The 457,055-nt window shown below is 61.7% G+C and carries 428 protein-coding genes, 12 tRNA genes, 3 rRNA genes and 3 pseudogenes (2 of these 446 running past the window's edge); 233 read left to right on the top strand and 213 right to left on the bottom strand.

Annotation, left to right across the window (positions count from 1 at the left end):
- A protein-coding gene (gene alaS / locus K420_RS0117660) for an alanine--tRNA ligase (protein WP_027459220.1) crosses the window boundary here: on the top strand, nt 1-434 show its 3' portion. It extends 2,182 nt beyond the left edge of the window; the window shows 434 of its 2,616 coding nt (coding positions 2,183-2,616); the start codon falls outside the window, past its left edge; the stop codon is at nt 432-434.
- 43 nt (nt 435-477) lie between these two features.
- Here the strand turns inward: alaS and K420_RS0117655 are convergent, their stop codons facing one another.
- The 8 genes from K420_RS0117655 to K420_RS0117620 all read right to left on the bottom strand — a co-directional run bounded on the left by K420_RS0117655 (nt 478) and on the right by K420_RS0117620 (nt 7,182).
- A complete protein-coding gene (locus K420_RS0117655; protein ID WP_027459219.1) occupies nt 478-813 on the bottom strand; it encodes a hypothetical protein in 336 nt (111 codons plus the stop codon).
- A gap of 85 nt (nt 814-898) precedes the next feature.
- A complete protein-coding gene (locus K420_RS0117650; protein ID WP_027459218.1) occupies nt 899-2,152 on the bottom strand; it encodes an EAL and HDOD domain-containing protein in 1,254 nt (417 codons plus the stop codon).
- A 9-nt stretch (nt 2,153-2,161) separates the two neighbouring features.
- Nucleotides 2,162-3,538 (bottom strand): phosphomannomutase/phosphoglucomutase, encoded by a 1,377-nt coding sequence (locus K420_RS0117645; protein ID WP_027459217.1) that lies wholly within the window; start codon nt 3,536-3,538, stop codon nt 2,162-2,164.
- Nucleotides 3,535-4,515 carry a YheT family hydrolase gene (locus tag K420_RS0117640; RefSeq protein WP_027459216.1) on the bottom strand — a complete coding sequence of 327 codons (981 nt, stop codon included), beginning with the start codon at nt 4,513-4,515 and terminating at the stop codon, nt 3,535-3,537. Before K420_RS0117640 ends, K420_RS0117645 begins: the two co-directional genes overlap by 4 nt.
- 22 nt (nt 4,516-4,537) lie before the next feature.
- Nucleotides 4,538-4,969, bottom strand: a complete 432-nt coding sequence (locus K420_RS0117635; RefSeq protein ID WP_027459215.1) for a YybH family protein — start codon at nt 4,967-4,969, stop codon at nt 4,538-4,540.
- The gene (gene waaF / locus K420_RS0117630; RefSeq protein WP_027459214.1) at nt 4,966-5,976 is read right to left on the bottom strand and encodes a lipopolysaccharide heptosyltransferase II; all 1,011 of its coding nucleotides are present in this window, start codon (nt 5,974-5,976) and stop codon (nt 4,966-4,968) included. Before waaF ends, K420_RS0117635 begins: the two co-directional genes overlap by 4 nt.
- Before the next feature lie 78 nt (nt 5,977-6,054).
- Nucleotides 6,055-6,243 (bottom strand): zinc-finger domain-containing protein, encoded by a 189-nt coding sequence (locus K420_RS0117625; RefSeq protein WP_027459213.1) that lies wholly within the window; start codon nt 6,241-6,243, stop codon nt 6,055-6,057.
- A gap of 18 nt (nt 6,244-6,261) precedes the next feature.
- The gene (locus K420_RS0117620) at nt 6,262-7,182 is read right to left on the bottom strand and encodes a branched-chain amino acid transaminase (RefSeq protein ID WP_027459212.1); all 921 of its coding nucleotides are present in this window, start codon (nt 7,180-7,182) and stop codon (nt 6,262-6,264) included.
- Nucleotides 7,183-7,271: 89 nt separating this feature from the next.
- Here K420_RS0117620 and K420_RS0117615 point away from each other — a divergent pair, with 89 nt between their 5' ends.
- The 3 genes from K420_RS0117615 to mnmA are packed head-to-tail and all read left to right on the top strand — an operon-like array spanning nt 7,272 to nt 9,386.
- Complete coding sequence (locus K420_RS0117615; protein ID WP_027459211.1) at nt 7,272-7,721, top strand: NUDIX hydrolase; 450 nt, start codon at nt 7,272-7,274, stop codon at nt 7,719-7,721.
- Nucleotides 7,721-8,296 (top strand): hypothetical protein, encoded by a 576-nt coding sequence (locus K420_RS0117610; protein ID WP_027459210.1) that lies wholly within the window; start codon nt 7,721-7,723, stop codon nt 8,294-8,296. Before K420_RS0117615 ends, K420_RS0117610 begins: the two co-directional genes overlap by 1 nt.
- The gene (gene mnmA / locus K420_RS0117605; protein WP_027459209.1) at nt 8,289-9,386 is read left to right on the top strand and encodes a tRNA 2-thiouridine(34) synthase MnmA; all 1,098 of its coding nucleotides are present in this window, start codon (nt 8,289-8,291) and stop codon (nt 9,384-9,386) included. The genes K420_RS0117610 and mnmA overlap by 8 nt, the downstream gene beginning before the upstream one ends.
- A gap of 3 nt (nt 9,387-9,389) precedes the next feature.
- Here mnmA and K420_RS0117600 read toward each other — a convergent pair whose 3' ends face one another.
- Nucleotides 9,390-9,998, bottom strand: coding sequence for an HD-GYP domain-containing protein (locus tag K420_RS0117600; RefSeq protein WP_027459208.1), 609 nt, complete (start codon nt 9,996-9,998; stop codon nt 9,390-9,392).
- A 120-nt stretch (nt 9,999-10,118) separates the two neighbouring features.
- Entirely contained in the window at nt 10,119-10,727 is a 609-nt protein-coding gene (locus K420_RS0117595; protein ID WP_027459207.1) for a glutathione S-transferase, read from the bottom strand.
- Nucleotides 10,728-10,821: 94 nt separating this feature from the next.
- Between K420_RS0117595 and purB the strand changes: the two genes are divergently transcribed.
- The 3 genes from purB to K420_RS0117580 all read left to right on the top strand — a co-directional run bounded on the left by purB (nt 10,822) and on the right by K420_RS0117580 (nt 12,909).
- A complete protein-coding gene (gene purB / locus K420_RS0117590) occupies nt 10,822-12,189 on the top strand; it encodes an adenylosuccinate lyase (protein ID WP_027459206.1) in 1,368 nt (455 codons plus the stop codon).
- Nucleotides 12,190-12,199: 10 nt separating this feature from the next.
- Nucleotides 12,200-12,475, top strand: a complete 276-nt coding sequence (locus K420_RS0117585) for a zinc ribbon domain-containing protein (RefSeq protein WP_027459205.1) — start codon at nt 12,200-12,202, stop codon at nt 12,473-12,475.
- 116 nt (nt 12,476-12,591) lie between these two features.
- On the top strand, nt 12,592-12,909 hold the full coding sequence (locus K420_RS0117580) for a DUF2322 family protein (RefSeq protein WP_027459204.1): 318 nt from the start codon (nt 12,592-12,594) through the stop codon (nt 12,907-12,909).
- 39 nt (nt 12,910-12,948) lie between these two features.
- On the opposite strand, the gene K420_RS19475 is transcribed toward K420_RS0117580, so the two are convergent.
- Together K420_RS19475 and K420_RS19915 are read right to left on the bottom strand one after the other, a co-directional pair.
- Nucleotides 12,949-14,046: an HD domain-containing phosphohydrolase gene (locus K420_RS19475; RefSeq protein ID WP_051453238.1), complete on the bottom strand. Its 1,098-nt coding sequence runs from the start codon at nt 14,044-14,046 to the stop codon at nt 12,949-12,951.
- Nucleotides 14,036-16,588, bottom strand: a complete 2,553-nt coding sequence (locus K420_RS19915) for an ATP-binding protein (RefSeq protein WP_051453237.1) — start codon at nt 16,586-16,588, stop codon at nt 14,036-14,038. Before K420_RS19915 ends, K420_RS19475 begins: the two co-directional genes overlap by 11 nt.
- A 367-nt stretch (nt 16,589-16,955) precedes the next feature.
- On the opposite strand from K420_RS19915, the gene K420_RS0117565 reads away from it, so the two are divergent.
- The 3 genes from K420_RS0117565 (at nt 16,956) to K420_RS0117555 (ending at nt 18,505) form a co-directional block, all read left to right on the top strand.
- Nucleotides 16,956-17,414: a c-type cytochrome gene (locus K420_RS0117565; protein WP_027459203.1), complete on the top strand. Its 459-nt coding sequence runs from the start codon at nt 16,956-16,958 to the stop codon at nt 17,412-17,414.
- A gap of 76 nt (nt 17,415-17,490) precedes the next feature.
- On the top strand, nt 17,491-18,183 hold the full coding sequence (locus tag K420_RS0117560; RefSeq protein WP_027459202.1) for a cytochrome b/b6 domain-containing protein: 693 nt from the start codon (nt 17,491-17,493) through the stop codon (nt 18,181-18,183).
- 19 nt (nt 18,184-18,202) lie between these two features.
- Complete coding sequence (locus K420_RS0117555; protein WP_027459201.1) at nt 18,203-18,505, top strand: monooxygenase; 303 nt, start codon at nt 18,203-18,205, stop codon at nt 18,503-18,505.
- A 74-nt stretch (nt 18,506-18,579) separates the two neighbouring features.
- Here the strand turns inward: K420_RS0117555 and secF are convergent, their stop codons facing one another.
- Genes secF through tgt form a run of 4 tightly spaced genes read right to left on the bottom strand, consistent with a single transcriptional unit; the run spans nt 18,580 to nt 22,940 of the window.
- Nucleotides 18,580-19,524 (bottom strand): protein translocase subunit SecF, encoded by a 945-nt coding sequence (gene secF / locus K420_RS0117550; RefSeq protein ID WP_027459200.1) that lies wholly within the window; start codon nt 19,522-19,524, stop codon nt 18,580-18,582.
- A 13-nt stretch (nt 19,525-19,537) separates the two neighbouring features.
- Nucleotides 19,538-21,412: a protein translocase subunit SecD gene (secD, locus tag K420_RS0117545; RefSeq protein ID WP_027459199.1), complete on the bottom strand. Its 1,875-nt coding sequence runs from the start codon at nt 21,410-21,412 to the stop codon at nt 19,538-19,540.
- Nucleotides 21,413-21,460: 48 nt separating this feature from the next.
- A complete protein-coding gene (gene yajC / locus K420_RS0117540; protein WP_027459198.1) occupies nt 21,461-21,787 on the bottom strand; it encodes a preprotein translocase subunit YajC in 327 nt (108 codons plus the stop codon).
- A gap of 43 nt (nt 21,788-21,830) precedes the next feature.
- On the bottom strand, nt 21,831-22,940 hold the full coding sequence (tgt, locus tag K420_RS0117535; RefSeq protein ID WP_027459197.1) for a tRNA guanosine(34) transglycosylase Tgt: 1,110 nt from the start codon (nt 22,938-22,940) through the stop codon (nt 21,831-21,833).
- Nucleotides 22,941-23,034: 94 nt separating this feature from the next.
- Between tgt and K420_RS0117530 the strand changes: the two genes are divergently transcribed.
- Together K420_RS0117530 and K420_RS19465 are read left to right on the top strand one after the other, a co-directional pair.
- Nucleotides 23,035-23,397 carry a hypothetical protein gene (locus K420_RS0117530; RefSeq protein ID WP_027459196.1) on the top strand — a complete coding sequence of 121 codons (363 nt, stop codon included), beginning with the start codon at nt 23,035-23,037 and terminating at the stop codon, nt 23,395-23,397.
- A gap of 97 nt (nt 23,398-23,494) precedes the next feature.
- Nucleotides 23,495-24,328, top strand: a complete 834-nt coding sequence (locus K420_RS19465) for a TolC family protein (RefSeq protein ID WP_051453236.1) — start codon at nt 23,495-23,497, stop codon at nt 24,326-24,328.
- A gap of 124 nt (nt 24,329-24,452) precedes the next feature.
- Here the strand turns inward: K420_RS19465 and K420_RS0117520 are convergent, their stop codons facing one another.
- Nucleotides 24,453-25,547 carry an IS5 family transposase gene (locus K420_RS0117520; RefSeq protein ID WP_027458967.1) on the bottom strand — a complete coding sequence of 365 codons (1,095 nt, stop codon included), beginning with the start codon at nt 25,545-25,547 and terminating at the stop codon, nt 24,453-24,455.
- Nucleotides 25,548-25,648: 101 nt separating this feature from the next.
- On the opposite strand from K420_RS0117520, the gene K420_RS0117515 reads away from it, so the two are divergent.
- From K420_RS0117515 to K420_RS0117490, 6 genes are read left to right on the top strand one after another with little or no spacing between them, the layout of a single operon-like run.
- Nucleotides 25,649-26,023 (top strand): TolC family protein, encoded by a 375-nt coding sequence (locus tag K420_RS0117515; protein WP_027459195.1) that lies wholly within the window; start codon nt 25,649-25,651, stop codon nt 26,021-26,023.
- An 11-nt stretch (nt 26,024-26,034) separates the two neighbouring features.
- Entirely contained in the window at nt 26,035-26,532 is a 498-nt protein-coding gene (locus K420_RS19910) for a hypothetical protein (protein WP_051453235.1), read from the top strand.
- Complete coding sequence (locus K420_RS0117505) at nt 26,529-27,641, top strand: efflux RND transporter periplasmic adaptor subunit (protein WP_027459194.1); 1,113 nt, start codon at nt 26,529-26,531, stop codon at nt 27,639-27,641. The genes K420_RS19910 and K420_RS0117505 overlap by 4 nt, the downstream gene beginning before the upstream one ends.
- A 9-nt stretch (nt 27,642-27,650) precedes the next feature.
- Nucleotides 27,651-30,779, top strand: coding sequence for an efflux RND transporter permease subunit (locus K420_RS0117500; RefSeq protein WP_027459193.1), 3,129 nt, complete (start codon nt 27,651-27,653; stop codon nt 30,777-30,779).
- A 23-nt stretch (nt 30,780-30,802) separates the two neighbouring features.
- A complete protein-coding gene (locus tag K420_RS0117495) occupies nt 30,803-31,180 on the top strand; it encodes a hypothetical protein (protein ID WP_027459192.1) in 378 nt (125 codons plus the stop codon).
- 17 nt (nt 31,181-31,197) lie between these two features.
- A complete protein-coding gene (locus K420_RS0117490) occupies nt 31,198-31,662 on the top strand; it encodes a DUF411 domain-containing protein (RefSeq protein ID WP_027459191.1) in 465 nt (154 codons plus the stop codon).
- Here the strand turns inward: K420_RS0117490 and queA are convergent.
- The 4 genes from queA to cobA all read right to left on the bottom strand — a co-directional run bounded on the left by queA (nt 31,653) and on the right by cobA (nt 34,033).
- Nucleotides 31,653-32,696 (bottom strand): tRNA preQ1(34) S-adenosylmethionine ribosyltransferase-isomerase QueA, encoded by a 1,044-nt coding sequence (gene queA, locus K420_RS0117485; protein WP_027459190.1) that lies wholly within the window; start codon nt 32,694-32,696, stop codon nt 31,653-31,655. The two genes, K420_RS0117490 and queA, sit on opposite strands and share 10 nt — an antisense overlap.
- 67 nt (nt 32,697-32,763) lie before the next feature.
- Nucleotides 32,764-32,848, bottom strand: a tRNA-Leu gene (locus tag K420_RS0117480).
- 25 nt (nt 32,849-32,873) lie between these two features.
- Entirely contained in the window at nt 32,874-33,272 is a 399-nt protein-coding gene (locus tag K420_RS0117475; protein ID WP_027459189.1) for a Rap1a/Tai family immunity protein, read from the bottom strand.
- Nucleotides 33,269-34,033: a uroporphyrinogen-III C-methyltransferase gene (cobA, locus tag K420_RS0117470; protein ID WP_027459188.1), complete on the bottom strand. Its 765-nt coding sequence runs from the start codon at nt 34,031-34,033 to the stop codon at nt 33,269-33,271. The genes K420_RS0117475 and cobA overlap by 4 nt, the downstream gene beginning before the upstream one ends.
- A gap of 257 nt (nt 34,034-34,290) precedes the next feature.
- Between cobA and K420_RS0117465 the strand changes: the two genes are divergently transcribed.
- The 8 genes from K420_RS0117465 (at nt 34,291) to ahbB (K420_RS0117430) (ending at nt 40,658) form a co-directional block, all read left to right on the top strand.
- Complete coding sequence (locus K420_RS0117465; RefSeq protein ID WP_027459187.1) at nt 34,291-35,973, top strand: cytochrome D1 domain-containing protein; 1,683 nt, start codon at nt 34,291-34,293, stop codon at nt 35,971-35,973.
- Nucleotides 35,974-36,096: 123 nt separating this feature from the next.
- A complete protein-coding gene (locus tag K420_RS0117460; RefSeq protein ID WP_027459186.1) occupies nt 36,097-36,930 on the top strand; it encodes an ethylbenzene dehydrogenase-related protein in 834 nt (277 codons plus the stop codon).
- Between the two features lie 102 nt (nt 36,931-37,032).
- Nucleotides 37,033-37,287, top strand: a complete 255-nt coding sequence (locus K420_RS0117455; RefSeq protein WP_232422808.1) for a plastocyanin/azurin family copper-binding protein — start codon at nt 37,033-37,035, stop codon at nt 37,285-37,287.
- A gap of 7 nt (nt 37,288-37,294) precedes the next feature.
- Nucleotides 37,295-37,591, top strand: coding sequence for a c-type cytochrome (locus K420_RS0117450; RefSeq protein WP_027459184.1), 297 nt, complete (start codon nt 37,295-37,297; stop codon nt 37,589-37,591).
- 7 nt (nt 37,592-37,598) lie between these two features.
- Nucleotides 37,599-38,762: a cytochrome D1 domain-containing protein gene (locus tag K420_RS0117445; RefSeq protein WP_051453233.1), complete on the top strand. Its 1,164-nt coding sequence runs from the start codon at nt 37,599-37,601 to the stop codon at nt 38,760-38,762.
- Between the two features lie 3 nt (nt 38,763-38,765).
- Nucleotides 38,766-39,734: a siroheme decarboxylase subunit beta gene (gene ahbB, locus K420_RS0117440; protein ID WP_027459182.1), complete on the top strand. Its 969-nt coding sequence runs from the start codon at nt 38,766-38,768 to the stop codon at nt 39,732-39,734.
- A complete protein-coding gene (locus K420_RS0117435) occupies nt 39,727-40,185 on the top strand; it encodes an Lrp/AsnC family transcriptional regulator (protein ID WP_027459181.1) in 459 nt (152 codons plus the stop codon). Before ahbB (K420_RS0117440) ends, K420_RS0117435 begins: the two co-directional genes overlap by 8 nt.
- The gene (gene ahbB, locus K420_RS0117430; RefSeq protein WP_027459180.1) at nt 40,182-40,658 is read left to right on the top strand and encodes a siroheme decarboxylase subunit beta; all 477 of its coding nucleotides are present in this window, start codon (nt 40,182-40,184) and stop codon (nt 40,656-40,658) included. Before K420_RS0117435 ends, ahbB (K420_RS0117430) begins: the two co-directional genes overlap by 4 nt.
- A gap of 11 nt (nt 40,659-40,669) precedes the next feature.
- Here ahbB (K420_RS0117430) and K420_RS19455 read toward each other — a convergent pair whose 3' ends face one another.
- The 6 genes and pseudogenes from K420_RS19455 to K420_RS0117400 all read right to left on the bottom strand — a co-directional run bounded on the left by K420_RS19455 (nt 40,670) and on the right by K420_RS0117400 (nt 52,546).
- Nucleotides 40,670-43,690 carry an EAL domain-containing protein gene (locus K420_RS19455; protein ID WP_051453232.1) on the bottom strand — a complete coding sequence of 1,007 codons (3,021 nt, stop codon included), beginning with the start codon at nt 43,688-43,690 and terminating at the stop codon, nt 40,670-40,672.
- Nucleotides 43,687-44,706: pseudogene (locus K420_RS21140) on the bottom strand (cytochrome-c peroxidase). Before K420_RS21140 ends, K420_RS19455 begins: the two are co-directional and overlap by 4 nt.
- Before the next feature lie 109 nt (nt 44,707-44,815).
- Nucleotides 44,816-47,389: a cyanophycin synthetase gene (cphA, locus tag K420_RS0117415; protein ID WP_027459179.1), complete on the bottom strand. Its 2,574-nt coding sequence runs from the start codon at nt 47,387-47,389 to the stop codon at nt 44,816-44,818.
- Between the two features lie 16 nt (nt 47,390-47,405).
- A complete protein-coding gene (locus K420_RS19445) occupies nt 47,406-49,646 on the bottom strand; it encodes a cyanophycin synthetase (RefSeq protein ID WP_035855049.1) in 2,241 nt (746 codons plus the stop codon).
- A 131-nt stretch (nt 49,647-49,777) separates the two neighbouring features.
- Nucleotides 49,778-50,248 (bottom strand): cyanophycin metabolism-associated DUF1854 family protein, encoded by a 471-nt coding sequence (locus K420_RS0117405; protein ID WP_027459178.1) that lies wholly within the window; start codon nt 50,246-50,248, stop codon nt 49,778-49,780.
- A 3-nt stretch (nt 50,249-50,251) separates the two neighbouring features.
- The gene (locus K420_RS0117400) at nt 50,252-52,546 is read right to left on the bottom strand and encodes a cyanophycin metabolism-associated ABC transporter (RefSeq protein ID WP_027459177.1); all 2,295 of its coding nucleotides are present in this window, start codon (nt 52,544-52,546) and stop codon (nt 50,252-50,254) included.
- 222 nt (nt 52,547-52,768) lie between these two features.
- Here K420_RS0117400 and nirJ point away from each other — a divergent pair, with 222 nt between their 5' ends.
- From nirJ to K420_RS0117370, 6 genes are all read left to right on the top strand, one after another.
- Entirely contained in the window at nt 52,769-53,905 is a 1,137-nt protein-coding gene (gene nirJ, locus K420_RS0117395) for a heme d1 biosynthesis radical SAM protein NirJ (RefSeq protein WP_027459176.1), read from the top strand.
- The gene (locus K420_RS0117390; RefSeq protein WP_035855048.1) at nt 53,902-55,476 is read left to right on the top strand and encodes a cytochrome D1 domain-containing protein; all 1,575 of its coding nucleotides are present in this window, start codon (nt 53,902-53,904) and stop codon (nt 55,474-55,476) included. Before nirJ ends, K420_RS0117390 begins: the two co-directional genes overlap by 4 nt.
- Nucleotides 55,477-55,498: 22 nt before the next feature.
- On the top strand, nt 55,499-55,987 hold the full coding sequence (locus K420_RS0117385; RefSeq protein WP_027459174.1) for an LEA type 2 family protein: 489 nt from the start codon (nt 55,499-55,501) through the stop codon (nt 55,985-55,987).
- Nucleotides 55,988-56,090: 103 nt separating this feature from the next.
- The gene (locus K420_RS0117380) at nt 56,091-56,663 is read left to right on the top strand and encodes a pseudouridine synthase (protein ID WP_027459173.1); all 573 of its coding nucleotides are present in this window, start codon (nt 56,091-56,093) and stop codon (nt 56,661-56,663) included.
- Nucleotides 56,660-57,103: a DUF192 domain-containing protein gene (locus K420_RS0117375; protein ID WP_027459172.1), complete on the top strand. Its 444-nt coding sequence runs from the start codon at nt 56,660-56,662 to the stop codon at nt 57,101-57,103. The genes K420_RS0117380 and K420_RS0117375 overlap by 4 nt, the downstream gene beginning before the upstream one ends.
- 75 nt (nt 57,104-57,178) lie before the next feature.
- Nucleotides 57,179-57,709 (top strand): chorismate--pyruvate lyase family protein, encoded by a 531-nt coding sequence (locus tag K420_RS0117370; RefSeq protein WP_027459171.1) that lies wholly within the window; start codon nt 57,179-57,181, stop codon nt 57,707-57,709.
- Nucleotides 57,710-57,756: 47 nt separating this feature from the next.
- Here K420_RS0117370 and K420_RS0117365 read toward each other — a convergent pair whose 3' ends face one another.
- The 5 genes from K420_RS0117365 to xseA all read right to left on the bottom strand — a co-directional run bounded on the left by K420_RS0117365 (nt 57,757) and on the right by xseA (nt 62,664).
- Complete coding sequence (locus tag K420_RS0117365) at nt 57,757-58,248, bottom strand: BLUF domain-containing protein (RefSeq protein WP_051453230.1); 492 nt, start codon at nt 58,246-58,248, stop codon at nt 57,757-57,759.
- Nucleotides 58,249-58,359: 111 nt separating this feature from the next.
- Complete coding sequence (locus tag K420_RS0117360) at nt 58,360-60,024, bottom strand: ABC-F family ATP-binding cassette domain-containing protein (RefSeq protein WP_027459169.1); 1,665 nt, start codon at nt 60,022-60,024, stop codon at nt 58,360-58,362.
- Nucleotides 60,021-60,506, bottom strand: a complete 486-nt coding sequence (locus K420_RS0117355; RefSeq protein WP_027459168.1) for a hypothetical protein — start codon at nt 60,504-60,506, stop codon at nt 60,021-60,023. Before K420_RS0117355 ends, K420_RS0117360 begins: the two co-directional genes overlap by 4 nt.
- Nucleotides 60,507-60,694: 188 nt before the next feature.
- On the bottom strand, nt 60,695-61,279 hold the full coding sequence (locus K420_RS0117350) for a superoxide dismutase (protein ID WP_027459167.1): 585 nt from the start codon (nt 61,277-61,279) through the stop codon (nt 60,695-60,697).
- A 38-nt stretch (nt 61,280-61,317) separates the two neighbouring features.
- Nucleotides 61,318-62,664 (bottom strand): exodeoxyribonuclease VII large subunit, encoded by a 1,347-nt coding sequence (gene xseA / locus K420_RS0117345; RefSeq protein ID WP_027459166.1) that lies wholly within the window; start codon nt 62,662-62,664, stop codon nt 61,318-61,320.
- A 284-nt stretch (nt 62,665-62,948) separates the two neighbouring features.
- Here xseA and K420_RS0117340 point away from each other — a divergent pair, with 284 nt between their 5' ends.
- The 8 genes from K420_RS0117340 to K420_RS0117305 all read left to right on the top strand — a co-directional run bounded on the left by K420_RS0117340 (nt 62,949) and on the right by K420_RS0117305 (nt 70,011).
- Nucleotides 62,949-63,554 carry a MotA/TolQ/ExbB proton channel family protein gene (locus tag K420_RS0117340; protein ID WP_027459165.1) on the top strand — a complete coding sequence of 202 codons (606 nt, stop codon included), beginning with the start codon at nt 62,949-62,951 and terminating at the stop codon, nt 63,552-63,554.
- A 3-nt stretch (nt 63,555-63,557) separates the two neighbouring features.
- On the top strand, nt 63,558-63,971 hold the full coding sequence (locus K420_RS0117335) for an ExbD/TolR family protein (protein WP_027459164.1): 414 nt from the start codon (nt 63,558-63,560) through the stop codon (nt 63,969-63,971).
- A complete protein-coding gene (gene lpxK / locus K420_RS0117330; protein WP_027459163.1) occupies nt 63,971-64,972 on the top strand; it encodes a tetraacyldisaccharide 4'-kinase in 1,002 nt (333 codons plus the stop codon). Before K420_RS0117335 ends, lpxK begins: the two co-directional genes overlap by 1 nt.
- Entirely contained in the window at nt 64,953-65,129 is a 177-nt protein-coding gene (locus K420_RS0117325; RefSeq protein ID WP_027459162.1) for a Trm112 family protein, read from the top strand. Before lpxK ends, K420_RS0117325 begins: the two co-directional genes overlap by 20 nt.
- A gap of 3 nt (nt 65,130-65,132) precedes the next feature.
- Nucleotides 65,133-65,918: a 3-deoxy-manno-octulosonate cytidylyltransferase gene (kdsB, locus tag K420_RS0117320; protein ID WP_027459161.1), complete on the top strand. Its 786-nt coding sequence runs from the start codon at nt 65,133-65,135 to the stop codon at nt 65,916-65,918.
- A gap of 86 nt (nt 65,919-66,004) precedes the next feature.
- Nucleotides 66,005-66,658, top strand: a complete 654-nt coding sequence (gene adk, locus K420_RS0117315) for an adenylate kinase (protein WP_027459160.1) — start codon at nt 66,005-66,007, stop codon at nt 66,656-66,658.
- A gap of 11 nt (nt 66,659-66,669) precedes the next feature.
- Complete coding sequence (locus K420_RS0117310) at nt 66,670-67,929, top strand: 6-phosphofructokinase (RefSeq protein WP_027459159.1); 1,260 nt, start codon at nt 66,670-66,672, stop codon at nt 67,927-67,929.
- 27 nt (nt 67,930-67,956) lie between these two features.
- Nucleotides 67,957-70,011: a sodium-translocating pyrophosphatase gene (locus K420_RS0117305; RefSeq protein ID WP_027459158.1), complete on the top strand. Its 2,055-nt coding sequence runs from the start codon at nt 67,957-67,959 to the stop codon at nt 70,009-70,011.
- 126 nt (nt 70,012-70,137) lie between these two features.
- Here the strand turns inward: K420_RS0117305 and K420_RS0117300 are convergent, their stop codons facing one another.
- The 11 genes from K420_RS0117300 to nifJ form a co-directional block, all read right to left on the bottom strand.
- Nucleotides 70,138-70,833, bottom strand: a complete 696-nt coding sequence (locus K420_RS0117300) for a Crp/Fnr family transcriptional regulator (protein WP_027459157.1) — start codon at nt 70,831-70,833, stop codon at nt 70,138-70,140.
- A 75-nt stretch (nt 70,834-70,908) separates the two neighbouring features.
- Nucleotides 70,909-72,747, bottom strand: coding sequence for a nitric oxide reductase activation protein NorD (locus K420_RS0117295; RefSeq protein ID WP_027459156.1), 1,839 nt, complete (start codon nt 72,745-72,747; stop codon nt 70,909-70,911).
- A 3-nt stretch (nt 72,748-72,750) separates the two neighbouring features.
- Nucleotides 72,751-73,794 carry a 4Fe-4S binding protein gene (locus K420_RS19440; protein WP_035855021.1) on the bottom strand — a complete coding sequence of 348 codons (1,044 nt, stop codon included), beginning with the start codon at nt 73,792-73,794 and terminating at the stop codon, nt 72,751-72,753.
- On the bottom strand, nt 73,791-74,210 hold the full coding sequence (locus K420_RS0117285; protein WP_027459155.1) for a cytochrome c oxidase subunit III: 420 nt from the start codon (nt 74,208-74,210) through the stop codon (nt 73,791-73,793). The genes K420_RS19440 and K420_RS0117285 overlap by 4 nt, the downstream gene beginning before the upstream one ends.
- The gene (locus tag K420_RS0117280; protein WP_027459154.1) at nt 74,191-74,973 is read right to left on the bottom strand and encodes a CbbQ/NirQ/NorQ/GpvN family protein; all 783 of its coding nucleotides are present in this window, start codon (nt 74,971-74,973) and stop codon (nt 74,191-74,193) included. The genes K420_RS0117285 and K420_RS0117280 overlap by 20 nt, the downstream gene beginning before the upstream one ends.
- Nucleotides 74,970-75,230 carry a cytochrome C oxidase subunit IV family protein gene (locus K420_RS0117275; RefSeq protein WP_332308178.1) on the bottom strand — a complete coding sequence of 87 codons (261 nt, stop codon included), beginning with the start codon at nt 75,228-75,230 and terminating at the stop codon, nt 74,970-74,972. Before K420_RS0117275 ends, K420_RS0117280 begins: the two co-directional genes overlap by 4 nt.
- 8 nt (nt 75,231-75,238) lie before the next feature.
- Nucleotides 75,239-75,835, bottom strand: coding sequence for a cytochrome c oxidase subunit 3 family protein (locus K420_RS0117270; protein WP_027459152.1), 597 nt, complete (start codon nt 75,833-75,835; stop codon nt 75,239-75,241).
- A 108-nt stretch (nt 75,836-75,943) separates the two neighbouring features.
- On the bottom strand, nt 75,944-77,317 hold the full coding sequence (locus K420_RS0117265; protein ID WP_027459151.1) for a cbb3-type cytochrome c oxidase subunit I: 1,374 nt from the start codon (nt 77,315-77,317) through the stop codon (nt 75,944-75,946).
- A gap of 19 nt (nt 77,318-77,336) precedes the next feature.
- Nucleotides 77,337-77,765, bottom strand: a complete 429-nt coding sequence (locus K420_RS0117260) for a c-type cytochrome (protein ID WP_027459150.1) — start codon at nt 77,763-77,765, stop codon at nt 77,337-77,339.
- 159 nt (nt 77,766-77,924) lie between these two features.
- Nucleotides 77,925-78,935, bottom strand: a complete 1,011-nt coding sequence (locus tag K420_RS0117255) for a dihydroorotate dehydrogenase-like protein (protein WP_027459149.1) — start codon at nt 78,933-78,935, stop codon at nt 77,925-77,927.
- Complete coding sequence (gene nifJ, locus K420_RS19435; RefSeq protein WP_035855008.1) at nt 78,928-82,521, bottom strand: pyruvate:ferredoxin (flavodoxin) oxidoreductase; 3,594 nt, start codon at nt 82,519-82,521, stop codon at nt 78,928-78,930. The genes K420_RS0117255 and nifJ overlap by 8 nt, the downstream gene beginning before the upstream one ends.
- A 195-nt stretch (nt 82,522-82,716) precedes the next feature.
- On the opposite strand from nifJ, the gene K420_RS0117245 reads away from it, so the two are divergent.
- Nucleotides 82,717-84,015 (top strand): NYN domain-containing protein, encoded by a 1,299-nt coding sequence (locus tag K420_RS0117245; RefSeq protein ID WP_027459148.1) that lies wholly within the window; start codon nt 82,717-82,719, stop codon nt 84,013-84,015.
- 80 nt (nt 84,016-84,095) lie between these two features.
- Here K420_RS0117245 and K420_RS0117240 read toward each other — a convergent pair whose 3' ends face one another.
- The 11 genes from K420_RS0117240 to tyrS form a co-directional block, all read right to left on the bottom strand.
- Nucleotides 84,096-84,605, bottom strand: a complete 510-nt coding sequence (locus K420_RS0117240) for a hypothetical protein (protein WP_027459147.1) — start codon at nt 84,603-84,605, stop codon at nt 84,096-84,098.
- Nucleotides 84,606-84,705: 100 nt separating this feature from the next.
- A complete protein-coding gene (gene panD / locus K420_RS0117235; protein ID WP_255584486.1) occupies nt 84,706-85,077 on the bottom strand; it encodes an aspartate 1-decarboxylase in 372 nt (123 codons plus the stop codon).
- 102 nt (nt 85,078-85,179) lie between these two features.
- Nucleotides 85,180-86,004, bottom strand: coding sequence for a pantoate--beta-alanine ligase (gene panC / locus K420_RS0117230; protein WP_027459145.1), 825 nt, complete (start codon nt 86,002-86,004; stop codon nt 85,180-85,182).
- A 52-nt stretch (nt 86,005-86,056) separates the two neighbouring features.
- Complete coding sequence (panB, locus tag K420_RS0117225) at nt 86,057-86,875, bottom strand: 3-methyl-2-oxobutanoate hydroxymethyltransferase (RefSeq protein WP_027459144.1); 819 nt, start codon at nt 86,873-86,875, stop codon at nt 86,057-86,059.
- On the bottom strand, nt 86,876-87,238 hold the full coding sequence (locus K420_RS0117220; protein ID WP_198293879.1) for a DMT family protein: 363 nt from the start codon (nt 87,236-87,238) through the stop codon (nt 86,876-86,878). It lies immediately after the preceding gene.
- Nucleotides 87,235-87,711, bottom strand: coding sequence for a 2-amino-4-hydroxy-6-hydroxymethyldihydropteridine diphosphokinase (gene folK, locus K420_RS0117215; protein ID WP_027459142.1), 477 nt, complete (start codon nt 87,709-87,711; stop codon nt 87,235-87,237). The genes K420_RS0117220 and folK overlap by 4 nt, the downstream gene beginning before the upstream one ends.
- Nucleotides 87,708-89,054: a polynucleotide adenylyltransferase PcnB gene (pcnB, locus tag K420_RS0117210; RefSeq protein ID WP_027459141.1), complete on the bottom strand. Its 1,347-nt coding sequence runs from the start codon at nt 89,052-89,054 to the stop codon at nt 87,708-87,710. Before pcnB ends, folK begins: the two co-directional genes overlap by 4 nt.
- 92 nt (nt 89,055-89,146) lie before the next feature.
- On the bottom strand, nt 89,147-90,670 hold the full coding sequence (locus K420_RS19430) for a mechanosensitive ion channel family protein (protein WP_051453229.1): 1,524 nt from the start codon (nt 90,668-90,670) through the stop codon (nt 89,147-89,149).
- 6 nt (nt 90,671-90,676) lie between these two features.
- Nucleotides 90,677-91,345 (bottom strand): histidinol-phosphatase, encoded by a 669-nt coding sequence (locus tag K420_RS0117200; RefSeq protein WP_027459140.1) that lies wholly within the window; start codon nt 91,343-91,345, stop codon nt 90,677-90,679.
- The gene (gene hda, locus K420_RS0117195; protein ID WP_027459139.1) at nt 91,342-91,995 is read right to left on the bottom strand and encodes a DnaA regulatory inactivator Hda; all 654 of its coding nucleotides are present in this window, start codon (nt 91,993-91,995) and stop codon (nt 91,342-91,344) included. Before hda ends, K420_RS0117200 begins: the two co-directional genes overlap by 4 nt.
- A gap of 7 nt (nt 91,996-92,002) precedes the next feature.
- Nucleotides 92,003-93,277, bottom strand: coding sequence for a tyrosine--tRNA ligase (gene tyrS, locus K420_RS0117190; RefSeq protein WP_027459138.1), 1,275 nt, complete (start codon nt 93,275-93,277; stop codon nt 92,003-92,005).
- Between the two features lie 164 nt (nt 93,278-93,441).
- Between tyrS and purM the strand changes: the two genes are divergently transcribed.
- The 3 genes from purM to K420_RS0117175 all read left to right on the top strand — a co-directional run bounded on the left by purM (nt 93,442) and on the right by K420_RS0117175 (nt 96,322).
- On the top strand, nt 93,442-94,482 hold the full coding sequence (purM, locus tag K420_RS0117185; protein ID WP_027459137.1) for a phosphoribosylformylglycinamidine cyclo-ligase: 1,041 nt from the start codon (nt 93,442-93,444) through the stop codon (nt 94,480-94,482).
- On the top strand, nt 94,454-95,074 hold the full coding sequence (locus K420_RS19905) for a septal ring lytic transglycosylase RlpA family protein (RefSeq protein WP_051453228.1): 621 nt from the start codon (nt 94,454-94,456) through the stop codon (nt 95,072-95,074). The genes purM and K420_RS19905 overlap by 29 nt, the downstream gene beginning before the upstream one ends.
- Nucleotides 95,075-95,194: 120 nt before the next feature.
- A complete protein-coding gene (locus K420_RS0117175; RefSeq protein ID WP_027459136.1) occupies nt 95,195-96,322 on the top strand; it encodes a response regulator in 1,128 nt (375 codons plus the stop codon).
- Here K420_RS0117175 and miaA read toward each other — a convergent pair.
- The 4 genes from miaA to K420_RS21105 are packed head-to-tail and all read right to left on the bottom strand — an operon-like array spanning nt 96,312 to nt 100,858.
- Nucleotides 96,312-97,259 (bottom strand): tRNA (adenosine(37)-N6)-dimethylallyltransferase MiaA, encoded by a 948-nt coding sequence (gene miaA, locus K420_RS0117170; protein WP_027459135.1) that lies wholly within the window; start codon nt 97,257-97,259, stop codon nt 96,312-96,314. The genes K420_RS0117175 and miaA overlap by 11 nt on opposite strands.
- A 28-nt stretch (nt 97,260-97,287) precedes the next feature.
- Complete coding sequence (locus K420_RS0117165; RefSeq protein WP_035856181.1) at nt 97,288-97,665, bottom strand: YkvA family protein; 378 nt, start codon at nt 97,663-97,665, stop codon at nt 97,288-97,290.
- A 16-nt stretch (nt 97,666-97,681) separates the two neighbouring features.
- Nucleotides 97,682-99,496 carry a DNA mismatch repair endonuclease MutL gene (mutL, locus tag K420_RS0117160; RefSeq protein WP_027459133.1) on the bottom strand — a complete coding sequence of 605 codons (1,815 nt, stop codon included), beginning with the start codon at nt 99,494-99,496 and terminating at the stop codon, nt 97,682-97,684.
- 45 nt (nt 99,497-99,541) lie between these two features.
- On the bottom strand, nt 99,542-100,858 hold the full coding sequence (locus tag K420_RS21105) for a methyl-accepting chemotaxis protein (RefSeq protein ID WP_027459132.1): 1,317 nt from the start codon (nt 100,856-100,858) through the stop codon (nt 99,542-99,544).
- 149 nt (nt 100,859-101,007) lie between these two features.
- Between K420_RS21105 and K420_RS0117150 the strand changes: the two genes are divergently transcribed.
- The 8 genes from K420_RS0117150 (at nt 101,008) to K420_RS0117115 (ending at nt 108,805) form a co-directional block, all read left to right on the top strand.
- On the top strand, nt 101,008-101,652 hold the full coding sequence (locus K420_RS0117150) for a DedA family protein (protein WP_027459131.1): 645 nt from the start codon (nt 101,008-101,010) through the stop codon (nt 101,650-101,652).
- Nucleotides 101,652-102,359 carry a hypothetical protein gene (locus tag K420_RS0117145; RefSeq protein ID WP_027459130.1) on the top strand — a complete coding sequence of 236 codons (708 nt, stop codon included), beginning with the start codon at nt 101,652-101,654 and terminating at the stop codon, nt 102,357-102,359. The genes K420_RS0117150 and K420_RS0117145 overlap by 1 nt, the downstream gene beginning before the upstream one ends.
- The gene (gene purN / locus K420_RS0117140) at nt 102,356-103,003 is read left to right on the top strand and encodes a phosphoribosylglycinamide formyltransferase (protein WP_027459129.1); all 648 of its coding nucleotides are present in this window, start codon (nt 102,356-102,358) and stop codon (nt 103,001-103,003) included. Before K420_RS0117145 ends, purN begins: the two co-directional genes overlap by 4 nt.
- Nucleotides 103,004-103,009: 6 nt before the next feature.
- Nucleotides 103,010-104,011: a DUF3108 domain-containing protein gene (locus K420_RS0117135; RefSeq protein WP_027459128.1), complete on the top strand. Its 1,002-nt coding sequence runs from the start codon at nt 103,010-103,012 to the stop codon at nt 104,009-104,011.
- Nucleotides 104,008-105,270: an RsmB/NOP family class I SAM-dependent RNA methyltransferase gene (locus K420_RS0117130; protein ID WP_027459127.1), complete on the top strand. Its 1,263-nt coding sequence runs from the start codon at nt 104,008-104,010 to the stop codon at nt 105,268-105,270. The genes K420_RS0117135 and K420_RS0117130 overlap by 4 nt, the downstream gene beginning before the upstream one ends.
- Nucleotides 105,267-106,526, top strand: coding sequence for a mechanosensitive ion channel family protein (locus K420_RS0117125; protein ID WP_027459126.1), 1,260 nt, complete (start codon nt 105,267-105,269; stop codon nt 106,524-106,526). The genes K420_RS0117130 and K420_RS0117125 overlap by 4 nt, the downstream gene beginning before the upstream one ends.
- A gap of 182 nt (nt 106,527-106,708) precedes the next feature.
- A complete protein-coding gene (locus K420_RS0117120; RefSeq protein WP_027459125.1) occupies nt 106,709-107,572 on the top strand; it encodes a TonB-dependent receptor plug domain-containing protein in 864 nt (287 codons plus the stop codon).
- Nucleotides 107,573-107,590: 18 nt separating this feature from the next.
- Nucleotides 107,591-108,805: a TonB-dependent receptor plug domain-containing protein gene (locus K420_RS0117115; RefSeq protein WP_157275144.1), complete on the top strand. Its 1,215-nt coding sequence runs from the start codon at nt 107,591-107,593 to the stop codon at nt 108,803-108,805.
- A 93-nt stretch (nt 108,806-108,898) separates the two neighbouring features.
- Here the strand turns inward: K420_RS0117115 and K420_RS0117110 are convergent, their stop codons facing one another.
- The 4 genes from K420_RS0117110 to K420_RS0117095 all read right to left on the bottom strand — a co-directional run bounded on the left by K420_RS0117110 (nt 108,899) and on the right by K420_RS0117095 (nt 111,460).
- Nucleotides 108,899-109,078, bottom strand: a complete 180-nt coding sequence (locus K420_RS0117110; RefSeq protein ID WP_027459123.1) for a hypothetical protein — start codon at nt 109,076-109,078, stop codon at nt 108,899-108,901.
- Nucleotides 109,078-109,227 (bottom strand): hypothetical protein, encoded by a 150-nt coding sequence (locus tag K420_RS20660; protein ID WP_157275143.1) that lies wholly within the window; start codon nt 109,225-109,227, stop codon nt 109,078-109,080. The genes K420_RS0117110 and K420_RS20660 overlap by 1 nt, the downstream gene beginning before the upstream one ends.
- A 105-nt stretch (nt 109,228-109,332) precedes the next feature.
- Nucleotides 109,333-110,769: an ATP-binding protein gene (locus K420_RS0117100; protein ID WP_027459122.1), complete on the bottom strand. Its 1,437-nt coding sequence runs from the start codon at nt 110,767-110,769 to the stop codon at nt 109,333-109,335.
- Nucleotides 110,756-111,460, bottom strand: coding sequence for a winged helix-turn-helix domain-containing protein (locus K420_RS0117095; RefSeq protein WP_027459121.1), 705 nt, complete (start codon nt 111,458-111,460; stop codon nt 110,756-110,758). Before K420_RS0117095 ends, K420_RS0117100 begins: the two co-directional genes overlap by 14 nt.
- 85 nt (nt 111,461-111,545) lie before the next feature.
- On the opposite strand from K420_RS0117095, the gene K420_RS0117090 reads away from it, so the two are divergent.
- A complete protein-coding gene (locus K420_RS0117090) occupies nt 111,546-112,043 on the top strand; it encodes a disulfide bond formation protein B (RefSeq protein ID WP_027459120.1) in 498 nt (165 codons plus the stop codon).
- 64 nt (nt 112,044-112,107) lie between these two features.
- Here K420_RS0117090 and rpmG read toward each other — a convergent pair whose 3' ends face one another.
- The 3 genes from rpmG to radC form a co-directional block, all read right to left on the bottom strand.
- Nucleotides 112,108-112,275, bottom strand: coding sequence for a 50S ribosomal protein L33 (gene rpmG, locus K420_RS0117085; protein WP_011288870.1), 168 nt, complete (start codon nt 112,273-112,275; stop codon nt 112,108-112,110).
- An 18-nt stretch (nt 112,276-112,293) separates the two neighbouring features.
- Nucleotides 112,294-112,527: a 50S ribosomal protein L28 gene (gene rpmB, locus K420_RS0117080; RefSeq protein WP_027459119.1), complete on the bottom strand. Its 234-nt coding sequence runs from the start codon at nt 112,525-112,527 to the stop codon at nt 112,294-112,296.
- Nucleotides 112,528-112,608: 81 nt separating this feature from the next.
- Nucleotides 112,609-113,289: a RadC family protein gene (gene radC, locus K420_RS0117075; RefSeq protein ID WP_027459118.1), complete on the bottom strand. Its 681-nt coding sequence runs from the start codon at nt 113,287-113,289 to the stop codon at nt 112,609-112,611.
- 53 nt (nt 113,290-113,342) lie between these two features.
- Here radC and coaBC point away from each other — a divergent pair, with 53 nt between their 5' ends.
- Genes coaBC through K420_RS0117060 form a run of 3 tightly spaced genes read left to right on the top strand, consistent with a single transcriptional unit; the run spans nt 113,343 to nt 115,587 of the window.
- Entirely contained in the window at nt 113,343-114,536 is a 1,194-nt protein-coding gene (gene coaBC, locus K420_RS0117070) for a bifunctional phosphopantothenoylcysteine decarboxylase/phosphopantothenate--cysteine ligase CoaBC (RefSeq protein WP_027459117.1), read from the top strand.
- A complete protein-coding gene (gene dut, locus K420_RS0117065; RefSeq protein ID WP_027459116.1) occupies nt 114,536-114,985 on the top strand; it encodes a dUTP diphosphatase in 450 nt (149 codons plus the stop codon). Before coaBC ends, dut begins: the two co-directional genes overlap by 1 nt.
- A complete protein-coding gene (locus tag K420_RS0117060) occupies nt 114,982-115,587 on the top strand; it encodes a c-type cytochrome (RefSeq protein ID WP_035854973.1) in 606 nt (201 codons plus the stop codon). The genes dut and K420_RS0117060 overlap by 4 nt, the downstream gene beginning before the upstream one ends.
- Here the strand turns inward: K420_RS0117060 and K420_RS0117055 are convergent, their stop codons facing one another.
- The 6 genes from K420_RS0117055 to aceK all read right to left on the bottom strand — a co-directional run bounded on the left by K420_RS0117055 (nt 115,588) and on the right by aceK (nt 122,727).
- On the bottom strand, nt 115,588-116,691 hold the full coding sequence (locus K420_RS0117055) for a YeeE/YedE family protein (RefSeq protein WP_027459114.1): 1,104 nt from the start codon (nt 116,689-116,691) through the stop codon (nt 115,588-115,590).
- Nucleotides 116,692-116,713: 22 nt separating this feature from the next.
- Complete coding sequence (locus K420_RS0117050) at nt 116,714-117,937, bottom strand: methyl-accepting chemotaxis protein (protein ID WP_027459113.1); 1,224 nt, start codon at nt 117,935-117,937, stop codon at nt 116,714-116,716.
- Nucleotides 117,938-118,011: 74 nt separating this feature from the next.
- Nucleotides 118,012-119,382 (bottom strand): NAD(P)(+) transhydrogenase (Re/Si-specific) subunit beta, encoded by a 1,371-nt coding sequence (locus tag K420_RS0117045; protein WP_027459112.1) that lies wholly within the window; start codon nt 119,380-119,382, stop codon nt 118,012-118,014.
- A 2-nt stretch (nt 119,383-119,384) separates the two neighbouring features.
- On the bottom strand, nt 119,385-119,666 hold the full coding sequence (locus tag K420_RS0117040; RefSeq protein WP_198293878.1) for an NAD(P) transhydrogenase subunit alpha: 282 nt from the start codon (nt 119,664-119,666) through the stop codon (nt 119,385-119,387).
- Entirely contained in the window at nt 119,666-120,793 is a 1,128-nt protein-coding gene (locus K420_RS0117035) for an NAD(P) transhydrogenase subunit alpha (RefSeq protein ID WP_027459110.1), read from the bottom strand. The genes K420_RS0117040 and K420_RS0117035 overlap by 1 nt, the downstream gene beginning before the upstream one ends.
- Nucleotides 120,794-120,954: 161 nt before the next feature.
- A complete protein-coding gene (aceK, locus tag K420_RS0117030) occupies nt 120,955-122,727 on the bottom strand; it encodes a bifunctional isocitrate dehydrogenase kinase/phosphatase (protein ID WP_027459109.1) in 1,773 nt (590 codons plus the stop codon).
- A 216-nt stretch (nt 122,728-122,943) separates the two neighbouring features.
- On the opposite strand from aceK, the gene K420_RS0117025 reads away from it, so the two are divergent.
- The 6 genes from K420_RS0117025 (at nt 122,944) to K420_RS0117000 (ending at nt 130,585) form a co-directional block, all read left to right on the top strand.
- Nucleotides 122,944-125,181: an NADP-dependent isocitrate dehydrogenase gene (locus K420_RS0117025; protein WP_027459108.1), complete on the top strand. Its 2,238-nt coding sequence runs from the start codon at nt 122,944-122,946 to the stop codon at nt 125,179-125,181.
- Between the two features lie 178 nt (nt 125,182-125,359).
- Nucleotides 125,360-126,463, top strand: coding sequence for an acyltransferase family protein (locus tag K420_RS19420; protein WP_051453227.1), 1,104 nt, complete (start codon nt 125,360-125,362; stop codon nt 126,461-126,463).
- Between the two features lie 108 nt (nt 126,464-126,571).
- A complete protein-coding gene (gene icd / locus K420_RS0117015) occupies nt 126,572-127,813 on the top strand; it encodes an NADP-dependent isocitrate dehydrogenase (RefSeq protein ID WP_027459107.1) in 1,242 nt (413 codons plus the stop codon).
- A 56-nt stretch (nt 127,814-127,869) separates the two neighbouring features.
- Entirely contained in the window at nt 127,870-128,595 is a 726-nt protein-coding gene (locus tag K420_RS0117010) for a Tim44 domain-containing protein (RefSeq protein WP_027459106.1), read from the top strand.
- Entirely contained in the window at nt 128,596-129,384 is a 789-nt protein-coding gene (gene murI, locus K420_RS0117005) for a glutamate racemase (RefSeq protein WP_027459105.1), read from the top strand.
- Nucleotide 129,385: 1 nt separating this feature from the next.
- A complete protein-coding gene (locus K420_RS0117000) occupies nt 129,386-130,585 on the top strand; it encodes a CaiB/BaiF CoA transferase family protein (protein WP_027459104.1) in 1,200 nt (399 codons plus the stop codon).
- A 27-nt stretch (nt 130,586-130,612) separates the two neighbouring features.
- On the opposite strand, the gene K420_RS0116995 is transcribed toward K420_RS0117000, so the two are convergent.
- Nucleotides 130,613-132,241, bottom strand: a complete 1,629-nt coding sequence (locus K420_RS0116995) for a methyl-accepting chemotaxis protein (RefSeq protein ID WP_027459103.1) — start codon at nt 132,239-132,241, stop codon at nt 130,613-130,615.
- 89 nt (nt 132,242-132,330) lie between these two features.
- Complete coding sequence (locus K420_RS0116990) at nt 132,331-132,876, bottom strand: energy transducer TonB (RefSeq protein WP_027459102.1); 546 nt, start codon at nt 132,874-132,876, stop codon at nt 132,331-132,333.
- Nucleotides 132,877-132,943: 67 nt separating this feature from the next.
- Between K420_RS0116990 and K420_RS19415 the strand changes: the two genes are divergently transcribed.
- The gene (locus K420_RS19415) at nt 132,944-133,942 is read left to right on the top strand and encodes an ankyrin repeat domain-containing protein (protein ID WP_157275142.1); all 999 of its coding nucleotides are present in this window, start codon (nt 132,944-132,946) and stop codon (nt 133,940-133,942) included.
- Between the two features lie 175 nt (nt 133,943-134,117).
- Here the strand turns inward: K420_RS19415 and K420_RS0116980 are convergent, their stop codons facing one another.
- From K420_RS0116980 to K420_RS0116945, 8 genes are all read right to left on the bottom strand, one after another.
- Nucleotides 134,118-134,726 (bottom strand): response regulator transcription factor, encoded by a 609-nt coding sequence (locus K420_RS0116980; protein ID WP_027459101.1) that lies wholly within the window; start codon nt 134,724-134,726, stop codon nt 134,118-134,120.
- Nucleotides 134,719-137,082 carry a PAS domain S-box protein gene (locus K420_RS0116975; RefSeq protein ID WP_051453225.1) on the bottom strand — a complete coding sequence of 788 codons (2,364 nt, stop codon included), beginning with the start codon at nt 137,080-137,082 and terminating at the stop codon, nt 134,719-134,721. Before K420_RS0116975 ends, K420_RS0116980 begins: the two co-directional genes overlap by 8 nt.
- Before the next feature lie 82 nt (nt 137,083-137,164).
- Nucleotides 137,165-139,453 carry a sensor histidine kinase gene (locus tag K420_RS19900; RefSeq protein WP_051453224.1) on the bottom strand — a complete coding sequence of 763 codons (2,289 nt, stop codon included), beginning with the start codon at nt 139,451-139,453 and terminating at the stop codon, nt 137,165-137,167.
- Complete coding sequence (locus tag K420_RS0116965) at nt 139,450-140,607, bottom strand: ABC transporter substrate-binding protein (RefSeq protein ID WP_051453223.1); 1,158 nt, start codon at nt 140,605-140,607, stop codon at nt 139,450-139,452. The genes K420_RS19900 and K420_RS0116965 overlap by 4 nt, the downstream gene beginning before the upstream one ends.
- A 33-nt stretch (nt 140,608-140,640) precedes the next feature.
- Nucleotides 140,641-142,857: a GGDEF/EAL domain-containing response regulator gene (locus K420_RS0116960; RefSeq protein ID WP_027459098.1), complete on the bottom strand. Its 2,217-nt coding sequence runs from the start codon at nt 142,855-142,857 to the stop codon at nt 140,641-140,643.
- 107 nt (nt 142,858-142,964) lie between these two features.
- Nucleotides 142,965-143,699: an LrgB family protein gene (locus K420_RS0116955; protein ID WP_027459097.1), complete on the bottom strand. Its 735-nt coding sequence runs from the start codon at nt 143,697-143,699 to the stop codon at nt 142,965-142,967.
- The gene (locus tag K420_RS0116950; protein WP_027459096.1) at nt 143,696-144,052 is read right to left on the bottom strand and encodes a CidA/LrgA family protein; all 357 of its coding nucleotides are present in this window, start codon (nt 144,050-144,052) and stop codon (nt 143,696-143,698) included. Before K420_RS0116950 ends, K420_RS0116955 begins: the two co-directional genes overlap by 4 nt.
- Nucleotides 144,053-144,152: 100 nt before the next feature.
- On the bottom strand, nt 144,153-145,091 hold the full coding sequence (locus tag K420_RS0116945) for a nucleoside recognition family protein (RefSeq protein ID WP_027459095.1): 939 nt from the start codon (nt 145,089-145,091) through the stop codon (nt 144,153-144,155).
- 77 nt (nt 145,092-145,168) lie between these two features.
- Between K420_RS0116945 and K420_RS21225 the strand changes: the two genes are divergently transcribed.
- Nucleotides 145,169-145,309, top strand: a complete 141-nt coding sequence (locus K420_RS21225; RefSeq protein ID WP_084019719.1) for a DUF2789 family protein — start codon at nt 145,169-145,171, stop codon at nt 145,307-145,309.
- A 68-nt stretch (nt 145,310-145,377) separates the two neighbouring features.
- Here K420_RS21225 and aceB read toward each other — a convergent pair whose 3' ends face one another.
- Nucleotides 145,378-146,976, bottom strand: coding sequence for a malate synthase A (aceB, locus tag K420_RS0116935; protein ID WP_027459094.1), 1,599 nt, complete (start codon nt 146,974-146,976; stop codon nt 145,378-145,380).
- Between the two features lie 114 nt (nt 146,977-147,090).
- On the opposite strand from aceB, the gene K420_RS0116930 reads away from it, so the two are divergent.
- Nucleotides 147,091-147,993 (top strand): LysR family transcriptional regulator, encoded by a 903-nt coding sequence (locus K420_RS0116930; RefSeq protein ID WP_027459093.1) that lies wholly within the window; start codon nt 147,091-147,093, stop codon nt 147,991-147,993.
- Nucleotides 147,993-148,346 (top strand): YbaN family protein, encoded by a 354-nt coding sequence (locus K420_RS0116925; RefSeq protein WP_035854970.1) that lies wholly within the window; start codon nt 147,993-147,995, stop codon nt 148,344-148,346. The genes K420_RS0116930 and K420_RS0116925 overlap by 1 nt, the downstream gene beginning before the upstream one ends.
- A gap of 268 nt (nt 148,347-148,614) precedes the next feature.
- Here K420_RS0116925 and aceA read toward each other — a convergent pair whose 3' ends face one another.
- The gene (gene aceA, locus K420_RS0116920) at nt 148,615-149,925 is read right to left on the bottom strand and encodes an isocitrate lyase (protein ID WP_027459091.1); all 1,311 of its coding nucleotides are present in this window, start codon (nt 149,923-149,925) and stop codon (nt 148,615-148,617) included.
- Between the two features lie 323 nt (nt 149,926-150,248).
- Here aceA and K420_RS0116915 point away from each other — a divergent pair, with 323 nt between their 5' ends.
- Entirely contained in the window at nt 150,249-152,045 is a 1,797-nt protein-coding gene (locus tag K420_RS0116915; RefSeq protein ID WP_027459090.1) for a methyl-accepting chemotaxis protein, read from the top strand.
- A 68-nt stretch (nt 152,046-152,113) separates the two neighbouring features.
- Here K420_RS0116915 and rraA read toward each other — a convergent pair whose 3' ends face one another.
- The 3 genes from rraA to clpS all read right to left on the bottom strand — a co-directional run bounded on the left by rraA (nt 152,114) and on the right by clpS (nt 155,237).
- A complete protein-coding gene (rraA, locus tag K420_RS0116910) occupies nt 152,114-152,605 on the bottom strand; it encodes a ribonuclease E activity regulator RraA (protein ID WP_027459089.1) in 492 nt (163 codons plus the stop codon).
- Between the two features lie 65 nt (nt 152,606-152,670).
- Nucleotides 152,671-154,929: an ATP-dependent Clp protease ATP-binding subunit ClpA gene (gene clpA / locus K420_RS0116905; RefSeq protein WP_027459088.1), complete on the bottom strand. Its 2,259-nt coding sequence runs from the start codon at nt 154,927-154,929 to the stop codon at nt 152,671-152,673.
- Nucleotides 154,929-155,237, bottom strand: coding sequence for an ATP-dependent Clp protease adapter ClpS (clpS, locus tag K420_RS0116900; protein ID WP_027459087.1), 309 nt, complete (start codon nt 155,235-155,237; stop codon nt 154,929-154,931). The genes clpA and clpS overlap by 1 nt, the downstream gene beginning before the upstream one ends.
- A gap of 274 nt (nt 155,238-155,511) precedes the next feature.
- Between clpS and K420_RS0116895 the strand changes: the two genes are divergently transcribed.
- On the top strand, nt 155,512-155,715 hold the full coding sequence (locus tag K420_RS0116895) for a cold-shock protein (protein ID WP_027459086.1): 204 nt from the start codon (nt 155,512-155,514) through the stop codon (nt 155,713-155,715).
- Between the two features lie 70 nt (nt 155,716-155,785).
- Here the strand turns inward: K420_RS0116895 and soxZ are convergent, their stop codons facing one another.
- The 3 genes from soxZ to moaC are packed head-to-tail and all read right to left on the bottom strand — an operon-like array spanning nt 155,786 to nt 157,073.
- Nucleotides 155,786-156,097: a thiosulfate oxidation carrier complex protein SoxZ gene (gene soxZ, locus K420_RS0116890; protein ID WP_027459085.1), complete on the bottom strand. Its 312-nt coding sequence runs from the start codon at nt 156,095-156,097 to the stop codon at nt 155,786-155,788.
- 2 nt (nt 156,098-156,099) lie between these two features.
- The gene (soxY, locus tag K420_RS0116885) at nt 156,100-156,573 is read right to left on the bottom strand and encodes a thiosulfate oxidation carrier protein SoxY (protein WP_027459084.1); all 474 of its coding nucleotides are present in this window, start codon (nt 156,571-156,573) and stop codon (nt 156,100-156,102) included.
- A 17-nt stretch (nt 156,574-156,590) separates the two neighbouring features.
- The gene (moaC, locus tag K420_RS0116880) at nt 156,591-157,073 is read right to left on the bottom strand and encodes a cyclic pyranopterin monophosphate synthase MoaC (protein ID WP_027459083.1); all 483 of its coding nucleotides are present in this window, start codon (nt 157,071-157,073) and stop codon (nt 156,591-156,593) included.
- Between the two features lie 64 nt (nt 157,074-157,137).
- Between moaC and K420_RS0116875 the strand changes: the two genes are divergently transcribed.
- The 3 genes from K420_RS0116875 to pabB all read left to right on the top strand — a co-directional run bounded on the left by K420_RS0116875 (nt 157,138) and on the right by pabB (nt 160,594).
- The gene (locus tag K420_RS0116875) at nt 157,138-158,586 is read left to right on the top strand and encodes a M48 family metalloprotease (protein WP_051453221.1); all 1,449 of its coding nucleotides are present in this window, start codon (nt 157,138-157,140) and stop codon (nt 158,584-158,586) included.
- Between the two features lie 38 nt (nt 158,587-158,624).
- Nucleotides 158,625-158,852, top strand: coding sequence for a sulfurtransferase TusA family protein (locus K420_RS0116870; protein ID WP_027459081.1), 228 nt, complete (start codon nt 158,625-158,627; stop codon nt 158,850-158,852).
- A 74-nt stretch (nt 158,853-158,926) separates the two neighbouring features.
- A complete protein-coding gene (pabB, locus tag K420_RS0116865) occupies nt 158,927-160,594 on the top strand; it encodes an aminodeoxychorismate synthase component I (RefSeq protein ID WP_051453220.1) in 1,668 nt (555 codons plus the stop codon).
- A gap of 36 nt (nt 160,595-160,630) precedes the next feature.
- On the opposite strand, the gene K420_RS0116860 is transcribed toward pabB, so the two are convergent.
- The 5 genes from K420_RS0116860 to K420_RS0116840 form a co-directional block, all read right to left on the bottom strand.
- The gene (locus K420_RS0116860) at nt 160,631-161,113 is read right to left on the bottom strand and encodes a hypothetical protein (RefSeq protein ID WP_027459079.1); all 483 of its coding nucleotides are present in this window, start codon (nt 161,111-161,113) and stop codon (nt 160,631-160,633) included.
- A 14-nt stretch (nt 161,114-161,127) separates the two neighbouring features.
- Nucleotides 161,128-163,965, bottom strand: a complete 2,838-nt coding sequence (locus tag K420_RS0116855) for a valine--tRNA ligase (RefSeq protein WP_027459078.1) — start codon at nt 163,963-163,965, stop codon at nt 161,128-161,130.
- 64 nt (nt 163,966-164,029) lie between these two features.
- On the bottom strand, nt 164,030-164,515 hold the full coding sequence (locus K420_RS0116850; protein ID WP_027459077.1) for a hypothetical protein: 486 nt from the start codon (nt 164,513-164,515) through the stop codon (nt 164,030-164,032).
- 9 nt (nt 164,516-164,524) lie between these two features.
- Entirely contained in the window at nt 164,525-164,938 is a 414-nt protein-coding gene (locus tag K420_RS0116845) for a DNA polymerase III subunit chi (protein ID WP_232422848.1), read from the bottom strand.
- 5 nt (nt 164,939-164,943) lie between these two features.
- Nucleotides 164,944-166,440: a leucyl aminopeptidase gene (locus K420_RS0116840; protein ID WP_027459075.1), complete on the bottom strand. Its 1,497-nt coding sequence runs from the start codon at nt 166,438-166,440 to the stop codon at nt 164,944-164,946.
- A 71-nt stretch (nt 166,441-166,511) separates the two neighbouring features.
- On the opposite strand from K420_RS0116840, the gene lptF reads away from it, so the two are divergent.
- Together lptF and lptG are read left to right on the top strand one after the other, a co-directional pair.
- Entirely contained in the window at nt 166,512-167,594 is a 1,083-nt protein-coding gene (gene lptF / locus K420_RS0116835) for an LPS export ABC transporter permease LptF (protein WP_027459074.1), read from the top strand.
- On the top strand, nt 167,591-168,679 hold the full coding sequence (gene lptG / locus K420_RS0116830) for an LPS export ABC transporter permease LptG (protein WP_027459073.1): 1,089 nt from the start codon (nt 167,591-167,593) through the stop codon (nt 168,677-168,679). The genes lptF and lptG overlap by 4 nt, the downstream gene beginning before the upstream one ends.
- On the opposite strand, the gene K420_RS0116825 is transcribed toward lptG, so the two are convergent.
- The 4 genes from K420_RS0116825 to K420_RS0116810 are packed head-to-tail and all read right to left on the bottom strand — an operon-like array spanning nt 168,680 to nt 170,520.
- Complete coding sequence (locus K420_RS0116825) at nt 168,680-169,093, bottom strand: RDD family protein (RefSeq protein ID WP_035854963.1); 414 nt, start codon at nt 169,091-169,093, stop codon at nt 168,680-168,682.
- Nucleotides 169,086-169,607, bottom strand: a complete 522-nt coding sequence (locus K420_RS19405; RefSeq protein WP_084019718.1) for a DUF3106 domain-containing protein — start codon at nt 169,605-169,607, stop codon at nt 169,086-169,088. The genes K420_RS0116825 and K420_RS19405 overlap by 8 nt, the downstream gene beginning before the upstream one ends.
- Entirely contained in the window at nt 169,577-169,960 is a 384-nt protein-coding gene (locus K420_RS0116815; protein WP_027459071.1) for a DUF3619 family protein, read from the bottom strand. Before K420_RS0116815 ends, K420_RS19405 begins: the two co-directional genes overlap by 31 nt.
- Nucleotides 169,957-170,520 (bottom strand): RNA polymerase sigma factor, encoded by a 564-nt coding sequence (locus tag K420_RS0116810; protein WP_027459070.1) that lies wholly within the window; start codon nt 170,518-170,520, stop codon nt 169,957-169,959. Before K420_RS0116810 ends, K420_RS0116815 begins: the two co-directional genes overlap by 4 nt.
- Before the next feature lie 117 nt (nt 170,521-170,637).
- On the opposite strand from K420_RS0116810, the gene ilvB reads away from it, so the two are divergent.
- The 5 genes from ilvB to K420_RS0116785 all read left to right on the top strand — a co-directional run bounded on the left by ilvB (nt 170,638) and on the right by K420_RS0116785 (nt 176,338).
- Nucleotides 170,638-172,338: a biosynthetic-type acetolactate synthase large subunit gene (gene ilvB / locus K420_RS0116805; RefSeq protein ID WP_027459069.1), complete on the top strand. Its 1,701-nt coding sequence runs from the start codon at nt 170,638-170,640 to the stop codon at nt 172,336-172,338.
- A 19-nt stretch (nt 172,339-172,357) separates the two neighbouring features.
- Nucleotides 172,358-172,849, top strand: a complete 492-nt coding sequence (gene ilvN, locus K420_RS0116800) for an acetolactate synthase small subunit (RefSeq protein WP_027459068.1) — start codon at nt 172,358-172,360, stop codon at nt 172,847-172,849.
- A 25-nt stretch (nt 172,850-172,874) separates the two neighbouring features.
- Nucleotides 172,875-173,891, top strand: a complete 1,017-nt coding sequence (gene ilvC, locus K420_RS0116795) for a ketol-acid reductoisomerase (RefSeq protein ID WP_027459067.1) — start codon at nt 172,875-172,877, stop codon at nt 173,889-173,891.
- A gap of 138 nt (nt 173,892-174,029) precedes the next feature.
- Complete coding sequence (pssA, locus tag K420_RS0116790) at nt 174,030-174,782, top strand: CDP-diacylglycerol--serine O-phosphatidyltransferase (RefSeq protein ID WP_027459066.1); 753 nt, start codon at nt 174,030-174,032, stop codon at nt 174,780-174,782.
- A 14-nt stretch (nt 174,783-174,796) separates the two neighbouring features.
- Nucleotides 174,797-176,338, top strand: a complete 1,542-nt coding sequence (locus K420_RS0116785; RefSeq protein WP_027459065.1) for a 2-isopropylmalate synthase — start codon at nt 174,797-174,799, stop codon at nt 176,336-176,338.
- Nucleotides 176,339-176,365: 27 nt separating this feature from the next.
- Here K420_RS0116785 and K420_RS0116780 read toward each other — a convergent pair whose 3' ends face one another.
- Both K420_RS0116780 and wrbA read right to left on the bottom strand, forming a co-directional pair.
- The gene (locus K420_RS0116780) at nt 176,366-176,737 is read right to left on the bottom strand and encodes a DUF2069 domain-containing protein (protein WP_027459064.1); all 372 of its coding nucleotides are present in this window, start codon (nt 176,735-176,737) and stop codon (nt 176,366-176,368) included.
- Nucleotides 176,734-177,330, bottom strand: a complete 597-nt coding sequence (wrbA, locus tag K420_RS0116775; RefSeq protein WP_027459063.1) for an NAD(P)H:quinone oxidoreductase — start codon at nt 177,328-177,330, stop codon at nt 176,734-176,736. The genes K420_RS0116780 and wrbA overlap by 4 nt, the downstream gene beginning before the upstream one ends.
- Before the next feature lie 21 nt (nt 177,331-177,351).
- Here wrbA and K420_RS19400 point away from each other — a divergent pair, with 21 nt between their 5' ends.
- On the top strand, nt 177,352-178,185 hold the full coding sequence (locus tag K420_RS19400; RefSeq protein WP_051453218.1) for a YihY family inner membrane protein: 834 nt from the start codon (nt 177,352-177,354) through the stop codon (nt 178,183-178,185).
- Here the strand turns inward: K420_RS19400 and K420_RS0116765 are convergent.
- On the bottom strand, nt 178,157-179,671 hold the full coding sequence (locus K420_RS0116765; RefSeq protein ID WP_027459062.1) for a hypothetical protein: 1,515 nt from the start codon (nt 179,669-179,671) through the stop codon (nt 178,157-178,159). The two genes, K420_RS19400 and K420_RS0116765, sit on opposite strands and share 29 nt — an antisense overlap.
- Before the next feature lie 164 nt (nt 179,672-179,835).
- Between K420_RS0116765 and rpsP the strand changes: the two genes are divergently transcribed.
- The 4 genes from rpsP to rplS are packed head-to-tail and all read left to right on the top strand — an operon-like array spanning nt 179,836 to nt 181,790.
- Complete coding sequence (gene rpsP / locus K420_RS0116760) at nt 179,836-180,087, top strand: 30S ribosomal protein S16 (protein WP_027459061.1); 252 nt, start codon at nt 179,836-179,838, stop codon at nt 180,085-180,087.
- Nucleotides 180,088-180,114: 27 nt separating this feature from the next.
- The gene (gene rimM, locus K420_RS0116755; protein ID WP_027459060.1) at nt 180,115-180,612 is read left to right on the top strand and encodes a ribosome maturation factor RimM; all 498 of its coding nucleotides are present in this window, start codon (nt 180,115-180,117) and stop codon (nt 180,610-180,612) included.
- 20 nt (nt 180,613-180,632) lie between these two features.
- Nucleotides 180,633-181,394 (top strand): tRNA (guanosine(37)-N1)-methyltransferase TrmD, encoded by a 762-nt coding sequence (gene trmD / locus K420_RS0116750; RefSeq protein WP_027459059.1) that lies wholly within the window; start codon nt 180,633-180,635, stop codon nt 181,392-181,394.
- Nucleotides 181,395-181,418: 24 nt separating this feature from the next.
- The gene (gene rplS, locus K420_RS0116745; RefSeq protein WP_027459058.1) at nt 181,419-181,790 is read left to right on the top strand and encodes a 50S ribosomal protein L19; all 372 of its coding nucleotides are present in this window, start codon (nt 181,419-181,421) and stop codon (nt 181,788-181,790) included.
- 70 nt (nt 181,791-181,860) lie between these two features.
- Here rplS and folE2 read toward each other — a convergent pair whose 3' ends face one another.
- From folE2 to xseB, 4 genes are read right to left on the bottom strand one after another with little or no spacing between them, the layout of a single operon-like run.
- Entirely contained in the window at nt 181,861-182,673 is an 813-nt protein-coding gene (gene folE2 / locus K420_RS0116740) for a GTP cyclohydrolase FolE2 (RefSeq protein ID WP_027459057.1), read from the bottom strand.
- Nucleotides 182,673-184,553, bottom strand: a complete 1,881-nt coding sequence (dxs, locus tag K420_RS0116735) for a 1-deoxy-D-xylulose-5-phosphate synthase (RefSeq protein ID WP_027459056.1) — start codon at nt 184,551-184,553, stop codon at nt 182,673-182,675. Before dxs ends, folE2 begins: the two co-directional genes overlap by 1 nt.
- A 9-nt stretch (nt 184,554-184,562) precedes the next feature.
- Nucleotides 184,563-185,429, bottom strand: a complete 867-nt coding sequence (locus K420_RS0116730; protein ID WP_051453217.1) for a polyprenyl synthetase family protein — start codon at nt 185,427-185,429, stop codon at nt 184,563-184,565.
- Between the two features lie 23 nt (nt 185,430-185,452).
- Nucleotides 185,453-185,692, bottom strand: a complete 240-nt coding sequence (gene xseB, locus K420_RS0116725) for an exodeoxyribonuclease VII small subunit (protein WP_027459054.1) — start codon at nt 185,690-185,692, stop codon at nt 185,453-185,455.
- Between the two features lie 107 nt (nt 185,693-185,799).
- Here xseB and K420_RS0116720 point away from each other — a divergent pair, with 107 nt between their 5' ends.
- Together K420_RS0116720 and K420_RS0116715 are read left to right on the top strand one after the other, a co-directional pair.
- A complete protein-coding gene (locus tag K420_RS0116720; protein WP_027459053.1) occupies nt 185,800-186,933 on the top strand; it encodes an aromatic ring-hydroxylating oxygenase subunit alpha in 1,134 nt (377 codons plus the stop codon).
- A 104-nt stretch (nt 186,934-187,037) separates the two neighbouring features.
- Nucleotides 187,038-187,889: a DMT family transporter gene (locus K420_RS0116715; protein WP_027459052.1), complete on the top strand. Its 852-nt coding sequence runs from the start codon at nt 187,038-187,040 to the stop codon at nt 187,887-187,889.
- A gap of 4 nt (nt 187,890-187,893) precedes the next feature.
- Here the strand turns inward: K420_RS0116715 and K420_RS0116710 are convergent, their stop codons facing one another.
- Both K420_RS0116710 and K420_RS20655 read right to left on the bottom strand, forming a co-directional pair.
- Nucleotides 187,894-188,172 carry a hypothetical protein gene (locus K420_RS0116710; RefSeq protein WP_027459051.1) on the bottom strand — a complete coding sequence of 93 codons (279 nt, stop codon included), beginning with the start codon at nt 188,170-188,172 and terminating at the stop codon, nt 187,894-187,896.
- An 11-nt stretch (nt 188,173-188,183) separates the two neighbouring features.
- Nucleotides 188,184-188,342 (bottom strand): hypothetical protein, encoded by a 159-nt coding sequence (locus tag K420_RS20655; protein WP_157275140.1) that lies wholly within the window; start codon nt 188,340-188,342, stop codon nt 188,184-188,186.
- A gap of 231 nt (nt 188,343-188,573) precedes the next feature.
- On the opposite strand from K420_RS20655, the gene K420_RS0116700 reads away from it, so the two are divergent.
- From K420_RS0116700 to K420_RS0116670, 7 genes are all read left to right on the top strand, one after another.
- On the top strand, nt 188,574-188,918 hold the full coding sequence (locus K420_RS0116700; RefSeq protein WP_027459049.1) for a SpoIIAA family protein: 345 nt from the start codon (nt 188,574-188,576) through the stop codon (nt 188,916-188,918).
- On the top strand, nt 188,919-189,758 hold the full coding sequence (locus K420_RS0116695) for a sulfurtransferase (protein WP_027459048.1): 840 nt from the start codon (nt 188,919-188,921) through the stop codon (nt 189,756-189,758). It begins immediately after the preceding gene.
- 81 nt (nt 189,759-189,839) lie between these two features.
- Nucleotides 189,840-190,157, top strand: a complete 318-nt coding sequence (locus tag K420_RS0116690) for a hypothetical protein (RefSeq protein WP_027459047.1) — start codon at nt 189,840-189,842, stop codon at nt 190,155-190,157.
- 2 nt (nt 190,158-190,159) lie between these two features.
- Nucleotides 190,160-190,984 (top strand): cytochrome c3 family protein, encoded by an 825-nt coding sequence (locus tag K420_RS19395; protein ID WP_051453215.1) that lies wholly within the window; start codon nt 190,160-190,162, stop codon nt 190,982-190,984.
- A gap of 12 nt (nt 190,985-190,996) precedes the next feature.
- Entirely contained in the window at nt 190,997-193,570 is a 2,574-nt protein-coding gene (locus tag K420_RS0116680; protein ID WP_027459046.1) for a molybdopterin-dependent oxidoreductase, read from the top strand.
- A complete protein-coding gene (locus K420_RS19390) occupies nt 193,570-194,241 on the top strand; it encodes a 4Fe-4S dicluster domain-containing protein (RefSeq protein ID WP_051453214.1) in 672 nt (223 codons plus the stop codon). Before K420_RS0116680 ends, K420_RS19390 begins: the two co-directional genes overlap by 1 nt.
- On the top strand, nt 194,231-194,950 hold the full coding sequence (locus tag K420_RS0116670) for a TorD/DmsD family molecular chaperone (protein WP_027459045.1): 720 nt from the start codon (nt 194,231-194,233) through the stop codon (nt 194,948-194,950). Before K420_RS19390 ends, K420_RS0116670 begins: the two co-directional genes overlap by 11 nt.
- Before the next feature lie 15 nt (nt 194,951-194,965).
- Here K420_RS0116670 and K420_RS0116665 read toward each other — a convergent pair whose 3' ends face one another.
- Nucleotides 194,966-196,528 carry a sensor domain-containing diguanylate cyclase gene (locus K420_RS0116665; protein ID WP_027459044.1) on the bottom strand — a complete coding sequence of 521 codons (1,563 nt, stop codon included), beginning with the start codon at nt 196,526-196,528 and terminating at the stop codon, nt 194,966-194,968.
- 66 nt (nt 196,529-196,594) lie between these two features.
- Nucleotides 196,595-197,662: a tRNA epoxyqueuosine(34) reductase QueG gene (queG, locus tag K420_RS19385; protein WP_035856154.1), complete on the bottom strand. Its 1,068-nt coding sequence runs from the start codon at nt 197,660-197,662 to the stop codon at nt 196,595-196,597.
- Here queG and tsaE point away from each other — a divergent pair.
- From tsaE to chrA, 3 genes are read left to right on the top strand one after another with little or no spacing between them, the layout of a single operon-like run.
- Nucleotides 197,657-198,172, top strand: coding sequence for a tRNA (adenosine(37)-N6)-threonylcarbamoyltransferase complex ATPase subunit type 1 TsaE (gene tsaE / locus K420_RS20310; protein ID WP_232422807.1), 516 nt, complete (start codon nt 197,657-197,659; stop codon nt 198,170-198,172). The two genes, queG and tsaE, sit on opposite strands and share 6 nt — an antisense overlap.
- Complete coding sequence (locus K420_RS0116650) at nt 198,106-199,452, top strand: N-acetylmuramoyl-L-alanine amidase (protein WP_027459043.1); 1,347 nt, start codon at nt 198,106-198,108, stop codon at nt 199,450-199,452. Before tsaE ends, K420_RS0116650 begins: the two co-directional genes overlap by 67 nt.
- Complete coding sequence (gene chrA, locus K420_RS0116645) at nt 199,452-200,669, top strand: chromate efflux transporter (protein WP_027459042.1); 1,218 nt, start codon at nt 199,452-199,454, stop codon at nt 200,667-200,669. The genes K420_RS0116650 and chrA overlap by 1 nt, the downstream gene beginning before the upstream one ends.
- 45 nt (nt 200,670-200,714) lie before the next feature.
- On the opposite strand, the gene K420_RS0116640 is transcribed toward chrA, so the two are convergent.
- The 5 genes from K420_RS0116640 to K420_RS0116620 all read right to left on the bottom strand — a co-directional run bounded on the left by K420_RS0116640 (nt 200,715) and on the right by K420_RS0116620 (nt 206,070).
- The gene (locus tag K420_RS0116640; RefSeq protein ID WP_198293877.1) at nt 200,715-201,599 is read right to left on the bottom strand and encodes a hypothetical protein; all 885 of its coding nucleotides are present in this window, start codon (nt 201,597-201,599) and stop codon (nt 200,715-200,717) included.
- A 234-nt stretch (nt 201,600-201,833) separates the two neighbouring features.
- Nucleotides 201,834-203,684: a DEAD/DEAH box helicase gene (locus K420_RS19380; protein ID WP_051453213.1), complete on the bottom strand. Its 1,851-nt coding sequence runs from the start codon at nt 203,682-203,684 to the stop codon at nt 201,834-201,836.
- A gap of 200 nt (nt 203,685-203,884) precedes the next feature.
- A complete protein-coding gene (locus K420_RS0116630; RefSeq protein ID WP_035854960.1) occupies nt 203,885-204,676 on the bottom strand; it encodes a ferritin-like domain-containing protein in 792 nt (263 codons plus the stop codon).
- Entirely contained in the window at nt 204,676-205,722 is a 1,047-nt protein-coding gene (locus K420_RS0116625) for an aldo/keto reductase (protein ID WP_027459039.1), read from the bottom strand. Before K420_RS0116625 ends, K420_RS0116630 begins: the two co-directional genes overlap by 1 nt.
- A gap of 15 nt (nt 205,723-205,737) precedes the next feature.
- Nucleotides 205,738-206,070, bottom strand: coding sequence for a hypothetical protein (locus K420_RS0116620; protein WP_027459038.1), 333 nt, complete (start codon nt 206,068-206,070; stop codon nt 205,738-205,740).
- Nucleotides 206,071-206,173: 103 nt separating this feature from the next.
- On the opposite strand from K420_RS0116620, the gene K420_RS0116615 reads away from it, so the two are divergent.
- Nucleotides 206,174-206,812 (top strand): DUF47 domain-containing protein, encoded by a 639-nt coding sequence (locus K420_RS0116615; protein ID WP_027459037.1) that lies wholly within the window; start codon nt 206,174-206,176, stop codon nt 206,810-206,812.
- A gap of 14 nt (nt 206,813-206,826) precedes the next feature.
- On the top strand, nt 206,827-207,834 hold the full coding sequence (locus K420_RS0116610; protein WP_027459036.1) for an inorganic phosphate transporter: 1,008 nt from the start codon (nt 206,827-206,829) through the stop codon (nt 207,832-207,834).
- 120 nt (nt 207,835-207,954) lie between these two features.
- On the opposite strand, the gene K420_RS0116605 is transcribed toward K420_RS0116610, so the two are convergent.
- The gene (locus K420_RS0116605) at nt 207,955-208,176 is read right to left on the bottom strand and encodes a DUF465 domain-containing protein (RefSeq protein ID WP_027459035.1); all 222 of its coding nucleotides are present in this window, start codon (nt 208,174-208,176) and stop codon (nt 207,955-207,957) included.
- 67 nt (nt 208,177-208,243) lie between these two features.
- Here K420_RS0116605 and K420_RS0116600 point away from each other — a divergent pair, with 67 nt between their 5' ends.
- From K420_RS0116600 to K420_RS0116555, 10 genes are all read left to right on the top strand, one after another.
- On the top strand, nt 208,244-208,552 hold the full coding sequence (locus K420_RS0116600; RefSeq protein ID WP_027459034.1) for a hypothetical protein: 309 nt from the start codon (nt 208,244-208,246) through the stop codon (nt 208,550-208,552).
- Entirely contained in the window at nt 208,552-209,109 is a 558-nt protein-coding gene (gene greB / locus K420_RS0116595; protein WP_027459033.1) for a transcription elongation factor GreB, read from the top strand. The genes K420_RS0116600 and greB overlap by 1 nt, the downstream gene beginning before the upstream one ends.
- 389 nt (nt 209,110-209,498) lie before the next feature.
- A 16S ribosomal RNA gene (locus K420_RS0116590) occupies nt 209,499-211,036 on the top strand.
- A gap of 59 nt (nt 211,037-211,095) precedes the next feature.
- Nucleotides 211,096-211,172 (top strand) — tRNA-Ile (locus tag K420_RS0116585).
- A gap of 12 nt (nt 211,173-211,184) precedes the next feature.
- A tRNA-Ala gene (locus K420_RS0116580) sits at nt 211,185-211,260 on the top strand.
- 213 nt (nt 211,261-211,473) lie between these two features.
- Nucleotides 211,474-214,352, top strand: a 23S ribosomal RNA gene (locus tag K420_RS0116575).
- Between the two features lie 102 nt (nt 214,353-214,454).
- Nucleotides 214,455-214,567: ribosomal RNA gene (rrf, locus tag K420_RS0116570) — 5S ribosomal RNA — on the top strand.
- Together the 16S, 23S and 5S rRNA genes with 2 tRNA genes alongside form the textbook arrangement of a ribosomal RNA operon.
- 161 nt (nt 214,568-214,728) lie before the next feature.
- Nucleotides 214,729-216,651, top strand: coding sequence for a molecular chaperone HtpG (gene htpG, locus K420_RS0116565; RefSeq protein WP_027459032.1), 1,923 nt, complete (start codon nt 214,729-214,731; stop codon nt 216,649-216,651).
- A gap of 75 nt (nt 216,652-216,726) precedes the next feature.
- Nucleotides 216,727-216,939, top strand: coding sequence for a DUF3820 family protein (locus K420_RS0116560; protein ID WP_027459031.1), 213 nt, complete (start codon nt 216,727-216,729; stop codon nt 216,937-216,939).
- 82 nt (nt 216,940-217,021) lie between these two features.
- On the top strand, nt 217,022-218,806 hold the full coding sequence (locus tag K420_RS0116555; RefSeq protein WP_027459030.1) for a GspE/PulE family protein: 1,785 nt from the start codon (nt 217,022-217,024) through the stop codon (nt 218,804-218,806).
- Nucleotides 218,807-218,824: 18 nt separating this feature from the next.
- Here the strand turns inward: K420_RS0116555 and K420_RS0116550 are convergent, their stop codons facing one another.
- Genes K420_RS0116550 through nth form a run of 3 tightly spaced genes read right to left on the bottom strand, consistent with a single transcriptional unit; the run spans nt 218,825 to nt 220,888 of the window.
- Nucleotides 218,825-219,256 carry a DUF1841 family protein gene (locus K420_RS0116550; protein WP_027459029.1) on the bottom strand — a complete coding sequence of 144 codons (432 nt, stop codon included), beginning with the start codon at nt 219,254-219,256 and terminating at the stop codon, nt 218,825-218,827.
- The gene (locus tag K420_RS0116545; RefSeq protein ID WP_027459028.1) at nt 219,249-220,259 is read right to left on the bottom strand and encodes an FIST C-terminal domain-containing protein; all 1,011 of its coding nucleotides are present in this window, start codon (nt 220,257-220,259) and stop codon (nt 219,249-219,251) included. The genes K420_RS0116550 and K420_RS0116545 overlap by 8 nt, the downstream gene beginning before the upstream one ends.
- On the bottom strand, nt 220,256-220,888 hold the full coding sequence (gene nth / locus K420_RS0116540) for an endonuclease III (RefSeq protein ID WP_027459027.1): 633 nt from the start codon (nt 220,886-220,888) through the stop codon (nt 220,256-220,258). Before nth ends, K420_RS0116545 begins: the two co-directional genes overlap by 4 nt.
- 91 nt (nt 220,889-220,979) lie before the next feature.
- Here nth and K420_RS0116535 point away from each other — a divergent pair, with 91 nt between their 5' ends.
- Nucleotides 220,980-222,389: a sensor domain-containing diguanylate cyclase gene (locus tag K420_RS0116535; RefSeq protein ID WP_051453212.1), complete on the top strand. Its 1,410-nt coding sequence runs from the start codon at nt 220,980-220,982 to the stop codon at nt 222,387-222,389.
- Here the strand turns inward: K420_RS0116535 and K420_RS0116530 are convergent.
- From K420_RS0116530 to K420_RS0116495, 8 genes are all read right to left on the bottom strand, one after another.
- Nucleotides 222,378-223,442 (bottom strand): RNA methyltransferase, encoded by a 1,065-nt coding sequence (locus K420_RS0116530; RefSeq protein ID WP_027459025.1) that lies wholly within the window; start codon nt 223,440-223,442, stop codon nt 222,378-222,380. The two genes, K420_RS0116535 and K420_RS0116530, sit on opposite strands and share 12 nt — an antisense overlap.
- 31 nt (nt 223,443-223,473) lie before the next feature.
- Entirely contained in the window at nt 223,474-224,163 is a 690-nt protein-coding gene (locus tag K420_RS0116525; RefSeq protein WP_198293876.1) for an electron transport complex subunit E, read from the bottom strand.
- Nucleotides 224,160-224,822 (bottom strand): electron transport complex subunit RsxG, encoded by a 663-nt coding sequence (gene rsxG, locus K420_RS0116520; protein WP_027459023.1) that lies wholly within the window; start codon nt 224,820-224,822, stop codon nt 224,160-224,162. Before rsxG ends, K420_RS0116525 begins: the two co-directional genes overlap by 4 nt.
- Complete coding sequence (locus K420_RS0116515; RefSeq protein WP_035854955.1) at nt 224,819-225,850, bottom strand: RnfABCDGE type electron transport complex subunit D; 1,032 nt, start codon at nt 225,848-225,850, stop codon at nt 224,819-224,821. The genes rsxG and K420_RS0116515 overlap by 4 nt, the downstream gene beginning before the upstream one ends.
- Nucleotides 225,850-227,568 carry an electron transport complex subunit RsxC gene (rsxC, locus tag K420_RS0116510; protein ID WP_027459021.1) on the bottom strand — a complete coding sequence of 573 codons (1,719 nt, stop codon included), beginning with the start codon at nt 227,566-227,568 and terminating at the stop codon, nt 225,850-225,852. The genes K420_RS0116515 and rsxC overlap by 1 nt, the downstream gene beginning before the upstream one ends.
- Nucleotides 227,568-228,131: an electron transport complex subunit RsxB gene (gene rsxB, locus K420_RS0116505; RefSeq protein ID WP_408605875.1), complete on the bottom strand. Its 564-nt coding sequence runs from the start codon at nt 228,129-228,131 to the stop codon at nt 227,568-227,570. Before rsxB ends, rsxC begins: the two co-directional genes overlap by 1 nt.
- Nucleotides 228,131-228,715 carry an electron transport complex subunit RsxA gene (rsxA, locus tag K420_RS0116500; protein WP_027459019.1) on the bottom strand — a complete coding sequence of 195 codons (585 nt, stop codon included), beginning with the start codon at nt 228,713-228,715 and terminating at the stop codon, nt 228,131-228,133. The genes rsxB and rsxA overlap by 1 nt, the downstream gene beginning before the upstream one ends.
- A 72-nt stretch (nt 228,716-228,787) precedes the next feature.
- Entirely contained in the window at nt 228,788-229,816 is a 1,029-nt protein-coding gene (locus K420_RS0116495; RefSeq protein ID WP_027459018.1) for a quinone-dependent dihydroorotate dehydrogenase, read from the bottom strand.
- 138 nt (nt 229,817-229,954) lie between these two features.
- On the opposite strand from K420_RS0116495, the gene K420_RS0116490 reads away from it, so the two are divergent.
- From K420_RS0116490 to K420_RS0116470, 5 genes are read left to right on the top strand one after another with little or no spacing between them, the layout of a single operon-like run.
- A complete protein-coding gene (locus K420_RS0116490; RefSeq protein ID WP_027459017.1) occupies nt 229,955-231,343 on the top strand; it encodes a TolC family protein in 1,389 nt (462 codons plus the stop codon).
- Nucleotides 231,340-232,584 (top strand): efflux RND transporter periplasmic adaptor subunit, encoded by a 1,245-nt coding sequence (locus K420_RS0116485; protein ID WP_027459016.1) that lies wholly within the window; start codon nt 231,340-231,342, stop codon nt 232,582-232,584. Before K420_RS0116490 ends, K420_RS0116485 begins: the two co-directional genes overlap by 4 nt.
- Nucleotides 232,584-233,297, top strand: a complete 714-nt coding sequence (locus tag K420_RS0116480; protein ID WP_027459015.1) for an ABC transporter ATP-binding protein — start codon at nt 232,584-232,586, stop codon at nt 233,295-233,297. Before K420_RS0116485 ends, K420_RS0116480 begins: the two co-directional genes overlap by 1 nt.
- Nucleotides 233,294-234,514, top strand: a complete 1,221-nt coding sequence (locus K420_RS0116475; protein ID WP_027459014.1) for an ABC transporter permease — start codon at nt 233,294-233,296, stop codon at nt 234,512-234,514. The genes K420_RS0116480 and K420_RS0116475 overlap by 4 nt, the downstream gene beginning before the upstream one ends.
- A complete protein-coding gene (locus K420_RS0116470) occupies nt 234,511-235,767 on the top strand; it encodes an FAD-dependent oxidoreductase (RefSeq protein WP_027459013.1) in 1,257 nt (418 codons plus the stop codon). The genes K420_RS0116475 and K420_RS0116470 overlap by 4 nt, the downstream gene beginning before the upstream one ends.
- Nucleotides 235,768-235,779: 12 nt before the next feature.
- Here K420_RS0116470 and K420_RS0116465 read toward each other — a convergent pair whose 3' ends face one another.
- The gene (locus K420_RS0116465) at nt 235,780-236,274 is read right to left on the bottom strand and encodes a DUF411 domain-containing protein (protein ID WP_027459012.1); all 495 of its coding nucleotides are present in this window, start codon (nt 236,272-236,274) and stop codon (nt 235,780-235,782) included.
- Nucleotides 236,268-236,741: an ankyrin repeat domain-containing protein gene (locus K420_RS0116460; protein WP_027459011.1), complete on the bottom strand. Its 474-nt coding sequence runs from the start codon at nt 236,739-236,741 to the stop codon at nt 236,268-236,270. The genes K420_RS0116465 and K420_RS0116460 overlap by 7 nt, the downstream gene beginning before the upstream one ends.
- A gap of 160 nt (nt 236,742-236,901) precedes the next feature.
- On the opposite strand from K420_RS0116460, the gene K420_RS0116455 reads away from it, so the two are divergent.
- Nucleotides 236,902-237,180 (top strand): acylphosphatase, encoded by a 279-nt coding sequence (locus K420_RS0116455; RefSeq protein ID WP_027459010.1) that lies wholly within the window; start codon nt 236,902-236,904, stop codon nt 237,178-237,180.
- 8 nt (nt 237,181-237,188) lie between these two features.
- On the opposite strand, the gene K420_RS0116450 is transcribed toward K420_RS0116455, so the two are convergent.
- The 5 genes from K420_RS0116450 to K420_RS0116430 all read right to left on the bottom strand — a co-directional run bounded on the left by K420_RS0116450 (nt 237,189) and on the right by K420_RS0116430 (nt 240,928).
- Complete coding sequence (locus K420_RS0116450; RefSeq protein WP_027459009.1) at nt 237,189-237,638, bottom strand: MaoC family dehydratase; 450 nt, start codon at nt 237,636-237,638, stop codon at nt 237,189-237,191.
- Between the two features lie 83 nt (nt 237,639-237,721).
- Nucleotides 237,722-238,399, bottom strand: a complete 678-nt coding sequence (locus tag K420_RS19895) for a YbaY family lipoprotein (protein ID WP_051453211.1) — start codon at nt 238,397-238,399, stop codon at nt 237,722-237,724.
- Complete coding sequence (locus K420_RS0116440; protein WP_027459007.1) at nt 238,396-239,139, bottom strand: arginyltransferase; 744 nt, start codon at nt 239,137-239,139, stop codon at nt 238,396-238,398. Before K420_RS0116440 ends, K420_RS19895 begins: the two co-directional genes overlap by 4 nt.
- Before the next feature lie 5 nt (nt 239,140-239,144).
- Nucleotides 239,145-239,849 (bottom strand): leucyl/phenylalanyl-tRNA--protein transferase, encoded by a 705-nt coding sequence (gene aat / locus K420_RS0116435; RefSeq protein WP_027459006.1) that lies wholly within the window; start codon nt 239,847-239,849, stop codon nt 239,145-239,147.
- Entirely contained in the window at nt 239,846-240,928 is a 1,083-nt protein-coding gene (locus K420_RS0116430; RefSeq protein WP_027459005.1) for an ABC transporter ATP-binding protein, read from the bottom strand. Before K420_RS0116430 ends, aat begins: the two co-directional genes overlap by 4 nt.
- Before the next feature lie 453 nt (nt 240,929-241,381).
- Between K420_RS0116430 and K420_RS19375 the strand changes: the two genes are divergently transcribed.
- From K420_RS19375 to K420_RS0116410, 4 genes are all read left to right on the top strand, one after another.
- Nucleotides 241,382-242,527 (top strand): GGDEF domain-containing protein, encoded by a 1,146-nt coding sequence (locus tag K420_RS19375; protein ID WP_232422806.1) that lies wholly within the window; start codon nt 241,382-241,384, stop codon nt 242,525-242,527.
- Nucleotides 242,524-245,157: a bifunctional diguanylate cyclase/phosphodiesterase gene (locus K420_RS19370; RefSeq protein WP_051453209.1), complete on the top strand. Its 2,634-nt coding sequence runs from the start codon at nt 242,524-242,526 to the stop codon at nt 245,155-245,157. The genes K420_RS19375 and K420_RS19370 overlap by 4 nt, the downstream gene beginning before the upstream one ends.
- A 68-nt stretch (nt 245,158-245,225) precedes the next feature.
- Nucleotides 245,226-247,205 carry a methyl-accepting chemotaxis protein gene (locus tag K420_RS0116415; RefSeq protein WP_198293875.1) on the top strand — a complete coding sequence of 660 codons (1,980 nt, stop codon included), beginning with the start codon at nt 245,226-245,228 and terminating at the stop codon, nt 247,203-247,205.
- A gap of 155 nt (nt 247,206-247,360) precedes the next feature.
- Nucleotides 247,361-248,998: an ABC transporter permease gene (locus K420_RS0116410; protein WP_027459003.1), complete on the top strand. Its 1,638-nt coding sequence runs from the start codon at nt 247,361-247,363 to the stop codon at nt 248,996-248,998.
- An 18-nt stretch (nt 248,999-249,016) separates the two neighbouring features.
- On the opposite strand, the gene K420_RS19890 is transcribed toward K420_RS0116410, so the two are convergent.
- The 3 genes from K420_RS19890 to K420_RS0116395 all read right to left on the bottom strand — a co-directional run bounded on the left by K420_RS19890 (nt 249,017) and on the right by K420_RS0116395 (nt 251,289).
- The gene (locus K420_RS19890; RefSeq protein ID WP_051453208.1) at nt 249,017-249,598 is read right to left on the bottom strand and encodes an ankyrin repeat domain-containing protein; all 582 of its coding nucleotides are present in this window, start codon (nt 249,596-249,598) and stop codon (nt 249,017-249,019) included.
- Between the two features lie 61 nt (nt 249,599-249,659).
- A complete protein-coding gene (locus K420_RS0116400; RefSeq protein WP_027459002.1) occupies nt 249,660-250,676 on the bottom strand; it encodes a Fe(3+) ABC transporter substrate-binding protein in 1,017 nt (338 codons plus the stop codon).
- Nucleotides 250,677-250,794: 118 nt separating this feature from the next.
- Nucleotides 250,795-251,289: a C40 family peptidase gene (locus tag K420_RS0116395; RefSeq protein ID WP_232422805.1), complete on the bottom strand. Its 495-nt coding sequence runs from the start codon at nt 251,287-251,289 to the stop codon at nt 250,795-250,797.
- Between the two features lie 143 nt (nt 251,290-251,432).
- On the opposite strand from K420_RS0116395, the gene K420_RS0116390 reads away from it, so the two are divergent.
- The 8 genes from K420_RS0116390 to K420_RS19360 all read left to right on the top strand — a co-directional run bounded on the left by K420_RS0116390 (nt 251,433) and on the right by K420_RS19360 (nt 260,513).
- Nucleotides 251,433-252,428 (top strand): oxidoreductase, encoded by a 996-nt coding sequence (locus K420_RS0116390; RefSeq protein ID WP_027459000.1) that lies wholly within the window; start codon nt 251,433-251,435, stop codon nt 252,426-252,428.
- Between the two features lies 1 nt (nt 252,429).
- The gene (locus K420_RS0116385) at nt 252,430-253,545 is read left to right on the top strand and encodes a GGDEF domain-containing protein (RefSeq protein WP_051453207.1); all 1,116 of its coding nucleotides are present in this window, start codon (nt 252,430-252,432) and stop codon (nt 253,543-253,545) included.
- A 47-nt stretch (nt 253,546-253,592) separates the two neighbouring features.
- The gene (locus tag K420_RS0116380; protein ID WP_027458998.1) at nt 253,593-255,485 is read left to right on the top strand and encodes a propionate--CoA ligase; all 1,893 of its coding nucleotides are present in this window, start codon (nt 253,593-253,595) and stop codon (nt 255,483-255,485) included.
- Between the two features lie 127 nt (nt 255,486-255,612).
- Complete coding sequence (gene ppx / locus K420_RS0116375; RefSeq protein WP_027458997.1) at nt 255,613-257,115, top strand: exopolyphosphatase; 1,503 nt, start codon at nt 255,613-255,615, stop codon at nt 257,113-257,115.
- On the top strand, nt 257,112-258,218 hold the full coding sequence (locus tag K420_RS0116370; RefSeq protein ID WP_232422804.1) for an ABC transporter permease: 1,107 nt from the start codon (nt 257,112-257,114) through the stop codon (nt 258,216-258,218). The genes ppx and K420_RS0116370 overlap by 4 nt, the downstream gene beginning before the upstream one ends.
- A complete protein-coding gene (locus K420_RS0116365) occupies nt 258,215-258,970 on the top strand; it encodes an ABC transporter ATP-binding protein (RefSeq protein ID WP_027458995.1) in 756 nt (251 codons plus the stop codon). The genes K420_RS0116370 and K420_RS0116365 overlap by 4 nt, the downstream gene beginning before the upstream one ends.
- A gap of 9 nt (nt 258,971-258,979) precedes the next feature.
- Nucleotides 258,980-259,906 carry an MlaD family protein gene (locus K420_RS0116360; protein WP_027458994.1) on the top strand — a complete coding sequence of 309 codons (927 nt, stop codon included), beginning with the start codon at nt 258,980-258,982 and terminating at the stop codon, nt 259,904-259,906.
- A gap of 1 nt (nt 259,907) precedes the next feature.
- Nucleotides 259,908-260,513 carry an ABC-type transport auxiliary lipoprotein family protein gene (locus K420_RS19360; RefSeq protein WP_051453206.1) on the top strand — a complete coding sequence of 202 codons (606 nt, stop codon included), beginning with the start codon at nt 259,908-259,910 and terminating at the stop codon, nt 260,511-260,513.
- Here the strand turns inward: K420_RS19360 and K420_RS0116350 are convergent.
- Nucleotides 260,510-261,133 carry a TetR/AcrR family transcriptional regulator gene (locus K420_RS0116350; protein WP_084019713.1) on the bottom strand — a complete coding sequence of 208 codons (624 nt, stop codon included), beginning with the start codon at nt 261,131-261,133 and terminating at the stop codon, nt 260,510-260,512. The two genes, K420_RS19360 and K420_RS0116350, sit on opposite strands and share 4 nt — an antisense overlap.
- Before the next feature lie 116 nt (nt 261,134-261,249).
- Here K420_RS0116350 and K420_RS0116345 point away from each other — a divergent pair, with 116 nt between their 5' ends.
- From K420_RS0116345 to dnaB, 10 genes are all read left to right on the top strand, one after another.
- Nucleotides 261,250-261,999, top strand: a complete 750-nt coding sequence (locus tag K420_RS0116345; RefSeq protein ID WP_027458992.1) for an electron transfer flavoprotein subunit beta/FixA family protein — start codon at nt 261,250-261,252, stop codon at nt 261,997-261,999.
- Complete coding sequence (locus tag K420_RS0116340) at nt 262,000-262,932, top strand: electron transfer flavoprotein subunit alpha/FixB family protein (RefSeq protein WP_027458991.1); 933 nt, start codon at nt 262,000-262,002, stop codon at nt 262,930-262,932.
- A 36-nt stretch (nt 262,933-262,968) separates the two neighbouring features.
- The gene (locus K420_RS0116335) at nt 262,969-263,634 is read left to right on the top strand and encodes an energy-coupling factor ABC transporter permease (RefSeq protein ID WP_027458990.1); all 666 of its coding nucleotides are present in this window, start codon (nt 262,969-262,971) and stop codon (nt 263,632-263,634) included.
- A 41-nt stretch (nt 263,635-263,675) separates the two neighbouring features.
- On the top strand, nt 263,676-265,415 hold the full coding sequence (locus K420_RS0116330; RefSeq protein WP_027458989.1) for a type IV pilus assembly protein FimV: 1,740 nt from the start codon (nt 263,676-263,678) through the stop codon (nt 265,413-265,415).
- Nucleotides 265,416-265,420: 5 nt separating this feature from the next.
- Entirely contained in the window at nt 265,421-267,202 is a 1,782-nt protein-coding gene (locus tag K420_RS0116325; RefSeq protein ID WP_027458988.1) for an acyl-CoA dehydrogenase, read from the top strand.
- 115 nt (nt 267,203-267,317) lie between these two features.
- Complete coding sequence (gene rpsF, locus K420_RS0116320; protein ID WP_027458987.1) at nt 267,318-267,692, top strand: 30S ribosomal protein S6; 375 nt, start codon at nt 267,318-267,320, stop codon at nt 267,690-267,692.
- The gene (gene priB, locus K420_RS20305) at nt 267,661-268,050 is read left to right on the top strand and encodes a primosomal replication protein N (protein ID WP_332308176.1); all 390 of its coding nucleotides are present in this window, start codon (nt 267,661-267,663) and stop codon (nt 268,048-268,050) included. Before rpsF ends, priB begins: the two co-directional genes overlap by 32 nt.
- On the top strand, nt 268,022-268,297 hold the full coding sequence (rpsR, locus tag K420_RS0116315; RefSeq protein ID WP_027458986.1) for a 30S ribosomal protein S18: 276 nt from the start codon (nt 268,022-268,024) through the stop codon (nt 268,295-268,297). The genes priB and rpsR overlap by 29 nt, the downstream gene beginning before the upstream one ends.
- Nucleotides 268,298-268,315: 18 nt before the next feature.
- Nucleotides 268,316-268,762, top strand: a complete 447-nt coding sequence (rplI, locus tag K420_RS0116310; protein ID WP_027458985.1) for a 50S ribosomal protein L9 — start codon at nt 268,316-268,318, stop codon at nt 268,760-268,762.
- Between the two features lie 67 nt (nt 268,763-268,829).
- Entirely contained in the window at nt 268,830-270,239 is a 1,410-nt protein-coding gene (gene dnaB, locus K420_RS0116305) for a replicative DNA helicase (RefSeq protein WP_027458984.1), read from the top strand.
- A 38-nt stretch (nt 270,240-270,277) separates the two neighbouring features.
- Here the strand turns inward: dnaB and K420_RS0116300 are convergent, their stop codons facing one another.
- The 3 genes from K420_RS0116300 to K420_RS0116290 all read right to left on the bottom strand — a co-directional run bounded on the left by K420_RS0116300 (nt 270,278) and on the right by K420_RS0116290 (nt 273,548).
- Nucleotides 270,278-271,555 carry a transglutaminase-like domain-containing protein gene (locus K420_RS0116300; protein WP_051453205.1) on the bottom strand — a complete coding sequence of 426 codons (1,278 nt, stop codon included), beginning with the start codon at nt 271,553-271,555 and terminating at the stop codon, nt 270,278-270,280.
- Between the two features lie 83 nt (nt 271,556-271,638).
- On the bottom strand, nt 271,639-273,063 hold the full coding sequence (locus tag K420_RS0116295) for a PhoH family protein (protein WP_027458982.1): 1,425 nt from the start codon (nt 273,061-273,063) through the stop codon (nt 271,639-271,641).
- A 29-nt stretch (nt 273,064-273,092) separates the two neighbouring features.
- Entirely contained in the window at nt 273,093-273,548 is a 456-nt protein-coding gene (locus tag K420_RS0116290) for a peroxiredoxin (RefSeq protein WP_027458981.1), read from the bottom strand.
- Between the two features lie 77 nt (nt 273,549-273,625).
- Between K420_RS0116290 and K420_RS0116285 the strand changes: the two genes are divergently transcribed.
- Together K420_RS0116285 and K420_RS0116280 are read left to right on the top strand one after the other, a co-directional pair.
- Nucleotides 273,626-275,770, top strand: a complete 2,145-nt coding sequence (locus tag K420_RS0116285) for an ABC transporter substrate-binding protein (RefSeq protein ID WP_027458980.1) — start codon at nt 273,626-273,628, stop codon at nt 275,768-275,770.
- Between the two features lie 5 nt (nt 275,771-275,775).
- Nucleotides 275,776-276,945, top strand: a complete 1,170-nt coding sequence (locus K420_RS0116280; protein ID WP_051453299.1) for a methyltransferase — start codon at nt 275,776-275,778, stop codon at nt 276,943-276,945.
- Here K420_RS0116280 and K420_RS0116275 read toward each other — a convergent pair.
- From K420_RS0116275 to K420_RS0116260, 4 genes are all read right to left on the bottom strand, one after another.
- A complete protein-coding gene (locus K420_RS0116275; RefSeq protein WP_035854949.1) occupies nt 276,923-277,591 on the bottom strand; it encodes an HAD family hydrolase in 669 nt (222 codons plus the stop codon). The genes K420_RS0116280 and K420_RS0116275 overlap by 23 nt on opposite strands.
- Nucleotides 277,584-278,282, bottom strand: a complete 699-nt coding sequence (gene ubiG / locus K420_RS0116270; RefSeq protein WP_027458977.1) for a bifunctional 2-polyprenyl-6-hydroxyphenol methylase/3-demethylubiquinol 3-O-methyltransferase UbiG — start codon at nt 278,280-278,282, stop codon at nt 277,584-277,586. The genes K420_RS0116275 and ubiG overlap by 8 nt, the downstream gene beginning before the upstream one ends.
- Before the next feature lie 70 nt (nt 278,283-278,352).
- Nucleotides 278,353-279,012, bottom strand: a complete 660-nt coding sequence (locus tag K420_RS0116265; protein ID WP_027458976.1) for an OmpA family protein — start codon at nt 279,010-279,012, stop codon at nt 278,353-278,355.
- Between the two features lie 56 nt (nt 279,013-279,068).
- Entirely contained in the window at nt 279,069-280,403 is a 1,335-nt protein-coding gene (locus K420_RS0116260) for a TRZ/ATZ family hydrolase (protein WP_027458975.1), read from the bottom strand.
- A 98-nt stretch (nt 280,404-280,501) separates the two neighbouring features.
- Here K420_RS0116260 and gyrA point away from each other — a divergent pair, with 98 nt between their 5' ends.
- From gyrA to K420_RS20650, 20 genes are all read left to right on the top strand, one after another.
- Nucleotides 280,502-283,123, top strand: coding sequence for a DNA gyrase subunit A (gene gyrA / locus K420_RS0116255; RefSeq protein WP_027458974.1), 2,622 nt, complete (start codon nt 280,502-280,504; stop codon nt 283,121-283,123).
- The gene (gene serC, locus K420_RS0116250) at nt 283,124-284,209 is read left to right on the top strand and encodes a 3-phosphoserine/phosphohydroxythreonine transaminase (protein ID WP_027458973.1); all 1,086 of its coding nucleotides are present in this window, start codon (nt 283,124-283,126) and stop codon (nt 284,207-284,209) included.
- 4 nt (nt 284,210-284,213) lie between these two features.
- Nucleotides 284,214-285,305 carry a prephenate dehydratase gene (pheA, locus tag K420_RS0116245; RefSeq protein ID WP_027458972.1) on the top strand — a complete coding sequence of 364 codons (1,092 nt, stop codon included), beginning with the start codon at nt 284,214-284,216 and terminating at the stop codon, nt 285,303-285,305.
- 9 nt (nt 285,306-285,314) lie between these two features.
- The gene (hisC, locus tag K420_RS0116240) at nt 285,315-286,403 is read left to right on the top strand and encodes a histidinol-phosphate transaminase (RefSeq protein WP_027458971.1); all 1,089 of its coding nucleotides are present in this window, start codon (nt 285,315-285,317) and stop codon (nt 286,401-286,403) included.
- Complete coding sequence (locus K420_RS0116235) at nt 286,404-287,285, top strand: prephenate dehydrogenase (RefSeq protein ID WP_035854946.1); 882 nt, start codon at nt 286,404-286,406, stop codon at nt 287,283-287,285. It abuts the gene before it with no gap.
- A complete protein-coding gene (locus K420_RS0116230; protein ID WP_027458969.1) occupies nt 287,285-288,124 on the top strand; it encodes a DNA ligase in 840 nt (279 codons plus the stop codon). The genes K420_RS0116235 and K420_RS0116230 overlap by 1 nt, the downstream gene beginning before the upstream one ends.
- A 9-nt stretch (nt 288,125-288,133) precedes the next feature.
- Complete coding sequence (locus K420_RS21100) at nt 288,134-288,379, top strand: NAD-dependent epimerase/dehydratase family protein (protein WP_027458968.1); 246 nt, start codon at nt 288,134-288,136, stop codon at nt 288,377-288,379.
- Entirely contained in the window at nt 288,352-288,678 is a 327-nt protein-coding gene (locus K420_RS21095; RefSeq protein WP_332308175.1) for an NAD-dependent epimerase/dehydratase family protein, read from the top strand. The genes K420_RS21100 and K420_RS21095 overlap by 28 nt, the downstream gene beginning before the upstream one ends.
- Nucleotides 288,608-288,847 carry a hypothetical protein gene (locus K420_RS20975; RefSeq protein WP_232422854.1) on the top strand — a complete coding sequence of 80 codons (240 nt, stop codon included), beginning with the start codon at nt 288,608-288,610 and terminating at the stop codon, nt 288,845-288,847. Before K420_RS21095 ends, K420_RS20975 begins: the two co-directional genes overlap by 71 nt.
- 513 nt (nt 288,848-289,360) lie before the next feature.
- Complete coding sequence (locus tag K420_RS0116215) at nt 289,361-290,455, top strand: IS5 family transposase (protein ID WP_027458967.1); 1,095 nt, start codon at nt 289,361-289,363, stop codon at nt 290,453-290,455.
- 184 nt (nt 290,456-290,639) lie between these two features.
- On the top strand, nt 290,640-291,701 hold the full coding sequence (gene rfbB / locus K420_RS0116210; RefSeq protein WP_027458966.1) for a dTDP-glucose 4,6-dehydratase: 1,062 nt from the start codon (nt 290,640-290,642) through the stop codon (nt 291,699-291,701).
- A gap of 1 nt (nt 291,702) precedes the next feature.
- On the top strand, nt 291,703-292,608 hold the full coding sequence (gene rfbD / locus K420_RS20300) for a dTDP-4-dehydrorhamnose reductase (protein ID WP_198293874.1): 906 nt from the start codon (nt 291,703-291,705) through the stop codon (nt 292,606-292,608).
- Nucleotides 292,605-293,489: a glucose-1-phosphate thymidylyltransferase RfbA gene (gene rfbA / locus K420_RS0116205; RefSeq protein WP_198293873.1), complete on the top strand. Its 885-nt coding sequence runs from the start codon at nt 292,605-292,607 to the stop codon at nt 293,487-293,489. Before rfbD ends, rfbA begins: the two co-directional genes overlap by 4 nt.
- Entirely contained in the window at nt 293,486-294,049 is a 564-nt protein-coding gene (gene rfbC, locus K420_RS20295) for a dTDP-4-dehydrorhamnose 3,5-epimerase (RefSeq protein ID WP_084019710.1), read from the top strand. The genes rfbA and rfbC overlap by 4 nt, the downstream gene beginning before the upstream one ends.
- Before the next feature lie 19 nt (nt 294,050-294,068).
- Entirely contained in the window at nt 294,069-295,196 is a 1,128-nt protein-coding gene (locus K420_RS0116200; RefSeq protein WP_027458964.1) for a DegT/DnrJ/EryC1/StrS family aminotransferase, read from the top strand.
- On the top strand, nt 295,193-295,702 hold the full coding sequence (locus K420_RS0116195) for a GNAT family N-acetyltransferase (protein ID WP_027458963.1): 510 nt from the start codon (nt 295,193-295,195) through the stop codon (nt 295,700-295,702). The genes K420_RS0116200 and K420_RS0116195 overlap by 4 nt, the downstream gene beginning before the upstream one ends.
- On the top strand, nt 295,699-296,487 hold the full coding sequence (locus K420_RS19350; RefSeq protein WP_051453204.1) for an ABC transporter permease: 789 nt from the start codon (nt 295,699-295,701) through the stop codon (nt 296,485-296,487). The genes K420_RS0116195 and K420_RS19350 overlap by 4 nt, the downstream gene beginning before the upstream one ends.
- A complete protein-coding gene (locus K420_RS0116185) occupies nt 296,484-297,227 on the top strand; it encodes an ABC transporter ATP-binding protein (protein WP_035854943.1) in 744 nt (247 codons plus the stop codon). Before K420_RS19350 ends, K420_RS0116185 begins: the two co-directional genes overlap by 4 nt.
- A gap of 26 nt (nt 297,228-297,253) precedes the next feature.
- Nucleotides 297,254-298,141 (top strand): class I SAM-dependent methyltransferase, encoded by an 888-nt coding sequence (locus K420_RS19885; RefSeq protein WP_157275139.1) that lies wholly within the window; start codon nt 297,254-297,256, stop codon nt 298,139-298,141.
- Nucleotides 298,138-299,817 (top strand): glycosyltransferase, encoded by a 1,680-nt coding sequence (locus K420_RS20650; RefSeq protein WP_157275138.1) that lies wholly within the window; start codon nt 298,138-298,140, stop codon nt 299,815-299,817. The genes K420_RS19885 and K420_RS20650 overlap by 4 nt, the downstream gene beginning before the upstream one ends.
- A 71-nt stretch (nt 299,818-299,888) precedes the next feature.
- Here K420_RS20650 and K420_RS21220 read toward each other — a convergent pair.
- Nucleotides 299,889-300,023, bottom strand: a pseudogene (locus K420_RS21220) (IS3 family transposase); the annotation flags it as partial.
- 226 nt (nt 300,024-300,249) lie between these two features.
- Here K420_RS21220 and K420_RS19340 point away from each other — a divergent pair.
- From K420_RS19340 to K420_RS0116080, 20 genes are all read left to right on the top strand, one after another.
- Nucleotides 300,250-301,770, top strand: a complete 1,521-nt coding sequence (locus K420_RS19340) for a flippase (RefSeq protein ID WP_084019708.1) — start codon at nt 300,250-300,252, stop codon at nt 301,768-301,770.
- A 95-nt stretch (nt 301,771-301,865) separates the two neighbouring features.
- Nucleotides 301,866-302,822 (top strand): class I SAM-dependent methyltransferase, encoded by a 957-nt coding sequence (locus tag K420_RS20290; protein ID WP_198293872.1) that lies wholly within the window; start codon nt 301,866-301,868, stop codon nt 302,820-302,822.
- Nucleotides 302,809-303,720, top strand: a complete 912-nt coding sequence (locus tag K420_RS0116165) for a glycosyltransferase family 2 protein (RefSeq protein WP_027458960.1) — start codon at nt 302,809-302,811, stop codon at nt 303,718-303,720. Before K420_RS20290 ends, K420_RS0116165 begins: the two co-directional genes overlap by 14 nt.
- Nucleotides 303,717-304,448, top strand: coding sequence for a glycosyltransferase family 2 protein (locus K420_RS0116160; protein WP_027458959.1), 732 nt, complete (start codon nt 303,717-303,719; stop codon nt 304,446-304,448). Before K420_RS0116165 ends, K420_RS0116160 begins: the two co-directional genes overlap by 4 nt.
- A 6-nt stretch (nt 304,449-304,454) precedes the next feature.
- The gene (locus K420_RS0116155) at nt 304,455-305,417 is read left to right on the top strand and encodes an NAD-dependent epimerase/dehydratase family protein (RefSeq protein ID WP_198293870.1); all 963 of its coding nucleotides are present in this window, start codon (nt 304,455-304,457) and stop codon (nt 305,415-305,417) included.
- Nucleotides 305,414-305,974 carry a sugar transferase gene (locus tag K420_RS0116150; RefSeq protein WP_027458957.1) on the top strand — a complete coding sequence of 187 codons (561 nt, stop codon included), beginning with the start codon at nt 305,414-305,416 and terminating at the stop codon, nt 305,972-305,974. Before K420_RS0116155 ends, K420_RS0116150 begins: the two co-directional genes overlap by 4 nt.
- A gap of 84 nt (nt 305,975-306,058) precedes the next feature.
- Nucleotides 306,059-307,873 (top strand): nucleoside-diphosphate sugar epimerase/dehydratase, encoded by a 1,815-nt coding sequence (locus tag K420_RS0116145; RefSeq protein WP_027458956.1) that lies wholly within the window; start codon nt 306,059-306,061, stop codon nt 307,871-307,873.
- Between the two features lie 15 nt (nt 307,874-307,888).
- Entirely contained in the window at nt 307,889-309,841 is a 1,953-nt protein-coding gene (locus K420_RS0116140) for a bifunctional 3-phosphoshikimate 1-carboxyvinyltransferase/cytidylate kinase (protein WP_035854939.1), read from the top strand.
- Between the two features lie 92 nt (nt 309,842-309,933).
- A complete protein-coding gene (rpsA, locus tag K420_RS0116135) occupies nt 309,934-311,610 on the top strand; it encodes a 30S ribosomal protein S1 (RefSeq protein ID WP_027458954.1) in 1,677 nt (558 codons plus the stop codon).
- 12 nt (nt 311,611-311,622) lie between these two features.
- Nucleotides 311,623-311,907 (top strand): integration host factor subunit beta, encoded by a 285-nt coding sequence (locus K420_RS0116130; protein ID WP_027458953.1) that lies wholly within the window; start codon nt 311,623-311,625, stop codon nt 311,905-311,907.
- 68 nt (nt 311,908-311,975) lie between these two features.
- Nucleotides 311,976-312,257, top strand: coding sequence for a LapA family protein (locus tag K420_RS0116125; RefSeq protein ID WP_027458952.1), 282 nt, complete (start codon nt 311,976-311,978; stop codon nt 312,255-312,257).
- The gene (gene lapB, locus K420_RS0116120; RefSeq protein WP_027458951.1) at nt 312,254-313,426 is read left to right on the top strand and encodes a lipopolysaccharide assembly protein LapB; all 1,173 of its coding nucleotides are present in this window, start codon (nt 312,254-312,256) and stop codon (nt 313,424-313,426) included. Before K420_RS0116125 ends, lapB begins: the two co-directional genes overlap by 4 nt.
- An 8-nt stretch (nt 313,427-313,434) precedes the next feature.
- Nucleotides 313,435-314,754 carry a UDP-glucose dehydrogenase family protein gene (locus K420_RS0116115; RefSeq protein ID WP_027458950.1) on the top strand — a complete coding sequence of 440 codons (1,320 nt, stop codon included), beginning with the start codon at nt 313,435-313,437 and terminating at the stop codon, nt 314,752-314,754.
- A 12-nt stretch (nt 314,755-314,766) separates the two neighbouring features.
- Nucleotides 314,767-315,690: a D-glycero-beta-D-manno-heptose-7-phosphate kinase gene (gene rfaE1 / locus K420_RS19335; RefSeq protein WP_035856123.1), complete on the top strand. Its 924-nt coding sequence runs from the start codon at nt 314,767-314,769 to the stop codon at nt 315,688-315,690.
- 10 nt (nt 315,691-315,700) lie between these two features.
- Entirely contained in the window at nt 315,701-316,699 is a 999-nt protein-coding gene (rfaD, locus tag K420_RS0116105) for an ADP-glyceromanno-heptose 6-epimerase (protein WP_027458949.1), read from the top strand.
- The gene (gene cysM, locus K420_RS0116100) at nt 316,692-317,591 is read left to right on the top strand and encodes a cysteine synthase CysM (RefSeq protein WP_027458948.1); all 900 of its coding nucleotides are present in this window, start codon (nt 316,692-316,694) and stop codon (nt 317,589-317,591) included. The genes rfaD and cysM overlap by 8 nt, the downstream gene beginning before the upstream one ends.
- Nucleotides 317,588-318,373, top strand: coding sequence for a 3'-5' exonuclease (locus K420_RS0116095; protein ID WP_027458947.1), 786 nt, complete (start codon nt 317,588-317,590; stop codon nt 318,371-318,373). Before cysM ends, K420_RS0116095 begins: the two co-directional genes overlap by 4 nt.
- Nucleotides 318,374-318,436: 63 nt before the next feature.
- The gene (ppa, locus tag K420_RS0116090; protein WP_027458946.1) at nt 318,437-318,985 is read left to right on the top strand and encodes an inorganic diphosphatase; all 549 of its coding nucleotides are present in this window, start codon (nt 318,437-318,439) and stop codon (nt 318,983-318,985) included.
- A 6-nt stretch (nt 318,986-318,991) separates the two neighbouring features.
- On the top strand, nt 318,992-320,608 hold the full coding sequence (locus K420_RS0116085) for an NAD+ synthase (protein ID WP_027458945.1): 1,617 nt from the start codon (nt 318,992-318,994) through the stop codon (nt 320,606-320,608).
- Between the two features lie 23 nt (nt 320,609-320,631).
- The gene (locus K420_RS0116080; RefSeq protein WP_027458944.1) at nt 320,632-320,970 is read left to right on the top strand and encodes a P-II family nitrogen regulator; all 339 of its coding nucleotides are present in this window, start codon (nt 320,632-320,634) and stop codon (nt 320,968-320,970) included.
- Between the two features lie 73 nt (nt 320,971-321,043).
- On the opposite strand, the gene K420_RS20285 is transcribed toward K420_RS0116080, so the two are convergent.
- Both K420_RS20285 and trxB read right to left on the bottom strand, forming a co-directional pair.
- Nucleotides 321,044-321,949, bottom strand: coding sequence for a Smr/MutS family protein (locus K420_RS20285; RefSeq protein ID WP_084019705.1), 906 nt, complete (start codon nt 321,947-321,949; stop codon nt 321,044-321,046).
- Nucleotides 321,915-322,874, bottom strand: coding sequence for a thioredoxin-disulfide reductase (trxB, locus tag K420_RS0116070; protein WP_027458943.1), 960 nt, complete (start codon nt 322,872-322,874; stop codon nt 321,915-321,917). The genes K420_RS20285 and trxB overlap by 35 nt, the downstream gene beginning before the upstream one ends.
- Before the next feature lie 186 nt (nt 322,875-323,060).
- Here trxB and K420_RS0116065 point away from each other — a divergent pair, with 186 nt between their 5' ends.
- From K420_RS0116065 to lolA, 3 genes are read left to right on the top strand one after another with little or no spacing between them, the layout of a single operon-like run.
- Nucleotides 323,061-323,723 (top strand): Crp/Fnr family transcriptional regulator, encoded by a 663-nt coding sequence (locus K420_RS0116065; protein WP_027458942.1) that lies wholly within the window; start codon nt 323,061-323,063, stop codon nt 323,721-323,723.
- 11 nt (nt 323,724-323,734) lie between these two features.
- Complete coding sequence (locus K420_RS0116060; protein WP_027458941.1) at nt 323,735-326,029, top strand: DNA translocase FtsK; 2,295 nt, start codon at nt 323,735-323,737, stop codon at nt 326,027-326,029.
- A gap of 60 nt (nt 326,030-326,089) precedes the next feature.
- Nucleotides 326,090-326,713 (top strand): outer membrane lipoprotein chaperone LolA, encoded by a 624-nt coding sequence (gene lolA / locus K420_RS0116055; RefSeq protein WP_027458940.1) that lies wholly within the window; start codon nt 326,090-326,092, stop codon nt 326,711-326,713.
- A gap of 11 nt (nt 326,714-326,724) precedes the next feature.
- Here lolA and K420_RS0116050 read toward each other — a convergent pair whose 3' ends face one another.
- On the bottom strand, nt 326,725-327,153 hold the full coding sequence (locus tag K420_RS0116050; protein WP_027458939.1) for a nuclear transport factor 2 family protein: 429 nt from the start codon (nt 327,151-327,153) through the stop codon (nt 326,725-326,727).
- A gap of 50 nt (nt 327,154-327,203) precedes the next feature.
- Here K420_RS0116050 and K420_RS19325 point away from each other — a divergent pair, with 50 nt between their 5' ends.
- The 3 genes from K420_RS19325 to K420_RS0116035 all read left to right on the top strand — a co-directional run bounded on the left by K420_RS19325 (nt 327,204) and on the right by K420_RS0116035 (nt 330,066).
- The gene (locus K420_RS19325) at nt 327,204-327,890 is read left to right on the top strand and encodes a 2'-5' RNA ligase family protein (RefSeq protein ID WP_157275137.1); all 687 of its coding nucleotides are present in this window, start codon (nt 327,204-327,206) and stop codon (nt 327,888-327,890) included.
- Nucleotides 327,891-327,900: 10 nt separating this feature from the next.
- Nucleotides 327,901-328,671, top strand: a complete 771-nt coding sequence (locus K420_RS0116040) for a hypothetical protein (RefSeq protein WP_157275136.1) — start codon at nt 327,901-327,903, stop codon at nt 328,669-328,671.
- Between the two features lie 105 nt (nt 328,672-328,776).
- A complete protein-coding gene (locus K420_RS0116035; RefSeq protein WP_232422841.1) occupies nt 328,777-330,066 on the top strand; it encodes a malonyl-CoA decarboxylase in 1,290 nt (429 codons plus the stop codon).
- 3 nt (nt 330,067-330,069) lie between these two features.
- Here K420_RS0116035 and K420_RS0116030 read toward each other — a convergent pair whose 3' ends face one another.
- Genes K420_RS0116030 through K420_RS0116020 form a run of 3 tightly spaced genes read right to left on the bottom strand, consistent with a single transcriptional unit; the run spans nt 330,070 to nt 333,642 of the window.
- The gene (locus K420_RS0116030) at nt 330,070-330,828 is read right to left on the bottom strand and encodes a fumarate reductase iron-sulfur subunit (RefSeq protein ID WP_051453198.1); all 759 of its coding nucleotides are present in this window, start codon (nt 330,826-330,828) and stop codon (nt 330,070-330,072) included.
- Nucleotides 330,825-332,804, bottom strand: coding sequence for a fumarate reductase flavoprotein subunit (locus tag K420_RS0116025; protein WP_027458935.1), 1,980 nt, complete (start codon nt 332,802-332,804; stop codon nt 330,825-330,827). The genes K420_RS0116030 and K420_RS0116025 overlap by 4 nt, the downstream gene beginning before the upstream one ends.
- A gap of 1 nt (nt 332,805) precedes the next feature.
- Complete coding sequence (locus K420_RS0116020) at nt 332,806-333,642, bottom strand: fumarate reductase cytochrome b subunit (RefSeq protein ID WP_084019703.1); 837 nt, start codon at nt 333,640-333,642, stop codon at nt 332,806-332,808.
- Between the two features lie 208 nt (nt 333,643-333,850).
- Here K420_RS0116020 and K420_RS19320 point away from each other — a divergent pair, with 208 nt between their 5' ends.
- From K420_RS19320 to K420_RS0115985, 7 genes are all read left to right on the top strand, one after another.
- Entirely contained in the window at nt 333,851-335,776 is a 1,926-nt protein-coding gene (locus K420_RS19320; RefSeq protein ID WP_035854936.1) for an ATP-dependent DNA helicase, read from the top strand.
- Between the two features lie 4 nt (nt 335,777-335,780).
- Complete coding sequence (locus K420_RS0116010; protein ID WP_027458933.1) at nt 335,781-336,905, top strand: ATP-grasp domain-containing protein; 1,125 nt, start codon at nt 335,781-335,783, stop codon at nt 336,903-336,905.
- 9 nt (nt 336,906-336,914) lie between these two features.
- Nucleotides 336,915-337,421, top strand: a complete 507-nt coding sequence (gene mobB / locus K420_RS0116005; protein WP_027458932.1) for a molybdopterin-guanine dinucleotide biosynthesis protein B — start codon at nt 336,915-336,917, stop codon at nt 337,419-337,421.
- Entirely contained in the window at nt 337,415-338,623 is a 1,209-nt protein-coding gene (locus tag K420_RS0116000) for a molybdopterin molybdotransferase MoeA (RefSeq protein WP_027458931.1), read from the top strand. Before mobB ends, K420_RS0116000 begins: the two co-directional genes overlap by 7 nt.
- Entirely contained in the window at nt 338,620-338,868 is a 249-nt protein-coding gene (gene moaD, locus K420_RS0115995; RefSeq protein WP_027458930.1) for a molybdopterin converting factor subunit 1, read from the top strand. The genes K420_RS0116000 and moaD overlap by 4 nt, the downstream gene beginning before the upstream one ends.
- Nucleotides 338,869-338,881: 13 nt before the next feature.
- Nucleotides 338,882-339,781 (top strand): ribosome biogenesis GTPase YlqF, encoded by a 900-nt coding sequence (gene ylqF / locus K420_RS0115990; protein ID WP_027458929.1) that lies wholly within the window; start codon nt 338,882-338,884, stop codon nt 339,779-339,781.
- 99 nt (nt 339,782-339,880) lie between these two features.
- Nucleotides 339,881-339,956, top strand: a tRNA-Asn gene (locus K420_RS0115985).
- Here K420_RS0115985 and K420_RS21215 read toward each other — a convergent pair.
- From K420_RS21215 to K420_RS0115955, 4 genes are all read right to left on the bottom strand, one after another.
- Nucleotides 339,915-341,531 (bottom strand): recombinase family protein, encoded by a 1,617-nt coding sequence (locus K420_RS21215; protein WP_408605889.1) that lies wholly within the window; start codon nt 341,529-341,531, stop codon nt 339,915-339,917. The two genes, K420_RS0115985 and K420_RS21215, sit on opposite strands and share 42 nt — an antisense overlap.
- 302 nt (nt 341,532-341,833) lie before the next feature.
- Nucleotides 341,834-342,043 (bottom strand): hypothetical protein, encoded by a 210-nt coding sequence (locus K420_RS19315; RefSeq protein ID WP_157275134.1) that lies wholly within the window; start codon nt 342,041-342,043, stop codon nt 341,834-341,836.
- Nucleotides 342,044-342,063: 20 nt separating this feature from the next.
- On the bottom strand, nt 342,064-343,137 hold the full coding sequence (locus tag K420_RS0115960) for a hypothetical protein (protein WP_035854929.1): 1,074 nt from the start codon (nt 343,135-343,137) through the stop codon (nt 342,064-342,066).
- Between the two features lie 9 nt (nt 343,138-343,146).
- Nucleotides 343,147-343,554 carry a hypothetical protein gene (locus K420_RS0115955; RefSeq protein WP_084019702.1) on the bottom strand — a complete coding sequence of 136 codons (408 nt, stop codon included), beginning with the start codon at nt 343,552-343,554 and terminating at the stop codon, nt 343,147-343,149.
- Nucleotides 343,555-343,579: 25 nt separating this feature from the next.
- Between K420_RS0115955 and K420_RS20270 the strand changes: the two genes are divergently transcribed.
- Both K420_RS20270 and K420_RS20265 read left to right on the top strand, forming a co-directional pair.
- Complete coding sequence (locus K420_RS20270) at nt 343,580-344,248, top strand: DUF2726 domain-containing protein (RefSeq protein WP_084019701.1); 669 nt, start codon at nt 343,580-343,582, stop codon at nt 344,246-344,248.
- A 229-nt stretch (nt 344,249-344,477) separates the two neighbouring features.
- Nucleotides 344,478-345,731, top strand: coding sequence for an STAS-like domain-containing protein (locus tag K420_RS20265; RefSeq protein ID WP_084019700.1), 1,254 nt, complete (start codon nt 344,478-344,480; stop codon nt 345,729-345,731).
- A gap of 508 nt (nt 345,732-346,239) precedes the next feature.
- Here K420_RS20265 and K420_RS0115945 read toward each other — a convergent pair.
- Nucleotides 346,240-348,411 carry a GGDEF/EAL domain-containing response regulator gene (locus tag K420_RS0115945; protein ID WP_027458923.1) on the bottom strand — a complete coding sequence of 724 codons (2,172 nt, stop codon included), beginning with the start codon at nt 348,409-348,411 and terminating at the stop codon, nt 346,240-346,242.
- A complete protein-coding gene (locus tag K420_RS0115940) occupies nt 348,408-350,549 on the bottom strand; it encodes an HDOD domain-containing protein (protein ID WP_027458922.1) in 2,142 nt (713 codons plus the stop codon). Before K420_RS0115940 ends, K420_RS0115945 begins: the two co-directional genes overlap by 4 nt.
- A 412-nt stretch (nt 350,550-350,961) precedes the next feature.
- Here K420_RS0115940 and K420_RS20640 point away from each other — a divergent pair, with 412 nt between their 5' ends.
- Genes K420_RS20640 through K420_RS0115925 form a run of 4 tightly spaced genes read left to right on the top strand, consistent with a single transcriptional unit; the run spans nt 350,962 to nt 353,983 of the window.
- Entirely contained in the window at nt 350,962-351,636 is a 675-nt protein-coding gene (locus K420_RS20640; RefSeq protein ID WP_157275132.1) for a hypothetical protein, read from the top strand.
- A gap of 25 nt (nt 351,637-351,661) precedes the next feature.
- A complete protein-coding gene (locus tag K420_RS0115935) occupies nt 351,662-351,970 on the top strand; it encodes a PqqD family peptide modification chaperone (RefSeq protein ID WP_198293868.1) in 309 nt (102 codons plus the stop codon).
- Complete coding sequence (locus tag K420_RS0115930; RefSeq protein WP_027458920.1) at nt 351,967-352,878, top strand: HprK-related kinase A; 912 nt, start codon at nt 351,967-351,969, stop codon at nt 352,876-352,878. Before K420_RS0115935 ends, K420_RS0115930 begins: the two co-directional genes overlap by 4 nt.
- A gap of 4 nt (nt 352,879-352,882) precedes the next feature.
- Nucleotides 352,883-353,983 (top strand): nucleotidyltransferase domain-containing protein, encoded by a 1,101-nt coding sequence (locus tag K420_RS0115925; protein WP_035854923.1) that lies wholly within the window; start codon nt 352,883-352,885, stop codon nt 353,981-353,983.
- 9 nt (nt 353,984-353,992) lie between these two features.
- Here the strand turns inward: K420_RS0115925 and K420_RS19310 are convergent, their stop codons facing one another.
- The 9 genes from K420_RS19310 to K420_RS0115880 form a co-directional block, all read right to left on the bottom strand.
- Nucleotides 353,993-354,757, bottom strand: coding sequence for a S1 family peptidase (locus K420_RS19310; RefSeq protein WP_035854921.1), 765 nt, complete (start codon nt 354,755-354,757; stop codon nt 353,993-353,995).
- Entirely contained in the window at nt 354,754-355,662 is a 909-nt protein-coding gene (locus K420_RS0115915) for a lytic transglycosylase domain-containing protein (protein ID WP_051453197.1), read from the bottom strand. The genes K420_RS19310 and K420_RS0115915 overlap by 4 nt, the downstream gene beginning before the upstream one ends.
- 22 nt (nt 355,663-355,684) lie before the next feature.
- A complete protein-coding gene (locus K420_RS0115910) occupies nt 355,685-356,965 on the bottom strand; it encodes a nucleotide sugar dehydrogenase (protein WP_027458917.1) in 1,281 nt (426 codons plus the stop codon).
- Between the two features lie 46 nt (nt 356,966-357,011).
- Nucleotides 357,012-359,789: an XrtA/PEP-CTERM system TPR-repeat protein PrsT gene (gene prsT, locus K420_RS0115905; RefSeq protein ID WP_027458916.1), complete on the bottom strand. Its 2,778-nt coding sequence runs from the start codon at nt 359,787-359,789 to the stop codon at nt 357,012-357,014.
- Between the two features lie 23 nt (nt 359,790-359,812).
- A complete protein-coding gene (gene prsR, locus K420_RS0115900) occupies nt 359,813-361,171 on the bottom strand; it encodes a PEP-CTERM-box response regulator transcription factor (RefSeq protein ID WP_027458915.1) in 1,359 nt (452 codons plus the stop codon).
- Nucleotides 361,168-363,282, bottom strand: a complete 2,115-nt coding sequence (gene prsK / locus K420_RS0115895; RefSeq protein WP_027458914.1) for an XrtA/PEP-CTERM system histidine kinase PrsK — start codon at nt 363,280-363,282, stop codon at nt 361,168-361,170. Before prsK ends, prsR begins: the two co-directional genes overlap by 4 nt.
- A gap of 33 nt (nt 363,283-363,315) precedes the next feature.
- Entirely contained in the window at nt 363,316-364,698 is a 1,383-nt protein-coding gene (locus K420_RS0115890) for a TIGR03013 family XrtA/PEP-CTERM system glycosyltransferase (RefSeq protein ID WP_027458913.1), read from the bottom strand.
- A 472-nt stretch (nt 364,699-365,170) separates the two neighbouring features.
- Complete coding sequence (locus K420_RS0115885; RefSeq protein WP_027458912.1) at nt 365,171-366,415, bottom strand: pyridoxal-dependent decarboxylase, exosortase A system-associated; 1,245 nt, start codon at nt 366,413-366,415, stop codon at nt 365,171-365,173.
- 26 nt (nt 366,416-366,441) lie between these two features.
- On the bottom strand, nt 366,442-368,043 hold the full coding sequence (locus K420_RS0115880) for an acyl-CoA ligase (AMP-forming), exosortase A system-associated (protein ID WP_027458911.1): 1,602 nt from the start codon (nt 368,041-368,043) through the stop codon (nt 366,442-366,444).
- A 111-nt stretch (nt 368,044-368,154) separates the two neighbouring features.
- Between K420_RS0115880 and K420_RS0115875 the strand changes: the two genes are divergently transcribed.
- The 14 genes from K420_RS0115875 (at nt 368,155) to K420_RS20625 (ending at nt 383,989) form a co-directional block, all read left to right on the top strand.
- On the top strand, nt 368,155-368,406 hold the full coding sequence (locus K420_RS0115875) for an acyl carrier protein (protein ID WP_027458910.1): 252 nt from the start codon (nt 368,155-368,157) through the stop codon (nt 368,404-368,406).
- Between the two features lie 8 nt (nt 368,407-368,414).
- Nucleotides 368,415-369,221: a hydrolase 2, exosortase A system-associated gene (locus K420_RS0115870; protein ID WP_027458909.1), complete on the top strand. Its 807-nt coding sequence runs from the start codon at nt 368,415-368,417 to the stop codon at nt 369,219-369,221.
- Nucleotides 369,218-370,072 carry a hydrolase 1, exosortase A system-associated gene (locus K420_RS0115865; RefSeq protein ID WP_027458908.1) on the top strand — a complete coding sequence of 285 codons (855 nt, stop codon included), beginning with the start codon at nt 369,218-369,220 and terminating at the stop codon, nt 370,070-370,072. Before K420_RS0115870 ends, K420_RS0115865 begins: the two co-directional genes overlap by 4 nt.
- Nucleotides 370,073-370,218: 146 nt before the next feature.
- Nucleotides 370,219-371,301, top strand: coding sequence for a DegT/DnrJ/EryC1/StrS family aminotransferase (locus tag K420_RS0115860; RefSeq protein WP_027458907.1), 1,083 nt, complete (start codon nt 370,219-370,221; stop codon nt 371,299-371,301).
- Entirely contained in the window at nt 371,298-373,469 is a 2,172-nt protein-coding gene (locus tag K420_RS19880) for a GNAT family N-acetyltransferase (protein WP_051453196.1), read from the top strand. The genes K420_RS0115860 and K420_RS19880 overlap by 4 nt, the downstream gene beginning before the upstream one ends.
- 8 nt (nt 373,470-373,477) lie before the next feature.
- Nucleotides 373,478-374,524, top strand: coding sequence for a GNAT family N-acetyltransferase (locus tag K420_RS19300; protein ID WP_051453297.1), 1,047 nt, complete (start codon nt 373,478-373,480; stop codon nt 374,522-374,524).
- Between the two features lie 48 nt (nt 374,525-374,572).
- The gene (locus K420_RS0115845; RefSeq protein WP_027458906.1) at nt 374,573-375,817 is read left to right on the top strand and encodes a glycosyltransferase; all 1,245 of its coding nucleotides are present in this window, start codon (nt 374,573-374,575) and stop codon (nt 375,815-375,817) included.
- 59 nt (nt 375,818-375,876) lie between these two features.
- The gene (locus K420_RS19295) at nt 375,877-377,085 is read left to right on the top strand and encodes a hypothetical protein (protein WP_051453195.1); all 1,209 of its coding nucleotides are present in this window, start codon (nt 375,877-375,879) and stop codon (nt 377,083-377,085) included.
- A gap of 172 nt (nt 377,086-377,257) precedes the next feature.
- Nucleotides 377,258-378,037, top strand: a complete 780-nt coding sequence (locus tag K420_RS20260; protein ID WP_084019698.1) for a class I SAM-dependent methyltransferase — start codon at nt 377,258-377,260, stop codon at nt 378,035-378,037.
- A 2-nt stretch (nt 378,038-378,039) separates the two neighbouring features.
- The gene (locus tag K420_RS19290) at nt 378,040-379,752 is read left to right on the top strand and encodes an asparagine synthetase B family protein (RefSeq protein ID WP_051453194.1); all 1,713 of its coding nucleotides are present in this window, start codon (nt 378,040-378,042) and stop codon (nt 379,750-379,752) included.
- An 87-nt stretch (nt 379,753-379,839) separates the two neighbouring features.
- Entirely contained in the window at nt 379,840-381,312 is a 1,473-nt protein-coding gene (locus tag K420_RS0115825; protein WP_035854915.1) for a lipopolysaccharide biosynthesis protein, read from the top strand.
- 22 nt (nt 381,313-381,334) lie between these two features.
- Entirely contained in the window at nt 381,335-381,988 is a 654-nt protein-coding gene (locus K420_RS20635; RefSeq protein ID WP_157275131.1) for a tetratricopeptide repeat protein, read from the top strand.
- Between the two features lie 124 nt (nt 381,989-382,112).
- Nucleotides 382,113-383,036 (top strand): hypothetical protein, encoded by a 924-nt coding sequence (locus K420_RS20630; RefSeq protein ID WP_157275130.1) that lies wholly within the window; start codon nt 382,113-382,115, stop codon nt 383,034-383,036.
- Nucleotides 383,033-383,989: a hypothetical protein gene (locus K420_RS20625; protein ID WP_157275129.1), complete on the top strand. Its 957-nt coding sequence runs from the start codon at nt 383,033-383,035 to the stop codon at nt 383,987-383,989. Before K420_RS20630 ends, K420_RS20625 begins: the two co-directional genes overlap by 4 nt.
- 63 nt (nt 383,990-384,052) lie before the next feature.
- Here K420_RS20625 and K420_RS0115820 read toward each other — a convergent pair whose 3' ends face one another.
- The 19 genes from K420_RS0115820 to K420_RS0115730 all read right to left on the bottom strand — a co-directional run bounded on the left by K420_RS0115820 (nt 384,053) and on the right by K420_RS0115730 (nt 407,043).
- Nucleotides 384,053-385,003: a polysaccharide deacetylase family protein gene (locus K420_RS0115820; RefSeq protein WP_027458904.1), complete on the bottom strand. Its 951-nt coding sequence runs from the start codon at nt 385,001-385,003 to the stop codon at nt 384,053-384,055.
- Nucleotides 385,000-386,295 carry a putative O-glycosylation ligase, exosortase A system-associated gene (locus K420_RS19285; RefSeq protein ID WP_051453193.1) on the bottom strand — a complete coding sequence of 432 codons (1,296 nt, stop codon included), beginning with the start codon at nt 386,293-386,295 and terminating at the stop codon, nt 385,000-385,002. Before K420_RS19285 ends, K420_RS0115820 begins: the two co-directional genes overlap by 4 nt.
- Entirely contained in the window at nt 386,288-387,481 is a 1,194-nt protein-coding gene (locus K420_RS0115810; protein WP_084019696.1) for a glycosyltransferase family 4 protein, read from the bottom strand. Before K420_RS0115810 ends, K420_RS19285 begins: the two co-directional genes overlap by 8 nt.
- Before the next feature lie 9 nt (nt 387,482-387,490).
- The gene (locus K420_RS0115805) at nt 387,491-388,705 is read right to left on the bottom strand and encodes a TIGR04063 family PEP-CTERM/XrtA system glycosyltransferase (protein WP_027458902.1); all 1,215 of its coding nucleotides are present in this window, start codon (nt 388,703-388,705) and stop codon (nt 387,491-387,493) included.
- On the bottom strand, nt 388,705-390,612 hold the full coding sequence (locus K420_RS0115800) for an XrtA/PEP-CTERM system amidotransferase (RefSeq protein WP_027458901.1): 1,908 nt from the start codon (nt 390,610-390,612) through the stop codon (nt 388,705-388,707). Before K420_RS0115800 ends, K420_RS0115805 begins: the two co-directional genes overlap by 1 nt.
- Before the next feature lie 20 nt (nt 390,613-390,632).
- Nucleotides 390,633-391,799 (bottom strand): TIGR03088 family PEP-CTERM/XrtA system glycosyltransferase, encoded by a 1,167-nt coding sequence (locus K420_RS0115795; protein WP_027458900.1) that lies wholly within the window; start codon nt 391,797-391,799, stop codon nt 390,633-390,635.
- Complete coding sequence (gene xrtA / locus K420_RS19280; protein ID WP_035854913.1) at nt 391,796-393,328, bottom strand: exosortase A; 1,533 nt, start codon at nt 393,326-393,328, stop codon at nt 391,796-391,798. The genes K420_RS0115795 and xrtA overlap by 4 nt, the downstream gene beginning before the upstream one ends.
- Complete coding sequence (locus tag K420_RS0115785) at nt 393,325-394,539, bottom strand: TIGR03087 family PEP-CTERM/XrtA system glycosyltransferase (protein ID WP_027458899.1); 1,215 nt, start codon at nt 394,537-394,539, stop codon at nt 393,325-393,327. Before K420_RS0115785 ends, xrtA begins: the two co-directional genes overlap by 4 nt.
- A 3-nt stretch (nt 394,540-394,542) precedes the next feature.
- Nucleotides 394,543-395,583: a FemAB family XrtA/PEP-CTERM system-associated protein gene (locus K420_RS0115780; protein ID WP_027458898.1), complete on the bottom strand. Its 1,041-nt coding sequence runs from the start codon at nt 395,581-395,583 to the stop codon at nt 394,543-394,545.
- Complete coding sequence (locus K420_RS0115775) at nt 395,584-396,423, bottom strand: XrtA system polysaccharide deacetylase (protein WP_027458897.1); 840 nt, start codon at nt 396,421-396,423, stop codon at nt 395,584-395,586.
- A gap of 16 nt (nt 396,424-396,439) precedes the next feature.
- Entirely contained in the window at nt 396,440-397,594 is a 1,155-nt protein-coding gene (wecB, locus tag K420_RS0115770; protein ID WP_027458896.1) for a non-hydrolyzing UDP-N-acetylglucosamine 2-epimerase, read from the bottom strand.
- Nucleotides 397,595-397,614: 20 nt separating this feature from the next.
- Nucleotides 397,615-398,679, bottom strand: coding sequence for an XrtA/PEP-CTERM system-associated ATPase (locus tag K420_RS0115765; protein ID WP_027458895.1), 1,065 nt, complete (start codon nt 398,677-398,679; stop codon nt 397,615-397,617).
- Between the two features lie 4 nt (nt 398,680-398,683).
- Nucleotides 398,684-400,333 carry a TIGR03016 family PEP-CTERM system-associated outer membrane protein gene (locus K420_RS0115760; RefSeq protein ID WP_157275128.1) on the bottom strand — a complete coding sequence of 550 codons (1,650 nt, stop codon included), beginning with the start codon at nt 400,331-400,333 and terminating at the stop codon, nt 398,684-398,686.
- Complete coding sequence (locus tag K420_RS0115755) at nt 400,323-401,270, bottom strand: XrtA-associated tyrosine autokinase (RefSeq protein ID WP_027458893.1); 948 nt, start codon at nt 401,268-401,270, stop codon at nt 400,323-400,325. Before K420_RS0115755 ends, K420_RS0115760 begins: the two co-directional genes overlap by 11 nt.
- A gap of 9 nt (nt 401,271-401,279) precedes the next feature.
- Entirely contained in the window at nt 401,280-402,839 is a 1,560-nt protein-coding gene (locus K420_RS0115750; RefSeq protein ID WP_027458892.1) for an XrtA system polysaccharide chain length determinant, read from the bottom strand.
- 63 nt (nt 402,840-402,902) lie between these two features.
- A complete protein-coding gene (locus K420_RS0115745) occupies nt 402,903-403,493 on the bottom strand; it encodes an XrtA/PEP-CTERM system exopolysaccharide export protein (protein ID WP_027458891.1) in 591 nt (196 codons plus the stop codon).
- Nucleotides 403,494-403,634: 141 nt separating this feature from the next.
- The gene (locus tag K420_RS0115740) at nt 403,635-404,543 is read right to left on the bottom strand and encodes a ThiF family adenylyltransferase (protein WP_027458890.1); all 909 of its coding nucleotides are present in this window, start codon (nt 404,541-404,543) and stop codon (nt 403,635-403,637) included.
- A 58-nt stretch (nt 404,544-404,601) separates the two neighbouring features.
- Entirely contained in the window at nt 404,602-405,816 is a 1,215-nt protein-coding gene (locus tag K420_RS0115735) for an ABC transporter permease (protein WP_027458889.1), read from the bottom strand.
- 6 nt (nt 405,817-405,822) lie between these two features.
- A complete protein-coding gene (locus K420_RS0115730; RefSeq protein WP_027458888.1) occupies nt 405,823-407,043 on the bottom strand; it encodes an ABC transporter permease in 1,221 nt (406 codons plus the stop codon).
- Nucleotides 407,044-407,333: 290 nt separating this feature from the next.
- Between K420_RS0115730 and K420_RS0115725 the strand changes: the two genes are divergently transcribed.
- The 3 genes from K420_RS0115725 (at nt 407,334) to K420_RS0115715 (ending at nt 410,343) form a co-directional block, all read left to right on the top strand.
- Nucleotides 407,334-408,248, top strand: a complete 915-nt coding sequence (locus K420_RS0115725) for a PEP-CTERM sorting domain-containing protein (RefSeq protein ID WP_157275127.1) — start codon at nt 407,334-407,336, stop codon at nt 408,246-408,248.
- Nucleotides 408,249-408,433: 185 nt separating this feature from the next.
- The gene (locus tag K420_RS0115720; protein WP_269746438.1) at nt 408,434-409,762 is read left to right on the top strand and encodes a replication-associated recombination protein A; all 1,329 of its coding nucleotides are present in this window, start codon (nt 408,434-408,436) and stop codon (nt 409,760-409,762) included.
- On the top strand, nt 409,762-410,343 hold the full coding sequence (locus K420_RS0115715) for a DUF4126 domain-containing protein (protein ID WP_051453190.1): 582 nt from the start codon (nt 409,762-409,764) through the stop codon (nt 410,341-410,343). The genes K420_RS0115720 and K420_RS0115715 overlap by 1 nt, the downstream gene beginning before the upstream one ends.
- On the opposite strand, the gene K420_RS0115710 is transcribed toward K420_RS0115715, so the two are convergent.
- The gene (locus K420_RS0115710) at nt 410,340-412,034 is read right to left on the bottom strand and encodes a SulP family inorganic anion transporter (protein ID WP_027458884.1); all 1,695 of its coding nucleotides are present in this window, start codon (nt 412,032-412,034) and stop codon (nt 410,340-410,342) included. The genes K420_RS0115715 and K420_RS0115710 overlap by 4 nt on opposite strands.
- A gap of 202 nt (nt 412,035-412,236) precedes the next feature.
- Between K420_RS0115710 and serS the strand changes: the two genes are divergently transcribed.
- The gene (gene serS, locus K420_RS0115705) at nt 412,237-413,520 is read left to right on the top strand and encodes a serine--tRNA ligase (RefSeq protein ID WP_027458883.1); all 1,284 of its coding nucleotides are present in this window, start codon (nt 412,237-412,239) and stop codon (nt 413,518-413,520) included.
- 71 nt (nt 413,521-413,591) lie between these two features.
- Here serS and mltF read toward each other — a convergent pair whose 3' ends face one another.
- On the bottom strand, nt 413,592-415,112 hold the full coding sequence (gene mltF / locus K420_RS19275) for a membrane-bound lytic murein transglycosylase MltF (protein WP_051453189.1): 1,521 nt from the start codon (nt 415,110-415,112) through the stop codon (nt 413,592-413,594).
- Nucleotides 415,113-415,138: 26 nt separating this feature from the next.
- Between mltF and K420_RS0115695 the strand changes: the two genes are divergently transcribed.
- From K420_RS0115695 to K420_RS0115680, 4 genes are all read left to right on the top strand, one after another.
- Nucleotides 415,139-415,226 (top strand) — tRNA-Ser (locus K420_RS0115695).
- A 219-nt stretch (nt 415,227-415,445) separates the two neighbouring features.
- The gene (locus tag K420_RS0115690) at nt 415,446-416,423 is read left to right on the top strand and encodes an ABC transporter permease (RefSeq protein ID WP_027458882.1); all 978 of its coding nucleotides are present in this window, start codon (nt 415,446-415,448) and stop codon (nt 416,421-416,423) included.
- A complete protein-coding gene (locus K420_RS0115685) occupies nt 416,423-417,814 on the top strand; it encodes an ABC transporter permease (RefSeq protein ID WP_027458881.1) in 1,392 nt (463 codons plus the stop codon). The genes K420_RS0115690 and K420_RS0115685 overlap by 1 nt, the downstream gene beginning before the upstream one ends.
- A complete protein-coding gene (locus K420_RS0115680; RefSeq protein WP_035854909.1) occupies nt 417,814-419,787 on the top strand; it encodes an ABC transporter ATP-binding protein in 1,974 nt (657 codons plus the stop codon). Before K420_RS0115685 ends, K420_RS0115680 begins: the two co-directional genes overlap by 1 nt.
- Before the next feature lies 1 nt (nt 419,788).
- On the opposite strand, the gene K420_RS19270 is transcribed toward K420_RS0115680, so the two are convergent.
- The 8 genes from K420_RS19270 to gltX all read right to left on the bottom strand — a co-directional run bounded on the left by K420_RS19270 (nt 419,789) and on the right by gltX (nt 423,495).
- Nucleotides 419,789-421,192, bottom strand: a complete 1,404-nt coding sequence (locus tag K420_RS19270; protein ID WP_232422801.1) for a transglycosylase SLT domain-containing protein — start codon at nt 421,190-421,192, stop codon at nt 419,789-419,791.
- A gap of 208 nt (nt 421,193-421,400) precedes the next feature.
- Nucleotides 421,401-421,477: transfer RNA gene (locus K420_RS0115670), tRNA-Asp, on the bottom strand.
- Between the two features lie 27 nt (nt 421,478-421,504).
- Nucleotides 421,505-421,580: transfer RNA gene (locus K420_RS0115665), tRNA-Glu, on the bottom strand.
- Between the two features lie 32 nt (nt 421,581-421,612).
- Nucleotides 421,613-421,688 (bottom strand) — tRNA-Ala (locus tag K420_RS0115660).
- 70 nt (nt 421,689-421,758) lie between these two features.
- Nucleotides 421,759-421,835, bottom strand: a tRNA-Asp gene (locus K420_RS0115655).
- A gap of 27 nt (nt 421,836-421,862) precedes the next feature.
- Nucleotides 421,863-421,938, bottom strand: a tRNA-Glu gene (locus K420_RS0115650).
- Nucleotides 421,939-421,960: 22 nt separating this feature from the next.
- Nucleotides 421,961-422,036, bottom strand: a tRNA-Ala gene (locus K420_RS0115645).
- Between the two features lie 64 nt (nt 422,037-422,100).
- Complete coding sequence (gene gltX / locus K420_RS0115640; RefSeq protein ID WP_027458879.1) at nt 422,101-423,495, bottom strand: glutamate--tRNA ligase; 1,395 nt, start codon at nt 423,493-423,495, stop codon at nt 422,101-422,103.
- A gap of 97 nt (nt 423,496-423,592) precedes the next feature.
- Here gltX and K420_RS0115635 point away from each other — a divergent pair.
- Nucleotides 423,593-423,667 (top strand) — tRNA-Val (locus K420_RS0115635).
- Between the two features lie 191 nt (nt 423,668-423,858).
- Here K420_RS0115635 and K420_RS20255 read toward each other — a convergent pair.
- A complete protein-coding gene (locus tag K420_RS20255) occupies nt 423,859-424,089 on the bottom strand; it encodes a helix-turn-helix domain-containing protein (protein ID WP_084019694.1) in 231 nt (76 codons plus the stop codon).
- A gap of 373 nt (nt 424,090-424,462) precedes the next feature.
- On the opposite strand from K420_RS20255, the gene K420_RS0115625 reads away from it, so the two are divergent.
- Genes K420_RS0115625 through K420_RS0115615 form a run of 3 tightly spaced genes read left to right on the top strand, consistent with a single transcriptional unit; the run spans nt 424,463 to nt 426,870 of the window.
- Nucleotides 424,463-425,704, top strand: a complete 1,242-nt coding sequence (locus K420_RS0115625; protein ID WP_027458877.1) for an Arm DNA-binding domain-containing protein — start codon at nt 424,463-424,465, stop codon at nt 425,702-425,704.
- A 2-nt stretch (nt 425,705-425,706) separates the two neighbouring features.
- Nucleotides 425,707-426,540 carry an HD domain-containing protein gene (locus K420_RS19265; protein WP_051453188.1) on the top strand — a complete coding sequence of 278 codons (834 nt, stop codon included), beginning with the start codon at nt 425,707-425,709 and terminating at the stop codon, nt 426,538-426,540.
- Between the two features lie 12 nt (nt 426,541-426,552).
- Nucleotides 426,553-426,870, top strand: a complete 318-nt coding sequence (locus K420_RS0115615; RefSeq protein ID WP_157275126.1) for a hypothetical protein — start codon at nt 426,553-426,555, stop codon at nt 426,868-426,870.
- Between the two features lie 128 nt (nt 426,871-426,998).
- On the opposite strand, the gene istB is transcribed toward K420_RS0115615, so the two are convergent.
- From istB to K420_RS19870, 10 genes are all read right to left on the bottom strand, one after another.
- A complete protein-coding gene (istB, locus tag K420_RS0115610; protein ID WP_456297580.1) occupies nt 426,999-427,799 on the bottom strand; it encodes an IS21-like element helper ATPase IstB in 801 nt (266 codons plus the stop codon).
- Nucleotides 427,789-429,285: an IS21 family transposase gene (istA, locus tag K420_RS0115605; protein WP_157275152.1), complete on the bottom strand. Its 1,497-nt coding sequence runs from the start codon at nt 429,283-429,285 to the stop codon at nt 427,789-427,791. The genes istB and istA overlap by 11 nt, the downstream gene beginning before the upstream one ends.
- A 709-nt stretch (nt 429,286-429,994) precedes the next feature.
- A protein-coding gene (locus K420_RS0115600; RefSeq protein WP_157275124.1) for an IS3 family transposase occupies nt 429,995-431,115 on the bottom strand; the annotation gives its coding sequence in 2 pieces (ribosomal slippage) (nt 429,995-430,863 and nt 430,863-431,115; 1,122 coding nt in all).
- A gap of 716 nt (nt 431,116-431,831) precedes the next feature.
- Nucleotides 431,832-432,506, bottom strand: a complete 675-nt coding sequence (locus K420_RS0115585) for a Bax inhibitor-1 family protein (RefSeq protein WP_035854905.1) — start codon at nt 432,504-432,506, stop codon at nt 431,832-431,834.
- A 258-nt stretch (nt 432,507-432,764) separates the two neighbouring features.
- On the bottom strand, nt 432,765-433,991 hold the full coding sequence (locus K420_RS0115580) for an IS256 family transposase (protein WP_027457826.1): 1,227 nt from the start codon (nt 433,989-433,991) through the stop codon (nt 432,765-432,767).
- Between the two features lie 446 nt (nt 433,992-434,437).
- Nucleotides 434,438-435,010, bottom strand: coding sequence for a 3'-5' exonuclease family protein (locus K420_RS0115575; protein WP_084019693.1), 573 nt, complete (start codon nt 435,008-435,010; stop codon nt 434,438-434,440).
- Between the two features lie 148 nt (nt 435,011-435,158).
- Entirely contained in the window at nt 435,159-435,494 is a 336-nt protein-coding gene (locus K420_RS0115570; RefSeq protein WP_027458869.1) for a YggL 50S ribosome-binding family protein, read from the bottom strand.
- Between the two features lie 316 nt (nt 435,495-435,810).
- Nucleotides 435,811-436,491, bottom strand: a complete 681-nt coding sequence (locus tag K420_RS19260) for a response regulator transcription factor (protein ID WP_084019692.1) — start codon at nt 436,489-436,491, stop codon at nt 435,811-435,813.
- Nucleotides 436,484-439,636: a PAS domain S-box protein gene (locus K420_RS19875; RefSeq protein WP_198293867.1), complete on the bottom strand. Its 3,153-nt coding sequence runs from the start codon at nt 439,634-439,636 to the stop codon at nt 436,484-436,486. Before K420_RS19875 ends, K420_RS19260 begins: the two co-directional genes overlap by 8 nt.
- Before the next feature lie 117 nt (nt 439,637-439,753).
- Entirely contained in the window at nt 439,754-441,142 is a 1,389-nt protein-coding gene (locus K420_RS19870) for a sensor domain-containing diguanylate cyclase (RefSeq protein ID WP_051453186.1), read from the bottom strand.
- A gap of 807 nt (nt 441,143-441,949) precedes the next feature.
- On the opposite strand from K420_RS19870, the gene K420_RS0115545 reads away from it, so the two are divergent.
- The 3 genes from K420_RS0115545 to K420_RS0115535 all read left to right on the top strand — a co-directional run bounded on the left by K420_RS0115545 (nt 441,950) and on the right by K420_RS0115535 (nt 443,955).
- Entirely contained in the window at nt 441,950-442,369 is a 420-nt protein-coding gene (locus K420_RS0115545; protein ID WP_051453185.1) for a c-type cytochrome, read from the top strand.
- Between the two features lie 46 nt (nt 442,370-442,415).
- Nucleotides 442,416-443,369: a DHH family phosphoesterase gene (locus K420_RS0115540; protein ID WP_027458866.1), complete on the top strand. Its 954-nt coding sequence runs from the start codon at nt 442,416-442,418 to the stop codon at nt 443,367-443,369.
- Between the two features lie 76 nt (nt 443,370-443,445).
- Nucleotides 443,446-443,955, top strand: a complete 510-nt coding sequence (locus K420_RS0115535; RefSeq protein WP_027458865.1) for a BCAM0308 family protein — start codon at nt 443,446-443,448, stop codon at nt 443,953-443,955.
- 20 nt (nt 443,956-443,975) lie between these two features.
- Here K420_RS0115535 and K420_RS20955 read toward each other — a convergent pair whose 3' ends face one another.
- The 3 genes and pseudogenes from K420_RS20955 to K420_RS0115525 form a co-directional block, all read right to left on the bottom strand.
- Nucleotides 443,976-444,125: a hypothetical protein gene (locus K420_RS20955; protein WP_232422853.1), complete on the bottom strand. Its 150-nt coding sequence runs from the start codon at nt 444,123-444,125 to the stop codon at nt 443,976-443,978.
- A gap of 65 nt (nt 444,126-444,190) precedes the next feature.
- Nucleotides 444,191-444,391, bottom strand: a pseudogene (locus K420_RS20950) (YbhB/YbcL family Raf kinase inhibitor-like protein); the annotation flags it as partial.
- A gap of 245 nt (nt 444,392-444,636) precedes the next feature.
- The gene (locus K420_RS0115525) at nt 444,637-445,515 is read right to left on the bottom strand and encodes a THxN family PEP-CTERM protein (protein ID WP_157275122.1); all 879 of its coding nucleotides are present in this window, start codon (nt 445,513-445,515) and stop codon (nt 444,637-444,639) included.
- A gap of 517 nt (nt 445,516-446,032) precedes the next feature.
- Here K420_RS0115525 and K420_RS20615 point away from each other — a divergent pair.
- Together K420_RS20615 and K420_RS0115515 are read left to right on the top strand one after the other, a co-directional pair.
- Nucleotides 446,033-446,341 (top strand): hypothetical protein, encoded by a 309-nt coding sequence (locus K420_RS20615; RefSeq protein ID WP_027458863.1) that lies wholly within the window; start codon nt 446,033-446,035, stop codon nt 446,339-446,341.
- Nucleotides 446,342-446,366: 25 nt separating this feature from the next.
- Nucleotides 446,367-446,888, top strand: a complete 522-nt coding sequence (locus tag K420_RS0115515) for an Hsp20/alpha crystallin family protein (protein WP_035854902.1) — start codon at nt 446,367-446,369, stop codon at nt 446,886-446,888.
- 52 nt (nt 446,889-446,940) lie between these two features.
- Here K420_RS0115515 and K420_RS0115510 read toward each other — a convergent pair whose 3' ends face one another.
- Nucleotides 446,941-448,491, bottom strand: a complete 1,551-nt coding sequence (locus K420_RS0115510; RefSeq protein ID WP_027456290.1) for a transposase — start codon at nt 448,489-448,491, stop codon at nt 446,941-446,943.
- Between the two features lie 83 nt (nt 448,492-448,574).
- Here K420_RS0115510 and rtcA point away from each other — a divergent pair, with 83 nt between their 5' ends.
- Nucleotides 448,575-449,714, top strand: coding sequence for an RNA 3'-terminal phosphate cyclase (gene rtcA, locus K420_RS19240; protein WP_051453184.1), 1,140 nt, complete (start codon nt 448,575-448,577; stop codon nt 449,712-449,714).
- Here the strand turns inward: rtcA and K420_RS0115500 are convergent.
- On the bottom strand, nt 449,706-450,350 hold the full coding sequence (locus K420_RS0115500; protein WP_027458861.1) for a response regulator: 645 nt from the start codon (nt 450,348-450,350) through the stop codon (nt 449,706-449,708). The two genes, rtcA and K420_RS0115500, sit on opposite strands and share 9 nt — an antisense overlap.
- Nucleotides 450,322-451,374, bottom strand: a complete 1,053-nt coding sequence (locus K420_RS0115495; protein ID WP_198293866.1) for a sensor histidine kinase — start codon at nt 451,372-451,374, stop codon at nt 450,322-450,324. Before K420_RS0115495 ends, K420_RS0115500 begins: the two co-directional genes overlap by 29 nt.
- A 481-nt stretch (nt 451,375-451,855) precedes the next feature.
- On the opposite strand from K420_RS0115495, the gene K420_RS0115490 reads away from it, so the two are divergent.
- The 4 genes from K420_RS0115490 to K420_RS19865 are packed head-to-tail and all read left to right on the top strand — an operon-like array spanning nt 451,856 to nt 455,747.
- Complete coding sequence (locus K420_RS0115490) at nt 451,856-453,718, top strand: hypothetical protein (protein ID WP_027458859.1); 1,863 nt, start codon at nt 451,856-451,858, stop codon at nt 453,716-453,718.
- A 59-nt stretch (nt 453,719-453,777) separates the two neighbouring features.
- Nucleotides 453,778-454,137 (top strand): hypothetical protein, encoded by a 360-nt coding sequence (locus K420_RS0115485; protein ID WP_051453183.1) that lies wholly within the window; start codon nt 453,778-453,780, stop codon nt 454,135-454,137.
- Nucleotides 454,138-454,150: 13 nt separating this feature from the next.
- On the top strand, nt 454,151-454,849 hold the full coding sequence (locus tag K420_RS0115480; protein WP_027458857.1) for a C39 family peptidase: 699 nt from the start codon (nt 454,151-454,153) through the stop codon (nt 454,847-454,849).
- A gap of 10 nt (nt 454,850-454,859) precedes the next feature.
- The gene (locus tag K420_RS19865) at nt 454,860-455,747 is read left to right on the top strand and encodes a hypothetical protein (protein ID WP_051453182.1); all 888 of its coding nucleotides are present in this window, start codon (nt 454,860-454,862) and stop codon (nt 455,745-455,747) included.
- Between the two features lie 28 nt (nt 455,748-455,775).
- Here the strand turns inward: K420_RS19865 and K420_RS0115470 are convergent, their stop codons facing one another.
- Nucleotides 455,776-457,055, bottom strand: the 3' portion of a protein-coding gene (locus K420_RS0115470) for an acetate kinase (RefSeq protein WP_232422799.1). 22 nt of this gene lie beyond the right edge of the window; only the last 1,280 of its 1,302 coding nucleotides appear in the window; its start codon lies beyond the right edge, outside the window; its stop codon occupies nt 455,776-455,778.

Genomic DNA, 457,055 nt, shown 5'->3' with positions numbered 1-457,055 from the left:
TCGCCCAGGTGCTGGAAAACGTCCGGGCGCTGGAAAAGGAACTGGCCCGCCTGAAATCCAAGCTGGCTGCCTCGCAGGGCGACGACCTGGTCGCTCAGGCCGCTGACGTCAAGGGCGCCAAGGTGCTGGCTGCGACGCTGGAAGGCGCCGATGTCACTGCCCTGCGCGAGACCATGGACAAGCTCAAGGACAAGCTGAAATCCGCCGCCATCGTGCTGTCGTCAGTGGCCGACGGCAAGGTGACGTTGATTGCCGGAGTGACCGCCGACCTGACCGGCAAGGTCAAGGCAGGCGAGCTGGTCAACATGGTTGCCCAGCAGATTGGCGGCAAGGGGGGCGGTCGTCCGGACATGGCCCAGGCTGGCGGTACGCAGCCGGAAAATCTGCCGGCAGCGCTGGCTTCAGTGCAGGGCTGGGTCAGCGGCAAGCTCTGAGTGCCGCTCGGGCGGCGGGGCTGGGCCTCGCCGCTTGTGCCGGTCAGCGCAGCAGGCGCTCGCTGGCCGACGTCTCGCGAACGAATTCACCTTCGATGATCGTGTTGCTGCCCGTGGCAGTCGTCGTGGTATTGCCGGAGCGCAGGCTGGCTTCGGCCGCTCGCATCTGCTTGCGCAGGGCGCGGGTCTTCCACCACAGCCAGCCGCCCAGCCCGATACCCAGGACGGCGATGACCGCCAGGGCGACCAGCGAGAACATGAAAGCGAGCGTCAGGAAGGCCGCGCTGAGCAGAAAGGCGATGATTTTGGCAAGCGGCCCCGGTGGCGTCTGGCCGGGGAGACTGCTGCCGAAAGGCGGGTCTTGCCGTTGGCTGTCCATGTCGGTTTGAGCGTGAAGTGACTGGGCAAGTATAAGCGCGACATCCGTTCGGGCGTGTCGTCCGGCTGTGGCAGTTTTGTAACGCTTATGACTCCGGTTGTTCCTGGCCGATTTCGTTGGCCCATTGCAGCGCCTGCGTCTGGGCCCGGTTGATGGCTTTCGGGCCAAGTCCCGGTAATTCGGCAAGGGCGGCGCTCAGGTCAGCCAGGTTGCCGCTCTCGCTACTTTCGCTGAGGCGGAGCAGGGCGCCGAGCGGACCACTGCCGGAGCACAGCGCATCGCGCACATCGGCCGCCAGGCCAAGCGGGGCGACGATGTCGGCGATCGGCTGGCCGACCAGGACAGGCATCAGCGACATGATGCCGACCATGAAAGCGCGATCGGCCAGCGCACCGTCACCCGGGCGCAACTCGCCAGCCAGCAACTCCATCAGGCGGCCGCGGGTGGCGGCCATCTGCAACAGCGGATTTTCGATCGGGTTCTGGCCGCTGGAGGCGAAAACCAGCAGCTGCAGCCAGCGCTGCAACTGGCGGCGGCCCAGAACGGTGATGGCATGGCCGAGCGAGGTGATGCGCTCGGTGCAGCCGGCACCGACCGAATTGGTCATGCGCAGCAGGTTGATGGTCAGGCCCGGTTCCGGCTTGAGCGCGGCTTCCAGTTCGCTGGTGTCGGCGTCGCCGAGCAGCAGGCCCATCAGCTTCATCAGCGACAGTTGTGAATGATCGAGTTTCTTGCCGGCGATGATGGTTGGTTTGGCGAAGTAATAGCCCTGGAACAGGCTGAAGCCGAGTTTCAGGCATTGCTCCATCTGTTCCCGGGAGTCGACTTTCTCGGCCAGCAATTGCTTGCCCATCGGTTTCAGCTTCATGGCCAGCTGCATCAACTGCACGCGCGATAGCGGCTGGATGTCGACCTTGACGATCTCGACCAGGGCGAGGAGTTCGGCAAACTGCGGTTCGAGCTGGATGACGTCGTCGAGGGCCAGCGTGAAGCCGGCGGCCTTCAATGCCTGGCAGCGCTCGATGACGGCCGGAGAGGGCGGCACCGTTTCGAGAATTTCCAGCACCACCGCGTGGCGCGGCAGCAGTTCGAGCAGGTCGCTGAACAGGAATTGCTCATCGACGTTGATGAAGCCGCGATGGCTGCCCAGCGCTGCTTCGACGCCGAGCTCGGTGAAGGCGTTGGCGATGACCGTGGCCGTGGCCTGGACGCCGTCCGTCACCTGAGCGAAATTGGCGCTGCCGCTACGGAACAGCAGTTCGTAGGCATGCAAGCGCTGTTCGCGATCGAGGATCGGTTGGCGTCCGAGAAAAAGCTGGTCGGCGGCGGCTTCGCTCACGAAAACTCCTCAGAACGGCAGCTGGATGCCCGGCCAGACGGCGCTCAGGGCTTGCCGGAAGCCGGCCTGGATGCGTTCGAGTGCAGCGGCGTTGTCGGCTTCGAAGCGCAGCACGACGACCGGCGTCGTGTTCGACGGGCGGGCCAGGCCGAAGCCGTCGGCGTATTCGACGCGTACGCCGTCGATGGTGATGATCTGCTCGGCACCCGGGAACTGACCTGCCGCCTTCAGCTTGTCGATCAACGCGAAGGGCTCACCTTCGGCCATCTTGATATTCAGTTCCGGCGTAGACGGGGCGTTCGGCAGGTTCTTCAGCACCGGGTTGGCATCGGTTGCCCGGGCGAGGATTTCGAGCAGGCGGGCGCCGGTGTACAGGCCGTCGTCGAAGCCGTACCAGCGCTCCTTGAAGAACGTGTGACCGGACATCTCGCCGGCCAGCGGGGCGCCAGTTTCCTTCAGCTTGGCCTTGACCAGGGCGTGACCGGTGTTCCACATCAGCGGCTCGCCGCCGTGCTGGCGAATCCAGCCGGCGAGCAGGCGGGTGCATTTGACATCGTAGATGATCTGGCCACCCGGCACGCGCGACAGTACGTCAGCGGCGAACAGCATCAGCTGGCGATCGGGGAAGATGATCTCGCCGTCCTTGGTGACGACCCCGAGGCGGTCGCCGTCACCGTCGAAGGCGATGCCGATCTCGGCGTCGGTTTCCTTGAGTGCCTTGATCACGTCGGCCAGGTTTTCCGGCTTGGAGGGGTCCGGGTGGTGGTTCGGGAAGTTGCCATCGACCTCGCAATAGAGCGGGATGATCTCGCAGCCGAGGCGCTTGAACAGTTCCGGCGCGACGGCGCCGGCCACGCCGTTGCCACAATCCATGACGATTTTCATCGGCCGGGCGAGCTTGACGTCGGAGACGATACGCTCGACGTAGGCTGCCTTGACGTCGGCGCTGCGGCGGGTACCCTGGCCGTGCTTCAGGTTGCCGGCTTCGATGCGCTTCTTGAGGTCCTGGATGGCGTCGAGGGCCAGCGTCGTGCCGCCGATCACCATCTTCAGGCCGTTGTAGTCGGGGGGGTTGTGGCTGCCGGTGACCGAGACGCAGGAGTTGCAGCCCAGTTCGTAGGCCGCGAAGTAGGTGACCGGGGTCGGCACGCAACCGACGTCGATCGCATCGCACCCGGCGGCACAGATGCCGTCCATCAGTGCGCCGGCCAGTTCCGGCCCGGACAGGCGGCCGTCACGACCGACGGCGATGGCCTTCTGGCCCTGCTCGACAGCCAGCGAACCGAGGGCATGGCCGACCTGGCGGACAACCTCGGCGGTCAGCGATTTATTGACGATGCCCCGGATGTCGTAGGCCTTGAAGATTTCGGCAGGGAGTTGGTTCATGGCGAAGGGAGTGGCGTTTCGTAAATGAAGAAGTGTAAGAGCCTTTGCGGCAACCAGTCCAGATTGCCGGGGAAGGCGCCGCTGACGAAGCCGACGTGGCCGCCGCCCGTCGGTTGCTCAAGGCGGACGCTGGGGCTGATTTCGGCCGGGCCGGGCAGCACGGCGGCCGGCAGGAAGGGGTCATTGCGTGGATTGATGACCAGCGTGGGTACGGCGATGGTTTTCAGCCAGGGTTTGGCCGAGGCGCGTGTCCAGTAATCGTCGGCGCCGGCAAAGCCGTGCACCGGCCCGGTCACGGCGTCGTCGAAATCCCACAGATTGCGCGAGCGGCGCATGCGGGTTTCGTCGAATAGCCCGGGAAAACGTTGCAGGCGGGCGGCCGACCGGGCTTTCAGGGTATCGAGGAAGTGCCGGGTGTAGAGCCGGTTGAAACCGCGCGCCAGGTGGTGGCCACAGGCGGCGAGGTCGAGCGGGGCGCAAATGCCGGCCACGCCGCTGACCACGGTTCGAGCTGCCGGGCCTTGCTCGCCGGCCCACTTGAGCAGGGCGTTGCCGCCGAGTGAAATGCCGGTTGCGTGCAGGGGGCGGCCCACATTGGCCTGGTGCAGGCGGCGCAAAATCCAGTCGATTTCGGCCGAATCGCCTGAGTGATAGGCGCGTGGGCGGCGATTTAGTTCGCCCGAGCAGCCCCGGAAATGCGGCAGGGCGAGGCGCCAGCCGATCCGTCGGCAGGCTTGGGCGGTGGCGATCGCGTAATGGCTGCGTGAACTGCCTTCGAGGCCATGGAAGAGAACCAGCAGCGGCGCATCAGCCGGGCCGTCGAGCAGGTCGATATCGATGAAATCGTCGTCCGGGGTCGCCCAGCGCTCGCGGCGCAGCGGCACGGGGCGCGGCTTGATGAGCAGCGGCCAGATCGTCTGGGCGTGGCCGCCCGGCAGCCAGGCAGGGGCGCGATAAGGGGGAGAGACAGGTTTCAAGGAGAGGCAGCGGAACGGCCGGTCAGTGCAGGGTGTGGGAAACGCTGTCGACCATCGCCTGCTGGCCGTCGTCAGCCGCCGAGGCGTGCCGGGTAACCAGCCGCCAGCCGTGGGCGCCGCGCAGGTAAACGTGGGTGACGTGCAGCGGACCGTGCGGGTTGGGATCGTCACCGACGAACAGCGTCTCGGTCAGGTGATGGATGGCCATCACCGCGCCGTTCCAGCTGGCGACGGATTCGGCCTGGACGCGGATGCGGGCTGACGAAAAGATGCTGCGCCAGCTTTCGCGGATGGTCACCTCGCCGAGCAGGCGGACGCCGGTCGGATGGACGCAGACGGTTTCCTCGTCCTCGGCCCAGACCAGCATCAGCAGGTCGGCATCGCCATGGGCGATGGCGTCGTAGAAGGCATGTTCGACGTCGTCGGGCGAAGCGAAATTGCCGGGTTTGCTCATGGTGCGATCCATGGGCGGCAGCGCGCGGCTACCAGCCCGGGTGACAGCTTGTTCAGGCAGTCGAGATGGCCAAGCGGGCATTCGCGCTTGAAGCAGGGGCTGCAATCGAGATTCAGGCTGAGGATGTCGGCCCGCCCGGAGAGTGGTGGCGTGAAGCCGGGCGAGGACGAGCCGTAGAGCGCGACGATCGGGCGATCGAGGGCGGCGGCGACATGCATCAGGCCGGAATCGTTGCACACCACCAGGTCGGCCAGGGCGAGCAGGTCAACCGCCTGGCCCAGCGACGTGGTGCCGCACAGGTTGCGGCAGAGGCCGGGGGCAAGCTGGGCGATTTCCTCGGCTACCGCATGATCCTTGGGTGAGCCGAACAGCCAGATGGCGCAGCCCTGCTCGGCCAACTCACCGGCTAGCGCGGCAAAATGCGCCGCCGGCCAGCGTTTGGCTGGCCCGTATTCGGCGCCGGGGCAAAAGGCGACGACCCTGGCCGGCTTGCTCAGCCCGAGTTCGGTCAGGGTCTTCTGCTGCTCCTGCTGGCTGGACCGGATGCGTGGTGGGGCGATCGGCCGGGGGGGCGGTGTGCCGGGGGCTTCCGCCAGTTGCACGAAACGCTCGACCATCAGCGGCAGGGCTTGCTTGTCGAGGGTGTGGCGGACGTTGATCAGGCCGTAGCGGGATTCGCCAGTGAAACCGACGCGCTGCGGAATGCCGGCCAGCCACGGGACCAGCGCCGACTTCAGCGAATTGGGCAGGACATAGACGGCATCGTAGCCGCGGCCCGCCAGCTGGCGGGCCAGGCGCCAGCGCGCCTTGATCGATAGTTGGCCGTGGCCGAAAGGGCTGTCGATGACCTCATGGATTTCCGCCATTCGCTGCAGCACCGGCGCCACCCAGCGGGGCGCGAGGGCGTCGAGCTGCAATCCGGGGTGGCGGGCACACAGTCGCGCAAACAGCGGCTGCGCCATGATGGTGTCGCCGATCCAGGAAGGGGCGACGATCAGGGCTTTCATAGGAGCAGTTGTTGGTTGCTGGTTGCGAGTCGCTAGCGATGCATCCGCCAACGACGGGCAACTAACAACCAACGACGATCAGTGATGTCCCTTGGGGGCTTCGCCCTTGAAGACGTATTTGGCGCTGCAATACGGGCAGGTCACCTCGCCGGTCTTCAGAACGTCGAGGAAAACGCGCGGATGTTGGTTCCACAGCGTCGAATTCGGCGTCGGGCAATGCAGCGGCAAGTCGTGGGCGGTGACTTCGATGACTTTCTTGTCGGACATTGTTCTTCTCTCCCGGTTTTAGACGACGGCCAGCCAGTCGGCGTGGGCAGCGGAGCGGCCATAGACCACGTCGAAATACTTTTCCTGTAGCGCCTTGGTGATCGGGCCGCGGTGGCCGGGGCCGATCTGGCGGTTGTCGAGTTCGCGGATCGGGGTCACTTCGGCGGCGGTACCGGTGAAGAAGGCCTCGTCGGCGCAATAGACTTCGTCGCGGGTGATACGCTTCTCGATGACCTCGATGCCCAGTTCGCCGGCCAGTTGCATGACGGTGGCGCGGGTGATGCCTTCGAGGCAGGCCGTCAGGTCGGGCGTGTAGAGCTTGCCATTCTTGACGATGAAGATGTTCTCGCCGGCGCCTTCGCAGACGTAGCCTTCCGGGTCGAGCAGCAGGGCTTCGTCGTAGCCGTCACCGGTCGCCTCGTTGTTGGCGAGGATCGAGTTCATGTAGTTGCCCGACGCCTTGGCGCGCACCATGGTGATATTCACGTGGTGGCGGGTATAGGACGAGGTCTTGATGCGGATGCCGCGCTGCATGCCTTCCTCGCCGAGGTAGGCACCCCACGGCCAGGCGGCGATGATCACGTGCACCTTGGCGCCCTTCGGCGACACGCCCATCTTTTCCGAGCCATAGAAGGCGAGCGGACGCAGGTAGCCGGATTCGAGATTGTTGGCGCGGATCACTTCCTTCTGGGCTTCATTCAGCTCTTCGGCCGAATATGGCATGGCCATCTGAAAAATGTGCGCCGAACGGAACAGGCGCTCGGTGTGCTCCTTCAAACGGAAGATCGCCGTGCCGCGTTCGGTCTTGTAGGCCCGGACGCCCTCGAATACGCCCATGCCATAGTGCAGGGAGTGGGTGAGGACGTGGGTGGTCGCATCGCGCCAGGGCACGAGCTTGCCATCCTGCCAAATGAAACCGTCGCGATCCGACATGGACATGGTGATTCTCCGTGTTGCCGTGTGTGAAAGCCCATAATTCTAGCCGAATTCAGACGGTAAAATATGGGTTTTGCCGTTCGAGTTCCGTCATGGTCTGGAAGCCTCATGTCACTGTCGCCGCCGTCGTTCATCGCGATGGCAAGTTCCTGCTGGTCGAGGAGGAAACCGATGCCGGGCTGGCCTTCAATCAGCCGGCCGGCCATCTGGAAGAGGACGAGCCGCTGGTCGATGCCGTGGTGCGCGAGGCGCTGGAAGAGACTGCCTACCACTTCCGGCCGACGCATTTGGTCGGTATTTACCACTGGAAGCACCCGACCAAGGAAGATACGACCTACCTGCGCTTCGCTTTCGGCGGCGAGTTGGTTGGCTTCGAGGCCGGGCGCGCTCTGGACGACGGGATCGTCGCCGCCCGTTGGCTGACCCTGGACGAAGTGCGGGCGACGCAGGCGCGCCATCGTAGCCCGCTGATCCTGCGTTGTTGCGAGGATCTGCTCGCCGGCAAGCGCTATCCGCTCGACCTGCTGGTGCATTACGGCTGATGCGTGCCTGGCTGGCCGTCTTCCTGCTCGCCTGGGCCGGTTGGGCGGCGGCCGAGGAGCGGGTCTTGGTGTGCTATGGCTACGGTTGCCTGGCCGAGGACAGTATCCGCTACACCGACGGGCAACTGGGTACGGTGCGGCGAATGCTGTTCGCCGCGACCGACGCCGAAAGCGAGCGGCGCATCCTGGCCGATGTGATCGGGTTGTTGTACGGCTGGGCGGGCGAGCAATCCGATATCGCCAATGACCGGGCCGGCAACTTCAACGATGACAACCGGCCGGGCAAGATGGATTGCATCGACCACTCGACCTCGACGACGCGCCTGCTCCGCCTGCTGGCCGACCGTGGCTACCTGCGCTGGCACCGGGTGCTCGAGCCGCAGGTGCGCAGCCTGGCGAGCGTGCTGTTCGTGCATTGGTCGGCCGTCATCGAGGAATGGCCGGGGGCGGAGGAAACGGCCGGTGAGGCAGGGCCGGCGCGCTTCGCAGTCGATAGCTGGTTCGTGGATAATGGTTATCCGGCGGTGATCCTGCCGCTGGAGGAATGGAAGAAAGGGGCGGGGCCCGATGTCTAGTAAAACTGTGGTCGTCGGCTTGTCCGGCGGGGTTGATTCGTCGGTCGCGGCGCTGCTGCTCAAGCGGCAGGGCTGGAATGTGGTCGGCCTGTTCATGAAGAACTGGGAGGACGACGATACCGAGGAGTATTGCTCCTCGCGCCAGGACCTGATCGACGTGATGAGCGTTGCCGACCGGATCGGCATCGACGTCGAGGTGGTCAATTTCGCCGCCGAATACCGCGAGCGCGTCTTCGCCGAGTTCCTGCGCGAATATCAGGCCGGGCGGACGCCGAATCCGGACATCCTGTGCAACTCGGAGATCAAGTTCAAGGCCTTCCTCGATCATGCCCTGAAACTCGGCGCCGACAAGATCGCTACCGGCCATTACGCCGGCGTGCGCGAATTTGATGGCAAGTTCCAGTTGCTGAAGGCCGAGGACGGCACCAAGGACCAGAGCTATTTCCTCTACCGCCTGAACCAGGCCCAGTTGTCGAAGACGCTGTTTCCGCTCGCTGATCTTTACAAGCGCGAGGTGCGCAAGATCGCCGAGGCGGAAGGCCTGCATGTCGCCGCCAAGAAGGATTCGACCGGCATCTGCTTCATCGGTGAACGGCCGTTCAAGGATTTCCTGTCGCGTTACCTGCCGCCCAAGAAGGGCGAGATCCGTCGCCTCGACGACGGCAAGGTGCTCGGCGAACACGACGGCCTGATGTACCACACGCTCGGTCAGCGCAAGGGCCTGCATATCGGTGGCATCAAGGAGAAGGGCTCCCAGGGCGGCGGTGATCACGATGCCTGGTTCGTCGCCGGCAAGGACATGGAGAAGAACGTACTCTACGTCGTGCAGGGCCACGACCATCCGGCCCTGCTCAAGGGCGAACTGGTCGCCGAGCAGCTCAGCTGGGTGTCCGGCCAGGCGCCGCACACCCACTGGGTCTACACCGCCAAGCCGCGCTACCGGACGGCAGACCAGCCGTGCGAGGTCGAGCGGGTCGATGCCGAATCCTGCGAGATCCGCTTTGCCGAGCCGCAGTGGGCGCTGACCCCGGGTCAGTCGGTCGTTGTCTATGAAAGCCGGGTCTGCCTGGGGGGCGGCGTCATCCGCTGATACTTACGCCGTGCCGGCGCGTAGCGGGGAGGTTTCGATCATCGCACTGAATGCCTTGACCAGATCCGGGTCGTGTTTGCGGCCCGCCTCACTGTGCAGGATGTCCATCACGGCGGTGTGCTGGCGCGGCTTTTGATACGGACGGCGGGCGGTCATCGCATCGTAGCTGTCTACGATCGAGACGATGCGGGCGTCGAGCGGAATGGTGCTGCCGCGCAGCTTGTCCGGATAGCCGGAGCCGTCGTAATTCTCATGGTGGTGCCGCACAGTACGTGAAATGCTGCTGGGACGACCGCCGTTGATGGCGAGTACAATCTGCTCGCCGATCAGTACGTGTTGCTGCATGCAGGCCCATTCCGCGCTGTCGAAACTGTCCGGTTTGCGCAGGACTGTATCCGGGATGCCGATCTTGCCCATGTCGTGGAAGCGGGCACCCAGCGCGAGACGGGCCAGTTCGGCGCTGTTCAGGCCGATTTTCTGACCCAGTTCGCGCGACAGTTCGACGACCCGGTCGCAATGAATACGGGTGTAGTGGTCGCGGGCGCCCAAGGCGATCGTCAGTGCATGAGCGATCAGGTCAGTCGGGGTGGCGTCGTCGGGCGGGGTGAGCATGCAGTTGTCTCGCTTTGGCCGTGTGCAGAAGAAGACCGGCTAACCGGATTTCGGTTCGGAAAATTTCTCGCAAAAAAAGGGCGCCGGTCCGGGCGCCCTGATTGCGTGGTACTTGGCGACTCAGTCGTGCGGCACGGTGTCCGCGAAAGCCGGGCGCTGCATCAGCTTGTCGTACAGCTTGGCCAGGTTGGCGTGCGCTGCCTGCCAGGCGATGTCCGGGAAACGGAAGCTCAGGTAACCGAGGGCGGTGCCGACGGCGATGTCCGCCATCGAGATGTGCGTCCCCATGCAGAAGCTCTTGTCGCCCAGTTCTTCCGCCATGAATTCGAGGCTGCGCGAAATCTTGTCGTGCTGGCGGCTGATCCAGTCATTGCCTTCCGGTGTCACCGGCCGCTTGCCTTCGAGCAGGGCAGCGACAGCGGCGTCGCACAGGCCGTCGGCCAGAGCCTCCCAGCGCTTGACTTCGATGCGCTCACGGTTGGGGGCCGGGAACAGCTTGTTGTTCGGCGTGACATTGTCGATGTATTCGACGATGACGCGCGAATCGAAGAGCGCGGTGTCGTCGTCCAGCATCAGCACCGGAATCTTGCCCAGCGGATTGTAGTCCGGCACCTTGCTGTCGTTCGCCCACGGCGAATCGACCACGAAGTCGTATTCAATCTTCTTTTCGGCCAGCACGATGCGCACCTTGCGCGCGTAGGGGCTGGTATGGGAGCCGATCAGCTTCATCGTGTGCTCTCTGATTTGGGGAGCCTGATTATAGCGTATGGGCATGGCTTCGTCGGACAGGTAAAATTGCAAGATTACCGAAAAGGATGTTTTTATGACTTTCAATCCCCTGACTGCCCTGTCCCCGCTCGATGGCCGTTACGCTGGCAAGGTTGACGCCCTGCGCGAGCATTTTTCCGAATTCGGCCTGATCCGCGCCCGCCTCAAGGTCGAAATCGAATGGCTGAAGGCCCTGTCGGCCGAGCCCCATTTCGCCGAAATCGCGGCCTTCTCGCCGGCCACCGTGGCTGAGTTGGATGCGCTGGTCGCCAACTTCGGTCCGGAGCAGGCAGCCGAGGTGAAGGCCATCGAAGCCACCACCAACCACGACGTCAAAGCACTGGAATACTGGATCAAGGACAAGACCAAGGGCAACGCCGAAGTCGTCAAGGTCAGCGAGTTCATCCACTTCGCCTGCACCTCAGAAGACATCAACAACCTGTCGCATGCGCTGATGTGCAAGGGCGCTCGCGAACAGGCCATGCTGCCGACGCTGGACAAGGTCATCGCCAAGCTGACCGAAATGGCCCACGCCTACGCCGACGTGCCGATGATGAGCCGCACGCATGGCCAGCCGGCCACCCCGTCGACCATGGGCAAGGAAATGGCCAACGTCGCCTATCGCCTGCAGCGCGCCCGCGCCCGCATCGCCGCCGTTGAACTGCTCGGCAAGATCAACGGCGCGGTCGGCAACTACAACGCCCACCTCGCCGCCTACCCGGGCTACGACTGGGAAGGATTCGCCAAGCGCTTCGTCGAATCGCTCGGCCTGACCTTCAACCCCTACACCATCCAGATCGAGCCGCACGATGCGCTGGCCGAGTTGTTCGATGCCTTCGCCCGCGCCAACAGCATCCTGGTCGACCTCGACCGCGACGTCTGGGGCTACATCTCGCTCGGCTTCTTCAAACAGAAGGTCAAGGCCGGCGAAATCGGCTCGTCCACGATGCCGCACAAGGTCAACCCGATCGATTTCGAGAACTCGGAAGGCAACCTCGGCCTGGCCAACGCGATGCTCAAGTTCCTCGCCGAGAAGCTGCCGATTTCGCGTTGGCAGCGCGATTTGACCGACTCGACCGTGCTCCGCAACATGGGCGTCGGCCTCGGCTACACGCTGCTCGGTTACGACTCGTTGTTGAAGGGCCTGGGCAAGCTGGAAATCAACGCCGACCTGATGAAGGCCGATCTCGACGCCAACTGGGAGCTGCTCGCTGAGCCGATCCAGACCGTGATGCGCCGCTACGCCGTGCCGAACGCCTACGAAAAGCTCAAGGAGCTGACCCGCGGTACCCACGTTTCGCGCGAAGGCATGCAGGCTTTCGTGTCCACGCTGGACATTCCGGAAGCCGCCAAGGCCGAGCTGCTCAAGCTGACGCCGTGGGATTACACCGGCAAGGCGGCCGAACTGGCCAGGCGCATCTGAGGAATCGGCCGTGAAATGCAGCAAGTGCGGGCAGGAGGTGCCGGAGGATGCCATCTACTGCCCCCATTGCACCGGCGACCGGCAGACGACGCAGCGTGAAATCATTCGCGGCGGCATCGTCGGCGGGCTGAAGGGCTTGTTCCTCGGCCTGCTGCCGGCCATCGTGCTCCTCATGCACTATGGTGCCGAGCGTGGCATCAAGGCCATTGCCTTCATCGTGCCTGTCACCACCTTTACCACCGGGCTGATCATCGGCCTGGTGAGAGCCAAGCGGGACTGGAAGTAGGGGCGGCCAGTCGTCAGTTGCCGGTTGCTGGCAAAGTTCAATGCGAACGACCTGACGGCAAGCCAGCCCCAAGCCACCGCGAATCACGAGCAACTAATAACTAACTGGCAACCCATATGTCTTTTGCTGAGAATCTGAAGAAACTGCCGGGCATTTCGCACCTGGCCGCCATCAACCTGCTCGATGCGGACGGCAATGTCGTCGCTGCCATCGAGAACAAGGCGGGCAGCCAGGGCTCGCTGGCCGTTTACAACCATCTGGCCCAGACCTACGGTTCGATCAACGCCGAGGCGGCCAGGAAGGGTCTGGAAATCTTCGCTGAACACACCGAGGACGAACGGGTTAATCCGGGCAAGCATCCCAACATCGCCCGCCTGCTGCAGATCGAGGCCGGCGCGCCGGCCTTGCGCGTCAAGCACGTTTTCGCGGTCTGACGGTTTGCGTTGAAGCGCAGCGGCGCCGGTGCTGATCGCTCAGCTGCCGCTGCCCGCTTCGCCGGCCAGGGCGTCGAGCTGCCGGCGGAGTGCGTCGTGAATGCGCAGGAAGTGCGACACCAGCTTCGGGTCGAACTTGCTGCCGGCCCCCTCGCGGATCATGGCCAGTGCATCTGTCGGTGAAAAGGCCGCTTTGTAGGGGCGGCTGGAAGTCAGCGCATCGTAGACATCGATGACTGCCGTGATGCGGCCGGCAATTGGAATCGCCTCGCCGCGCAGCCCGCGCGGATAGCCGCTGCCATCCCAGCATTCGTGGTGGGTGTAGGCGATGTCGCGCGCCATCTGGGTCACGTCGGCCGGATGATCGCCGATGATATCGACGCCGTACTGGCAATGCGTCTTGATTTCCTCGAATTCCTCCGGTGTCAGCTTCATCGGCTTGAGCAGGATGCGGTCGGCGACGCCGATCTTGCCGATGTCGTGCATCATCGAGGCGTAGCGGATCAGTTCGACCTGGTGCGGGGAGAGGCCGGCCGCCTCGGCCAGCATGCGGCAGCCGATCGAGACGCGCAGGATGTGCGAGCCGGTATCGCTGTCGCGAAATTCACCGGCGCGGGCGAGGCAGCGCACCAGTTCGAACTGGGTTTCGGCCAGTTGCGCCGTGCGTTCGCGCACCATGGCTTCGAGCCGTTCAGCCTCCTTGGCCCGGTCGAGGTGCAGGAATCGGGTTTCCAGCGCATTGTGAATGCGGCACAGCAGTTCCTCGTTGTCGAAGGGCTTGGTGATGAAGTCGCGCGCTCCCTGGGCCAGCGCCTGCAGGCGGGATTCCCGCTCGGTCTCGGCGGTCAGTACGATGACCTGCAGGCCGTTGCGATGGATCTCGTCCTGCAACAGGGCGAGGACGGACAGGCCGTCGAGCACCGGCATGCGCATGTCGAGCAGGAGCAGGTCGACGGCCTGGGTATCCAGGGTCTCGAGCACCTGGGTCGGATCGGTCAGGCCGGTCAGGTGGCGATAGCCGGCCTCACCCAGCAGGGCTTCGAGCAGGCGGATATTGCCCGGTTGGTCGTCGACGGCGACGATGCGGGCAGCCAGGAATTGTTCGGGATCGAGGCAGCTGAAATGCTCAGTGGCCATGCGTCAACTCTCTGAGGAGGCGCGCCAGTTGGCGCGGATTGATCGGGAGCGGGTGATGGAAATCGGCTGTTGTGTCGTCGGCCGTTGCGCCGGGTTCGGTCAGTGCGACCAGGGCCGGACGGGTTTGTTGCGTTGCTGTGCCTTCACGTAGCGCAGGCAGCTGCGACGGTGTGGCGAGGATGGCCAGGCAATCGACCTTGGCCAGGCTGTTCAGGGCGCTGGCAGGGTCGGTGACGGGGAGCACGCGGGTGTTGTCGAGGGTGCGGCAGATCAATTCGAGCATGCCCGCGGTTTGGGCGTCGAGGCCGACGGCAATCAGTGTTTTGCCGAGTGGAAGCGCCACAACGGGCAAAGTGTCCGGCGAAGGCGCGGCGTCGTCTGAAGCGGGGGGGGGCAGGGCGCCTGGGGTTGTGTCGGAGGAGGGCAGCTCAATCCAGAAACAGCTGCCTTCGCCGGGCTGGCTGGTGAAGCCGATGCGGCCATTCATCAGCTCGACGAGGCGCCGGGTGATCGCTAGGCCGATGCCGGTGCCTTCGATTTTTTCGTCAGCCATGCGCTCGAAGGGCCGGAAGACGCGGTCGACCTGCTCGGGCGCGATGCCTGCCCCGGTGTCATGGACGCCTAGGCGCAGCCTGTCCTCGGCCCGGTTGCAGGTGATGCGCACTTCGCCATCCGGACGGTTGTATTTGATCGCATTGGAGAGCAGGTTGATGACCACCTGCTTGAGTCGCTTGCGGTCGGCGCGTACCGTCAGTTCCGGCGCCACCTCCTGCTGCATCCGGATGCCTCGGCCGGCGGCGAGCGGTGAGACGAGGCTCAGGCATTCGTCGATCAGCCTGGCCAGCTTGACGTCGTCGATGTCGATCACCAGTTTGCCGGCCTCGATGGCCGACAGATCGAGCACTTCGTTGATCAGCGAGAGCAGGTGGCGGCCACCCTGCTCGATGTGATCGACGTATTCCCGCTGCTTCGCTTCCAGGTGGCCGGGCTCGCTGCGCAGCAAGACCTGGGTGAAGCCGAGGATGGCATTGAGCGGCGTGCGCAGTTCGTGGCTCATGCGCGAGAGGAACTCGGATTTGGCGCGGCTGGCCTGGTCGGCGGTAATCAGGGCGCGCTTGAGGTGGGTGACATCGGACCAGATGACGACGGTGCCGCCCTCCCGCGTCCGGCGCTCAGTGGCGCGCAGCCAGCGGCCGTCGGCGCAGGCGATCTCGGTCGAGCCGCAGGCCTGCTGGTGAGCGCTCAGGCGCTCGTCGAGCCAGGCTTCCAGATTCTCCGGCGGCTTGGCATACAGACCCTGCTGCGCCACGCCGCGGATGAAATCGGTGAAACGCATGCCGAGCGCGCCATGTTCGCCGGAAAACGTGAAGAACTCGGTGAAGCGCAGGTTGTAGAGGCTGATTCGATCGTCGGCATCGAACAACGCGAAGGCATCGTCCATCGCTTCGATCGCGTCAACCAGGCGCAGACGCAGGCGCTGCACACGTTCCTCGATGGCCTGCCGTGCGCTGATGTCGCGAAACGAGATGAAGGCGCCCAGGCCATCCGGGCGTGGGACGACCGAGTACTCGACGGCAAATTCCTGGTGTTCGTCACCCTGCCGGCGACAGAATCGTCCGACCTCGACTTTCTGCCTTTGCCCCTGCTCGAGGCAGGCACAGATCGGGCATCCCTCGCGGCTGGCGAGAATGCCCGGATGGTGTGCCTGGCCGGCAATCTGGTCGGTCGTCACGCCGAGTAACTGGGCGGCGGCGGGATTGATGAAGCGGATTCGCCCGGCCTGGTCGACGCCGAACATGCCGTCATCGGTCGTATCGAGAATCAGGCGATTCTCGGCCATGGCATGGCGCAGTGCCGCCTCGGAGGATTCGAGCTCGGCTAGCGCACCGCGTACCTGCATGATCAACGGCCGCAGCACACGCAGCGCGGAATAGGCGAGCAGCGCCAGGCCGGCGATGAAGACCAGCCACAGCTGCCAGTGCAGCGCATCGCTCTTGGCTTCGCTCAGCCGCTGATAAGCGTCGACCTGGCTGTCGGTTGCCGTCAGCACCTCACCCCGGCTGAGGCGGACGATTTGTTCGAGCGTCGTGCCGTAGGTCTCGCTGCCAGGTGCCTGCGCATTCAGCGAGTTGGCCAGTTTGAGAAAACGCTCGATTTGGGCATGGGGCCCATCCGGGGCCAGGGAGACGGCGCGCAGGTTATCCGGCAGGGGGCGGATGCGCCGGTCTGGCGTCCCTTCAAGCAGCGTGCGGTGAATGTCGGCCATTTCCCACGTGCTGTCCGCGAGATCGGCCATGTCGGCGGGGCTCGGCTTCAGCTGCAGTTGGCTGGCGAGCAGACCGATGCGCTGCGACAGCATGCGCCGCCGGCCGGCCAGGTTGATTTCTGCGGCGCTGGCCCGCTCGTCGTTTGTCTGGCTGGCCAGCAGGTAATAGGCACAGCCGGCGAGCAGGGCGAGGAGGATGAATATCCAACCTGATCGCTTCAGCAGACGATCGACGATGAACAAACCGGGGCCGGGTTGGTTCTTGCTTGGGTGCATTCGGCAACAGAAAGGGCCCGACCGAAGCGGGGCATGGATTTAACACTCTGCAATAGTGTGCGTAATGTATCGCAACTTGGTAGCTCTGTTTCTTCAAAATTATCAAAAACTTGAATCGTATGACGTTGGTATCGAAAGTGATGATTCAGTTTAATTTGTAACAAACGTTGCATTTGTATCATTTTGGATGCGACCGGGGGCATGGAAGGGCCTGGCAGGGTTAGGCCAGGCCAGGAAAACAGTCTTGCATGAACCAGGCAATGGCCTGCAAAATGAAACGCGGTTTTGCCCGGCGAGTAGCCGGGATCGCTATAATCAATTTCTAATATTTGGTTTCTTGTGCTGCCCTAACCACGGAGAAATATCGATGAAATCCAAACTGCTGCTGCCCCTCCTTGCCCTTACCCTGGCCGGCTCCGCGATGGCCCAGGTCAAGCCCGAGGAGGCCATCAAATTCCGTCAGTCCGGCTATGGTTTCATGGCCTGGAACATGGCTCGCATCAAGATGAACGTCGAAGGCGGCAACTTCAACAAGGAAGAAGTGATCAAGGCGGCCAACGCCATCCAGGCCATCGCCAATTCCGGCATGGGTGCCCTGTACTTGCCAGGTACCGACAAGGGCAAGGGCTGGGAAGAAACCCGTGCCAAATCCAATATCTGGACCGAGCAGGAAAAGCTGGGCAAGGCAGCCATGGCCTTCAACAAGGAAGCCAATGAAATGGCCAAGGTTGCCCAGACGGGCGACGCCGCCGCAGTCGGTGCGCAGCTTGGCAAGCTGGGCGGCACCTGCAAGGGCTGCCACGACGATTTCAAGGCCAAGCGCTAAGCTCGCTTCGGCCAGATTGACGGGCGCCCCGGCGGGCGCCTGTTTCATTTGCAGATTGGTATTTTCAGGAGCTGGCATGAAAGGCAAGCGCATACTTCTCTGGGACCTGCCGACCCGGCTGTTTCACTGGCTGCTGGTCGTGGCCGTCGTTGCCGCCGTGGTGACCGGCCAACTGGGCGGCAATCTGATCGACTGGCACGGCCGCATCGGCCTCGCCATTGCCGGCCTGCTCGCCTTCCGCATCGTCTGGGGCATGCTCGGCTCGACCTATGCACGCTTCCCCCAGTTCTTTCCCACCCCGGACAAGATCAAGGCCTACCTGGCCGGCCGCTGGCAGGGGGAGGGGCACAATCCGCTCGGCGCCTTGTCAGTCTTCGGCCTGCTCGCGCTGCTCATCATTCAGGTGGCCACCGGCCTGGTTGGCAACGACGACATCGCCTTTTCCGGCCCTCTCGCCGATCTGGTCAGCCGCGAGATCAGCAACCGGCTGACCGGCCTGCACCATCTGCTGGCCAACGTCCTGATCGCCCTGGTTGTCCTGCACGTCGCCGCCATCGCCTTCTACGGCCACATCAGGAAGCAAAAGCTGCTCAAGCCGATGATCACCGGCTGGAAGGACGATGCCGAAGGGGAATCGGCCGCGGGCGGTGGCCTGCTTGCCCTGATCGTCGCGCTGCTGGTCGCCGCTGCGGTCGTCTATGGCGCGAGCGGCGCCTGGCTGCCGGCCCCGCCGCCACCGCCTCCGCCGGCGGCAACGCCAAACTGGTAACCCACAAGGAGCGATGAACATGAGCATCCTGCTGCAAGTCGATTTTCCGTACGCCGGGCCGTGGGGCGAGGCCATGAGCGAGGCCATGCGCGGCCTGGCCGAATCCATCGCCGGTGAGCCGGGACTGATCTGGAAGATCTGGACCGAGAACCCGGCCAGCGGCGAGGCCGGCGGGATTTATCTCTTCGCCGACCGGGCGAGCGCCGAAGCGTATCTCGCCATGCATACGGCCCGCCTGAATGGCTTCGGCATCTCGCCCGTCAACGGCAAGCTGTTTGAGGTCAACGGCACCTTGTCGGCGATCGACCGGGCTCCCCTGTAATTTTCCGTTCCGTAGAAACGACAAAGCCACCGGTCGGGTGGCTTTGTCGCAGAGCGTACGGAAAGCGTGCCGGATCAGACCACGGCACCTTCCTCGTTGGCGCCTTCGACGACCTTCTTCGGCTTGACGAACTGTTCGCGCGATACGCCGAGCCACATGACCAGCGGGCTGGCGACAAGGACCGAGGAGTAGATGCCGAAGCAGATGCCGATGGTCAGGGCGAGCGAGAAGTAGTACAGGGTTTCGCCGCCGAAGATCAGCATGGAGAGGACCATCAACTGGGTGCTGCCATGGGTGATGATGGTCCGGCTGATCGTGCTGGTGATGGCGTGGTCGAGCACTTCCGGCGTGCTCAGGCCGCGCACTTTCTTGAAGGTTTCGCGCACCCGGTCGAAGACGACGACGGATTCGTTGACCGAGTAACCGAGCACGGCGAGCACGGCGGCCAGCACCGACAGCGAGAACTCCCACTGGAAGAAGGCGAAGAAGCCGAGGATGATCACCACGTCGTGCAGGTTGGCGATGATCGCCGACACCGAGAAGCGCCACTCGAAGCGGAAGGCGAGGTAGATCACGATGCCGACGATGACCAGCAGCAGTGCCATGGCACCGTTCTCGGCGAGTTCCTTGCCGACCTGCGGGCCGACGAATTCGACGCGCGACAGGGCAGCACCCGGGGCCTCGGCTTCCAGGGCCTTCATGATCGTTTCACCCAGTTGCGAGGTGTTCTGCTCGCCCTTCAGGGGCAGGCGGATCATGACGTCCTGCGAGGAGCCGAAGTTCTGCACCGCGTAGTCGGAAAAGCCGGATTTGCCCAGTGCGCCGCGAATTTTCTCGAGATCGGCCGCCTGTTCGTACTTGACCTCGACCAGCGTGCCGCCGGTGAATTCGACCGACAGGTGCAGTCCCTTGGTAAACAGGAAGACGACGGCGAGGATGAAGGTGACGAACGAGATGACATTGAACGTTAGCGCATGGCGCATGAACGGAATGTCTTTTTTGATGCGGAAAAATTCCATTGCCGTGTGCTCCTTAATTCTTGGCGCCGGCAGCGACGCCCGGCTTCCAGACCTGACCGATGGCGACCTTGGCCAGCTTTTTCTGGCGGCCGTAGATCAGGTTGATCAGGGCGCGCGAGACGACGACCGACGAGAAGATCGAGGTCAGGATGCCCAGGCAATGCACCACGGCAAAGCCGCGCACCGGGCCGGAGCCGAAGATGAGCAGGGCGAGGCCGGCGATCAGGGTCGTGATGTTGGAGTCCAGAATGGTGCCGAAGGCGCGTTCGTAGCCTTCCGAAATGGCCGCTTGCGGCGGCATGCCGGCGCGCAGTTCCTCGCGCACCCGTTCGTTGATCAGCACGTTGGCGTCGATCGCCATGCCCAGGGTCAGCGCGATGGCAGCGATGCCGGGCAAGGTCAGGGTGGCCTGCAACAGCGACAGCAGGGCGACCAGGAACAGCAGGTTGGAGGCCAGGGCGAGCACGGAAACCACACCGAACATCTGGTAGTAGAGGATCATGAACACGGCGATGGCGGCGAAGCCCCACATCGTCGAATGGAAGCCCTTCTTGATGTTCTCGGCGCCGAGCGACGGGCCGATGGTCCGTTCCTCGACGATGTCCATCGGTGCGGCCAGCGAACCGGCACGCAACAGCAGGGCCGTGTCGTTGGCTTCGGCGGTGGTCATACGGCCCGAAATCTGGACGCGGCCGCCACCGATCTCGGTACGGATCACCGGGGCGGTGATGACCTCGCCCTTGCCCTTCTCGATGAGCAGGATGGCCATGCGCTTGCCGACGTTCTCGCGGGTCACGTCCTTGAAGATGCGGGCGCCGGCCGAGTCGAGGTTGAGGTGGACCGCCGGTTCCTGCGTCTGGTTGTCGAAGCCCGGTTGGGCGTCGTTCAGGCGGTCGCCGGTCAGCACGACCTGCTTCTTGACCAGCAGCGGCTGGCCGCCGCGCTCGTTGTACAGCTCGGTGCCGAACGGCGGGTTGCCGGCCAGTGCGGCATCCAGCGCGCCCGGGGTGTCGTCGACCATGCGGATTTCCAGGGTCGCGGTGCGGCCGAGGATGTCCTTGGCCTTGGCCGTGTCCTGCACGCCCGGCAACTGGACGACGATGCGGTCCTGGCCTTGTTGCTGAATCACCGGCTCGGCGACACCGAGCTCGTTGATCCGGTTGTGCAGGGTGGTGATGTTCTGCTTCAGGGCGAATTCGCCGATCTTCTGCTGGGCCTGCGGCTTCAGCGTGGCGACCAGGCGCGGCTCGCTGGCGTCGCCGGCGTCCACGACCTGCAGGTCGGGCTGGCTGTCGGCAATGGCGTAACGGGCCTTGTCGCGGGTTTCGACGTCGCGGAAGCGGATGACAATGCGGTCACCCTCACGGTTGACGCCACCATGGCGCAGGCTCTTGTCGCGCAGCACGGTACGGATGTCGGCCGACGTCGAGTCGAGGCGCTTGGTCAGCGCGCCCTTCATGTCGACCTGGAGCAGGAAATGCACGCCACCGCGCAGGTCGAGGCCGAGGTACATCGGCAGCGCATGCAGCGAAGTCAGCCAGCCCGGCGAAGCGGACAGCAGGTTGAGCGCGACGACGTATTGCGGGTCGCTGGCATCCGGGTTGAAGGTTTTTTCCAGGATGTCCTTGGCCTTCAGCTGGGTATCGGTGTCCTTGAAGCGGGTCTTGACGCCGTTGAAGTCGAGCAGGATGCCATCATGGGCGACGCCGGCGGCCTTCAGGGTTTCCGCGACGCGGGCCTCGGTCTTCTGGTCGACCTTGAGCGTGGCCTTGGCACTCGAAACCTGCACGGCCGGCGATTCACCGAAGAAATTGGGCAGGGTGTAGATGAAGCCGAGCACCAGCGCAATGGCGACGGTGACGTACTTCCAGAGAGGGTAACGATTCATGGTGGCTTTGAAGCGAAAAAGGCGGCTTGCGGCCGCCTTCTGGGGTGATTACAGCGACTTCAGCGTGCCCTTGGGCAATACCAGGCCGATGGCCGGTTTTTGTACGACGACCTCGGTGCCTTCGGCGATTTCGACGGAAACATAGTTTTCGCCAACCTTGGTGACCTTGCCGACGATACCGCCCTGAGTGACGACTTCATCGCCCTTGGCCAGCCCGGCGAGCAGGGCCTTGTGTTCCTTGGCCTTCTTCATCTGCGGGCGAATCATCAGGAACCACAGCACGACGAACATCAGGATCATCGGCAGCAGCTGCATGAAGCCGCCGGTCGGGTCGGCAGCGGCGCCGGCGGTTTGGGCGTGGGCAAGACTGATCATTGGTGTAACTCCGGATAGCTTGAAAACGAAACGGGGGATTCTATCACCGGCCTGCCGAACGGTCGCGGGCAAAGGCAGCCGACCATTCGGTCAGCGTGCCGGCCTCGATGGCGGCGCGCATCTCGGCCATGATGACCTGATAGAAATGCAGGTTGTGGATGGTGTTCAACATGCCACCGAGGATTTCGCCGCAGCGGAAGAGGTGGTGCAGGTAGGCGCGGCTGAACTGGGTGCAGGTGTAGCAGGAGCAGGACGGATCGAGCGGCCCGGTATCGGTCTTGAAACGGGCATTCTTGATCTTGATGTCGCCGAAGCGGGTGAACAGGTGGCCGTTGCGAGCATTCCGCGTCGGCATCACGCAGTCGAACATGTCGATGCCGCGCTTGACAGCGAAGACCAGGTCCTCCGGCGTGCCGACGCCCATCAGATAGCGCGGCTTGTGGGTGGGCATCTTGGGCGCGATGTGCTCCAGGATGCGCGCCATGTCTTCCTTCGGCTCGCCGACAGACAGGCCGCCGATCGCCATGCCGTCGAAACCGATGGCGTCCAGCCCGGCCAGCGACTCGTCGCGCAGGTCTTCGTACATGCCGCCCTGGACGATGCCGAACAGGGCGTTGCTGTTTTCCAGCCGATTGTGCTCGTCGCGGCTCCGCTGCGCCCAGCGCATGGAGAGGCGCATTGACTTGGCCGCCTCGTCATGCGTGGCGGGGTAGGGCGTACATTCGTCGAAAATCATCACGATGTCGGAATTCAGCACGTGCTGGATTTGCATCGAGATTTCCGGCGACAGGAAGAGCTTGGCGCCGTCGTGTGGTGATGAGAATTTGACGCCTTCCTCGGTGATCTTGCGCAGGGCGCCGAGCGAGAAGACCTGGAAACCGCCAGAGTCGGTCAGGATGGGCTTGTCCCAGTTCATGAACTTGTGCAGGCCCTGGTGAGCGTGCACGACATCCAGCCCCGGGCGCAGCCACAGGTGGAAGGTGTTGCCCAGGCAGATCTGGGCACCGATGTCGTTCAGCGATTGCGGCGTCATCGCCTTGACCGTGCCGTAGGTGCCGACCGGCATGAAGACAGGGGTCTGGACAACGCCGTGGTTCAGCGTCAGCGTACCGCGGCGGGCAGCGCCGTCGGTCTGGAGGAGTTCGAATTGCATGCGGATGATTTGTGTGGTGTTTTTGTAAGCGCTGTTCTCTTACGCGGTCCGAGATTGTATAGTTTCGCCGTTGATCCCGTTGACTTTCCTGTCCATGCGCGTCGTGCTCCGTTTCCTGGTGGTCGTCATGCTGCTCACCGTTCTCTCGCCGAAATTCGGCTGGGAATCGGTCAGCGCGGCGGAAACGCACGTTCACGCCGCCGAGGCGATGGCGCATGCCGGCCATGAACCGGCGGCCGACTGCCCGAGCCATGCCCTTGGACACGAAGGGATGAGCGATGCCGGCGACCATCACTGCTGCCCGGGGCATGTCCTCGGTCATCTGCTGGGTGGCGTCGGAGACGGTTTCAGCCTGCCAGCCATGGCGACAAGCAGCGCCTTGCTGCCAGGTGGCGAGGATCGTTTCTCCTCGCGCACGCCCGAAGGGCTCGAACGCCCGCCCCGGTCCGCCGCCTGAGCGCGGCGGCCTGCCTCCCTTCTTGATTTTCTGACGGCCCTGCCGGGTCGTTGCGGCATGCCGCCGGTTGTTTCAGTCAGCAACCGGAGGAATATCCATGCGAACCGTTTTCGGGATCGCCCCACTTGTTTTCATCGGCTTTGCCGGCATCCTGCCGGCCCGGGCCGAAACCGGCCTGGCCAGCGCTTTCGAGCAGGCCTGGCAACGCCAGCCGGTAGCGGCCGCGCAGGCCGAGCGGCAACGTGCCGTCGCCGCCCAGTTGACAGCGGCCGGTGCCTGGACGGCGGCGCCGCCGGCGCTGGAACTCGGTGCCCGCAGCGACCGTTTCAATCGCAACCAGGGCGCTCGCGAATTTGATGCCGGTCTTGCCTTGCCGCTCTGGCTGCCCGGTGAGCGGAGCGGAGCACAGGCCGTGGCCAGTGCCGAGGGCGAGGCCTTGGCCGGTCGCCTGGCCGCCTTGCGCCTCGCTTTGGCGCAGGCCGTGCGCGAGGCCTGGTGGGGGTGGCAGGCGGCCCGCCACGACGTGGAACTCGCCGTCTCCCGCGTGGCTTCGGCGCAGCGCCTGCGTGACGACGTGGCCCGCCGCTTCCAGGCTGGCGACCTGTCGCGGGCCGATTTCAACCAGGCCGAGGGGGCGCATGCGCTGGCCCGGGCGCAGCGCGCCGAAGCCGAGGTGGCCGAGGCGCAGGCTCGCTACCGCCTCGAGAGCCTGACCGGCCAGCCGGCGCCGGCCGAGCCGCCACAAGCCGAGCCGGAACCGGCCGGAATGAAGGATACGGCCCATCCGGCGCTGCGCGATTGGCAGGGGCGAGCTGAACTGGCCCGGCGACAGCTCGAACTGGCCCGCACGCAATCGCGTGCCAACCCGGAACTGGCCATTGCGACACGCAGCGATCGGGCGGCTGATGGCGAGCCGCTCGACCGCACCTAGCAGGCTGCTGAAATACCGCCCTGCAAATGCAGACGGTGGCATGGAACGGAGTCGTTTTTCGTAAGGCGAAGCGGATTTTCGGTCGTTCGCACGTGTTTTACAGGGATTCCGAGGTGTTTTCCTATCATATTGCCCCCAGCGGACGGATTGCTCCCAAGGAGCGCATGCGCGTCAGGTTGTAGGCGGCCATGGTCAGCACGAACAACTGATCGACCTTCTCCAGTCCGCGCACCATCACCTGGCGTATCGGCCCAATGAACTTGGCCCAGCCGAATCCCTGTTCGATGAGTTTGCGCTTTTGCTGGGAGATCGCGTAACCGTCACTGCCGGCAATGTCGTCCGGCACGGCAGAACGGCGATGGCTGGTGTTCTGCGCCACATGGGGAATGACATTCAGTTCGATGAGTGCCGCAATGAATTCCTGGGCATCGTAGCCCTTGTCCGCGCCAAGGGTGATTTCAGCCGTTTCGCCGGCGACTTGGCGGGCATCGGCGATCAGGGCCTTGGCAACTTCCCGCTCGGCATAGCCATCGGCCGTGGTCACGACCGCACTGGCAATGAGTCCGTGGCGGTTGTCGCTCAAGGTGTGTCCCATGTAGCGCAACTCACTGGCGGTATTGCCCTTGCGGTACAGTCGGGCATCCGGGTCGGTACGCGAGGCGTGGGTGTCATTGCTGCGTGACTGGCCCTTGAAATTGCCGCCGCCTTCATCATCTCCGCCGTCTTTGCGCAGGAAACTCTTGTGTCCCGCCCAAGCCTGGATGAGCGTGCCGTCGATACTGAAATGTTCGCCTGATAGCCAGTTCTGCTTCTCGGCAATGGCCAGTACCGCATTGAAGAGTTCGATCACGGCATCGTGGGCAATCAGGCGTTCGCGATTCTTGGTGAAGACGGTGGGCACCCAGACTGCATCGTCCATCGATAGGCCGATGAACCAGCGAAAGAGCAGGTTGTACTGGGTCTGCTCCATCAATTGCCGTTCCGAGCGAATGCTGTAGAAGATTTGCAGCAGCATGGCACGCAGGAGTTTCTCCGGGGCAATGCTGGGGCGACCGCCTTTGACGTCGGCGGCATACATGCCGCTGAGCAGGGGCTCGATATCCTTGAGCGCCAGGTTCACCATCGCCCGGATCGGCCGCAACGGGTGCTGCGCCGGCACAAAGTCGTCCAGGCGACGCATCGTAAACAAACTCTCGGTGAAGGTGTCGGCTCCGCGCATGATCCGCTTTGTGCTCTCGGTAATCTCGGTGAATCTCTATAACAATCAAACCCGCTGTTTCGTCGACAGGATGCGGAAGTATTTCAGCAGCCTGCTAGGCGTTGTCGCTGCGCCTGCCCTTCGGGGGCGGGGCACGCCATGACGCGCGCGTCGCCACGGCCAATGCCGAAGCCATCGAAGCGGAAATCGGCCGGGAACGCGAGCGGGAGCGCATTGAACGCGCTGCCGCCGCCTTCCGCCTGCAGGTGGCAGCAGCCCGCCTGCAACTGGCAGCTGCCGAGGAGCGGGCACAACTGGCCCGCGACAACCGCGGCTTTTACGAAAAATCCTTTCGCCTCGGCGAAAGCGACCTGCCGACCCGCCTGCGCATCGAGGCCGAGGCCGTCGAGGCGGACAAGGCCCTGGGCCGGGCGCGTCTGGCGCTGGCCTTCGGCATCTCGCAACTGCGCCAGGCGCTCGGCCTGTTGCCGGAATGAGGAAAACCGACATGAAGCATCACTCCCCCCATCCTTTCGCCCTCGCCGGGCTGCTCGTCGCCAGCCTGGCCGGCGCCGCGCCGCAGCCGATGCCGGTTGCCGTCGCCGAAAGCGAGAGTTTCGAGGCAGTCGGCCGTCTGGAGGCCGAGGGTCTCTCCTGGTACATCGACCGGGCCGACAGCAATGCACCGGTACTGGCCGCCCGGCTGGAAGTGGAGGCCAACGGCCAGGCCGTTCCCGCCGTCTTCCGGCCGGAGCGCGGTGATTACCTGATCAATGATGCTGCCTGGCTGGCCCCTCTGCGCCAGCCGGGCGAACACATGCTGGCCCTGACCCTGATGGCCGGCGAGGAGAGCGACCTGCTCAGCGCCGAACTGCATGTCGATACCGCAACTGACCAACCGGCCGGCTCGGTCGCTGTGCTGCCCGTCGGCGTCGCCGGGGCGCTTGCCGGCTTGGGTGGCCTGTTCTGGCTATGGCGGCGCAAGGTGAAAGGAGGCCGGGCATGAAGCGCACCCTGTTGATGATGGGCCTGTGCGGCGTCGCGCTCGGCCCGGTCTTCGCCCACGAAGGACACGACCATGGCGATGAAAAGCCATCCTTCGTCGTGCCGGGCAACCAGGCGCAACGCCTGCCGGACGGCACGGTATTCGTGCCCAAGTCGGCGCAGCGCGGCATGGCTGTCCTGACCCGACGCGTCGCGGTGGAGAGCCTGCCGAAATCCCTCGAATTGCCGGGCCGGGTGATCATGGACCCGCATCTCGGCGGCCGGGTGCAGGCGATGATTCCCGGGCGCATCGAGCCGGCCGGGGTGCATGGCCTGCCGGCGGCGGGCAGCAAGGTGAAGAAGGGCGACGTCCTGGCCTGGGTGGTGCCGGCCTCCGGTGCCATCGAACGGGCCAACCAGGCCGCGCTGCTGGCCGAGCTGAAGGCCAGCCTCGGCCTGGCCGAGAAACGCCTGAACCGTCTGCGCGAACTGGCCGATACGGTGCCAAAGAAGGATATCGATGCCGCCGAGAGCGAAGTGGCCAGCCTGAAGGGCCGGCTGGGTGCAGTTGGCGGTGGTCTGTCGGGGCGTGAGGCGCTGGTTGCGCCGGTCGGCGGCGTGCTGGCGGCGAGCAATGCCATGGTCGGCCAGGTGGTCGAACCGAAGGAATTGATCTTCGAGGTCATCGACCCGGACAGCCTGCATATTGAAGCTACCGCCTTCGACCCCATTCCGCTCGACCAGATCGCGTCGGCGACGGTGGCGGTCGGCGACCAGGCGGTGCCGCTGAGTTACGTCGGGGCGCCGCGCCGCCTGCGGGAACAGGCCTTGCCGCTGATTTTCGAAAACCATGCGGCCGGTGCCGGCCTCACCTTACCGCTCGGCCAGCCGGTCAAGGTGCAGGTGCGCCTTAAGTCGACTGTCCAGGGCTTGCCCGTGCCGGCCTCGGCGTTGACACGCAATACGGCAAACCAGGTCGTTGTCTGGGTCAAGACGGCGCCCGAGCGTTTCACGGCGCGCGTGGTGCGCAGCGAGCCGCTGGATGGCGTGCGCGTGCTGGTGACCGGCGGTCTGCAAGCCGGTGAGCGGGTGGTGGTGCAGGGCGCCAGCCTGCTCGCCCAGATTCGATAGGAGCCCGCCATGTTCCAGTGGCTTGTCGAAAAAAGCCTGGGCAGTCGCCTGTTCGTGCTGGTCGCTGCCGGCGTGCTGATGCTCTGGGGGGGCTTGCAGGCGACGCGCCTGCCGGTCGATGTCTTCCCCGATCTCAACAAGCCGACGGTGACGGTGATGACCGAAGCCGGCGGCATGGCGCCCGAGGAAGTCGAGCAGTTGCTGAGCTTCCCGCTCGAAACGGCGATGAGCGGCCTGCCCGGCATCGCCAACGTGCGCTCGATCTCCAGCGCCGGCCTGTCCATCGTTTACCTGACCTTCGACTGGCAGGTGGACGTCTACCGCGCACGGCAGATGGTCAGCGAGCGCCTGACCGCCCTGGAGGCTGGCTTGCCGCCCGGTGCCGTGCCGCGCATGGGGCCGGTGTCGTCGATCATGGGCGAGATCATGCTGGTCGCCATCCCCATCCGCGGTGAGGCGGCCGACCCCAAGGCGGCGCGCGAGTACGCCGACTGGGTGCTGCGGCCGCGCCTGATGGCCATTGCCGGCGTGTCGCAGGTCATTCCGATTGGGGGCGAGGTGCGGCAGTTCCAGGTGCAGCCGGATACCCGGCGCATGGCTGATCTCGGCATCACGCTCGACCAGATCGAGAATGCGCTGCGCGGTTTCGCGGCCAATACCTCGGGCGGCTTCCTCGAACTCAACGGGCGGGAATACCTGATCCGCCACCTGGGCCGCAGCGCCCGCCTCGATGATCTGAAAAACCTGGCGCTGACCGCCCGCGAGACGTTCAGTGGCAGCCAGCCCATCCTGCTGCGCCAGGTGGCCGAGGTCGGTTTCGGGGCGGCGATCAAGCGGGGTGACGGTGGCTACGACGATGGCCGGCAGGCCAGCCCGGCGGTCATCCTGAGCATCCAGAAGCAGCCGACGGCCGACACGGTGGATCTCACCCGCCGCCTGGAAGCGGCGCTGGCCGATCTGAAGGGCAGCGTGCCGGCCGGCATGAGCGCGCCGCAGGTCATCTTCCGCCAGGCCGACTTCATCGAGGCCTCGCTGGGCAATCTGCAGGCCAAGCTGCTGCTCGCCGCCTGCCTGGTGGCCGGCGTGCTCTTCTTCTTCCTTGGCAACCTGCGGACGATGCTGATCTCGCTGACCGCCATTCCGCTCTCCATCCTGACCGCCATCCTGGTCTTCAAGTGGCTGGGCCTGTCGATCAACACCATGACGCTGGGCGGCCTGGCCATCGCCATCGGCGAGCTGGTCGACGACGCGGTGGTCGATGTCGAGAACATCCTGCGCCGCATGAAGGAAAAGGCCGCCCGCGGCGAAGCCTGGTCAGTGCGCCAGACGGTCATCGCCGCCTCGCTGGAGGTGCGTACCGCCATCGTCTACGCGACGCTGATCATCGCCCTCGTCTTCGTGCCGCTGTTCGCGTTGCCCGGCATCGAGGGGCGGCTGTTCGTGCCGCTCGGCGTCGCCTACATCGTCGCTATCCTGGCCTCGCTGGCGGTATCGGTGCTGGTGACCCCGGTGCTGGCTTCCTACCTGCTGCCGGCGCTGGTCGCTCGCGAGCAGGACGAAACCCGGCTGGTCGTCTGGTTGAAGCGGCATTATCGTCGGGCGCTGGCGGGTGTTCTGGCCGCACCGCGCGGCCCGGTCGCGCTGGCGGCCGGTGCCGTCCTGCTTGCGGCTGCGGCCGTGCCGTTTTTCCCGACCACCTTCCTGCCACCGTTCAACGAGGGCTCGATCACCCTGGGGCTGCGCCTCAATCCCGGGGCGACCTTGTCCGAGTCGATCCGCATCGCCGGGGCTGCCGAGCAGGCCCTGCGCGGCCTGCCCGAAATCGCCCACATGGGCCGCCGTACCGGCCGGGCCGAGCTGGACGAGCATGCCGAAGGCGTCCATGTCACCGAGTTCGAGATCACGCTCCATCCCGGTGGCCGGCCGAAGGAGGCGGTTTATGCCGACATCCGGCAACGCCTGAAGGATCTGCCGGCCAGCCTCAGCCTCGGGCAGCCGATTGCCCACCGCATTGACCACATGCTGTCCGGCGTGCGGGCGCAGATCGCCATCCGCGTCTTCGGCGAGGATCTCGACACCCTGCGCGCCCAGGCCGGCCTGCTGCGCGAACGGCTGGCGCAGGTGCCCGGCCTGGCCGACCTGGAGATCGAGAAGCAGGTGCTGGCACCGCAGATCAAGGTTCGCATCGACTTCGATGCCGCCGCCCGCCATGGCGTGTCGACCGCCCAACTCACCCGCAGCCTGCAAACCCTGGTCGATGGCGAGAAGGTGACGCAGATCGTCGAGGGCAACCGCCGTTTCGACCTCGTCGTCCGTCTGCCGGAACCCGCCCGTTCGCTGGAAGGGCTGGCCGGCCTGCTGATCGAAACGCCGGGCGGGCGCATCCCGCTGTCCAAGCTGGCCAGCATCGAGGATGCCGATGGGCCGAACCAGATCACGCGTGACGAAGGGCGGCGACGTATCGTCATTTCGGCCAACGTGCAGGGGCGGGCGCTGTCCGACGTGGTCGCCGATCTGCGCCAGGCAACCGCCGCCTTCCCGCTGCCCGAGGGCTACTTCATCACCCTGGGCGGGCAGTTCCAGGCGCAGGAGGAAGCGGCGCGGCTGATCGGACTGCTCGCCATCGGCTCGGCGCTGCTCATCTTCATGGTGCTCTACAGCCGTTACCGTTCGGCGCTGCTGGCCGGTTTGATCATGGCCAACGTGCCGCTGGCCCTGGTCGGCAGCGTGCTCGGCCTGTGGCTGTCCGGCCAGCCACTGTCGGTCGCGGCGCTGATCGGCTTCATCACGCTGGCCGGCATCGCGACGCGCAACGGCATCCTGAAGATCAGCCACTACCTCAACCTGATGCGCCAGGAGGGCGAGGTCTTCGGCGTGCCGATGATCGTCCGCGGTTCGCTGGAGCGCCTGACGCCGGTGCTGATGACCGCGCTGGTCGCCGCCTTTGCGCTGGCGCCGCTGTTGTTCGAGGCCGAGCAGCCGGGTACGGAAATCCTGCATCCGGTGGCCGTGGTGATTTTTTCCGGTCTGATCAGCGCCACCTTGCTCGATACCTTCGTCACCCCGGCGCTGTTCTGGCTTTTTGGCCGGCAAGCGGCCGAACGCATCGCTGCCCGTAGCGGCGATGAAACCTTCTGATTCAACCTGTCTGGAGAAACCTCATGAAAAAATCGCTCATTCTGACCCTTTTCGCGGCTGCTCTCGCCGCCCCGGCGTTGCCCGCCTGGAGCCATGCTGATCACGGCAAGCCGCAGTTCGGCGGCATCGTCGCCGAGGCCGGCGAGGCGCAGTTTGAAATCGTCGGCCAGGGCGGCAAGGTGGTCGTTCATGCCACCAACCATGGCCAGCCCCTCGACACGGCGGCGGCCCGCGGCAAGCTGACCGTGTTGGCCGGAACGGCCAAGCAGGAGATCCGCCTGCAACCCGCCGGGGGTAATCGGCTGGAGGGCCAGGGTAGCCTGACGGCGGGGGCCAAGCTGCTGCTCCAGGTCGACGGCCTGGTGCAGAAGACCTTGCAGGCTCGCGCCGTTGCGCCGTGATGGCCGGGGAGAAGATCATGCGTGATATCGCGATACACCGCCGCCGGCTGATCGGCGCTACGCTGCTGGCCGCCGCCTGGCCGGCGCTGGCCAAGCCGGCAGGAACCCTGATCGAGGTGTGGAAGGATCCGCAGTGCGGTTGCTGCCACGACTGGATCGCCCATCTCGAAGCGGCTGGTTTTACGGTTCGTACCTTCGAGGAGGGCAACGACGTGGCCCGTCGCCGCCTCGGTATGCCGGAGGCCTATGCTTCCTGCCACACGGCACGGGTCGGCGGCTATGTCATCGAAGGGCATGTGCCGGCCGCCGATATTCGCCGCCTGCTGGCCGAAAGGCCGCAGGCTCTTGGCCTGGCGGTGCCCGGGATGCCGGTTGGCTCGCCGGGGATGGATGGCCCGGCCTACGGTGGCCGGCGTGATCCCTATAACGTCCTGCTGATTGCCCGCAACGGTGGGGCGGCCATCTTCAAGCGTTATTCCTGAGCCGGCTCGAGCAGCATCGCGTCGCCGTAGCTGAAGAAGCGATAGCGCTCGGCGACGGCATGGGCGTAGGCGGCGCGGATGGCGTCGTAGCCGGCGAAGGCCGAGACCAGCATGAGCAGCGTCGATTTCGGCAGGTGGAAATTGGTGATCAGCCGGTCGACGACCTGGAAGCGGTAGCCGGGCGTGATGAAGATATCCGTCTCGGCGCCGCCGACCCGCACCATGCCGTTTGCCGCCGCTGCCGATTCGAGGGCGCGCAGGCTGGTCGTGCCGACGGCGATCACCCGGCCGCCAGCGGCACGCGTTGCGGCGATCGCCTCGGCGGTCGCTTGCGGAATCTCGAAACGTTCGCTGTGCATGCGGTGGTCGACGATTTTTTCGACACGCATCGGGCGGTAGGTGCCGGCGCCGACATGCAGGGTCAGGAAGGCGGTCGCGATGCCCTGTCGGCGCAGCGTGTCGAGCATCGCGTCGTCGAAATGCAGGCCCGCCGTCGGTGCCGCCACGGCACCCGGCTGGCGGGCATAGACCGTCTGGTAGCGGGTTTCGTCGGCGTCCTCGGCGGGGTGCGCGATGTAGGGGGGCAGCGGCAGCTTGCCGTAGCGTTCGGCCAGTTCCCAGAAGTCCCCGCCCTCGGCCAGTTCGAGCACGAAGAAGTCGCCGTCGGCGCCGGCCCGGCCGCTCATCGTGACCGTGAAAGCGTCGGCCAGGATCAACCGGCTGCCCGGCTTGGGCGCCTTGCTGGCGCGGATCTGGCAAATGGCCTGCGTCGCGTCGACGATGCGTTCGAGCATGATCTCGACCTGGCCGCCGGTTTCCTTGCGGCCGAAAAAGCGCGCCTTGATCACCTTGGTGTCGTTGAAGACGAGCAGGTCGCCCGCTTTCAGCAAGCCGGGCAGGTCGGCAAAGCGCAGGTCGTCGTGCCGCATGCCGTGGACATGCAGCAGGCGGCTGCCACCGCGCTCGGGCGCAGGGTGCTGGGCGATCAATTCAGGGGGGAGGTCGAAATCGAAGTCGTCGACGGTCAGCGACATGGGGCAGGCTCCTGGCCAATCGGCAAACAAAAACGGCTTTCCCGCAGGAAAGCCGATTTGTCGTAACTGGTGCCCCGGGCCAGACTCGAACTGGCACACCTTTCGGCGGCGGATTTTGAATCCGCTGCGTCTACCGATTCCGCCACCGGGGCGAGTGGAGGCCGGATTATCCCTGAATCACTTCTTCGGTTCAAGCGATTCCGTGCAGGGGAAGGCCTTGGCCAGCGCACCGGCAACCAGTGTCGCGGTACTCATCGTCGTATTCGGCGGTACGCGTTCGACGTGGATGGTCACGGCGCGCACCAGGCGCCGGGACAGATCCGGGTCGTTCGGCAAGCAGAAGGCATTGAGCTTCATGCCGACCTGGCCGGCAAGGTAGTCGCTCACCGCGTAGCCATCGGCGAAGCCGGCGACGTAGGCGATACAGCGCGCGCTGCGAATCGACTGGAAGGGGTCGCTGTTTTTCTGGTTGGCGTACAGCTCTTCCGCTGCCTGGCAGTCGCCGCGCAGTTCGCCCGGCGTATAGGCGTGGGCCGGCAGCGCGAAGAGTGCGGCGAGCAGGCAGAAATACCTCATTGCTTCTCGAACCAGCTCAGTTTCTCGTGCAGGCTGACGACGCTGCCGACGATGATCAGGGCCGGCGGCTTGATGCCCGATTCCTCGATCCGCTGGGGCAGTGTGCCGAGCGTGGCGAGCAGGGTGCGCTGGTCGGCTTGCGTGCCGTTGCGCACGACGGCGGCGGGCGTCGTCGATGGCAGGCCATGATCGATCATCTGGCGGCAGATTTCGCGCGCCGCACCGATGCCCATGTAGAAGACGACGGTGTGGCAGGGGCGCGCCAGGGCGGGCCAGTCCAGGTTCACGGTGTCGTCCTTGAGGTGGCCGGTGACGAAGGTGACGGCCTGGGCGTGTTCGCGGTGGGTGAGCGGAAAGCCGGAATAGGCGCCGCAACCGGCGGCTGCCGTGACACCCGGCACGACTTCGAAAGGAATGCCGGAGGCCGCCAGTGTTTCGAGTTCCTCGCCGCCGCGCCCGAAGATGAAGGGGTCGCCGCCCTTCAGGCGGACGACGGACAGGCCCTCGCGAGCGAGTTCGACCAGTAGCTGGTTGATGTCCTCCTGCGGCATGGTGTGTTTCGAGGATTCCTTGCCTGCGTAGACGATCCGCGCGTCGCCGCGGGCCAGGTCCATGATGCCGTTGCCGACCAGATGGTCATACACGATGGCGTCGGCCTGAGAAATCAGGCGTGCTGCCTTCAGCGTCAGAAGTTCGGGGTCGCCGGGGCCGGCGCCAACCAGCCAGACCTTGCCACCTTGAAGTTTCGATGGAGTGTTCATTGTTTCCCTTTGCCTTTGGGCGGCCATCCTAATGCCCCTCGCCGCGGCTGCCAATAGTGCGTGTCAAGGAATTTTAAGGTGGATAGTACAAAAGCGGTGTTGAACTAGTCATTTGGTTGAAATTGTTGAATATCAACATTTTCTGATGCCTTGGAAATCTTGATGGGCATCAAAGATGGTGTGTTGTTTGAAGCGCAACCTATCGTCTATCGCGTTGGGGGCTTAGGCGCGACCAATTTTTTTCTAGGAGAGGAAAGATGAAGAAATCTTTTGTGGGGATGCTTGCATTGACTGCCATGGCGGCCGCCATGGGTTCGGCTTTCGCTGACGAAGCCAAGCCGGCACCGGCGATGACCGCTGCCGAAAAGGAACAGGCCAAAAAAATCTACTTCGAGCGTTGCGCCGGTTGCCACGGCGTGCTGCGCAAGGGCGCCACGGGCAAGAACCTGGAGCCGCACTGGAGCAAGAAGGACAAGGACGGCAACGTCACCGAAGGCGGTACGCTGAAGCTCGGTCAGCAGCGTCTGGAAAAGATCATCGGCTACGGCACCGACGGTGGCATGGTGAACTTCGACGACATCCTGACCAAGGAAGAAATCAACCTGATGGCCCGCTACATCCAGAACACCCCGGATGTGCCGCCTGAGTACAGCTTCAAGGAAACCCTGGATTCCTGGAAGGTCATCGTTCCGGTTGACCAGCGTCCGAAGAAGCAGATGAACAACTTCAACTTGAACAACATCTTCTCGGTCACCCTGCGTGATACCGGTGAAGTGGCCCTGATCGACGGCGATACCAAGGAAATCCGTTCCATCGTCAAGACCGGCTATGCTGTTCACATTTCCCGCCTGTCCGCTTCCGGCCGCTATGTCTACGTTATCGGTCGCGACGGTCGCCTGAGCCTGATCGACCTGTGGATGGAAAAACCGGCTGTCGTGGCTGAAGTCAAGATTGGCTTCGACGCCCGCTCGGTCGATACCTCCAAGTTCAAGGGCTTCGAAGACAAGTACGCCATCGCTGGCTCCTACTGGCCGCCCCAGTACGTGATCATGGACGGCGACACCCTGAAGCCGCGCAAGGTCGTTTCCACCCGTGGCATGACCGTCGATGGCGAATACCATCCGGAACCGCGCGTTGCCTCCATCGTCGCTTCGTTCATCAAGCCGGAATGGGTGGTCAACATCAAGGAAACCGGCCAGATCCTGCTGGTCGATTACTCCGACATCGAAAACCTGAAGACCACCACCATCGCTTCCGCCAAGTTCCTGCATGACGGTGGCTGGGATGCTTCCAAGCGTTACTTCCTGGTGGCGGCCAACGCCTCCAACAAGATCGCTGCGGTCGACACCAAGACCGGCAAGCTGGCCGCGCTGGTCGATGTCGCCAAGATCCCGCACCCGGGTCGTGGTGCCAACTTCGTGCATCCGAAGTTTGGTCCGGTCTGGGCGACCGGTCACCTTGGTGCCGATGTCGTGACCCTGATTTCCACGCCGTCCGACGACAAGAAGTTCGCCAAGTACAAGGAGTACAACTGGAAGGTCGTCCAGGAAATCAAGCACGTGCCGGGCAACCTGTTCGTCAAGACCCATCCGAAGTCCAAGCATTTCTGGGCTGACGCACCGCAGAACCCGGACAAGGATCTGGCTGAGTCCGTCGCCGTGTGGGATATGGCTGACCTGTCCAAGCCGAAGGCCGTCCTGAACGTCGCCAAGGACTCCGGCCTGCCGCCGACCAAGGCCGTCAAGCGCGCCGTCCATCCGGAATACTCGGCTGACGGCAAGGAAGTCTGGATCTCTCTGTGGGGTGGCAAGACCGACCAGTCTGCTGTCGTGGTCTATGACGACGCGACGCTGAAGGTCAAGAAGGTGATCACCGATCCGAAGATGATTACGCCGACCGGCAAGTTCAACGTCTATAACACTCAGCACGATATCTACTAATATTCAATTGCTGATTGTTTGATTTTTGGCAAGGCTAAGGGGGCGAAAGCCCCCTTAGCATGTGAAACGGTAACTTATTCGAGGCTTCTGGCCGTTTCGTATCATTTTCGCGGAGTGAATAGGATGACAAATAAAATCGTTTCCCTCGCCGTTGTCGGCGCTTTCATGGCCCTCGGTTCGCAGGCTGCCCTTGCTGCGCCTGACTGGGCCAAGGTGGGGAAGAGCACGATCCATGTTTTCCACCCGGGTGCTGCCCCGTTCGAGTGGGTGCAGGGCAAGGGTGAGCACAGTGGTGCCAGCGGCCTGAAGAAGGGCGAGTCGTGTGCCGGTTGCCACGTCGAGGACGGCAAGCTGTCGCTCGACCTGAAGCGCCTGGCCAGCAAGGAGCTGGAGCCGAAAGGCGCGCCGAAGACGATGACCTATCCGGTCACCGTGCAGGCGGCCTACGACGCCAACAACCTTTACGTTCGCCTGACCTTCAAGGCACCGGCCGGTGGTGCCGACCATTCCGACAAGGACAATGAAGTCAAGGCCACCATGATGTTCCCGAACGACAAGGTGCCGATGGGTGACCAGGTCGGTTGCTGGGCTTCCTGCCACGAAGACTCCAAGGGCATGCCGAAGGGCAAGGACAAGACCAAGTATGTCACGGCCGGCGCCATGGACCTGATGCAGTGGGCGAGTGGTGGCAAGTCGGCGGACGGTTTCGTTGCCGACAAGCGCAACATGACCGGTGGCAAGGCCGGCGCCACGGCAGAAGGCGCCAAGAATGGCGACACCTACACGGTGACCTTCACCCGCAAGCTGGCCGGCAATGCCGTGCTGGCCGCCGGCAAGGCCGTGCCGTTCGGCATCGCCATCCACGCCGATAACGCGGCGGGTCGCTTCCACCACGTTTCCTTCGGTCACACCATCGGCCTCGGTGCCGATGGCGACGTGAAGGCCGCCAAGCAGTAAAAAACCATGCCATCCGGAATCACACCGCAGTCCGGATGGCTGCCATTGAAAAGGGCGCCGCTCCTGCTGGCGCTCTTTTCTTTTTCGGTTTGGGCCGAGCCGGTGGCTGAAGTCCGTATCGAGGGTTACCGCTACCTGCCGGCCGAAATCACGATCAAGGCGGGCGAAAGCGTACGCTGGATCAATCACGAGAAAAGAACCAGCCATTCGATCGTCTTCCCGGCCGAGGGCGGTCTCGAGTCGGAGCGCCTGTTTCCGCTGGAAAGCTGGCAACGACGCTTCGAAAAGCCCGGCCGTTACGACTATCATTGCGGCCCGCATCCGGAAATGAAAGGGGTTGTCGTTGTCGGCGAATAAATGGCTAATCGGGTTGTCCCTCTTGTCGGGTGTGGTTTGTGCTGCCGAGCCCGACGCGCAGCGGCAGAAGGAACTGGTTCATCTGGTGCGCCAGGACTGCGGCTCCTGTCATGGCATGACGCTGAAGGGTGGCCTCGGGCCGGCCCTGTTGCCCGAGAACCTGCGCGACAAGCCGGCCGAGGGGCTCGCGGCGACGGTCTATCATGGCCGGCCGGGTACGGCCATGCCGCCCTGGAAACAATTCATGTCCGAAGCCGAAGCGGCCTGGATTGTCGATAAACTGATGACGAAATTCCCGGAGTGAGATCGCGATGCGCCTGCTGCTGAGTTGTTTGTTCGCCCTGTTCCTCAATGCCTGTGCCACGCCGCAACTGCGGGGTACCGGCGACCTTGGCCTGATCATCGAGCGGGCGACCGGCCATGTCACGCTGGTCAATACCAGCACCCGTCAGCCGTATGCCCGCATCGCCGGCCTCGGTGACTTGTCGCACGCCTCTGCTGTCTATACCCGCGATGGCCGTTACGCCTTCATCTTTGGTCGTGATGGCGGGCTGACCAAGATCGACCTGCTGGAAGCCAGGATCGTCAAACGTGTGATCCAGTCGGGTAACGCCATCGGTGGCTCGATCTCGCAGGATGGCCGCATCGTTGTCGCCCAGAACTACACGCCGGGCGGCATCAAGGCCTTTGATGCCGAAACGCTGGAACTGCTTTCCGAAGTGCCAGCCGAATATGCGCCGGGCCAGTTCTCCAAGGTCGTCGGCCTGGCCGATACGGCCGGCAACAAGTTCGCCTACGCCCTGTTCGAAGGCGGCGAGATTCGCATCACCGATTTCAGCGATCCCAAGGCGCCGAAGACGCAGCGTTTCCCGGCAGGCCTGCAGCCTTACGACGGTCTGGTAACGCCGGACGGCCGTTATTTCATGGCCGGCCTGTTCGGCGAGGACGGTATAGCCCTGCTCGATTTGTGGCAGCCGGAGAAGGGCGCCCGCAAGATTCTCGAAAAATATGGCCGTGGCGAGGAAAAGCTGCCGGTCTTCAAGATGCCGCACCTGCGCGGCTGGTCGGTGGCACAGGGCAAGGCCTATTTGCCGGCGATCGGCCGCCATGAGGTGCTGGTGGTCGATGTCGCGACCTGGAAGGAAGTCGGCCGCATCCCGGTACGTGGTCAGCCGGTCTTCGTCATGGCGCGGCCGGACGGGCGGCAGATCTGGGTCAATTTTGCTTTTCCCGACAACGGCAAGGTCGACGTGATCGACACCCTGGCCGGCCAGGTCGTCCATCGGATGGAGCCGGGCAAGGGCATCCTGCACATGGAATTCGCGCCGCGCGGCGAGAATGTCTGGCTGTCGGCGCGTGACGACAACAAGGTGGTGATCTACAACACCGAGACCTTCGCCAAACTGGGCGAGATCGCGGCTGACAATCCGTCCGGCATCTTCTTCACGTCGCGGGCCGCCCGTATCGGTTTCTGAGGCATGGACGACACGCTCGACTTCCACCTGCTGAACGACTTTCAGCGCGATTTCCCGCTCTGCCCGGCGCCGTTTGCCGAACTGGCCTCGCGCCTCGGTGTCGCCGAGAAGGTCGTCCTCGGCCGGCTGGAGAACCTGCGGCGCGACGGCAAGATCTCCCGGGTAGGGGCGGTTTTCGCGCCCAAGCGCATTGGCGCCTCGACGCTGGCGGCGATGGCCGTGCCGCCGGAAAAGCTGGCGACCGTGGCGGCAGCCGTTAATCGCTTTCCTGAGGTGAACCACAATTACGAGCGCGAGCATCGCTACAACCTGTGGTTCGTCGTCACGGCAGGCAGCGAAGGTCGGTTGCAGGCGACGCTCGGTGCCATCGAGCAGGCTGCCGGCTACCCGCTGATGCCCTTGCCGCTGCTTGAGGAATTCCACATCGACCTCGGTTTTTCGCTGAATGGCGAGGCCCGCCCGAAGCCAGCGACGGCCCGTCCGGTGGCGCCCGTCCAGCCGATCGGGGAAATCGAGCGCCGCCTGATTGCCGTGCTGCAGGAAGGCCTGCCGATGTTCATCCGCCCCTTCCAGTTGATCGCCGGGCGGGTCGGCACCTCGGAAGGCGAGGTGCTCACCCGCATCCGCCGCTGGCTGGAGGAGGGCGCGATCAAGCGTTTCGGCGTCGTCGTCCGTCATCACGAACTGGGCTATCGGGCCAATGCCATGCTGGTTCATGACATTCCCGACGACCGGGTGAGCGAGATCGGCCGCGCCCTGGCCGAGGAGCCCGCCGTCACCCTGTGCTACCGCCGGCCGCGCTGCCTGCCGGATTGGCCCTACAACCTGTTCTGCATGATCCACGGCCGCGAACGCGGCGAGGTCGAAGCGACGATTGCCGCGTTGCGGCAGCGGCACGGCCTGGATGCTTGCGCCCACGACATCCTGTTTTCGCTGACCCGCTTTAAGCAGAACGGTGCCCGCTATGCCTGAATTGAGCCCGCTTGACCGCCAGATCCTGGCCACCCTGCAAGGCGATTTTCCGATCTGCGAGCGGCCCTATGCCGAAGCAGCCGGCCGTCTGGGGATCAGCGAAGATGAACTGCTCACCCGCCTGCAACAACTGTTGGCCGACAAGGTGCTGACCCGTTTCGGGCCGATGTTCCAGATCGAGGAAATGGGCGGTGCCTTCGTACTGGCCGCGCTCGCCGTGCCGGAAGTACGCTATGACGAGGTGACAGCCATGGTCAATGCCCTGCCTCAGGTGGCGCACAACTATCGTCGCGAGCATGCGTTGAACATGTGGTTTGTGCTCGCGACCGAAACGAAGGCCGGCATGGCCGAAGCCATCGCCCGCATCGAACAGGAGACCGGCCTGCCGGTCTATGCCTTCCCGAAGGAACGGGAGTTTTTCGTCGAAATGAAGCTGGAGGCCCGGGCATGATCGACGCCACCGACCGCGCCCTGATCGTCGCCACCCAGGGCGGCCTGCCGCTGGTCGCGCGGCCTTACCATGCCATTGCCGAACAGCTTGGCATCCCGGCCGAGGAGGTCATGTGCCGCCTGCAGGCCATGCTGGCCAGTGGCGTGATCCGCCGCATCGGTGCGGTGCCCAACCATTACGCCATCGGCTGGACGGCGAACGGCATGACCGTGTGGGACGTCGACGATGCCGTGGTCGATGAACTGGGGGCGCGCATCGGTGGCCTCGATTTCGTCACCCACTGCTACCGCCGGCCGCGGGCTCGGCCGACCTGGCCCTACAACCTGTTTGCCATGGTGCACGGCGCCTCGCGCGACGAATGTGCAGCCAAGGCCGCGGAAATCCGTGGCCTGCTCGGCGCAGCCTGCCGCGGCAGCGATATCCTCTATTCGACCCGCATTCTGAAGAAGAGCGGTCTGCGCATCGGCAGCTGAAGCCGTTCGCGCTATTCGCCCGCCGGACGGTTGGTGCTGATCGCAATCTGCAGGTCGCGCAAGGCCTTCAATACCGCATCGCGTGCTGCCCACAGTTCGGGGAGCAAGGCTTTCGCCGCCGCCAGGTCGCCCGCTCGCCAGTGCTGATCGATCCGCTCGGCCAGGGCATGCACCTGCCGATGCGGGGCGTCGATCGCCAGGAAGGCCGGTAGCCGGGTATGGGGCAGGCTCTTGGCCCCCTCGCTGGCCAACCAACGCCCGAACTGGCAGAAGCGGGCATCGTGCAGTTGCTGGTGCGGAATCGGCTGGTCGGTGGCAATGGCCTGTGACAGCAACTCGACCCAGCTGCGGTGCGTCGTTTCGGCGATCAACATGGGGTAGACGGCGTCGTGCCAGTCGATTCCGCTCAGGGACTGCCATTCTTCCGGCGGGCCCCAGGCGCGCGCCCAGTCCACGAAGTCATCACCCAGCATCGGGCGGGCGATGCCGTAGCCCTGCGCCTTGTCGCAGCCAAGCTGGAGCAGCAGGCGACCGTGTTCGACGGTTTCCAGGCCTTCGGCGACCACCTCGCGCTGGAAGGAACGGGCCAGGCCGATAACGCTCTGCACGATCACCAGGCTGTGGGTGTCATTGACGATTTCACGCACGAAGCTCTGGTCGATCTTGATCGTCTCGGCGGGCAGGCGCTTCAGGTAAGTCAGCGACGAGTAGCCGGTGCCGAAATCGTCAAGGGCGAAGCGGATACCGAGCATCCGGCATTCGTCGATCACCCGCGAGCTCTTGGCGATATCCTCAAGGGCGGCGGTTTCGAGGATTTCCAGTTCGAGGTGGCAGGCCACATCCGGGTGAACGTAGAGTGCCGCCTTGAGTTTCTCGACGAACTCCGGCGATTGCAACTGGCGGGCGGCGACATTGACGCTGACTGGCAGGATGAAGCCTTCGCGCCGCCAGGCTTCCATCTGCGTCAGCGTCGATTCGATGACCCAGTCGCCGACCGCCTTGATCAGGTCGTCATCCTCGATCAGGGGCAGGAAATCGGCCGGCGGCAACAGGCCGCGTTCCGGATGCTGCCAGCGGATCAGCGCCTCGGCGCCGACCACCTCGCCGGCCCGTAGATCGACCTTGGGCTGGAAGTGGAGGATGAATTCGCCATTTTCCAGCGCCTGCTCGATGCGCTGGAAACGGTCCTGGCGGCTACGCTTGAACTTGTCCTGCTCGGTGTCGAAGATGTGGAAATTGTTCTTGCCTGCCTCCTTGGCCAGATACATGGCCTGGTCGGCGTGGCGGAGCAGGGTATCCGGATCGGATTCGTCGTTCGGGAACAGCGTGATGCCCATGCTGGCCGAAATGCATATCCCGCCAGGTGCCTGGGTGAGCGGTAGGGCGATCAGGCTGAGCAGGCGACGGGCAGCCTCGGTCAGGTGCTGCTGGCCGTCGATGCCCTGCAGGAGGAGGACGAACTCGTCGCCGCCCAGGCGGGCGACCGTGTCGCCGCCGCGTAGCGCGGACTGCAGGCGGCCGGCGATCTCGATCAGTACCTTGTCGCCGACCTGATGGCCCCAGGTATCGTTGATCGGCTTGAAACCATCGAGGTCGAGGTAGCAGATCGCCATCGCCGAATTGGCGCGCCGTGACTGGGCGATCCCCTGGTTCAGGCGGTCGGAGAGCAGCACACGGTTGGGCAGTTCGGTCAGTGCATCGTAGTAGGCGAGCTGGGTGAGCTGGCGTTCCTGCGCCTTGATGCGGCGAATGTCGGCGAAGACGGCGACGTAGTTGGTGATTTCGCCTTCGGGATTGCGCACGGCGGAAATCGACAGCAGTTCGGGATAGATTTCGCCGTGCTTGTTGCGATTCCAGATCTCGCCACGCCAGCTGCCGGTTTCGCGGATGGTCTGCCACATGGCCTGATAGAAGGCTTCGTCGTGCTTGCCGGATTTGAACATGCGCGGGTTGCGGCCGACCACTTCGTCGTGTTCCCAGCCGGTGATCCGGGTGAAGGCCGGGTTGACGTCGAGGATGACGCCCTTGGCGTCGGTCAGCGTGATGCCGTCGTGGGCGCTGTGGAAAACCGTGGCATGCAGGGAGAGCTGCTTCTCGGCGGCCAGTTGCGCCGCATAGCGGGCGCTGACTTCGGCATGGGCGGTGGCCAGCGAGCGGCGGATGCGCTCCAGGCGGGCGAAAAGCCAGATCAGGAAGCCGGCGAGCAGGAGAGCGAGGGCGTAGAGCAGCCGGCGGAAGCGGGAGGCTTCGAGAGTCGCCTCGGCATGGCCCTGGCTGTAGCTGTGGAAGAGCGCGTCCATCTGCTGCCGGCTGTCGAGGCTGACGATTTCCTGCATCAGCCGGTCAATATCGAGCAGGCGGGCGGTGATCTGCGCACCGTGGCGCAGCAGGTTGTCGATCTCCGGTGCGGCGGCGCTGCCGTGCGACAGGGTGCTCAGGTGACTGACGATGCCGGCGATGCGCAGTGCGCCTTCTTCGCTCGGCGTGCGGGCGAAGCTCAGCATCTCGCGGACATAGCGGCCGACCGTTTGATGCAGCACGGGAGACATCGGCGGCGAGTGGCGATCGAGTAATTCGGCCGCAGCGACCGGAAAATAGGCCTGCGAATTGCGCAATACGGCATTGTCGCGCTTGAAGCGGTCGATCAGGTCGGCCTTGCGGGCGAGGGTATCGCCCAGTCGCCCAAGCCGGTCGCCGATTGCCTGGCGGGCGCCCGGCGGGAGATAGTCGGGAACCTGGCGGGCTGCCGTGATCAGTTCCGCCGAGCGGGTGACATGGTTGGTCAGGGCATCGTAGTTGCGGACCAGCTCCAGGCGATTGGCCAGTAGTTCACCATCGATCAGCGCATTGACTTCGCGCAGGTCGCGCAGTTGCCGGGTGTAGTCGCTGTGCTGGGCCGGCGACAGTTCGGCCGAGCGCAGGAAAGCCCAGGTCAGGGCGGCGATGCACAGGATGGCGGCGAGCAGCGTCAGGCGGATCTGGCCATGCGTCTGGTCGAGATGGCGATGGTTGGGAGAAATGGAGAATTTCATTCGAGCGGCCTGCCTTCCCATTCACCGGTCAGGCTGCGCAGAAAGGCCGTGATCGCCTGCAGATCCTCGGCCGGCAGTTCGCGGCCAAGCTGGAAGCGCGCCATGATGGTGACGGCTTCCTCCAGCGTCGCGGCCGACGCGTCGTGGAAATAGGGGGCGGTGAGGGCGACGTTGCGTAGGCTCGGGACCTTGAAGACATGGCGATCTTCCTCGCGGCCGGTGACGCTGAAGCGGCCGAGATCGGCCTTGCCCGGCGGGCGGCCGGCGAAGTAGTCGGCCATCACGCCGAAGCGCTGGAACATGTTCCCGCCGATCCCGACGCCCTGGTGGCAGCTGGCGCAGCCGAGTTCGAGGAAGCGCCAGTAGCCGGAGCGCTCCAGGGCGGAGAGTGCCTCCTTGTCACCGAGCAGGAAGCGGTCGAAGCGGCTGTTCGGCGTGAGCAGGGTGCGCTCGTAATGGGCAATGGCGTCGGCGATGTTCGCTCCGCTGATCCCGTCCGGGTAGAGCCGCGCGAAGGTGTCACGGTAGAAAGCGTCGCCCTTCAGCTTGGCAACCACGGCCCCCCAGTCGGAATCCATTTCCGCCGGGTTATGCACCGGCCCGGCGGCTTGTTCCTGCAGGGTGTTCGCCCGGCCATCCCAGAATCAGGCGACATGCAGGCTGGTGTTGAAGACCGAGGGGGCGTTGATGGTCCCGCTTCGACCGTCCATGCCAAGCGAAACAGGCTGCCGGTCGGCGCCGCCCAGGCCGAAATTGTGGCAACTGGCACAGGAGACGGTGTCGTTGCGCGACAGGCGGCGGTCGAAGAAGAGGCGCTGACCGAGTCCTGCTTTTTCACTCGGCGGTTTTGCCTCGACAACCAGCGGCCGTAGTGCCTGATGCCCCCAGTCCACCGCCTCGGATGACACGGCGGTAGCTTCCGGTTGGCTTTCCGGGGTCAGGCCCTGCCACAGGACGAGGCCGATGGCGATGGCCAGTACGACGTAAAGGAAGCGTTCGAGCGGGAAGACGGGCATGAAACAATTATAGAGAGCGGTTGGCAGGGTGGCCGAAGACGCGGCGACAGCGAGCAAAAAGCCCGGCCGAGGCCGGGCTTAACACCCACAGGACTGGGCGGCAGGGGGCTTACGATGCTTCGCGGATCCGTTGCGCAATGTGGGCCAGCGCCTCTTCCACCTGGTCGATCAGGATCAGGCACAGGTCACCGGGTTGCAGGCGTTCCAGGGCCAGGTCGATGGCCTTGAACTCGCCGGTGATCTCGTCGATGCGCCGGGTCCGCTTCGCATGCTTCAGGCCGTCCCGCAGCAGGCCGATCACTTCGCCGTCCTGGCGGCCGCGCTGGCAGGCATCCTGGTAGAGGATCGCATCGTCAAAGGCATTGCCGAGGATTTCGGTCTGCTGGCGGATGTCCTCGTCACGCCGGTCGCCGGCACCGCTGATGACCACCGAGCGGCGGACCGCCGGCATGCCCTCGACGGCCTGGACCAGGGCCTGCATGGCGTCCGGGTTGTGGCCGTAGTCGGCGATCAGCGTCGCGCCCTTGTAGTCGAAGACGTTGAAGCGGCCGGGAGCGGTATTGGCGTCGCTGACGAAGCCGGACAGCGCCTTTTCGATGACTGCCCAGTCGAGACCGAGCGCCCAGCCGGTGGCGGTGGCGGCCATGGCATTCTCGACCTGGAAGCCGATGCTGCCGTTGCGGGTCAGCGGGATGCTGGAGAACGGAATGCGCTGGCTCTTGCGGCCTTCCTGGCAGACGATGCCTTCCTCGTTGGCATAGACGACGCGCTTGCCCTGGGCCTTGTGCGTGGCGAGTACCGGGTTGGCCTTGTCGCGGGCAAAGAAGATGATGCCGCCTGGGCAGTGCGCCGCCATGCGGGCAACCTGCGGATCGGCGGCGTTGAGCACCGCCGTGCCATGCGGTGCGACATTCTCGACGATGACGCGCTTGACGACGGCCAGTTCATCGACCGTCGTGATGTAGTTGAGGCCGAGGTGGTCGCCGATGCCGATGTTGGTCACCACGGCGACATCGCACATGTCGAAACCGAGCCCCTCGCGCAGCACGCCGCCACGGGCGGTTTCGAACACGGCGGCATCGACGTCCGGGTGCATCAGCACGTTGCGGGCGCTGCGCGGGCCGGAGCAGTCGCCATCGTCGATCTGCTTGCCCTGGATGTAGACGCCATCGGTGCTGGTCATGCCGACGCGCTGGCCATTGGCTTCGAAGATGCGGCCGATGAGGCGGCTGGTGGTGGTCTTGCCGTTGGTGCCGGCAATGGCGACGACCGGGATGCGGCCATTGCTGCCGTCCTTGTACATCATGTCGATGATCGCCTTGCCGACATCGCGCCCCTTGCCGAAGGACGGGTCGAGGTGCATGCGCAGGCCGGGGGCGGCATTGACTTCGACGATGCCGCCGCCTTGGTCTTCCAGCGGCTTCAAGATGGTGTCGCACACGACGTCGATGCCGGCGATGTCAAGGCCGACGGTTTGTGCTGCAGCCACCGCAGCGGCGGCGAGGTCGGGATGCACGTCGTCGGTGACGTCGGTGGCGGTACCGCCGGTGGACAGGTTGGCGTTGTTGCGCAGGATGACGCGGACGCCACGCGGCGGCACGCTGTCGGCCGTGTAGCCCTGTTCGGCCAGGCGGGCGAGGGCGATTTCGTCGAAGCGGATCTTGGTCAGGGAGGTGGCGTGGCCATCGGAGCGACGCGGGTCGCTATTGACGATGTCGACCAGTTCGCGGACGGTATGCGTGCCGTCGCCGATGACCAGGGGCGGGTCGCGCCGGGCGGCGGCGATCAGCTTGTCGCCGATGACCAGCAGGCGCCAGTCATGGCCGGGCAGGTATTTCTCGACCATGATGTCGTCGCGGAATTCGATGGCGACGCGGTAGGCCTTGCGTACCTGCTCCTCGCTGGTCAGGTTGACCGAGATGCCCTTGCCCTGGTTGCCGTCCTGCGGCTTGACGACGACCGGCAGACCGACCTCCTGGGCGGCGGCCCAGGCATCGTCCTCGTCCTCGACCGGACGGCCGTAAGGCACGGCGACGCCGGACGCGTGCAGCAGGTTCTTGGTCAGTTCCTTGTCCTGCGCGATGGCTTCGGCGATGGCGCTGGTGAAGCTGGTTTCGGCCGCCTGGATGCGCTTCTGCTTGCTGCCCCAGCCGAACTGGACGAGGCTGCCCTGCGTCAGGCGGCGGAAGGGAATGCCGCGCGCCACGGCGGCCGAGACGATGGCGCCGGTGGATGGGCCGAGACGGATATCCTCGTCCAGATCGCGCAGTTCCTTCAGCGTCGCCTCAAGGTCGAAGGGCGTATCGTCGAGGGCTGCCTGGCAGAGTTGCTCGGCGCGTTCGAAGGCGAGACGGGCGACGTCTTCCTCGGAGTATTCGACGACAACCTGGAAAACGCCGGTGTCGACCGTCTGCGTCGTCCGGCTGAAGGTCACCGGGCAGCCGGCCTGGGCTTGCAGGCCGAGGGCGCAGAACTCCAGGGCGTGGGCGACCGAGACGGTGTCGAGATGGTCGGAGGGAATCAGGTCGCCGAGCTCCGGGAAGCGCTCGCGCAGGCGGGCTTCGAAGCCGGGCAGGTCGGCGATGGCGACTTCGGCCCCGTCGCAGCGGACGATGGCCTGGATGGCGGTGTGGCGGCTCCACAGGTTGGGGCCGCGCAGGGCACGAATGCGGGAAACGTCCATGACGCGATGTTCCTTGTTATTTCACGGCCGCGCGCAGCGGCTTCTTGGCCTGAATCGGCAGCAGGGCTTCCGGTTCGGGCAGATCGAGGCCAAAGGTCTTGACGCCGGTGGTGATGACCTCCTGGGTCAGACCGAGCGCCCAGCCGGCGGCGACGGCGGCCAGCACATTGGCGATGTCTTCCGGCTTCTTGGCCTTGCCGATGGCGGGTACGTCGCCGAGGCGGCAGAGGCGGACCTCGTCGTTGCCGGTACGCAGGATAATCCGCCCGTCAGCCACCGTCACGCCGCGCTTGCCGGCCGCGAAGTGCTCGGCCAGCTTCAGGCAGGACGGGTCGGCGGCGAAGAAGATCACCTCGCCGTCGCACAGTTCGGCGAAATCGGCGACCAGCGGGTCGGCCGCGTTGAGGACGGCGTGGCCGGAGGGCAGCACGACGTCGACCTGGGTGCGATAGATCGAGCGCGGCGTCGTGTAATACTCGCCGCCGGTCGGCTGGACATCCCAGCGCGACAGGTCTTCGTCGTCCGAGGCGATGTTGGTGACGATGCCGACCGAGCAGCGGTCGTAGGCCAGGCCCTGGCCGAGGATGACTTCCGGCCCGTTCTCGATGACGGCGGCCTCGATGGCGCGGTTGAGCAGCAGGCGGCGGCCGGCCGACCAGTTGGCGGCATCGGTTTTCTGGACCTGGCGGCGGTTCTGGAACAGGCCTTCGCTGCACGCCAGGCCGGTGAAGGCGCCCGACAGGTAGAGCAGGTGGGCGACCAGTCGGGCGACAGTCGTCTTGCCGTGCGTACCGGTGACGCCGACCAGGGGGATGCGGCCGGTCTGCGCGGCGGAGAACAGGTTGTCGACGATGGCCTGGCCGACCGGGCGCGGTTTGCCGACACCGGGCTTGATGTGCATGAGCAGGCTGGGACCGGCATTGACTTCGACGATGGCGCCGCCCTGTGCGGCCAGCGGCTTGGCGATGTCCTGGCAGACGAGGTCGATGCCGGCGATGTCCAGGCCGACGACGCGGGCGGCGAGCGAAGCGATGGCGGCGGTATCGGGATGCACTTCGTCGGTGCAGTCGAAAGCATGGTTGGCGTTGCGCTGGATCAGCACCTCGCGGCCGGCAGCCGGTACCGCATCGGCGCTCAGGCCCTGGCGTTCAAGTTCGATCAGGGCGGCGGTGTCGATCTTGATGATGGACAGCGGGTGCAGTTCGGTATTGCCGCGGCGCGGGTCCGTGTTTACCTGGGTATCGATCAGTTCCTGCACCGTGTGCTGGCCATCGCCGGTCACCGTGATGAAGTCGCTGCGGTTGGCGGCGACCAGCTTGCCGCCGATGACCAGCAGGCGGTGCTCGATGCCCGGGATGGAGCGTTCGACGAGCACGCTGGAACCTTCCTCGACGGCAATGGCGTAGGCCTTGCGGACATCGTCGGCGGTGGTCAGGTCGATGAACACGCCGCGTCCGTGGTTGCCGTCGGTCGGCTTGACGACCACCGGGTAGCCGATGTCTTCGGCCGCTTCGACGGCATCGTCGGCGTTCTCGACCTCACGGCCTTCCGGCACCGGTACGCCGACCGAGGAAATCAGCTCCTTGGTCAGGTCCTTGTCGCGCGAGATGGTCTCGGCAATGGCGCTGGTGCTGTCGGTCTCGGCCGTCCAGATGCGGCGCATGGCGGCGCCGTAGCCGAGCTGGACGAGGTTGCCGTCGTCGAGCAGGCGGATGTGCGGGATCTTGCGCGCTTCGGCCGCGTTGACGATGGCGGCGGTGGACGGGCCGAGATACTTGCGGTCCACCTTGCGGCGCAGCGGTTTGATCGCTTCGGCAATGTCGAACGGGTCGTCATGGATGGCGGCGAGCACCAGCTCGCGGCCGAGTTCGAGGGCCAGGCGGGTGCATTCCTCGTGGAAATTGCTGACCACCAGCTTGTAGACGCCGCGCGTCGTCGTTTCGCGGGTGCGGCCGAAACCGTCCGGCAGGCCGGCCAGCGTCATCAGTTCGAGGACGACATGCTCCAGGATGTGGCCGGTCCACGTGCCTTCCTTCAGTCGGCGCAGGAAGCCGCCGCGTTCGTCGTAGTTGCAGCGGTGCTCGATCAGGCCGGGCAGCCAGGCGGCCAGCCGGTCGTAGAGGCCGGGAATCTTGTCGGAGGGGTAGTCTTCCAGTTCGCCGATGTCGATCCAGGTCTCGATGCACGGCGGGTAGGTCCAGATGCTCGGCCCCTTGAGGGAGATCGAGTCCTTGAAAACGATGTCTTGTCTTTTCATGCGCTCTGCTTTGACCGGGCGAACCGGCGTTGTTCACAAGGGTATTTCGACATTATTAACGCTTTCGCGCCGGTTTCGGCTGACGCCCGTGCAAAATTGTCACAGTTCCGCACGGGCCGTTACACGGTGGCTTAAAGGAAGCGGTCGAGCAGCTTGCGGCTGTGCTTGTCGAGGCTCGTCAGGTCGCGGACCAGGAACTGGATGCCATGGGCGTCGGCAATCAGCAGGCGGGTTTGCGACAGGCGGCGGATGTCTTCTTCGCCCTTCAGGACCAGTTCGGCCGGGCCGCGGTTGGTCTGCACCTGCCAGGTACTCGGGCAGGCGAAGCTGGAGACCTCGACGATGCGTTCGACTTCCGGCACGAACTCGCGGCTACGCAGGTCGGCTTCGACGATGTCGCGGATGGCCGGCGGCAGGTCGGCGACATGATCCACCCAGCCGACCTCGTGGCCTTCGAAGTTGATCAGCGACAGCCCTTCGTCCGGGGCGGCGATGGGGAAGGCGCGCACCGGCGTGACACCTTCGTGGCGGATACCTTCGGCATCGATCAGGACGAGGCGGCCGAAATTGTCGCAATGAATCTGAAAATTGACGTTGGCCATGATTTACTCGACGTGGGCTTTCGGCAGTTCTGGGGTACGCGGCAAGGTATCCTCGGTATCGACGTTGCGGGCCTGTGCCATATACAACTTGTGGTAGTGGCCTTCGGTTTCCATCAGCTGATCGTGGTTGCCGATCTCGACGATACGGCCGCGATCCATGACGACCAGCCGGTCGGCCTTGCGCAGGGTGCTCAGGCGGTGGGCGATGGCGATGGTGGTGCGGCCCTTGACGAGGTTGTCGAGCGCCTTCTGGATTTCCTTCTCGGTCTCGGTGTCGACCGCCGAGGTCGCTTCGTCGAGGATCAGGATGCGCGGGTCGATGAGCAGGGCGCGGGCGATCGAGATGCGCTGGCGCTCGCCGCCCGAGAGACCCTGGCCGCGCTCGCCGACCAGCGAGTCGTAGCCGTGCGGTAGGCGCAGGATGAATTCGTGGGCATGGGCGGCACGGGCGGCCGCGATGATTTCCTGGCGCGTCGCGTTCGGCTTGCCGTAGGCGATGTTGTCGGCGATGGTGCCGAAGAACAGGAAGGGTTCCTGCAACACCAGGCCGATGTGCTGGCGGAATTCGGCAACCGGCACCGAGCGCACGTCGGTGCCGTCGATCAGCACCTGGCCTTCGGAGACGTCGTAGAAGCGGCAGATCAGGTTGACCAGCGTCGACTTGCCGGAGCCGGAATGGCCGACCAGGCCGATCATCTCGCCGGGCTGGATGACCAGGTCGACATCCTTGGTGACGGCGCGGGTGCCGTAGCGGAAGCCGGCCTTCTTCAACTCGATGCGGCCGGTGACGCCGGACAGATGCACCGGGTTGGCCGGTTCGGGCACGCTGGAAACGTGGTCGAGGATGTCGAAGATCCGCTTGGTGCTCGAGGCGGCGCGCTGGGTGGCCGAGACGATGCGGCTCATCGAATCGAGGCGGGTGTAGAAGCGGCCGATGTAGGCGAGGAAGGCGGTGAGCACGCCGACGGTCGAGTCGCCCTTGGAAATTTGCCAGATGCCGAAGATCCAGACGACCAGCAGGCCGATCTCGGTGAGCAGCGTCACCGTCGGCGTGAACAGCGACCAGGTCTTGTTCAGCTTGTCGTTCATCTGCAGGTTGTGTTCGTTGGCGGCGCGGAAGCGGTCGGCTTCGCGCTTTTCCTGGGCAAAGGCCTTGACGACGCGGATGCCGGGGATGGTGTCGGCCAGCACGTTGGTCACTTCGGCCCAGACGCGGTCGATTTTCTCGAAGCCGGTGCGCAGTTTTTCGCGCACGAAGTGGATCAGCCAGCCGATGATGGGCAGCGGCAGCAGGGTGACCAGCGCCAGCCACGGGTTGATGCTGAACAGGATGACGGCGGTCATCGTGATCATCAGTACGTCGGTGGCGAAGTTGAGCAGGTCGAGCGACAGGAAGATGTTGATGCGGTCGGTTTCGTTGCCGATCCGCGCCATCAGGTCGCCGGTGCGTTTGCCGCCGAAGTATTCGAGCGACAGGCCCATCAGGTGCTCGTAGGTCTGCGTGCGCAGGTCGCGGCCGATGCGCTCGGACACCAGCGACAGGATGTAGGTGCGGATCCAGCCCAGCACCCAGGCCAGCACGGCGGCGCCGAGCAGGCCGCCGAGGTACATCGAGACCAGGCCCCAGTCGATCGGCTTGCCGTTCTGGAACGGGATCAGCACATTGTCCATCAGTGGCATGGTCAGGTAAGGGGGCACCAGCGTCGCGGCGGTCGAGGCGAGGGTCAGCGCAAAACCGAGGAACAGTTGCCAGCGGTAGGGGCGGGCGAAGCGCCACAGGCGGAACAGCGTCCAGGTCGACGGGGCGACGGTCGATTCGCGGTTGCAGATCGGGCACTCATCCTCGCCCGGCGGCAGCGGCGTCTTGCATTTCGGGCAAACCTCGTCGCCCGGCCGGGCGACCGGCTGGCCGGACAGCGCGCTGTCGCGGTGCAGGTCGAATTCGGCGATGACGCGCAGGGCAGCCAGGTTGCGGGCCAGCGTGTAACGCCAGGTGGCCAGGCGTCCGTTGGCATCGAGCAATGCCAGCGTACCGACGCCGGCCTGGTCGTGGTGAGTCAGCTGCAGGCCGGCGCGCAGCGGCCATTCCTGCCATGCCGTCTGGCCGGCGCTACGCGCCAGCAGGCGGCGATCGGTGACCAGCAGCAGGCCATCGGCAAATTTCAGGTCGTGGTCGAGGTCGGTTTCCAGGCAGGCCTGGACCTCCTCGCCAGCCGCCAGCCGGGATTCGACATCGGCCGCCCAGCGGGCGGGAACTGCCGGATCAATGCCGGCATTGTTGTGTACGTTCGAAGTCATCGTGAAAGTATACTCCTCCCCCTATAACGGGCGGCTCGCCGGAACGATGACGTTGGGGCGAAAAAGCCGGTAATGGATTGTGCGGATGCTGAGCCATCGCACGCTGTTTCGAATTTGCCACCGGCGTACCATGCCGCTCACCTGCTTCGCTCCATTGACTCACGTCAAGGCTGGCGAGCGGCGCTTCGGTTGCAATAGCCGAACTTATCAAGAGGATGCCGCATGTTCCGAATTTCGCAGTACATGGCCGAGATCGCTGCCCCCACGCCGCTCGGGCCGAAACGCAATCCGCCCGGTCCGGTCGTCATCTGGAACCTGATCCGGCGCTGCAACCTGACCTGCAAGCATTGCTACTCGATCTCCGCCGATACCAACTTCCCTGGCGAGCTGAGTACCGAACAGGTCTACACGGTGATGGACGACCTCAAGGGCTTCAGGGTGCCGGTCCTCATCCTGTCTGGCGGCGAGCCGCTGCTGCGGCCGGACATCTACGACATCGCCAAGCGCGCCAAGGCCAAGGGTTTCTACGTCGGGCTGTCATCGAACGGGACGCTGATCGACGAGAACAATATCGGCAAGATCGCCGAATGCGATTTCAACTACGTCGGCGTCTCGCTCGACGGCATCCGTGAAACGCACGACAAGTTCCGCCGGCTGGACGGTGCCTTCGAAGCCTCGCTGAAGGGCATCCGCCTGTGCCGCGACCTCGGCCTGAAGATCGGCGTGCGCTTCACGATGACGCAGGACAACGCCCACGACCTGCCGGGCCTGCTCCGGCTGGTCGAGGCCGAGGGCATCGACCGTTTTTATTTCTCCCACCTCAACTATGCCGGGCGCGGCAACAAGAACCGCAAGGACGATGCGCACCACAAGCTGACCCGCTGGGCGATGGACCTGCTGTTCGACACCTGCTGGGACTACCAGCAGCGCGGCCTGGAAAAGGAATTCACCACTGGCAACAACGATGCCGATGGCGTCTATTTCCTGCACTGGGTGCGCCAGCGCTTCCCGGACAAGGCGGCCCATGTCGAGGCCAAGTTGCGCCAGTGGGGCGGCAATTCGTCAGGCGTCAATGTCGCCAACATCGACAACCTGGGCAACGTGCATCCCGACACCATGTGGTGGCATCACACCCTTGGCAACGTCAAGGATCGGCCGTTCTCGCAGATCTGGCCGGATACCTCGGATGCCCTGATGGCCGGCCTGAAACGCCATCCGCGGGCCGTCGAGGGGCGCTGCGCCACCTGTGCCTACCTGGAAATCTGCAACGGCAACACGCGTGTCCGTGCCCAGCAACTGACCGGCAATCCGTGGGCGGAAGACCCCGGTTGCTACTTGAGCGACGAGGAAATCGCATGAGTCACTGGAAAATCCTGATCCCGGCGGGCTTTGCCGCCTACTTCCTGGTCGGCATGGCGCAACTGGCCGAAGCGGCCGATACCTCGGCCAACTACCAGCAGCACTGCGCTTCCTGCCACGGCGCCGACCGCCTGGGCGGCATCGGCCCCGCGCTGCTGCCGGAAAACCTGGCGCGTCTGCGCAAGCCGGAAGCCGAGAAGGTCATTCGCGAGGGCCGTCCGGCCAGTCAGATGCTGGGTTTTGGCGACAAGCTGTCGGCCGAGGAGATCAAGGCGCTGGTCGATTACGCCTATACGCCGATCAAGCCGATGCCGGCCTGGGGTGAGAAGGAGATCACCGCCTCGCGCATTCTGCACGAGAAGCAGCCCCTGCCCGACAAGCCGGTGTTCAAGGCCGATCCGCTCAACCTCTTCGTGGTTGTCGAAAGCGGCGATCATCATGTGTCGATCCTCGATGGCGACAAGCTGGAACCGATTCATCGCTTTCAGTCGCGCTATGCGCTGCACGGCGGGCCGAAGTTCACGCCGGATGGCCGCTACGTCTTCTTTGCCTCGCGCGATGGCTGGATCACCAAGTTCGATCTGTGGAACCTCAAGGTGGTGGCCGAAGTGCGGGCCGGTATCAACACCCGCAACGCCGCCGTCTCGGGCGACGGCCAATGGGTGGCGGTGGCCAACTACCTGCCGCACAGCCTGGTCATCCTCGATGCCGATCTCAATTTCAAGAAGCTGCTGCCGGTGGCCGACAAGGAAGGCAAGGTCTCGTCCCGCGTTTCGGCCGTCTATGACGCCAGTCCGCGCCAGAGCTTCGTCGCCGCGCTGAAGGACGTCAAGGAAGTCTGGGAGATTTCCTACAACCCGAAGGCGGACGACATCCCGGCTGGCATGATCCATGACTTCAAGTACAAGGAAGGCGCCTTCCTGCCCGGTTTCCTCAACCCGGTGCGCACGCAACTCGACGACTACCTCGACGACTTCTACTTCACGCAGGGCTACGACGAGGTGATGGGCGCCTCGCGCAACGATGCCAAGGCCGCGGTGAGCGGCCAGGTGGTCAATCTGGATGCCCGCAAGAAGATCGCCGACCTCGAACTGCCGGGCATGCCGCACCTCGGCTCCGGCATCAGCTGGAAGATGGGTGAGCGCACCGTCATGGCGACGCCCAACCTCAACGAAGGCCTGGTCAGCATCATCGACATGCAGACCTGGAAGACCATCAAGCAGATCAGGACGCGCGGCCCCGGCTTCTTCATGCGCAGCCACGAGAACAGCCGCTATGCCTGGACCGACTCGATGATGAGCAAGGAGTTCAAGGACACCATGCAGATCATCGACAAGGAAAAGCTGGAGATCGTTGCCGAGCTGAAGCCGGTACCGGGCAAGACCTTCGCCCACGTCGAATTCACCCGCGACGGCAAGTACGTACTGGCCAGCCTGTGGGACATGGACGGCGCGTTGATCATCTACGATGCCGAGACCCTGAAGGAAGTCAAACGCCTGCCGATGAAGAAGCCGGTCGGGAAATATAATGTCTGGAACAAGGTGACCAAATCGGAGGGCACCAGCCACTGAGTGGTCTGCCGGGAGAAACGGGATGGGCAAGTTGATCCAGCGTGTAGTCCTCGTCCTCCTGGCCGGTGCCACCGTGCTGCTTGGTGCCTGCGCCAGCCTGCAACGCAGCGAGCCGGTGCAGGTCAATCTCGTCGGCCTCGAACCCTTGGCCGGCGAGGGGCTGGAAATGCGCATGCTGGTCAAGTTGCGGGTACAGAATCCGAACGATGCGCCAATCGAATACAACGGGGTGTTCGTTGAAATGGACGTCGAAGGCAAGCGCTTTGCCAGCGGGGTCAGCGATGCGGCCGGTATCGTGCCGCGGTTTGGCGAAGCGGTGGTCAGCGTACCAGTCAGCATTTCGATCTATGGCATTGCACGCCAGGCCCTGTCGATGGTCGGTGGCGAGTTGCGCGGCCAGCTGGCCTACGAGATGGGCGGCAAGCTGGCCGGGCCGGCGTTTGGCAGCGTCCGTTTCCACACCCGGGGCGAGCTGACCTTGCCGCGCGAACTCAACGGCATGGCGCGCTGAAGGCATTCCGGGTGCCCGAATCCCGGGCAAATCCCGGGACGTTGCCGGGAAACCGTTAAAATGGGCGGGCATCCAAGCCTCGCTGCTGTCGTCGTCAATTTCCGTGTCCAAAATCGTCCTCTTCAACAAGCCCTATGGCGTCCTCAGCCAGTTCACGCCGGAAGGCAAGTGGCGGGCGCTGAGCGATTTCATCCCGCTCAAGGGCGTCTACGTTGCCGGCCGGCTCGATGCCGACAGCGAGGGCCTGCTGATCCTGACCGACGATGGCAAGCTGCAGGCGAGGATTGCCGATCCCCGGCACAAACTGGAAAAAACCTACTGGGCGCAAGTCGAGGGCATGCCCGACGAGGCAGCATTGGACAAGCTGCGGGCCGGCATCCGCCTGGCCGATTTCACCGCCCTGCCAGCCCGGGTGCGCCGCATCGACGAGCCGCCCGGGCTCTGGCAGCGCGATCCGCCGATCCGCTACCGGGCAGCGATCCCTACCACGTGGCTGGAAATCCGCATCCGCGAAGGCAAGAACCGCCAGGTGCGGCGAATGACCGCCGCGATCGGGTATCCTACGCTGCGCCTGGTTCGGGCTGCCATCGGGGCGGCGACGCTGGATGGCCTGGCGCTCGGCGAATGGCGTCAGATCGAAGGCAGCTATCGGGATTTGCAAGGAAAGATCGCATGAAGAAAAGCACGATTGCCGCGCTCGCCGCCCTGGCCCTGAGCGGCGGCGCCCAGGCGCAAGGCGTCATGCCGATGCTCGAATTGAGTGCCGGCTTCCACCGCATCGAGGCGGAGGTGGCCGCCAACGACCAGCACCGCCAGCTTGGCCTGATGAACCGCAAGGCCATGCCGCAGCAGCATGGCATGCTCTTCGTCTTCAACCACGAGAACACCCACTGCATGTGGATGCGCAATACGCTGCTGCCGCTGTCGGTCGCCTTCATGGATGCCGAGGGAGCCATCATCAATATCGAAGACATGCAGCCGCAGACCGAGGACAACCATTGTGCTCGCCGCCCGGCCCGCTATGCGCTGGAGATGAATATTGGCTGGTTCGCCCAGCGCGGTATCAGGCCAGGCACGAAGATCCGCGGCATCGACCGGGCGCCGCGTCCGCAATGAGGGTGTCTTCCACAGCTTTCGGGCGGCCATGAGCGGCAGCCTCTGCCCACCGATTCAACCGACCTTGCCGGGCGCATGAAACGCAGCAAGTGGCGATCCCGCCTGCCCGCGTGGGCCGATGATCCGTATCTGCGCACCTGGCTGACCGAGCCGGATTCGCTGACCGCCCGTTGCCAGCGGAACTGCCAGGTTTTCCGCGTACGCCTGTTGCGCTTCGGCAAGGGGATGGCGCTGGCCGACGAGGCGGTCGAGGGCGGCGTGGCGCATGGTCTGGCCTGGGTACGCGAAGTTGCCCTCGAATGCGATGGCCGGCCGGTGATCTTTGCCCATACCACGCTGGCAGCCTCCGGCAAGGGTCGCCTGACCCGCTGGATGGCGCGTCTCGGCAGCCGCTCGCTGGGCTCGCTGCTCTTCGCCTACCCCGGCTTCCGGCGCGGCACCATCGAGTTCCTGCGCCTGGATGCCCGTCATCCGCTCTACCGCCGCGCAGCCCGCCTGACGCCGGTCGGACCCAGCCTGTGGGCACGGCGCTCGCAGCATCGTCTCGGTGGCCAGCAAGTGCTGGTTACCGAGGTTTTTCTGCCGGATATCCTGCGCCTGAAATGAAAAAACCTCGCCGGGGCGAGGTTTCAGCTGGCTGGGCTACCTTGCCATCAGTTGTTGTCGCGGAACAGTGTTAGCAATTCCATGGCCTGCCCGGCCTTGGCACCCAGCTGTTCGGCGTTGAAACCATTGGCGAAGAGCGGGGCAAAAGCCGGGTGCGCATCGGCGTCCAGGCGGGTAACCCGATGAAATCCCATATGCCATTTTTCGAAATGTCGTTCACTGATCTCCTCCCGTGAGAGCAGGAAAATGTGATGGTGGCGTGGATCGGCGCAAATCCGGTTGTAGGCCGCATCGACTGCCTCGGCCGGACCTTCGAGCACCTGCATGAAGTTGCCAAAGGAATACAGCAGCATCCCCGTCACCTGCTGCCCCGCGTTGTGGTGGGAGGATGATTCGAGAATCTTGTCCAGTTCGGCATCGGACAATTCCTGTTTTGCCGAACTGACGTAAATCAGTTGAATGAGCATGACTGAATGATCTACCTGCCGTTGGCCTTGGTTTTCGAGGTCAGCTGGATATTCTGACGGGTCGCCAATCATATCAAATATGGTGACCGGTCTGCCCTGAATCGCCAAAATCTCGGAATTCGCGCGAATCTGCCGCTCCGGAAACTGAACGGTCGTGCCCCGGCGTGACGTATCGGCGGTCGTTCAAGCTCCCGCTGTTGCGGTTTCGCGCGAGCGCTTCGCTTCTTCCAGCAAGTAGCGCTGGTAGTCGTCGAGATCGCCGTCGAAGGGGCCGACGCCGCCGCGCGACACCAGCCAGAACTCGTCGCACACCGAGCGGAGCAGGGCGCGGTCGTGGCTGACCAGCATCACCGTGCCTTCGAACTCGTTGAGGGCGACGCTGAGTGCTTCGCGGGTGGCGAGGTCGAGGTGGTTGGTCGGTTCGTCGAGCAGCAGCAGGTTGGGGCGCTGCCAGACCAGCATGCACAGCACCAGCCGGGCTTTTTCGCCGCCGCTCATGGTGCCGACCGCCTGCTTGACCATGTCGCCGCTGAAATTGAAGGTGCCGAGGAAGTTGCGGAGTTCCTGCTCGCGCCCCGGCAGGTTGCGGATGCCGGCGGCCAGCGCTTCCTTGGCGAGGCGGGTCATGTGTTCGAGCGGCGTGTCCTGCGGGCGCAGCACGTCGAGTTCCTGCTGCGCGAAATATCCGATGTTCAGGCCCTTGCCCACAGTGACTTCACCACCCAGCGGTTGCAGCGCCTGGGCGATGGTCTTGACCAGCGTCGACTTGCCCTGGCCGTTGGCGCCGAGGATGCCGATACGCTGGCCGGCCATCACCGAGCGGTTGATACCGCGCACGATGACGGTCGGCGGCGTGCCGGCCGGTGCATCGTCCGGCGGTGGATAGCCGATGGCGGTATCGACCATCGACAGCATCGGGTTGGGCAGGTTTTGCGGCTCCTGGAACTCGAAGCTGAATTCGGCATCGGCCAGCACCGGCGCGATCTTTTCCATGCGCTCCAGTGCCTTGACCCGGCTCTGCGCCTGCTTGGCCTTGCTGGCCTTGGCCTTGAAGCGGTTGATGAAGGACTGCAGGTGGGCGATCTTCTCGGCCTGGCGGGCGGCGGTGGCTTGCTGCAGCACGATCTGCTCGGCGCGCATGTCCTCGAACTTGCTGTAATTGCCGCCATAGCGCACCAGCTTGGCGTTGTCGATGTGCAGCGTGACGCCGGTTATGGCATCGAGGAACTCGCGGTCGTGGCTGATCATGACCAAGGTGCCTTGGTAGCGCTTTAGCCAGGCTTCGAGCCAGACGAGGGCGTCCATGTCAAGGTGGTTGGTCGGCTCGTCGAGCAGCAGGATGTCGGACGGGCACATCAGGGCGCGCGCCAGTTGCAGGCGCATGCGCCAGCCACCGGAGAAGCTGTTGACCGGGTTGTGCAGTTCCGACACCTTGAAGCCGAGGCCGAGGATCAGGGCCTGGGCGCGGGCTTCGGCGTCGTGCTCGCCGGCATCGTTGAGCGCCATGTAGGCTTCGGCCATGCGCATGCCGTCGTCGCTTTCCTCGGCGGCCTTCACCTCGTTGCGGGCAGCGAGCAGCGGCGTGTCGCCGTCGATGACGAAATCGGTCGCGCTTTGCTCGGTCTCCGGCATGTCCTGCGCCACCTGGCCCATGCGCCACTGCTTCGGGATCGAATAGTCGCCGCCGTCTTCGTGCAGGGTGCCGTTGAGCAACGCGAAGAGTGTCGATTTGCCAGCGCCGTTGCGCCCGACCAGGCCGACCTTCTCGCCCGGGTTGATGGTGACGGACGCCTTGTCGAGCAGGATTTTCGAACTGCGGCGCAGCGTGACGTTCTTCAGGATGATCATCGCTGGCGTGCTTTCGGCATCGGTTTGCGCTGACGCTGGCCGGGGCGGGCCTGGGTGCTTTCCGGCTTGGGCTTGGGAACCAGCAGATTCTTGGCGCGTCCGGCGGCTGCGGCGCGATGGGCGAGGATGGCTGCGCGCAGTTGTTCCGGAGCCAGGTTGATGAGCGGGCCATCGGCGGATGTCGCATGCGTTCCGAGCAACCCCTTCAGTTCAAACAAGCGCTCGGCGTGTTCACCCTTGCGGGGCAGGATTTCGATCAGCTTTTCGGCGGCCGGGGTCAGTGCTATCCCGCCGCCCGCTTCCTGCAGCAGGCCACGCGTGCCGAGCCGGGCAAAGGCTTCGCTGAGTTTTTCCTCGCCGGGAATGTTCCCGTTGACCAAATCGAGCGCTGCAACGATTTCAACTAATTCGGCCGGCCGCCGTTTGGCGGCGAGGGCGGTGGAAAACAGGAGAAGGACGTCGACATCGAGGACGGGGGGCATGGTTGGCCTTTGCAAAATGGGGGGTGGGGAGGGCGTGAGGCCGGTGATCCAGCGGCCGGCAGTTTAGTCCAAAAGACGGGGCATAGCCGGCCGGACGATGGAAAAAAGAGGGCAAAAAAACACTGGGGAGCGCGAGGCTCCCCAGTGTTGTCAGGAACCGGTTCGTTCCCGGTGGGCTTGACTGACGATCAGGCGAAGTTGGCTTCGACGAAGGACCAGTTGACCAGGTTGTTCAGGAAGGTCTCGACGAACTTCGGACGCAGGTTGCGGTAGTCGATGTAGTAGGCGTGTTCCCAGACGTCGACGCAGAGCAGGGCCTTGTCGCCGGTGGTTAGCGGGGTGCCGGCGGCGCCCATGTTGACGATGTCGACCGTGCCGTCGGCCTTCTTGACCAGCCAGGTCCAGCCGGAACCGAAGTTGCCGACGGCGGAGGTCTGGAAGGCGGTCTTGAAGGCGTCGAAGGAACCCCACTTGGCGTCGATGGCGGCCGCCAGGGCGCCAGTCGGCGCACCGCCACCGTTCGGCTTCATGCAGTTCCAGAAGAAGGTGTGGTTCCAGACCTGGGCTGCGTTGTTATAAACGCCGCCGGCCGGGGCCTTCTTGACGATGGCTTCGAGGTCGAGGTTCTCGTACTCGGTGCCCTTGATCAGGTTGTTCAGGTTGGTGACGTAGGCCTGGTGATGCTTGCTGTAGTGATAGTCGAAGGTCTCGGCCGACATGTGCGGGGCAAGCGCGTCCTTGGCGTACGGCAGTTGGGGCAGTTGATGTTCCATTGTTTTCTCCGTTGTATTTGAGGGGTGAAACGAAAATTCTAGTCAGCTTCCGGCGGGGCGACAACTTGCCTGACGGTGGCCGTCGCCGAACCCCGGTGGAAACTCACGGCCAGATCGTCGCCCGGGTGCAGTGCCGCAGCATCACGCACGGCACGTCCATCAGGGCCGATGACCAGTGCGTAGCCGCGTTGTAGCACGGCATGTGGGTCAAGTTGCTTGAGACCGCCGACCAGGGCATTTAGTTTCCCGTTGCAGGCAGAAATTTGCCCGGCGGTTTCCTTGCCCAGCCGGTAAGCCGCGTGTTCCAGCCGGCTGGCCAGCCGGTCGAGCCGGGGGCGAGCCGCCATTTGCCGCTGCTGGAGGGCGTTGGCGAGCAGTTGTGCGCGGTCGCGCTTGGCCCGCAGGGCGCGTTGCAGTTGCAGGCCGAGAGCAGTCACCTCCTGCTGACGCTGGCGCAGTCTTTCGGCCGGATGGATCAGGCGGGTGCCCAGCCAGTCAAGGCGCTGCAGGCGGTCGGCCAGGGCGCGCTCGCTGCGCCGTTGCAACTGTTCGTGCAGGCGATCGAGTCGGTCGACCAGGCTGTCGCGGTCGGGGCTGACCAGTTCGGCCGCGGCGGTCGGCGTCGGGGCGCGCAGGTCGGCGGCAAAATCGGCGATGGTGAAATCGGTTTCGTGGCCGACGCCGGCAATGACCGGAATGGCCGAGGCGCGAATGGCGCGGGCGACGCACTCCTCGTTGAACGACCACAGATCCTCGATGCTGCCACCGCCCCGGCACAGGATGATGGCGTCACACCCGCTCACACTTGCCTGGCCAAGCGCCTCGGCGATCCGGTTGGCTGCACCGTCGCCTTGGACCGCGGTCGGGAAGATGCTGAGGCGCAGGTGCGGAGCCCGCCGGTGCAGCGTGGTCAGCACGTCGCGCAGGGCGGCGGCCTGCAGGCTGCTGACAATGGCAACATGGCGCGGAAATTCAGGTAGCGGTCGCTTGACTTCGGCGGCAAACAGGCCTTCGGCTTCGAGCTGCGCCTTGAGCCTGAGAAAGCGTTCGAACAGGTCGCCCTGGCCGGCCCGGCGAATCGCCTCGACATTGAGCTGGAACTCGCCGCGCGGCTCATAAAAGGAAACCAGTGCCCGGGCTTCGATCTTCTGGCCGTTTTCCAGCCGCCAGCCGAGCAATTGGGCCCGGCTGCGCCACATCACGCAGCGCACCTGGGCACTGCTGTCCTTGAGCGAGAAATAGACGTGGCCGGAGGTGGCGTAGGTCAGGTTGGATATCTCGCCGCCGATCCAGGTCAGCGGGAAAGCGGATTCCAGGCAGTCACGCACCAGGCGGTTCAGGCTGGATACGCTGAGGACGGCATTCGGTGGGGGCGGTGGAGACATTGCCGGATTGTAACCCGGTGCGCTTTTCGGTGCGCCACGGTTGACAGTTTGGTAATTATATAAGTGGTTGATTTTTAATGATCTAAACGAGGTGCCTCGTTTTTTGGCAGGGTAGGGAAATTCCTTTGCTGCTTGGGAGTTAGCGCATCTGATGACAAGCGATTCACAGACTTATCCACAGCTTTTGGGGATAAGCCGCCGGAAGCCCGGAATTTGGTGGCTTGCCCTGTGGCGGGGCGCGGTGCAGAATTGCGGGCTAAATTTCCACCAAGGATGCGCACAAAGTGATTGAAATCGTAAAGGCGGCCGGTTGGCCGATCTGGCCGTTGTTGCTGGCTTCCGTCATCTCCGTTGCCCTAATCATCGAGCGTCTGGTTGCCCTGCGCCGCAGCAAGGTGGTGCCGGCCGGCCTGTTGCAGCGCGCCGTCGGCGAATTCAAGCGTGGCGCTGACAACGGGAAGCTGCTCGAGGAGCTCGAACGTCATTCACCGCTCGGTCGCGTCCTGTCCTCCGGTCTGCGCAACGTCAATGCATCGCGTGAAATCATGAAGGAGTCGATCGAGGAGTGCGGCAACGCTGTTTCCCATGAACTGAACCGCTACCTGACAACGCTCGGCACCATCGCATCGATCAGCCCGCTGATGGGCCTGTTCGGGACCGTCGTCGGGATGATCGAGATCTTCGGTTCGCAGGCGCCCGGTACCGGTAATCCGCAGCAACTGGCACACGGTATTTCCATCGCCCTGTACAACACCGGCTTTGGCATTTTCATCGCTATCCCGAGCTTGATTTTCTGGCGGCACTTCCGTGCGCTGGTGGATGGATTCATCGTCGAGATGGAGCAGCAGGCCATCCGCCTCGTCGAATACATGCACGGCGAGCGGAATTAAGCAATGAACTTCCAGCGCGGACGCAGCCGGGAAGAGCCGGAAATCAACCTGATTCCCATGATCGACGTGTTGCTCGTCATCATCATTTTCCTGATGCTGACGACCACCTATTCCAAGTTTTCCGGTCTGGAAATCAACCTGCCGACGGCTGATGCCAGCAAGCCGGCCGAGCAGCCGAACGAGGTCGATGTGGCTGTGACGGCCAGCGGCCAGATCCTGGTCAACAAGTCGCCGCTTGCGGCCAGCGACGTCAAGAGCATCGCCGACGGCCTGCGCCGGGCGGCGGGTAGCCGAGAGGATCCGCTGATCGTGATCAACGCCGACGCCAAGGCGACCCACCAGAGCGTGGTTGATGTGATGCAGGCGGCGCAGACGGCGGGTTATCCGCACATTTCCTTCGCCACCCAGAACCGTTGATGTTTGCACGCTGGCTACAGCGGCAATGGTTTGAACGACGCCGGCTGACGCCGGCGTTGTGGCTTCTTGCTCCCCTCGCCGGGCTTTATGCCAGCTTGAGCGGCCTCAATCGCTGGCTGGCCAGGCCCCGGCATTTGGCGGTGCCGGTCGTTGTGGTCGGCAACATTACCGTCGGTGGCGCCGGAAAAACCCCTCTGACACTCTGGCTGGCCGAGCAGTTGCGGACGCACGGCTGGCACCCCGGCATTGTCAGCCGTGGCTACGGCCGGAGCGACGATACAGTACGCCCCGTGCTGGCGGACTCGCCGCCCGAAACAGTAGGCGACGAACCGCTGCTGCTCGCCCGGCGCAGTGGCGTGCCCGTGTGGGTCGGCCGGCGGCGGGGCGAGGCTGGTGTTGCCTTGCTTGCGGCGCACCCTGAGGTCGATGTCATCCTTTGCGATGATGGCCTGCAGCACTACGCGCTGGCTCGCGATGTCGAGATTGCCGTATTTGACGCACGCGGCATCGGCAATGGCTGGCGCCTGCCGGTCGGGCCGTTGCGCGAATCACCGGCACGATTGGCGACGGTCGATGCCGTCGTGGCGAACGGCCTGACCCCGGGGGGGCTGCCCTGTGCCCGGCCGGTCTTTCCGATGCGTTTGCAACCCGGTTCCTTCTATCGCCTGGATGATCCCGGCCAGACTTGCACGGCCGACAGCTTGCGTCAGCGCGGCCGCTTGCACGCCCTGGCCGGTATCGGCAACCCGCAACGTTTTTTTGCCACGCTGGCCGGGCTGGGCCTCGTTTGCGAAACCCATCCGTTTCCCGATCATTACCGCTATACCACCGCCGATCTGGCTTTCGCGCGGGATGGCGTGCTGCTGATGACGGAGAAGGATGCAGTAAAATGCGCGCATCTGTCCTTGGGCGAGGCTTGGGTTTTGCCCGTCGAGGCCGAGTTGTCCTCGGCCCTTATTGATCTCATTGTGGAGAAACTGCGTGGACGCACGGCTGCTTGATATTCTGGTCTGCCCGATTTGCAAGGGCAATCTCGAACACCGCAAGGCGGAAAAGGAGCTGGTCTGCAAGCCCTGCAAGCTGGCCTTCCCGATCCGCGACGATATCCCGATCATGCTCGAGGACGAAGCGCGCCAACTGTCGCCGGACGAGCAGTAAGCGATGTCCGGGCTGTCGTTCAAGGTCGTCATTCCGGCCCGCTACGCGTCGACCCGCCTGCCGGCCAAACCGCTGCTCGACCTCGGCGGCAAGCCGATGGTCGTCCGGGTAGCCGAACGGGCCCGCTTGTCCGGTGCCGATGAAATCTGGGTGGCGACCGATCACCCGGCAGTCCGGGCGGCGGCTGAAGCCCACGAAGTGGCGGCATTGATGACCCGTGGCGATCATCCGACCGGTACCGACCGCCTGGCCGAGGTCGTCGAGCAGCGCGGCTGGAGCAGCGACACCATTATCGTCAATGTGCAGGGTGACGAGCCGCTGATTGAACCGGCCGTCATCCTGCAGACGGCGCGCCAGCTGGCCGCCAGTGGTGCCGATATCGCCACGGTGGCGCATCCGATTACCGATGCCGCCGAGTTCTTCAATCCGAACGTGGTCAAGGTCGTTTGCCGGGCCGATGGTGATGCCGCCTATTTTTCGCGGGCACCGATTCCCTATGCCCGCGATCATTTTGCCCGTGAAGGCGGTGGTGAGACCTTGCCAGCCAACTTTCCGGCCTATCGTCATGTCGGGCTGTATGCCTACCGCGCCAGTTTCCTGAAGGCCTACGCCGGCTTGTCCGTGGCGCCTACCGAGCACTTCGAGTCGCTCGAACAGTTGCGTGCCCTGTGGCATGGTTACCGGATCAGCGTAGCCCTGATCGAGGCCGCGCCGGCGCCCGGCGTCGACACGCCGGAGGATGCCGAGCGGATGCGCAAACTGTTTGACCGTGCCGGAAATAGCGAGTAATTTTCAAGCTCCACCCAACGCCCGCCACGACGGGCGAAAACAAGAATTACGAACCAGAACCGAATCAAAAACCAGAGGGACTATTCATGAAGTTGATTTTGTTGGGCGCACCCGGCGCCGGTAAGGGAACGCAGGCTACTTTCATTTGCAAGCAGTTCGGCATCCCGCAGATTTCCACCGGCGACATGCTGCGCGCCCAGGTCAAGGCCGGCACCCCGCTGGGTCTGGAAGCCAAGAAGCACATGGATGCAGGCGGCCTGGTGCCGGATGCGGTCATCATCGGCATGGTCAAGGAACGCCTGACCCAGGACGATTGCAAAAATGGCTATCTGTTCGACGGCTTCCCGCGCACCATCCCGCAGGCCCAGGCCATGAAGGATGCCGGCGTGCCGATCGAGTTCGTCCTCGAAATCGACGTGCCGGACAGCGACATCATCGAGCGCATGGCTGGCCGTCGTGCGCACCTGCCGTCCGGTCGCACCTATCACGTCAAGTTCAATCCGCCGAAGGTCGAGGGCAAGGACGATGTGACCGGTGAAGATCTGGTCCAGCGCGACGACGACAAGGAAGAAACTGTCAAGAAGCGCCTCGAGATCTACCATTCGCAAACCAAGCCGCTGGTCGATTTCTACAGCAAATGGGCGGCGGAAGGCGATGCCAAGGCACCGAAGGTGCGCAAGATTGCCGGTGTCGGCAATGTCGATGCCATCACCAAGAGTGTGTTCGACGCACTGAAATAAAGGAGTAGAAAATGGCGGTGAAGAATGCCTTCTACGCACAGTCAGGGGGCGTTACCGCCGTCATCAACTCGACGGCGTGCGGCCTGATCCAGGAAGCACGCCGGCATCCCGACAAGATCGGGAAAGTCTATGCCGGGCGCGATGGCATCATCGGCGCCCTGACTGAAGATCTGATCGATACCAGCCTCGAATCCGATGCGGATATCGCCCGCCTGCGCCACACACCGGGCGGCGCCTTCGGGTCCTGTCGTTACAAGCTGAAAAGTCTGGAGCAGCACCGGGCGCAATACGAGCGCCTGATCGAAGTGTTCAAGGCCCACGACATCGGCTACTTCTTCTACAACGGCGGCAACGATTCGATGGATACCGCCTGGAAGGTCTCGCAGATCGCCGAGAAGATGGGCTATCCGGTGGTCTGCGTCGGCGTGCCGAAGACCGTCGATAACGATCTGCCGCATACCGACTGCTGCCCGGGTTTCGGTTCGGTCGCCAAATATGTCGCCACGTCGATCCGCGAGGCCGGCTACGACGTCGCCTCGATGGCCCGCACCTCGACCAAGATTTTCGTGCTGGAAGTGATGGGTCGTCACGCCGGTTGGATCACTGCGGCTTGCGGCCTGGCTTCCGAACATGCCGGCGAGCCGCCGCACATCCTGCTGTTCCCGGAAGTGCCCTTCGATCCGGAACGTTTTCTGGCCCGTGTCGACGACTGCGTCAAACAGTACGGCTACTGCACGGTAGCCGTGTCGGAAGGCTTGTCGGACGCTGATGGCAAGCTGATCGCCGAATCCGGCACCAAGGATGCCTTCGGACATTCTCAGCTGGGCGGTGTCGGCCAGGTCGTTGCGCAATTGATCAAGGACAAGCTGGGCTACAAGTATCACTGGGCGCTGGCCGACTACCTGCAGCGCGCTGCCCGCCATCTGGCTTCGAAGACCGACATTGAGCAGGCGCATGCGCTGGGTGTCGCCGCTGTCGATCTGGCGCTGCAGGGCAAGAATGCCGTGATGGCGACCATCGAGCGTCTGGCCGACAAACCGTATCGCTGGCAGATCGGCCATGCACCGCTGGCCGAAATTGCCAACGTCGAACGCAAGATGCCGCCGGAGTTCATCTCGCCGGATGGCTTCCACATCACCGAGGCCTGCCGAACCTACCTGCAGCCCTTGATTGCCGGGGAGGAGCCGCCGCCCTATCGCGACGGCCTGCCGGATTACATCCGCTTGAAGAATATCGCGGTGCCGAAGAAGCTGGAGGCATTCGCCGTCTGATTTTTTGTAAGCCACAGAGGGGGAGTCATGAGTACAGCGTTGTTACTGGCGCTCGGTTGCGCCGTGTTGGCAGTCCTGTATGGCTGGATTTCCAGCCAGCAGATCCTCGCGTTGCCGGCCGGCAACGAGCGCATGCAGCAGATCGCCAAAGCGGTGCAGGAGGGGGCGGCGGCCTACCTGAGCCGACAGTACAAGACCATCGCGATCGTCGGCGTCATCCTCTTCCTCGTTATCGGCCTAGTGCCCAAGCTGGGCTGGCTGACGGCCTTTGGCTTCCTGATCGGGGCTGTCCTTTCCGGGGCGGCCGGTTTCATCGGCATGAACGTTTCGGTACGCGCCAATGTGCGTACCGCCGAAGCGGCCCGCGGCGGTATCGCCCCGGCACTTGCCGTGGCGTTCAAGGGCGGTGCGATCACCGGCATGTTGGTTGTCGGTCTCGGCCTGCTGGGGGTGGCTGGTTACTACGCCTTCCTCAAGGCGACGGTGGGTGGCGCTGACCTGCATCACGTCATCGAGCCGCTGGTCGGCCTGGCTTTCGGCTCCTCGCTGATCTCCATCTTCGCTCGTCTCGGTGGCGGCATTTTCACCAAGGGTGCCGACGTTGGTGCCGATCTGGTCGGTAAGGTCGAGGCCGGCATCCCCGAGGATGATCCGCGCAACCCGGCGGTCATTGCCGATAACGTCGGCGACAACGTCGGCGACTGCGCTGGCATGGCGGCCGACTTGTTCGAGACCTATGCCGTGACGGTGGTCGCCACCATGGTGCTGGCGGCGCTGACCATCAAGCAGTTTGCCGGCCTGGGTGAAAACCTCGTGCTCTACCCGCTGGCCCTGGGCGCGGTGTCGATCATCGCGTCGATCGTCGGCTGCATGTTCGTCAAGACCTCGGAAGGCGGCAAGATCATGGGGGCGCTCTATCGCGGCCTGATCGTGGCCGGCGTGCTCGCCCTCGCTGCCTACTACCCGGTGACCTCGTGGCTGATTGGTGCCGGCGATCCGGCGGCCAAGATCACGACCGCCTCGATGTTCGGCTGCTCCGTCGTCGGCCTGGTACTGACCGCTGCCCTGGTCTGGATCACCGAGTACTACACCGGCACCGACTACGCGCCGGTCAAGCATGTGGCTTCCTCCTGCCAGACCGGTCACGCGACCAACATCATTGCCGGTATCGGCGTGTCGATGAAGGCCTGCGCCCTGCCGGTGATTTCCGTCTGTATCGCGATCTACGCAGCCTTCGCCATGGGCGGCCTGTTCGGCATCGCGATCGCGGCGACGTCCATGCTGTCGATGGCCGGTATTGTGGTCGCGCTCGATGCCTACGGTCCGATCACCGACAATGCCGGGGGGATTGCCGAGATGGCCGAACTGCCGAAGGAGGTGCGCAATGTCACCGATCCGCTCGATGCCGTCGGCAACACGACCAAGGCCGTGACCAAGGGCTATGCCATCGGTTCAGCCGGCCTGGCCGCGCTGGTCCTTTTCGCCGACTACACGCACGGCCTGGAAGCGGCCGGTCTGACCGGCATTACTTTCGATTTGTCGAACCACATGGTGATCATCGGCCTCTTCATTGGCGGCCTGATTCCCTACCTGTTCGGGGCGATGGCCATGGAAGCGGTCGGTCGTTCGGCCGGCGCCGTGGTCATGGAGGTGCGCCGCCAGTTCAAGGAAATTCCGGGCATCATGGAAGGGACGGCCAAGCCGGATTATTCCCGCGCTGTCGATATGCTGACCGTCGCGGCGATCAAGGAAATGATGATTCCCTCGATCCTGCCGGTCGCGGTGCCCATCGTCGTCGGCTTGGCGCTTGGCCCGCAGGCCCTCGGCGGTCTGCTGGTCGGTACCATCGTCACCGGCCTGTTTGTCGCCATTTCGATGACCACCGGCGGCGGTGCCTGGGACAACGCCAAGAAGTACATCGAGGATGGCCACTTCGGCGGCAAGGGTTCCGATGCGCACAAGGCGGCCGTAACCGGCGACACCGTCGGCGATCCTTACAAGGATACGGCGGGCCCGGCAGTCAACCCGTTGATCAAGATCATCAACCTGGTCGCCTTGTTGATCGTTCCGCTGATGGCCTGAGGGGGTTCGTGCAACGGGAAAAGGCGGCCTTGGCCGCCTTTTTTCTAGTGCTGGCAACGAGATTCTCGTTTTCCGCCGCGCCCTACGGAGAGCCGGCAGGGGGAGAGACCAGACGACGGGCTGTCTTCAGCCCTCGTGCTTGCGCAGCTTGGCGACGCTGGGAATGTGAATCTTCCGCCCCTCGACCTTGATCAGGCCAAGTTCGGTCAACTCGTGCAGGATCCGCGAGAAATGTTCCTGTGTCAGGTTCAGGCGGGAGGCGATGACGCCCTTGTTCGTCGGCAGCGTGACAGAAACGTTGATCCCATCGTGATCAGATTCCGGTAGCTCACGCAGCAGGTAGCCGATGATGCGCTGCTTGCCGGAATGCAGGGAGTAGGACTCGACGTCGGTCATCAGCTGATGCAGACGCATGGCCATGCCCGCCAGCATCTTGCGGCACAGGCTGTGGTCGCGTTCCAGTTCCTCGTACACGGCAGCCTTCGAAACGTGGAGCAGCAGAGAATCGGTCAGGGCCTGGGCAAAAACAATGTACGGTTTGTCCATGAACATGATGGCTTCGCCGAAGCTCTGGCCCTGAGTCAGGATTTCGACCACCTTTTCACTGCCTTGCTGGGAGGTGAACGCCAGCTTCATCTGGCCATAGACCAGCAGGTGGAAACCGGTACAGGCATCCCCCTTGTGGAACACAATATCCCCCTTGCTGACGTGAATCTCGCGCGTTCCACGGGCGATGCGGGAGATTTCCTGCGGGGCCAGGCTGTTGAAAAGCGGAACGTGCGTCAACAGGGCTTCAATGTTGATCGGATGATTTCCGTGCATGGTCAAGTGCAGCTGGTTGAGGACGGCCGATGTTGGCATCCGATTAGTTCGAATGCAATACTTCTTTATGACTATTCACTGGCGCGTTAGTTGCACGTAAAGCAGAGGCAGACGTCGAGGCAGCTCTTCCGGCTTGCGGATGACACAAAAACCGGCCGGTCCAAACAGGTAGGGCAGGTAGGAGCCGGCCTCGCGGTCGATGGTGACGCAGAAGGGGGTCAGTCCCATGCGCCGCGCCTCATGGACGGCCATCCGGGTGTCCTCGATACCGTAACGGGAATCGTAGAGATCGAGATCGTTCGGCTTGCCGTCGGTGATGATCAGCAGCAGGCGGCGGCTGGCCGCTTGCTCCGACAGGATGTTGGCAGCCTGACGGATGGCGGCTCCCATCCGGGTGTAGTAACCGGGTTTGACGGCCAGGATGCGACCACGTGAGGCGGCGTCGTAGCGCTTGCCGAAATCCTTGAGCAGGTGAAAACGGATGTTCTGCCGGCGCAGGGAGGAAAAACCGTAGATGCCGAAGCGGTCGCCGGTCGCGGTCAGAGCTTCCGAGAACAGCAGCAGCGAATCGCGGATCACGTCAATGATGCGGTGGCTGTCCGAAATCGGCGCGTCGGTGGACATCGACAGGTCGGCCAGCAGCAGGCAGGCGAGGTCGCGCTCGCAGCGGGCCTGGGCGAGAAAGCCGCCGCTATCCGGGGTGTGGCCTGAGGCGCGGTCGGCATGGTTGCGTACGCAGGCATCGACATCCAGTTCCGGGCCATCCGGTTGCGCCTTCAGCCAGCGCCTTTGCGGGGCGAGGGCGGCGAACTGGCCGCGCAGTTTCTTGGCGGTGGCCGCCAGTTCGGCCGGCAGATCCGCCGGTTCGGCGTCGCGGGCGATCATCGGCTGGATCAGGCAATGCTTCTCCTGCATCACCGCCTTGCGGTAATCCCATTCCGGCAGCGCGATGCCGGGGCCGATCGGGGTGTCGTCCTCGGCGGCCGAGGGCAGGTCGAGATCGAACTTGACGCGCGACTTGGCGGTCTGGCCGTCGCGGGTCAGCGACAGCTGGTCGAGATCCTTGGCGGCATCCTTGGCATTCGGGTCTTCATCGTCGTCGTAGGCCCGGTTGACCCGCACGTATTCTGCCCAGGTCGGCAGGCTTTCGGCCCGGAACATGTAGAGCATCGGGTTCTTGTTCTCGGGTGTCTCGACCTGCTCGGCCTTGTGCGCCTCCTTGGCGATCTCCGGATTGCCGCTGCCTTCCGGGGGCAACTCTTCGTCCGGGTCGGCAAGGCGGCCGGCAGTTGCCTGATCGGCCGCGATCAGCCACAGCAGCACCGGCTGCGGCGGGCGGGATTTTTTGGAACTGAGCGGCGGCAGGCCATCGATGCTGCCGGGTTGGCGCATGGCCTGGCGCAGGGCGGTTTCCTGCGCGGCCTCGTCCGCCTGCATTTCCTCGGGCGGGATCCGGTTGGCGAGGTGCGCGTCGACCAGGCGTTCATAACGGGGGCGCAGGCCGGGATAGCGCTGCAGGGCGGTGAGGGCGGCCTGCTGGTTGCGGATGAACCAGGGCCGGTGGCGGGCAATGTCACAGGCAGCAATGGCCGAAAGCCACAGGTAGAGGTCGCGGTTGAGCGACTTCTCCGGGAAGGCGGCGATTTCCGGCGGCAGGCGCAGGGTTTCGGCGTCGCGCCGGGCCTGCGAGACCTTTTCGTTGCTGCCGGCGAGGCGCTGCAGCCAGTGCCGGCGGGCGCCATGCTGTTCAGCCGTGGCGGCCGCCACCTTCAGGCCGGGGTCACCGCCGAAGGCACGGAACAGGATGCCGGCCGTCTTTTCAACGTCGGCCAGTTTGACAGCGGCTTGCGGGTAATGGCCGCCCGCAGCCTTGGTGACCCAGTTGTGCCAGATTTTGCCGATGAATTCTTCCATGGGTCAGATTTTGCCTCCGGCATCCTCGTCCGTGTTTGATAGAGCTGAAAAACCGGCTTCGTTGCGCCGGGCTGCGTCATTGCTGACCCAGCGCAGGAGCTGGCCGTTCGGGTTGTCGCGATTGGTCGTCGCGCAGGCCGAGATGCATTGGCCGCATTGCGTGCAGGCGAACATCCAGCGTTTGACGTTGCGCGGTTTTAGGCGCATCGGGCAGACCGCGTCGCAGGCGCTGCCGGCGGGAATAGCCGGTAGATCACCGGCGGCATGCCGGGCCGTACGGGCCAGCGTCGTGTTGGCTGCCGTGCCGCAGCCCTTCATGCAGTTGGCGCAATCGCTCAAGCGCTGGCGGTCGAAACCGACGACCATGGCCTTCTTGTTCACGATCCAGGCAAAGCTCTGGAAGATGCCGATGGCGCAACCGTAGCGGCAGAACAGATGGCGGGCGAAGAGGAATTCGAGGGTCAGCACCGTCGTGGCGGCGCAGAGGAAGATGACCTCGCCGCGCAACAGGGTGAAGTTGAACAGGCCGTGATAGACCTGAAACGGCGGCATCAGGTAGGTCAGGCCGACGACGGACCAGGCGAAGGCGAAACCGATGGCTGCCGGCACGACGGCAAACCAGTAGCGCCAGTCGCGCGGCATTGGGGATCCGTCCGGTTCCCACGGCGGGGTCTGCTTCTTGTCCCAGACCGAATGCTTGCCGGTGGCGAAGAGCATCAGCCGGTTGATCGTCTCGACCACCGAAAAATGCGGGCAGAGCCAGCCGCAGTAGAGGCGGCCCCATTTCCAGGCAACGCCGATGATCAATCCAAGCGTACCGAGCACGGGCAGGAAGAGGTAGAGAATGATGTTGATCGCCGCCGCCTTCGGATCGCCCGTGCCGGCGATCAGTTCATCGATGCCCAGGTGCCAGGGCATGGTCAGGAAATAGGCGTGCCGCTCTGTCAGGTCGTAACGGAACAGGTCGAAGATCGGCGTGACCGTGAACAGGGCGAAGAAACCCATTTGCGCCATCATGCGGGCGCGCTGCAGGGGCGGCTTCTTCATGCCGGGTCGCGCTCGATGGCCGGGCCGATCAGCGGGTAGCGCCAAGTCTGGCCAGCCAAGGCCTTGGCCAGCGCGAAGGCGCCGAACATGACCAGGGTGGAGTGGATGCAGGTGAAATACATGATGACGACCACCCAGGTCCATTCCCAGTGCAGTCCGCCGAGGGCGATGAAAACGGCGCTGAAGACGACGATCAGGATGCCGCCCCACAGGCTGACGTAAGTCGTCTGCTTGAGGTGCTGGCGGGCCAGGGGCGGCGCGTCGTCCTTGTTGCGCAGCCAGAGCCAGATAAGGACGGCGAAGCAGACGCCGGGCACGATGAGCAGATTGCCGAGAAACAACGACTCGGCGATCACGGCCAGGTTCTGGCCGGGAATCTTCTCGTCGTAACCGGTTTCAGCGTCCGAACGTGGCATTGACGATTTCCATCAGGGCGTCGATGGTTTCCGGATCGTCGGTCAGCGTCTCGACCAGGGCGGCGCGGCAGGCAGCGGACACATCGAAGCCGGATTTGATCAGCGTCGCGGCGTATACCAGCAGGCGGGTCGAGGCGACTTCTTCCAGATCGCGGTCCTTCAGGGCGCGGAAGGCCTTGGCGATGCCGACCAGGCGCTTGGCAAGATCGGCGTCGCAGCCGGTTTCACCGATCAGGATGGACACCTCGCGCTCGGCGCTCGGGAAGTCGAAGCTCATCGACACGAAGCGCTGGCGGGTGGATGGCTTCAGGCCCTTCAGGAGGTTCTGGTAACCCGGGTTGTAGGAAACGACCAGCATGAAATTGGCCGGCGCTTCCAGCGTTTCGCCGGTACGGTCAATCGGCAGGATGCGGCGATCGTCGGCCAGCGGGTGCAGCACGACGGTCGTGTCCTTGCGTGCCTCGACCACTTCATCGAGGTAGCAGATGCCGCCCTCGCGCACGGCACGGGTCAGCGGACCGTCGCACCAGTAGGTCCCCTTGTCGGAAATCAGGTGGCGGCCGACCAGGTCGGCAGCCGTCAGGTCGTCATGGCAGGCGACGGTGTACAGCGGCAGCTTCAGGCGGGCAGCCATGTGGGCGACGAAGCGGGTCTTGCCGCAGCCGGTCGGCCCCTTGATCAACAGCGGCAGACGTTGATTGAAGGCGTGTTCGAACAGGGAAATTTCGTTGCCGGACGGTTCGTAGAAGGGCAGATCGTTCATTTAAGGGAAATCCAGTAAGCAAGCAGAATCAGGCTGGAAACGAGTATAAGCCAGCCTTCGAGCAGAATGCGCCACATCCGGGGCGCCTCACGCAGTTCCATGAAATCGAGGATGACCAGGCGGCCCTTGACGAAGGCGATGAGCAACATGGCAACGATGGCAGTAGTGCCGGCGGCGCCGACCTCGCCGAGATACCAGGTGATGACGGTGGCTATCATCAACACCAGCCAGGCCCGATGGGCGGGATTCTTCAGCATGTCCATGATCAGCGCATCACATAAACAAGAGGGAAAAGGATGATCCACAATAGATCGACCATGTGCCAGTACGCCGCACCACTCTCCAGGCCGTGCGCATCCCGGCTGGTGTAGGCCCCCTTGCGGGCCTGTACCCAGATCACCGCGAGGATCACCATGCCGAGGATGACGTGCATGAAGTGGAAGAAGGTCAGGGAGATGTAGAACATGTAGAAGGTGTTGGTCGACAGCGTGATGCCGGCGCCGAACTTGGCGGCGTACTCGATGATCTTGACGACAACGAAACCGCCGCCGCACAGGAAGCCGAGCAGGATATTGCGCGGTACCGCCGGCAGATCATCGCGGTGCGCCGCCTGCACGGCACGCACCACGAACCACGAGCCGGTGATGAGCAGGAAGGTGTTGAGCGCGCCGAGGTCGCGATTCACCGTCTGCTGGTATTCATTGAACAGCTCGACGTTCTTCGCCCGGGCGAAGGCATAGGCGGCGAAGAAGACCGCAAAGACGAGCATTTCAGAGAGGATGAAGACCCAGATGGCGAGGTCGCCGGGCAGGCGACGGGCCGCTGGGGCTTCGGAAGTCGGGAGGGAAGTGGTGTTCGACATGGGCATGATCGTAAGGGTAAGGGGGGGCGGCAAACCTTGATCTGGCCCAAATAAAAAGGGCGCGGTCCGAAGAACCGCGCCCTGTGCGCTATTTGGCAGAAACGAAGCTTACGCTTGCTTCTCCTCGCCACCTACGAAGAAGCTGGCGATATAGACGATCAGGCCGACCAGGAAGGCGACACCGGCCCATTCACGCATCCAGTAGAACAGAGCGATCTTGTCCTGGGCCACCATGAACGGCAGCGGAGCGTCGGAAACGCGCTGCAGCCAGACCTGGAGGATACCGGCGGCGGTCAGGAACAGGGTGATGAACACGATGGCGACGGTCATCAGCCAGAACGACCACATTTCCAGCACTTGCGACTTGTTGCTGTTGGCAGCACGGCCGCGCAGGATCGGCATGGCGTAGGAGATCATCATCAGGTTGACCATGGCGTAGGCGCCATAGAAAGCCATGTGGCCGTGAGCGGCGGTGATCTGGGTGCCGTGGGTGTAGTAGTTGACCGGAGCCAGGGTGTGCAGGAAGCCCCACACGCCAGCGCCCAGGAAGGACATCACGCCAGTACCCAGGGCCCACAGGACGGCGGCCTTGTTCGGGTGCTCACGACGACGACGGTTCACCATGTTGAAGGCGAACACGGTCATGGCGAAGAACGGGATCGGTTCCAGAGCGGAGAAGATGGAACCCCACCACTGCCAGTATTCCGGCGTACCGATCCAGAAGTAGTGGTGACCCGTACCGATGATGCCGGTGATCAGCGTCAGGGTGACGATGACGTACAGCCACTTTTCGATCACTTCACGGTCAACACCGGTCGTCTTGATCAGCACGAAGGCCAGGAACGAACCGAGGATCAGTTCCCATACGCCTTCCACCCAGAGGTGCACCGTCCACCACCAGAAGAACTTGTCGAGAACGACGTTCACCGGGTTGTAGAAGGAGAACAGGAAGAAGACGGCGAGGCCCCACAGGCCGAGCAGCAGCACGATCGAGATCGAGGTCTTCTTGCCCTTCAGCACCGTCAGGGTGATGTTGAACAGGAAGGCCAGGGCGACCACGACGATACCGAGCTTGGTCGGCAGCGGCTGTTCCAGGAACTCGCGACCCATGGTTTCGAGCAGGCTGTTACCAGTCAGCTCGGCCAGGGTGGCGTACGGAACGGCCAGGTAGCCGACGATGGTCAGCGCACCAGCGACCAGGAAGATCCAGAACATGGCCAGCGCGAGCTTCGGGCTGAACAGTTCAGTCTCGGATTCTTCCGGGATCATGTAGTACGCGCCGCCCATGAAGCCAAACAGCAGCCACACGATCAGCAGGTTGGTGTGGACCATGCGGGCCACGTTGAACGGGATGGCGGGGAACAGGAAGTCGCCGAGTACATACTGCAGGCCGAGGATCAGGCCGAACAGGATTTGACCGACAAACAGACCGATTGCCGCGATGAAGTAGGGTTTTGCAACCGCTTGAGATTTGTATTGCATGTTTCAGTTCTCCTCTCGATCAGCCCTGGCTGTTAGGCGGCCAGTTGGCGTCGTTGATCGAATTGACGTGCTTCAGGAAGGCCACGATGGCGTCCAGTTGCTCGTCGGTGAAGTTGAACTGCGGCATGCTGCGGCGGCCCGGGATGCCCTCTTTCGGACGAGCCTGGATGAAAGCCTTGGTGCCTTCCTCGCCGTAACGGACAACGACGTTGCCCAGTTCCGGAGCGAAGTAGGCGCCTTCACCCATCAGGGTGTGGCAACCGATACAGTTATTAACTTCCCACAGCTTCTTGCCTTCGGCGACTTGCGGCGTGATGTTCTGCCGCATGTCGCGTTTCGGAAGTTGCGAATGGGTGTCGAATGACAGCGCAAGGAACAACAGGAAGAAGAAAACCGTCCCCCCGTAGAAAATGTTCCGCGCCATCGACTTGGTGAAAGCGCCACTCATTGTTTTTCCCCCTTTCGGAAATTGTTTGGCTGGCCGATGGTATTTGTCGAAGGGGGATGCAGCTTTGATACCTGTTAAAAATGCGCTGAAAAGATCGGGCTGCCGATATCGCGTGGGAGACTGAAAAGCCCCGTGGAAACAGGGGTTTTCAGCCTTTTGTCAGTATCTGACGCCGGCCGGGGGGGTGAAGCTGTCGATGGCATTTAGATAGGCACTGCGGGCATAGGCGGCCGGGTCGGGATGGTTGCGCTGGCTCATCGACCCCTTGAGCTGTTCGATCGATGCGTACTCACGCTCGGCCAGCCAGGTTTGGAGCGCCTCCAGCATCCGGGCAATGTGGTCGGGGCCGTTGAGCAGGATGGCGCTGGCGACATGGGTCACGTCGGCGCCGGCGAGCAGCATCTTCAGCACGTCATCGGCGGAATGCACGCCACCCGAGGCAGCCAGCGTCAGCGTGGTCTGGCCGCGCAGGATGGCTATCCAGCGCATGGCGAGCAGGCCGTCGGCCGAGGTGGAAAGCTGGGCCCGGTCGATGACGCTCAGGGTGTCCAGATCGATGTCCGGCTGGAAAAAGCGGTTGAACAACGAGACACCCGCTGCCCCGGCTGCTTCCGCCTGGCGTACGAAATGCGGCAGGGAGGAGAAGAAGGGCGACAGCTTGAGGGCGATGGGCAGGCTGACCGAGGCGCGCAGCTCACTGAGCAGCGTCAGGTAACGGTCTTCGACGCTGCTTCCCGATTCCTCCGCATCGCCCGGCAGGTGCCAGGCGTTCAGTTCCAGCGCATCGGCGCCGGCCGCTTCGAGCTCGCGGCCAAGCTCGACCCAGCCGGACAGGGAGTCGCCGTTCAGGCTGGCGATGAGGGGAATGCCGAGGCGGGATTTCAGGTAGTCGATGCGCCTCAGGTAGCGGTCGAGCCGGCTGGCGTAATCGTGGCGGGCCGGCAGGTGGCCGCTCGCTTCGCCGAAGCGCTCGGGGTGGATCAGGAAGCGGTCGATCATCCGCTCGTCGTTGCGGATGTCCTCCTCGAACAGCGAATGCAGGACGATGGCGGCGGCACCGGCATCTTCCAGGTGCAGCGCGGCATCGCCGTCGCGGGTGAGCGGCGTCGAGGAAGGAACGATCGGGTTCTTCAGCGTCAGGCCGAGATAGCGGGTACTCAGGTCAGGCATCGGGCTTCTCCTCGCTTGTCGGGGTGGCCGCCGGCGCCAGCGCGGCCAGTTCGGTGTACTCGTGATGGCGCGCGCGCGCCGTATTCTCCGCCTGTTCCATCAAGGCCTTGGCTGCATCGGGATTCTGGTGTTCGAGCACGGTGAAACGCGCCTCGTGCTGGGCGAATTCGCGATAGGGAATGGAAGGGGGCGCACTATCCACCGACAGCGGATTCCGGCCCTGCTCGCGCAGGCGCGGGTCGTAGCGCAGCAGTGGCCAGTGGCCGGACTTCACGGCCAGGTCCTGCTGGCGCAGGTTGTTCGAGAGATCGACGCCGTGCGCGATGCACGGGCTGTAGGCGATGATGATCGAGACGCCGGGGTAACTCTCGGCATCGAGGAAGGCCTTCAGCGTATGGACATCCTTGGCGCCGTAGGCGACCTGCGCGACGAAGACGTTTTCGTAATCCATCGCGATGCGCGCCAGGTCCTTCTTGCGATTCGGCTTGCCGCCGGCCGCGAACTTGGCGACGGCACCGAGCGGTGTCGCCTTGGAATTCTGGCCGCCGGTGTTGGAATAGACCTCGGTGTCGAGCACCAGGATATTCACGTCCTGCCCCGAGGCCAGCACGTGGTCGAGACCGCCGAAGCCGATATCGTAGGCCCAGCCGTCGCCGCCGATGATCCAGACGCTGCGCCGGATCAGGGTGTCGGCCAGGGCGGCGAGCTGCTCGGCGGCCGGCGTGCCGAGAGCGGCGAGCGCCGCCTTCAGCGCTGCAACACGCTCGCGCTGTTCGTGAATGCACGCCTCGCTGCGTTGATCGGCCTCAAGCAAACCGGTGACCAGGGCCGGATCGAGTTGCGGGGCCAGTGCCTGCAACTGCGTACGGGCCGCCTCGGCCAGTTTGTCGGTGGCCAGGCGCAGGCCGAGGCCGAACTCGGCATTGTCCTCGAACAGCGAGTTGCTCCAGGCCGGGCCGCGGCCATGGGTGTCCTTGCAGTAGGGCGTGGTCGGCAGGTTGGCACCGTAGATCGACGAGCAGCCGGTGGCGTTGGCGATCAGCATGCGGTCGCCGAACAGTTGCGTGGCGAGTCGGATGTAGGGGGTTTCGCCGCAGCCGACGCAGGCACCGGAAAACTCGAAATAGGGCGGGAGCAGCATGGCGCCGGGCAGGGCGGTGCGCTTGGCGGCCTGCCGGTCCAGATCGGGGAGGGTCAGGAAATAGGCCCAGTTCGCCGCTTCGGGCCGGCGCAAGGGGGCCTGCGGCGCCATGTTCAGGGCCTTGTGCGAAATGTTGGACTTGTCGCGGATCGGGCAGGCTTCGACGCACAGCGTGCAGCCGGTGCAATCCTCGGGGGCGACCTGGTAGCTCATCCGGCTGCCGGCCGGGTAATCCTTGCTGCGCGCCGGCACGTGCTTGAAGGTGGCCGGTGCGCCGGCCACCGCGTCGGCCGGGAAGACCTTGGCGCGGATGGCCGAATGCGGGCAGACGAAGACACACTTGCCGCATTGCGTGCATAGCGCCTCGTCCCACACGGGAATCTGCAGCGCCAGGTTGCGTTTTTCGTAGCGCGCGGTGCCGGTCGGCCAGGTGCCGTCGGGTGGGAAGAAGGAGACGGGCAGCGCATCGCCGTGCCCGGCGATCAGCGGCAGCGTGACGCGGCGGACAAAATCGTCCACGGCAGCGGCCGGCGCGGTGGCTTCGTCGGGCGAGCTGTCGTCGGCGGGAACGGAGACAGCGTGCAGGCAGGCCAGGGTCCGGTCGATGGCGCGGTAATTGAATTCGGCGATGCGGCGCCCCTTGTGGCCATAGGTCTTCTCGACGGCGCCCTTGATCGCGGCGATGGCCTGCTCCTGCGGCAGGATGCCGGAAATGGCAAAAAAGCAGGTCTGCATCACGGTATTGATGCGTCGGCCCATGTCGGCCTCCTGCGCCACGCGGTAGGCGTCGATGACATAGAAGCGGATGCGCTTGGCTGCCATCTGCCGGCGCAGACGGGCCGGCAGGTTGTGCCAGACCTGCTCGGGGGGCAACTCGGTGTTGAGCAGGAAGACGGCTTCCGGCGCGGCGTGGACAAGCAGGTCGTGGGTGTCGAGGAAATGCGGCTGGTGGCAGGCGACGAAGCGGGCGTCGCCATCGCCGGTCAGGTAGGCCGAGCGGATCGGCTGCGGGCCGAAACGCAGGTGCGACACGGTCATCGCGCCGGACTTCTTGGAGTCGTAGACAAAGTAGCCCTGGGCGAACAGCGCGGTTTCGTCGCCGATGATCTTGATCGAATTCTTGTTGGCCGATACGGTGCCGTCCGAGCCGAGGCCGTAGAACACGGCGGCGAAGTGGGCACGGGCCGCGGCGGAGCGGAAGGCGGGGTCGAAAGGCAGCGACAGATGGGTGACATCGTCGTCGATGCCGACCGTGAAACGGCGCCGCGGCTGCGCCTCGTTCAGCGCGGCGAAGACGGCGACGACCATGGCCGGCGTGAATTCCTTGGAGGCCAGTCCGTAGCGCCCCCCGGTGACGCGTGGCGGGGTGGCGAAGCGCGGGGCGGGGCCGGCGGCGTCCTCGGCCAGGGCGACCAGCACATCCTTGAAGAGCGGTTCGCCATCGGCACCGGCTTCCTTGGTCCGGTCGAGCACGGCGATGCGACGTACGCTGGCGGGCAGCGCGGCGAGCAGAGCGGCCGGCGCCCACGGCCGGTACAGGCGCACCTTGAGCAGGCCGACCTTCTCGCCGCTGGCGACGAGGTCGTCCACCGTTTCCTGCACCGTCTCGGCCCCCGAACCCATCAGCACGATGACACGCTCGGCATCCGGCGCGCCGACATAGTCGAATAGGCGATACTGCCGGCCGGTCAGCGCGGCGAAATGGTCCATGGTTTGCTGCACGATGCCGGGGAAGGCCTCGTACCAGGGGTTCTGGGCCTCCCGGCACTGGAAGAAAGCATCTGGGTTCTGCGCTGTGCCGCGCAGCACCGGAGCTTCCGGCGACAGGGCGCGGCGGCGTTGGGCGTCGATCAGGGCCGGGTCGAACAGGGCGCGCAGGGCGTCGTCCGGCAAGGGAGTGATCTTGGCGACTTCGTGCGAAGTGCGGAAGCCGTCGAAGAAATGCAGCACCGGGATACGCCCGGCCAGCGTGGCGGCTGAGGCAATGGCCGCCATGTCCTGCGCTTCCTGCACCGAATTGGCGGCGAGCAGCGCAAAGCCGGTGGCGCGGGTGGCCATCACGTCGGAATGATCGCCGAAGATGGACAGGGCATGCGTCGCGACGGCGCGGGCGGCGACATGGAAGACGGCCGGTGTCAGTTCGCCGGCGATCTTGTACATGTTGGGGATCATCAGCAACAGGCCCTGCGAGGCCGTGAAGGTCGTAGCCAGGGCACCGGCCTGCAGCGCGCCATGCACCGTGCCGGCGGCGCCGCCCTCCGATTGCAGTTCGACGACGCTGGGGACGGTGCCCCACAGGTTGCGGCGGCCCTGAGCCGCCCATTCGTCGGATAGTTCCCCCATGCCGGAGGACGGTGTGATCGGGTAAATGGCGATCACTTCGGAAACGCGGTAGGCCACGTTGGCGACGGCTTCGTTGCCGTCGATGGTGAGCATGCAGTTCATGCGAAACCCCTGAGACGAGTGCCGGTTCTCTGCCGGCTTGCCGCTGCGCAGCGGGTGCTGCGTTGCAGCAACTCCATGATACGCCGGAAAGCGTGGCCGGAAAGTGGCAGCTGTCCCGCATCGTGGCAGGGTATTCCACGGTGGTAGCCAGGGTGGAGGCGGTATACTGCGAACTCCTCAAGCTGAAAGCATTTCATGGCCGCACCCAACGATACCGCCAGCATGGCGCTCTTCTGTGATTTCGAGAACATCGCCCTCGGCGTGCGCGATGCCCAGTACGAGAAATTCGACATCCGTCCGGTGCTGGAGCGCCTGCTCGCCAAGGGCAGTATCGTCGTCAAGAAGGCCTATTGCGACTGGGAACGCTACAAGGGGTTCAAGGCAGCGATGCACGAAGCCAACTTCGAACTGATCGAAATCCCGCATGTTCGCCAGTCCGGCAAGAACTCGGCCGACATCCGCATGGTCGTCGACGCGCTCGACCTGTGCTACACCAAGGCTCACGTCGACACCTTCGTCATCATTTCCGGCGATTCGGATTTCTCGCCGCTCGTTTCCAAGCTGCGCGAAAACGCCAAGAAGGTGATCGGCGTGGGCGTCAAGCAGAGCTGCTCCGACCTGCTGATCACCAACTGCGACGAATTCATTTATTACGACGATCTGGTGCGCGACCGCGAGGCCAGTCGCGGCCAGCGCCGCGAACGCGAGAAACGTTCGCCGGAGGAGGAGGCCAAGCGCCGCGAGAAGCAGGAGGAGCGCAAGGCCAAGGCGATCGACATCGTCTCCTCGACCTTCGTCGACCTGATGGCTGACCGGGGCGAGAGCGAACGCATCTGGGCCTCGGTACTCAAGGAAGTGGTCAAGCGCCGCAATCCCGGCTTCAACGAGAGTTACTACGGTTTCCGCACGTTCGGCAACCTGCTCGAAGAAGCGGCGGGGCGTGGCCTGCTCGGCTTCGGGCGCGACGACAAGGGAGCCTTCGTCTTCCGCGCGCCGGCCCGGCCGGCTGCCGGCGAAGGCGAGATGCCGGTCGAGATGGTTGTCGTCGAGCCGGTGATTGGCGAAGAGGTGCCGGAACCCGTCGCCCAGCTCGAAGCGCCGGTCGTGGAAGCCGAGGCAACCGGCAATGGCCGTCGACGCGGCGGGCGGCGTGGACGTGGCAGCCGTGACAAGGAACGCAGGCCGGCCGGCGAGGAAGCCGTCGAGGCCACGCCGGTGGTCGAGCCGGCCCCCGTGGTCGAGGCCGCTCCGGCACCGAGCGAGGCGGCACCGGCTGAACCCGCCGCCGAGAGCAAGCCGCGTCGAGGCGGTCGTCGCCCCCGCAAGACCGAGGCCGTGGAAGCGGCGCCGGCGAGCAGCGCAGCCGTCGTCAGCGAACAGCCGTCGGCGGTCGAGTCGTCTGCAGCCGAAGAGAAGCCCGCCAAGGCCAAGCGGCCGGCACGTCCCCGCAAGCCCAAGGTGGCCGACAAGGCGGACGGGCAAGACAAAGCGTAACGCCTGAAAAAGCGGCGACGCAAACCAGGACGGGGCAGCCAGGGCTGCCCCGTTTCATTTGGCGCGGCTGAAAACTCGGCTCAGATGACGTTGAGCAGCTTGGCGCGCAGCATTTCCGCCTCGCGCCGGCCATCGCGCGACATCACGATGGCGTGGTACCAATCATCGAATAGCTCGCGCAAATCATGGTGGCTGCCGGTCCGTTCGATGCGCTCAAGCAGTGAACTGGTGCCCAGCGAGCCGACGAAGGTGTTCAGCGTATTGGTCATGAAATTGCGCGCCATCTGCAGGCGAATGGGATCGACCTGCGGCGGGATTTCGCCGAAAGCGGTGATCGACGGCAGGCGTTCCGGCGGGGATGAGTCGGCCGGCCCGACGCCGGTCAGGTCGTGAAATTCGATATAGCCCTCTTCCTCCAGCATGCCCAGCGTGTGTTGCAGGTCGTCGGCGAGCAGCATCGTGCGCAACTCCTCGACCGATCGTTTACCGTCCACAAAAATCAGGACACGCCGCTCGCGCGGCGTCAGTCCTCCCGATTTCGTGGCGATTTCAGCGTGCCCTTTCTGGGTCTTCGCGAAAACAACGCCCATGGTTTGTCTCCAGTTTGGTGTGAAATTTTGTGCAATGGATTGTACAAAAAGAAAAACCCGCCGAAAGGCGGGTTTTCCATGAGCGTGAATAAATTCTCGGTCAGGCGGCGGCCTGTACCGGAATCTTGTGGCCACGGCGCACGATGCGGTTCTGCGAATCGACGTAGATCAGGTCGGGCTCATGCTTGGCCAGTTCAACTTCGTTATAGACGGCGAAGGTGGCAATGATCAGGATGTCGCCCGGGGCGGCGCGACGGGCGGCCGAGCCGTTGACCGAGATGACGCCCGAGCCGCGCTCGGCGCGAATGGCGTAGGTGGTGAAACGCTCGCCGTTGTTTACGTTCCAGATGTCGATCTGTTCGTATTCCTTGATGTTTGCTGCTTCGAGCAGGTCTTCATCGATGGCGCAGGAACCCTCGTAGTGCAGGTCGGCGTGGGTTGCAGTCACGCGATGCAGCTTGGATTTCAGCATTGTTCTCTGCATGGTTTCACTCATCCAGAAGGTTGGGGGAAGCGCATTGTAGCGACAATGGCCCCCCTGTCAACGGGCGTAATTATGGATTTCCCGACGGCATCAGACCTCGATGTTGTCGATCAGCCGCGTCGTTCCCAGGCGGCTGGCGGCAAGCACCACCAGCGGGACATCTACGCCTTTCGGCATGGCCAGGTCGGATTGTTGTCGCACTGCAACATAGTCGGTTTTCCAGCCGGCGGCGTCGAGTTGAGCGATGGCTGCGTTTTCCAGTTGGACCGTATCGGCTTGACCGTTGCGAATCGCATCGCGAATATCGTTGAGCAGGCGATACAGGCGGGGCGCCTCGGCGCGTTCGGCTTCGCTGAGGTAACCGTTGCGCGAGGAGAGGGCGAGGCCGTCGGCGGCCCGCACGGTTTCGCCGCCGATGATGTCGATCGGCAGGGCCAGTTGGCGGGTCATGTTGCGGATGACCATCAACTGCTGGTAATCCTTCTTGCCGAAGACGGCGGCAGCCGGCTGCACGCAGTTGAACAGCTTGGTGACGACGGTGGCGACGCCACGGAAGTGGCCCGGACGGAATTCGCCGTCGAGCACGTTCTGGATGCCCGGCGGTTCGATGAAGTATTCCTGCGGCTCCGGGTAGAGGTCGCTTTCGGTCGGTGCGAACAGCACGTCGACACCGGCGGCAGCCAGCTTGTCGCAGTCGGCCTGGAAGGTGCGTGGGTACTTGTCGAAATCCTCATTCGGGCCGAATTGCAGGCGATTGACGAAGATCGAGGCAACGACCGTGTCGCCATGGGCGCGGGCCTGTTCCATCAGGCTGATGTGGCCGGCGTGCAGGTTGCCCATGGTCGGCACGAAAACGATGCGGCCACGGTTCTTCAGGGCCGTGCGCAGGTCGGCGATGGCGGAATGGATTTGCATGGGGGGGTACTCTTGCGTCGGATGCGCCGGGGCGGTCGCCCGGCTTGCGGAATCAGGCGGCGTAGGTGTGTTCCGGGCCGGGATAGCTGCCGTCCTTGACCGCGGCAACGGCACGGCAGGCGGCGTCATGGACGGATGAGGCGCCTTCCATGAAGTTGCGGACGAACTTGGCTTTCTTGCCGGGTGGGATGTCGAAAGCGTCGTGTACGACCAGCACCTGGCCCGAGCAATCCTTGCCCGCGCCGATGCCGATGGTGATGGTGTGCAGCCTGGCCGTCACTTCGGCGGCCAGCACGGCGGGAATGGCTTCGAGGACGAGCATCGTTGCGCCGGCTTCTTGGAGCGCCAGGGCGTCGTCACGCAGCCGCTGGGCAGCGGCTTCGCCCTTACCTTGCACCTTGTAGCCGCCCATGACGTGCACGGATTGCGGCGTCAGGCCGAGGTGGCCGCAGACGGGGATGCCACGGTCGACCAGGAACTTGACGGTCTTCGCCATCTCGCCGCCGCCTTCCAGCTTGACCATCTGGGCACCGGCGGCCATCAGTGTGACGGCGTTGCGGAAAGCCTGTTCCGGCGATTCCTGGTAGCTGCCGAAGGGCATGTCGGCGATGATGAAGGCGCGATCCGAACCGCGTTTGACGGCAGCCGTGTGATAGGCGATGTCGGCGACGGTCACTGGCAAAGTCGTGTCGTGGCCCTGGATCACATTGCCCAGCGAGTCGCCGATCAACAGGCATTCAACGCCAGCGCCGTCGAGTAGGCGCGCGAAGCTGGCATCGTAGGCGGTGAACATGACGACCTTCTCGCCGGCAGCGTAGAGCTTGGCGAGGTCGCCCTGGGTCAGGCGGCGGGTGATGGTTTGTGCGGACATTTACGACCTGAAAACGAAATAGACGGCGCCTAGGATACACAGGGCCGCCCACAAGTAGTCAAGCTTCAGCGGCTGATCCATGTAGAAGACGACGAAGGGCACGAAGACGGTCAGGGTAATGACTTCCTGCAGGATCTTGAGCTGACCGAGATTCATCTCGGTATTGCCGATACGGTTGGCCGGCACCTGGATCAGGTATTCGAACAGCGCGATACCCCAGGAGATCAGGGCGGCGATCCACCACGGCTTTTCGTTGAGATGCTTGAGGTGCGAATACCAGGCGAAAGTCATGAAGACATTCGACAGGGCGAGCAGGATCACCGTCTGCCACAACACCGGAATGGGCGTGCCGAGCAGGGTCACAGCCTGACGATACCCTGATTGGCGACGGCCGGCAGCCAGGCGGCGACGGTGCCGCGGCCTGGGATTTTCAGATTGGGTGCAATTTCAGCCAGCGGATACAGCACGAAGGCGCGCAGATGCAGGCGCGGATGCGGCAGGGTCAGGCGCGGCAAGTCGACGAACTGGTCGTTGTAGAGCAGCAGGTCGAGGTCGAGCGTGCGCGGGCCGTTGCGTTCGGCGCGAATGCGGCCGAAGCGTTTCTCGATGTCGAGCAGTGCTTCGAGTACAGCTTCCGGCGCCAGCGTCGTTTCTAGCTCGGCGACGGCATTGACGAATTCCGGCTGCTCGGTCATGCCGACCGGTGCTGTGCGGTACAGCGAGGAGCAATGCACGACGCGGCTCTCTGGCAGATTGGCCAGCGCGGCGAAGGCCGCCTTGACGGTGGCGGCCGGGTCACCGAGGTTGGCCCCGAGCGCGACGTAGGCGGTGTTCATTCGCTGGCCGGGGCGGCGGAGCTGGCGGAATTGGCCGGCTTCTTGCGGCGCCGGCGTTTTTTCTTGTCGCCGGCTTGTTCCGGCAGCAGCATTGCGGCCCGCTTCTCGCCATCGACATTCTGGAAGCGTGTCCACCAGTCGGCGATTTCCATGTCGATTTCGCCGGCCTGGGCGCGCAGCACCAGGAAGTCGTAGCCGGCGCGGAAGCGCGGCTGTTCGAGCAGGGCGTAGGGGCGCTTGCCGGCGCGCTGTTCGAAACGCGGCTGCAGGGCCCAGATGTCCTTGATGTCGCCGGCGATGCGGCGGGTGATGGCCAGTTTTTCGCCCTGCACGTCGAGGACGGTATCCATCGCCGTGTACAGCGCCGGAATCTTCGGCTCACCCTTGGCCTTGAGCTTTTCCCAATGGGCCAGCACTTCGTGCCAGAGCAGGGTGGCGAACAGGAAGCCGGGCGAGGTGCCCTTGCCACGGCGGACGCGGTCGTCGGTGTTGGCCAGCGACAGCATCACGAACTTCTCGCCCATCGGTTGTTCGAGGATGACGTCGAGCAGCGGCAGCAGGCCGTGGTGCAGGCCTTCGTCGCGCAACTGGGTCAGGCACTTGACCGAGTGGCCCGAAGTCAGCAGCTTGAGCATTTCGTCGAACAGGCGGGCTGGCGGCACGTTCTCGAGCAGTTCGGCCATTTCGCGGATCGGCTTGCGTGCTTCCGGGTCGATGACCAGGCCGAGCTTGGCGGCAAGGCGGACGGCACGCAGCATGCGCACCGGGTCCTCGCGATAGCGGGCGCGTGGCTCGCCGATCATGCGCAAGGTCTTCTGCTTGAGGTCGCCGACGCCGTGGTGGTAGTCGAGTACCGCCTCGGTGGCCGGGTCGTAGTACAGCGCGTTGGCGGTGAAGTCGCGGCGCGCGGCATCCTCGGCCTGCGAGCCGAAGACGTTGTCGTGCAGCACGCGGCCGTGCTCGTCCTTCTTGGTGTCTTCGGCGAGGGCGCCACGGAAGGTCGTTACTTCCAGGGTTTCCTGGCCCATCATGACGTGCACGATCTGGAAGCGGCGGCCGATGATGCGCGAGCGGCGGAAGTAGCGGCGCACCTCTTCCGGTGTGGCATCGGTGGCGACGTCGAAATCCTTGGGCTCGGCGCCGATCAACAGGTCGCGCACCGCGCCGCCGACGACATAGGCCTTGTGGCCGTGGCTCTGCAGCGTTTCGCAGACGCGCCGGCTACCGCTGCTGATGCGGTCGCGGGTGATGCCGTGGTTGGAGACAGGGATGACGGCCGGTTCGTGACGATTGGCCTGGGGTTTTTTGCCGCTGAAAACGCGGGAAATGAGTTTGCGGATCACGGATTACCGTTCAGTCAGTGCTGGCTAGGCTACGGAAAGTGCGGATTTTACCGGATGTCGGTCGCTATTGATGGATTCCAGATCAGCGGGCATCAATCCAGGCCGAAGAATTCGCGAATCTTGCGCCCGATGGCGGCACTGCCCGGGATGCGCTGGTCCAGCCCATTCTGGCCGGCGGAATAGCCTTGTTCCAGTTCGGCAAAGCGCTGTAGCCGGCGTTCCAGGATGCCGGACAGACTGTCGGCCAGTTCCGGTCGTTGCTCGATGATGGCCTGGAAACCTTCCTTGTCCAGTCGGTAGGTTTCGACATCGGTACTGGCGATGACCGTGGCCCGGCGCGGGGCGCCGGTCATCAGGCCGATTTCGCCAAAGACGCTGCCTGGGCCGCGTTTTTCGAGCAGGCGGCGGGGGCCTTCCGGCGGCTGCCACCAGGCTTCGGCTTCACCACTGACCATGATGTAGAGCCAGTGGGCGATGGCACCCTGGCGGGTGATGATGTCGCCACGGGCGAAAGGCGCCTTGGTCAGGCGCTGGGCGAGGTACTGCTTTTCGCTGTCGGCCAGGCGGGCGAACAGTTCGACGGCATTGATGGCGCGCAGGCGGCGCTGCATTTCGCGGACTTCCACCTCGGCGCGATGCTTGGCGCCCTCCTCGATCAGATGGATGGTGTGGTCGTCGGTGGCCAGGCGGATGCCGTTGCGCTGCAAGGTGGCCAGGATGTGCACGCGGACATCCGAGTCGGTGACATCATCGGGCAGCGGATTGATCAGCCAGTAGCGCAGGACATAGTGGGCGTAGCCCGGGCCAAAATCCATCAGTACGCAATTAGGCGCCGGCTGCTGGGCCAGATTGGCAATGCTCGCTTCGGCGATGTCGCGCTCGACCAGGTGGATGACCTGGCCCGGGGGAACCGCGAGATCGACATTGAAACCGATGCTGCGCCGCCAGCCGGGGTGAGGCTGGTGCTTGTCGCACAGCACGTAATAGCGGCCCTTCATCAGCTGGCTATTGGGCACGACCACCTTTTCGCCATTGCGGGTGAGCAGGGCAGTGAAGCGCCACTGGATGTCGGTGACCTGGCCGGACAGGTCGTCGATCTTGATCCAGTCGCCGATTTCCAGCGAGTTATCCATTTGCAGGGCCAGGCCGCCGAGCAGGTTGCCCAGGGTGTCCTGCATCGAGATGGCGAGCACGGCGGTCAGGATGGCCGAGGTGGCGAACAGGTGGCTGAGTTCGACCCCGGCCAGATTGAGGCGGAAGAAGCCCCAGCCGATGTAGCCGATGATGACCAGGATGTCGGCCAGGATGCCGGAAATGCGCAGGTTGATCCTGGGCAGGGCGACGTTGAAGAAGGCCAGCCCGGCAAAGCGGATGACCGCCAGCCCCTCGCCAAAGACCGCCAGTTGGCGCAGCCAGCCAGCCGCTGCCTTGCTGGTGACGCCGCCGGACAGCAAGCCGGCGAGCAGGTCGCCGAGCAGGCAGGCAAAGAAAAAGACGCTGGTGTTGATCAGTGAGCGGCGCATCGGCTTGAGCGGCCCGAAGATGACGATCAGCAGCAGGGTGACTGCGATGATCGCCAGCGGGGCTTCCGGGCTCAGGAAGGGGATGCGCAGCACGGCCGGTCAGCGCAGGCTGAGGATGGTCCAGCCCTGGCGGTCAGCATGGGCGCGCAGCTTGTCGTCAGGGTCGACGGCGACCGGTTTCGTGACCTTCTGCAAAAGCGGCAGGTCGTTGTGCGAGTCGCTGTAGAAATAGCTGTGGTCGAAACTGCCCCACCACAGGCCGAGCGATTCCAGCCAGTGCTCGACGCGGGTGATCTTGCCGCCCTGGAAGGACGGTGTGCCGGTCGGCTGGCCGGTGAAGGCGCCAGTCGCCACATCGACCGCCGGGATGGTGCCGATCAGGTGGCCGATGCCGAATTCGCGGGCGATCGGCCCGGTGACGAAGCTGTTGGTGGCGGTGACGATGGCGCACAGGTCGCCGGCGGCGAGGTGTTCGAGGACCAGGGTGCGCGCCTTGACGGTCATGATCGGGCGGATGTGGTGTTCGACATATTCCTGGTGCCAGGCGTCCAGTTCGGCGCGGCTGTGGCGGGCCAGCGGGGCGAGCTGGAAGGCGAGGAATTCGTAGATGTCCAGCGTGCCGGCCTTGTAATGCTCGTAGAACTCGATGTTCTTGGCTTCCTGTACTTCGCGGTCGACGACGCCCTTGGAAATGAGGAATTGCGCCCACTCGAAATCGGAGTCGCCGGCGAGAAGGGTGTTATCAAGATCAAAGAGGGCGAGGTTCATGCGGTGTGTTCCAGTGAGAGCAGTTCGCGCAGCAAGGGGAGCGTAACCGGGCGTTTTTGTTCGAGGGTGTATTGGTCGAGGGCGACGACCAGCATGGACAGGGTGCGCATGTCGCGCGAGGCGTGGCGCAGCAGGTAGCTGATCATCTCCGGCGACAGCTTGAGAGCGCGTTCCTTCGCCTGGGTGGCGATGGCGGCCGCCTTTTCGGCGTCGGATAGCGGCTGCAGACGGTAGATCAGCCCGGAGCCGAGGCGGGTGCGCAGGTCTTCGCGCAGCGGCAGGTGGGCGGGCGGTTGCGGGGCGGCGGTCAGCAACTGGCCGCCACTGGCTTTCAACTGATTGAACAGGGCGAACAGGGCGATCTGGCCATCGGCATCGAGTGCATCGATGTTGTCGACGGCCAGTTGTTGTTTGGCGGTGACATTCGCCAGCGCGGGATTATCGGCGGCATCGGCATAGGCAAAACCGCTGGCCAGCAGCAGGTGCGACCGGCCGCAGCCGGATTCGCCATGCAGGCAGAAGGCAGTGTCAGTCAGTTGGCCAGCCAGCCAGCCGGTTAACGCGGCCAGCGTTTCCTCGTTGCCGCCAGGAACAAAATTGTCCAGCGTTGGTGGGCTGTCGGGCAGCAGGTCGAGGATGAGCTGGCGCATGGTTGGCCTATTGCCAGCAGACCAGGCCGTAGTTCTTCTTGCCGCGGCGCAGGATGGTGAAACGGCCGAACAGGCGTTCCTCGCCGGCGATCTGGTGGTCGAGGGCATCGGCCTTGGCGCCGTTGATCGCCACGCTGCCGCCCTGGATGAAGGTGCGGGCTTCGGACTTGGACTTGGCCAGGCCGGCGGCGACCAGGGCATCGATCAGGCTGCCGTTGGCGGCGTCGAGTTGCACGCCGGGCATGCCGTCCTGGGCCAGTTGTTCGAGGTCGGTTTCGGTCAGGTCGGCCAGTTGGCCGGAGAACAGGCTTTCGGTAATGCGGCGGGCAGCCATCAGGGCGACTTCGCCGTGCACCAGGCGGGTGGCTTCCTCGGCCAGGATGCGCTGGGCTTCCGGCTTGCCGCCGCTGGCCTTGTCGGCGGCTTCGATCTCGGCGATGCGAGCGACCGGCAGGAAGGTGAAGAATTTGAGGAACTTGTAGACGTCGGCGTCCGCCGTGTTCAACCAGAACTGGTAGAAAGCATAGGGCGAGGTTTTCTTCGGATCGAGCCAGACGGCGCCCGATTCGGTCTTGCCGAACTTGGTGCCGTCGGCCTTGGTGATCAGCGGCACGGTCATGCCGTACACCTGGTGGTGGTGCAGGCGACGGGTGAGGTCGGTGCCGGCGACGATGTTGCCCCACTGGTCGGAGCCGCCGACCTGCAGGATGCAGCGATGGCGCTTGTAGAGCTCGGCGAAGTCGTAGCCCTGCAGCAGGCTGTAGGAGAACTCGGTGTAGGAAATGCCCTGGTCTTCGCGGACCAGGCGCTGCTGCACCGATTCCTTCTTGATCATGGCGTTGACCGAGAAGTGCTTGCCGATGTCGCGCATGAATTCGAGGCAGTTCATGCTGCCGAACCAGTCGTAGTTGTTGGCCATCAGTGCGGCGTTGTCACCCTCGAAGTTGAGGAAGGGTTCGACCTGGCCGCGAATCTTGCCGACCCACGAGGCGATGATGTCCGGCGTGTTGAGCTTGCGTTCGGTGGCCTTGAAGCTCGGGTCGCCGATCATGCCGGTGGCGCCGCCGACCAGGGCGATGGGCTTGTGGCCGGCTTCCTGGAAGCGCTTGAGGATGAGCACCGGCACCAGGTGGCCGAGGTGCAGGCTGTCTGCCGTCGGGTCGAAGCCGCAATAGAGGGTGACCGTCTCCTTGGTCAGCAGTTGGTCGAGCGTTTCCGCATCGGTCAGCTGGGCGATCAGGCCGCGATCGTGCAGATCCTGAAGCAGGGGGGACTGGTACATTGCGTTCTCTCCACGGGCAAGGCGCATCCGTCATGGGCGCCAAAAATTCGAACCCGCGATTTTAGCAGAGGCAGGGGCTGAACGCCGTTCTGGCAAAGGCGTTTAGGGATGGCTCGCCGTTTCGGGTAAAATCCACTTTTTTCAGTTGCTTGGCGTTGCCCACCATGACCCAGAATACCTCCCTCTCCTACCGTGATGCCGGCGTCGATATCGATGCGGGCGATGCCCTCGTCGATCGCATAAAGCCGCTCGCCAAGAAGACCCTGCGCGACGGCGTGCTGGGCGGCATCGGCGGCTTCGGCGCGTTGTTCGAAGTGCCCAAGCGCTACAAGGAGCCGGTTCTGGTCTCCGGGACCGACGGCGTCGGCACCAAGCTCAAGCTGGCCTTCGAACTGAACCGCCATGATACGGTCGGCCAGGATCTGGTCGCCATGAGCGTCAACGACATCCTGGTGCTCGGCGCCGAGTCGCTCTTCTTCCTCGACTACTTCGCCTGCGGCAAGCTCGATGTCGATACCGCCGCGGCGGTCGTCGGCGGCATCGCCAAGGGTTGCGAACTGGCCGGCTGCGCGCTGATCGGCGGCGAAACCGCCGAAATGCCGGGCATGTACCCGGCCGGTGAATACGACCTGGCCGGCTTTGCCGTTGGCGTCGTCGAAAAGTCCAAGGCCATCGACGGCAAGAGCATCCAGCCGGGCGACGTGGTCCTCGGCCTGGCTTCGTCTGGTGCTCACTCCAACGGCTACTCGCTGGTCCGCAAGATCATCGAGCGTTCCAAGCCGGACATGAACGCCCCGTTCGACGGCGATCGTTCGCTGGCCGACGTGGTCATGGCGCCGACCCGCATCTACGTCAAGCAGGTGCTGGCGACCATGGAAAAGGTCACGATCAAGGGCATGGCCCACATTACCGGTGGCGGCCTGCTCGAGAACGTGCCGCGCGTGCTGCCGGAAAACACCGTGGCCGAAATTCAAAAATCTGCCTGGCCGCGTCCGAAGCTGTTCGACTGGATGCAGCAGGAAGGCAATGTCGCCGAGAAGGAAATGCACCGCACCTTCAACTGCGGGATCGGTCTGGTCGTCATCGTGGCGGCAGCCGATGCGGACGCCGCCATGGCCGAACTGAAGGCGCAGGGCGAAGCGGTGTACAACATCGGTGTCATTCGGGCCCGCCAGGGTGACGAAGCGCAGACCGTGGTGGTCTGACATTGCACGGTGGGCCGCTGCGTTCTGCTGCGGCCTGCTGCTGTGCCAAGCCCCGTCGACCGTCTGGGCGGCGGGCAAGCAGACAACGGCCAAGCCGGCCTCGGCCCGGCAGACCAAAAAGGCGGTGCGCAAACCGGCACCGGTTGCCTTGCCGGTCAGCGACTTCGGGCCGGCCGATATTCTCGATGACGATGCACCGGGCCGGCACGGCCAAGCCAGCTTCTACGGCAAGGGCTTCCAGGGGCGCAAGACGTCGACCGGCGAGCGCTTCGACGTCAGGCAATTCACTGCCGCCAGCAATCATTTTCCGCTCGGCACCCGGGTCGCCGTTCGCCGCATCGATAACGACCGTTGTGCCATCGTCAAGATCAACGATCGCATGCATGACCGCCATCGGCGGCGGGTGATCGATGTGTCGCTGGCCACGGCCGAGTATCTCGGCATGTTGCGGGCCGGTGTGGTGTTCGTTCGCGTCGCGCCATTGAAGGCCGATGGCGCATGCCAGGCTGCGTTCGAGCCGGAAGCGCCTTGTGTTTCCTGCGGCGAAACGCCAAGCCGCCTGCCCGGGATCATCTCCGGAAACAACGACTGATCAACTCCTCCCGCAAGCTTTCCCAAAAGTGTAGGCTATGCCTTTGGGTTGTGCCGGGCCGGCAGGTGGTTTGTGCAGGGGGCGGATACGTCAAAACATGAACGATTCTCAGGAATAACTATGGAAAACAATCTGCGCGTTTTTGCCGTTGATGATGAGCCGATCATCCTCGATATTCTGCATGCCACGCTGGCGGCGGACTGCGAACTGCAGACTTTCGCCTCCGCCGAGGCCTGCCTGAGTGCCGTGGCCGACAACAAACCGGATCTTCTCCTGGTTGACGTCTCGATGCCAGGGATGGACGGCTACGCGCTCTGCCGCCATCTCAAGGATGATTGGGATACGCAGGACATTCCGGTCGTCTTCATTTCCGCCAATGACAACAACGAAACCCGCTTGCTGTGTTACGAGGCGGGCGGGGATGATTTCATCCAGAAACCTTTCGAGCCGGCCGAACTGCTCAGCAAGCTGAGCGTGGCTGCACGCATCCTGGCCGAGAAGAAGGCGCTGCGCGAGCAGGCTGGCTACGCCCAGAAAACGGCGATGGCGGCGATGGTCAGCATGGGGGAACTGGGTGTCGTCCTGCAGTTCCTGAGCAAATCCTTCGCTTGCAATACGATTGACGAACTGGCTGCGGCCTTGCTCGATGCGATGCAGCAATACGACCTGCAGGCCGCGGTGCAGATGCGCATGGGCAGCGAGGTGCTGACGCTCAGCCACAACGGGCGCAACGTGCCGCTTGAGGTGTCGGTCCTCAACCATGTCCGGGAAAGCGGCCGCATCTTCCAATTCAAGTCGCGCTGCGTCTTCAACTACGGCCAGGTCACCCTGCTGGTGAACAACATGCCGCTCGACGATGTCGAGCGCTGCGGTCGTATTCGTGACAACGGCGCCCTGCTGGCCGAAGGGGCGGATGCCCGGTTGCGCGCCATCGAGACGGAAATCCTGGCGGCCCGGCGGCGGGCCGGCATCGAGAGCGCGCTACCGCGCCTGTATGCGACGCTGGACGGGGTGCAGGCCAATTACCGGCGCAACTGTTTCGAGCTGACGCAGGTGATGATCGATTACCAGGAGCAGCTGACCAAGGCTTTCATCACCCTGGGCCTGATGGAGCGCCAGGAAGAGCAGTTGAGCGGCATGGCCAATGACTTCGTGACGCGCCTGGTGGGCACGCAGGACGCTTCGCTCGAACTCGTCGGCCAACTGGAAGCGCTGGCCGAGGATCTCAAGGTGCTGCTCAAATCCTGAGGAAGGCGCCGGTTCGGGCGGCCACCTTGTCGACCAGGGAGGCGTCGAGGCAGTCGTAGGTGTGATCGGCCGGAAAGCCGTTGCCCAGCCAGGTGATCTGCCGCTTGGCCAGTTGCCGGGTGGCGAAGACGCCCCGGTCGCGCATTTCGGTGCGCGGAATCAGGCCGTCCTGCGCCTCCCAGACCTGGCGGTAACCCACGCAGCGCATTGACGGCAGGCCGAGGTGGAGGTCGTATTGGCCGCGCAGCCTGCGTACCTCGTCGTCCAGACCGGCCAGCAGCATTTCGTCAAAGCGGCGGGCGATGCGCGTGTGCAGCACGCTGCGGTCGGAGGGCAAGAGGCCGATGGACAGGAAATCGTAGGGCGGCTTGGTGCTTTCGCTTTCGGCCAGAAGTTCGGACATCTTGCGGCCGCTCAACAGGCAGATCTCCAGGGCGCGTTGCAGGCGCTGGCTGTCGGTCGGGTGCAGGCGGGCCGCCGTGGCCGGGTCGAGACTGGCCAGCCGGGCGTGGATCGCCGGCCAGCCATGGGCGGCAGCCTCGGCGTCGATTTCGGCGCGCAGGGCCGGATCGGCTTGCGGCAACTCGGCCAGGCCCTGCAGCAGGGCGCGGAAATACAGGATGGTTCCCCCGACCAGCAGCGGCACCTTGCCGGCTGCGGTGATCTCGGCCATTGCGCTCAGCGCGTCGGCGCAGAAGCGGGCAGCGGAGTAGCTCTGCTCCGGGGTGATGAGGTCGATCAGCCGGTGCGGGTAGCGGGCCAGGGTTTGCCGGTCGGGCTTGGCGGTGCCGACGTCCATGTCGGTGAACACCTGCGCCGAGTCGACGCTGATCAATTCGACCGGGAAGCGGTCGGCCAGGGCCATGGCCACCGCCGTCTTGCCCGAGGCGGTGGGGCCCATGAGCAGGATGGCGGGAGGGTGGCGGGGTTGCGTCATGGCGGCGAATGTTACACGCAGTTGGCGGCTAACGGCCGGCGAACAGCCAGTTGGCCGTGGCTGCGGCAATGATCAACCAGAAGACGACAACGAAGACGGCAGCGCTGCGGCTGACCGGCCTTTCGGTTGCCTGCGCCGCCTTGTCGCGGGCGGCGGCCATCACGTCCGGGGGCGTCAGGCGAACGACCAGCGCGATACCCAGCGGCAGGAGCAGCAGGTCGTCGAGGTAGCCGATCACCGGGATGAAGTCCGGAATCAGGTCGATCGGGCTCAGGGCATAGGCCGCCACCAGCAGGGCGAGCAGCCGCACCAGCCAGGGCGTGCGCGGGTCGCGGGCGGCGAAATAGACCGTCAGCGTGTGTTGCTTGAGTTGCTTGGCCCAGCGCTGGATGGAGGAGGCTGCCATGGTGATGCGGCAGTCCTCACTGGCCACGCAGGAAGAGCTTGTCGAGCTGGTCCAGCGTCAGCGCCGTCCAGGTCGGGCGGCCGTGGTTGCATTGGCCGGCGCGCTCGGTTTCTTCCATCTGGCGGAGCAGGGCGTTCATTTCCGGTACGGTGAGCTGGCGGCGGGCGCGCACTGCGCCGTGGCAGGCCATGGTGGCGAGCAGTTCGTTTCGCCGGGCGGTGGCCAGTTGCGTGATGCCGTGCTCGCGCAACTCGCCAATCAAGGAGCGGGCCAGCGCCGCCGGGTCGCCGGATTGGAGCAGGGCCGGCACGCTGCGCACGCCGACCTGGTTGGGGCCGAGCGGCGCGATGTCGAAACCGAGCCCGCGCAGGGCTTCGGCATGTTCCTCGATGGCGGCGATGTCGAGCGGGTCGGCCGAGAAAACGGCCGGAATGAGCAGGTTCTGCGTGGCGATCTGGCGGTTGTCGAAAGCCGTCTTCAGCTTCTCGTACAGGATGCGCTCATGCGCGGCGTGCATGTCGACCAGCACCAGGCCGCTGGCGTTCTGGGCCAGGACGTAGATGCCATGCAACTGGGCCAGGGCATAGCCAAGCGGCGGCGCTTCGTTCTGTGCGGATTCGACTGGCTGGAACTGTGGCATTGCCTCCGGGCGCGGGGCGGGTGTCTGGCCGACACCTTGTGCGGCACGGGCGAAGGTGAGGTAGGCGGCAGCGGCCGGTTCGGCAACGCCGAGGCTGGCCTGGCGCGGTTGCTCCGGCTGATGGTAGGCGGTGGCTGGTGCCGGGGGGGGGCAGGTCGCCGCGGGCACAGTGCCTTCGGTCGGTGCCAGCGATGGGGCTGCTGCAGCCTGCACCGGTGCCGCCAACGTCCGCTGCACGGCATGGAAAACGAACTGATGCACTGCCCGCGAATCGCGGAAGCGCACCTCGGTCTTGGCCGGATGGACATTGACGTCGACCAGCGCCGGGTCGATGTTGAGAAACAGGCAGACAGCCGGCTGGCGGCTGCCGTGCAGTACGTCGCGATAGGCTTCGCGCAGGGCATGGCCGATCACCTTGTCGCGCACGAAACGGCCGTTGACGAAGACGTACTGGCCGTCCTTGGCATCAGTGGCGCGCGTCGGATCGATGGCGAAACCGGCAAGCGTCAGCGGGCCGGATGCGGCCTCGATCAGGCGGGCAGCGCCGACGAATTCCTCGCCGAGGATGTCGGCAATGCGCCGGCCGGCATCGGCCGGGGCGAGCTGGAACAGGCTGCGCCCGTTGTGGGTCAGGCTGATTGCCACGTCCGGCCGGGTCAGCGCCAGGCGGCGCACGGCGTCGGCGCAGTGGGCGAATTCGGTGCTTTCCGACTTGAGGAATTTGCGGCGGGCTGGCGTGTTGAAATAGAGATCGCGCATCTCGACCACCGTGCCGGCCATCAGTGCGGCCGGTTCCGGTTCGGCGCCGGGCTCGCCGCGCAGCTTCCAGGCATGGCTGGCACCGCGTTCGCGGCTGGTCAGCGTCAGGCGAGCGACGGAAGCCACCGAGGCCAGTGCCTCGCCGCGGAAACCGAGCGTGCCGACGCGCTCCAGATCGTCGAGCGTGGTGATCTTGGACGTGGCATGGCGGGTCAGCGCGAGCGCCAGTTCGTCCTTGGCAATGCCGCAACCGTCGTCGGTGATGCGGATCAGCTTGACGCCACCTTCCTCCAGATGCACCTGGATTGCCCGGCTGCCGGCGTCGAGGCTGTTTTCGAGCAGCTCCTTGAGGACGGAGGCGGGGCGTTCGACCACCTCGCCGGCGGCGATCTGGCTGATCAGGAGGTCGGGGAGGCGGGCGATGGTCGGCATGGCGGCGGATTATCCCAGATTGCCGGCCACCCTGCCGAATCGACCTCAGCGGGTGGTGCCGGCGGCGAGTTCCTGGATGACCTCGACAACGCGCAGCGCGCCGCCATGCATTTTCTGGATCGCTTCGCCGGCGTCGCTGGCCAGCGCGACGCCTTCATTGACCGCCCGCAATCCGCTGTCCATGCTGGCCGTGACCGAGGCGGTCTCGGCCTGGATGTCCGCAATCATCCGGCTGATCTCGCCCGTCGATTTGCCGGTGCGCTCGGCCAGTTTGCCGACTTCGTCGGCAACGACCGCAAAACCCCGGCCGCTTTCACCGGCCCGGGCGGCCTCGATGGCGGCATTCAGGGCGAGCAGGTTGGTCTGGTCGGCGATTTCCTTGATCGTATTGACAATGGAGGTGATCCCCGAAGTCTGCTTGCCCAGCGTGTCCACCAGCCCGGCCGATTGTTCGACGATGGCGGCGATGGACTGCATCTTGTCCACGGTCTGCAGGATGATCGCCTTGCTGTCGTGGGCGATGTCGCGTGTTGTCTGGGCGACTTCGTAGGCGGTGGCAGTCCCCTGCTGCTCGGCCTGCAGGCGCTGGACCTGTTGCGTGACGTCGGTAGCGAACTTGACCACCTTGAGAACACGGCCCTCCGGGTCGAACACCGGGTTGTAGCTGGCCTCCAGCCAGATTTCCCTGCCTTGCCGGTCGCGCCGGGAAAACTGGCCGGTGATGAATTCGCCGCGCCCGAGGCGTTCCCAGAAACTGGCGTATTCCGCGCTGTTCACGATTTCCGGCGCACAGAACAGGCGGTGATGGCGGCCGACGATCTCGTTGGCGGCGTAGCCGACCGTGCGCAGGAAATTGTCGTTGGCGCGCAGCACGGTGCCGTCGACATTGAATTCGATGACGGCCGTCGACCGTTCGATGGCCTCGATCATCGCCTTCTGGCCAGCCGCTTCGTTGACCTGAGTCGTGGCGTCGCTGGCAAATTTGACCACCTTGGCGACCTGGCCGCGGCTATCGAGGATGGGGTTGTAGGTTGCCTGCAGCCAGATGTCGCGGCCGCTCTGCTGCCGGCGCTTGATCAGGCCCTGGTAGAAGTCGCCGCGCCGCAGCTGGTTCCAGAAGGCAGCATAGTCGGGGCTGGCGGCAAATGTAGGGTCGCAGAGCAGACGGTGTTCGCGGCCAACCAGTTCGTCGGCAGCATAGCCTACCGTCCGGCAGAAGTTATCGTTGACCGCGAGAATCCGGCCATCCGGGCTCAGCTCGATGACGGCCAGCGAACGGTCAAGCGCGGCCAGTACCGATTGGCTGGCGGCGAGCCGGTTTTCGAGCTGGACGATCCGTTCCTGATATTTCTTGCAGAACATGGCGAGAATCCCTTGTGGTTTAAACGAATTTGATGATTGTATAGTTTTTGTGTGCCGCCCGCCGGGCTCTCTCGCGGCGCGGGCCGCTTTCCCGGAGGCAGGCCGCCGACTGGGGTAAAATGCCCGGGTTTTCAGCCCCTTAGGCGCACATGGAACTGCTTGCCCAATTCATCGACATCGTCCTCCACCTCGACAAGCATCTGGCGATCCTCGTCCAGCAGTACGGCTTGTGGATCTACGGCATCCTCTTCTTCATCATTTTTGCCGAGACGGGTTTTGTGATCTTTCCCTTCCTGCCTGGCGATTCGCTGCTCTTCGTGGCCGGTGCGCTGGCCGCACTGGGCGAGGGCGGCATGAATATCTGGACATTGATCGGCGTCCTGCTTGCCGCCGCCGTGCTCGGCAACATGGTCAACTACCAGATCGGTCGCCTGCTCGGGCCGAAGGTCTTCCATTGGGAAAACTCCCGCTTCTTCAACAAGGCGGCGCTGCAAAAGACGCATGCCTTCTATGAAAAGCACGGCGGCAAGACGCTGGTCATCTCGCGCTTCCTGCCGTTGTTCCGCACCTTTGCCCCCTTCGTTGCCGGCATCGGCGCCATGTCCTACGCCAAGTTCCTGCTTTTCAATCTGGTCGGCGCTGCCGCCTGGGTCGTTTCGCTGTGCCTGGCCGGTTTCTGGCTGGGCAACATGCCGTGGGTCAAGCAGAACCTGTCAGTGCTCATCGTCGGCATCATCGTCGTTTCGCTGATCCCGGTCGCCGTGGGTTACGTCAAGCACAGGGCGGCCGCCTGATGCGTGGCCTGGCCGTCCTCCTCGCCCTGGTCCTGGCGGCGGCCTGCTCCACCAAGCTGGGCAAGGATGGACGAACCGACACCACGGTCGACGTGAAATACCTGGCTAAGACCGAGGTCGACCGCATCGCCGATACCAATCGGGCCGAGGTGGTCGATGGCTTGCTGCTCATTGCCGACAAGCTCTACAGGCGCAACCCGAAGGAATGGAAGAAGGCCGGCCTGGCCAGCCGCGAAGCCGCCGTCGAGCGGCTGCGCAATCGCCAGTATCAGCGCTGGCCGGAGATGAATGGCCTGCGCGAGGGGCCGGCAGCGGCGCTGGCGTTCAACGAGGCCTACGCCGGCGACCGCGTGGCGGCGCTGGTTTTTGGCTTGCTGACCATGGTCGATGCGGCGTTCGAGCACAAACAGGAGTTCTACGTGCTCGACAGCCTGAACGAGGTCAAACTGTTCAATTCGGCGCGCAACATGGATGTCGCGATCTGGAAGCTCGGCCACGACCGCAATGCCGCTGGCGAGTTGTTCCTGCTTTCCAACGAGCTCGACCCTGGCAACCGCAACCTCTCCTTCGAGCGCGAGTTCGGCCGCGTCATGGGCCTGCTCGACTTCATGGCCAAGATCGTCGCCGATCGCAATGGCCGTGGCCTTTCCCGGCTGACCCATACGGTCGCCAGCACCCTCTTCTTACCGGTGAGTTTTTTGAAATGAAGAATATCGTCATCCTGATTTCCGGCCGTGGCAGCAACATGGAGGCACTGATCGCCGCCCGCGATGCCGGCAATCTGCCCGTCAACATCGCCGCCGTGATCAGTAACCGGCCCGATGCGGCAGGGCTGGAGACAGCCGCCAAGGCCGGCATCGTCACGCATTACATCGACCACAAGGCCTTTGCCGGGCGCGAGGCCTTCGATGCCGCCCTGGCCGAGTGCATCGACGGCTTTGCGCCGGATCTGGTCGTGCTGGCCGGTTTCATGCGCATCCTCAGCGAAGGTTTCGTCCGCCATTACGCAGGGCGCCTGATGAACATCCACCCCTCGCTGCTGCCTTCCTTCCCCGGCCTGCACACGCACCAGCGGGCGCTCGACGAGGGGGTGCGCATCCACGGCTGCACCGTGCATTTCGTCACGCCGAGCCTCGATCATGGGCCGGTCATCATCCAGGCCGCCGTGCCGGTGCTCGACAGCGACGACGAAGCCAGCCTGGCTGCCCGTGTCCTGCGCCAGGAGCACCGGGTCTATCCGCAGGCCGTCCGCTGGTTCGCCGAGGGCAAGCTGACGCTGGACAACGGCCGGGTCAGGCTGGCTGCCGATCTGGTGTCCGACAGCGCCTTCATCTCCCCGGTCCTGCGCTGAGCGCCGATGCCCATCGCCATCGTCCTGGCGCTGGCGGCTTCGCTGGGCATCCATGCGGCGGCATTGTTCGGGCCGGATGTCGAACTGTTCGGCGGCGGTACGGAGGAGCCGGTTATGCTGCGTGCCGATTTGCAGCCGCCGCCCACCACACCGCCGGTTGAGTCCCCCCGGCAAGTCGTACGCGATGCGGCCAAAGCAAAGCCTGCCGCCAAGGCCGGGAGCAGGGCGCCCGTGGCGCACCGCCCGCTCCACTCGGCCGTCGCAACGGATCAGCCGTCGTCGGTTGTGCCGGCCGCCGCCGAAGCAGACCAATCGGCTGCTGCGGAAGGCCCGGTCGCTACGGCCCCGCCTGCTCCTCCGCCGGAGCCGGCCAAGCCCCACTTGCCGGCCCGCGGCGTCATCCGCTTTGCCATCTTGATGGGCACCCAGGGCTTCCAGATCGGACGTGCCGAGCATCGCTGGGAATTCAGCGAGGATGGCCGCTACCACCTCTACGGCATGACCGAAACGAGTGGCCTGGTCGCCCTCTTCAAGTCCGTCCGTTTCGAGAACGAGAGCACGGGGCGCCTGATCGCCGGTGGCCTGCAGCCCGAGCAGTATCGGACGCGCAAGAATGGCCGGGATGCCAACGAAAATGCCGATTTCGACTGGCCGGCCACCCAGGTCACGCTGTCGCGCGACGGTCAGGTACGACCGATAGCGCCGGGCACGCAGGATGTCCTGTCGCTCAACTACCATCTCGCCTATCTGCCCAAGCCAGAAGAGGGCGCCTCGATCGGCGTCGTCACCGGCAAGAAGTACGAGCGCTACGCCCTCGATTCGCTCGGCGAGGAGGCGCTGGAGACGCCGGCCGGCCATTTCCGCACCCTGCACTTGCGGGCGATGACCGACAGCGTGACCGAAATCTGGCTTGCCCTCGATCATCATCGCCTGCCGGTTAAAATACGGTTCACCGACAAGAAAGGCGACATTTACGAGCAGATCGCCACCGAATTAGGAACTCCATGAAAGCCCGTTTCACCCCCGCCCTGTTTGCCCATGCCGAGGCCGTTCTTGGCCAGTTGCTGCGCTTCGATCACCCGGCTGACGCCGTTGTTTCCCGCTATTTCCGCGAGCATCGCCAGTTGGGCCATGCCGACCGGGCGTTCGTCGCCGAAACGGTGTTCGCCGTGCTGCGGCGCGGGCGCAGCATCGAAGCCCGTTGTGCCGGGCAGTTGTCCGACCGTCGCCGCCTGCTCGCCACGCTGGCCGTTGTCCGGGGCTGGAGCCAGCGCGAACTGGCACCGGTGCTCAAAGCGAATGAGGAAGGCTGGCTGGCCGAGGTCAAGGCCATGTCGGATGCCGACTGGCCGGCTGCCGTGCGCTGCGACCTGCCGGATTGGTTGTATGAACGGTTGGCAGTGCAATTCGGCGCCGACGAGGTGCCGGCGCTGGCCCGGGCGATGAACCAGTCGGCTCCTCTCGACCTGCGCGTCAATACCCTGAAAACCGACCGCGATACCTTGCTCGCCAAGCTCGCCGCCGACGATATCGCGGCACAACCGGGCGCCTTGTCGCCGCTCGCCGTTCGCCTGCGCGACAAGCCGGCGCTGGCCAAGCACCCGCTTTTCCTCGACGGCGCTTTCGAAGTGCAGGACGAGGGCAGCCAGTTGCTCGGCTTCCTGCTCGAACCGAAGCGCGGCGAGATGGTCGTCGACTTCTGCGCCGGGGCCGGCGGCAAGACCCTGCTGCTCGGCGCCCTGATGCGCAATACCGGCCGCCTCTATGCCTTCGACGTGTCCGACAAGCGCCTGGCCAACCTGAAGCCGCGCCTGGCCCGCTCCGGCCTGTCCAACGTCCATCCGGCCCGCATCGAGCACGAGCGCGACCAGAAGATCAAGCGCCTGGCCGGCAAGGCCGACCGCGTGCTGGTCGACGCGCCGTGCTCCGGCCTCGGCACGCTGCGCCGCAATCCGGACCTCAAATGGCGGCAGGATGAAAAATCGATCGCCGAGTTGACCGTCAAGCAGGCATCCATCCTTGATGCGGCGTCGACGCTGGTGCGCCCCGGCGGTCGCCTGGTCTACGCCACCTGCAGCCTGCTGGCCGAAGAGAACGACGCCATCGTTGCCGCCTTCCTCGAAAAACACCCTGATTTCAGTCTGTTGCCGGCCAACGGCATCCTCGGCAAGCAGAGTATCGCCTGCGATGGTGATGTGCTGCGCCTGCTGCCACACAAGCACAACACCGACGGCTTCTTTGCCGCTGCAATGGAGCGCAAGGCATGAGCGAGAAAAGCCAGGCCCTGCGCCTGATCAACAATCTGCTGGCCGACATTCGCGAGCCGGATTTCATCTGGCAGGTGGCCGCCTTGATCGTCTGCATCGGCACGGCGCTGCTCATCGCCCGCTGGTGGCGCAGCCGCCATGCCGAAGGTTCGGGGCGCCTGAACGATGCCAGTGCCCGCCTGGCCTTTCCGCTGACCGGCATGGTGCTGACGGGGATCGCGATTACCGTGCTCGACAACTTCCAGCACACCCATCTGCTCAAGCTGGCCATGCCGCTGCTTGGCTCGATGGCGCTGGTCCGCGGCGTCATCTTCGTGCTGCGCCAGGCTTTCCCGAAAGCAACCTGGCTGACCGCCTGGGAGCGCATCATCGCCACCCTGGTCTGGGGCTGGCTGGCGCTCTACATCACCGATCTGGCGCCTTATGTTATCGACGCCATGGAAAGGGTGCAGTTCCACATCGGCAAGCAGCACATCGACTTGTGGACGGTGTTGCGCGGCATCGTCACCGTCTTCCTGACCGTCGTCTTCGCGCTGTGGATCGCCGGCGTCGTCGAGGCCAGGCTGATGCGCATCCAGACCCTCGACGCCAATCTGCGCATCGTTGGCGTGCGTGTCGCCAAGGCCGTGTTGACCGTCGTCGCCATCCTGGCCAGCCTGGCGCTGGTCGGTATCGACATGACCGCGCTGTCGGTGTTCACCGGCGCCCTTGGCGTCGGCCTCGGCTTCGGTCTGCAGAAGATCGCCAGCAACTACGTTTCCGGCTTCATCATCCTGCTCGACCGCTCGATCCGTATCGGCAACATCGTCCAGGTCGGCAGCGACGTCGGCGAGGTAACGCAGATCACGACGCGCTACACCGTGCTCCGACATCCCGGCGGCACCGAGTTCATCGTGCCCAACGAAACCCTGATTGGCACCACGGTGCAGAACCAGACCTATTCCAATTCGCAGATCCGCCTGGCGACCAGCGTTGGTGTCGCCTACGACAGCGACCTCGAACTGGCCGGCCGATTGATGGTCGAGGCTGCCAAGGCCCATCCGCGGGTGCTTGCTGAACCCGCTCCCAAGTTTTTCCTGACCCAGTTCGCCGACAGTGCGATCAATCTCGAGCTCGGTTTCTGGATCAACGACCCGGAAGAGGGCAAGGGCAACATCGTCTCCGACATCAATTTCGCCATCTGGCGCGCCTTCAAGGAAAACGGCATTTCGATTCCCTTCCCGCAGCGCGAAGTGCGCGTGCTGAGCGGCATATAGCCTTGTCATTTTCGGCGTTGGCCTCGTTTTTACCCTAGTTTTTCAGGGATCAAATCTTGTTAAGATCGGGGCCGGCCACTGACCAAAATTCAAGTGATTCCAGGGGGGCTGGAGTCTGCGCAGTGCCGGCCCGACGGATGGATGCCGTGAATATCAAGACTGGTCCTGTTTCCCGATTTTGCTTGCGCTTGTCCCTCGTTGCTCTGGGCACGCTGACGGCTTTCGCGACCCGGGCCGAAGAGAACATCTTCTTCTCCAGCCTGCCGCTCGTCGCCTCAGTCAGTCGGTTACCGCAGCAACTATCCGAAACGCCAGCCTCGGTCACCATCATCGATCAGGAAATGATCCGCGCTTCCGGCATGCGGACAGTCGAGGATCTGCTGCGCCTGGTGCCTGGTTTCCAGGTCACTTCGCACAATCAGGATCCGGCCAACGTGGTTTATCACGGCCTGAATACCGGCCTCTCCGGCGATGAGTACGGTTCCCGAGTACAGGTGCTGGTCGATGGGCGCTCGCAGTACTCGCCGCTGTTCAAATCCGGGGTGAACTGGAATCTCCTGCCGGTCGCTCTGGAAAACATCGAGCGCATTGAAGTCATTCGTGGCTCGAATACCGTTTCATACGGTTCCAACGCTTTCATGGGCGTAGTCAACATCATCACGATGGACCCCGCCTTGACCAAGGGTTGGCAGGTTTCCGCCAACCACGGCAATAACGGTATCCGCGATGAAATGGTGCGCTGGGGTGAGAGCATCGGCGACGCCAACGTCCGGCTGACCTACCGCTCCCTTCAGGATGACGGTTTCCAGAGGGCCTCCTACGACGATTGGAAAACAGCGACCTATTCCCCAGACAATCGCCAATCCCAGTTGTTTGATCTGCGTGTCGACCTGCCCCTCTCCGAGCGGGACGACTTGCAACTGACCGGAACATTCGCGCGGGATTTGTCGCAATTCGGTCGGCCGGTACCCACGACGTCGGACCCACTCCGTAATCTGGAGCAGTCATCGACGGCACTGGGCGTACAGTGGCGTCGCGTGTTGTAGACCACCGATGAACTCCGCTTGCGCTATAACTACACGGAAGACTGGGCGTATGGCCGTTACTGGCGGCAGCAGAACATCACCACGGTTTCCGGCGCTTCGGCGCCCGTGCGATTCTCCTACGACCCGGGGGGGCGTTCGATGCTGCACGAGGCCGAACTGGAACATCGTTTGTCTCTTTCCGCGTCGACCCGAGCCGTCTGGGGTTTGGGGGCCAAGTTCACCGAAGTGACTTCTTATGGGCAATTCTCGACGTCGGGATGGCGCGAGCGCTTTGCCTATCGTGGTTTTGGCAACCTGGAATATCGCCCTTTCCAGTCGTTGTTGCTCAATGCCGGTGCGAGCCTGGAGCATGACAGCGTGGTTGGCTGGATGTTCGACCCGCGCCTGAGCGTGAGCTATCACGTCCTGCCCGGTCATACCGTGCGTTTCGGCATGTCGCGCGCCCACCGGAACCCCAGCTTGTATGAAACTTCGGGGCGTTTCGAGCGGCGCGACAGCGTTACCGGCTTGCTGGATATCGCCTATCTGGCGCAAGGTGTGGAACCGGAACGCATCGACATGGTTGAAGTCGGCTATTTGGCCGAACTCAAGCATTACCGGGCCAGTCTCGATGTGCGGCTGTTCAGCGAGAGGGTTCCCAATTACATCCAGATACTGCCGCTACCTCTGCCAGCCTCGACGCCGGATCAACAGGACAGCATGACAACGCGGCAAAATGCCAGCTTGAACTACGCAACCTATATCTATGGTCGTGCCGATGGGGCGGCAAATCTGGAGAAGGTTCGGATCAAGGGGTATGAATACCAGTTGCAGTGGCGACCATTCGAAACGACCCGGCTGATCTACGGGAATGCACTGATTACGATCGAGGCCGATTTCACCGATAGCTCGCGGGTTGCGGACGATTTCAGCAACGTGCCGAAGATTGCTAACCAGACTCGCGACTCCGCCCCGGCCCATTCCCAATCCGCAATGCTGATTCAGAAATTGCCTTTTGACGTGACCGCGTCGGTCATGTATTTCCGCGCCTCGCCGATGCGTTGGCGGCGAAATGGCGAACCGATTCAGGCCAGCGAACGTTTCGACTGGCGGCTTGGCAAAAGTTTCCACATCGGAGGCGCCCGGGGCGAATTGGCCTACACCGTGCAAATGGCCAATGAATCGCAAGAGGGACGCCAGTGGTTGCGTATCGCCGACAAGGTGCACTGGTTGACCTTGCGCCTGAGTTATTGAGTTTTCCCTCATGCGCCAAAAAAAACCCCGCCACGCGGGCGGGGTAACAGGGAGGTCTCGAATCGGGGGAAATTCGAGAGGAGGGTAAGCGGTTCAGCCCTTGTTGCGGTGTTTCAACAAGGCGCGGGCGATGGCGATGATGCCGCCGGCGGCGACTGCGGCAATGGCTGCCTTGAGCGGTTCGGCCTGGCCTTCGGCGAGCCAGTCGTAACCGGTGATTCCGACAAAGACGCCGATCGATTCGCTGATCGGCAGGTTGTCCGCAAAGGCCATCAGCGATCCTGACGGACGGGAATGGTGGCCAGGGCGGGTTGGGCGGGGGCCAGTCCGAACAGGTACTGGCGGGCGGCTTCGATAAATTGCTTGATGTTCATTTTGATCATTTCCTCGTCGTCCTCTTGATGGGCTTTGTTATCTGACATGCCTTGCATTCTACGGAGGCAACCCCGGGTCGTCTGTTGCGGCCGCGTTGCGCAGCAGTAACGGGTTTTGATCTTGTGTGACGCTGTGTAACCGGCGAAGAAGCCCTATTGGTGGGCCTTCCAGCTTAGCGTGAGGCGGGCACCGCCGAGCGGCGAGGCGTCGGCTGTCGCCGTGCCGCCGTGCAGTTCGAGGACGCGCCGGGCAATCGCCAGACCGAGCCCGTAGCCGCCGGTCGAGCGGTCACGCGAGCGGTCGAGGCGGGTGAAGGCCGAGAAGATGTGCTCGCGTTCCTCGGGCGGAATGCCGATACCGTCATCGTCGACATGGATATGGATGTCGTTGCCGACCAGCTCGGCGTTGACCGAGATGCGCTGGCTGGCGTACTTGAAGGCGTTGCGCAGCAGGTTGCGCAGGGCGTAGGGCATGGCCTTGCGGTCGAGGTCGACGCAGATATTCTCGGGCAGCCGGCTGGTGTCGACCGTGACTTCCAGTCGGCGGCCAAGCAGGCGGACGGAATCGACTTCGTCGGCCAGCCATTCGGCGAATTTGACGCTGGAGAAATGTGCCTCCGGTGCTTCGCGCTCGAAGCGGGCATAGGTCAGGCTGGTGTCGATCAACTGGTCGAGTTCGTCGAGGTCGGCTTCCATCATCGCCCATAGCCGTTCGCGTTCCGCATGCTCGTCGGTTTCGCTCAGCATTTCGAGGGCGAAACGCATGCGGGCGATCGGGGTTCGCAGCTCGTGCGAAATGCCGCAGGAGAGTTCGCGATGGGTGGCCAGCAATTGCCGGATGCGTTCGGCCATGCTGTTCATCGTGTCCGACAGCGGGGCGAACAGCTGGGTTCGGGCGCTCGGCGTGTGGGTGTCGAAATGGCCGTCGCCCAGGTCGCGGGCTGTTTGACGCAGGGCTTCCAGGTCGCGCCAGATCGGGCGGATCCAGAACCACAGCGCGATGGCGAAGATGACGCCGATCAGGCTCCAGGTGAGCAGCCGCAGGCGCAGTTCGAGCGGCATGCGGTCGGTCAGTTCCGGGTTGCGGTTGGAGGCCAGCGGGCCGACGACGAGAACCTGGCTGGAGGTGCCGAGGCGGTGGTACATGATGTCGCCGTCGTGGTCGATGGCGATGTCACCGGCGTCCAGCTTGGTGACCTGGGATGGGGTCAGGGTGCGGTCGAGCGTGATGCGTTCGACGATACCCAGCTTGTAGGAGAACTTCTCGTCGATGTCCTTGATCCGCTTCTGCCATTCCCGGCGGGGATGGCGGAACAATTCGTCTTCGATCAGGGTGATCGTGCCGCGCATGAAGCGGCGTGCGTAGTCGTCCGTGATACCGCGCTGGGCAGTCGAGATGACAAAGTCGGCAGTGAAGGCAATGGCCACGAAGGAGCCCATGGCCAGCAGATAGAAGTTGAAGAACAGCCGTGACAGGCTGTAGCGGCTGCCCCGCCAGCGCGGTAGCGAAACCCGGAACAGTGAGCGCGCCAGGCCCTGGTTCTGTTCCTTCTGCGGGCTGCGGTCGGCCGGTGTTTCAGTTCCAGTCATGCTTGCTGAACAAATAACCCTTGCCGCGCACGGTCTTGATCCGGGTCGGGTTCTCCGGGTCATCGTTCAGCTTCTTGCGCAAGCGGGAAATCCGGGCGTCGATCGAGCGGTCAAGGCCGTCGAAGCCGATGCCGCGCAATTCCTGCAGCAGGTCGTCGCGCGACAGTACGTTGCCGGCGTGCGAGGCGAGCAGCCAGAGCAAGTCGAATTCGGCGGTCGTCAGGTCGATGCTCTGGCTGGCAAGGGAGGCCGTACGTGTTGCCTGGCTGATCCGGAACTGGCCGAAGACCATGGTGTCGGCTTCGCCGGCCGGGGTCTCGCCGGGGCTGGGCAGGCGGCGCAGCAGGGCCTTGATGCGGGCGAGCAGGACGCGCGGCTGCACCGGTTTGGCGATGTAGTCGTCGGCACCCATCTCGAGGCCGAGAATCTGGTCGAAGTCCTCGTCGCGGGCGGTCAGCATCAGGATCACGCCGCGATACTGGGGACGTATGGCGCGGCAGACCTCGAAACCATCCTTGCCGGGCAACATCACGTCAAGGATCACCAGATCGGGCTGTTCGGCCAGGATACGGGTCTCGGCAACGTCGCCGCGCGGTTCGACGGAAACCTGCAGGTCGTTCTTGGAGAGGTACTCGGCCGTCAGTTCGGCCAGCCGTTCGTCGTCTTCGACAAGGAGGATGCGTGTGTTCATCCGGCAATCTTAACGGTCGGCCGAACGACGGTCCAGCCTGGCGATGCCGTAAAATGCAGGCTGCTCACTATTCAGGATGTTGCCGATGATTTGGTCGAATGTTCCCGTCCGGGCCTGGTTTGTCACACTGGGTGCAGGTTGCTTCGGGCTGGTCGTCTTTGGTGTGGAATTGCAGAACATGTTGCGCCTGGCGCCTTGTCCGTTGTGCATTTTCCAGCGCTTGCTCTATATCCTGATCGGCTGCATCGGACTGCTCGGCTTTGCCTTGCCGGCCGGCCGCCTGCTGTGGTGTGCCCTGTCCGTCGTGCTGGGTGGGGTGGGTTTCGGCGTTGCGGCCTACCAGACCTGGATGCAGGCCTACCCTCATCTGGCGCCCGAGTGCAGCTTTACCGACCCGAATATATTCGAGCGCATCGTCGACTGGCTGGGCATGCAGATGCCTTCCCTGTTCCTCGCCACCGGCTTCTGCACCAGCCGGGAATGGGAGTTTCTCGGCCTGTCGATGGCCAACTGGTCGCTGGTGATCTACGCCGGTATTGTCGTTTACGCCGTTCTGCTCTTCCGGCGCAGGGAAATGGCCTGAGAAGAGGCCAGAAAAAACAAAACCCGCCGAAAGGCGGGTTTGTCGAATGCCGGAGTGAGCTGAATTACTTCAGCTTGACTTCCTTGTAAGCGACGTGCTTACGGGCCTTCGGATCGTACTTCATGAACTCCAGCTTCTCAGGCGTCGTGCGCTTGTTCTTGGAAGTGGTGTAGAAGTGTCCGGTGCCAGCCGTGGATTCCAGCTTGATCTTTTCGCGACCGCCTTTAGCCATTTTTCGTATCCTTCCTTATTAGACTTCGCCGCGGGCACGCAGATCGGCTAGAACGGCTTCGATGCCCTTCTTGTCGATGATGCGCAGACCGGCGTTGGAAACGCGCAGACGCACGAAGCGGTTTTCAGTTTCAACCCAGAAACGACGATACTGCAGGTTCGGCAGGAAGCGGCGCTTCGTTTTGTTATTGGCGTGGGAAACGTTGTTCCCAACCATCGGGGCTTTACCCGTGACTTGGCAGACTCGCGCCATGATGGTGCTCCAGAATTCGCTAGAAGAAAGCCCGTGATTATAACCAAAAGTCCTGAATGGGATCAAGGGGTTTCTGCATTTTCACAGCAGGCCGCGCTCGGCGAAGGAGAGCGGCGTGGCGGTGCCGGCGACGATGAAATGGTCCAGCACCTTGACGTCGACCAGGGCCAGCGCTTCCTTCAATGAGTGGGTCAGCATTTCGTCGGCGCGCGACGGTTCGGCCAGGCCGCTCGGGTGGTTGTGCGCCAGGATGACGGCGGCCGCATTATGAGAGAGTGCCGACTTGACCACTTCGCGCGGGTAGACGGAAGTCTGGGTCAGGCTGCCGGTGAACAGTTCCTCGGCCTTCAATAAATGATTCTGCGCATCCAGCCAGAGCGCCATGAATACTTCCTGCGGCCGATGGGCCAGTTTCAGGCGCAGCCAGTCGCGTACCTTGCCGGGCGAGGTGAAGTTGTCGCGGGTGGCCATTTCCTGGCTCAGGGCACGGCGGGCCAGTTCGAAGCTGGCCTTCAGTTGGGCCGCCTTGGCCAGGCCGATGCCGGACACGCTGGCCATCTCGTCGAGCGAGGCTTCAACCAGTTGGCCGAGACGACCGTCGAAGCGGTGCAGCAGGTCGCGGGCGAGATCGACGGCACTCTTGCCCCTGACACCCACTCTCAAATAGATGGCCAGCAATTCGGCGTCGGAGAGGGCGGCCGGGCCGTGGGCCAGCAGCCGTTCGCGGGGTCGTTCGCCTTCCGGCCAGTCAGTGATCGCCATTTTCGTACCAAGCGTAGATAGAATGTGCGGAGTCCAATTTTACATTTAAGACAATGGAATTAAAGGGAAAGCGTATCGTCCTCGGTGTAACCGGCGGCATCGCGGCTTACAAGGCGGCCGAGCTGGTTCGCCTGCTTGGCAAGCAGGGCGCCGACGTACAGGTGGCGATGACCGAAGGGGCGACGCATTTCGTTACGGCGACGACCTTCCAGGCGCTGTCCGGCAAGCCGGTCTATCTCGACCAGTGGGATGCGCGGATGCCGAACGCCATGGCGCATATCGACCTCAGCCGGCAGGCCGATCTGATCATCGTTGCCCCGGCCTCGGCCGATTTCCTGGCCCGCATCGCGCACGGCATGGCCGATGATCTGCTGGCGACCATGGTGCTGGCCCGCGATTGCCCCCTGCTGGTGGCGCCGGCGATGAATCGCCAGATGTGGGAAAACCCGGCGACCCGGCGTAACGTCGCGCAATTGGCCGTCGACGGGGTGGGCATCCTCGGCCCGGCGAGCGGCGAGCAGGCCTGCGGCGAAGTGGGCGCTGGCCGCATGCTGGAGCCGGAGGAGATCGTCGAGGCGGTGATCGCCTTTTTCGCCCCCAAAGTGCTGGCTGGCCGCAAGCTGCTGATGACGGCCGGCCCGACCTTCGAGGCCATCGATCCGGTGCGCGGCATTACCAACCTGTCGTCCGGTCGCATGGGCTACGCCGTGGCGCGGGCAGCGCAGCAGGCCGGTGCCGAGGTGACGCTGGTCTCCGGGCCGGTCGGTTTGGCTGCGCCGCAGGGAGTCGAGCGGGTCAAGGTACAGAGCGCCCTGGACATGCACGCTGCCGTGATGGCGCGGGCCGCCGAGGCCGACATCTTCATCGGTGTGGCGGCGGTGGCGGATTACCGCGTCGCCAACGCCGCCGAGCACAAGCTGAAGAAGGATAGCGGCGGCATCCCGCCCATCGAACTGGTCGAGAACCCCGATATCCTGGCTGAGGTCGCGGCCTTGAAGGATGGCCCGTTCTGCGTTGGCTTCGCCGCCGAGAGCCAGAATCTCGAAGCCTACGCCCAGACCAAGCGGCGCAAGAAGAATATTCCGCTGATCGCCGGCAACCTGATCCAGGACGGTTTTGGCGGCGACGACAACCGCCTGGTGCTGTTCGACGATGCGGGAACGCATCCCTTGGCACCGGCGCCCAAATCCGTGCTCGCCCGGCAACTGGTCGAGCACATTGCTCAATTGCTGACAGGAAAAGACTGATGCACCAGATCGACGTCAAGATTCTCGACAACCGCCTGCGCGAAAGCCCGCCGCACTATGCCACGCCCGGTTCAGCCGGCCTCGACTTGCGGGCCTGTGTCACCGCGCCACTCCATGTCGAGCCGGGCCAGACCACCCTGGTGCCGACCGGCATGGCCATCCACCTGGCCGATCCCGGCCTGGCGGCGATGATCCTGCCGCGTTCCGGCCTGGGTCACAAGCATGGCATCGTGCTCGGCAACCTGGTCGGCCTGATCGACAGCGATTACCAGGGCGAGTTGATGGTGTCGGTGTGGAATCGCAGCCAGACAGCATTCACGATCAATCCGCTCGATCGTATCGCGCAGTTGGTCATCGTGCCGGTGCTGCAGGTGGGCTTCAACATTGTCGACGATTTTGACGCCAGCCATCGGGGTGACGGCGGTTTCGGCAGTACGGGCAAGGCATGATGCGCCGCCTTCTTGCCGGATTCGCCTTGGCCGCCAGTTGGTTTGCCACCCCAGCAGTGGCTGACGAGGCCCTGTTGCAGCGCGGCGAGGAAATGGTGATGGGCAAATGCTTTCTTTGCCATGGGGCGACCGGCGACAGCTCCAGCCCCTTGTACCCCAAACTGGCCGGCCAGAACGAGGCTTACCTGCTCAAGCAGTTGCGCAACTTCAAGACTGGCGAGCGGGAAAGCAGCGATATGCGCAAGATCGTCGCCGACATGGACGAGAATGACATGCGCGCCGTGGCGCACTATTTCAGCCGGCAGCAACCATCGCAGGGCAAATCGGCCTATGGCGACATGCGGGCAGTCGGCGAGCGGCTCTATACGCAGGGCAACCCGGAGACCGGCTTGCAGCCCTGTCGCGACTGCCATGGCGACAAGGGGGCCGGTTCGGATACCCTGCCGCGTATCGCCGGGCAGCACACGCTGTATATCGAGACCCAGTTGAACCTTTTCGAAGAGCGCAAGCGCACCAACGACAACGCCCAGATGCAGGATATCGCCAAGCGGCTGTCGATCGACGAGGCGCGCGCCGTCGCCGAGTACCTGCGCGGCTTGTGATCAGGGCTGGGTATCTGGCGTTTTGAGCGGATCGCTCAGCGTCGGCTGACTACGCTCAGGATGGTCGATCAGCCGGTCGGTCAGTCCGGCGCCGAGCCACATGCCGATCAGTGACAGCCAGGCGGTCAGTGCGAAGATGGCGGCACCCGAAACGCCGGCACCGACCGCGCAGCCTCCGGCCAGCATGCCGCCGAAACCCATGCAGATGGCGCCGGCAATGTAGCGGCGCATGCTGTGGCCGTCCCGGAATCCCTCCAGCTTCAGTTCCCGGCCCCACAGGGCGGCGATGAAGGAGCCCAGCACGACCCCGGGAACCAGGCCGATATCGAAATCCCAGGGGCGGTCCGGGGCGGAGAGCACCAGCATCAGCACGTCGGCGGAAGGGCCGGTAAAACTCAAGCTTTGCACCGGCACGATAGTGTCGAAGGCTTCGCGACCGACGCGGTAGGTGGCCAGCCAGGCGAAGGCAATCATCAGGCCGGTGCCGATGCCGCCCAGCCATTCGCGATGCGGTAGACGGCTGCGCCGCGTGAAATGAAGGGCGGCGGCCAGCCAAAGCAGGCCGAACAGCAGGCCACCGAAATGGCCGACATGGGCGGTGGCCAGCAGGTCGCGGCCGGCTCCTCCCGCGATGGTCCATAGCCCGGACAGCCATTGCCGCAGCGGGGCCAGCGAACCACTCAGCGAGGCCTGGGCGGTGACGGCGAAGATCAACCCGGTGAGCAGGGCACGCAGATTGCCGTTGGCGGCCAGTACGAGCATGCGCGAGGAGCAGCCACGAGCCAGGATCATGCCGATGCCGAAAAGCACACCGCCGAGCAGGGCGCCCGACAGGCTGCCGGTGGCCGCCAGTTGCCGGGCCTGCGAGACATCGAGCCAACCGAGGGCAATGAAGGTCTGGGTCGCGATGATGGCGGCGGAAAAGGCGCAAAGCCAGATGGCTTGGCGAGCGCTGCCCTGACGGTTCCAGAATTCGACGACGGCCGAGCGCAGGCAGAAGCGGGAACGTTGGGCGAAGAAGCCGAACAGGGTGCCGATCAGCAGCCCGGCAAGGGTGATCGTGGCGTTTTCACCGAGGAGGTCGAGCAGTTGGCCGAGGTCCATGTTCGGTCACGGGCGATAGCTGTCAGAACAGCTCGATTTCCCCGTCGCTGGCCGCCTTGGCGTTGCTGGCCGCATTGCTGGACTGGATGGCGTCGCTCTTGACGTGCGAGCTGACCAGCAGGTCGACGAGCTTCTGGCTGCGTTTCTTGAAGCGTTGCAGGCCGTCGGCTTCATCGTCATGGTGCAGGGCCAGGAAGGCATTCATATATTCGCCGACGTTGTTGGCGCGCTGGGTGATGCGATCCATCATCTGCGTCACGATGTCCTCGAACTGCATCGCCATCACGCCTTCCTGAGTCAGGCTGTGCATCTGCTCGGTGACGGCGGTGATGTGGCGGGAATGCTCGCGGGCCTTGCCGGTCAGTTCGATCAGCTCACTACCGAGTTCATGCAGCGTGGCACGCGATTTCTCGGCGATGCTCATGTCGATGCTGGTCGCTTCCGTAATGCGCGCCCCGACGTTTTCCAGCGAGTTCAGGATGTCGCTCAGGCCGTTGCGGATGTCTATGTTGAATTCGCCGGTACGGGCCGCCAGGTTGCGTACCTCGTCGGCAACGACGGCGAACCCGCGGCCGGCTTCGCCCGCCCGGGCGGCTTCGATGGCGGCGTTGAGGGCGAGCAGGTCGGTCTGCTTGGTGATGCCGGCGATATCGTTGAGGGATCCGGTGATGCGTGTCACCTGGCCCTGCATCTGCTCGAAGCTGCTGGCGATACCCTGGCTGGTCGATTGCAGTTGCGTCATCTTGGCGACGAACTCGCCGATCAGCGCGTTGGTCTCGTCGAAGAAGCGTTGCAGGCTGATTTGCTCCTGATCAGCGCTGCCGCCGGATTCGGTCATTTGCAACATCTGGTCGATCAGCGAGGCGAGTACCTGACGTTGGTTGGATGATTGCGATTCGAGGCCAGTCAGACTGCCGGAGATGCGATTGACCGAGGCACGGATGACCTCCTGGGCTTCATGCATTTCCTGCTCCAGCGAGGCAAACTGGAGCTGTGCGTGGGCCATCGCATCGTCGGAAAGCACGTGGTACTCGGACATCACGGCATTCAGGTTGTTGACGTAGTCTGCCTGACGAGCTTTCCAGCGGCGGCGTTCGCGTACCGAAAGCAGCGTTGCGGCGAGCAGCAGGGCGGTCGTGCCGAGGAAGGCGTGGGTCGTCACCGGCCCAACGGCCATTGACCACAGCCACAAGCCTAGGCTGGCGGCGGCGGTCAACCGGATCAGCAGATCATCGATGCGTTTCATGCCGGGGGTCCGTTTAGGGTAAACCCCGGCATTGTACCGGCTTTGGTATTTCTGTCGAATATGACAGGGGTGTATCAGCCCATCGTTTTGAGATGCTGGATGATCTCGCCGGTCATCGGCTGCGCATCGCCATACAGCATGCGGCAGTTGTCAGTGTAGAACAGCGCGTTCTCGACGCCGGAGTAGCCGGTGCCCTTGCCGCGCTTGATCACGATGACGTTCTGCGCCTGGTCGGCGTTGAGGATGGGCATGCCGTAGATCGGGCTGGCCTTGTCGGTACGTGCCGATGGATTGACCACGTCGTTGGCACCGATGATCAGCGCCACGTCGGCCTGGCCGAACTCACCATTGATTTCCTCCAGATCGAAAATCTTGTCGTACGGCACGCCGGCCTCGGCCAGCAACACGTTCATGTGGCCCGGCATGCGGCCAGCCACCGGGTGGATGGCGAACTTTACCTCGACGCCGGCTTCCTCCAGGATCTCAGTCATTTCCCACACCTTGTGCTGGGCATGGGCCACCGCCATGCCGTAGCCCGGCACGATAATGACCTTGCTGGCGTAGCGCATCATCGCCGCCGCATCGATGGCGCCGACTTCCTTCATCGAGCCGCTGATCGCCTCGCCCCCACCGCTGGCCACCAGCGGGGTGAACAGGATGTTGGAGAGCGGCCGGTTCATCGCCTTGGCCATCAACTGGGTGAGCAGCGTACCGGCCGCGCCAACGACGATGCCGGCAATGATCAGCGCCGGGTTGCCGAGCACGTAGCCCTCGAAGCCGACGGCCAGGCCGGTGAAGGCGTTGAACAGCGAGATGACCACCGGCATGTCGGCACCGCCGATGGGCAGCGTGACGATCAGGCCGAGAATCAGCGAGACGGCAAAAAAGAATAGGATCAGTTCCGGTTGGGCCGGGGCCATGACCACCATCGCCGCACCGAGGCCGACCGCATTGAGTGCCAACAGGACGTTGACCGCATTCTGCGCCGGCAGCCGGATGGCTTTTTTCAGCACCCCCTGCAACTTGGCCCAGGCAACGCAGGAGCCGGTGAAGGACACCGCGCCGATCAACGCCCCCAGGACCGCCAGTATCGTGGTCACGGTACTGTGCGCATCGCCCCGGGCGAACTCGATGGCGGCAATCGCCGCCGCCGCGCCGCCGCCCATGCCGTTGTAGATGGCGACCATCTGCGGCATGTCGGTCATCTTGACCTTCTGGCCGGAGATCCAGGCGGCCGCGCCGCCGACGGCGAGGGCCACGGCCATCAGGGCCAGGTTCTTCAGGCCGGGAATCAGGAAGGTGGCGGCGATGGCGATCAGCATGCCGTAGCCGGCGATGACGATGCCTTTGCGGGCGCTGGCCGGCGAACTCATGCCTTTCAGGCCGAAGATGAACAGCGCGGCCCCGGCAAACCAGGCGCCTTGAACGTAAATGGGGAGCGTCATGTTCAGGCCTCCTTCTTCTTGAACATGCCGAGCATGCGCTCGGTCACCACGTAGCCGCCGGCCGCGTTGGCGGCGCCCAGCGCCACGGCGAAGAAGCCGATGGCCTGTTCGATGACGGTGTCGGCGTTACCCAGTGCGATCATGGAACCGACCACGACGACGCCGTGGATGAAGTTGGAACCCGACATCAGCGGGGTGTGCAGGATGACCGGCACCTTGGCGATGATCTCGTAGCCGGTGAAGGCGGCGAGCATGAAGATGTACAACGCGAGCAGGCCGTCCATCAGGCTTCTCCCAGAACGTGTTTGACCGTGGCGTGGACCGTCGCGCCGTCCTTGCACAGCACGGTGCCGGCGAGCACTTCGTCGGTCCAGTCGAAATTCAGCTGGCCGTCCTTGATCCACGGCGACAGGAAGTTGTAGACGTTCTTGGCGTACAACTCCGAGGCGTGGGTCGGCATGCGCGACGGCAGGTTGAGCGGGCCGTGGATGTTCACATCGTTGGCGATGACGTGCTCGCCCGGCTGCGTCAGTTCGCAGTTGCCGCCGGATTCGGCAGCCATGTCGACGATGATGGCGCCGTACTTCATGCGGCCGACCATGTCGCGGGTGATGATCACCGGCGCCTTCTTGCCCGGGATCGCCGCGGTGGTGATCACCACGTCGGCGGCAGCGACGGCCTTGGCCAGCTTCTCGGCCTGGGCGGCCTTTTCCTCGGCGGTCAGTTCGCGGGCGTAGCCGCCGGTGCCATCGGCCGAAACACCGGTATCGACGAACTTGGCGCCGAGCGATTCGATTTGTTCACGAGCAGCGGCGCGGACGTCGTAGGCCTCGACCATGGCGCCGAGACGCTTGCAGGTGGCGATGGCTTGCAGGCCGGCGACGCCGGCACCAATGACCAGCACGCGGGCCGGGCGGATGGTGCCGGCGGCGGTGGTGAGCATCGGGAAGAACTTGGTGCACCGGGCGGCAGCGATCAGGCCGCACTGGTAGCCGGCGCAGGCGCCCTGGCTGGACAGGGCGTCCATGCTCTGGGCGCGCGAGATGCGCGGCAGCAGTTCGAGGGCGAAGGCGGTGATCCGGCGGGCATTGAGGGCAGCCAGGCGTTCGCGGCTTTCGTAGGGCTTGAGCAGGCCGATCAGCACCGATCCTTCGGGAAGGGCGGCAATTTCGGCCAGCGTCGGCGGGGTGACGCGCAGGACCAGGTCGGCGCCGGCATAGGCAGTCGTCAAGCCGGGGACGAATTCGACCCCGGTGTAATCCGGGTCGAGGAAGTGACTGCTGGTACCGGCACTCTGCTCCATGCGGAGCCGGGTACCGAGCGCGGCAAATTTCTTGGCTGTCTCGGGTGAGAGGGCGGTTCGGTTTTCACCGTCCGCACTCTCCCGGGCAACCGCCAGGGTAAGCGACATGGGGTTCTCCTTGAGGTTTTGAAAAGCGGATCCTTGGCGCATTGATGACGCAGTTGCTGCGGGCATGGGTCATCGTTGAATTCATGTTGTTGCGTCAAGGACACGTGGGTTGGCGTGACGGGCGGAGCAGGCTCCCCTGTTGTCAGGGTCTCGGTCATTCCTCATTGATCAGGCAGGGGAATGTTCGCGAAGCGCAGTTCCTGCGGGTAGGGGAAGAAATCCTCGACGTGGCCGCTGCGGATCTTTGCCTGGGCCTCCTGCCAGAATGTCGGGGACAGCAGATCCTTGTGGTGCTTGAGGAAGAGCTTGCGCACCATGGGCGAGCCCAGCAGGAAGGTGGCGAACTCCTCGGGAAAGACGTCGCCGCGATGGACCGGGTACCAGACCTCGCCCGACATCTCCGTTTCGAAATCCGGCGCCGGCGGAATCTTGCGGAAGTGGATGTCGGTCATGTATTCGATTTCGTCGTAATCGTAGAAGACGACGCGGCCGAAGCGGGTGATGCCGAAGTTCTTCCACAGCATGTCGCCCGGGAAGATGTTGGCCTGTGCCAGCTCCCGGATGGCGCTGCCGTACTCCTTGATGGCGTGCTCCAGCCCCTCGACGTTGTTGCTCTTGTCCATGCGATCGAGGTGGATGTTGAGCGGCTCCATGCGCCGTTCGATATACAGGTGCTTGATGATCAGCTGGTCGCCGTCGATCTCGAATTTGGAGGGAGCGAGCCGGCGCAGTTCGTCGAGTACCTCGTCGTCGAAGCGCTTGAGGGGGAACATCACGTTGGAGAATTCCAGCGTGTCGGCCATGCGTCCGACGCGGTCGACCTGCTTGACCATCATGAACTTGCGCTTGACCGTCGCCTGATCCATCTCCTTCGAACTGCCGAAGACGTCCTTGATGATCTTGAAGACGTACGGATAGGAGGGCAGCGTGAAGACCAGCATGACCAGGCCGCGAATGCCGGGGGCCATGATGAACTGGTCTTCCGAGTGGTGCAGGTGGTAGATGAAATCGCGGAAGAACATCGTTTTGCCCTGCTTGCCGAGGCCGAGCATGATGTAGATCTCGGAGCGCGGCTTGGCCGGCATGATCGAGCGCAGGAACTGCACGTAGCCGGACGGTACTTCCATGTCCACCATGAAATAGGCGCGCGACAGCGAGAAGAGCAGGCCGATGCGCCAGGCGTCGAGCAGGATGGTGTCGACATACAGCTGACCGGCATCGTCGTGCAGCACGGGGATGGCGAAAGGGTATTCGCTCGCCCCGTTGATCGCTTTGCCGATGATGTAGGCCGCCTTGTTCCGGTAGAACGCCGAGGCCAGCACCTGGATCTGGAAATTGACCTCGCGGCGCGGCATGCCGTTCAGGAAACGGTGCACCGCGTGGTAGATGTGCTCGATGTCGCGTTCCAGATCGGCAAAGGGACGCTGCCAGGTGAAATCGGCAATGATTTCATGGATTGCGCCGCGCAGGCCTTCCTCCTTGGCGTAGTAGCTGCGGTAAGTCTGGGTATCGTCACCTTCGAGGTTTTCAGTCGAAATGGTCGGGCGGACGAAGATGAAATCGTTGTGGAAATAATTGCGGTGCAGGATCTTGGTCGTTACCGAATTGAAGAAGGTCTCGGCCAGTTCCGGTTGCTTGTGGTTGAGCAGCAGCCCGATGTAGAGCAGCTTGATCTGCTGCCAGGTGGCATCGTCGATCGATGCGGCATCGAACTCGTGGCGCAGGCGCTCGACACATTCGTCGACCCGGTCATCGTAGAAGCGGATGCGCTCCTTGACAGCCTTGTGCACACCCAGCCAGTCGGCCGCTTCGAAGCGGGTTTTGGCCTCACGGCTGGTCTGCCGGAACAGCGTGTAGTGCTTGTTGAACCCCTGGATCATGGCCAGGGCGATCTGGTGGGCATTGGTGCCGTAGAGGCCGACGGATATTTTCATGATGGATGGGGGGAGAGCGCTGCGCCGGATATTAGCACCCGGTCGACGGTCGGATGTGTATGAATTTGCAGCGAAATCGCAATGTGAAAAGGCATTTCGTTGACTGAGATGCGGCAGCGGCCGATACTTCCAATGTTTTGCTGCTGCAAACCGGTTCACAAAGGGTCGAAAGTAGCCCTCGGCCCCAAAAACTCAATCCAACGCAAGGGGATATTCATGGCTGGTGGAAAGTCAAAAATCATTTACACGCTGACCGACGAAGCGCCGCTGTTGGCGACGTGTTCGTTCTTGCCGATCATCCGCACCTTTACCGACCCGGCTGGCGTCGAGATCGAGAAGGCCGACATTTCCGTGTCCGCCCGCGTGATTGCCGAATTCTCGGACATGCTGCCGGAAGCGCAGCGCATGCCGAACACCCTGGCTGAGCTGGGCAAGAAGTGTCTGCTGCCGGAAACCAACATCATCAAGCTGCCGAACATTTCGGCCTCCGTCGCCCAGCTGAAGGCCTGCGTCAAGGAACTGCAGGAAAAGGGCTACGCCATCCCCGATTACCCGGAAAACCCCACCACCGACGAAGAAAAGGCCCTCAAGGCCCGTTTCGGCAAGTGCCTCGGTTCCGCCGTCAACCCGGTGCTGCGCGAAGGCAACTCCGACCGCCGTGCGCCGGGCGCCGTCAAGAACTACGCGCGCAAGCACCCGCACTCGATGGGCGAGTGGAAGCAGTGGTCGCAGACCCACGTTTCCCACATGCATCACGGCGACTTCTATCATGGTGAAAAATCCCTGACCCTGGACAAGGCCCGCCGCGTCCGCATGGAGCTGGTTGCCAAGGGCGGCAAGACCATCGTGCTGAAGCCGGAAGTGAAGCTGCAGGACGGCGAGATCATCGACTCCATGTTCATGAGCAAGAAGGCGCTGTGCGACTTCTACGAGAAGGAACTGGAAGACTGCCGCGAGGCCGGCATCCTGTTCTCGCTGCACGTCAAGGCGACGATGATGAAGGTCTCGCACCCGATCGTCTTCGGCCATTGCGTCAAGATCTACTACAAGGAAGCCTTCGAGAAGCACGCCAAGACCTTCGCCGAGCTGGGCATCAACGTCAATAACGGCATGGTCGACCTCTACGAGAAGATCAAGACCCTGCCGGAATCGAAGCGCGACGAGATCATCCGCGACCTGCACGCCTGCCAGGAGCACCGTCCGCGTCTGGCCATGGTCGACTCGGCCAAGGGCATCACCAACTTCCACTCACCGAACGACATCATCGTCGATGCGTCCATGCCGGCCATGATCCGCGCTGGCGGCAAGATGTGGGGCGCCGACGGCAAGCAGTACGACGCCAAGGCCGTCATGCCGGAATCGACCTTCGCCCGCATCTATCAGGAGATGATCAACTTCTGCAAGTGGCATGGCAATTTTGATCCGAAGACCATGGGCACCGTGCCGAACGTCGGCCTGATGGCCCAGCAGGCCGAGGAATACGGTTCGCACGACAAGACCTTCGAAATCGCCGAGGACGGCATCGCCAACATCGTCGATATCGACACCGGCGAAGTGCTGCTGACGCAGAATGTCGAAGCCGGCGACATCTGGCGCATGTGCCAGGTGAAGGATGCGCCGATCCGCGACTGGGTCAAGCTGGCCGTCACCCGTGCCCGCAACTCCGGCATGCCGGCCGTCTTCTGGCTGGATCCGTACCGTCCGCACGAGAACGAACTGATCAAGAAGGTCCAGAAGTACCTGAAGGATCACGACACCACTGGCCTCGAAATCCACATCATGAGCCAGGTGCGCGCCATGCGCTTCACGCTGGAGCGCGTTGCTCGCGGCCTCGACACCATCTCGGTGACCGGTAACATCCTGCGCGACTACCTGACCGACCTGTTCCCGATCATGGAACTGGGCACCTCGGCCAAGATGCTGTCCATTGTCCCGCTGATGAACGGCGGCGGCATGTACGAAACCGGTGCCGGCGGTTCGGCTCCGAAGCACGTCCAGCAGCTGACGCAGGAAAACCACCTGCGCTGGGATTCGCTCGGTGAGTTCCTGGCCCTGGCCGTGTCGCTGGAAGAGCTGGGCATCAAGGAAAACAACGCCCGCGCCAAGCTGCTCGCCAAGACCCTGGATGCCGCGACCGGCAAGCTGCTCGACAACAACAAGTCGCCGTCGCCGAAGACCGGCGAACTCGATAACCGTGGTTCGCAGTTCTACCTGGCGATGTACTGGGCCCAGGAACTGGCGGCACAGAAGGAAGACGCCGAACTGGCCGCCCACTTTGCCAAGCTGGCCAAGACGCTGACCGACAACGAGGCGCAGATCGTCGCCGAGCTGAAGACGGTGCAGGGCAAGCCGGTCGATATCGGCGGCTACTACAAGGCCGATCCCGAGAAGTGCAAGGCCATCATGCGTCCGAGCCCGACGCTGAATGCCGCGCTGAAGGCCATGCAGGCCTGATCTGGCAGAAATCGCCGGCTTTCGGGCCGGCTGCATGGAAAAGCGAAGGTCGTCCGGCCTTCGCTTTTTTATTGCCGTCTTGCGCGAAACAAGCCGCGTATCTTCTACCTGGCCGGAAGGGGGCGCTGGCGAGCGTGTGATGTGAGAAAATGGCGGGTTTTCGTTGTTGCGTACCGGCATGACATCGCCTCTTCAACCCTCGTTCATCCAGGCCCTGCGCGCCTTTGCCGCGCTGACCATCCTCTGGCACCATTTCGCGCTCTATGCCCCCTTGAGCGAGTGGGCAGCCCCGTTGCTGGGTGATTTGTTGTCCTGGCTGGCCAAATACGCCCGAGCCACTCAGGTCTTTTTCGTGGTCAGCGGCTTTGTCGCGGCACAAACCATCGGCAACCGGGTCTGGCGCTTCAACCAGCTCGGCCGTTTCGTCATCCAGCGTTATTGCCGGCTCGGCCTGCCCTATCTGGCTATTGTCCTCGCCATCCTGCCGATCTACGAACTGGCGCGCGGCTGGGTGCCCGACGAGGTGCTCGGCCAGCCGGTGACGCTGGCCCAGTTCCTCGCCCACCTGTTCTTCCTGCAGGATATTCTTGGCTATGAGGCCCTGTCGGCCGGTTTGTGGTTCGTCTGCATCAATTTCCAGCTCGGCTTCGGCTATGCCTTCGGGATGGTTCTGCAGCAGCGCTTCGGCAAGGGGGGCGACGGGCTGTTTACGCTGCTCGGCTGGGGGAGTTCGATATATTCCCTGTTCCATTTCAACCTCGATCCGAGCGGCGAAAGCTGGGCCCTGTATTTCTTTCCCTATTTCTTCCTGGGCATTCTGGTGCACAAGGCGGTCATGCGCCGGGCCGGCCGCGAATTGCTGGCCTTCCAGGGGCTGATGCTGCTCGCCGTACTCTACGAATGGCGCTGGCGCGTGGTGATCGCCATGGTGTTCGGAATGGTCCTGTTCGTCGCCGAACGCTCCGGCCTCGGCCAGCGCTGGCCGCGCAGCCGATGGATCGCCGCTCTGGGCAAGATTTCGTTCAGCCTGTTCCTGGTCCATTTCCCGGTCCTGGTTCTGGTGGGGGCCTTGTGGGCGCGCCTTGGGTGGACTGCCCCGGAAATGGCGGTTGCCGGATTGCTGGTCGCTTTCCTGACCAGCCTGGCGTGTGCCGCTGCCTTCTATCGTTGGGTGGAAACGCCGGCAGCGACGCTGTCCCGTCGTTTCCGCGCGCCGCGTCTGGAGGGTGGGTCTGGCGGTGGTGGCAGCAGCGGTGAGCGTCGCATGGCTTTCGAGCACTGACAGCCCCGGCTGTTTTGCTCCATAATCCCCCTCACTGCCCGTCGGAGGAGACCCTGCCGGAGACGGCAGACCGCTCGGGTCGTCCACATAACAACGCAAGGAGTGACTATGGCTTCTCACATCAAGGTTCCGCAAGGTGGCGCGAAAATCGTTCCGGGACAGGCGATTCCGGACAACCCGATCATTCCCTTCATCGAGGGGGACGGCATCGGCATCGACATCACGCCGGTGATGATCAAGGTGATCGATGCGGCCGTTGAGAAAGCTTACGGCGGCCAGCGGAAGATCCACTGGATGGAGGTCTACGCCGGTGAGAAATCGACCCGCCTGTATGGTCCGGACGAGTGGCTGCCCAAGGAAACCTTCGATGCGTTGAAGGAATATTCGGTCTCCATCAAGGGGCCGATGACGACGCCGGTCGGCGGCGGCATCCGCTCGCTGAACGTCGCCCTGCGCCAGGAACTCGATCTCTACCAGTGCGTTCGCCCGGTGCAGTACTTCAAGGGGGTTCCGTCGCCGCTGAAGCATCCCGAACTGACCAACATGGTCATCTTCCGCGAGAACACCGAGGACATCTACGCCGGCATCGAGTGGGCAGTCGGTTCGGAAGGCGCCAGGAAGATGGTCAAGTTCCTGCAGGAGGAAATGGGCGTCAAGAAGATCCGTTTCCCCGAAAGCTCGGGGATCGGCATCAAGCCGATTTCGGTCGAAGGCACCTCGCGCCTGGTGCGTGCCGCGATCAAGTACGCCATCGACAACGACCGCAAGTCGGTGACCATCGTACACAAGGGCAACATCATGAAATTCACGGAAGGCCTGTTCCGTGACACCTGCTACAAGCTGGCTCAGGATGAATTCGGTGCCGAGCTGATCGACGGCGGGCCATGGTGCAAGATCCGCAACCCGAAGTCGGGTCGCGAGATCATCATCAAGGATTCGATTGCCGATGCCTTCCTGCAGCAAATCCTGCTCCGGCCGGCCGAGTACGACGTGATCGCTACCACCAACCTGAACGGCGACTACATTTCCGATGCGCTGGCCGCCCAGGTCGGCGGCATCGGTATCGCACCGGGGGCCAACATTTCCGACCAATACGCCTGCTTCGAGGCGACCCATGGCACGGCGCCCAAGTACGCCGGGCTGGACAAGGTGAACCCCGGTTCGCTGATCCTCTCTGCCGAAATGATGCTACGTCACCTTGGCTGGGTTGAGGCGGCCAACCTGGTCATTAAGGGCATGGAAGCGGCCATCGGTGACAAGGTCGTGACCTACGATTTCGCCCGTCTGATGGAAGGTGCGACCGAAGTGTCGTGCTCCGAATTCGGCGATGCGATGATCGCGCGGATGTAAACGTTCGCTTCCCCCATCTGCAAGCCCCCGGTCCGGGGGCTTCTCTTTTTCTGCACATGAAGCGTACCCGTCCGATCCACCGCACCCGGGGCGACCCCGGGCCGGCTATCGACCACTGGCTGAAGTGGCCGCTCCTGATCCTGCTTGCTGTCTTCGTTCTCGCCTTGTTCTGGGCGCGTGAGCAGGCGGAGATCGTGCTCTTCGGCCTGCGCCTGCTCGAACTGGCTGCTGCGCTGGCCGTTCTGCTGGCTGCGGCCTATGGTGCGCTGGTCTATCAGGATCAGCGGCGGATCGCGGCGCGGGAAATCGAGCAGGCCGCCGCCGCCGACGCCTTCTGGAATCCGGAGCGCCTGAACGAACGGGTGAAGGCCCTCGCCGAACCCTACTGGCGGGCGCTGGCGGCGAACGACATCGGCCCGGTGGCGGCCAGCCTGACCGAGGACTGGCGCGACTATCTAACCGAGCGCCTGGCCGGCTGGCGCCAGAACCGGACACGCCCGGTGCTGCTCGATTTCGCCTGGCGCGAGGCCAGTGTCGTCGGTCTGGAGGACTGGCAGGCCAATCATCGCGACCGGGTGACCGTCCGTGTCGATGTGCAGACCTCCTTTCATGTCACCCATCTGCCGAGCGGCGAGCTGATTGAAGGTTTTGCCGGGTCGCGGCCAGAGCAACAGCTATGGACGCTGGCCCGTGGCAAAACGGACTGGCTGATCGCTGGTATCGAACTGGTGGGCGGCGGGGCGGCCTATCGTCACTGCACGGTGTTCCGGGAGGCAGTCTGAGTGTCATCCAGACAGCCCATCGCCGTCTTTGATTCCGGCCTCGGCGGCCTGACGGTTCTACATGCCCTGCGTGAATGCTTGCCGCGCGAGGACTATTTCTATTTCGCCGATACCCGCTTCCTGCCCTACGGCGACAAGCCGGAGGTGTTTCTCCGCGAGCGCGGCGTGGCCATTGCCGAGGCACTGGCCCGACAGGGGGCCAAGGCCATGGTCATTGCCTGCAATACGGCGACGGCCGCAGCGGCGGAGGCCATTCGGGCGGCGACCCCCTTGCCGGTGGTGGCGCTCGAACCCGGGGTCAAGCCGGCGGCACAACAGACCCGCTCCGGTGTCGTCGGCGTGCTGGCCACGACGCGCACCTTGCAGAGCGCCCGCTTCCAGCGCCTGGTCGGCAACCACGCCAGCCATGTCCGGGTGATCACCCAGGCTTGCCCCGGGCTGGCCGACACCATTGAAGCGCAGGGGCCGGGCAGCAACGCGGTCGAGACCCTGCTCGACGACTATGTCGCGCCGCTGGCGCACGGCGGTGCCGATGTTGTCGTCCTGGGATGCACGCATTATCCGTGGGTGGCCGAGGGCATTGCCCGGCGCATGCCGGCGGGTACGGTGCTGCTCGATACCGGTGCGGCGGTCGCCCGCCAGACCGAACGCCTGCTCGCCGCGGCCGGCCTGCTCGGCGGCGGGGAAGGACGGCTCAGCGTGGCGACCAGCGGCGCACCGCAGCAGGTGACGGCGACGGTCGCCCGCCTGCTGGGCCGGAAAATGCATGTCGAACATTGGGAGCCCTGAGATGGCGCACAGCAACAAACCCCTGGCCGGCCTGAAGGTCGTCGAACTTGGCACCTTGATCGCCGGGCCGTTCTGCACGCGCATCCTGGCCGAATTCGGGGCCGAGGTGATCAAGGTTGAATCGCCGGATGGCGGTGATCCGCTCCGCAAATGGCGCAAGCTGTACGAGGGCACTTCGCTGTGGTGGGCCGTCCAGGCGCGCAACAAGCAATCGGTGACGGCCAACCTGAAACATCCCGAGGGGCGTGCGTTTGTCCGCCGGCTGATCGCCGAAGCCGACATCCTGGTCGAGAATTTCCGCCCCGGTGTGCTGGAAAAGCTCGGTCTGGGCTGGGAGCAACTGCACGCCGACAATCCCGGGCTGGTCATGGTGCGCCTCTCCGGCTTCGGGCAGAGCGGGCCCTACAAGGATCAACCCGGTTTCGGCGCGGTGGGCGAATCGATGGGCGGCCTGCGCTACATCACCGGCTTCCCCGATCGGCCGCCGGTGCGTACCGGCATCTCGATCGGCGACTCGATCGCCGCGTTGTGGGGAGCGATCGGGGCACTGATGGCGCTTCGTCACAAGGAGGTCAACGGCGGGGCCGGTCAGGTGGTCGATGTGGCCCTCTACGAGGCCGTCTTTGCGATGATGGAATCGATGGTGCCGGAATTCGATGTCTTCGGTTTCGTGCGCGAGCGTTCCGGCAACATCATGCCGGGCATCACGCCATCGAATACGCACACGACGAAGGATGGCAAGCACGTCACCATCGGCGCCAACGGCGATGCCATTTTCAAGCGCTTCATGCTGGCCATCGGCCGGCCAGACCTGGCCGACGATCCCGGCCTGGCCGACAATGCCGGACGCGATGCCCGGCGCGACGAGATCTACGCCCTGATCGATACCTGGTGTGCCGGACTTGACGAGGCTGAGGTGCTGGCCGTATTGGCCGAGGCTGAAGTCCCGTCGTCACGGGTCTATTCGGTGGCCGACATGTTCGCCGACCCGCAATTCATCGCCCGCCAGATGTTCGAAACGGCGACGCTGCCGGATGGTCGGGGATTCCGGATGCCGGGCATCGTACCGAAGTTGTCGGAGACGCCAGGCAGTACCGAATGGCCGGGCCCCGAGCTGGGAGCCCATACCGAGGCGGTACTGGCCAGTCTCGGCTATGCGCCGGAGCGCATCGCGGCCATGCGGGAAGTCGGCGCGATCTGAGTCGCGCCGGCTCCCGGCCGGCTGGTTTTAGACCCGGAAGCGGCCGATCAGGCCCTTCAGGTTGTTGGCGATCTCTTCCAGCTGGTGGGCGGTTTCCGTCGTGCCGCGGATGGTTGCCGTGGTTTCCTCGACCATGTTGGCGATCTGCTCGACACGCTGGGCGATCGAGGTGCTGGCCGCGCTCTGTTCCTGCGTTGCATCGGCCACCTCGCCGACACGTTCCAGCGTGCGATGGGCACCTTCTTCGATGGCGCGCAGCGAATCGGTCGCCGACTCGGCCAGTTGCACCCCTTGTTCGACTTCCGGCAGCGCGGCGTTCATCGCTTCCACCGCACCACCGGTATCGGCCTGGATGGCGACGATCATCTGCTCGATTTCGGTCGTCGCGCTCGATGTGCGTTCGGCCAGCTTGCGCACTTCGTCGGCCACCACGGCGAAGCCGCGTCCCTGTTCGCCGGCCCGGGCTGCTTCGATGGCGGCATTCAAAGCGAGCAGGTTGGTCTGCCCGGCGATGTCCTTGATCACGTTGGCGATGCTGGAAATCTGTTCAGCCCGGCCTTCCAGGGTACGGATGCGGTCGGCAACACTGCTGACCGTGGTCGAGACCTGCTGGATGGCCTGGGTGGCCTGGCTGACGCGCTCGGCCCCCTGGGTCGATAGCTGCATCGCTTCGCGGGAGTCGGCCGATGTTTCGCGGGCGCTGTCCGAAATGTGGTTCGAGCTGACCGTCAGTTCCTCGATGGCAGCGGCCATGGCCGATGTGGCATCGGACTGGTGCTCGGCAGCCTTGGCCACCTCGTCGGAGGCGGTGGCGATATGCTGGGCGTTATCGACCAGGATGTTGGCATCGCGGTTGATCTCGCTGACGATACGGCGCAGGGCGGCCGTCATGCCGTCCAGTGCATGGAGCAGGCTGCCTTCCTTGACCTGGCCGGCGTTGACCGTCAGGTCGCCGTCGGCGACGCGCTGCATGATGCCGACCACGTCGGTCGGTTCGCCGCCCAGTTGTTGCGTCACGCTGCGGCCGATCAAGGTGCCGATGATGCCGAGACCGACGAGCAGGGCCAGCGAAATACCGCCCAGCAGCATGGCCACTTTCTTGTACTCGCGTTCGATATCGTCAATGTAGATGCCCGTGCCGAGCACCCAGTTCCACGGCGTGAACAAGGTGGCATACGACAGCTTCTGTTCGGCAACCTGTTGCCCGGCCCGCGGGAACCAGTATTCAACGAATCCGCCCCCGGCCTGGGCGGCCGCGATCAGGTCGCGGATCAGCGGCTTGCCATGGGTGTCCTTGAGATCGAGCTTGTTCTGGCCTTCCATGGCCGTATTGCCGCCATGGACGAAATAGACGCCGTTGGTGTCGACACCGAAATAGTAGTCACCGCTCGCATAGCGCAAGCCGCGCAGGGCATCGCGCGCGGCTTGCTTGGCATCGGCTTCGCTCAGCTTGCCGTCGGTCGCCAGCTTGTGGTGGTGGGCGATGATCCCCATGCCGACCTCGACCACGTTGCGGACCTTTTCCTTGCGGTCCTCGAGCATGGTGTCGCGCAGCTGATACAGGGCAGTGACGCAGAGCACCAGCAGACCGACCAAGGTGAGGCCGACGAGAAGCTGCATGCGGGTGGACAGTTTGAATCTGGCTAAGGAACCCATCGCTCGACTCCCTTCACTTTAGTGAAATTTGTAAATTGATACTTTTTGCCATCTTATACCTTAAAACTCACCAGCGGCATATTGACCTATTACTTTAGGCGGAAGCGGATGGGCAACACGGTCTGGCGGGGCGCGTCGGACGGCAGGGACTTGAGTCGGCGGCCGGCACTCAGGGCTGCCTCATCGAGGATGGCGTGCCCGCTGCTCTGCTCAAGGCGCGTCGCAACGACGTTGCCGGCTTCGTCAATGACGAGCAGGACATGGGCCTCGCCCTGCAGGCCCCGGGCGATGGCTTCGGCCGGGTAGAACAGGCCGGCACTGTCGAGTTTGCCCAGTTGCTCGCGCACCGACTGGGTCCAGGATTTCGGCGCCTGGGCCGGGCGTGGCGGGCGGGCGGCGGAGGGGCGCGGGACAGCTGCCGGCTGGCTGGCCGGGGTGGGGTCTTCGGGCAGGTGCAGGGGCGGTGTCGGTGCGGCCGGTGGCGCTGGAGCGGGGAGTGGCGGCGGGCGCAACTCGGCCTGTAACGGCGGCGCGGCCGGGCGCGGTGGCGGGATCAGTTCGGGTCCGAGGAGCAGCAGGTGGAGGAGCAGGGACAGCACCAGCGCCGCCGCCAACCGGAAATCGGTTCGGATCATGAGAAAATGGGGGCTGGCCTGAAGCAATGGAAATGCAATGAGACGAACTGCGCAAGGACTGGTCGCCATGATAATCGGGATGGGCGGCTTGCTGTTGGCGGCTGCCCCGGTATTTTCGGCGGAGCCCGTGCTGCCCGATCCGGTCGCCTTCACCAACAGCATGGAACTGGGTGACGTGCGCCAGGCAGAAAAATGGCTGGACGCCGGCATGCCGCCCGATTTCTTGGGTAGCCGCATCGGCAGCGGCCTGATGATCGGGGCCTGGGAGGGCAAACTCGACCTGATGCGTCTGTTCATCTCGCGCGGCGCCGATATCGACCTGCTCAACGCCAATGGCGAATCCGCCCTTGCGCTGGCCGCTTGGCGCGGCCAATTGGCGGCCGTGAAATGGCTGCTCGAACGTGGGGCGCGCATCAATGCGCCGGCCCGCCGGTGGTCGGCCCTGCATTACGCCGTGTTTTCCGGCCATGCCGAGGTGGCCGATTACCTGATCGAGCAGGGGGCCGACATCAATGCCCAGAGTACCAACGGTTCCAGCGTGCTGATGATGGCGGTGTACGAAGGCCACCAGGAACTGGCGCGCAAGCTGATCGAAAAAGGCGCCGACCGCAGCCCGAAGAACGACTGGGGCGATGGGGCGCTGGAATGGGCGATGCGCCAGAATCGCCTGGAGATCGCCCGCATGGTCAGCAACCCGGAGGAGTTCAACATCGCTGTGGCCAAGCCCAAGGAAAGCTGGGGGGCGCCGGTACGCTCGCTGCGCTCCTCGAAGGAACTGGAGAACCTGCTCAATATCCGCGAAACGCTGGTCAAGCGCGGTTATTCGACGGATACGGTGGACAAGCGGATTGCCGTCGAGCGCATGCGCATCGTCCGCGCCGATGTCGACCGGGCGGCCCCGGCCCGCGCCGCGACGCTGGAAATCACTGCCCGGCGGGGCAAGCCGCAGGAACAGTCGGCGAAGATGATCCAGGACGAGCCGGCGAAGGCAGGCTATGCTGCGCCGCCGGCAACTTACTTCGGCAAGCCGAAAATGCCGCCCAAGGCGCCTGTCCGCAATTACTGAGCGGCCGGAAAATCGGGGAAGCTCGATTGAAAATCTGAACACCCACCGCCAAGGCGCCAAGGCAACGCGAAGGAAATCAAAGCCGGACCCATCACAAGGATGAGTCCGGCTTTGTTCACTGCGGCAGCAGCCAGGGGGATTGCCGGGAAGTTCAGCCCGGCTGCCGCTGGCTGAGTCAGTTGACTGTCAGCACCACCTTGACCAGCTCGGCCAGGGTGCGCACGCCCATTTTTTCCATGACCCGGGCGCGGTGGGCTTCGACGGTTTTCATGCTGATGTTCAGGTCGTCGGCGATCTGCTTGTTCAACTTGCCGGCGACGACCAGGTCCATGACTTCGCGTTCGCGCTGGGTGAGTTGCTCCAGGCGGTGCGAGATGGCGCCGTCGCGCTGGCGGCGGGCGTGGATCTGGTTGTCGAGTTCCAGGGCACGGACAATGCGCGACAGCAGATCCTCGTTGTGGAAGGGTTTTTCGATGAAATCGCAGGCGCCGCGCTGCAGGGCACCCACCGCCATGGGCACGTCGCCGTGGCCGGTGACGAAGATGACGGGTAGTTGCGAGCCGAGGCTGTCCAGCTTTTCGTGCAGTTCGAGGCCGCTCATTTCCGGCATGCGGACATCGAGCACCAGGCAGCCGCGCATGTCGTTGCGGAAGGCCTGCAGAAAGGCCTCGGCCGAGTCGAAGCAGGCCACCGGGTAGCCTTCGCCCTCCAGCAGCCAGGACATCGAATCGCGCATGGCTTCGTCGTCATCGACGACATGGATGGTTTGCTTCGTTTCAGTCATGGTATTCCCCGCTCTCTTCCTCGATCGGCACGGTGAAATGGAAGACCGTGCCGCCCTCGCGGCGCGGCGTGGCCCACAGCCGCCCCTGATGAAACTCGATGATAGAACGACAGATGGCCAGGCCGATACCCATGCCCTCCGGCTTGGTCGTGTAGAAGGGAGCGAAGATCTTTTCCATGTCCTCGCCGGCCAGGCCGTGGCCGTGGTCGGTGACGCTGACCTCGACCATGCGCTCGTCGAGCAGGCGGGCCTGCAGCACCAGTTGCCGGCGGTCGACCGGCACATCGGTCATCGCCTCGATGCCGTTCTTGATCAGGTTGTGCAGCACCTGCTCGATCATGATGCGGTCCACATCGATGCGCGGTAGTTGCGGCGGCAGGTCGACGATGAGCTGGGTACCGGTGCGCTGCGCCTCGATGTCGGCGAAGGCGCGTGCTTCGTCGATCAGTTCGGGCAGGGCGATGGGCTCGCGCTTGGGGTCGTCCTTTTTGACCATGTCGCGCATGCGGCGGATGATCTTGCCGGCCCGCTCGGCCTGGCTGGAGGCCTTCTGCATGGCGACCAGCAGGTCGTCCAGTTTGTAGTTGCCCGCCTGCATGCGCTTGACGCAGCCGGCGCAGTAGTTGGCGATGGCCGACAGCGGCTGGTTCAGCTCGTGGGCCAGCGAGGAAGCCATTTCGCCCATGGTGATCAGGCGCGAGGTTTGTTCCAGGCGCTTCTGCTGCTGCAGGTTGACCTCGTCGATGTGCTTGCGGTCGGTGATGTCGGCGGCGACCTGGACGCGCACGGTGCGGCCGTCCACCCAGCGGATGGCGCGTTCGTGCAGGTGGTACCAGTGGCCGGACAGGGCGTGCTGGATTTCGCCATCATAGATTTCGCAGGGTAGTTCGTCGCTGCCGATCTGCCGTGGATCGCGCAGGTAGGCGTCGGGCGGCGGACGGCAGGCGGCAGTGACCAGTTCGCTGTCGCGGCCGACGGTGTCGAAGCCATAGATGTTCTGGAAGGCGCGGTTGGCAAAGAGGATTTCGCCGGTTTTCGCATCGGCGACATGCACGCTGGAGTCCAGGCCGTCGATGACGGTCGTGAAGCGCTCGTGCGCCCGTTCCAGCTCGACGCGTATCCGCTTGGGCTCGGTAATGTCGTTCATCGACGCCATCCAGCCGAGTTGCCGGCCATCGGTGCCGATCAGCGGCGAGAAGTAGAGGCGGACATCGAAGCGTTCGCCGTTCTTGCGCATGATGCGCATCTCGAAACCGCTCGGGGGGGCCTTGCCGGCCAGCGCGGTATCGATGTTGCGCTGCAGCTGCTCGAATTCCTCAGGCGGCCAGTAGGGATAGGGGGGCTTGATGCCGACCAGCTCACTCTCCTCGAAGCCGGTCATCCGGCAGAAGGAGGCATTGACGAATGTGATGCGGCCTTCGAGGTCGATGGCGCGCAGGCCGGTGATCAGGGAATTCGACATCGCCTGGCGGAAAGCGTAGGCGGTACGTAGTTCCTCCTCGGTAGCAGCGCGGTGGCGGGCATGGCGGCGGAGCTGGATCAGCGTTACCGAGGCGATCAGGGTCAGCGCGATGATCAGCGCGGCCGGCAGGAAGGTCAGCCAGGCCCCACCGGCGCGATAGGCGACAATGTTCAGGCCGAGGCGGTTGTTCGGCAATTCCAGGTTGATCAGGCCGGAAAGCTGGCGGTCCGTCGGCTTGACTGAACTGTTGCTGAATACCTCGCGGTTCTCGGCATTGACCACCGTCAGGCTGTAGCGGGCGGTGAATACGGCGGGCAAGGTGGTGCGCAGCAGGCTTTCCAGCGACTGCACGGCGATGAAGGCGCCAAGATCGGCGCTGCTGCGCTGCACGGGCAGGATGATGTCGTGCATCGGCCCCAGCGTGCCGTCGCGGTAATCCGGCGAAACCAGCTCGCGGCGGATGCGCAGCGCCTCCTGCAGCGCGCTCCATCGGTTGCCGACCAGCTGGTCGCCGACGAAGGTGAGGGTGCCTTCGTTGGGGGCCACCCACTCCACCTTGCCGTCGGTATCCACCCAGATGATGGCCTGAATTTCCGGCGCCTCGCGGACATAGCGTGCAGCGCGCACCTGGAAGGATTCGTAGGTCAGCTGTTTGAATTCCTGCTCGCGCCCCAGTTCGGCGAGAAAGTCGCGGTGGGCCTGCAAGCGGGTCTCGATGGTCCGTTCCGCCCAGTGCATGTCGCCTTCCAGCGCCGAGCGGGCCGTGTCCAGTTCGCGCCATTGCAGGAGCCCGGTCAGGATCAGCATGGCCAGCGCAAAGACGCCGATTGCAATGTAGGGGGCGAGCCACAGCCAGGTCTGTTGCGGGGGAGGGGTGGAGATCCGTTGCTGCATGGTGCAATTCTTGGCTGGCCGGCGCCGGGCGGCCATAGGTACTTACCCTAAGCGAACGGCATCGGGGGGCGCGGCGGGGGTTTCAGGCTTCCACCGGCTGGGGCGCGACGAGGGGGATTTCCAGCTCGAAGACGGTGCCGGAGCCTTCCACACTGGTCGCCGAGATGCGGCCGCCCAGCACGTTCTGGGCAATGTTGTGGGCGATGTGCAGGCCGAGACCGGTCCCGCCCCGCCCCATGCGTGACGTGACGAAAGGATCGAAGATGCGCGGCAGCAGGTTGGCCGGAATGCCGACGCCGTCATCGCCGACCCAGATCTGCACCTGCTGGTCGCTGGCCAGCGCAACGATGCGGATCTGGCCTTGCTGGCGGTCGGTGAAGGCATGGATGGTGGCGTTGGTGATCAGGTTGGCGATGATCTGGCCGAGCGGCCCCGGGTAGCTTTCCATCCGGATCCCTTCGGGGATGTCGACGTTCAGCTGGGCGACACTGTGGCGCAGCGAAGGGCCAAGGGTCAGGGCGATTTCGTGTACCACCTCGTCGAGGCAGAATGCCCGGCGTTGCGAGGTGGTCTGGTCGGCCGCCACTTGCTTGAAGCTGGTGACCAGTTCGGCGGCGCGTTCCAGGTTGCGTTCGGCGATCAGCGAGCCGGTATCCACCGATTCGACGAAGCTGTCGAGCAGCGAGCGCTTCAATCCTTCGGCACTGCGTTCGCGGAAAGTCTTGAGGGCGCCGCGCAGGGTGCTGACGGCCATCACGCCGTTGCCGATCGGGGTATTCAGTTCGTGCGCGACACCGGCGACCAGCGAGCCGAGCGAGGCCAACTTTTCGGAGCGGACCAGCTCGGTCTGCGCCATTTGCAGGTGCTCGACGGTGGTCGACAACGCCGTATTGGCGGCGCGCAATTCCTCGGTACGCTTCTGGACGCGCGCTTCGAGTTCGACGTTCAGTTCGCGGACCTCGCGTTCGATATGGCGCAACTCGGTGATGTCTTCGGCCGACCAGATGGTCCGCATGCCACCGCCCATGAGCACCGTGCGGGCCTGGATCATGCCGAGGAATTCGCTGCCGTCCCGGCGCCGCAGCCAGGCTTCGAGCTGGGCGGCCTGATTTTCGTGCAACTGGGCGAGCATCCTGTTCCGGTCGGCTGGGTCTTTCCAGAAACCAAGCTGGGCGCCGTTGCGACCGATCAGTTCCTCCCGGGGGTAACCGAACAGGCGGAGGGTGGCCGCGTTGGCCTTGGCGAAGGCGAAGCTGGGGAAGGGGTCGGTGAGCAGCAGGCTGACCGGCGACGATTCGAAGATGATTTCCAGCTCCTGCTCCCGTTCTCGGATGGCCGCCGCCATGTGCTCGAGATCGGAGGACAACTGGTTGAGCTCGATGACCGAGCTGCGCGGCCAGTCGCCTTCCGGGTGGCCCTCAGTCAGTTTGCGGGCACGCTCGGCGATGGCATTGATCGGCTGCGCCGTCCGGGCCGCCCAGAGCGGTGCGAAGAGCAGGCTGAGCAGCATCAGCGAAACGAGGGCGGTCAGGCCCAGGCCAACTGCCGTGCGCAGTGGCGGCGAATCGAGGCCGGCCGGACTGCGCACGATGAAATACCAGTTCATGCGCTCGGAGCGGGCGGCCGCCATGTCGTAGCGTTTACCCTCGAAACTGCCTTCCCCGATGGCCTGCGGCATGCCCTGGACCTTGACGAAGATCGGCTGGCTGGCCAGGTTGACCACACCGACCCGTTCGCTGTGTTCGGAATCGGCCAGGATGTCGCCGTAGCCGTCAGTCACCCAGATCGCCCAGGCCGACGGGTTGCTCGACTCGGTGATCGTCTCGAGGATGTAGGCGAGTGGAATCTCGCCGATCAGCACGTCCTTGCCGGTCCAAACGCCGATCGCCACCGTCATGCGTTGCGATACCGGGGACAGGTATTTGTCGCTCCACACGGTACTCAGTCGTTGCATGACCTGGCGGCGCAGGCGGTCGTTGGCCAGGTCGTTGCCGATCAGTTCCGCCGCCTGCTTGCGCTCGCCGTCGGAGACGGCCGCATGGATCACCTTGCCGGACGGGTCGAGATGGTAGACGGCGGAAAAGGCGGCCTGCCTGATCAGCAGGTTCAATTGCCGCTGCGGGTCGATGGATTGGCGGTCGGCCAGACTGCTGGCGACCAGTTCGAGTTGCCCCTGCAGGATGGAGAGTACGGTTTCCGAGCGGCGGGCGAGATCGCCGCTTTTCTTCCCGAGATCGTCGCGTGTCTGTGCGGCCAGGCGTGGCTGGTAATAGGCGAGGAGCAGCGCGAAGGCAATCAGCATGGCGATCGCCGAGGCGGCAACCAGCAACAGGGTGAGCGAGGTGCGGAGATGCCAGCGGGGCAGCTTCATGGCGCCTGGCGGACGAAGCGGCCGTCGCGGACCAGGGCGATGGCGGCGCTGCGCTGGGTGTCGCCGTTGGTGTCGAAATGGATGGTTTGCTGCAAGCCCTGGAAAGGGCCCTTGTCGACCAAGGTGCGCTTGAGTGGCGCATCTCCGTCGCGCCGCGCCAGGGCGTCGAAGAGAACGGTCGCGGCGTCATGGGCCAGGACGCTGGCAAAGGCCGGGGCGCGTCCGAAGCGCTTGGTGTAACGCTGGTGGAAATCGGTGAAGTGGGGCGATGTATCGTCCGCATTGAACTGCTGGAGGATGGCCAGTCCCTCGACCGCCTGCCCTCCCTGTTCGAGCAATTGTCCGGTGCTCGCCCACTCGGCGGCGAGCAGCGGCACGGCCTGGTTGAGCTTGCGGGTCTGTTGGGCGAGGCGCGCCGTGTCGCCGGCGTTGGCGACGAAAACCAGCGCATCCGGGCGCGGCGCCAGCAGTTTTTCGACGACCGGCAACTGGCTCTCGGCAGCGGAATCGAAGTATTCGATGCCGACAATCTGTCCGCCATGCTGCTCGAAAGCCCGCTGGAATTCGTTGGCCCAGCTCTCGGAGAAGGCGCGGTTGTTCTGGTTGGCGGCCAATGCCAGACGCCGGAAGCCCCGTTCGTGACAATGCTTGGCATAGAGCATCGCATTGTCGCGGGTTGTCCAGTTGATACGGAACAGGTAGTCGTCCTGGCCGTGCAACGTCATGGCGGTCGCCGTCGGCGAAACCAGGACGATACGAGCAGCATCGTGTGCCGGCAGGATGGCCTTGGCCATGCCGCTGGTCATCGGCCCGATGACGGCGACCACGCCTTTGCCCAGCAACTCGCTGGCGGCTGCCTTGGCAGCTTCCGGCGTGCTGCCGGTGTCGCGGGCGAGCAGTTCGACCTGCCGGCCGGCGATGCCACCCGCCTGGTTGATGGTCTCGACGGCGAGCAGGGCGCCGTTGCGGCCGGCCTCGCCGAGATCGGCCGAGTTGCCGGTCAGTTCCCCGATGAAGCCGATACGGACCGGCTCCTTGGGGCCGCAGGCGGAAAGCAGGGTGGCCGCGAGCACGCTGGTGGCCAGGCGGGCCAGCTGACCGGTGACCTTCGGCGGAACCCGCGGTGCAACGGGCATCGGGATAAGCTTGTCCATGGCGTGTCTCCGTTCAACGAGCCAGATCGATACTCAGCGGTGTTCCGCCAGCCAGAGCAGGAGGCTCGCCTCATCCATCGGGTGGGCGTAGTGATAGCCCTGTACTGCGCCGCAGCCGAAAGCGTGCAGTCGCTGGCCGATCTCCTGGTTCTCGACCCCCTCGGCGACGGTCTTGACCTCCAGTTCGGAGCCGAGGCGGGCGATGGTGCGTACGATACGCGCGCCGCGTTCGCTGGTATCCATCGACAGCACGAATGAGCGGTCGATCTTGAGGTGGTCGAAGGGCAGGCGCGCCAGGTAATTGAGCGAGGAATAGCCGGTCCCGAAATCGTCGATGGCGATGCGGATACCCTGGCTGCGCAGCTTGTCGAGCAGGGCAACCATGGCATCCAGCCCCTCCAGGGCGACCGATTCGGTGATTTCCAGTTCCAGCAGTTCGGGTGCAACGCCCGCTTCGGCCAGGCTGTTATTGACGAAATCGAGGAAACTTGGCTGACGCAGCTGGATGCTGGAGATATTCACCGCCATGCGCAGTTGCTCGTGGCCGGCGGCCTGCAGGCGTTTCAGGCTACGCAGCACTTCCGGGAGCATCCAGCGGCCGATGCTGACGATCAGGCCGGACTGCTCGGCGATCGGGATAAAGCGGTCCGGCGGCACGAATTCGCCGTCGGCGCGCTGCCAGCGGAGCAGGGCCTCGGCACCGATCACCTTGCCCGAGGCGAGGTCGATCTGCGGCTGATAGACGATGGATAGCTCGCGGCGCTCGAAGGCGATGCGCAGGTCGCGCAGCAGCAGGGTGTGCTCGCGTGCCGACTGGCCGATTTCCGGCGAGAAGGTGACCGATTGCCCGATGCCGAGCGCCTTGGCACGCCGCAAGGCGACGTAGGCGTTCTTCAGCGCATCCTGGCCGTTGCTGCAGCCGTCGAGCGGCGCGATGCCGAGGCAGACCGACACCGGATGGTCGATTTCGTCGATCAGGAAGGGATGGGCGAACAGACGCTGGATAGTGGCGGTGTCCAGGAAACGGCCTTGACCGGCCAGGGCGAAGGCGTCGCCAGCCAGGCGGGCGACAAAAACGCTGTTGTCGAATAGCGCACGCAGGCGCTGGGCCGTGGCGGTAAGCAGTGCGTCGCCATACGGGTGGCCGAGCATGTCGTTGGTGGCAGCGAACTGGTCGATGTCGAGCAGCGCGACGACTTCGTTGTGGGCGCCCTCGGCCAGGCGGCGGTCGAGTTCGAGGACCAGCGCGTTGCGGTTGGGCAGGCCGACCTGGCGGTCCACCAGCGCATCCCGGCGCAGTTCGTTGACCAGGTCGATGTTCTTGGCGCACAACGCGATGTTGGTGCAGAAAATTTCCAGCAGATGCTGGTCGACTTCGCGGATCGGCTCGGCCGATTCGATATAGGCGGCAAAGCCCTCCTCGGCGTTCTTGCGGAAATAGAGCGTGATGTCGCGGCTGCCGACGGTGCTGTAGTGGTTGCGCAGCGCCTGGTTCAGCGATTGGGCGATGTGCAGGTTGTCGATTTCCTCCAGGCGTTGCTGGATCAGGTGGCTGTAGCGGCCGGCGGCAGCAATGACGCGGAATTGCTCGGGATGGTCCTCGTCATCGGACGACGCGGCGCAGACCAGGCCCTCGGGGGCGATGCCGATCAGGCTGGCGAGCTGGGTGATGACACCTTCGGCGAAGGAATGCAGGCCCTTTTCGGCGATGAACTGGTTGCTGGCCGCAACGATTTTTTCCAGGCCCCGCCGGCTGGCATCGAGGCGCTGCAGCTGGTTGTAGGAGCGAATGGCCGAGGTCAGCGTGGTGTACAGGCGGCTGTGGGTGAGTTCGCTTTTCGTCTTGTAGTCATTGATGTCGTAACGGGCGATGGTGTCCGCTTCCGGCGCCTGGCCGGGCTGCCCGGTGCGCAGGATGATGCGCAGGTTGAGCAGCATCAGGTCCTGGCGGATGGCGACCACCGTCTTCAGGCCGGCATCGTCGCTTTCCATGACCACGTCGAGCAGGGCGACCGCGATGTCCGGTTCGCGTTCGAGTACGGTCAGCGCCTCGCGGCCGGAATAGGCATGCATCAGGTGCAGCCGACGGCCGAGGATCTCGACGCCGGACAGCGCGAATTCCGTCGCTTCATGCACGTCGCGGTCGTCATCGACGATCAGGATGCGCCAGCAGGCATCCACGTCGGCGATGTTGTCGGGGCTGCGATCTTCCTCGATGAAGATCAGGTCGTCGTCTGCACTGTGCGCCATGTCGATGCCAGAATACTGTCGATTTGTTGGTTTTGTTAGTTTGCAGCAATTCACCGTGCGTGGCAAGGCAGCGTGACAGGGGGCCCCGCCCCCGGTTCGCGAGGGGGTCAGTGACCGATCAGCGGCGACAACCAGTGCGCCAGCGCCGGCACCAGCATCGCCGTCAGCGCACCGTTCAGGCCCATGGCCAGCGCGGCAAAGGCGCCGGTCTGTTCATTCACCTGGAAGGCCCGCGCCGTACCGATGCCGTGCGATGCAATGCCGATGGCAAAGCCGCGAATGGCCGGGTCGTGCAATTTCATCGCATCGAAGACGTACCGGGCTCCGAGCGCACCGAGGATGCCGGTGACGATGACCAGCACGGCGGTCAGCGACGGGATGCCGCCGATGCGCTCGGCGATCCCCATGGCGATCGGTGTCGTCACCGACTTGGGGGCGAGCGACAACTGGGTGGACTGGCTGGCGCCGAACAATCGACCGATCAGCACCGCAGACACGATGGCGGTCAGGCTGCCGGCGAGCAGGCCGGCCAGCACCGGCAACAGCATGGCGCGCACCCGCTTGAACTGGGTGTACAACGGAATGGCCAGCGCCAAGGTGGCCGGGCCGAGCAGGAAATGCACGAACTGGGCGCCGGCGAAGTAGGTTTCGTAAGTGGTCCCCGTGGCGGTCAGGAAAAGGACCAGCGCGGTCACGGCGATCAGAACCGGGTTGGCCAGGGGATTGTTGCCCGAGCGCTGGTAGATCCAGAAGGCGCCCTGATAGGCCAGCAGGGTGACGGTCAGGCCGAGTAGCGGGGATGCGGCCAGATAGACCCAGATCTGGCTGAGTTCGGCGGTCATGGTGCTTCTCCGGTGGTGGCCCTGGGCTGGCAGGCTTTCATGACCAGGGCGGTGACGACCAGCGTGACGGCGGTGCTGATCAATAGCGAGAGGAGCAGCGGCAGCCATTCGTCGGCCACCCGGTGCAGGTGCACCATGATGCCGGTGCCGGCCGGCACGAAGAGCAGCGACAGATGCTGGAGCAGTGTCGAGCCGGTGGTCTGCAGCTCCTTGCCGGGGCCGCCGCGCAGGATCAGGGCGGAAAACAGGAGGAGCATGCCGAGCACCGGGCCGGGCACCGGCAGCGCCAGGCCGCGGACAATCACTTCGCCGGCAAGCTGGAAGATGAGCAGTTGGGTGAGGGCAGAGAGCATCGGAGAAACACCATGAAACGATGCTCGAAGTTTATTGCTTATGCGTGGTAAGCAATAGATCGCTTGTTGTCTTGTTATCTTTTACCAAATGTAATGAGTCTCAGGCGAAAGCGGCATGGCCCAGGGTGCGCAATGCGATGCCGACACAGGCCCCGACGGCCGCCGGTTTCCAGACGGCCGCTACCCGCCGCCCGGCCGAGATCAGCACCGCCACGCCGGGCAGGTCGAATGGCGAGATCAGGAAACCGGCGCTGGCATTGAGCAGTTCGCCGCTGACCTGGCCGGCGCGGCGCATGTCGTCCATGACCCCCATCATCGCCGTGCCACCGGCCAGGTACTTGGTCAGCGTCGGCAGGATGAGAACCGGGTCGATGCCGACCACCTGCAGCAGCGGGGCGATCAGAACGGTCAGCGCATCGATGGCGCCGAATTTCTTGAGTGCCGTTACCGCAACCAATGACAGGACCAGCATCGGAATGGCGCCGATGGCGATCTTGAAGGCCTCTGCCCCGGCCCGGTTGATCACGTCGAGCACGCCCTTGGCGTTGTCGGCGACCGGGTGGTGCAGGGTTTCGTCGAGCGTTGCCTCCAGCGCAGAGAGATGGCGGCCGAAGAGGTAATAGGTCGCTGCTGCCGCGGCCAGGCCGCCAAGTAGCGAAAAGGCAAGCAGCGGGCCGAATTGCAGGCCCATGGTCAGCATCGGAAAGGCCGCATTGGCCTGCGCCATGGCGAACACCATGGCCAGCGTGGCCGCCAGGTGGCGATCCGAGGTGCCGCGCTGCTCCATCATGGTCAGCGTTGCCATCGGCGCCGCGAAGCTGACGAAGTTGATCTGCAGCGCCGCGAAGACGCCCAGCCCGGTCAGCCCGAACGGCCGCAGCAACGGGCTGATGCGGGCGACCAGGCAGTCCAGCGCGCCGCGCGCTTCGAGCAGGCGCATCAGCGACAGCATGACCACCATCACCGGCAGCAGCACGAAAAGCGAGAGTTCGACCGCCGAGCGGCCGGCCTTGAGAATGATGTCGATCAGGATATCCATGGATCAGGGCTGACAGGTAAGGGGTAAAGGCCGGTAACGCGCGGTGACATAACGTCTACCAGGCAGAAGGTCGCAGCTTGTCGTTACCGAACCACGAGCGCAATCATGGATTTCCATCATCACAGCCTGGCCAGGCCGCATTCCTGCGCGATGAATGGCGGGAAAACGACGACTGGGCCGAAGCGGTCGATGAATTGAGTCTGCGGCTGCACAGCTGACGGCGCAGAGACAAAAAAAGCGCCGGGTCTCCCCGGCGCTCCTGTCTCTCTCTACCCTTGTTGTTGCTTTAGGCCATGGCTTCGTACAGCGGCAGCGTCAGGAACTCCGGGTAATCCGGGGTCAGCGACATGCGGTCGAAGATTTCGGCGGCCTGGTCGTAGGTGGCGGTGTCTTCGCCCTGAGCGGTGACGGTGGCCTTCACCTTGGCCAGTTCTTCGGCGATCATCGGGCGGACCATTTCAACGGTGACCTTGCGGCCGTCGTCGAGGATGCCCTTCGGTGAAACCACCCACTGCCACACTTGCGAGCGGGAGATTTCGGCGGTGGCGGCATCTTCCATCAGGTTGTGGATGGGCACGCAGCCGTTGCCGGCCAGCCAGGAACCGAGGTAGTGGATACCGACGTTGATGTTGTTGCGCAGGCCGGCTTCGGTGATCGGGGTGGTCGGGCGGAAGTCGAGCCACTGTTCCGGGCCGAACTTGCCTTCAACCTGCTTCTCGAACTGGTTCGGCTTGTCGCCGAGCACCTTGACGAATTCTTCCATGGCGATGGGCACCAGGCCCGGGTGAGCCACCCAGCCGCCGTCGAAGCCGTCGTTGGCGTCGCGGGTCTTGTCGTGGCGGATGCCGGCCAGGGCCTTTTCGTTGGCGACCGGGTCATTCTTGATCGGGATCAGGGCCGACATACCGCCCATGGCCGGGGCGCCGCGCTTGTGGCAAGCCTGGACGAGGGCCAGGGCGTAGCCGCGCATGAAGGGCACTTCCATGGTGATGGCGCCGCGCTGGGCCAGGCAGAAGTCCTTGTTCTTCTTGAACTTCTTGATGCAGGAGAAGATGTAGTCCCAGCGACCGGCGTTCAGGCCGGCGGAGTGGTTGCGCAGTTCGTACAGGATTTCTTCCATCTCGAAGGTGGCGAGGATGGTTTCGACCAGCACGGTGGCCTTGATGGTGCCTTGCGGAATGCCGCAGTGATCCTGAGCCATGACGAAGGCGTCGTTCCACAGACGGGCTTCGAGGTGGCTTTCCATCTTCGGCAGGTAGTAGAACGGGCCAGCGCCGCGAGCGATCTGTTCCTTGGCGTTGTGGAAGAAGACCAGGCCGAAGTCGAACAGGCCGCCGGAAACGCGCTGACCGTCGACCAGCACGTGCTTCTCGTCGAGGTGCCAGCCACGCGGACGGATCTGCAGGGTGGCGATCTTGTCGTTCAGCTTGTATTCCTTGCCGGCTTCGTTCTTGAACGACAGTTCGCGGCGGATGGCCTTGTACAGGTTCACCTGGCCCTGGATCTGGTTTTCCCAGTTCGGGCTGTTGGAATCCTCGAAGTCGGTCATGTAGGAGTCAGCGCCCGAGTTGAAGGCGTTGATGATCATCTTGGCTTCGACCGGGCCGGTGATTTCGACGCGGCGGCATTGCAGGGCGGCCGGGATCGGGGCAACCTTCCAGTCGCCTTCGCGGATGTGCTTGGTTTCCGGCAGGAAGTCGGGCATTTCGCCGGCATCGATGCGGGCCTGGCGCTCGACGCGGGCCTTCAGCAGTTCCTGGCGACGGCCTTCGAAGGCGCGGTGCAGCTTGGCGACGAATTCCAGTGCCTCGGTGGTGAGGATGGATTCCCATTCGGGCTTCACGGGGGCGGTAATTTGCATACCGGCGGGCAGGTTGAGGGCCATGCGGATCTCCTGAGAAAGGATGGTTTGGAATACGGCGATGGGATGGATTCTAGAAGTCTTCTATAAGACTTGAAAGGCGTCTAGAATCACTTCATCTTTTACTTTGGGTATCAAATGGATCGCCTCAAGCAGATCGAAGCCTTTGCCAGCGTCGCAACTCGGGGAAGTTTGTCGGCCGCCGCCCGGGTTGAAGGCGTCACGCCGGCCATCATCGGGCGGCGCATCGATGCGCTGGAAAGTCGCCTCGGTGTCCGGCTGCTGCTGCGCACGACGCGCAAGCTGACGCTGACCTTCGAGGGGCAGGCCTTTCTCGAAGATTGCCAGAAGCTACTCAATGATCTGGCCAATGCCGAGGCGGCCGTCTCGCTGGGTGGCGTGCAAGCCAGCGGCTACCTCAAGGTGTCGGCCCCGGCTGGTTTCGGTCGACAGCATGTCGCGCCACTGGTCGGCGATTTCATGCAGGCCAACCCCGAGGTGCGGGTCAATCTGAACCTGAGCGACCGCCTGGTCGACCTGATCAACGAAAACATCGATTGCGCCATCCGCATCGGCGAATTGACCGATTCCAGCCTGATCAGCGTGCGTCTCGGCGAAATGCGGCGCATGGTAGTGGCCAGCCCGGCCTATCTGGTCGCGCATGGCGTGCCGCGCACGCCGGATGATCTGGCCCGGCACAACTGCCTGTCGCTCGGCCAGCAACGCGGCTGGGTGTTTCGCCACCCGGAAAGCGGCGAGGTCGACACCATCAAGGTCGGCGGTACTTTCGAGTGCAACGACGGCGCCGTGTTGCACGAGTGGGCGCTGGCCGGGCGTGGTCTGGCCTGGCGCTCGCTGTGGGAAGTCGGCCGCGATCTCAAGGAAGGTCGTCTGACCTCGGTGCTCGACGCCTGGCAGGCCCCGCCCATGGGCATTTACGCTGTCTTTCCGCAGCGCCGCCACCTGCCGTTGCGGGTGCGCTTGTTCATCGACCTGCTCAAGGACAATTACAGTCGCCCCAGCTACTGGGAGCTACGCTGATGAAAACGCCCGTCTACCGTGCGCTTGGCGCCGTATCAGTCGTCCTCGGTGTGGTCGGTGCCTTCCTGCCGCTTTTGCCGACAACCCCCTTCCTGATCCTTGCTGCCTGGTTCTTCGCCCGTTCGCATCCGGAATGGGAAGAAAAATTGTTAGCCCACCCCAGCGCGGGTCCGGCCATTCGTGCCTGGCGCGACCATGGCGCCATCCCGCGCGTCGCCAAGCAGGCCGCCGCGGTGCTGCTGGCAATCAGTGCCGTGGGCGGCTGGTTCGCACTGCCGGATGTCTGGCGCTACGTACCGGCCGGTATCGGGGTTTGCGTCGTGCTCTGGATGTGGTCGCGTCCCTCAGTTTGAATGGCGGCCGGGTCGGATCGAATGCGGAAGCGCGCGACGGTGCGCCGCATCCGGCCGGATATTTTTTGCGTACCGCTGCAGCGGCGTTTTGCGCGCTGAAGTGATGCTCTTGCGGGACTAGCGCAGGCCTGCCCACAAGGTACGGATTACAGCGCCCCAAATGAGCAGCGAAATCCGAATACATGACTTTCGAAAGTAAAAAGCCCACCCCTTTTGAGGGCGGGCCTTTGAGAAAGCCACGTGATGACGTGGCGATCCTGATCTGTGCTTAGTGGAACTGCTCTTCTTCGGTCGAGCCGGTGAGGGCCTTGACGGAGGAGGAACCACCCTGGATGACGGTGGTGACTTCGTCGAAGTAACCGGTACCGACTTCCTGCTGGTGCGAAACGAAGGTGTAACCCTTTTCGCGAGCGGCGAATTCCGGTTCCTGAACCATGTCGACGTAGTGCTTCATGCCTTCGCCGCGGGCGTAAGCGTGGGCGAACTGGAAGGTGTTGTACCAGTTGACGTGGATACCGGCCAGGGTGATGAACTGGTACTTGTAGCCCAGTGCCGACAGTTCTTCCTGGAAGGAAGCGATCTGGGAATCAGACAGGTTCTTCTTCCAGTTGAAGGACGGCGAGCAGTTGTAGGACAGCAGCTTGCCCGGGCAGGCGGCCTGGATGGCTTGGGCGAATTCACGGGCGAAGCCGATATCCGGCACGCCGGTTTCGCACCAGACGAGGTCGGCGTACGGGGCGTAGGCAACGCCGCGGGAGATGGACTGCTCCAGACCGTTCTTGACGCGGTAGAAGCCTTCCTGGGTACGCTCGCCGGTCAGGAACGGCTTGTCGTTCTCGTCGTAGTCGGAGGTGATCAGGTTGGCGGCTTCAGCATCGGTACGGGCCAGGATCAGGGTCGGAACGCCCATGACGTCAGCGGCGAAACGAGCGGAGATCAGCTTTTCGATGGCTTCACGGGTCGGAACCAGAACCTTGCCACCCATGTGGCCGCACTTCTTGGCAGCAGCCAGCTGGTCTTCGAAGTGAACACCGGCAGCACCAGCGGCGATCATGTTCTTCATCAGTTCGAAAGCGTTCAGAACGCCACCGAAACCGGCTTCAGCGTCAGCAACGATCGGCAGGAAGTAGTCGATGAAGCCTTCGTCGCCCGGGTTGATGCCACGCGACCACTGGATTTCGTCAGCGCGCTTGAAGGTGTTGTTGATGCGGCGAACCATGGTCGGCACGGAGTCGTAGGCATACAGCGACTGGTCCGGGTACATGGTCTCGGAGGTGTTGCCGTCAGCAGCAACTTGCCAGCCGGACAGATACACGGCTTCCAGGCCAGCCTTGGCCTGCTGCATGGCCTGACCAGCGGTGATCGCGCCAAAAGCATTCACATAACCCTTCTTGGCACCGCCGTTAACCTTTTCCCAGAGGATCTTGGCGCCACGCTGGGCCAGGGTGTATTCCGGCTGGAGGGAGCCGCGCAGACGGACGACGTCAGCAGCGGAGTAACCGCGCTTGACGAGCTTCCAGCGGGGGTTTTCAGCCCAGTCTTTTTCGAGGGCGGCGATTTGCTGTTCGCGAGTGCTCATGTGAATTCCTCAGTTGAATTGGTTTGGGGGGACGGCCTTGCACCGAATCAGGCTGCTGCAAGGTCGATGGCGAAGTATAGGATTTTTTTTGCGCAGCAGCAATAGTCTTATATAAGACATAAGACAATATTTTCTTAAATTAAAACAGAGTGTTGTTTGCAATTTTTCATGATGCGAAATCTGGTTTGCCAAAGTGAAATGCAATGCAGCATCTGATTGGTCGGGATGGGTATTCATACCGCATGGCGCATCATTTTCTTGGCTTGACGTGACTGGTGAACGGGTGTTGAATCGACCAAATTTTGAATTTCGACGGTGTTGTCATGGAATTTTTGCGACAGTTGTACGATTGGAACGAGCGGACCTTCTGGAACTCGTTAACCAAGAAGCTGATGAGCTTCCTTTTGCTCTTCTTTATTGATGTCGGCTACCTGGCGATCTATTTCCACCAGAAGGGGCTGATCGGCGAGGAACTGCGTCGCTCCGGTGCCAGCGCCGAGAGCCTGCAACGGATTTCGGCCAGCCTGGACAGCGGCCTGACGCTGATGATCGGCCTGACCGTCGTGGCCCTGGCCTGGAACATCCTGCAGATTGCGTACATCCGCTTTCTGATCCTGCGCCCGGTCCGCCTGATTTCGACCATCTTCGACGAAATCGGGCGCGGCGAAGGCGATTTCTCGCGCAACCTGCCGACCATTACGCATGATGAGCTGCGCACCCTGGCGGAGTCCTACAACCGCTTTGCCGAAAAGATGCGCGAGATCATCAGCGAGGTGCGCAAGATGAGCGTCAACATCGCCCGCGAAGCGGTCGTGGTCAAGAAGACTGTTGCGCTGACGGCGGATCGGGCCGGCAAACAGGGCGAGATCGCCGGTGCCGTGTTCGGCGCGAGCAGTGAGGCGATCCAGGCCATCCATGAGGTGTCGAACTCGACGGAAATGATTTCCCATTCGACCGACGCCAACCTGGCGACGGCACGGGCTTCGCTCAATGAAATGCACGACATCGTCACCAAGGTGGTGATGGTCAGCGACAAGCTGGGTTCCTTCAACAGCACGGTCGACCATCTGGCGCAGCGCTCCGACAGCATCCGGCAGATTGCCGGCCTGATCAAGGACATTGCCGACCAGACCAACCTGCTGGCGCTCAATGCGGCGATCGAGGCGGCGCGGGCCGGTGAAATGGGTCGCGGTTTCGCGGTGGTGGCCGACGAAGTGCGCAAGCTGGCTGAGCGGGTCAATGTCGCGACGCAGGAGATCAGCGACAACATCGGCAGCATGATCGCCCTGGTGCGCGAGACGCAGACCGAGAATGAGCACATCAATCATGATATCCGCCAGACGCGGGAGGTGGTCGAGCGTTCCTCCGGCGAGTTCCAACGCATGGTCGGCGACTTCGAGCGGACCGGCGACCAGTTGAACCAGATCGCCGCTGCCATGGAGCAGCTGACGGCGACCAACGGCCAGGTGCATGAGGCGGTGACGCAGGTGCATGACCTGTCGAACGAGGTCGCCGGCAGCATGCGTTCGTCGGAGCAATCGACACAAACCTTGAGCCAGGCGACCGAAAGCGTCCAGGAACTGGTTTCGCGGTTCAAGATCGGTCGCGGGGCATTTGACTACAACGTCGATCAGGCACGTCGTTTCCGGGATGCGATCCAGGATTGCCTGGCTGGTTTGGCGGCGGGTGGCACCAACATCTGGGATCAGAACTATCGTCCCCTCCCGGGAACCAATCCACAGAAATACGACGTCAGCTACCTGGGCGCCTTCGAGCAGAAGGTGCAGCCCTTGCTGGAGACAGCGCTGGGCAGCCTGAAGGGGGGCGTTTACGCGCTGATCATCGATACCCGCGGTTATGGCGCCATTCACAACCAGAAATATTCCCGGCCGCTGACCGGTAACTACGAAAACGATCTGGTCGGCAACCGGACGCGACGTATCTGGGATGATGTGACGGGCCAGCGTGGAGCGAAGAACACGCTACCGATGCTGGTTCAGACCTATGCGCGCGATACTGGGGAAATCCTGTCTGAAATCAACATGCCGATCATGGTCAGTGGTCGCCACTGGGGCTCCATCCGGGTCGGCTGCGAAAGCGCGGCCCTGCTGGAAGGCTAGGTCTTGCGTCTGCCCCGCCTGGTGCGGGGTTGCGATACGAAAATCCGGGAGCTTCCCGGATTTTTCATTTAGACCAGCGGCTTGCTGGCAACGAGAACACCGTCTTCATCGGCATACAGCCACTCGCCGGGGGTGAAGGTCACGCCGCCGAAGGTGACGGCCACGTTCTTGTCGCCGATACCTTTCTTCAGCGTTTTTTGCGGATGCGTGTTGAGCGCCCGGACGCCGATGTCGATGCCGTTGATGTCGCCCGAGTCACGGATGCAGCCATAGACCACGACGCCTTCCCAGCCGTTCTTGTTGGCCAGGATGGCCAGCTGGTCGCCGACCAGCGCGCAGCGCAGCGAGCCACCGCCGTCGATGACCAGCACCTTGCCCTTGCCGTTTTCGCCGAAGACTTCGCGGACCAGCGAGTTGTCCTCGAACAGCTTGAGGGTGACGATCTGGCCGGAAAAGCTGGTGCGGCCGCCATAGCGCTGGAACATCGGGGCGACGACGCGGACGGTCTTGCCCAGTTCGGCCTCGAAGGCATCGCACAGGTCGGGGGTTTTGAAGCTCATGTCGGAATCCTCGAAATAAAAAAGCCGTGCAATGTTGCACGGCTTTCCGGGGTTCTGGCAATCCGTCAGACGGTCGCTTCGGCCTTCTCTTCCTCGAAATCGAGCCGAATCTTGCCTTCCTTGTCGAGATCCACCGTCACCTTGCCGCCATTGGCCAGCTTGCCGAACAGCAGTTCGTCGGCCAGCGCGGAGCGGATGGTGTCCTGGATCAGGCGGGCCATCGGCCGGGCGCCCATCAGCGGATCAAAACCCTTCTCGGCGAGCATTTCCTTCACGGCATCGCTGAAATGCGCCTCGACCTTCTTCTCGTGCAACTGTTCCTCCAGTTGCATCAGGAACTTGTCGACCACGCGCAGGATGATCTCGTGGTCGAGCGGCGCGAAGGAAATCGTCGCATCCAGGCGGTTGCGGAATTCCGGCGTGAACAGGCGCTTGATTTCGGCCATCTCGTCGCCGGTTTGCTTGCTGCTGGTGAAGCCCATGCTGGACTTCTGCAGGTCGGCAGCACCGGCGTTGGTGGTCATGATGATCACCACGTTGCGGAAATCCGCCTTGCGCCCGTTGTTGTCGGTCAGCGTGCCGTGGTCCATGACCTGCAACAGGATATTGAAGATGTCCGGGTGCGCTTTCTCGATTTCATCGAGCAGCAGCACGCAGTACGGCTTCTTGGTGATCGCCTCGGTCAGCAGGCCGCCCTGGTCGAAACCGACGTAGCCCGGCGGAGCGCCGATCAGCCGCGACACGGCATGGCGTTCCATGTATTCCGACATGTCGAAACGCTGTAGCTCGACACCCAGGCAATAAGCCAGTTGCTTGGCCACTTCCGTCTTGCCGACGCCGGTTGGGCCGGAGAACAGGAAGGAGCCGATCGGCTTGCCGGGATTGCCGAGGCCGGAACGGGCCATCTTGATCGCCTTGGCCAGCGCGTCAATCGCCTTGTCCTGGCCGAAGACGGTCGCCTTCAGGTCGCGGTCGAGATTCTTCAGCGCGCCGCGATCATCCAGCGAGACATGCTGCGAGGGGATACGGGCGATCTTGGCGACGATTTCCTCGATATCCGTCTTGCTGATGGTCTTTTTCTGCTTCGATTTGGGCAGGATGCGCTGGGCGGCACCGGCTTCGTCGATCACGTCGATCGCCTTGTCCGGCAGGTGGCGGTCGGTGATGTAGCGGGCCGACAGTTCGACAGCCGACGAGATCGCCGTCGCCGAGTACTTGATGCCATGATGCGCCTCGAAGCGGGCTTTCAGGCCCTTGAGGATTTCGACGGTCTCGGCCACCGAGGGTTCGTTCACATCGATCTTCTGGAAGCGACGCGACAACGCGCTGTCCTTCTCGAAGATACCGCGGAATTCGGTATAGGTCGTTGCCCCGATGCACTTCAGTTGCCCGGAAGACAGTGCCGGCTTCAACAGGTTGGACGCATCCAGCGTGCCGCCGGAAGCCGAGCCGGCCCCGATCAGCGTATGGATTTCGTCGATGAACAGGATGGCGTTCGGATTGTCCTGCAGCGCCTTCAGCACGGCCTTCAGGCGCTGCTCGAAATCGCCGCGGTACTTGGTGCCGGCGAGCAGGGAGCCCATGTCCAGTGCGTATACGTTGGCCTTGCTCAGGATTTCCGGCACCTCACCCTCGACTACCTTGCGCGCCAAGCCTTCGGCGATGGCTGTCTTGCCGACGCCGGCCTCGCCGACCAGCAAGGGGTTGTTCTTGCGCCGCCGGCACAGGGTCTGGATGACACGCTCCAACTCCTTGTCGCGGCCGATCAGCGGGTCGATCTTGCCCTGGATAGCGAGGGCGTTCAGGTTGATGGTGTATTGCTCCAGCGGTCCGGCTTCAGCCTTTTCACCCTCCGTCTCGACCTCGCCTTCCGGCGTGGCCTTCGGTTGCGGCACCTTGCTGATGCCGTGCGAAATGAAATTCACCACGTCGAGCCGGGTGACGCCCTGCTTCTGCAGGAAATACACGGCATGCGAGTCCTTTTCGCCGTAGATGGCGACCAACACGTTGGCACCATTGACTTCCTTCTTGCCGGAAGACTGCACGTGCAGGATGGCGCGCTGGATCACGCGCTGGAAACCGAGCGTCGGTTGCGTATCGATGTCGTCCTCGCCAACCACAGTCGGCGTGTGCTCGTCGATGAAATTGGAGAGATCCTTGCGCAGCGTGTCGGTCTTTGCGCCGCAGGCACGCATGGCTTCGGCGGCTGACGGGTTGTCGATCAGCGCCAGCAGGAGGTGTTCGACGGTGATGAATTCGTGGCGCTTTTGACGCGCCTCGACGAAGGCCATGTGCAGGCTGACTTCGAGTTCCTGGGCAATCATCAGTTTTCCTCCATGATGCAGGCGAGCGGGTGTTGATGCTGGCGGGCGAATGCCAATACTTGTTCTACTTTGGTCGCCGCGATGTCGCGCGGGAAGATGCCGCACACGCCTCGACCTTCGTTGTGAACTTTGAGCATGATTCGCGTCGCTTGTTCAGTATCCAGTGAAAAAAAACGCCGCAGAACGGTGATGACGAAATCCATCGGCGTGTAATCGTCGTTCAGCAACACCACCTTGTACATCTTCGGCGGCCCCAGCCGGTTGCGCTGGGCCTCTAGTTGTCCGCCTTCCTGAAACTTCGTAGCCATGCATTCGATTCTATACAGTCCGATTCAATGTGCAATACATCCTGTTGAGGAACAAACTGCCTGTTTCCGTTGTGTGACAAGCAATCTCCTCGGCCAATTCATGCTGCGCTGCGTCATGGAAACTTGTTGACGACATAATTCAACTCGCGTAGAAAGCCATTGTGTTTGGCTTCAAGCTGTATCGGGATTGCCGCGAGCACCGGGTCGTTGAGCACAAACAGGGAGTCGGGGAGACCCGGAAATTTGTTCGTTTTTTGTATGAAAGTAGCAGAACATGGCACTCGGTACCGTTAAGTGGTTCAATGATTCCAAGGGTTTCGGTTTCATCACGCCGGATGATGGCAGCGAAGATCTCTTTGCACACTTCTCCGCCATCAACATGAATGGCTTCAAGACCCTGAAGGAAGGCGAAAAGGTTTCCTTCGAAGTGGTTCAGGGTCCGAAGGGCAAGCAGGCTTCCAACATCCAGCGCGCCTGAGCCGGAACACAGAATATGTCAAAAAGCCCGCCTGAGTCAGGCGGGCTTTTTTCGTTTTCAATCCGGCGAGTCAAGCGACCGTGATGTCGTCCTGACGCGTCTCTCCGGCGTTGTCGGTCCAGGTGACACTCAGCCTGTCGCCCGCCTTGATGCCGCGCGCCTGAAAGGTGAATAGCGGGTTCCGCGAAATCGACGTATTCAATTGGCCGTCAATGATGGGCTTGCCGTTCAGGCTGACGGTGAAGGTCTGGATAAAGTGGGCGGGCAGGGTTTGCCCCTTGTCATCCTTGCGTTGACCGGTTTCCATCGGGTGTTGCATCAGTACCCGGATATCGGTGACATCGCCCTGGATCTGGGCGCGAATCTTGATGGGGTCAGCCATGATCAACCTCCGCAGCCGCCGAGCGTTACCTTGATTTCACGGAAGGCAACATGGGATTTGCCGTCGCCCGTTTTGGCGACGACCCGGATACGCGTCGTTTCCGACAGTTTGAGCTGCTCCCGGACATAGGGCAGGGCGGGGCCGGAAAACTCGATGGCCGAGCACAGCGGCATCGGGTTCTTGTCGGCAAAGATGGCCAGGCTGCGGGTGTTCGGGATGTTGCACCTCACCTCAACCTCGACCTTGGCGCCATTCTCGGCAATTTCCGGGGCGCTGATCACGATGTCGCGGCTTTCGGCGGCACTCGTGCTGCCATAGGCCTTCAGCGCATCGTTGATCGTGCGGGCAGCGAAAGCCGGTTTCTGCCATTCGGCAGCAAGCACCGTGGTCGGCACAAGCAGGCCGCCACCGAGCCACGGAGTAATTGCTGCGGCCGACAGGCCACCCTTCAGGAGTCGTCTTCTCAATTCAAGCATGATGTGGGGGAGATGCCTTATTCAGCCAGCCAGTGGCCGGATTTGCCGCCGGATTTTTCCAGGAGGCGGATGTTGTCGATGCGCATGCCGCGATCGACGGCCTTGGCCATGTCGTAAATGGTCAGCAGGCCGACCGTCGTCGCAGTCAATGCTTCCATTTCGACTCCGGTACGGCCAAAACATTCTGCCGTTACAGCGCAGTGGATGGCGTTATTGGCCTCATCGATGGTGAATTCGGCCGCAACACGGGTCAGGGCGATCGGATGGCAGAGCGGGATGAGATCGCCGGTGCGTTTCGAAGCCTGGATGGCGGCGATGCGGGCGATACCGAGTACGTCGCCTTTCTTGGCCGAACCGGAGCGGATCAGTTCCAGCGTTGCCGGCTGCATGTAAATACTGCCGGCGGCACGGGCAACACGGGCGGTTTCGGTCTTGGCGCCGACGTCCACCATGTGGGCCTGGCCGGCACTGTCGAAATGGGTAAGGGGGGAAGAAGTCACGGGCGTTACGTTTGGTTACGATCCGCCGGAATGGCGGAAATCAAGGCTGCGCTATCATAGCACCATGCGTTTGCCCCAACGATTCGTTGCCCTGACTCTCGCGCTGGCCTTGGCAGTTCAGCCGGTGGCGGCGGACGAGTTGCCCGAATTGGGTGACGTGGCGAGCAGTGAGTTCTCGCTGAGCACTGAAAAGAAGATCGGCCAGCAGATCATGCACGACATTCGCTGGCGGGAGCCGGCCTACCTCGACGATGCAGACATCGAGGTGTACCTGAACCAGCTCGGCAACCGACTGGCCGCCGTGAGCAGCGACCCAGGCTTCGGTTTTACCTTCTTCGCCATCAACGACCAGAACATCAACGCCTTCGCCATGCCCGGTGGCTACATCGGTGTGCATACCGGCCTGATCCTGTCGTCGCAGACCGAATCCGAGCTGGCCGGTGTGCTGGCCCACGAAATCTCGCACGTCACGCAACGCCATATCGCCCGGCAGATCTACCAATCGAAGCAGATTGGCATAGCGTCCATGGTGGCCATGGCGCTTGCCTTGCTGGCTGCCCGGTCGAACGGCCAGGTGGCGGGCGCGGCCATTGCCACCACGCAAGCCGGGGCGATTTCATCCCAGTTGGCCTTTTCGCGCGATTTCGAGCGCGAGGCGGATCGTCAGGGATTCGACATTCTGCGCAAGGCTGGTTTCGACGTGCGCGGCATGGCAGCCTTCTTCGCCCGTCTGCAGCAGGCTGTTCGTCTGTACGAGAACAACGCGACAGCCTATTTGCGCACCCACCCATTGACCGGCGAGCGGCTGACCGACATGCAGAACCGCGAGCAGGCGATCCCCTATCGCCAAGTGGCCGATAGTCCGGATTTCCAACTGGTGCGGGCCAAGGTGCGGGCGATGCAGGGAACGCCGCGCGAGGCGGTCAAGGATCTCGAGAACCTGCTGCAGGAAAAGAAGTTTGCATCGGAAGGGGCGATCCGCTTTGGCCTGGCCTTCGCCCGCTATCGATCGCGTGATTGGGCGGGGGCGGCGCAGGAACTGGAAACCATGCGGCAACTGAAGGTGTCGGCAGCCATGTTCGAGCACTTGCGGGCCGATGTCCGCCTGGCGCAGGGCGATACGGCGGCTGGCCTGGCGATCTACCGGGATGCGATGGTGCGCTACCCGCTCAACCTCGGCCTGATCTATGGTTACGGTGCAGCGTTGATCACGGCCCGCCGCCACGACGATGCGCTGCGTTTTGCCGAGTCGCAGTTGCGCAATTACCCGGAGGATGTCCGCCTGCACAAGATGCGGGCCGAGAGCTACGCCGGTCTCGGGCAGCGGGCCATGCAGCACCGCGCCCTGGCCGAGGTGTTCATCCTGCAGGGACAGACGGCGGGCGCCATCGAGCAGTTGCAACTGGCGCAACAGGCGGGCGATGCGAATTTCTACGAAATGTCCTCGATCGATGCCCGACTGCGCGAGATGCGGCGTCGGCAGGTCGAGGAAATGAAGGAAAAACGCAATTGAGGTTAGAATCGTAGCTTGAATCTACCAGTTGAATGACCATGGAATTTGATCGCGAACTCGACGTCAAGGGGCTGAATTGCCCGCTTCCCATCCTGCGTACCAAGAAGACCCTCGCCGAAATGGAATCCGGCCAGATTCTGCGCGTCCTGGCCACCGATCCGGGTTCCCTCAAGGATTTTCCTGCCTTTGCCAAGCAAACCGGTAACGAACTGCTCGAGCAGAAGGAAGAGAACCGGGTCTTCGAGTATTTCCTGAAGCGCAAATAAACACCCCGTTCACCGCATTTTTCGAAGACAGGCAGGCGCCGGCAGGCGAACCTGCCGCTTGGCTTTTCTCTGGGTTGATCGATTGCCTCGAGGTGCGCGATGCGGCTTCGTGGTCGTCCACCCTGGCCGACGTGCAAAGGGGCCCGCATTGGGTGGTGGTCGCGCTCGACTACGAACTGGGTTATCTGCTCGAACCGAAATCCGCCCCGCCTGGCTGGCAGCCGGGGCAGCAGGTACTGGCCCGCTTCTGGCGGTTTGCCGAGCGGCAGACCTTGACAACGGAGGCTGCCGAAGCCTGGTTGCAACAGGTAGCGGGAAACGCCGTGGCCGGTATCGGTGGCCTGCATCCGGGGATTGACCAGCCGGCCTATGCGGCAGCCATCGAGCGCATCAAGACGCTGATCCATGCCGGCGATTGCTATCAGGTCAACTACACTTTCCCGTTGCGCTTCTGTTGGTTCGGTTTGCCCGTCGCCCTGTATTCCCGTCTACGCCAGCGCCAGCCGGTTCGTTACGGCGGCTTCATCGGGGATGATGAATCAGGATTGGTTTCGCTCTCACCGGAACTGTTCCTGGAGCGCACGGCCGATCGCCTGCTGACCCGGCCGATGAAGGGTACGGCACCGCGTACCGTGCCGCCCGAATCCCTGCTCGCCTCGGCCAAGGACCGGGCGGAAAACCTGATGATCGTCGACCTGTTGCGCAACGACCTAGGCCGGGTGGCGAACAAAGGGGGGGTGACGGTCGACCGTTTGTTCGACATCGAGGCCTATCCGACAGTCTGGCAGATGGTTTCGGAAATATCGGCCCGCATACCGGCTCAGACATCCTTTGGCGACATCGTCCAGGCGCTGTTTCCCTGCGGCTCGATCACCGGGGCTCCAAAAATCCGCGCCATGCAGATCGCTGCCGACTTGGAAGCCTCCCGGCGCGGCCCCTACACCGGGGCGCTGGGCTGGTTGGCCCCGAACGGTGATTTTCGTCTGAATGTCGCGATCCGGACGCTCGAACTGTTGCCGGGTGGCGCGGGTCGCCTGGGGGTTGGCAGTGGCATCGTCGCCGACTCGCAGATTACGTCGGAGTGGGCGGAGTGTCATTTGAAAGCCCGTTTCCTGCGGGACGACGATCCGGGCATTCAATTGATCGAAACCCTGCGCCGGGTCGATGGCGATTACTCACGTCTGGCGCCGCACCTGGCGCGGCTGCGCCAGTCAGCTGAGTGGCTGGGCTTCGCCTTCAATGAGCAACGGATACTGGCTGCGCTTGCTGAACCCTCTGCCCGTGGCCTCTGGCGGGTTCGCCTGATGCTCGCCAAGGATGGTCGTTGTTCGGTGGCGGCCTTTCCGCTGGTCGACGAGCCGGCCGAGGGGCGCTTAGCCTTGCTGGCAGAAAAACGCATCGACTCACGCTACCCCTTGCGGCGCCACAAGACGACGGATCGGGCGATTTACGACGAGGCGCTCGGCATCATTGCCGGTCAGCCGGCGGTGTTTGACCAGGTTTTCCTGAATGAGCGGGGCGAGGTGGCCGAAGGGGCGCGCAGCAATGTTTTCGTTGAACGGGGTGGCGTCCTGCTGACGCCGCCCGTCGCGAGCGGCGCCTTGCCCGGCGTGCTGCGGGCCGAGTTGCTGGCCGACGGGAAGGCCCGGGAGGCCGTGCTGTGGCCGGCGGACCTCGCGGGAGGTTTCTGGCTGGGGAATGCCCTGCGCGGGCTGGTTCGGGTCAGCCTGCGCCCCGCCTGAAGGCCGGGTGGCCTTCGGCGGCGCCGGTGGGCCGACTCAGCCGCGCAACTTGCGCAGGCTGAGGCCGATGGTCAGGAAGAGCGCAGCACCGATGCCGTAGGTAAAGGCGCGGGAGACATCCACGTCCTGGTAGGCGACGAGCACCGGCGTGTCGTTCTCGATGCGGTAGCGCACAACTGTCTGGAAATGCCACGACGAAGCCTTCACTTCGTAGAGGCCATCTTCCTTCTTCCACTTCAGCCAGTTGTTCTCTTCCTCGACTTCACCGGCCGGTTCGGTCGGCTCCAGAGAGGCGATCCGGCCCTTTGCCTTGGCGTCAGCGAGCTCACCATAGGCCAGACCGCAAGCTTCCTTCTTCTCGCCACAGGCTGCAATCAGCCGAAAGGTGGGTTTCCAGTCCGGGTTGGCCTTCTCCCACGGCCAGGAATAGATGAAGGCGACGGTACTGGCACCGACGGCGAGGGAGAAGATCATCAGGTTGGTGAAGATCTGGCTGAAGAAACTGCGTTTGTCTTCCATGGCGCTCTCGTGACTCAGCCTAGCTTGGCGAGTTGGGGTTTGAGTTTGTCCAGCGTTGCCGTGAACTCGGCAACCCGCTGTTTTTCCTGTTCGACGACAGCGGCCGGGGCGCGGGCGACGAAGCCTTCGTTCGAGAGCTTGCCCTGGGCGATGGAAATCTGCTTCTCCAGCTTTTCGATTTCCTTCTTCAGGCGCTCCTTCTCGGCAGCAACGTCGATCTCGACCTTCAGCATCAGGCGCGTCTCGCCGACCACGGCGACCGGTGCCATGGCGTCGGCCGGCATGTCGTCCACGATTTGTACCTCGGAGAGCTTACCCAGAGCTTGCAGGATGGGGGCGAATTCGCAAATTTCCTCACCGCCGCCGGCGACCAGCAGCGGCGTGCGCTGGGCCGGGGAGATACCCATCTCGCCGCGCAGGTTGCGGCAGGCGTAGGCGAGGGCCTTGAGGCGCTCGACCTTGGCTTCGGCGGCTTCGTCGATACGCGACAGGTCGGCAGACGGGTAGGCGGCGAGCATGATCGAATCGTGCGTCTGGCGGCCAGCGATGGGGGCGACCGTCTGCCACAATTCTTCGGTGATGAACGGAATGAGCGGGTGCGCCAGGCGCAGGATGGTTTCCAGCGTACGGACCAGCGTGCGGCGGGCGCCACGCTGCTGGGCCTCGTCACCGGTCTGGATCTCGACCTTGGCGATTTCCAGGTACCAGTCGCAGAATTCGTCCCAGATGAATTTATAGATCGTTTGGGCGATCAGGTCGAAGCGGTAGTCGATGAAGTGTTGCTCGACTTCCTTTTCCACCTTTTGCAGCAGGCTGACGATCCAGCGGTCGGCAAAGCTGAACTTCAGGCGCGGTTCGCCGCCCGGCGTGACACAGACCCCGCCGCGGCCCTGCTGGTGATCGAGCGCCAGGTCGTGGCCTTCGACGTTCATCAGCACGAAGCGCGTAGCGTTCCACAGCTTGTTGCAGAAATTGCGGTAGCCGTCGCAGCGGTTCAGGTCGAACTTGATGTCGCGCCCCGGCGAGGCGAGCGAGGCGAAGGTGAAGCGCAGCGCATCGGTGCCGAAGGCCGGAATGCCTTCCGGGAATTCCTTCTTGGTCTTCTTGGCAATGCTCTCGGCCTGTTTCGGGTTCATCAGGCCAAAGGTGCGCTTTTCGACCAGGGCATCGATGCCGATACCGTCGATCAGGTCGATCGGATCAAGTACGTTGCCCTTGGACTTGGACATTTTCTGGCCCTCGCCATCGCGGATCAGGCCGTGCACATAGACGTGCTTGAACGGGATCTTGCCGGTGATGTGCTTGGTCATCATGACCATGCGCGCCACCCAGAAGAAGATGATGTCGAAGCCGGTGACCAGCACGGTCGACGGCAGGTATTGTTGCAGCACCTGGTTGGCGGCATCGGTCGCTTCGTTACCGGTCCAGTCCAGTGTCGAGAACGGCCACAAAGCGGATGAATACCAGGTGTCGAGCACGTCTTCGTCGCGCGTCAGCTGGCCGGCGTAACCGGCCTTGTCGGCCTGCTTGCGGGCTTCTTCCTCGTTCTGGGCGACAAACACCTCGCCATTGACGCCGTACCAGGCCGGAATCTGGTGGCCCCACCACAGCTGGCGGGAGATGCACCAGTCCTGAATGTTGTTCAGCCACTGGTTGTAGGTGTTGACCCAGTTTTCGGGATAGAACTTGATCTCGCCGGAATGCACGACGTCGAGCGCCTTCTCGGTGATCGACTTGCCGTCGGCGCCCGGCTTGGACATGGCGACGAACCACTGGTCGGTCAGCATCGGCTCGATGACGACGCCGGTGCGGTCGCCACGCGGCACCTTGAGCTTGTGCTTGTCGGTCTTTTCCAGAATGCCGAGGGCTTCCAGGTCGGCGACGACGGCCTTGCGGGCGTCGAAGCGGTCAAGGCCGCGGTATTTGTCCGGGGCGGCGTCGTTGATCTTGGCGTCGAGCGTCAGGATCGAAATCATCGGCAAACTGTGGCGCTGGCCAACGGCGTAGTCGTTGAAGTCATGGGCCGGTGTGACCTTGACGCAACCGGTACCGAATTCGAGATCGACGTAGCTATCGGCGATGATCGGGATTTCACGGTCGGTCAGCGGCAACTTCACCATCTTGCCGATCATGTGCTTATAGCGCTCGTCTTCCGGATGGACCATGACGGCCGTGTCGCCGAGCATGGTTTCCGGACGGGTGGTGGCGACCACCAAGCTACCCGAGCCGTCGGCCAGCGGGTAGCGGATGTGCCACATGAAGCCGTCTTCTTCCTCCTGAACCACTTCGAGGTCGGACACCGCGGTGTGCAGCTTCGGGTCCCAGTTGACCAGGCGCTTGCCGCGGTAGATCAGGCCCTCGTTGTAGAGGCGGACGAAAGTCTCGGTGACGACCTTGTTGAGGCCGGCGTCCATCGTGAAGCGCTCGCGCTTCCAGTCCGGGCTGGTGCCCATGCGGCGCATCTGGCGGGTGATCGTGCCGCCCGAGTATTCTTTCCACTCCCAGACTTTTTCCAGGAACTTCTCGCGGCCGAGGTCATGGCGCGAAACGCCCTGAGCATCCAGCTGGCGCTCGACGACGATCTGGGTGGCGATGCCGGCGTGGTCGGTGCCTGGCTGCCACAGGGTGTTGTGGCCCTTCATCCGGTAGTAGCGGGTGAGGGCGTCCATGATCGTCTGGTTGAAGCCATGCCCCATGTGCAGCGTGCCGGTGACGTTGGGCGGCGGCAGCAGGATGCAGAAATTGTCAGCCTTGCTGCGGTCGACGCCAGCAGCAAAATAATTCTTGGATTCCCACTCGGGGTACCAGTGGCGTTCGATATCGGCGGGCTCAAAGGCTTTGGCGAGTTCCATGGACTTCTCGGAAAAGGGGAAACCCGCGATTATACCGGAGCGCTGCTCCGGCTTTGCCGCTGCGTCAGTCGTCGCTGGTAGAGGCGGCGATCATTTCCTGCTCAGCCAGGAAGTCGCGCAGGGTCGATTCGATGAGGCGGGGAAGTTCGGCGACCAGGCGCTGCTCGACGCGGCGGGCCAGTTCGCTGGCCAATTGTTCACGCAGGTCGGCATTGATCAGGCGGGGTGGCGGCTCGGGTGTCTCGCGGGCAGTCAGGGCCTCGGTCGAACCGGAGGGGACCGCGAGGCCAGGCATCATTTCCGGCATGTCCATAACGGGATCGATCTCAATGTCGGTCAGCGGCGCTGCCTCGATTGCCGTCTGGAATGCCCGTGGGTCGGCGGCGGAACTGGCCTCAGGGCCTGTTTCCGGGGTTAATTCATCGAGCAGTACCGGGATGTCGTCATCGTCAAGGGCGTCGATCAGCACAGGTACATCGTCGAGTTCCGTCTCGGGCTGGCGTTTGCGGTGCATCAGAGCGTCGGCACGGGCGAGGATGGGGCTGGGCACGGGAGGTCCTTAGCGATTGCTGAGGTCGAAATAGCGAACGTCGTAGCCACGATCCTTGTAGAACTTGACACGATCCCGTGCGGCACTACGGTCGTCCTCGTCCTGGCCAACCACCTCGATCAGGCTTTCGAAACGCGAGAAGCCCGGTGGGATTTCACGGCTCAGGTTCATCAGGCGCTCGTCCTGGGCGATGGTGTCGAGCTGATCGGTGATCAGGATGGGGGTTTCCGCTGCCAGCGGCGAATCGGCCCGGCAGTGCGGTACGAAGCTGAGCGCCGAGTGGGTCCATAGCAGGCGGTCGAGGTTGCTGGCGACTTCCGGCTCGCGTGCATACACCAGCATCGGCTTCCGCTTGGCGTAGGCGCCGCTCAACAGGGCACAGGCGGCAGCGATCCGGTCGCTGGCGCCGTGGTAGAAGAACACCTGGGTCAATTGAGCTTGCCCGCGCGCTGCAGCAGATAGTGGGTAAGCAACGGCACCGGCCGGCCGGTCGCACCCTTGTCGGTACCTGATTTCCAAGCCGTTCCGGCAATATCGAGGTGCGCCCAGTCAAATTTCTTGGTGAAGCGCGACAGGAAACAGGCGGCCGAAATGGCGCCGCCCCAGCGCCCACCGATATTGGCCATGTCGGCGAACGGACTCTTCAACAGTTCCTGGTAGTCATCCCACAGTGGCATGTGCCAGGCCCGGTCGTTGGCTTCCTCGCCGGCCTCTTGCAGTTCACGCGCCAGACTGTCCTTGTTGGCGAACAGGCCGGTGGCGACATTGCCCAAGGCGACGACGCAGGCGCCGGTCAGGGTGGCGACGTCGATCAGGGTGTCGGGCTCGAAGCGTTCGGCGTAGGTCAGCGCATCGCACAGGATCAAGCGGCCTTCGGCATCGGTGTTGAGAATTTCGATGGTCTGTCCGGACATCGAGGTGACGATGTCCCCTGGCCGGGTGGCATTGCCGCCCGGCATGTTCTCGGTGGCCGGTACGACGACGGTCAGGTTTATTGGCAGGGCCATGCGGGCGACTGCCTGCATGGTGCCGAGTACGCTGGCGGCGCCGCACATGTCATATTTCATCTCGTCCATTTCGGCGCCCGGTTTCAGCGAAATGCCGCCGGTGTCGAAGGTGACGCCCTTGCCGACCAGGACGATAGGTTTCTCGCTGGCCCTTGAGCCCTTGTAACTGAGGGCGATCAGCTTGGGCGGCTGGTGCGAGCCGCGCGCCACGGCCAGCAGTGAGTGCATGCCCAGCTTTTCCATATCCTCGCGTTCGAGGATCTCGCAGTCGAGCTTGAATTCGCTGGCCATGGCACGGGCCTGCTCGGCGAGGTGAGTCGGGTGGCAGACATTGGGCGGCAGGTTGCCGAGCGTCTTGGTCAGCGACACCCCTTCTGCAATGGCAAGCCCCTGCTGCAGCCCTTCCTCGGCGGGAGCCAGTTCGTTGCGGCGCTCAACGCTGATCGTCAGCTTGCGCAGCGGGCGGCGGATTTCTTCCTTCTTGCTCTTGAACTGGTCGAATTTGTAGGTGGCATCGAGCGCGGCGATCACCGTCTGGCGCACGCGCCAGGTGATGCTGTGTTTCCGGACCGGTAATTCGGTGAGGAAAAGGCTGGCGTCGAAGGCGCCGGTTTCATTGAGGACCTTGACTGCGGTGCGGATGGTGCTGGCGAATTCCTTCTCGCGGAATTCCTTTTCCTTGCCCAGCCCGACGAGCAGAATGCGGTCGCAGTGTGTGGACGGCACGTTGTGCAGCAACAGCGTCGTGCCGGCCTTGCCTTCCATGTCGCCGCGGCGAACGATGTCGGAGATGTAACCACCGGAGATGTTGTCGAGCAGTTCCGCTGGCAAGGTCAATTTCCTCGACTCGAAAACACCGACGACGACGCAGGCGCTACGCTGTTTTTCCGGGCTTCCGCTTTTTATGCTAAATTCCACAAGCTGCTCCTGATCAAGGAAATATCAGTATTCGAGGGATTATCCTCGTATTTTTTCGGTTTCGTCAAAGCATGATATTCGAGCGCGCCGCCCGGCGCGAATTTGCCCAGGCAGCTGCCGGCATCAGCGTTGCACTGCTGGCCATTCTGACCTCGACCCACCTGATTCGCCTGCTCAAGGAAGCAGCCGGCGGGCGCATCGCACCAGAGGCGGTGGCGTCGCTGCTCGGCTTTGCGGCACTCAATTTCATGCCCATCCTGCTGTCCCTGACGCTTTTCGTCTCCATCCTGCTCAGCCTGTCGCGCGTCTATCGGGATTCCGAGATGGTGGTCTGGTTTTCCTCGGGTTTGCCGCTCACCGGCTGGATCGCGCCGGTCCTGCGCTTCGCGCTGCCCATCATCCTGGCCATCGCAGCGGTTTCTGCCTTCCTGGCACCCTGGGCGAATTCCAGTTCGGCCGAATACCGTGAGCGTCTGTCGGCGCGCAGCGAATTGTCGCAGGTGTCGCCTGGCGCTTTCCGCGAGGTCAAGAAAGGGCAGCGCGTGTTTTTCGTCGAGGGGGTTGGTGACGACGGTTCTCACGTCGGCAACGTTTTTGTCGCTTCCTATCAGGAAGGCAAGCTGGGCGTCATCATGTCGGATTCCGGTTTCCAGGAAACCGCCGGTAATGGCGATCGCTTCGTGGTGCTCGAGAACGGTCGACGCTACGAAGTCGAGCCAGGGTCGCCGGCCTTCAAGGTCATGGAGTTCGAGCGCTACCGGGCGCGGGTCGAGGATGGTGAGCCAACCTCGTCCGCTCCTTCCCCCAAGGGGATGCCGATCACCCGGCTGGTTCTCGAGGACAGCAATGCGGCGCGCGGTGAGCTGCTCTGGCGCATCGGCCTGCCGTTGTCGGCGCTGATCCTTTGCCTGCTCGCCATTCCGCTTTCCTACGTCAATCCGCGTGCCGGGCGCTCGGCCAACATGCTGATTGCCATTCTGATCTATGCCATTTACAACAACCTGCTGTCGGTCAGCCAGGCCTGGGTGGTGCAGGGCAAGATGTCCTTCTGGGTCGGTGTCTGGGCGGCCCATGCAGTGATGTTGTTGCCACTGCTTGCCCTCTTTTACAAACGGATCGTCGTGCGCATGCCCTGGCGGCGCTGGGGGCAATGATGTTTCGTCTCAGTCTCTACCAGCGTTACCTGATCCGGGAAACCTTTGCCTCGGTGTTTCTGGTGCTGGCCGCCTTTCTGGCGCTGTTTGCCTTCTTCAATTTCATCGACGAACTGCGCAGCGTCGGCAAGGCGGGTTATACCGTCTTCCATGCGGCGATTTTCGTCGCCCTTGGCATGCCTGGGCTGATTTACGAACTGATTCCGATTGCCACCCTGATCGGTGCGCTCTATGCCTTGTCGACCCTGGCTCGACACTCCGAAATCACCGTGCTGCGCGCTTCCGGCCTGGCTACTGGCGACTTGCTGAAGACCCTGTTCCGGGCGGCCTTTCTACTTGCCCTGCTGACCTTCGTCATCGGCGAAGCGGTGGTTCCCGTCAGCGAACGGCTGGGGCGGGAAATTCGCGCCAAGGCGCTGAGTACGGTGATTGCCCAGAGTGGGTTCGACAGCGGCCTGTGGGTCAAGGATGGTCGCAGTTTCGTCAACATCCGCACGGCGACACCCGATGCGCCGTTGCAGGGCGTGCGTATCTACAAGTTCAGCAACGAGAATCGCCTGGAGTCGGTGACCGACGCCCGGCAGGCAGAATTCGAGATGCCTGACCTGTGGCATTTGCAGGATGTCGTGCGCACCGTTCTGGATGGCGATCAGGCGCGCGTGGAAAGCAGTGCCTCGGGCGAGTGGCGTTCAAACGTGACGCCCACGTTGCTGGCTGCGTTGATGGTTTCCCCGGAGCGCATGTCGCTGCTCGGTTTGTGGAACTACACCAAGCATCTGAGCGACAACAAACAGAAGACCGAGCGCTATCAGATTGCTTTGTGGAAGAAGGTGGTTTACCCCCTCGCTGCCCTGGTCATGGTGGCCCTGGCCTTGCCATTCGGTTATTCCCACAATCGGGTGGGCGGAGTCAGTCTGAAGATTTTTGCCGGCGTCATGCTCGGCATCCTTTTCTATGCGCTGAACGGGCTGTCCTCCAACCTCGGGGCGATTAATTCGTGGTCCCCGCTGCTCAGCGCGGTAGCGCCGTCCGCCCTTTTCCTTGTGGTGGCGACGGGCATGCTGTGGTGGGTGGAGCGCCGCTGATCAGTTCTGGGTGGTGATCCTGGTTCCGGCAATCCGGTCGTGCAGGAATTGCCTGTCCTTGTCGATCAGTGCCCAGATCAGGCCGATGCCGAACAACAGGAAACTCGGCCAGGCCGCGCAATAGCGCAGGATGGCCTGCAGCGGGCGCACCGGCCGGTCGTTGGCATCGACGACACGCAGTTTCCAGGTTTTCATCGGCAGGGTTTGGCCGCCATTGAGCCAGCACCATACGAAATAGGCGAGAAGCAGCACGAATACGTGCAGCCACAGCCCTTTGGCACCGACCTGCCAACCGAAGCCGGAAAGCACGATCTGGGGCAGCAGGAAGCCGATTAGCAGGATCGAAAATACGACCAAGCTTTCGTAGAGCAAACAGGCCAGGCGCCGCTTCAGGCTGGGGTGCGAATCAGTCATTTGCCGGGTTGATGGGGGTTGTGGTCTGGCCCGTCGATTCAGGCGAGGGTGGAATGGCTGGCGAGCTCAGCAGTTTGGAGGATTTTCCGGTCTCGCGCAGGCGCTGTTTTTCTTCAGGAGGCAGGTTGGAGTAGGCCTCCCATTTCTGTCTGACGACCTGCTTTTGCTCGGGGGGGAGTTGCTTGAAATCCTTGTAAATGTCCCGCACTTTGGCGCGCTCGGCGGGCGACAGGGTGGCCCATTCGCGCATGCGGTCCTGCATGCGGTGCTGCTCGTCACGCTTCATGGTGGGGTAACGATCGGCAATGGCCAGCCATTTCCGCTTGCGAATATTCTCAAGGCTGTCCCAGTCCCGGGAGAGCGGAGCAAGAATTTCCCTTTGTTGAGCGGTCAGTTGACCCCAGCCCGGTTGCGGTGGCGTGCCAATGACTGCAGTCGCTGGCGGTTCGCCGGCGATGGCGAGATTCAAGGTCGTGGCGAGGATCAATCCTCCGACGAGTCGTCCAATAGCCATTCGAAGAATTCGTTGTCCAGGAAAGCGTCGGGCGGCAGGTCGTCGGTCAGCAGCGCGCTGTCCACTTCCTCCAGGTCGGCGACGTACTGGGCGCTATGCCAGTAAAAGGAAATCCACATGCCAAGCAGGAGCGCCAGGATGGCGAGGATCTGCTTGAGGTAGGCGGTAGGGTTGCCACTCCGGGAGAAGGTGTTGGCCGGACCGGCCAGAAGCAATTGCGGTGCCGCCAGTTTCTGGCGGCTCAGGGCCAGGTGGCGGGCGGCCTCCAGGCGCCGGGAGGCGGCCGGGGGGATATCCTTCAATCCGTGGTTCAGCGCTTGCCGAACGCGAAATGCGTAACGTTCTTCGTTCATAGCTTGATGCCTTTTGCCGACAGGGCTGTCGCCAGCGTGTGAGTGGCGCGCGAACAATGAGTTTTGACGCTGCCTTCCGAACACCCCATCGCGGCTGCGGTTTCGGCTACGTCCATGTCTTCCCAGTAACGCATGAGGAAGGCTTCCCGTTGACGGGCCGGTAGTTTTTTTATTTCGTCTTCGATCAGGTTCAGCGTTTGCGCCTGCAGCAACTTGCTTTCCGGTGTGCGCGGACCGGCGTCGTCGGCGTCGGCCGCCAGCGTTTCGAGTGGATCGTTCTCCTCATCGTCATCCGGCGAAAAGGCGGAGAGCAGGGTCGTCCACATCGAACGCACCTTGCTGCGCCGGTAGAAATCGCGGATGGTGTTTTGCAGGATGCGCTGGAAGAGCATCGGGAACTCGTCGTCCGGACGGTCGCCGTATTTTTCGGCCAGTTTGAGCATCGCATCCTGGACGATATCGAGGGCGGCTTCCTCGTCGTGCACCGCAAACATGGCCTGCTTGAAGGCCCGGCGTTCGATCGATTCCAGAAAGCAGGAAAGTTGTTGGGGTGAAGCCAGGTTCGTTTCTTCCAGAAAGCCTTGAGCGATAGGGGAGTCTGCCGCGAAACCTTGACCGAAAAGGGGCGGTCGATTATGGTTACGCCCTTTTAGGCAATAGCTTTTTTGGGCTCAAGCATGATGATCAGCGGTGCAGAAATTGTAATCAGGTGCCTGCAAGAAGAAAAGGTCGACTATGTGTTCGGTTACCCTGGCGGTTCCGTCCTGCATATTTACGACGCCCTTTTCAAGCAGGAGGAGGTCAAGCACATTCTGGTTCGCCACGAACAGGCTGCCGTCCATGCGGCGGACGCTTATTCGCGTTCTTCCCAGAAGGTCGGCGTTGCGCTGGTGACCTCAGGCCCGGGTGTGACCAACACGGTTACCGGCATTGCCACCGCTTACATGGATTCGATCCCGATGGTGGTGCTGTGTGGCCAGGTGCCGACGGCCTACATCGGCCAGGATGCCTTCCAGGAGTGCGACACCGTCGGCATCACCCGCCCTTGCGTTAAGCACAACTTCCTGGTCAAGGACGTCAAGGATCTGGCCTCGACCATCAAGAAAGCCTTCCATATCGCGTCGACCGGTCGTCCGGGTCCGGTTGTCGTCGACATCCCGAAGGATATTACCGCTCAGGTCTGTGAATTCGACTATCCCAAGTCGGTCCAGATGCGCTCCTACAACCCGGTGGTCAAGGGCCATCTGGGTCAGATCAAGAAGGCCGTGCAGATCCTGCAGGAAGCCAAGCGTCCGATCATCTACACCGGCGGCGGCGTGATCCTGTCGGATGCGGCCGAGAAGCTGACCCAACTGGCCCGCAAGCTGAATTTTCCGGTCACCAACACCCTGATGGGGCTTGGCGGCTACCCGGCGACCGACAAGCAGTTCGTCGGCATGCTGGGCATGCACGGCACCTTCGAAGCCAACAACGCGATGCATTACGCGGACGTGATCCTGGCCGTGGGCGCCCGTTTCGATGATCGCGTGATCGGCAACCCGGAGCATTTCGGCGAAGAAAAGCGTCGTGTCATCCACATCGATATCGATCCGTCGTCGATTTCCAAGCGGGTCAAGGTCGATGTGCCGATCGTCGGCAATGTGACCGATGTGATCGATGAAATCCTCAAGCTGCTCGATGGCGGCTTCAAGGCCGATCCGGAAGTCGCCGATTGGTGGAAGCAGATCGATGAGTGGCGTGGTCGCAATTCGCTGGCCTATCGCCAGAGCAATCACATCATGCCGCAGTACGTGGTCGAGAAACTCTATGAAGTGACCGGCGGCGATGCTTTTATTACCTCCGACGTCGGCCAGCACCAGATGTTCGCCGCGCAGTACTACAAGTTCGACAAGCCGCGCCGCTGGATCAATTCCGGCGGCCTGGGCACCATGGGCGTCGGCCTGCCGTATGGCATGGGCGTGCTGCTGGCCAATCCGGGCGCTCAAGTCGCCTGCGTGACCGGCGAGGGCTCGATCCAGATGTGTATCCAGGAGTTGTCGACCTGCAAGCAGTACGAATTGCCGATCAAGATCATCAACCTGAACAACGGCATGCTCGGCATGGTGCGCCAGTGGCAGGAGATGTTCTACTCCAAGCGCTATTCGCAGTCCTACGTCACCTCGCTGCCGGATTTCGTCAAGCTGGCCGAATCCTACGGCCACGTCGGCATGCGCATTGAGAAGCCCGAAGATGTCGAGCCGGCGCTGCGCAAGGCCTTCACCGAGCACAAGAACGACCTGGTCTTCATGGACTTCATCATCGATCCGGCTGCCAACGTCTTCCCGATGGTGGCAGCTGGCAAGGGCCTGACCGAAATGATCCTCGCCGAAGATATCTGAGCGGGGGAGGAATAGAAAAATGCGTCATATCATTTCCATCCTGATCGAAAACGAAGCCGGCGCGCTGTCGCGTGTGGCCGGCCTATTCTCGGCCCGTGGCTACAATATTGAATCGCTGACCGTGGCACCGACCGAAGACCCGTCGTTGTCCCGGATGACCATCCTGACCTGGGGCTCCGACGAGGTGCTCGAGCAGATCACCAAGCAGCTCAACAAGCTGGTGGATGTCGTCAAGGTGGTCGATCTCTCCGAGGCCGCGCACGTCGAGCGCGAACTGATGCTGATCAAGGTTCGCGCCACCGGCAAGGACCGCGAAGAGATGAAGCGGATGGCCGATATTTTTCGTGGCCGCATCATCGACGTCACGGAATCGACCTATGTGATCGAGTTGACCGGAGCCAGCTCCAAGCTCGACTCCTTCATTGCCGCGCTCGACGCCGGCCTGATTCTCGAAACCGTCCGTACCGGCGTCTGTGGCATCGGTCGTGGCGATCGTATTCTCAAAGTCTGACTTACTGTTTAATCAAGAGGATTTCATGAAAGTTTATTACGACAAGGACGCCGATCTCTCCCTGATCAAGGGCAAGAAGGTCACCATCGTTGGTTATGGTTCGCAGGGTCATGCTCATGCCCAGAACCTGAAGGACTCCGGCGTCAAGGTCACCGTTGGCCTGCGCAAGGGTGGTGCTTCCTGGGCCAAGGCGGAAGCCGCTGGCCTGAAGGTCGAAGAGATCGCCAAGGCCGTTAAGGGCGCCGACGTGGTCATGATCCTGTTGCCGGACGAGAACATTCCGCAGGTTTACAACGAAGAAGTCGCCCCGAACCTGAAGAAGGGCGCTGCCCTGGCCTTCGCGCACGGCTTCAACGTGCATTACAACCAAGTCGTGCCGCGCGCTGACGTGGACGTCATCATGGTCGCGCCGAAGGGCCCGGGCCACACCGTGCGTTCCGAGTACCTGAAGGGTGGCGGCGTGCCGTCCCTGATCGCCGTTTATCAGGACAAGTCCGGCAAGGCCAAGGACATCGCTCTGTCTTACGCGGCAGCCAACGGCGGCACCAAGGGTGGCGTCATCGAGACCAACTTCCGCGAAGAAACCGAAACCGATCTGTTCGGCGAGCAGGCCGTCCTGTGCGGCGGCGCTGTCGAGCTGGTCAAGATGGGCTTCGAGACCCTGGTTGAAGCCGGCTATGCTCCGGAAATGGCCTACTTCGAGTGCCTGCACGAACTGAAGCTGATCGTCGACCTGATGTACGAAGGCGGCATCGCCAACATGAACTACTCGATCTCGAACAACGCCGAGTACGGCGAGTACGTGACCGGCCCGGAAGTCATCAACGCCCAGTCGCGCGAAGCCATGCGCAATGCCCTGAAGCGCATCCAGACCGGCGAGTACGCCAAGATGTTCATCCTCGAAGGCCGCACCAACTACCCGAGCATGACCGCCCGCCGTCGCCTGACCGCCGCTCACCCGATCGAGCAGGTTGGCGAGAAGCTGCGCGACATGATGCCGTGGATCAAGAAGAACAAGCTGGTCGACCAGACCAAGAACTAAGTCGGTCGTCGTTAGCTTGGTAGCGCCTGGCGCTACCCTTGCTTCGGGCGGTGCGGGTGACTGCACCGCCCTTGTCATTTAAGGACTTTGCCGGTTTCCAGGTGTATCCTTTCGGGATTGCCTGTTGATACATGCCTCATGACTGAACTCAAACCCCGTAAGTCGCTGTTCAATCCCGAAGTCAAGCGTCGCGGCATTTATGTGCTGCCTAACCTGTTCACTACCGCTGCCCTGTTTGCAGGCTTCTTCGCCATCGTGCAGGCCATGCAGGGTGACTTCGCCCGGGCGGCCATGGCGGTCTTCATCGCCATGGTGCTCGATGGCCTGGATGGCCGGGTGGCCCGGCTGACCAACACCCAGTCGGCATTTGGCGCGGAGTACGATTCGCTGTCCGACATGGTCAGTTTTGGCGCAGCACCCGCTCTGGTGATGTACGAATGGGCCTTGCGCGATCTCGGTCGCCTGGGCTGGATCGCTGCTTTCATCTACTGTGCCGGTGCCGCCCTGCGTCTGGCGCGTTTCAATACGACGCTGGAAGTCATGGACAAGCGCTACTTCCAGGGCTTGCCATCGCCCGCTGCGGCGGCTCTGGTGGCCGGCCTGGTCTGGGTCTGCATCGAAACCGGCATAGCGGGCAGTGATGTGCGCTGGCTGGCCTGTGCGCTGACCATTTTTGCCGGCGTGACGATGGTGTCCAACATCCGCTTCTACAGCTTCAAGGACGTCAATCTGAAGAAAAGCGTCCCCTTCTTCGTCATTGCGGCCATCGCCCTCGGCTTCGCGCTGGTGGCTTACAGCCCGGAAATCGCCCTGTTTGGTTTCTTCGTTCTCTACGGTTTGTCTGGCTATGTCCAGGCTGCCATCGGCCTGCTCAAGCGCAAGGCCCCGTAATTCCCGGAGTATTCATGAAACAGCATCTTGTCATTTTCGATACGACCTTGCGCGACGGCGAACAGAGTCCCGGCGCGTCGATGACCAAGGAAGAGAAGATTCGCGTCGCCCGCCAACTGGAAAAGATGCGGGTCGATGTGATCGAAGCGGGCTTCGCGGCCGCTTCGCCCGGTGATTTCGATGCCATTCATGCCATTGCCACCGCGATCAAGGATTCCACCGTCTGCTCACTGGCCCGCGCCAACGAAAATGACATTGCCCGTGCCGGTGAGGCGATCAAGCCGGCCAAGTCGGGACGGATCCATACCTTTATCGCGACGTCGCCCATCCACATGGAGAAGAAGCTTCGCATGACGCCCGATCAGGTCGTCGAACAGGCCGTGAAGGCGATCGGCTGGGCGCGGCAATACACAGACGACATCGAGTTCTCTGCCGAGGATGCCGGGCGTTCCGAAATCGATTTCCTGTGTCGCATTTTCGAGGCAGTGATCAAGGCGGGTGCCAAGACCATCAACGTGCCGGATACGGTCGGCTATGCCATTCCTTTCCAGTATGCCGAAACCATGCGCCAGTTGATCGAGCGTGTGCCGAATTCCGACCAGGTCGTCTGGTCGGTGCATTGCCACAACGACCTCGGGCTGGCTGTTTCCAATTCCCTCTCTGCCGTGCTGGCGGGTGCCCGCCAGGTCGAGTGCACGATCAACGGCCTCGGTGAGCGGGCCGGCAATGCTGCGCTGGAGGAAATCGTCATGGCCGTGCGGACGCGGCCGGATATTTTCCAGGTCGATACGCGCATCGAGACGACCCAGATCGTACCGGCTTCCAAGTTGATTTCGCAGATTACCGGCTATCCGGTGCAGCCCAACAAGGCGGTTGTCGGTGCCAATGCCTTCGCGCATGAGTCGGGTATCCATCAGGATGGCGTCCTCAAGCACCGTGAGACCTACGAAATCATGCGCGCCCAGGATGTGGGCTGGACGCAGAACAAGCTGGTGCTTGGCAAGCATTCAGGCCGCAACGCCTTCAAGACCCGCCTGCAGGAACTGGGTATCGAACTGGATAGCGACGAGGCACTCAATGCTGCGTTCGCCCGCTTCAAGGAACTGGCCGACAAGAAGCATGAAATTTTCGACGAAGACTTGCATGCGTTGGTGTCCGACGAGGTCGTGACACCCGAGCAGGAGCATTACAAGCTGGTCTACTCGCGTGTTTGCTCGGAGACCGGCGAACTGCCGGTGGCGGAAGTCATCCTGAATGTCGGTGGTGTCGAGAAAAAGGCGGAAGCCGGTGGCGGCGGTCCGGTCGATGCGACTTTCAAGGCCATCGAAAAGATCGTCGACAGCGGTGCCGAGTTGCTGCTCTATTCGGTGAATGCCATCACCACCGGTACCGATGCGCAGGGCGAAGTCACCACTCGCCTGGCCAAGGGCGACCGGATCGTCAATGGCAATGGGGCGGATACCGACATCGTCATCGCGTCGGCGCGTTCTTACCTGAATGCACTGAACAAGCTGCATTCCAGCCTGGACAAGGTCAAGGCCCAGGGCGACGTTTGATCGACTGCCTTGGCCACGAAAGCCGCTTCAGTTCGACTGGGCGGCTTTTTCTTTCTGGGGTGTGTTGCGCGTGGACCGGATGTACAGGATGAGCGAGACGAAGAGTGTCGTCGAGAGTAGCGTTTCGCCGATCGCCAGCCATTGCGACAGGCCATGTTCCGTGGTTGCCCGGAGCAGCCCTTCGAGCAGGTAGAACTGGATCAGTAGCGACAGCCATTTGTAGGTGTAGCGCTTGCCGCGCAGGATACCGAACAACGGCAGGAGGAGGATGGCCCCCTTGAGGATCATCCACGAGCCGCCCGGACGCAGCGGCGCGAGCCAACCCTCCCAGGCGAGGCAAAGGGTAATGAGGAGGATCAGGCTGATGCTGGAGGCGAGTTGGCAGCGTTGGGCGGTCACGGGCGATTCAGTCGTTGAGTGATGAGTGCAAGGCGCTTGCCAAGCGCGTAGGCGAGCCGGCTTTCTTCGGCGGATAGCTGCGCATTGCCGGTTGGGCCAGCAATGTGGCTAGCGCCGTAAGGCGTGCCGCCACTGACGGTCGATGACAGGTCGGGTTCGGTGAAGGGCAGACCCATGACCAGCATGCCGTGGTGCAGCAGAGGTAGCGTCATCGAGAGCAGGGTCGCCTCGTTGCCGCCGTGCTGGCTACCGCTGGAAGTGAAGACGCAGGCTGGCTTGCCAGCCAGGGTGCCGTTCTGCCAGCCGGCAATGGTGCCATCCCAGAAATACTTCATCGGGGCGGCCATGTTGCCGAAGCGCACCGGGCTACCGAGGGCGAGCGCGGTGCATTCTTCGAGGTCGGACGGTTCGACGTAGGGGGCTCCGGCGTCGGGTATGCTGGCCTCGGTGGCTTCGCAAACGGTGGAAACGCGCGGCACGGTGCGCAGGCGTGCCTGCATGCCGGGGACTGATTCGATGCCGCAGGCAATGCGTTCGCCCAGGGCGCGAACCGAGCCGCGGTGGCTGTAGTAGAGGACGAGGATGTCTAGCATGGTGGGCTATTATACGGCCCCATGCAAAGGCGTTCCCGATCACGAAACCCGGCTCCGCGGCCGCATGGCCTGTTTGGCATCCTGCACCGCTTCCATGCCGAAAACATGATGCAGACCAGTTCGGCGCTCGCCTTCACAACGCTGATGTCGCTTGTGCCGCTGGCGGCGGTGATTCTGGCGGTGGCCGGGGCGGTACCCTTTTTCGATGTGTTGGTCGGCCGGCTGGATTTGCTGATCCGCGAGGCGCTGCTACCCAGCGGGGCGGCCGGGGCCATTGTCGGCAATATCGGCAAGTTCTCCCACAAGGCGCAGCAATTGACTCTGGCCGGTATCGGGTTACTGGCGGTTACCGCCTTTTTGTTGATGAACACCATCGAGCGCGCCTTCAACCATCTTTGGCTGGTGAAGCCCCGCCCTCTGCTGGCGCGTTTCCGGCTCTACCTCTTCGCCATGATGGTCTGGCCCTTTCTGTTGGGGGCGGTGGCGGGGGTGATGTCCTTCGCGGTAACCACCTCGCTTGGCCTGTTCGACGAACCGCTATGGTTCCGGCGGCTGGCGCTGAAGGGAATGGCCATGCTCCTGCTTGGGCTGTTCTTTTCGTTTTTGTATTACGCCGTGCCCAATGCGGAGGTCTCGAAACGGGCCGCGATGACCGGTGGTATCTTCGCCACCGTGGCTTTTTCCCTGATGCAGAAGGTGTTCGAACTCTTTCTGGTCAGTTCGGCGACCCTGAAAAGCATCTACGGCGCCTTTGCCGTCTTTCCGGTCTTCCTGGTCTGGCTTCACCTGTCCTGGGCGGTGGTCCTGTTCGGCGGCTTGATTGCGGCTAGCTTGAGCCGTCCGGCGAAACGCTGAAGATCTCGATCGAACTGGTTTGCTCACGCAATGCATCGGCCTGCAGCTCGCGAATGCTCAGGTTTTCCTCCTCAAGGAGGGCGACGATATGGCGCATTTTTTCGTGGATCAGGCCCGGCGTAACAATCAGTGATTGGGTCGGGTGAAGCGGCGGTGTGGCAGGCAGGATCAGGGCCGGAATCTTGTTGGCTTCCAGTTCGAACGGATGGGCCAGTTCGACCGGCGTTGCGCGGGGAGCGAGCAATTGCAGGCCGAGTTCGATGTGCTCGGGGTTTTCCGACATTGCCCAGCGGATGATGCAGACATGCCACAGCGGCTGGGTATCGGCGTTTTCGTCGTTTGCCTGGAGCGCGACGATGTCGCCCACCCGCATATCCTCGGTACGACCGGACATGTGCATCAGGGCGTAGCCTTCCGGGCTCTCGTTGGTCACCATCCATTCGCTCAACTCGACTTGGGCGTCGGCTGACTTCATCAGTTGCCAGAGATTGCCCAGGCCAGAGCACAGATTGGCGCGATAGGACTGGCGCCGCCGGGGGAAACGCCGCTTGGCCGGATGCCCCCAGAGGCGGGTCAGGCGATTCAGTACACCGGGGCCGGCGTGGGTGTCGGCGAACTTGGGCAGTCCGATCAGTTCCGCTGGCATACCCTGCAGAAGTTCGGCCCGATGCTTTTGGGCCAGCACAGCCAGGGCATCGCACGAAAAATACAGTACTTTGGATTCCGGGCTGGGGATGCGCCGGATCAAGGCGTGGGCCGGGAAATCCTTGTCCGGGTCGATCCAGAATATCCCCTCGGCCGCGAGCGGCGGTGTTTCCAGCAACTCAATGTCGGGCGTGCATTGCCCGATGTATGCGCTGATGAATTCCAGTTCCTCGGCTGAGAACGAGACAGGCTGGGCGATCGCGGCGAGCAGGATAGAGGTGTAGATGCGCTTGATGCTTGGCCCGCAGTTGGGCCCCGGGAATTCGTCCAGGCCGAGCCGACTGGCGGTGCGGAAGGCGGCATGGAGTTGCTGCCACAGACCGAGCGGCGTCGGTGCGGCGATCATGTGGGCGATCCTCACCTGCCAGGCGATGGCGTGCATGGCGCGGCGCAGTGACGTATGCGGCAGGCGGGAGGAGCTCTCGGCCTGCGGATCGAACAGTTCGGCCAGCGTGTTGAAGTAGTCCTGCGTCAGGGTTTCCAGGATGTCCTGCAGGGTACGTACCCGTTGCCGCAGCTTGCGGGAGAGCGGTAGCGTGACATCGTTGAGACGCGGCAATTCGGCCTGAGTGATCCGTTCCGACTGGCTGAAGAGCAGGTCAAGGAGCTTCAGGCGCTGGGCGCAAGGCACCGGGGTGTCGCGCAGAAGCAGTTGGAGTCGGTGCAACTGCTCGGCATCCTCGCTGCCGGAGCGGCCGTGAGCGATGGCCAGCCATTCAAGGATGGTCTTGACATTGGCTTCCGGATTGGCGGCGTGGTGGGGAACGGGTGGGTGCGACATGGGGGAACGAGGATAGCAAAAAACGGCTTCGCCGCCATGGCCACTTGTCGCCTCGTTGCAACCGAAGCCGGGCTGCCGGATAGTCTCAGGTGCTAAGTGGATTGTTTTTCCTTGATAAAGCGCTATAATCGTCGGTCTTTTTTCCAGCTAACGAAAGTATTCTCATGGTTGTTATCCGTCTTGCCCGTGGTGGCGCCAAGAAGCGTCCGTTCTACAACATGGTCGTTACCGATTCCCGTAACCGTCGTGACGGCCGTTTCGTCGAGCGTATCGGCTTCTACAACCCGGTCGCTTCCGGCAACGCCGAAGGCCTGCGTATCGCCGCTGATCGTCTGGAGCACTGGCTGAAGAACGGCGCCCAACTGTCGCCGACCGTTGCTCGTCTGGTCAAGCAGAACGCTGCCAAGGCAGCCTAAGTCGCTTTGGCTTTGTCCGGCAGCGATATCATCGTTCTGGGTCGCCTGGCCGACCCGTACGGGGTTCGCGGCTGGCTCAGGTTGTACCCCTTCGGGGATGACCCCATGAACTGGGCAGAAATGCCCGTCTGGTGGGTGGCCAAGGAAGGCGAGCCGTGGCGTGAAATCGGGCTGAAAGGTCTGAAAGCGCACGGCGACGGCCTAGTGGTGTTGCTCGACGGCGTCGTCGACCGCACCGCGGCAGAGGCCATGAAGGGACTGCTGGTCGGGGCGCCGCGTGATGCGCTGCCATCGACCGGCGATGACGAGTTCTACTGGGGCGATCTGGTCGGCCTGGAGGTCGTCAATGCCGCGGACGAGAGGCTTGGCAAGGTGGCCGGGTTGATCGAAACCGGTGCCAACGACGTCTTGCGGGTGGTGGGCGAGGATGGCGTCGAACGCCTGTTGCCCTTCGTTGCGGCGGTCGTTCTGGCGGTGGAGAAAGAAGCGGGACGCATCCGGGTCGAATGGGGTAGCGACTGGTGAGTGGCGAGCAGCAGCCGGTTATCCGGTTCGACTGCGTGACCATCTTCCCGGAGATGTTTGCCGCTGTGACACAAAGCGGCATTACCCGGCGGGCGCTCGAAGAGCGGCGCTGGGCTTGGCAAGGCTGGAATCCCCGGGATTTTGCTGAGAATGCCTGGCGTCGGGTGGATGATCGACCCTTCGGGGGCGGGCCGGGCATGGTGATGCAGCCCGGGCCACTGGAGAAAGCGATCAATGCCGCAAAGCTGCAGCAGCGTGAGGCAGGCTTGACGAAAAGCCGGGTCATTTACCTCTCGCCACAGGGTGCGCCGCTGACGCACGACCGGGTCATGCAATTGGCGACGGGTGAGGCAGGGCTGATCCTGCTTTGCGGTCGCTACGAAGGAATTGACGAGCGTTTGATCGAGCGCTGTGTCGATGAGGAAATATCGATCGGGGATTTTGTACTGTCCGGCGGCGAGTTGCCGGCGATGGTGTTGATCGATGCCGTCGTCCGTCAGTTGCCGGGCGTGCTAGGAGATGCCGCTTCGGCGGTGGAAGATTCGTTTGTCGGTGGTTTGCTGGATTGCCCGCACTACACCCGCCCGGAGATTTACGAGGGCGAGGCGGTGCCGGAAGTGTTGATGTCCGGTGACCACAAGAGAATTCGTCGCTGGCGATTGAAGCAATCGCTGGCGCGAACCCGGAAGCGCCGGCCGGATTTGCTGGCGCACCGCGTGCTGAGCGCGGAAGAGACGCAACTCCTCACGGAAATTTCCGGAGAGGAGCAATGCGGTGAGTAGATGTTTTAAATTTAAGGATCTCACATGAACCTGATTCAACAACTTGAGCAAGAAGAAATTGCCCGCGTTGCCGCTGGCAAGACCATCCCCGAATTCGCCCCGGGCGACACCGTCGTCGTTCAGGTGAAGGTCAAGGAAGGTAACCGCGAGCGTCTGCAGGCTTACGAAGGTGTGGTTATCGCCAAGCGTAACCGTGGCCTGAACTCCAGCTTCATCGTCCGCAAGATTTCGTCGGGCGAAGGCGTCGAGCGTACTTTCCAGACCTATTCCCCGCTGGTTGCCGCCATCGAGCTGAAGCGTCGTGGTGACGTGCGTCGTGCCAAGCTGTACTACCTGCGCGAGCGTTCGGGCAAGTCGGCTCGTATCAAGGAAAAGCTGGATTTCAAGAAGGCCTGATCGGCTTTCTGAAGGTTCAAAAGGAACGGGGCGCTGCGGCGCCCCGTTTTATTTTCTATTTCGGCTTCTCTCAGCGATGTGTGCCCGGCTGGCGCTTGTCGTTTTCAATCAGCGCGTAGGCCGAGTGATTGTGGATCGACTCGAAGTTTTCCGATTCGACGATGTAGGCGTCGATGCGTGGTTCGGCGTTGAGGCGGGCGGCGACATCGCGGACCATGTCCTCGACGAACTTCGGGTTGTCGTAGGCGCGTTCGGTGACGAATTTTTCGTCCGGCCGCTTGAGCAGGCCGTATAGCTCGCAGGAGGCTTCCTGCTCGACGAGCTGGACGATCTCCTCGATCCAGACGAAATCGTTGGTACGGGCGGTGATGGTGACGTGCGAGCGTTGGTTGTGGGCGCCGCGCTCGGAAATCTTCTTCGAGCACGGGCAGAGGCTGGTGACCGGTACGACGACCTTGACCGAGGTGGCGATTTCGCCGTGGCAGATGTCGCCAATGAAGGTCACGTCGTAGTCCATCAGGCTCTGCACGCCGGAGACTGGGGCCGTCTTGTTGATGAAGTACGGGAAATTCATCTCGATGTGGCCGGTTTCGGCTTCCAGCTTGGCGACCATGTCCTTGAGCATGGCCGGGAAGTTCTCGACCGAGATTTCACGTTCGTGGCTGTTCAGGATTTCCACGAAGCGCGACATGTGGGTGCCTTTGAAGTTGTGCGGCAGGCCGACGTACATGTTGAACAGGGCGATGGTGTGTTGCACACCGGTCGATTTGTCCTGCACCTTGATCGGATGGCGGATGGACTTGATGCCGACCTTGTTGATCGCGATCTGGCGCGTGTCGGCGGAGTTCTGGACGTCGGGAATGTTCGGGTTGGGGGTGGTCATCAACTGTTCTCTCGTTTGTCGTTGTCGGCATGCGAGCGCACGGCGCGCACGATGCCCTCTTTGTCCAGGCCCAGTTCGGCAAGCAACTGGCCCTGTTCGCCATGATCGACGAAGCGGTCCGGCAGGCCGAGCCGGATTACTGGCACATCCAGCCCGCGCTCGGCCAGGGCCCGCTCGACTTCCGAGCCGGCACCGCCGATCACGGCATTCTCTTCGATGGTGACGAGCAGCGAATGGTTCCCGGCCAGATCGACGATCAGATCGATATCGAGCGGCTTGACGAAACGCATGTTGGCGACCGTGGCATCGAGTTCCTCGCCGGCGGCAAGCGCGGGGGCAAGCAGGGTGCCGAAGGCGAGCAGGGCAATGCCCTGGCCCTGGCGGCGGATTTCGCCCTTGCCGAGCGGCAGGGTGTCAAGCTGTGTCGAGGGAATGCTGCCCGTGCCGCTGCCCCGCGGGTAGCGAACCATGGACGGGCAATCCAGTGCGAAGGCAGTGGACAGCATCTGTCGGCATTCCGCTTCGTCGGACGGCGTCATCACCACCATGTTCGGAATGCAGGTGACGAACGACAAGTCGAAGGTGCCGTGGTGCGTCGGGCCGTCGGCACCGACCAGGCCGCCGCGGTCGACGGCGAAGACGACGGGCAGGTTCTGCAGCGCGACATCATGGACTAGTTGGTCGTAGGCGCGCTGCAGGAAGGTCGAGTAGATGGCGACGACCGGCTTCAGGCCCTCGCAGGCGAGGCCGGCGGCGAAAGTGACGGCGTGCTGCTCGGCGATGCCGACATCGTAATAACGGTCGGCGTGTTCGCGGGCGAAGCGCACCATGCCGGAGCCTTCGCGCATGGCTGGGGTGATGCCGACCAATCGCTGGTCTGCCTTGGCCATGTCACACAGCCAATCGCCGAAAACCTGCGTGTAGGTGAGCTTGCCGCCGCCCTTGCCGGTGGCGATACCCTGGTCGGCAGCAAATTTGCCGACACCGTGGTAGAGGATGGGGTCGGCCTCGGCCAGCTTGTAGCCCTGGCCTTTCTTGGTGATGACGTGCAGGAACTTCGGGCCCTTGATCTTCTTCAGGTTTTCCAGCGTCGGGATCAGGGCGTCGAGATCGTGGCCGTCAATCGGACCGTAGTAGTGGAAGCCGAATTCCTCGAACAGCGTGCCGGGGGCGATCATGCCCTTGACGTGCTCCTCGGCGCGGCGGGCCAGCTCGAGCAGTGGCGGGGCGAAGCCGAGCATGTGGCGACCGGCCTCCCGGGCGACGTTGAAGGTCTTCGAGGAGGTCAGGCGGGTCAGGATGTTGTTCAGCGCGCCGACCGGCGGCGAGATCGACATCTCGTTGTCGTTGAGGATGACCAGCATGTCGGCGTCGGCGACGCCGGCGTTGTTCAGCGCCTCGAAGGCCATGCCGGCCGACATCGCGCCGTCACCGATGACAGCGACCACTTGCCGGTTTTCGCCTTTCTGCTTGGCGGCCAGGGCCATACCCAGCGCAGCGGAGATCGAGGTCGAGGAATGGCCGACACCAAACGTGTCGTAGGGGCTTTCGCAACGCTTTGGGAAACCGGCAACGCCGCCCCGCATGCGCAGCTTGTCCATGCCGGCGCGGCGGCCGGTCAGTACCTTGTGCGGGTAGCACTGGTGGCCAACATCCCAGACCAGGCGGTCTTCCGGCGTGTTGAAGACGGCGTGCAGGGCAATGGTCAGTTCGACGGTGCCGAGGTTGGAGGACAGGTGGCCGCCGGTCTGTGACACCGAGTCGATCAGGAAAGCACGCAATTCGGTGGCGAGTTGCGGTAACTGCTTGCGATCGAGCCGGCGCAGATCGGCCGGGCTGTTGATGTTGTCAAGCAGTGCGGAATGGGAAACTGCGCTCATGGCTTCCGTTCAGAATTGACGGTGGCAGATGAAATCCGCCAGCTGGTTGAGCCGGCCGGCCTGCTCGCCGAAGATGGCCAGCGCGTCGCGCGCTTCGGCGCGCAGCTCGTCGGCGTAGGCGCGGGCCCGTTCGAGGCCGAGCAGGGCGACATAGGTCGGTTTGTCGGCGGCTTCATCCTTGCCGGCAGTCTTGCCCAGCGTGGCGGTGCTCGCCGTGCAGTCGAGGATGTCGTCAACGACCTGGAAGAGCAGGCCGGCGCGCTTGGCGAAACGGTCGAGGCCGCTACGTTCGTCGGCGCTCATCGGCCGGCCGGCCAGGGCGCCAAGCAGCACGGCGGCACGGATCAGGGCGCCGGTTTTCAGGGCATGCATCAGTTCGAGCTCGGGCTGGGTCAGCGGCTGGCCGACCGAGGCGAGGTCGATGGCCTGCCCGCCCGCCATGCCGCGCGAGCCGCTGGCGTGGGCGAGCAGCGCGATCATTTCAAGCTGCTGCTTGGGTTCGCCGATGGCCTGGCTGGCCAGCAGCTCGAAGGCCATGGTCTGCAGGCTGTCGCCGACCAGCAGGGCGGTCGGTTCGTCGTACTCGATGTGGCAGGTCGGGCGGCCGCGGCGCAGCACGTCGTCGTCCATGCAGGGCAGGTCGTCGTGGACCAGCGAGTAGGCGTGGATCATTTCGACGGCACAACCGACGACGTCGAGCGCCTCCGGAGCGGCGCCGGTCAGTTCGCCGGCAGCGAAGGCGAGCAGGGGGCGAACGCGCTTGCCGCCGCCCAGGGTGGCGTAGCGCATGGCCTGGTGCAGACGGGGCGGGATGCTGTCGCCGGCCGGCAGGAAGCGGCCCAGCGCGCTTTCGGCGCGATCCTGCGTGATGGCCATCCATTCGGCGAAGGGCTGGGTTCTCACGAGGCCTCCAGGGTCTTGCGGTCGACAAGCCGGGTTTCGCCGTTCTCGATGATGCGGATCTCTTCCTCGGCATCGGCCAACTGAGCCTGGCAGTGCTTCATCAGTTCCATGCCGCGTTTGTAGGCGGCGATGGAGGCTTCGAGTTCGAGCCTGCCGCTTTCCATGCTGGCGACGATGGCTTCGAGTTCGGCGAGGGCCGTCTCGAATTTCATGTCGGCGATGGGCGTTGAGTCCATGTCAGAGGAGTCCGGGGAAACACGCGAAAATACTCTATCCAGGGGCTTCTGGTCAAATGCGGGGCGGGGTAAAATCCTTTTTTTTCAACCCGCTGGAGGCGTGGAGAATGTCCGACGTGGCGAATCTGTCCAAGTTGGCCCCCGCAGTGTCCCAACTGCCGGTGGACTGGTATTTCGACGACAAGATTTTCGAGCTGGAGAAAAAGCTCATCTTCGATGCCGGTCCGGGCTACGTCGGCCACCAGTTGATGGTGCCGGAAGCGGGTGATTACCGGTCGCTGGAGTGGAAGGATCACGGCCAGATGCTGCTCAACGGCGGCAGCGAGGGGGCGAATGCCGGTATCTGGCAGATGTCGAACGTCTGCCGCCATCGTCAGGCGATCATGCTGCAGGGCTCTGGCCGGCTGAACGGGCCGGTCGTCTGCCCGATCCACCGCTGGACCTACGACCAGGGTGGCCAGTTGATCGGTGCGCCGCACTTCCCGCAGAACCCTTGCCTGAACCTGAACAAGCTGCAGCTGGAAAACTGGAACGGCCTGCTCTTCAAGGGGCCGCGTTTGGCCAATGCCGACCTGGCCGGCATGAAGGTGGCGCGCGATCTCGATTTCACCGGCTACAAGCTCGACCATGTCGAGATGCACGCCTGCAACTACAACTGGAAGACCTTCATCGAGGTTTATCTGGAGGATTACCACGTCGTACCCTTCCACCCGGGCCTGGGTAATTTTGTCACCTGCGACGACCTGACCTGGCAGTTCGGCGACTGGTACTCGGTGCAGAAGGTCGGCATCACCTCGCTGATGAAATCCGGTTCGGCGGTGTACGACAAGTGGCAGAAGGTTGTCCGCGAGTATTACGGCGACCGCGGTGAGACGCCGCCACAGGGCGCCATTTGGCTGACGTATTACCCCAATGTCATGGTCGAGTGGTATCCGCACGTGCTGGTCGTGTCGACGCTGATCCCGCAGGGGCCGGACAAGACCATGAACGTCGTCGAATTCTACTATCCCGAGGAAATTGTCGATTTCGAGCGCGAGTTCATCGAGGCTGAGCGTGCCGCCTACATGGAAACCGCCATCGAGGACGACGAGATCGGCGAACGCATGGATCGCGGCCGCAAGGCGTTGCTGGCCGAAGGGCGCAACGAGGTCGGGCCTTACCAGAGCCCGATGGAAAACGGCATGCAGCACTTTCACGAGTTCTATCGCCGGATCATGCAGTCGGCCATCGAGGCGCGCTGATTTCCGGCTGGCTTCAGGTTGGTGGCTACCCGAGGCGTCGGCATTTACCCGGCGCCTTGGGGCTGGCTACTGCCAACCCATCACGAATAACGAGCCGCTAACCCATGCAATCGCTGTGGATGATCGTTGCCAGCCTGCTGTTCGCCGGGATGGGCGTATGCGTCAAGCTGGCTGCGGCGACGCATTCGGCGGTCGAGATCACTTTCTATCGCAGTTTCATTTCGCTGATCCTGATGTTCGGACTGGTCCGTCTGCGCGGCGTGCCGCTCCGGACGGCGCACTGGCGCTGGCAGGTAACGCGCGGGGCGGTGGGCTTCTCGGCGCTGTTCTCCTATTTCTACGCCATCACGCTGTTGCCGCTGGCGACGGCGGTGACGCTGAACTACACCTCGGCCATTTTCCTGGCGCTCTACCTCGGCTTTGCTGGCATGCGGCTACGCCGGGGTATGCTGGGGGCGTTGCTGCTCGGGCTGGTGGGAGTCGTGCTATTGCTCCGGCCAACCTGGCATGCCGACCAGTTACTGGGCGGCCTGATCGGCCTCGGCTCGGGCATCATGGCCGGCATGGCCTATTTCAGTGTGCGCGAACTGGGGGCGCGCGGCGAACCGGAAACGCGGACGGTGTTCTACTTTTCGCTGGTTTCCTCGATCGGCGCTGCCGTCTGGCTGATTTTCAGCGAACTGCACCCGGTCGACCTGCGAAGCGGTCTGCTGTTGTTGGGCGTCGCCAGTTTCGCCACCGCCGCCCAGCTGGCCATGACCCGCGCCTACTCGCGGGGCAAGACCCTGATGTCGGCCGCGCTCGCCTATAGTACCGTGATCTTTTCCAGCCTGTTCGGCATGTTGTTCTGGGGTGAAGTGCTCAATGCCTCGGCCTGGCTGGCTATCGGGCTGATCATTGCGTCCGGAGTGGCTGCCACGCATTTCTCGCGGGCCAACCCGGCCGAGAACGACTGAGCCGCTACAGCGCCGCGATCTGCCGGTAGGCGTCGAGCGCATGACGCCAGCGGGTTTCGATCGTGGTAGCCAATTGCCGGGGCGATTCATCGCGCGGGCTGCCGGCAGCCAGGATGCGGGCCTCGTCGCTGAAACTGACCCGATCCGGTTGCTGGATCTCCGGCAAGTCCACCACGTCATCGGCGGGTGGTCGGTCAGTGCGGGGAGCCAGTTCGCGCCCGATGCTGCTGGGGCGGAGCGATGCGTTACCGGCAATCGGCGGCGGGAACGGGATGATGAACATGGGGCCGCTCCTCAGCCTATGACGGGGTTTGCCGCTGCGGCCGCGCTGACGCCGAGCGCGCCGGCGACCGGCCGGTGGTTCCGATCGGCGAGCAGCATCTTGCCGCCGAGCACGAACCGGTCGAAGGCGGCGAATCCCGCCGTCGTCCACCAGGTACCGATCGTTTCCATCTGTGCACTCCTTGTCGAGTCAGTTACCCTGCCTTTGGTTTGTTCCGGCGCCAACCCGGGCACGCGAACCGTTTGCTGATTGGAGTGCGCCATCGGGCGGAAGTTGGCCGGAAAAACCGGAACCATCCTCCGGTCGCCCCGAAGCACCGCCGCCGGGCAGCGGGAAGGCCCGCACGGCGGGCGGTTCCGGGTTAAACTGGCAGCATCAGGACAAGGACAAGAGGAGCCGCCATGATCGTCATCGATCACCAACCCAATCGCGTCAATGTATCCGTCTTCGGCGAATTCACGCTGGCCGATTACAAGGAATTCGAAGAGGTCGTCAATTACAAGGTCCGCTTCGAAGGGCCGGTCGACCTTTTCTTCGACCTCAGCCAGATGGCCGGCCTGACGCTCGATGTGGCGTGGGAGGAGGTCAAGTTCTCGCGCGCCCATGCCAGTGACTTCAAGCGTGTCGCCGTCGTCACCGACAGCCAGTGGGTGACGTGGAGCGCCTGGCTGTCGCAGACTTTCGTCAGCGCCGATGTCGAGGTGTTCGACAACGCCGACGAAGCGAAAGCCTGGCTGGAGCAGTAAGTGAGTTACACGACGCTGGTCGACGTCGCTACCCTGCGGGCGCATCTCGATGATCCGCACTGGCTGGTCGTCGATGTGCGCCACCAGTTGTCGGACACCGGCTACGGCGAGCGTGCCTATGCCGCCGGCCACCTGCCCGGTGCCGTCTTCCTACATTGCGACCGCGATCTGTCGGGGGCGATGACTGGCTGCAATGGCCGCCATCCCTTGCCCGACCCGGAGCGCTTGGCAGCCCGCCTGGGCGAGATCGGCATCGGCGCCACGACGCAGGTCGTCGTCTATGACGACGCCCAGGGCATGATCGCTGGCCGTCTATGGTGGCTGTTGCGCTGGCTCGGCCATGATGCCGTGGCCCTGCTCGACGGCGGCCTGCCGGCCTGGCAGGCGGCGGGTGGAGTACTGACGGACATCGTGCCCAGCCTGGTGCCGCGTCTTTTCGTGCCGCGTGGGCAGGCGCTCACCGTCGATGCCGATTATGTGCTGGAGCGCCTCGAAACGCCGCACATGCGGCTGGTCGATGGGCGTGGGCCGGATCGTTTCCGGGGCGAGAACGAAACCATCGACCCGGTAGCTGGCCACATTCCGGGGGCGGTCAATCGCTGTTTCAAGGACAACCTGCTGCCCGACGGCCATTTCAAGCCGGCGGCGACATTGCGGGCCGAGTGGCTGGCCGTGCTGGCCGGTTCGCCGCCCGATCTGGTCGTGCACCAGTGCGGCTCCGGGGTTTCCGCCTGCCTCAACATCCTGGCAATGGAGATTGCCGGCCTACCTGGTTCGCGACTGTATGCCGGATCGTGGAGCGAATGGTGTGCCGATCCGGGGCGGCCGGTGGCGGTGTAAGTTGCGCCATCCGGCCAGCGGATGGCATTGCGTTGCATCAAAAAGTGGGTGGCCGGTTGGCGTAGAGTAGGAGCGATATCCATGCACCGAGCAAACCGCATGCGCCCGACTGTCTGTCTCCTGCTTGCCCTTTTGTGGCCGTCGCTTGCCGCCGCTGCCGAGGTGGCATTCGTCGCCGGTCTCCGGCCAGCCGAGCGGCCGGCCGGCGCGCCGGTGATCGTGGCATTCAAGCCCGACGAAGCATGGCGGACCAGGGCACTGCACGGCATCCGCCTGCCGCCCAGCGGACTCGGCTTCCTGAAGGACCAGGGGGCGTGGTATACCCCCTTCGATCGTCCCGGACTGACCGGCCCCTACGACCTGCGTGGCTGGCACGACCAGGGCAAGGCAAGGAACTGAACATGTCCCGCCCGCATCCCGCCCTCTGGCTTCTTGCCCTGGCGCTCCTGGTAACCGCCGTCGGCGCCTTGCTCGGCGGGTGGATCGCCGAAAGGCCCGCCGGGCTCGTCCCTGATCATCTGCGAGCCACCTATGACCCGATTCACTTCAAGCCAGCCATCGAGCAGGCGACCGACGAACAATGCCTGGCCTGCCACCGGGAAGTCCTCGACGACACGGTGCGTGAAACCTCGCCGGCGGGTGTTCGGGCGGCGGCCAGCCTGGCCTGGTACCAGCAGACGAGCACCTATGTCGGGGGGCAGGAAACTTTTCACCGCCGGCATTTGGTCACGCCGCTGGCCAGGGAACTGATGGATCTGCGCTGCACCACCTGCCATCAGGGGCATGATCCGCGCGAGGAGGCGCCAGGGTCGTCGGCGAGCGCCGTACCGCTGACGAGCCAGGATTTCACGCTACGCAAGCCGGTCAATGTCGAAACGACCTGTCTCATGTGCCACGGCCAGCTGCCGGTGCAACTGATGGGCTTGCCCGCGCCGTGGCCGGAAGCCAAGGCGATGTTTGGCAACGATTGCCTGACCTGCCATGCGGCGATTCGCACCCACCGGCATCAGGTGAGCTACCTGAAGGCGGCAGCGATCGAGGCGGCCGGTGCGAAGAATTCGGATGTCTGCTACGGCTGTCACGGTGGCCGGGCGTGGTATCGCATCAGCTACCCCTATCCGCGCCATGCCTGGCCGGGCATGCCGGCCGACGTGCCGGACTGGGCAAAGGACAGGCCGAGCGAATCGGAAGCTCGTTTCCAACGGCCGGCGACGGCCCGCCCATAACCCGGAGCGACCATGGATACCCCACGCAACTGGCTCGATCTCCTCAATCCGAAGCGCCGCAATTTCCTGAAAACGGTGGGGGCTGGCGCCGCCGTGGCAACGACCAGCGGCCTGGTCGAACTGGGCAGCGGCGAGCAGCAGGCCCAGGCCTTTGCCTACGAACCGTATCCGCGCGACGATCAACTGACGACTGTCGTCACCTCCTGCGACCATAACTGCGGCTCGCGCCACATGCTGGTCGCCCACAAGAAGGGCGACGTGATCGTCCGCCTGTCCACCGATGATGGGCGTTACCAGGAAGGCGGCAAGTTCGGTTTCGAGAACGAGCAGGTGCCGCAACTGCGCGCCTGCCTGCGCGGCCGCTCCTACCGCAGCCGGCTTTATTCGCCGGAGCGCCTGCTCTACCCGATGCTGCGCGTTGGCGAGCGGGGCGAGGGCAAGTTCAAGCGGGTGTCGTGGGACGAAGCGCTCAATTTCGTCGCCCAGAAGATGGTGGACATCAAGCAGAAATACGGCCCGACGGCGATCCTCGACCAGGCCTATGCCGGCACCTCGTATGGCGTGCTGCACAAGTCGGACCAGATCGAGGGCCTGCTCGCCCGCTTTCTCGGCATGTTCGGCTGCCGGACGAATTCGTGGTCGGTCCCCAGTTACCAGGGCACGACCTTCAGTTCGCGCATGACCTTCGGCACCATCACCGACGGCAACGAGGACGACGCCTTCGCGCACTCCAAACTGATCATCATGTGGGGCTGGAACCCGGCCTATACCTTCCACGGCGGCAACACCTTTTACTACATGCGGCTGGCCAAGCAGCGCGGCTGCAAGTTCGTCGTGGTCGACCCGCAATATACCGACAGTGCCGCCAGCTACGACGCGTGGTGGATTCCGATCCGGCCGAACACCGATGCCGCCATGCTGGCCGGCATGGCCTATCACATCTTCGCCAACGGCTGGCAGGACCAGGCTTTCATCGACAAGTTCTGCCAGGGCATGGATGCCGGCACGATGCCGAAGCAGTTCGCCGACCGGCAGAATTTCAAGGACTACATTCTCGGCAAGTACGACAACACGCCGAAGACGCCGGAGTGGGCCGCGGCGATTTGTGGCGTTTCGGCCGCCGATATCAAGAAACTGGCCGAGATGTATGCCACCACCAAGCCGGCCGCGCTGAAGGCCAGTTGGGCGCCGGGGCGGGCTTCCTACGGCGAGCAGTACAACCGCATGGCGGCGGCGCTACAGGCGATGACCGGCAACATCGGCATCCTCGGCGGCTCGGCGGAGGGGGTCGGCAAGGGCTGGCACCCCGAGGCGGTAGCCTACCCCTACGACCAGTACGCCAACGTCTGGTACGCCTCGATCAAGTCCGACCGCTGGGCGCATTGCGTGTTGAACTACCCCAACGTCAAGCGCGAGGAAGTCGGGCTGTGGCCGCGCAGCGACGAACTGGACGGCAAGATTCCCAATATCAAGGCCATCTTCTGGCACGGCTCGGACTGGTTCAACCAGCTGACCAACATCAACAAGGAAATCGCCGCGATCAAGAAGCTGGAACTGGTCGTCTGCATGGATTCGACCATCACGCCATCGGGCCTGTGGGCCGATGTGCTGTTCCCGATCGCCACCCACTTCGAGCGGCATGACGTGGCCTTGCCCTGGTACAAGGGGCATTACTACATCCACCGGCCCAAGGTCATCGAGCCGCTGGGCGAGTCGAAGACCGATTTTCAGGTGTTCACCGAGCTGGCCTACCGCATCGAGCAGCTCGACCCGAGCCTCAAGGATTTTGGCCGGCGCTTCAACCCGCGGGCGACGCGGGATTACTTCCGGGACAACGACGCGACCGACGAGGCTTACCTGGTCGACTGGTGGCAGGGCAAGGTGCAGAAACACCAGGGCGTGACCATGTCCTGGGCCGATTTCAAGAAGCACGGCGTCTATAAATTCAAGCTCGACCGGCCGCATGTCGCCTTCGAGGAGCAGATTCGGGATGGCAAGCGCTTCCCAACGCCATCCGGCAAGATCGAGATCCTGTCCACGACCCTGGCCAACATCAAGGATTGGACGAAGACGCAGTACGGCTACGAGATTCCCTACATTCCCAAGTGGATCGAGCCCTTCGAGTCGCTCAATCACGCCAGGGCGAAGACGTACCCCTTCCACATGGTGACGCCGCATCCGCGCTGGCGGACGCATTCGATCTTCCACAACATTCCCTGGCTGCGCGAGACCTACCAGCAGGAAATCACCCTCAGCGCCCGCGATGCCAAGGCGCGCGGCATCGTCACCGGCGACATCGTCGAGGTGTGGAACGACCGCGGCCGGGTAGTCGTGCCGGCCTACGTGACCGAACGCTGCATGCCCGGCGTGGTGGTGCTCTACGAGGGGGCGTGGATGGACCTGGCCAAGGACGGCACCGACCGCGCCGGCAATCCCGACTTCCTCACCCTCGACGAGCCCAGCCCGGCCGGCGCCTTCGCCTACAACACCATCCTCGTCGATTTCAAAAAGACCGACCTGAATCATCGACCTGGCTGGGATACGCAGGCGACTTCCCGTTCCGTCATTTTCCGGAGGGACAAGTAATGGTCCGGAAAGTCGACAAGCAGGAACTGAAAGCCGCTATCGAGCGCAAGGTGGCGCAGACCTACGAGCCGGTCAAGCCGGCCGTGCAGCTCGGCTTCATCCACCACAACGTCGATTGCATCGGCTGCCGCGCCTGTGAGATCGCCTGCAAGGACAAGAACGGCCTGCCGCCCGGGCCGCGCTTCCGGCGGGTGATGTATGTCGAGGGCGGCACATTCCCGGACGTTTACGCCTACAAGGTCAACATGGCCTGCAACCACTGCGCCGAACCGGCCTGCCTGCCGACCTGCCCGACTGGCGCGATCTGGAAGCGGGCCGACAACGGCGTGGTCGATATCGACTCGACGTTGTGCATCGGCTGCCGCAAGTGCGAGGCGGCCTGCCCCTACGGCGCGCCGCAGTGGGATCCGCAGGAAATGGTGATCAAGAAGTGCAACATGTGCATCGACGAACTGGAAGCCGGCCGCAAGCCCTATTGCGTGATGGCCTGCATGATGCGCGTGCTGGATATCGGGCCGATCGAGGAAATCTGGCAAGGCACGCTGAAAACCACGGCCATCGGGCCGAACGACAAGCCGGTGAAGCAGGTGAAGAACATGGCGAATCCGGAACTGACCCGGCCGTCCATCGCCTTCATTCCGCACAGCAAGGGGCGGGTCGATGGCAAGTGAACTGCTCGCCGCCCTGGCCGACGATCTGGAGCAGTTGATCCGCCTGCACGACCGCGAACTCGATGCCGAGACCTTGGCCGCCTTGCGCAGCGCCGATTTTCCGCACGGGCTGGCCCTGCCGCCGGCCGGGGAGGCCGGCCACCAGGCCTACGCCAACATGGCGGCCGTGCTGGCCGAGCCGACCTCGCTCGACGAACTGGCCGCCGACTACGCCGCCATCTACCTCAACAACAGCCTGGGCGCCTCGCCCTACGAATCGGTCTGGCTGTCCGACGACCATCTGGCCTGTGCCGCGCCGATGTTCGAGCTGCGCGAACTGTATGCGGCCGCGGGCTTGCGGGCTACCGACTGGCGCCGCCGTTTCGACGATCATGTCGTGCTGCAACTGCACTACCTGCGCCAGGTTTTTCTGGCGCCCTCATTCCCGGCCGACGATACGGCACGCTTCATCGACGAGCACCTTGGCTACTGGTTTCCCGATTTCGCCCAGCGTGTATCCCTGTTCTGCGCGACACCGTTCTATGCCGCGCTGGCCGAACTGACCCACGTCTGGTTGCTGCGCATGCGCGGCCTGCTCGCCGAAATATACGATCTGCCCATCCCTTCGCGTGACGAGATGACGGCCCGCATCAACCGCAAACTGGCGCTCGACAAGGCCGAGGTGGCGCCCATCCGCTTCATGCCGGGGGCGCAGGGGCCGAGCTGGTAGCGGCAGTTCGTGGCATCAGCCGGCGGCTTGCCGGAAGCCGGAAACCGCGTTTCGCCCCTTCTTCTTGGCGTGGTACATCGCTTCGTCGGCCGCCCGGCGCAGGTCGTCGAGCGTTCTGCCATCGGCCGGATACATCGCCACGCCGATGCTGGGGGTAATGCGGAACAGGCCGCCGGCACTTTCCAGTGGTTGCGCGATGGTGTGCCGCAATTTCTCGGCCACCGCCAGGGCATCGGTGCTGTCCAGCGTGTTGGCCAGCAACACGACGAATTCGTCCCCGCCGTGCCGGGCAACCGTGTCGCAGGCGCGGATTTCGCCCGTCATCCGCCGGGCGCTCTCGATCAGCACCACATCGCCCACTTCATGCCCGTATTGGTCGTTGATTTCCTTGAAGTGATCGAGATCGAGCAGCAGTAGCGCGAAGGAATTGCCGTTGCGGATGTGCTGTTGCACCGCCTGCTCGAATCGATCGATGAACAGGAAACGGTTGGGCAGGCCGGTCAGCAGGTCATGTGTCGCCAGGTAGGCCGAGCGTTCCAGCTCGCGGGCGCCGCGTTCGACGGCCCGGAAATGGCGCAGGCTCAGGGCGGGTACGGTGACGAAAGCGCAAGCGAGCAGGCCGATGATGATCAGGAACTCCGCCGTTAACAGGTCACGCCAGGCGAGTTGTTGCTCGAAGAAAAGGACCGTCGGCTGCGAAACGTTGTCGATCACGACCTCGTGCTGGAAGCGCGGCAGAAACCAGGTGTCGAGGCGGCTGGCTGGTTCGGCTTCCTGGCTGAATAGCAGGTTGTCGGAACGGCCGGCACTGCGCATCTGCGCCGCGTAGGCCATCGTCTTCAGGGCGGCGGGGGCAGCCGGGCCGGGCAGCAGGGCATCGCTGCGGATGACCAGCAGGGCCGTCATCGTGTTGCCGAACAGGCTGGGGGTGGCGTGTCCGGTGGCGGGTGTGGTGCGTTCGACTTCCTGCAGCAGGATGTAGGCCCGGCCGCCTTCGTACAGTTCGAATACCGGGCTGACGACCGGCTTGGCGTTCCTTTGCGCCAGGGCCAGCGAATAAGCCAGGTGATCGACGGTTTCCAGCCTGACACCATAGATCGCCTGGGCTTCCGGCAACGCGGGATAGAGGAAGAGGATCGGCCAGGTCTCTTTTTTGGCGCCGATGGGGGCAGTCGGACTGCCGGTGATGCCGGGAAAACTCTTGAGCGTGAAATCAGCCAGCCATTCGCGGCGAAGGGCGGCCTCGAATGGCCTTTCCTCGTCAACCGGCACCCGGCGGGCCACTTCCAGCATGTAGATGTGGGGGTAGGGGGCCGTTGCCGATGCGGCGTAGCGTGTCGCCGATTCGACGTCGTTGCCTTCGACCGCGCGCAGAAAGGCGACGAATCCCGCCAGGACGGCCTCGTTGGTATCCAGCTTGTGCTTGAGGCCGTTGCTCAGTTGCCGGGTGGTGTCTTCGAAAGTGCGCTCATGCCGGCCGATTTCCGCCGAAATCAGCAGATGGGCCGCAAAGGCGACGATGCCGAGCCAGGCGATGGTCAGGGCAAGCAGGGATTGGCGAAAGCGGGCAGTGGTCATGGCCGGGCATTTATAGGGTGCCCTACTATTCCATTGCGTCGCTTAGTTGTAAATATTGCTAAAGTACTAAATGTGAGTTGGTGTTGCCTGGCTTTCCAAACGGGCCAGGGCCCAGGCGACATGCTCCCTGACCACGGCCGAGGGATGGTCGAGCCGATGGTGCAGTGCCTCCTGCACGGCCTCACCGGCCGGGCCGTTGCCGAGCGCCACCGCGATATTGCGCAGCCAGCGCTCGTGGCCGATACGGCGGATCGGGTTGCCGGCCAGGCGGTCGTTGAACTGCTGTTCGGTCCACGCAAAGAGTTCGAGCAGCGAGGCCGAATCCAGCTTGTGGCGCGGCGTGAATTCCGGGTCGCCGATCTGCGCGAAGCGGTTCCACGGGCAACAGAGCTGGCAATCGTCGCAGCCGTAGATGCGATTGCCGAGCAGGGGGCGGAGTTCCTCCGGGATCGGGCCGTCGAGTTCGATGCTCAGATAGGAGATGCAGCGCCGGGCATCGACCTTGTAAGGGGCGACGATGGCGCCGGTCGGGCAGGCGTCGATGCAGGCGGTGCAACTGCCGCAGTGCGACGCGACGGGTTCGTCGGGCACTAGCGGCAGATCGGTATAGATTTCGCCAAGAAAGCGCCAGGAGCCCTGTTTCGAAAGCAGCAGCGTGTGTTTGCCGCGCCAGCCCAGGCCGGCCTGGCTGGCGAATTCGACTTCCATGACCGGCGCCGAGTCGGAGAAAACGCGGTAGCCGAACGGCCCGATTTCAGCGGCAATGGCGTCGGCCAGTTTCTGCAGGCGGCTGCGGATGATCTTGTGGTAATCGCGGCCCTGCGCGTAGCGTGAGATGGCGGCCTGGCCGGGGTCGTCGATGATCTTGTCGTGCGGTAGATAGTCGAGCGCTGCGCTGATCACGGTGATCGTTCCCGGTTGCAGCTGTTCCGGGTGGGCACGCAGTTCGGCATGGCGGGCCATATAATCCATCTGGCCGTGGCAGCCTTCGGCCAGCCAGGCGTGCAGGCCGGCCACCGCATCGCCCGGGTCGGCCCGTGCCACGCCGATGGCGGCAAAACCGAGTTGCCGGCCGGCGGCGCGGATTTTTTCCTTGAGTGCCGCGTAATCCACTGTGGAGTCCTGATCGTGCATAGCCCCGATGTTACCGCCGTTTTCGAATTGCCAGACGAAACCGCCACCCAGCAGTTGGGGGAAAAGCTGGCGCCGCTGCTGCAGCCGGGGCTGGTCGTTTATCTGGAAGGCGACCTGGGCGCCGGCAAGACCACGCTGTCGCGGGCGCTGATCCGTGCGCTGGGCCATACGGGGCCGGTCAAAAGTCCGACCTATTCCCTGGTTGAAGTTTACGTAATTTCGAGCTTATACTTATATCACTTTGATTTTTATCGTTTCGAGTCACCCGAGGAGTTTCTCGATGCGGGCTTTGATGAATACTTTAACGACGCTTCGGTCTGTCTGGTCGAATGGCCGGAACGCGCTGAAGGCTGCGTTCCGCCGGCAGACCTGCGGCTGCGCCTTTATCATGCGGGTGTCGGGCGTGTCCTCGAAGCCTTGGCAGATTCACCGAAAGGGCAGGCATGTCTAAACGCGCTCATCCCAGCCATGGGCGCCGACAGCTCCTCCGCTATGCCGGCGCCTCGCTGATCCTTTCCGTCACGCCGCTGGCCGGCGCTGCGGCAAAGCTGCCCGCCATCGTCGCCGTTCGCGTCTGGCCGGCCGCCGACTACACTCGCGTCACACTCGAACACGACGCACCGCTCAAATTCACCCACTTCACTGTCGAGAACCCGGATCGACTGGTCGTCGACATCGAGGGGGTCGAGTTCAACAGTGTGCTCGACAGCCTGGCCCGCAAGGTCGCCGCCGATGATCCCAATATCAAGCTGCTGCGTGCCGGCCGCTTCAAGCCCGGCGTCGTGCGCCTGGTCATGGAGCTGAAGACCAAGGTCAATCCGCAGGTATTCACGCTCGAACCGGCCGGGGAGTATGGCCGCCGGCTGGTCCTCGACGTCTATCCGGTCAACCCGCCCGACCCGCTGATGGCCCTGCTCGAGGGGCGTAAGGATGCGGTCGAACCGCTGCCCAACGAGCAGGATTTCCGCATTGCCGAGAAACAGCCCGAGCAGTCGGCCAGGGAGTCAGGCAAGGCGCAGGTCGAGGCGCCCGAGGTGCATACCAGCAAGAAATCCGGCAAACCCGTTGTCGACCGCCTGGTGACGATCACGCTTGACCCCGGCCACGGCGGCGAAGACCCGGGCGCCATCGGCAAGGCCGGCACCTACGAAAAGAACGTCACGCTCGAAGTTGCCCGCCGCCTGAAGGCGCGGATCGACGCCGAGCCGAACATGCGCGCCGTGCTGACGCGCGATTCCGATTTCTTCGTGCCGTTGCAGATGCGCGTCCAGAAGGCGCGCCGTGTGCAGTCCGATCTCTTCCTGTCGATCCATGCTGATGCCTGGATCAAGCCCGATGCGCGGGGCTCCTCGGTCTTCGTGCTGTCCGAGAAGGGGGCGTCGAGCACGCAGGCCCGCCTGCTGGCCCAGAAGGAAAACCAGGCCGACCTGATCGGCGGCGTCAATATCGGCAGCAAGGACCTCTTCCTCGCCCGCACGCTGCTCGATCTGTCGCAGACGGCGACGATCAACGACAGCCTGAAGCTGGGCAAGTACCTGCTGGGCGAGCTGGGCTCGATCAACACCCTGCACAAGGCGCAGGTCGAGCAGGCCGGTTTTGCCGTGCTCAAGGCACCGGACATTCCGTCGGCGCTGATCGAGACGGCTTTCATCTCCAATCCGGAAGAGGAAGCCCGCCTCAACGATGACGCCTACCAGGAAAAACTGGCTGCAGCGATCGTCCGCGGTATTCGCCAGTACTTCATCAAGCACCCGCCCGGTCCCAAGGCCAGGCTGGCTGTCCTCGGCTAGTGGCGGGCCGGGAGTCCGGCACCGACCAGCGGAGTTCGGCCGTCGAGGTCCTGCTGGCCTTTTTCCGTCTGGGGCTGACTTCCTTTGGTGGGCCGGTGGCCCATCTGGCTTATTTCCGCAGCGAGTTCGTCGACCGCCGGAAGTGGCTGGATGACCGGCACTACTCCGATCTTGTCGCCCTTTGCCAGTTCTTGCCCGGCCCGGCAAGCAGTCAGGTCGGCATGGCGCTCGGCCTCGGGCGCGCCGGCTGGCTGGGGGCGCTGGCCGCCTGGCTGGGGTTCACGCTGCCTTCCGCCATCGCCTTGATCCTCTTCGCGCTCGGTGTCGGCCACTGGTCCGGGCTGGCCCAATCCGGCGCACTGCATGGCCTGAAGGTCGTCGCCGTCGCCGTCGTCGCCCAGGCGGTCTGGGGTATGGCCCGCTCCCTTTGCCCTGACCGTCTGCGGGGCGGTATCGGCATCGGCGCGGCCTTGCTCGTCCTGGCCCTGCCGACTGCTCATGGCCAGCTCCTGGCGATCGGGCTGGGCGGCCTGATCGGCTGGCGGGCCCTGGCCCTGCCGCACCTCCCACCCGCCATGCACGGCGAGTACGGCGAGTACGGTCTCGGCAAGCGGGCAGCTGGTCTGCTCCTTCTCGTCTTTGCCGGGGTGCTGCTTGGCCTGCCGCTGCTGGCGGCAGCGATAGGCGGAGCGGGCCTGGCCGCTTTTGCCGAGTTCTACCAGGCCGGCTCGCTGGTTTTCGGCGGCGGTCACGTGGTTTTGCCTCTGTTGCAAGCCAGCGTGGTGCCTCCCGGCTGGATCGATAACGACACCTTCCTGGCCGGTTACGGCGCGGCGCAGGCGATTCCCGGACCGTTGTTCACCTTCGCCGCCTTCCTTGGCGCCGCCATGCCCTTGCCGCTTGGCGGCTGGACGGGCGGCTTGCTGCTTCTGCTGGCCATCTTCCTGCCGTCCTTCCTGCTCGTTGCCGGCGCGCTGCCCTATTGGGAAAGCCTGCGCCAGCGGGATGCGGTGCGGCGGGCGATGGGTGGCATCAACGCCGCGGTGGTCGGCCTGCTCGGCGCGGCGCTCTACGACCCGGTGTGGTCAAGCGCCATCCACACCCGAGCCGATTTCGGACTGGCGCTGGCGGCCTACGGCCTGCTCGTCTTCGGTCGGGTGTCGCCGGTTTTCGTCGTGGCCCTCGCTGCGCTGGGAGGCTGGCTGCTCGGCGGCTGATGCCACAGTGCGCGGAAAACCTCCGCCTTTCCGTTTCAACCCGGCTTAAGGCCGCGTTTCGCGGGCGAGGGCAAGCAGCTGGCTGTATTGATCAGCCGGCAGGATCTGCCTGACCTGTGCGATGCACCGGATATGGATTTCCGCCGCCTGACGCTTGAGCTGCAGCAGGCGGTCGAGCTGGCCGACGACGGTCGACTGACCCTCGCCGTCCAGTACAGCCTGGCCGATCGCCTGTTCCAGCTGCTGAGCTTCCCTGAGCAAGGGGAGCAGGTTGGGGCGCACGGTCTGGTCGGCGTATTGCTCCAGGCTCTGCCTCCGTGCGGCATCGAGCGACAATTGGCCGATGAAATTCATCAGGTGCGGCAGGTGGCGGGGAGAAATCAGCGCGTAGTCGGGCAGTACCAGTGCCGCCGCCGGGGTCATGCCGTCCTTGCCGGGGATCACCCCGGGGCCGGCATCCGGCATGCTCTGGGCCAAGCGGAGCAACTGGCCGTACTGCTCGGGCGTCAGGGCGGCACGGATGCGCCCGTTCAGGTCGATCTGCGCATCGGTCGCCTGCCGTTTGAGTTGCTGCAGGCGATCCAGTTCGCCGGCCAGTTGCGCGATGTCCTTGCCCTCCAGCGTCGCTGCGGCAATGGCGCGCTCCACGTTGCGCGCTTCCTGCAGTCGGGGCTGGAGCGTGTCGCGCGCCTCAAAGGCCAGCGCGGCCAGGGTATTGCGCTGCGTTTCGTCGAGACCGAGGGCCGCCGTCTGTCCCTTGAGTACCCAGGCCAGATGGGGCAGGTTGGCGGGCAGGACCAGCGTGTGACGTGACAGGGGCAGCTCGCCAGCGTTTTCCCGACTGTCGCCGTAGGCCGGCGACAATGTGGAAAACAACAAAACGAGGAAGCTGGCGCGGAATAGGCCGGTCAGGCGCAGGGCGAAGGGCATGAGGGGCTCCCGGATGGAAAGGTAGGGACGCGGAATCTTACCTCTGCATCACGTCAGACTCGACCGCGTGCGGCATTGCTACCCGGAGCCTAGCTGTCGTTCAGCGGTTGCCCAGAAATCCAACGACGTGTCGTCCGCCCTCAATCCATCGTTTCGGTAGTTTGCATAGCATCACCCCAAAAGAAAAAAGCCACGAAATTTCGTGGCTTTCGGTACTGCCGGGCGTTCAAGCGATCAGCGGTCGAATTTCTTTTTCTTGAAATTGCGTTCGCCGTCGAACTTGCGCTCACCACCGCCAAACTTACGTTCCCCCCCAAAGCTGCCGGTCGGGCGGCCTTCGTCCTGGCGCAGGTTGATCGGCACGCCGCGGATGCGGGTGCGCTTCAGCGCGTTGGCGGCCTCGGCTGGCATGCCGGCAGGCAGTTCAACCGTGCTCGATTCCTCGTACAAGCCAATCCGGCCGATGAAGCGGCTTTCGATGCCGGCCTCGTTGGCAATGGCGCCGACGATGTCGCGCACTTCGACGCCATGCTCGCGACCCACGTCGATGCGGTAACGCACCATGTCGCCAGCCGGCGCCGGGCGCGGCGGCCGGTCAGCGCGTGGCGGGCGATCCTCGAAGCGGGGACGCTCGCTGCGTTCGCCACGATCTTCAAAGCGCGGGCGCTCGCCTCGCTCTTCGAAACGCGGCTTGCGCTCGCCAAAAGCCGGGCGGCGGTCGTCGCCCCGCGACTCGCGCATCGGACGCGGCGGTACGGGATCTTCGCCGGCGATCTGCAGCGGCTTGCCTTCCTGCGCCATCATGGCCAGTGCGGCAGCGACTTCCTCGGGGCCGACGTTCTGCTCTTCGCAAAGCTGCGAGACGATGTTGGCGAAGAACTCGAGGCCTTCGGCATTGAGTACCTCGGCGACCTTTTCCTTGAAGCCGGCAACCCGCTTGTTGGTGACGTCGGCGCGCGACGGCAGGGTGAGCGGCGCGATCGGCTGCCGCGTGGCGCGCTCGATGGTGCGCAGCATGCGGATTTCGCGCGGTGCGACAAACAGGATGGCGTTGCCGGTGCGGCCGGCACGGCCGGTACGGCCGATGCGGTGCACGTAGGCTTCGGTGTCGTATGGGATGTCGTAGTTCACTACGTGGCTGATGCGCGGCACGTCGATGCCACGGGCGGCGACGTCGGTGGCGATGACGATGTCCAGCGCGCCGGATTTCAATTGCTCGATGACCCGTTCGCGCATCTGCTGGTTGAGGTCACCGTTCAGGGCCGCGGCGGCATAACCGCGGGCATTGAGCTTGTCGGCCAGTTCGACGGTGGCGGTCTTGGTGCGCACGAAGATGATGGCGGCGTCGAATTCGTCTTCGACTTCCAGGATGCGGGTCAGCGCATCCAGCTTGTGCAGGCCGGAAACCTGCCAGTAGACCTGACGAATGGCGGCGACGGTCGCGGTGGCCGACTTGATCTTGATCTCGCGCGGCTCGACCAGATACTTTTGCGCGACACGCCGGATCTGCTCCGGCATGGTGGCGGAGAAGAGGGCGGTCTGATGCTGTTCCGGCGTGTGTTCGAGAATCCATTCGACGTCGTCGATGAAGCCCATGCGCAGCATTTCGTCCGCTTCGTCGAGTACCAGGGTCTTCAGGTTGTCGAGGTTCAGCGTCTTGCGCTCGAGGTGATCCATGACGCGGCCCGGGGTGCCGACGATCACGTGCGCGCCGCGCGCCAGTTGCTTCAACTGGATGGTGTAGCTCTGGCCACCATAGATCGGCAGCACGTGGAAGCCGGGCAGGTTCTTGGCATAGCTCTGCAGCGCCTCGGCGACCTGGATGGCCAGTTCACGCGTCGGGGTCAGGATCAGGGCCTGCGGCTTGGCGACCTTGAGGTCGATCTGTTCCATCAGCGGCAGGGCGAAGGCGGCGGTCTTGCCGGTGCCGGTCTGCGCCATGCCCAGGATGTCGTGCCCATCGAGCAGGATGGGGATGCACTGCGCCTGGATGGGGGAGGGGGTTTCGTACCCGATTTCGGAGAGCGTCTTGAGAAGCGATTCGCTCAAGCCGAGATCGGCAAAGCTTTCGACGGATGTCGACATATGCTGTTTCCTTTCCACGCCGCCCTGGACGTTGTTCTAACTGGCGACGGATTGGCCCGATGGTCGGGCGGCCTTAGTGACCCCGACGCAGCCATGCCGGGGAATGAAATCAATGGGGTGAATCCTGCACAAGAACCTACAAAACCGGGGGCTGCTCGGAATGACTGCGGGCGAAACATCAACGCATTGAACTGATTATTCTACACTTTTTCTGCGAGAGCCGCCAGTTCGGCGGCGCTGAAGCCCGCCTGCAGGCGGGCGGCTTCGTTCATCGGCGTGATTGGACGGGGTGCCTTGAAGCGGCTGAGCAGGTCGCGGTAGGTGCTTTCCGGTGCCAGTCCGCGCTCGGCGCAAAGATGGCGGAACCAGCGGTCGCCCAGGCCGACATGGCCGATTTCGTCGCGCAGGATGATGTCCAGCACGCGGGCGCTTGCCGTATCGCCGGCCTGCTCCAGTCGGCGCTGGATGGGCGGCGTGGCGTCCAGGCCGCGCGCTTCGAGCAGGCGGGGGACCAGGGCCATGCGGGCCAGCGGATCATCCGCCGTTTTCATGGCCATCTCCCATAATCCGGCGTGAGCCGGGAAGTCGCCGTAGTCATGGCCGAGACTGTTCAGGCGCTCGCGCAGGATGGTGAAGTGATAGGCCTCCTCGGCGGCAACACCGATCCAGTCGGCGTAATACGACTCGGGCAGGCCACGGAAGCGCGCCGCATGATCGAGCGCCAGGTTGATGGCAGTGAATTCGATATGAACGATGGCGTGCAGCAGCCGAGCACGCCCCTCGACGGTGGCCGGGCTGCGTTGCGGAACCTGCTTGGGGGGAATCAGCTCGGGTTTCTCCGGGCGGCCGCAGAGCAGTTCGAGCGGGTCTGCGTCGTGCCAATCCAGCCTTCCTTGCTGCCAGTCTTCCGCCAGGCTGCGGGTCAGGGTCAGCTTGCTTTCGATATCGGTGGCGGCCAGTGCGTCGGCTAGGCGGGGGAAGAGAGAATCCATCAGGGAGCCGGGTTGGTGTAGCGTAGGTGAATGGTGTCGATCTCGGCCAGCAGCGACTCCGGTAGCGGAGTCAGCGTGGCCGGCAGTGTTTCCTGCAATTGCCGCAGGGAGGAAGCACCGATGATGGTGCTGGCGACGAACCAGCGCGAGCGGACGAAGCCGAGCGCCAGTTGCGTTGGCGTCAGGCCGTGGCGGTGGGCCAGGTCGACATAGGCGGCAACGGCAGCAGCGACGTTGGGTTTTGTGTAGCGTTGGCCGAAGGCGGGCCACTGGGTCAGGCGGCCGGGCGTTGCCGGATCGGCCAGATACTTGCCGGTCAGGTGCCCAAAAGCGAGCGGCGAATAGGCCAGTAGCCCGACCTGTTCGCGATGGCAGACTTCCGCCAGGCCGGTCTCGAAAGTCCGGTTGAGCAGGTTGTAGGCGTTTTGCGTCGAGACGATGGTCGGTAGCCCACAGGCCGCGGCAATGCGCCGGAATTCCATGATGCCCCACGGGTGCTCGTTGGAGACACCGATCTGCCTTACCTTGCCTTCACGTACCAGCTCGGCCAAGGCGACCAGTTGTTCGCTGATCGGCGTGCATGTCCGCTCCTTGTCCGGGTCGAACTGCCATTGCCCGAACATCGGCTGGTTGCGCTCAGGCCAGTGCAGTTGGTAGAGGTCGATGTAATCCGTCTGCAGGCGTCGGAGTGACCCCTCGATGGCAGCCCGGATATTGGTGCGGTCCAACGCCGGCGGGCCGTTGCGGATCCAGTCCAGATTGCGGCTGGGGCCGGCCACCTTGGTCGCAATGATGACCCGGTCGCGCGGCACATGCTTCAACCAGCGGCCGACGATCGTCTCCGAGGCGCCGCAGGTTTCCGGGCGTGGTGGCACGGCATACATCTCTGCGGTGTCGATGAAATTGATTCCCTGAGCCAGTGCGAAATCCAGTTGGGCGTGGGCGTCGGCCTCGTTGGTTTGTTCACCGAAGGTCATGGTGCCGAGGCAGATGTCGGGAACGATGAGGGCAGAATTGCCAAGGGGGCGGTGCTTGGGCGTGGTCATCACGATCTCCGGAAATCAGGGGTGGGCGCAGAGGACGCCATAAATCAGGATGGGGCGTTCGAGCAGGGCATCGTAGCCGGCCGGGACAATAGCCAGATGGTGTTCCTCGCCGGCCTGGCAGTGCATGCGGACCCAATTGCCCGCTGCTTCGTAGGCCGCCTCGAAGCTGTCGAAGAGGGCATCCAGGCCCGGACTGCGAACTGGTAGCAAGGCACCCGTCCGGCGGTCGAGCAACTGGTCGGTGTCGAGTCGCTGCACGGCATATCCGGCAGGCGGCCTTGGCAGCGGCAGGTTCGACAATTCGAAGCGATCGCCGAAAGCATCGGCTGGCAGGGGTAAATTCAGCATGTCGCCTATTATCCGTCGGCTTGCTTTTGCCGGCACACATCAAGGGCGGCTCTGATCGGCATGCTAGAATCGCGGTTTGTAATAATTACTAAACGGAACTGTCATGTTCGGTCGCCTGATGCCCAGGGAGGGCAAGTATTTCGATCTTTTCAACGCGCACGCCGAGTTGATCGCTCAGGGAGGCACGGCCTTGTCCAACCTGATCGGCGCCCTGGCCGACCAGCCTGATCAGGCTGAGCCGTTCGCCGAAGAAATCGACAACCTCGAACGTCGGGCCGACGCGATTACACATGACACGCTCTCCCAGTTGCACACGTCCTTCATCACCCCGTTTGACCGCGACGAAATCCATCAGTTGATCAGTGGCATGGACGACATTCTGGACATCATCCAGGATGTTGCCGAATCGATGTCGCTCTACGATATCCGCAAGGTGCCGGCGGAGGCCAAGGTGATGGCCGAGGTGACCGAAAAGTGTTGCGCCTCCGTGCGCTCGGTCGTCAATTTGCTGCACAGCATGGACAATGCCCCGGCCATTCTGAAGTTCTGCCACGAAATCGACGAACTCGAAAGTGAAGCCGACCGTGGTCTGCGCACTGCCATGTCCAAGCTGTTCCGTGAAGAACCGGATGTCCGTGAAGTGATCAAGCTCAAGCAGATTTACGAGATTCTCGAATCGGTGACCGATCGCTGCAAGGACGTGGCCGGCACTGTCGAAGCCATCGTCCTCGAAAATTCCTGAGCAGGTAGCGCGGCATGGATACCGTGCAAGTCAGCATCTGGGTCGTTGGTACCCTGGTTTTTGTCGCCCTGCTGTTCGATTTCATGAACGGCTTCCACGACGCGGCGAACTCGATCGCCACGATCGTTTCAACGCGAGTGCTCAAGCCGCACCAGGCGGTTGTCTGGGCAGCAGCGTTCAATTTTCTGGCCTACTTCCTGTTTCAGCTCAAGGTTGCCTCGACCATCGGTAAGGGCACTATCGACCCGGCCATTGTCGATTACTACGTCGTTTTCGGCGCCCTGATCGGGGCCATCATCTGGAACATCATCACCTGGTACTACGGCATTCCGTCCTCGTCCTCGCATGCGCTGGTCGGCGGGCTGGTCGGGGCTGCCGTCTCGAAGGCCGGGGTGGATGGCCTGATCACGGCGGGTGTCCTGAAAATCGTCGCCTTCATCTTCGTTGCACCTTTCCTCGGTTTCGTGATCGGCGGCTTGCTGATGGTCATCGTTTCCTGGATTTGCCGCGGCATGGCGCCGCGCAAGGTGGACAAGCATTTCCGGCGTTTCCAGTTGCTTTCCGCCGCCGCCTACAGCCTCGGCCATGGCGGCAACGATGCCCAAAAAACCATCGGTATCATCTGGATGCTGCTCATCGCAACCGGTTATTCGCATACCTCTGATCAGATTCCGGGCTGGATCGTGCTGGCCTGCTACTCGGCGATGGGGCTCGGGACCATGTTTGGTGGCTGGCGTATCGTCAAGACCATGGGTAACCGAATTACCAAGCTGAATCAGGCCCGTGGTTTCTGTGCCAACAGCGGCGGCGCCGTGACGCTTTTCCTGGCCACCGCCTTCGGTATTCCGGTATCCACGACCCATACCATCACCGGCGCCATTGCCGGTGTCGGCTCGACCCGCGGCGCTCGCCGCGTTCGCTGGGGAGTTGCCGGCGGTATCGTCTGGGCCTGGATACTGACCATTCCCTGTAGCGCAGCCATGGCTGCCGTTGCGTGGTACATCGGCACGCTTGTACTTTAAGGCGCTGACCAAGCCGATCAACCGGCTTGGCGACATTGCTTGATTTCTGATCTGCGAAAGGGGCCTCGGCCCCTTTTTCATTTTGAAGGTGTTTCCACCCAAATCGTCCCCGGTGAAGGCTCAGGCGGGAATGTCAGGCACCAGCATCTGTTCCAGTTGCAGGATGCGATCCTTCAGCAACAACTTTCGTTTTTTCAGACGTCGAACCAACAAGTCATCCGGTGGTGGATTGTCGGTCAGGTGGGCGATCACGAGATCGAGGTCGCGATGCTCGACTTGAAGCTCGAAAAGCAAGGATCGCAGGTCGCTAATCTCGCTCTCGCTTAGCGGATGTTGGGACATCTCCGGCTCCTGACGGCTTCCATTGTTTTGCTAGAATAACCCGAACAAATCAAAGGAGGAGAGAGAAATGCAGCATCACGTCATCGTCACGTTCGGCAAGGAAGCGGAATTCGAATTCAAATTTTCCGGTGGGCGTTCCGCGGAGGAGGCGCGCAAGTGGTTCGATCATGAATTTACGGCGCTTGAATGCGATGTTGCCACCCCGACCGGCAAGATACTTGCCGTGGATCGCATTCTCAGTGTCGCGAAGTACGCCGGTGAAAATCGTTTCCGCAATCAGCAAGCCTGGGCCGAACAGTTTGCGAGAAATACCGCCGCCCTGCTTGGACGAGAACTCATCCGCGTCGACGTCGAGCACTACAGCATCGGTTATTGATGAACAAAGCGTTTGTCCGGGAAAGCGACGGCGATGATGACGAAGATGTCGAGCCTTCGCTCAAGCTTCCCGCTGGCACAAAGAACTACATTACGCCGGCGGGTCATGCCCGTCTGAAGGATGAGCTGGAGCACCTCGTCAAGCGGGAGCGGCCGCACGTGGTGGAAATTGTCGCTTGGGCAGCTTCGAATGGGGATCGTTCGGAAAACGGTGACTATATATATGGAAAACGGCGGTTACGGGAAATCGATCGCCGAATACGCTTTCTGAGCAAACGTCTCGACAATGCAGAAGTCGTGGACCCGCTCCGGCAGGGCGATAACGATCAAATCTTCTTCGGCGCGCGGGTCACCATTGCAGACAACGATGGTCAGGAGAACACCTATACCATCGTTGGGATCGACGAAGCCGACGTCACCCGCGGTCGTATCAGCTGGATATCCCCTCTGGCCCGCGCCCTGATCAAGAGCCGGGAGGGGGATACCATCCGTTTTCAGAGCCCGGTCGGCATTCGCGAAATCGACATACTGGAAGTGGTCTACCAAGAGATAGATTGAATAAATGTCCGGTTATTTCGCGAAAACGACAAACAGCAGTTGACGGTGATGAAATCTTCTATATAATGCGCACCTCTTCTGCAGCGGCGGGGTTTTCCGGCGATGTGGAGGGGTCAGGAAGTTTCGAGGATGTTGAAAAATAATTTTCGAAATTGCTTGACGAGATGTAGAGAGTGCTTCATAATCTCGCTTCTCTGCTGCTGACGAATCAAACGAAACGGCGCGGCACTGATCTTTAACAAATTGGACAACCGATAAGTGTGGGTGTCTTGATGCGAAGCAACTTCGGTTGCAAAAAAGTATTAAGGCAAACGCACTGGTGAAAAAGACGAAGAAATTCGTCGAGGTAGAGAAATCTACCGTCAGTGAATTTGCGAGTTTGTTGGATTGAACTGAAGAGTTTGATCCTGGCTCAGATTGAACGCTGGCGGCATGCCTTACACATGCAAGTCGAACGGCAGCACGGACTTCGGTCTGGTGGCGAGTGGCGAACGGGTGAGTAATGTATCGGAACGTACCTTTCAGTGGGGGATAACGTAGCGAAAGTTACGCTAATACCGCATATTCTGTGAGCAGGAAAGCAGGGGATCGCAAGACCTTGCGCTGATTGAGCGGCCGATATCAGATTAGCTAGTTGGTGGGGTAAAGGCCTACCAAGGCTACGATCTGTAGCGGGTCTGAGAGGATGATCCGCCACACTGGAACTGAGACACGGTCCAGACTCCTACGGGAGGCAGCAGTGGGGAATTTTGGACAATGGGGGCAACCCTGATCCAGCCATGCCGCGTGAGTGAAGAAGGCCTTCGGGTTGTAAAGCTCTTTCGGCCGGGAAGAAATCGCATCAGCTAATACCTGGTGTGGATGACGGTACCGGAATAAGAAGCACCGGCTAACTACGTGCCAGCAGCCGCGGTAATACGTAGGGTGCGAGCGTTAATCGGAATTACTGGGCGTAAAGCGTGCGCAGGCGGTTGTGTAAGACAGGCGTGAAATCCCCGGGCTCAACCTGGGAACTGCGCTTGTGACTGCACAGCTAGAGTACGGCAGAGGGGGGTGGAATTCCACGTGTAGCAGTGAAATGCGTAGAGATGTGGAGGAACACCGATGGCGAAGGCAGCCCCCTGGGCCGATACTGACGCTCATGCACGAAAGCGTGGGTAGCAAACAGGATTAGATACCCTGGTAGTCCACGCCCTAAACGATGTCAACTAGGTGTTGGGTGGGTAAAACCATTTAGTACCGTAGCTAACGCGTGAAGTTGACCGCCTGGGGAGTACGGCCGCAAGGTTAAAACTCAAAGGAATTGACGGGGACCCGCACAAGCGGTGGATGATGTTGATTAATTCGATGCAACGCGAAAAACCTTACCTACCCTTGACATGTCCAGAAGCCCGGAGAGATTTGGGTGTGCCCGAAAGGGAACTGGAACACAGGTGCTGCATGGCTGTCGTCAGCTCGTGTCGTGAGATGTTGGGTTAAGTCCCGCAACGAGCGCAACCCTTGTCGTTAATTGCCATCATTTAGTTGGGCACTTTAACGAGACTGCCGGTGACAAACCGGAGGAAGGTGGGGATGACGTCAAGTCCTCATGGCCCTTATGGGTAGGGCTTCACACGTCATACAATGGTCGGTACAGAGGGTTGCCAAGCCGCGAGGTGGAGCCAATCCCAGAAAGCCGATCGTAGTCCGGATTGCAGGCTGCAACTCGCCTGCATGAAGTCGGAATCGCTAGTAATCGCGGATCAGCATGTCGCGGTGAATACGTTCCCGGGTCTTGTACACACCGCCCGTCACACCATGGGAGCGGGTTCCGCCAGAAGTAGGTAGCCTAACCGCAAGGAGGGCGCTTACCACGGCGGGGTTCGTGACTGGGGTGAAGTCGTAACAAGGTAGCCGTAGGGGAACCTGCGGCTGGATCACCTCCTTTCTAGAGAAGCATCCTGGCACCCACAACTTATCGGTTGTTCAGTAGTAGCAAACAGACGAGGGTCTGTAGCTCAGTCGGTTAGAGCACCGTCTTGATAAGGCGGGGGTCGTTGGTTCGATTCCAACCAGACCCACCAACGTCTCAAAACGGGGGATTAGCTCAGCTGGGAGAGCACCTGCTTTGCAAGCAGGGGGTCGTCGGTTCGATCCCGTCATCCTCCACCAGAAACCAGTGTTAAGCATTGTTGTTTAACACTGGCTTTTGAGAAATCAATTGCTACGCTCTTTAACAAAACGGAAGAAGGTTGTGTAACGCTGTGATGAGCAGTGATTACACGTTGTGATTGCATCTGATGGTTCATTACAGCTAGTGAATCATCAGCACAAAGTTTATGAGTTGCCTGTAGCCGGGTCTCTGCCGAGACCCCAAGGTTATAGGATCAAGCGACTAAGTGCATGTGGTGGATGCCTTGGCGATCACAGGCGATGAAGGACGTGCAAGCCTGCGAAAAGCGCGGGGGAGCTGGCAATGAAGCTTTGATCCCGCGATGTCCGAATGGGGAAACCCACCCGCAAGGGTATCCTGTCCTGAATACATAGGGCCAGGAGGCGAACCCGGTGAACTGAAACATCTAAGTAGCCGGAGGAAAAGAAATCAACCGAGATTCCCCAAGTAGTGGCGAGCGAACGGGGAAGAGCCTGCTAGTGATAGCGGAACTGTTAGAAGAACGGAATGGAAAGTCCGGCCGTAGTGGGTGATAGCCCCGTATTCGAAAACAGATCCGTGGTACTAAGTTAGCGAAAAGTAGGGCGGGGCACGTGAAACCTTGTCTGAACATGGGGGGACCATCCTCCAAGGCTAAATACTCGTGATCGACCGATAGTGAACCAGTACCGTGAGGGAAAGGCGAAAAGAACCCCGGGAGGGGAGTGAAATAGAACCTGAAACCGCATGCATACAAACAGTGGGAGCCTCCTTGTGGGGTGACTGCGTACCTTTTGTATAATGGGTCAGCGACTTACGTTATGTTGCGAGCTTAACCGAATAGGGGAGGCGTAGCGAAAGCGAGTCTGATAAGGGCGTTTAGTAGCATGGCGTAGACCCGAAACCGGATGATCTATCCATGGCCAGGATGAAGGTGCCGTAACAGGTACTGGAGGTCCGAACCCACTAACGTTGAAAAGTTAGGGGATGAGCTGTGGATAGGGGTGAAAGGCTAAACAAATCCGGAAATAGCTGGTTCTCCCCGAAAACTATTTAGGTAGTGCGTCACATATCACTTCCGGGGGTAAAGCACTGTTATGGCTAGGGGGTCATCGCGACTTACCAAACCATGGCAAACTCTGAATACCGGAAAGTGCGAGTGTGGCAGACAGACAGTGGGTGCTAACGTCCATTGTCAAGAGGGAAACAACCCAGACCGCCAGCTAAGGTCCCCAAGACACAGTTAAGTGGGAAACGAGGTGGGAAGGCATAGACAGCTAGGAGGTTGGCTTAGAAGCAGCCACCCTTTAAAGAAAGCGTAATAGCTCACTAGTCGAGTCGTCCTGCGCGGAAGATGTAACGGGGCTCAAACTGTGCACCGAAGCTGCGGATATCGAAAGATATGGTAGGGGAGCGTTCTGTAGGTCTGTGAAGGTGTCTTGTAAAGGATGCTGGAGATATCAGAAGTGCGAATGCTGACATGAGTAGCGATAAAGGGAGTGAAAAGCTCCCTCGCCGAAAGCCCAAGGTTTCCTACGCAACGTTCATCGGCGTAGGGTGAGTCGGCCCCTAAGGCGAGGCAGAAATGCGTAGTCGATGGGAAACAGGTCAATATTCCTGTACCGATTCTAGATGCGATGTGGGGACGGAGAAGGTTAGGTCAGCCATCTGTTGGAATAGGTGGTTTAAGCGTGTAGGAGTGTCCCTTAGGCAAATCCGGGGGAATTATCTGAGGCGTGATGACGAGGCACTACGGTGCCGAAGTGATTGATACCAAGCTTCCAGGAAAAGCCACTAAGCTTCAGTCTAGAGTCGACCGTACCGCAAACCGACACAGGTGGGCAGGATGAAAATTCTAAGGCGCTTGAGAGAACTCAGGAGAAGGAACTCGGCAAATTGACACCGTAACTTCGGGAGAAGGTGTGCCCCGGTAGGTTGTAGAGCCTCGCGCTCGAAGGCCGATGGGGTTGCAGTGAAATGGTGGCTGCGACTGTTTAATAAAAACACAGCACTCTGCAAACACGAAAGTGGACGTATAGGGTGTGACGCCTGCCCGGTGCTGGAAGATTAAATGATGGGGTGCAAGCTCTTGATTGAAGTCCCAGTAAACGGCGGCCGTAACTATAACGGTCCTAAGGTAGCGAAATTCCTTGTCGGGTAAGTTCCGACCTGCACGAATGGCGTAACGATGGCCACACTGTCTCCTCCTGAGACTCAGCGAAGTTGAAATGTTTGTGAAGATGCAATCTCCCCGCGGCAAGACGGAAAGACCCCATGAACCTTTACTGCAGCTTTGCATTGGACTTTGAACCGGTTTGTGTAGGATAGGTGGGAGACTGTGAAACCGGGACGCTAGTCTCGGTGGAGTCGTCCTTGAAATACCACCCTGATTTGTTTGAGGTTCTAACCTAGGCCAGTGAATCCTGGCCGGGGACCGTGCATGGTAGGCAGTTTGACTGGGGCGGTCTCCTCCCAAAAGGTAACGGAGGAGTACGAAGGTACGCTTAGGGCGGTCGGACATCGCCCATAAAGTGCAATGGCAAAAGCGTGCTTGACTGCGAGACCCACAAGTCGAGCAGGTGCGAAAGCAGGTCATAGTGATCCGGTGGTTCTGTATGGAAGGGCCATCGCTCAACGGATAAAAGGTACTCTGGGGATAACAGGCTGATACCGCCCAAGAGTTCATATCGACGGCGGTGTTTGGCACCTCGATGTCGGCTCATCTCATCCTGGGGCTGTAGCCGGTCCCAAGGGTATGGCTGTTCGCCATTTAAAGAGGTACGTGAGCTGGGTTTAAAACGTCGTGAGACAGTTTGGTCCCTATCTGCCGTGGGCGCTGGATATTTGAAGGGGGCTGCTCCTAGTACGAGAGGACCGGAGTGGACGAACCTCTGGTGTACCGGTTATGACGCCAGTCGTATCGCCGGGTAGCTATGTTCGGAAGAGATAAACGCTGAAAGCATCTAAGCGTGAAACTCGCCTTAAGATGAGATATCCCGGAGTCTTGAACTCCTTGAAGGGTCGTCGAAGACCACGACGTTGATAGGTCGGGTGTGGAAGCGCAGTAATGCGTTAAGCTAACCGATACTAATTGCCCGTACGGCTTGATCCTATAACCTTGGATCAGCACTACAACAACTCATACATACAATCACAACACCTTCTTCTAGTTTTGCGTTTGACGCGTACCGCGCGGCAAACGTTACAAGTTACGTCTGGCGTCAATAGCCTGCTGGTACCACCCCTTCCCATCCCGAACAGGACCGTGAAACAGCAACGCGCCAATGATAGTGAGCTTCCGCTCGCGAAAGTAGGTCAACGCCAGACTCCCCATTCAAACACCCCCTCCGGATTCCCGGCAGGGGGTGTTGTCGTTTAAAAAAGAAAATATCAGCGCAAAAAACTTGTGACAGGGGGACTTGAAATTGAGGACTGCGATGCCATCTTGAACCTCACTTTTGTCGTTATCTCGATAGGGAGTTTCAAGCATGTCCGAGTCCGCCACGCTTAATCGCGAGACCCTAGGCTTCCAGACGGAAGTCAAGCAACTGCTGCATTTGATGATTCACTCCTTGTACAGCAACAAGGAGATTTTCCTGCGGGAACTGGTATCGAACGCGTCCGACGCGTGTGACAAGCTGCGCTTCGAGGCGCTGAACAATGCCACGCTGTATGGCGATGATTCCGAGCTGAAGATCCGCATCGCTTTCGACAAGGCGGCCCGCACGATCACGATTTCCGACAACGGTATCGGCTTGTCGCGCGACGAGGCGATTGCCCATCTCGGTACCATTGCCAAGTCTGGAACCAAGGAGTTCTTCTCATCGCTGACCGGTGATCAGGCCAAGGATGCCCACCTGATCGGCCAGTTCGGCGTTGGTTTCTATTCCTCGTTCATCGTTGCCGACAAGGTGACGGTCATCTCCCGTCGTGCCGGCGTCGAGGCGGATCAGGCCATCCAGTGGGAATCGGCTGGCGAGGGTGACTACACGGTCGAGATGGTCGAGAAGGCCGGCCGGGGTACCGACGTCATCCTGCACCTGCGTGATGGCGAGGACGATTTCCTCAACAGCTGGAAACTGAAGTCGATCATCCGCAAGTACTCCGACCACATCACGCTGCCCATCGTGATGAAGAAAGAGGAATGGGACAAGGACAAGGGCGAGCAGGTTGTCACCGACGAGGACGAGACGGTCAATCAGGCCAATGCGCTGTGGGCGCGCAGCAAGTCGGACATCACCGACGAGCAATACAAGGAGTTCTACAAGCACGTCGGCCACGATTTCGAAGATCCGCTGTGCTGGACGCACGCTAAGGTCGAGGGCAAGCAGGAGTACACGCAGCTGCTGTACATTCCGTCGCGTGCGCCGTTCGATCTGTGGGACCGCAACGCCCGCCACGGCGTCAAGCTCTATGTTCGTCGCGTGTTCATCATGGACGACGCTGAGAAGCTGATGCCGCTCTACCTGCGCTTCGTGCGCGGGGTGGTCGATTCGAATAACCTGCCGCTCAACGTGTCGCGCGAGATCCTGCAGGAATCGAAGGACATCGACAACATCCGCTCTGGCTGCACGCGCAAGGTGCTGTCCATGCTGGAAAGCCTTGCCAACAGCGAGGATGCGGCCGATAAGGAAAAATATGCCCAATTCTGGCAGGCTTTCGGCGCGGTGCTGAAGGAAGGCGTCGGCGAGGACTTTGCCAACAAGGACAAAATCGCCGGCCTGATCCGCTTTGCCTCGACGCACGGTGATGGCGACAAGCAGGTCGTTTCGCTGGCCGACTACATTGGCCGCATGAAGGAAGGTCAGGAGAAGATCTACTACGTCACCGCCGACAGCTTCAACGCCGCCAAGAACAGCCCGCACCTGGAAATCTTCAAGAAGAAGGGCATCGAGGTGTTGCTGCTGTCCGACCGCGTGGACGAGTGGGTGGTCGGCCACCTGACCGAGTTCGAGGGCAAACAGTTGCAGTCCGTGGCCAAGGGCGGTCTCGACCTCGGTAAACTGGAAGACGAGGAAGAGAAGAAGGAAGCCGAGAAGGCGGCCGACGAGTACAAGGATCTGCTGGAGAAGGTGAAGACCTCGCTCGGCGACAAGGTCAAGGATGTACGTGTCACCTACCGCCTGACCGATTCTCCGTCCTGCCTGGTCTCCGACGAGCATGACCCGTCCGGCAACCTGGCCCGCCTGCTCAAGGCGGCCGGCCAGAACGTGCCGAATACCAAGCCGATCCTCGAGATCAACCCGCAGCACCCGGCGGTGATGCGCCTGAAGTACGAGGAAGCCCGCTTCGACGACTGGGCCGCCCTGCTGTTCGAACAGGCGACCCTGGCCGAAGGCGGCCAGCTTGATGATCCGGCCGGTTTTGTCCGCCGTATCAACGATCTGATGATGGCACTGTCCAGCAAGTAAGGGTCTTCAGGCTACCGATCAGCCCAGCCGCCGGGTTAAGGATTCGCCGGCTGGGCTGTCTATTTGAGCTGCCATATGAACCCTGACGATCTGCTCCTGCTGGTCACCCGCACCATGCCTTACGGCAAGTACAAGGGCCGATTGATTGCCGACCTGCCCGGGCATTACCTGAACTGGTTTGCCCGCGAGGGTTTTCCATCGGGTGAGATCGGGCGCTTGCTGGCGCTGATGCAGGAAATCGACCATAACGGTTTGTCCGATTTGCTCAAGCCGCTGCGCCGGGGCTGAATCGCTCGATGGCCTGTCAATGCCGGTATAGCTCCAGGCAAAGACGGGGATGCGGCTGTATCCGCGTGCTATATTGCCGCGCATGAATGACCGGAATATAGGCGAGCATCGCCTGACACTCGCAGAGGTTCTCGACTGGCTGGTCGAGGATGGTCTTGTCGGCCGCGAGGGGGCCGACGCTCTCAAGCAGGAACGTCGGTTGCATGGCGGCAAGGTCCATCCGCTGATTGTCATCGCCGACCAGAAATGGCGCAGTGCGAAGGCGCCGTCTGCCCTGCTGACGCTGGAAACGCTCACCGAGTGGCTGGCCGGGCGTACCGGGCTGGATTACCTGCACATCGATCCGCTCAAGATCGATTTCACCGGGGTGGCCGAGGTGATGTCGAGTGCTTATGCAGCGCGCTTCGGCATCCTGCCCGTGCAGGTGACGACGCGTGAGGTGGTGATTGCCACGGCCGAGCCCTTCGTGCGTGAGTGGGTGGCTGAACTGCAGCATATCCTGCGCAAGGAAATCCGCCGGGTGATGGCCAACCCGGACGATATCGGGCGTTATCTGGTCGAGTTCTTCAACTTGGCCAAGTCGGTCAAGAAGGCGGCGGCGCGGGGCGAGGTGACGAGCGGGCTGTCCAGCTTCGAACAGCTGGTCGAACTGGGCAAGGGCAACCGGACTTTCGACGCCAACGACCAGCATATTGTCCATATCGTTGACTGGCTGTGGCAATACGCCTTCGACCAGCGGGCCTCGGACATCCACATCGAGCCGCGGCGCGATCTGGGCATCGTGCGCTTCCGCATCGATGGCGTGCTGCATCAGGTTTACCAGATTCCGATGGCGGTGATGAATGCCATGACCAGCCGCATCAAGCTGCTTGGGCGGATGGATGTGATCGAGAAGCGCCGGCCGCAGGATGGTCGGGTCAAGACCCGGACGCCGGCCGGCCAGGAGGTCGAGTTGCGCTTGTCCACCCTGCCGACGGCCTTCGGTGAAAAGCTGGTGATGCGCATCTTCGACCCGGAAGTGCTGGTGCGTGATTTCCGCTCGCTCGGTTTTTCGGACGACGACCAGGCCCGCTGGCGGCAGATGACTTCGTCGCCCAACGGTATCGTGCTGGTCACCGGTCCGACCGGTTCGGGCAAGACGACGACGCTGTACACCACGCTGAAACAGCTGGCGACACCGGAAGTGAATGTGTGCACCATCGAGGATCCGATCGAGATGGTCGAATCCGCCTTCAACCAGATGCAGGTCCAGCACAGCATCGACCTCGGATTTGCCGATGGCGTGCGTGCCCTGATGCGGCAGGATCCGGATATCGTGATGATCGGCGAAATCCGCGACCTGGAAACGGCCGAAATGGCTATTCAGGCGGCCTTGACGGGCCATCTGGTGTTGTCGACCCTGCACACCAACGATGCGCCCTCGGCCATTACCCGCCTGCTTGACCTGGGTGTGCCGGCCTATCTGATCAATTCGACGCTGCTCGGTATCATGGCGCAGCGCCTGGTCCGCACCTTGTGTCCGCATTGCAAGAAAGCGTCACCGATCACCGAAGACCAGCGGGCGGCCTGGCGTTCATTGGTCGCGCCGTGGAAATCGGCCGAACCGGCGCAGCTCTGGCAGCCGGTCGGTTGCCTGGAATGCCGGATGACCGGTTATTCTGGCCGGGTCGGCATCTATGAGGTGCTGCTCAATTCGCCGGAAATCCGCAAGCAGATCAAACCGCTGACTGATATCCCCAAGCTCCGCGAGCAATCCTTCCGCGAGGGGATGCGGCCGTTGCGCATTTCCGGTGCCCTGAAAGTGGCGCAGGGAATCACCTCCCTGGAAGAAGTGATCAAGGTGGCGCCGCCGTCCGACGACACCTGAGCCGCCTGGCGGGGTCGATCAGAGGAGCGTGGCCTTACGGCGCACCGCGTCGACGTAGGCCGCCGCATCCATCGCCTGGCCGTTGCGCTGGGCTTGCCAGATGGTTTCACCCAGGCATTCGAGCAGGACGTGCTCGGCGTCGTGCGGATCCATGCGTGCCCGCAACTGCTCGAAGGCGAGGCGGATGCCGGGAGGCTGGTCGATGCTTACCTGCTCATGGATGGCCAGGTGCAGCGACAAGTGCAGGAAAGGGTTCATCTCGCCGCCCTCGGGCACCCAGTCCCGGTTGGCGGCCGCATCGGCGTCGGCCAGCAGCGGGTGGTATTCGGGGTGGCGGGCGGCGATGTCGGCGGCCGTCACTTCGGCCCCGGCCAGCGGCAGGCGCTCGACGTACTTTTTCCAGGCATCGCAGAAGAAGCGGCGGACTTGTTCGCGGGAGGGATTAAACATGGGAGCTTTCGTAGAGCAGGGTCAGGGCGGTATGGTGGAACAGGCTGTTCCGGCCGGCCAAAGGGACGATCTGACTGGTGCCGTAGGCACCCAGTAGCGGGGTGTCGGGAAAGGTTTCCCGGAAGACCAGCAGGTCGCGGTCGTCGTCGCCATAGAACAGAGGACCGCGGCCGATGCAGGAGAACATCAAGGCAAATGCCGGGGTAGCATGCCGCCGGGCCGCGTCGGTCAGCGCCTCATGCATTTGCCCTTCGGCGGCGAGCGGCTGGCGCAGGGCCCAGGTCAGCATGGTGGCGTGTTCGATGCTCTCGGCGAGGGTCAGCGATCCGTCGGCATTGGCCGACAGGATGGTGATTGCCGGCGCATTGGGCGAGCGCAACAGGGCAATCTGATGCCAAGGCGGGTTCTGCCGCAGGTCGGGTGGCAGGAGCCGCAACAGGCTGTCGGTGGCCCGCTGGCCGCCGAGGCGAAGCAGGTCGTAGCCCCGACACTGGTCGATAATCTGGGCTTCGCCGAGAGCGCGCAGGCCGGAGGAAAGTGCCTGCCAGACGTGCTGCGTCGGTAGGCAGCAATCAGCACAGCCGCCTTCGGCGACCCGGCCATTGGCCCAGACGGCACCGTCGGAATCGAGGATGCCGGCTCGTGGCCGATCATCTTGCCAGCCAAAGGGCAAGCGGTTGTGGGTCGAAAAGGAAAGACTAGGCCCCGATGCGTTGTCGGCCGGGGCGGCGATGACCAGTGCGGCGGCGGCAGGCTGATCGAGCTGCCAGCCCGTTTCGGTGAACAGTCCGTGTGCTGTGCTGCCGGAAACCGACAGGCAACCCGCCGCCCGGGCTGCAGCAACGACCGCCGGTTGCGGCTGACGGGCGAAGTCGCGGGTCAGGAAGAGGATCACGTTGCCGGCTCGCTGCAGGCCGGCGCGGGCAAGCGCCAGGCGGACTGCTTCCCCGGCCAGTTCGGGTAGCGGCTGCTGGCCGCTGACCAGTCCGCTAGCGGCTTTCATACCGTCTTGCCCCGATAGGCGCACAGGTCGGCAACGATGCAGCGCGCGCATTCCGGCTTGCGCGCCTTGCAGACGTAGCGGCCATGCAGGATCAGCCAGTGGTGAGCATCCTTCCGGAATTCTTCCGGCGTGACGCGCAGCAGCTTGCGCTCGACTTCGTCGACGGTCTTGCCGGGCGCCAGCCCGGTCCGGTTGCCCAGGCGGAAGATATGTGTGTCGACCGCGATCGTCGGCTCGCCGAAAGCGGTGTTGAGCACCACGTTGGCTGTCTTGCGGCCGACACCGGGGAGCGCTTCCAAGGCCGCGCGGTCAGCCGGTACTTCGCCGCCGTGCTGTTCCAGCAACCTGCGGCAGGTGGCAATGACATTCCTGGCCTTGGTTCGGTACAGGCCGATAGTCTTGATGTAGTCGGCCAGCCCTTCCTCGCCGAGGGCCAACATGCTGTCCGGGGTCGGAGCAACCGGAAAGAGGCGCGCTGTCGCCTTGTTGACGCCGACGTCGGTAGCCTGGGCCGACAGGATGACGGCGATCAGCAACTGAAAGGGCGTCGCGTAGTGCAGTTCGGTAGTCGGGGCTGGATTGGCCTCGCGGAGGCGGGCGTAAAACTGCGCGACTTGGGATTTTTTCACGGGAGGCGTCTGCGGAGGCGTTGTGATTCGGTGCGGCTTGCGCCATAGTTGTCTGAAACAAATTCTACCTGACAGAGAGAGTGCTTTCTTCATGCGCCCTGAGAGCGAAGGCGATGGCATTGCCTTGAGCCAGTTGGTCGAAGGTAACCCGGTGGCGACCATCGTGATTGATGCCCGGCATCGAGTGACCCATTGGAATCGGGCGTGTGCCGTCCTGACCGGCGTACCGGCCGCCGACATGATCGGCCGTTCCGAACAATGGCGGGCGTTTTACGATTCGGCGCGGCCCATCATGGCAGACCTCGTGGTCGATGGCGTACTCGAAGCCGGGATCGATCTCTACTACCACGGCAAGTTTTCACGATCGCTGTTGATCGATGATGCCTACGAGGCGGAGGATTTCTTCCCGGCCTTCGGCGACGGCGGTCGCTGGCTCTTTTTTACAGCGGCAGCGTTGCGCAACGCCCGGGGTGAGGTGATCGGAGCCATCGAAACGCTGCAGGATGTCACCGAGCGCCGCAAAGCGGAAGCCGCGCTGCGTGAAAAGGAGGCCTGCCTGGCCCAGATCGTTGAAGGATCATCGGTGCCGACCATGGTGATCGACGCACAGCACTGTGTATCGCACTGGAACAAGGCCTGCGAGGCGCTGACCGGCACCTCGGCGCTCGATGTGATCGGAACCGGCAATCACTGGAAGAGTTTTTACGCCAACAAACGGCCGATGATGGCCGACCTGATTGTCGATGCAGCAGGTGAGCGGGAAATTGACCGCCTCTACCATGGGCGCTATCGTCCGTCGCCACTGATTTCAGGCGCCTACGAGGCGGAGGATTTTTATCCGAATGTCGGTGAAGGCGGCCGCTGGCTGTTCTTTACTGCTGCTCCTCTGCGCAATGCGAACGGTGAGGTGATTGGCGCCATCGAGACGCTGCAGGACGTTACTGAGCGGCGCCGGGCCGAGGAAGCACTGCGCGAAAGCGAGGAGCGCTATCGCTCGTTGAGCCAGACCGATTCGCTGACCGCTCTGTACAACTCGCGCCATCTGCATGAATGCCTGCCGGCCGAGATCGAGCGGGCGAAGCGTTATCAGCGGCCACTCTCCCTGCTGGTCCTCGATTGCGACAATTTCAAGGCGGTTAACGACAATTACGGGCATCTTGGCGGAGACCGGGTGTTGCAGAACCTGGCACATGCCATCCGGCAATGTCTGCGCCGTTCCGATTTGGCTTTTCGCTATGGCGGCGAGGAATTCGTCGTCGCCCTGCCGGAAACCGATGCGCCCGCCGCGCTCGCCATTGCCGAGCGCTTGCGCGCACTGTTCGCTGCTGTCCGGACGCCGGCACCGGGTGGTGAGGCCATTCGCTGTACTGTCAGTATCGGCATCGCCGTCTGTCAGGCGGGGGACGAAGAGGGGGGGCTGATCCGGCGGGCTGACGAGGCTTGTTACCGGGCCAAGCAGGCAGGCAAGAACCGTGTAATCCTCGCCGATTCAGTGCGCTGAGCCGTCGTCCCCGGTCACCCTGGCGGGCTTGAGCGGGTGCAGCCGTACCGGCCGCTCAAGATTGCGCGCCCGCAACTGACCACAACCGCCATCGACATCCTGACCAGCCGAATTGCGCACGGTGGTACGGATGCCACGGCCATGGAGATACTGCGCCAGGGCCGTGATGCTGGCCGTGGAAGGCCGCCGGTAATCGAGCGCGGCCGTGACGTTGTACGGGATCAGGTTCATCAGCGCGTATTTGCCGGCGAGAAGGCGGACGATGCCATCCATCTCTGCCTGGCTGTCGTTGACGCCCTCGATCAGCGTCCATTGGTACTGGATCGGGTAGCCGGTGGCCCGGGCATAGGATTCCGCCAGTTCGACCAGTTCCTCGGGCGGAATGGCGGCCGCCCTGGGCAGCAATTCTGCTCGTCGCTCAGCGTTTGTGCTATGCAGCGAGATGGCCAGCGCCGGGCGCACCCGTTCCTGCGGCAGGCGGTCGAAGACGCGGTAATCGCCGACTGTCGAGAAAACCAGGTTCTTGTGCCCGATACCGCCGTAGGTACCCAGCGTATCGATGGCTTCGAGCACGTTGTCGATATTGTGCGATGGTTCGCCCATGCCCATGAACACCACACGGCTGACTGTCCGCTGGCGTCGGGCGAGCACCACCTGGGCCACCATCTCGCCGCTATCGACCTGGCGCAACAACCCGTCGCGGCCGGTCATGCAGAAGGTACAACCGACGGCACAGCCGACCTGGGTCGAGACGCACACGCCATCGCGCGGCAGCAGGACGCTCTCGACCAGCTGGCCGTCGGCCAGTTCGACCAGCAGGCGGGAGCCATCCTCGCCGGTGTGTTCGGAGCGCAGGCGGGCCAGGGCCGACAATTCGACGGCCAGGGCGGGTAGCGCCTGGCGCAGGGCAAGTGGCAGAAAGTCCTCGGCCGGCTGGTGGCGCGGGCCGCTGGTCAGCGGCAAGGCCTGTGTCCAGGCGCGCAACACGCGGTCGACGTGACAGTCCTTGGCGCCGGTGGCGTACAGGGCTTGGCGGATGGCGGCAATGCGCATGGAAAAAATCAGGCCCCGCAGGGCCTGGCAATCAGTGGCAACCGGCCGTGGCGACCGGCGCGGGCGGCTTCAGCCGGGCGCGTTCGGCCGCCCGGGCATCCATCCAGTTCTTCCAGGCAATCATGCAGCCGAGCAGGATGAAGGCGCCCGGTGGCAACAGCCCGAGCAGGAAGCCCGGGTAGCTTTCCGGCAGCAGCTGAATCGGTTGCAGGCCGGGGAAAACCATGTCGATGCCGCCGAGGAGCGTGCCGCTGCCGAGCAGCTCGCGCAAGCCGCCGAGCAGGGCCAGCGTCCACAGCATGCCGACCCCCATGAAGATACCGTCCAGCGTCGATTGCAGCGGCGGATTCTTCGCTGCGAAGGCTTCAACGCGGGCAAGCACGATGCAGTTGGTGACGATCAGCGGGATGAAGATACCGAGCACCAGATAGAGTTCGTGCAGGTTGGCGTTGAACAGCAGGTCGACGACGGTGACCAGCGCAGCAACGATCAGGATGAAGACCGGGATGCGGATCTCATGCGGGATGAAGTTGCGCAGCGAGGCGACCGCGACGTTGGCGAGCGCCATCACGATAATCGTGGCGAGCGACAGCATGATGCCGTTGACCGCGTTGGTGGTGACCGCGAGCAGCGGGCAGAGGCCGAGGATCTGGGCGATCGAGGTGTTCTGCTTCCAGATGCCGTTGCCGGCGATGGTGCGGAATTCTTCGCGGGTGATCATCGGGCGCCTCCTTCGGCGAACAGGCGGTCACGATTGGCGGCTGCCCATTGCGCCGCCTTCAGCGTGGCCTTGGTGACGGCGCGGGGAGTGATGGTGGCGCCGGCATAGTAGTCGATGCGGCCGCCATCCTTCTTCACCTTCCACTCCCGGTCGCTGACCTGGGCGAGGGACAGGCCGGTGAATTGGGTGATCCACGGCCGGGCCTTGTTCTTGTCCTTGCGGACTTCGACATAGTCGCCGAGGCCCGGGGTTTCCTTGTGCTGCGTGACGCGGACGCCAGCGACCTCACCCGTCGCGCGCACGGCGACGATCAGGCGGATCTTGCCGGCGTAGCCATCGGGGGCCACGGCTTCGAAGACGAGGGCAACCGGCTGTCCGGCCTTGCGGGCACGGTAGAGCGTGGTGGGGTCGGCCAGGCCGAGCTCGGCGGTCGGCGGTAGGCTGACCGTATCGGCCAGCAGGTTGTTGTCGTATTCGCTGCGCGGCAATACCTCATCGACCAGCTTCATTTTTTCCTCGGCGGCCGACGCTTCGATGGCTGGCTTGGTCCACAGGTAGGCACCGGAGAGCAGGCCGGTGAAGATGATGACGAAGACGAACAGGATGGCGGCCGTACGGACGGCCATGCCGGGTGCGGTGAATTCCTTGGCCGTACTCATGCCTTGCCTCCCTTGCCGGCGTCCTTCATGCCGAAGATGCGGGGCTGCGTCAGCAGGTCGATGACCGGGGCGCACAGGTTCATGAGCAGCACGGCGAAGGCGACGCCATCGGGATAGCCGCCGAAGACGCGGATGATGTAGGCAAGCAGCCCGGCTCCGGCACCAAAGATCAATTTGCCGCGCGGCGTCGTGCAGCCGGAGACCGGGTCGGTGGCAATGAAGAAGGCGCCGAGCATGGCGCCGCCGGACAGAAGGTGGAAGAGCGGGCTGGCGAAATGGGCCGGGTTGTAGAGCCAGAGGGCGCCGGAAACGGCGACCAGCGCACCGGTGAAGGCGACCGGTACATGCCAGGTGATCAGTTTGCGCTGCCACATCCACAGGCCGCCGAGCAGGTAGCCGACGGCGACCCATTCCCAGCCGCGGCCGGCAAAGTTGCCGTAGATATCCTGGTTGGCGAGCAGATGGGTAACGTCAAAGGCGCCTTCATCCAGCTTCAAGGCCGTCTTCAGGGCATCAAGCGGCGTGGCGCTGGACAGCGCATCGATGCGCGGTGCCAGGCCAAGAATGACATTGACCTGGTCGACCAGCGGCAGTTGCAGGCCAACGCTCGGCCACTGCGACATCAGGGCCGGGAAGGAGACGATGCAGACGCCGAAGGCGACCATCGCCGGGTTGAACGGATTCTGGCCGAGGCCGCCGTAGAGATGTTTGGCGACGATGATGGCAAAGATGGTGCCGGTGGCCACCAGCCACCATGGGGCGAGCGGCGGAAAGGTCAGGGCGATCAGCCAGGCGGTGACGATGGCCGAGCCGTCGGACAGGAACAGGGCCAGCGGTTTCTTCCGGAGGCGCAACATGGCCGCTTCGGCGAGCAGCGCAGCCAGCGAGGCGATGACCAACTGGACCAGGATGGCCGGACCGACCAGCCAGGCGTAGGCGGCGATGCCCGGCACCAGCGCGATGCAGACCTGCGTCATGACTTGGCTGACGCTGGTGTCCTTGAGGAGGAAGGGAGCAGGGGCGAACATTATTCGGATTTCTCGTTGGCCGGGGCTTCCGGCACGGCCAGCCGGGCGGCAGCGCGGCGTGCCTCGATCTCGGCAGCAGCCTGCTGCTGATCGGGCGTCAGGTTGTCAGTGTTTTTGGGTTGGGCGGCTTCACGCTGGGCCTTGGCGCGTTCCATGGCGGCCTGGATGGCAGCCTGGCGGGCTGCCTTCTCGGCATCAATCGCGGGGGCGTCGGCTGCTTGCGGCGAGGTGGCGGCAGTATCACCCGCTGCGGCGGCTGCCGCTGCCTCGGCGGCCTTCTTGGCGGCTTGTGCCGCTGCAGCCTTGGCCAGCTTTTCGGCTTTCTCCGCCTTTTCACGCTCTTCGCGCAGTTGTTTGAACTCGAAGCGTTCCTTGGCCTGGTCGGCGGCGTTCTTCTCTCGTTCGCGTGCCCAGATCTCGCTTTTGGCAAAGCGGAAATACTGGACCAGCGGGATGCGCGACGGGCAGACAAAGGAGCAGCAACCGCATTCGATGCAGTCGAAGATGTGGTACTCCTGCGTCTTGCCGAAGTTCTTGGCACGCGAGAACCAGTACATCTCGAAGGGTTGCAGTTCGTGCGGGCAGGCCTGGGCGCACGAGCCGCAACGGATGCAGGGCATTTCTGGCGCCTTGGGCGGGAACAGGCGGTCGGAGTGGGCGATCAAGCAGTTCGTCGCCTTGACCACCGGCACGTCCGGTTGCGGCACCAGGAAGCCCATCATCGGGCCGCCCATGATGATGCCGTCGGTGTCGGGGTGTGGCGTCGCCAGCTTGAGCAACTCGTCCATCGGCGTGCCGATCAGGACTTCGTAATTGCGCGGCTCATGGACATTGCCGGTCACCGTGACCAGGCGCGAAACGACCGGCTCGCCATGCGTAATGGCGCGCCAGGCGGTGTAGGCGGTGGCGACGTTGAAGCACTGCACGCCGAGATCGGTCGAGCGCTTGGCGGCCGGAACTTCCTTGCCGGTCAACACGCGGATCAGTTGTTTGGCGCCGCCGGCCGGGTACAGCGTCGGCACCGGGATGACTTCGAAGTTCTCACCGACGGCCTGCACGGCGGCGCGCATCGCGGCGGCGGCTTCCGGCTTGTTGTCCTCGATGCCGATCAGCACGCGCTTGGGCTGCAGCAGGTCGCGGAAGATGCCGATGCCGCGCACGACTTCCTCGGCGCGTTCGCGCATCAGCAGGTCGTCGCAGGTGATGAAGGGCTCGCATTCGGCACCGTTGATCACCATTTCTTCCATCGGCACCGTCTTCGAGGCGGTCAGCTTGCCGTGGGTCGGGAAGACGGCGCCGCCCAGGCCTACGACACCGGCCTGTTGCAGGCGTTCGCGTACCTGTTCCGGCGTCAGGGCCTTGTAATTCACGGGTTCCCGAGGAATCCACTCGTCCTTGCCGTCCGGTTCGATGACCACGCACAGCGCGTCGAGGCCCGATGGATGGGGCTGGACGTGCATGGCAACCTCGACGACGGTACCCGAGGTCGGGGCGTGCACTGCTGCGGAAATCCAGCCGTCGGCCTCGCCGATCAACTGGCCTTTCAGTACCTTGTCGCCGGCCTGGACGACCGGGCGGGGCGTGCCGCCGATGCTCTGGTGCAGCGGCACGACGAGACGCGACGGAATCGGCGCCTGGGCGATCGGCTTGCCGAGCGACTGGGTCTTGTTGGTTGGCGGTTTGACGCCACCCTTGAACTTGAAGAGGTTCATCAGCATCAGGCGGCCTCTCTCATCGGCGCGGCCTTGAGTTCGACGACCGGGTATTTCCACTTCCAGTTGTCGATGTTCTCAGCAATCGGTTCCATGTGGATGCATTCGACCGGGCAAGGCGGCAGGCAGAGTTCGCAGCCGGTGCATTGCGGGCCGATGATGACGTGCAGTTGCTTGGCGGCGCCGATGATGGCATCGACCGGGCAGGCTTGGATGCACAGCGTGCAGCCGATACAGGTGTTTTCGTCGATGATGGCGACCTGCTTCGGCTTCTCTTCCGCATCGAGCGGCTTGACCTCGCGGCCGAGCAGGTCGGCCAGACGCTGCACGCCTTCCATGCCGCCCGGCGGGCACAGGTTGATCTCCGCCTCACCCTTGGCGATGGCCTCGGCATAGGGCTTGCAGCCCGGGTAGCCGCACTGGCCGCATTGTGTCTGCGGTAGGATGGCTTCGATCTTGTCGACCAGCGGGTCGCCCTCGACCTTGAACTTGATCGAGGCATAACCGAGCGCGGCGCCGAGCACGACGGCGCCGAGAGCCATGATGGCGATGGCGAGCAGGATATCCATTACTGGTACTTGTCGAGGCCGGCGAAGCCCATGAAGGCCAGCGCCATCAGGCCGGCGGTGACCATGGCGATGGCGGCGCCCCGAAAATGGACGGGAACGTCGGCGCCTTCGATGCGTTCGCGGATGCCGGCGAAGAGGATGAGCACCAGCGAGAAACCGACGGCGCTACCGGCGCCGAAGAGCAGGGATTCGACGAAATTGTGGCCGTTGGCGATGTTGAGCAGCGGCACGCCCAGCACGGCGCAATTGGTGGTGATCAGCGGTAGGTAGATGCCGAGCGTCTGCTGCAATGTCGGCGAGGTCTTGGCGATGACCATTTCGGTCAGCTGGACGATGGCTGCGATGGTGACGATGAAGGACAGCGTGCGCAGGTATTCGAGGCCGAACGGAATGAGCAGGTAGTGATCGATGATGTAGCTGGCGCCGGTGGCCATGGTCAGCACGAAAGTCGTGGCGGCGCCCATGCCGTAGGCGGTTTCCAGCTTTTTGGAAACGCCCATGAAGGGGCAAAGACCGAGAATCTTCACCAGCACGACGTTGTTGACCAACACCGCGCCGACGAGGATGAAGAGATAGTGGCTCATATGTAAGGCTGGCGTAAGCCGCGTATTATCGGGCTTCGCTCGAAAGAGAACAACCGCGCACCGGGTGGGGCTTTACTTCTTCTGGCGCAGCATGATAGCCAGTGTTTCTGCCACCTCGCTGACCAGATCCGGACCGCGGTAGATGAAGCCGCTGTAGAACTGGACCAGCGAGGCGCCGGCCTTGATCTTCTCGGCCGCGTCCTCGCCGCCCATGATGCCGCCGACGCCGATGATTGGCAGTTCGCCGGCGAGGGCCGTGGACAGCTTTTTCAGCACATCGGTGGATTTGCGGAAGACCGGGGCGCCCGAGAGGCCGCCGGCTTCGGCGGCATTGGGCAGGCCCTCGACGCCGTCACGCGACAGGGTGGTGTTGGTCGCGATCACGGCATCGAAACGATGGCGGCGCAAGGCGTCGGCGATGGCGGTGATCTGCTCGTCATCGAGATCGGGGGCGATCTTCAGGGCCATCGGGACGTATTTGCTGTGCTGGTCGGCCAGTTGCAGCTGCTTCGCCTTCAGCTGTGACAGCAGGTCGTCGAGCGCTTCGTCCTTCTGCAGTTCGCGCAGGTTCTTGGTGTTCGGCGACGAGATGTTGACGGTGACGTAGCTGGCGTCGTTATAGACCTTGTCGAGGCAGATCAGGTAATCGTCGGCCGCCTTCTCGATCGGCGTCGTGGCGTTCTTGCCGATGTTGATGCCGAGAATGCCGCCGTTTTTGGGGAACTCGGCGGCGCGGACGTTTTCCAGCAACTTGTCGACGCCGGCGTTGTTGAAACCCATCCGGTTGATGATGCCCTGTGCTTCCGGAATGCGGAACAGGCGGGGTTTCGGGTTGCCGTCCTGGGGGCGCGGCGTGATGGTGCCGATTTCGAGGAAACCGAAGCCCAGTTTGGCCAGCCCGTCGATGTGATCGCCGTTCTTGTCCAGGCCGGCGGCGAGGCCGACCGGGTTGGGGAACTTGAGACCCATGACGTCGACCGGGCAGGGCGTGACCGGCTTGGCCATCAGGCAGGCGACGCGATCGACGCCCATCATGCCGATGCCGTGCGCGGTTTCGGCGTCGAGGGAGAAGAAGAATTTGCGGATGAGTGGATAGAGCATAGCCCGCGATTTTACCGCATTGGCGACCCCTTTCGCCTGAAAAAACACGGCGCTTGCCACTGGGTGGGCGTTGCCAGGGGGCGGGCGCTAAACAATCAGTAACAACTTTTTGTGAACGGCGAGGCTAAACTTCCGGCCATGCGAAATTTAGGCCGATTTTCCCTCATTGCCCTGCTGGCGCTGCCCGCCTGGGCCGGCAGTCTGGACGATCCCCTGGCCACGGCGGAACTGCAGCCCCTGAAGCCGTCGCCCCGCCTGCTGGCGCGGGTGGGCGAAGCACCCTGTGCGACGACCTTGCCGGACACTCCGCTGACCGCCGTCGACGCTGTTGACCTGATGCTGTGCAACCACCCGCAGACCCGCGAGGTCTGGGCGGCAGCGCGGGCGCAGGCAGCGCAGGTTGGTGTGGCACGGGCGGGCTGGCTGCCGACCTTGTCCGGTTCGGCGGGGACGACCCGCTTCGACTATCAGAATTCAGCCTACACCCGGGATTCGGCAGCCATCACGCTTTCCTGGCTGCTTTACGATTTTGGCCAGCGTTCGGCCAGTGTCGAGAGCGCGCAGCAATTGCTCGGCGCGGCGGCGGCGACGCAGGATGTCACGGTGCAGACCCTCTTCCTCAATGCCCTGCAGGCCTACTATGCTGCCCAGGCGACCCGGGCGGCCGTGGCCTCGGCCCTGCAGGCCGAACGCTCGGCGCAGGAAAGCTTCCAGGCAGCCGCGGCGCGTTATCAGGTCGGCGTGGCGACGCCGGCCGATCGTCTGCAGGCGCAGACGGCGCTGTCTCAGGCGACACTGAACCGCATCAAGGCCGAGGGCGAAGCCCGCAATGCGCTGGGCACGCTGGCCAACGCGCTCGGTTTCGCGGCGCAGCAGCGCATCGTGCTGGCCGATTTGCCGGCCGTGCCGGCCACGGCCGCCTTTCAGAAGGAGGTCGATGGGCTGATTGCCGAAGCACAGGCGCGGCGCCCCGATTTGCGGGCGGCCGAGGCGCAGCTCAAGGCGGCCGAAGCCAGTGTCGAATTGGCCCGGGCCCAGGGCCGGCCGACGATTTCACTCGGCGCCGGCCCGACCTGGCAGGAATCGGCCGGTGTGACGCAGCAGGGCGGCAGTATCGGCCTGACCCTCAACGTACCGATCTTTTCCGGCTTCGAGACGACTTACCGTGTGCGTTCCGCCGCCGCCCAGGCCGAGGTCCGTGCGGCGCAGCGCGACCGCCTGCGCAGCCAGGTGGCGCTTGATGTCTGGAAGGCCTACCAGAGCCTGACGACGGCAACGCAAAGCCTGCAGACAACCGCTGATCTGGTGGCCAGCGCCGAGCAGTCGGAGCGCGTTGCCCTGGGGCGCTACAAGGCCGGCGTCGGCACCATCCTCGATGTGCTGTCGGCCCAGGCGGCCCTGGCCAGCGCCCGTCTGCAACGCATCCAGGCGCAGCTCGACTGGAACGTCTATCGCGCCACCCTGGCCCAGTCGGTTGGCGCGCTCGATTACACGCTGCTGCAAGCGGCAGCGGAAGGAAGACCATGAAACCTATTGGCAAGATATTGATCGGCGCAGCCCTCGTCGCCGGCCTGGTCGGCGGCGGCATCTGGTATGCCAAGCAGCGGGCGGCACTCGCTCCGGAGCAGCGCTACAAGCTGGTCGTCGTGGAGCAGGGCGAGGTGACGCAAACCGTGTCGGCCAACGGCACGCTCAACCCGGTAGTGCTGATCAGCGTCGGCACCCAGGTATCCGGCACCGTGCGCAAGCTGTTCGTCGATTTCAACGACAAGGTGAAGAAGGGCCAGCCGCTGCTCGAACTGGACGATGCGCTGGTCTCGGCCAGCGAGCGGCAGAGTGCGGCCAACGTGGTCAACGCGCAGGCGGCGCTCGATCTGGCACAGGCCAATGAGGCGCGCATCAAGCAGCTGTTCGCCCAAGAATACGTCTCCCGCCAGGAATACGACCAAGCCATGCAGTCCCTCAAGTCGGCCCGGGCGCAACTGGCGCTGGCCCGGGCGCAGAACGAGCGCGACCGGGCCAACGTCAATTTCACGGTGATCCGTTCGCCGGTCGATGGCGTGGTGATCGACCGGGTGGTCGATATCGGCCAGACGGTGGCGGCCAGCTTCCAGACGCCGACGCTGATCAAGATCGCTCAGGATCTGTCGGAGATGCGCATCGATACCAGTTTCGCCGAAGCCGACATCGGCAATATCCGGGAAGGCCAGAAGGCGCGTTTCACGGTCGACGCCTTTCCGAACCGCAGCTTCGTCGGCGACGTGCAGCAAATCCGCCTGAACCCGACCAATACGCAAAACGTCGTCACCTACAACGTGCGCATCAACGTCGCCAATCCCGACCACCTGCTGCTGCCGGGCATGACGGCCTACGTCAATATCGGCGTGCAGAAACGCGAGGGCGTACTGCTGGTGCCGAATGCCGCGCTGCGCTACAAGCCGGCCGATGCGGCGGAGAAGAAAGCCGGCAATGGGCCGGGCAATGGCCAGCCGGGCGGTATGGCGCCGGGCATGGGTGCCGGCATGACCGGCATGGGGCCGGGGGGGGCGCCGGGTGCCGGCAAGGGCAAGAAGCGCGATGGCCAGAGCGGCACCGTCTATGTGCTGTCCGGGGAGGAGATCAAGCCGGTCAGCGTGCAATTGGGCATTACCGACAATCGCAATACGGAAATCGTCGGCGGCGAACTGAAGGCGGGCGACCGTGTGGTGACCGGCGAGAATGCCGGTAGCGACAAGAAGCCGTCGTCGGTCGGCATGCGGATGTTCTGATGCCGGCAATGGACAACGCGGCGGTCATTCGCGTCGCCGGCCTCGGCAAATCCTACGAGACGGCGGCGGGGCTCTTTCCGGCGCTGAAAGGCGTTGACCTGGAGGTTCGCCCGGGCGAGTTCATCGCCATCATGGGGCCGTCCGGTTCGGGCAAGTCGACTTTCATGAACCTGCTCGGCTGTCTCGATACGCCGACGGTCGGCGACTATTTCCTGGCCGGGAAGAATGTTGCGCAGATGGACCGGGATGCGCTGGCGCTGTTGCGTAACCGGACGCTCGGCTTCGTCTTTCAGGGGTTCAACCTGCTGCCGCGCATGAGCCTGCAGGACAACGTGGCGCTGCCGCTGGTCTATGCCGGCGTCGACCGCGAGACGCGGCGCGAGCGGGCGCGCGCCTTGCTGGCCAAGGTCGGTCTCGGCCAATACGCCGAATCGCTGCCGAACCGCATTTCCGGCGGTCAGCAACAGCGCGTGGCGATTGCCCGGGCGCTGGTCAACCGGCCGCGCCTGATTCTGGCCGACGAGCCGACCGGCAACCTCGACAGCCACACCAGCGAGGAAATCATGCGCCTGTTCGAGGCCTTGAACGACGAGGGCATCACCATCGTGCTGGTTACCCATGAGCCGGACATTGCCGCCCATTGCAAGCGGCAGGTGCGTTTTCTCGACGGGCAGATCGTCAGCGATCGGCTAACCGGGGAGGGGGGCGCATGATTCACCCGATGCTCGGCGAAGCCTGGCTGGCGATGGGCGCCAACCGCCTGCGCACGGCGCTGACCATGCTCGGCATGGTGATCGGCGTCGGCGCTGTGGTCATCATGCTGGCCATCGGCCAGGGGGCGCAGTATGCCGTGCAACAGACGATCAGCACGATGGGCTCCAACCTGTTCATCGTCCTGTCCGGCTCCTTCACCACCTCCGGCGTGCGCAGCGGGTCGGCCGGCGCGCCCACCCTCAATGTCGCCGATGCCGAGGCGATCGCCGAACTCGATGGCGTGACCAACGTGGCGCCGACGCACCAGGGCACCCGGCAACTGGTCTATGGCTCGCAGAACTGGAGTTCGCAGATCATCGGTACGACGCCGGACTATCTCGAGGCCCGGGCGTGGACCATCGTCAGCGGTGCCGGCTTCGGCGACTCGGACGTGCGTTCGGCGACGCGGGTGGCGATCATCGGCAAAACGGTGGCGGAAAACTTGTTCGGCGACGACGATCCGGTCGGCAAGACGATGCGCATCCAGCAGAACCCCTTCATCGTCGTCGGGGTGCTCGGCAGCAAGGGGCAGAGCCTCGATGGCCGCGACCAGGACGATACGGTGATCATTCCCTTGAGCACCGCGCAGCGCAAGGTGTTCGGCACGCCCTTTCTGGGCTCGGTACGGATGATCATGGTGCAGGCCGATACCGCCGAGAACATGCCGCGCGTCATGGACAGCGTCAGCAGCCTGCTCCGCCAGCGGCATCGCCTGCGCGAGGGCATGCCGGACGATTTCTTCATGCGCAACCTGTCGGCGGCGGCTGAGTCGGAAGCCGAGACGACGCGCACGATGTCCATCCTGCTCGGCGCCATCGCCTCCATTTCGCTGCTCGTCGGCGGCATCGGCATCATGAATATCATGCTCGTCTCGGTCACCGAACGGACCCGGGAAATCGGCATCCGCATGGCTATCGGCGCTCGCCAGAAGGACATCCTCAGCCAGTTCCTGCTCGAAGCGGTGATGATTTCCTTTGCCGGTTGCCTGCTCGGCCTGATTCTCGGCCTCGGCATCGCGCTGGCCGTCAATGCGCTGACCGGCATGGTCGTCGTCATCTCCGGCAGTGCCGCGCTGATCGCCTTTGCCGTGGCGGCCGGTGTCGGCATCTTCTTCGGCTGGTACCCGGCCCGCAAGGCCGCCCGCCTGGACCCGATCGAGGCCTTACGTTACCAATGACCAATCGTCGCCATTTCATCATCGCCGCCGGCCTCTTGCCGTTGCTCCACCCCGCCTTTGCCGCCAATCGCCGTGTCGTCATCGTCGGCGGCGGCTGGGGCGGACTGGCGGCGGCCCGCCACCTGCGGCAACTCGTACCCGATTTGGAAGTCACCCTGGTCGACCGCCAGCCGGCCTTCCTGTCCTTCGCGCTGAGCAACCGCTGGCTGGTCGAGCCGGGCGCGGCGCCCTGGGCGCGTCACGATTACACCAGGCTGGCCCGCAGCTTCGGCTACCGTTTCGTGCAGGCCGAGGTCGGCAGCATCGACCTGGCGCGGCGCAGCGTGGCAAGCAATGCCGGCGAGCTGCCGTACGACTGGCTGGTGCTGGCACCCGGCATCCGCGAGAACTGGGCGGCCTGGCAGGTGGATGATGTAGCGGCTGCCGCCGAGTTGCGCCGCCGCTATTCCGGCGCCATGCTGTCGGCAACTGACCTGCCCGGGCTCAAGCAGCGCCTGGCCAATTTCAAGGGCGGCGACCTGCTGCTGACCATTCCGCCGGCGCCTTATCGTTGCCCCCCGGCGCCCTACGAGCGGGCGCTGTTCATCGCCTGGTGGCTGAAGACGCAGAAGATTCCGGGCAAGCTGATCATCGCCGACCCCAATCCGATCATGCCGGCCTTTCGCAACATTCTGCTCGACCGCTACAAGGATCAGGTCATCTACCTTGATCACGCCAAGGTGCGGCGCATCGACCCGGAGCGCAGGACGGTCAGTACCGAGATCGACGACATCCGCTTCGACGAGGCCTTGCTGTGTCCGCCGCAACAGGCGGCCGACCTGCTCTGGCAGGCCGGTTTGATCCGTCCGGAGGAAGGCGGCAAGCCGAGCGGCTGGGCGGCCGCCGGAGCGATCGATTTCCGCAGTGCGGCCGATGGTCGGGTGTTCGTGATCGGCGATGCGATTGGCCTGGTGTCGCCGCAGTTCGGCTATTTCCCGAAAACCGGGCAGGTGGCCAATCGTATGGGACAGGCGGTGGCTCGCCAGATCGCGGCCCAGGCCACCGGCCAGGCCGCGGCGCCGCTCCTACCGGAGAGCGTCTGCCATGTGACGACCAGCGTCGAGCCGCTGGAAAGCGTGCGTATCGATACCAGCTACCGCGACCGGGGCGACGGCTTCCTGGTTCAGACGGTCAAGCAGGCGCGCAACCCCAACCCGAGCGGCGAGGATGCCGCCTGGGCCGAGGCGATGTATCGGGACTTCCTGCTGCCCTGATCCGTTGCCGGATCAGTGGCGGGCGTAGATCGAGGTCTTGCCGTCTTTCTTGACCAGCAGGGTTTCGTAGAACTCGCGGCGCACGCGGGGCGTCGCGGTGCTGTCCTTGTCGAGCATGGTGCAGGCCGTTTCGCAGGTCGGGCTGGAAAATTCGCGGCCGGGTGCGCCAAGCGGCAGGCCCGGCACGGCCAGGCCGAGGGCTTTCGGCTTCTCGGTCAGCAATTCCTTGATCTGGTCGGCGTGCACGTGGCCTTCGATGAAATAGCCGGCGACCGTGGCGCTGGGGACGGCTTCGAGATCCTTCGGCACTTTGAGGCGGCGCTTCACCGCATCCATGTTGTCGGTCTGCGTCACCTTCACGGTAAAGCCATTCTGGCGCAGATGCTCGGCCCATTCGATGCAGGCCAGGCAGACGGTCGGCGTATAGACCTCGATGACGGGCAGTGGCTGGGCGCTGGCCGTGTTGACCACCAGCGCGGCGAGCAGCGGCAGCAGGCGCTTCAGCATGGCTTGCCCGCCTTGCAGCCCTTGAGCACCCACAGCGCCAGCACACCGGCTGTTTCATCGGCCTTGACCTTGCGCGCCATTGAGCCGGCATCACGACCGTTGTCGGTCTTGGCCTGCGGGTCGGCCCCGGCTTCGAGCAGCAGGCGGACATGTTCGGCCCGGCTGGCGTAGGCCGCCATGTGCAGGGGCGTCGCGCCTTCGTTGTCGCGGGCATTGGGGTCGGCCTTGGCGGCGATCAGGGCCTTCAGGGCGCTGGTGTCGGGATTCATGGCGGCAAGATGCAGCGGCGTGGAGCCGAGGTCGGTGCGCACGTCGCGCTGCTTGGGGTCGGCCTTGAGCAACTTTTGCACATCCTGGCCGGTACCGCTGCGCGCGGCGTCGTGGATCGGCTTGTCGTGGCTGATGGTCTGGCCGAAGGTGGGCAGGGCAAGGAGAGAGGCAAGAAGGAGCGTGATCAGTTTTTTCATGGGGCAGCCTTTATGATCGGGGACGTTATTGTTTCGACAGTGTATTCGACAATCCTTGATCTGTCGCAGTTTCGCCTTTCGCTAATATAATGATTTCATTGTATAAATTTGGAATGCGGGCAGTCGTCTGGTGGCCCGAAAAGGATGGGGAAAGCAGGTAATGAAGCGCATCGTGCGGCACATGTTGATTGAAGGGCGGGTGCAGGGGGTCGGTTATCGCTGGTCGATGGCCGAGCAGGCGCGCTTGCTGGGCGTGAATGGCTGGGTGCGCAATCTGGGCAACGGCATGGTCGAGGCCATGGCGCAGGGCGATGAAACGGCCGTGCTCGCCTTGCTGGCCTGGGCCCAGCGCGGTCCGACGCATGCCCGCGTGGCGCGGGTGCATGTCGCCCTCGGCGAGGGCGACTACCAGGGTTTCGAGCAGCGGCCGAATGCCTGAATGCGGATTCAGCCCGGACGGCGGCGGAGCAGGTGGTTGACGATGAAAGTCAGCACCGTTTCGCCGCGTTGATTGACGGCCTGATATTTCAGGCGGGCGATGCCGCGATCGGGCCGGGAACTGGACGGGCGTACCTCCAGTACCTCGATTTCGCTGTGCAGCGTGTCGCCCGGGCGGACCGGCGCCAGCCAGCGCAGTTCGTCGATGCCCGGCGAACCCATGCTCGACTCGGCCAGCACACCGGACTGGATGAACAGCCGGAAGCAGATGGCCAGGCTCTGGAAGCCGCTGGCGATCAGGCCGCCATAGGGTGAGCCGAGCGCGGCGGTGGCATCAAGGTGAAAGGGCTGCGGGTCGTAGCGCCAGGCGAAATCGATGATTTCCGCTTCGCTGAGGGTCAGGCCGGGCGAGGTGAAGCGCTGGCCGGGCGCGAGGTCGTCAAGATAGCGCGTGTCCATGAAGGTCCTTCCGGTGGTGGCGAATGGTCGGAATCTGCCGGTTGGTTCCCGGAAAAAAATCGAGGGGAACAGGCCGCATCGGGTCAGCGTGCGGCACGGCCGGCGGGCTTGAGCACGATGTCCACGGGAACCGGCTGGCCATCCTTGAGCGGCGGATAGGTCTTGTCGCTGACGAAGCGCAGCTTGCCGCGGTGCTCGATGCGGGCCTGGACCGACAGGCGGGCCTTCTTGCCGATCAGGTCGCGATCGAGGGTGGTCGAGAAGGGAATGGGCACCTGGGCGCCGTTCAGTTCGTAGCGCTGTTCGGCCAGTACGCGGGCCGGGGCGCCGGCCCGGGCGATGTCGAGGACGCGGATGGTCAGGATGGCGTCGGGGGGCAGGGCGATGCGGGAGAGGTAGCTGACGCTGCCGCCGACCTGAATGAAGCTGCTGGCGGCCGGCGATGGGGTACTGCTGGCCGGCGGCGTGGTGCCGCGCGCGCAGCGACGCAGGTTGCCCTTGCCGTCTTCGAAGAGGGCGTCGTCTCCCTTGGTGTGCAGACGGATTTCCCCTTGGCGGTAGAGCGTGCCGGAGGCGGCCGGAACCTGCGGCAGGGCGAATGCCTCGTCGGCGAAATGCAGCGTCGCCTGGGGGCGGCCGTCGGCGTCGGTGGCGAATGAGATGTCGATGCGGCTGCCGTTGTCGCAGGTGTAGGGCAGGCGTTCCTCGGCAGCGTGAGCCGTCAGGGCGGCGAGAAGGGGAAGCAGGTAGAGGGGTTTCATGCGTTTTCGGAGGGGTTGAGCGGTATCCAGCGCCCGTCGATGAGGCCTTCGATCGGGTGGAATCGGGCCTTGTAGGCCATTTTCGGGCTCTCGGCAATCCAGTAGCCGAGGTAGAGGTAGGGCAGGTCCAGGGTTCGGGCCTGTTCGGCCTGCCAGAGGATGTTGTAGGTGCCGAAGCTGGCGTTGGGCACGGCGGGGTCGTAGAAGGTGTAGACCGAGGACAGGCCGTCGTCGAGAACGTCGATCAGGCTGACCATGCGCAGTTGATCGCCGTCGCGGAACTCGACCAGGCGGGTGTCGACATGGCTTTGCAGCAGGAACTGGGCATATTGCTCATGGCTGTCCTCGTCCATGCCGCCGCCCGGATGGCGTGACTGCTGGTAGCGGTTGTAGAGCGCGTAATGCTCCTCGACATAGACCAGCGGCCGTTCGCTGGCGCGCAGCCCGGCATGGTGGCGGAAGGCGCGCCGTTGGCTGCGGTTGGGCGCCAGTTCGGCGACCGGTAGGCGGACCGGGACACAGGCCCGGCAATGGTCGCAGTACGGCCGGTAAGTGAAGATGCCGCTTCGCCGGAAGCCGGCGCGCACCAGCGAACTGTAGATTTCGCTGTCGATCAGGTGGGCTGGCGTGGCGACCTGCGAGCGGGCCTCGCGGTCGGGCAGGTAACTGCACGGGTAGGGCGAGGTGGCGTAGTAGAGCAGCAGCGAGTAGGGCAGGTCGGCGTCGTCCGGCTGGGCCATGGCTACTACCTCAAGGGGGCGAGCGGGTCGGTCGTCCAGGTCGAACGGGGACTGCCGCTGGCGATCAGCGTCGTCAGGCGCTCGATGAAGTCAGCACGGGGAATTTCGCGCCCGCCGAGCGAGGCGAGGTGGTCGGTGTACATCTGGCAATCGATCATCCCGAATTGGTTGGCGACAAGATAACGCACGAGGTGGGCGAAGGCGACCTTCGATGCGTCCGTCCGGTGGGCGAACATCGATTCGCCATAGAACATGCGTCCGATGGCCAGTCCATACAAACCACCGACCAGTTCGCCCGCTGCGTAGGTTTCGACCGAGTGCGCCCAGCCGAGTTCATGCAGGCGGACGTAGGCATCATGCATGGCGTTGGTGATCCAGGTGCCGTTCTGACCGGGACGTGGGGTTGCGGCGCAACGGGCGATCACGCCGCGAAAATCGCTGTCGAAGCGCACCGTGAATTTTCCGGAACGTACGGTTTTGGCCAGCGAACGGGTGAGTCGGAACTCCTCGGGAAAGAGCACCATGCGCGGATCGGGGCTGTACCACAGGGGCAGGCCATCGACCGTCCCCCAGGGGAAGATGCCACCCCGGTAGGCAGTCAGGATGCGGTCCGGCGCCAGGTTGCCGCCGATGGCGACGAGGCCGCCCATGTCTTCACGCGCCGAGGCGACGGGCGGGAAGGGGTCGAGCGGGCCGAGGTAGGGAATCACGCGGCAGCGGATTGGGGAGATTTCTTGAAGGCGATGACGTGGTCGGCATCGAGCCGGATGCCGATTTTCTCGCCCAGGGCGTGGTTGTGGTGCGACGGCACCAGCGACAGCACTTCGGCGCCGCTCGTCAGGCGCAGGGTGTACAGGATCTCGGCGCCACGAAAGGCCTTGTGCAGCACTTCCGCCTGCAGCGGGCTGCGGTCGTCATGGACGACGTCGTCCGGGCGGAGCAGGACATCGACGGCACAGCCGTCGGCGCAATCGGTGCAGGTTTCGCTGCATTCGACGGGAATGTCGGACACCAGCGTGCCGAGTTCCATCTCGACCTGCGTGCCGCCGGCGACGACGCCTGGCAGCAGGACACCCTGCCCGATGAAGTCGGCAACGAAGCGATTGGCCGGCCGGTGATAGAGGTTGTACGGCACGTCCCATTGCTGGATGCGGCCGTCGTACATGACACCGATTTCGTCGGCCATGGCGAAGGCTTCGTTCTGGTCGTGGGTGACCATGATCGCCGTCGATCCCTCCCGCTTGAGGATTTCGCGTACCTCGACCGACAGCCTTTCGCGCAGCCCGACGTCGAGGTTGGAGAAGGGTTCGTCGAGCAGGATCAGTTCCGGCCGCGGCGCCAGGGCGCGCGCCAGCGCAACGCGCTGCTGCTGACCACCGGACAACTCGTGTGGGTACTTGTCGCCCTGGCCGTGCAGGCCGACCGTCGCCAGCAACTGCCGGACGCGCCGCCAGGCCGCCTCGTCCGGTTTGCGGCCGAGGCCGAAGGCAACGTTCTGTTCAACCGTCAGGTGCGGAAACAGCGCGTAATCCTGGAAGACCATGCCGATCCGGCGTTTTTCCGGGGGCGTGCAGTGGCCGGCCCGGCTGACAACTTCGTCATGCAGGCGAATTTCACCGTCGGCAATTTCTTCGAAGCCGGCGATACAGCGCAGCAGCGTGGTCTTGCCGCAGCCGGAGGGGCCGAGTAGGCAGGCGATGCTGCCAGCCGAAAGCTGGAAATTCACGCCGGCAACGACAGTCTGCCGGCCATAGCGCTGATAGACGCCGTTCAGTTCAAGTTGAGCCATAGCGGATGATTATAGTTCGCATCGCGGTGCGGTGCGGTGCTGTGCTGCGGCGGAGCAACAGCGATCTTCGGGTAATGGGGTGATACAAAAAAATCATTCAAAGTGTTAAATGTAACGAAGATCCCGGTTGCTATATGAAGATTCAATTTGGTCACGGGGTGTATTTTTGCGTTTTTTTGATTTTATTCAATAGATTAGCTTGTGGCCTGTTTTTCACATTGCAACATACAGCTTAACAATTGATAATTATCAAGTAGGCGCATGGGTTGTTTCAGTAATTTACCGCGTTGTTTGTGGTGTTAATGAATAAATAACATAAGCGTCATAACGATAAAAAATGATAATTATTTTTTTGCGGAGGGGGTTATGGGGAGGCTTGCGGGCATTTTTTGGGCTCGGCTGAAGGGGCTGGTGCCGGATGAGTTGAATTCCTCGGAGTTCAGCTGGCTGCTTTTGCCAACCCGTCATTTCTCCCTGCTGGCACAACGGCGGGCGACGATGATCGTCAATCGGGTTCGCCTGTTTGCATTCCTGTTCGCCGTCCTGACGCCGCTCTGGGCGATCATCGATTACTTCGTCTTTCCCCTGCCGCTCTGGTTCGCACTGGCGGCGCTGCGTTTCTCGGCCTGCATCGCCTTCATTCTCGTCGTCGTGCACTACCGGCCTTCCGGCAGTCTGGGCAATGCCTATCGGGCAATGGCCTTGCTGTTCGCCATCCCGACCGTGTTCTACGTTGCCTCGCATCAATTGCTCATCGGTTACTCGCTGGCCGGGATGTCGGCGGCCATTGCCACGGGCTACGCCTTCCTGCCCTTCGTCCTGCTGGCCGGTCTGTCGATCTTTCCGCTCAGCCTGATCGAAAGCGCTCTGTTCGCTGCGCCCATCCTGCTCGCCCAGTTCCTGGCCGGCGTGTTGAACTGGGGGGTGATGGACTGGCCGACGTTTGCCGGTGCCTTCTGGTTGCTGGCGCTGATCACCGGGGTGTCGGCGCTGGCTGGCATCAGTCAGTTGGCCTTCATGATCGCCCTGGTCCGCCAGGCCATCCGTGATCCCCTGACCGGCGTCTTCTCCCGGCGCAGCGGCGAGGAAACCCTGGATCTGCAATTCACCATCGCCCAGCGCAGCAACGCAGCGCTCAGTCTGGCCTTCATCGATCTCGATCACTTCAAGAGCATCAACGACAGCTTCGGCCATGAGGCCGGCGACAGCGTGTTGAAGGCAGCGGCATCGACCATCGCCAAGCATCTGCGGCGGGGTGACATGCTGGTTCGCTGGGGGGGGGAGGAGTTCGTCCTGATCCTGCCCAATACCGACCACCAGCAAGCGGGTGTTGCCCTGGCCCGCCTGCGCCAGGGGGGCTTTGGGTGGCGCCCGGACCGGGAGCCGGTAACGGCGAGCATCGGGCTGGCAGAAATCAAGGCCGACAACTGCCAAGACTGGCGAAAGCTGGTTGAAACTGCCGACCAGCGCATGTATGTCGCCAAGCGGCGTGGCCGCAACCAAGTGTGCGATAGCGATGAGAGCACCGTTGAACGGGCGTGGCACGCAGCCGAACCGGTCGTCAATTACCAGGCGATCGTGCCGGCGGGGGAAATGTGAGCGAACAGGAAGGATTCTCCTCACGCCGACTGGTCTTTGTCGTTGCGGCGGCAGCCAGTCTGCTGGTTCTGGCCAGCTTGCTGACGGTCATTTTTGGCCAGACGCGCGAAAGCGCCCTGGCTCAGTCGCAAGCCGGCCTGGACGGGACGGCCTATGTGCTGAACCGGCAGATTGCCCAGACCTTTGCCAAGATCGACGTGGTTCTTCGCCTGGTCGCACGCGATTACCCACGTTTTTCGGCTTTGCCGGGGGCAGCGGCCAATGCCGAACTGAAGGCGCTGCTCGATACCATTCCGGAGTCGCAAAGCCTGCGTATCGTCGATGCGACCGGCCGCTTCCGCTTCGATGCCTCGGGGTCGCTGCCCCAGGTCGACATTTCCGACCGCGCGTATTTCCGCCAGCACCAGAGCGATCCCAAGAGCGGCCTGGTATTTTCGGAGCCGATCTTTGCCCGGATCACCAGCAACTGGGTGATCACCCTGAGCCGTCGCCTGAACAATCCGGATGGCTCCTTCGCCGGCCATGTGCAGGCCGCCATCAACGCCGAGGATTTCAGCCGCCTGTTTGCCGGGATCAACCGGCCGGCGGCAGAAGAGATCATCATGCTCGACCGTCAGAGACGGGTCGTCGCCCATACGGCGCTGGAGCCGGCAGCGCTCGGCCAGGCTTACGAAGATCTGCCAGCGCTCGAAACGGACGATGGCAAGCTGTTCAGCCGGGAGGCCGTCGGCGATTACCCCTTCGACATCATCGTCATCTCGAGTCGCGATGAAGCCCTGAAAACCTGGCGGGAGAAGATTCTGGCCTACGGCATCAGTATCTTCTTCCTGATGCTGCTCCTGGTCGTTCTGCTTTATTTCTGGTCGCGCAATTACAACCAGGCATGCACGATCGCGTCGGCCCTGTCGCAGGCCTTTGACGATGCCGAGCATCAGGCCCGGGAGCTGCTCGATAGCGTGCCCGATCCGGCCTGGCTGCGTGACCGGAATGGTGTCTTCGTCGCCGTCAACGCGGCTTATCTGCGGTTCTGCGGAAAATCGCGCGCCGAGGTGATCGGCAAGAAAGTCTACGATGTCTGGCCGGCCAGGATGGCCGCCATCTTCAGCGCACGGGATGAACAGATCCTGGCCTCGGGCGAGGCGATTCAGGCCGAGGGCAGCCACCCGACGGCAGGCGGCACGATGCGCCACTACGAATACGAATTGACCCCGCTGCACGACAAGTCGGGCGACATCTCGGGGGTGGCCGGCTTTGCGCGCGACGTGACCGAGCGCCAGGAAGCGGCGGATCGCATCCTCTTCCTGCTCGGCCACGATACCCTGACCACCCTGCCCAACCGCCTTGCGCTGCAATCGACCATGGCGCATGCGGTGGCCGAGGGGCGCAGCCGCAACACCCTGATTGCCCTGTTGCTGCTCGATCTCGACCATTTCAAGGGGCTCAACGACACGCTCGGCCCGGGCGTCGGCGATCGCATCCTGTTCGAAGTGGCAGGGCGTCTGAAGGAGTCCGTTCAGGAGAAAGACACGGTCAGCCGGCAAAGTGGCGACGAATTCGCCATCCTGATCAACGATTGCGGCAACGTCTCGATGGTCGCCCTGATTGCCGAGCGCCTGCTGGCCAGCATCCGTCGCCCGCTGCTCCTTGACGGCCACGACATCGCGCTGTCCGCCTGCATCGGCATCAGCATCTATCCGGAGGATGGCGACGATGTCGAGGCGCTGCTCAAGAACGCCGACACAGCATTGCACGCCGCCAAGGCCGTCGGGCGCGACAGCTATCGCTTCTTCGAGGCGGAAATGAACAGTGTCATCGGCGAACGGTTGCGCCTTGAACACGATTTGCGGCAGGCCCTGGCCAGGCGGGAATTGTTCCTCGATTACCAGCCGCAATACGATGCCGGTGATGGGCGCATGCTTGGCGTCGAAGCCTTGCTGCGTTGGCGCCATCCGCAGCAGGGCCTGATTTCCCCGGCCAGTTTCATCCCGATCGCGGAAGAGACCGGTTTGATCGTCAGTATCGGCGAGTGGGTTCTCGACGAAGCGTGCCGGCAGAATGCGGCCTGGCTGGCCGCCGGGTGCGGCCCCCTGGTCGTGGCCGTCAATTTGTCGGCCTTGCAGATCACCCAGGCCGGTTTGTCCGCCACCGTGTCGGCCGCCTTGCGTCGCCACGCCTTGCCGCCGGCATTGCTGGAACTGGAAATCACCGAGAGCGTGCTGATGCGTGATACCGACCGCGCACTGGAAGTCCTGAGCGATTTGCGCCGGATCGGCATCAAGGTCTCGATCGACGATTTCGGTACCGGCTATTCCAGCCTGAATTACCTGAAGCGCCTGCCATTGGACAAGCTCAAGATCGATCGGAGCTTCATCCGCGATTTGCCGCGGGACGCCAACGATGTGGCGATCACCCAAGCCATCATTGCGATCAGCTCCAAACTCGGCCTGGCGGTCATTGCCGAGGGGGTCGAGACCCGCGAGCAATTTGAATTCCTGCGCAACAACGGATGCAACCAGATTCAGGGGTTCTATTTCAGTCGTCCGCGACCACCGCAGGAAATCATCGATGAATTCAGGGGCGGCACACCGGGTAACCCGGAGTTGGCCGCACCGGAAGTCTGTTTCCAATAAAAAACCACACCGCCAAGTTGAGAACAGCGATAAGAAAAGGGCCTGACATGTTCAAAAAAAGTACTTCCGTGGCGAGGAAACTCATCCTCGTCATCGCTTCCGGCATTACGGTTGTTCTGGTTTCGGCTGCCTTCGGCTTGTCTACCTTCCTGACCGATACCCTCGAGAAAAAGGCGCTTGACGCGCTGCAGGCGAACAACCGGATGGTGATCGACATGATCGACACCTACAACCGTTCGCTGGAGCAGACGGTGATCCGACTGGGGGGCGTCTTTTCCGGCAACTACGGACAGCCCTTCTCGTTAGACGCCAACGGTGTGCTGCATCACGGCAATGAAACCATTTCCATGGATAACACGGTCATTCCCGACCGCTTCACGGCGCAGGCCCAGGTGGCGGCGACGGTGCTGACGCGCCAGGGGAGCGATTTCGTGCGCACGTCGACTTCGATCAAGGACGACAGCGGCCAACGGGCGGCGGGTGTGCCGCTCGGCGCCGGGCATCCGGCGGTTCCCCATCTGCTCAAGGGGGAGGTGTTTACCGGCAAGGCCCGGATGCTGGGGCGCGATTTCATGACCCATTACCGGCCGATCAAGGACCGCGATGGGCAGGTCGTCGGTGCCTTCTTCGTTGGGTTGGATTTTTCGGATGGCCTGGTGGCCCTGAAGAAGAAAGTGCTGGCCATGAAGATCGGCAGCACCGGCTACGCCTATGCGATGGATATGGGCAAGGATCGTGGCCTGCTGACCATCCACCCGGCCAGCGAAGGCAAGTCGCTGCTCGGCATCAGGGATAGCCGGGGCAATGACTTCGTCGAACAGATGATGACCCAGAAAAATGGCTTCGTTCGTTACTGGTGGAAGAATCCCGACGACAGCGAGGACCGCGAGAAAGTGGTTGCCTTCAATCATTTCCCGGAATGGAACTGGCTGATCGCCTCGGGCAGCTATCTCGATGAATTCAATTCGGAAGGCAAGACCACCGGGCGCGGCCTGCTGCTGCTCACCTTGCTGTTGATCCCCGTGGTTGTGATCATGGTCTGGTGGAGCGCCCGGCGCTGGATCGCGCAGCCGCTCGAGGCCGTCGTCGCCGTGGCGGAACGGGTGGCCGAAGGCGACTTCACGAGCCGGATCGAAGCCGGCTCGAATGACGAGATCGGCAACCTGATGCAGGCTTTCAGCAAAATGCAGGCGCATCTGGCCGACACCATCCGCGAAGTACGCAATACGGTGACCAGCGTGGCGAGCGATGCCAGCCAGTTGCGCGCTTCGGCGCAGACCGTGGCGCAGGGGTCACAGGAACAGAGCGACGCAGCGGCCAGCATGGCGGCATCAGTCGAGCAGATGAGCGCCAGCATTGCGATGATTTCGCAGCACGCCGAGGATGCGCAGGAAATTTCCCGCGCCTCGGAGATGGTCTCCCGGGAAAGTTCGGACACCATTCAGCAGGCGGTTGCGGCGATGAACCGCATCGCCGATACGGTCAGGAATGCGTCGGGAACCGTGGCCATGCTCGGCACCGAGATCAATTCGGTATCGACGATCGCCAGCGTGATCAAGGAAATCGCCGATCAGACCAACCTGCTGGCCCTCAATGCGGCCATCGAGGCGGCCCGGGCCGGCGAGCAGGGGCGCGGCTTCGCCGTGGTGGCCGATGAGGTACGTAAGCTGGCTGAACGGACCACCAAGTCGACGCACGAGATCACCGAGATGATTGCCCGCATCCAGAAGGGGGCGGAAGACGCGGTGGTTAATATGGATCGGGGAGCCGGCGAAGTGAGTGCCGGCGTCGATCTGGCGGCGCTGGCCGGCGAGGCGATTCAACAAATCCGCGTCGGGGCCGGACGCGCCCTGGAAGCGGTCGAAGGCATTTCCGCCGCCATTCGCGAGCAGAGCATCGCCAGTTCGACGGTGGCGAAAGGCCTGGAAACCATCGCCCAGATGACGGAATCGAACAACGCCGAGGCACAGAATACGGCAGCGGCCTCGGAAGAACTCCAGGCGCTGGCGCGCGACCTGCATACCAATGTCGCCTGCTTCCAGGTGTGACGGCGATGGGGTGAGAACGCCGCGCCGCATTGTCCGGTGAACGGCGTGGCGCCTTCACGATGGCCCGATTGACCCGGCGGTTTGGGGCGATCGGGAAAGGCTGCCCGTTTGTCGGCGGCGCATGAGTGTAGCGCGTATAATTCGCATTCGCTGCCATGCGCAAAACCCACGTTTCCCCCCTGTTGATTGTCGGACTGATCGTCGCTGCCCTGGCCGCCCTGCCAGTCGCCAGCGTCGGTCTCAACCTGTTCGTCGGCGGCACCAGCGCCACCTGGGCGCACTTGTCGGCGACGGTGCTGCCGGAGTACATCGCCAACTCGGTCTGGCTCTGTCTGGGTGTCGGTGTTGGTGTTGCGCTGATTGGCGTGACGACGGCCTGGCTGACGGCGATGCACGACTTTCCCGGCCGCCGGGTCTTCGAGTGGGCGCTTGTCCTGCCGCTCGCCGTGCCAGCCTATGTCATGGCCTACGTCTATACCGATTTCCTGCAGTTCGTCGGCCCGGTGCAGACTTTCCTGCGCGATACCTTCGGCTGGGCGCATGGCGATTACTGGTTTCCCGACATCCGCACGCTGCCCGGCGCCATGCTGATGTTCGTTTGCGTACTCTATCCCTACGTCTATCTGCTGGCGCGCACGGCTTTCCTGGAGCGGGCAAGTGGCATGCTGGAGGCGGCGCGGACCCTGGGTCTCGGGCCGTGGCGCGCCTTCTTTGCCGTCTCGCTGCCGCTGGCCCGGCCGGCCATCGTCGCCGGTGTCGCGCTGGCCCTGATGGAAACCCTGGCCGATTACGGCACGGTGGCGTATTTCGCGGTCAATACCTTCACCACCGGCATCTACCGGGCCTGGTTCTCCCTCGGCGACCGGGTTGCCGCCGCCCAACTGGCCGCCATGCTGCTTGCCTTTGTCCTCTTCCTGCTGACGATGGAGCGCATCTCGCGCGGCAGGGCACGCTACCACAACACCACCGGCCGCAACCGACCGATGGCCGGGGCCCGCCTGAAGGGCCTGGCCGCCAGCCTGGCCGTCCTGGCCTGCCTGCTGCCGCTGCTGCTCGGCTTCCTGCTGCCGGCCGGCCTGCTCCTCAAGATGGCGCTGACCGAGGGCGACGCCCAGTTCGGCGAGCGCTTCCTGACCCTGTCGCGCAACAGTTTCGTCTTGGCCGGGGTGACCGCGGCGATCGGCGTTCTCCTCGCGCTGCTGCTGGCCTACGGTGCACGTTTGTCCCGCACAACCCTGGCCAGCGGCCTGAACCGCCTGGTCGGCCTGGGGTACGCCGTGCCGGGCGCGGTGATCGCGGTCGGCGTGCTGATTCCGGTGACCCGTCTCGACAACTGGCTGGCCGGGCAATGGCTGGCGTGGTTCGGCCACAATCCGGGCCTGTTGCTGACCGGTGGCATCGCGGCGCTGATCTACGCTTATCTTGTCCGCTTCCTTGCCGTGGCGCTGCATACCGTGGAATCGAGCCTGGGCAAGATCACGCCGAGCATGGACGATGCGGCGCGCAGCCTCGGCCTGGGCCAGGGGGAAACCTTGCGGCGGGTGCATGCGCCGATGTTGCGCGGCAGCCTGCTGACTGCCGGCCTGCTGGTTTTTGTCGATGTGATGAAAGAGTTGCCGGCCACGCTCGTCATGCGGCCGTTCAATTTCGACACGCTGGCGACCCAGGCCTACACGCTGGCTTCCGACGAGCGTTTGGCCGAGGCATCGACCGCTGCACTGGCCATCGTCGTCGTCGGCTTGCTGCCCCTGATTGCCTTGTCGCGCCAGGTTTCCGCTGCCCGCCGGCCGTGACACCTGGCTGACCGGCGATCAGCCAGCTGGCGTGCCCTGACCGCGCGGGAAAAGTGCAGGCGTTTCGTCCTCTTCGAGAAACATCAGGTCGGCCGAAATCGCCTCGGTGGCGGTCCCGAAAGCCGCTTCGTCGGCCGCTAGCGAGTCGGATCCCTGGCCACGGCGGAAATGAGTCGGGGTGAATTCGATCAGATTGTCGTACGGCACCGTTGCCGTTGGCTGGCCGGAGGGCGCAGCGGGCACCCGGGCTTCGCATCCGATTTCCCGGGCCGGCTGGGAAGTGGCCGGCTCGACCGGTGGTGTTGCGCCGTGTTGCAGGAGGAGGGCGACGATGTCCTGATGGCCGCGGCGCAAGGCAAGCCGGAGCGGGGCACCGCTGCCGTCGCTGGTCGCGCTGTTCGGGTTGGCGCCGTGTGCCAGCAATTCCCGCACGATGGCCGGGTTACCCTCGAAGCAGGCGGTACGCAGCGGCAAGCCGCGGTAGCCGTGCATGTCCGCCTCTTCGATATCGGCGCCGTCGCGCAGCGCATCGATCACGTCGCTCAGTCGGGCGGACCGAATGGCGGTGATCAGTTTGCTGGGGGGGCGTCCTTGGCTCATCTGGGTCGAAGCGTCGCGCAGAACGCCGATTGTAGGCAATTACGCCCGGTTTTTCGAGGGCCTACTTGAAGCCGGCGCGGTCGAAAATCATCTGTGCCTTGGCCTGGTACATCGCCAGGTTCTTGACCGGCAATTGGTCGGCCTTGAATTTGCCGAGTGATTCGAGCGCCGGGTTGCTGATCTTGACCTGCTCGACGGCCGGCCATTCGTTGTTGCCATCGGCGAAATAGCGCTGGGCCTGGTCGGAGGCCAGGTATTCGAGGAACTTGACGGCCGCTTCCTTGTGCGGCGCATGCTTCAGCATGCCGCCGCCCGATACGTTGATGTGCGTCCCGACTCCGGCCTGGTCCGGCCAGACGATACCCACCTTCTCCATCAGCTTCTGTTCCTCGGGCTTGGTCGAACGGAGCAGGCGGGCGACATAGTAGCTGTTCGAAATGGCGACACCGCATTCGCCAGTCGCTACCGCCTTGATCTGGTCGGTATCGCCGCCCTTGGGAGCACGGGCAAAGTTGGCAACCATGCCGCGTGCCCATTCTTCGGCCTTGGCCTCGCCCTGGTGCGCGATGATCGAGGCCAACAGCGACAGGTTGTAGGGATGGGAGCCGGAGCGCGAGCAGAACTTGCCCTTCAGCTTCGGATTGGCCAGGTCGGCGTAATTCTGCACATCCTCGGCCGTGAGCCGCGATTTGTTGTAGACAATGACCCGGGCGCGGGTCGAGAAGGAAAACCAGTCTTCGGTGCGCAGGTGGGCCGGGATGCGTTTCTCCAGCGTTTTCGAAGCGACCGGGGCGAACAGGTTGAGTTCGTGGGCCTTCGCCAGGCGGGCGGCATCGACGGTCAGGAAGACATCGGCCGGACTGTTCGCGCCCTCGTTCTTCAGGCGCTCGAGGAGTTCGTCCTCCTTCCCCTCGATCCGGTTGATCTTGATCCCGGTCTGTTGCGTGAAGTTGCTGTAGAGCGCCTCGTCGGTCTGGTAATGGCGGGCGGAATACAGGTTGAGGACTTTCTCTTCCGCCTGGGTAGCGGCACTCAGCGAAAGGATGAGGGTGGCGAGCAGGCTGGCGTTCAACTTCATCGGGCGACTCCGGGATGATTCGGGGAGTGCATAGTCTAATGACCGAATCAGCTCATGTAAATGAGAATGGTTATCCGAGTTGGCTGTAAAAAAAGCGGCTTGTCTGCCGCTTGTGTTTTCAGTTGCCGTCGAGGATCCGGCGAGCGCCGTTGTAGCGTTGCACCCAGTAGCTGCTGTCCATGCTCTCGACGCGGACTTCGGCACCCGTGCGCGGGGCATGCATGAAGTGGTTGTCGCCCAAGTAGATGCCGACATGCGAGAAGGCACGGCGCATGGTGTTGAAGAAAACCAGGTCGCCCGGCTTGAGCTGGCTGACGTCGATCTGCTGACCGACTTCGCTCATTTCCTTGGCGGTGCGGGGCAGGGAGGCACCGATGCTGTCCTTGAAGACCAGGCGAACGAAGCCGCTGCAGTCGAGACCCTGTTCCTCGTTATTGCCACCCAGGCGGTAGCGGACGCCGACCAGCTTGAGGCCTTGCAGAATGACATCCTGTGCGGCGTTGGTGTAACGTTCAAGGAACGACGGCTGTTCGTCTTTGCGCGCCTGTTCAGCCGCACTGGACGCCCCGATGCCGCCGACGAGCAGCGAAACAGACAGCAGGAGGGAGGCCATGACTTTTTGCATAGCCGCGAAATGTATTTCAAAACACCGACCCTGTAAAGGCACTGTAAAAATTCACGGCGTTTAACTATGTTCATACTCCGTAATTATGAATACAATTTATTGTCCAAGGCGTGGGAATAATGGGGAGAACAATGGATTCCTTCAAGGCTCTGCTGATTGAGGAGCGTGACGGCAAGGTGGTCAACGGCTTCGTTCGCATGACCGAAAGTCAGCTCGATTCCGGCAATGTCACCATCCGGGTCGCCTATTCCAGCGTCAACTACAAGGATGCGCTGGCGGCAACCGGTACCGGCAAGATCATTCGCCGCTTTCCCTGTGTCGGCGGCATCGACCTGTCGGGTACGGTAGTCGAAAGCGGCGACGTACGGTTCAAACCGGGCGATCCGGTCATCGCAACCAGTTTTGACATCGGCGTCGCCCATCATGGCGGTTATGCCGAGTACGCCCGCGTGCCGGGCGACTGGGTCGTCCCGCTGCCGGCCGGCCTCTCGCTCTACGATGCGATGGCGCTTGGTACGGCCGGTTTTACGGCCGCGTTGGGCATCGTGCGCATGGAAGAGAACGGACTGCGCCCGGAAAAAGGCCCGGTCATCGTGACCGGAGCGACAGGCGGGGTGGGCAGCCTGGCAGTCGATATGCTGGCCAAGTGTGGCTATCACGTCGTTGCGCTGACCGGCAAGGAAAGCGAGGCCGACTACCTGCGCAGCCTGGGGGCAGCCGAGATCATGCTGCGCCAGAATCTCGATTTGTCGAAGATCCGGCCGCTCGACAGCGGGCGCTGGGCCGGGGCCGTCGATAACCTGGGGGGCGACGTGCTGGCCTGGATCGCCAGCACCATGGAGCAGGGCGGAACGATCGCCAGTATCGGCCTGGCGGCGAGCATGAAGCTGAACACCACGGTGGCGCCGTTTATTCTGCGTGGCGTATCGCTGCTCGGTGTCGATTCGGGCTACATCCGCGAGCCATACCGCAGCGGCGTCTGGCAGCGTTTGGCGACCGACCTGCGGCCGCCGCACCTGGCAACGATGTCCCGCCGTATTGCGTTCGAGGAATTGCCGGCGATTTTCGACGAGTATGTCGCCGGCCGCGCCAAGGGCCGCGTCGTGGTGGATATTGCCGGAGACTGACGTGGCCGACCTGCCGCACATCCTGATCGTCGATGACTCCCGGGTGGTGAGGATTTCCCTCATCAAGCACCTGAAGGAGCATTTCGAGATTCGGGAAGAGGGTGACGGCGAGGCAGCCTGGCAGACGCTGGTCGTCGATCACTCGATCAAGGCGGTGATTTCCGACCTGCAGATGCCCAAGCTGAACGGCTACGAGTTGTTGGAGCGCGTGCGCACATCAAAGCTGAGGCGCTTGCAGCAGATGCCTTTCATCCTGGTATCCGGGGCGGAGACAGAGGAAGAGCGCGAGCGCGCCGTGGCGATGGGGGTTTCCGATTTCGTCACCAAGGGCGCTGGCAGTGCCGAACTGCTGGCCCGGCTCAAGCACCTGCTGAATTTGAGCACGGCCCAGGAAAGCCTGGAGGCCGACCGGGAGCGCCTGGTTCAGGATTCGGTCACAGGCCTGTACACCCGTAAATATCTTGAATTGCAGGCGGCACAGGCCTTGTCGCATGCCGCTCGGCATGGCTCGGATGTCAGCGTGATGGTGCTCGGCTTCGACGGTTTCGAAGGCATGTGCCAGCGATTTGGCGTCGAAGTTGCCGAGCAGATCTGCAACCGTTTCGCCAAGATGCTGGCCGGTAAGGTGCGCCACGAGGACAGCCTCGGTCACTACGGCATGGGGCAGTTCGCCATTGTTTCCCCTGGCACGGCGCCGGCCTTCTGCGCGACCTTCGCTGAACGGGTGCGCGAGGCGGTCGAAATGGCCAAGCTCGCCGTCCGCGGCGAGACCGTCGCGCTGACGGTCAGTATCGGTCTGGCCAGCATGCCGAACGATAAGGTCCCGTCGGCCGGTGCCCTGCTCGACCTTGCCGGTGAGCGCATGCAAAAGGCAGTGGCTGAGGGGGGCAACCGGACGGAAGCGGGCGGCGTCTCGCCCGCGACGCGCCCGATATCGCTCAACCAGGCACTGGAGTTTCTCGGCGCAGGCCGAGTTGAGCCGGTGGTGCCGCATTTGCCGGCCTTGCTGGAGCGGCTGCTGCCCATGTTGCGATTGATGGACAAGGAATTGGGGTTGGCTCTGCCGATGGCGGAGATCGAACGCCGTTTGAGTGAACGGGAATCACAAAAAAACTAGCCCGTTCAGTTTTTGTAGTGCAGGAAATGCCTTTTTAGAGGGACTTTATGGCGACATACAAGGAGTTTCACCAATATTCCATCGAAAAGCCGAACGAGTTCTGGACCGAGCAGGCCCAACTCATCGACTGGAAGGAACCGTTTACACAGGTTTGCGACTATTCGAAGCCGCCGTTCGTGAAGTGGTTCGTCGGTGGCAAGACCAACCTCTGTTACAACGCAGTCGACCGCCATGCCGCCAAGCGCCCGAATGACCGCGCCCTGATCTACATCTCGACCGAGACGAACGAGGAGAAGATCTACTCCTTCGCCGAACTGCAGCGCGAAGTCGAGCGCATGGCCGCGATCTACAAGAGTCTCGGCGTGAAGAAGGGCGACCGCGTCCTGATCTACATGCCGATGATTCCGCAGGCGGCCTTCGCGATGTTCGCCGCAGTCCGCATTGGCGCCATTCACTCCGTCGTCTTCGGCGGTTTCGCTTCCGGTTCGCTGGCCACCCGCATCGACGACGCCAAGCCGGCCCTGATCGTCTCGAGCGACGCCGGCATGCGCGGCGGCAAGGCCGTGCCGTACAAGCACCTGCTCGATGAAGCCATCGAAATCGCCGAGCACAAGCCGGCCAAGGTGCTGATGATCGACCGTGGTCTGGACCAGGGCTTCAACAAGGTCGCAGGCCGCGACGTAGACTACGCAACGCTGCGCGAGCAGTTCATGGATGCGAAGGTGGAATGCGAATGGCTGGAATCCTCCGAGCCGTCCTACATCCTCTACACCTCGGGCACCACCGGCAAGCCGAAGGGCGTGCAGCGCGACACCGGCGGTTACGCCGTGGCACTGGCCTCGTCGATGAAGCACATCTACTGCGGCGGTGAGGGCGAAACGTATTTCTCCACCTCCGACATCGGCTGGGTGGTCGGTCATTCCTACATCATCTATGGCCCGCTGATCGCTGGCATGGCGACCATCATGTACGAAGGCACGCCGCTGCGCCCGGATCCGGGCATCTGGTGGCAGATCGTCGAGAAGTACAAGGTCAACGTCATGTTCTCGGCGCCGACTGCCGCGCGCGTCCTGAAGAAGCAGGACCCGGCGTACATGCACAAGTACGACCTGTCGTCCCTGAAGCACATCTTCATGGCCGGTGAGCCGCTCGACCAGCCGACCCACGAGTGGTTCCAGAATGAACTGGGCAAGCCGGTCATCGACAACTACTGGCAGACCGAAACCGGCTGGCCGATGCTGGCCGCGTTGCACGGCGTCGAAAAGACCCCGATCAAGTTCGGTTCGCCATCCTTCCCGGTCTACGGCTACAACCTCAAGATCTTCCGTGAGGATGGCTCCGAATGCGGCCCGAACGAGAAGGGCATTGCCGCCGTCGTGCTGCCGCTGCCGCCGGGCTGCCTGAGCACGGTGTGGGGCCAGGACGATCGCTTCGTCTCGACCTACTTCACGCTGTTCAAGGATCCGATGGTCTATTCGTCCTATGACTGGGCGATCAAGGATGAGGAAGGTTACTTCACCATCCTCGGCCGTACCGACGACGTGATCAACGTCGCCGGCCACCGCCTGGGCACCCGCGAGATCGAGGAAGCGATCCAGGCGCACGCCGCCATCGCCGAAGTCGCCGTCGTCGGCGTCGAGGACAAGCTGAAGGGCCAGATGCCGATGGCCTTCGCCGTCGTCAAGGATGCCGCCAAGGTGGCGACGCCGGAACTGACCGCTGCGCTGGAGAAGGAAGTCATGGCAACGGTCGATGGCATCCTGGGTGCCATTGCCCGTCCGGCCCGTGTGCACTTCGTCGTTGGCCTGCCGAAGACCCGTTCCGGCAAGATGCTGCGCCGCTCGCTGCAGGCGCTGGCCGAAGGCCGCGATCCGGGCGACCTGACCACCATCGAGGATCCGTCCACGCTGGAAAACATCAAGAAGCTGCTGGGCCACTAAGCACCGCCCGCCTTCAATCCCCAAACCGCCGGCTAAAACCGGCGGTTTTTTTACGCCCCAGTGTAAGAATCCGGCTCCATGGCGGGTGGTAGAATGGCCGTCTGATCAAGCAATCAGCCGATTTCCGATGATTTACGAGACCGTCGCCGCAGTCGATTTGGGGTCCAACAGTTTTCGCCTGCAGGTGGGGCGGGTGGTCGATGACCAGATTTATCCGCTCGACTCGATGAAGGAGCCAGTCCGCCTGGCTTCCGGGCTGATGCCGGACAAGCGGCTCGATGCCGCCGCCCAAGCCCGTGCACTGGACGGTCTGCGCCGCTTCGGCGAGCGCTTGCGCGGCCTGGATCATGGCGCCGTCCGCGCCGTGGCGACCAATACCCTGCGCGTCGCCAAGAATGCCGTCGAATTCCTGCCGCTGGCCGAGGAGGCGCTCGGTTTTCCGATCGAAATCATCGCCGGCCGCGAAGAGGCCCGTCTGATCTACCTTGGCGCCTCCCATTCCTTGCCGATGGCGCCCCACAAGCGCTTGGTCGTCGATATCGGTGGCGGTTCGACCGAGTTCATCATCGGCAAGCGGCATGAGCCGCAGCTGATGGAATCGCTGTATATGGGCTGTGTCAGCTACACGCTGCGCTTCTTCCCGGATCGCAAGATCGACAAGAAGCGTTTGCGCGAGGCACAGATCGCGGCGGCCAAGGAAATCGAGCTGATCGCCCACGATTACCAGCGCATGGGCTGGAAGGAAGCAGTCGGCTCGTCCGGCACGGCGCGGGCCATCGCCGACGTGCTGGAACTGAATGATCTCAATCCGGGCGGTGAAAGCGGCATCACCCGCGCCGGCCTCGACAAGCTGTGCGCCATGCTGATCAAGGCCGGTTCGGCCGAAGCGCTCGACCTGCCGGGTATCAAGGGCGACCGCCTGCCAGTTTTTCCGGGCGGTGTCGCCATCATGTCGGCGATCTTCGAGGAACTGGGCATCGAACGCATGTCTTATGCCGACGGTGCGTTGCGTCTCGGCGTACTGTATGACCTGCTCGGGCGCTTCCATCACCACGACATGCGCGATTCGACCGTCACGCAGTTCCGCCGTCGCTACCAGGTCGAGGGTGACCAGGTCGAGCGGGTCGAAGCGACGGCGCTGTCCGCCCTGAGGCAGATCAGTGCAGGCGAGCCGGACGAGACGGACGTGCAGTTCCTGACCTGGGCCTGCCGCCTGCACGAAATCGGCATTTCGGTCGCTCACAACGCGTATCACAAGCATGGCGCCTATATCCTGACCTATGCCGACATGCCCGGTTTTTCGAAAAAGGATCAGGCCCGCCTGGCGATGATCGTTCTCGGCCATCGCGGCAAGCTGGAAAAACTCGGTGCGCTGCCCGCTTCGGACAGCGCCTGGGACCTGATCTTCTGCCTGCGCCTGGCCGTTCTGCTGCACCGCACCCGTGACGACCGCGCTTTGCCGGCCTGGCGCGTCGTGCGCACCGCTGCCGGCTACCAGATTGACCTGCCCCCCGACTGGCTGGCGGCCAATCCCTGGACGGCGGCGGCCTTCGGCGAAGAACTGGCCGTCTGGAAGCAGATCGGCCGGGAGTACGCATTCAAATCCAAGGCGGCGAGGAAAACGGCGTGAGCGACATTCCCCGCTTGCGAGTCGAGTCGGGGACGGTGGTGCTGTCCGGGCCATGGACGCTGGCTGAAATGCTGCCCATGCTCGATCTGTTGCGCAGCGGCCTGGAAGCCGTACCGGCCTCGGTGCGGCATTGGGATTTATCGGCGGTCAGCCGGCTGGACAGTGCGGCAGCGGTCCTCCTCTGGCGCTCCTGGCAAGGTGCGTGGCCGGCCAGCCTGGCGATCGGCCCGCTGCATCGGCAGGTGATCGCCCGCGTCGCCGAACTGCCGCAGGAAATGCCACCGCCACCGGTGGCCTTCGTCCATCTGCCTGAATTTCTTGGCCGTCAGGTTTTGAAGGCGCTGGCCAACCTGCGCGGTCTGATTACCCTGTTCGGGCAATTGCTGCTTGATTGTGCCTACCTCGCCCGCTATCCGGGGCAGATTCCGTGGCGCGAATTCTCGGCCAACGTCTACAAGGCGGGCGCCCTGGCCTTGCCGGTGACGGCTCTGGTCGGTTTCCTAATCGGCGTCACCATCAGCTATCTGTCGGCGCTGCAACTCAAGACCTTCGGGGCTGACGTGTTCATCGTCAATATCCTCGGTATCTCGATCATCCGCGAGCTGGGTCCGGTGCTCGTCGCCGTGCTGGTCGCCGGCCGCTCTGGGTCGGCGATGACGGCGCAGATCGGCGTCATGCGGGTGACCGAGGAAATCGACGCCCTGTCGACGATGGGCATCTCGCGCAGCATCCGCGTCGTGCTGCCCAAGATCTTCGGGTTGACCGTCGCCATGCCGCTGCTCGTTCTGTGGACCTCGTCCGTCGCGCTGCTCGGTGGCATGCTGGCTGCACTGCTGCAACTCGATCTGTCGCTGGTCTACTTTCTGGAAAACCTGCCGCGCGCGGTACCGGTTGCCAACCTGCTCATCGGACTGGGCAAGGGGGTTGTCTTCGGATTCGTGATTGCCGTCGTCGCCTGCCATTTCGGGCTGCATGTGCGGCCGAACACGGAAAGCCTGTCGGCCAATACGACGAGTGCCGTGGTGACGGCGATCACCACGGTCATCCTGGTTGACGCGGTGTTCGCCATCTTCACCCGGCATGTCGGGGTGCCGCAGCTATGAATCAGGTGCCGGTCATCGAGCTGCAAGGCATCTGCACCAGCTTTCGCGGTTTTGCCGTGCATCAGGATCTGTCGCTGCAGGTTCACGCCGGGCAGATCGTCGGCCTGCTTGGCGGTTCGGGCAGCGGCAAGACCACGCTGCTGCGCGAAATCCTCGGTCTGCACCGTCCGGATGCCGGACTGGTCAGGCTGTTCGGCGTGGATTTGAATGATCCGGATGTCGAATTGCAGCGCCAATTACGGCGCCGCCTCGGCATGCTCTTCCAGCACGGGGCGCTGTTCTCGGCCCTGTCGGTCTTCGACAACATCGCCTTCCCGTTGCGCGAACTGCATTGTCTCGACGAAGACTGGATACGTCGCCTGGTCCATCTCAAGCTGGCCATGGTCGGCCTGGGCAATGGTCACGGCAAGCTGATGCCGGCCGAACTGTCCGGCGGCATGGTCAAGCGCGTTGCGCTGGCCCGGGCGCTGGCCCTCGAACCGGAGTTGCTGTTGCTCGATGAGCCGACGGCCGGCCTCGACCCTGATCGCAGCCAGAATTTCGTCGAGCTGATCGGCGATCTGCAACGCGAACTGGGCCTCACCGTGGTCATGGTGACGCACGATCTGAATACCCTGGCCGGTCTGGCGTCGCATGTCGCGGTGCTGGCTGACCACCGCATCCTGGCCTTCGGCACGCGGGACGAGATCATGACCGTCGATCACCCTTTCGTTACCGGCTTTTTTGGCGCCGACCGCCGGAAGCTGCTTTAATTACGCCACATGGAAAACAAGTCGCACGCTTTCGCTGCCGGACTTTTCGCGCTCTGCCTCGGGTTGGCGGCTATCCTTGCCCTCTATTGGCTGGGGGGTAACCACGATGCGGCGCACGATTACATCGTCGTCACCAAGCAGAACATCGGAGGCCTCAATCCCCAGGCCCAGGTGCGCTATCGCGGCATCCGGGTCGGCAAGGTCAGCGATATCCGCCTCGATCCCGACGATTACAGCAATATCCTGATTACCATTTCGGTCAACGACGATGTACCCCTGACTACCGGCACTGTGGCCAAGCTGAATTACCAGGGGGTGACCGGGCTGGCGCACATCCTGCTGCTCGAAACCGGCAAGGACACGTCGCCCCTCGAGTCGAAGGACGGCACACCGCCGCGCATCACGATGATTCCGTCCCTGCTCGACGAGTTGGGCGAAACCGGCACCGCCACGCTGAAGCAGGCCCGGCAATTGATGCAGAGCGCCAATTTGCTGCTCAATGAAGAGAACCGGGCGCACCTGACGGCGACGCTGGGCAATCTCGAAAGCGCTTCGGCCAATCTCAAGCCGGCGCTGGAAAACCTGAACCGTACGCTGGTGCAGGTCAACAAGGTGCTCGATGACCGCAATGTCCGCAACCTATCGCAGGCGGCTGGCGAAGTTGGCCCGCTGCTGGCCGATACGCGGAACCTGATCGGCAAGATGCAAGCGGCAACCGACAAGCTCGACATCGCCATCGGCGATGCCTCGGCCGGCGGTACCTCGGCGCTGATGCCGCGACTGAACGAACTGGCACAGGATTTCTCGCTGACGTCACGCCAGTTGAGCCGGGTGCTGCGCATACTCGAAGACACGCCGCAGGGCCTGGTCTTCGGTGCACCGTCACAGGCGCCGGGGCCGGGTGAGGCGGGCTTCAATCCGGCGGGGGGGCAGTGATATGCGCGGGCTGACGTGCCTGATGGGGTGCCTGCTACTGGCAGGTTGTTTCACCGCTGGCAAACGGGGCGGCGATGCGCCGCTGGCCATCTACGATTTCGGTCCGCCTGCCGCCAGTCTGCTGACGGCGCCCCGCAAGATGCCGTTGGCGCTCGAAGTCAGGGCGCCGCTGTGGTTCGACAGCATGGGCATCGATTACCGCCTGGCCTATGTCGATGCCGCACGCCTCCGCGAATACGCCAAGGCCCGCTGGGCCGGGCCGCCGGCCCAATTGCTGCAGCAGCGCCTGACACAACAACTGGACTTGTCGCCTTCCGGTCTTGGTCAGTCACGCTGCCTGCTGCGGGTCGAGATAAGCGAATTCAGCCAGATTTTCTCGTCAGCCGAGCGGAGTCAGGGCGTCGTGCAGGGCAGGGCGGTGCTGCTCGACCGCACCCGGCGCACGCTGGCGGAAACGCCGATCAATCTGGAAAAGCCGGCCGAAACGGCGGATGCGCGGGGCGGAGTCGGTGCCCTGATCCGGGCGGCCGACCAACTGGCGGTCGACCTGCTTGCCTGGGAGCGGGGGCAGGGCCGAACGGCCGCTGCCGGAGGCTGTTTCGACTAATTGGAAACGATGCGCTCGGCAATGCGCTGTTTCAGGCTGGCCAGGTCGTCGTCGAAATGCGCGTAGTGCATCAGCGACAGCCCGAAGACGCAGGCATAGAGCAGCAGGCTGCGGCTCTTCGCTTCGGCATCGGACATCCCGGCAGCGACAAACAGCTTGCGGGTGCATTCCAGGCGGTAAAGGTCGACTTCCTCGACAACCGCTGCGGCCCGCGAGTCGTGGCGTGCCCAGTCGCGGACCGCCAGTTCGATGGACATGCCCTTGCGGTTGCGGCTGGCGCCATATACCTCGATGGCGTAGTGCAACTGGTCGCGCTCATTGCCCGGGGTGACTGCCGTGGTCTTTTCGATGTCGCGGATACGGCCGATCTTCCACTGTTCGAGCACAGCATCGAGCAGGGCCTGGCGGTCCTTGAAATGCCAGTAGAAACTACCCTTGGTCACCCCGCAACGCTTGGCCAGCACTTCGACCCGCAAGCCGGTCACGCCTTCCTTGGCGAGCACTTCGATTGCCTCATCCACCCAGCGTTCCGGGTCGAGTTGCGTGCGCGGCGACGCCGCCCGGCTGCGGGGCTTGATCGCTGAGGATTTCATCGGGGGCTTGACAAGTTTGTTTTCCATACGCTACCGTATGCTTTTCCATACGACACAGTATGGCCATTGTGCTGATAGAGTGGACGTCTGTCAAACAGGCGAAGTCGCTGCAACAAATCTAACCAAGTAAGAGGAGAAGGCTTGTGAAGATTCTAGTTCCCGTCAAACGGGTCGTTGATTACAACGTGAAGGTCCGGGTCAAGGCCGACGGTTCGGGTGTTGATCTGGCCAACGTCAAGATGAGCATGAACCCCTTCGACGAAATCGCCGTCGAAGAAGCCGTCCGTCTGAAGGAAGCTGGCATTGCGACCGAGGTCGTTGCTGTTTCCTGCGGTGTGGCGGCCTGCCAGGAAACCCTGCGCACCGCCATGGCGATTGGTGCCGACCGCGGCATCCTGGTCGAAACCGACGCCGACCTCCAGCCGCTGGCCGTAGCCAAGCTGCTCAAGGCCCTGTGTGACAAGGAACAACCGCAACTCGTCATTTGCGGCAAGCAAGCCATCGACGACGACGCCAACCAGACCGGCCAGATGCTCGCTGCCCTGCAAAACTGGCCGCAAGCCACTTTCGCCTCCAAGGTGGTCATCGCCGACGGCAAGGCCACGGTCACCCGTGAAATCGACGGCGGCCTCGAAACCCTGGCGATCAGCCTGCCGGCGGTGGTGTCTACCGACCTGCGCCTGAACGAGCCGCGCTACGCCACCCTGCCCAACATCATGAAGGCCAAGAAGAAGCCGCTCGACACCGTCAAGCCGGCCGACCTCGGCGTCGACGTCACCCCGCGCCTGACCACCCTCAAGGTCAGCGAGCCGGCCAAGCGCAGCGCCGGCGTGCGGGTGGCCGATGTGGCCGACCTGGTGAACAAACTCAAGAACGAAGCGAAGGTGATCTAAATGGCTATCCTCGTTATTGCCGAACACGACAACGCCGCCCTCAAGGCCGCTACCCTGAATACCGTTGCTGCTGCCCAGAAGATCGGCGGCGACATTCACGTGCTGGTAGCCGGCGCCGACTGCGCCGCTGCTGCCCAGCAAGCCGCTCAACTGCAAGGCGTCGCCACGGTCAAGGTGGCCGATGCGGCCCACTACGCCGCACAAACCGCCGAAAACCTGACGGCCCTGGTCATCGCCCAGGCGGCCGGCTACAGCCACATCCTGGCTCCTGCCACCACCTTCGGCAAGAACCTCGCCCCGCGCGTCGCCGCGCTGCTCGATGTGGCCCAGATCTCTGAAATCACCGCCGTCGAATCGGCTGACACCTTCGTCCGCCCGATTTACGCCGGCAATGCGCTGGCTACCGTCAAGAGCGCCGATGCCGTCAAGGTCATCACTGTCCGCACCACTGCCTTCGATGCCATCGGTACTGGCGGTAGCGCGCCAGTCGAAGCCATCGCCCCGGCTGCCGACACTGCCCAAAGCCAACTGCAGAACCGCGAACTGACCAAGTCCGAGCGCCCCGAACTCGGCGCCGCCAAGATCATCGTCTCCGGTGGTCGTGGCCTGGGTAGCGGCGAGAATTACCACCAGCTGCTCGAACCGCTCGCCGACAAGCTGGGTGCTGCGCTGGGCGCTTCGCGTGCCGCGGTTGATGCCGGCTTCGTGCCGAACGACTATCAGGTTGGCCAGACCGGCAAGATCGTTGCCCCGCAGCTCTACCTCGCGATCGGTATTTCCGGCGCCATCCAGCATCTCGCCGGCATGAAGGATTCGAAGGTTATCGTTGCGATCAACAAGGATCCGGATGCGCCGATCTTCCAGATTGCCGATTATGGCCTGGTTGCCGACTTGTTCGAAGCCGTGCCGCAACTGGCCGCCGCTGTCGGGTAATACCGCAGACACCGGGGCTGGCACTAGAATAGCCCCATGAATCTGAACGATACCCTATTGGGCGAAGTGTGGTACTGGACGGCCTGGGTCGTCTGGCTACCGCTCTTCGCCCTTGCTCTTTGGCGCGCACCGTGGGCGCGCCTGAAGGATGGCGAGTTGCTCAACGTCTGGCTGGGCATGGTGGTCATGCTGACCTTGCTCTGGAGTCTGAAGGCCGGAGTCAAGCCCGGATTGGTCCTGCACTTGCTTGGCGCCACGGTGTTCACACTGAGTTTCGGGCCTTGGCTGGCCTTTGTCGGGCTATCGCTCGTTGCGCTGGGTGTCACGCTGAATGGTGCTGCCGGCCCGCTGGCCTATGCCATGAATGTGCTGCTGCAGGCGGGGCTTGGCGTTGGGTTGAGTCAGGCCTTCTTCCGCCTTTTTACCGCGGCTCTGCCGCGACATTTCTTCATCTACATCTTCATCAATGGTTTTCTCGGGGCGGCCCTGACGACGCTCGGCGTGGGGTTCGCCATCACATCCGTCCTCGCCCTGGCTGATGTTTATGCCTGGGACTACCTGATCAGCGAATATTTCCCCTATTTCCTGCTGCTGGCCTTTTCCGAGGCTTGGCTTTCCGGCATGGTGATCACGCTTTTCGTGGTCTATCGGCCGAATTGGATGCTGACCTTCGATGATTCCCGTTATCTGGCCGGGAAATAAGGGCTACAATTTCGATACTTTTGTCATCAGGGGCTGTTTTGTTGGATCGCGCGCTTGGCCGAACTTCGCTGTCGTTGCTGACTCTGCTGTTGTCCGGGCAGGTTTGGGCCATCGGCCTTGGCGACTTGCGCAGCCAGCCGGTGCTGGGTGAAAGCATCCGGCTTGAGGTGAGCCTGCTCGGTGTCGACCGGCAACGCATCGATCCGTCATGTTTCCGTCTCGCCCAGCCGGCCGGCGATGATTTGCCATGGTTGCGACGGGCCAGTTTTACGCTTCGCCAGGGGGCGGAGCCCATCCTGGAAATCCGTACCGATGCGCCATTGCGCGAGCCGGTCATGCAGATGACGATCCAGGTTGGCTGTGGCCATGAGATTTCCCGGACTTACATGCTGATGGCGTCTCCTCCTCGCCATGCTGCGATGACAACGCCTGCCTTGCGTCCGGATCGGCCTGCCGTGGTTGCGCCGGAAGGTCCCGTCGAGCGACGTCCCGTCCCGACGCGTACTTCGCAAGCAGTGGCCAAGGAAGCGCCTACCCGCCTGTCCTCCCGGAAAGCAGCGAGTCAGCCCGGCGAGCGAGGGATTCCGGATCGCCTGCTGTTGTCCGGCGGGGAGTTGACCGTCGGCGAACCGTCGTTGCGCCTGGCGACTGAATTGTTGGGTGAAGCCTCAGCGAAGGAGGCCCAGCGCGACATCCTGCGCCTTGAATACCGGATGTTGATGGCCTTGCATGAGCAAGCCTTTTCCCAGATGGCGGCGGCGGAAAAGCTGCGCAACATGGAGGGCGCCCTGACTGAACTGCAGGCCCGTGCTGCCGATTTTGCGCAACGGGTGGAGAAGGATGGTGCTACCCCGCTGGCCGCGACAGCCGCGGATCAGGTGTCGACACCACTCAAAACCGCAGAAAAACCTGCCCCGGCTGCGCCGAAGGAAACCGGGGCCAGCCGTGCACCCGAAGAAACCCCGTGGAGTGTTTACGGCCTGCTGCTGGGTGTCCTGCTCGGCCTGGGGGGCTGGATCGGCTGGCGCCGATATCGTGAGGGCAAGGAAAGCCCTGCCGCCACCGAATTGCCGCTCGCAGTGCCCGAGGTGCGGGTCGATCCCAAACGGGAGGAGGAGCGCGAAGAGCCGGGTGGAATCGACCTCCCGGTTGAGCCTGCCGCCATGGGCATGCCGATGCAGGTCGATTTTGATCTGCTTGGCCAAACCCATCCCGAAACGGTGGTGGAGCCGGTAGAGCCGGCCAAGGCACCGGTTCCCGATTCCGTGCTGTCGATCAACGCCACGACGCTGGATGAGCACTTCGAGGCCAACCCGGTCATGGAACTGGCCGACATCATGTTGTCCTTTGGTCGGGTCAAGGGGGCAGCGCAGGCGTTGCAGGAATTCATCGACCACAATCCACAGGAGGCTCTGCAGCCCTGGATCCGCCTGATGGATGTTTACCGCATGGCCGGCATGCGGGCCGAATTCGAGCAGGTGGCGCGCAATCTCAATCAGCATTTCAACGTCGAAGTGCAGAGCTGGGAGGGCGGGGCCGCCGCACTGGGCGATCTCCTCGCCGAGAACGTGTCCAGCGGTCCGCGCCCGCAGTCCCTGGAGGACATGCCGCGCCTGATGAATGCCGTGCTCGATTTGTGGGAATCCGGCGACGTGGTCGGGTATCTGTATCAACTGTTGCGTGACAATCGCGGCGGCCAGCGGCAGGGATTCGCCTTGCCCGTGGTCGACGATATTTTGTTCCTGATCGAACTAAAAGAAACCGCCAATCGAATGGAGTGAGACCTATGAGCGAATATGTTGCACCTTTAAAAGATATCCGTTTTGCCATGCAGGATCTGGCTGGCCTGGATCAGGTCGTGGCCTTGCCGGGATGTGAGGAAGCCTCGCCCGATGTGGTCGATGCCATCCTGGAGGAGGCGGCCAAGTTCGCTGGCGAGGTGTTGTCGCCGCTCAACCGCATTGGCGACACCAATGGTGCCAAATGGCACGACAAGCAGGTGAGATCGTCGCCGGGGTTCAAGGAAGCCTATCGCCAGTTTGTCGACAATGGCTGGAACGGTCTCGGTTGTGAACCGGACTTCGGCGGCCAGGGTTTGCCGAAAGTGGTATCGACGGCAGTCAGCGAAATGTGGAAGGCCGCCAATCACGCCTTCTCGCTGTGTCCGATGCTCACCCAGGGGGCGATCGAGGCGCTGACCATTGCTGGCTCCGAGGAGCAGAAGGCGGCCTACCTGCCCAACCTGATTTCTGGCGAATGGACGGGCACCATGAACCTGACCGAGCCGAGTGCCGGCTCCGACCTGGCTGCCGTGCGCAGTCGCGCCGAGCCGGTCGGTGATGGCACCTACCGGATTTTCGGCCAGAAGATTTTCATCACCTGGGGTGAGCACGACATGACGGACAACATTGTCCATCTCGTGCTGGCCCGGACACCGAATGCACCGGAAGGTGTCAAGGGTATTTCCCTGTTCGTCGTGCCCAAGTTCCTGCTCAAGGCCGACGGCACGCCGGGCGAGCGCAACGACGTTTATTGCGTATCGATCGAGCACAAGCTCGGCATCCACGGCAGCCCGACGGCGGTGCTGGCCTTTGGCGACAACGGCGGTGCCATCGGTACCCTGGTCGGCGAGGAGAATCGCGGCCTGGAGTACATGTTCATCATGATGAACGCTGCCCGCTTCAACGTCGGCCTGGAGGGCCTGGGCGATGCCGAGCGCGCCTACCAGCGTGCCGTGACTTATGCCAGGGATCGCGTCCAGGGTACCGAACTGGGTGTCAAGGGTGGTCCGAAGGTGCCGATCATCAAGCATCCGGATGTCCGCCGCATGCTGATGTCGATGCGTTCACGCATCGAGGCCATGCGGGCATTGGCCTATGTGACGGCGGCGGCGCAGGATAACGCCCACTGCAATCCGGATGAAGTCCAACGCAAGAAAGGGCAGGCTTTTACCGACCTGATGATTCCGGTGGTCAAGGGCTGGAGTACCGAGAGTGCCATCGACATTGCCTCGCTTGGCGTTCAGGTGCATGGCGGCATGGGTTTCATCGAGGAAACCGGTGCTGCCCAGCACCTGCGCGACGCCCGCATCACGGCCATCTACGAAGGGACGACTGCCATTCAGGCCAACGACCTGATCGGCCGCAAGATTGCTCGGGAACAGGGTGTCACCATCAAGGCCGTGATCGCCGAGATGCGGGCCGATGCGGCGAAACTGGATGGTAACCTGGCTGGCATCGGCGCCCGTCAGCAGGCTGGCATCGATGCCGTGGAAAAGGCCGTCGACTGGATTGTCGCCAACTTCAAGGAGCACCCCAAGGCAACCCACGCCGGCGCCGTGCCCTTCCTGTTCCTGCTGGGTATCGTCGCCGGCGGTTGGCAGATGGGGCGGGCGGCGCTGATCGCGCGCGAGCGGATCGCAGCCGGCGACAGTGATCCGTTCTGGCCTGCCAAGCTGGCGACGACGCGTTTCTTCGCCGATCATTTCCTGACCCAGGCTGCTGGTCTCGCCGAGTCCGTGGTGGATGGTGCGGCCGGCGCCCTGGACATGGCCGACGACAGTTTCTGACGGCAACGCGTCATTCTGCATCATCCAAGCCCGCGATTGCTGTTATAATCGTGGGCTTTTCAACCTTGCCCTACCGCAAACGCATGGCGGAGGGTTCATCCCAAAAGGAGTTTGCATGCGCCATTACGAAATCTGCTTTATCGTCCATCCGGACCAAAGCGAACAAGTGCCCGGCATGGTCGAGCGCTATCGCTCCATCGTGACCACCAAGGGCGGCCAGATCCACCGTCTGGAAGACTGGGGTCGCCGCCAGTTGGCTTACCCGATCCAGAAGATCCACAAGGCCCACTACGTTCTGATGAACATCGAGTGCGACGGCGAGACGCTGAACGAACTCGAGCATTCGTTCAAGTTCAACGACGCCGTGCTGCGCCACCTCACCGTCAAGATGAAGGCTGCCGTGACGACTCCTTCCCCGATGATGAAGGAAGAGAAGTCCAAGTCCCTGCTCGCCGGCGGTGAAGCTGCCGCTGAACCGGCTGCTGCCTGATAACCCATATCGGTACGGGATAGAACGGCTGAACGACATCGCGATCTCCGGTCAACTGGTCGAGCGCAAAGCCTTGCGCTACACGCCAGCCGGGGTTCCGGTCAGTGAGGGAAGGCTGCAGCACAGCTCCTCGCAGATCGAAAACGGTGCCGAACGCCTGGTGGAAGTCGAACTTCCTGTCGTGGCCCTCGGTGAAAATGCCCGTTGGCTGCAAGCAGCTCCTCTCGGAGGAATGCTGAAAGCGACAGGATTTCTCGCTGCCAGAAGCCGGAACAGCAAAGCGCCCGTACTGCATGTGAACACACTCGAATTTTTGGAAGGAAACGAAAATGGCTCGATTCTTCAAGAAGAAGGATGACGACAAGAAAAAGAAGCGCGGCGGCGGTCTGTTCAAGCGTCGCAAGTTCTGCCGCTTCACTGCTGAAAAAGTCGAACAGATCGACTACAAGGATGTGGATGTCCTGAAGGAATACATCCAGGAAAACGCCAAGATCATGCCGGCTCGTCTGACCGGCACCAAGGCCGGCTATCAGCGCCAGTTGGGCACCGCCATCAAGCGCGCCCGCTTCCTGGCCCTGCTGCCGTACACCGACAACCATCAATAATTCTCGGGGAGACGAAACATGCAAATCATTCTGCTCGAAAAGGTTGTCAACCTCGGTAACCTCGGCGATGTCGTCAAAGTCAAGGACGGTTACGCCCGTAACTTCCTGATCCCGCAAAAGAAGGCCAAGCGCGCTACGCCGGCTGCCATGGCTGAGTTCGAAGCACGTCGTGCCGAACTGGAAAAGGCTGCCGCCGAGAAGCTGGCCGCCGCCCAGGCTGTCGCCGAAAAGATGACCGGTACCGCCGTAACCGTGACCCGAAAGGCCGGTATGGATGGCCGTCTGTTCGGTTCCGTCGGTAACGCCGATATCGCCGAGGCCCTCAAGGCTGCCGGTTTCGATGTCGACAAGTCGGCCGTCCGGATGCCGGAAGGCCCGCTCAAGGCGATTGGCGAGTTCCCGCTCGATATCGCCCTGCACACCGACGTGCTGGCCAACATCACCGTGACCGTGGCTGCCGAGTAATACCGGCTCCATCGTCACCCGGAAAGGCTCCGCAGTTGCGGAGCCTTTTTAATTTAAACTCTCCGCCATGAATCAGCGCCCAGCCAAACCCAAGATTTCCGACGCCACCCTGGATTCCCTGCGCGTCCCGCCGCATTCCATCGAGGCCGAACAGTCGGTGCTCGGCGGCTTGTTGCTCGACAACCAGGCCTGGGACCGGATCGGCGATCAGGTGACTGACACCGATTTCTATCGTGACGAGCACCGGCGCATTTTCCGGCAGATTCGCAACCTGCTGGAGAAAGCCAAACCGGCCGACGTGGTGACCGTGGCGGAAGCCCTGGATGCCGCCGGGGAGGGGGAGCAGACCGGCGGTCTGGCCTACCTCGGTGAACTTGCAGCCAATACGCCTTCGGCTGCGAATATCCGGCGCTATGCCGAGATCGTCCGTGAGCGGGCCGTCCTGCGCCAACTGGTGGCAACGGCCGACGAGATCGCGGCTGACGCACTCAATCCGCTCGGTCGGGACGCTGAAACCCTGCTTGATGAGGCCGAGTCCAAGATTTTCAAGATCGCCGAAGCTGGCGCCGGGCACAACGAAGGCTTCGTGCACATCAATCCCTTGTTGACCCAGGTGGTCGAGCGTATTCAGGAATTGCACGACCGCGACAACCCGTCGGACATTACCGGGGTGCCGACCGGCTTCATCGATCTCGACCAGAAGACCTCCGGTTTCCAGCCGGGCGACCTGATCATTGTTGCCGGCCGACCCTCGATGGGTAAGACGGCCTTTGCCCTGAATATCGCCGAGAACGTGGCGGTCGATTCCGGCCTGCCGGTTGGTGTGTTCTCGATGGAAATGGGGGGCGCCCAACTGGCGACACGTATGCTGGCCTCCATTGGCCGCCTGAACTCGCAGAGCCTGCGTACCGGGCGGATGAGTGACGACGAATGGTCGAAGCTGTCCTTCGCACTGGGCAAGTTGCACGAGGCGCCGATCTATATCGACGAAACAGGCGGTTTGAGCCCGGCCAACCTGCGCGCCCGGGCGCGGCGCCTGGCGCGCCAGTACGGCGGCAAGCTCGGTTTGCTGGTCATCGACTACATCCAGCTGATGTCGGGCAACAAGCAGGGTGAGAACCGGGCAACCGAGGTGTCGGAAATTTCGCGCTCGATCAAATCGCTGGCCAAGGAACTGCAGGTGCCCATCGTCGCCCTGTCGCAGCTGTCGCGTAAAGTCGAGGAGCGGACCGACAAGCGCCCGATGATGTCCGACTTGCGCGAATCAGGCGCCATCGAGCAGGATGCCGACGTGATCCTGATGATGTACCGCGACGAGTACTACAACAAGGAAAGCCAGGACAACAAGGGGATGGCCGAGGTCATCATCGGCAAGCAGCGTAACGGCCCGACCGGCACGGTACGCCTCGCCTTCCTGGGTGAATACACGCGCTTCGAAAATCTTGCCAGCGGCGGTTTCGTCGATTCACCGAATTGACGACAGGCCGGCACCGCTGGCCGGCCCGCCCCGCGTTTTCAGATCACCACCTGCCGCGTCTTGATACTGTATTGCGTGGCATCGCTCACTGAGCGGCCGGCAATTTCCAGTTGCGGGTGAAGCAGGAAGGGCATCGTCGCCTGTTTGCCGGGCAAGGCGATATCGGTGCCCAGGTTGAAGGCGATCCAGTTCATTTCCCACACCCCGAACAGTACCTTGCGTAGCGAGAGCAGCTTGCTGTCGCGGTCGGACAGGGCGTCTATGGCGATGGCCCGGCGGACGTCGCTCGGATCGACCGGAATCCAGCCGTAGCCCGGGACGTAGAACTCGGCCCGGACGTGCTGCCCGCGGGTGGCGTCGTCACCGGCGATCCCCAGGCTGCGGAAGAGTCGGGAAGAGCCGGTACGCAAGCCATAGACACAGCGGGCCGGGATGCCGATGGCCCGGCAGATGCCGACAAACAGGCCGTTGATGTCCGCCGAGCGACCGCCGTACTGCCCGCTGATCAGCTGCTGCCGTACGTCGCCGGTACCGCAGCCGGGCAGGCTGGGGTCGTAGATACTGTTGTCCACGACCCAGTCGTAGATCGCTTTCGCCTGCGCCACGGGATCCTTGATGCGGCCGAGTATGCGTTCGCCCAGCTGGAAGGCCAGGCCGTCGTTGGGAATCAATTGGGAGGCTTGCAGGTTGCGGCGCAGGATATCGTCCCGCTCCGGCGCAACCGTGCGTTTGGTGATGTCGAAATGGCGGTCTGCCGTGGTCACCAGGGTGGTCAGTTGCAAGCGGGCATCGGCATCATCCGGCCATTCGCAGTGGAAAACCTCGAGGTCGCCGTCCGGCAGGCGCCGCATGCTGGCGGTTGCCGGGTTGCCGCTCCACGAATGGCCAAGCGTGCGTTGATAGAGTGTGTCCTGGTTGAGCGGCAGGGGGAGCCACAAACGGACTGGGCCGCCCTTGGCCCTCAGGTTGATGGTGGTCGTGATTTCGTAGGTGCGCCACTCGGCGGGGGGCTCCGGCGCCTTGACCGGAGGCAGGCGGGAAGCCGATGTGCCTTGTGGCGGGCGCTCGATGATCGGGTCGTCAGCCGTGTGGACAACCGGCTGTTGCGGCTTGTAGGTGACGGGTTGCTTGCCGCGCAGGCCGCGTGCCGACGTGGTATTGCTGACGTTACGGGCATTGGGTTTGCTGCCGGCCTTGGCCCTGGTGGTGGCGGCAGGCTTGGTACCGGTGGCCGGTTTGGTTTTCTTTGCTGCCCAGGCATCGGATACGAGCAGGGACAGAGCAGCGGCGGACGCCAGAAAATTGCGACGTTTCAAAAGACTCCTCCGGCGGAAATACTCCGTGGCTGAAACGAAAAGGCCGTGTCACTGACACGGCCCCTTGAATTGAATGCTTAAAATTATAGCACTTCGGCTGCGTGGTCAGCCAGACGGGAGCGCTCGCCTCTTTGTAACGTGATGTGACCGGAATGCGGCCAGCCCTTGAAGCGATCGACGACGTAGGTCAGGCCGGAACTGCCCTCCGTCAGGTAGGGCGTGTCGATCTGCGCGATATTGCCGAGGCAGACCACCTTGGTACCCGGGCCGGCGCGGGTGATCAGCGTCTTCATCTGTTTCGGCGTCAGGTTCTGCGCCTCGTCGATGATCAGGTATTTCTTCAGGAAGGTACGGCCGCGCATGAAGTTGAGTGACTTGACCTTGATCTTTGAGCGGACGATGTCGTTTGTCGCCGCCTTGCCCCAGTCGCCGCCGTAGGGGCTGCTGCTGTCGTCGGCGTGGGTGAGCACTTCGAGGTTGTCCTCCAGTGCTCCCATCCACGGGGCCATCTTCTCTTCCTCGCTACCCGGCAGGAAGCCGATGTCCTCCCCAACCGGCACGGTGACACGGGTCATGATGATTTCGGCGAAGCGCTTGTTTTCCAGGGTCTGGTTCAGGCCGGCGGCCAGCGTCAGCAGGGTCTTGCCGGTGCCCGCCTGGCCCAGCAGGGTGACGAAATCGATATCCGGGTTCATCAGCAGGTTGAGGGCGAAATTCTGTTCGCGATTGCGCGCCGTGATGCCCCATACGGCATTCTTCGGGTGGGTGTAGTCGACCAGGGTTTCGAGCACGGCGCTCTTGCCGGCGGTTTCCTTGACGATGGCCGCGAAACCGTCGCTTTCGAGCCAGACGAATTCATTGATCAGCAGCTGTGGGCAGAGCGGGCCGTTCACCTTGTAGTAGGTCTTGGTTTCCTTCTTCCAGGACTCCATGCCCTTGCTGTGCTTCTCCCAGAAGTTGTCGGGCAGGGCGCGCGTGCCGGAATAGAGGATGTCGGTATCCTCCAGCACCTTGTCGTTGAAGTAGTCCTCGGCCAGCAGGTTCAGCGCCCGCGACTTGATGCGCATGTTGATGTCTTTCGACACCAGAATGACCGGCCGCTTGGGGAATTTCTTCTGCAGGTGAATGACCACCGAGAGAATCTGGTTGTCGACCTTGGAGGTCGGCAGGCCCTGTGGCAGCTCGCCACTGATTGCCTCGGTCTGCAGGTAGAGCCGGCCGCTGGCCAGCTTGTTCGACGGGCCGTAGAGGTCGATGCCTTCATCGATATCGACGTCATCGTGGGCCAGCATCTCGTCGAGCATGCGCGAGGCCTGGCGGGCATTGCGGGCGATTTCCGACATGCCCTTCTTGTGGTTGTCGAGTTCCTCGAGCGTCATGATCGGCAGGAAGATGTCGTGTTCCTCGAAGCGGAACAGGCAGCTCGGGTCGTGCATCAGCACGTTGGTGTCGAGGACGAAGATCTTGGTAACGGCGGGCTTCTTGGCTGCTGCTGGTTTGCGCGGCATGGGATGGGCCTTTGGTCGGGGTGGGGGAATCAGAGGGTCTTGACGAAATCGAGCACTTCCTGGACATGGCCGGTCACCTTGATGCCCCGCCATTCGCGGCGCAGCACGCCGGCACGGTCGATGACGAAGGTCGAGCGCTCGATGCCGCGGCAGGGCTTGCCGTACATCATCTTGTCCTTGATGACGTCGAACAGCGTGCAGACGGTCTCATCCTTGTCGGAACCGAGTTCGAAGGGGAAAGCCTGCTTGGATTTGAAGTTCTCGTGCGACTTCAGACTGTCGCGTGAAATGCCGAGGATGACGGCGCCCGCTGCGGCGAATTCGGCATGCAGGTCGCGGAAGTTCTGTCCCTCGGTGGTGCAGCCCGGCGTGCTGTCCTTGGGGTAGAAATAGATGACGACGACCTTGCCGGCCTGCTCGGCCAGGTTGAAGGTGGTATCGCTGGTCGCGGGCAGCGAGAAGTCGGGGATTTGGGTATCGAGCATGGACTGCCTTTTTGTTGTGAGTGTGGTTCATTGTGGTCAATGGGCAGGTGGCTGGTCAAGTTGCTAAACTGCCGGCCATGCGAAAAATCTGCGCCAGCCTCGTCAGCGTCCTTCTCCTGTCTGCCTGTGGGCAGGCCTGGAACGATCCCTATCCGGCCAGCGATGCCGGCCGCAACATCCTGTACACGGCCTTTACCGATCGCCCGAAGCACCTCGATCCGGCCCAGTCCTATACCGAAGACGAGGCCACTTTCACCGCCCAGATTTACGAACCGCCCTTGCAGTATCACTACCTGAAGCGGCCCTACGAGCTGATCCCGGCGACCGTCGAGCAGGTGCCGGTGCCCCGCTATTACGATACGGCTGGCCGGGAACTGCCGCACGATGCACCAGTCGAGCGGATTGCCGAAAGTGTCTATGAATTGAAACTGAAGCCCGGCATCCGCTTCCAGCCGCACCCGGCCTTTGCGTTGGATGGGCAGGGTAAGCCGGCATACCTGGGGAACGAGATTGCGGCAGGGCGCCAGGCGATCCGTGACTTTCCCCTGGTGGGCACGCGTGACCTGACAGCCGACGACTACATTTACCAGATCAAGCGTCTCGCCCATCCGCGGCTGCATTCGCCGATCTTCGGCATGATGGCCGACAAGATCGTCGGCCTCAAGGAATTGGGCGAGAACCTGCAGAAGGCGGCGCAGGCCCAACCGGCCGCTGCCTGGCTCGACCTCGACGCCCACGGTTTGAGCGGAGTCGAGAAGGTCGATACCCTGACCTGGCGTATCCGGATCAAGGGCAAATACCCGCAATTTACCTACTGGCTGGCCATGCCCTTCTTTGCCCCCGTGCCGCGCGAGGTTGATCGCTTCTACGCCCAGCCCGGCATGGCGGAAAAGAACCTGACGCTCGATTGGTGGCCGGTCGGTACCGGGCCGTACCTGCTGTCCGAGAACGATCCGAATCGCCGCATGGTGTTGTCGCGCAACCCGAATTTCCACGGCCAGACCTATCCCTGCGACGGTGAACCGGGCGATCGGGAGGCTGGCCTGCTGGCGGATTGCGGCAAGGCGCTGCCGTTCATCGATCAGGCGGTATTCACCCGCGAGAAGGAGGCGATACCCTACTGGAACAAATTCCTGCAGGGCTATTACGACGCCTCGGGCATTTCATCCGACAGCTTCGATCAGGCCGTGCGCGTCAACGTCGGTGGGGATGTCGCCCTGACCGACGAAATGCGTGACAAGGGCATCCGCCTGCTGACCTCGGTCAAGACTTCGACTTTCTACATGGGTTTCAACATGCTCGACCCGGTTATTGGCGGGCTTGGCGAGCGGGCAACCAAGCTGCGCCAAGCCATCTCGATCGCCATCGACCAGGAGGAGTTCATCTCCATCTTCCAGAACGGGCGGGGCATCGCGGCGCAAAGCCCCCTGCCGCCGGGTATCTTTGGCTACGAAGCGGGTGAGGCCGGCATCAACCGCGTGGTGTACGACTGGGTCGATGGCAAGGCCAGGCGCAAGCCGGTCGAGGTGGCTCGGCAACTGGTGGCCGAGGCAGGTTACCCGAATGGGCGCGACGCAAAGACCGGCGAGCCGCTGGTCGTCAACCTCGATACCACCGGCGGCGGGATGGGCGAGAAATCCCGCCTCGACTGGCTGACCCGCCAGTTCGCCAAGATCGACATCCAGCTCGTCATTCGCTCGACCGATTTCAACCGTTTCCAGGACAAGCTGCGCAAGGGCAACGTGCAGCTCTATTACCTCGGCTGGAATGCCGACTATCCCGATCCGGAGAACTTTTTCTTCCTGCTCAACGGCGACGAGGCGCGGGTCGGCAAGGGGGGCGAGAACTCGTCGAACTACGCCAATCCCGAATTCGACCGCCTGTTCGCGCAGATGAAGAACATGGACAACACGCCGGAGCGCCTGGCCATCGTCCGCCAGATGAACCGCCTACTGCAGCACGACGCGCCCTGGGTATTCGGCCTGCACCCGAAGAGCTACACCCTCGGCCATCGCTGGCTGAAGAACCGCAAGCCGAACGATGTCGGCAACAACATCCTGAAATACCAGCGGATCGATCCGGCTGAGCGGGGGGCGGCGCGGCGCACCTGGAATCAGCCGGTGCTGTGGCCCTTGGTGGCTGGCTTCGTGGTTCTCGCGCTGGCGGTCGTGCCGGCCGTGCTCGGTTATCGGCGCCGCGAACGGCGAGCCGCTCTCCGTTGAGTCGCTTGGCCGAACGCCGGCAGCGGCTGGATGCCCTGCTCCTGGCTTGTCGCTCGCTCTGGCATGCGCAGCCTTTTCGCGAGTTGCGGCCGGCCTGGTGCGAAACCTGGCCGGCCCTGACCGACGAATTGCTGGCTTTGCCGGATGCGACGGTCGTCGCCCTCAACGATGACTGCGAAGCAGCCTTGGCCTACCTGGCCCGCCATCTGCAGGAACTGGCCGAACTCCCCGCCCTGACCTCGATTTCACCGCGGCCGGTAAGCCCGCTTGGCACCCAAGGGGCGCGCTGGGCCTGGGAAGTTCCCGGGCGCAAGCAAGGGCAGATCGAAGCCTTCGCCGCGGCCTGCCAGCCATCCGGCGCGAGCTTACTCGACTGGTGTGGCGGCAAGGGACATCTCGGGCGGCGCCTGGCACTCGAATGGCGTTTGCCGGTGCATACCCTGGAAATCGACCCGGTGCTATGTGCGGAGGGGAGCAAGCTGGCCGGCAAGCTGCCGATCGAACAGCATTTCTGGCAGCGCGATGCGCTATCCGTCACCGACTGGCCGCAGACCGGCCAGCATGCCGTCGCGTTGCATGCCTGTGGCGAATTGCACCGTCGATTGATCACGCAGGGCTGTGCGGCCGGGGTCCGTCATTTCGACATGGCGCCGTGCTGCTATTACCGTGGCGTTGAGCAGGTCTATCAGCCGCTGGCCGGAACCGGGCCCCTTAGCCTGACCCGGGATGATACCCGGCTGGCGGTTACCGAAACGGTAACCGCCTCGCCGCGCCTGGCCCGGCAGCGGGATCGCGAGATGGCCTGGAAGCTGGGTTTCGACCTCTTTCGCCGGGAGGTTTCCGGGAGCGCCTATCGCAGCTTCAAACCCGTGCCAGCCGCCTGGTTCCGCAGCAGCTTTGTTGAATTTCTGCAGCAGATGGCCCGTCGCGAAGGCTTGTCGCCGGAAGTGGCCGGGCGCCTGGCCGGGCGACTGGAGGGGCAGGGCTGGCAGCGGCAACGCGAGGTGATGCGCCTGTCCATCGTGCGCCATGCCTTTCGGCGCGCCCTGGAAGTCTGGCTCGTACTCGACCTCGCCGCTTATCTCGAAAACAGCGGCTACACCGTGGAGCTGGGTACGTTCTGCCAACGCCGGCTGACGCCGCGTAACCTACTTATTTCGGCGAGACGCGTCTAGCGATATGGAGGGTCAGTTCGGCCGGATGGTCGATGATCAGGTCGGCGCCCCAGGTGTGTACCGGGCCACTGTCGCCAAGGTAGCCGTAGCTGACGGCCACGGTGAAGCAGCCCGCCGCCTTGCCGGCGACGATGTCGCGCCGGTCATCGCCGACGTACCAAGTGCGCTGCGGATGGCAGTCGAGCAACTGGCAGGCGTGCAGGATGGGGAGCGGGGAGGGCTTGGCCTCGGCCGTCGTGTCGCCACTGACCACGCAGGTGGTGCGCGGCGTTAGCCCGAGGCGCTCGACCAGGGGATCGGTAAAGCGCATCCGCTTGTTGGTGACGATGCCCCAGCCGAGTTCATGCGCCTCCAGTGCATCGAGCAGTTCGGGAATGCCGTCGAACAGTCGGGTTGCCTGGCACAGGCGTGCGGCGTAGAGATCGAGAAAGCGTTGCGCGCGGGGCGCGTAGGTCGGATGGCTGCTGTCGATGTCGAAGGCGGCCTTGAGCAGGCCACGTACCCCCTGCGAGGTATAGGGGCGGAGGAATTCGAGGGGCTTTGCCGCTCGCCCTTCCTCGCGCAACAGCACATTGGCCGCATCGCCCAGATCGGGCGCCGTGTCGGCCAGGGTGCCGTCAAGATCGAAAAGGACAGCTTCAAGCATGCCGCGTGGCACGCATCAGGTAATTGATGCTGGTGTCGCGGCTCAGGGAATAACGCTGGGTCAGCGGGTTGTAGCTCATGCCGACCAGCTCGTCCGGTTCCAGGTTGGCCAGCTTGGCCCAGCGCACCAGTTCCGAAGGCTTGATGAACTTGGCATAGTCGTGGGTACCCTTGGGCAGCATTTTCAGGATGTACTCGGCGCCCAGTACGGCGAAGAGGTAGGACTTGGGTGTCCGGTTCAGCGTCGACAGGAAAACCTGGCCACCCGGTTTGACCAAGCGCGCGCAGGCGGTGATGATGCTGGAAGCATTTGGAACGTGTTCCAGCATTTCGAGGCAGGTCACCGCATCGAATGCGCCAGGCATTTCGTCGGCCAGCGCCTCGGCGGATATCTTGCGGTAATCGACCTTGTGGCCACTTTCCAGCAGATGCAGCCGGGCGATGCCGAGCGGCTTTTCCGAAAGATCGATGCCGGTCACATTGGCGCCGCGTGCCGCCATTCCCTCGGACAGCAGGCCGCCACCGCAACCAACGTCAAGCACGCGCTTGCCGGCTAGCCCAACGCTCTGGTCAATCCAGTCGAGACGCAGGGGGTTGATGTCATGCAGCGGCTTGAATTCGCTGTTCGGATCCCACCAGCGGTGGGCAAGATCTCCAAATTTGTCGAGTTCGGCTTGGTCGGCGTTGAGCATGGTTTTCGCAAATGGCAGGGAAAAGAAAAAGCCCTGCCGAGGCAGGGCTTTTCGGTACGGCGTCGGCGGATTACTTGGTGCCGATGACTTCGATGTCGACGCGGCGGTCCGGCTGCAGGCAGTCGATCAGTGCCTTGGTCTTCTTGTCGCCCTTGCACTTGTTGCCGGTGACCGGCTGCTTCTCGCCCTTGCCTTCGGTGTAGACGCGGTTGGCTTCGATGCCCTTGGCAACCAGGTATTCCTTGACGGCGGCAGCGCGCTTCTCGGACAGCTTCTGGTTGTAGGAATCGGAACCGATGCGGTCGGTGTGGCCGACGGCCAGGATCACTTCCAGCTTGATTTCCTTGGCCTTGGCAACCAGCTCGTCGAGCTTGGCCTTGCCTTCCGGACGCAGGACAGCCTTGTTGAAGTCGAACAGGGCGTCAGCGGCGACGGTGATCTTCTCGCCGGTCGGCTTGACGCCGGCCGGGGCGGCGGCGGCACCTGCCGGAGCGGACTTCGGCTCGCAGGCTTCCTTCGGCAGCAGGTCCTTGTCGCACTCGCAACCGGCCTTGTCCTGGGCGGCGGCAGCCGGGGTCCAGTAGCCATCGCGCCAGCACAGGCCGAAACCGCTCTTGGCGACGACGTCGCGCTGGTCGATCAGGTAGACGCGCTCCTGCGCGACAGCGGACAAACCGATACCGGCCAGCAGGGCCAGAACCAGGGACTTCTTGGCGATGTTTTTGATCATTGTTTTCCCTCATTGAAGAAAATTTTGGAAATCTCTTAACCCGTACCAAGGCCTAGTCACTGCCTGTGGCGGAATTCCAAAACATTCTGCCATAGCGCCAAGGCAGATTCCAAGTCATTTTGGTTGTCGATCCGCAAAGTTTTGTTGTCTACGCAACACTTTCCGGCCACCCAGACGTGGGTGACGTTCTCCCGGCCAGCAACGTTGATGAGGTGAGCAAGCGGGTCGAAGCAGGGGCGGCTTTCCGGGTCGCCGAGACTGACGGCACAAAGGTCGGCCTGCTTGCCCGGGGCGAGTGAGCCGATCTCGCTGGCCAAGCCAAGCGCACTGGCGGCACCGAGGGTCGCCATGTGCAGCACTTCGCCCGCTGGCAAGGCACTGGCGTCGCCGCTCGTGCCCTTGGCGAGCAGGGCGGCAAGACGCATTTCGCCGAACAGGTCGAGGCGGTTGTTGCTCGCCGCGCCATCGGTGCCGAGGCCGAGATTGATGCCGGCCTGTCGCATTTGCGCCACAGGTGCAAAGCCGCTGGCCAGTTTCAGGTTCGAGGTCGGGCAATGAGCGATGTTGCTGCCGGTACTGGCGAGCAGTTCGATTTCGGCTGGGTCGAGATGTACGGCGTGCACACCGATGAAGTTGGGGCCAAGCAAGCCAAGGCCGTGCAGGCGGGCCAGCGGGCGTCGCCCATGCTGTTTCAGGCTGTCTTCGATCTCCTGTCGCGTTTCGTGGATGTGGCAGTGGATCGGCAGGTTGAGTTGTTCCGATAGCGTCAGGACGTGCTCGAAAGTGTCGTTGGAGACGGTGTAAGGGGCATGCGGTGCCAGGCAGAACTGAATCAGCTTGTTGTCATGCCACTTCTCGCGGACAGCCAGGCCTTTGGTTAGGTAGTCCTCGGCGTCGCTGGCAAACGGCGTCGGGAATTCCAGGGTGGTGATGCCCAGTGTGGCGCGCATGCCCATCTCCGAGGCAGCACGGGCGGCAGCATCGGGAAAGAAATACATGTCATTGAAGCAGGTAACGCCGCTCTTGAGCATTTCGGCACAGGCTAGGCGGGTGCCGTCATAGACGAATTGTGCCGACAGGTGCGCGCTTTCGGTCGGCCAGATGTGCTTTTGTAGCCATTCCATCAGCGGCAGATCATCGGCGATGCCGCGCATCAAGCTCATCGCAGCGTGGGTGTGCAGGTTGATCAGGCCAGGAATCAGGATGTGGTCCGGCAGGACGTGCAGGGTGCGCGGCGAATAGCGGGGGCGGGCTTCGCTGGCCGGCAGGATGGCCTTGATCCGGCCCTTGTCGATGGCGACGGCATGGTTTTTGAGCACCGTGTCGGATTCGACCGTGGCAACCCAGCGGGCCTCGATCAGAAGGTCGATCACTTCGGGTGTGTTTGTCATGGAAATCGGCATCTGTGCGTTGAATGCGGCATGTTAAAATAACAAATTACGCTCGATTCAACCAATAAAGCGCCGTCGCGGCGGCGCGGATGTGAGACATGGACCAATTCGCCAAAGAAACATTGCCGATCAGCCTCGAAGACGAGATGCGGCGTTCCTATCTCGATTACGCCATGAGCGTCATCGTCGGCCGGGCGTTGCCGGATGCGCGTGACGGCCTGAAGCCGGTGCATCGCCGCGTGCTGTACGCGATGCACGAAACGAACAACGTCTGGAACCGTCCCTTCGTCAAGTGTGCCCGCGTCGTCGGCGAGGTCATGGGTAAGTACCACCCGCACGGTGATTCGGCGATTTACGACACCCTGGTTCGCATGGCGCAGGATTTCTCGCTGCGCTACACGCTGGTCGATGGCCAGGGCAACTTCGGCTCGATCGACGGCGACAACGCCGCCGCCATGCGTTACACCGAATGCCGCCTTGATCGCATTGCGTCCGACCTGACGGCCGACATCGACAAGGAAACGGTCGATTTCGAACCGAACTACGACGGCAAGGAACTTGAACCCTCGGTCCTGCCGACGCGCATCCCGAACCTGTTGATCAACGGCTCGGCCGGTATCGCGGTCGGCATGGCGACCAACATTCCGCCGCACAACCTGAACGAGGTCGTTGCCGGCTGCCTGGCGCTGCTGGAAAACCCGGCAATCACCATCGACGACCTGATCGACATCATCCCGGCCCCGGACTTCCCGACCGCCGGCCTGATCTACGGCGTGATGGGCGTGCGCGAGGGCTACAAGACCGGCCGCGGCCGCGTCGTGATGCGCGCCCGGACGCACTTCGAGGACATCGGCAAGGGCGACCGCCAGGCGCTGATCGTCGACGAGATTCCCTACCAGGTGAACAAGAAGTCGCTGATCGAAAAGATCGCCGAGCTGGTCAACGAGAAGCGGATCGAAGGCATTTCCGACATCCGCGACGAGTCCGACAAATCGGGCATGCGCATCGTCATCGAACTGAAGCGCGGCGAGGTCGGCGAGGTCATCCTCAACAACCTGTACAAGCAGACGCAGTTGCAGGACACCTTCGGCATGAACATGGTCGCGCTGGTCGACGGCCAGCCGCGCCTGTTGAACCTGAAGCAGGCGCTGGAGTGCTTCCTGTCGCACCGCCGCGAGGTGGTCACCCGGCGCACGGTCTTCGAACTGCGCAAGGCGCGCGAACGCGGTCATATCCTGGAAGGCCTGGCCGTCGCGCTGTCCAATGTCGATGAAATCATCGCCCTGATCAAGGCCGCGCCGACGCCGCCGGATGCCAAGGTAGGGCTGATGGGGCGCACCTGGCGCAGCCCGGTGGTTGAGGAAATGCTGGCCCGGGCGGCTTCCGATGCTTCGCGTCCGGATGGCTTGCTGCCGGAATTCGGCTTGTCAGCGCAGGGTTATCGCCTGTCCGACACGCAGGCCCAGGCGATTTTGGAACTGCGCTTGCAGCGCCTGACCGGCCTGGAGCAGGACAAGATCGTCGGCGAGTACAAGGAAGTCATGGACAAGATCGTCGACCTGCTCGACATCCTGGCCAAGCCGGAGCGCATCACGGCGATCATCGTCGATGAACTGAACGCCGTGCGCGAGCAGTACGGTGATGAGCGCAAGTCCGAGATCGTGCTGCACACGCAGGAACTCGGCATCGAAGATTTGATCACACCGACCGACATGGTGGTCACCCTGTCGCATGGCGGCTACATCAAGGCGCAACCGCTGGCCGACTACCGCGCCCAGAAGCGCGGCGGGCGCGGCAAGCAGGCGGCGGCGATCAAGGATGAGGATTTCATCGATCATCTCTTCGTTGCCAATACGCACGACTACATTCTGTGTTTCTCGAACCGCGGCCGCTGCTACTGGCTCAAGGTTTACGAAGCGCCGCAGGGTAGCCGGGCCAGCCGTGGCAAGCCGATCGTCAATCTCTTCCCGCTCGAAGAAGGTGAGAAGATCAATGCGGTGCTGCCGGTGAAGGAATTCGTCGACGACAAGTTCATCTTCATGGCTACCCGTGACGGCACGGTCAAGAAGACGCCGCTGTCCGACTTCTCCAACCCGCGCAAGGCCGGCATCATCGCCGTCGACCTGCTGGATGACGACTACTTGATCGGTGTCGAGCTGACCACTGGCCAGAGCGACATCGTGCTCGTCTCGGACGCCGGCAAGGCGGTCTGGTTCGACGAGGAGGATGTCCGCCCGATGGGCCGTGGCGCGCGTGGCGTGCGCGGCATGAAGCTGCAGGAGGGCCAGAAGGTGATCTCGCTGCTGGTTGCCGAGAGCGATCAGCAAACGGTTCTGGTCGCCACCGAAAACGGCTTTGGCAAGCGCACCGTGCTGGCCGACTTCCGCCATTCCGGTCGGGGCACCCAGGGCGTCAAGGCGATTGCCGATTCCGAGCGTAACGGCGTGGTGATCGCGGCCAAGCTGGTCGACGACAACGACGAGGTGATGCTGATCACCACCGGCGGTGTGCTGATCCGCACCCGCGTCTCGGAAATCCGTGGCATGGGCCGGGCGACGCAGGGCGTCACGCTGATTTCGCTGGACGACGGCGAGAAGCTGGCCGGTCTGGAGAAGGTAGCCGAGTCGGTCGCCGAGAACGACAATGAAGGCGAAGCGCCGCTCACTGCGGACAACCCCGCCGAGGGGGCAGGCGCAGACAACGAAGGCGGAGAGGCTTAAATGACTCGCATCCACAATTTCAGCGCTGGCCCGGCGGCCTTGCCCGAAGAGGTACTCAAGCAGGCCCAGGAAGAACTGCTCGACTGGCACGGTTCCGGTTGTAGCGTGATGGAGATGAGCCATCGCGGCAAGGAGTTCACTAGCATCATCGAGCAGGCCGAAGCCGACCTGCGCGAGTTGATGGGGATCCCCGAGCAGTACAAGGTGCTGTTCCTGCAGGGCGGGGCGACACAGCAGTTCGCGCAGATCCCGATGAACCTGCTGGCCGGCCGTTCAGCCGACTACATCGTGACCGGCTCGTGGTCGAAGAAGGCCTTCAAGGAAGCGCAGCGCATTGGCAATGTCCGTTGCGCCGCGACGACCGAAGCGAGCAATTTCACCCGTCTGCCGGTCGCCGAGGAGATCAAACTCGATCCGTTCGCCGCCTACCTGCACGTGTGCACCAACGAGACGATCCACGGCGTGGAGATTCCGGCCGAGCGTATCGCCGATACCGGTGTGCCACTGGTCGCCGACATGTCCTCGCACATCCTGTCGCGCCCGGTCCCGGTCGAGAAGTTCGGCCTGATCTACGCCGGGGCGCAAAAGAACATCGGCCCTTCCGGTGTCACGCTGGTCATTATTCACCGCGACCTGCTCGGCATGGCGCCGCTGACCATCCCGACTGTGATGGATTACGCGGTGATGGCCGAAAACGGCTCGATGCTGAACACGCCGCCGACCTACGGCATCTACATCGCCGGCCTGGTTTTCCAGTGGCTGAAGCGGCAGGGCGGCCTGGAAGGCATGGCCAGGATCAATGCTGAAAAGGCGCGCATCCTGTACGCGTGCATCGACCAGTCCGGCGGCTTCTACCGTAACCCGGTCGATGCGGATTGTCGTTCGGCAATGAATGTGCCTTTCGTATTGGCCAATCCGGATCTGGACGCCAAGTTCCTGGCCGAGTCCAAGGCGGCCGGCCTCGCCTCGTTGAAGGGGCACAAATCGGTCGGCGGCATGCGCGCCTCGATCTACAACGCGGTCTCGCTGGAGTCGGTGCAGGCGCTGGTCGCTTTTATGAACGAGTTCGCCAAACGCAACGGATAAGACCATGAGCGACGATCTGCAAAAGGCCCTGGCCGGCGTCCGTGCCGACATTGATCGCATCGATGGCGAGTTGCTCAAGCTGCTCAACGAACGGGCCCGTTGTGCCCAGCGCGTCGGCGCGATCAAGGCTGAGCATGGCGACGCAGGCTACATCTACCGTCCCGAGCGCGAGGCGCAGGTCTTGCGTCGCTTGCAGGACACCAATCCCGGACCGCTGGCAAACGAGAACATCACCTTCTTCTTCCGCGAGGTGATGTCAGCCTGCCTGTCGCTCGAAGAGCCGCTCGGCATTGCCTTCCTCGGCCCGCTCGGTACTTTTTCCGAATCGGCGGCGACCAAGCATTTCGGCCACGCCGCCCGCCTGCTGCCGCAGACGTCGATCGACGACGTATTCCGTGAGGTCGAGGCGGGGCATGCCCATTACGCCGTGGTACCGGTCGAGAATTCGACCGAAGGGGCGGTTGGGCGGACGATGGACCTGCTGCTATCCACGCCGCTCAGGATTTGTGGCGAGGTCGTGCTGCGTATCCACCAGAACCTGCTGTCCCGCGAAACCGATTTCAGCCAGATTGCCAAGGTCTACTCGCATGCCCAGTCGCTGGCCCAGTGCCACGAATGGCTGAATCGCATGCTGCCCAATGCCCAGCGTATCTCGGTCGGCAGTAATGCCCAAGCTGCCCAGAAGGCCGCCGAGGAGCCGGGCACGGCGGCCATTGCCGGCGAGGCCGCCGCCGCCCGCTACGAGCTGCCCAAGCTGGTCGAGAACATCGAGGACGAGCCGAACAACACCACGCGCTTCCTCGTCCTCGGCAAGCACGATGCCGGCCCCTCGGGGCGTGACAAGACGTCGTTGATCATGTCCGCGCCCAACCGCACCGGTGCGCTGCATGAACTGTTGCAGCCGCTTTCCGCCGCCGGCGTCTCGATGTGCCGCCTGGAGTCCCGCCCAGCCCGCAATGCGTTGTGGGAGTACGTGTTTTATGTCGATATCGAAGGCCATCGTGATGAGCCGGCAATCAAGGCAGCACTCGACAAGCTGGCTGCCTCCGCTGCTTATCTGAAAACTCTCGGGTCCTACCCGGTCGCCGTTTACTGAGGATTGTCCATGAGCCTTGCCGAGCAAGCCCTGTCCTACGTCCGTGCCATTTCCCCCTATCAGCCGGGCAAGCCGATCACCGAACTGGCCCGCGAGATGGGCATTCCAGTTGACAGCATCGTCAAGCTGGCTTCCAACGAAAACCCGTTGGGCATGAGCCCGAAGGCCCGCCAGGCGGTTGAGAGCGCGATTGGCGGGGTCGAGCGCTACCCGGACCAGTTCGACCTCATCGCCAAGATCGCCGAACGGTGCGGCGTTGCCCAGAATCAGGTCGTTCTCGGTAACGGCTCGAATGATGTCCTCGACCTGGTCGCCCGCGTTTTCCTGGCCCCCGGTCGTTCTGCTGTCTTCGCCCAGCATGCTTTCGCCGTCTATCCGCTGGCTACGCTGTCCACCGGTGCCGAACTGATCGCTACGCCAGCCAAGAACTATGGCCATGACCTCGACGCCATGCGTGCGGCCATCCGCCCGGATACGCGCATCGTCTGGATCGCCAATCCGAACAACCCGACCGGCAATTTCCTGCCTTATGCCGAGGTGCGTGCCTTCCTCGAAAGTGTCCCCAAGGATGTCGTCGTCGTCCTCGATGAGGCCTATAACGAGTACATCCCGGCTGACGAGCGCATCGATACGGCGACCTGGCTCAAGGATTTCCCGAACCTGCTCATCTGCCGTACCTTCTCCAAGATTTACGGCCTGGCCGGCTTGCGTGTTGGCTACGGCCTGGCCTCGCCCGAAGTGGCCGATCTGATGAACCGCGTGCGTCAGCCATTCAACGTCAACAACCTGGCATTGGCTGGGGCGCTGGCTGCCCTGGACGATCACGAATTTCTCTCCGCCAGCTATGAATTGAATCGTCGCGGCATGGCGCAACTGGTCGCTGCCTTCGATCGCCTGGGGCTGGAATACATCCCGTCCTGCGGCAATTTCGTGACCTTTCGCGCCGGCGATGCCGCGACGGTTAATCAAAAGCTGCTCAAGCAAGGTGTCATCGTTCGTCCGATCGCTGGCTATGGTTTGCCTGAATGGTTGCGCGTCACGATCGGCACCGAGGCAGAAAATGCCCGCTTCATCGAGGCGCTGGAAAAGGCCCGCTAAATGGACGCCGGTCTGCCCGAGTTCGGCAAGGTCGTCATCTTCGGCACCGGCCTGATCGGCGGCTCGTTTGCGCTCGGCCTCAAAGAAGCGGGAGCCGTCGAGGAAGTTGTCGGTTTTGGCCGCACGCCAGCAACGCTGCGCAAGGCCCAGGAACTCGGCGTGATCGACCGGGCCGGCATCAACCCGGCGCATGAGATCGGCGACGCCGACATCGTTCTGGTGGCAACTCCAGTGGCGCAGATGCCGGAAATTTTCGAACGCATCGCTCCCTATCTCGGCCCGAACACCATCGTCACCGATGGCGGTTCAACCAAGGGCGATGTCGTTGCCGCCGCGCGGGCAGCCTTCAAGGGGCATATCGGCAAATTCGTTCCGGCACACCCGATAGCCGGCGCCGAGAATAGTGGTCCGGCAGCGGCACGCTGGGATTTGTATCAAGGCAAGAAGGTCGTCGTTACGCCGCTACCGGAAAACAAAGACGAACGTCTCGATCGCATCAAGCGCGCCTGGTCGCTGTGTGGTGCCGACATCTATGAACTGACGCCGGAAATGCACGACCGCGTCTTCGCTGCCGTCAGCCACCTGCCCCATTTGCTGTCATTTGCGCTGGTTCATGACCTCGCCGTGCGTGACGACGCCGACTTGTTCTTCACGTTTGCCGCCTCCGGTTTCCGGGATTTCACGCGCATTGCCGCCAGCCATCCCGAAATGTGGCGTGACATTTGTCTAGCCAATCGCGTGGCCCTGCTCGGTGAGCTGGAGAGCTATCGTGCGCAGCTCGACGAATTGCATGTCGCCCTGTCACAAAACGATGGGGCACGCCTTGAGGAAATCTTCGGTATCGCCCGTCAGGCGCGGCGCAGCTGGGCAGGCGAGGGCTGATGTTGCGCTGGCTGCTGGCGCTGTGGATCGGGGTGCTGATGAGCATTTCATTCACTGCCAATGCCGACGAAGAGCCAGCCATTCTGTTGGCCAACGTTTACCGCAATCAGGTTGATGTAACCCAATACCTGGTCAGCGAGAAGCTGGACGGTGTGCGGGCGGTTTGGGATGGGCGGAGTTTGCGCTTTCGCAGTGGCAAGCCCATTCATGCCCCTGCGTGGTTTGTCGATGCATTGCCAGCGCAGCCGCTGGACGGCGAGCTATGGATTGGCCGTGGCAGCTTCGAGCGCGTATCAGGCATCGTCCGCAAGGAAATTCCCGTCGATGCCGAATGGCGCCACGTGCGCTACATGATTTTTGAACTGCCTGGGGCGCCGGGATCATTTCGCCAGCGTGTCGATCAGATCGGCCAACTGGTTCACCAGGCCAATGTGCCCTGGCTGCAGCGAATCGATCAGTCTACGGTAAGTGATCTCAACGAGTTGCAACAATGGCTTGCTACAATTCTCGACGCTGGTGGCGAAGGGCTGATGCTGCACCGTGCCGATGCCGTCTATGAAACCGGGCGTAGCGATACCCTGCTCAAACTGAAACCCTGGCTCGATGCCGAGGCCGAAGTCATCGGTCACCGTGCGGGCAAAGGGCGTCACACTGGCCGGTTGGGCGCGCTCCAGGTACGGACGCCAGAGGGAAAGACCTTTCTGCTGGGCACCGGTTTCTCGGATGCCCAGCGGCAAAACCCGCCACCGATCGGGGCGAGAGTAACTTATCGCTATCGGGAACTTACACGCACAGGGCTGCCGAGATTCGCCAGTTTTTTACGCGTTAGGGAGTACTGAGGAGAACGCATGATCCTGGTGACAGGCGGGGCCGGCTACATCGGCTCGCATACGTGTGTCGAACTACTCAACACAGGGCATGAATTGGCGGTGTTCGACTATTCTTGCATCAGCCACGCCCGAGGCGTTGGCCTGAGTGAAAAAATTTCCGGCCGCAAGCTCAATGTCGTCAAAGGCGATATTTCTGACCAAAATGCCCTAGAGGAGGTGATCCCCGCTACAGCTGCATGGCGATCATGTACTGTGATGCTCTGAAAGAAGTCGTTGAATCACTCGAAAAGCCGCTCAGCTACCACGACAACAACGTAATCGGTACGTATCACCCGCTCCTGGCCATGGCCAAATGTGGCGTCAAAATGTTGGTCTTCAGTTCCTCGGCAACGGTCTATTGGCAAACCGCAGTTTTGGACTTTGACCGAGCAACACCCGCTATCGGCAACCAATCCGTATGGAGGCACCAAATCGATTATCGAGGAGTATTGTGTGATCTGCATCTTCCGGCTCCTCCTGGCGCATCGGCATCCTGCGCTGTTTCAATCCGCTGGGGCGCGTGACCGTGGACTGATCGGCGAAGGTTCGCAGGATCTTCCGAAGAACCGGATGCCTTTCGTCGCCCAGGCGGCGGTTGGGCGATGTGAATGCCTGAAAGTCAGGGGCAACGATTACCCAGCGCCGGATAGTGGGGTGAATATTCACGTAGTTACCTTGTTGCCGGGCACCTGAAAGCTTTGGCACGGTTATGGGAGCTGTAGTGCATTGCTGTTAATTTGTGAACAGGTTATGGCTACAGTGTTCTTGATGCGATCAATGCTTTTGCCACAGCCAGTAACCGCCATGCTCCTTATCAGCTTCCCCGTCGTCACCCTAGTGATGTGGCAGCCTACCATCACGATCTACTCTCGAGGACAGTTTACTTGGTTGGAAAGCAAATAGGGAGTTGAGCGCAATGTGCATAGATGCGTGTTACTGGCAGCGTGACAATCCAACTTGCTTTCTGTGCGCATAGAGCTAACCGGAAGTTTCGAGTTGTTTTCTTCAGGCTCGCAGGAAGTAAGTAGTGTTAGTTGGGGGGTATTACCTTGGTCATAACGACGTCTCCCTGTTTGCTTTGTATAATTACTGGTTTTTAACTTTTAGCTTAGCAGGCTGCTGAAATACTTCCGCATCCTGTCGACGAAACAGCGGGTTTGATTGTTATAGAGATTCACCGAGATTACCGAGAGCACAAAGCGGATCATGCGCGGAGCCGACACCTTCACCGAGAGTTTGTTTACGATGCGTCGCCTGGACGACTTTGTGCCGGCGCAGCACCCGTTGCGGCCGATCCGGGCGATGGTGAACCTGGCGCTCAAGGATATCGAGCCCCTGCTCAGCGGCATGTATGCCGCCGACGTCAAAGGCGGTCGCCCCAGCATTGCCCCGGAGAAACTCCTGCGTGCCATGCTGCTGCAAATCTTCTACAGCATTCGCTCGGAACGGCAATTGATGGAGCAGACCCAGTACAACCTGCTCTTTCGCTGGTTCATCGGCCTATCGATGGACGATGCAGTCTGGGTGCCCACCGTCTTCACCAAGAATCGCGAACGCCTGATTGCCCACGATGCCGTGATCGAACTCTTCAATGCGGTACTGGCCATTGCCGAGAAGCAGAACTGGCTATCAGGCGAACATTTCAGTATCGACGGCACGCTCATCCAGGCTTGGGCGGGACACAAGAGTTTCCTGCGCAAAGACGGCGGAGATGATGAAGGCGGCGGCAATTTCAAGGGCCAGTCACGCAGCAATGACACCCACGCCTCGCGTACCGACCCGGATGCCCGACTGTACCGCAAGGGCAATACCGCCAGTGAGTTGCGCTACATGGGACACACCTTGAGCGACAACCGCCACGGACTCATTGCCAGTGCGGTCGTGACCACGGCCGATGGCTATGCCGAGCGGGAAGTTGCCAAGGCCCTGATCGCCGATGCCCGCCAAGTCGCCGGCGAAACGGCTGAAATCACCCTTGGCGCGGACAAGGGCTACGATGCCCAGGAATTCATTGCGGCACTCATCGAACTGAATGTCATTCCCCATGTGGCGCAGAACACCAGCCATCGCCGTTCTGCCGTGCCGGACGACATTGCCGGCAGTGACGGTTACGCGATCTCCCAGCAAAAGCGCAAACTCATCGAACAGGGATTCGGCTGGGCCAAGTTCATTGGGCCGATACGCCAGGTGATGGTGCGCGGACTGGAGAAGGTCGATCAGTTGTTCGTGCTGACCATGGCCGCCTACAACCTGACGCGCATGCGCTCCTTGGGAGCAATCCGTCCGCTGGGGGCAATATGATAGGAAAACACCTCGGAATCCCTGTAAAACACGTGCGAACGACCGAAAATCCGCTTCGCCTTACGAAAAACGACTCCGTTCCATGCCACCGTCTGCATTTGCAGGGCGGTATTTCAGCAGCCTGTTAGTTCGCCGTCGTTTCTATGGCTTAGCGCCAGACGTTTGATTTAAGTGAGAGAACTATATGAGCATTTTCGTGACCGGTGCCGCCGGCTTCATCGGCAGCAATTTCGTACTGGACTGGCTGGCCCAGTCTGATGAAAGAGTCATCAACCTCGATGCGCTGACCTACGCCGGCAACCTGGAGAACCTCGCCAGTCTTGAGGGCGATGCGCGCCACGTCTTCGTCCATGGCGACATCGGCGACTTCGCGCTGGTCAGCAAGCTCCTGGCCGAACACCAGCCGCGCGCCGTGGTCAATTTCGCCGCCGAATCGCACGTCGACCGCAGCATCCACGGCCCGGAAGACTTCATCCAGACCAACATCGTCGGCAGCTTCCGCCTGCTCGAAGCGGTGCGTGCCTACTGGGGCGGCCTGGCGCAACCGGCCAAGAGCCAGTTCCGCTTCCTGCATGTGTCCACCGACGAAGTCTATGGCTCGCTCGGCCAGGACGATCCGGCCTTCCGCGAAACCAACCGCTACGAACCGAACAGTCCGTACTCGGCAAGCAAGGCGGCAAGCGATCACCTGGTCCGCGCCTATCACCACACCTACGGCTTGCCGGTCCTGACCACCAATTGTTCCAACAACTACGGTCCCTACCACTTCCCGGAAAAGCTCGTCCCGCTGGTCATCCATAACGCCCTGGCCGGCAAGCCGCTGCCTATCTACGGTGACGGCCAGCAAATCCGCGACTGGCTCTACGTCAAGGACCACTGCAGCGCCATCCGCCGCGTGCTCGAAGCCGGCCGCCTGGGCGAGACCTACAACATCGGCGGCTGGAACGAAAAGCCCAACCTCGATGTTGTGCATACCCTCTGTGCCATCCTCGACGAACTGCAGCCACGGGCCGATGGCCAGCCCTACCGGGCACAGATCACCTACGTCCAGGATCGCCCCGGTCACGATCGCCGCTACGCCATCGACGCCAGCAAGATTGAACGCGAACTCGGCTGGAAGCCGGCCGAAACCTTCGAGACCGGCATCCGCAAGACCGTCCAGTGGTATCTCGACAACCAGGCTTGGGTGGCCAATGTCACCAGTGGCGCCTACAAGCAGTGGGTGGGCAAGCAATACGGAGCTTAACGTGAGAATTTTACTGATCGGTAAAGATGGACAAGTTGGATGGGAACTACAAAGAACCCTTTCGCCACTGGGGAAGTTGTTGTCTCTTGGACGCCAAGAGGTCGATTTGACCGAACTGGAGGCAGTTCGTAGTTGTGTCAGGCTGTATCGTCCAAACGTTATTGTGAATTCTGCAGCCTATACTGCCGTTGACAAGGCTGAAATTGAGCCCGATAAAGCTCGCTTAGTTAATGAACTTGCTGTTCAGGTACTAGCCGAAGAGGCGCTAAAGCTTGATGCATGGTTGGTTCATTATTCAACGGACTATGTTTTCGATGGACGAAAACAGGCAGCATATGTTGAGAGCGACCAAGCCCTACCGCTTAGTATTTACGGGCTGACAAAGCTAGATGGTGAAAATGCTATTAGACATAGTGGATGCAAACATTTAATCCTTCGTAGTAGCTGGGTTTATTCCATACATGGCGCTAATTTTCCTCTCGCGATACTTCGGCGCGCTATCGAAATGGATCAGATCGACGTAGTCTCTGACAGTTTTGGTGCGCCAACCAGTGCAAGCCTAATTGCAGACATTACAGCTCAGATGCTTTATCGAGTTACGTGGGATCAGTTGTTGAAAGAATCTGCAAGTGGCATTTACCATTTGGTTGCTACAGGTAGAACATCTTGGTATGAATATGCAAAATACCTTGTTGGTTTAGCCAAGAAAAAAGGTCTTCCGGTCAAGGTTGCATCAAACAAGATATTCCCTGTCAGTGCCGATACCTACAAAACAGGTGCTGTACGACCCAAAAACTCCATGCTAGATAGCAAAAAACTATGCTCTGAATTCGGTTTTGTTTTGCCTGAATGGAAAATTGATGTTGAGAGATTTGTTAACGAACTTGTGATGCCAAAACCATTATGAAACGTAAAGGTATTATCCTGGCCGGTGGCTCCGGAACCCGACTCTACCCGGTCACAAAGGCAGTATCCAAACAGTTACTGCCGATCTACGACAAGCCGATGATCTACTATCCCCTTAGCACTCTAATGCTTGCTGGAATACGTGACATCCTAATCATTTCTACTCCACAAGATACTCCGCGCTTTGAGCAACTACTTGGCGACGGCGGAGACTGGGGACTTAATCTGCGCTACGCTGTTCAACCGAGTCCGGACGGTCTAGCTCAGGCTTTCATTATTGGAAAGGATTTCATCGGTGATGCCCCGAGTGCTCTAGTGTTGGGGGATAACATCTTTTATGGTCACGACCTTAATGCGCAACTTGAAAAAGCTACGGTATGCGAACAAGGTGCAACGGTATTCGCCTATCATGTGAACGACCCAGAACGTTATGGCGTGGTTGCTTTTGATGCCCAAGGTCGTGCTACCAGCTTGGAAGAGAAGCCTAAAAAACCCAAGAGCAATTTCGCGGTTACTGGCCTGTATTTTTATGACAAACAGGTTGCAGAAATTGCCGCCAGCCTTAAACCATCGGCGCGGGGCGAGCTGGAGATCACTGACTTGAATCGCATTTACCTCGAACGTAACCAGCTTCGCGTGGAGATTATGGGGCGCGGCTACGCGTGGCTTGACACAGGTACTCACGAGAGTCTGATTGAAGCCAGTAACTTCATCGAAACTATTGAACACCGCCAAGGCCTGAAGGTTGCTTGCCCAGAAGAAATTGCTTTCCGAAAGGGTTTTATCGATGACTGTCAGCTTGAAAGGCTTGCGCAACCACTCGCTAAAAATGGCTATGGGCAGTACCTGCTGCGTTTGCTAAAAGAGGGAGGTTCATTTTGAAAATTACACCCACACGCATCCCTGATGTTCTGGTGTTGGAGCCTAAATTTTACGGTGACGATCGCGGTTTCTTTTTCGAAAGTTACAACCAGCAACGCTTCAATGAAGCCGTGGGACGTGACATCTGTTTTGTTCAAGATAATGAATCGATGTCCAAGCAGGCCGTGCTTCGTGGACTCCACTATCAGGTGGTGAAACCACAAGGCAAATTAGTGCGAGTCTCTGAAGGTGAAGTTTTTGACGTTGCCGTTGATATCCGTAGTAACTCTCCCACGTTTGGCCAATGGGTGGGTGAAACACTATCTGCTAAAAATAAAAAACAACTCTGGGTACCTGAGGGTTTTGCTCATGGCTTTCTCGTTCTTTCAGAAGTGGCGAGATTTCACTACAAAGTTACCGACTACTGGTATCCGGAGCACGAGCGCTGCATCCGGTTTGACGACCCAGATATCAACATTCATTGGCCAGTCGTGCCCTGCGGATTTCCAATTGCGCTTGACCCAATGTTATCCGATAAAGATAAGCAAGGTCTTGACTTTAAAAACGCAGAAAAATATTAACTTTTAAGGAATATAAGAGATGGCTATTCAATTATTTGTACCAAATTTTCGTGTTGACGAGTGCCTTGCCCAAATTCGCGAATGTCTGGAAAAAGGCTGGACTGGACTGGGCTTCAAAACAGTCGAGATGGAAAACAAATGGAAAGAGTACACGGGGCTGCCCTATGCACATTTTCTGAGTTCAAACACTGTCGGTCTGCATCTGGCTCTACACATGTTCAAGACAGAGTTTGGTTGGGCAGACGGTGATGAAGTCATTTCTACATCACTCACATTTGTATCTTCCAACCACGCAATTGTTTATACCAACCTGCAACCTGTCTTTGCTGACGTTGATGAATATCTATGTCTGTCGCCCGAGGATATAGAGCGAAAAATTACACCACGTACTCGTGCCGTCATCTTTGTGGGAATTGGTGGTAATACCGGACGCTATGAAGAGGTCCTTAAGCTTTGCAGGGATCGGGGTCTGATCCTCATCTTGGATGCAGCCCATATGGCGGGTACGCGTCTAAATGGCAAGCATGTCGGATACGATGCCGATTGCACTGTCTTCAGTTTCCAAGCGGTAAAAAATCTCGCCACAGCTGATTCCGGGATGATCTGCTTCACGGATGAGGCGCGTGATGTGCGTGCGCGCAAGCTGGCATGGTTAGGGATCAACAAAGATACCTACGCGCGTACGGCAGCGCAGGGGGCCTATAAATGGATGTACGACATTGAAGAGGTCGGCTACAAATATCACGGCAATTCCATCATGGCGGGGATTGGTTTGGTTTCTTTGAAATATCTAGATCAGGATAACGCCTATCGTCGCCAGCTCGCAAAATGGTACCGCGAGAATTTAGATGGGCATGAGCATATCAAGGTGGTTCCTGTTGCTTCTGGCTGTGAGTCATCAACACACCTTATTCAGATACGTGTGCAAAACCGCGACGCACTGATGCTTGCACTCAATGAACACCAAATTTATCCCGGCGTACATTATCGGGACAATACTGAATACTGTATGTATTCGTACGCCCAAGGATCATGTCCAAACTCGGCCAAGGCTAGCCAAGAGATTCTCTCCTTGCCGATGCACATGGGACTGACTAAAGCAGATGTTGATTTGGTTTCAGAGCTTATCATTCGATACACAAAATGAAGAGAAGCATCGCACCATTTGGCAACGAAATCATTAGTCTGAGATTGATTGAAGAGTCAGATTTGGAAAAAACTCTGGACTGGAGAAATCGTGATGATGCCCGTGTCTGGTTTAAGACTTCCAATCTGCTTACTCTTGAGCAGCATCAGGCATGGTTTCATCGCTATCTCAATAAGGATGATGATTTTCTGTTTGTTATAGAAGCTGAGGGAAAAATGGTCGGGCAGGTATCGGTCTACGAGGTCCAGTGGGACAAGGGGTGCGCCGAAATCGGTCGTTTCCTGGTCGCACCGGATAGTAGTGGCAAGGGTTACATGATGGCGGCATGCAAAGCACTGATTTGCTTATGTACTAATGTGCTCAACCTTCAGTACCTGTTTCTTGAGGTCATCGAAACGAATGATCGCGCAATTCGCCTATATAAGCGACTTGGCTTTTTGGAAGAGCAACGTTATAGCGGATTGGTCCGCATGGGCCTTAGCGAATTAACCAAGACTTTGAAATGACACCATTACTCCGGGAGTTCAAGCTCGCGATAAATAACTTCCAAATTTGGACTTATCTTTCGGGCTCAGATGTAAAAAGCAGATTCAGGCGCTCCAAATTAGGAATTGTGTGGCCAGTTTTGCACCAGTTGGCATTTTCACTGGGTGCAGGTTTCATCTGGGCCGCGGTCTTTCATTTGAAGCCAGATGACTTTATCCCCTTCTTAACACTTGGTTTTGCGATATGGGCTTTCATTGCTGCCGCTATGACGGAAGGTTGTTCGGCTTTTGTCATTGCACACGGTTACCTTAAGCAACTGCCTTTGCCACAGTCGATATTTATTTTTAGGACAGTTCTCACACAATTGATTTTTCTAGCTATCGGTTTGGCGACCGCCTTGGGTGTCCTGCTCTATTTTGGCAAGCTAACGCTGCTTGGTCTCGTTCTTGGCATACCCGGAATTTTGATCCTGATCGTCTATGCTTATGGGGCTATTGGGTCGTTGGCCTACTTGGGTCTTCGTTATCGGGACCTGCAGCACGGCCTAGCTGGAATCTTTAGCCTGCTTTTCGTTGTTACGCCCGTTATTTATCCTGCCGAAGTTTTGATCAAAAAAGGATTTGCTGCTGCAATTTACGCTAATCCTTTCGCTTCGTTGATCGAGGTGGTTCGGTATCCAATTCTGAACGGCGAACTTGCTGAACCGCTCCATTACCTGGCGTCTTCGGTTTTTGCTCTGGCGTTCGTTGCTCTCCGCTTCCAACTGGGCTTCCGTTGGAGCCGCTTCGTACCATTCTGGTCATGATCGAATTAAAAAACGTTTCAATTGATTACCCACTTGACCCCGCAGACGGGGCTAGTCTGAAAAGTGCTTTGCTGAATGTCTTTAATAGGAATCGCAAGCAGCCAAAATCTCATTATCGAGCTCTCGATGATGTCTCTCTGAGAATTAACAAAGGCGAGCGAGTGGGCTTGATCGGTCTGAATGGGGCGGGAAAAAGCACAATCCTGCGTGTCATGTCAGGAATATTCCAACCAAGCCATGGCTCGGTTCAGATTGTCGGGCGCGTATCGCCGCTACTTGATTTTGCGACTGGCCTAGAGTTGCACCATACTGGCCTAGAAAATATTCGCATTCGTCTGATGTTTCTTGGTGAGTCACCAGCGTCCATTGAACGCAAGATTGGGGACATTGCCGAGTTCTCAGAACTAGGTGAATTCATCCATTTGCCTGCAAGAACGTATTCAACGGGGATGTTCATGCGTCTTGCATTTGCAACATCCACAGCGATTAATCCAGAGATATTAATAGCAGACGAGGTGGTCGGCGCAGGGGATGCTCAGTTCGCTGAGAAGGCCAGGCAACGCATCGAAGAACTGCTATCCGGTGAGCGTACAACCGTGTTGAGTTCTCACTCAATGGACCTTATTCGCAGGTTCTGCCATCGGGTTGTCTGGTTGCATCATGGGAGAATCATTGCTGATGGGGACAGTGATGCGGTCATTAAGGATTACGAAGCGCGTGCCCCCCTGATGGAACGATGAGGTTGAGAGTGAATAGAGGTGGAGAAATGCTTATTCTCGATATTGGATGTGGTAGAAAGAAGATAGCGGGCGCAGTTGGAATTGATTTCTCACCAATGAGCGATGCCGATGTCGTCATCGATTTAAACTATGAACCTTTGCCATTCGACGACAGTAGTGTTGACTTTATTTACTCGTCGCATACGCTGGAACACCTTAGTCTGGATGGTTTTTTCCATGTAATGAGGGAAGCTTACCGTGTGCTCCGACCTGAAGCGCAGTTCAAGATCGTTGTGCCTTATTTCACTACCTCGGTTAATCTCGCCAATCCTTTTCATAACAATAACATTTGCTTTAATGAGCACACGTTCAGATTTTTCTCCTCCGATCTCGAATGTGAGGCGATTCCAAAGCTCGAATACCAGACGCCGAGCTGTCCGCACTGGGGGCTTCGTTATTCCGCGAATAGCGAAATTGATCTCGAGTTCAAGACGCTACGTATCGATAAGTTCTACTTTCCTCAGTATGCGCAACAGAGTGGGCCGGATAGAGTAGTTGCTTGCTCGTCGAAACTGAATGTGGCAGAACAGATCATCTATTCACTCCAGGCAGTCAAGCCATGCCCTGTCAGGCCAGAAACCGGCCCTATTTCGCCACCCGACGATCCGTATCTTTTTGTTGAACGGCAGCTGTCTTTTCTGTCAGAGCAACTGACCTACCTGCAAGATCAGGGCATTTGCTCGTCGTCAGAAATTGAAAGAGGCCGCCTTCTCGTTGGAAGCCGGAGAGTGGAGGGAGGGGCTCTGTACTGTATAGATAAGATTCTGACTCCTGTAAATTTCCTGGTTTTTGAGCTGGATGATGTTATTCAAGCCCTTCGACGTCTTATAGACAGGCACCAAACAAATATCATTTCCGGGAGTGCTAACCGATGAATGTGTTAGCTGTCCTGCCAGGGTTTATCCCAAGCACGATCATTGGTGTCCTTCGGCCTCTCGCCGATCTGGAGCGGCAGGGTGAAATCAAGCTACGTGTGCGGCTTTCCAGCCTTACTATTCTTATTTCTCATGATATTAATTGGTGCGATGTTGCTGTTTTTTGTCGAAACTGCGAGATTAAGGACCTGTCAGTTCTCTACGAACTGAAGCGCAAAGGGAAAAAAATAGTTTATGAAATAGACGATAACTTTGAGGAAATACCGCTTACAACGTATATCGGGCTCCACCACAGAGCCTTTTTTAGGCTCCACGTTTTAAAGCGTTTTTTTTCCCTCAGTGAGGTTACGCGGGTCTATTCTGATCGCATATTTCAGCGCGTTGTTTCTCATGGTGGCCACCCTCAGGTAATACGTAGTTATTTCGATAGATCCATTGTTAATGGACTGTCTAGGCGAACACCGGATGGGGTGACCAGGATTGCCTATCCAACCGGTCGTATTGATGATGACAAGTTGGAGGAGACAGTTTTTTCAGCGGTGCGGGTTATCCTTGAAAAACATGCTGGAAAGATCGAGTTTCACCTTTGGCGCAGTTCTGTGCCCCGGCAACTTTCTGGTGTTAGTGGGGTTGTGTTGAACAAGGGGGTAAGGAGCTATGAAAAATTTATACAATCGTTTTTTCAGGCTGGTTTTGACATAGGCCTTGCGCCCGGAGTTGATACACCGTTCTTTCATTCCAAGACAAACAACAAATACCGAGAGTTTGGTGGGTGTGGTGTTGCTGGGATTTATAGCAACTTCCCTCCTTACACCAACTCCGTGACTCATGAGTATTCAGGACTACTGGTGGGAGGCTCCACTGAGGAATGGGTTGCCGCTATCGAGCGACTGATGTTAGACGTCAAACTGCGAGCCTGGATTGTTAAAAATGCAGCCTACGATGTAAGGAGTAACTATAGTTTTGAGTCCGCGGTCGAGAGTTGGCGTGAGTGCCTAAGGCTGCTGAAAGAATTTAAGTCAGAGGTGCCGGAATGGATTCCCTTATCGAAACAATGGCCTTTATATGCTCAAGTGCACTTGCGGTCCTCAAACGAGGTTGACCATCGATATGAATACTTGAAGCTTTCCATTGGTGCTTTACCCATGGCTACCCTTCTACACTTTAACAGTGCTTCGGAATATTTAAAGTCACCAGTTCGCCCTTTTCTCGCTGCCAGCATCTTTATCATTTCTAATAAAAAGGAACTTGAGCCACTGTCCGTATTACTACCCCTCCAATCTTTTGGAGCAATCGTAGATTTGACCACTTATGGTGACGACGTGGGGTGTGCGGTTAGTTATTTGCGTGAAGTGGCCTCAGGTGTGCCAATGACTTTTCTGGTTACTCATGAGCACACCAAGGCATCTGCAATTGCGACTGTGCAGGATTGCGTATTAGTTGCGAATAGGTTTTCACCAATCGCGCAGGAATTTTCGTTGGAGGGTTACCCGGCAGCCTATCTCGAACTGGTTGAGCGCTATATACATTTAGGTCAGCATGAAATAAGGTTAGGTCATCATTTACGGTTGAGTGCTGTTGCGCATGTGATTGGTGATCGTTATGCGCTCTGGAAGGGGCGCTTTGAATCCGTTTTGATGTGGATGAAGTTGCGATTTGGTTTTCGCCGATTCTGATGTGAATAGCCTCTTTATCAATCCTGCGAAATCACTTGAAGCATCATGCTTGCTGGTCGTAGAACGGATTACAGTGTGTTAAACCCACTCTCCCTCGGCGCCTTATTCTTGCAGGTCCTCTTTCGGCTCGCCGAACAGGTCATTCCGTAACCATCAAGCTTTCCCTGAAATGCATGACTGAAGTACTGGCTACCCCGGTCGGCGTTGTGCAGCAGCCATGGTTGCGCATTCTTCAGGACGGCTACCGTCACAAGCGGTTTCAGCGACCTGCTGACGAGCTCACGGTTGATCGGGTCGATCACAATGGCTAGGCACAGCCAGCCTTCATCCGGCTACTGGTGGGTGATGTCCGCGTCCAGAACTGCTTCGGTGCCGTTGGAGTGATCAGATTACCGCCAAGCCAGTGACTGTCGTTCACCTAGCAGCTGTGGTTTGAAAATAAATTTTGTAGTGCCGAATAAACAAGGGGGGGCTGTGAATAGTGGTGCGGGCTTCTTTCGTAATGCGCTCTGGAGCCTTTGGGGTTCCATTTTGCCGTTGGGGGTTGGGTTGGCAACGATGCCGGTGCTTGTATCCAAACTAGGGATCGAGCGCTTCGGGATATTGAATCTTGCGTGGTTACTGGTCGGTTACTTCAGTCTCTTCGATTTTGGCCTCGGACGGGCGCTGACCCGCTTGGTTGCCGAAAAGCTTGGCTCAGGGCTGGTCGAGGAAATTGGTGACTTGACAGGTACTGCCATTGCTGTGATTCGTTGGTTTGGTGTAATCGCTGGTACTTCTGTGGCTTGTATGGCTCCGTGGCTGGTTGATTGGCTTTCGATCTCCGTCGCTTTGAAGGAGGAGACGCTGACTAGCTTATGGATACTTTCACTTGCGCTGCCGTTTGTACTCTTGTCGGCTGGATGGCGAGGGGTGCTAGAAGCCTATGGTCGCTTCGATTTGGTGAATTGGGTCCGGATCCCGCTTGGGGTTGCGCTTTTTGTGGCACCGTTGCTGAGCTTGCTTTTCGCTGACGGATTAATTCCGGTCATGATCTCGCTAGCTGTTACCAGAATTGCTGGTTGGTGGGTGTCGAGAAGGATGTGTTTGCGTATGTGCCCTGACCTGAGCGCAGGGCTGAGATTCAAAAAGACTATGGTTCGGCCGCTTGTTGCTTTTGGCGGATGGATGACGATTTCAAATGTGGTTGGGCCGTTAATGGTTTATGCGGATCGATTTCTGATTGGTGGTTTGCTTTCGGCTGTGGCTGTTGCCTATTACGCAACGCCGTATGAGATCGTTACGCGTTTGTGGATTGTTTCCGGAGCGTTGACTGGCGTGTTATTTCCCATTGTCGCTGCGCGTTTGGTGAGCGATTTTGGTGCTGTTAGGCTTGTCTATCGTTATGCAATGAGGTCAGTTTTCGGGCTGATGTTACCTGCTGTAGCCATACTTTATGTTTTTGCTGATGAAGGCCTTGCTTGGTGGCTGGGGGGCGATTTTGCTCGGCAAGGAGCGGGAGCTGCGCGTATTTTATTAGTGGGTGTATTTATCAATGCTCTGGGGCAGGTGTCTATCACTGTTCTTCATGGGGCAGGTCGTGCCGATTGGGCGGCGAAGTTACATTTGTTCGAGTTGCCGTTTTATCTTGTGGCCTTGGTGTTTGCCGCGGAGCGTTATGGCATAGAAGGGGTCGCAATAGTGTGGATGTTGCGTGTTCTGTTCGACATGATCGTGATGACAGTGTTGGCCGAACGTTTGCTGTTGGCGAGAGATGGATTCGTTATTCAATTGATTGTGGCGTCAATTTGTGTGATGAGTCTGCTCTGGATGGTGGATTTTCTGGAAAGTGGTTGGTGGCGTTTGGGCTTGCTGTGTCTAATACTTTTGGCTTGTGGTATTTTCTTGCCCGGTCAGCTACGTCAGCTAGGCCGTGCGGCAAGCAGGCCGGTAAAAAACCTTCAAGGTCAATAATGCAATCCAAAGCTTCTGCGCAGGCCATATGGCCAACCGACGGGTTGGAACCTGTTCCCGTTTGCCCTTTGTGTGGTGGAAACGAACGGGCGCTCTTGCACGACGGTTTAAAGGATTTTTTCTTCAAGTGCGCACCAGGAGAGTGGTCGTTATTCGAGTGCCAGCACTGCGGCAGTGCATTTCTTGACCCGCGGCCCAATCAGCAGACTATTTCACTCGCCTATAGGAGCTATTACACCCATCGTTCTTATGATGTGGCGTCAGGGCTGTCACGTCGAATTTGGCATGGCCTGAGAGATGATTATTTGCTTGCCAAATTTGGTGTTCGTTCTGATTTTGCGCTTTGGCCAGGTCGGTGGTTGCTAAGGTTGTTTTCCACCGGGCGTCAGGGAGTCGATGCGGCACTTGCGCGGAATTTGGAGCCGTTGCCTCATTCCCAAGCCAGGTTGCTGGATGTCGGGTGCGGTAACGGAAATTATCTCGAGTTTGCTCGACGCGCCGGGTGGCAGGTGCAAGGAGTTGATTTCGATCCCCGGGCAGTTGCAGCTGCGCGGGCGCGTGGGCTGGATGTTTTTGAGGGTACGATCCACCTTCTTGCTTCCGAGCGTGCGTGTTATGACCGTATCACTCTTAGCCATATCTTGGAGCATGTCTTCGACCCTTGGGATCTTCTGGCCGATTGTTATCGACTACTCAAACCTGGTGGAGTCTTATGGCTTGAGACACCCAACATAGGCAGCAACGGCCAATCTGTATTCGGACCATATTGGCGTGGCCTCGAACCGCCGCGTCATTTGCACATTTTTTCCAGAAAATCACTGCGGGAGAAATTGACAGAAATCGGGTTTTCAAATGTTCAGGATTGCTTCAGTTGTTTTGCTACTGCTGCCATGTGGCGAGAGAGTCGGTTGATTGTCGCCAAGGCATCGGGAAAACGGCGCTTCCGCTATTCGTTGTTGGGGCAGTTTCTGGCTGAAATTCAGGCTCGTTTTTCTCCGGATACGCGGGAGTTTATCACTTTGGTATGTGTAAAACAGAATGACAATAAATAAAGGGGGCGTTTGGGCTGTTGTGGTGACTTATAGGCCTGAGCTTAATAAGCTGGGGATGCTGTTGAATTCGTTGGCATCTCAGGTCAACGGCGTCGTGGTCGTGGACAACGGTTCATCGGAAGCTGTCCTGTCTTGGTTGGGTGAGTATCAATATTCCGTACCGCTACAACTGGTTGCTTTAGGGGATAACAAAGGAATTGCCGCTGCGCAAAATATTGGGATCCAATATGCAATACACCAAAAGGCAGATTACGTGATTCTCTTCGATCACGATAGCCATCCGGAAGGCAGCATGGTTGCCAAACTGAAGGAGGTGGCCGAGGTCAAGCTGGCAGCCGGTGTGAAACTTGCTGCAGTTGGGCCGCGTTATTTTGACGAGAGGCATGACAATCCTCCGCCATTTATTCAAGTGCGGGGCCTGAAGGTGGAGCGTCAGCCTTGTAGAAGTTGCAATTCTGTTGTGGAGGTTGATTATCTTATTGCTTCAGGTTGCTTGATTCCAACGCAAACATTAACTTTGGTTGGCGGCATGAACGAAGAAATGTTCATTGACTATGTCGATATCGAGTGGGGGTTGCGGGCGAAAGCCAAGGGTTTTCAGTCATTTGGAGCATGTGCGGCGCTGATGAGTCATGATCTTGGTGATGAGCCGTTTGTGTTCTTCGGGAATAAATTTCCGCATCACAGCGCGCTACGCCACTATTACCATTTTCGTAATGCAATCTGGATGTATTGTCAGGATTGGCCACCGTTGCATTGGAAGCTGGCTGATGGGTGGAGGTTGTTTCTCAAGTACGGGTTCTACACTCTTTTTGCCAAACCCCGACATAAGCATTGGTGGATGATGACAAAGGGGGGGTGGCATGGTTTGACAGGGCGAATGGGAAGATTGAATTGATCGCCGTATCCATCGTCAGTCATGGCCATGGCGTAATGGTCGTGCGCTTGATCGAGTCGCTATTGATGTGTGGGGAAGTGGCGCAGATCATCGTCACACGAAATATTCCCGAGGCGATACAGATGCCGGAAAGTGACCGCATTGTCGTGCTCGATAACCCTCAACCCAAAGGTTTTGGGGAAAATCACAATGCGGCATTTGAGCATTGCACCCAGCCATTTTTCTGCCCGTTGAACCCGGATATTTCTTTGCAAGGTAACCCTTTCGGAACTTTGCTGACCGAGTTGGAGAAATCAGGGGCAGTTATTGCAGCACCGTTGGTGCTTGCTCCCGGTGGAGCGGTGGAGGATAGCGTTAGGCGGTTTCCGACGGTGGCTTCGCTGTTGCAGAAGGCGTGTGGGGGGCAGGATGGCCGTTACAAGCTGAAATTGAACGCTCCTGTTTTTCATCCGGATTGGGTTGCAGGGATGTTCATGCTGTTTCGTAGTGCGGATTATGCAAGATTGGGTGGTTTCGACCCGAAATTTTTCTTGTACTACGAGGATGTCGATATTTGTGTGCGCGCGAGAAAGGTTGGGTTGGGACTCATCGTTTGCCCGTCGGTAGCTGTTATCCACGATGCGCGCCGTGATAGTCACCGCAGCTTGCGTCATTTGCGCTGGCATTTGGCGAGCATGGGACGCTATTTCTTGAAGCATTGGGGGCGGTTGCCGCGTGGTAAAAACTGATTTTTGTTGCCCCGTACTGTGATTCTCGTTTCTGGTGCTTCGGGTTTTATTGGGCGACGTCTTGTATCCCGATTGTCGGCTGAAGGGGTTGCGTTCCGTCAACTTGCGCACCGGCTGGGTGTTGGTTTTGCGGATGTGTTTGCAGACTTGGCGGGCGCGAATAGCCTAGTTCAAGCTTGCTCTCAAGTTACGAGCGTTTTTCACTGTGCTGGATATGCCCATGCTTTTTCGACGTTGTCCGAAGAGGATTCAGCCAAGCATTGGGCTGTGAATTTTGAAGGTACCCGCAATTTTGTGGAGGCAGCGGGCCTCGCTGGCGTTAGGTCTTTTATTTTTTTGTCCAGCGTCAAGGCCATGGCGGAACCAGGCGAGCAGTGTGTGGACGAGAGCTTTCTTGGTGATCCCAAAACAGCCTACGGTCAGTCCAAGTTGGCTGCTGAGCAAGCTGTGCTTGAAGCAGGGCGGCGTTACGGGATGCATGTTGTCAATCTCCGTCTGGCCATGGTCTATGGTTCGGGCGGGAGGGGTAATTTGGAGCGTATGGGGCGTCTGGTAAAGCGCAGATTGTTTCCCCCTTTGCCTGAGACGGGTAATCATCGTTCCCTGATTCACGTTGATGATGTAGTTTCGGCGATGCGCTTGGTTGCCGGTGATGGGCGTGCCAACGGGCGAACTTACATTGTTGCCAGCCAGCATGCCCCCTCGGGGCGTGCCTTGTTTGACGCCTTGCGTCAGGCGCAGGGCTTGCCACCTTGCCATTTGTCGGTACCGGCTTCGTTGCTTTGGGGAGGGGCCAAAGTCGGTGACTGGCTGGAGAAGCTTGCTGGGCGTCGCTTGCCGCTGGATAGCGAAGTGGTCGATCGCTTGCTCAACTCGGCCTGGTATTCACCGGCGCGGATTGAGCGTGAGTTGGGATGGCGGGCGCAAGTTTCGCTTGTCGATGGCTTGTCGGAAATGTTGAATTCATGAAGCGTTTTTTTGATTTATTGCTGGCGATTGCTGCTGCCGTAGTTCTAGCGCTACCGATCGCCTTGGCTGCGTTGATGGTCAGGCTGACTTCGCCGGGGCCTGCGCTGTACTGGTCGGATCGTGTTGGACGTCATAATCGAATTTTCAAGATGCCGAAGTTCCGAAGCATGCGTATTGGAACGCCGGCTGTTGCGACGCATCTACTCCAGGATCCCAAGGTTTATCTGACACCGATTGGTTCATTTTTGCGTAAGTCGAGCCTGGATGAATTGCCTCAGTTGTGGAGTATTTTGGTTGGCGACATGAGCTTTGTCGGGCCGCGTCCGGCGCTATTCAACCAGGATGATCTGGTTGCTTTGCGGACTGAGTGCGGCGTGCATGAGTTGGTGCCGGGGCTGACCGGTTGGGCGCAGATCAATGGTCGGGACGAGTTGCCGATCCCCGAGAAGGTCAAGCTGGATGTTGAGTATTTGCGTCGCCAGTCTTTCTGGTTCGATATCCGGATATTGTGGCTAACCTTCGTCAAGGTGATTCGGCGCGACGGCGTTTCGCATTAAGCGCAAGCCGGGGCTTCGCGGGCGGGGTAAAATCACCGGTTTCGTCCTGAATAGGGCGCCCTGACTTTTTCTGGAAGCCGTTGCATGACCAATCCGCGTACTTTGGCCGCCTTTGCTCACGATCTGGTGGCAGCTGTATTGGCCTGGATGCTGGCCTTCGCGCTACGCTTCAATTTCGATATTCCGCCCGAGTTTTATGCCGCGGCTTGGCAGTCCTTGTTTTGGGTTCTGCCTCTGTTCGGTGCGCTGTTTTTTGCTTTCGGCCTGTATCGCGGCTTGTGGCGTTTTGCCAGTCTATCGGATTTGCAACACTTGGTGGCGGCTGTGCTGACGGGGGCGTTGCTGACCACGGCTGCTGTTGTCTTTATTGGCCTCGGGCCGATTCCACGTTCCGTTTTGGTTCTGTACCCATTGTTGTTGGCGCTGGCAATGGGGGGAAGCCGCTTTGCTTATCGGAGCTGGAAGGAGCATCGCCTGTACGGCCCGACCAAAATGCGGGGCCAGCCTGTGCTGGTGCTTGGTGCCGGCGAGGCTGCCGACTCGCTATTGCGGGAGATGAACCGAAGCGGCCTATGGTATGCCGTTGCGTTGGTCGATGACAATCCCAGCAAGGTTGGTCGTCGCTTGCGGGGGTTGCCGGTATTTGGTCCGCTGGCCAGGGTGGGTGAGGTGGCTGAAAAATATGGGGTCAAGCACGTCATCATGGCCTTGCCGGGCGCCAAGTCTTTTGAGCGGCGAAGTGCGGCTGAGCATGCGGCGGCAGCTGGTCTAACGGTGATGACCATGCCGTCTTATGATGATCTGCTGGCGGGCCGGCTCTCGGTTTCCAACATTCGTCGGGTTGAACTGGAAGATCTGCTGGGTCGGGAGTCGGTCTCGCTCGACGATGCTGGTTTGCATGAACTGTTGACCGGGCGGGTGGTGATGGTGAGCGGTGCGGGGGGGTCAATTGGTTCCGAGCTTTGTCGGCAGATCGCCAAATTCGCACCTTCCCGTTTGGTTCTCTTCGAAGCCTCTGAGTTTTCACTTTACCGAATTGACGAGGAATTGGCGCAGTCCTTCCCTGGCGTGGTCATTGCTGCCTGGGCTGGCGATGTGCGTGATGCTGAGCGGGTGGAAGAGGTTTTGACGGCCGAAAAACCGGCAGTGATCTTCCATGCAGCGGCTTACAAGCACGTACCGCTGATGGAGCACGGCAACGCCTGGCAGGCGGTGCGCACAAATGCACTTGGCACACTCACCCTGGCTCAGGCGGCGCAGGCGGCAGGAGTCGATAAATTTGTTCTGATTTCGACGGACAAGGCGGTCAACCCGACCAATGTGATGGGCGCCAGCAAGCGTCTGGCGGAGCGTTTGTGCCGAGCTCACCAGTCTGCTGGGGGAACACGTTTCGTCACCGTTCGTTTCGGCAATGTGCTCGGTAGTAACGGCAGCGTCATTCCCAAATTCCGTGAGCAGATTGCGCGGGGCGGGCCGGTGACAGTGACGCATCCAGATATCGTGCGCTATTTCATGACCATTCCCGAGGCCGCGCAACTGGTGTTGCAGGCGGGCTGGATGGGGCAGGGCGGTGAGATCTTCGTTCTCGATATGGGTGAGCCGGTAAAGATTGTGGACTTGGCGCGCGACATGATTCGTTTGTCTGGGTTTTCCGAAGAGGACATACACCTCGAGTTCACCGGCTTGCGCCCTGGCGAGAAGCTCTACGAGGAACTCCTGGCTGACGATGAGGCGACTTTGCCTACGCCGCACCCGAAGCTGCGCATCGCCCGCCTGGTCGATGACATGAGCGAAGCCGAGCGGCATGAGTTGCTCGCGTGGCTGATGCCAAGTGTTCGCAGTGCGGATTCGGTCAAGGAAGGTTTGAAGCGCTTTGTTCCCGAATACGTCATTCAATGACAGTTTTGTTTGCTGATGGAGTTTGAATTGAGCACCGCATTTATTGATCTTCCCCAACTATCGGCGGCAACCGGAACAATTTGCCTGCCTGGCTCCAAAAGTATTTCCAATCGTGTCTTGCTCCTTGCTGCGTTGGCTGAAGGCGAAACCGAGGTTCGCGATCTTCTCGCCTCCGACGACACGGCGCGCATGCTCGAAGCGTTACAAAGACTAGGTGTAGGTGTTACTCCGCTTGGTAAGGAAAGTTGGAAGGTTACTGGTTGCGGTGGGAGCTTTCCGATCAAGCAGGCTGAGCTCTTTCTCGGCAACGCTGGCACGGCTTTCCGTCCCTTGGCGGCCGCACTGGCATTGGCTGGCGGCGACTATGTCTTGAAGGGTGTCGCCCGCATGCATGAGCGGCCGATTGGCGATCTGGTCGATGGCCTGCGTCAGTTGGGTGCCGACATCACCTATCTGGGTAACGAGGGCTATCCACCACTGCACTTGAAGCCAGCCAACATCCAGCCCGGAGGCGTGGTCAAGGTGCGCGGTGATGTTTCCAGCCAGTTCCTGACCGGCTTGCTGATGGCCTTGCCGTTGACCGGGGAAACCGTCGTGGTCGAGGTGCTCGGCGAGCTGATTTCCAAGCCCTATATCGAAATCACACTGGCGACCATGGCCCGCTTTGGCGTCGTGGTCGATCGTGATGGCTGGCAGCGCTTCACGGTCAAGGCGGGTAGCCGTTATGTCTCGCCGGGGATAATCTATGTCGAAGGCGATGCCTCTTCAGCCTCCTATTTCCTTGCGCTGGGTGCCATCGGTGGTGGGCCGGTGCGGGTCGAGGGCGTGGGGCGCGACTCTATCCAGGGCGACGTTCGGTTCGCCGAGGCGCTGGCCGGCATGGGGGCGGTGATTGAGATGGGACCTAACTGGATGGAGGCTCGGGCGCCGGAAGGGGGGCTAAGGGGGATCGATCTCGATTGCAACCACATTCCCGATGCTGCGATGACGCTGGCGACGACGGCCTTGTTCGCACAAGGCCCGACGACCCTGCGGAATATTGCCAGCTGGCGGGTCAAGGAAACCGATCGCATCGCGGCGATGGCGACTGAATTGCGAAAGCTCGGTGCCGCCGTTGAAGAGGGAGCGGATTTCATTCGCGTCACGCCGGTCGCCAGGTTGAAGCCAGCCACCATCGACACTTACGACGACCATCGCATGGCGATGTGCCTCTCGCTGGCGGCTTTCGGCACGCCCTTGCGGATCAACGATCCGAAGTGCGTCGCCAAGACCTTCCCGGACTATTTCGAGCGATTTGCCGCCGTCACGACAGCGGCGCCGGTGATTGCCATTGACGGGCCGTCGGCCTCGGGCAAGGGCACGGTTGCCGCACGGGTAGCTGAGGCGCTGGGTTTTGCCTACCTGGATTCTGGCGCACTGTACCGGTTGACCGCGCTGGCTGCCCGGCAGGCTGGGGTGGACTGGGCAAACGAGGCGGGTGTGGCGGCCATTGCGGCAACGCTGGATGTCGAGTTCGTGGCCGGTGATATTCGCCTCAACGGAGTGGTGGTCGGCGACGCCATCCGCAGCGAGGAGATGTCTTCCGGGGCTTCGCAAGTTGCCGCACTGCCGGCTGTCCGCGAGGCTTTGCTGTTCCGCCAGCGCGCCTTCAGTACTGCGCCCGGGCTGGTTGGCGATGGGCGCGACATGGGCTCGGTAATCTTCCCGAAAGCGTCACTCAAGGTCTTCCTGACGGCAAGTGCGGAAGCGCGCGCCGAGCGTCGCTATAAGCAGTTGATCGAAAAAGGATTCTCTGCTAATCTCGCGGACCTTCTGTCAGACCTGAAGCAGCGCGACGAACGCGATTCGCAACGCAGCGTGGCTCCACTCCGGCAGGAAGCTGATGCCAAGCTGCTCGACACCACGCATCTCACCATCGAACAGGCGGTGAACCAAGTGCTGGCGTGGTTCGGCGAAGTATCGAAGTAGTGGGTGCGACCGGCTGCAATGGCCGGTTGCCTGTCGTTCAACCTTAACCCGCTGCGGGTCTCGCGATTCGTGGCATGAAAGTTCTCTCCGTAATGGAATCTTTTGCTCAACTATTTGAAGAATCCCTGGCTCGCCAGGAAATGCGTCAAGGCGAAGTCATCACCGCCGAGGTGGTGGCCATCGATCACAATTTCGTCGTGGTCAATGCCGGCCTGAAATCGGAATCCTATGTTCCGCTCGAAGAATTCCTGAACGATCAGGGTGAAGTCGAAGTCAAGGAAGGCGACTTCGTCCAGGTCGCCATCGAAATGCTGGAAGACGGCTATGGCGCCACGCGCCTGTCGCGCGATCGCGCCAAGCGCATCGCTGCCTGGAACTTCCTGGAAGAAGCCCTGAACAACAACACCCTGGTCACCGGCACCATCACCGGCAAGGTCAAGGGCGGCCTGACCGTCATGTCGAATGGCGTGCGCGCCTTCCTGCCGGGTTCCCTGGTTGACATGCGTCCGGTCAAGGACACCACGCCGTACGAGGGCAAGACCCTGGAATTCAAGGTCATCAAGCTGGACCGCAAGCGCAACAACGTTGTGATGTCCCGCCGTGCCGTGCTCGAAGCCACCGCTGACAAGGATCGCGAAAAGCTGCTCGAGAACCTCAAGGAAGGCACCACCGTCAAGGGTATCGTCAAGAACATCACCGACTACGGTGCGTTCGTCGACCTGGGCGGCATCGATGGCCTGCTGCACATCACCGACCTGGCCTGGCGCCGTGTCCGTCACCCGTCCGAAGTGCTGGCCGTGGGCGACGAAGTCACCGCCAAGATCCTCAAGTTCGACGCCGAAAAGAACCGCGTCTCCCTGGGCATGAAGCAGCTGGGCGACGATCCGTGGGTCGGCATCGCCCGCCGCTACCCGGCTGGTACCCGCCTGTTCGGCAAGGTCACCAACCTGACCGACTACGGTTCCTTCGTTGAAATCGAACAGGGTATCGAGGGTCTGGTGCACGTCTCCGAAATGGACTGGACCAACAAGAACGTTCACCCGTCCAAGGTTGTCCAGCTCGGCGACGAAGTCGAAGTCATGATCCTCGAGATCGACGAAGAGCGTCGCCGTATCTCCCTCGGTATGAAGCAGTGCAAGCCGAATCCGTGGGATGACTTCGCCATGAACCACAAGAAGGGCGACAAGGTCCGCGGTGCCATCAAGTCGATCACTGATTTCGGTATCTTCATTGGCCTGCCGGGCGGCATCGATGGCCTGGTTCATCTGTCCGACCTGTCGTGGAGCACCTCCGGCGAAGAAGCGATCCGCAACTTCAAGAAGGGCGACGAAGTCGAAGCCATCGTGCTCGGCATCGATGTCGAGAAGGAGCGCATCTCCCTGGGTATCAAGCAGATGGAAGGGGACCCGTACACCAACTTCATCGCCACCCACGAGAAGAACAGCATCGTGCGCGGCACCGTGAAGTCGGTCGATGCACGTGGTGCCGTGGTTGCCCTCGACGGTGACAACGAAGGCTATCTGCGTGCTTCCGAGTTCTCGCGCGACCGTGTCGACGATCTGTCGCAGCACCTGAAGGTCGGCGACGAAGTCGAGGCGATGATTGTGAACGTGGATCGCAAGACCCGCGGCATCAACCTGTCGATCAAGGCCAAGGACAATGCCGAGCAGCACGAAGCGATGCAGAAGCTGGCTTCTGAATCCTCCGCCGCTTCCGGTACGACCAACCTGGGTGCCCTGCTGAAGGCCAAGCTCAACCAGCAAGGCTGATAGGCAAAAAGCATGACCAAATCCGAGCTCATCGCCCGGCTGGCGGAGCGGTTTCCGCAGTTGGTGGCGAAGGATGCCGATTTTGCGGTCAAGATGATTCTCGATGCGATGTCCGAAGCGCTGGTGCGCGGGGATCGCATCGAGATCCGCGGATTCGGCAGCTTTGCGCTCAACTACCGTCCCCCGCGCATTGGACGCAATCCCAAATCGGGGGAGAAGGTCAGCGTCCCGGCCAAATGGGTTCCCCATTTCAAGGCCGGAAAAGAATTGCGCGAACGGGTCGATCAGGCGATCTAAAGCCGGACTTGGCCCAATGTGGTAGATTCGGGGCAGTGAGTTTTCACTGCCCTTTTTTATTGAATGTCATGACAGCATTGACCTGGGCCATCCGGCTCATCATCTTCGTCGCCCTTCTCGTTTTCGCGACCCAGAACACCGACCCGGTCAGCCTGCGTTTCTTTACCGGGCAAATCTGGCAGGCGCCGCTGGTCCTGGTGCTGCTGGCCTTTTTCGTCGGTGGCGTGATACTGGGCGCCTTGTCCCTGCTCGGCGTGATCTTCCGCCAGCGGCGCGAAATCGCCCGCCTGAAGCGCGCCGCGCCGCGCAAGCCGGAAGCGGTGGATGTCGTGGTTCCTCCGGCTGTATGAACGAGCTGATCGAATACTGGCAACTCCTGCTCATTCCCGTTTTTTTCGGTCTGGGCTGGGCTGCGGCGCGGGTCGATATGCGGCAGGTGGTACATGAATCCCGCGCCTTGCCGCGCTCCTATTTTCAGGGCCTGAATTTCCTGCTCAACGAGCAGCCGGACAAGGCCATCGACTCCTTCCTCGAAGTGGCCAAGGTCGATTCGCAGACCGTTGAACTGCATTTCGCCCTGGGCAACCTGTTTCGTCGACGTGGCGAAACCGAGCGGGCCATCCGCATGCACCAGAACCTGATCGACTTGCCGGAGGTGGAAGAGCGTATCCGCCTGCAAGCCCTCTCCGAACTGGGTCAGGACTACCTCAAGGCCGGCCTGCTCGATCGGGCCGAGGAAATGTTCAACAAGCTGCTTGGAACCGCTCTCGAGGAGGAAGCCAAGCGCAATCTGCTGGAAATCTATCAACTTGAGAAGGAATGGCTGAAGGCGGTCACTATCGCCCGCGAATTGCCGGATGTCGCATCCCATCGCGAAATTGCCGAGTACTACTGCGAGTTGGCGGCTAACGAAATCATGCGTTCGCGACCCGACGAGGCGCGCCAGTATCTCGACGTCGCCATGCAGGAAAACCGCAAATGCGTCCGGGCCAGCCTGCTGCAGGGGGATCTGCTGCTCCAGGAGGGCAAGCCGCAGGCGGCCATCGAGGCCTGGCAGCGCATCGAGCAGCAGGATCCGGCCTACCTGGCCCTTGTCGCGCAACGCCTGCTGGAGGCTTACCGCAAGCAGGAGCGGCTGGCCGAGGGTATTGCGCTGCTCAGCGGTTATCTCGAGCGCTATCCCTCGCTCGACTTGCTCGAAGTGGTTTATCAACTGGTGCTTGAGAGCGAAGGCACCGAGGCCGCGTATCGGCTGGTGCGTGGCGAATTGCAGCGTAATCCGACCCTGCTGGGCCTGGAAAAACTGATGAGTGCGCGCTTGCCACTGGTCTCGCCCGAGGTCAGGCCGGACGTCGAACTGGCCAAGACCATCATCCAGGGCTATACCAAGCGCCTGTCGCGCTATCGGTGCGATAATTGCGGCTTCAAGGCCCGCCAGTTCTACTGGCGCTGCCCGGCCTGCGGCGGCTGGGAGACTTACCCGCCGCGGCGCAGCGAAGAATTCGATCAATCCTTGTAGGAAGCTCTATGAAAATCACCGTCGTCGGGACCGGCTATGTCGGTCTGGTCAGTGGTACCTGTCTGGCCGAGGTCGGCAATGACGTCCTGTGTCTGGACGTCGATCCGGAAAAGATTCGCATCCTTGAGGAAGGCGGTATTCCGATCTACGAACCGGGCCTGCAGGACATGGTTCGCCGCAATGTGGCGGCTGGTCGCCTGCACTTCACGACTGATATCGAAAAGGCTGTCCAGCACGGTACCGTCCAGTTCATCGCGGTCGGTACGCCACCCGATGAGGACGGCTCGGCTGACCTGCAGTATGTCCTCGGCGCCGCCCGCAATATCGGCCGCCTGATGACCGATTACAAGGTCGTCGTCGACAAGAGCACCGTGCCGGTCGGCACCGGTGCCAAGGTTCATGCCGCGATTGCGGAAGAACTGCAGAAACGTGGCATCAATACGCCGTACAGCGTCGTTTCCAACCCGGAGTTCCTCAAGGAAGGTGCCGCCGTCGAAGACTTCATGCGTCCCGACCGCATCGTCGTCGGCGCCGAGGACGATCAAGCCATCCATCTGATGCGTGCCCTCTATGCACCGTTCCAGCGCAACCACGAACGTCTGATCGTCACCGACATCAAGAGCGCTGAACTGATCAAGTACGCCGCCAACGCCATGCTGGCCACCCGTATCAGCTTCATGAACGAACTGGCCAACCTGGCCGAGGTGCTCGGGGCCGACATCGAAATGGTCCGCCAGGGTATCGGCTCCGATCCGCGCATTGGCTACCACTTCCTCTACCCGGGCTGCGGCTATGGCGGTTCCTGCTTCCCGAAGGATGTCAAGGCACTGATCAAGACGGCGCAGGATGACGCCCATATCAATCTCAAGGTGTTGACCGCCGTCGAGGAAGCCAACGACGCGCAGAAGCATGTGCTGACTGGCAAGATCAAACGCCGTTTCGGCGATCTCAAGGGCAAGCATTTCGCCCTGTGGGGCCTGGCCTTCAAGCCGAATACCGACGACATGCGCGAAGCACCGAGCCGGGAGCTGATTGCCGACCTGTTCGAGGCCGGCGCCACCGTCACGGCTTACGACCCGGTCGCCATGCATGAGACGCAGCGTATTTTCGGCAACGAGGCGCGACTGAAATATGCCGAGAGCCCGATGGGTGCGCTGGAAGGGGCTGACGCTCTGGTCATCGTGACCGAGTGGAAGGAATTCCGCAGCCCGGATTTCGAGGTCATCAAGGGTACGTTGAAGAACCCGGTTATCTTCGATGGCCGCAACCTGTATGACCCGAAGTTCGTGCGCAATTCGGGTATCGAGTATTTCGCCATCGGGCGCTGAGAGATTCGCAACATGCTGGACAAGGTTTCGCAGGTTCGCCTGCTGGTCGTCGGTGACGTGATGCTGGACCGCTACTGGTTCGGCGACGTCAGCCGGATTTCGCCGGAAGCGCCGGTGCCGGTGGTCAAGGTCGAGCGGCAGGAAGAGCGCCTCGGGGGCGCCGCCAACGTGGCGCGCAACGCCGCCTCGCTGGGTGCCACGACGGCGCTGCTGTCGGTTGTCGGCGACGATGATGCTGGCCGCTCGCTGGGCCGTCTGCTCGAGGAGGGGTTGATCGATGCCGGGTTGCATGTCGACCCAGAGATCGACACCATCGTCAAACTGCGCGTCATTGGACGTCAGCAGCAGTTGCTGCGCATCGACTTTGAAACGCCGCCGTCGCACGAGATCCTGCAGGCCAAGCTGGCCGATTTCGAGCGTCGGGTAGCCGATGCTGACGTGGTCATCCTGTCGGATTACGGCAAGGGAGGGCTGACCCATATCGCGGAGATGATCCGCATCGCCCGTGCGGCCGACAAGCCGGTGCTGGTCGACCCGAAGGGCGACGAGTGGGGCAAATACGCTGGGGCGACGGTGATCACACCGAACCGCTCTGAGCTGAAACAAGTCGTCGGCAGCTGGAAAACCGAGGCGGAACTGGTCGCCAAGGCCAGCAAATTGCGCGGCGAGCTCGGCCTCGAGGCCTTGCTCGTCACCCGTAGCGAGGAGGGGATGACCCTCTTCGCTGATGAAGTCCATCACCAGCCGGCCAAGGCACGTGAAGTGTTCGACGTGTCGGGCGCTGGCGATACCGTCATCGCCACCCTGGCTGTCATGCTAGCGGCCGGTGCCGCTTGGGATGAAGCCATTCGCGTCGCCAACATCGCCGCCGGCATTGTCGTCGGCAAGCTCGGCACGGCGGTCGTTACCCGCCAGGAACTGCTCGCCGCCCTGTAAGGAGAATTCCATGTATTACGTCGTCACCGGCGCCGCCGGCTTCATCGGCTCTAATATCGTCAAGGCGCTGAACGAGCGCGGCATCACCAACATCATCGCGGTCGACAACCTGACCAAGGCCGACAAGTTCAAGAACCTGATCGACTGTGAGATTGCCGACTACCTCGACAAGCACGATTTCATCGAGCGCATCCAGGCCGGCCATTACGACGGCGAGATCGAGGCCATCCTGCATGAAGGCGCCTGCTCCGACACCATGGAGACGGATGGCCGCTACATGATGGAGAACAACTACCGCTACTCGTTGATCCTGCTCGACTGGTGCCAGGATCAGGACGTGCAGTTCCTCTACGCCTCGTCGGCCGCGACCTACGGCGGAAGCAGCGTGTTCAGGGAAGAGCGTCAGTACGAGGGGCCGCTGAACGTTTACGGCTATTCGAAGTTCCTCTTCGACCAGATCGTCCGTCAGCGGTTGGCGAAGAACCCGTCGTCGCAGATCGTCGGCTTCCGCTACTTCAACGTCTATGGCCCGCGCGAAACGCACAAGGGGCGCATGGCTTCGGTCGCTTTCCACAACTACAACCAGTTCAAGGCCGAGGGCAAGGTCAAGTTGTTCGAAGGCTCGCACGGCTACGAGAACGGCGACCAGAAGCGCGATTTCGTGTTTGTTGGCGACGTCGCCAAGGTTAATCTGTTCTTCCTCGATCATCCGGAAAAATCCGGCATCTTCAACCTTGGTTCCGGTCGGGCGCAGGCCTTCAACGATGTCGCCGTCGCGGCCGTCAACGGCTGCCGCAAGGCGAGGGGAGAAGCCGCTCTGTCGCTGACTGAGCTGCAGACGCAGGGCCTGCTTGAATACGTCGCCTTCCCGGAGGCCTTGAAAGGCAAGTACCAGGCCTTCACCCAGGCGGACCTGACCCGGCTGCGCGAGGCTGGCTACGAGGCACCAATGGCCACGGTCGAGGAAGGCGTCGCCCAATATATCGACTGGCTGCATGACCATGTATAAAACCCTGCAGGATTTCGTCGGCAATACGCCGCTGGTGCGCTTGGTGCGCATCCCCGGGCTGGATAACGAACGGCGGGGGAATGTCATCCTGGCCAAGCTGGAGGGCAACAACCCGGCGGGTTCCGTGAAGGACCGGCCGGCGCTGTCGATGATCGTGCGGGCCGAGGCACGCGGCGACATCAAGCCGGGCGATACGCTGATCGAGGCGACTTCCGGCAATACCGGCATCGCGCTGGCCATGGCCGCGGCGATGAAGGGCTACCGCATGATCCTCGTCATGCCGGAAAACCAGAGCATCGAACGCCGGCAGAGCATGCGTGCCTTCGGCGCAGAACTGGTGCTGACGCCGCGCGATGGCGGCATGGAACTGGCGCGCGACGTCGCCGAGAAAATGCGCGATGCCGGGCAGGGTATCATCCTCGATCAGTTTGCCAATCCGGACAATCCGTTGGCCCACTACGAGGGAACCGGCCCCGAAATCTGGCGCGATACGGGTGGCAAGGTGACGCATTTCGTGTCGAGCATGGGCACGACCGGTACCATCATGGGCACCAGCCGCTTCCTGAAGGAAAAGAACCCGGCCATCCAGGTCGTTGGTTGCCAGCCGGACGAGGGGAGCCAGATTCCCGGTATCCGCAAGTGGCCGGAAGCCTACCTGCCGAGAATTTTCGACCGCAGCCGGATCGATCGGGTGGAGAACGTCAGCCAGGCCGATGCCGAGGCAATGACGCGGCGCCTGGCCATGGAGGAGGGCATTTTCGCCGGTATTTCCTCGGGCGGCGCGCTGGCTGTTGCGCTGCGTCTGTCGCATGAGCTGGAGAATGCGGTCATCGCCACCATCGTCTGCGACCGGGGCGACCGCTACCTGTCGACGGGTGTCTTCCCGGCATGAAACCGGTCCTCGTCTTCGATATCGAGACCATTCCCGATGTCGCCGGCTTGCGTCGGCTCAACGAGCTGCCGGCCGAACTCTCCGACGAGGAGGTGGCGGAACTCGCCTTCCAGCAGCGGCGAGCGAAGAGCGGCAACGATTTCCTGCCCTTGCACCTGCAGCGCATCGTCACCATTTCCTGCGTGCTGCGTACCAGCGAGGGTTTCAAGGTCTGGTCGCTGTCCGAGCCGGACCTGAACGAAGGCGCCATCATCCAGCGCTTCTTTGACGGCATCGAAAAATTCACACCGCAGATCGTCTCCTGGAACGGGGGCGGTTTCGACCTGCCGGTGCTGCACTACCGCGGCATGCTGCATGGTGTCGTGGCGCCGCGCTACTGGGACATGGGCGACGGTGACTACGCGGATTCCCGTGATTTCAAGTGGAACAACTACATCAGCCGTTACCACACGCGCCACCTTGACCTGATGGACCTGCTCGCGCTCTACAACGGCCGGGCCAATGCCCCGCTCGATGAATTGGCCAAGCTGTTCGGTTTCCCCGGCAAGCTGGGCATGGATGGCGGCAAGGTGTGGTCGGCCTGGCAGGATGGCCAGATTGCCGAGATCCGCGATTATTGCGAGACCGACGTGGTCAATACCTATCTGGTCTACAACCGCTTTCGCCGCATGCGTGGTGAATTGACGGCCGCGGAGGAAGTGGCGGAGGTCGAATTCGTCAAGGCACAGCTGGCCAGGATCGGTGCGCCGCACTGGCAGGAGTTTCTCGCCGCCTGGGGCTGAACACCAGCCGGGGCGGCGTTATAATCGCAAGTTCTCAAACATCTACACGCAGAGAGAAACCTCATGGCACTGAACAACGTTCCTTCCGGCAAGTCCCTTCCCGACGATTTCAACGTCATCATCGAGATTTCCGCTCACTCCGAGCCGGTCAAGTACGAAGTTGACAAGGACAGCGGCGCGATTTTCGTCGATCGCTTCATGTCCACGTCCATGCACTATCCCTGCAACTACGGTTACATCCCGCACACCATCGCTGGCGACGGCGACCCGGTCGACGTACTGGTCGTCGCCCCGTTCTCCCTGCCGCCGGGTGTCGTTGTCCGCTGCCGCCCGCTGGGCCAGCTGTCCATGACCGACGAAGGTGGCGATGACGCCAAGCTGCTGGCTGTGCCGGTTTCCAAGCTGACGCCGCTGTACAACGACGTCAAGACCATCGAGGATCTGCCGGAACTGCTGCGCAAGCAGATTGCCCACTTCTTCGAGCGTTACAAGGATCTCGAGCCGGGCAAGTGGGTCAAGGTCAACGGCTGGCAGGGCATCGAGGAAGCCCGTCAGGAAATCATGGATGGCATCCAGCGTTTCAACGACGCCAAGGACAAGCCGAACTACTAAGTTCCCATGCTGCGAATCGCCGTTGCCCAGTTCAACGCCACCGTCGGTGACCTGACGGGCAACGTCGAACGCATCATCCAGTGCGCCGCCGAGGCCAAGGCCCGCGGCGCCCACGTGCTGCTCACGCCGGAACTGGCGTTGTGCGGCTATCCGCCGGAAGATCTGCTGCTGCGCCCGGACTTCTACCGGGCCTGCAACCGGGCGCTTGATGACCTGGCCGCCCGGCTCGACGGCATCGCCGTCATTGTCGGGCATCCGGAAGAAAGCGAAGGCGCCTGCTTCAATGCTGCCACGGTTATCGACAATGGCCAGCGCACCGCGACCTATCGCAAGATGCGCCTGCCGAACTATGAAGTCTTCGACGAGAAGCGCTATTTCGAACAGGGCAGCGCCCCCTGCGTCGTCACGCTGAATGGCGTGTGCTGCGGCATCAACATCTGCGCCGACATCTGGGAAGAGGGCGCGGCCGAGTTGGCCCGCCAGGCCGGCGCCGAACTGCTGCTCGTCCTCAATGCCTCGCCCTGCCACCTCGACAAGACCCGCGAGCGGGTCCAGGTGCTGGCCGACCGCGTGACGGCAATGGGCATTCCGGCAGTCTATTGCAATCTGGTCGGCGGCCAGGATGAACTGGTGTTCGATGGCGATTCCTTCGCCCTCGACGCCGATTGCAGCGTCTGCATGCGCTTGCCGCAATTCGAGGAGGCGCTGGGTGTCGTCGATTTCGAGGCCGGCCGTCTGACGTCGCGTGATCTGTGCGACGAACTCCCCCTCGAGGCCGAGGCCTACAACGCGCTGGTCCTCGGCGTGCGCGACTACATTGGCAAGACCGGCTTCAAGGGCGCCATCATCGGCCTCTCCGGTGGCATCGATTCGGCGCTGACCCTGTGCATCGCAGTCGACGCGCTGGGGGCCGACAAGGTGCATGCGGTCATGATGCCGTCGCCCTACACCGCGCAGATGAGCCTCGACGATTCGCGCGAAATGATTCGCCAGCTTGGCTGCTCCTACGACGAAATTTCCATTGCGCCCGCGATGGCGACCTACGCGGCGATGCTCGATCCGCTGTTCGTCGGCCTGCCGGCCGATACGACGGAAGAGAACATCCAGGCCCGCATCCGCGGCAACATCCTGATGGCCTTGTCGAACAAAACCGGCAAGTTGGTGCTGACCACTGGCAACAAATCCGAAATGGCGGTGGGTTACTGCACGCTGTACGGTGATATGGCCGGCGGCTTCGCGGTAATCAAGGACGTTTACAAGACCCTGGTCTATCGCCTGTCGCGTTATCGCAACTCGTTGTGCCAGGGCGACCCGGTGATTCCGGAAAACATCATTGTCCGGCCGCCCTCGGCCGAGTTGAAGCCGGATCAGAAGGACCAGGATTCGCTGCCCGAATACGAGGTGCTGGACGCCATCGTCAAGGCCTACATGGAAGAGGACCGCAGTCCGCGCGAAATCATCGCGGCCGGCTTGCCGGAAGCCGATGTGCGCCGCGTCGTGCGCCTGCTGCGCATCGCCGAGTACAAGCGGCGCCAGGCACCGGTCGGTATCCGCATCACGCCGCGCGGTTTCGGCAAGGATTGGCGGTATCCTATTACCAACCGTTACGTCGACGAATTTTAAGAACCTGATAGGGGAACCAGACCATGAAGAAAATCGAAGCTGTCATCAAGCCGTTCAAACTGGACGAAGTGCGCGAAGCCCTGTCGGAAATCGGCATCAGCGGGCTGACGGTGACCGAGGTCAAGGGTTTCGGCCGTCAGAAGGGGCATACCGAGCTGTATCGCGGCGCCGAGTACGTGGTCGATTTCCTGCCCAAGATCAAGATCGAGATCGTGGTCAATGAGGAGCAGGTCGACCCGGCCATCGAAGCCATCATCAAGGCCGCGCGCACCGGCAAGATCGGCGACGGCAAGATTTTCGTGATGCCCGTCGAGCAGGTCGTCCGTATCCGCACCGGCGAGACCAACGAAGCCGCCATCTGAATGTTGCTGTTGCGGCAGGCGGCCCGGTAACCGGGCGCCAGGAAGCACACCGGGGCAGCCGCTTGGCTGCCCTTTATTTTTTGGCGGCGCGCAACAGCACGATCAGCGCGCCTTCGCCGCCATCGTGCGGCCGGGCCTGGCAGTAGGCGAGGATCTCCTGGCGCTGGGCCAGCCAGCCACGGACCAGCTGGCGCAGGACGGAAAGTTTTTGTGGCGAGCCGTGGCCCTTGCCGTGGATGATCCGGACGCAGCGCCGGCCGTCGTGCAGGCATTCGGCCAGGAAGTCGACCAGTTGCTGCCGGGCCTCGTCGCGGTTCAGGCCGTGCAGGTCGAGTTCGGCCTGAGTCACCCAGCGGCCCCGTCGCAAATCACGCAGCACATTGGCCGAGAGGCCCGGGCGCAGGTAATGCGGCTCGTCACCGCCTTCCAGGCGATCCTGCAGGCCGATCTGGCCGTGCAGGCTTTCGTGCAGGGCGGCGCGCTCGTCCTTGAGGAATTGCCGAGGGCGCGGTGCCGGGGGCGGTGTGCCGAGCGCCACCCGGTTGCAGTCAGGCAATGGCGCGACACCATGCATCGCGATGGCCAGTGCCGCGGCGTCCGGATCGCGTGACAGACAGGGCGGCAGGGTTCCTTCCCGGTGCCAGTGGGACGGTAACCCATCGTTGGGCGCGAGCGGCGGCGAGGTGCTGGAATCGGCGCGGCTCGTCGGGCTTGGGCGAGGTGGCAGACGGCGCGACGGTGGCCGGCCGAGTTGGACGCGATTGTCTGTTGCCAGAGGCTGTGCCCCCGCAATGGCTGCCTGGAAGGTGGCTGCGTTGTCGTCCGGTTCGAGAGGCACGGCCGGCGGCCGGGCTGTGGTTGGGGCGGGGGAAACGGTACGGGCGCTCTCCGGGCGGCCTTTCCAGGCCGCCCGCAATCCCGCCTTGAGCTGGTCGTTGGCCGGCTTAGTGCCCAAGGTTGTCGAGGTAGCGTTCGGCATCGAGCGCCGCCATGCAACCGGAGCCGGCCGAGGTGCAGGCCTGCTTGTAGATCTGGTCCTGTACGTCGCCGGCCGCGAAGATGCCGGGGATGCTGGTTTGCGTAGCGTTGCCGTTGCGGCCGGCCTGGGTGACCAGGTAGCCGTTGTCCATTTCCAGTTGGCCGGCGAAGATGTCGGTGTTCGGCTTGTGGCCGATGGCGATGAACACGCCATGCACGTCCACCTTGCTGATCGCACCGGTGTGCGTGTTCTTGACGCTCAGGCCAGTGACGCCGGAGTCGTCACCCAGCACTTCGTCGAGCGTGCTGTTCCACAGGATGGTGACCTTGCCTTCCTCGGCCTTCTTGAACAGCTTGTCCTGCATGATCTTCTCGGCCTTGAACTTGTCGCGGCGATGGATCACGGTGACGTGGCTGGCGATGTTGGCGAGGTAGAGCGCTTCCTCGACGGCCGTGTTGCCGCCGCCGACGACGGCGACCGGCTTGTTGCGATAGAAGAAGCCGTCGCAGGTGGCGCAGGCCGAGACGCCCTTGCCCATGAAGGCCTCTTCGGAGGGCAGGCCGAGATACATGGCCGAGGCGCCGGTGGCGATGATCAGCGCGTCGCAGGTGTAGGTACCGCTGTCGCCGATCAGCATGAAGGGCTTTTCGGTCAGCTTCGTCGTGTGGATGTGGTCGAAGATGATTTCGGTATCGAAGCGGCGGGCATGCGCTTCGAAATTCGCCATCAGCTCGGGGCCCTGGATGCCGTCGGCTGCTGCGGGCCAGTTGTCGACCTCGGTTGTCGTCATCAGCTGGCCACCCTGGGCCATGCCGGTGATCAGCACCGGCTTGAGGTTGGCGCGGGCGGCGTAGACGGCGGCGGTATAGCCGGCAGGGCCGGAACCGAGGATGATGAGCGGCGTGTGGCGGGCATTCTGGGACATGACGATCCTCTTGGGTGGCTGAGCGGAAAATTATAGCGTTGTCTGCGCTGGCCACCCAGATTGCCCGGCCGGAGAGGCTGTGCGCAGGGGCGTCGGCGAGGCCGGGAGTGAATTTCCGCAAAGCCCTATGAAAGATGGGAAATGAGTTTATAATTATCGCGTAACTCTATGAACGGAAACTGATTTATGGCAACCACTCCTGTTGGTTATAGTCCGGTTGTCCTGCGCAATGTCCCGCTGTTTTCCGGGCTTGACGACCTCGAACTGGAAAAGCTGTCCAAGGTATCCGGGCGGAAGCGGGTGGAGCGTGGCGCCTTCATCGTCCGTTCCGGCGAAAGCACCGATTCGCTTTACTTCCTGCTCGTCGGGCGGGCCAAGGTAACCAATGTCGATGAGGAAGGGCGGGAGATCATCCTGGCCTGGCTCGGGCCGGGCGAGTTCTTTGGTGAAATGGGCCTGATCGACGGCAGTCCGCGTTCGGCCAATGTCGTCGCCGCCGAAGCCTGCGAGTTGTTGTTCCTGAGCAAGGAATCCTTCCAGCGCTGCTTGCAGGACAATTTCCAGGTCGCGCAGAAATTGATGAAAACCCTGGTCATGCGCTTGCGCGAAGCCGACCGCAAGATCGAGAGCCTGGCGCTGCTCGATGTCTATGGCCGGGTTGCCCGCCTGCTGCTCGACATGTCGGAAATCGCCGATGGGCGGCGGGTGATCAGGAAGAAGATGTCGAAACAGGATATGGCGAAAATGATCGGTGCGTCGCGCGAAATGGTCAGCAAGGTCATGCGTGACCTGGAGTTGAGCGGTTACATCTGCTACGAGGGTGACCTGCTGGTCATCCCGGGGGCCTGAGCATGGCCCGTATGGCGAAGGCAGCGACGGCACCCAGCCCGCTGCCCGAGAAGATCGGCAACCTGCTGCAGGAGTCGCGCTGGCTGGGCGTTGGCGCCGTCGCGCTCTTCCTGATCCTCGCCCTCTGGGGCTTCGACAAGGAAGATCCGGGCTGGTCGCATGCCGTCGTTTCCTCGTCGCTGCACAACCCGACCGGACGGGCCGGGGCGTGGATTGCCGACCTGATGCTCTATGTGTTCGGCCTGTCGGCCTGGTGGTGGGTCGTGCTGCTCGGCATGTTCGTGTGGTGGGGCGTTCGCAAGTTCAATGCGCCGGAAGCGCACCGGCAGCACCCCCTGTTGATCGCCCTGGGCGGCTTCCTGTTCCTGTTGCTGGCCAGTTGCTCGCTCGAGGCCCTGCGGTTCTACTCCATGCAGGCCGAATTGCCGCTCGCACCGGGCGGCATGCTGGGCATCGAATTGGGCGGGGTGCTGGCCAAGCAGTTGGGCTATACAGGCTCGACGCTTTTTCTGCTGGCGGCGATGGCGGTTGGGTGGAGCATCTTTTCCGGCATGTCCTGGCTGTGGGCCTTTGAAAAACTGGGCTTGATCCTCGAAGCTTTCGTCGGTTTCTTCTACGGGCGGGTCGATGCCTGGCGCGACCGGCAGATCGGCAAGGAAGTGGCGCAGCAACGCGAAGTCGTGGTCGAAGAGGAAAAGCGCCGCGTCGAACTGCATGAGCCGATTGTCATCGAAACGCCGCCGCCCGAGGTGCCGGTGTCGAAGAAGGCCGAGGCGCGCCTGGAGCGCGAGAAGCAGCAGATGCTCTTCCCCGAGGCGATCGTCGGCGGCCAGTTGCCGCCGCTGCACCTGCTCGACCCGGCGCCGCCGGCGACCGAGACGGTCGGTGCCGATACCCTCGAATACACCTCGCGCCTGATCGAGCGCAAGCTGGCCGACTTCGGCGTGCAGGTGAAAGTGCTGGCGGCGATGCCCGGGCCGGTCATCACCCGTTACGAAATCGAGCCGGCGGTTGGCGTCAAGGGCGCCCAGATCGTCAATCTGGCGCGCGATCTGGCGCGGGCGCTGGCCATGGTGTCGATCCGCGTCGTCGAGACAGTGCCCGGCAAGTCGTGCATGGCACTCGAACTACCCAATCCGAAGCGGCAGATGGTCAAGCTCTCCGAGATCATCGCCAGCAAGCCCTACAACGACATGAGCAGCCCGCTCACCGTTTGCCTCGGCAAGGACATCGGCGGCCAGCCGGTGGTCGCCGACCTGGCCAAGACGCCGCACCTGCTGGTCGCCGGTACGACCGGTTCCGGCAAGTCGGTCGGGGTCAATGCGATGATCCTGTCGATGCTCTACAAGTCGGAGCCGGAGCATGTCCGCCTGATCATGGTCGACCCGAAGATGCTCGAACTGTCGATCTACGAGGGTATTCCGCACCTGCTGGCGCCGGTCGTCACCGACATGAAGCAGGCGGCCAACGCGCTGCACTGGTGCGTGACCGAGATGGAAAAGCGCTACAAGCTGATGTCGGCGATGGGCGTCCGCAACATCGCCGGCCTCAATACCAAGATCAAGGACGCCGAGAAGAAAGGCGAGCACATTCCCAATCCGTTGTCCCTGACGCCGGAAACGCCCGAGCCCTTGAAGGCGATGCCGTACATCGTGGTCATCATCGACGAGCTGGCCGACCTGATGATGGTGGTCGGCAAGAAGGTCGAGGAGCAGATCGCCCGCCTGGCGCAGAAGGCGCGGGCGGCTGGCATCCACCTCGTGCTGGCGACGCAGCGGCCGTCGGTCGATGTGATCACCGGCCTGATCAAGGCCAACATCCCGACCCGCATCGCCTTCCAGGTGTCGAGCAAGATCGATTCGCGCACCATCCTCGACCAGATGGGCGCCGAGGCGCTGCTCGGCCAGGGCGACATGCTCTACCTGGCGCCAGGTACCGGCTATCCGACCCGCGTCCATGGCGCCTTCGTGTCCGATGATGAAGTGCATCGTGTTGTCGAGCATCTCAAGACGACCGGTGCGCCGGAATACGTCGAGGACATCCTGAGCGGTGCTGCCGGTGACGACGAGGAGGGCGGTGGCGAGGGGGGCGACAGCGGCGATGCCGAGAACGACCCGCTCTACGATCAGGCGGTCGACATCGTGCTGAAGAACCAGCGGGCGTCGATTTCGCTCGTTCAGCGCCACCTGCGCATCGGCTACAACCGCTCGGCCCGCCTGATCGAGGCGATGGAAAAGGCCGGCCTCGTTTCCGCCATGGATGGCCGCGGCGGGCGCGAAGTGCTGATGAAGAAGCCGGCCGAATAAGCGGTTCCGTTGTTACACCCTGAAACAGCGCGGCCGGCCACGGCGCGCTAAGCTTGCTGCATGAAAAAGACGCTCAGCCAATTCGCTTCCCTCCTTGCCCTGTCGCTGCTGCCGGCGCTCGCCCAGGCCGGTGCCATCGACCAGTTGCATGATTTCCTGAAGAACACCCGCAGTTTCAAGGCGGATTTCTCGCAGGCGCTGCTGGCCAAAAACGGGCGCAAACCGCAGCAATCTTCCGGCACGGTGGCCGTTGCCCGGCCCGGCAAGCTGCGCTGGGAAATCGCCAAGCCCTATCCGCAACTGGTGGTTGGTGATGGCGAGCGGTTCTGGATACATGACCCGGAATTGCAGCAGGTGACTGTCCGCAAGGCCGACAAGGCCCTCGGTGCGTCGCCCGCCGCCCTGCTGTCCGGCAGCAACGACCTGGAAAGGAATTTCAATCTGCGGGAAGCCGGTGAGGCAGACGGCCTGGCCTGGGTCGAGGCGACGCCGAAGACCGGCGACAGCGGTTTCGAACGGGTGCGCCTGGGCTTCTCCGGTGCGGACCTGCAGGCCATGGAGTTATTCGACAGCTTTGGCCAGACGACGCTGGTCCGCTTCAGCCGCATCGAACGCAACCCGAATCTGCCGGCCGCAACCTTCAAATTCACTCCGCCGGCCGGGGCGGACGTCATCGGCGAATAGGTGCCGACCGGTCAGGAATTTCGCTCTTGGTCGGCGTCAACATCCGGCTTGCCGCTGACGCTGATCATCAGCCAGGTTCCGTTCCGTCCGAGGTAAACCGCCGACCATTTGCCGGTAATCCGGCGGGTTCCTGAGCCTTCCGCCGCCCGCGTTGCCGTGTAGGTGTCAAGCGCAACGCCCACACTGTGGTCGTAAACCCTGACGCTGAGCGGCTTGAGCGCATGCTCGATGACACGGGGCGAATCGCCGGCTACCGACTGGACGGCTGCCTCCCGGTCGTGCGGCAGCGGGCTGTTCATGTCCCAGCCGACGGAGGCCGGGTGAAGCAGGGGCCGTATCGCGGCGGCATCGTGATCGCGCGCCAGATTCCAGCGGTGTGTGACGTGATCCCAGAGCGATTGCGCTTCCGGGTTAAATCGGGTTGTCGGCTGATCGGGCATGCCGGATTTCGGAGGTTTGGGCGGCGCCAATGGATAGCATGGGGGCAATTATGGAACTTGAAACTGCATCACGGACGATGAAGACCGAGCGGCGCGATTTTGCCGAGTGGCATCGCGGCCGTTCGCCCTACGTCTTCTGGGCGCTCGATGTCGATCTTCCCGCCGTGCGCGCCGAACTGGCGCGGGTCGCGGCTGGCCTGGGCGGGTTGCTGCTCGACGAGTATCAGCGGCAGCCCCACGTCACGCTCGACCTGTGCGGCTTTCCCCAGCCTCGGCCGGCTGGCGACGATGAATTCGGGGCTGGTCTGCTGGAAGGGCAGATTGCGCGGTTGTCGGCGGCCGGTCTGGCCCCCTTCGAGATCGTCATCGGCGGCCTGAACAGTTTCCTGTCGGCGGCCTATCTTGACGTCGATGATCCGGCTGACCGGCTGGCCACCCTGCGCGCCGCACTGGCCGAATCCGGCAGCAACCGCTTGTTCGGCGACTATGTGCCGCATTGCACGGTCGGACTGTACGGTGCCGAGTGGCCGACCGGCGAGGTGCTCAGCCGCTTCCGTCATTTGTCGGACGCTCCTGCGATCCGTGTGCGGATCGAGCGGGTCAGCCTGATGAGCTACGAGCCGGCCACAATCGCCGGCCGCTTGCAGATTCTGGGCGATTTCTGGCTCAATACGCGCCGCATGCACTGGCGTCCGGCATTTTCGCAGCTCGGGCTGGGGCAGCTTGCAACCGAGTAAGCGAGGCAAGGTGAGTTTTCGTCAGGGGTGGGCGCTGTTTATCGGTCTGGGCGTGGCAGGCGGCTGCCTGGCTGATCCGGAAATCATGGTGCATGAGGGCGATCTCGCCGAGCGCGGCGAACTGCTTGCCACGCTGCACGGCAACTACACGCCGAAGGGCGACCGCCGGCGCGACGACGGCACCTGGCCGACGCACCGCCTGACTTCGCTGATGGCGGAGTTTGCCACCGGCCTGGCGCCGGGCTGGGAGGCGGGCATCCATCTGCCCTTCATGCGTGCCGGCATCGACAGCGACACGTCGCAGCGCGGCGACTGGGGCGCCTCGGCCGTCATGTTCCGCCTCAAGCATATCCGGCGGCAGGACAGCGGGGTGTTCTACGGCTTCAATGCCGAGTACGACATCAATGCCAAGCGCTATGTCGCCGACCCGCGCAGCATCGAGTTTCGCGGCATTGTCGGCTTCGACGCCGAGCATTTCCGGGTGACCGCCAACCCGCACCTGATCTGGGGTTTCGGGCGGAGCGGTGGCGATCATGCGCCGGATCTCAACATCGACTGGAAGGTGCTGCAAAAGGCGAGCGCTGACTTTGCCTGGGGTGCCGAGCTGTACACCGACTGGGGCAAGGCCGGGCATTTGCACCCCGGCCAGGGTGACCGCACGCTGTATCTGGTGAGCGAGACCGAAACGGCGCTTGGCTCGCTGCATCTCGGTATCGGCCGCGGCTACAAGGGGACCCCGGAACGGACGATCGTCAAGCTGGTCTGGTCGAATTCCTTCTGATCGAGCGCCAGGGAGCGGTTCTCCAGCCTCTTTTCTTGATGCACAATGGCTGAAAGGAGGCGAGTCATGGTGGCAGGAAATCTGGTTCATAAACTGCGGTCCCTGATGGGCGGCAACGCCGAACGCGTCGCGCTGACGGCAAGGGGAGTCGAACAATTGCGCGGCCAGTTGCGCGAGTGTGCCGAGGGACTGGGCGGCGAGGTGTCGGCCCGCGGTCGGGCGGCGCGGCTGGCGGAAACCTATCTGCGCCTGAACGACGAGGGGCGGCAGCGCTTCCTGAAGCTGATCGCGCTGGAGTTCGGCCCCGATCCGAAGAAGGTCGAAAAGGCCCATGCCGCCTACCAGAAGGCCGTCGGTACCGCTGATCAATGGAAGGCCGAGGCCGCCCTGCGCGGCGCCATGCGCTCGTCGCGCATCCGCATCCTGACCCAGTTCAACGCCATCCCGCAGGGCGTCAAGTTCCTGGTCGATCTGCGCGCCGACCTGTTGCGCTATCTGGAGCAGGACAAGGAACTGGCCGTGCTTGACCGCGAACTGGAGTCGCGCCTGAGCGCCTGGTTCGATGTCGGCTTTCTGGAGTTGCAGCGCATCACCTGGCAGTCGCCGGCCGCGTTGCTCGAAAAGCTGATCGAATACGAGGCGGTGCATGAAATCCGTTCCTGGGCCGACCTCAAGAACCGCCTCGATTCCGACCGCCGTCTCTATGCCTTCTTCCACCCGCGCATGCCGGCCGAGCCGCTGATCTTCGTCGAGGTGGCGCTGACCGACCATCTGGCCGACAACGTGCAGGCCCTGCTCGACGAACACGCGCCGGTTTTCGACAACCGCAAGGCGGACACGGCGATTTTCTATTCCATCTCCAATACCCAGGTCGGCCTGCGTGGCGTGTCCTTCGGCAACTTCCTGCTCAAGCGGGTGATTGATGATCTGCAGCGGGATTTCCCCAAGCTGGCCCATTTCGCCACCTTGTCGCCGATGCCCGGCCTGGCATCCTGGGTGCGCAAGAACCCGGCGGTGCTGGGCGAAGCCGGCATCGAGCTGTCGCTGGAAGACCTATCGACCGGCGCCTGGTCGGCTGACAAGAAACAGGTGCGTGCCCTGCGTGAACCCTTGTCCCGCCTCGCCGCACGCTACCTGGCCAGCGCCAAGCAGGGCGGTGGGGAGAGCGGGCCGCCAGCCGATCCCGTGTCGCGCTTCCACCTCGGCAACGGCGCGCGTGTCGAGCGGTTGAATTACCTGGGCGACACGTCGGCCAAGGGTTTCCGCCAGTCCTTCGGGCTGATGGTCAATTACCTGTACAGCCCGGACGATATCGAGGCCAATCTGGAAGCCTTCGCCAGCCAGGGCAGTATCGCCATGTCGGCGACGGTCAGGCGGCTGGCCAGGAAGGCGTAGCGTTTAGCGCAGGCCGAGGGCGGCCATCTTGCGGCGCAGGAAGGCGATCTGCGTCTGCAGCGGCAGTTGCTTGGGGCACAGGTCGTGGCAGCCGAGCAGTGACATGCAGCCGAACACGCCGTCGTCGTCGCCGATCAGTTCGTAGAAATCGGCATCGCTGCGCTGGTCGCGCGGGTCGAGCCGGAAGCGGGCGATCTTGTTGAGGCCGACGGCGCCGACGAAGCCTTCGCGCATCTGCGCCGTGCCGCAGCCGGCGATACAGCAGCCGCATTCGATGCAGCGGTCGAGTTCGTAGATGGCCTCGGCCTCGGCCGGCTCCATGCGGGCTTCCAGGGCATCGAGATCGACCGGCGTAGTGCTGTGGATCCAGGTTTGCAGCCGCTCGCTGGTGCCGCGCATCCATTTCCCGGTATTCACCGACAGGTCGCCGATCAACTCGAAATAGGGCAGCGGAGCCAGGGTGATGTGGTCGCCGAGGTCGCGGGTCAGCGTGCGGCAGGCCAGCCCGGGGCGGCCGTTGATCAGCATGGCGCAACTGCCGCAGATGCCGGCACGGCAGACGAAGTCGAACTGCAGCGAGCCGTCCTGGTGTGCCCGGATGTCGTTGAGGGCGATGAACAGCGTCATGCCGTCCGCCTCGTCGAGTTCGTAGTCCTGTAGGTGCGGCACGCTGGCCGGGTCGGCCGGGTTGCAGCGCAGGATGCTGAGGGTCAGGCGGCGGGGCTGGCCGGCAGTCGGCCGGCGACGGAGCAGGGGAATCATCTTTCTTCTCCGATGCGGGCATTGAGGCCGCGCAGGTGCGGGGGCAGCAAATGGCGGTAGGGCATCAGTGCCTGCTGCACGGCATGGCGGTCGGCGTTGCCCAGGCTGGCGCGGATGGCCTCGATTTCGGCCTGGCGGAGGGCGGTGGCCGGGTGCTCGATGGCGTCGCGCGCGCCATAGCCGCGCCAGCCGGGCGGCAATTCCATACGCGCCACGTCGAGTGCCTCGTAGTCGAGGCGGGGGCGGGTCGGCTCGCCATCCGGCCAAGTGGCCAGCGTGCGCTTCAGCCACTCGGCGTCGTTGCGCCGCGGGTAATCCTCGCGGAAATGGGCCCCGCGGCTTTCGGTCCGTTGCAGTGCGCCGTAGGCCACGCATTGCGCCAGCTTGAGCATGCGCTGCAGGCGCCAGGCAGTGGTCAGTTCCGGATTGGCACCTGCCCGCGTGGTGCGCAGGCCAACCTGCCGGCAGCGCTGGATCAACTGTTCCAGTTCGGCGACGGCGGCGGCCAGTTGGTCCCCCTGGCGCACGATGCCGACCTGTTCGCTCATCAGGGTTTGCATGCGCCGCAGCAACTGGTTGGCGTCCTCGCTCGAACGGTTGTCGGCGATGGCGGAAAATTCGGCGCTGGCTTTTGCCCAGGTTTCGCGCACCAGGGCGGTCGATACCTGCATGTCGCCGTCCGGCGAAGCGCAGAAATCGGCGATGGCCTCGCCGACGATCATGCCGGCGACCACGGTTTCAGCCACCGAGTTGCCGCCCAGTCGGTTGAAGCCGTGCAGATCCCAGCACGCCGCCTCGCCGCAGGCGAACAGGCCGCGCAGGCCGTAGGCCTGGCCGTGGGCGTCGGTACGGATGCCGCCCATCGAGTAATGCTGGGCCGGGCGCACCGGTATCCACTGCCTGGCCGGGTCGATGCCGAGGAAGTAGTGGCAGATTTCCTTCACCTCGCGCAGCTTGTGTTCGATATGCGCGGCGCCGAGCAGGGTGATGTCCAGCCACAGGTGCGGGCCGTAGCGCGAGGCGACGCCCTTGCCACTGCGGATGTGGGCCTCCATGCGCCGCGACACGACGTCGCGTGAGGCGAGTTCCTTCTTCTCCGGCTCGTAGTCCGGCATGAAGCGGTGGCCGTCCACATCGCGCAGCAGGCCGCCATCGCCGCGACAACCTTCAGTGACCAGGATGCCGGCCGGGAAGATGGCCGTCGGGTGGAACTGCACCGCCTCCATGTTGCCGAGCGGCACGACGCCGGTTTCCAGCGCGATGGCGGCGCCGATGCCCTCGTTGATCACCGCATTGGTGGTCGATTGGTAGATGCGTCCGAAACCGCCGGTGGCGATGCAGGTGGCACGGGCGACATAGGCCAGCAGGCGGCCGTCGATCAGGTTGCGGACGATGGCGCCATAGCAGCGCCCGCCGTCGTGGATCAGCGCCACCGCTTCCATGCGCTCATGCACCGGGATGCCGGCGGCGATGGTCTGGTCGCTGACGGCGTAGAGCATGGCGTGGCCGGTGCCGTCCGAGACGTAGCAGGTCCGCCATTTCTTGGTGCCGCCGAAATCGCGGGCGGTGATCAGGCCATGCGCTGCGGCGCTTTCAGTCAGCGTGACGCGCTGGCCGTCCATCACCACCGCATGCGGCCCTTGCTGCACGCGGTTCCACGGCACGCCCCAGGCGGCCAGTTCGCGTACTGCTTTCGGTGCGGTATGCACGAACATGCGGGCGACTTCCTGGTCGTTGCCCCAGTCGCTGCCGCGCACGGTGTCCTCGAAATGCACATCCTCGTTGTCGCCGCCGCCGCGTGCCGCATTGCCCAGGCTGGCCTGCATGCCGCCTTGCGCGGCGGCGGAATGCGAGCGCTTGGGCGGCACCAGGCTGAGGATGATGACCTGTTGGCCGCGCTTGCGGGCCGCCAGCCCGGCCCGCAAACCGGCCAGGCCACCGCCGATGACCAGGACATCGGTGTGGATGGTTTCCATGTCAGTGCCTTCCGCTGGCGGCCGGGGCGCTCTGGCTGGCCGGCACGTAACGCTCGCCGGCATGCTCGGCATGGGCCCGGCCGAGGTCGATGTAGGCGCCGAGCGTCACCAGGCCGAGGGTAATGAAGAAGGCGCTCAGGCCGTGCTTGACCCAACGCAGCCGGCGTCGGCTGCGGTTCGGATCGCTGGCATCGAACCAGCCCCATTTCAGCGCCAGGCGGTAGAGACCGATGCTGGCGTGCAGCTCGGCGGCGAACAGCAGCAACAGGTAGAGCGGCCACAGGTTGCCGGTCCACACCCGGTCGGCCGACTCGTAGGGGCCGATCAGCGACGGGTTCATCAGCATCTGGTAGAGGTGGATGGTGGCCATGAAGAACAGCGCAAAGCCCGTCCACACCTGCAGCCACCACATCGAGGTGTCGCCGTGGCGCAGGCGGTTCTTGTGTGCCACGAAGGCACGGTACTGGCGGAAGCCGGCCGGGAATTTGCGCAGCGCCAGCCAGGCGTGGCCGACGAACAGGGCCAGGACGCCGGCGACGACGCCGGAAACCAGGATCGGGTAGGGCTTGCCGAGGAAGTAGGCGCCTTCGAAGAAGCGGGCGACGGTGTAGAAAGCGTCGTGGCTGATCAGGATGGACGACACGAAGGCCATGTGGGCCATCAGGAACAGGGCGAGCAGCAGGCCGGAGAGGCTTTGCAACAGATCGAGACGGGCCGGCCAGCGGCTCTTGCCGGGTTTTGCCCGTGATGCGACGGAGGCGACAGCCAGGGGCGTTGTCTCGGCCGTGCTGGCAGCCAGCAAATCATGGCGCTCGGGGGATGGGTTCAGGGGGGTCATGGTTTCGTCCTCTACCGTTGGCCGGCATGTCGTCTCCACCTCTTGTTTTGACCCACTCTAGCACAGCGGGATGCAGCCGGAATGTGAAATTGTTGCGCAGCAGCAAAATTCACCAATGGGTCTGTGCCCGGGGCGCAACAGCGCAGCCGGAAGCAAGCGCGGGTAGCGATCTGTTAAGATTCGCCCCGGTTTTCCGGATCGCTTCCCCTTGCCTTCACTCCCCGAAATCTTCTCGCCCGACGGGCCATTGGCGCGTGCCATTGGCGGCTATCGCGTGCGCCAGCAGCAGGTCGAGATGGCCGAGCGCATCGCCGCCGCCATCCAGAACAATTCGGTATTCATCGCCGAGGCGGGGACCGGTACGGGCAAGACTTTCGCCTACCTGGTGCCGGCGCTGCAGTCGAACGGCAAGGTGATCGTCTCCACCGGCACCAAGACCCTGCAGGATCAGCTGTTCAACAAGGACCTGCCGATGGTGCGCGACATCCTGAAGGCGCCGGTCAAGATCGCGCTGCTCAAGGGGCGCGCCAATTACGTCTGCCCCTACCACCTGCAGCGCTCGCTGGCCGACGGCCGTTTCCTGACCAAGGAAGATGCCGCCGATGCCCGTCGCATCTCGGTCTTCGCCAAGACCACGCAGACCGGTGACAAGGCCGAGTGCCTTGAGGTGAACGAAAATTCCCCGGTCTGGAACAGCGTGACCTCGACGCGCGACAACTGCCTGGGCCAGGACTGCCCGGACTACAAGGAATGTTTCGTCATGCAGGCCCGCAAGGAGGCGATGGCGGCCGATCTGGTCGTGGTCAATCACCACTTGTTCTTCGCCGACGTGATGCTGCGCGACGAGGGCATGGCCGAGCTGCTCCCGGCCTGCAACACGGTGATCTTCGACGAGGCCCACCAGTTGCCGGAAGTGGCCACCCTGTTCTTCGGCGACAGCGTGTCGACGGCGCAGGTGGTCGATCTGGCGCGCGACGCCAAGGCGGAGGGCCTGACCAGCGCCCGCGACTGCCTCGATATCCAGAGCGGCGCCAAGGCCATGGAAAAGGCGGCGCGCGACCTGCGCCTGTCGGTGGGTGTCGATGCCGGGCGTTTCTCCTACGAGCAGTTGCAGGAGCGGCCGGAATTCGTCCCGGCCCTGAAAACGCTTGAGGAGGAAGTCGCCAAATTCGCCGCCATCCTCGAAACTCAGGCCCAGCGCGCCGAGGGCATCGAGAAGTGCTGGCAGCGTGCCCTCGAACTGCAGCAGGCGTTCGCCCAATGGCAGAACCTGGCCGATCTCGGCTACGTACGCTGGGGCGAGGCCTTTACCCAGTCGCTGCAGTTGAACTCGACGCCGCTCAAGGTTGCCGACATTTTCCGCAAGCAGATGGGCGGCCATCCGCGGGCCTGGATCTTCACCTCGGCGACGCTCGCCGTGCAGGGCAAGTTCCACCATTACTGCGCCGAACTCGGCCTCGGCGACCCCGATTCCGCCTGCTGGCACAGCCCCTTCGACTACGGCGAGCAGGCCGTTCTCTACGCGCCGCTCGGCATGCCCGACCCGAATGCCTGGAATTACACCGACACGGTGGTTGAAGCTGCCTGGCCGGCCGTCAAGGCGGCCAAGGGCGGCGCTTTCTTCCTGTGCACCAGCCTGCGCGCCATGCGCCGCACGCACGAACTCCTGAAAGCGAAGATCGAGGACGAAGGCCTGGATATCCCGTTACTGGTGCAGGGTGAGGGCAGCAAGAACGACCTGCTGCAACGCTTCCGCAACCACGGCGCGTCCATCCTGGTCGGCAGCCAGAGCTTCTGGGAAGGCGTTGACGTGCGCGGCGAAGCCTTGTCGCTGGTCGTCATCGACAAGATCCCCTTCGCGCCGCCCGACGATCCGGTCTTGTCGGCCCGTATCGAGCAGATGAAACGTGAGGGCCGCAACGCCTTCATCGAGTACCAGTTGCCGCGCTCCGTCATCAACGTCAAGCAGGGGGCCGGCCGTCTGATCCGCGACGAGAACGACAAGGGTGTGCTGATGATCTGCGACCCGCGACTGATTTCCAAGCCCTACGGCCGCAAGATCTGGCAAAGCCTGCCGCCGATGAAGCGCACCCGCGAATTGCAGGTCGTGCTCGATTTCTTCGCCAAACGCTGAGGCCATGAAAACCACTTTCGACCAACTGCGCGACACCCAGCCGCAATTTTTCTCGGCCGCCGCCCTCACGATTCCGGCCGCGTCGCTGCAGGCGATGGCCGACCTGGTCGCCGCCATCGAATCGGTCATCGCGCTGCCGGCCTACCAGGCGCATGCCCTGGCCCAGGCGCCAGCCATCGCCCGCCTGCCGTGCGCGGCGCGCGGTGCCTTCATGGGCTACGATTTCCACCTGACGGCCGCCGGCCCGAAGCTCATCGAAATCAACACCAATGCCGGCGGTGGCCTGCTCAATGCCTACCTGCTGGCCGAGCACGGCCGGGCAGCCGAGGGGGCGCGCATCCGTGATGAATTCGTCGCCATGTTTCGCGAGGAATGGCGTCTGGAGCGGGGTGATACCCTCTTGCGGCGCATCGCCATCGTCGATGAAAACCCGGCGGAACAGTTCCTGGCGCCCGAATTCACGCTGTTCCGGGCACTGTTCGAAGAGTACGGCATCGCCGCCGTCGTCTGCGACCCGAGCGAACTGAGCTTCGACGGCGAGGCGCTGCGCCATGCCGGCCAGCCAGTCGACCTGGTCTACAAGCGCCTGACTGACTTCGCCCTCGACACGACGGCCAGCACCGCCATTCGGACGGCCTTCGAGCAGGGCAAGGTCGTCCTGACCCCCAATCCGCGGGCCCACGCCCTCTATGCCGACAAGCGCAACCTGATGCAGTTGTCCGATGCGGCTGCCTTGAATGGTCTCGGCGTTGATGCGGCCACCCGGCAGACCCTGCTCGCCGGCATCCCGCAAACCGTCGCCGTTACGCCCGAGCAGGCGGAAACCTTCTGGGCCGATCGCAAACGCTGGTTCTTCAAGCCGCCGGCCGGTTTCGGCAGCCGCGCCGCCTATCGCGGCGACAAGCTGACCAAGCGCGTGTTCGAGGAAATCCTGCACGGCGGCTACATCGCGCAGGAAATCGCGCCGCCGTCGGAACACGCCGTCGGTGAGCAGACCATGAAGGCCGACATCCGCTGCTATGTCTATAACGGCCATATCCAGCTGGTTGCCGCTCGCCTTTACCAGGGGCAGACTACCAATTTCCGGACGCCGGGCGGCGGTTTCGCCCCGGTGTTCGTTGCCGAGTAAAATCCCGCCATGAAAGTTTTTGGCATCGCCGGTTATTCCGGCTCCGGCAAGACCACCTTGCTGGAAAAACTCATACCCCAGCTCACCGCCCGTGGCCTCAAGGTCTCGGTCATCAAGCACGCCCACCACGGTTTTGACATCGACCGCCCGGGCAAGGATTCCTATCGCCACCGCGAGGCCGGCGCCACCGAGGTGCTCCTCTCCTGCGGCGACCGCTGGGCATTGATGCACGAGCGGCGCGAGGAGCCGGAACCGACCCTCGACGAACTGCTGCGTCACCTGTCGCCCTGCGACCTCGTGCTGATCGAGGGCTTCAAGCAGGAACCGGTGCCCAAGCTGGAAGTCTATCGCCCGGAAAACGGCAAACCGCCGCTCTTCCCCGAGCGTTCGGACATCGTCGCCATCGCCACCGATGTCGATCTCGCCACGGACCTCCCCCAGCTGCCGCTGAACGACTACGTGGCCATCGCCGATTTTGTCATGCACACCATGCAACTGCAGGAACGCCCATGCTGACCTACGAACAAGCCCTGGAAAAACTGCTGGCCGCCGCCCAGCCTGTCGAGGAAATCCGCAGCGTGCCGCTGCTCGCCGCCACTGGCCGCGTGCTGGCTGTTGCACAAAAATCGGGCGTCTCCGTTCCGCCGCTCGATAACTCGGCGATGGACGGTTACGCCGTGCGCACTGCCGACGTCGCCGCTGCCGGTGTCTGCCTGCCAGTCAGCCAGCGCATCCCGGCCGGCACGGTCGGCGTTACGCTACAGCCGGGGAGCGCCGCCCGCATCTTCACCGGCGCGCCGATTCCCGCCGGAGCCGATGCCGTGGTCATGCAGGAACGCTGTGAGCATGGCGAGGGCGGCGTGGTGATCAATCATGTCCCGAAATTGGGCGAGAACATCCGCCGGGCCGGCGAAGACATCGCGGCCGGCGCCGAAATCCTGCCCGCGGGTGTCAAGCTCCGCCCGCAGGAAATCGCCCTCGCCGCCGCGGCCGGCCTGCCTGAACTGCCGGTCTATCGTCGTGTGCGCGTCGGCATGTTCTTCACCGGCGACGAACTGGTGCAACCGGGCGAGCCGTTGCCCCCGGGCGCCATCTACAACTCCAACCGCTACGCGCTGCGTACGCTGCTCGAAGGCATGGGCTGCGAGGTGCGCGACCTGGGCGCGATCGGTGACACGCTCGACGCGACCCGCGACGCGCTGCGCCGTGCTGCCGCCGATAACGATCTGGTCATCACCAGCGGCGGCGTGTCGGTCGGCGAGGAAGACCACGTCAAGCCGGCCGTCGAGGCCGAAGGTTCGCTCGATCTATGGAAGATCGCCATCAAGCCGGGCAAGCCGCTGGCCTTCGGCACGGTTCGCAAGGCTGATGGCAACGCCTGGTTCATCGGCCTGCCGGGCAATCCGGTGGCGGCTTTTGTCACCTGCCTGATGATGGTCCGCCCCTTCGTCATGCGCCTGCAAGGTATCGCCCAGGTTGCGCCGCGCATCCTGAACCTGCCGTCTGCCTCGGCCTGGAACAAGCCGGACGGCGCCCGCCTCGAATTCCTGCGCGGCCGCATCAACGAAGTGGGGGCAATCGAGCTGTACGGCAATCAGGGCTCGGCCGTCGCCACGTCGCTGTGCTGGAGCGATGGCCTCATCCTTAACCCGCCGGGCAACTGCATCGCAGCGGGCGATACGGTGCGTTTTGTGTCTTTCGCGGAGTTGCTGGCATGAGCGTCAAGATTCTCTACTTCGCTGGCCTCAAGGAACGCCTCGGCATGCCGGGCGAAAGCATCGATCTGCCGGCTGACATCCGAACCGTCGGCGGTCTGCGCGACTGGCTGGTCGGGCAGGGCAGAGACGCCCTGGCGACCGCCAAGAACCTGCGCTGTGCCGTCAATCAGGATATGGCGAAGCTCGACGCACCCATCCAGGATGGCGACGAAATCGCCTTCTTCCCGCCCGTCACGGGCGGCTAAACAAGGAAAACGCATGTCCATCCAATGGTATCCCGGCCACATGACCTCGGCCCGCAAGAAGGCCGCCGAAACGCTGGCCGTGGCCGACGTCGTGGTCGAGGTGCTCGACGCCCGCCTGCCACAGGCGAGCAGCAACCCGATGATCCACGAGCTGCGCACCTTCCGCCAGCGCCCGTGCCTCAAGCTGCTCAACAAGGCCGACCTGGCCGACCCGGAAGCGACCAAGGCCTGGCTGGCCTATTTCGACGCCCAGCCGAACGTCAAGGCGGTGGCCATCTCCTGCAAGAAGGCTGGCGACGCGGCCAAGATTCCGGCCTTGGCCCAGAAGCTCGCGCCGCATCGCAACGACGCCGTCAAGCCGCTGCGCCTGATGATCATGGGCATCCCCAACGTCGGCAAATCGACGCTGATGAACGCCCTGGTCAAGAAGAAGGTTGCCGCCGTCGGTGACCAGCCGGCCGTCACCAAGAGCCAGCAACGCATCGACATCAGCAACCGCCTGACGATCTACGATACCCCCGGCATGCTGTGGCCTAAGATCGACCATCCCATCGACGGCCTGATGCTCGCCGCCAGCCACGCCGTCGGCGTCAACGCCTACATCGGCGAGGACGTCGCCACCTGGCTGGCCGGCTTCCTGCTCGAACACTATCCGGCCCTGCTCAAGGCCCGCTACGGCTTCGACCTGCAAGGTCTGGATGCTGTCGCCGTCCTCGAAGGCGTCGCCAAGAAGCGCGGCTGCATCATCAAGGGGCGGGGCGGCGAACTCGACCTCGAAAAGGCTTCCGGCATCCTGCTCACTGACTACCGCAGCGGCACCCTCGGCCGCATCAGCCTGGAAACGCCCGCCCTTCGCGCCGAGCGCGCCGCGAGCCTGGCGGAGCCAGCGTCCCGGGAAGCCGACGAGGCCTGAATCGGCACCGGATGGAATCCGCAAACGCCGACCATTGCAGCTTTTCCGGAATTGGTTATAATGCGCGCCCTGTCGGCAGCAAATGCTGACTGTACCGATTCCCCGATAGCTCAGTCGGTAGAGCGCCGGACTGTTAATCCGTAGGTCCCTGGTTCGAGCCCAGGTCGGGGAGCCAACCGAATACAGATTTGGGCACTTCGCAAGAGGTGCCCTTTTTTGTTTCTGCGATGGCCGCAGCCAAGGCTGCATTACTGCCAGTCATCACCACCTGATTGCCGGTCACGCGAATTTCGCTGACAAAGTATCGCAGATACTGCTTGGCAAATCCCGGCTTTCCTTCTTTCAGCTTCATGCGCAAGGCTTGGCAGAACAGGTCAATCTGTTTTGGCTTGATCGTCGGCATTTGCTGGCGGCGCTTGTAACCGGCCATCTGCGTCAGCACTTCCTGCCTTCTCGCCTGAATCCGATGGCTACGCTGTTGCAAGTGAGCATCAAGCGGTAGAACACCTTTTTCAACCGCTTCGAATAGCCGTTCGCTGCGCTGTTCGAGTTCCTTGAGTTCATCCTGCAGGACTTTGATCTCGTCGGCTTCTGTGGCCTTGGCGTTTTTGAGTTGCTTCTGCAGTTGGCTAAGAATGTCTTTCACCCGCTCCGGCGTGAAGAGCTTGTCGGCCAGCACATCCAGCACCGCGGCATCCATTTTCGGCATCGACACGGCGGGATTGCTGCAATGGTTGATGTGCTTGGCAATGCGTGTGTTGCACTTGTAATAACGATAGCGCCCACCTTTGCCGGTGGCCGTAGTCATGCCCGAATTGCAGCAGCCGCACTTGATGATGCCAGTGAGCAAGGTATCGGAGCCAATGATGCTCGGTGCCACCTTGTCAAAGCTGCGCGAGGCTTTGCGTTCCTGTACCGCGTTGAACTGTTCCGCCTCGATGATCGGCTCAACCTTGAGCAGAATCCACTCGGATTCCGGCTTGGCTCGTTTGGTCTTGTCTTCCATTCGATTGAAATAGAACTCGCCCATATAGGTGCGGTTCGACAGCACTTCATGCACCCGGCTCCGGGTCCAGCTGGAGGCCCGATGCTTACGCCCGGATTCATTCAGGTAGCTGGCAATCTGTTTGGCTCCCATCGGGCCATCACCTTTGCCATTCATGTACAACTCGAAGATGCGCTTAACTAAACCCGCTTCAGCAGGATCGATCGCCAGCCGTTGTTTGCGCTTGCCCTTGTTGCCGAACTTTTCCGCTTCGACGGTCTTGTAGCCAAAGGGAGGCCGCGAACCGTTCCAGTAGCCTTGCCGGGCATTCTCCTTCATGGCGCGCAGCGTATGCTTGCCGTTCTCCTTGCTCTGGTACTCATCGAAGATGGAGAAGATTTTGCGGGCCATCTCGCCGGAGGGATCGTCGCTGGTCTGCTGGGTGATCGAGATCAGCCGAACCCCGGCCTTTTTGAGATCACGCTCATAGAGGGCGAACTCCAAAGCATCACGGAAGAATCGCGACAAGCTGTGCACGATGATGGCTTCAAAGGGTGACGGCTTTTGGGTGGCCTCGGCGATCATCTGCTGGAATACCGGGCGACGGTCATCGGTGGCTGAGGCACCGGGTTCGATGTAGGTTTCAGCGACGGCATAGCCCTGTGCGGCGCACCAGTCCTGCATCTGCCGTATCTGGTCGGGAATGGATAAATCCTTCTCGGCCTGCTTTACCGTGGATACCCGAGCATAAAGGGCAACTGCCATGATCTTCCTCCGTGGATACACCGCCGCACCCGGCCTGCAGGGTTATAAGCGAGCAGGATGGCCTGTCAAGGCAGCCTGCGGTGGTGGAACCAGCCTTGACAGGCCATCCCGCCCGCTTTTATTGGTCTGCATGCCGAATGCGGCTCTCTGGTTGCTCAATCGTCCTCGCTATCGTCCAACCGCTGCACCAACAGGAGCAGTTCATCGAATACCGAAGCGATCAATGCGATTTCCTCATGTGGCGGTTTAGGGGGTACAAAGTCGTCGGACAGAACCCGGTGGATCGTGGATTGTTCGCGCACTCATCGTGGCACCTCCTTTCCTGCGGTCTTGGCCTGCCCGTTCCTGTCCTGCCCTTGTTGCTGCAACAAGGCTTCCAATTCCGGTAGGAAGCCTTGGTTTCCAAATTCGTTGAGAACGATCTTTCGATACGCATGATGCTGGTTCGGTGTCGGCATCCCCACGGCAGCGGCATCGAGGATGCGCCCGATACGGCACATGACCAGCTTCATGATGGCTTCGGTAAGCGGCGTTACCATTGCCCGAGCCTCATTTCGTCGTAACGGCGGCGTACATCGTTGTCCCACGCGAATTCATCGTGAATCCGGGTAAGCTTCTTCTGCAGGAAGGCGAGGCTTTCCTCGAAGCCGATTTCGGCGGTTTTGCGCTTAATGCCCTGAATCGCCCCGAGCCGTTTGAGATAGCCGTAGATACTGATCGCCATCCGGGTTTCGCGTTCTTCCAGCAAGGCCAGCGGATCGAGTTCCTTGAGGATGCCCAAACCGTCCATTTCGGCGACTCGGCTTTGCAGGTCGGCCCACAGGGGATGAATCGGCCAGCGGGAGCGGTTGCTGTCGTCGGTCGGGATATGCAATCGGGTGTGGTCGTTGACCAGTACGCGCAGCAGATCGCCTTGGCGTTCGGTCAGATCGGCAAAGGTCTGGATGCCGAAGGTACGGAGCCACGTTTTACGAATCTGCCACTCGATGCGCCAAACATTCTCGGCGCAGCCCCACAGATCGAAGAACCACGTTTTGGCGCTTTTCTCGGTGATTTCATCGACCTTGTTATAGACCCGCAGCACGACATCGCCTTCACCGAAGCCGAAGGTCTGCACTTTTCGGTTCTTGCGGAACTGTTTGTCTTTGGTGGATGAGGTGACAAAGCTGTCCTCATCGAAATCAATCGCGTCGATCTGGTAGTCGAAGGTGAAATCGACCCGTGACAGGCGTTCGGGTTGGAAGGTCGAAAAGCCGACCGAGGCCGCCCACGCCAGAAAGCGCCGATGCAAAGCCAGCGCCCCGAATTGCCACAAGGCGAAGCTGCGGAAGGTGACGAAGAAATTGGGTTTGTTGAACTCGCCGAACTGAATGCTGAAACAGTCGTTCTCGATCAGGAACGGATAGCCGCTTTTGGTGCCGTTTGCAGCCAGTAGAAATTCCTCGTTGCCGAGTTTGATCGCTAAGGGGCGACGGACTTTGGCTAGACGGAGGTTTTCTTTCTCGACGGCCAGTTGCTCATAGTTGAGCGAACACTCAGGAAGCGGTGCGAGGTAGTACGCGCACTCGATGGTGTCGTGGCCGTGGAGAAGATTGGCTAGCTTCATCAGTTGTGCTTACTTGCTGCGCTGCACCTTGGTCTTAGCAACGCGAACATTCTTCACTTCAACAGTTTCCGTAACCGTCTTTCGTTCTAGTTGCTCTTTCGACAAGCGGCCTAGTTCTCGGGCACGCTCTTCCGGTAACTCGTTGTATACGGATTCCAAGCCACATTCCAGCAACTGGTTGATGATCAAAGAAACCGGAACGTCGCCCATGCGTGCCATGTTTTCGATCTGTACAAAGATATGCAGTGGAAAGCGATGACTACGCTGTACCGATGCCATTGTGGATTGATAAGTCGCGCTCCCTTGGATGAGGTCAGCGAGGAATTCTGCCTTTGTTGGTACGTAACGTTCGTTTTCCATATGTCCCACCACTTTGGTTACTGATGGGATGTAAACGTAACCCACGGCGTAACCCATGTCAACGTAGCACTCCAAAAGGCTGATGGCGGTACGCCCGCGCATCGCGCGCGGTACGTTCTGCCATCAGCTTTTTGAGGATTTTTCCTTGAGCACGGAATGCAAACGGGGTAGTCTTTTGTCCTATTTCGATTTTCAAGTCATAGGATGCTCAATGCGTTGGTTGCCGCTTCTCATCTTCGTGCTCATTGTTATTGGCTTTTTTGCGCTCAAGCGCCGCAACCAATCTTCATCTGGGCAGGAAGTCGAATTGCCTTATGTCGTGGGTGACCGATTGTTCACACCAGCAGAACGCTCGTTTCTCGGCGTGCTAGATCAGTCCGTGGGCTCGGATTTCCGTGTTTTCGGCAAAGTGCGCGTGGCCGATGTGATCGGTGTCGAAAAAGGAAAGTCGAAATCCGTTTGGCAGCGCGCATTCAATCGTATCAACGCCAAGCACTTTGATTTTGTCTTGTGCAGCCCAAGCGACCTCAAGCCAGTCTGCGCTGTTGAATTGAACGACAAATCGCATGCCCAAGAGGCTCGGAAGGGCCGTGATCAATTTCTGGAAGATGTCTGCAAGAAGGCTGGGTTGCCGCTGGTGTTCTTCCCTGCACAACATACTTACTCACCCGTTGAGGTGTGCGGTGTGATTGCATCTGCGATGCGTGGCAACGTCGAGCCATCACTCGTCGCAATACAAGCAAAGCCTTAAAGACGGCCGGTGCGGATTCCGTGAAGTTTATTTTTTACCGATGTATCTATAGCCCCCCGTGTTACATGGACGGGGGACAACAATCGGCCACGAGTGGTAAGGCCCAAAGCGGACATCCACATTGGTGCGGATACGCTGTTAGCGTTCAGCGAAGCCTCTAAAGAGACGCAAGCCTACCTTCTCTAACTTCCTTTGATTCAGAGATTGATTTGAAAATAGCAGGATATTTATGTCAAGCATATACAGATCTGAAAACAGTATTGTATTTGAAGGTGAATTCACGATTTCTGATTTACACCGACCCTTGGCAGCAATTCATCAAACAGTTCAGAATGCTGGTTATCAGGAAATTAAATTTGATTTTAGCGAGTGTACTGCGGCACTCCCGGCACCAATGTTAGCTTTGTGCGCACAAGTTTCAAGGCTTCAATTTGCACAGATTGAAACACAGCTAACTCTTCCGAATAATGAAAAACTCAAGCGATTGTTCATAAATTCAAATTGGGCAAATATTATTTCACCAAAGCAGTTTGAGACATCAAATTTCCGTGGCCATACACAAGTTCCAGCCACTCAGTACAGAACAACAGATGAACAATTCAAGGCCGTCAATAGAATTGCCAATGCAATTCTTGGTGCCATACCAGATTTGGAGAGAAACGACTTTGCCGCTCTTGAATGGTCAATAAACGAGTTAACAGATAACGTTTTGGTTCATTCACAATCCCCTGTTGGTGGATTTGTCCAAGTTTCAACATTCCAAAGCAAATCCAAGCGCCTTTTGTTTATGGTCGCCGACGCAGGAATTGGAATTCCAGCCTCCCTAAGGGAAGGGCATAAAAATATTTCTTCCGATGCAGATGCTCTTGACAATGCAATTCGCGAGGGCGTCACAAGAGACAAAGCAATAGGGCAAGGCAATGGACTCTTTGGCAGTTATCAGATATGCAGTGGAAGTAAAGGGAAGTTTCAATTGGAGTCCGGTTACGGAAAACTTTCCTATAGCGAGCGCACTGGTCTCCGCATAAATACGGAGAAAGTTCCCTATGAAGGCACATTAGTTGTCGCCGAAATCGACTTTTCGGTCCCTCACTTGCTGGAGGAAGCTTTAAGGTTTGATGGAAAAAAGTATTCACCTTTGGATCATATTGAAAAATACTATGAGCACCCTGTTGAGGACTCAATAATTTTTAAAGTATCTGAGGAGTCAAACTCCTTCGGTAGTCGTGTAGCAGGAACACCACTCCGGAAGAAGCTATTGAACCTCGCAAAGATGTGTCCAAACTATCCTGTGATTATTGACTTTTCAGACGTTGAACTTATTTCAAGTAGTTTCGCAGATGAATTAATTGCAAAATTGTTTGTTGAAGTTGGAGCAATATCGTTTATGAGTCGATTTAAATTTAATGGAGTTTCGTCAACGGTAAAATCGTTAATTGATCGAGCAATTTCCCAACGCGTTGCTGTTGGCTCCATAGATTGATTGGAGATAGTCACGAACTGGGGCTAAATTCGGTTTTCTGAAAAGAATACACGCGAGCATGTTTATGAGTTGGGAATCAGCGCCTGCACTGTTAGCCCCCCACTCTAAGGACTGCTTGCCATGGTACTGAAGGTCGCCTTAGGGCACATTCCAGGCAGTAGTACTACGGAATCAAGAACTCAACTTGCCAGTACTCAGAACTGTCTGAGTTGGCGAGCCAAAGAATCAAGCACTTAGCCCAGCCAATTTGGCCGGGCTTTTTGCTTTCTAGGCCACCGTAGCTGAATCGTTGCCAGGCAGTACCGCCAGGCAGTACCGAATTCAACAGGTAGGCCGCTTCCGCCAGATGGTCGGGAGCCAGGTACGCTTAGCACTCCCCCGGGTCCGCCAGCCGCCCAAGCGTTGTAGCTCATGCGTTGGTGTTCCAGCCTGTCGCTGCCACGTTGCCCGGGTATGCGCCATTCCATGCCGTAGGAATTAACAAATCCCAGTCAATCCACCAGCTTTATCAAGCCGCGAGCTGTCCCTCCAGGAACTCCGTGAGTTCCCCGGCCGGCATGGGCTGGAAGAAGAAGTAACCCTGCATTTCATGGCAGCCGAGCTGGCGCAGCACGGCGACCTGGTGGGCAGTTTCGACCCCCTCGACCATCACCTGCAGGTTGAAATTGCGGGCGATCCCGACGATGGCCTGGATGATGGCGCAGGAATCCTGCGGTGCCTTCAGGTCGCGCACGAAGGACTGGTCGATTTTGATCCGGCTCACCGAAAAGCGGCGCAGGTAATTGAGGCTGGAATAGCGCGTCCCGAAATCGTCGATCGAGATATGCACGCCGGTACTGCGCAAGTGCTTGACCCGGACGACGATATTCTCGACATCCTTCATCAACAGGCTTTCGGTGATTTCGATTTCCAGCGATTCGGGGGGGACGGCGAAGCGGGCGAGCGGCGCCTCGACGCGCTCCAGCAGATCGGTCCGCTCGAACTCCCGAGGCGACAGGTTGACGCCCATCCGCAGGTGCCCGTACCCGCGCTCCCGGAGCACGCTCAACTGGGCGCAGGCCTCGTTCAGCACCCAGTCGCTGATGGCGACGATGAGGCCGGTTTCCTCGGCAATCGGGATGAAGACATCAGGCCGGATCAGGCCTTCCTGCGGATGATGCCAGCGGATCAGCGCCTCCAGGCCGACGACACACCCGGTCAGCGCATCGATCTGCGGCTGGTAATGCAACTCGAACTGATCGCCCGTCTTGACCGCGTTGCGCAGGTCGTTCTCGATCGACAACCGATCGCGGTGCGCCTGGTGCATGTACGGCTGGAAAGCGACGTAGCCATTCTTGCCCTGCGCCTTGACCTGGTACATCGCCACGTCGGCGCAGCGAATCAGGTCCTGCGCGCTGACCGCATCGTCGGGATAAACGGCAAGGCCGATGCTTGCCGTCGCCAGGAACTCGGTATCCGCCACCAGGAAGGGCCGGCGCAGTTCGCTGAGGATTTTTTCGGCAATGACGCCGATGTCCTCAGGGCTCGTCAGGTTGGGCAGCAGCGCCGTGAACTCGTCGCCACCCTGGCGGGCCAGGGTGTCGCCCGTGCGCAGGCAGCGCCGGATGCGGGCGGCGAACTCGCGCAGCAACTGGTCACCGGCCTGATGGCCATAGGTGTCGTTCACCAGCTTGAAGCGGTCGAGATCGAGAAACATCACCGCCAGCTTTTCCTTGCGCCGCACCGCCTGCGTGATTGCCATCTCCAGACGGTCGACGAACAGGGTGCGGTTGGGCAGGCGGGTCAGCAGGTCGTGAAAGGCCTGGAAGGCGATGGTCTCTTCCGCCTGCTTCCGTTCGGAAATGTCCCGCGCGACGCCCGAGGTGCCGAGAAAGAGGCCCGGTTGCCCGAGGTTGGTCGTGCGATATACCCCCTGGGAACTCAGGATGGTCGTGATGCATACGCCGTTGCGAGCCCGGCCCGCCGACGGCTTGCGCCGGAAGCGCACTTCGAGATTGTTCGTCGAACGCGGGCCGATGCGCCGCTCGTTAAAGGCAAAGCGGGCATGCTCGTGGTCGCGCGGATCGACGATGGCGCTGTAATGCTGGCCGGTGAGTTCCTCCGGTGCATAGCCCAACAAGGTCTGCACCCGGCCGTTGAAGAAGGTGAAGTAACCCTCGCTATCGAGCGTGAAGATGAGGTCCGGCGACTGCTCGACCAGAAAACGGTGCAGGCTTTCCGAATGGCGCAGGCGGGCCGTGATCAGCGCATGCTCCTTCTCCCGTTGCCGCTGGCTCAGCGCGCGCTCGACGGCGATGATCATGTCGTCCGGATCGCAATCCTTGCGCAAGAACTCGAAGGCGCGATGGCGCAAGGCGTGGATGGCGGAATTGATCGACTTGTCGGCGCTGAACACGATGACCGTGGTGTCGATCTCGTGCGCCACCAGCCACTCCATGATCTCCAGACCGGAGATGTCCGGCAGCCGCAAATCGAGAATGACCAGATCGATCCGGCCCTCCTTGAGCTTTTCCAGGGCTACCTGGCCGGTGGCGGCTTCGTCGATCATGCGTTCATCGGCTGCGAGCAGGCTGCTGTAGGCGCGACGAAAATGCGGCTCGTCATCGACAATCAGGATGCGCTGCTGCGAAGGAATGCCGGGCAAGGTCGCCAGCTCGTACAGTGCGTTGATGACGTTCATCCGGCATTTCCCCCGTCATGCCTTGGAATGAGCAGGGCGATGCTGGTTCCGACGCCCAGCTGGCTGCGGCACGTGATCAGGATACCCTCCTGGCGGGCCAGGCTGCCAACGATGGACAGCCCCAGGCCGCGTCGCGCTCCCTCCGGTGTGGCCTTTGGCCGATAGAGCGCCTGGATGACCTCCTCCGTCATGCCCGGGCCGTTGTCGTCGATGCGCAACTGCACGTAATTCGCCCCATCGTGGATGATGTTGTCGCTGACTGCGATCTTCACCGTCTTGCCCCCGGTGAGGGCCTCGGAAGCGTTCTTCCACAGGTTGAGCACGATCTGCTTCAGGTTGTCGCGATTGATCCGGATCGCCACGCCGGATGCCGGGAACAGGGTCTCGACCCGTATCCCCCGGGTCTTGAACAGCGTGTCGGCATAGAGCATCAGGAAATCGTTGAGTACGCCGACCAGATCGAGATCGCGCCCGGTCGTTGCACCCTTCAGGGTTTGCGTCATGTGGCCGACGATGTTGGCTACCCGGTCGATCTCCTCGGTTAGCACCGCCAGCTCATGGCGCCCGCCATCCTCCGGCAGCTTGCGCTCCAGGATCTTCAGGTAGCTCTTGATGATGCCCAGCGGGTTGCCCGCCTCGTGGGCAATCTGCCGTGCCTGGGTGGTGAATTGCTGGGTCAGCTCCACCGCCACCTGCTGGCGATGCCGCTCGGCCTCCTGTGCCGCATCCAGGCTGATTGCCGCGATCTTGCCAAAATTGGCCAGCCACGGAATCCGCTTCTGCAGGCGGCCGTGCTGGCGGGTCGAGAGGCCGCAGATCATCACCCCGATCACCCGGCTGCGTGCCAGCATCGGAATGCACAACAAGCCCTCGGCCGACAGGGCGCGGGCCAGTTGCAGATCCAGCAGGGGAAGCGGCTGCGGGCTGTCGAAGGTTGTCCGCACCTGGCGCTGCACGACTGCAGCAGCGGCCAGTGAACGTGAAGCAAGCAGCGGGATCGACAACTGCCGGAAAAGATCGGGCTGGCCGCCCACCTGCTCGCCGGACAAGGCATCCCCCGCGTCGTTGGCCAGCAGGATGGCCACCTTGGAAAGCTCGAAGAGAATGCGCGCCGACTCCTGCAGGGCGAGCAGTACCTCCTTGTCGCTGCCCAACTGGAACAAGTCCTGTTGCAGCGGCTGCAGCAGCGCCATGCCACCCATCAAGGCGGTGAGCTCGTCTTCCGTCGGGTTGCCGGGGACCGGCGGTGCCGTTGGCTGGGCGGGTAGGGTGGTGCGTCGCTTCGGGAAGGTCTCGGGCAACGCCATGCCCAGCGCCTCGGCAATCTGCCGGGTGCGTTCGATGGCCTGCTCGCGCACCGTCAGCAAATCGGCCTTGCGCACCGTGAAGCTGGCGCCGTTGATGACCAGGCCCACATCCGGCGTGTCATCCGGCAGGGTGACCAAGGCCTGGGCCAGCCAGATAATCTGTGGCAGTGCCGTCGCCGTCAGGATCTGCGCCGGCGCGGCATGGTGGAAGGCGACGCTGTCACCGAGCACCGAATCCAGCCCCCAGCGATCGATCAGCCAGCCGCCCACTTCGGCATGCGTAGTGGCGAAAAGCTGCGTTTCCTCGCCCAGCAAACGCGGGTTGTCGGCCGAATTGAGCAAAAAGCGGCGATACGGCTCGCCAATCGCATTGAGCATGACCAGCTCGCCGATGTTGTGCAGCAAACCGGCCAGATAAGCCTCGTCGGGGGCCGGGTAGGCCGCGCTGTCGGCAATCCCGCGCGCCAGTTCGCCGACCAGCAGCGAATGCATCCAGAAATCGGCGATATCGACGCCCTCCATCCGGGTATCCCGCTCGAACAGGCGCTGGATGGCCAGGCAGGTTGCCAGCGAACGGATCAGGCGGGTGCCCAGGGCGATCAGGCAGGTGTCGATATCTTTCAGCTCGCGGCCACGACGCAGGGCAGGGGAGTTGGCCACCCCGAGAACCCGGCTGGCCAGCCCCGGGTCTTTCCCAACGATGCCCGCCAGATCGGCCATCGTCGCCTGCTCGTCATCCACCGTGCGCAAAAGGCGTAGCAGGATTTCCGGCGGAGACGGAATCTGGCTGCTTTCGATCGAATCTTGAACGGCTTCGGGAAGACGATGCATGACGGCAGAACGTCCAGCTGATGAAAAGGCGGGTTCGATGACTCACCCGATAAGTTGCGCCAAATCCCGTAAAGTTACAACACCCAAAAGTAAGGAATATGAAAATCGCAAGGCAAACGCCATATATGCCAAATGGATGTTGTGGCGGGCGGCTGGCCCGAAGTAACGAGGCACTAGGCTGATACCGAGCCATTCAATGCGTTTTTTCCCGTAGGCCTGAGAAAAGGAAGCGAGGTTGCCTTGTAGTCGCTGGCGGTAGAACCGACGGGCATCTGGGCATTCCTGTAGCGCTTCCCTGGGTTTGTGTCGGAAAAATTTACATGTGTATTATTTCGCATAATGCCGCTGTCACTGCTTGACTGAGCTACGTCACTGTTCTTAAATGGAATCGGCAAGTAATCGACGGCATGGATTGAAATTTGCTTCGATAGAGATTGACGAGGCGTCAAATCGCCAGAAGATTCATGAAATTCCGGCAGTTGGCCAGGAATTCGCAAAGAGGTTCAACGTGAAATCCAATAGTGAAAACAAGGAAGGCAAGCAACTCAGCGAGCGGCCTTCCCCTGCGATTTCAGGTAATCGACGAAAGTTGATTCGGGGTGGGGTTATCGGCGCACCGGTCCTGCTCGCCCTGAAGAGCACGCCAGTTTTGGCCTGCAATTGCAAGCAACCGTCAGGTTTTTCCACATCCGGGAATTTGAGTCGGAATGGAGGGGCGAGTTGTACTGATCCAGCCAAGAGTCCGACTTACTGGTCTGCTAATACCTACGACAAGTACAGCAGCCGAGGGAGGGCGACGAAGTATTTCCGGTATGCAAATGTTCGTGCCGATACCAAATTCAAAGATGTTTTTGGTGGAACGGACGAGCGAAAGTTTATCGATGTTCTCGGGGAAGGCAGTTTTGCCTCGCTGGTTGTCGCTGCGTATTTGAATCTCAAGGCTGGCCGGTTTGTTTCCGGTGTTTCCCTGTCGTCGGTCCAAGAAATGTGGAACGGAACATATCGCCCGACCGCCGGTGCTCCACCGTGGACCAAGGAAGAGGGCGAGAACTATCTGCGTTATGTGATGGGCCTGCCGCTTCGCTGAACCCCGGTGCGGTCCCATTAACGTCTTGTCTCAACTTTTTCGCAGCATGGTCAGGGTTGAGCCTCGGGCCGAGGCGGAAATCCTCTGGAAGGAAGTGGATGAGGGCTGGATACGTTTCGACACGTTTTCCGGCACCACGCTGCTCCTGAGCCCTTTGGCCCGTTTCGTACTGTCGGCAATCGATGAAAGCGCGGAAGCGCTTTCGCCAGCCCAGATCGTCGAACTGGTCCTGGCCGAGGAGGGCGATGCCGATCCGGCAGACTGCTTCGTTGAAGTGGAGTCGACGTTGCAGATATTATCCGGGGCCGAACTCATCGAACCCTGCCGCCTTTGATCGTCAGCGACCTGGCACCTCCGGAATTGCACCGCCGTTTGCGTAGCGACGGTTTACGACTTTCATCCGGGCCATTCAATTGCCGAATTCAGACTCGCATCAGCGAGATTATCCCCGAACTGATTCGGCTTTACGCCCATCATCCGGTCATTCCGGACGATGCCTTCGTCGATTTTCACATCGCCATCGAAACCGGGCGCGGCCTGCACCGCTGGTTCCGGCCCCAGGCACGCTTTCTGGTCGATGGCGTCGAACCTTTCACGCCCCTGCCGCGCGCTCAGGCGTTGCCCATGATCGAATGGGGGCTGAACTGGTGCATCACGGCGTACAGTCAGCATGTCCTGATTCTGCATGCCGCTGCCTTGGTCCGCGGCGAGCGGGCGATTATCATGCCGGCCCCGCCGGGCTCCGGCAAAAGCACGCTGTGCGCTGCCCTGGCCAATCGCGGCTGGCGCCTGCTGTCGGACGAACTGACCATCATCCGCCTGGATACCGGGCAAATCGAAGGACTGGCGCGGCCAGTCAACCTGAAGAACAAGTCGATTGACGTCATCAGCGATTTTGCGCCAGATGCCTTTCTGACTGCGCCGGTGCGGGATACCACCAAGGGAACCGTCGCCCTGATGGCACCTCCCGCAGACAGCGTCCGCCAACTTGGCCAAGCGGCCTGGCCGCGCTGGGTCGTCTTTCCCCGCTATGTCGCCGGAAGCCGGGCGGCCTGGGCACCGTTGCAGACCGGCGCCGCATTCCTGCAGATTGCCGACAATGCGATGAACTATCACGTTCTTGGCAAGAAGGGCTTCGCAGCCGTGTCGGCGCTTGTCGACCGCTGCGATCATTTTGGCTTCGAGTACGGCGATCTGGACGAGGCGATTGGCTGTTTTGACCGCCTGGCTGGGGAGGCGTGAGCCGATGAGCCTGCTTGTCACGGTGTTCAGGAATCCGGCCATGGTGCGGGAATTGCTCGATGGGCCCTGGGATTTGCTCATTCGCCAGGCGCGCCACGCCAATCTGCTCGGACGCCTGCACGAGCTGCTCGATCAGGCTGGCGAACTGGCCAGTGTGCCGCAGCGCCCGCTCAATCATTTGCGTTCGGCGGCAACGATGGCTGAGCGGCAACACCTGTCGATCCGGCGCGAGGTCGATATCCTGCAACAGACGCTCGCCCGCCATGGCCTGCCGCTCATCCTGCTGAAGGGGGCGGCTTATGTCATCGCCGGCTTGCCGGCTGCCAGCGGCCGGGTATTTGCCGACATCGACATCCTGGTGCCGCGCGATCGCCTGCCGGAAGCGGAATCCCTGCTCATGCAGACGGGGTGGGTGAGCACCGCTACGGACGCCTACGATCAGCGCTACTATCGCCAGTGGATGCACGAACTGCCGGCCATGCAGCACCTGTTTCGCGGTACGGCGCTTGACGTTCATCACACCATCCTCCCGCCGACTTCCCGGCACAAGCCCGACCCCGCGCTGCTGCTCGAAGCGAGTGTCGAGATCGCGGCCTGCCCGGGCGTGCGTGTGCTGTCTCCGTGCGATATGGTCTTGCACAGCGCGACCCACCTTTTTCACGAAGGGGAGTCGGATAACCTGTTGCGCGACCTGACGGATCTCGATGCGCTCCTGCGGGAATTCGCCCGCACCGAAAGCGGCTTCTGGCAGAACCTGATGGCACGGGCCGAGTTGCTCGGGCTTGAGCATCCCCTCGCCTTGGCCTTGTACTATGCGAATGCCGTGCTCGACACCCCGGTGCCCGCCGAGGTGCTTGAAACGGTCCGCCACAGGATCAACGGCGGGCCGGGCCCGTGGCTGCGGGATGCGATCTACCGGCGGGTTCTGCGGCCTCAACACGACTCGGTTGCCGACTGGTTCTCGCCGGTCGCGCGCCGCCTGCTCTATGTCCGGGCGCATTGGCTGAGGATGCCGCCCTGGCTGCTGGCCTATCATCTGGCCCACAAGTTCCTGTTCCCACCCAAGGCGGTGTCGGTGCCGCTCGACGGCGAACGGCAAGCCTGAGCGGCCCGCTCAGTTCTCGTTCAGCAACTGCTTCACATAAACGGCCGGGATGGCGTAGGTAATCCCCGACGGGGCAGACAGGGCTGCCTCCTTGCTGCCCTTGACGAACACCATGTTGATGACGCCGATGACGAGGCCGGTTTCGGCATCGTAGACCGGGCTGCCGCTATTCCCCGGGTAGGCGGTGGCATCGAGCTGGAAGATTTCGAAGCTGCCGCGCTTGAGCTGTTTGATCAGCTTTTCGTTGATCTGATTCGCGTTGCCGCCGGGCAGCGCGATGGGCGTGATGGCAGCAACGATGCCCCGGTGGGTGACGGGTGAGAAGCCCAGCGCACCGCCAATCGGAAAGCCGGTGAAGGCGATCGGCTGGCCCTCCCGGATGGTTCCGGAATCCCCGATCTGGAGCGCCGGCAGCGGCGGGCCTTCGAGACGGATCAAGGCGATATCCCGGTCGTCGACCCGGGCGACGACCCGGGCCCGTCGTATCGTGGCACCGCCTTGCGACGGCCGGATCAGGATGGCCAGTTCCGGGGCATCCGGAATGCTCAGTTCGGGCAGGACATGGGCGTTGGTCACCACCTGCGTGCCGTCACCCGTCACGAAACCCGTGCCGCGAAAGACGAAGGGCGGGCTCTGTGTCTTCTTGTAGGTTCCGATGGCGACGATGGAGGGCTTGACCCGCTCGATGGTCGCCGGAAGATCGGCGAAAGCGGAACCCGGCAGGACGGCCAGCCAGAACAAGACAACCCGCAGTGCCGCCGAAAGTGCCGTCACATCATTCTTCTTGCCGCGACGATGCGCGAGAGTTCGGGGGAGGGGGGCGTGATCGTGGCATCGAAGGGATGGTCATCACGCTTGAAAATCTCCCGTATCCGCTGGACGTAGCCACGCGTCTCTGGATAAGGCGGGATGCCGACATAGCGATTCACTGCACCCTCACCGGCATTGTAGGCAGCGGCCACCAGGGTGATGTTGCCCTGGAAGTAGGCGAGTAGCCAGCGCAGGTAGGCCAGGCCGCCACGGATGTTCTGTTCCGGATCGAAGGGCTTCTTGACATTGAAGCGTTCGGCGGTTTCCGGGATCAGTTGCATCAGGCCCTGCGCGTTTTTGGTCGAAACGGCGAGCGGATTGTAATTGGATTCGGCCCGGATGATGGCCATGGCCAGGCGCGGATAGACGCCGTACTGCGGGGCCAGCTTTTGCACCAGTTCCATCACCTTGCGTTGTTCCGGGGAGGCTCGGGCGACGATGTCGTGGCCGTTGTGGTCGGTGTCGGGCGGTGCGAGCAGGCAGTCGGGCGGGGCCCCGGCCGGTTCGCCCACCTGGCGCAGCATGCGCTCGGCCAAGCGATCGCCCTGGCTGGCTGCCAGGCTGAAGAAGTGGGCGGCGAGTGCATCGTCGCGGGCAATGCCGCGCCCCATTGCATACATCCAGCCGAGGTTGTACTGGGCTTCGACATCGCCGAGGCGGGCCGCCTCGCAATAGAGGGCCACGGCCTTTTCCGGTGCGCGCGGCGAGCCGTTGCTGCCATGCTCATGCCCCTTGGCTTCCTCGCGCAAGGCCGCACCGCGTTGCCGTTGTCCAGCCGCATCGTCCGCCCAGGCTGGCTGGGCGGCGAGCAAGGCCAGCAGGATCATGCCTGCCCGGCCGTGCGTCCGCAGTGTCGGAACGATGCTCATCAACTCCTCGACGAACTACCCTTTACAAACGCCAGAGCGTGATACCGGCCGCCTGGCAGGCATCCTGATCCAGCATGCTCTTGACGTCGGCGATGACGCCTCCTTTTTCCAGTTTAGACTGGTAATCGGCAATGGGAAGGGCCTTGTAGTGCTTGTGATTGACGGCGACGACGATGGCTGCGGTCTTGGGCAGCTTGTCCCATTCGACCAGGTCGACGCCGTATTCGTGACGGGCTTCGGCCGCGTCCGCCACCGGGTCGTGCACGACAACGCGGGCACCGTAGGATTCCAGTTCGCGGATCACGTCGATGACACGGGAATTACGCAGGTCCGGACAGTCCTCCTTGAAGGTCAGGCCGAGGACGATGATCGGGCAATCCTTGATCGGATGACCGCCGCGGACCAGCATTTTGATCGTTTGTTCGGCGACGAACTTGCCCATGCCGTCGTTGATGCGGCGGCCGGCCAGGATGACTTCCGGGTGGTAGCCCAGTTTCTGTGCCTTGTGGGTGAGATAGTAGGGGTCTACGCCAATGCAGTGGCCACCGACCAGGCCCGGACGGAAGGGCAGGAAATTCCATTTCGTTCCGGCTGCCTGCAGCACTTCCAGGGTGTCGATGCCGATCTTGTCGAAAATGATCGCCAGTTCGTTCATCAGAGCGATGTTCAGGTCGCGCTGGGTGTTCTCGATGACCTTGGCGGCTTCAGCGACCTTGATGCACGAGGCAGGGTAAACCCCGGCCGTGATCACGCTGCCGTAAATTTCCTGAACCTTGGCCAGGGTTTCCGGGGTGTCGCCGGAAACGACCTTGACGATCTTGGTCACCGTACGTTCCTTGTCGCCCGGGTTGATGCGCTCGGGCGAATAGCCGACGAAGAAATCCTTCTTCCAGGTCTTGCCCGATTCCTTTTCGAGGATCGGGATGCACACCTCTTCCGTGGCGCCCGGATAGACCGTCGATTCATAGACCACGATGGCGCCCGGCTTGAGGTTGCGGCCAACCGCCGTCGAGGAGCCGACCAGCGGGCTGAAGTCCGGCTGGTGCGCGTCATCCACCGGGGTCGGCACGGCGACGACGATGAAATCGGCTTCACGCAGCGCGGTTGCATCAGTCGTCACGCTCAGTTGGGTGGCGGCTTTCAGGTCGGCGGTGCTGACTTCCCCGGTCGGGTCGATGAACTGCTTGTAGCTCTCGACCTTTTCTTTGGAAAGATCGAGGCCGATGGTGCGGAATTTCTTGCCGAACTCGACGGCCAGGGGCAAGCCAACGTATCCGAGGCCGACTACTGCGATGACGGTCATTTTTGTCTAGTCCTTGATGATTTAGGAATGGGTTGAATGGGGTGAATCAGAGCGATTTGAGCAGTTGGCCGATTTCCGCCTGCTGGCTGAACTTGTCTCCCAACTGCGAGAGTGCCTCGAGTTCCCGGCGAGCCTCGTCCTTGCGGCCCGCGGCGACCAGCACTTTAGCCAGATTCAGCTGGATTGTGGAGGCTTGCGGAGCCAGTTTGAGTGCCGCACGCAGCAGGTCGAGCGCCTTGTCGGTCTGTCCCTTGTCGGCCAGCAACATGGCCAGCGTATCCATGAAAGCCGGCTGGTTCGGGGCGAGCTGATTCGCCTTCTCGGCATACTCGAGCGCCTTGGGCGACTTGGTCTGGCCGAGCGACCAGGCCAGATTGTTCAGGATCAGCGCATTGTTGGGCTGCAGGGCCTGGGCGGCCTGGTAATGGACCGCTGCCTGGGCGAAGTTCTTGCGCGCGCTGGCCAGGTCGCCGAGATACATGCGGAAGGCGACATCCTTCGGGTGTTCCTTGATCCAGCCGGCGGCGTGCTTGTCCGCTTCGGCCGCGTTGTCGGCTGCGAGCAGCGCGCCGTGCAGCTTGATGGCGAGGTCGGACGAGGCGGAAGCCTGGCGCAGACCGTTGCGATAGGCGCCGATGGCGTTCGGCCAGGCTTTCTGCGTGGCGTGGATGTTGCCTTCCAGCAGGTAGCCGGCAGCCTCCTTCGGCTTTTGTTGCTGGATCGTGCCGGCAATGCGCAGCGCTTCCTTGTTGTCCTTGTTCTCCATCGCCAGGTTGGCCAGGATAGCCTGCGCTTCGAGCAGGTCGGGCTTGATTTCGAGGGCCTTCTTCAGGCTCTTGATGCCTTCCTCGCGGTTCTTGCTGGTCAGTTGCGTTTCGGCGAGCAGCATCAGGGGGAGCGGCGAGCCGGGTTGCAGCGTGGCCAGCTTGCCAAAGGTTGTGCTGGCCTGGTTCAGGTCGCCCGACAGGCGCTGCACCTTGCCCAGTGCCTCGACGATTTCCGGCTTGTCGGGCAGGGCGGCAACCGCATCATTCGCGGCCGACAGTGCCTTCTTGTTGTCCTTGTTCTTCAGGTGGAGCTGGATCAGGGCGAGGCGCGGGGCCGATTCGGTCGGCGCCGCCGTCACCGCCTTGCCGATCAGCGTTGCCACTTCGTCGGCGCTGCCGCCGGTCGCTGCCTTGAGTTCGGCCAGGGCGAGGAGGGCCTGGGTGTTCTTGGCATCGGCCGCCAGGATGGCTTCGAAGCGCTTCCGGGCGTCATCCGGTTTCTTCTCGACCATGTCGAGGCGGGCCAGGTTGGCCGCCGCAGGGAAGAAAGTGGGCGATACGGTCAGGGCCTTTTCCAGACTCTGGCGGGCGGCCGGCACATCCTTCTTGGCCAGTTGGGCTTGCGCCTTGAGGTTGTAGCTGGCGGGGTTCTCCGGTTGCTTCCTGATCAACACGTCGATGGCGTTCAAGGCCTTGTCGAGCTGGTTGTTGCGCAGGTGGGCGGCGATCAGTGCGAGGTCAGCCGAGATGCCCTTGTCCTCGGCGGAGATTTCCTGCAGTTCCTGGAAGGCGTGGTCAGTATTGCCTTGCACCAGGTGGGCGACGGCCAGCGAGGTTTTCTTGCCGGCGCTCTCCGGGTCGAGCTTGCTTGCCTTGGCAAAGAATTCTGCCGCCTTCTTCGCTTCGCCGCTTTGCAGATAGGCTTCGCCGGCCAGGGTGAGCAGGTTCGAATCCTTGTCGATGACGTCCATCATCGGTTGCAGCGTTTCGAGCGCCTTGGCGGGCTGGCCGCTGCGCAGCTGGATGCTGGCTAGGATGCGGCGGGCGAGCGGCAGCCGGGGGGCCGATTGCAGGGCGCGGGAGAGATAGGTCTCGGCCTGCAGGAAGGAGCGCATCTGGAATTCGATGGCCCCAGCCAGTTGCAGGGTGAGCGGGTCATTCGGGGAGATGCGGAGCAGTTGCTGGATGGATTCCCGGGCCGTCTTGAAATCCTTGCGCTGGTAATTGAGCTGGGCGTCGAGGAAATAGGTGCGCGGGTTCTTCGGAGCAACCTTCTTGAGCGCTTCGAGTTGCGTGGCGGCCTCGTCGAGTTTCTTCGCCTGGAGCAGGGAACCGATCGTTGCTGCATAGGCCGGAACGTAGGTCGGATTGGTGTCGATCGCTTTCTGGAACTGGGCAAGGGCGCCGGTGGTATCGCCTTCGCTGCCGAGCAGTCCACCCTTGAGCAGCAGCCCCTCCGGGTTGGTCGGGAATTTGTCCAGGAAGGCATCCAGTTTGCCGCGGGCACCGGCCATGTCGCGGCTGGCGAAGGTGCTGCGAATGTCGGCGAGGCGGGCCGGAATGTTGTCCGGGTCGGCCACCAGTGCCTCGGCCAGCAGCTCCTTCGAGCGCTCGTTGTTGCCCAGGATGGCATGGGCGGCACTCAGCGAGGATTTCAGCGAGGACTGCGCCGGGCCGCTGGCAAGGCTTGTCTTGCCGAATTCGTCGATCAGCTTCTGGGCCTGGTTGAGGCTGAGCATGCTGCGGGCGAGCAATGGAACGACCGAATCAGCAGCGTAGTTCAGGGCCTGCGCCTTGCGCAGCTCGACTTCCGCGCCCTGGATGTCGCCGCTGTCGAGCAGGGCCGAGCCCAGCAGGAAGCGCGCTTCAGCCAGGTTGGGGTTCTGCTGCAAGGCGTTCTTGAGCTGGATGACGGCAGCCTTGGTGTCCTTCTTTTCAAGATATTCCTTGCCGGAGGCAATCAGCTTTTCCGGCGAATCGCCACCACAGGCGGCGATGAGCAGTGCGGCCAGCAGACAGGAAACGGTCTTGGTGAAGCGGGGGCGCAACGTAGTCATGACGGTTCTCTTTTCAGGGGAGGTTATTTCAAGCCCAGCCGATGCATCAGGTCGTACAGGGTCGGGCGGCTGATGCCGAGCATCTCGGAGGCTCTCAGCAAATTGCCGTTGGTGCGGCCGAGGGCGGTGACGACGGCCTGGCGCTCCGCTTCGTCGCGAATCCTGCGCAGGTCGATGAAACCGTTCTCCTCGGCCGGCTCGCCGAAGAGGCCAATGTCTTCCTGCGTGATGCGTGTTCCATCGGCCATGATGACGGCCCGCTTGATGCAGTTTTCCAGCTCTCGCACATTGCCCGGCCAGCGATGCGCCTCGATGGCGCGGATCGCGTCTTCACCGAGGGTCATGCTGCCGCGCTTCTCTTCTTCCGCGAAGCGGCGCACGAAGGCATGAGCAAGCAGTGCCGCGTCGCCCGTGCGCTCGCGCAGCGGCGGGATGGGAACGACGATTTCGGCCAGGCGGTAATACAGGTCCTCGCGGAAACGGCCGTCGCTGATCTGCGTCTTCAAATCCTGATGCGTGGCGCAGACGATCCGCACATCGACCGGGATTTCCTGCCGACCGCCCAGGCGCTCGACGACACGCTCTTGCAGGAAGCGCAGCAGCTTGGCCTGGAGCGGCAAGGGCAGGTCGCCGATTTCATCGAGCATCAGGGTGCCGCCGTCGGCCGTCTCGATCTTGCCGGGGGTTGTCTTGGCGGCGCCAGTGAAGGCGCCTTTCTCGTAGCCGAAGAGTTCACTTTCCAGCAGGTTTTCCGGGATCGCCGCACAGTTGATGGCGACGAAGCGCTCGCGGGCGCGCGGCGAGGCTTCGTGCAGGCCGCGGGCGAGGAGTTCCTTGCCGGTGCCGCTTTCGCCGAGCAGGAGGACGGTCGCATTGCTGCTGGCGACCTTCTCGATCATCCGGCATACCCGCTGCATGCCGGCGTCCCGCGTCAGAAGCCCGCCCAGCGCCGAAGGGTGCTGGCTGGCGAGCAAGCGGCGGTTCTCCTGCTGCAGATCGTAGAGACGGAAGGCCCGATCGATGGTCAGGGCCAGCAATTCCGGCTCGAAGGGCTTGGCGAAGAAATCGTAGGCGCCGAGTGCGATGGCGCGCAGTGCGTTGGCGTGGTCGTTCTGCCCGGTGAGCACGATGACCTTGGTATCGGGGGCGGCGGCGAGAATCTGCTCGAGCAGGCGGAAGCCTTCCGATACCGAATCGGCATCGGGCGGCAGGCCGAGATCCATCGTCACGACCGGCGGATTGTGGCGGTGAATCTGCGCCAGGGCGCTTTCGCGGTCAGCTGCCGTGAGCGTTTCGTATTGGTCGAACGACCAGCGCAGCTGCTTCTGCAGCGCCAGGTCGTCCTCCACGATGAGGAGGGGGCGGGGCCGTTCGGTTGTCACGCGCTTATTCTTTCTCTGAGATCGGATTCGGTTCGGATGACGAACAGAGGGAGGGCTACGGTAATACGGGTGCCGCGGCCGGGTTCGCTATCGACGAGCATTTCGCCACCCAGTTCACGGATGTACTGGGCGCTTTCGTAGGCGCCGATTCCCATGCCGGCTTCCTTGGTGCTCTGGAAGGGCTTGAACAGGCGGTCCCGGATGAATTCCTTGGACATGCCGTGGCCGGTATCGCCAACTTCGATGAGGGCCCGGTCGTTCTGTCGGGTGATGTGCAGCCAGACCCGGCCGCTGGGGGCCGAGGCGTCCAGGGCGTTTTGTACCAGATGACCGAGGACGCGCTCCAGGCGCTCATCGTGGCCGCGGGCGACGAGGTGCTCCTGGCAATCGATTTCGATCGGCCGGCCCTGCTTCATCTTGTCCTTCTGGATGCGCTGGGCGATGTCGTCGAGACTGACGCCGCAGACGCCACCGGGTGGCTTCGCTCCTTCGCGCAGTTGGAGCATCAGCTGGCGCATGCGCTCGACGGCATGGTCGACGGTCATCAGCATGTCCTGCTGGAATTCCGGATTGTCGCGATGCCGCTCGGCATTCTTCAGCATCAGCGACAACTGGGTGACGATGTTCTTCAGGTCATGGACGACGAAGGCCGACATCTTGTTGAAGGCGTCGAACTTGCGTATTTCAAGCAGCGCCTCGGTAGCCTGCATCTTGGCCAGGAAACTGGCAGCCTGGCAGCCGGCCGTGCGCAGCAGATCGTTGACTTCCCAGTTCACGCTGATCGGCGTGCGGGCACTGGCCAGGATCACGAAGCCCTGCATGTCGTGGCCGACCATCAGCGGTACGATCAGCCAGGCGTTGGGGACTTCCGACAGCCAGCCCGGGATTTCCAGATCGTTGTAGCGGGCCGGGAAGCAGCGGTACTCCTCCATGTTGATGACCCAGCCGCTGGAAATCAGGAACTGGCAGAACGGCGAATCATGTGCTTCGCTGGCAGTGCATTCCGGCAGATTCCAACGTGCGGTCTGTACGTAGTTGTCCTGGCCGGCTTCACGCAGGCACAGCATGCCGGCCGGGCTCTCGACCATGTTGGCCAGGCCGCGGATGACTTGCTGGCCCATGGATTGCGGCGAATCCTGGGTGGTCAGCGTCTGCGTGAAGCGCAACCATTCCTCGCGGTAGTCGTAGCGGTAATGGAAGAAATGCTTGCCGACCAGCACCTTGATCTTTGCCCGCATCGAGCCGGATACCAGCAGGATGCCCAGCGTCAGCAGGCCGGCGAAGACGAGAGCCAACTGGAAGGCGCGTCCCCAGTCGCCGCCGAAATAGCGCACGTAATAACCCACCCCGGCGACAAACAGCAGATAGGCCCCGGCAAAGAGCAGGGTGACGGAGTGAAAGGCTACCTTTTGCGACAGGCGGATTTTCGATGTCCAGTCCCGGCTTCGCTCCGAAGAGAGCATCAACAGCGGCAGGGTGATGACATGGATGAAACCGCGCACGGCCAGTGCATCGGGGTCGATGTGGCTGAACATCATGGCATCGGAGAACAGGTAGAGGTCGAAGCCGAACTGGAAGAGCAGGGCCAGGCAGAGCGGCTTGATGTTCCAGATCGAATCGTCGGAAACCGTCCGGAACAACTGTTCGACGAGGACGAGGCCGAGTACGGCCGAGGACAGGCCGTGCAGGATCAGGGCGCGCAGCCATTCCTCCGGCTTCAGCCAACCGGTGAGCAGCGCCCCCTGAATCGCGACGCCCAACGCGACCATCAGCCAGCAGGCCTGAACCAGCATTGCGGGCAGGCGTGGCCGCGCGCCGGAGTCGGCCGGCCCGGGCGAGAGCACCGAAATCAGGAAGGCGTACCAGGCTCCGTAGCGGCAGGTGTCGAGCAGGGCGGCAGATAGCACGGCGAGCGGCCGGCCGGCCTCGGCGGAAAGCAGCGAGGCAAGCGCCCAGATGGCCGACAGGACGGCGGCATAGCCGATGCGCCGGGTCCGTGCGTTGTGTCGCCAGTCGCCGCCCGCCGTCAGCAGGTAAGCGGCCAGGGCGACATAGCCGGCAGCGGCCAGGGAAAAGCTCCAGAAAGCGAGCGGGGTGTCGGCGGTATCCATCAGCGGATGGCGTTCACGTTAAAGCGGGAAGCGTCAATGGGCGCCCTTGCCGGTCAGGACCACGCCGACGGTCTCGAACAGGACTACCAGATCGAGAAAGAGCGAGTGGTTCTTGACGTAGTAAAGGTCATATTGCAGCTTCTCGGCGGAATCCTCGACCGTTGCGCCGTAGTGGTAGCGCACCTGGGCCCAGCCGGTGACGCCCGGTTTGACGCTGTGGCGCACGGCATAGAAGGGAATCTCCTTGGTCAGCTGATCGACGAAGAAGGGACGTTCCGGGCGCGGCCCGACCAGGCTCATGTCGCCCTTGAGCACGCTGAACAATTGCGGCAGTTCGTCGATGCGCAGCTTGCGGATGATCTGCCCGACCCGCGTCACCCGGTTGTCCTTGGCACGCGCCCAGACCGGCTTGCCATCCTTCTCGGCATCGCGCCGCATGCTGCGGAACTTGATGACGTTGAACAACCGCCCGTTGAGGCCGACGCGCTCCTGGCGATAGAGCAGCGGAAAGCCGTCTTCCAGCACGATGAACACGGCGGCGATGAGCATGACCGGGAAGGCGAGGAGGATCAGGATGCTGGCGCAAGCGATATCGAACAGTCGCTTGACTCCGCTACGGAGGGAGCCCTGCCGGAAGCCGTCACCAAAGATCAGCCAGCCAGCGTAGAGGGAATCGAGCCGGATCTGACCCAGGGTCTGCTCGAAGTGGCTGGCCAGGTCGACCACCTTGATGCCTTGCAGCTTGCAGTCCAGCAACTCGCGCAGCGGCATCGAGCCGCCGCGCCGTTCGCTGACGGCGACGACGATTTCATCGGTTTTCAGATTGCGGGCCGTGTCGGTCAGTGACAGCGCCCGGCTGAGCACCATGTTCGAGGCAACCTGCGGCTGATCTTCGTTGGCACCCGGGTAGAAGCCGATGATCTCGGCCGACGGGTCGGAGCGTTCCAGGGCATGTTTGACGGCTACAGCCTGCGGACCGGTTCCGAAAACCAGGATGCGGCGTCGGAGAATCTTGGTGGCTGACGACTGGGTGGCACCAATGCGGCTGACCAGCGTGCCGAACAGCGCCGACATGGCGGAAAGCTGGATCAACTCGCGGTTCAGCGTCGCGATCGGCAGCAGGCCATAAAGCAGGTAGGCGACCGGAATGGCCAGGTAGATGGAGAGAACGACACGGGCCCGGTCATTCCGGTAGGGACGGGTCGTCGTGCGCTGGTAAAAGCCGAGCAGGAGGTTGATACCCAGCATCACGACCGCGAAAACGCAGGAAAAAGCGATCACCTGCCCCAAATGCAGCGGCAGGCCGCTGCCAACCCACATCAGGACGACAACCAGGCCAACGATGAGGAAGGAACTGTCCAGCAACGCTCCGGCGACACTGCGCACGGAGAACCAATGATTGAACACCTTGATCATGACGTCCCGCTCCCACCCTTGCTGCATGTGATACCGCTTGTCGAACAAGCAGCAGCCAATTCAACCCCAAAACATGCCGTTTCTGTGCCTAGCGACGCGAATCGCGATGACCGGCATGAATCCCAATAACATCTCTACGCCTTCACTGTATTGACTTTGGCATAGTCTAAGTAGGCACTATTTCACATTGACTAAGAATCTAGAGCTTTGCTCGGCGCAGCACAATCTTGTATATGCCAGATTCTTGAATTTATTTGCCAAAACCCTCAATACGCGAAAATATTTTAATGTTTTCAATGCTGTGCCAGCGTACTATCCAAGGCGCATTGTAGCCAAATCAGCCGCTGGAGGCTGTAGCACGAAGGGCATAGTGGGCATCCGGAACAGGCGAAATCCGGTCTTGCCGGGCCAATGGTAGCCGGTCGATAAAAGGAGCAAAGTGACGCGAAAACCAGGGGGGCGAAGGTGTGTTCTAAACCAGCGCCTCAACCACCGGCGGATGACCGAGAAATGCTTGCGGGCTGGCGCTCGCGCCATAGGCCCCCGACTGGAAAATGACGAACAGATCGCCCGCCTCGGTCGTTGGCAGGCGCATGCGGTCGGCCAGGATGTCGAGCGGGGTGCACAATGGGCCGACGACGCTGACGCTCTCATCAGCGGCGTGGCACAGTTTGTTGCCGATGGCCACCGGGTAATTCTTGCGAATGACCTGGCCGAAGTTGCCGGATGCTGACAAATGGTGGTTCAGGCCGCCGTCGATGACCAGGTAGGTCTGGCCGCGCGACACCTTGCGGTCGACCACCTGGGCCACATAGATGCCGGCCTCGCCGACCAGGTAGCGCCCTAGTTCGATGACCAGCGACGCCCCGGGGAAATCCGTCCGGGCGCGTTCGGCCAGTTGCTGCAGGTTATTGCCGATCGGTGCCAGGTCGAGGCGTTGCTCGCCGGGGAAGTAGGGGATGCCGAAACCGCCACCCAGGTTCAGGAAGCGAACTGGTGAGGGGGCGTGGGCTGCCAGTTGGAGGGCAAGCTGGTAGGACTTCTGCTGCGCCTCGCAAATGGATTCCGCCTTCAGGTTCTGTGAGCCCGCGAACAGGTGGAAACCCTCGAAGGCCAGGCCCTGCCGGCCGATCAGGGCGAGCAGTTCGGGCACCTGCTCGGTATCGACGCCAAACTGCTTGGGGCCGCCGCCCATTTTCATGCCCGAGCCCTTCAGTTCGAAGTCCGGATTGACGCGCACAGCGACCCGGGCGGGCAGCGCCAGCTCACGGGAAATCCGGGTCAGCAACTCGACCTCACGGAAGGATTCGATATTGATCAGGATGCCCGCCGCAACCGCCTGGCGGAGTTCGCCTTCCCGCTTGCCGGGGCCGGCGAAACTGATTTCGTGGGGCGACGTACCCGCGTCGAGGGCCACCTTCAACTCACCGCCCGATGCGACATCGATGCCATCGACCAGGCCGGCCATGAAGCCGACCAGGGCCGGCATCGGGTTGGCCTTCATGGCGTAATGCAGCTTGATTTCGCCCGGCAGGGCGGCGCGCAGTTCCGCCACGCGGGCTGCGATCAACTGCCGGTCGTAGGCGTAGAAGGGCGTTTGTCCGATGCGCTCGGCCAGGCGGCTGAGCGGCATGCCGCCGATCAGCAACTGGTTGCCATCGGTGGCGAACTGATTCATCGGCGCGTGTACGGGCGCCGGGCTGGGCGTAGTTGTCATGGCGAATCCTGAGCTGAATTCGAGATTTATTGATTGTGCTGTTCGACCCAGGCGGTGGCCAGGGATTTGCGATCGATCTTGCCGTTCGGGTTGCGTGGCAGCGGGCCAGTGCGCACCTCGATGCCCGAGGGCACCATGTAGGCCGGCATGCGGGCCCTGCATTCGGCGAGCAGCACAGTGATATCCACCGTGCCATCCGCCGTGGGGGGCGTGACGATGACCTGGATGGCCTGGCCGAGCCGGTCGTCATCCACCCCGAAGGCGACGCATTCGCCGACCAGGCGGGTGGCATAGAGGATTTCCTCGACTTCCGTCGGGCTGACCCGGTAGCCGGATGTTTTCATCATTTCGTCGCGCCGGCCGATGAAATAGAGGAAGCCTTCCTCGTCCATGCGCACCGTATCGCCCGAGAAGACGGCAATTTCCGGCAGCACCAGGCCGGCCTCGCGGCCCGGTGCGTTGGCTGGTAGGGGCTTGTAGCGCTCGGCAGTCTTTTCCGGATCGTTCCAGTAACCCATGCCGACCAGGGCGCCGCGATGGACCAGTTCGCCCGGCTCGTGCGGTGCACAGGGCGAACCATCCTCGCGCAGGACGAGGATTTCGGCATTGGGAATCGCCTTGCCGATCGAATCCGGCCGCCGGTCGGCTTCCTCGGGCGGCAGATAGGTCGAGCGAAAAGCCTCGGTCAGGCCGTACATCAGGAAGGGCTTGGTCTTCGGCAGGTGGCGGCGCAAGGCGTCGAGCGTCTCGCGCGGCATGCGGCCGCCCGTGTTGGCGAAGTAGCGCAGGTGTTCGGTAATGCCGGACGGCCATTCGAGCTGGGTCAACTGGATGTAGAGCGGCGGCACTGCAGTCAGGCCGGTGACCTTCTCCCGCTCCAGGGCCTTGAGCACGTCGCGCGGCAGCAGGTAGTTGAGCAGGACAACCCGGGCGCCGACATGAAAGGCGGTAGTCAGCTGGCTGAAACCGGCGTCGAAGGAAAGCGGCAAGGCGGCTAGCAGCGTATCGCCGGCATGGTTTCCCAGGTAGCTGGCAACGCTCTTGGCACCGGCCACCATGTTGCGGTGCGACAGCACGACGCCTTTGGGTTTGCCGGTACTGCCGGAGGTGTACAGGATGCCGAGCATGTCGGTGTCGATAACGCGGTGCCCGGCGGCCGGCGCAGCTTCGAGTAGCGCACGCCAGGCGGTCAGCGCCAGGCCTGCCGGGGCGACTGAGCCAGTGGCGCCGTCAAGGACGATGACGTGCCGCAGGTCATGGCAGGCGGGCAGGGTCTCCTGCAACAGGGCGAGCCGTTCCGGCGAGGTGACCAGCATCCTCACGTTGCAGTCGCGCAGGATGTAGCCGACCTGCTCCGGCTTGAGCAAGGGGTTGAGCGGCACGAACACGCCACCGGCGGCCGGTGCGCCAAAACTGGCGATGACGGTTTCGAATCGCTTTTCGAGATAGATGGCAACCCGCTCACCGCGCTGCAAACCCAGGCCAATCAGGCCGGAAGCGAAGCGGGTGATCTGATCCTGCAGTTCACCGTAGTTCAGGGTGTGTTTGCCATAAGTCAGCGCCGGAGCATCGGGTGCCCGTTCGGCAGCGCGGAAAATCAGGTCGGGGAGCAGGCTGGTGTCTTGCATGAGGCGAAGTCTGGCATAAGTCGAAGTATGACGTTGAGGAGTATCTCACAGTCGAAATGTCATTCTCCTTCTATAATCTAACCTTCGCATCGTGTCGCCTAGGAGCTTGGTTTGAGTACGGAAAAGGAAGTCCTGTCCCTTCTGGATGAAATTCTCAGTCTGAACGGTCGTGCCAAGGAATTTGTCGCCAGCACCCCGTTGCTCGGCGCGATTCCGGAACTGGACTCGATGGCCGTCGTCGCCCTGATCGGCGGTCTCGAAGAGCGTTTCGGCTTTACGGTGGATGATGATGAAATCGAAGGCAGCACCTTTGCCACCGTGGGTTCGCTGGTTCAGTTCGTTGACGGGAAGCTGGCAGGCTAAGCCAGGCTGTGCAGCCGTTTTTCCTCCCCTGTTCGGTAGGCGAGCGCTTTTGCCTGTTTCATCCGGCAAGCGGCAAATCGTTGGGTGCAGTGCTTTACCTGCACCCCTTTGCCGAGGAAATGAACAAATCCCGCCGCATGGCCGCGCTGCAGGCCCAGGCGCTGGCTGCTGCCGGGTACGACGTGCTGCAGATCGATCTGCTGGGTTGTGGCGACAGCAGTGGCGACTTTGTCGATGCCAGCTGGCAGGCCTGGCGTGACGATGTACTGGCCGGCTATCGTTGGCTGCGCAGCCGCTCACCGGCACCGCTGATTTTGTGGGGGCTGCGAGCGGGCTGCCTGCTGGCTGCAGAGGTGGCAGCCGACATTCCGGAAGCTGCCGACTTCATCTTCTGGCAACCGGTGATCTCCGGTAAGCAGCACTGGCAGCAGTTCATGCGCCTGAAAATGGCTGGTGAAATGGCCTCCGGGCAAGCCAAGGCAGTTGGCGAGCAACTTCGCCAGCAACTGGCGAATGACCAGTCAGTCGAAATCGCCGGCTACGGTATTTCCCCGGCGCTCGCCACCGGACTCGAACAGGCCGACCTAACTCCGCCCCCGGCTCGCCATGGCCGGCTGATCTGGCTGGAAACCTCGCTGCGCGAGGATGCATCGCTTTCCCCTGCCGCCCAGAAGGGGGTTACACAGTGGCAAATGGCTGGCTACACCGTGGATGCCCGCATCGCCTGCGGCCCGGCCTTCTGGCAAACAACGGAAATCGGGGATGCCCCGGCACTTATTGCGGCAACGCTGGCGGCTCTGGCGACAGGCTCATGAAATTCAGTGAAAAACCGTTCGTCTTCGAATGTCTGGGCGAGAAACTGCTCGGCATCGTTGCCTTGCCGGAAACGCCGCAGCACACCGGGGTTCTGATCGTTGTTGGTGGGCCGCAGTACCGCGCCGGCAGCCACCGGCAATTCCTTCTTCTGTCGCGCCGTCTGGCCGCTGCCGGCTACCCGGTAATGCGTTTTGATTATCGTGGCATGGGTGATAGCAGCGGCGAGCAGCGGGGTTTCGAGGCTGTCGATGGAGACATCGCAGCCGCCATCGAAGCCTTCATGGCCGCCAGCCCGGGACTTGAGCGGGTCGTTCTGTGGGGGTTATGCGACGCCGCATCGGCCTGCCTGCTTTATCTGCATGCCCACAAGGATGAGCGTCTGGGCGGGCTGGTCCTGCTTAACCCCTGGGTGCGCTCGGCGGCAACCCTGGCGCGGGCTCACATCAAGCATTACTACGTCCAGCGCCTGCTGCAACCGGAGTTCTGGCGCAAGCTGTTGAGTAGGCAGTTGGGCATTGGGCGCGCCATTGGCGGTTTGCTCGGGAGTTTGAAAAATGCACGGCAAACCAACTCGCCGGCAAACCGGGAACTCTCCTTTCAGGAAAAAATGTGTTGCGCCATGACCGAGTCGGTACTGCCGACATTGTTGATACTTAGCGGCAACGACTACACCGCCAAGGAATTTGTAGAAGCCACGCAGATCGCCCCGGCCTGGCAGCAGGTATTGGCACAAAAGCGGGTGAGTACGTGCAAGCTAGCCGACGCTGACCATACCTTCTCTTCCGCTTCCTGGCGTCTGGCAGTCGAAGAAGCAACGCTTGGCTGGCTGCAGAAGTCGATGCAGCACTGATGCCGGGGTCACTGGCCATGCCTCTCGAATATCAGGTTTTCGATCCATCCTCCTGCCAATTCCCCAAGCCAAGGGTATCTGTGTTGCCGCATGGCTACGAGCCCTCAGGTAGTGACGATTCAACGTACTTATCGGGTAGAGCGCCCTTGGCAGGGAAGGGCCTCTACTTCAGCCGGGGCCGCTATGCATTGGGTGAAGCCTATCGGCGTGCAGGTCTGGATGGCAACTCCGCACTGCTGGCCCCGGCCTACCATTGCGTAACCATGCTGGACCCTGCGCTCGCTCTGGGGAGCGATGTGCAGCTCTACCCGCTGAGCACCGACTTGGTCCCCATAATTCCAGCGCTGGATCAATTGCTCGAACGCTCGGGCAAGCCTGTCAAAGTGCTGCTTGCGACACATTTTTTTGGGTTTGTCCGCGACTTCTCCGGGTTGAAACAATGGTGTGACAGACGAGGAATAGTCTTCGTCGAAGACTGTTCTCACACCCTTTTTGCGGAGCCCTATCAAGCCATGGGAACTGGGCAGCAAGGCGATTTTGTCGCATCCAGCCCGTACAAATTTTTCCCCAGTGCCGATGGCGGCTGGCTGTATGCGCCGAATCCCGAAAAGCTAGCCGGCGCCAGCCAAAGCGCTGCAAGCTGGCTTGCTGAGTTGCGTGGCATCAAACACTGTTTCGAGATGGCTCGCCAAGCACGTGTCGGCCCTGTCGATATCGAGAACCTGGATCAGCAACTCGCATCAGTTGCAGGAAAGCTTCCGGAAGCCGGTATCGACCAACGGCGGATTCGTCCAGCCCAGTCCACTCAATACCAGCCCGATCTTGAACGTGCCGACGCTTTTCGGAGTTCGCGCTGGTTGATCAATCATCAATCGGTCAGCGCCATCATCAGCAAACGCCAGGCCAACTACCGTCGCTGGCTGCAGGCTATGGAAGGCTTGCCCAACTGCCACGCGCTATACCCTGAACTACCAGAACACGTTGTTCCCTACATGTTTCCGCTGTACATCGATCACCCGATGCCGCATTTCCACTGGCTGAAACAACTTGCCGTACCCGTCTGGCGTTGGGATGAAATGGCTGTTTCCGACTGCCCGGTGGCACAAGACTATCGGCTGCACCTCCTCCACTTACCCTGTCACCAGTCATTGAACGATGACGAAATGAACTGGCTTGTGGCAGCACTGACCAAGGCTTTGCGTGCATCTTCCAATGGGGTGCGGCAGTGAGTTGGGCGTTTTACCCCGCCCAGGCAAGCTTTGCGCAATACGCCGCTGATTGGGATCGTTTGAATGCAGCGTTGTACGGAAGCCACCCATACTACGACAGCCGATTCGTGGGCCCGCTACTCAAGTATTTTGCCGATGGTAAGGAAATACTCTGTGTGCATCGTGAGCAGGGAGCCATCAATGCTGCCGTGATTTTGCAAGCGCGTGGAATGGGCCGTTGGGCGATTTTCCGCCCGGCGCAGGCGCAAATCACCCCAATTCTGGTTGCTGATGCAGGCTTGCTCAAGCAATTGCTGAAAGCGCTCCCCGGTTTTTCCTGGAGCATCGATTTTTATGCGATCGACCCGCGCTACGCGCCGGCTTTCTCTTGTACCAGCGATGATGTGATCATTTCAACTCAGGCCAGAACGATAGGTGTCGAATCTGGCACCCCCTTCGAAGCGTACTGGAACCATCGTCCAAAGAACCTCCGCAGCAATATCCGCCGCTACAACAATCGCTTGGAGCGTGAAGCAGGTAACTCAGCATTTTCCTGCCTCAATGCTGTTGAAGCGATGACAGATGGGGTTCGCCGCTTTGGCGAATTGGAAACGGCTGGCTGGAAGGCCGCAGCAGGAACCAATGTTTCAATTGATAATCTTCAAGGGCAGTTTTACGCGGAAGTACTGTCGAGGTTTGCCGCCACGTCACAGGCAGAAGTGTGTGAGCTGACCATTGGCGGGCAACTGGCAGCTTCACGGTTGCTAATCGGCAACCAGCAGATGCAGGTCATCCTGAAAACGACCTATGACGAAGGGCTCGCACGTTTCGCACCCAGCCGTCTGATGCTGTATCAACTCATTGAGCGGCAACTTGATCAGCATCCCGAAAGAACCATCGAGTTCTATACCAACGCAACCTGGGATCAGGCTGAGTGGGCCAGCTTCAGTTGCAATATCCATAACGTTCAATTGTTCCGCAACGGTGCGGCTGTACTGGCCTACACCTTTCTCAAGGCGCTGAAAAACCGAAACCAGGGGAACCCTGTCGCTGAGCCCCATGCTGAAGAGGTCCCCACGTCGCTGGTCGTTACGTCTTGTGCAAGCGTTGGAGAATTGGTTGCAGAGGGTGTTGCACTTGATCAGTTCTCGGCCAATGAAAGCATTGAAGATTCGCTTGAATGGTTCGACTTGCTGCAAAAACAGGTTTTCCCCAATGACCCTGGCGTTCGCTACTACCTTGCCACCGAGCAAGGAAAACCCGCCGCCATTCTGCCCCTGCGCAAGACCCGGCAAGGTGCTGTCTGCACCCTGGAGTCACTGAGCAACTATTACACCTCCTTGTACCCCCCCTTGATGGATGAGGCCTGTGATTCAAAGGTGTTTGGCCGTTTACTCGCAGCGGCTACTCGGGATAACCGCAACGCCCATGTAATGCGCTTTGCGCCGATGGATCCTCACTCCCCTGCCTACCCTGCGCTGCTGAACGAACTACGTGCAACGGGTTGGGTTCCGCTAACGTTCTTCTGCTTCGGCAACTGGTTTTTGAAGGTGGACGGTAGTTGGGATGACTATCTAAGCAAGCGCAGCGGCAACCTGCGTAGCAGCATCAAACGTCGCAATCGGGAATTTTTTGCCCGGGGTGGAACGCTGGAAATAGTGTCTGGTGCAGAAGATCTGGAGCAGGGCATCGCAGCCTATCTGGAGGTTTACGCAGCCAGCTGGAAAAAACCAGAACCCTATCCGGATTTTGTGCCATCGCTGATTCGACTGCTGGCCGCGAAAGGAATGTTGCGCCTTGGTATCGCACGCCTCGATGGGCAAGCGATTGCAGCCCAGTTGTGGATCGTAGGAAAGACCAAGGCGAGTATCTACAAGGTGGCCTATCACGAAGCTCATGCAACTTTATCGCCGGGCACCGTATTAACCAGCTACTTGCTGCGCCACGTTATCGAGCACGATCAGGTCAATGAAGTCGACTTTCTGATCGGCGATGACGAGTACAAAAAAATCTGGATGAGTGATCGCCGTGAACGCTGGGGAATCGTCGCTTTTAATCGGCGTACATTCATCGGTTGCATTCTGATGGCAAAGGAAATAGTTGGGCGAATGGTCAAGCGAACCAGCAGCAACCTCGTCGTGAAGTTATCGCCCCCCCGGCACGATTCAGTGTCTTCCCAACATGGATGAAAATAGAAGTGAAGTGGTCCATCCTGCCTATTAAAAAATATCCAGACCATGCAGCCCGTTGGGATGCCTTGGTTTGTGCGAGACCTGGCACCCCCTTTCTCGAATCGATTTTCCTCAAGCCTCTGCTAAATGTATTTGGCTCTGGTGATGAATGCCTTTGCCTGCTGGAAGATGGTGGGCATCTGCATGCCGCGGCAATAATGCAGCGCGATGGGAAAGCTGGCTGGCAAACCTTTCAACCCTCCCAGCTACCGCTCGGTGCATGGATTACTGATGGCCGTGTAGACCTGACTTCGGCCAGTAGGAGCCTGCTACGAGAGCTGCCTGGCCTCAACCTGGTGCTCGGGGTAAGCCAGATCGACCCTTCCCTGCAAATACGGCCGGATGACAACGCATTGCTGCGTACCCAAGACTACATCGCTACAGCCTGGGTAGATATTGACTCCAGTTTCGAAGCCTACTGGGATGCACGTGGCAAAAACCTGAAACAGAACACGCGCAAGCAGCGCAATAAACTGCAGGGCGAAAGTATTGAGCCCCGAATTGAATGCATTACCTCCCCCGAACTGGTGGCCGACGCAATTGCCGATTACGGAAAGTTGGAAAGTGCAGGCTGGAAAGGGGCCGATGGTACTGCCGTCGCACTGGAAAATGCGCAGGGGCGCTTCTATCGCACCATGCTTGAGAACTTCTCTGCAAAGGGGCGTGCTCGCATATATCGCTACTGGTTTGATGAAAAAGTTGTCGCGATGGACCTGTGCATACACGACGACACGGTGCTGGTTATTCTAAAAACTGCCTATGACGAGTCTTACAAATCAGTATCGCCATCCACGCTCATGCGTCAGGACCAGTTTCAACATTTGTTTACTGAAAAGAAGTTTCAACGTATTGAATTTTTCGGCAAGGTGATGGAGTGGCATACGCGTTGGGCATCACAAAGCCGAACCATCTATCATGCAACCGCCTATCGCTGGGCCTGGCTTAAAGCCCTGCATGCCCGCCGCGCCGCTGTCCAGGCGGTCCATGCATCCATCGCGCCGGCCGAGAGTTGAGCGGCAATGAAGCCCCCCACATGCCCTTCGCCTGTTCGTAGAGAAATCATGAAACGTGTTCTGATGATCGCCTACCACTTCCCGCCGCTCGCCGGTAGCAGTGGCATCCAGCGCACCCTGCGTTTCGTCCAGCATTTGCCCAAATTCGGTTGGGAACCGCTGGTTTTGTCAGCTGATCCGAGGGCCTATGAACGTACCAGCGACGATCTTCTGGCAGATGTTCCGGAAGGTACGGTGGTGCGTCGTGCTTTCGCTCTCGACACAGCACGCCATCTCTCCATTGCTGGCCGTTATGTGGGCGCCATGGCTCGGCCAGACCGCTGGGTTAGCTGGAAATATGCCGCCGTGCGCGACGGCATGCGGATGATTCGCGAATTCAAGCCGCAGGCAATCTGGTCGACTTACCCGATTGCCACCGCTCACCTGATCGGTGCCGAACTTCAACGCAAGAGTGGCTTGCCGTGGATAGCCGACTTTCGCGACCCGATGGCGCAGGATGGTTACCCGACTGATCCATTGACCTGGCAGCGCTACAAGGCGATCGAGGCACATACCCTGCATACGGCAAGTTTCTCCACTTTCACTACACCCGGTGCAGCCCGTACCTACCTTTCACGCTACCCCGTCGATAGCGACCGAGTCAGAGTGCTTGAAAACGGCTATGACGAGGAAACCTTCGCTGCTGCAGCAAGCAGTAACGTGGAGCGCAAAAGTCTGAATCCAGGCGCCATCACCTTGCTGCATAGCGGCATTGTCTATCCTGCCGAGCGTGACCCAACCCAACTCTTCGAAGCGCTTGGGCGGCTCAAGGCGGCGGGCACCATTCAAGCGGGAACTCTCGTCATCCGTTTTCGTGCATCGGTGCACGACGATCTGCTGCAATCCCTGGCCACTCGCTATGCCGTTACGGAATTCATCGACTGCCAACCGCCAGTGCCCTATCGTGATGCCCTGGCTGAGATGCTCGCGGCCGATGGCTTGTTGGTCATGCAGGCAGCCAACTGCAACGAACAGATTCCAGCCAAGATCTACGAGTACCTGCGCGCCAATCGCCCCATCCTGACCTTGACCGATCCTCAGGGCGATACGGCGACAACACTGCGCGCAGCGGGCGCGACAGACATTGCCCGCCTCGATTCAGCGGAAGATATTTGCCGAATCCTGCCACTCTTCGTGAATGCCATTCGCGAGGGCATGGCTGTGCTGCCTGTTCGGCAAGCTGTTGCCAACGCCTCGCGCGAAGGGCGCACGGCAGAATTGGCCAAGCTATTCGATTTAGCGCTTATGCGATAAGCAATTTCTTGTTAGCGTGTTGTTATTGACGTCGTAGCCAACACAAAAGGAGTAGCCAAATGCTCGTGACTGGTCGCAGTGATGACAAAGAGGCTTTCAATGGGGGACGCTTCACCCGTTGCCAGGCCCAAAGCCGGTTGTTTGCTTTGGGGGCGGCAACAGGAATGCTGCTCTTGGCAGCCTGCGCACAAGCCGCCGGTGAACGCCTGGAGGTCGGCCCGAACAAAGAACTAAAGACCTTGTCGGCTGCGTCAATGGTCGCAAAGGATGGTGACCTTATCGAGGTTGAGGCTGGCGACTATGTGGCCGATGTAGCGACATGGAAACAGAACGAGATAGTCATTCGTGCTCGCAATGGCCGTGTCCGTTTGGTTGCTAGCGGAGCTGCCGCAGAGGCGAAGGCAATCTGGGTGGTACGTGGTGGGAAGCTCACCGTCGAGGGGTTTGATTTTGTCGGTGCAAAGGTCAAAGACAAAAACGGTGCTGGAATACGCTTGGAAAAGGGGCGGCTAAGCGTTGTTGACTGTGGCTTCTTCGACAACGAAAACGGGATACTGACAGGCGGGGATGCTGAATCTACGCTGGAAATTCAGAACAGTGAATTTGGCAACAACGGGCACGGGGATGGACAAAGCCACAATTTGTACGTTGGCGCCATTGCCATGCTGAAAGTGACGGGTAGTTATTTTCATCATGCACGTGTTGGCCATTTGCTCAAGAGCCGGGCTGCCCAAAATCTCATCTATTACAACCGGCTGACAGATGAAACAGGGGGCAGGGCAAGTTACGAACTGGAGTTTCCGGCTGGAGGCCTTGCCTATGTGGTTGGCAACATCATCCAGCAAAGTTCAAGTACTGAAAACCCGCACATCATTTCCTTTGGTGTAGAAGGCTATCGCCATCCAGAGAATCGCTTGTATCTGGTCAATAACACGCTTGTGGACTTGAGGCCAAAGGGCGGCATATTTCTTAGAGTTAAGCCGGGGGCGGATGTTTTTGCCATGAATAATCTGTTGCTTGGTTCGGGATCACTAGATAAAGCTGGTCCCGGTGAGTACAAAAATAATTTCAATGTTGACTTTGATGAATTTGTGCGTGTGCTCCGCGAAGACTATCGCCTTCGGCCAAGTTCAGCACTGATCGGTAAAGCAATGGCTGTTAATGTGGCTGGTGGTATAGGTTTGACCCCTTTGGCTGAGTATCAACATCCCCGCTCTATTAGAAGATTGCAGGGTGGGGCTCGAAATCCTGGGGCGATACAACAATAAAAATGTTATATGAGCCAGATTTCTATAAATGGTGAAAAATATCGGGGTAATGTTTTGAAAATTAATAGACTGAATATATATAATAACCATGTTGTATCGATAATTTATAGTGGTTTATTTTTCTTTTTTAGCGATAAGTCATAGTGGTTTCATGGAAACTTGAAGGGTTAATATGGCATCTTTATTAACTGAATATCGCGCAAGCCCAGCAGAGCAGCATCGAATCGCCGATCTGTTTTTGTTGATTCCTAGCAGCGGAACCAATGCCATCGATATTGGCGCTCGTGACTGCTATCTCGCACAAAAGTTGGCAGAGAGATTCGAGAAGGTTGTTGCTTTGGATCTAGAAAGCCCAGATGTTCAGCATCCAGGAATTGAGCCAATTGCAGGGAATGTTGTAAGCCTTCCCTTTGGCGACAGTCACTTTGATGCTGTACTTTGCGCAGAGGTTCTTGAGCACATTCCAGAAGACCTGTTAGTTAAAGCATGCAGTGAAATTTCCCGTGTCGCGAAGGATAAGGTCGTAATTGGAGTTCCCTATCGCCAAGATTTGCGCTGTGGCCGCACTACCTGCCAGAACTGTGGCAAGAGCAATCCACCGTGGGGGCATGTCAATAGCTTTGACGAAAATCGACTTAAAGCCTTGTTCGGCACCTTGGTTTTGGAAAGGGTGAGCTTTGTCGGTGCGAGTAAAGATTCAACCAATTGGCTATCGGCTGCCCTTCTAGACTATGCAGGCAATCCATTTGGTACTTGGGAACAGGAAGAGCCTTGTGTGTATTGCGGAGCTTCAATTGGAGAGCCTGGCGAACGCTCTATGTCACAGCGGCTAGCAACCAGGCTTGCATTCATTCTTAACAAATTACAGTCACGATTCGTGAAACCTCGTGGCAATTGGATACACGTCCTTTTCTCAAAGCCACCAATGCGTAACGAAAAACTGGTCACCTAAGCATGAACATTAAATTGAGCAGGGGTGAATCCCAGCATAAAGCTTTTCACCATTCCGTCGCCAAAAGCGGTCAATGTCACTTCGCCAGCCAGGAATTACAGCACCTTGCACAGGACGGGGACGATCTTTCAGCTTGGGAGACTGCATTTCGCAGGTATGGCGTGGAAGCTCCTCAATACGTTCTAGGTGATTTTGCGGTTGCCTTGTTTGAGCCGGATGGCCGGGTTTTCCTGGCTGTTGACCGGTTCGCAGTACGCAATCTCTGCTACCAATTCAAGAATGGGGTGTTTAGAGTAGCCGAGCGCGCCGACGATCTTGCAGGCCCAGATGCCGAACTCGACCCTCAAGCGCTTTACGACTACCTGTATTTCCACATGATTCCGGCACCGCGAACGGTCTTCAAGGATATCTTCCGCCTGCCGGCCGGCCACTACGCGCTTTTTGAAAACGGCAAACTTACCGTTGCCCCGTGGTGGAAGCCGCATTTCGATGAGCGTCGGCGGGCGCCGGTTAGTGATCTGAAGGCTGAGTTCCGACAGATTCTGCTCGACTCCGTTCGTGATCTCGCAGCGGGAGGCAATACAGGTTGCTTCCTGAGCGGTGGCACTGATAGTTCGACGGTAGCGGGGCTGCTCCGGGAAGTAACCGGGCAACCTGCCAAGGCCTTTTCAATTGGCTTCGAGGCGGCCGGCTACGATGAAATGGAATATGCCCGAATTGCCGCGCGTCATTTCGGTGCCGAGCACCATGAATACTATGTAACGCCAGAAGATCTGGTGCGCAGCATTCCCGATGTGGCTGCCTCCTACGATCAGCCATTTGGCAATTCCTCTGTTGTTCCCGCTTTCTACTGCGCCAAGGCGGCGAGAGAGGCGGGCCTTACCCGGATTCTTGCCGGTGATGGCGGGGATGAGCTGTTTGGCGGCAATACTCGCTATGCCAAGCAGCGGATCTTTGGTGCCTATGAACAGATTCCTGGCTTCCTGCGCCACGGCCTGCTTGAGCCCTTACTGACCGGTACTGCGCTGCCCGGCAAGATCCCTGGCATCAAGAAGGCGGTCAGCTACGTCGAACAGGCCAGCGTGCCGATGCCGGATCGCATGCAGATGTACAACCTGCTGGGCCGCCTGGGGCTGAGTGAGGTGCTGACGCCGGAGTTTCTGGCCCTGGTCGAGCCGCAGGACACCCTGCGCCAGCAGCGCGAAACCTACCAGGCCGGTGATGGGCAGGCGTTGGTCAACCGTATGCTTTGGTATGACTGGAAGTACACCCTGGCCGACAATGATTTGCCCAAGGTGTTAGGCGCCACCCGCCTGGCTGGCATCGATGTTGGCTTCCCCTTGCTGGATGACCGATTGGTCGATTTTTCACTTCGCCTTGATCCGGAGCTCAAGTTGAAGGGGCTGACCCTGCGCTGGTTCTTCAAGGAGGCGCTAAAGGATTTCCTGCCGCCCGAGATCATCACCAAGAAGAAGCATGGTTTCGGCTTGCCGTTCGGGGTTTGGGCGGTTGAGCATGCAGGGCTGCGTAACTTGGCTCTGGATTCGCTGGATTACTTGCGTGGGGCAAGGGTTGTGCGTGCCGAATTCCTCGACAATTTGCTCACGGAATATCTCCCGCAACATCCTGGCTACTATGGCGAACTGGTCTGGATATTGATGATGCTGTCCCAATGGTTGCAGTCAAAGCCCCATCGCAGATCGATTTTGTCGTGATCAAGGCATGGTGTAGAAACCCGCTAATTGGGCGTTTGGTCATTTTGAATTTTCTCAAACCTGTCGGGTGCCAAATGGCATGCCCCCATGCCCATTTCTAAGCATCCCACCAAAGCTGTCTCTCCGGCGCGGGGCGCAGTGATCGTGGTTGCCATGCGTTGGACAGATCGACTGATCGGCCTGTTCAGTACCCTGATCCTGGCTCGCTTGCTGGTGCCCGCGGATTTTGGCGTCATTGCCATGGCCTCCATCGTGGTCGGCCTGGTTGATACCTTGCTTGCCTTGGGCGTTGGTTCGGCACTTATCCAGAATCGAAATGCCGGACGAGAGGATTTTGACACTGCCTGGACCTTGGGCATCATTCAGGGGGCGGTAGTAGCAACTCTCATCTGGTTTGCCGCTCCCTACGCAGCCGAGTCCTTTCGCGACCCAAGGGTTCTGGACGTGGTTCGAGTCATGGCTTTCACTGTTCTTCTGGGGGCGTGGGAGAACATCGGTATTGTCGCCTTTCAGAAAAACATGGAATTCGGACGTGACTTCCGGTTTTTCTTTTTCAGGCGAATCGCAGGTTTTGTCGTGACCTTGGTTGCCGCCATCCTTCTGCGGTCGTATTGGGCGATGGTGATCGGTGCATTGGCTGGGCGGAGTGTTGGTGTTGTCCTTAGTTACTGGATGCATGACTACCGGCCGCACTTTTCATTCAAGAAGGTGCGCGAACTATGGTCGTTCTCACAGTGGATTCTTGTTCGAAATATTGGCTCCTATGGGCTGGCACAGTTGGATAAGTTTCTGGTCGGCCATCGTACTGATGCGGCAACGGTTGGCACCTACTCTCTCGCTGATGAGGTTTCCTCAATGCCGACGACTGAATTGCTGGCACCGCTGGGGAGGGTTTTGTTTCCGCTATTCGTCAAGGTTTCTCACGACACTGAACAACTGAGGCAAGCCTTTTGCAAAGCCCTCGGCATACAAACACTTTTTGCTTTGCCAGCCGGTGTTGGGTTGGCACTTGTGGCTCAGGAAGCGGTGCCCTTGCTCTTGGGCGATCAATGGTTGCAGGCAATTCCTCTTGTCCAAACGCTTGCATTAATCAGCATCTGCACAGCGATGGGGCATAGCAGCGGTTACGTTCTCTTGGCGTTGGGACAAGTTTGGGTCCAGGCTGTTCTGGCGTGGATTCAACTCGCTCTGTTGGCGGTGCTGGCGATATTGGCATTCCCGGAAGTAGGTGTGCAGGGGATTGCAAACATACGTTTCGTAACCACTGCCGCAGGGATGCTGTTACTCGCTGCCTTGGTATTGAAAAATGTCAAATCCATCCGCTTGCTGGATATTTTGATGCACACTTGGCGCCCCTTAATTAGTACTGGCCTTATGGCGATTGGGTTGATTTTTCTATCCAACCAAACATCATTTGGCCATCTCACACAGTTTTTGATGCTCGTGGTCGCTGGTGCTGTTGTTTATGCATTATCGGTACTTATGTTCTGGAAGCTTTCAGGCAGCCCAGACGGAGCTGAGTCGTATCTACTTGAGTTAATAAAATCAAGGCTCGTGTAACTGATAGATAGGAGTAGGGAAGGTGCAACTAAGAGAAAAAATAATCAAGTCACTGTTTGCATTTGCCATGGGACTAGCGAGCTCGCAATACCTACTTGCGGAAGTCAGTGATTTTTCGTGTGGCTCATTAAGCAATGCCTACGGCCCATACGATTACCGAACCGACAAAGACAAGCTCGGTATTGTAGAGGGGGCCCACCTGACACCAGAGGTGCTTAATTTGTCTCGGGGAAAAACAGCTGCCATTGGGGCAGACATAGATTATACGCTACGTGCTTTTCCTAATCATCATCCGGCTTTAATGGCTATGGTTCGCCTTGGTGAAAAGCAACACCTGATAAAGCCGATTGGTGCTAAATATTCGGTGGAGTGTTATTTACAAAGAGCAAACCGATTTCGTTCTGATGACGCTATGGCCAAGATGATATATGCAAATTTTCTTGCAAAAAATAAGCGTGGAGCTGAAGCGATTAAATTGCTTGACGAGGTTGTAGAGCTCGGAGAGGAAAACGCTAATCTATATTACAACATGGGGCTTATATATCTCGACCTTAATCAATATGAGAAAGCATTAAATTACGCTCATTTAGCATACCGAATGGGGTTTCCATTGTCTGGACTTCGAGATCGCTTAAAGCGATTAAATAAATGGAGCGAAGTGCCGGTTGAAAATTAGTTTAGGGAATAGTGGGCTAAATATTAATGGGTGGATATAGAGAACTTTGGTGTGATTGTTTTTGAGCAATGGGGCGCTGATTGTTAAAATGTTAAGTCAACAGCAAATTAGTGAGAATTTTTCAGTGGCCAAACTCGTCTTGATACTATTGGTAGCTACTGGTCATTATTTTGATGGTTCGATTCTTTGGGTTCCTGTATCTATTGCTCTTTTTGTTTTTGCATTTTCATCAGGCTACTTCACCGCTTATCGATACCGAGGAACATTCAAGATTAGCAGTTTTTTTCTGGGGAAGGCTAGAAGACTTTTGCCGTCGCTGATTGCGATAAACGGTTTTTTATTGCTTCTCTTTATATGGGAAGGCCGAGAAAATATTGCGCATACCCATACATTTTTTTCCGCATTTGGGTTAGTTGGTTTTCTCGATTGGTTTGGTGTTAAGAATGTTAGCCCCTTTGGTAACGGCTTGTGGTTTTTTACTGTGCTCCTTGTTTTTTATGGTGTTTATCCGTTTTTAAATTTTATTTGTTCAACCAAAAATCGAACCATTTTTTTTATCATTACGCTTGGGGTGTTTTGCCTTTTGGGTCAAATATATGCAAGCCCTCCTTACATGCTTTGGTTGACTGTTTTTGGCTTTGGTTTTGGTGTATTTCTATCCAGAGTAAATTGGATTCCCTGTGTTTCTAAAATAATATATTTATTTGTTTTTTTGTCGGGTTTGTTTCTGGGCCTGAACTTCTTTGGTTTTAAGCTGGCTAATGTGTTTTTTATCACCATTTTGTCAATCCTTGTTGCGAGTTTGTTGTTGGTTGCGAGGGTGCCCAGTGGATTATTGGGCCCGCTAAATTGTTGGCTGCCCTGCGTGCTTGAAATCTATTTTTTGCATACTTATCTTTTTGTACGATCACCAGTGCTTGGTGTTGTAACTTCTTATGTTTTTTCGATAATTAATATTCTTTTTCTTGCATATTTAATTAATAAATTTTCAAATCTGATAGCGCAGGTTGTTGCCAAATCCAGAGTGGCTGAAGGAGGTTGTAAGTGAACAAAAATTCTGGGCCTTGGAAATGGTCGCTTACTATTTTTGCCTCTCGCGAACCGGTTTCACTGTTGATTGCGACTATTCACAATGTCTTGTTGTCTGTTAATAATAATACTGTCGTTGATGTTTTGATTAATGGTAACACTCGGCTTGCATCTGATTTGGTTTGTCAATTAGATGGGAGCTTGGGCGAAGATCGGCGATTAAGGGTATGGGTTATTGAGTTTGGTGATAAGGCAAATGCATGGAATAGTTATTTCCATCGTATTTGGGATGGACAGAGTATTGCTTTTTTTATGGATGGGTACGTCGGCCTAAGATCTGGTTCTATTGAATTACTTGGTTCTGCGCTAGAGCGGGAGTCGCAATCAGTTGGAGGTTGCGGGGTCCCCTCGGGCAGTAATTCATCTGATAAATTGGCAGAGAAAATGTTGGCTGAAGGAGGTTTTCATGGTAATTTCTGCGCAATTAAAGGTAGTGTGATAGAAACAATTAAGCGACGTGGTATTAGAATCCCCTTAGGTATGTATCGGACAGACTCGCTGGTTGGAGCTTGGCTTGCATTTGGGTTGGATCCCAGCACAAATAACTGGGATATTGGTCGTTTGCTTGTTGTTTCTGAGGTGACTTGGGATACACCTGTTAAGAAATGGTGGAGATATTCGGACATAAAATCAGCCATCAGCCGGAAAGTGCGGCAATCACGAGGTGACCTGGAGAACACTGCAGTTAGGTATTTCCTTGGTAAACAAAAGATGTTACCTGAGGCCCTGCCATCTGATGTATGGAGATTGGTTAGCTCTTGGGTGGCCGCTTGCCCAGAAGAATGGAACAAAATAAAAAAACTTAGACTATTATCGAGATATTCATTCGATTCTATGTCTAAGTTTAAAGGTCTTGATGGTGCAAAAGAACTGCCAAGGCGGCTATGGCCAAGAGAAAGCGATCGTGGTTAATATGATAATTTATTTGCTAGGATTGGTTGTTATATACTCGGGTTTATAAAAAAGCAAAATTTTTTACTGTTTTGCACAGTTTTTTAAAAGTCGGGTTGCATAGCCCAGCCGTGATTTGTCCCAAGGGGTAAAGCGAGGGATTTCGAAGACGCTGGCGTTTGAATCAGCAACTCCCCATGCTGTAGATACCGCGGCATCGAAACCCAGCTCGCGAACAAGAACTGCATGTTCGGGTAAATAATCACCCCCTGGCTTGCCGTTCGGGTAGGCAAACAGTCCAATCCGCGTCTGTAGTAGTTTCTCCAGAAACAGCTTGCTGTCGGCGATTTCCTGGCGGGCCTCACTGATGGAGGTGCGTGCCAGGATGGGGTGTGAAACGGTATGGGCACCGATCTGCATGCCGCCGGCGTAGAGTTCCGTGACCTGGGCCGATGTCATCATGAGATCGCTTGGGGGGCTGGCCGAAGCTGCTTCGGTCAGCTTTTCGGTTAGCGCGAGGCGCTCGTTAACCGGCAGGTATTTGATTCGGCCGATGATTGCTTCGATGGCCGCCCGTTTCTCGGTAGCAGAACCGATCGCATGATTGCCCAAGTCGATTGCAGTCAAATCAAGATGGCTATCCCGGCAGGCGCGAATTGATTCGATGACTGTGTCGTTCCACATCCGCCCGCCATCCAGAAAGCCGGTGGCCACGAAGAAGCAGGCAGGCAATTTGTGCTTTTGAAGGATGGGCATGGCGACGGTGCAGTTGTCCGCATAGCCGTCATCGAAGGTGATTGCTGCTGCACGCGGCGGCAGTCTTCCGGTTTTTAAGCGTTCAACTGCAACATCCAGAGGCAATACGTTGAACCATGACGTGATCCAGCCCAGTATCTGATCAAAGCGTGCGGCATCCGGTTCGCCCGGAAAGATCGGGTCAGGTTTGGGGAGGACGCGATGAAAGATAAAAGTGGTCAGTTTCCCGCGGCGCCCACCTGGTGAAGCAAGATGAAAAGCTGCTTTAAGGAGCGTCATGGCTTTACCTTTGCCAGCACAGGAACTGTATCTGCCACGGGTTGCTCTTCTTCTTCCTGCCAGGCTTTACGGTCCACCCAGCGTTTGGTCAAAACGACCAGCACGAGAATGTTGTAGGGCAAGTCAAAGTAGGCCAAGCTGAGGAATGCCCCCCCAACAGCATAGCCGGTCATGCTGACCTGGCACATTGCGCCGAGGTCGGATGCCCATTTCGTCTCTGGATTTTTATCCTTGCCAAGCTTGCGCAATCCGGAGGCAGAAAGCCAGACCAGCCACCATAGGAGGATAAACAGGAACAGACCGATGAAGCCGTGTTCGCCCAATACCTGGAAGTAGATGCTGTGTGCAGCGTGGACGTCTGTGGGATCTGGTGCGTACTGGCTGAATGTGATCAGGTTATAGATCTCATATCCACCACCAAAAAAGTTTTTTGCGGCCAGATTCCAAGCCATCCACCAGGCATTGATGCGCCCCATTGCTGAGGCATCCTCGCGATACTCCGAGATCGTGGTCATGCGGGCTGTCCAATGTTCAGGCATGAACATCAAGAGGGTAATTCCTGCGCCGAGGATGATGAGGAGTAGCCCCACCTTCCGCCCACCGTACCACCACAGCGATATAGCCATGGCTGCAATCGCCAGCAGTGCGCCGCGAGAGTGGGTACCGAGTGCAGCAGCAGCGCAGAGCAGCATGGCTATGGTCATTAGGTGCTTGCCCCAGCGGGAGATCATCTGCAACTGCAGGAATCGGAACAGTGGGAGGATGATGATCAAAGCCAGCGCAAGTTCATTGTTGCCTTCAATGAAAGTGCCTGTCGGCCCCCAGACACGGTAGCTGCCGCCCGTAAGGATGGTGAATGCACCGCCTTTGACCCCGTAGTAGCCAACCGAGCCGATGATGACCCAGACAAGAGCGGTGATGTGTTTTTTCGAGTACAGCAGCACCATGGCGATGAGGATCATGAAGTCAATCTTCATGACCCGCTTCCACATTTCATAGCTTCCTTCTAGGTCGAATGAAAAGGGCAAGGTTAGGCACATCCAGAGCATGAATATGATCAAGACTGCGTTCTCTCTTGTGACGAATATTTCTCGACGGTCTTTCGTCGCCACCAGGCCAATCAAGGTGCTACCGGCGATGGCTGCCGCAACCGGCATTTTGTTCAGGGCCCAGGTCAGGGCGTGGGGGTTCATCAGGCTGATCCATGTCCAGCCGAGGATGCCTATCCACGGCCGACGAAGCGCCGCGATGCAGATGACGAGAATGATGGTGCCGAGAAGCAGGTCACGCATGGCTGATCTGTCTGAAGAGTTGTAGTTGGGCTTGTGACGTTTGGTCCCACGCGAATTGCTCGGCATGGCGACGAACCTTCTGCCGCTCGGGTGGCACGGAGAATAGGTTTTTAAGAGCTGAAACCAGCGCCGCGCTGGAGCGCTCTGCCAGAATCAACCCGACATCCTGTGTGAGCATTTCCTTGATACCGCCGACATTGGTGGCGACGACCGGAGTCCCGCAGGCCATCGCTTCGAGCAGGACATTAGGCCATCCTTCCCGGCTGGAGCACAGGACGAGGACATCCGAAGCGCTGTACCACCACTTGAGCTGGTCGGGCTGGATCATTCCCGCAAAATAAACACGATCTGCCACGCCAAGTCGGCGGGCAAGCGCCTCCAGCCGTTCACGCTCCATGCCCTTGCCAACGATTGCCAGGCGTGTATTTGCTGGTAGCTGGGTGAGCGCTTCAATCGCCAGATGGTGGCCCTTTAGTTCCACCAGGTTGCCGACCGAGAGCATCAGTTTTTTATCCGGCGCGATTGGAATCCCAATCTGCCGGCGAGCCACGTCCTGGGGCTGGGGGTAAAAGCGCATCAGGTCGACGCCATTGCGAAAGACCTTGAGTTTTTCAGGCTCGGCCCCAAGCGCTGCCAGTTTGTCTGTTAGAGCCCGTGAAACGCCGATGGATGCGGATGCCGCTGCCGCTGTTTCCAGGATCAGGCGGTGGGGAATTGGGTAATTGGGTAGCACATTGATGTCGGTGCCCCTGGCAGTTACCACAAACGGTTTCCCTAATTTCTTGGCGATGAAACCTGCCGCTACGCCATCCGGGTAATAGTAGTGAGCATCGATCAGGTCGAAGTCAAACCCCTCGCGGATGATCCTTTTGATTGTTGGCAGGGCGCCGCGTGCAAGGGCGTAAGGGGCTATGTTCATGCCTATACGGGGGGGCAGGAAATAGCGTGGGTGAAACACCTCGACCCCATGTCGTTCTTCATGGCGTGGGGTAGCGGCAAATTTTCCGTAATCGCCAAAGCGATCCCCCTTGAACGGGAACCACGGCACCGGCGCCACCACCTTGGTTTCCACTGCTCTGGTTTTGAGTAGCTCACGTAGTCGTGTCTCGACAAAAATGCCGTGAACCGGCCGGGCAGTGCTGGGGAAGAGGGTCGAAAAAAGGAGGGTTTTGATCGGGCGCGACATGGGGCTACATCAGCAGCCGGTTTTTCCGGTCAACGCCTGGTAAGGCGCTACGTAATTCGCCACGCTGTTCCGCCAGTTGCGCACCGATTCGACAAAATGCCGGCCATTGGCCTTCAGTTCCGGCCAGCGCTGGCGATCGTTGAGCAACCCGAGCAGGGCATTGGTCAAGGCCTTGCAGTCGCCAGCCTTGAACAGTATGCCGGTCTTGCCATGCTCGATGAGTTCCTTGTGGCCGCCGACATCGGAGGCGACGAACAGCTGGCCCTGGGCCATGGCCTCTAGCGGCTTGAGCGGGGTGACCAGTTCGGTCAGGCGCATCGGGTGGCGCGGGTAGGCCAGGATGTTGATCAGGTCGTAGTAGCGACTGACTTCCTGGTGCGGCACACGGCCGGTGAAGATGACGTGCTCGCTGATGCCGAGGCGTTCGGCTTGCCGGCGGAGGTTGGCTTCCTGCGGGCCGCCACCAACGAGCAGCACGCGCACATCGGGGCGCTGGCGGATCAGTTCCGGCAGGGCCTCGAGCAGCAGGTCGAGGCCTTCATAGGCGTAGAAGGAGCCGATGAAGCCGATGACCGTTTTGCCGCTCAGGCCCCATTTTTCCTGCAACTGCGGGTCAGGCGGGCTGGCCAGCTGGAAGGAGGCAACGTCGACGGCGTTGGGAATGACGGTGACCTTCTCTGCCGGGATGCCGCGCGCCACGATGTCGGCGCGCAGGCCTTCGCAGATGGTGAAGACGTGGTCGACCTGGCGGATGGCGCGGGTTTCGAGGGCGCGGGTGGCGCGATAACGCAGGCTGCCTTCGGTGGTGCTGCCATGATCGACGGCGGCATCTTCCCAGAAGGCCCGGATTTCATAAACGACCGGGATGCCGAGTTTGCGGGCGACCTTGATGGCTGGCAGGGCGTTGAGTACCGGCGAATGGGCATGGATGATGTCCGGCCGGATGTCGCGGGCGACTGCTTCCAGCCGGGTTTCCAGTTGCTGCATCAGGGCCAGCTCCCGGCCGATGGGCAGGTCGGCCAGAAAGCCGGTGGCGGGCGGGGTGCGGTAGAAGCGCAGGCCATCCACGTCGTCGAACGGGGTGGATGTTTTGCCCTGCTTGGGGGAGGTCAGGTGGAAGGTTTCCCAGCCCAGGGCGCGCTGTTCGCGGAGCAGGGCGGCGGTGCGGAAGGTGTAGCCGCTGTGCAGCGGGATGGAATGGTCGAGGACGTGCAGGACGCGAATCATGCCGCTTCTCCCGCCTCCATGACGTTGCGCAGGAAGGCTTCTAACATCAGGATGGTCCAGATCGAGGCGCTGTAGTCGCGGTTGCCGTTGTTGTGGTCGCGCACCAGTTCCTGCAGATAATCGCGGTTGAACCAGCCGGTGTCGGCCAGGCGCGAGCCGAGGATCGATTCCTGCACGCGGGCCTTGAGCGGGCCGCGGAACCAGCGGGCGAGCGGCACGGAAAAGCCCATCTTGGGGCGGTACAGCACGTCGTTCGGCAGGTGCGGCTCCATGGCCTTCTTCAGCAGGTACTTGCCTTCCTGGCCGCGAATCTTCTGTGTCGAGGGCAGGGTGGCCAGCCATTCGACCAGCTTGTGATCCATCAGCGGTTCGCGCACTTCCAGCGAGTGGGCCATGCTGGCGCGGTCGACCTTGGTGTTGATGTCGCCGATCAGGTAGGTCTTGAGATCGAGGTACTGGATCAGGGCCAGCGGATCCTGGGTGTCGGCCTTGGCGGCGTGGTCGGTGAATACCTGCAGCGCGTCGTAACCGCCGAGTGCGGCCTTGAATTGCGGGCTGAACAGCTGGTTGCGCATTGGGGCGCGCAGGATGGAGACGGAGTGGAAGTAGCCCTCCACTGAGGATCGGGCGATACCCTCAAAGGTGGTCTTGGCACGGAAGACGCGCGGTGCCCAGTCGGCTTTCGGGTAGAGCTTGCCCAGCGTGCCGAATAGCGGCCGGCGCAGGCCGAGGGGCAGGGCCGAACGCATCTTCTCTTCCATCAGGTGCAGCTTGTAGCGGCGGTAGCCGCCGAAGCTCTCATCCCCGCCATCGCCGGAAAGGGCGACGGTGACGTGCTTGCGGGCGAGCTGGCAGACCCGGTAAGTGGGAATGGCCGAGCTGTCGGCGTAGGGCTCGTCGTAGAGGCGGGCCAGGGTGTCGATCAGGTCGAAGTCGTCGCTTTCCACTACGTCGAGGTGGTGGTTGGTGTGGTAGCGGTCGGCCACCATCCTGGCGAATTCGGACTCGTTGAAGGCCGGGTCGGAGAAGCCGATCGAGCAGGTGTTGACCGGGTTGGCCGAGAGGCCGGCCATCATGGCGACCACGGCGCTGGAGTCGACGCCGCCGGAGAGGAAGGCGCCGAGCGGCACTTCCGAGATCATGCGGAGCTTGATCGACTCTTCCAGGCGGTGGGTGAGTTCGGCCTGGGCATCGGCGTCGCTGATCGGGTTGTCGAGCGTGAAGCGCACATCCCAGTATTCGCGCGGCTGGCCGACCGGCTGGCCACGACGGAGCAACAGGGTGCACGCCGGCGGCAGCTTCCTGGCCTGCTTGAAGATGGCACGCGGCTCGGCAACGTAGCCGAGGGCGAAGTATTCCTCGACGGCACAGGGATCGATGTCGCGCTTGAGGCCGCCGTGGGCCAGCAGGGATTTCAGTTCGGAGCCGAAGAGGAAGCTGCCATCATCGAGCAGGGCATAGAACAGCGGCTTGACGCCGAGGCGGTCGCGGGCCAGGAACAGGGTTTCGCGATTGCGGTCCCACAGCGCGAAGGCGAACATGCCGCGGAAGCGGTCGACGCAACGCTCGCCCCAGGCTTCCCAGGCGTGCACGATGACTTCGGTGTCGCTGCGGGTGTGGAAAACGTGGCCGAGCGCCTGCAGTTCGGGGATCAGCTCCTGGTAGTTGTAGATCTCGCCGTTGAAGACGACGCAAACACTCTTGTCTTCGTTGTACAGCGGCTGCTGGCCGGTGGACAGGTCGATGATCGAGAGGCGGCGATGGCCGAGGCCGAGGCCGGGCTCGATGTGCAAGCCGCCTTCATCGGGGCCGCGATGAAACTGGGCCTCGTTCATTCGGTGCAGGACGGCGCGGTCAATGTCGCGCCGGCTGCGGGTGTCGAAGATGCCGGTAATTCCGCACATGGGGTCTGGTTCTCTGTGTTCTAGTGGGCGTCGGGTTGCTGCCGCATTTTTCCGTAGAAAAGGTGGTCGTAGAGTTGCTGGTAATGGCGCACCATGGCGCCCATGCTGTAGTTGCTTTCGACCAGTTGGCGGCCGTGCTTGCCCATGGCGCGGGCGCGTTCGGGATCATCGGCCAGTTCGATCAGCGCGGCGGCGAGCTCGATCGGGTTGGAGGGCGGGACGAGCAGGCCGCTTTCTCCTTCCACAACCAGTTCCGGGTTGCCGCCCACGGCGGTGGCGATGACCGGCAATCCGCTGGCCATGGCTTCAAGGATGGTGTTCGAGACACCTTCGGCAATCGAGGGCAGCACGAAGCAATCCAGGCCGCGCATGACGTCCGGCACATCCTGGCGTTCGCCGGGCAGCCAGGCCAGGTCGGCCATGCCTGCCTTATCGAGGATGGCCTGCGATGCCGCACGCAGCGGGCCGTCGCCAACCATGATCAGGCGCAGGCGGCTGCGCAGCCGGGGCGCTTGCTGGATGGCGAGAACGAAGGCCTGGGCAAGGTTGGTTTGGTCCTTGACGGTCTGCATCCGTCCGGCCGTGCCAACGAGCCAGTCGTGGGCGCCATGGAAGGGCGAGCCGGGAATGGGTTGCCGGCTGTTGGCCGGCTGGAAGCGGGTAGCGTCTACGCCGTTGTAAATCTGTGCCACGCGATGACCTGTAATGCCGATGGTATGGGTCAGATAGTCGGCCAGATCGCGCGAGAGCGCTATGTAATGTTTCACGAACGGGCTGTAAAGCCGCCTGATCCACTGGTATTTCTTGTTCTTGCCATCGTAGTCGCCCACGTCGCGGCCATGCTCGCCATGAATTCTTCCCTTCACACCGGCCAGCCAGGCCGGCACCTGGGCTTCCAGCGCGGCAAGGTTGCGGGTATGCACGATGGCCGGACGCAGCTGGCGGAAAAGCCTGAAAAGCTCGGGGTAGATCCACAGGAGATGGCCCGGCGCCTTGTTCAGGGCGATGAACTCGACATCGTCGCGCTGGATGCGTTGGCGAAAATCGGTGATCTCCGTGAGGGCGATCACCGCATGGCGGTAGGCGCTGGCCGGCATGTGGTTGATCAGGTTCACGATGCCGTTTTCCAGACCGCCGGTGTCGAAGCGATACATCACGTGGGCGACCAGGGGGCGGCTGTCCTTCATCGGGCGTGGGCCTCGGCCAGCGTGCGCTGGATGGCGTCCGCCATGTCGCGGCTGAAGGCGCTCAGGCTGCGTTCAGCCTCAGCCTTCGGGGCATAGAGGATGACAACGGCGGAATCGTCGCCGTGGCCGCTCAACATCGACCAGGCGGTCAGGGCCTTGGCCAGGATATCGCTACTCGTCAGCCAGCCGTTGATCCAGTACCACTGCCAGGCTTGGTAGCGTGAATCGGAAACGCCGAACTTGCGGCTGAATTCGTATATCCGGATGCCGGCGGGAAGCGCCTGGCCGCTGCCGGCTGTGGTGCCGGCTCCCGTCAGTTGCCATTCGGGATTCGCCGGTGCGATCAGGGTATTGGTCGAGGTGACGAGCTTGCGGTCGTAGTCCTGGTTCCGGTAATAGGCGATGTACAGCCCGACCTGCTGGTCCCCGGCCTGGAAGGCTTCGTGGAGGGTGGCGGACGGATTGCTGAATTGCGGCTGCAGGTCGATGAAGCGCGGTGCCGCCTGCCAGGGGGCGATGGCCGGCGGCAAGGCGAGCTGCGGCGTGGTCTTGTCATTGGCGTCTTGCAGCAGTCCTCGGGCGAGCGGACCGGCGCTGGCGATGCCGGCGATCAGCAAGGTCGATAGCCAGAGCCGACCAGCGTGCGCAGCCGGCGTGGCGACGGGGGGGGATGAGGCCGGTGATCTCTGGGGTTTCTCGGTTTCCGCCCAGCGCATCCCGATCGCGAACATGATGGCGATGACGACACCGAAAAACACCCAGCCGTAGATCAGGTGATCCACACCGACGGCCAGCTTGTTGCCCGACAGGTGGCCGATCATGACGATTAGGTAGGCACGCAGCCAGTTGGCGACGACGGGAACCAAAAGGGAAATGCCGACGAAGATCAGGCGCCGTTTGAGCGAGGTGTAGGTGAGGTAGGCGTACAGCGTGCCGACCGTCAGCGAGGCGATCAGGTAGCGAATGCCGCTGCAGGCTTCGACCACCGACCAGTTGCCGCTCGGTACCACGAAATTCTGGCCTTCGCGATAGACCGGGATGCCACTTAGGCGGAGGGCGATGACGGTGAAATCGGCTGTCCATTCCATCAGCTTCGGCATCAGGAAATCGCCAATCGGCACGGCAAAGAACAGAAAAAGCAAGGGAAAGGCGAGTTGCCGACTGACGGACTTGCCGAGCAGGGCGGCGCAGGCGAGCACGATGATGGCGACGACGGAAAACTGGGTCAGTGCATTGACGGCGGTGAGGTCGCCGAGCAGCCACGCGAAGACCATGCACGCCAGCGGGACGACCAGCAACAGCCAGATGCCGGGTGCCTGGTTGACGAGCCGGTGGCGAGAACGCCAGGCCAGCCAGCCCGAGATGACTGGAACCAGGAAGCCATGGGCGTAGGTGTCGGAGCGCCACCAGATTTCAGCCATCGCCGCCAGGGTTTCCCGGTAGCTGTAACCGATCATGGCCAGCACGAGTCCGATGAGGACCAAGGTGGTTGGCCAGGCATTTTGCCGGGATGGGGTGGTCTGGTTCATCGTGCTTCCTTGCCGGCGCTGTCGGGCAGGTAGCGGTCGATGCCGGAGAGGTGTGCCTCCCAGCTGTAGCGGGCGAGGACGCGCTTCCGTGCACGCTGGCCGATGCTTGCTGCCTGTTCCAGATTGCGCAGTAGCCTATCGATGGCGGCGACGTAGTCGTCCGGCGTCGAAGCCTGCAGCAGTTCCTCGTCGGTCACCGCATCGACCGCACCGGCGCATTCGCTGGACGCGACGACCGCTTTCCCCATCGCCATGGCTTCCAGAATCTTGTTCTGGATGCCGCGCGCGATGCGCAGGGGAGCAACGACGACGGCGGCGTGTTGCAGGTAGGGGCGTACGTCCGGCACGGTTCCGGTCACCGTGATCGATTCGCCGGCCAGCGCCAGAACTTCTGCCGTCGGGCTGCGGCCGACGATGGTGAAACGGAGTTTGGGTCGGCCCTCCTTCAAACGGGGTAGCACGTTCGTGGCAAACCAGCGCACGGCGTCGATGTTCGGGTGGTAATCCATCGCACCGGTGAACACAACCGGAATCTCACCCTCGGCATACGGGTTCGCCTGCTCGGGGGAGGGCGAGAAATAGTCGGCATCCACCCCGTTGCAGATGGCATCCACGCGGATGGCACATTCCGGCGCCTGCCGGCTGAACAGGGAGGCTTCAGCCTCGGTGACGAAGAAGGAACGATCGGCCGTGGCGGCGACCTGGCGTTCGTAGTCGAGCAGGGTGGCTCCCTCGCGCCGGTACAGCCAGGACATCGGCCAACGATGGTCGGGGGCGTATTGCGTCCATTTCGCCGAATCGACGTCGACAAAATCGATCACCCGCGGCAGGCGGGGTAGGTGTTCGACGTACTGCGCCATGGCCGAGCAGAAGACGACGGCAGCGTCGATCGCTGTTGAGCGGCAGATTTGATCCACCCAGTCGCGCAGGCCGGCGTCGCGGTAATAGCGCAGGGTGAGGGGGTCGCCGGCCAGCAGGGCGTTCAGGCTGCGCAGCTTGGCGAAGCGCGGATTCAGGCGGGCAACGTGCAGGTCGGTGCAATAGGCGCGGACGGTTTCGATGTGCTGCAGGTCGTCCGGGTCGTCGACGAAGGTGCCGAGAAATACGCGATGCCTGGCCGCCAGATGCTTCAGCAAATGAAAGGAGCGCACCTTGTCGCCCTTGTTGGGCGGGTAGGGTAGGCGATGGACGAGGTAGAGGATGTTGGCCATGCCTTAGCCCAGGTTCCGGACGATGTGCGGGCCGATCAGGTTCGCCAGCTGGATCGGCATGCGGCGCCAAGCCTCGATGAATAGCTTGTACTTGGCGTTGGACGGGTTGTTTTGCGGAATGCTGTCCCGCTTGTACAGGCAGTATTCGTAGTGCAGGGGCTGCGCTTCGAAACCCCAGTTCTTTTTGAAGGCGTAGGGGCCGGTGCCGACCTTGCTGCGGCCGTAGTCGAAAAGCTTCAACCCCTGCTCGCAGCTTTGCCGCATCAGTTCCCAGTACTTGAAATCGTTGGCGGCGAACTGGCGGGCCGCTTCGTCATCACCGGCATAGTAGGGCAGCACCTCGTCGCGGAAATAAAAGGACAGGACGCTGCTCAGCGGGGTGCCATCCGGGCTGGTGACCGTCAGGATCCGGCAGTCATTGCCGAAGACGCGCAGCAGGGTGTCGAAATAGCGCTTCGACAGGGCTGGGGTACCGTGGCGATGGACGTTGTCGGCAAACAACGCGAAGAAACGATCGCTGGTCGGATCGTTCTGGCTGAGCAGGCCGTTGTTGATCCCCTTGCGGACCATCGCCCGCTGCTTGCGGGGGATGGCCAGCATGTTGGCCTCGACATCGGGCAGGATTGCCTTGCGGAAGGTGACGTACAAATCCTGCGTCGGCCAATCGGCGTGGCGCGGCGACAGGTTGCGGAATTCGAGATGGTCGACGCCGAGTTGCTGGGCCAGATCCTGTGCCGCTGCTTCCAGTGCGGCGACGGCATCCGGCGTAGTCGCCGCGACGCCACCATAAACGGCGAAGGGAAGCGCAACGAGCGCGTTGCCGAAAAGCAGGCTCTTGACGTGGGCGAGCGGCAGGACGCCCTCGATCTCGCCACGGTTTTCCGCCAGCAGGAAGTGGGTGGGGTGGCGGAAAACGTTCTGGATGATCGTTTGCCATTCCGCCCGGTGAAAGAAGGTGGCGTCCGGGCAGGCTTGAACAAAGGCATTCCAGCGCTGGGTGCCTGCAACATCGGAGGGGGAAAGCCGGCTGATCTTCACGGTCAATCAGGTCCGATCGAGAAACAGGCGATCCATGCGCGTCCAGGAAAAATCGGCCAGCAGCCGGCGCAGGCGACTCTCCATGCGATGGATATTCAGGTAATGCCGGAAGCGGGTCTTGGCACTGATGCCCGGGATGCGCGGTTGCTCGATATCGACTTCCCAGGGGTGGAAGTAGAAGACAGCCGGCATGTTGTCGACGCGGTTGATGCGCTCGATCATCCAGCGCGACAGGCCATAGGGCATCAGGCGGAAATAGCCGCCACCGCTGGCCGGCCAGTTGCGGTTGAAGAAGCGCAGCGTGGTGGCGGGTATTTCGAGCAGGTTGCCGATGGGATGGGCATGGCGCGGCGCGCTCGGCATGCCGTAGTGGTCATGCTGGATGGGGTAGATGCTGGAACTATAGTGATAGCCGGCCCGCTCCAGGCACTCGAAGGCCCACAGGTTCCGCTCGCCGATCGAGAAACTTGGGGCGCGGTAGCCTTTCACCTCGCAGCCGGAGAGATCTTCGAGCAGCAGCTTGGCGACATTGATGTCGGCGTAGAAGCTGTCCGGCGTCTGGTCGCTGGCCCGTTCGTGGCCATAGCCGTGGCTGGCCAGTTCGTGGCCATTGGCGACAATTTCGCGGACCACGCCCGGGTAGCGCTCGGCGATCCAGCCGAGGGTGAAGAAGGTGGCCTTGGTGTCGTGATCGTCCAGCATGGCGAGAATGCTCGCCACGTTCCGCTCGACGCGGCACTCGCGGATCGGCCACTCCGAGCGCGGAATGTGCGGGGCGAAGGCGGATACCTGGAAGTAATCCTCGACGTCGATGGTGAGCGCGTTGCGCGTGGCCTTGACGGTCATGGCTTGCCGCTCCGGATCAGCTTTGGCGGGCCATGAGCCAGGCAGCCAGATCGGCGGCGATGCGTTCGGCGGCATGGCCGTCCCACAGTTCAGGCGTGCGTCCGCTCTTGCTGCGCCCGGCCAGGGTTTCTGCGGCATGATGGCGGATTGCTTCGACATCGCGGCCGACCATCGTGTTGGTACCCTGCTCGACCGTGATCGGGCGCTCGGTGTTCTCGCGCAGGGTCAGGCAGGGAATGCCGAGGGCAGTCGTCTCTTCCTGCAGGCCGCCGGAGTCGGTCAGGACGATCCGGGCGCCGGCCATCAGGCCGAGCATCTCAAGGTAACCCTGCGGCGGCAGGATGATCATCCGCTCGCGGTCGATCAGGCTTTCCAGGCCGAAGCGCTCGATGTTGCCCTTGGTACGCGGGTGCAGGGCGAAGACGAGGGGCAGTGAAAGTGAAATTTCCCGCAGCACCCCGAGCAGCGATTGCAGGACTTCCGGATGGTCGACGTTGGAAGGGCGATGCATGGTCACCACGCCATAGCCATGGTCGGTGTCCAGAATGACGGGATCGATGCCGGCCGCCTTGAGCGTATCGGCCGGTTGGCGAGCAACGGCCCGATTGCTCAGTAGCGAGTCGATCATCACGTTGCCGACGAAGCGGATACGGTCACCGGCAATGCCTTCCCGCGCCAGATTGTCGGCGGCGCTGCGCTCGGTGGTGTAGAGCAGGTCGGCAACCTGGTCGGTCAGCACGCGATTGATCTCTTCTGGCATAGCCCGGTCGTAACTGCGCAGGCCGGCCTCAACGTGCACGACCGGAATGCCCTTCTTGACGCCGACCAAGGTGCAGGCCAGGGTCGAATTGACGTCACCGACGACCAGGATGCAGGACGGCTTGTGTTCGTCGAGTACCGGCTCGAAACGACGCATGACCTCGGCCGTCTGCACGGCATGGCTGCCGGAGCCGACTTCCAGATTGATGTCCGGGCGCGGCAGGCGCAGGTCTTCGAACAACTTGTCGCTCATGTCCCGGTCGTAATGCTGGCCGGTGTGCACCAGCAGCGTCGGAATGGCGGGCGTATTGGCAGCAAAGGCACGCAGGATGGGTGCCATTTTCATGAAATTGGGGCGGGCACCGACGACGCAAATGACCGGGCCAAGGGTCTGGGGCCAGAGTTGGGGCATGGGTGTTTCCTTGTTATCGATTATTTGATCTGCTCGCCGGATTCGAAGACCTTCTGGAGCAGGGCGAGCGTTGCACTGTTGATGTGTTCCAGTTGCTGCAGGCTTCTTTCCAGGCGGGTCAGGCGTTCCGCGACATGTTCCGCGTTGAGCATGGCGACCAGTTCATGGGGCGCCTGGGCATAGGGAGGGGCGAGCCTCGGCTGGCCGGCCGCGACAGGGTCGAACTGCTCAAGCAGGGGCGACGAGGCCATGGTCTGCCCGGTGCTACCGACGGTTTCCTCGAAGATTTCCCTGGCCACTTCATCGACATCGTGGGCGTCGAAGGATTTCTGGTTGCTCAGGAAGCCGAAAAGCAGCAGGCGGTCGCACACGGAATTGATGCGGCGGGGAATACCGCTGCTTGCCTTGAAGATCGCTTCGTAGGCCTCGGCCGAAATTGCCGGCGATTGCTCGGTTGCCCCGGCCAGTTTGAGGCGGTGCTGGATGTAGCCCTGGGTTTCGGTGACATCCAGCGGGCCGATGTGGCAGGCTGCGATGACCCGCTGCCGGAACTGCATCATGTGCGGGCTTTGCAGAATCTGCCGGAATTCCGGCTGGCCGATCAGGAAGCTCTGCAGCAAGGCCTGGTTGCCGTACTGGAAATTGGACAGCATGCGCAGTTCCTCGACGGCCCGGGCCGTCAGGTTCTGTGCTTCATCGACGACCAGCAGGCAGCGCTTCCCCTTGGTCGCCATGCTGATCAGGAAGGCTTCCAGCGACATCAGGACGTCCGACTTGGCGACATCCTTGGTACGCAAACCGAAGGCCGCACCGACCAGGCGCAGGGTATCGTCGGCATCCAGTTGCGTGCTGACCAGTTGGGCGGCGACGACCTTTTCCGGGTCCAGACTCTCGAGCAGGCCACGCACGATGGTCGTCTTGCCGGCGCCGACTTCCCCCGTGATGACGATGAAGCCTTCGTTCTGGTGCATGCCGTATTCAAGGTAGGCCTGCGCGCGGCGGTGCTGCTTGCTGCTGTAGTAGAAGGCTGGATCGGGGTTGAGTTGGAAGGGCTTGCTCTTGAGACCGAAGAAGGATTCGTACATGTCGTTAAAACAGGACCGAAAGCATGCCGATCACGGCATTTTCGGTATAGGGATTGGTCGAACTGTCGAATTTGGAGTGACGAACGTTCAGCGAACCGGTGGTCTTGGGGCCCAGCTTCGTGCTGATGCCTCCCTGGTAGAGCGTCGTCGTCGCCTTGAGTGCCGTAGTCCCGGTGCCGGTGCTTTCCTGGCGCGATGCGGTCAGGTTGGCGGTGGTCAGCCCCGACAGCTGATGCGCCAGACTGATGCTGACGCCGCGCTGCTTGATACTGTTAACGCTATTCCGGTAGAAATCGTCCTGAATGCTGTCGCTGGCCAGAATGCTGTCGCTCTCGTTGCGGTTGAACATGATCGTCAGCGTGTTGCGTACGCCTTGGACAGCCAGTGCCAGTTGCTGCCGGCGCTGAATGGTGGCGCGTGAGCTCAGGAAACTGCTGGTAACCGGCGTGCTGGCTGAGACCCCTGATGCCGCACTCAAGACGCTGGCACAGTTGTTCGCAGCAATGTCGAGCTGAATGGGGTCCGGGAGTTGGCTGGCCAACTGTTGTCTGCAGATCTGCTTGAAAAGATCAAACACGGTTCCCATACCGACGGAGGTGAACTGATTCGGCAATATCGATACATCCTTGGTATCAGAATAGCTGATGCTGCTCAATGGGAAGCGCTGGTTGACGGTGTAGCGATGCCCGTCTCCGAAGAAGCGCTTATCACGGAAGGCCGAAATCTGCGTCCGCTCGGTCGGATTCCAGTCGAACCCATAGCCATGGGTGGTGTGGCTTTCCTTGTCCACGGAAGCATAGTTGTTGGCTTCTTGCCCTCCGCTGAAGGTCACCCGGAACTGCGGAACCACGATATAGGTAGCGGATGCCGTGAAACGGTCGGAATCGGTCTTGCGCCCGTAGCTGTACTCGGCGGTCTGCTGCGACGCATCCAGCGCCCAGCGCAAGCTCTGGAACGGGGTGCTGCCGCGCAACTGACCGACCCATTCGGCGAGGTCGACGTCGGACGCGATTGACGCATTGGCATGTGTCGTCGAGTAGTTGTAACGCAGCAGATACTCGGCGACTCCGGCCACCTGGCCACGAATGTAGGGCGACAGGCGATAAGTCGAGGTTTCTGTCGTATTGTTGTTGATGTTGGCACTGCCGGGAGATTGTGTCCCGAACGCCGAAATGGCCTGCTGGGCAATGATCCCGCTGAAGTCGACGTAAAGCCAGTTTGAAACGGCTTCGAGCGTGCCGAAGGTGTTGAGCTGATTTTGCGTCCGGCTGTAGCCGGAGGGCGTCGAGTAGAACTGGCCGCGCAACGAATAGTCGAAATAGGCTTTCAGGCGTGCCGTTCGGGCGTCGACGCGGACCCCCGGCGCCAGCTCGGTGATGAAGCCACTTTCCTTGCTGCCTGTCGATCCGGCATTCAGGCGAACGTTGTCACTCCAGGTTTCGCCGAGGGTGATGCGTGGCGTGATGATGAAGGCACGCCCATCACCACTGCCCATGTTGTTTCCACCGAGAAACGCCGGTTGCGAGCCTGTTGCGGTGGACGATTCAGACAGTACAGAGCCGGAAATCTGCTGCGCCTGAATGGATTGGGCGCATAAGTAGGCGGCGACCATCGCTGCGAGGTGTGCTGCGGGGAACAAGCGGTCAAGTTTCATGTTGGTGCCCATATCCGTAGCCGTATCCATAGCCGTAGCCGTCGGTCTTATCCGAGCGGACCTGATTGAGCACCAGCATTTTCTGCGGGCAGGATTCAATGGTCGTGACAGCCTGCTTGACGGCAGCCTGCGCCGTGTTTTCGGCATTGACGACCATGACGACCTGGCCCATGTGGGTGGCCAATACCCTGGCTTCCGTCGTCAGCAGCAGCGGCGGGGAATCGAAAATGATGATGCGGTCGCTGTAGCGGCGCGACATGTCGTCGAGCAGGCGATTCATCGTGTCGCTGGCCAGCAGTTCGGTCGCTCTTGGGTGCGGCGTACCGCTCGGCAGGATCGACAATTTCTCGATGTTCGTCCGCAACAGGGCCTCCGAAATGTCGAGGGAGTTGGCTTCCAGCACATCCAGCAGGCCATGACTGGGCGGCAGGCCGAGCATGTTGAGCACTGAGGGGCGGGCGACGTCGGCATCGACCAGCATCACGGTGTTGTCGAGTTCCATCGCGATGCTGATCGCCAGGTTGATCGCGGTAAAGCTCTTGCCTTCACCGGGCAGTGCGCTGGTCACCATGATCAGGTTGCCGTTGGCGATGGCGTTGCCATGGCGGCCCATTGCATTGGCGATGAGCGGCCGCTTGATGACCCGGAACTCGTCGGCCAGTTGACTGCGTGCGCCGTTGGGTACCAGGAGGTTGGAGGCAGCGATCGCCTCGAGATTGATCGTGACCGATTTGCTCGTCGGCTTGCTCACGCGATCGGCTGTCGCCGTGTCCGCGGGGAGCTTGTCGGTAAAGCCGGGAGGGCTAAGAGGTGGGCGAGCGGTATCGACCGGGGGATGCTTCGGTGCCGGTGGCACCGGCTTGTCGTCGGGGGGGAGTTCGACGCCGGCTTGACGAAGTTGCTCGAGGCGCTTGGCAGCTTGTTCTATGAGGCTCATCTATCGATCTCAGTTGGCACGTTGCGCGATGAAAACCAGTGCGCCAATTCCAGTTGTATAGGCGAGTACCAGTCCGGCCAGCGCGATCAGGAAGCGGCGGAGGCTGGATTTTTCCTTTAGCTTTCGTGCTTCGTTGGGAATCAGCGATACCGAGCCGATCACCGGCAGATCGATCGCGTCGCGCAGCGTTTTACTGTCGAAGAAGACAGGGCGAATCTGGCTGGCCGCAAAAGCCACGAACAAGCCGCCGGCGATGGCAAGGAGCAGGCCCAGGGGCAGCAGCATCAGGCGGTTGGGAGCAACCGGTGTGTTGGAGGCGCGTGGCGGGTCGATCAGGCGGAAGTCGGCCATGGAGCCGGCTGTGTCGAGGTCGACGGTCAGTTCGGCCGAATCGCGGCGGGCGACGAGCTGCTCGTAATTGCGCTTGTCCAGTTCGTAGTCCCGATTGAGCTGGGCGAGTTCGGTCTCCAGTTGTGGCTGGGTTTTCATCAGCGTGGCCGTTCGCTTGTAACGCTCTTCGTATTCGCTGACCCGGGCGCGCAGCGAGGCGGCATTCGCCTCGGCTTCGGCCAGGGAAACCTTCAACTGCTGATAGACCGGGTTGTTGCTGACCGAGGCGCCCGGATTGGCAGCTGCATATTTTTTGCGTGCCAGGATTTCCTGGCGTTTTTGTTCTTCCAGATCCTTGATCAGACGGCGCGTGCCGATCACGTCGGGGTGTTGCTCGGTATAGCGTTGCAACAGGGTGTCGAGGTTGCGTTTCTGGGTGTCGATCCGGCCGTCGATCTCGGGCAGCGAAACGCTGGATTCGCCGATCGAGGAGTCGGGCAGCAGGACGGGCTCTTCGCCGGCGATCTGGCGGCGTAGCGCGTCACGCGATTGCTCCGCTTCCCGGAGTTGCAGGCGGGCGTTGTTCAACTGCACGCTGAGCTCGCTGATGCGATCGACGCCGCTTTTCCCCTCGGATGTAGCCAGTTCGATATTGCGCAGCTTGAAGTCTTTCAGGCGATTTTCAGCGGCTTCGAGTTTCTTTTCATAGTTCTTGATCTGTTCTTCAATGAATTTGCGCGCACTGTCCGTATCCTGGCGTTTGTCGCCGAGGCTTGATTCGATGAAGATGGAAACCAGCGCCTGCACGACACGTTGCGCCTTGGCGGGGTCCGGGTCGCGGAAGGCGATGGTGTACAGGTTGTCGCGGCCGACGCTCTGGATCTTCAGGGTCTTGGTCAGGTCGTCGATCAGGGCTTCTTGCTGGCTCTTGCTCTTGATGTTGAGGTCGAGGTCTGCCATCCGGATCAGTTTTTCGATATTCGGCCGGCTGATCAGGGTGCGGCTGAGCATCATGATCTGCTGCTCGATGTTCGGCTGAACGGCGAGGCCGGACATCAGCGGGCGCAGGATCGACTGGGTGTCGACATAGATTCGGGCAGATGCTTCGTATTGGTTGGGAATACGCAATATCACCCCGGCGGCCACTGCACCGATGATCCATGCGGTCAGCATGCCGAGACGACGGTGTTTCCACGTCGCCCGCAGGATGGTGAGTGCCTGGCGAAGAATTTCTTCCATCTAGAAGCTCAAAATTAAAGCCCCTGGGGTGAGCAGGGGCAGATTGTTCGGATCAGAATGAACTCAGAACCAGCTCTGCGGGATGATGAGTACATCGCCGGGCTTCATCTCGACGTTTGCCGTCACATCGCCGTTCTTGACCAGGTCCTTGAGGCGCACGCGGTATTGCGCGTTGTTTTCGGAGGTACGCAGGATGGTGGCCCGGTTGCCATCGGCGAAGTCGGTGATGCCACCGACCGCGATCATCACGTCGAGGATTGTCATTTTCTGCTTGTAGGCGAGAATCTGCGGTTTGGTTGCCTGTCCGATGACGCGGATTTGCTCGCTGTACGGTCCGACGAAGCCGGTGACGATGACGGTGACGACCGGATCACGGATGAACTTGGCCAGCTCCTTCTCGATGTCGCGGGCCAGGGAGGTCGAATCCTTACCCATGGCCTGCAGGTCGTCGATCAGCGGGGAGGAGATTTTTCCATCCGGGCGCACCGGAACGCTCATTGAAAGCTCGGGGTTGCGCCAGACGACGATATTGAGCGTATCGCCGGGGCCAATCTTGTAGCTGTAGTCAGCCGTTGCCGCATTCATCGGCGCGTTCGGGTGGGAGGCACAGGCTCCCAGCATCAGGGTGACGGCGACCAGAAGCCACTTCGTCATGGAGGTCTGCCGGTTGAAGAAACGGTTCATGATCATTTCCTTGGTTAAGTCGCAATCGGGGTCAAGGCTAAGCAGCGGGCATAATGATAATGGAAACGATGCCAGAATACTGCGCAGCGGAAAGCTTGGCCCAGAAGTATTTCACGAAAGCGAACAGCTTGATTGCCCTCGGCGTGGGGCAGCGGCGGGGGTGGTTTTCCTGAGTTGCTGCCGGACAAGGAAGCGCATCAGGCGCTGCAACGGGTTCCTGAATCCCCAGGGGCGCCAGGTACGAACGTATTTCATCCGGTAAGCGTCGAACTGGCTTCCCCATGGGGCGGAGCGAACATCGCCCCGGCCAAGCAGCAGTTTCAGCGTTTCGACAGCCGCGACGCCGGCACATAACTGGCACGATGCAATCGAGGAAGGGCCACGGCGCTCCGGCAGGCTGATGCGGCTCATGTCGGCAACATAGCCGCGCTGCAGAACGGCGGGTGATAACCCGATGAGGAATCGAATCGCCATCTCGAGTTCGTCGCAGCCCTCGAAACCGAAATAATCTTCGGCAGACATGCCAGTCGGGCTGAAGACCAGGACGGCAGTGCCAAAACCCAATGGGGCTGCCGTGACGACAGGAATACCTTTCGCCCGGCAGGCGGCGAATGTCTGGCGTCGCACGTGAAAGGCAAAAAAATCGAGGCCATCGACATAGACGTCCACCCCTTCGAGGAACTGATCCAGATTCTCGTCGGTGATGCCTTCGGGGAACAGCCGCATGTCGAGTTCCGGATTGACATCCAGGGCCATCGCCCGGAGAACGTCGAGCTTGGGGCGGTCGAGCGAACTCATCGTTGCGCCCACTTGGCGGTTGAAATTGACAAAGTCGAAGGTGTCAAAATCGGCGACACTAAATTTTCCGATGCCCAGTCGCGCCAAAGTCAACAGGTGGACACCGCCGACACCGCCGAGGCCACCAATGGCCACCCGGCAATTTTTCAGGCGCTCCTGCTCCTGTTCAGTTACCCAACCGATATTTCTGGAGAATGCGGCGTCGTAATCAAATTTGCGCATGATGAACTCCCGCTCCTGATTTGTTGTGGATGACCCAGGGTGAGGCCGGCATCTGGTTTCAGATCTGGTTTTGTCTCAGTGCATCGATGATTGGCAGCTTGACGACACGAATTCCCGGCCAAATACAGGCCAGCGTGGTTGCCAGGAAACCGATGGCAAACGACCGGGCAATATCGATGGGCACCAATTGAATCGTGGCAAGGTAGCCGATGTTGGCATTGGGGGGCGGCGGCATCGGGATGCCGACATGAGAAATCAGCACGCCTGCCGTAACACCGAATGCAACACCGAGCAGTGCGCCAATCAAGCCGAGCAAGGCGCTTTCCGTCATGAGCAGTCGGATCACGTCTGCCGGGCGGCTGCCGGTCGCCAGAAGCGTGCCAAATTCGCCCGTGCGCTCGAAAATGCTCATGCTGACGCTGTTGGCCACGCTCAAAAGCACCATGATCAGAATGATGAACTGGAGGAAACCGAACTGCTGTTCATATAGCGCCACGGTTTTCTCGTAAAAATCATTCAGTTGAATCCAGGTGCGGCTCTCGAATTCGCCGGATTTGAGCATGCCGTCGAGTTTTCTGGCGACCGTGGCTGTCTCTGCTGTGGACTTCAGGGAGATCACCAGGCGGTTGATTCCATTCGAGTTGAGAAGCTCCTGAGCAGCCGCCAAGGGAAGACGGATGTAGCGCGCGTCGTAATCCTTCGAAAAGCTTTGGAAGATGCCGACAACGTCCAGCTCCAGGGTATTCAGCGCCCCCTCCGGCGTGTTGGCCAGTAGAAAGACCTTGTCTCCTGTTTTGAGGCCGAGGGCTTTGGCAACACCCTGCCCGACAGCAATGCCGAATGCGTCCCGCTGAGAGAGCTGGCGACCCTCCACAATCTGGATGAAGCTGCCGAGACGTGCTTCGCCATCGGGCTCTATACCGTCCGCAATGATCGGCCAGTCCGTTTTCCCGTTATTCAGCAGCCCTGAAAAGCTGACACGCTCCAGTACCTCCTGGACCTCCGGTAGTTGCGCTACCTCCTGCTTCAGGAGCTGAGGTGCCGCGATCAGGAATTTTTCCGGCGACCGCGAACCATAGGTGAAGAAACCACTCTTCACGATCTGCAAATGGCCGGACTGGGAGTGGATCAAGGCCTCGCCCAACTGAAAGAAAATATCCCGGACGAAACCACCTGCCAGAATGAGCCCGGCAACACCAAACGTAATCGCCGCAAGCGTAATGGCGGTTCTGACGCGTTGCCGGAAAATGTTGCGGAAGGCGAGTTTGACCATAGTCGGCTAACGATTGTGACGCAGCGCGTTGACGATTTCCATCCGCGAGGCCTTGATCGCCGGGATGATGCTGGCAAGCAGCGTCGTGCTGGCAGCCAACAGGAAAGCTTCAGTCATCATGGGCAAGGTGATCAGGATTTCTGCTGTGTAGCCAAACGACATGCCGGGCGGGGCGGGCATGGGGATGCCGATGGCAGAGATCAGCGAGCCCAGCATGTAGGCCAGAACAAGGCCGAGAATCCCCCCGATAACGCCCAGTATCAGGCCTTCGGCAAGAAACTGGAGCAACACTTCGCGGCGTTTGACGCCGATGGCCATGACGGTGCCGATTTCACCCGTTCGTTCCATGACGTTCATCATCAGCGTATTCGAAATGCTGAGAACAATGATGGCAGCGATGATCAGGCGTACGACATTGACCTGACGCGCAAAGAGTTCAGCGGTCTTGTTGTAGAAATCCGCCATCTCGTACCAGGGGACAAATTCCAGGTCATGCCCCGGAAACTGCCGCTGCAACTCACTCAGGATGGCGGGCGTACTTTCCGTTTTGTCGAGCAGGATGGCGTAGGTGTGCGAACCGCTGACCCGCAGGAGCTGCCGGGCGACAGAGATGGGAACGCGCAATGCGGCGTCGTCGTAGGCTTTGGTGATCGTCGCAAAGAGTCCGAGAATGGTTACTTCGACTGCATTCACGCCACCGGTGGCGCTGTTCACCATCAATACCATGGTGTCGCCCGGAGCAACCCCCAGGTTCGCCGCGAGCCCCTGGCCGACGATGATTCCTTTCGGATGGTCAGCCGAAAGCCCTTTGCCTGAAACGATCGTGAGCGATCGGCTCAAACGCTCCTCACGAGTCGGGTCGACGCCTTCACCGATAAACGAGATCGTCGATTCCTCGTGGCTGGCCAATCCATTGAACGAAAGGCGGGGCGTCAGCAGTTCGACATGCGGCAACTGCTGGATCTTCTCGTCGCGCATCGCGTCGGAATCGAGAAGGTAGCCGTACGGATCAGCCAGGCCGGACTGCAAAAAACCGGGTTTGAAAAGCCGAATGTGGCCAAGTTCGGAATGAATGGTCGACTCGCGGCCATAGCGCAAATTCCATTCAATGAAACCGCTGGCCAGGAGTAGCGCCATGATGCCGAAGGCAATCGCCAAGACTGCGGTCATCGAACGACGCAGTTGCCGGAAGATGCTCAAGAGGGCCAGGGCGAGCGTGGTTGTCATGCGCGATGCAATTGGATTCGTTATGGGGAACACTCTACTACGATTACGGGCTGTATCGTTTCAGAGATCACAGCATCATGAAATTTGTCTCGTCGGCGGTGTCGGAAATGCTTACATTGGCTTTCTCTTCCTTGGTTTTATTGAGTGCCTTGATAATTTTTGTTTACCTAAAACTCCATTAAAAACATGATGTTGATCTGTTTTTGTTGGGTTGGTTTTTAGGCTGGCACGCTAGGTGCTTAATGAATTCCGAGCGAGCCATCGGCTCCCGGAAAATAACGGAGGAAATCATGTTCAAGAAAACTTTAGCAGCATTGATGATCTGCGGAGCGATGGCATCCCCCGCCTCGGCTTCTCTCTTCATGATCAACAACGGTGTGGACTTTGGATCCAACGGCAGTACCAGTACCAGCGCCATTAACGAACTGGGTTACACCGGGACGTTGGCTACCTCGATTTATCTTGGCAATCCTGCTGTTGCAGGGACTGAAGTGATCGACACCAATATCGCGTCTGTTATGAACTTTTACGGCTTCTCCGCTGGAAGTCATCCGACGTTGAGTGGTGGTTCACAGGAATTCTTATATCCAAGCAATCCCGATAATCTGAACGTCAATGCCCTCAATAACGTTCCCTCTGTGACCGATAAAAACGGTTTCAATGACGGCGAATCGCTTCCGTACGGTACCGGTGGTACCTGGGGCCTGACTTATCAGTATGAACTGAAGGGTGTTAGCACCGGTACGAACATCCAGTACAACGACGGGTACTTCAATGTCTTCTATCAGGACGGTGGGGCTGCCAAACAGGTTCTGCGGCTTAAAGTGACGAATTCCGATACACAACTGACCAATCTGAATGTGTTCGGCTTCATCACCTTCGACTTCGATGGTAACGGGACTGATGATGCAGCGGGTGATTCGTTTATCCAGAATCTGTTCGTTGATGCAGCTTCGGGTAAGTCGTTCTATGAACTGTGGCTCGCCAATCCGACCGGGAATACGCTCTCTTGGGTGGTCGACACAAACGTGAATCCCCCGTTGCCGACACCTAATCAGCTTTGGCAGACTTCTGAAGGAACTCTGATTCGCCAGTCGACCCTTGATGGCAGTATCCGCTTTGCAGTTCCGGAACCTGCCTCTGTTGCCCTCTTGGGCCTTGGCCTCCTGGGGCTTGGTTTGTCCCGCAAGAGCAAGAAGTCTTAACCCTTAATTCCAAGCCACTTCAAAAAATCGCAGCCCATCCGGGCTGCGATTTTTTTTGCCTGGCTTGCAAGTTGTTTGGATCTGTTACCAAATATTCTGCGAGTCAGAGGAAAGTGTCCTGACGCTATCGGTCGGACCGATAATGGCAACTTTCAGTTGTTAAGCGGGGCGTGTCCTTGAGTGATTTGTTTTCTCAGAACTTCTCAACATTGACGGGTAGCCATGCCAGTGCAGCGCATGCACCACTCGCCGAGCAGTTACGGCCGCAAGCGCCGGATGAGGTGATCGGTCAGCAGCACCTCCTGGGGCCGGGCAAGCCTTTGCGCCTGGCTTTCGAGTCCGGACAGCCGCATTCGATGATCCTGTGGGGGCCGCCAGGGGTTGGCAAGACGACCTTGGCGCGGATGATGGCGACGCAGTTCAATTGCGAGTTCATTGCCCTTTCTGCGGTGTTCTCCGGCATCAAGGAGGTGCGCGAGGCGGTGGCGCAGGCCGAGTTGTGGCGGGCGCAGGGTAAGCGGACCATTCTCTTCGTTGATGAAATCCACCGTTTCAACAAGGCGCAGCAGGACGGTTTTCTGCCTTATGTGGAGAGCGGGTTGTTCACCTTCATCGGTGCGACGACCGAGAACCCTTCGTTCGAAGTCAATTCGGCGCTGCTTTCGCGAGCTTCCGTTTATGTCCTGAAGTCGCTTGATGAGGCCGAGATGGGTGCTTTGTTCGATCGGGCGGGGGAAAGGGCACTGGCGGATCTCGCCTTCGATGGCGACGCCCGGGCGCGGTTGATCGGTCTGGCTGATGGCGATGCGCGGCGCTTGCTCAACTTGCTTGAACAGGTGCGGAACGCCGCCCATACGGCCAAGCTTGCGGCGGTTGATGGCGCCTTCATCGAGGCAACCATGGCGCAGAATCTGCGCCGCTTCGACAAGGGTGGCGATGCCTTCTATGACCAGATTTCCGCCCTGCACAAGTCGGTGCGCGGTTCCAACCCGGATGGTGCCTTGTACTGGTTCTGCCGCATGCTGGATGGTGGGGCCGACCCGCGCTACCTGGCCCGGCGCATCATCCGCATGGCCTGGGAGGATATCGGCCTGGCTGATCCGCGCGCCATGCAAATCGCCAACGATGCGGCGGAAACCTACGAGCGCCTGGGTAGCCCGGAAGGCGAGCTGGCCTTGGCACAGGCGGTGATCTACCTGGCCGTCGCAGCCAAATCAAACGCCGGCTACATGGCCTACAATGCGGCCCGCGCTTTCGTGAAGCAGGACGGTTCGCGGCCGGTGCCGGTGCACCTGCGCAACGCGCCGACCAAGCTGATGAAGGAGCTCGGCTACGGCAAGGCCTATCGCTACGCGCATGACGAGCCGGAAGCTTATGCGGCCGGCGAGTCCTATCTGCCGGAGGACATGGCCGAGCCGCATTGGTACGCACCGACACCGCGCGGCCTGGAGGGGCAGATTGGGCAGAAGCTGGACCACCTGCGCGAACTGGATCGCAAGGCCGGCAAGAAGTAATGGATCTGATCCAGACGATCGCCCTCGCCGCCGGGCTGGCCTGGGCGAGTGGCCTGCGCCTGTACCTGGTGGTGTTCCTGGCCGGCATGTTGAGCTACTTCGGCTACCTGCAACTGCCGGCGACACTGGCGGTGCTGCAGCACCCGCTGGTTATCGGGGTGGCCGGGCTGATGGCGCTGGCCGAACTGGTGGCCGACAAGATTCCCGCCTTCGATTCGCTTTGGGACAGTTTCCAGACCTTCATCCGCATCCCGGCCGGCGCACTACTGGCCGCCTTCGCCCTGGGTGAGATCGATCCGGCCTGGGGGCTTGCCGCCGGGTTGCTCGGCGGCACGATCACGGCCGGTACCCACTTTGCCAAGGCCGGAAGCCGGTTGGCGATCAATGCGTCGCCCGAACCGTTTTCGAACTGGCTGGCATCGTTCTCCGAAGAGGGCATGGTGCTTGGCGGGCTATGGGCGATGTTGGCGTCACCGCTCGTTTTCCTCGGGTTGCTGGCCGTCTTCATGTTGATCGCCGGCTATGTGCTGTTCCGCCTGGCCGGGTTGTTGCGCCGGCTGTTTTGGCGTAGCGCGGTCTAGCGCAGCGCCTCGAATGCCTCGTTGGCCGAGAGGAAAACCCGGCCCTTCAAGGCCGGCCAGAGCGGCGAGCGTTTCAGGCGGTCTTGCACCGGCCCCTTGATTTCGGCAAGATGCAGCGCGATGCCTTGTTCGGCCAGGTTGCGGTTGATGTCGCAGAGGGTTTCCATCGCCGTCGTATCGACACGGTTGATCGCGCTCATCACCAGCACGACATGGCGCATCTGCGGCGATTGCAGCAGTTCGCTGCCCAGCCGGGTTTCGACAGCGGCCAGGTTGCCGAAGAAGAGGCTTTCGTCGATCCGCAGGAAGAGGGCCTGCGGCAGGGTGTCGACGGCGTACCGTTCAACGTTGCGGAAATGCTCGCTGCCCGGCAGGCGGCCGAGGCGGGCGATATGCGGCGTGCTGGCCCGGACGATGAGCGCAATCAGCGACAGGGCGATGCCGATCGCAATACCTTGCTCCAGCCCGAGGAAAAGCACGCCGCCGGCCGTACCCAGCCAAGAAGCGGCATCGATCCGGTCATAGGCCCAGGCAGTGCGCAGCGACCGGAAGTCGATCATCGAAAACGCGGCAACCATGATCGTTGCGCCCAGCGCGGCAAGCGGCAGGCTGGCGAAGGCCGGTGCGGCAGCCAGAACGATGGCGGCCATGGCGGCCGCCGTGACCATGCTGGCCAGCGGCGTGCGGGCGCCGGCCGAGACATTGAGCACAGTGCGCGATACGCCGCCGCCCACCGGCATGCCGCCATGCACGGCGGCCACTAGGTTGGCGACACCGAGGCCGAGGATTTCGCGATTGGCGCTGACCCGCTCGCGGCGCTGGATGGCCAGTGCCTGCGCCATGGCGATGTTTTGCACCATGCCGACCAGGGCCATGATCAGCGCCGGTAGCGCGAGATGGCCGAGCTTCGCTTCTTCTGGCCAGATCCACTGCAGGGGCGGCAGGCCGCTCTCGATACTGCCGACGATGGTGATGCCCCGGCTGGCCAGATTGCCTTGGATAACGGCCAGCGTCGCCAGGCCAACGATGAGCAGCGGCATCAGGCGGACGACGAAGGCGGCACGGCGCGCAGGGAAACCGAAGCGTTGCAATAGCCGGCCAAGCAGATGGCGGTTGGCGGCCATGGCCAGCAGGCAGGCGATGCCAAGCTGGGCTGTCGGGGACAGCCGGCCGGCCGCCAGATCGCGCAGGAAGGCCGGCAGGTCGGCGAGATGCGCGATACCGAAGACATGGTGGGCCTGGCTGATGACGATCAGGATTGCCGAACCAGTCAGGAAGCCTTGCGTGACGGGGCGGCTCAGCAGCTGGGCGAGAAAGCCGAGGCGGAGCAGGCTGGCGAGGACCAGCAGCGCGCCGGTGAGCAACGACAGGCTGGCGGCGAGCGCTACGTATTCCGGTGATTGCGGCGCGGCAAGGGGGGCCAGGACGGTCAGCGTCATGATCGAGGTAATGGCCACCGGACCGACGGCCTGCACCATCGAACTACCCACCCAGGCGTAGGCGAAAGCCGGCAGGATGCTGACGTACAGCCCTGCCTGTGGCGGCAGGCCGGCGAGCAGGGCATAGGCGAGACTTTGCGGCAGGGCGAGCACGGCGACGATGAGGCCGGCGACAAGGTCATCCGCCAGGGCGGGGCGCGGATAGTGGCGGAGCCAACAGGGCAGGAGAGAGCGGGGGACGGGGAACGGCATGCGTCAGACTAGTAGAAGCAGACGCTAATGCTAGGGCAATTGCCGGCATCGGCCAAATGCTCTGTTAATCGAGAGGGAGACGGGGCGATGGGGGCTGGACCCTGGTTTCGACGATGCGGAGGCCGAAGGTGGGTGGGATGGCTCGCGTATAATTTCATCTTCGGCCGAAATTGCGGTCCACCGTCACGATTCAGGATTCTCCATGCTCGACATCCAACTCCTCCGCACCAACCTTGAAGCCGTCGTCGCTGGCCTGGCCAAGCGCGGCAAGCCGATCGACTTTGCTGAATTCTCTGCGCTGGAAGCCGAGCGCAAGACGCTGCAGACCCGGACGCAGGAACTGCAGGCGCAGCGCAACAGCCTCTCCAAGCAGATCGGCATGTTGAAGGGGCAGGGCAAGGATGCGTCCGACGTGATGACGCAGGTCGGTGCGCTGGGCGACGAGCTGAAGGCTTCCGAGACCCGTCTTGGCGAGTTGCTGGAGAAGTTCAACGCCATCCTGGCCACGCTGCCGAATATCCCGGATGAATCCGTGCCGGTCGGCGAAGATGAAACCGGCAACGTCGAACTGAAGCGCTGGGGTGCACCGAAGACCTTCGCGTTCGAGGTCAAGGACCATACCGATATTGGCGAGGGGCTGGGCCAACTGGATTTCGCCACCGCCGCCAAGATTTCCGGTGCCCGTTTTTCCCTGCTGAAAGGCGGCATCGCCCGTCTGCACCGCGCACTTGCCCAGTTCATGCTCGACACGCATACCGAAAAGCACGGCTACACGGAGGTTTACGCGCCTTATCTGGTGAATGCCGCCAGCCTGTTCGGCACCGGCCAGTTGCCCAAATTCGAGGAAGATCTGTTCAAGGTTCTGCGTGGCGAGCAGGACCCGCTCTACCTGATCCCGACCGCCGAAGTGCCGGTGACCAACATCGTGCGCGATGAAATCCTGGCCGCCGAGGCGCTGCCGCTCAAACTCGTCTGCCACACGCCGTGCTTCCGTTCCGAAGCGGGTTCGGGCGGTCGCGACGTGCGCGGCATGATCCGCCAGCACCAGTTCGACAAGGTCGAGTTGGTACAGATCGTCCACCCCGACCAGTCGGCCGCCGCGCATGAAGAACTGACCGGCCACGCCGAAGCCATTCTCGAGGCGCTGGAACTGCCGTACCGCCGTGTCGTGCTGTGTTCCGGCGACATGGGCTTCTCTGCCGCCAAGACCTACGATCTGGAGGTCTGGCTGCCGGCGCAGAATACCTACCGCGAGATTTCGTCGTGCTCCAACTTCGGCAGCTTCCAGGCTCGTCGCATGCAGGCCCGTTTCCGCAATGAGAAGAACAAGCCGGAGTTGTGCCACACCCTGAATGGCTCGGGACTGGCCGTTGGCCGCACGCTGGTCGCCATCCTGGAGAACAACCAGCAGGCCGATGGCAGCGTCGTCATTCCGGCTGCCTTGCGTCCCTATATGGCGGGGCTGGAACTGATCGTGCCACGCTGATCTGATAATCCCGTCGGCCTCGGCCGGTTTGAGCGATGCCCGCCGAAACCAGGCGGGCATCGTCGTTTACATCACCAGCTTTCGTTTGGTTCCATTGTCGGCAGGCGAAGCGTCGCGGCTTCCGGTGCCTCTCGTGGCTGGCTGGTAATGGCCTTGGCAGCCGCCATTTTTCGGGCGTATTCCTTGCGGCGTGCCTCGATTTCGTTGACCAGACGCTTCAAGCCCTCGGCCGCTGCCGGGCTAGGGGCGAGCGGTGGCGCATTGCGCTGCAGGATGTCGTAATAGCTGCGGATGTTTTCGACCAGGATTACCGCCTCCCCCCCCCGCGCCTTGCCGATCCGGAGTTGTTGGGCATAGCGCGGCTGGGCCAGCAGGGGCAGGATGCGCTTCATCTCGTACCAGGCATTGGGGTCGGCCTTGAGCTGGCGGGCCAGGGTCTGGGCGGCGCCGAAGTGGCCGGGTCCGATGTTGTACGCTGCCAGGGCCAGCCAGGTACGGTCGGGTTCCTCGGTTTCTTCCGGCAGTTGCTCGCGCAGAAGGTTGATGTAGCGCGCCCCGGCCAGGATGCTCTCGTTGGCATCCAGCCGGTTGCCGACTTGCAGGCGGTCGGCCGTTTCTTCGGTCAGCATCATGATGCCGCGCACATTGGTATAGCTGGTCGCGTTCGGGTCCCACTGCGATTCATGGTAGGCGACGGCAGCAATCAGGCGCCAGTCGATCCCGGTGAGGACTTGTGCGGCCTGGAAGGATTTCCGGTACTTGGGCAGGGTCGTCTCGATCTCGCCCAGGAAGCGGATGATGTCGGCCTGGGTCAGGCGCCGGACGTGGCCGAGATAGCGGTCCTCCAGGCGGGCCAGTGTGCCGTCGTGCTGGACCCGCTCGACGAACTTGTCGACGCGCGCCTTCAACTCCACGTTCGGATGCCGGCCCAGGCCCCAGGCCACTGGTTGGTTGTCGCTCAGGGCAAGCGAGGCGCGCAGGTTGGGAATGTGCTGGTTGGCAATGTCTTCCAGGCTTTCATCGAGCGCGACGTAGTCGATGCCCCGGTTGCCCAGCTTTTCCAGCAGGGCAAAGATGTCGGCACCGTTGAATTCCTCGATCCGCAGGTCGGGAATGTCCCGGGCCAGCTTGTGCAGCGTTTTGGCCTGCCGCGAGCCGCGCATGACATGAACGGTCTGGCCGGCCAGTTGTGCGGTGCTACTCAGAGGGAGGGTCGCTTCGTGCTGGATCAGGATGTCGCGGGTCTGGAAGATGGGCGGGGTCGATTGCAGGCTCGGGTCGGCGTTTGATGTCAGCCAGCCGATCGCCAGATGGTAGCGGCTGCTGAGGAGGTCGTCTTCAAGCGCTTCCGGCTGGCTGATGATGTATTTGACGCCGACACCCAGTTCCTGGGCGAAAGCCTGTACCAAGTCATATTCGAGGCCGCCCGGATTGCCGTTTTCGTCGGTCGTGTAGGTCAGTAGCCCAGGGTGGACCAGGACGACCAGATCATGCTGTGCCGGCGTGGGGAAGGGCAGGCGCGCCTCCCTCTCGCCACAACTGGCGATAAAAAAAGTGATGCACAGCAGTAATAGACCTACTATCCCGCGCATGTCTTGTGCTATTATCTCGCTCCCGCGGAGAGGTGGCAGAGTGGTCGAATGTACCTGATTCGAAATCAGGCGTACTGCAAGGTACCGAGGGTTCGAATCCCTCCCTCTCCGCCAGGGTTCGAAACAAAGCCATATTCTTCAGTCGCTTGCGATTTGGTGAATGTGGCTTTTTTCTTTTCTGCCATGCCGGCTGACCCGGATCAGGCGGCGCAGAGTATACCCGAGCCCGCCATCCGCCTCGTCGTTACTGTGTAAAGCTTTGTGAAGCTTGCCCAGCACCGGCTGGTGCCCTCTGGTCACCCATCCCGCCCGGCTCTTGGCATAATCGCGCCAATGCTTGCCTACATCGTTCGCCGACTTCTCTATGCGCTGCCCATCCTGATCGGGGTCAACCTGATCACCTTTGCGCTGTTCTTCGTGGTCAACACGCCGGACGACATGGCGCGCATGCAGCTGGGCGTCAAGCGCGTGACGCCTGAGGCGATCCAGAAATGGAAGGTCGAGCGTGGCTACGACAAGCCCTTGCTCTGGAATGCCGAGGTGGGCGGATTGGCCAAGGCGACCGAGACCATCTTCTTCGAGAAATCGGCACGCATGTTCGTCGGCGATTTCGGGCGGGCCGAAGACGGGCGCGACATCGCCCGCGAAATCGCCAGCCGCATGGGGCCGTCGCTGGCGATTGCGCTCCCCACCTTCCTCCTTGGCTTGTTCGTCACCATCAGCTTTGCGCTTACCCTGGCCTTCTTCCGCGCCACGGCCTTCGATTTCTGGGGTGTCGTGCTGTGCGTGGCGATGATGTCCATCTCCGGTCTGTTCTACATCATCGGTGGCCAGTATTTAATCAGCAAGGTGTGGCGGCTGGTGCCGATCTCGGGCTTTGGCGCGGGGCTGGAAGCCTGGCGTTTCCTGATCCTGCCGGTGCTGATCGGCGTCGTTTCCGGGATTGGCTCCTCGACACGCTGGTATCGCACCATTTTCCTGGAGGAGGTCGGCAAGGATTACGTCCGTACCGCCCGGGCCAAGGGCCTGCCGGAAACCCTGGTCTTCTTCCGTCACATCCTGCGCAATGCGCTGATCCCCATCCTGACCGGTGTCGTCGTGGTCATTCCGCTGCTCTTCATGGGCTCGCTGCTCACTGAGTCCTTCTTTGGCATTCCCGGCCTGGGCAGCTACACCATCGACGCCATCAATGCGCAGGACTTTGCCGTGGTGCGCTCGATGGTCTTCATCGGCTCCGTGCTTTACATCGTCGGCCTGATCCTGACCGACATTTCCTACACGCTGGTCGACCCGCGGATACGCTTCGAATGATGGGTTTTGAAATCGTCATCCTGTGGTCCGACCTGCTGATCTGGCTGCTTGTCGCGGCCGGTGTCGCTCTGGGTGTCCTGATCGCGCGGAATCCGCCCTTGCTGGCGGCCTGGCGGCGGGTCGGTGCCAACCGGATCGGCATGGCCTCGGCCACGGTGCTGCTTGCCTTCGTGCTGGTCGGCCTGCTCGACTCACTGCATTACCGTGTGGCGCTGGAGGGGAAGCCGGGGCAGAAGGTACAGTATGCCGTCGAGGTGCTGTCGGTACTCGATGCGCTGGCGACACCCTTGCGTACCCGCAACGAGAAAACCTATTCCGAACCATTCGCTACCCGCCTGTATGCCAAGGAAACCATCGACGTACCCGGCCAGGGTTCGGTGCGCGAATATCCCCGCCTGAAGCATGGCGGGCAGCATCTCGGCGAACGGGAAGGCGAGGTGGCGGCGGATGCCGGATTCACCGCCTTCCGCGCGGTGGCGCTGGCGTTTGTCGTCTGGATGGCGTTGGCCGGACTGGCCGCGCGGGTCGCCGGGGACGGCAACACGGACGGCTGGCGGCGCATCTGGCGCGGCGACACTGCTTTTGCCTGGAATGCGGTGCTGATCGCCTGCGGGTTGATCCTGCTCATCGCTGTTCCCTTGTTCAGCTTGTCTGGTCAGTACCACGTTTTTGGCACCGACAAGGTTGGTCAGGATGTCTTCTACCAAGTCCTGAAGAGTGTGCGCACCGGGTTGATCATCGGCCTGGTGACGACACTGGTCATGTTGCCCCTGGCCGTATTACTCGGCATCGTCGCCGGCTATTTCCGCGGCTGGGCCGATGACGTCATCCAGTACGTGTATACCGTGCTCAACTCGATTCCCGGCGTGCTGCTGATTGCCGCTGCCGTACTGATGATGCAGGTCGTCATCGACACCCATCCGCAGTGGTTCTCGACGGCCGCCGAGCGTGCCGATCTGCGCCTGCTGGCACTCTGCTTCATTCTCGGCATCACCAGCTGGACCGGCTTGTGCCGGCTGTTGCGCGGTGAAACGCTGAAGCTGCGCGAGCTCGAATACATCCAGGCGGCGCAGGCCTTCGGGGTATCGAACGGGCGCATCATCCTGCGCCACATCCTGCCCAACCTGATGCACATCGTGATCATTGCCCTGGTTATGGACTTTTCCGGCCTGGTGCTGGCCGAGGCGGTGCTCTCCTATGTCGGCATCGGCGTCGATCCGAGCATGACCAGCTTCGGCACGATGATCAACAATGCCCGTATGGAACTCGGCCGCGAACCGGTCGTCTGGTGGTCGCTGGCCGCCGCCTTCTCCGCCATGTTCATCCTCGTCCTGGCCGCCAATTTATTCGCCGATGCCGTGCGCGATGCATTCGACCCGAGGGCCGCCTGATGTTGAGAGTTGAGCTGCTTCGCCTCGCTTTCCAGTCCGGCCGGCAGACGCTGGTCGCCGTCGATGGCGTGTCCTTTGATATCGCTGCCGGCGAAACCTTCGCCCTGCTGGGGGAGTCCGGATGCGGCAAGTCGGTGACGGCTCAGGGCATCATGCGCCTGTTGCCGGCGGTTGGGCGCATACTCGGCGGACGTGTCTGCTTCGATGGCGAGGATCTGCTCGCCTTGTCGGAAGCGGAGATGCGCACCTGGCGTGGCGGGCGCATTGCGATGATCTTCCAGGAACCGGCCACCAGCCTCAACCCGGTGCTCACCGTCGGTCAGCAGATCGGCGAGGTGCTCTGGCGTCATCTGGGCTTGCGCGGGGCTGAGGCAACCGGGCGCATGGTCGACCTGCTGCGCCAGGTCGGTATCGCCGATCCCGAGCGTCGGTTGAACGAGTATCCCTTCCAGTTCTCCGGCGGCATGAAGCAGCGGGTGATGATCGCCATCGCGCTGGCCGGCGAGCCGGAACTGCTGATCGCCGACGAACCGACGACTGCGCTCGACGTCACCGTCCAGGCACAGATCCTTGACCTGCTCGCGCGTTTGCAGGCCGAACGCGGCATGTCGATCCTGCTCATTACCCACGACCTGGGTGTCGTTGCCCGCATGGCGCACCGGGTCGGTGTCATGTACGCCGGCGAGTTGGTCGAGGTGGCCGGGCGCGAGGCATTCTTCGGCCAGCCACGCCACCCCTACACGCAGGCGCTGTTCGAGGCGCTGCCCGATATTTCGCGGCGCGGGCGCGGTCTCGCCACCATCCCCGGCCAGGTCCCTTCGCTGGGCAGGATGCCATCCGGCTGCCGTTTTTCCGACCGCTGCCGGCATGTCATGGCGCGGTGTCGCGAGCAGTCACCCGACTGGCGCAAGCTGGATGGCCATGCTGTACGTTGTCACTGGCAGGGCGAGGCGGCGGAAGCGGGCGAATGGCGGCATCCGTTGACGGAAATGGAGGGGGCGGCCGGCCGGTCTTTCCTGGAAGTCGACGATCTCAAGGTCCATTTTCCGATCCGCAAGGGCTTTCTGCAGCGTACGGTCGGGCATGTGCGGGCGGTTGATGGCGTGTCCCTCGCCATCGCGCCGGGGCGGACGCTGGCGCTGGTCGGCGAGTCGGGATGCGGCAAGACGACGGTCGGCAAGGCGCTGCTGCAATTGATACCGCCCAGTGGCGGAGCGGTGCGCCTGGGCAGCAACGAACTGGTCGGCCTCAAGGGGCAGCGCCTGCGCGCGGTACGCCGCCACATGCAGATGATCTTCCAGGACCCCTTTGCTTCGCTGAATCCGCGTTTGCGGGTTGGCGACATCATCGCCGAAGGCATGGAGGCACTCGGGGTGAGTGGAGGTGGGGCGAGTCGGCGAGCCGCCATTGCCGCATTGCTCGCCCAGGTTGGTTTGCCGGACGAGGCAATGGAGCGTTATCCGCACGAATTCTCGGGCGGCCAGCGCCAGCGCATCGCCATCGCCCGCGCGCTGGCCGTGCAGCCGGAACTGCTGATCTGCGACGAACCGACCTCGGCGCTCGATGTCTCGGTCCAGGCGCAGATTCTCAATCTATTGAAGAAACTGCAGGCCGAACTGGGGGTGGCCTACCTGTTCATCACCCACAATTTTGCGGTGGTCGAGTACCTGGCGCACGACGTGGCCGTCATGTACCTCGGGCGCATCGTCGAGCAGGGCAGGGCGGAGGAGGTGCTACGCCAGCCACACCATCCCTATACCAAGGCGCTGTTGTCGGCGGTGCCGGCGCCGCGTCTGGAGGCTTTGGCAGGCGTGATTCGCCTGGCGGGTGAAACGCCGTCGCCGGCCAACCCTCCGGCAGGTTGCCATTTCCATCCACGCTGCCCGCGCGCGAGCGATCTGTGCCGCAGCCAGTATCCCGCCACGGTGGCCCTGTCAGCGACGCACCGCGTGACTTGCTACCACCCCGAGTGAGTCATTTGCGCTTCTTGTTCGTCGGCTGACTGGCCGCCGGTTTGGCGGGGGTCGGCTTGGCAGTGTTCCGGGCGGTACTCTTGGCACCCTTGGCGTCGGGCTTGCCGGCCGTTGCCCGGCTCGCCTTGGTAGGGCCGGCGTTACCGCCATCCTTGGCGGTTTTGCTCCCCTTGCTTGCCGGGGATTCGTCGCGTGGCGCACATTTCGCACTCCGCTTGTTGCCTTTGCCACAGGTGCGGGCAATACGTTCCGGTTCGATGATGTGTTGAGGGGCCTGGGCGTTGAGCAGCGAGGTGAGGCCCGATGAGCTGCCATTGCCGGGGACCAGCAGGGTTGAACCGGCACCGAGCCGGACTTTTTCGGAAAGGCCGTTGACACGGGCGAGTTCGGCCGCCGTCGTGTTGAAACGGGCGGCAATCTGCTCCAGGCGCTCAGCCGATGTCACCGTGTAGGCCTGCCACTGGGTGAGTGGCACCCGGCTGTCGTGCAACTTGCTGCGGAAATCATCAACCTTGTCGGCCGGGATGACCACGGGGGTGTCGGGTTTGATGATCGGCCGGTTGTGGGACGGATTCAGGCGCTGGAATTCTTCGACCGACATGTTGGCCAGTTGGGCGGCGGTTTTGACGTCGATCGGGCGCGGCGTTTCCAGCGTGGCGAAATAAGGTTCGTTCGGAATGAAGGGTAGGCCGAGGCGGGCGATGAGGCCCGGGTTCCCGAAAATGTTCTTCAGCGCCTGCAATTTCGGAACGTAATGCCGGGTTTCGTTCGGCATGTTCAGGCTGGGGTAATCGGTCGGCAGACCGCGCGCCTCGTTTTTAGTGATCGCCCGTTTGACGGCGCCTTCACCCCAGTTGTACGAGGCCAGTGCGAGGTGCCAGTCGCCGTGCATGTCGTAGATGCTCTGCAGGTAGTCAAGCGCCGCATTGGTCGAGGCGACGATATCGCGCCGCTCATCGCGCCACCAGTTCTGTTCCAGGTTGAACCGCTTGCCGGTCGATGGAATGAATTGCCACAGGCCGGAAGCATGGGCCCGCGAGTAGGCATTGGGGTTGAACGAGCTTTCCACCATGGGCAGCAGGGCCAGTTCGGTCGGCATGCCGCGTGCTTCGAGTTCCTCGACAATGTGGTGCAGGTAGGGCCGGCTGCGCTCGACCATGCGGCGCAGGGCATCCGGCCGGTTCTGGTACCACTGCTGGTAGTAGAGCACCAGATCGTCATTCAGGTCGGTCATCGCAAAACCATTGCGAATGCGGTCCCACAGGTTGTTCTCACGGACGGTTAGGTCGATGCTGACCGGCAGTTGCGGCGCCCCCTGAATTTCCTGGACTGCCAGGGAATCGTTGGCCGGCGAGTCGAGCAGCACCGGCATGCTCAGGGATGAGAACGGGGATGTTTCACCCATTTGCGCCGATGCTGGCGCGATGAGGAGTGAGAGGGTGATGACGAGTACGGCGTGGCGAATCCGGAGCAGAGGCGTTGAGATGAAACGGTGCTGCATGGGGGGATGGCCTGGCTCGCGTGATTCGAAGGAGCGAAATTATACCTTGCCGCGGGTGGGGGGTATTTTGGCAATGGACGTAAAAAAACCAGCCGAAGCTGGTTTTTATTACTGGCGGAGTGGACGGGACTCGAACCCGCGACCCCCGGCGTGACAGGCCGGTATTCTAACCGACTGAACTACCACTCCGCACTTTAACCTGCACTACCAAATTCTTGGCGTCCCCATGGGGATTCGAACCCCAGTTACCGCCGTGAAAGGGCGGTGTCCTAGGCCTCTAGACGATGGGGACCCGGACAAAACTGCGTTGTGTAGTCTGGTGCTTGGTGGAGGTAAGCGGGATCGAACCGCTGACCTCTTGCATGCCATGCAAGCGCTCTCCCAGCTGAGCTATACCCCCTCAAGGAGACAGCCAAACTACGTTTTGGCCTTTCGACCCGGAATGCAGCTTTCGCTGCAACCCGTAAAACTGGCGGAGTGGACGGGACTCGAACCCGCGACCCCCGGCGTGACAGGCCGGTATTCTAACCGACTGAACTACCACTCCGCACTTTAACCTGCACTACCAAATTCTTGGCGTCCCCATGGGGATTCGAACCCCAGTTACCGCCGTGAAAGGGCGGTGTCCTAGGCCTCTAGACGATGGGGACCCGGACTAACTTCTTTCGCACTTGGTGGAGGTAAGCGGGATCGAACCGCTGACCTCTTGCATGCCATGCAAGCGCTCTCCCAGCTGAGCTATACCCCCGCCGCGAAAGAAGGCCGCATTATAGGCACCTCATTGGGCCTTGTAAAGGGCTTTTCGCGATTTTTTAGAGATATTTTGCCAAGGCCTCCGTAACACGCTCCCGGCCGATCAGGCAGATCACCGCATCGACCGACGGTGTCTGCGCCTGGCCGGTCAGGATGACGCGCAGCGGCATGGCCAGTTTGGGCATCTTGAGGCCGTTTTTGGTCACAGTCTCCTTGATCAGGGCATTGATGGCCGGTGCTTCCCAGGCAACGCTGGCGATGCCGGTCGCAAAATCGGCCAAAGCCGGGCGGGCGTCATCGCCAAGGTGTTGGGCGAGCAGTTCGGCGTGCGGCGTGACCGGCACATAGAAGACTTCGACGGCGTCGGCCAGCACGTTCAGCGTATTGCAGCGGTCGACATACAAGGCGACAGCCTGCTCCAGGCTCGGGCCGGCATCGGTGTCGACACCGCGGGCAGCCAGGCGGGGCTTCACCTTGGCGGCCAGGTCGGCAGGCGATAGCTGCTTCATGTAGTGCTGGTTCAGCCAGAGTAGTTTTTCGGTATTGAACTGGGCGGCCGAGGCGGTGATGTGGTCGAGGTCGAACCATTCGACGAACTGCTGGCGCGAGAACACCTCGTCGTCGCCGTGCGACCAACCGAGGCGGGCCAGATAATTGATGACGGCTTCGGTCAGGAAGCCGTCATCGTCGTACTGCATGACCGACACGGCGCCGTGGCGCTTGGAGAGCTTGGCGCCGTCGTCGCCGAGGATCATCGACAGGTGGGCGTAGGTCGGCACCTCGGCGCCCAGCGCCTTGAGGATGTTGATCTGGCGGGGCGTGTTGTTGACGTGGTCGTCGCCGCGGATGACGTGGGTGATGCCCATGTCCCAGTCGTCGACGCAGACGCAGAAGTTGTAGGTCGGCGTGCCGTCGGCGCGGGCGATGATCAGGTCATCAAGCTCCGTATTGGCGAATTCGATGCGGCCCTTGACCTGATCATCCCAGGCGACGACGCCATCCTTCGGGTTCTTGAAGCGGACGACCGGCGGCACATCGCTTGGCGGGGGGGGCAGTGTCTTGCCGGCTTCCGGGCGCCAGCGGCCGTCGTAGCGCGGCTTTTCCTTCTTCGCTTCCTGTTCGGCGCGCAGGGCATCCAGTTCTTCCTTGCTGGTGTAGCAGTAATAGGCGTGGCCGGCGGCCAGCATCTGCTGAATCACTTCCTTGTAGCGATCCATGCGCTGCATCTGATAGAAGGGGCCTTCGTCGTGTTCCAGGCCCAGCCACTGCATGCCGTCGAGAATAGCCTGCACGGCCTCCGGGGTGGAACGGGCAACGTCGGTATCTTCAATGCGCAGGACGAACGTTCCGCCGTGGCGGCGGGCATAGGCCCAGGAAAACAGTGCGGTACGGGCGCCGCCGATGTGCAGGTAACCGGTGGGGCTGGGGGCGAAACGGGTGCGGACAGGCTTCATGGAATCCGTAATCTTTGGAAAGGCAAAGGGCGATATTCTAGCCGACCCGCGTTTGACCGTCTGGCTTGATTATGGTTAAATGCGCGGCTCCTGAGGAGGGCGGTTAGCTCAGCGGTAGAGCACTGCCTTCACACGGCAGGGGTCACTGGTTCGATCCCAGTACCGCCCACCACCCATTGTGGCCCTCTCAGGAAAACGAAAACCCGCTCAGCTCAAGGCTTGGCGGGTTTTTTGTTTGTGCGCGTTAATTGCTTTGGCGGTGGCAGATTTGAGTGCCGTGCCCAAATTGTGCCCATCTTGCGCCCATCTCGTGCCTTCTTGTTTTGAGGGGCGTAGCTATCGTTCAGAATACGAATTCTGCCTTCAGTGCCCTTTTGAAGTGTCTTTCGATTCAGTTTCGATAAATTCAAACAGATCGCTAACTGAACACCTAAAGAGCCTGCAGAGGCGATCAATTGTCTCTAGATCAACTCTTGTGGCAGTTTCGTTGTAGAGCAACGTAATCGTGTTGCGGTGTAAATCTGTTTCCCGAGCAACATCAACTACCTTCATTTTGTGCTCCCCCATAAGTCGGGATAGATGGCACCTAATCATTTTGTTCTCCAGAAATAAAATTCATCCAGAGTGAAGAAATTGTCTTGACAAGGGCGAATTGCAGCCTAGAATGTCGTTCAGGATGAACTTTGTTCGTTGAAAGCGAAAAAAGTGAATTCTGAAATAGATTACTTTATGGAGATTGAAATGTCACACACGTACCTAACAACTGAGGAGTTGTCCTCATTAATAAAGTATGACCCCCGGACGATTCGGGAGCGCCTTAAGGACAGCGTATTACTCGAGGGTGTTCATTACATCCGCCCGTTTGGCGGCCGAAAAATTCTCTACATTTGGGAAAGGATCGAAGAGGACATGGGGCACGCAGTGGCTCCGGTTTTTTCGATTCCGATGGCCAATGGAGGTGTTTGCCATGGCTAGTATTCGGGTTCGTCCAGACACAGGGCTGCTCTTCTTCGATTTCAGAGTCGGAAATCGTCGTTTTAGGGAGCAAACCAGGCTGAGGGATACGCCAGCCAACCGCAAGGTAATGGGAAAAGTTTGTGATCGTCTTGAAGAACAAATCGCTTTAGGGACCTTCAACTACAGTGAGTTCTTTCCAGGTAGCAAGAATGCGGCAAAGTTTGATCCGGTAGAGCCGTTGGTTCAGGAAACACTCTCTGCTCAGGCCGCAAGTAATCTGGGCGCAGGGGCAGGGAAGGCCACCCCGCTGTTCAAAGAATTTGCAGAAATCTGGTACGCCGAGAAATCCGTCGAGTGGCGCACCTCGCACAAAAAGACCGTACGCGACGACATCGACAAACGCCTCATCCCCCGCTTCGGGGACATGATGGTCGGCAACATCACGAAGGCAGACATTCTTGCATTCCGCGCAGACCTCGCCAAAGCTCCGGCACGGAACAAGACCAACCTGTTGTCCAATCCACGGATCAATAAGATATTGAATCCGCTTCGGCAAATCCTCTGCGAAGCCGCCGACCGCTTTGATTTTCGCACGCCCTTCGACAACATCAAACAACTTAGGGTCAAACGGACCGATGTGGAACCCTTCTCGCTCGACGAAGTGAAGAAGATCATCGACACCGTACGGGCCGATTTCAAACATTACTTCACGGTTCGTTTCTTCACCGGCATGCGGACCGGTGAAGTCCATGGCCTGAAATGGAAGTACGTCGATTTCGATCGCCGCCTGATCCTGGTTCGCGAAACAGTGGTCGCAGGTGAGGAAACCGACACCAAAACCATGTACTCGCAACGCGATATTCAGATGTCGCAACTGGTCTTCGATGCCCTCAAGGAGCAGGAGAAGAGCACCCGCCAGATCTCGCCGTTCGTCTTCTGTAACCGGGAAGGTCTGCCCCTCGACTACAAGAACATCAACAACCGGGTCTGGAAGCCGCTCCTCCGACATCTTGGGCTCAAGGTGCGTCGTCCCTATCAGTGTCGCCACACGGCGGCCACCTTATGGCTGGGGGCAGGGGAGAACCCGGAGTGGATTGCCCGGCAATTGGGGCACGCCACCACGGAAATGCTCTTTCGCGTTTATTCCCGCTATGTCCCGAATCTGACCCGACGCGACGGCTCGGCTTTCGAGCGTCTGCTGGCCGCCAATCTTGGCCACACCCCGAACCCGATTCCCGTCCAAGGAGCCTGACCATGCACACGCCGATTCTTCCGTTCCACTTTCGCCTGGTCAGCCTTGTTCGATTGCCGGGTGCCGCCGGTCGCGAGGTCATGAACGAAGCCGTCCTCTACCACAAGGATGCCCAGATCACCGCCTGCTGGACCTCCCGTCACGTCGACATCCGCCTCAAGCGCGGCTGTTGTGTGGCGCTGCGTGGCGCCTGTTTCCACCAACTCCGGAATGGGCGCCTACCGGTCAGTCGGCTCGAACTGATCGACAAACCGATCCCGGCCATCAATCCCTTCCACACCATTCCGCCCACCTGGCTGGCGGATCGTCATGCCGTTCAGCGGGCTGCCATGCTCTGGGATCGGATGGGGCGGCACTTGCAGCACCTGTTCAACGCCGTGATGTGGGAGGGGGGGCGCTTCTACCGCTATGTCACCGGCCCCGTTGGCTGCAGTGACTATCCTTGGGAACCTGGGCGCAACTTCCGTCATGGCGTCGCCGTTGCCGAACAGGCTGCCAAACTGTCCTCCGGTCTCTCCGATATCTCCGGGCAGGTACTGATTGCCGCCGCCTTACTCCACGATGCCGGCAAGGCAGACGATTACCGTCTGTCGCCGGACGGCTACATACTCTCCGAACGCGGGTACTGGGTCGGATACCAACACACCATTCTCGAATGGCTGGCCGTGGCGCGTACCAAGGTCATCCTGCCGGATGCGCAGTACCTCGCCTTGGTTCACGCCCTGATCGCCCGACGTCACCTCGAGACGCGCGCAAGCTCCTCGATTGAAGCCACCCTGTTGGCAACGGCCGATCGCTTGAGTCGCGAACCGGTGGTCGACCTGCTGGCGCGCTGAAAGGAGGAGGGTATGGAAACCAACCTGCTTGCTAGGGAGGCATTTACCGCGGGCATCCTGTTCTCCCTGGCGGTCATGCTCTGCCTGCTGCTGCGTGCGGTAACGCGAGATGACCATCCAGTAATTCAGCGCGCCAACCGGCTGGCTCTGGCTGGCGGGCTGCTGGGTATCGTGATGCTCGCCGCCGTCAACGGCGTGATCTATCGCTACATCAGTCGCCCACTGGCCAGTTTCATGCTTTTTCCGCTGATCCTGGTGAGCGGTGCCTGGCTGTGTCGGCGCGCGTTTAAATTTGACCACCTGTGCGCGTTGAATTTTGACCAGGTGTGATAGCCGCCTGACATAGGTTGGCTTGTGGATAAGTGTAGCTCAGAACAACTGATTTCCGAGCCACGACGAATGCGTTGGGGAAGCCGTGGAGGACGAAGTCCGGAACGGATTTCCCAACGCGGCCCCGATCAGAACGGATCTGCTTCGGGTGGATTTCCCCGCTTGCTCTGCTCCCGTGCCTTGATCCTCGACTTGGCAGTGGCCGTGCTGTGCCGGAAGCGAAACGACTCGTTGCCCGTTTCCACGATATGGCAGTGATGCGTCAGCCGGTCGAGCAAGGCGGTGGTCATCTTGGCATCACCGAAGACGCTCGGCCATTCAGCGAAGGTCAGATTGGTCGTGATCATCACACTGGTGTGCTCGTAGAGCTTTGAGAGCAAGTGGAACAGCAAGGCGCCACCGGCCTGGCTGAACGGCAGGTAGCCCAACTCATCGAGAATGACCAGGTCCATACGCAGCAGCCCCAAGGCAATCCGCCCGGCTTTGCCGGCAGCCTTCTCCTGTTCCAGCGCATTGACCAGATCGACTGTCGAGAAGAAACGCACCCGTTTGCTGTGATGGGTGATGCCCGAGACACCCAGCGCCGTGGCCAGGTGCGTCTTGCCGGTGCCCGTACCGCCAATGAACACGACGTTCTGGGCTTCCTCGGCAAAGGAGAGGTCGGCCAGTTGCCGGATCAGCTTCTGATCCACTTTCGATTGCTCGAAGTCGAATCCGGCCAGATCACGATGTACCGGGAAGCGGGCCGCATGCATCTGATAGCCAATCGAACGCATCACGCGATCCGTATGCTCGGCTTGCAGTAGATGCTCGATCAGCCAGCGGGAGGCTTCGACACGGCTGCCACCGTTGGCTGTCAGTTCCTCCCACGCACCGGCCATGCCGTGCAGACGCAGTTCCTTGAACTCGCTCATCAGCTCACGCATGATCAGTCACCTCGGTACGCAAGCGGTCATAGCGGCCAGTATCGGCAATCGGCACTTCGCTGAGGGTGAGTGGCGTTTCCACCGGTGGCGGCATGGGACCCGACTTCAGGCGGTTGAGCATGTTCTCGATGTGCTCGGCACTGGGTAGGCCGGACTCCAGCACCAGATCGACGGCGACCAGCACCGCTTCCAGGTCAAACTGCGCAATCGCTGACAGCACTTTGGCCATCACCCGATCCCCACCTTCCCGGCGCAGGAGCAAGTTGCGTAATCGTTGCAACGGTTCCGGCATGTCGGCAAACGGCGCACCGTTTCTCAAGGCACCGGGCTTTCGTTCAATCAGCGGAATGTAGTGCTGCCAGTCGTAGAGGGTTTGCTGGCGACTGAAGTTGCGGGGATGACTGGCCACCCGAGTATCGTGCGCCACAATGTCGATCCGCTCTGGATAAAGACGCAGGCTGACGGCCTGGCCCACGAGTTCGCAAGGGACCGAGTAGCGGTTGCGATCCAGTGTCACCAGACAAGTGCTCGATACCTTGCCCAATGTTTCGACATAGCCATCGAACGGCGCCACCATCGGCATCAGGCTGGGTTGCTCGTGTTCGAGCATCTCGGCCACCGTCAGATCGGCGTACTCGGGATGACGCAATTCCTGCCACAGCCCCCGGCAGCGCTCGAGCAGCCAAACGTTCAGTTCGGTGAACGAACTGAACCGTTCCTTACCGGCATCCTGCCAGAGCCGCAGCCGACTATCCTGGATGTTCTTCTCGACAACGCCTTTCTCCCAGCCGCTGGCGACATTGCAGAAATCCGGATCAAACAGGTAGTGGGAGGCCATCGCCGAGAAGCGCGAATTGACGATGCGGGATTTGCCTTTCTGCACCTTATCGACGGCCGTCTTCATGTTGTCGTAGATGCCGCGTCGGGGAATGCCGCCCAAGGCAGCAAACGAGCGGGTGTGGGCATCAAACAGCATTTCGTGACCTTGCGTCGGGTAGGCTTGAACGACAAAGGCCCGACTGGCGCAGAGTTTCAGATGTGAGGCAAGTATCTTCCGCCAGACGCCGCCAATGACCAGATGCTCTTCGCTCCAGTCGAACTGGAAGGCTTCGCCCAACTCGAAGTGGAGCGGAACGAAGGCTTTACTGACGGCTGCACCGCCATCGGCCCGCCAGCGCCGGATGAACTCGGTGACCCGGCAGTAGGTGCCGGTGAATCCGGCAGCCTGCAATTCGCCAAAGAGTTTCAGCGCGGTACGCCGATCCCGTTTCGGGCGCCGGGCATCCGCCTCCAGTGCCTTGATCAGGCGCGCCGCATACGGGGCAATCTTGACGTTCGGGTTCTGCCGTTCGTACCTCGGCTCCGTCCCTTCCGGTGTCCGTAACCAACGTTTGACGGTGTTCCGGCTATACCCCGTCTTCCGCGAAATCTCGGACAGCGACAGGCCATCCCGATAAAACAACCGCCGAATCCTTCCCAGATCCTTCATGGTGATCATCTCCTAAAATCCTGCTCAAAAAATGAGCGGACGAGTTAATCACCCTGGTCAATTTTCAGCGCGCACAACCTCGCTTTTCTGGTCAGTTTTCAACGAGCGTCAACAGCGCAGGGCAGGCCATATGGTGAACCTGTCTTCAGGGATGCCAATGATCCTAAGTACGGTGTTTGCGAGGTACTGGATCCAGCGATGTATGCCCGAGCCGGGCATTTGATTGAGCGCTGTTGGAATATCAACTGATTATTCAATTCAGTGTGGCTCTAGATGCGTCGGATCCACGAAAACGGCACCTTGCTTACGGGTAAATATTATTTAGTCCGTCCTGAACAACGTACAACCCGATGATTTAATGGGAAATACGGCAAATTCATGGCCATGAATTTGCCGGAAATCGGATAATAATGCCTTGATTCCTTGCAAATTTTTTGTGAGCTTTCGATGGGTTCAAAAGGCAAACACGCCTTGCATGCCGTGCTTTGCGGTGCCGGGCACAATCTCAGAATGATTCTGAGAGCCATCCGGCTTTTTTACGTCTGGATACTGTATGTCTCCATGTCCAACACCAATCGTCGGCAATCACCCTATCCGGAATTTCGTTACTTCGCCGTGCTTTGAAATGAGTTATTCAGGACGGAGTAGATACGTTCGATCATCTCAGTCAGGCACGAGAAATTACCGTGCTTTCGACGTCCCCCCGTTTTCAGTAGCAGATCGCTTTAGAGTCCGAGGGTAATTTACCTGATTTTTTGGTGAGTGATTTGGCATAGGCAGCCGGGGTCAAACCACCGAGGGATTTCTTGGGCCGCTCTTCGTTGTATTCGCGGCGCCAGGCTTCGATGACGACTTGGGCGTGGCGCAGGGTCGTGAACCAATGCTCGTTGAGGCACTCGTCACGAAAGCGTCCGTTGAACGATTCGATATAGGCGTTCTGGTTTGGCTTGCCGGGCTCAATGAGGAATAGCTGAACGCCGCGAGCATGCGCCCAGGTCAGCATGGCCCGGCTACAGAATTCCTTGCCGTTATCCGTCCTGATTGCTTTGGGTAGGCCGCGTATCTTGGCCAACAGATCGAGGGTCCGCGTGAGTTGCATGCCGCCTATCGCTCGTTCTGGAACAATCGCCACTGCTTCGTGCGTGGCATCATCGACAACGGTCAGGCTTTTGATGACTCGCCCTTCCGCCGTCCGGTCGAACACGAAATCCATCAACCAGACCTGATTGGCTGCCGAAGGGCGCTCCAGCGGACGACGATCCGACACCGGGATCTTCTTTCGCTTTCTTCTTCTCACTTGCAGACCTGCCTCGGCATAGAGCCGATCCACCCGCTTGTGATTCACCACCATGCCGGTCTGCCGCAGCTTCAGATAGATCATCCCAGCTCCGTAGCGCCGATGGCGCTGGGCGAGCGTGACGATCTGCTCCTTCAAAGCCGCACTGCGATCCGTCGCCGGCCGGTAACGGAATGAACTCGGACTCATGCCAACGAAGCGAAGTGACCTCCGCTCGCTGAGCCCCTTGTCGATCAGGTAGCGCACCAGATCACGCCGTGACGGTGCGCTCACCACTTTTTTCTCAGGGCCTCTTTGGCGATTTCGTTCTCCAGGAGCGACTCGGCCAGCAGTTTCTTCAGTCGGTTGTTCTCTGTTTCCAGTTCCTTCAGACGCTTGGCATCTGAGACGCTCATCCCACCAAACTTGCTGCGCCAGAGGTAGTAGCTCGCTTCCGAGAAGGCGTACTTGCGGCACAGTTCCCCAATCGGCATCCCCGCTTCTGCTTCCCGTAGGAAACCAATGATCTGTTCTTCGGTGAATCGCTTCTTCATGTCCAATCTCCTTGTCGTAGTGGATTGGACTCTAAAGTCAGACGCTACTCAATTCCGGGGGGACGTCGGGTCTCTGCCTGGAACTCTGTCGGTGAATTGGTGATTAGCGTTTGGGCACATCATCAGAGGCCGAAAACCCCTGGGGCCATGGAGTTTGAGGCGAAAGCCAGTCGCTGGGGTGGCTCTGGCAACAAGGAATTCAGGGAAAATGTACAGCGTGCATTCGAGACGAATGCAGCGCTCAGGCTTGTTATAGCCAAGACCGATGAAACGAGGCGCGTAGAAGCAAGCGAAGACGCCAGCCAGATAAAGAAAGAGTTTTCAGTCCGAACAGACTTGGTGGGACGGGTGGTCGAGTGGGATGGTGATAGGTATGTCTTCCGATTCGAAAGAGAAACCACCTGAACACATTTGTCTGATGCGGCCTACCAAAAAGCCCATGTCGCTGAACATGGGCTTCGTAAATCTTGAACCTTGGCACTCACGGCCATGGTGACCGGCTTCTCGCCGTTTGGGTGCTACTCGGTCATTTTTTCGAACTGCGGCGGATTTTCAGTCATGCTGCCTCCAATCGCGTTGTTCCTGTAGGGCCTGACCAACTGCCCGTCAGGCTTCGATTTCAGATTACTCCTCCGAGCAAAAAAGTCCACTAGCAGTACGGAAAAACGGCCCGCCAGTTGGCGAGCCGTTGTGGCACTGGTCTGTATCGAGCTGGGTTAGTCGTTGCTGGAGAAGCCGAGCAGTTGCAGTACCGACAGGAAGAGGTTCAGCACGTTCAGGTACATGCTAACCGCGGCCATCACATAGTTGGTTTCTTCACCGCGCACCAGACGGCTGGTGTCGTACAGGATGAAGCCTGAGAACAGCAGCGCAGCGACTGCCGATACGCCAGCCTGCATCGCGGGGACAAACATCGCAGCAATGCTGGCCAGGATGACGACAATCAAGCCTGCGAACAGGAAGCCACCCATACGGGAGAAATCCTTGCCGGTCTTATAAACATAAGCCGTCAGCGCCAGGGTAACCGCGGTGGTTATCACGGCAGCGGTCAGTACCGTGCTGCTGCCTCCAGGCATGTTGATGTAGTGGGTCAGCGTCGGGCCGATACCCATACCGCTAAGGGCAGTAAAGGTGAGCATGGCCGGCACGGCTGCTGCGGTATTCCGTTTCTTGTGCAGGTAGAACAACGGCACCAGGCCGAGCAGGGTAAACACGATACCGGCCAGCGGACCAAAACCCGCCAGCATGCTGATACCAGCACCTACGCCGGCAACAGCGGTTGAAAGGGCGAGCAGTTGGTATGTATTGCGAATGACACGGTTGGTGTCGGGCGCCGCAAACGTGCCATATTCGGTTCTGCTCAGGTCGATAACACGTGCTTCAGTGCGCATGGTGGATAACTCCTCCAGTGGTTGGTGACGTCACTGTAAGTCGTAGCGCGTTACCAAAAAATCAATCCGCCGTTGAGTTATTGTTCGAAAAATCCGAATCGAAAGCAACCCTTGATAAGGTTTAGCTTGGTGGCAGATAGTCAATGACTCTGTCCACATTCTCCATGGGCAAAAATGTATTGAATTTTCGAGGAGATTTTTTGGCCAAAAATTGCTTTATTTGGGCGTGTCCGGAATTTTGTGTAAACGGGGTTTGAGTTAAACGTTGTTCATCCGGTCTTCGAACTGGATAGTAAATCGGGTCAGTGCAGCCTTCCAATCCCGAATGGGCAAGGTCCATTTCTGGCTGATGTTGCGGAGCGCCAGGTAGAACAGTTTCATCAGTGCCTCATCGCTCGGAAACGAACCGCGATTTTTGGTGATTTTTCTCAGGCTCATGTTCACCGACTCAATCGCATTGGTCGTGTAGATGACTTTCCGTATCTCGGGCGGGTAGTCAAAGAACGGCGTGATGCGTGACCAATTCCGGCGCCAGGACTGGCTGATGGGCAGGTAGGCATCGTCCCATTTGTCCTCGAATTCACCGAGCATCTGCTCGGCTTCATCGGCGGTGGCACTGGTGTATATCCGCCGCAGGTCAGCGGCAACGGCCTTGCGCATCTTCCACGAGACATAGTTCAGGCTATGCCGGACCATATGGACGACGCACAGCTGAACGGCAGCACGCGGATAGACTGCTTCAATGGCCTCCGGAAATCCCTTCAAGCCATCGACGCAGGCAATGAAGACATCCTGTACGCCTCGATTCTTCAATTCCGTCACCACTTGCAGCCAGAATTTTGCGCCTTCCGTCTGGGCAATCCACAGGCCGAGCACTTCCTTCTCACCGGCCAGGTTGAGTCCAATCGCCAGATAGACGGCCTTGACGCGCACGCTGCCATCCCTGACTTTGACGTGGATACAGTCCAGATAGACGATGGGGTAAATGCTGTCCAGCGGCCGTGATTGCCAGGCCTTGGCTTCTTCAATCACGGCATCCGTGACCGATGAAATCAGCGTCGGCGACACCTCCGTGCCGTACATCTCTTCCAGGTGTGACTGGATTTCGCGGACCGTCATGCCTCGGGCGTAAAGCGACAGAATCTTGTCGTCAAAGCCCGTCCAGCGGGTCTGGTGCTTGGGAATCAACTGCGGCTCGAAGGTGCCGTGGCGGTCACGGGGAATTTCTATCGGCAGTTCGCCGAACTCCCCTTTGAGCGTCTTCCTGCTCTTCCCGTTGCGCGTATTGCCGGCAGGATTCTCTACCGGCTCATTCTTGCCGTGGCCGAGGTGGTCGGCCATCTCCGCTTCCAACGCCTTCTCGACCAGCAACTTGGTGAGCTGCTTGAGCAAGCCGTTCTCGCCAATCAGGTCTTCCGGTTTCCGATAGTCAGCCAGCAGGCTGTCCAGCAACTCCTTCGGTACTGCTTTCTTTGCTACGGCCATCATCGCTCCTTGGGGCGCGGCAGTTTCCTGCCAAATGACCGTTTACACAAAAATTCTTACACGCCCCTTTATTTTGTCACTTTTGGCCACGATATGTTTTTCAATGGCCTAAAACGGCGTGTCTTGGACGATGTTTTAGGCAGATTCTTGGTAAAATCGAGGGATTGTGACTGCTTCTTGGTCAATTTATGCTTTATTGCAGGCCAAGAAATGCTTAAAGGCACAACAGAAACCCGCTCAGCGCAAGGCTCGGCGGTTTTTTTGTTTTTGTGCGGCCAATTTATTGCTGTTTCTTCAAGGCACCGTTTCTATCTCTGGTGACTAAATCTGGATCGGTTTGGCTGGTAAGTCAATTATTAGGCTTCGTTTTGATGGCGTAAGGTCGCGCAGAAGCGTGGATTCGTTGAATGCCGGCAAACCGGCTTGCGTGAAACCGGAATGACGGATCAGTCGCTATAGAGGTTGGCTTGTTTTCTGGAAGCGGCGGGGGCCTGGGTATCTGCTGACTGTTGACTGAGACCAAGCTGTGCTTCAACGGCTTCGACTGCTGCTTTCAGGGCCCGGGCATCAACCAGGGCATGGTGTTGTCGCGGATCGGCGGCAAATTGCTGCGCCAGCGTTTCATTGAAGAGGACTTGCGCCTCAGCCGATAACGCGGGGATCGTTATGAGCGTTAAGCGCAAATCGAAGTAATTCAGGATGCCTGCCTGCTGCGTTGGCGTACGCCCAAAACCGGCGCGAACCATGGCCAGGTCCCAACCGCTATCTGAAATTAAAACCGGGTCATTGAACTGGGCAGCCCAAGCCGCGAAGTGCTCGTTGAATTTGTCACGTTGGATTTGGTGATGCCCCCCTTCCAGCAACGGGAGCACATGTGACTGGACAAATTCCGACGTTGAAGTGGGGAGTGGATCCAGCTCAACATAAAACTCTTGCCCACCCTCGGCGACAGCACCCAGGCTAATCAACTGCGTATCCGTGAAATCCGAAAATTCGGTATCGACGTAAATTCTGGTCACGCTTCAACTCCCGATCACTGTCGCTTGTCGGCTGTCGTTGCAGTCGCCTTGCTGGGCAAGGGGTGCGCAGGCTGATCTCCATCGCGTACCGACAAGGTGAAATGAAGCGAGGTGGGCTGCACTCCGGCCTCGCTTCGTGGCTGACGCTTTACGCCGTCAGGCTGGCGTACCAGGCGTCCGACAGATCATGAACCGTCACTGCCGAGAATACTGCACGGGCCTGAAGCCAATCACGAACCGCTTCGCGATCTTCGTTGGTTGCGGAACCGCCCCCGGCTTTGCAGACATAACCGCAGGCCAGGCCACCACCGTAGATCAGGCCACGCGGTTCGATGACACCTTCGACGAAGGCAATCAGAAGATCCTCTTCAGCTGTGCCAACCAGCGGCTCCTTCAGCGTAGTTTCAATATCGAATCCCAGTTCTTGAAATTCATCCAGGTGGAGTTTTTTGCGAAGACGACGGGAACGCTGGTGCTTGGCCATGATGTGCTCGAATAAAAATTGTGAGGCCGAAAGGTAACACTCTCCCCTCCTGGCGACCAGAGGAGGCCTACGCCGGAATGCTTGAAGGCCATGATCTACAAGCGTTTCAGAGCATCTATCCGGTTGAACACGAATCCAGCCGGTGTTGTAGCCCCGCGACCGCGTGATCTGGCGAGCAGGGGCGACACGGCTGCCAAGGTGATGAAGACCCGCAAGACGGTGAAGCCATCACGAAGAATGGCGGGCCCGGCCTTCCCGGAAAAATTCTGGGAGGCCGTTCACCCTCAGCTGACTGGCCGGGGCGTGAGCGGGTCTTTCAGCGCTTGATCGCCACTGGCAATTCGGCCTGCGGCGTCGATGGTGGGATCGCTGTGGCAGCTGCCTTGCTGGATTCGAACAGCAGGTTGGCCAGTTCGACGAGCGATGCGGCATTGCTTTTCGCCATGACCCTGGCCCGGTGAATTTCTACGGTGCGATAGCTGATGTTCAGTTGTTTCCCGATTTCCTTGCTCGTGAGGCCTTGCACGGCGAGGGTCGCGACTTCGCGTTCGCGGGGGCTGAGGCCGGCCAGTCGCGATGCTGCATCGCGCTGATCGGCTTTTCTTCCAAGCAGGCGGCAGGAGGTTTCGAGGGCAACGCTCAGGCTTTCCAGCAGGCTTGCCCGGGTGACGGGCTTGGTCAGGAAATCCGACGCGCCTGCCTTCATCGCCCGAACGGTGGCGGGAATATCGCCGTGTGCCGTCAGGAAGATGAGCGGCAACTCGCTTCCCCGGGCGAGCAGCGTTTGCTGCAATTCAGCCCCGTTCATGCCTGGCATCTGCAGATCCACGATGGCGCAGGCCACCCGGGAACGGGCTGACCTGAAGGCGGCGAGGAATGATTCGGCGCCGTCGAAAGACTCCACGGAGAACCCGCTCTGGCGAAGCAGCAAGGTCAGTGCATCCCGCACGGCCGCGTCGTCGTCGATCAGGTAGATGATGGGAGACTGTTCATTCATCGGCGTAGGGCAGGGTGAAGTGGAATGTCGCGCCCGGACCGGGTTTCGGGTCGATCCAGAGTTGTCCGCCATGCGCCTCGACCACGGCCCGGCTGACGGCGAGACCCAGGCCGAGGCCGCCCGATTTGGTGGAGAAGAAGGGCTCGAAAATTTGTTGGGCATTTTGGGTGTCCAGCCCCGGCCCGGTATCGCTCACCGTCACCTGCACCATCTGGCCGGCGGGACCCGTACGCACGCGCACCGAGATGGCGCCACTCGCAGCCCCGGCATCGTGCATCGCCTCGATGCCGTTTTGAATCAGGTTGATGATGACCTTCTGGATCTGCAGCTCATTCCCCCGGACCTTGGGCAGGTTGGGCGCCAGCTTGAGGACAGTCTTGAATGGCGTGGTGCCGTTTTCCCGGACGATGGCAACTGCCTTGGTGATCGTCGTGTTGATGTCGAGCGGCGAAAATTCGACTTCCGTCTTGTGGAGGAAGGCAACGAGTTGATGCAGGCTCGCCCCGGCCCGGTGAACCTGCTCGATGTTCCTTTCGAGTATGGTCGCCAGTTCTTCGATGGGCGGCTCATGGGCACGCGCCATTTCCAGTGCCACTTCACCGTAGGCTGATGCGGCAACCAGCGGCTGGTTCAGTTCGTGGGCAATGGCGGCGACGGTCTGTGAGGCCACTTGCCGTTTGACGAGGGCATCCATGGCGCTGCGCTGTTCCTGGGATTCTTTCTCCAGGCGCATCTTTTCCTCGACGTTCTGCATGAACAGGTAGAAACGTCCGCCTGGTTCGTCGTGTTTGAAGGAAATGTTGATTTCCGCCGGCAACGTGCTGCCGGTTTTGTTCCGGAGCCAGATCAGGAAACGCTCCCGGCCGCTGTTGCGGACTGTGTCGAGAATGGTGTCGATTTCTTCGCGGGTGTCGCAGGAACAGAGATCGGCAAAGGCCAGGCTTCGCAGTTCTTCATTGCCATACCCGGATTGCCGGACATAGCTGTCGTTGGCTTCAAGTACCCGGCCGGCTTCGTCCAGGATCAGGAAACCGTCCGCCGTGGTTTCGATGGCTGCCCGGTATTTGGCTTCGCTCGCCGTCAGGGCAAGTTCGGCCATCTTGATCGACGAGATGTCGCTGATCATGCCGAACCACTCCTCGATGTCACCCGTCGGGCTAAGGATCGGGACGGCGCGCGTGTGCATCCAGCCAATGCTCTGATCGGGGCGTATGGCGCGGTATTCCACCTCGAACATCCTTTTGCTGGCGGCGGCTGTGCCGATTTCTGCCCGAACCTTCGCGCGGTCCTGCGCAATGACATTTTTCTTCAGCCATTCCCCCTTGTCGTCGGACTCGGTCAACAACTCCTTGCCATCGACCCAGCGAAATCCACTCCAATCCGCGTTGGCCGAATAAACGGCGTCCGAACTGGCCCGGACCAGGGCACGGAAGCGTTCCTGGCTTCGCTGAAGTGCTTCTTCCGCGGATTTGCGCCGCGAGATGTCCTGGACCGTACCGCGTATCCCGATAATGTGACCGGTACGATCACGAACCACTTCGCCGCGGATGGTTGCCCAGATGTATTCGCCGTTACGGCGTAGCCGAACATCGATTTCATATCCCGCCCCGGTACGGAGACTTTCCTGGAATACGGCATTGATCCGTTCCCAATCCTCGGCTGGGTAACATCGCTCGCGTTGATCCTGAAAGTTGGGCATTGCTTCCGATGCCGGATCGAATCCATAAATGCGCAGTAATTCGGTTGAGCCGGTGGTTGCTCCGGTTTGCGCATCCCAGTACCAACTGCCGATATGGGAGAGTCTTTGCGCTTCCGTCAGATCTGCTTCGCTCTCACGGATCTGATTTTCAGCCCGCCGGAGTTCGGTGAGATCAAAATGGGTGCCGACGATTCGCGTGATGCGGCCAGCAGCCCCGGAGCGGACCGGGTATCCCCGGGAGAGTATCGGCAGGTAATACCCGTCCTTGTGCCGTAAGCGAAACTCGATTTCATAATTGCACCCCTTTTGCACGACATCGTTGATGACGCGCATGACCTTCGGCAGATCATCCGGGTGCAGCAAGCGTTTCCAGGCACTGATATGGGGTTCGATGTCCGACTCATCGTATCCCAGCATGGTCTTCCAGCGCAGTGAGTAGAAAGCCTCATCGGTCTCCAGGTTCCAGTCCCAGATCCCATCCTGTGTCGCCCGAAAAGCGAGATTCAAGCGTTCTTCATTTTCCCTGAGGGATGCTTCGACCCGCTTGCGTTCGGTCAGGTCGGACGCCATGATCAGGAAGTGATCGGGCTTGCCGCTGGTGTCCGGCAGGCAGGATATGTACTTGTGCACCCAAGCGGCTGATCCATCCTTTCGGATGTAGCGATTTTCCATCTCGAGCTCGGAGACCGTGCCGGCCAGCAATCGCCCGATATCGGACAGATTCGGGCCTCTGTCCTCCGGATGGAGCAATCGTGCCCCTGACATGCCCCGCAGTTCATCTTCGGTATAGCCGAGCAGCGCTGAATAGGCCGGATTGGTGCGTTCGATGATCCCCTGGAGTGTCGCGATGCCGATGGCGATCGGCGCATTCTGGAATACTGCGCCAAACAGGCGGCTGATTTCGCCCAGCGCATATTCGGCACGTGCATGCAGAATCAGCATGCCGGCATGGTCAGCCAGCAACTCCAGGATTTTCGAAATGTGCGGGGTAGGGGTGAGCGAGGTGCGGTAGTGCGTCGAGAACATGCCGATGCACTCGCCGCCCTTGTCCCGAATCGGTATCGAAAATACCGCCCGAATTCCGGCACGCTGCTGGATTTCCAGGCTCGCCTGGTCGGCGAAGATCGGACTCTGCGCGACGTCCGGAATGAATAGGGGGCGGGATTCAGCGAGTGCCGTTCCACAGACCCCCTTTCCCTCAGCGACGGATTCCCAGTAAGCGAGCCACCAATCGGGCAGATTGCGCTGGGCGATGATCCGGAGTTTTCCTTCGGAATCCCGTAGCTGGATATTGCCGAAATCGGCATTCGCCAGCGCAATGGCAACATCGATGACGCCAGCAAGTGATTCGACCAGGTTGGGGGTAACCCATGCCTCCATGGAAATTCTCGCCTCAAGTCCAGGGAAAAATATCGTTGGAATGATGCGCCGAATACGGGCAAACACCTATACGTGCTCACCCTTATCATGGCCCGGAAAGTGGCGTGCGGCGCCGCCGCAGGGTCAATGTCGGGTTCGTGGCGGCGTACCGTCAGTCCGGCGATACCTCAGGCGAGGCGCGCTTCAAGGCAAGGTGTCTGGCCGTGCTTCATGGGGGCACCCGAAAAACCGCCAATCAGCCCCGCCGGCCCGCTTTGCCTCATACATCGCCTGGTCGGCCGCCCGTATCAGGCTGGCCTCGTTTTCGCCGCAGGTCGGATACTGGGCGACGCCGATGCTGACCGACATCGGCAACCGGGCCCCGTCCACGGCCAGGTCCGCGGATACAGCCTGTTTGATCTTGTTGATGACTTCGATGATGTCGGACTGATTGGTCACCTCGGTCAGGATAATCGTGAATTCGTCGCCACCCAGGCGCGCAACCGTGTCGGAATCGCGAATGCACCGCCTGAGACGCCTGGCCAATTCCTGAAGTAATTGATCGCCCGCCGGATGGCCGTGATTGTCGTTAACCGACTTGAACGCATCGACATCGAGAATGAGCAGGGTAAAGCCGTTCCGCGAGCGCGTTGCACGCGCCATTTCATGATGCAGGCGGTCGAGGAAGAGGTTGCGGTTGGGCAAGCCCGTCAAACCGTCGAAATAGGCCATTTGCACCAGTCGATCTTGTGAATCGTCCTGTCCGCTCAAATCGCGCTGGCGGAAAATCATGTGCGTGACCTTGCCCTGATGATCCACGAACGGGCGGATGTTCTGTTCAGCAAAGTACCACTCGCCGGATTTTTTGCGATTCACGCTGACGCAATGCTTCTCGCCTCCCCGCGCCAGGCCGGCGAGAAATTCCGGGCGGAAAACCTGCTCCCTCAGCCGGACATCGAGCATCAGGGGGGTATGGCCAACTACCTCTTGCTCGCGGTAGCCGGTAATCGCCTCGAAAGCCGCGTTGGCATAGACAATAACGCCCTCGGCATCCGTGATGAGCACCCCGTCGTCGTTGCTGTCTTCCAGACTGATCAAGCGCGACAGGTCGTGTTTGTGGCGGCTTCCCGCGAGGGATTGCCCAAGTAGGACGATAAATGCCCGGCTCGAACCCAGCTTGAAGGGCCGGGCGGAAATCTCCAGCCAACGGCGGACGCCCTGCTGGTCGAGAAAGCGGCACTTCTGCCAGGCACCGTTGGCGAAATTCAGTTCGGTGTAGGCCAGGTTGTAGCCCGGTGTTTCCCGGCGCAGCGGCAAATCGATAATCACGTCGCTCACCGGGGTGCCGAGCAACGCGGCCGGCTCTCGTTTGAGCAGCCGGGCTGCCTCCGAGGTGCCGAAGAGTATTTCGCCTTCCAGATTCAGCACCAGGCTGGCCCCCTGGGTATTGCCCGACGGGCGGCAGCGCTTTCCCGCTGGCGTGCCGGCATGGGAAGGCAGGGGAGGCGTCGCGCTGTTCGCCGCACCGGGTTTGTCCCGTGCCGGACCGGATTCCGACGACCTCCAGGCGTTGCCGGCGGAGCCCTTGGCCACAGGCCAATCGGAAAAATGGCCGCTGCCATGCAGTCGTGACTTTCCTGGTCGAGCAAGGAACGTGGCTTGCCACTTTGCCTGGGGTGACGGCATGGCGCTTGCCCAATGCGCCCTGCCCATGTGCATCGTTGCCATGTGATTACTCCCTGGATGAACAAGACCAAGAACACCGAATCAAGTGGGTGGCGGGGGATGGCCCAATCCCTGGGGTGTCTGCGAGCAATCGGGCAAAGACATATCCGCTCGGTCAAATTGAATCGTAGATGTCATGGCTCTGTGAATACGAAGTCATACCTATAGCCCTCCTGCCGGCAGGCAGACAAAAATTAATGGGCATTTGAATGTCATCTCTCGGCAAGTGGCTGTTGCCGGAGAGAGGGCGGTTCATGGTGGGCACGCACCGAGCGCGGACAAAAGGAGGAGCTGACATGGAAGTCAAAGAAAGCGCGATACATCGCCAAGTGGGGGGGATCAAGGTGGAGGCCTTTCATCATCCCGTTGCAGACCGACGCGTCCAGCCACATCGGCAGCGGAAGCTTGCCGTGGCCGCATTCCTCAGGGCAACGGTGCGCGATCTGGCGCCAGGGCACGAGGCTGCCAGTCTGGCTGATGCCAGGCGTGGTTGAGGCCAGCGTACGGTGCTGTTCGACTGGCCGGATTCAGGTACGGGTTTTACCGGGAAACATGGATAGTGATGGCGCAGGCAGCGGATGACAATCCGGTATCGACAGATGTCTTCTCGGCATCTGCGACACCGGTATCCGAATGAGTCCGTAGCCAGGAATGGCGTATTGATCGGGGGGCAACATGAAGCTGACGACCGTTACTTATTCCTTGGGGGTATTCCTTTGCTCGATTGGCAACTTGTCCGTTGCAGCCGAACGTGTCGACTTCGGGCGCGAGGAATACCGGGAGAACTGTCTGATTTGCCATGGCGAGGCGGGGGATGGCAATGGCCCGTACGCGCACATGTTGACCAAGTCTGCCAGCGACCTGACGAAGCTGGCCCGGGAAAACAGGGGGGTGTTTCCGTTTACCCGCGTCTATGAAGTCATAGACGGGCGAGAGATGGTCCAGGGGCATGGCACGCGGGATATGCCGGTCTGGGGAAGCGCCTATCGCGTTCTTTCCGGCGAAGTCATGTTCGAAGTGCCTTACAACCCGGAATTGTTTGTCCGTAGCCGCATTCTGGCGCTGATCGAATACATCAGCCGATTGCAGAAATAGGGGCGCCTGCGTTCGAGTTTGGCTCATTGAAAAGCGAGTCTGCAGCATGAAGGCGCCCCGTTATACCCATTTCGACGTATTCAATGGCGATGCCGATGGCTTGTGCGCGCTCCAGCAACTGCGCCTTGCCCAGCCGAAGGAATCCGTGCTGGTTACCGGACGCAAGGGCGATCACGATTTGCTGCAGCGCGTCGCTGCGCGCCCGGGCGACACGGTGACCGTGCTCGATCTTCCGGTCGAGGCCAATCGGCAGGCCTTGCAGGAATTGCTTGGGATAGGTGTCAGCGTCGAGTGTTTCGATCATCACCCGGCCTCCGGGTCGGAGCACCCGCTGTTGCGGCTCAGGCTCGATCCTTCTCCGAGACTGTGTACCAGCCTGCTCGTCGATCGCCATTTGTCCGGGCAATACCGGGCCTGGGCGGTGGTCGGGGCGTTTGGCGACAATCGGCCCGTGGTGGCCGAGGAGATGGCCCGCTGCATCGGGCTCGATCAGAAGAAAACCCGGTTGCTCAAGATGCTGGGTGAATGCCTGAACTACAACGCCTATGGCGGCAGCGAGGCCGACCTTGGCGTTCCGCCGGCCGTCCTGCATCAATGCATGGCGCCGTTTCACGATCCGCTGCAATTCATGATGCAGGGCGATGTGTTTCTGCGTATTGCGCAGCGACTGGCGGGCGATCTGGCGTTGGCCATGGATGTCCGGCCGATGCTGCAGACCGAGCGGCTGACGGCCGTCCTGTTGCCGGATGCCGCCTGGGCGCGTCGCGTGATCGGCATCTATGCGAACTATTTGGCGAGGCTGAATCCAGGCCGGATTTGTGCGGTATTGGTGCCGAATGGCCGTGGCGGATTGACCGTCAGCTTGCGCGCCGCCCGGCAATGTGGGGCGTTGGCCGGCCGGCTGGCGCGCCGTCATGGCGGCGATGGCCGCGCCACCGTTGCCGGCATCAGCGATTTGCCGGTCGAGCAGGTTGCGCGCCTGCTCCGGGAGATGCTGTGAAGGAGGCGCCTTGTCCCGTGACCTCAGAGGCAGGGGAGCCCGCACCTGCCGCATGATTTTCAGGAAGGAAATCACCATGAAACAAACATCCGAAACGACGTTTCACCCGGTTCGCCGCGATCAGTTGCGCGAGGAGCGGGAGCATGACACCTACCGGCAGCAGCAAAAACCCGCCGAGCCATCGGCTTGCGTCGAGTGCGGTGCTGTTTTTCATGCCGGCCGTTGGCAATGGGCAGGCGAGCCGCCCGAGAAGGCAGCCAAGGTTCTCTGTCCCGCCTGCCAGCGGATTCGCGACGATTTTCCGGCCGGCTTCGTTTATGTCGGCGGCCCCTTTTTCGCGGCCAACAGCGACGAAATCCTGGCCTTGATCCGGCACCACGCGCAAAAGGAAGGGGCCGAGCACCCCCTGGCCCGCATCATGGGCATCCAGGAAGAGGGGCGCGCTGAAGATGGGGTTCTGATCACCACGACCGACCTGCACCTCGCCCGCGATCTGGGCGATGCAGTGCACAAGGCGTATCACGGCGAACTCGATTTTCACTACAACGAGGGGGAGCAGCGCCTGCGCGTCCATTGGCGCCGCTGAACCATCGCGGATGGCCTGCGTCAGTAGCGTGGGCGCCGATAAAGGCCGGTGAGTATCGCCTGGTCGATGACATGTTCTCTCATGGCATGGTCCAGCACGGCCTTGCTCGGCGTGCCCAGGTCGGGCAGCAGGCAATCGAGAGCATGGAGGTGATGCACATTCGAGAGCATGGAGGTGATGCACATTCGAGAGCATGGAGGTGATGCACATAACGGTGCATGTCGTTCGGCGGGCAAGGGCCGCCATAGCCGGTTCGCCCCCAATCGTTCTTTCCCTGCCTGCAACCGTCGGGCAAGGCCGCGGGCGGGATGCCCTCGGACAGGCTGCGGATGCCGGGCGGGATGTTGTAGAGCAGCCAGTGGGTCCAGGGCTTCTCCGGTGCATCGGGGTCTTCAACGATCAGCGCCAGGCTTTGGATTTTCTCCGGCCAGTGCATCCACATCAAGGGTGGCGACAGATTCCAGCCATCGCACGTATAGCACCGGGGAATGAGGCAGTTGTTGCGGAATGCTTGAGACAAGAGTGCAAATCCCATCGCGTGTCCCTTGCTTCGAATGGCTGGATTGATGCCGGGCTGGTCCGTGCACAGAGACTAGACGCTGCGGGGACCGCTGCTGTGCTGCAGCAAGGGGGGGCGGATTCGCGAAGCCGGCCGATCCCTTGCCGCAGGGGGCAACAGAACTAGGCGAGGCGACTGGGGCCAGGGAGGTGCGATACCGGCCGACGCAACTGCTGGACGATGCGGAGGCCAAGCAAGGATAAGCCCAGAAGTGCCATGGTGCCGGGTTCGGGAACCTGATTCAGGCGGAGCTGGACATAACCCCTGTCGGTTCCTTCTTCGGATGACCAGAAAGTTCCGCCTGGAGTGAAGGATCCTCCGGGCGCCGACTGATCGAAGAATCCCGCGAAGGAAATATCGTAGAGGTGGCCCAGGTAGGAGAACTGGCTGCTGCCGCTCGTCGGACCGAACGAAAAGGCATCGTCACACGTGGATTGCGGGTTGCCGTTGCTCGTATGCGTATTCCCGTTGTGGCTCAAGGCCGTGCCGGCCGGCGCGCTGTTCGGGCAAGGCTGGGTGTTGGACGTTTCCCAGACATTCAATCCGAAAGCGTTGCTGCCTGTGAAATCCATCGAGTACACCAGGACGCTATCCGCGTAAATGCGGAGGTAATAGCCGACCTTGACACTGTTGAGGTCGCCCCCGGCCTGCGTGATGGGTTCGTTGTAGTGGGTCAGGTAGCCAAAGTTGATACTCTGTCCGAGAGAGATCGATTGCCCGACAAACAGATTCGGGTTGTTCGAATTGATCTCCAGGCCGCTTTGGCCGCCAAACGGGCCTTCAGCCCCGGTTGGCGTTCCCCAGCTCACCTGGCCGCGCTCTCCGGTGCCGAGCGTATAACCTTGGAAAGTGGCCGTGGCCGGGGGGGCCATTTGCTGTGTGCCAGGCACAAAGCCGCCGTAACCATCGTAGGTGAACACCACGGCGTGGGCGGGAGAGAGGACGCCAAGCATCAAGGCGGAGGAGGCAAGGACGTTCCTGAAAGGGGTGCTGTTTTTCACGACAATCTCCTTGTATTTCATTCATCGGAATACACCATCTGATTCGGGTGTCGTGAAATTCCAGCATTTAGCATGCCATTAATGTTTAGTTAAATAAATCATGATGTTGCATGCGTTATTGGGCAGTTTTACTCCGGATTATGTTCATGGGGTGAAACAGATTGCCGTATCCGCTATCAGATTGGTTACGCAACATGATGTCCTCGTTGAATGAAATGGCTGAATAAATCGGGGTTACGGCGGGTATTGCGATTTATTGTCATGGCGGATTCCGCTTTCATGCTGTCAATAATTTCGACATCGATTTCACGCGATTACTGCCATCCAGGTATTTGAATTCACGCTCCTTTGGGGTGAATTGCACGCGCGTCTGAAATTTACCCCGTGTCCGGTAAATGAAATACATGCCCCAATGTATTTGGGATGCGCCGCCGTCTGAATACATTGCAGATGAGGCATCTTGCATCGTCATTTCTGCCTTTTCGCGCTGATGGTCTTTGGGCTCTGAGGAGGCGTGATGAAACCCCCGACTATTTTGTACAGTCTTGGCTTTATTTCGACTTTGGGCATGAGTGATTTTGTGCTGGCCCAGGAGTCGGAGAGCAAAACGCTTTCCGACCCCCCCTGCCATTCGAGGGGGGTGCAGGAAGCCCGCATGAAACGTGCGCAAGACAATCGGGGGTTTGAAACGGTTTCCAGTCCCGGCGTTCATGACCCGGGGCGCGATCCGATGCGGGGCGATAGCCCGATGGCGAAATGCGGACAGGCCGATCGGCGCATGGAGTTCCTCGTTTTATTACTGCAAATCATGCGGGCGCCAAAGTAGCCCGTACTCTTCAGGAGAAAATCTCATGGCTAACGAAACCAAGCAGGATGTGGCGGTTATCTCGAAGCCCCGCGCCGAACTGGCCGAGGCGCGTCCGGCATCCATGTTCAGTCCCACCGAAGAGGTCGAGCGCCTGTTCGAACGCCTGATGCCGCGCAACTGGCTGACGCCGATGAACTGGAACTGGCCGTTGTGGGCTGGGCTGGAAGAAACGCTGCACAGCCTTCGCCAGCCCCAGATGGATGTGGTCGATCGCGACAAGGACATCCTGATTCGTCTCGAAGTGCCGGGCGTCGAGAAGAAGAACCTGGAGGTGTCGGTTTCCGACAGCACCCTGTTGATCAAGGGGGCGGTGACACGTGAGATCAAGGAGCACAAAAAGGACTACATGCGCAGCGAGATCGCCCATGGCGATTTTTCCCGGACGCTCTCGCTTCCCGCAGGGGTCGATTCGACGAAGATTGTGGCCAATCTGAAGGATGGCATCCTCGAGATCAGCCTGCCCAAGGAAGAGAGTTTTCAGCGTCGGGCAGTCGAGATCAAATAGGCCTGTGCCCTATCTCCTCCGCCGGGTCAGCCAGTGAACCTAAAAACCTCAGTTACCCCACCCGGTTTGCATGATCGGTCAGCAAACGAAGGGGTGCCGGTGGCCCGATGGCCGCGATGGTGCGCTTGAGATGGTCGCAACAGCGCAGCCAGACCGATGGGGCGGTGAACTGCTCCGCAGCTTCGCTCATCCAGGCTTGAAGCTGGCTGGACACGCGCACGAGCACCTGCCGGGCCTTGTCGAAGTAGGCATGCTGGCCAGTGAGCGTGATCGTGGTCTGGCCGGCATGCTCGGTGCGCCGACCGACCGAGGACATCAACCAGGGCCGGCTGGTGATGGCCTCGAGTCGGGCTTCGGGGTTGGCCAGGCGCACGAACAGACTCCACCAGTTGTAGATCAGCGCCACGGCACGCGCGGACAGTTGGCAGCGATGCAGATCGTGCGTGGTGAAGCCACCCCAGCCCCACTGGTTCTTGAGCTCGTCGAAGGCGTTCTCCGCGTCGGCCCGGTCACGGTAGAGCTGGCCGAGCGAGAGGATTTCGTGGTCCAGATTCGTGACCAGCACGGCGTACTCGTAGCCGGTGATGCGCTTTGCGCCCTTGCGGTCGGCCTCGATGAAGCCCAGCAATTGCTGACCGTTGTCCTCCTGGGCGACGAGCATCTCGCCCTTCAAGGCGCGACGCAGCACGACCACGCGGCGCTTGTCCTCCCAGCCGGTGAGTGCCAGCGTGCTGTCGATCCCTTCCCAGCCCTGACCGGCATCGCACCAGCCCGAGACCCGGAACAGACGCTCGATGTGGCGCTTGACGTTCTTCGACAGGCGCAGCTTGAACAGATAGGGCTGCGCGCGCGCTTCGAGCTCGCGCATGATGCCGTCCGACCCGAAACCGCAATCGCCGCGCACGATTTTGGGCCGCTGATGGGCGGGCAGTTCATCGAGGATCCTGAGCAGACCGGGCAAGGTGTGACTGCCCGAGTGCTCGTTGCCCGCCTTGACCTCGACCCCCATCACCAGGCGCAGCCCGGCCATCAGGTAGGTGTGGTAACTGTGCGAAGGCCGCCCCGGCTTCTTCGGGTTGTACGACACGACCGCCCCCTCCTGCTTGCCGTACAGCGGCTTGATCGTTGTGTCGATGTCCAGAATCCAGGGCACATCGAGCAAGGGCGCGGTGCTCTCGCGCAGGTGGTCGTCGAGCCAGCTCACCCCTTTGTCTTCGGGAATCGCCACCAGCGCCCGGCGCAGCGCATCCTCGCTGATCACCTTGTTCATCCCCAGCAGCCCCGGATTGACCCCGTCACAGCGAATCGTCGTGACGTGCGAGTAGCGCCGGTGCCCCGACAGAATCGACAGCATCCAGGTGCCGAGCACATCGGCCCTGGTCGGTGCGTTCGGGCTCGAGTACGACAGCGGGCAGCGATCCTGCCAGCCCGACCACAGCCCCGTCAGGGTCAGGAACTCGATGAAGTACGCCAGTTGCCCCATCGGCGTGGCCGCGCCATCTGCTTCCCAGCGAACACGCACGCGACCGCCCGCCGTCTGCACCCCCGCACACGACAAAAGCATTTCCTCGGCGTCCAGACGCTTCAATTTCGACTCACCCATCGGGTGACTCCCTCGATCAACAGCAAACCCATAGCCTGCCAGCGGTTCGAGCAAGCTGCACATCACCAACTGAGATTTTTAGGGTGAACCAAACCGTGGCCATCGACATCGACGCCTCGACCGAGCATGGCAGCGGTCTGCTGTTGCGGAGCGCGCTGGCATTGTCGGTGCTGACCGGGAAGGCCGTGCGCCTGGCCGGTATCCGTGCCAGGCGGCCCATCCCGGGCTTGAAGCTCCAACACCTCCGGCTGGTCGAGGTAATGGCCGGGTTATGCCGGGCGGCGGTCGATGGCGCCCGTCTTGGCTCGCAACACCTGCACTTTCAGCCGGACGGAGAATTGGCGCCCGATTCGATCATCCACATCGAAACCCCCGGTTCGCTCACGCTGCTCCTGCAAACGGTGTTCCTGCCCCTGAGTTTTTCATCGCGGCCGGTCTCCTTGCGCCTGACCGGGGTAACCCACGCGGCGCGTAGCCCGGCGTTTGAGAATATCGACTGGCAATGGTTGCCTCTGCTCCGGCGCGCCGGATATCGTGCCGATATCGTGCTGGAAAAGGCCGGCTTCGCACCCAAGGGGGGCGGGGTCATGCGGGTGGACATCCAGCCGGTGGCCGATGTCGAGCCCTTGCAACTCCAGGCACGAGGGGCCCTACTGCGGATTGCCGGACATGCCCAGGTGGCCTGCCTGGACCATGCCGTGGCTGATCGCCTGCGGCGCCAGTTGATGGCTCGGCTGGCGCCGCTGGGGGTACCGCTCAATATTGTCGCCGGATCGCTCCCGGCGCCCCGGCCCGGCATGTTCATCGTCTTGCTGGCTGAATTCGAGCACAGTCAGCAGGCTTTCTTCACCATGGGGGAATTGGGCAATCCGCCGGAGACCTTGGCCAACCAGGCTGCCCAGGCGCTGATCTCGCATCTGCAGCACGTCGCCGGGGCGCTTGATCCGCACCTGGTCGACCAGTTGATGTTGCCACTGAGTTTTTCCAATGGAAACTCGACCCTGTCGACCTCGAGCATCAGCCCGCAAACACGGCAAGCGGCCGATCTGATCAATGCCTTCCTGCCGGGGGCGGTGAGTATCGATGCCGTCGTGGGCCAGCCGGGGCGGATTCTGGTGAAGGGCCACGGGGCGCCCCGGGCGCCTGTTCTGCCATGTCAACGGATTTCGGCCGGGGGCGGCTTCAAGTCCGGATTTCTGCTTGCCAGGGGCGCCTCAGGATGAGGTCAGGCCATTGCGGATGGCGTATTTGGTCAACTCGGCAATGCTGTGCAATTCAAGTTTGCGCATGATGTTCCGACGATGCACCTCGACCGTGCTGGTCGCGATATAGAGGCGCTTGCCGATTTCAGGCGAGGTATGGCCTTCCGAGAGCAATTGCAGGACTTCGCGCTCCCGCTTGCCAAGGCGCTCGCTGGCGAACGGTTCGGCAGGGTTCTTGTTGCGCACGCTGTCCACCAGCACCGAAGAGGCGTCGGGGCACAGGTAGGTTCTGCCATGGGCGACGGCGCGGATGCCGCGCAGCAGTTCATCGCGCCCGGCCGATTTGACGATGTAGCCGCGCGCTCCGGCATCGAGCATCTGCATGACGATCCGGCGGTCGGAAAAAGTCGAGAGTGCGATGACCTTGATCGCCGGATGCTTCTCGACCAGGAGGCGCGTTGCTTCGATACCGCCCATCATGGGCATGCCGACATCCATCAGAACGATATCGGGATGGCACTGGCTGGCGAGCGTCAGCGCTTCGGAGCCATCGTTCGCTTCTCCGACCAGCGTGATGTCGTGCTCGCGATCGAGGATTCCTTTCAGCGCCTCGCGAAGAATCTTGTGGTCATCGACCAGCATCACCCGAATGGTCATTGTTTCCTCCCCCTTGACTGCCGCTCTCCTGTTCACCTGGAAAGATGATGGATATGGTTGTTCCGTACCCCGGCTGGCTGTCTACGTCCATCCTTCCGCCGATGAATTCGATTCGTTCCCGCACGCTGAGCAGGCCGAATCCGGCGTCGCCAACCGGCTTGCACAGCGTTTCCTGGTAGTTGAAGCCGTGCCCCTGGTCGGTGACCGAAAGGCACACCAGCCCATCCTCCCCGGGATGACAAAAAACCTGTGCCCGAGGGGTTTCCGCATGCTTGGCGACATTGATCAGCAACTCGCGAATGGAACGAAAAACAGTGGTTCGTGCCGGCTCTGCGATATTCGGCAGCTTCCCCTCGCTGTCGATGTGGACGACAAGGCCGTACAGGCGCTCCATTTCCTCGGCCAGCCATTCGAGGGCCGGTATCAGGCCGAGCGTTTGCAGGATTGGCGGGCTCAATTGCAGCATCAGCGAGCGGACCGAGCGGTTGGCCTGGTCGATCAACTGCTCGATATCCTTCAGGGCCGCCTTGAGCATGCCGCGTCGCTCCGAGCCCTCGATCGCCGACAACTTGATCTTGACGATGGCCAGCACCTGGCCGAGGTCGTCATGCAGATCACGGGCCAGGATGCGTCGCTCCCGGTCTTCCGTCAGCGTCAATTCGGCATTCAGCGCGCGCAGTTGGGCGGTGCTTTGGCGGACGCGCTCTTCCAGCGAGTCGGCCATGCAGCGCAGGGCGATGGCAGCGTGATTGCTACTTTCCAGTTCGACGACCCTGGCCTGCAGTTGCCGGTTTTCAGTCAGCAACTTGTCGTTGAGGGCGAGGATCCCGGCATTCGATGTGCTCAGATCCTTGTTCGTGGCTTCCAGGCGGCGAATGGTCGTTTGGAGGTCATGATGGCTTGTGCGAGCCGATTCTTCCGGTTGCCGCGTCCGAAATTCGGCATCGCCCGACACGACAAATCGGCGAATCGATTCATGGCCTTTCCGTATCTTGCCCGTGCTTAATCCGCTCGTTGTGGCCACGATCTGCGCTCCCTGGTTCGCCTGAGACAAATAGATCATCCGTTTTCAAACTTCATAACCCGGATGAATACCGATAGTGATCGCATTAAGGCAAATCGCCATTCAATAGCCAATACGTACTCGCACGTACCGTACTGGCGATTGTCCGGGCGGCGGGAGGGATATTGGCGGAGCGGTTGCCGCCTGCGCCGAGAGGCGGTGTATCAGTGTTGAGACATCGCGGTTTCCGGGCACGAATTTGCCGTGTTGCCGACAGAATCGATGGAAACCGCTTGGGTAATCGCCCGGCGCAGCCGAAGCATGTATCGCCAACGTAACAGGTTTGTGCGTTCGGAATGCCTTTGGAATGTTTGGTTGTTTTTCGAAAACGACGTTATTTCAATTGTTTACGTCCATTACTGGCGTCTGGCACAGGCATTGCTAAATGGGCTGCGGAGGGCGCGGCATGGGGCAGCGTCTAACCTTGATCAGGAGAATCCACATGAACAAGTCACTCATGGCAACCGCTATTGCATTGGCCTTTGGTTCATCGGCCGCGCTGGCGAATCCGACCAACAATGCCACGACGGTCACGCTCAACCCGCCGGCCACCACGCAAAGCCAGCCGACCACCCAGGCCGCAGATTCGACCCAGGTGCCGGTGGGGAGTGCTGCCTTCCAGCAGACGGCGACCGCTAATTCGGACCAGGCAGGACTCGGCAACGTTCAGGCGAACGAGGCTTCGACGGCCACCGACAACAGCAACAACAGCAAGACGTTCACGTCGACCGAAACGGACACCAAGAACCTCACGCTGACGAAGACCAACACCAAGACGGTGTCGGTTTCCAAGACTGAAACAGATACCAACAGCAATAACGAAGGTGATGCCAGAGCCAAGGACTACGGTACTGCCGCCAACAATGGTGGTACCGCCACGTCGAATTTCAACAATGCCTTCAACACCAGCAAGGCGATCGCCAAGACCGAATTGAACGGAACGGTCAGCGGCAACAAGATTTTCGGCATCGGCAATGAAGCCACCAACTGGGGCGGCTCGGCCAACGGTGCTGCCGGCGGCAAGGGCGGCACGGGGATTGGCGGTACCGGTAACGGCGGCACCGGTGGCAATGGCGGCAACAGCGGTAATGGCGGCAATGGCGGCAGCGGCGGCAGCGGCGGTGTTGCCAGCGCAAGCAACGGCAGCGCCACCGCCGGCGATGCCAGCAACGGCAGTGCGACCAACGGCAGCGCCACCGCCGGCAACGGCGGTAATGGCGGCCTCGCCAAGAACGCCACGGGTGGTTCTGTTGGCGATGCAACGGCCTCGGGTGGCAATGCTTCTTCCGGCAACATGCAGAAAGCCGGTGGCTCCGATGCGGTCAGCATGACCAAGAGCGGCTCGACGAACGCTGGCAGCCTGACCAAGGCCGGTGGCGCCGACGCGACCAGCGTCGCCAAAGGTGGCCTCGCCACATCCAGTGACAGTGCCATGGGCGGTGCGGCCATGTCGATGCAGAAATCCAGTTCCGGATTTGCCGGGGTGACCAACACGGCACCGTCCGGTGGTGCAGCTGCATTCAATGGGGCGATGGGTGGAACCGGTGTGCTTGAGCCGAGTACCGAGCAGGCGGCTGCCGCTGCCGCTCCGGCACCGGGCGGCTCTGCCACAACCGGCCAGACCAGTGCGTCCACCGGCAATGCCAGCGCCAGCGGCAATGCGACCAGCGGCAACAGCCAGGCTGGCCCGGCCACGACGACTGCCGGCACAGCGACCGGCTCGTCGACTGCCAGCGCGACCGGTGCAACGGGCGGTGCCGCAACGGGTACCGGCGGTGCGTCGACCAGCACCACCTCGGCCGCCGGCGGTGCCGTGACCTCGGGGGCAACCACTGCGGCTGGTGGTACCAATACCGGCACCTCCACCGCAACGGCGGCGGCCGGCACAGCAACCGGCGGCACAGGCGGCCAGGCCACCAACAACGGTGGTGCCGGCGGCGCCGGCGGTGCGGCCAGCAATGGCTCGGCCACCAATGGCGGATCGTCGACCATGGCCTCCAACGGTAGCGCGACGGGTGGCTCGGCCCAGGGTGCGATGGGTGCCGTCGGTGCCCAAAGCGGCCAGGGTGGTGCCGGTGGCGTGGGCGAAGGTGGTATCGGCGGTGTGGGCAACGGTGCAACCGGTGGGGCAGGTGGCAACGGAGGCACGGTGACCGTCGATGCGGGAACCTTCAACATGTCCAACAACATTACCAGCAGCTTCACCAATGGCGCGGGCATCATGGTGTCCAGCCAGAACAGCGGCATGTCCTCCCTGGTGCAGCAATCGGTCAATGTTCAAGCCAACATGAACGTTGGCAAGTAACGGACGAATCCCGGGGGCCGCAAGGCCTCCGGGTTTTTGCCGGATGCCGGAGTCTGGTCATGACAAACACGATTTTTCGCAATCTGGTGATTGGCTTCCTTCTCGCCGGAAGTCCGCTGGCCTCGCTCCTCGCTGAGGAAGCAGCAGGCGCAGATTCAGGCGCGGGTTCGGAGGTTCAATTCGGCGATCGTCAGCTCAACAGCGAAGGGCTGGCCGATCTCCGTGGCGGTGCCGTCAAGAACGAGCAGACGCTGGACGGTCTGGTGCGGGACAACCAGGCCTATAACCTGACCACGGGTGGCAACCTGATCAGTGAAGGCGCGTTTGCCGGCACCAGCGGCTTGGCGACGGTGATTCAAAACTCGGGCAACAACGTGCTGATCCAGAATTCCACCATCGTCAACGTTCAATTCAAATAACTTTGGGTTGGCGATGAAAGTCTTCCTCGTCTACTTTTTCCTGTCCCTGCTTCTGGGTACGTTGCCTGCTTCGGCCGGCGCGGCGGATAGCGGGCGGGCCGAAATACCGGTGCAGGCGGGGGGCGCGTTCTCCGTGCCGGTGACGAGCATGAAGGACCTGCGCTTTCGCAATACCCTTCGTCAGAAATACGATTTCAGTTGCGGTTCGGCCGCCCTCGCGACCCTGCTGACCCACCATTACGCTTATCCGACCAATGAGCAGATGGTCTTCAAGGAAATGTTCGAGCGGGGCGATCAGGCCAAGATACGCCAGGAGGGATTTTCCCTGCTCGACATGAAGGCCTACCTCGAAGCCCATGGCTTTCACGCTGACGGCTTCGTGGCCGATCTCGAGCAACTGCAGCTGGCCGGAATTCCGGCCATTGCGCTGATCAAGGAGAGCGGTTACTTCCACTTCGTCGTGGTCAAGGGCCTGCGCGACGGTCGTGTGCTGATCGGCGATCCATCGGCCGGAACGCGGGTGATGCCGCAAAGCCAGTTCAAGAGCGTCTGGGTCAACCGTATCCTGTTCGTGATCCGCAACAAGACCGAGTTGGCCAAATTCAATGCCGACGCCGATTGGCGCGTCATGCCCAAGGGGCCGATGGCCGACGGGGTCTATCGCGCCGGCGTCGAGTTCATGCTGCCCAAACGCGGCCCGTCCGATTTCTAGGAGCTTGCCCATGCCCCCGGGAACTGCCGTCTCCAGCCTGCGGATTCGCAAGATCGGGCTTTCCCTGCTGCTGTGCTTCTCGGCTGGCACGCTCTGTGCCAGCAAGCCGCAAGCCACGGATTCCACGGCTGATATCCATGACGAGACCTCCGAAGTCCTCGGCGTGGCGCTGCTGCAGCCTGGCATGCCGCCTTTCCGCACTTGTGAAGAGGCCATCCGTCGTTCGCTGGAAATTGCCCCCGAGATACTGGCCCTGGCCAGTTGGCCGCTGGACAGCAGCGAGCCGGCGGAATGCCGCAACGAGGCTGGCGTGACAGTCGTCGCCCTCGATTTGCCGGAATTTCCCCAAGCCCGTGCCCTCGATGGCGCGCCGCTCGAACCCATGGCCCGGCCGGGCGAACCGGCTGTCGCGCAACTGCCCGACGACATTGCGCCGGCCGGGCGCAGGGCTGATCAGCCCAGTCCGCTCGGCAAGGAACTGGTGGCGTTGGCCGATACCTCGCTGGATGAAATCCGCGGTGGATTCGAATTGGCTGACAGCAACCTCAAATTCTCGTTTGGCATCGAGCGGGCCGTGTTCATCAATGGCCAGCTGGTTGCCTCGACCGTGCTCAATGTCAAGGATCTGCAACTGGCAGCCGGTTCCGGCAACCCGCAGGTCGCCATCACCTCGGGCGTGCCGGGCTCGGTTGCCGTGGTTCAGAACGGTGGTGGCAACGGGATGGCGACCCAGGTCGGAACAAGCCTGGCCACGACCGTTTTGCAGAACAGTCTCGATAACCAGAAAATCCAGAGCGTGACGACCGTCAATGCGACGGTCAATGCCTCCCAGATCCTGCGTGGCATGTCCGTGCAGTCGGCGGTCCAGAACGGGATCGTCAATTCCCTCCGCCGCTAGCGGAGCCACTCGGCGAAGTACCCGGCGATCAGAAGGTCATCGGCAGGCGAACCGACAGCTGGACATCCGGGGTGTCTCGCGTTACACCGGCGCCCACGGAGACATTCAGGGATGTCGATTTGTTGATGCGGTGCGAGTAGCCCAGGAGCAGGGTACCCAATTCGGTGCGCACGGAATTGAGCGCGGTCTGGCCGTTGATTTTGGTTCTGCCGACCGATGAATGGTCATAGCCGATACTGAACGACGAACGGTCATTCAGGGCCAGGCCCATGCCGAAATTGAAGCCGATGACCCCGCCCGGCGCGATGTCGCCAATCAGGACGGGGCCATTGCTGGTGTTCATCGAGACGTTGGACCGTTTGATGTTGTACTGGTAGCTGATGCTGCCGAAGAAGACAGCCGGGTCGGCCGGGTAGAGCATGGTCAGGCCGGGCTGGATGGTGTAGAAACCGGAGCCGGTGGGCAGTTCCTTTTGCAGTTCATTCGAGATGTTGGGCGGCGCCACGGCGTCGGTTTCGACTTCGAACGGATCCTTGCCGCTGCGGCTCTTGAAGCGAAGGGTGCCGATGTAATAGGGGTTGTCCGCGCCGCCGTCGTTCAGCTGGTAGCGCCCGGTAACCTCAAAGTCGCCGATGCCCGAGCCTTGGCTGCTGAAGACATCGTCGCGGGCAACACCGTCAAACAGCTTGCGCTGCACAACGGAGTCCGAGCGGTAGACATAGGGCAGTTTCGCCTCGAGTTCGAATCGGTTGGTCACGCCCCAGCGCGAAGTCAGGCTGGCGGTGAAGGTGTTTCGTTTGATTTCCCGGATGTCGATCAGGCCAATCAGCAAGGATGGAATGATCGTGTAGCCGACCAGCGAAATCCGGTTGCTGGACGAATAGCCATACTGCAAGCCCGGCTCCAACGTCAGCTTGCCGCGCGGGGTCAGCACCCCGGGTTGTTCGAAGATCTGGGCGACTTGTTGTTGGCGGGGGCGATTGTCCGGCTGGCCCACCGTCTCCGGTTGCGAACGCGGCTGGGAAGCCTGGGCCAGGTCGAATGAGCCATCGTTGCCGCGTGGCTGGCTTGATCCGGTAGCCCGTGTGCTACGGAGCTTTTCCTTGTCGAGCCTGGCCTGCATGTCGAGCAGCCTGGCATCCATGTCCGCCATCTGTCGTTTCAGCGCTTCGAAGCGTTTGGTTTGCTCGATGATCTGTTCGCGCAGGCTTTGTTCTTCACTCAGCGGCTGATCCGCTCCCTGCGCCACGCCCGTGAACAGCAGGGCCATCATGCCGACCCAGCGGGGGCCGGTGCGTGGGATGCCGG

Source organism: Dechloromonas agitata is5, assembly GCF_000519045.1.
GTDB lineage: Bacteria > Pseudomonadota > Gammaproteobacteria > Burkholderiales > Rhodocyclaceae > Azonexus > Azonexus agitatus.
The sequence above is the reverse complement of the archived record's forward strand: the minus strand, read 5'-3'. Positions and strand labels throughout refer to the sequence as shown.

Bases quoted from the DNA above. Each gene is read 5' to 3' on its own strand.
- K420_RS0117655 (WP_027459219.1), bottom strand. From the start codon at position 813: ATGGACAGCCAACGGCAAGACCCGCCTTTCGGCAGCAGTCTCCCCGGC.
- K420_RS0117645 (WP_027459217.1), bottom strand. From the start codon at position 3,538: ATGAACCAACTCCCTGCCGAAATCTTCAAGGCCTACGACATCCGGGGC.
- K420_RS0117635 (WP_027459215.1), bottom strand. From the start codon at position 4,969: ATGAGCAAACCCGGCAATTTCGCTTCGCCCGACGACGTCGAACATGCC.
- waaF (WP_027459214.1), bottom strand. From the start codon at position 5,976: ATGAAAGCCCTGATCGTCGCCCCTTCCTGGATCGGCGACACCATCATG.
- K420_RS0117625 (WP_027459213.1), bottom strand. From the start codon at position 6,243: ATGTCCGACAAGAAAGTCATCGAAGTCACCGCCCACGACTTGCCGCTG.
- K420_RS0117620 (WP_027459212.1), bottom strand. From the start codon at position 7,182: ATGTCCATGTCGGATCGCGACGGTTTCATTTGGCAGGATGGCAAGCTC.
- K420_RS0117615 (WP_027459211.1), top strand. From the start codon at position 7,272: ATGGTCTGGAAGCCTCATGTCACTGTCGCCGCCGTCGTTCATCGCGAT.
- K420_RS0117610 (WP_027459210.1), top strand. From the start codon at position 7,721: ATGCGTGCCTGGCTGGCCGTCTTCCTGCTCGCCTGGGCCGGTTGGGCG.
- mnmA (WP_027459209.1), top strand. From the start codon at position 8,289: ATGTCTAGTAAAACTGTGGTCGTCGGCTTGTCCGGCGGGGTTGATTCG.
- K420_RS0117600 (WP_027459208.1), bottom strand. From the start codon at position 9,998: ATGCTCACCCCGCCCGACGACGCCACCCCGACTGACCTGATCGCTCAT.
- K420_RS0117595 (WP_027459207.1), bottom strand. From the start codon at position 10,727: ATGAAGCTGATCGGCTCCCATACCAGCCCCTACGCGCGCAAGGTGCGC.
- purB (WP_027459206.1), top strand. From the start codon at position 10,822: ATGACTTTCAATCCCCTGACTGCCCTGTCCCCGCTCGATGGCCGTTAC.
- K420_RS0117580 (WP_027459204.1), top strand. From the start codon at position 12,592: ATGTCTTTTGCTGAGAATCTGAAGAAACTGCCGGGCATTTCGCACCTG.
- K420_RS19475 (WP_051453238.1), bottom strand. From the start codon at position 14,046: ATGGCCACTGAGCATTTCAGCTGCCTCGATCCCGAACAATTCCTGGCT.
- K420_RS19915 (WP_051453237.1), bottom strand. From the start codon at position 16,588: ATGCACCCAAGCAAGAACCAACCCGGCCCCGGTTTGTTCATCGTCGAT.
- K420_RS0117565 (WP_027459203.1), top strand. From the start codon at position 16,956: ATGAAATCCAAACTGCTGCTGCCCCTCCTTGCCCTTACCCTGGCCGGC.
- K420_RS0117560 (WP_027459202.1), top strand. From the start codon at position 17,491: ATGAAAGGCAAGCGCATACTTCTCTGGGACCTGCCGACCCGGCTGTTT.
- K420_RS0117555 (WP_027459201.1), top strand. From the start codon at position 18,203: ATGAGCATCCTGCTGCAAGTCGATTTTCCGTACGCCGGGCCGTGGGGC.
- secF (WP_027459200.1), bottom strand. From the start codon at position 19,524: ATGGAATTTTTCCGCATCAAAAAAGACATTCCGTTCATGCGCCATGCG.
- secD (WP_027459199.1), bottom strand. From the start codon at position 21,412: ATGAATCGTTACCCTCTCTGGAAGTACGTCACCGTCGCCATTGCGCTG.
- yajC (WP_027459198.1), bottom strand. From the start codon at position 21,787: ATGATCAGTCTTGCCCACGCCCAAACCGCCGGCGCCGCTGCCGACCCG.
- tgt (WP_027459197.1), bottom strand. From the start codon at position 22,940: ATGCAATTCGAACTCCTCCAGACCGACGGCGCTGCCCGCCGCGGTACG.
- K420_RS0117530 (WP_027459196.1), top strand. From the start codon at position 23,035: ATGCGCGTCGTGCTCCGTTTCCTGGTGGTCGTCATGCTGCTCACCGTT.
- K420_RS19465 (WP_051453236.1), top strand. From the start codon at position 23,495: ATGCGAACCGTTTTCGGGATCGCCCCACTTGTTTTCATCGGCTTTGCC.
- K420_RS0117520 (WP_027458967.1), bottom strand. From the start codon at position 25,547: ATGCGCGGAGCCGACACCTTCACCGAGAGTTTGTTTACGATGCGTCGC.
- K420_RS19910 (WP_051453235.1), top strand. From the start codon at position 26,035: ATGAAGCATCACTCCCCCCATCCTTTCGCCCTCGCCGGGCTGCTCGTC.
- K420_RS0117505 (WP_027459194.1), top strand. From the start codon at position 26,529: ATGAAGCGCACCCTGTTGATGATGGGCCTGTGCGGCGTCGCGCTCGGC.
- K420_RS0117500 (WP_027459193.1), top strand. From the start codon at position 27,651: ATGTTCCAGTGGCTTGTCGAAAAAAGCCTGGGCAGTCGCCTGTTCGTG.
- K420_RS0117495 (WP_027459192.1), top strand. From the start codon at position 30,803: ATGAAAAAATCGCTCATTCTGACCCTTTTCGCGGCTGCTCTCGCCGCC.
- K420_RS0117490 (WP_027459191.1), top strand. From the start codon at position 31,198: ATGCGTGATATCGCGATACACCGCCGCCGGCTGATCGGCGCTACGCTG.
- queA (WP_027459190.1), bottom strand. From the start codon at position 32,696: ATGTCGCTGACCGTCGACGACTTCGATTTCGACCTCCCCCCTGAATTG.
- K420_RS0117475 (WP_027459189.1), bottom strand. From the start codon at position 33,272: ATGAGGTATTTCTGCCTGCTCGCCGCACTCTTCGCGCTGCCGGCCCAC.
- cobA (WP_027459188.1), bottom strand. From the start codon at position 34,033: ATGAACACTCCATCGAAACTTCAAGGTGGCAAGGTCTGGCTGGTTGGC.
- K420_RS0117465 (WP_027459187.1), top strand. From the start codon at position 34,291: ATGAAGAAATCTTTTGTGGGGATGCTTGCATTGACTGCCATGGCGGCC.
- K420_RS0117460 (WP_027459186.1), top strand. From the start codon at position 36,097: ATGACAAATAAAATCGTTTCCCTCGCCGTTGTCGGCGCTTTCATGGCC.
- K420_RS0117445 (WP_051453233.1), top strand. From the start codon at position 37,599: ATGCGCCTGCTGCTGAGTTGTTTGTTCGCCCTGTTCCTCAATGCCTGT.
- ahbB (WP_027459182.1), top strand. From the start codon at position 38,766: ATGGACGACACGCTCGACTTCCACCTGCTGAACGACTTTCAGCGCGAT.
- K420_RS0117435 (WP_027459181.1), top strand. From the start codon at position 39,727: ATGCCTGAATTGAGCCCGCTTGACCGCCAGATCCTGGCCACCCTGCAA.
- ahbB (WP_027459180.1), top strand. From the start codon at position 40,182: ATGATCGACGCCACCGACCGCGCCCTGATCGTCGCCACCCAGGGCGGC.
- K420_RS19455 (WP_051453232.1), bottom strand. From the start codon at position 43,690: ATGAAATTCTCCATTTCTCCCAACCATCGCCATCTCGACCAGACGCAT.
- cphA (WP_027459179.1), bottom strand. From the start codon at position 47,389: ATGGACGTTTCCCGCATTCGTGCCCTGCGCGGCCCCAACCTGTGGAGC.
- K420_RS19445 (WP_035855049.1), bottom strand. From the start codon at position 49,646: ATGAAAAGACAAGACATCGTTTTCAAGGACTCGATCTCCCTCAAGGGG.
- K420_RS0117405 (WP_027459178.1), bottom strand. From the start codon at position 50,248: ATGGCCAACGTCAATTTTCAGATTCATTGCGACAATTTCGGCCGCCTC.
- K420_RS0117400 (WP_027459177.1), bottom strand. From the start codon at position 52,546: ATGACTTCGAACGTACACAACAATGCCGGCATTGATCCGGCAGTTCCC.
- nirJ (WP_027459176.1), top strand. From the start codon at position 52,769: ATGTTCCGAATTTCGCAGTACATGGCCGAGATCGCTGCCCCCACGCCG.
- K420_RS0117390 (WP_035855048.1), top strand. From the start codon at position 53,902: ATGAGTCACTGGAAAATCCTGATCCCGGCGGGCTTTGCCGCCTACTTC.
- K420_RS0117385 (WP_027459174.1), top strand. From the start codon at position 55,499: ATGGGCAAGTTGATCCAGCGTGTAGTCCTCGTCCTCCTGGCCGGTGCC.
- K420_RS0117375 (WP_027459172.1), top strand. From the start codon at position 56,660: ATGAAGAAAAGCACGATTGCCGCGCTCGCCGCCCTGGCCCTGAGCGGC.
- K420_RS0117370 (WP_027459171.1), top strand. From the start codon at position 57,179: ATGAAACGCAGCAAGTGGCGATCCCGCCTGCCCGCGTGGGCCGATGAT.
- K420_RS0117365 (WP_051453230.1), bottom strand. From the start codon at position 58,248: ATGATTGGCGACCCGTCAGAATATCCAGCTGACCTCGAAAACCAAGGC.
- K420_RS0117360 (WP_027459169.1), bottom strand. From the start codon at position 60,024: ATGATCATCCTGAAGAACGTCACGCTGCGCCGCAGTTCGAAAATCCTG.
- K420_RS0117355 (WP_027459168.1), bottom strand. From the start codon at position 60,506: ATGCCCCCCGTCCTCGATGTCGACGTCCTTCTCCTGTTTTCCACCGCC.
- K420_RS0117350 (WP_027459167.1), bottom strand. From the start codon at position 61,279: ATGGAACATCAACTGCCCCAACTGCCGTACGCCAAGGACGCGCTTGCC.
- xseA (WP_027459166.1), bottom strand. From the start codon at position 62,664: ATGTCTCCACCGCCCCCACCGAATGCCGTCCTCAGCGTATCCAGCCTG.
- K420_RS0117335 (WP_027459164.1), top strand. From the start codon at position 63,558: ATGAACTTCCAGCGCGGACGCAGCCGGGAAGAGCCGGAAATCAACCTG.
- lpxK (WP_027459163.1), top strand. From the start codon at position 63,971: ATGTTTGCACGCTGGCTACAGCGGCAATGGTTTGAACGACGCCGGCTG.
- kdsB (WP_027459161.1), top strand. From the start codon at position 65,133: ATGTCCGGGCTGTCGTTCAAGGTCGTCATTCCGGCCCGCTACGCGTCG.
- adk (WP_027459160.1), top strand. From the start codon at position 66,005: ATGAAGTTGATTTTGTTGGGCGCACCCGGCGCCGGTAAGGGAACGCAG.
- K420_RS0117310 (WP_027459159.1), top strand. From the start codon at position 66,670: ATGGCGGTGAAGAATGCCTTCTACGCACAGTCAGGGGGCGTTACCGCC.
- K420_RS0117305 (WP_027459158.1), top strand. From the start codon at position 67,957: ATGAGTACAGCGTTGTTACTGGCGCTCGGTTGCGCCGTGTTGGCAGTC.
- K420_RS0117300 (WP_027459157.1), bottom strand. From the start codon at position 70,833: ATGCACGGAAATCATCCGATCAACATTGAAGCCCTGTTGACGCACGTT.
- K420_RS0117295 (WP_027459156.1), bottom strand. From the start codon at position 72,747: ATGGAAGAATTCATCGGCAAAATCTGGCACAACTGGGTCACCAAGGCT.
- K420_RS19440 (WP_035855021.1), bottom strand. From the start codon at position 73,794: ATGAAGAAGCCGCCCCTGCAGCGCGCCCGCATGATGGCGCAAATGGGT.
- K420_RS0117285 (WP_027459155.1), bottom strand. From the start codon at position 74,210: ATGCCACGTTCGGACGCTGAAACCGGTTACGACGAGAAGATTCCCGGC.
- K420_RS0117280 (WP_027459154.1), bottom strand. From the start codon at position 74,973: ATGAACGATCTGCCCTTCTACGAACCGTCCGGCAACGAAATTTCCCTG.
- K420_RS0117275 (WP_332308178.1), bottom strand. From the start codon at position 75,230: ATGCTGAAGAATCCCGCCCATCGGGCCTGGCTGGTGTTGATGATAGCC.
- K420_RS0117270 (WP_027459152.1), bottom strand. From the start codon at position 75,835: ATGTCGAACACCACTTCCCTCCCGACTTCCGAAGCCCCAGCGGCCCGT.
- K420_RS0117265 (WP_027459151.1), bottom strand. From the start codon at position 77,317: ATGCAATACAAATCTCAAGCGGTTGCAAAACCCTACTTCATCGCGGCA.
- K420_RS0117260 (WP_027459150.1), bottom strand. From the start codon at position 77,765: ATGAGTGGCGCTTTCACCAAGTCGATGGCGCGGAACATTTTCTACGGG.
- K420_RS0117255 (WP_027459149.1), bottom strand. From the start codon at position 78,935: ATGCCTGACCTGAGTACCCGCTATCTCGGCCTGACGCTGAAGAACCCG.
- nifJ (WP_035855008.1), bottom strand. From the start codon at position 82,521: ATGAACTGCATGCTCACCATCGACGGCAACGAAGCCGTCGCCAACGTG.
- K420_RS0117245 (WP_027459148.1), top strand. From the start codon at position 82,717: ATGGCCGCACCCAACGATACCGCCAGCATGGCGCTCTTCTGTGATTTC.
- K420_RS0117240 (WP_027459147.1), bottom strand. From the start codon at position 84,605: ATGGGCGTTGTTTTCGCGAAGACCCAGAAAGGGCACGCTGAAATCGCC.
- panD (WP_255584486.1), bottom strand. From the start codon at position 85,077: ATGCTGAAATCCAAGCTGCATCGCGTGACTGCAACCCACGCCGACCTG.
- panC (WP_027459145.1), bottom strand. From the start codon at position 86,004: ATGCAAATCCATTCCGCCATCGCCGACCTGCGCACGGCCCTGAAGAAC.
- panB (WP_027459144.1), bottom strand. From the start codon at position 86,875: ATGTCCGCACAAACCATCACCCGCCGCCTGACCCAGGGCGACCTCGCC.
- folK (WP_027459142.1), bottom strand. From the start codon at position 87,711: ATGAACACCGCCTACGTCGCGCTCGGGGCCAACCTCGGTGACCCGGCC.
- K420_RS0117200 (WP_027459140.1), bottom strand. From the start codon at position 91,345: ATGAACCTCGCCCTCTTTGATCTTGATAACACCCTTCTCGCCGGCGAC.
- hda (WP_027459139.1), bottom strand. From the start codon at position 91,995: ATGCGCCAGCTCATCCTCGACCTGCTGCCCGACAGCCCACCAACGCTG.
- tyrS (WP_027459138.1), bottom strand. From the start codon at position 93,277: ATGTACCAGTCCCCCCTGCTTCAGGATCTGCACGATCGCGGCCTGATC.
- purM (WP_027459137.1), top strand. From the start codon at position 93,442: ATGACCCAGAATACCTCCCTCTCCTACCGTGATGCCGGCGTCGATATC.
- K420_RS0117175 (WP_027459136.1), top strand. From the start codon at position 95,195: ATGGAAAACAATCTGCGCGTTTTTGCCGTTGATGATGAGCCGATCATC.
- miaA (WP_027459135.1), bottom strand. From the start codon at position 97,259: ATGACGCAACCCCGCCACCCTCCCGCCATCCTGCTCATGGGCCCCACC.
- K420_RS0117165 (WP_035856181.1), bottom strand. From the start codon at position 97,665: ATGGCAGCCTCCTCCATCCAGCGCTGGGCCAAGCAACTCAAGCAACAC.
- mutL (WP_027459133.1), bottom strand. From the start codon at position 99,496: ATGCCGACCATCGCCCGCCTCCCCGACCTCCTGATCAGCCAGATCGCC.
- K420_RS21105 (WP_027459132.1), bottom strand. From the start codon at position 100,858: ATGTTCTGCAAGAAATATCAGGAACGGATCGTCCAGCTCGAAAACCGG.
- K420_RS0117150 (WP_027459131.1), top strand. From the start codon at position 101,008: ATGGAACTGCTTGCCCAATTCATCGACATCGTCCTCCACCTCGACAAG.
- K420_RS0117145 (WP_027459130.1), top strand. From the start codon at position 101,652: ATGCGTGGCCTGGCCGTCCTCCTCGCCCTGGTCCTGGCGGCGGCCTGC.
- purN (WP_027459129.1), top strand. From the start codon at position 102,356: ATGAAGAATATCGTCATCCTGATTTCCGGCCGTGGCAGCAACATGGAG.
- K420_RS0117135 (WP_027459128.1), top strand. From the start codon at position 103,010: ATGCCCATCGCCATCGTCCTGGCGCTGGCGGCTTCGCTGGGCATCCAT.
- K420_RS0117130 (WP_027459127.1), top strand. From the start codon at position 104,008: ATGAAAGCCCGTTTCACCCCCGCCCTGTTTGCCCATGCCGAGGCCGTT.
- K420_RS0117125 (WP_027459126.1), top strand. From the start codon at position 105,267: ATGAGCGAGAAAAGCCAGGCCCTGCGCCTGATCAACAATCTGCTGGCC.
- K420_RS0117110 (WP_027459123.1), bottom strand. From the start codon at position 109,078: ATGGCCTTTGCGGACAACCTGCCGATCAGCGAATCGATCGGCGTCTTT.
- K420_RS20660 (WP_157275143.1), bottom strand. From the start codon at position 109,227: ATGTCAGATAACAAAGCCCATCAAGAGGACGACGAGGAAATGATCAAA.
- K420_RS0117100 (WP_027459122.1), bottom strand. From the start codon at position 110,769: ATGACTGGAACTGAAACACCGGCCGACCGCAGCCCGCAGAAGGAACAG.
- K420_RS0117095 (WP_027459121.1), bottom strand. From the start codon at position 111,460: ATGAACACACGCATCCTCCTTGTCGAAGACGACGAACGGCTGGCCGAA.
- K420_RS0117090 (WP_027459120.1), top strand. From the start codon at position 111,546: ATGATTTGGTCGAATGTTCCCGTCCGGGCCTGGTTTGTCACACTGGGT.
- rpmG (WP_011288870.1), bottom strand. From the start codon at position 112,275: ATGGCTAAAGGCGGTCGCGAAAAGATCAAGCTGGAATCCACGGCTGGC.
- rpmB (WP_027459119.1), bottom strand. From the start codon at position 112,527: ATGGCGCGAGTCTGCCAAGTCACGGGTAAAGCCCCGATGGTTGGGAAC.
- radC (WP_027459118.1), bottom strand. From the start codon at position 113,289: ATGGCGATCACTGACTGGCCGGAAGGCGAACGACCCCGCGAACGGCTG.
- coaBC (WP_027459117.1), top strand. From the start codon at position 113,343: ATGGAATTAAAGGGAAAGCGTATCGTCCTCGGTGTAACCGGCGGCATC.
- dut (WP_027459116.1), top strand. From the start codon at position 114,536: ATGCACCAGATCGACGTCAAGATTCTCGACAACCGCCTGCGCGAAAGC.
- K420_RS0117060 (WP_035854973.1), top strand. From the start codon at position 114,982: ATGATGCGCCGCCTTCTTGCCGGATTCGCCTTGGCCGCCAGTTGGTTT.
- K420_RS0117055 (WP_027459114.1), bottom strand. From the start codon at position 116,691: ATGGACCTCGGCCAACTGCTCGACCTCCTCGGTGAAAACGCCACGATC.
- K420_RS0117050 (WP_027459113.1), bottom strand. From the start codon at position 117,937: ATGAAACGCATCGATGATCTGCTGATCCGGTTGACCGCCGCCGCCAGC.
- K420_RS0117045 (WP_027459112.1), bottom strand. From the start codon at position 119,382: ATGACGCTCCCCATTTACGTTCAAGGCGCCTGGTTTGCCGGGGCCGCG.
- K420_RS0117040 (WP_198293878.1), bottom strand. From the start codon at position 119,666: ATGGACGGCCTGCTCGCGTTGTACATCTTCATGCTCGCCGCCTTCACC.
- K420_RS0117035 (WP_027459110.1), bottom strand. From the start codon at position 120,793: ATGTCGCTTACCCTGGCGGTTGCCCGGGAGAGTGCGGACGGTGAAAAC.
- aceK (WP_027459109.1), bottom strand. From the start codon at position 122,727: ATGAAAATATCCGTCGGCCTCTACGGCACCAATGCCCACCAGATCGCC.
- K420_RS0117025 (WP_027459108.1), top strand. From the start codon at position 122,944: ATGGCTGGTGGAAAGTCAAAAATCATTTACACGCTGACCGACGAAGCG.
- K420_RS19420 (WP_051453227.1), top strand. From the start codon at position 125,360: ATGACATCGCCTCTTCAACCCTCGTTCATCCAGGCCCTGCGCGCCTTT.
- icd (WP_027459107.1), top strand. From the start codon at position 126,572: ATGGCTTCTCACATCAAGGTTCCGCAAGGTGGCGCGAAAATCGTTCCG.
- K420_RS0117010 (WP_027459106.1), top strand. From the start codon at position 127,870: ATGAAGCGTACCCGTCCGATCCACCGCACCCGGGGCGACCCCGGGCCG.
- K420_RS0117000 (WP_027459104.1), top strand. From the start codon at position 129,386: ATGGCGCACAGCAACAAACCCCTGGCCGGCCTGAAGGTCGTCGAACTT.
- K420_RS0116995 (WP_027459103.1), bottom strand. From the start codon at position 132,241: ATGGGTTCCTTAGCCAGATTCAAACTGTCCACCCGCATGCAGCTTCTC.
- K420_RS0116990 (WP_027459102.1), bottom strand. From the start codon at position 132,876: ATGATCCGAACCGATTTCCGGTTGGCGGCGGCGCTGGTGCTGTCCCTG.
- K420_RS19415 (WP_157275142.1), top strand. From the start codon at position 132,944: ATGATAATCGGGATGGGCGGCTTGCTGTTGGCGGCTGCCCCGGTATTT.
- K420_RS0116980 (WP_027459101.1), bottom strand. From the start codon at position 134,726: ATGACTGAAACGAAGCAAACCATCCATGTCGTCGATGACGACGAAGCC.
- K420_RS0116975 (WP_051453225.1), bottom strand. From the start codon at position 137,082: ATGCAGCAACGGATCTCCACCCCTCCCCCGCAACAGACCTGGCTGTGG.
- K420_RS19900 (WP_051453224.1), bottom strand. From the start codon at position 139,453: ATGAAGCTGCCCCGCTGGCATCTCCGCACCTCGCTCACCCTGTTGCTG.
- K420_RS0116965 (WP_051453223.1), bottom strand. From the start codon at position 140,607: ATGGACAAGCTTATCCCGATGCCCGTTGCACCGCGGGTTCCGCCGAAG.
- K420_RS0116960 (WP_027459098.1), bottom strand. From the start codon at position 142,857: ATGGCGCACAGTGCAGACGACGACCTGATCTTCATCGAGGAAGATCGC.
- K420_RS0116955 (WP_027459097.1), bottom strand. From the start codon at position 143,699: ATGACCGCCGAACTCAGCCAGATCTGGGTCTATCTGGCCGCATCCCCG.
- K420_RS0116950 (WP_027459096.1), bottom strand. From the start codon at position 144,052: ATGCTCTCTGCCCTCACCCAACTGCTCATCTTCCAGCTTGCCGGCGAA.
- K420_RS0116945 (WP_027459095.1), bottom strand. From the start codon at position 145,091: ATGGATATCCTGATCGACATCATTCTCAAGGCCGGCCGCTCGGCGGTC.
- aceB (WP_027459094.1), bottom strand. From the start codon at position 146,976: ATGGCCCTCAACCTGCCCGCCGGTATGCAAATTACCGCCCCCGTGAAG.
- K420_RS0116930 (WP_027459093.1), top strand. From the start codon at position 147,091: ATGGATCGCCTCAAGCAGATCGAAGCCTTTGCCAGCGTCGCAACTCGG.
- K420_RS0116925 (WP_035854970.1), top strand. From the start codon at position 147,993: ATGAAAACGCCCGTCTACCGTGCGCTTGGCGCCGTATCAGTCGTCCTC.
- aceA (WP_027459091.1), bottom strand. From the start codon at position 149,925: ATGAGCACTCGCGAACAGCAAATCGCCGCCCTCGAAAAAGACTGGGCT.
- K420_RS0116915 (WP_027459090.1), top strand. From the start codon at position 150,249: ATGGAATTTTTGCGACAGTTGTACGATTGGAACGAGCGGACCTTCTGG.
- rraA (WP_027459089.1), bottom strand. From the start codon at position 152,605: ATGAGCTTCAAAACCCCCGACCTGTGCGATGCCTTCGAGGCCGAACTG.
- clpA (WP_027459088.1), bottom strand. From the start codon at position 154,929: ATGATTGCCCAGGAACTCGAAGTCAGCCTGCACATGGCCTTCGTCGAG.
- clpS (WP_027459087.1), bottom strand. From the start codon at position 155,237: ATGGCTACGAAGTTTCAGGAAGGCGGACAACTAGAGGCCCAGCGCAAC.
- K420_RS0116895 (WP_027459086.1), top strand. From the start codon at position 155,512: ATGGCACTCGGTACCGTTAAGTGGTTCAATGATTCCAAGGGTTTCGGT.
- soxZ (WP_027459085.1), bottom strand. From the start codon at position 156,097: ATGGCTGACCCCATCAAGATTCGCGCCCAGATCCAGGGCGATGTCACC.
- soxY (WP_027459084.1), bottom strand. From the start codon at position 156,573: ATGCTTGAATTGAGAAGACGACTCCTGAAGGGTGGCCTGTCGGCCGCA.
- K420_RS0116875 (WP_051453221.1), top strand. From the start codon at position 157,138: ATGCGTTTGCCCCAACGATTCGTTGCCCTGACTCTCGCGCTGGCCTTG.
- K420_RS0116870 (WP_027459081.1), top strand. From the start codon at position 158,625: ATGGAATTTGATCGCGAACTCGACGTCAAGGGGCTGAATTGCCCGCTT.
- K420_RS0116860 (WP_027459079.1), bottom strand. From the start codon at position 161,113: ATGGAAGACAAACGCAGTTTCTTCAGCCAGATCTTCACCAACCTGATG.
- K420_RS0116855 (WP_027459078.1), bottom strand. From the start codon at position 163,965: ATGGAACTCGCCAAAGCCTTTGAGCCCGCCGATATCGAACGCCACTGG.
- lptF (WP_027459074.1), top strand. From the start codon at position 166,512: ATGATATTCGAGCGCGCCGCCCGGCGCGAATTTGCCCAGGCAGCTGCC.
- lptG (WP_027459073.1), top strand. From the start codon at position 167,591: ATGATGTTTCGTCTCAGTCTCTACCAGCGTTACCTGATCCGGGAAACC.
- K420_RS0116825 (WP_035854963.1), bottom strand. From the start codon at position 169,093: ATGACTGATTCGCACCCCAGCCTGAAGCGGCGCCTGGCCTGTTTGCTC.
- K420_RS19405 (WP_084019718.1), bottom strand. From the start codon at position 169,607: ATGGCTATTGGACGACTCGTCGGAGGATTGATCCTCGCCACGACCTTG.
- K420_RS0116815 (WP_027459071.1), bottom strand. From the start codon at position 169,960: ATGAACGAAGAACGTTACGCATTTCGCGTTCGGCAAGCGCTGAACCAC.
- ilvB (WP_027459069.1), top strand. From the start codon at position 170,638: ATGATGATCAGCGGTGCAGAAATTGTAATCAGGTGCCTGCAAGAAGAA.
- ilvN (WP_027459068.1), top strand. From the start codon at position 172,358: ATGCGTCATATCATTTCCATCCTGATCGAAAACGAAGCCGGCGCGCTG.
- ilvC (WP_027459067.1), top strand. From the start codon at position 172,875: ATGAAAGTTTATTACGACAAGGACGCCGATCTCTCCCTGATCAAGGGC.
- pssA (WP_027459066.1), top strand. From the start codon at position 174,030: ATGACTGAACTCAAACCCCGTAAGTCGCTGTTCAATCCCGAAGTCAAG.
- K420_RS0116785 (WP_027459065.1), top strand. From the start codon at position 174,797: ATGAAACAGCATCTTGTCATTTTCGATACGACCTTGCGCGACGGCGAA.
- wrbA (WP_027459063.1), bottom strand. From the start codon at position 177,330: ATGCTAGACATCCTCGTCCTCTACTACAGCCACCGCGGCTCGGTTCGC.
- K420_RS19400 (WP_051453218.1), top strand. From the start codon at position 177,352: ATGCAAAGGCGTTCCCGATCACGAAACCCGGCTCCGCGGCCGCATGGC.
- K420_RS0116765 (WP_027459062.1), bottom strand. From the start codon at position 179,671: ATGTCGCACCCACCCGTTCCCCACCACGCCGCCAATCCGGAAGCCAAT.
- rpsP (WP_027459061.1), top strand. From the start codon at position 179,836: ATGGTTGTTATCCGTCTTGCCCGTGGTGGCGCCAAGAAGCGTCCGTTC.
- rplS (WP_027459058.1), top strand. From the start codon at position 181,419: ATGAACCTGATTCAACAACTTGAGCAAGAAGAAATTGCCCGCGTTGCC.
- folE2 (WP_027459057.1), bottom strand. From the start codon at position 182,673: ATGACCACCCCCAACCCGAACATTCCCGACGTCCAGAACTCCGCCGAC.
- dxs (WP_027459056.1), bottom strand. From the start codon at position 184,553: ATGAGCGCAGTTTCCCATTCCGCACTGCTTGACAACATCAACAGCCCG.
- K420_RS0116730 (WP_051453217.1), bottom strand. From the start codon at position 185,429: ATGGCCATCACGCAGGATCGCGCCGAAAGCGCGCTGGGCCGCTTCCTG.
- xseB (WP_027459054.1), bottom strand. From the start codon at position 185,692: ATGGACTCAACGCCCATCGCCGACATGAAATTCGAGACGGCCCTCGCC.
- K420_RS0116720 (WP_027459053.1), top strand. From the start codon at position 185,800: ATGTCCGACGTGGCGAATCTGTCCAAGTTGGCCCCCGCAGTGTCCCAA.
- K420_RS0116715 (WP_027459052.1), top strand. From the start codon at position 187,038: ATGCAATCGCTGTGGATGATCGTTGCCAGCCTGCTGTTCGCCGGGATG.
- K420_RS0116710 (WP_027459051.1), bottom strand. From the start codon at position 188,172: ATGTTCATCATCCCGTTCCCGCCGCCGATTGCCGGTAACGCATCGCTC.
- K420_RS20655 (WP_157275140.1), bottom strand. From the start codon at position 188,342: ATGGAAACGATCGGTACCTGGTGGACGACGGCGGGATTCGCCGCCTTC.
- K420_RS0116700 (WP_027459049.1), top strand. From the start codon at position 188,574: ATGATCGTCATCGATCACCAACCCAATCGCGTCAATGTATCCGTCTTC.
- K420_RS0116690 (WP_027459047.1), top strand. From the start codon at position 189,840: ATGCACCGAGCAAACCGCATGCGCCCGACTGTCTGTCTCCTGCTTGCC.
- K420_RS19395 (WP_051453215.1), top strand. From the start codon at position 190,160: ATGTCCCGCCCGCATCCCGCCCTCTGGCTTCTTGCCCTGGCGCTCCTG.
- K420_RS0116680 (WP_027459046.1), top strand. From the start codon at position 190,997: ATGGATACCCCACGCAACTGGCTCGATCTCCTCAATCCGAAGCGCCGC.
- K420_RS19390 (WP_051453214.1), top strand. From the start codon at position 193,570: ATGGTCCGGAAAGTCGACAAGCAGGAACTGAAAGCCGCTATCGAGCGC.
- K420_RS0116670 (WP_027459045.1), top strand. From the start codon at position 194,231: ATGGCAAGTGAACTGCTCGCCGCCCTGGCCGACGATCTGGAGCAGTTG.
- K420_RS0116665 (WP_027459044.1), bottom strand. From the start codon at position 196,528: ATGACCACTGCCCGCTTTCGCCAATCCCTGCTTGCCCTGACCATCGCC.
- queG (WP_035856154.1), bottom strand. From the start codon at position 197,662: ATGCACGATCAGGACTCCACAGTGGATTACGCGGCACTCAAGGAAAAA.
- K420_RS0116650 (WP_027459043.1), top strand. From the start codon at position 198,106: ATGTCTAAACGCGCTCATCCCAGCCATGGGCGCCGACAGCTCCTCCGC.
- K420_RS0116640 (WP_198293877.1), bottom strand. From the start codon at position 201,599: ATGCCCTTCGCCCTGCGCCTGACCGGCCTATTCCGCGCCAGCTTCCTC.
- K420_RS19380 (WP_051453213.1), bottom strand. From the start codon at position 203,684: ATGTCGACATCCGTCGAAAGCTTTGCCGATCTCGGCTTGAGCGAATCG.
- K420_RS0116630 (WP_035854960.1), bottom strand. From the start codon at position 204,676: ATGGATTCTCTCTTCCCCCGCCTAGCCGACGCACTGGCCGCCACCGAT.
- K420_RS0116625 (WP_027459039.1), bottom strand. From the start codon at position 205,722: ATGACCACGCCCAAGCACCGCCCCCTTGGCAATTCTGCCCTCATCGTT.
- K420_RS0116620 (WP_027459038.1), bottom strand. From the start codon at position 206,070: ATGCTGAATTTACCCCTGCCAGCCGATGCTTTCGGCGATCGCTTCGAA.
- K420_RS0116615 (WP_027459037.1), top strand. From the start codon at position 206,174: ATGTTCGGTCGCCTGATGCCCAGGGAGGGCAAGTATTTCGATCTTTTC.
- K420_RS0116610 (WP_027459036.1), top strand. From the start codon at position 206,827: ATGGATACCGTGCAAGTCAGCATCTGGGTCGTTGGTACCCTGGTTTTT.
- K420_RS0116605 (WP_027459035.1), bottom strand. From the start codon at position 208,176: ATGTCCCAACATCCGCTAAGCGAGAGCGAGATTAGCGACCTGCGATCC.
- K420_RS0116600 (WP_027459034.1), top strand. From the start codon at position 208,244: ATGCAGCATCACGTCATCGTCACGTTCGGCAAGGAAGCGGAATTCGAA.
- greB (WP_027459033.1), top strand. From the start codon at position 208,552: ATGAACAAAGCGTTTGTCCGGGAAAGCGACGGCGATGATGACGAAGAT.
- htpG (WP_027459032.1), top strand. From the start codon at position 214,729: ATGTCCGAGTCCGCCACGCTTAATCGCGAGACCCTAGGCTTCCAGACG.
- K420_RS0116560 (WP_027459031.1), top strand. From the start codon at position 216,727: ATGAACCCTGACGATCTGCTCCTGCTGGTCACCCGCACCATGCCTTAC.
- K420_RS0116555 (WP_027459030.1), top strand. From the start codon at position 217,022: ATGAATGACCGGAATATAGGCGAGCATCGCCTGACACTCGCAGAGGTT.
- K420_RS0116550 (WP_027459029.1), bottom strand. From the start codon at position 219,256: ATGTTTAATCCCTCCCGCGAACAAGTCCGCCGCTTCTTCTGCGATGCC.
- K420_RS0116545 (WP_027459028.1), bottom strand. From the start codon at position 220,259: ATGAAAGCCGCTAGCGGACTGGTCAGCGGCCAGCAGCCGCTACCCGAA.
- K420_RS0116535 (WP_051453212.1), top strand. From the start codon at position 220,980: ATGCGCCCTGAGAGCGAAGGCGATGGCATTGCCTTGAGCCAGTTGGTC.
- K420_RS0116530 (WP_027459025.1), bottom strand. From the start codon at position 223,442: ATGCGCATTGCCGCCATCCGCCAAGCCCTGTACGCCACCGGCGCCAAG.
- K420_RS0116525 (WP_198293876.1), bottom strand. From the start codon at position 224,163: ATGATCACCCGCGAAGAATTCCGCACCATCGCCGGCAACGGCATCTGG.
- rsxG (WP_027459023.1), bottom strand. From the start codon at position 224,822: ATGAGTACGGCCAAGGAATTCACCGCACCCGGCATGGCCGTCCGTACG.
- K420_RS0116515 (WP_035854955.1), bottom strand. From the start codon at position 225,850: ATGTTCGCCCCTGCTCCCTTCCTCCTCAAGGACACCAGCGTCAGCCAA.
- rsxC (WP_027459021.1), bottom strand. From the start codon at position 227,568: ATGCTGATGAACCTCTTCAAGTTCAAGGGTGGCGTCAAACCGCCAACC.
- rsxB (WP_408605875.1), bottom strand. From the start codon at position 228,131: ATGGATATCCTGCTCGCCATCGCCATCATGGCTCTCGGCGCCGTCGTG.
- rsxA (WP_027459019.1), bottom strand. From the start codon at position 228,715: ATGAGCCACTATCTCTTCATCCTCGTCGGCGCGGTGTTGGTCAACAAC.
- K420_RS0116495 (WP_027459018.1), bottom strand. From the start codon at position 229,816: ATGCTCTATCCACTCATCCGCAAATTCTTCTTCTCCCTCGACGCCGAA.
- K420_RS0116490 (WP_027459017.1), top strand. From the start codon at position 229,955: ATGCGAAATTTAGGCCGATTTTCCCTCATTGCCCTGCTGGCGCTGCCC.
- K420_RS0116485 (WP_027459016.1), top strand. From the start codon at position 231,340: ATGAAACCTATTGGCAAGATATTGATCGGCGCAGCCCTCGTCGCCGGC.
- K420_RS0116480 (WP_027459015.1), top strand. From the start codon at position 232,584: ATGCCGGCAATGGACAACGCGGCGGTCATTCGCGTCGCCGGCCTCGGC.
- K420_RS0116475 (WP_027459014.1), top strand. From the start codon at position 233,294: ATGATTCACCCGATGCTCGGCGAAGCCTGGCTGGCGATGGGCGCCAAC.
- K420_RS0116470 (WP_027459013.1), top strand. From the start codon at position 234,511: ATGACCAATCGTCGCCATTTCATCATCGCCGCCGGCCTCTTGCCGTTG.
- K420_RS0116465 (WP_027459012.1), bottom strand. From the start codon at position 236,274: ATGCTGAAGCGCCTGCTGCCGCTGCTCGCCGCGCTGGTGGTCAACACG.
- K420_RS0116460 (WP_027459011.1), bottom strand. From the start codon at position 236,741: ATGAAAAAACTGATCACGCTCCTTCTTGCCTCTCTCCTTGCCCTGCCC.
- K420_RS0116455 (WP_027459010.1), top strand. From the start codon at position 236,902: ATGAAGCGCATCGTGCGGCACATGTTGATTGAAGGGCGGGTGCAGGGG.
- K420_RS0116450 (WP_027459009.1), bottom strand. From the start codon at position 237,638: ATGGACACGCGCTATCTTGACGACCTCGCGCCCGGCCAGCGCTTCACC.
- K420_RS19895 (WP_051453211.1), bottom strand. From the start codon at position 238,399: ATGAAACCCCTCTACCTGCTTCCCCTTCTCGCCGCCCTGACGGCTCAC.
- K420_RS0116440 (WP_027459007.1), bottom strand. From the start codon at position 239,139: ATGGCCCAGCCGGACGACGCCGACCTGCCCTACTCGCTGCTGCTCTAC.
- K420_RS0116430 (WP_027459005.1), bottom strand. From the start codon at position 240,928: ATGGCTCAACTTGAACTGAACGGCGTCTATCAGCGCTATGGCCGGCAG.
- K420_RS0116410 (WP_027459003.1), top strand. From the start codon at position 247,361: ATGCGCAAAACCCACGTTTCCCCCCTGTTGATTGTCGGACTGATCGTC.
- K420_RS19890 (WP_051453208.1), bottom strand. From the start codon at position 249,598: ATGAGCCAAGGACGCCCCCCCAGCAAACTGATCACCGCCATTCGGTCC.
- K420_RS0116400 (WP_027459002.1), bottom strand. From the start codon at position 250,676: ATGAAGTTGAACGCCAGCCTGCTCGCCACCCTCATCCTTTCGCTGAGT.
- K420_RS0116395 (WP_232422805.1), bottom strand. From the start codon at position 251,289: ATGGCCTCCCTCCTGCTGTCTGTTTCGCTGCTCGTCGGCGGCATCGGG.
- K420_RS0116390 (WP_027459000.1), top strand. From the start codon at position 251,433: ATGGATTCCTTCAAGGCTCTGCTGATTGAGGAGCGTGACGGCAAGGTG.
- K420_RS0116380 (WP_027458998.1), top strand. From the start codon at position 253,593: ATGGCGACATACAAGGAGTTTCACCAATATTCCATCGAAAAGCCGAAC.
- ppx (WP_027458997.1), top strand. From the start codon at position 255,613: ATGATTTACGAGACCGTCGCCGCAGTCGATTTGGGGTCCAACAGTTTT.
- K420_RS0116365 (WP_027458995.1), top strand. From the start codon at position 258,215: ATGAATCAGGTGCCGGTCATCGAGCTGCAAGGCATCTGCACCAGCTTT.
- K420_RS0116360 (WP_027458994.1), top strand. From the start codon at position 258,980: ATGGAAAACAAGTCGCACGCTTTCGCTGCCGGACTTTTCGCGCTCTGC.
- K420_RS19360 (WP_051453206.1), top strand. From the start codon at position 259,908: ATGCGCGGGCTGACGTGCCTGATGGGGTGCCTGCTACTGGCAGGTTGT.
- K420_RS0116350 (WP_084019713.1), bottom strand. From the start codon at position 261,133: ATGGAAAACAAACTTGTCAAGCCCCCGATGAAATCCTCAGCGATCAAG.
- K420_RS0116340 (WP_027458991.1), top strand. From the start codon at position 262,000: ATGGCTATCCTCGTTATTGCCGAACACGACAACGCCGCCCTCAAGGCC.
- K420_RS0116335 (WP_027458990.1), top strand. From the start codon at position 262,969: ATGAATCTGAACGATACCCTATTGGGCGAAGTGTGGTACTGGACGGCC.
- K420_RS0116325 (WP_027458988.1), top strand. From the start codon at position 265,421: ATGAGCGAATATGTTGCACCTTTAAAAGATATCCGTTTTGCCATGCAG.
- rpsF (WP_027458987.1), top strand. From the start codon at position 267,318: ATGCGCCATTACGAAATCTGCTTTATCGTCCATCCGGACCAAAGCGAA.
- rpsR (WP_027458986.1), top strand. From the start codon at position 268,022: ATGGCTCGATTCTTCAAGAAGAAGGATGACGACAAGAAAAAGAAGCGC.
- rplI (WP_027458985.1), top strand. From the start codon at position 268,316: ATGCAAATCATTCTGCTCGAAAAGGTTGTCAACCTCGGTAACCTCGGC.
- dnaB (WP_027458984.1), top strand. From the start codon at position 268,830: ATGAATCAGCGCCCAGCCAAACCCAAGATTTCCGACGCCACCCTGGAT.
- K420_RS0116295 (WP_027458982.1), bottom strand. From the start codon at position 273,063: ATGCCGCGCAAACCAGCAGCAGCCAAGAAGCCCGCCGTTACCAAGATC.
- K420_RS0116290 (WP_027458981.1), bottom strand. From the start codon at position 273,548: ATGCTCGATACCCAAATCCCCGACTTCTCGCTGCCCGCGACCAGCGAT.
- K420_RS0116285 (WP_027458980.1), top strand. From the start codon at position 273,626: ATGCGAAAAATCTGCGCCAGCCTCGTCAGCGTCCTTCTCCTGTCTGCC.
- K420_RS0116275 (WP_035854949.1), bottom strand. From the start codon at position 277,591: ATGCTTGAAGCTGTCCTTTTCGATCTTGACGGCACCCTGGCCGACACG.
- ubiG (WP_027458977.1), bottom strand. From the start codon at position 278,282: ATGCTCAACGCCGACCAAGCCGAACTCGACAAATTTGGAGATCTTGCC.
- K420_RS0116265 (WP_027458976.1), bottom strand. From the start codon at position 279,012: ATGATCAAAAACATCGCCAAGAAGTCCCTGGTTCTGGCCCTGCTGGCC.
- K420_RS0116260 (WP_027458975.1), bottom strand. From the start codon at position 280,403: ATGACAAACACACCCGAAGTGATCGACCTTCTGATCGAGGCCCGCTGG.
- gyrA (WP_027458974.1), top strand. From the start codon at position 280,502: ATGGACCAATTCGCCAAAGAAACATTGCCGATCAGCCTCGAAGACGAG.
- serC (WP_027458973.1), top strand. From the start codon at position 283,124: ATGACTCGCATCCACAATTTCAGCGCTGGCCCGGCGGCCTTGCCCGAA.
- pheA (WP_027458972.1), top strand. From the start codon at position 284,214: ATGAGCGACGATCTGCAAAAGGCCCTGGCCGGCGTCCGTGCCGACATT.
- hisC (WP_027458971.1), top strand. From the start codon at position 285,315: ATGAGCCTTGCCGAGCAAGCCCTGTCCTACGTCCGTGCCATTTCCCCC.
- K420_RS0116235 (WP_035854946.1), top strand. From the start codon at position 286,404: ATGGACGCCGGTCTGCCCGAGTTCGGCAAGGTCGTCATCTTCGGCACC.
- K420_RS0116230 (WP_027458969.1), top strand. From the start codon at position 287,285: ATGTTGCGCTGGCTGCTGGCGCTGTGGATCGGGGTGCTGATGAGCATT.
- K420_RS21100 (WP_027458968.1), top strand. From the start codon at position 288,134: ATGATCCTGGTGACAGGCGGGGCCGGCTACATCGGCTCGCATACGTGT.
- K420_RS21095 (WP_332308175.1), top strand. From the start codon at position 288,352: ATGGCGATCATGTACTGTGATGCTCTGAAAGAAGTCGTTGAATCACTC.
- K420_RS0116215 (WP_027458967.1), top strand. From the start codon at position 289,361: ATGCGCGGAGCCGACACCTTCACCGAGAGTTTGTTTACGATGCGTCGC.
- rfbB (WP_027458966.1), top strand. From the start codon at position 290,640: ATGAGCATTTTCGTGACCGGTGCCGCCGGCTTCATCGGCAGCAATTTC.
- rfbA (WP_198293873.1), top strand. From the start codon at position 292,605: ATGAAACGTAAAGGTATTATCCTGGCCGGTGGCTCCGGAACCCGACTC.
- K420_RS0116200 (WP_027458964.1), top strand. From the start codon at position 294,069: ATGGCTATTCAATTATTTGTACCAAATTTTCGTGTTGACGAGTGCCTT.
- K420_RS0116195 (WP_027458963.1), top strand. From the start codon at position 295,193: ATGAAGAGAAGCATCGCACCATTTGGCAACGAAATCATTAGTCTGAGA.
- K420_RS19350 (WP_051453204.1), top strand. From the start codon at position 295,699: ATGACACCATTACTCCGGGAGTTCAAGCTCGCGATAAATAACTTCCAA.
- K420_RS0116185 (WP_035854943.1), top strand. From the start codon at position 296,484: ATGATCGAATTAAAAAACGTTTCAATTGATTACCCACTTGACCCCGCA.
- K420_RS19885 (WP_157275139.1), top strand. From the start codon at position 297,254: ATGCTTATTCTCGATATTGGATGTGGTAGAAAGAAGATAGCGGGCGCA.
- K420_RS20650 (WP_157275138.1), top strand. From the start codon at position 298,138: ATGAATGTGTTAGCTGTCCTGCCAGGGTTTATCCCAAGCACGATCATT.
- K420_RS0116165 (WP_027458960.1), top strand. From the start codon at position 302,809: ATGACAATAAATAAAGGGGGCGTTTGGGCTGTTGTGGTGACTTATAGG.
- K420_RS0116150 (WP_027458957.1), top strand. From the start codon at position 305,414: ATGAAGCGTTTTTTTGATTTATTGCTGGCGATTGCTGCTGCCGTAGTT.
- K420_RS0116145 (WP_027458956.1), top strand. From the start codon at position 306,059: ATGACCAATCCGCGTACTTTGGCCGCCTTTGCTCACGATCTGGTGGCA.
- K420_RS0116140 (WP_035854939.1), top strand. From the start codon at position 307,889: ATGGAGTTTGAATTGAGCACCGCATTTATTGATCTTCCCCAACTATCG.
- rpsA (WP_027458954.1), top strand. From the start codon at position 309,934: ATGGAATCTTTTGCTCAACTATTTGAAGAATCCCTGGCTCGCCAGGAA.
- K420_RS0116130 (WP_027458953.1), top strand. From the start codon at position 311,623: ATGACCAAATCCGAGCTCATCGCCCGGCTGGCGGAGCGGTTTCCGCAG.
- K420_RS0116125 (WP_027458952.1), top strand. From the start codon at position 311,976: ATGACAGCATTGACCTGGGCCATCCGGCTCATCATCTTCGTCGCCCTT.
- lapB (WP_027458951.1), top strand. From the start codon at position 312,254: ATGAACGAGCTGATCGAATACTGGCAACTCCTGCTCATTCCCGTTTTT.
- K420_RS0116115 (WP_027458950.1), top strand. From the start codon at position 313,435: ATGAAAATCACCGTCGTCGGGACCGGCTATGTCGGTCTGGTCAGTGGT.
- rfaE1 (WP_035856123.1), top strand. From the start codon at position 314,767: ATGCTGGACAAGGTTTCGCAGGTTCGCCTGCTGGTCGTCGGTGACGTG.
- rfaD (WP_027458949.1), top strand. From the start codon at position 315,701: ATGTATTACGTCGTCACCGGCGCCGCCGGCTTCATCGGCTCTAATATC.
- cysM (WP_027458948.1), top strand. From the start codon at position 316,692: ATGTATAAAACCCTGCAGGATTTCGTCGGCAATACGCCGCTGGTGCGC.
- K420_RS0116095 (WP_027458947.1), top strand. From the start codon at position 317,588: ATGAAACCGGTCCTCGTCTTCGATATCGAGACCATTCCCGATGTCGCC.
- ppa (WP_027458946.1), top strand. From the start codon at position 318,437: ATGGCACTGAACAACGTTCCTTCCGGCAAGTCCCTTCCCGACGATTTC.
- K420_RS0116085 (WP_027458945.1), top strand. From the start codon at position 318,992: ATGCTGCGAATCGCCGTTGCCCAGTTCAACGCCACCGTCGGTGACCTG.
- K420_RS0116080 (WP_027458944.1), top strand. From the start codon at position 320,632: ATGAAGAAAATCGAAGCTGTCATCAAGCCGTTCAAACTGGACGAAGTG.
- K420_RS20285 (WP_084019705.1), bottom strand. From the start codon at position 321,949: ATGCCGAACGCTACCTCGACAACCTTGGGCACTAAGCCGGCCAACGAC.
- trxB (WP_027458943.1), bottom strand. From the start codon at position 322,874: ATGTCCCAGAATGCCCGCCACACGCCGCTCATCATCCTCGGTTCCGGC.
- K420_RS0116065 (WP_027458942.1), top strand. From the start codon at position 323,061: ATGGCAACCACTCCTGTTGGTTATAGTCCGGTTGTCCTGCGCAATGTC.
- K420_RS0116060 (WP_027458941.1), top strand. From the start codon at position 323,735: ATGGCGAAGGCAGCGACGGCACCCAGCCCGCTGCCCGAGAAGATCGGC.
- lolA (WP_027458940.1), top strand. From the start codon at position 326,090: ATGAAAAAGACGCTCAGCCAATTCGCTTCCCTCCTTGCCCTGTCGCTG.
- K420_RS0116050 (WP_027458939.1), bottom strand. From the start codon at position 327,153: ATGCCCGATCAGCCGACAACCCGATTTAACCCGGAAGCGCAATCGCTC.
- K420_RS19325 (WP_157275137.1), top strand. From the start codon at position 327,204: ATGGAACTTGAAACTGCATCACGGACGATGAAGACCGAGCGGCGCGAT.
- K420_RS0116035 (WP_232422841.1), top strand. From the start codon at position 328,777: ATGGGCGGCAACGCCGAACGCGTCGCGCTGACGGCAAGGGGAGTCGAA.
- K420_RS0116030 (WP_051453198.1), bottom strand. From the start codon at position 330,828: ATGATTCCCCTGCTCCGTCGCCGGCCGACTGCCGGCCAGCCCCGCCGC.
- K420_RS0116025 (WP_027458935.1), bottom strand. From the start codon at position 332,804: ATGGAAACCATCCACACCGATGTCCTGGTCATCGGCGGTGGCCTGGCC.
- K420_RS0116020 (WP_084019703.1), bottom strand. From the start codon at position 333,642: ATGACCCCCCTGAACCCATCCCCCGAGCGCCATGATTTGCTGGCTGCC.
- K420_RS0116010 (WP_027458933.1), top strand. From the start codon at position 335,781: ATGAAAACCACTTTCGACCAACTGCGCGACACCCAGCCGCAATTTTTC.
- mobB (WP_027458932.1), top strand. From the start codon at position 336,915: ATGAAAGTTTTTGGCATCGCCGGTTATTCCGGCTCCGGCAAGACCACC.
- K420_RS0116000 (WP_027458931.1), top strand. From the start codon at position 337,415: ATGCTGACCTACGAACAAGCCCTGGAAAAACTGCTGGCCGCCGCCCAG.
- moaD (WP_027458930.1), top strand. From the start codon at position 338,620: ATGAGCGTCAAGATTCTCTACTTCGCTGGCCTCAAGGAACGCCTCGGC.
- ylqF (WP_027458929.1), top strand. From the start codon at position 338,882: ATGTCCATCCAATGGTATCCCGGCCACATGACCTCGGCCCGCAAGAAG.
- K420_RS21215 (WP_408605889.1), bottom strand. From the start codon at position 341,531: ATGGCAGTTGCCCTTTATGCTCGGGTATCCACGGTAAAGCAGGCCGAG.
- K420_RS19315 (WP_157275134.1), bottom strand. From the start codon at position 342,043: ATGAAGCTGGTCATGTGCCGTATCGGGCGCATCCTCGATGCCGCTGCC.
- K420_RS0115960 (WP_035854929.1), bottom strand. From the start codon at position 343,137: ATGAAGCTAGCCAATCTTCTCCACGGCCACGACACCATCGAGTGCGCG.
- K420_RS0115955 (WP_084019702.1), bottom strand. From the start codon at position 343,554: ATGGGTTACGCCGTGGGTTACGTTTACATCCCATCAGTAACCAAAGTG.
- K420_RS20270 (WP_084019701.1), top strand. From the start codon at position 343,580: ATGGCGGTACGCCCGCGCATCGCGCGCGGTACGTTCTGCCATCAGCTT.
- K420_RS20265 (WP_084019700.1), top strand. From the start codon at position 344,478: ATGTCAAGCATATACAGATCTGAAAACAGTATTGTATTTGAAGGTGAA.
- K420_RS0115945 (WP_027458923.1), bottom strand. From the start codon at position 348,411: ATGAACGTCATCAACGCACTGTACGAGCTGGCGACCTTGCCCGGCATT.
- K420_RS0115940 (WP_027458922.1), bottom strand. From the start codon at position 350,549: ATGCATCGTCTTCCCGAAGCCGTTCAAGATTCGATCGAAAGCAGCCAG.
- K420_RS0115925 (WP_035854923.1), top strand. From the start codon at position 352,883: ATGAGCCTGCTTGTCACGGTGTTCAGGAATCCGGCCATGGTGCGGGAA.
- K420_RS0115915 (WP_051453197.1), bottom strand. From the start codon at position 355,662: ATGAGCATCGTTCCGACACTGCGGACGCACGGCCGGGCAGGCATGATC.
- K420_RS0115910 (WP_027458917.1), bottom strand. From the start codon at position 356,965: ATGACCGTCATCGCAGTAGTCGGCCTCGGATACGTTGGCTTGCCCCTG.
- prsT (WP_027458916.1), bottom strand. From the start codon at position 359,789: ATGACTACGTTGCGCCCCCGCTTCACCAAGACCGTTTCCTGTCTGCTG.
- prsK (WP_027458914.1), bottom strand. From the start codon at position 363,282: ATGGATACCGCCGACACCCCGCTCGCTTTCTGGAGCTTTTCCCTGGCC.
- K420_RS0115890 (WP_027458913.1), bottom strand. From the start codon at position 364,698: ATGATCAAGGTGTTCAATCATTGGTTCTCCGTGCGCAGTGTCGCCGGA.
- K420_RS0115885 (WP_027458912.1), bottom strand. From the start codon at position 366,415: ATGACAACTACGCCCAGCCCGGCGCCCGTACACGCGCCGATGAATCAG.
- K420_RS0115880 (WP_027458911.1), bottom strand. From the start codon at position 368,043: ATGCAAGACACCAGCCTGCTCCCCGACCTGATTTTCCGCGCTGCCGAA.
- K420_RS0115865 (WP_027458908.1), top strand. From the start codon at position 369,218: ATGAAATTCAGTGAAAAACCGTTCGTCTTCGAATGTCTGGGCGAGAAA.
- K420_RS0115845 (WP_027458906.1), top strand. From the start codon at position 374,573: ATGAAACGTGTTCTGATGATCGCCTACCACTTCCCGCCGCTCGCCGGT.
- K420_RS19295 (WP_051453195.1), top strand. From the start codon at position 375,877: ATGCTCGTGACTGGTCGCAGTGATGACAAAGAGGCTTTCAATGGGGGA.
- K420_RS20260 (WP_084019698.1), top strand. From the start codon at position 377,258: ATGGCATCTTTATTAACTGAATATCGCGCAAGCCCAGCAGAGCAGCAT.
- K420_RS19290 (WP_051453194.1), top strand. From the start codon at position 378,040: ATGAACATTAAATTGAGCAGGGGTGAATCCCAGCATAAAGCTTTTCAC.
- K420_RS0115825 (WP_035854915.1), top strand. From the start codon at position 379,840: ATGCCCATTTCTAAGCATCCCACCAAAGCTGTCTCTCCGGCGCGGGGC.
- K420_RS0115820 (WP_027458904.1), bottom strand. From the start codon at position 385,003: ATGACGCTCCTTAAAGCAGCTTTTCATCTTGCTTCACCAGGTGGGCGC.
- K420_RS19285 (WP_051453193.1), bottom strand. From the start codon at position 386,295: ATGCGTGACCTGCTTCTCGGCACCATCATTCTCGTCATCTGCATCGCG.
- K420_RS0115810 (WP_084019696.1), bottom strand. From the start codon at position 387,481: ATGTCGCGCCCGATCAAAACCCTCCTTTTTTCGACCCTCTTCCCCAGC.
- K420_RS0115800 (WP_027458901.1), bottom strand. From the start codon at position 390,612: ATGTGCGGAATTACCGGCATCTTCGACACCCGCAGCCGGCGCGACATT.
- K420_RS0115795 (WP_027458900.1), bottom strand. From the start codon at position 391,799: ATGAAGGACAGCCGCCCCCTGGTCGCCCACGTGATGTATCGCTTCGAC.
- xrtA (WP_035854913.1), bottom strand. From the start codon at position 393,328: ATGAACCAGACCACCCCATCCCGGCAAAATGCCTGGCCAACCACCTTG.
- K420_RS0115785 (WP_027458899.1), bottom strand. From the start codon at position 394,539: ATGGCCAACATCCTCTACCTCGTCCATCGCCTACCCTACCCGCCCAAC.
- K420_RS0115775 (WP_027458897.1), bottom strand. From the start codon at position 396,423: ATGACCGTCAAGGCCACGCGCAACGCGCTCACCATCGACGTCGAGGAT.
- wecB (WP_027458896.1), bottom strand. From the start codon at position 397,594: ATGCCCCAACTCTGGCCCCAGACCCTTGGCCCGGTCATTTGCGTCGTC.
- K420_RS0115765 (WP_027458895.1), bottom strand. From the start codon at position 398,679: ATGTACGAATCCTTCTTCGGTCTCAAGAGCAAGCCCTTCCAACTCAAC.
- K420_RS0115760 (WP_157275128.1), bottom strand. From the start codon at position 400,333: ATGAAACTTGACCGCTTGTTCCCCGCAGCACACCTCGCAGCGATGGTC.
- K420_RS0115755 (WP_027458893.1), bottom strand. From the start codon at position 401,270: ATGAGCCTCATAGAACAAGCTGCCAAGCGCCTCGAGCAACTTCGTCAA.
- K420_RS0115750 (WP_027458892.1), bottom strand. From the start codon at position 402,839: ATGGAAGAAATTCTTCGCCAGGCACTCACCATCCTGCGGGCGACGTGG.
- K420_RS0115745 (WP_027458891.1), bottom strand. From the start codon at position 403,493: ATGACGAAGTGGCTTCTGGTCGCCGTCACCCTGATGCTGGGAGCCTGT.
- K420_RS0115740 (WP_027458890.1), bottom strand. From the start codon at position 404,543: ATGCGCAAATTTGATTACGACGCCGCATTCTCCAGAAATATCGGTTGG.
- K420_RS0115735 (WP_027458889.1), bottom strand. From the start codon at position 405,816: ATGGTCAAACTCGCCTTCCGCAACATTTTCCGGCAACGCGTCAGAACC.
- K420_RS0115730 (WP_027458888.1), bottom strand. From the start codon at position 407,043: ATGACAACCACGCTCGCCCTGGCCCTCTTGAGCATCTTCCGGCAACTG.
- K420_RS0115725 (WP_157275127.1), top strand. From the start codon at position 407,334: ATGTTCAAGAAAACTTTAGCAGCATTGATGATCTGCGGAGCGATGGCA.
- K420_RS0115715 (WP_051453190.1), top strand. From the start codon at position 409,762: ATGGATCTGATCCAGACGATCGCCCTCGCCGCCGGGCTGGCCTGGGCG.
- K420_RS0115710 (WP_027458884.1), bottom strand. From the start codon at position 412,034: ATGCCGTTCCCCGTCCCCCGCTCTCTCCTGCCCTGTTGGCTCCGCCAC.
- serS (WP_027458883.1), top strand. From the start codon at position 412,237: ATGCTCGACATCCAACTCCTCCGCACCAACCTTGAAGCCGTCGTCGCT.
- mltF (WP_051453189.1), bottom strand. From the start codon at position 415,112: ATGCGCGGGATAGTAGGTCTATTACTGCTGTGCATCACTTTTTTTATC.
- K420_RS0115690 (WP_027458882.1), top strand. From the start codon at position 415,446: ATGCTTGCCTACATCGTTCGCCGACTTCTCTATGCGCTGCCCATCCTG.
- K420_RS0115685 (WP_027458881.1), top strand. From the start codon at position 416,423: ATGGGTTTTGAAATCGTCATCCTGTGGTCCGACCTGCTGATCTGGCTG.
- K420_RS0115680 (WP_035854909.1), top strand. From the start codon at position 417,814: ATGTTGAGAGTTGAGCTGCTTCGCCTCGCTTTCCAGTCCGGCCGGCAG.
- K420_RS19270 (WP_232422801.1), bottom strand. From the start codon at position 421,192: ATGGGTGAAACATCCCCGTTCTCATCCCTGAGCATGCCGGTGCTGCTC.
- gltX (WP_027458879.1), bottom strand. From the start codon at position 423,495: ATGAAGCCTGTCCGCACCCGTTTCGCCCCCAGCCCCACCGGTTACCTG.
- K420_RS20255 (WP_084019694.1), bottom strand. From the start codon at position 424,089: ATGATTAGGTGCCATCTATCCCGACTTATGGGGGAGCACAAAATGAAG.
- K420_RS0115625 (WP_027458877.1), top strand. From the start codon at position 424,463: ATGGCTAGTATTCGGGTTCGTCCAGACACAGGGCTGCTCTTCTTCGAT.
- K420_RS19265 (WP_051453188.1), top strand. From the start codon at position 425,707: ATGCACACGCCGATTCTTCCGTTCCACTTTCGCCTGGTCAGCCTTGTT.
- K420_RS0115615 (WP_157275126.1), top strand. From the start codon at position 426,553: ATGGAAACCAACCTGCTTGCTAGGGAGGCATTTACCGCGGGCATCCTG.
- istA (WP_157275152.1), bottom strand. From the start codon at position 429,285: ATGAAGGATCTGGGAAGGATTCGGCGGTTGTTTTATCGGGATGGCCTG.
- K420_RS0115585 (WP_035854905.1), bottom strand. From the start codon at position 432,506: ATGCGCACTGAAGCACGTGTTATCGACCTGAGCAGAACCGAATATGGC.
- K420_RS0115580 (WP_027457826.1), bottom strand. From the start codon at position 433,991: ATGGCCGTAGCAAAGAAAGCAGTACCGAAGGAGTTGCTGGACAGCCTG.
- K420_RS0115570 (WP_027458869.1), bottom strand. From the start codon at position 435,494: ATGGCCAAGCACCAGCGTTCCCGTCGTCTTCGCAAAAAACTCCACCTG.
- K420_RS19260 (WP_084019692.1), bottom strand. From the start codon at position 436,491: ATGAATGAACAGTCTCCCATCATCTACCTGATCGACGACGACGCGGCC.
- K420_RS0115545 (WP_051453185.1), top strand. From the start codon at position 441,950: ATGAAGCTGACGACCGTTACTTATTCCTTGGGGGTATTCCTTTGCTCG.
- K420_RS0115540 (WP_027458866.1), top strand. From the start codon at position 442,416: ATGAAGGCGCCCCGTTATACCCATTTCGACGTATTCAATGGCGATGCC.
- K420_RS0115535 (WP_027458865.1), top strand. From the start codon at position 443,446: ATGAAACAAACATCCGAAACGACGTTTCACCCGGTTCGCCGCGATCAG.
- K420_RS20955 (WP_232422853.1), bottom strand. From the start codon at position 444,125: ATGCTCTCGAATGTGCATCACCTCCATGCTCTCGATTGCCTGCTGCCC.
- K420_RS20615 (WP_027458863.1), top strand. From the start codon at position 446,033: ATGAAACCCCCGACTATTTTGTACAGTCTTGGCTTTATTTCGACTTTG.
- K420_RS0115515 (WP_035854902.1), top strand. From the start codon at position 446,367: ATGGCTAACGAAACCAAGCAGGATGTGGCGGTTATCTCGAAGCCCCGC.
- K420_RS0115510 (WP_027456290.1), bottom strand. From the start codon at position 448,491: ATGGGTGAGTCGAAATTGAAGCGTCTGGACGCCGAGGAAATGCTTTTG.
- K420_RS0115500 (WP_027458861.1), bottom strand. From the start codon at position 450,350: ATGACCATTCGGGTGATGCTGGTCGATGACCACAAGATTCTTCGCGAG.
- K420_RS0115490 (WP_027458859.1), top strand. From the start codon at position 451,856: ATGAACAAGTCACTCATGGCAACCGCTATTGCATTGGCCTTTGGTTCA.
- K420_RS0115485 (WP_051453183.1), top strand. From the start codon at position 453,778: ATGACAAACACGATTTTTCGCAATCTGGTGATTGGCTTCCTTCTCGCC.
- K420_RS0115480 (WP_027458857.1), top strand. From the start codon at position 454,151: ATGAAAGTCTTCCTCGTCTACTTTTTCCTGTCCCTGCTTCTGGGTACG.
- K420_RS19865 (WP_051453182.1), top strand. From the start codon at position 454,860: ATGCCCCCGGGAACTGCCGTCTCCAGCCTGCGGATTCGCAAGATCGGG.